Genomic DNA, 453,664 nt, shown 5'->3' on the forward strand with positions numbered 1-453,664 from the left:
TCGTTTTGCCTCCTCGGGCGGCGTAAGCCGCAATGCCGTGATCGTAGGTTCGGTGGTGATGCTGCATGTGGCGGGCCTGTGGGCGCTGCAGTCGGGCCTGCTGCGCCGGGCGGTGGAAGTGATCGTGCCCGCCGAACTGCTGAGCGAATACATCACGCCGCCCGCACCCAAGGTGGCACCGCCGGCACCACCTGCCCCGCCGCCACCGCCGAAAACAGCCCCCAAGGTCCAGGCTCCGCGCCCGGCTCCCAGGCCCATGGCCATTGCCGACCCCACACCAGCCCCGAATGCCCCGGTCGGCGTGACCGCACCCCAGCCGCCAGCGCCCCCCATCGAGGCACCGGTGGCGCCGGTGGCACCGCCGGCACCGCCAGCGCCCCCAGCACCGCCCGCCCCGCCCCGCATCGAGATGCCGTCCAGCGATGCCGCCTACCTCAACAACCCCAAACCCGCCTACCCAGCCATCAGCAAACGCATGGGTGAACAGGGCAAGGTGGTGCTGCGCGTGCTGATCGGCACCGACGGCCTGCCGCAGAAGGTGGAAATCAACAAATCCAGCGGCTACGACCGCCTGGACCGCCAGGCCCAGGAGGCTGTGATGCGCTGGCGCTTCGTGCCGGGCAAGCGCAATGGCGTACCCGAGACCATGTGGAATCTGGTGCCGATCAATTTTGTTCTCGAATAACCAAATCACCGTTTAGGGAGTTTTCATGGAATCGCAATTCGGCATCGCCAACGTCTGGACACAGGGTGACTTTGTCACCCGCGCCGTCGCCATCCTGCTGCTGGCCATGTCGCTGGCCTCGTGGATCGTCATCCTCATCAAGGCGCTGGACATCATCAAGTTCAAGAAGCACGCCCGCACGGCACAGGACTTCTGGCACAGCGAAGACTTCGCCGCCGCCCTGACCAAGCTGGGCAACGACCCCACCAACCCTTTCCGCCACCTGGCGCTGGAAGGCCGCGAAGCCACGGCCCACCACCGCAAAACCAAGGCGCACCTGCACGACACCCTTGACGTGAGCGACTGGGTCACGCGCTGCCTGCGCAACTGCATTGACGAGTTCACGGCGCGCATCCAGTCGGGCCTGGCCATCCTGGCGTCGGTAGGCTCCACGGCGCCGTTCATCGGCCTTTTTGGCACCGTGTGGGGCATCTATCACGCACTGCTGGCCATCGGCACCTCGGGCCAGTCCACCATCGACAAGGTGGCCGGCCCCATCGGCGAAGCGCTCATCATGACGGCGCTGGGCCTGGCGGTGGCCATCCCCGCCGTGCTGGGCTACAACGCACTGGTGCGTGGCAACAAGTCCATCCTGAATGGCCTGAACAGTTTTGCCCACGACCTGCACGCCTACTTTGTCACCGGGGCCCGCGTGAACGCTGGCGAACCCGGCAAGGTGCTGCCCATGAAGAAAGGCAACTAAGCCATGGCATTCGGAACCCAAGACGATGCCGATGAGGTGATGAACGAGATCAACATGACCCCGCTGGTGGACGTCATGCTCGTGCTGCTCATCATCTTCATCATCACCGTGCCGGTGATGAAGCACTCGGTAAACGTGGACCTGCCGCGCGCCACCAACCAGCCCGAGCTCATCAAGCCCGAAACCGTGCGCCTGTCAGTGGCCGCCGACGGCAAGTATTTCTGGAACGGCGCGCCGGTTGCCGACGAAGAACTCGTCTCCCTCCTGCAGGCCGAAGCGGCCAAAACGCCCCAACCCGACCTGCACATCCGGGGCGACAAGGAGGTGCGCTACGAGCGCGTGGCCCAGGCCATGGCAGCGGCACAGCGTGCGGGCGTGCGCAAGATCGGCTTTGTCACCGAGCCGCCGCAGTAACCCAACTGCCACGGGGCAGCGGCGCCCCACGGACTTATCGAGCGCTTGAAGGCGGGGCACCAGATTGCGCCCACGTTCCGCATCTGTGCGATATGGCGCCCGCCCCAAGCCCCATTTTTTATCGTTCGTCAGAAAAAATCACTTGACTTGTAATTGCGAATCGTTATCATTAGCAAACAAAATCGCAATGCACCTGGACCCCTCATGCAAGCCACTTTGACCATCGCTTCTCCCCTGTGCTCCGCCGCCTCCGGTCTGACGGTATCCCCATCAGCAACGCCCGGCCCACACACGGCTGATGCCACTTGCGCTGCCGCTGCGGTGGACAGCAGCACGCTTTTGCAGGGACAGAAAGCCGTGGCCATTCGCCACAACGGATCGGTGTACCGCTTGCAAGCCACCAAGCTGGGCAAGCTGATCCTGACCAAATAAACGGGGCGCCAGCAAGCGCGGTCGCCCGCGCCACACAGCTGCTGGCGTCACTTCAGAGTTTCATCGTGGGGAGACTCCCGGGCTTGTCTCAAGCCCGAAAGGGTCTTTTTTGCCAGCCAACGGGCTTGCCCGCGTAGCCAGGTTTTTTTTCCCCACGCTCCTGCATGCCTCGCAGCACAAAAAAACCGGTCCACGGACCGGTTTTTTGATTTTCATGATATTTTCGGGCTGAAGCCCTTTACCTATAAGCGCAAACAGCTATTAAATTAATAGCACAAAGCCTCTGATCAGAGGCCCAGCGCAGCAATGCCAGCGCGCGCAATCTGCGCATCCTCGGACGATTTCACACCGCTCACGCCCACGGCACCCAGGCATTGCCCGTCTTTCATGATCGGCACGCCACCTTCGAGCAGGCCTTCAATGGCGGGCGCGCTCAGAAACGCCGTGCGGCCACCGTTGACGATGTCTTCATACACCTTGCTCTCGCGGCGGCCCAGGGCGGCCGTGTGGGCCTTGGCAGGCGCAATGTGCGATGACACCGCAGCCGCGCCGTCCAGGCGCTGCAGCCACAGCAGGTGGCCGCCATCGTCCACGATGGCGATGGTCACGGCCCAGTGGTTCTTAAGGGCTTCAGCTTCGGCAGCCGCCGCAATCTTCTTGATGTCGGCCAGTTCGAGTTCGGGTTTGGTTTTCATGGTTGCCACGCAGGGTTGAGGGGGACTGGATTGCAAGGCCCCCGGAAGAAAACGGCAAGCATAGCGGCAGCAAGCGCCCTGCAAACCGCCGCCTGGGGCGAAACAATAGTGACCTAAACCGTCTGACCGGGTGCGGTTATTGCATTTGGCCAGAACATCGCCACATAGAATCCAGCGGTCTGCGTCGTGCAGGCCAACTAGGAGAGACACAAGATGAATGACCAAGTCACCACCCTGGGCCACTCTGCGGGCTATGGCATCTCGCAGGAACAGCGCCACAAGGTGCTGCGCAACACCTACTGGCTGCTGGCGCTGAGCCTGCTGCCCACCGTGCTGGGCGCCTGGATCGGCGTGGCCACCGGCATCACCCAGTCGCTGCGCGGCGGCCTGGGCCTGATCGTGTTCCTGGGCGGCGCGTTCGGCTTCATGTATGCCATCGAAAAAACCAAGCGCTCGGCTGCGGGCGTGCCCGTGCTGCTGGCGTTCACGTTCTTCATGGGCCTGATGCTCTCGCGCATGATCGGCATGGTGCTGGGCTTCAGCAACGGCTCTGAACTCATCATGACGGCATTTGCCGGAACGGCCGGCGTGTTCTTCGTGATGGCCAGCCTGGCCAGCGTCATCAAGCGCGATCTCTCGGGCATGGGCAAGTGGCTCATGGTGGGCGCGCTGGTGCTGATGGTGGGTGCCGTCATCAACGTGTTCGTGGGCTCATCGGCCGGCATGATGGCCATCTCGGTGGCGGCCATCGGCATCTTCAGCGCCTACATGCTGTATGACCTCAAGCAGATCCTGGACGGCGGCGAAACCAACTACATCAGCGCCACGCTGGCCCTGTACCTGGACATCTTCAACGTGTTCCAGAGCCTGCTGGCGCTGCTGGGCATCATGGGCGGCGAACGCGACTGACACGCCAGTCGGTTATTCACCGCATCAAAGGCTCCTTCGGGAGCCTTTTTTCTTGGCCCGCACCGAGATCAGGCCTCAATAGCGCAGTCAAACTGCCGATAATGCAAGTACATGTATCCAAACCCCTCCCCCACGCTACTGCGCCTGGTTACTGCATCAGCGGTTTTGCTGCTGGCCGGCTGCGAGATTCCCGGCCTGGGCCCTGACCCGCGCATCGCCCAGCGCGAAGCCGAAGCCAAGGCCATCGGCGGTGCCTGCCGGCATGCGCTGCGGGGGCTGGAAGACTGCTACACGCTCAACCCCAAGGCCGCCAAGGCCTCGGTGTTTGCAGGCTGGAAAGACATGGACGGCTACATGCGCGAGAACAAGATCGAGGGCACGCCCTCGGTGCTCGGCAAGATGGACAAACCGGAACGCGGCGAACGCACCTCCGACATCGAGACCGAGCCGCGCGACGCAGCCACCGGCCGCAGCCGCAGCTGACGCCCGGCTGCAGCGCCGCAAAAGCCGGCCGGGGGATGGAAGCCCTCCAGCCCGCGCCCCGCTTCAATCCCGCTCAAACACCGCGATGCTCTCCACATGCGCCGTGTGGGGGAACATGTTCACCATGCCGGCCGCCGTGCACCGGTACCCTCCCAGATGCACCAGCAGCCCGGCGTCCCGCGCCAGCGTGGCGGGGTTGCAGCTGACGTAGACGATGCGCTTGGGCGGCGTCCAGCCCTCGGCCCCTGCGGGCAGCGGCCCGGCCCCATCGGCGCCAATGCGCGACTGCTCGATGTCGGCCAGCGCCTTGGCCAGCGCAAACGCCCCCTCGCGCGGTGGATCCACCAGCCATTTGTCGGCGGCGCCATCGGCGACCAGCATCTCGGGGGTCATTTCGAACAGGTTGCGAGCTACAAAATCTGTAGCTGCCAGCGCTTTATGGTCATGCGCCACAGCCTGATTGAGTGCATAGTTCTCGCGCGAACGGGCTACCAGTGCCTCGCTGCCCTCGATGCCCAGCACCTCGCGGGCCTGCGTGGCCAGCGGCAGCGTGAAGTTGCCCAGGCCACAAAACCAGTCGATCACGCGCTCATGGGGCTGCACATCCAACAGGCGCAGCGCGCGCGACACCAGCACGCGGTTGATGTGCGGGTTCACCTGCGTGAAGTCGGTCGGCTTGAAGGGCATGGTGATGCCGAAGTCTGGCAGCGCATACGACAATTGCTCTCCGCCTTCGTCCAGCAGCTTCACGGTGTCTGGCCCCTTGGCCTGCAGCCACCATTGCACATGGTGCTCCGCCGCAAAGGCGCGCAGCCGGGCGATGTCATCGGTGCTCAGCGGCTCCAGGTGGCGCAGCACCAGGGCGGTCACGGTGTCGCCGCAGGCCAGTTCGATCTGCGGGCAGGTGTCACGGGCGTCCAGGCCGGCAATCAGCGCCCGCAAAGGCATCAGCATGGCGTCCACATGGGGTGGCAGCACGGGGCACTGCTCCATGTCGGCCACATAGCGGCTCTTGCGTTCGTGAAAGCCAATCAGCACCTGGCCTTTCTTGATCACATGGCGCACGGACAGCCGGGCGCGGTAACGGTAGCCCCAGGCTGGCCCTTCAATGGGGCGCAGCACGGTCTCGGCCTTGACCTTGCCCAGGTGCCACAGGTTGTCTTCGAGTACCCGCTGCTTGACGGCCACCTGGGCCCCAATATGCAGGTGCTGCATCTTGCAGCCGCCGCAGGCGCCGGCATGCAGGCCAAAGTGTGGACAGCCAGGGCGCACGCGTTGCGACGATTCACGGTGGATCGCCGTCAAGCTGGCCTGCTCCCAGTTGTTCTTCTTGCGGTGGGTGTTGGCGGTGACCAGCTCGAATGGCAGGGCACCGTCGATGAAGATGACCTTGCCATCGGGCTTGCGGGCGACGCCTTGGGCATCGAGGTCCATCGACTGCACCTGCAGCCAGCCCTCGGGCAGATCGCCCTGGGAATTTTGCTCGGTCGGTTCAAACGAGGGGGATAGTTCTTTCGGTTCGCTCATCCCCCGATTGTCTCAGGCCCGGGCCGGCGCTTGCCCCGGCCCCGCATGAGACACCCTGACTCAGCCCCGGTCTGCGCGCGCAGGGCGCATGCCGCCGCGCACCGATGTAGAAGTCAGCGGCAGCTTGTTGATGGCAAGCTCGCAGCCCTGGTCGTTCAGCGAGAACACCAGCGTGCCGCCCGGAGCCACCTGGGGCAGGGTTTCATGGATTTCACGCGACATGTCTACCGGCGGCGTGGACGCCCGGTAAATGATCTCTTGATTGGGTGCATACACCAGATAGCAGGCGGCCGCAGCCGACTGGCTGGCGAAGGCTGCCACCAGTGCAATGGCGGCGTACGGAAATGCGGACATGGTCTTCTCCTCGATCTGGCTGATATTGCTTTCCATTATGCGGTGACGGCAGCCGGCCGCAAAAGCCCGCCGAACGGCAGCGGCCCGTTATTACCGCAGATGCAGGTGGTTGCTGTGCTTGACTTCTTCCATCACCGCATAGGTGCGCGTCTCGCGCACACCCGGCAGTTGCCATAGCACGTTGCCCGCAAACACGCGGTAGGCGTTCATGTCGGCCGAGCGGGTTTTCAGCAGGTAGTCGAAGCCGCCCGCCACCATGTGGCATTCCATGATCTCGGGATGCACCTGCACTGCGGCCTTGAACTGGTCGAACACATTGGGTGTGGTGCGGTCCAGCAGCACCTCCACAAACACCAGCATGCCAGCGCCCAGCTTCAGCGGATTCAGGCGCGCCTCGTAGCCCAGGATGAAGCCATCTCGCGTGAGGCGCTGCACGCGTGCCAGCACGGCGGTGGGCGACAGGGCCACGGCCTCGGCGAGCTTGAGGTTGGCAATGCGGCCGTCTTCCTGCAGGATTGACAGGATCTTGCGGTCAATGCGGTCGATATCGGTTTCTGTTTGCATGTTGATTAGCGATTTGTTCGGTCTGAATGCCAATTTTTGACCATTAATTCACCACCATCCCAAGGATCATCGCCATAAACGCGCCCAACCGATGTTTAGCTCTCACAACCATCGAAAGACACCGCCATGACGCAGCCCAACGCCCAGCCTCCCGCTCCGTTTGCCGACTTCGCTCCCCGCACCCCGCTGAGCAACCCGCTGCGTGCCGTCATCACCGCCGCCACCCGCCGCCCCGAGCCCGAAGCGCTGGCCCCGCTGCTTGCCCAGGCTCGCCTGCCGCAGGACCAGGCCGCAGCGGCCGAGCAGCTCGCCCTGCGCATTGCCAAGGCGCTGCGCGAACGCAAGGCCAGCGCCGGGCGCGCGGGCATCGTGCAGGGGCTGCTGCAGGAGTTTTCGCTGTCGTCGCAAGAAGGCGTGGCGCTGATGTGCCTGGCCGAGGCGCTGCTGCGCATCCCCGACAAGGCCACACGCGACGCGCTGATCCGCGACAAGATCAGCCACGGCCAGTGGGATGCCCACCTGGGCAAGAGCCCGTCGCTGTTCGTCAACGCCGCCACCTGGGGCCTGCTCATCACCGGAAAGCTGGTGGCCACGCACAGCGAAGGCAGCCTGGGCAACTCGCTCCGCCGCCTTACGGCCAAGGGCGGCGAGCCCCTGATCCGCAAGGGCGTAGACATGGCCATGCGCATGATGGGCGAGCAGTTCGTGACCGGCGAAACCATCGACGAAGCCCTGCGCAACGCCCGCACGATGGAGGCCGAGGGCTTTCGCTATTCTTACGACATGCTGGGCGAGGCCGCGCTGACCAGCGAAGACGCCAAGCGCTACTACGCTTCCTACGAACAGGCGATCCACGCGATTGGCAAGGCCTCTGCCGGGCGCGGCATCTACGAAGGCCCCGGCATCTCCATCAAGCTCTCGGCCCTGCACCCGCGCTACAGCCGCGCGCAGTTTGGCCGGGTGATGGACGCGCTGTACCCGCTGGTATTGCGCCTGACCGCGCTGGCCAGGCAGTACGACATTGGCCTGAACATCGACGCCGAGGAGGCCGACCGGCTGGAGCTGTCGCTGGACCTGCTGGAGCGCTTGTGCCACGAGCCCACGCTGGCGGGCTGGAACGGCATTGGCTTCGTCATCCAGGCCTACCAAAAGCGCTGCCCCTTCGTCATTGACTACGTGGTTCAACTCGCCCGCAGCACCCAGCGCCGCCTGATGGTGCGCTTGGTCAAAGGCGCGTACTGGGACAGCGAAATCAAGCGCGCCCAGGTCGATGGCCTGGAAGACTACCCCGTCTACACCCGCAAGGCGCATACCGACATTTCGTACATCGCCTGCGCACGCAAGCTACTGTCCGCGCCCGAGGCCGTGTACCCACAGTTCGCCACGCACAATGCCGAGACGGTGGCCACCATCTACCAACTGGCGGGCAGCAACTACTACGCTGGGCAGTACGAGTTCCAGTGCCTGCACGGCATGGGCGAGCCGCTGTATGAGCAGGTGGTGGGCGCCATCACTGCGGGCAAGCTCGGCCGAGAAACAGGAAAGGGCGGCCTGGGCCGCCCATGCCGCATTTACGCCCCCGTGGGCACACACGAGACCCTTTTGGCCTACCTGGTGCGCCGCCTGCTGGAGAACGGTGCCAACACCTCGTTTGTGAACCGCATCGCCGACGAAACGATTGCGCTGGATGAGCTGGTGAAGAGCCCCGTGCAGGTGGTAGACCAGCAAGCCGCCACCGAAGGCACTGCCGGCCTGCCCCACCCGCGCATTCCTCTGCCAGCTGCGCTGTACGGCGCCCAACGCACCAACTCGCGCGGGTTGGACCTGTCGAGCGAAAACACCCTGACCGAGCTGGCCACCACCCTGCAAGCCACGGCAAGCCACGCCTGGACGGCAGCGCCCCTGCTGGCCACCGACATGCCCGCAGGCACCACCCAGCCCGTGCGCAACCCCGCTGACCACAACGACGTGGTGGGCCAGGTGCAAGAAGCCACCACCGCCAACGTAGACCAGGCCCTGGCCCACGCCCAGGCCGCCGCAGCCCCCTGGGCCGCCACGCCACCCGCAGAGCGAGCAGCCGCTTTGCTGCGCACCGCCGACCTGTTGGAAGCTCGCATGCAGCCCCTGCTGGGCCTGCTGATGCGTGAAGCCGGCAAGAGCGCCAGCAACGCCGTGGCCGAAGTGCGCGAGGCCGTGGACTTCCTGCGCTACTACGCCGCGCAGGTGCAAAGCACCTTCGACAACGCCACCCACATCCCGCTGGGCCCGGTGGCCTGCATCAGCCCCTGGAACTTCCCGCTCGCCATCTTCATGGGCCAGGTCGCTGCCGCGCTGGCCGCAGGCAACCTCGTGCTGGCCAAGCCCGCCGAACAAACGCCATTGATCGCCGCCGAGGCCGTGCGCCTGCTGTGGCAGGCCGGTGTGCCCCGCGCAGCAGTGCAGCTGCTGCCCGGCCAGGGCGAGACCGTGGGCGCCCGCCTGATTGGCGATGCCCGCGTGATGGGCGTGATGTTCACCGGCTCCACCGAGGTAGCGCGCATCCTGCAGCGCACCGTGGCCGGGCGCTTGGATGCCGCAGGCCGCCCCATCCCGCTGATTGCCGAAACCGGTGGGCAGAACGCGATGATCGTGGACTCGTCCGCATTGGTCGAGCAGGTAGTGGGCGACGCGGTGTCGTCGGCCTTCGACAGCGCAGGCCAGCGCTGCTCCGCGCTGCGCGTGCTGTGCATGCAGGAAGAAGCCGCCAACCGCGTGGTCGAGATGCTGCAAGGCGCCATGGGCGAGCTGCGCGTTGGCAATCCTGGCGAATTGCGCGTGGACGTGGGCCCGGTGATCGACGCCGAAGCACAAGCTGGCATCACCCAACACATCGAGACGTTTAAGGCCAAGGGCCATCGTGTGTTCCAGCACCCGAACCACATGTCGGCCACCAGCGCACAGGGCACCTTTGTACCGCCCACGCTGATCGAACTGAACCACATCGGCGAGCTGCAACGCGAAGTCTTCGGCCCCGTGCTGCACCTGGTGCGCTACGCCCGCAACGACCTGGACCAGTTGCTCGACCAGATCAACGCCACCGGCTACGGCCTGACGCAGGGCGTGCACACCCGCATCGACGAAACCATTGCCCGCGTGGTCAACCGGGCCCATGCTGGCAACGTGTACGTCAACCGCAACATGGTGGGCGCCGTGGTGGGTGTGCAGCCGTTTGGTGGCGAAGGCCTGTCGGGCACGGGGCCCAAGGCGGGAGGGCCGCTGTACCTGCTGCGCCTGCTGTCGCAGCGCCCGGCCGATGCGCTGGCACGCACCTTTGCCGATGCAGACCGCACCACGCCGCCAGAGGATGCTGCGCGCGAGCGCCTGCTGGCGCCCCTGGCCACCCTGCAGCAGTGGGCGCAGCAGCAAGGCAATGCAGCCCTGGCCAGCACCTGCCAGCGCTTTGCGCAGCAAACCCAAAGCGGCACCGCCCGCACCCTGCCCGGCCCCACGGGCGAGCGCAACGTCTACACCCTGGCCCCACGTGCCCGCGTGCTGTGCCTGGCGCAAAGCATGGACGACCTGCTGGTGCAGACGGCTGCCGTGCTTGCCAGCGGCGGCACGGCCCTGTGGCCCAGCGTGCAGGCCGACTTGCGCACCCGACTGCCCACGCTGGTGCAAGCGCAGGTCATGCTGCAGGACAACGTCTTGAACGACGGCACGGTGGAACTGGGCGCCGTGCTGCACCATGGCGACGCCCCATCGCTGCAAACCGTGTGCACCGCCCTCGTCCGCCGCGCCGGGCCCATCGTGGGCGTGACTGCACTGCAGCCCGGTGACACGGAAATCCCGCTGGAGCGCCTGCTGATTGAGCGTGCGCTGAGCGTGAACACCGCGGCGGCCGGGGGCAATGCGAGCCTGATGACGATTGGATGAGTGCCCGCGGCCGTACAACCACACCCCGGGCTGAAATTTGAATCAAATTGGCCGCCAGCGCTTATAAGTAAAGCGCGAACAGCTATTTATTGAATAGCAAATTAAACCTGTGAAGCCAGAGGCAGATTGAGCAACAGGTTCTGCGGCTTGATGCGCACCACGCCCTCGGCATTGGTGGCCAGCCCCAGGTACACCGGCTTGCCCGCCACATCGGCACTCATCTCGGCCGGGCTGGCAAAGGTCAGGGTGAACAGGCTCACCAGGCGCGCCATGCGGTCGGCATCGACCGGACGATCCTGGTACAGGTCATTGAGAATGGCGGTGGACTCCACATCCAGCCCCACATGCCAGCGCCACGCGCTGTCGGTGATCTGGTGCACGGGCTCGATCCACACCTGCACGCCCAGCAGGTGTGCCACCCACCGCTCCAGCACGCGCGCCAGAGCCTTCAGGCCCGAGCGGGCGCTGGTCATCTTGAAAGTGAGGCCATGGCTCAGGTCCTGCTTCAGCTCGTGGGTCAGGTCCAGCAGAAAGTGGTATCGCTCGCTGCCCTGCCAGTACTGCAGGGCGTTGTCCGCACGGAGCACCTGCATATCGACGCGCGGTTGCAGCGCACCGCTTTCCAGCAGAAGACGGCCCATGTCGCCCAGGCCCGCTGTCTCATGGAGCATGTCCAGCGTGGCGCGGTCGCCCGCGAGCATCTGTCCCTCGTGCAAGGTGATGCGCTGAGGCCGGAACAGCATCTCGGCGGCGCGGGCTTCGAAGGCATCGTTGCAGTCGTCCAGCAGGTTGCGCAGCAGCGCCTGCACCACGGCGTCGATAAACACCGCAGGCACATCCACCGCCCCGCTGCGCATGAGCTGCAGGTAATAGGCCTCCAGCGTGCCGGCAGCAAGGAGCCCATCCCGAAAGCGCAGGAATACGGCGTAGTTCTCGCGCGCGTCGTCATCCACCAGCGCCACCAGTTCCTGAGGCGCCACGGGCCGCAATGGCGATGTGGCCAGCGACTGGTGCAGGGCTATCTCTGCGGCGCACGACTCGGGCACCAAGGCGAGTTCGGGTCTTGTCAATATCCACTGAAAGTACGCTTCAGTCGGCAGCAGCCAGCCGCGCGTGTCTCGCGCGAGCGAGTGAAAGCCGCAATGGGGCCAGAAATCCGAGTGCGAGGTCATGTTGCACGGCCTCCAGCTGGCGCCAGCACGCAGGCAAGAAAATTGTTCATCGGGTGGAGCGCGATCCCGCGAGGGCACATCCTCGGGTCAGATCATTGATCGCAAAAAAGGACAAGAGCGACATTGTGCCGATGCGCAATCAAACCGATTGCAAAAGCACCCTGGAGAGAGCATTGCCAGAAACGCCCTGCTGACGCCAAAAGGCGCAAATCGTCACATGCACCGCGGGTCCTGCAGCGTCCACCATCCCAGCACCCGGTACGGCCCCGGGGAGCCGCGCAGGTTGTAGAGCAGCTGGAACTCCCGCACTATCCACCCCACGGGCTCCACCGGATGCTCCTCCACCACGGAGGGGCTGTACATCAGGGTCATGTGAGGGGTCACGGAAGGTGCGGCATGAGACGTACCCGTCCCACCAGAAAATGCACTGTCCAGCGCACCGTACAGCGAGCGGTGGAGTTCCATGAAACCCGCCACCCCGGCGTCGTGCCCACAGAGCACCAACGGGCGCCTTGCGTTGCGCCGCTGAAAGCTCAGACAACGGTCCAGTCGCAGAGGAAATGCAGGTGCATTCACCTGCGCAGCCGCAAGGCGTGCAAGCCCGACCTTGTGCTCTGGGAACTCGGCGTCCCACCCCAGGGAAACAAGGGTGACATGCAATCGCTCCTTGCGTACCTTGCTTCCTGCCAGGTGGCGCAAGGCTATCTCCTGATCGCACAGCCGATCTGCCTTTTGCGCTGCATCGGCATCCGCACGAACGGCAAAGAATGTATGGTGGCTGAGGCCCGGCGCAAGCGCGATACCGGGCAGCACCGGCTGGTCGTGGGGCATGTCAGTGGCTCCTTCAACGGAGCCAGACACCTTAACGCGTGGGCTACGCCCTGTCCAGGTTCCAAGGCCACCCCGTCAGGGCGCGGGCACCGTGCAGGCGACAAGACGCCTCCCCTGCGCGGCCCTGTCACACTATTCCCACTCAATCGTCGCCGGCGGCTTGCTGCTCACGTCATAGGTCACCCGGTTGATGCCACGCACTTCGTTGATGATGCGGCCCGACACTTTCTTGAGCAGGGCGTAGGGCAGTTCGGCCCAGTCGGCAGTCATGAAGTCGCTGGTCTGCACGGCGCGCAGGGCCACCACGTAGTCGTAGGTGCGGCCATCGCCCATCACGCCCACGCTCTTGACGGGCAGGAAGACGGTGAAGGCCTGGCTGGTGAGGTCGTACCAGGTTTTGCCGGTGGCTTCATCAGTGAAATTGCGAAGCTCTTCGATGAAGATCGCGTCGGCACGGCGCAGCAGGTCGGCGTATTCCTTCTTCACTTCGCCCAGGATGCGCACGCCCAGTCCTGGGCCGGGGAAGGGGTGGCGGTAGACCATTTCGGGCGGCAAGCCCAGGGCCACGCCGAGCTCGCGCACTTCGTCCTTGAACAGGTCGCGCAGGGGTTCCAGCAGCTTGAGGCCCAGTTGCTCGGGCAGGCCGCCGACGTTGTGGTGGCTCTTGATGGTGACGGCCTTCTTGCTCTTTGCGCCGCCCGATTCGATGACGTCGGGGTAGATGGTGCCCTGGGCCAAAAAGGTGGCTCCCTTGTGGCCTGCATTACCAGCCTTGAGCTTGGCGGCCTCGGCCTTGAACACATCGACGAACAAGCCGCCGATGATCTTGCGCTTGGCTTCAGGTTCGCTGACACCCGCCAGCTTGCCCAGGAACAGGTCGCTGGCGTCCACGCGGATGACCTTGGCGTGCAGCTTGCCGACGAACATGTCCATGACCATGTCGCCCTCGTTCAGGCGCAGCAGACCGTGGTCCACAAACACACAGGTGAGCTGGTCGCCAATGGCGCGGTGGATCAGCGCTGCGGCCACAGACGAATCCACGCCACCCGACAGCCCCAGAATCACTTCTTCATCGCCCACCTGCTGGCGGATCTGCTCTACCGCCTCGGCAATGTGGTCGCGCATGACCCAATCGGGCGTGGTGCCGCAGATGCCGAGCACGAAGCGTTCGAGCAGCGCCTTGCCCTGCACCGTGTGCGTGACTTCGGGGTGGAACTGCACGGCGTAGAAGCGGCGCGCCTCGTCGGCCATGCCGGCGATGGGGCAGCTGTCGGTGCTGGCCATGAGCTTGAAGCCCGGGGGCAGCTCGGTCACCTTGTCGCCGTGGCTCATCCACACGTTGAGCATGCCGTGGCCTTCGGGGGTGGTGAAGTCGGCAATGTCCTTGAGCAGCGCGGTGTGGCCGCGTGCGCGCACGGCCGCAAAGCCGAACTCGCGCTTGTGGCCGGTTTCGACCTTGCCGCCCAGTTGCTGCGCCATGGTCTGCATGCCGTAGCAGATGCCCAGCACCGGCAGGCCCAGCTCGAACACGGCCTGGGGCGCACGGTCGGTGGTGTCTTCGGTCACGCTGGCGTGGCTTCCCGAGAGGATGATGCCCTTGAGCGAGCCATCCTTGGCGTAGTCACGCACCCACGCGTCGGTCACGTCGCAGGGGTGCACTTCGCAGTACACGTTGGCCTCGCGCACGCGGCGGGCGATGAGCTGGGTGACTTGCGAACCGAAGTCGAGGATGAGGATTTTCTGGTGTTGCATGGCGATTTTGAATGAAATCAGCCCCTAGCGCTTGATGGGCAAGCGCTAGGGGCTATCAAAACAATAGCATTCGCGATCAGTCGGCGCGGTAGTTCGGCGCTTCCTTGGTGATCTGCACGTCGTGCACGTGGCTTTCGCGGATGCCTGCGGTGGTGATCTCGACGAACTCGGCCTTGTTGTTCATGTCCTCGATCGTGGCGCAGCCACAATAGCCCATGGCAGCGCGCACGCCCCCGGCCATCTGGAACACGATGGAAACCATCGAACCCTTGTAAGGCACGCGGCCTTCAATGCCTTCGGGCACCAGCTTGTCGGCATTGGGGTTGCCCGTGGTCGACTCCTGGAAGTAGCGGTCGGCACTGCCCTGCTGCATGGCGCCAATGGAGCCCATGCCGCGATAGCTCTTGTAGCTGCGGCCCTGGAACAAAATCACCTCGCCCGGCGCTTCTTCCGTGCCGGCAAACATGCCGCCCATCATGATGGTGCTGGCACCGGCGGCCAGGGCCTTGGCGATGTCCCCGCTAAAGCGCACCCCACCGTCAGCAATCAGCGGCACACCGGTGCCGCGCAGCGCCGTGGCCACGTTGTCGATGGCCATGATCTGGGGCACACCCACGCCGGCAACGATGCGCGTGGTGCAGATGGAGCCGGGGCCAATGCCCACCTTCACAGCGTCGGCACCGGCCTCGACCAGCGCCAGCGCAGCCGCGCCGGTTGCGATGTTGCCGCCAATCACATCGACCTGCGGGTAGTTCTGCTTGACCCAGCGCACGCGTTCGATCACGCCTTTACTGTGGCCATGTGCCGTGTCGACCACGATGGCGTCAACACCGGCCTTCACCAGGGCTTCAACGCGCTCTTCGGTTCCCTCGCCCACACCCACAGCCGCACCCACACGCAGGCGGCCCGAGGCATCGCGCGCAGCATTGGGAAAGCTGGTCTGCTTGGTGATGTCCTTGACCGTGATCAGGCCCTTGAGCACAAAGTCATCGTTGATGACCAGCAGCCGCTCGAGCTTGTATTTGTTGAGCAGGGCCTTGGCCTCGCTGGCCGTGGCCCCCTCCTTGACCGTGATGAGCTTTTCACGGGGCGTCATGATCTGGTGCACCTTGACGTCGTAGCGCGTTTCAAAGCGCAAATCGCGGCTGGTGACGATACCCACCACCTTGCCACCATCGCACACCGGAAAGCCCGAAATACCCAGTTGCTCCGACAGCTCCAGCACCTGGAGCACGGTGTGCTCGGGGGTGATGACGACCGGATCGCGCACCACGCCAGACTCGTAGCGCTTGACCTTGGCCACGTGAGCAGCCTGCTCCTGGGGCGTGAGGTTCTTGTGCACGATGCCGATGCCGCCCTCCTGGGCGATGGCGATGGCCAGCCGGGCCTCTGTCACGGTGTCCATGGCGGCGGACACCAGCGGCAGGTTCAGCTGGATATTACGGGAGAGTTTCGTCGCGAGGGACGTGTCCTTGGGCAGGACCTGGGAGTACGCTGGCACCAGCAACACATCGTCGAAGGTGAGCGCTTTTCCAAGAAGGCGCATGAGAAAGCTCCAAAAAACGGATTGTACCCGCGCGGCCTGTGGCGAAAATGCTGCCCCCCGAAAGCAAGTGCACTGGCGGCTGCGCGGAGCCACGGCTAAACTTGCCGCCATGAAAATAAACAAGCTTCTGCTGCTGGCTTTTGCCTGCGCTTGGTCACTGGGTGCGGCGGCCCAGTGGCAATGGATCGACAAGGATGGCCGCAAGGTATTCAGCGACCGAGCCCCCCCTCTGGACATCCCGGACAAGAGCATCCTGAAACAGCCGGGAGGCACATTGGGGGGGCGCACCGATCAAAAGCCGGTTCTGTCTACGGTGACCGCTGAGCCTGCAACCACCGCATCCGCCCCCAAACCGCCAGCCGCTGGCAAGGATAAGGAGCTCGAAGAAAAAAAGGCTCAGGCCGAGGCTGCAGAAGCAGCCAAGAAAAAAGCCGAAGAGGAAAAGATCGCCAAAGCCAAGGCGGACAACTGCACCCGCGCCCGCCAGGCCAAGTCCACACTCGACTCTGGCCGGCCCATGATGCATACCAATGCCCAGGGCGAACGGGTTTACCTTGATGAAGCAACCCGTGTATCAGAATCCAAACGCATCGACAGCGTCATTGCATCCGATTGCGCACGGTAATTTTTTGGGTGGTGTCGCCATCACCCTCTTGCAGGCATCTCAGTAACCCGATTTTGCACCTGGGCGTTGCCGCGCAAAGAGGCCGGTGGTGCGGGCCCCCTGGCGCGCAAAGCGTTCGCGCCGCGCCACCTTGGGGTCCACCTTGAGGGGTCGATAAACTTCCACCCGGTCCCCTGGGGCGAGCGGGCAATCGAGTGCCACCTGGCGCCCCCATATGCCAACGGCGGCAGAAGCCCCTCCTTGCGGCAACAGCGACATTGCCTCGCAGGCCTTCAGCGCATCCGCCACCGTGGCGCTAGCAGGCAGTTGCAGCGTCCATTCGCCAACGCTGCGCGGCGCCATACAAACAACCACCGTGATTTGCAGCGCGCCGTGGTCGTCACCCATAGACCTGCTCCGCGCGCTTGACAAACGCATCCACCATGCTGGCAGCGATGCGGTCAAAGATGGGGCCTACCAAGGCCGCCAGCGCGGCGCTCTCAAAGCCGTAGTTCAGCAACAGTTCGACCCTGCATGCGCGTTGGCTGCCATCTGCCACGGCATGGAAATGCCAGTCGCCCTCCAAGCGGGAGAACGGGCCCTTGATCATGTGCATCTGAACGCGCCGACCCTCTTCATGGACGTTGCGGGTCACAAAGGTCTGCCGCAGTCCCGCCATCGCGATACCGACCTCGGCCGTCATGCCCGTATCGTCACGCTCGAGCACGGCCGCACGGTCGCACCAGGGCAGGAACTGGGGGTAGTGCTCCACCCCGGTCACGAGGGCAAACATTTCTTCGGGGCTGTACCAGATGAGGACGGATTTGTGGACGGTTTTCATGCAGACGCTGCTTCGGCGCAACTGGCCCATTGAATCGGCCAGGGCATCCGGAGGAAATTAGAATCGCTCTTTGCGAGACCCAACCATTGTAGGGAGGCCTTTTATCTCCCCGTTTGTGCCGCATCTAATCTTTCATGGCCAAAAAACCCGATCCCACGTCCCGCATTGCCGACAACAAGAAGGCGGCCTTCAACTATTTCTTCGAAGAACGCCATGAGGCCGGCATGGTGCTGTATGGCTGGGAAGTCAAGGCGCTGCGCGAGGGCAAGGTGCAGTTGACCGATGGCTACGTGCTCATCCGCGATGGTGAGCTGTACCTGCTGGGCTGCCTGATCAACCCCTTGAAGACGGCCTCCACCCATGTCAACCCCGAGGCGGCACGCACCAAAAAGCTGCTGCTCAAAAAGGATGACATCAAACACCTGATCGTCAAGGTGGAGCAAAAAGGCTATACCCTGGTGCCGCTGAACCTGCACTGGAAGAACGGGTATGTGAAATGCGAGATCGCCCTGGCCAAGGGCAAGGCAGAACATGACAAGCGCGACACCATCAAGGACCGTGAAGGCAAGCGCGAGGTCGAACGCGCCATGAAAAGCCGCAACCGATGAAAATTCTTGCAAGGCAGCGGGAATAAACCACCGCGCCCATGTGTTTGTCTGCGTGCAGGGCCGCATTTCGCACTCGCCCGCACCCTTGTCCGGAGAAACCCATGAAAAAGCTCTTGCCCATCGCCGCACTCGTTGCGCTTGCCGCCTGCTCCTCCATGGCCCAGTCACCCGTCAAATCCATGGACGGCGTGCTGGTCGGTGCCGGTGACATGACGCTCTACACCTTTGACCGTGATACCGCTGGCAGCGGAAAGTCTGTCTGTAACGGCCCCTGCGCCACCAACTGGCCCCCCCTGATGGCCACACCGGCCCAAGCGGGCGGCGACTACAGCGTCATCACCCGCGATGACGGAAAAACCCAGCTGGCCTACAAGGGAAAACCGCTGTACTACTGGTCCAAGGACGCCAAACCCGGCGACAAAACCGGCGACGGCTTCAACCAGGTCTGGCACGCTGCGCGCCCCTGAGCCATTGCACGCGACCTATCCCGACTGACATCGCGACGTGGACCGCACCCAGGTAATCGAACAGCTTCCCGGCCTGCGTCGCTATGCCAGGGTGTTGACGGGTGACGCCTGGGCGGCCGACGATCTCGTGCAGGACACCCTCGAACGGGCCTGCAACAAATGGCGGCTGTGGCGCAGCGGCAGCGATCTGCGCGCCTGGCTGTTCACGCTGATGCACAACCTGTATCTCAACCAGCGCCGTGCCATGCCCTCGCTGCAACGGCTGGAAATTGAGGACGTGCAGGACAGCCTTCAGGCCAATGCGCCCCCATCGGACGATGCGCTGGACCTGGAGCGCTGCCTGCAGCGCCTGCCGGCCGAGCAGCGCGCCGTGTTGCTGCTGGTCACGCTGGAAGACCTCAGCTACGAAGACACCGCCCGCATTCTGGCGATTCCCGTGGGCACCGTCATGTCGCGGCTGTCGCGCGCACGCAGCCGACTGCGTGCACTCATGGAACACACGCCCTCCGCAGTGCCAGGCCAGCCACCGGTGCTGCGCCGCCTCAAATGATTTCGGCCTTTGCCATGGACCACTCCTCTCCCTTCCCTGCCGGCCCCTCCCATGACCATGCGTGGCACGCACTGGTGGATGGCCGGCTGCCCCCCGCCGACACGAAGGCAGTGCAGCAGCAACTGGCCGCCGATGCAACGGCGCAAGCCACTGTTGCGCAGTGGCAGGCACAGCGGCACCAATTGCGCGCCCTGCACCAGGAAATGCTGGAGGCCCCCCTGCCGGACGCGCTGCTGCAGACCCTTGCACGCGCCACGGCGCGCAGGGACGAACAGCATCGCCAATGGTGGCGCTGGGGCGGCATGGCGGCGTCCGTGCTGGTGGCGTTTGCGCTGGGATGGGTGGGGCGGGGCCATTGGCCCGCGGTGGCACCCAACGGTCTCCTGGCCGGCAACGCCAGCGCACCGAGCCAGCGATTTGCAGCGCAGGCCGCCATGGCCCACGCGGTATACCAGCCCGAACAGCGCCATCCCGTGGAGGTGCCCGCCGCCCAGCAAGAGCATCTGGTGCAATGGCTTTCCAAGCGATTGGGGCGGCCGCTGAAAGTGCCATTGCTGACGGCGCAGGGCTATGAACTGGTGGGCGGGCGGCTGCTGCCCGGCGACACCGGCGCACGCGCGCAATTCATGTACCAGAACAGCGCGGGCGAGCGCGTCACGCTCTATCTGGGCGCCCTGGTGCCCACCGCCGCCACGAAGCTTCCACCCTCTGCAGGATCGGCTGTACCAGCCACCAACACGCCGCAGTCTTCAGACACTGCCTTCCGCTTCACCCAGGAAGGCCCGGTGCCAGGTTTTTACTGGACGGACCAAGGCTTTGGCTACGCGCTGAGTGGGCAGCTTTCACGCCCTGCCCTTCAGGCACTGGCCACGGCGGTGTACCAGCAGCTCTGACGCAAGGCACCCCGACAGGGCCAGCCCGGCGCCCCACGCCATTCAGACCAACGCGGCCAGTGGATGCGCGTGGGCAGGCCAGGGGCTGACGAAGAACGGGGCCACCATCGCCGGCGTCACGTCTTCGATGCGCCCAGGGCTCCACTTTGGCGCGTGGTCCTTGTCAACGGCCAGTGCCCGGATGCCCTCCACCGTTTCGCTCTGCCCGGCGCGCAGAAAAAAGCAGTGGCGCACCATGTCGCGCTCCATGCGCAAATCGTCGGCCAGCCCCATGCTGCGGGCGCGGCGCACCTGCTCCAGCACCACATGCAGCATCAGCGGCGAGCGCTTGCGCAGCGTGGCCGCCGTTGTGCGGGCCCAGTCGGATCCAGCCGCCTCCAGCTGGGCCACGATCTCGCGCACGGTAGGCAGAGCAAAATAGTGATCAATAGTGCCTCTAGCGCTTGATAGTGTTGCGCTACCAGCTATCAATTTAGAAGCAAAATAGTTCTTGATGGCAGCGCCATCGGCAAAGTGCCCGGATCCCAGGGCTTCCCACACCGGCACCTGCTGGTCCACAGGCAGGATGCCATCGGCCAGGCCGAACTCCACCGCATCGCCTGCACCGATGGTGTCGCCCGTCAATGCCAGCCATTCCCCACGCGGCCCGGGCAGCGGCTCAGAAAATAGCCACCACCCACGTCAGGGAACAGGCCGATCGCCGTCTCGGGCATGGCCATCTTGGTGCGCTCCGTCACCACGCGCAGGGCCGCGCCCTGGCTGATGCCCATGCCGCCGCCCATGACGATGCCGTCCATGAACGCGATGTAGGGCTTGCCGTAGTTGTGGATCAGGTGGTTGAGCGCATATTCCTCGGTGAAGAAATCCTCCAGTAGTGGATTGCCCTGGCTGCCTGCCTGGTGCAAGAAACGGATGTCGCCGCCTGCGCAAAAGGCCCCGAACGGGCCTTCCTTGTTGCTGCCGCGAATGGCCACGGCCAACACGCGGGCGTCGTCTTTCCAGGCCAGCAGGATACCCATGAGATCCCGCACCATGCCCAGAGACAGCGCATTGAGCGCCCGGGGGCGGTTCAAGGTAATGAACCCCACCTGGCCTCGCACCTCGCTCAGCACTTCACTGGTCGCTTTCATTTTCATCTCCGTCATTTTTGTTCCTTCCAACCTAAAAACTCATTGATCACCAACGCACCAATCACCAACAGGCCACCGGTCAGTACAGCCGACCCCGGGCGCTCTCCGGCACCGGCCCAGGCCAGCAAGATGCCGAAGATAACCTCCAGCAAGCCCAGCAAGGCCATTTCGGGGCCTTGAGCACCCGCCCGCAGCGCACCGCCAGAACGCACGGTATCGCCAGCTGAAACAAGCCGAGCAGCGCCAGCAGCAGGATATCGTGGCCCGTCGCCTGAAACGGCAACGCCATGGGCAGCGTCGCCAGCGCCGACAGCACAGCGCCAACCAGAACCGCCGGCACCAGATCCACCGAGTGCCCATGCTGCTGGGACGATTGCACCACCGTCCAGTTAGCCGCAGCCGCCACCGGAATGCACAGGGCCACCAGGGTACCCACCAGCGGCAAGCCGGCCATCTGCGAGCCATACATCCACGCCATGCCCACGCCGGCAATGCCGATGGCCACCCAGGTGCGCAATGCAATCCGGTGCCCGATAAACATGCGCGCAAACAGGGCCGTGAGCAGCGGGCCCGCCGCCATGGTCACGAGCACATTCGCCACGGGCATGAGCATCATGGCAACCATGAAGGTGGTGAACATCACGCTCCAGCACAGGCCCGACAGCCACAGTGCTGCACCGCCGCGGCGCATGGCCGAAAACACGCTGCGGCCCTGCAGCGCAGGCAGGATCAGCAGCAGCGACACCACCGTAAAAAAGCTGCGCCAGAAGGTCACTTCAAAGCTGCGCGCGTGCTCCAGGTGGCGCGTCACCACACCGGCAATGGACCACAGCAGCGTCACGACCAGCATCAGCGCGACCGCACGGGAATGCGTGAGTTTCATGGTTATTCGTCGGCAAACAACGCTTCAGACGGCAAAAGGGCCACTGCATTGCAGTGGCCCTGATGGAGACGGCCAGGAGCCTTTTGAAGGCCCCTGCAACCGGAATCAGCGACCAGCGCGCTTGCGATCGCTTTCCTTGAGGTGGCGCTTGCGGATGCGGATGGACTTGGGCGTGATCTCCACCAACTCATCGTCCTCGATGAACTCCACGGCATATTCCAGCGTGGCATCGATAGGGGGCGTGATCTTGATCGCGTCTTCCTTGCCCGAAACGCGGAAGTTGGTCAGCTGCTTGGTGCGCGTGGCGTTCACCACCAGGTCGTTGTCACGGCTGTGGATACCCACAATCATGCCTTCGTACACGGGGTCGTTCGCCTTGACGAACATGCGGCCACGGTCGTCCAGCTTGCCCAGGGCGTAGGTGAAGATTTCACCGTCGTCCATGGAAATCAGCACACCGTTCTTGCGGCCGCCGATGTCACCCTTGTGCGGCTCGTAGCTGTCAAAGATGTTGGCAATGAGGCCCGAGCCACGCGTCAGGTTCAGGAATTCGTTGGTGAAGCCGATCAGGCCGCGCGCAGGAATGCGGTATTCCAGGCGCACACGACCCCGGCCGTCCGGCTCCATGTTCACCAGCTCGCCCTTGCGCTCGCCCAGGGCCTGCATCACGCCGCCCTGGTGGGCTTCCTCGATGTCGGCGGTCACCAGCTCGATAGGCTCGCACTTCTCGCCATTGATCTCCTTGAACACCACGCGCGGCTTGGACACGGCCAGCTCATAGCCTTCACGGCGCATGTTTTCCAGCAGGATGGTCAGGTGCAGTTCGCCGCGGCCCATCACTTCGAAGATGCCTTCTTCGTCGGTTTCCTTCACGCGCAGGGCCACGTTGTGTTGCAGTTCCTTCTGCAGGCGGTCCCAGATCTGGCGGCTCGTCACGTACTTGCCTTCGCGGCCGGCCAGCGGGCTGGTGTTCACGCAGAAGTTCATGGTCAGCGTGGGCTCGTCCACCTTGAGCATCGGCAGCGGTGCGGGGTTGAGCGGGTCGGTGATGGTTACGCCAATGCCGATGTCGGCAATGCCGTTGATCAGCACGATTTCGCCCGGGCCGGCTTCGGTGGCCTGCACGCGGTCCAGGCCCTGGAAGGTCAGCACCTGGTTGACACGGCCCTTGATGGTCTTGCCATCGGGGCCTTCCATGACCAGCACGTCCATCATGGGCTTGATCGTGCCCTGGCTGATGCGGCCCACGCCGATGCGGCCGACAAAGGTGGAGAAATCGAGTGCAGAAATCTGCAGCTGCAACGGTGCAGCCGGATCACCCTTCTGGGCGGGCACATGCTTGAGCACCGTGTTGAACAGGGCCGACATGTCGGGGCCCCACTGCTCACCCGGTGCGCCCTCTTCGAGCGACGACCAGCCGTTGATGCCCGAGGCGTAGACCACAGGAAAGTCGAGCTGCTCATCGGTAGCGCCCAGCTTGTCGAACAGGTCGAATGCCGCGTTCACGACCTTGTCAGGATTCGCGCCGGGCTTGTCGACCTTGTTCACCACCACGATGGGCTTCAAGCCCAGGGCCAGCGCCTTCTTGGTCACGAAACGCGTCTGGGGCATGGGGCCTTCTTGCGCGTCGATCAGCAGCACCACGCCGTCCACCATGGACAGCGCGCGCTCGACCTCACCGCCGAAGTCCGCGTGACCAGGGGTATCGACGATATTGATGTGGGTGCCTTCCCAGCTCACGGCGCAGTTCTTGGCCAGGATGGTGATGCCACGCTCTTTTTCAATCGCGTTGTTGTCCATCACCGTGTCGACCACTTTTTCATGTTCGGCGAAGGTGCCGGACTGGCGCAGCAGTTGGTCGACCATGGTGGTCTTGCCATGGTCCACGTGGGCAATGATGGCGATGTTGCGGATTTGTTTGCTCATAGTTTTTCCAATATGCCGCTGGCTTGTAGGTGCGGCGTGCCTTCCAAAATTTGTTGAATTTCCAGCGGACTCAGCAGCCTGTCGGGCACCAGTTCACCGTCCTTGATATGGCCGACGCCCAGCAGGGCCGCAGGAGCCTCGCTGAAAACCGCCACGGCGCTGGCGTCCGGCCACTCGCCCCTGCGCCGCAACCCCGAAAGGAAACGAGCGGTATTGTCGCCGTCCAGCGTGACACGCATGTGTTGTGCCAGCAACGATTCGGGCGGTTGCAGGCAGTCCACGCGCTCGTCCTCGGGCATAGCCTCCAGTTGCGCCAACGTGATGCAGCGCTCCACGCCGAGACCACCCGTGTCAATGCGGCGCAAAAACGTCAGGTGCGCTCCACAGCCCAGTGCCGTGCCGATGTCTTCACCCAGCGTGCGGATATAGGTGCCTTTGCTGCAGGTTACTATTATTTTGATAGCTGCTTGCGCTTGATCCGTAAACACCAGCGTCAGATTCAATGCATGAATGACCACATCGCGCGCCTCGCGCTCCACGGTGACACCGGCACGAGCGTATTCGTACAGCGCCTTGCCATCCTTCTTGAGCGCGCTGTGCATGGGCGGCACCTGCCGGATGGGGCCGGTGAACTGCCGCTGCACGGCCGCCAGACGCTCAGGGGTGAGCTGGGCCGGGTCCACATCGCAGCGCTGCACCACATCACCTTCGGCGTCGCCGGTGGTGGTCGTCACGCCCAGGAGGGCGATGGCCTCGTATGTTTTGGCAGCATCAAGCTGCAGCTGGCTGAACTTCGTGGCTGCGCCAAAACACAGCGGCAGCACGCCGGTGGCCAGCGGATCGAGCGTGCCGGTATGGCCTGCCTTTTCGGCGCGCAGCAGCCATTTCGCCTTCTGCAAGGCGTCATTGCTCGAAAGGCCGAGCGGTTTGTCAAGCAGCAACACCCCATGCACAGGGCGCCGCTGCACCCTGGTGCGTGGCGCGTTCATGGCTAGTCTTCTTTGGCGCGCGAGGAAACGGCCTTGGCGATCAAGGCGTTCATGTCCGCCGCACGTTCGGACGTGCGGTCAAAGACGAAATGCAGTGTGGGCACCGTGTGGATGTGCAGGCGTTTGAACAGGCCGTTGCGCAGGAAGCCGGCAGCCTGGTTGAGCGCCGCCTGTGTTTCCACCGGATCGCCCACCAGCAAGCTGAAAAACACCTTGGCGTGCGCATAGTCGGGAGTCACCTCCACACCCTGCAGCGTCACCATGCCCACGCGCGGGTCTTTCAACTCGCGCGCGATCAGTTCCGTCAGATCGCGCTGGATCTGATCGGCCACCTTGAAGGCGCGGTTGGGGGTGGAGGACTTCTTGGCAGCCATGGATTACAGCGTCCGCGCGATTTCCTTGATGTCAAAGAATTCGAGGTGATCACCTTCCTTGATGTCGTTGAAGTTCTTGAGCTTGATACCGCACTCAAAACCTTCCTTGACTTCCTTGACATCGTCCTTGAGGCGCTTGATCGAATCGACCTCGCCCGTGTAGACGACCACGTTCTCGCGCAGCAGGCGGAACTTGGCATTGCGGTGCACCATGCCGGACGTGATGTACGAACCGGCAATCGTGCCGATCTTCGTTGCCACGAACACGGTACGGATCTCGGCCGTTCCGATGATTTCCTCGCGCTGCTCCGGAGCCAGCATGCCCGACATGGCCACCCGCAACTCGTCCACAGCGTCATAAATGATGCTGTAGTAATGCAGATCCACGCCGTTGCTCTCAGCCAGCTTGCGCGCACCGGCATCGGCGCGCACGTTGAAGCCGATCACGATGGCCTTGGAGGCGATCGCCAGGTTGATGTCGGACTCGCTGATGGCACCCACGGCGGCGTACACCAGCTGCACCTTGACCTCGTCGGTCGAGAGCTTGAGCAGCGACTGCGCCAGTGCTTCCTGCGAACCCTGCACGTCGGCCTTGACGATGATGGGCAGCATCTTCACTTCGCCCGCGGTCATGTCGGCAAACATGTTCTCCAGCTTGGCCGCCTGCTGGCGCGCCAGCTTGGTATTGCGGAACTTGCCGGCACGGTAGGTGGCGACTTCGCGCGCACGGCGCTCATCGGTCAGCACCATGAAGTCATCGCCGGCCTGCGGCACTTCGGTCAGGCCCTGGATTTCCACCGGAATCGACGGCCCAGCCGTCTTGGCAACCTTGCCGCTTTCGTCCAGCATGGCGCGCACGCGGCCGTAGGTCTGGCCTGCCAGCACCACATCGCCCACCTTCAGCGTACCGGACTGCACCAGCACGGTCGCCACGGGGCCACGGCCCTTGTCCAGCTTGGCTTCGATCACCAGGCCCTTGGCCAGCGAATCGACGGGCGCCTTGAGTTCCAGCACTTCGGCTTGCAGCAGCACCTGCTCCAGCAGCGTGTCGATGCCCATGCCGGTCTTGGAAGACACGGGCACAAAAGGCGAATCACCACCGTACTCTTCGGGAACCACCTCTTCGACCACCAGTTCCTGCTTGACGCGGTCGGGGTTGGCATCGGGCTTGTCCGACTTGGTGATGGCCACCACGATAGGAACACCAGCCGCCTTGGCGTGCTTGATGGCTTCCTTGGTCTGGGGCATCACACCGTCATCGGCAGCCACCACCAGAATCACGATGTCGGTAGCCTGCGCACCGCGGGCACGCATGGCCGTGAAGGCCTCGTGACCCGGAGTATCGAGGAACGAGATCATGCCGCGTGGGGTTTCCACATGGTAAGCACCAATGTGCTGCGTGATGCCGCCGGCTTCGCTGGACGCAACCTTGGCGCGACGGATGTAGTCGAGCAGCGAGGTCTTGCCGTGATCGACGTGACCCATCACCGTCACCACCGGAGCGCGCGGCAGAACCGCCACGTCTTGCTGGGCCGAATCCTCGTCGGTGAATGCCTCCGGATCGTCCAGTGCAGCCACCACAGCCTTGTGGCCCAGTTCTTCCACCACGATCATGGCGGTGTCCTGGTCCAGCGGCTGGTTCATCGTGACCATCTGCCCCATCTTCATGAGCGCCTTGATGACCTCGGACGCCTTGATGGACATCTTGTGTGCCAGTTCGGCCACAGTGATGGTTTCTGGCACGTGCACTTCAATGGTGCGGGCCTCCACCGGCGCGGAATGCTGGTGGTGGTCATCACGGTGATCGCGGCTGTCGCCACGGCGGCCCCGCGGGCCACCACGCCAGTTGTTGCGACCGACACCGCCGCTGCTGTCGCCGCGGGTCTTGATTTCTTTCTTCTTGGCCGTATCGCCCGCCCAGCTGGAAGACAGCTTGGCAGACTTGACTTCCTTGCCAGCAGCGGCACCCGGGGCAGCAGGCGCACCCGCACGCGCGGCCACACCGGTACCCACGGCAGGCTTGTGCAGCGTGCCCTTTTTGGCGTCGCCCAACGCCGCAGGCTTGGCCACGGGCTTGGGTTCTTCCGGCTTCTTGGCCACCATGACCGCCTTCTTGGGCGTGGCCATCATGGAGCGGATGGCAGCCGCCTCGGCTTCGGCCTTGCGGCGGCGTGCGTCAAGATCCGCCGCACGGGCCGCGTCTTCGTCAGAGCGTGCCTTGGATTCGGCTGCGGCCTTTTCACGGGCTTCGGCCTGGGCGGCAATGCGCGCTGCGGTTTCCGCAGCCTGTTCACGCGTGGCCTCTTCCTTCACGGCCGAGGCCTGGGCCTTCTTGCTGGCCTCCTGGGCGGCATACGCGGCGGCGCGCTCTTCGGCTTCGCGCTCGCGCTGCTCGCGGGCTTCGCGGTCGGCACGCTTTTCGGCCAGCTCGGCTTCCTGGCGGCGAATCAACTCGGCCTGGCGGCTGGCTTCTTCCTCGCGGCGGGCCAGTTCGAGGTCTTCGCTGGAGACTGCGGCCTCTTGCACCGCGGAGTCCGTGGATTCGGCAGCACTCTCGACACCTTCATCGCGCTGGATGAAGGTGCGCTTCTTGCGCACTTCCACCTGGATCGTGCGTGCCTTGCCCGAGGCATCGGCCTGCTTGATTTCGGTGGTGGACTTTTTCACCAGCGTGATCTTCTTGCGATCGGCAGAAGCCGTGCCATGGCTGGCCTGCAGGTAAGCAAGCAGTTTTTGCTTGTCCGACTCGGTCAACGCGTCGGAAGGGGTGGCCTTGCCCACGCCCGCAGCCTTGAGCTGGTCGAGCAGGGTTTCAGGCGATTTTTTGAGTTCGGTTGCAAACTCGGCGACAGTATTACTGGACATATGTGGTTCGTGCCTCCCTGACCTTACTCTTGCCCTGCGAACCAGTGTTCGCGCGCCTTCATGATCAGGGCTTTGGCATCTTCTGCGGACTGTCCGGTCAGGTCGGTCAGTTCATCAATGGCCAGATCGGCCAGGTCGTCACGCGTGTGCACACCATTTTCTGCCAGCTTGGCAATCAGTTCGGGTGTGAGGCCTTCGAGGTCGCGCAGATCCTGCGAAACCTCGCCAACGCTTTCCTCGCGGGCGATTTCCATGGTGAGCAGCGCATCCTTGGCGCGGGCACGCAGCTCGTTCACGGTGTCTTCGTCGAAGCTTTCGATTTCCAGCATTTCCTGCAGTGGCACATAGGCCACTTCTTCCAGGCTGTTGAAACCTTCGGCAATCAGGATGTCGGCGATTTCCTCGTCCACATCGAGCTTTTCCATGAACAGACGACGGGCCGTATCAGACTCGTTGGCCTGCTTCTGGGCCGACTCGGCGGCGTCCATGATGTTGATTTTCCAACCCGTGAGGTCGGAGGCCAGACGCACGTTCTGGCCGCCACGGCCAATGGCGATGGCAAGGTTTTCCTCGTCCACCACCACGTCCATGGCGTGTTTTTCTTCATCCACCACGATGGACGACACATTGGCCGGGGCCAGCGCACCAATCACGAACTGGGCGGGGTCTTCGGACCAGAGCACGATGTCCACGCGCTCGCCAGCGAGCTCGTTGGTCACCGCATTCACTCGGGTGCCACGCACGCCGACGCAGGTGCCGATGGGATCCACCCGCTTGTCATGGCTCAGCACGGCAATCTTGGCGCGCGAGCCAGGGTCACGGGCGCAGCTCTTGATTTCCAGCAGGCCCTGCTCGATCTCGGGCACTTCCTGGCGGAACAGCTCGATCATGAACTCGGGGGCCGAGCGCGACAGGATGATGGGCGCGCCGCGCAGCGTCAGGTCCACCTCCATGATCATGGCGCGAACGCGGTCGCCACTGCGCAGGTTTTCCTTGGGGATCATCTCGCTGCGACGCAGGCGGCCTTCCACACGGCCGGATTCGACAATGATGTCGCCCTTGTCCATGCGCTTGACAGTGCCGGTGAAGATGCGCTCGCCGCGCGACATGAAGTCGTTGAGCAGCATTTCGCGCTCGGCGTCGCGAATCTTCTGCAGGATGACCTGCTTGGCGGCCATGGCGCCGATGCGACCGATGGGCACCGATTCGATGGCCTCTTCGATGTATTCGCCGACCTCGACATCAGACACACGCTCGCGGGCGTCCATCAGCAGCTCTTCGGCCTCGGGGTTTTGCAGACCAGCGTCATCGGGCACCACCAGCCAACGACGGAAAGTCTCGTAGTTGCCGCTGTCGCGATCGACAGACACGCGGATGTCCACCTCGCCCTGATACAGCTTCTTGGTAGCCTGGGCCAAGGCCGATTCCACGGCGCCCAAGACCACATCGCGCTCAACGTTCTTCTCGCGCGAAATGGCCTCAACCAACATCAACAATTCGCGATTCATGCGACGACTCTCCTGTTTCAATCACCCGCAGGCGGCAGCTGCCAACAGCGCCAACCCACTCCAAACCATCCAGCGACTCAGTCCGGTACATGACCAGACTTTGCCCCCCGCCCCTTGAAATCCACAATGGGCGCCAGTCGGGCATCCCTTAACTCATCCAGCGTGAAACCCAGCGCCTGCAATGGGGCTGGCACACGCTTCTTGCTAACTTTCTGGCCAGGTTTCACAGCAGGCTCATCGCTCCAGACGATCTGCCATCCACCCGATTCAGCCCGCTCCAGCGTGCCGCGAAATTTTTTGCGGGTGGCATTGACCTGACCCACCGCCGCAGCGCCGATGGGCGCCTTCAGCGTGAGATCGATGATGGAGCCTTCAAAACGCACGAAATCCTGCTCGTGGCGCAAGGGGCGATCGATACCCGGCGATGACACTTCCAGCCGCTTGTACTCCACGCCATCCACCTCCAGCGCAAACTGCAGCTGGCGTGTCACTTTTTCACAGTCTTCCACGGTGACATATTGCTCGATGGCCGCCTCTGGCGCATCCACCGCAGGTTGAACCCATGGCAAATCGATGGTGACGCGCAGCAAGCCCCCCGGAGAACGCTCGATCTCCACCAGGTCATAGCCCAGGCCCGTCACAATTTGTTCAACGACTTGCTGTAATGCCACGTGTTCAGTTCAATCCCGGAAAAACAAAAAACCCGATAACCCCCGGAGACCCTTCCCCGACAGCTTCGAGCTCCAAAAGCATTCGACCAAAAAAAACGGGCGGTTGGTACCCGCCCGTTTGGTCGTGAGAATCACATTATAACGCGCAAAGCATTGATTTGCAAAGACGAATCGCACCCAAATTGTTGCCTGCACGCTCCCTTTTCACGCTCCGCCATGGCCCACGCGGCCTGCAGCGTCGAATCGCTTGTCCACACCCGTCAGTTTCCCACCAAAATGCCGGCAGCGCCGATGCACTCATCGTGGAGCGCTACGACAGTGATAGCGGTTGCAACAACTCTGCCAGGTCGCTTTCGGTAAATAACGGCTCCTTGCGCCCGGCAGCGTCGCTGTAGAGGCTGCTCGCCAGCTGCGCCTTGCGCTCTTGCAGCGCCAGGATGCGCTCTTCAATGGTGCCCTGCGCCACCAGCTTGATCACCCAAACGCTCTGCGTCTGGCCAATGCGGTGGGCGCGATCCGTTGCCTGGTTTTCCACCGCCGGGTTCCACCAGGGGTCGTAATGGATCACCGTATCGGCCTGCGGCAGGTTGAGCCCCACCCCGCCCGCCTTGAGGCTGATGAGGAACAGCGGCACCTGCCCGCTGGTGAACTGCTCGATGATCGCGTCGCGCCGCTGGCTCTGCCCCGTGAGCTTGACCCAGGGCAGGTTGCGCTTTTTCAGCTCGGCCTCGATCAGCGTAAGCATGCTGGTGAACTGCGAGAACAGCAAAATGCGCCGCCCCTCGGCCAGCATTTCGGGCAACAGAGCCATGAGCTGGTCAAGCTTGGCCGAGGTCTTGACCTTCTTTGCGGCATCGAGCGGCACCAGCTGCGGGTGACAGCAGACCTGGCGCAGCTTGAGCAGTGCATCGAGAATGGTGATCTGCGACTTGGCCAGTCCCTTGGACTGCAGCGCCTCGCGCACGGTTTTTTCCATTCCCAGGCGGATGGTTTCGTACAGGTCCGCCTGCGCACCCGCCATCTCCACGGGCATCACGGTTTCGACCTTGGGCGGCAGCTCACCCGCCACCAACGCCTTGGTGCGCCGCAGCATGAACGGTGTGATGCGCGCGCGCAACTGCGCCATGCGCGTGCTGTCGCCCAGCTTTTCAATAGGGGTGCGAAACGCTTCGTTAAAGCGCCGCTGGCTGCCCAGAAAGCCGGGCATCAAGAAGTGAAACAGGCTCCACACCTCGCCCAGGTGGTTTTCCATGGGTGTGCCCGACAGGCACAACCGGTGGCGCGCCTGCAACTGGCTCACCACCTGAGCGGCGTGCGTGCTGGCGTTCTTGATGTTCTGGGCCTCGTCGAGCACCACCAGGTGCCATTCGTGCGCCAGCCAGCGTTCGCGGTCGCGCTGCAGCAGTGAATACGGGGCAATGACCAGATCATGCTCTTCCACCGATTCGGCCACCTCATGGCGGCCCGCTCCGTGCAGCACCAGGCTGCGCAGGCCCGGGCAAAAGCGCGCGGCCTCCCGCAGCCAGTTACCCATCAGGCTCACGGGCGCAATGATGAGCGCGGGCCGGGTCAGGCGGCCCGCGTCTTTTTCGACCTGAATGTGCGCCAGGGTCTGCAGCGTTTTGCCCAGGCCCATGTCGTCGGCCAGCACACCAGCCAGGCCGTGGGCGCTCAGAAACTGCAGCCAGTTCAGGCCCTGCTGCTGGTACGGCCGCAGCGTGGCCCGCACGCCAGCGGGCAGCGGCACTTCGGGCAACGAATTGGCGCCCTTGAGCTGCTCCACCATGGCGCGCAAGGCGCCAGCGCCCTCCCACGTGGCTCCTTCGCCCAGCGCGGCGCTGGTGCGCAGGGCGTCCATGCGCGAGAGCTTCAGGCTGTCGCCGTTGAAATCATGGGCACGGTCGCCCACCAGGTCCAGCAACGCCGCCATCCAGGGGCGCAGCGTGTCAGTGGGCAGGCGCACAAAACCTGGGCCCACTTGCGAAGGCAGATAGACATGCGATGGCAGTTGCGGCAGGCCCGTGGCTGGGTCCACCGGCTGAGAAGCAGCGGCGGCAATCAGGTCGGGCAGCCAGGGCAGGATGTTGTGGCGCACGCCGTTGATCTCCATGCCCAGCGACAGCGCAAACCAGGGCGAAGTGGCTTCGTCATCGCCCTCGGGCTGCAGTGCCACGGCCAGTGCGTCAGCATGCGTGATCCAACCACCCAGCGCGGCATCCAGCGTGAGTTCAAACCCCGCGTCGCGCAGCACCCCAAAACCGTTGTCGGCCCAGTGCATCCAGTCGTTCTGTGGGCGCTCACCAGGGATGCCGAACAGGCCGTCGTCGGTGGCCAGCAGGCCCAGGTCCATCAGCCGCTCGATGGCATCGAGCTCGGCCCTGGCATCGCGCTGCAGCAGCACCTGGCTGCCATCCGCCGCAGTCACCAGCACGTCCAGCTCCTGCCCGGCCCACCAGCCTACATGGCCCTGGTAGTCGAACCGCAGCTGGGCGGTGATGAGGCCCAGGTCGGGTACATCGCCAACCGGCACGGGCGCCAGATGCAGGCGTGCCACGGGTGGGACGCCCTGCACCCGCGTGAGTGGCCCCAGCACCGGCGGCAAGGGCAGCAAACCGCCCAGCCGGCGGGCAACCTCGGCGTGGTGCTTTTGCAGCGCGGCGGCACTCAGCGCGGGCGCCTTGAGCAACAGGGCCAGCTGCGCAGCACCCAGGCCATCGGCCACCACCTGGCCACACACGCCGTGGGCGGCATCCAGATACAAAGGCGGGCTGTTGCTGCACAGCGTGGCTGACGCAGCAGGCAGGCTGGCGCGCAGCGCCCAGGTGCTTTCACCCCCGGCAGCGGGCGTGGCCTCACGCCATGTCCAGGTGATGGACAGGGGATCACCCCAGCGAAGCGGGGCACCGACAGTGGAGCCCCCCGCGTCGGCAAACAGGTGGCCGGTGCTGGCCGCCTGCTGCAGCGCCATCACACCCACCGTGCCTTCCAACACCGCCACCGGGGCACTGCTGTAGGCCGAGTAATAACCCAGGCCGCGCGGCATGGCACGCAGCAGTTGCAGCACCTGGCGGTCGGCGTCGCTCGCGCTGTCATACACGGCCTGCCCTGGGCACGGCTGCGTGCGGATCGGTTTGGGCTTGGCCCAGCCGCCGGTGACTTTGGGGTAGGACACCACGGCCTCCAGCTGCATCTGCGGCGTGGTGGCGCGCGGCAGCCCCACGGTGGAGACCAGGTAAAGATAACGTTCTGGCCGATCCGGACGGCCGCCCGGAGCTGGCGCGGCCGAACCGCCCATGGCACGGTCCCAGTCCTGCAGCCAGTGCACCAGCCGCGCGTCGGCCTCGGCGCGCGCCATGGCGTGCTTGCGCTCCTGTAGTGCTTGGAGGGCATCGAAGGTTTGGGCAGCGGTCTGATTTTGGGCCGGCTTCTGGTGCGCGGCCTGCAGGGTCAACGCCACGGCGTGCTTGCAACCTACGCCCACAGGGCAACTGCAGTCGCCCGACCATTGCGTCACCTGGCCATTCGGTGCAAGAGCCAATTGCGCCGACACCTGATAGGGCGCTGGCAGGCTGCCCTGCACCTCGCCTTCGATCCGCCAGCGGCCATCACCGTCCGGTTCGATGTCGACGTCGACCACGTCCGCCCTGCAATACAGATCCATCCCACGCGACCAGGCTCCCTTGTCGCACTGGGCCTGCAGCGAATTGAGGTGAAACCATGGTGAACGGGTTACAGGCACAAAATTTGAGTAAAAAAGGGCTCTAGCGCTTTAACAACAAGCGCTAGCAGCTATTAAAAAAGGAGTTTTCATGGCCAACGGCACAACCCTGTGGTGGCTACCGGCCCGCCCAGCTACGCGCCACGCGCGATACGCACGCGCTCAAAGACTTGCTGGGCCTCGCCCCCTGCCCCGGCGGCGCCCGCGGCACCGGCCTGCAGGCTGGTCAGCAGCCGTGCCAGCACGGGCGCCTGCGGTAACAGCGGCCCCAGGAACAAGGCCCGGCGGCCATCGGCAATCAGCAAGGTGGGAAAAGTCTCCACGTCCAGGTCACCCGCAATCTCGGCCTCGTCCTCGATGTCCACCCACTCAAAACGCACGCCGGGGTGCGCGCGCGCCAGTTCGTCAAAAAGGGGCCGATAGTCGCGGCAGGTGCCGCACCAGTTGGCGCACAGGCACACCGCCCACCAGCCACCGGGTGTGGTGGTCGCGGGGCTCGTGGGGGTGGGCTCGGGCAGTGCGGCGGGACTGGACATCAAAAAGGCTCCTGGAGGGCAGCGCTGCGGTGCGGCTGGCGCTGGACCATGGCCCAGTGCTACATGCCGCGCCGCTCGCGCGCACGATAGACCTCGATGGTACCCACACCCGGCGCCTGGTTGCCCCAGCTGTTGCGCACAAAGGTGGTCACGGCCGCCACGTCTTCGTCCGACAGCGTCTGCTGAAACGGCGGCATGCCGTGCGGGCGCGGGTTGCCCGCCGTGGCCGGCAAATAACCACCCTGCAGCACCACGCGCACAAGGTTGGTCGGGTCTTGCAGCATCACGGCGCGATTTCCGGCCAGGGCCGGGAACGCCCCCGGCTTGCCCTCGCCCTGGTCGCCATGGCACTGCGCGCAATGCTGCTCATACACCTTGGCACCGCGCTCCAGCGTGGCGGCAGAGGGTTTGGCTCCTGCCGTGGCGACGGGGGCCTGCTGCGGCAGCGCCCGCAGATACACAGCCATCGCCTGGGCGTCGGCATCACTCAGATATTGCGTGCTGCGAAACACCACCTCGGCCATGGGCCCGGTGACCGAGCCCTTTGGCGCCACGCCAGTCTTCAGCAAGGCCACCACGTCGTCAGTTCGCCACTCCTTCACACCCGCCTCGTGGGCGGCATTGAGCGCGGGGGCATACCAGTTTTGCACCGGAATCAACCCACCGGTGAAGGCCTTGGCATCCGAGGTGGCACCCAGCGCATTGCGCGGCGTGTGGCAAGCCGTACAGTGGCCCAGGCCGTTGACCAGGTAAGCGCCCCGGTTGTACTCAGCCGTTTGCGTGGGTTCTGCCTGGGGAGCGCCTGGCGCAAAAAACACCGCGCGCCACACCGCCAGCGCCGCCTGGGTGTTGTAAGGAAAGCGCAGCGCGTGCGGCCGGTTGGCCTGCGCAACGGCGGGCAGGCTTTGCAGGTAGGCAAAGATGGCATCGGAATCCTCGCGCGCCACCAGCGTGTAGTTGGGGTAGGGAAACGCCGGGTACAGCAGGCGCCCGTCCCTGGAGCGGCCGTTGTGGAGCGCGCGCCAGAACTCGGCGGCCGACCAGTTGCCGATGCCAGTGGCCTTGTCGGGCGTGAGGTTGGAGGTGTGGATCACGCCAAACGGCGTGTCGATGCCACGCCCACCCGCATACGGCGCGCCGCCCTGCACGGTGTGGCAGGCCATGCAGTTGCCAACGCGGGCCAGGTATTCGCCGCGCGCGACCAGTTCGGGCGTGGCAGTCCGGGCCTGCGAGAGGGACTGCGATTCGGCCGGCAAGGCGTCCTCGCCGCGCAGGTTGAGCGCTGCCACCACGGCAGTGCCCAGGGCCAGCAAGGCCACGGTGAAGAAAAGGGTCCAGAGGATGCGTTTCATGCCATGCACCCCGTCAACGCGACGCCGCGTCCACGACCGGCACCCCATCCACCCCGCCGCAGCGCACGGGCATGGCGCCTGCCAGCCGGTCGGCGGGTTTGCCAGCGCCGGGCACCGGCTGGGCCGCCAGCCATGCTGATACCGCGCTCACCTCCTCGGGAGAAAGCTGGCGCGCAATATCCGCCATGCAATCGGGCGCCTGCGCGCGGCGCTGGCCGGTTTTCCAGGCGCCGAGCTGGCTATTGAGGTAGTCGCGCGAAAGGCCCAGCAAGCCGGGAATCGACGGCTGCAGCCCCGTCATTGCCTGGCCATGGCACTGCACGCAGGCGGGCAACTGGCGCGCCGAATCGCCCTGTTGCACCAACTGGCGCCCGCGCTCCAGCACCTGCGGCGAAGCCTGGGGCGCCAGCGGCGGCGCATAGGGCACCTGCAGCGCGGCAAAGTGGGTGGCGAACTCGCGCAGATAGTCGTCCGTGAGGTGCTCGATGAGGTAGGTCATCTGCGGGTAGCTGCGCCGCCCGTCCCGAAAGTTGACCAGCTGGTTGTACAGGTAACCCGCCGGCTTGCCCGCAATGCGCGGAAAGTAACCGTCCGGCGTGGCACGGCCTTCCTTGCCGTGGCAGGCGGTGCAGGCCAGCACGCGCGGCGCCATGGCGCTGGTGGCGGCGGTAGCGGTCTGGGGCGCTGCGCCTGTGGGTGCTGCAGCCAGGGCACATGCGCCCAACGTGGCGCCCGACAGCCACGACAACAGGGTGCGCAGGGATCGGCGCGAACATTTTTTCATGGGCCGATTCTCGCGGGTATGCAAAGAGCGCATGCGAAGGTGCGACTCTCTGCCCGGCGCCAAAACACCGCACCGGTTCAATGCCCGGCGCGGCAGGGTTCGAGGAGGCGCTGCACGCGGCTGGAGAGCTGGTCTGTTTGCGGCCACTTCGAGCTATCAAAAAAAATAGCTGCTAGCGCTTTATGGTAAAGCGCCAGCAGCCTTTTTTGCCTCAAACCACTGCCACTACCAGTCCATGGCTGGCACGCCGGGCGCGGGGCGGCACCACTGCGGGGTCAGAAGGATTGCCAGTCGGCTTCGGCGCCTTGCGCCACCAGTGCGGGCGGGTTTTGGCGCTGGGGTTTGGGCTGGGGCGCCGCCAGCGTCTGCCGGGGCTTGGCAGCTTGTGCCGGTGCAGCGGCACGTTGCAGGGCCGGGCTGGTCGCGGGCGCAGCCACCCGCGCCGCAGGGCTGCGCGACACCAATTGGTCTGCACCACCGGCCAGCTTGAACACGCTGACCGCCTGCGACAGGTGACCCGCCTGGCCTTGCAGCGCGTCGGCCGCAGCCGTGGCTTGCTCGACCAGCGCGGCGTTCTGCTGGGTCACCTGATCCATCTGGGCAATGGCCTGGTTGACCTGTTCGATGCCCGAGGTCTGCTCCTGGCTCGCTGCCGTGATCTCGCCCATGATGTCGGTCACCCGGCGCACGCTGCTGACGATCTCCTGCATCGTCTTGCCGGCCACGTCCACCTGCTGGCTGCCCTGCTCGACCTTGCTGACCGAATCGTCGATCAGCAGCTTGATTTCCTTGGCCGCTTCCGCCGAGCGCTGCGCCAGGCTGCGCACTTCGCTGGCCACCACGGCAAAGCCGCGTCCTTGCTCGCCGGCGCGGGCTGCTTCCACGGCCGCGTTCAGCGCCAGGATGTTGGTCTGGAAGGCAATGGAGTCGATCACGCCGATGATGTCCACGATCTTGCGCGACGAGCTGTTGATCGCATCCATGGTCTGGACCACCTGCGCCACCACGTCGCCCCCCTGGACCGCCACGCCCGATGCCGTGAGCGCCAGCTGGTTGGCCTGGCGGGCGTTGTCGGCGTTCTGCCGCACGGTGCTGGTCAGCTCCTCCATGGACGCTGCCGTTTCCTCCAGCGAGCTGGCCTGCTGCTCGGTGCGAGACGACAGGTTCTGGTTGCCCGCCGCGATCTGGCTGGTGGCGCTGGCCATGCTTTCTGCTCCGCCGCGCACCTCGCCCACCACCTTGGACAGGCTTGCGTTCATGTGCTGCAGCGCCCGCATCAGCTGCCCCGTTTCGTCGCTGGATGCGACTTCAATGCGGGAGCTCAGGTCGCCATCGGCCACGGTCTGGGCCACCTGCACGGCGAGGTGGATGGGCCGGGTGATGGAGCGCGTGATGTTCCAGGCAATGACCGCGCCCGAAAAGATCGCCAGCAGCCCCAGGCCCAGCATCCAGTTGCGGGCCGACTCGTATTGCGCCTGGGCTTCGGCGTTGGCACGGATCGCAACACCGGTCTGGTACTCGATCAGGCCAAACAGCTGCCCCAGCGTGTTGTCGATGGCGGGCGCGACCTTGCCCACCATGTGCTCGGTGGCCTCCTGGGTCATGTTTTTGAGGGCCATGTCGAACAGCTGGTTGGTCAAGGGCTCGGCCCCTGCCAGCGCGGCATCGACGCGGGCCAAAGCCACCTTGCCGCCTTCGCTTTTGACCAGTTTTTCCAGCGTTGCCCGGCCCGCGGCGTACCGGGCACGGGCCTCGGACGCGCGCTTCAACTGGGCCTGCTTGCCCGCTTCATCGGCTACCAGCACCATCATGCCGGCGGCGTTGGAGATGTCGCGCACATGGCCCAGCATGAAACTGGCGGCTTCCAGCTTCTTGTTGTTGTCATTCACCAGCTGATCCAGGCTCGACTGGGTATTGGCCAGGGAGACAAGCCCCATCCCCAATACAACGGCCAGAAACAGCAAAACAACCGTAAAACCCAGCCCCAGGCGGGTGCCGATCTTCAAATTGACCCATGACATGCGGAATATTCCTTGTAGTACGTTCTTGTTGCAGACCCGGACATGGCGTCCAGACCCCTTGTCTCCCTTGACGCCGCAGGCTGGCCACCGCGCCCTCCGACACCGGTGCGACCAGCACCTCGGCGCGCAATAGGCAAGCCCAAAAATCAAGGATCCCGGCGAACTTTAACTGTTTGTTACCTTTTATGTCGAAGCGCAAGCACCTTGGCGACAAGTTTTTTCATCGCACCACGGTAATGGCCCCAAACCGCAAGTGGTGCATGAACTCGCGCAGGATCAGCAGCCCGGCAGCGAAATCGGTGCCCTGCGGCAGCCCCTCGCGCACCACCGGACGCCCTTCGGCCACGGCGGCCAGGCGCTCGAACACGCGTTCCATGGCATCGAGCGGCATGGCCATGCGCTCACCTGGCGCCAGCCCTGCCAGCAAGGCCACCTCGCGCACCAGCGCATCGCTGCACAGCAAGGCCGTGCCCGGCGGCAGCAACGGCACGGCGCGGATCACCTCGTCTTCCACGGTGGCGATGGCGTGCTCCATCTCCAGTGGCGTGGGCGGGCTGCGTTTGAAAAATTGCCGCGCCGTTTTCTGCGCGCCCATGTCCAGCACCAGCCAGGCCATGGCCTCGTCACCCTGCCCCGTGGCAACGGCCGTGTGTTCGGCGCCGATGTGCAGCACCGTGATGGCAGCTTGCGTGGCGGCGCCGGCCCGCAGGCCACGGTAACGCGCGCGGATATCGGTTGCAATAGCCTGCGCCGCCGCGCCGGGCGCGGGTGACGGTGAAGTGGGTAACGGTTCATTCATGAGGTTTCCTTGCGCGGGTTGCGCCCATGTTGCGGCTGACCGGAGTGGAGGGGACGTGGACACGGCACAGGCCATTGCATGGTGGAGGGCACCGCAGTCTGCGCCGGACTGGTACCGTGCTCAGTGCGCCTGCTCGAAATCGATGAAGCCGCGCTCGACATTGGTGCTGACCAGCTTCACGCGGATCTTCGCCCCCACGTCGAGATTGAAATCACCCGACACCAGCAGGCCCTCGGCCGGCGGCGTGAAGATGCGCACCCAGGTGGCGCTTTCGGTGCGGCCGGTGACGATGGCGTCAAACTGCTGGCCGATCAGCCCCTGCATGAACAGCGCCGCCTCGGATTTGCGCACGCTGCGCTCCACCTTTTGCGCCGCGTCTTCCTGGTGGGTGCAATGCTCGGCCAGCGTGGCCAGCTCGGCCAGGCCATAGGGCGGACGCTCGCCCGACAGCAGCGCCTTCACCATGCGCAAGCTCACCAGGTCGGGGTAACGGCGGTTGGGCGCCGTGGAATGCGTGTAGTCGCGCACTGCCAGGCCGAAGTGGCCGATGGGCTCGCCCCGGGCATGCTCCACCACATATTCGCCCGACCCCATCAGCTTGATGATGACCAGCGACAGGTCGGGAAAGCGCAGCGGATCGGCCTTGCGCTGGCGCGCCAGAAAGCCCTCGAGCGCACGCGAATCAGGCTCCTTGGGCAGCGCCTCGCCGTATTTGCTGGCCACTTCCACGATGCGCAGCCAGCGCTCGGGCGAACGCACCACCCGCCGCAGGGCGCTGCCGCCGTGCTGCGCCAGAAACTGCGCCGTGCAGGTGTTGGTGGCGATCATGAATTCTTCGATGAGCTGGCGCGCCCGGTTTTGCGCTTGCTGGCGGATGTCCACCACGCGGTCGCCATCGAACACGGCACGCGGCTGGAAGGTTTCCAGATCCAGCGAGCCCGCGGCGCGCCGGCGCGCGCGCATGCGCTGGGCCACCGCGTCCTGGGTGCGCAGCTGCTCGTCCATGCCGGGCACGGCGCGCGCGGCTTCGGGCAGGTCGCCTTCGCCCTCGATCCACGCGGCCACGGCGTCGTAGGCCAGCTTGGCGTGGTTGCGCACCCGCGCCCGGTGCACGGTGGAATGGGTGACGGCGCCTTCGGCATCCACCACCATCTCGGTCACGATGGCGAGGCGCTCCTGGCCGGGGTTCAGCGAGGTGAGGTCGGTGGAAAGCCGCTCGGGCAGCATGGCAAACACCCGCGCCGAGGTATAGACCGACGTGGTGTTGGTGTGCGCGTGCTGGTCGATGGCAGAGTTCTTTTTGACCAAGGCGTCCACATCGGCCACGGCGACAAAAATCTTCACGGCGCCGTTGCTCAGGGGGCCGCAGGCCGTGAGCTGGTCGAGGTCGAGCGAGTCGTCGTTGTCGATCGAGCACCAGGGCAATGCCGTGAGGTCGCGGATGCGCGGGTCGTCGTCCTGCCCGGCGGCCCCAATGGTCTGCAGCTGCTGCAGGGCGCGCGGCGGAAACTCGGGCTCCAGGCCCCGCTCTTTCATGGCGTCGATGGCAATGCGCACCAGATCGCTGCGGTGAAATGTGTGTTGTTTGTCCATGGATGCAATATAAGTTGCCAGAGAAATTAGCGCTGCCCCGTCGCAGCAGGTTGCAGCACCCCAAAAACCACGATGGCCGCCACCGACAGCGCGGCAGCCAGCCCGAAGGCCAGGCCCGGCGCCACCGCCCACAGCGCGCCCGCCATCAGCGATGCGGGCAGGTACAAGCCACCCGTCACAAAGTTGTAGACGCCCACGGCCGTGGCGCGGCGCTCGGGCTCCAGGTCGGCGATGAAGGCCTTGCTTTGCGACTCTTCGATGGCATAGAACACGCCATACAGGCAAAAGATGCCCACCATTTCCCAGCGGCTGGCCGCCACCACCAGCCACACGTTGAGGGCCGCATAGAACGCATAGCCCAGCACCACGATGCGGCTGCGGCCCACCCTGTCGCCCAGCCTTCCAGCCAGCGGTGCGGCCACCACGCAGACCATGTTGAACAGCGCATACAGCAGCACGATGTCGGTCATGCCAAAGCCCACGCCATGGGCCTTGAGCAAAACAAAGCCGAGGCTGAAATACGCCAGTGCAAACACCCCTGCCGGCAGCAGAAAACGCTTGAACGCCGGGCTGAGCTGCTGCCAGTTCTGCCGCACGCTCTCGCGCGCATGGGGCTGGCCGCGCTGGTCGGGGATGCGCGTAAGCACCACCACGGCCACCACTGCCGGCACAAAGGCCACCAGGAACAGCAGGCTGTAGGTGCTGGCCGATTCGCCCAGCAATTTGAGCAGCGCATAGGCCACCAGCGGGCCCAGCACAGCGCCCGCTTTATCGAGCGCCTTGTGCACGCCAAACGCATAACCACGCGATTCCTTGGCCGCAATCGACGACAGCCAGGCATCGCGCGGCGGGCCGCGAAAGCCCTTGCCCAGCCGTTCGATGACCCGAAAGACCGACAACCCCACGATGGACGACGACACCAGCAAGATCAGCTTGGCCAGTGTCGAAAATGCGTAGCCCGCCGTGGCAAACCACTTGCGCCGGCCGCTGCGGTCTGACAGCCAGCCGGCCAGGTAATTGAGCGACGAGGCCGAAAAATCCGCCAGCCCCTCGATCAGCCCCAGCAACGCTGTCGATGCACCGGCCACCGTGGTGAAGAAGACGGCAAACACCGAGAAGATCATCTCGGAGCTCAGGTCGGTCAAAAAACTCACCAGACCCAGCTTGAGCACATCGGGGTGCAACCTGGCACGGCGGGAGTCGGCACGGGCCGGGCCAGCGGGCGATTCGGGGGTGGGCAAGCTCATGGATTTCGTCCGGGTTCCTCAAGCACCCCATTGTGATGCCCCTTAGCAGGCTTGACATACATTGAAGATCATCCGTCGATTTACTATCATTTACATAGCTGCATGCGCTTTACAGAAAAGCGCTTCAGGCCATTTTGACTCCATAAATCACATACCGTGCCCGGCACCGTCAAGGCCTGTGGCACCATCGCCCCACCATCGCCCCACCATCGCCCCACCATCGCCCCACCATCGCCGCGAACAATAACGGGCAAACGCCCGGCATGTCCGTTCAGCCCCAACTACTGCACAAGGCCACGCACCATGACCGCAACGCCCTTCACCGACGCCGCAGCCACCTGGAACCAGCGCTACACCGGCCAAAACCACCTCTTTGGCCAGGAGCCCAACGACTACCTGCGCGCGCAGGCCCACCACATCGCACCCGGCGGCCGTGTGCTGTGCGTGGCCGATGGCGACGGGCGCAACAGCGTCTGGCTGGCACGCCAGGGCCTGCAGGTGGATGCCTTTGACATCTCGGATGTGGGCGTGGCCCAAGCCAGGCAGCAGGCCGCAGACGCCGCTGTCGTCGTGAACTACTGCGTGGCCGATTGCGACCAGTGGCCCTGGCCCACTGCCACTTATGACGCCGTGGTGGCCATCTTTGTGCAGTTTGCCGACCCCGCCATGCGCGAGCGCCTGTTCGCCAATATGGTGGCTGCGCTCAAGCCCGGCGGCTTGCTGGTGCTGCAGGGCTACACCCCCAGGCAGTTGGAATACAAGACCGGCGGGCCACCCATCCTGTCGCACCTCTACACGCCAGAGCTGATCCGGTCGGCCTTCGCGGGCCTGCAGATCATCGAGCTGCGCGACTATGAAGCGGTGCTGAACGAGGGAACCCAGCACAGCGGCCAGTCGGCCTTGCTGGGGCTGGTAGCGCGCAAGCCATGATGTGCCACCACCCAGCGCGATAGCCATGGCCGCCCCTGAGACGCAGACACCCACGGTGATACCCGCCCCGCAAGGCCTGAGCGCCGCCGAGGCGGCCCGCCGCCTGGACTCGGAGGGCCCCAATCTGCTGCCGGGCAGCGCACCCAAGTCCATGCTCGCCATCGTGCGCGACGTGCTCACCGAGCCCATGTTTCTCATGCTGCTGGCCGCTGGCGGCATCTACCTGGCGCTGGGCGACCGGGGCGAGGCGCTGTTTTTATTGGGCTTTGTGTTTGTGGTCATCGGCATCACGCTGGCGCAGGAGCGCAAGACGCAGCGCGCGCTCGAATCGCTGCGCGACCTGTCGGCCCCGCGCGCGCTGGTCATCCGCGACGGCCAGGAGCAGCGCATCGCCGGGCGCGACGTGGTGCGCGGCGACCTGCTGGTGCTGCACGAGGGCGACCGCATTGCCGCTGACGCGCTGCTGATCGACGGCCAGCTCGAAGTGGATGAATCCCTGCTCACCGGCGAAGCCGTGCCCGTGGCCAAGCTGCCCGCAGCACCGAACGAGCAGGTGTCAGCCAGCGTGGGTCCGCTCCAAGCCAGGCCAGCCCCCTCGGGGGGCAGCGCAGCACACGAAGTGGCAAGCGTGGGGGCCACGGCCGCCAGCGCCGGGCCCCCCAAGCCAGGCCAGCCCCCCGGGGGGCAGCGCAGCACACGAAGTGGCAAGCGTGGGGGCTGCCCATATTTTCGCCAGCACCGTCGTCACGCGCGGCGTGGGGGTGGCCGATGTGTGCGCCACCGCCGCCCACACTGCCGTGGGGCGCATCGGCGCCGACCTGGCGGCAACGGTCGAGCCGCCTTCTGCGCTGCAACAGGGCTCGCGCCGGCTGGTGCGCACGCTGGGCACGGCTGCCGTCGTTCTGGCGCTGGCGCAGGTGCTGCTGGGCTGGTGGTGGAACGGCCGCCCCTTGCTCGACAGCCTGCTTTCGGGCATTGCGCTGGCCATGGGCATCCTGCCCGAGGAGATTCCGGTCATCCTGACCGTGTTTCTGGCGCTGGGTGCGTGGCGCATCTCGCACCAGAAGGTGCTGACGCGGCGCGTCACTGCCGTCGAGGCGCTGGGCGCCATCACCGTGCTGGCGGTGGACAAGACGGGCACGCTCACGATGAACCGCATGGCCGTGGCCGAGCTGGCCAGCGCCGACCAGCACTTTCGCCCCGAAGGCGCCAGCGACCTGCATGAGCACTTTCACCTGCTGAGCGAATTTGCCATGCTCGCCACGCCTGGCGACCCGTTCGACCCCATGGAAAAGGCCATCCAGCAATTTGGCCACCAGTGGCTACAGGGCACCGAGCATGTGCACGACGGGCGCGAGCCCGAGTTTGAATACGCCCTTTCGGGCGAGATTCTGGCCATGACGCGCGTGTTCGCCAGCGACGAGCCCGACGTGCACCTGCTGGCCACCAAGGGCGCGCCCGAGGCCGTGGCCGACCTGTGCCACCTCGATGATGTGCGGCGCCTCGCCATCCGCCGCCAGGTGGAGGCCATGGCCGAGCGCGGCCTGCGCGTGCTGGGCGTGGCGCGCGGCCGCTGGAAGGGCGCAGCCCCCGTCCCCGACCAGAGCCCGCCCTGGCCGCAGAGCCAGCACGATTTCGACTTTGATTTCCTGGGCCTGGTGGCGCTGGCCGACCCGCCGCGCCCCGAGGTGCCTGCCGCGCTGGCCGAATGCCGGCGCGCGGGCGTGCGCGTGATCATGATGACCGGCGACCACCCTGCAACGGCCCGCGCCATCGCGCAGCAGGTGGGCCTGTCGGATCGCCCCGACGTCATCACCGGCGCGCAGCTGGAAGCACTGGACGATGCCGCCCTGCGCGAGCGGCTGCGCCATGTAGACCTGTGTGCGCGCCTCAAGCCCGAGCACAAGTTGCGCCTGGTGCAGCTGCTGCGCGCCAGCGGCGAGGTGGTTGCCATGACGGGCGACGGCGTGAACGACGCCCCCGCCCTCAAGGCCGCCGACGTGGGCATTGCCATGGGCGAGCGCGGCACCGACGTGGCACGCGAGGCCGCCGCGCTGGTGCTGCTGGACGACAGCTTCGCCCGCATCGTCGCTGCCATCCGCCAGGGCCGGCGCATCGACAGCAACATCCGCAAGGCCATCCGCTTCACCTTTGCCGTGCACGCCCCCATCATTGCGCTGGTGCTGGTGCCCACGCTGCTCAAATGGCCCACGCTGCTGATGCCGGTGCACATCGTGCTGCTGCAGTTGCTGATCGACCCCACCTGCGCCATCGTGCTGGAGGCTGAGCCCGAAGACAGCGGCAGCATGGCGCGGCCGCCACGCCCGGTGTCCGATTCGCCCTTTTCCATCGCCCCCTGATGCACTCGGTACTGCAAGGTCTGGGCATTGCCGCCGTGTTGCTCGCCGGTCAGTACTGGCTGGCCGGCCAGTGCTGGGCCAGCGCACAAAGCCGCACCGTGGTGTTTGGCACGCTGGTGCTGTGCGTCATGCTGCTGATTCTGGCCAACCGCGACCTGTCGCGGCCAGCGCTGCGGGGCATCACCACCCCCAACCCCTGGCTGTGGCGCATTGCCGCCGCCATGGTGGTGTTGCTGGCGGCGGTGCTGGGCATTCCGTGGCTGCGCATGCTGATGGGGCTGGCGCTGCCCGGCCCCCAAGGCGTGGTGGTGGCCGCTGGACTGCTGGCGCTGTGCCTGGTGTGGCTGGAGCTGGTGCGGCGGGCGGGCCGGCGCCGCCTGATCGCCTGATCGCCTGCAGCGGTTACGCAGCGCCACCGCCGCGCATGGGCGGCGCGGCATGGTCCAGGTCGGGCTTGCGCCACGGGTCCACATGGGTCATGAGGTTGAGCACGCGGTGGCGCTGCAGCACGCGCTGGCGTGCCTGCACGGCGATGTCATGGCCCGCCTCCACCGAAAGGGCGGCATTCACCTCCAGGTGCGCATCGACCACGATCATGTCGCCCATCTTGCGCGTGCGCACATCGTGCACGCCGCTCACGCCCGGCGTTTCCAGCAGCGTCTGGCGAATGGCCTGCACCTCCTGCTCGTCCACCGAGCGGTCCATCAGGTCGTGCAAGGCGTCCCAGCCAAACTCCCAGCCCATTTTGGCCACCATGAAGCCCACAATCAGCGCGGCGATCGGGTCGAGGATGGGGTAGCCGGCCAGGTTGCCCGCAATGCCAATGCCCACCACCAGCGACGAGGCTGCATCCGAGCGCGCATGCCAGGCATTGGCCACCAGCATGCTCGACTTGACGCGTTTGGCCACGGCCAGCATGTAGCGAAACAGCAGCTCTTTGCCCACCAGCGCGGCACCCGCCACCCACAGGGCGATCACATGCACCTGCGCAATGGCCTCGGGGTTCTCCAGCTTGACCACCGCCGACCACACCATGCCCACACCCACGCCCAGCAGCAGCAGGCCCAGCACCAGCGAGGCCGCCGTCTCGAAGCGGTGGTGACCGTAAGGGTGGCCCTCGTCCGCGTCTTTTTGGGCATGGTGGTTGGCAAACAGCACCACGAAATCGGCCACCAGATCGGACAGCGAGTGGATGCCATCGGCAATCAGGCCCTGCGACTTCGCCAGCACCCCCACCACGATCTGGATGGTGGACAACACCAGGTTGACGCCCACACTGACCCAGGTGCTGCGCGATGCGGCGGCCGCGCGCTGCGCGGGGGTGTGCTCGGAGTCTTCGGAGTCGTCAGAAAAGTCGTTGAATTTCATGGTGGGAGCCTGTCCGACAGGCCAAGGACAAAAGGAAACCGCAAGGGCTGGTGGCTGGGAATCAATGCGGGGTTGCCCGCGTCCGGGCGTATTTTGCCCGGTGCCTGCGAGTGCAAGCGTGCTATGCCATGGTGGCCTCAATGCCGGTGCGTGTGGTGGGCGTCGGGCACATGGGCGTGGGTGTGCGACTGGGGTGCGTGCTGGTGCCCATGGCTGTGGCTGCCCTGCGGCATCGGGGAGTGGGTGTGGTTGTGGTGCCCGTCGTCGTGGCGGTGTGCGTGCTCGTGCTCCAGGGCGTCGTGGTCATGCGGGTGCTCGTGCGTTTCGGCCAGGTGCAGCACCACCCCGGCAACCATCAGCAGGCCGCCCACCACGACCAGCCCACCGGCAGTGCGGTCGCCCATGGCAAACGCCAGCACCGCGCCAATGAAAGGCGCAAACGCAAACACCGAACCCGTGCGCGCGGCACCAAACGCGCGTTGCGCCAGCAGGTAGCAACGCAGGCTGAGCCCATAGCCCGTGGCGCCCACGGCCACCAGGCCCCAGGCCGCCGCTGCACTGGGCAAGGGCTCGCCAAAGCCCCAGGCCAGCAGCGCCGTGGCGCTGGCGCCCAGCGCCGCCTTGACCAGCACTACCTGCGCCGGGTCGCGCTCGGCCAGGGCGCGCGACAGCGTGTTGTCTGCCCCCCAGGCCATGGTGGCCAGCAACACGGCCAGTAGCCCGGCCAGTTCCACGCCACCGAGGCGCCCCTGGTCCACCACCAGCGCCACGCCACCGGCCAGCAGCAACAGCATTGCGGCCCACACCCGCCGGTCCATCGTCTCGTGGTACAGCCGCCATGCCAGCAGCGCGGTGAACAGCGCCTCCAGCGTCAGCATCAGCGAAGCGCTGCTGCCACTGGTGTGCTGCAGACCCCAGGCCAGCGCCACCGGCCCCAGCACCGCACCCAAACCCGCCATGGCCAGCAGGCGGGACGTGTCGGCCCGTCGCAAGCGTGCCTCTTGCTGCACCGGCTTGCGCAACACCGCCCCCATGCCGGCAGCACCGGCATACAGCAACGCCGCCGTGCTGAAAGCGCCCAGGCCGGCGCCCAAGTGCTGCACCAGCGGGGTGCTGACGCCAAACAGCACCGCCGCCAGCAGCGCCAGGGCGCCACCGCGCAAGGCAGGTCCATGGATAGGGGGCACCAATTACTCCTGATTTGATAGCTGTTAGCGCTTATTGCAAAAGCGCTAGAGCCACTTTTTGCTCAAACCGTGGCGCCGGATTCCGGCACCATGGCCGCAGCCACCAGCCGCTGGGTGTAGGGGTGCTGGGGGGCATCCAGCACCTGGTGCACCGTGCCGCTCTCCAGCACGGCGCCATCCTTCATCACCAGCACGTCGTGCGCCATGGCGCGGATCACATCCACGTCGTGCGTGATGAGCAGGTAGCTCAGGCCCTTGCTCTTTTGCAGGCGCTGCAAAAGTGATAACACCTGCTGCTGGATGGTGACGTCGAGCGCGCTGGTGGGCTCGTCGAGCACCAGCACCTGCGGCTGCACGATGAGCGCGCGCGCAATGGCCAGGCGCTGGCGCTGGCCGCCCGAAAATTCGTGCGGGTAGCGCGCCAGCAGGCCGGGGTATTGCGCTTCGGTCAGGCCCACCTCATCCAGCGCGGCCTCTACCCGTGCACGCCGCCCGGCAACGCTCAGCGCCGCCTCATGCACCTTGAGGCCCTCGCCCACGATCTCTTCGACCGTAAGGCGCGGCGAGAGCGAGGAGAACGGGTCCTGGAACACCACCTGCACCTTGCGGCGCAGCTGCTGGTTGGCGGGCGTGTTGCGGGTGGCGGGTTGCTGCCAGCCCTGCCCAGCCACGGCCAGTTGGCCGCCATAGGGCAGCAGCCCCAGGATGGCCAGCGCCAGCGTGGACTTGCCCGAGCCCGATTCACCCACCACGCCCAGCGTGCGGCCCGGCAGCAGTTGCAGCGTGGCGCCCTGCACGGCCACGAACTCGCCTTTTTTGAACCAGCCGCGCACGCCGGGCAAAGGCGTTGGGTAGATCACGCGCACATCCTGCGTCTTCACCACCGGTGCGGTGCCTGCGGGCGCATCGGCCTCGACCACATCGCGCCGGGGCTGGCTGGCAATCAGGCGGCGGGTGTAGTCGTGTTGCGGGGCGCCAAACACATCGGCAACGCGGCCCTGCTCCACCAGCACGCCCTGCTCCATCACGGCCACGCGGTCGGCAAAGCGGCGCACGAGGTTCAGGTCGTGGGTGATGAGCAGCACGGCCATGCCGCTTTTGCGCTGCAGGTCGGACAGCAGGTCAAGAATCTGCCCGCGCAGCGTGACGTCGAGCGCCGTCGTGGGCTCGTCGGCCAGCAGCAGCGCGGGCTCGCTGGCCAGGGCCATGGCAATCATGGCGCGCTGGCGCTGGCCGCCACTGAGCTGGTGTGGAAAGCTGTTGGCGCGGCGCCCGGGCTCGGGGATGCCGGTTTTTGCTAGCAGTTCAATAGCTGCTTGCGCACATTGGGCGGGGCTCAATGCCTTTTTGAGCGCTAAAACCTCGGCAATCTGCTGGCCAATGGTCATCAACGGGTTGAGCGCCGTCATGGGCTCCTGGAACACCATGGCGATGTCGCCGCCGCGAATGCCACGCATCTCACGCTCTGACAATGAGAGCAGATTGCGCCCGCGCAGCATGGCCTGGCCGCTGATTTTGGCATCACCGGCCAGGCGCAGCAGAGCGAGTGCAGTGATGGTTTTGCCCGAGCCTGATTCACCCACCAGGGCCAGCTTTTCGCCCGGTGCGATGCTGAAATTAACGCCACGTACCACCTCCTTGGCGCCAAAGCGCACGGACAGGTCGCACACCTGCAGCAGCGGCATACTGGCGGCCGAGCCGCCGCCGGGCACGCTTCCGACGGCAGTGAGAGCCCCCTCGGGGGGCAGCGAGGACACGCCAGTGCCGAGCGTGGGGGCCATCATCGGTCGGCCTTTCGGGGGTCGAGCGCATCGCGCAGCGCATCGCCCATAAAGGTCAGCAGCAGCAGCGTAACCACCAGCACGCCGAAGGTGGACAGCGAAATCCACCACGCGTCGATGCTGTTCTTGCCCTGCGAGAGCAATTCGCCCAGGCTGGGCGTGCCCGGCGGCACGCCCAGGCCCAGAAAGTCGAGCGAGGTCAGCGCCAGGATGGCCGCACTCATGCGAAACGGCAAAAAGGTAACCACCGGCGTCAGGCTGTTGGGCAGGATGTGGCGCCAGATGATCTGTGCGTTGCCCACGCCCAGCGCGCGTGCGGCCTTCACATAGTCGAGCTGGCGGTTGCGCAGGAATTCGGCGCGCACGTAGTCGCTCAACCCCATCCAGCCGAACAGGCTGAGCAGAATCAGCAGCAGCGAGATGCTGGGCGCAAACACCGCGCTGAAGATGATGAGCAAATACAGCTCGGGCATGGAGCCCCAGATTTCGATGAAGCGCTGAAACGCCAGATCGGTCTTGCCGCCAAAAAAGCCCTGGATGGCCCCCGTGACCACACCGAGCACCACGCCCGTGACGGTGAGCGCCAGCGCGAACAGCACGCTTACGCGAAAGCCGTAGATGAGCTGCGCCAGCAGGTCGCGCCCCCGGTCGTCCGTGCCCAGCCAGTTGTCGCCCGTGGGCGCCGAGGGGTTGGGCGACTTCGCGAAGTAGTTGAGCGTGTTGGGGCCGTAGGGGTTCACGGTGTAAAGCGCCCAGTTGTCGCCCTGCGTGATGCGCTCGCGAATGAAGGGGTCGAGGTAGTCGGTGGACGTCTCGAAGTCGCCGCCGAAAGTCTTCTCAGGGTAGTCCTTGAGCATGGGGAAGTAGGTCTGCCCCTCGTAGCGCACGATGAGCGGCCGGTCGTTGCTGACCAGCTCGGCGCACAGGCTCACGGCCACCAGCAGGCAAAAAATCACCAGGCTCCAGTAGCCCAGGCGGTTGCGCTTGAAACGCAGCCAGGCGCGGCGGGAGGGCGACAACGACGGCGGCGCCGACGCCACCACAGCGCCATCGCCAGAGCCACCGCGGATCGGGCTTTGCCCGGCCGCCAGTGGCGTCCCCCTTCGGGGGAAGGCGGCCCTCGGCCGACGCAGGGGGGTTAATCGAATTTGACACGCGGGTCCACCCACACATAGCAAAGATCGCTGACGAGCTTGGTCACCAGCCCGATCAGCGTGAAGAGGTACAGCGTGCCCAGCACCACGGGATAGTCGCGCCGTATCACGCTTTCGTAGCTCAGCAGGCCCAGGCCGTCGAGCGAGAACAGCGTCTCGATGAGCAGCGAGCCCGCGAAGAACGCGCCGATGAAAGCCGCCGGAAAGCCCGTGATGATGGGAATCAGCGCGTTGCGGAACACATGCTTCCACAGCACCTGGCGCTCGCTCAGGCCCTTGGCGCGCGCCGTCAGCACATACTGCTTGCGGATTTCTTCCAGAAAGGCGTTCTTGGTCAGCATGGCCGTCACGGCAAAGCTCCCCAGCACCATGGCGATGATGGGCAAGGTGATGTGCCAGAGGTAATCCACGATGCGCGCGCCCCAGCTCAGTTCTTCCCAGTTCGACGAGGTGAGCCCGCGCAGCGGGAACCACTGCAGCTGCCCGCCAAAGATGACCAGCAGCGCCACGCCCAGCACAAAGCCCGGAATCGCATAACCCACCAGGATGAGCAGCGTGGTCACCAGATCAAAGCGCGAACCGGCGCGCACGGCCTTGGCCACGCCCAGCGGCACGGCCACCAGGTAGCTGATGAAAAAGGTCCACAGCCCCAGGCTGATGGAGACGGGCAGTTTCTCCACCACGAGCTGCCACACGTCCTTGTTTTGAAAGAAGCTCTTGCCCAGGTCAAACCGTGCGAACTGCCCCAGCATCTGGATAAAGCGCTCGTGGGCAGGCTTGTCGAAGCCGTAGAGGGCCTTGATCTGCTCCAGCCGCTTGGGGTCCACGCCCTGCGCGCCGCGGTAGGCCAGGCCACCGCCTTCAGCACCACCCCCGCCCGCACCAGCCTTGGCCTCGGCCATGTACTGCTCCACCGGGCCGCCGGGCACGAACTGGATCACCACAAAGGTCAGCAACAACACGCCCAGCAGCGTGGGCAGCATGAGCAGGATGCGTTTGAGGATGTAGGCAAACATATGGATGAATCAACCCATGCTTCTTACCGCAGGGCGGCGGGCCGCCGCGCCGGGCCGCCCCAAGCAAGGCCAGCCCCCTTGGGGGGCAGCGACCCGTGTAACGGCGGAGCGTGCGGGCCTCATTTTTTTGCCCACCAGGTGTCGATGACCCAGCCTTCGCCGCTGGAATAAGGCGGCACGGTGGCGGGCCTGGCCAGCCGCCAGGCGTTGTAGGCCATGCGGTGGGTGGCAGCCGCCCACTGGGGCACAAGATAGTGGCTGTGCGCAATGATGCGCTCCAGCGCATGGCAGGCCGGCAGCAGTTGCGCCTCGGTCTTGGCCGAGGTCATGGCGGTGATCAGCGCATCGACGGCCGGGTTCTTCACGCCCGGAAAGTTGCCCGAGTCCTCCGTGTCCGCGGCCTTGCTGCCGAACATGTCGGCAAACTCCTGGCCCGGGTTGTTGGTGCCCTGGTAGGCCAGCGAGGTGATGTCAAAGTCAAACTTCTGCAGGCGCTGCTGGTACAGCGCAAAGTCCACCGAGCGAAAACGCAGCGTGATGCCCAGCTTTTCAAGGCTGCGCATCCAGGGCGTGATGGTGCGCACGCCGCCCTCGTTGCTGTCCATGTATTCCAGCACCATGGCCTGCCCTTCGCTGTTGCGCAGGGCACCATCGCGCACTTCCCAGCCCGCTTCTTTCAACAACTGTTGTGCGCGGCGCAGATTGGCGCGCAGCGACGAATCGCCGTCGGTGCGCGGTGGCACCGTCATGGGGCCAAAGGCCGCAGCCGGGATGTCTTTGCGAAACGGCTCCATCAGCGCCAGTTCTTCGGGGGATGGCGTGCCGCGTGTCTCGCAGGCGGTGTTGCCAAACAGGCCGTTCACCCGCTGGTAGGCGCCGTAAAACATCTGGCGGTTCATCCACTCGTAGTCGATTGCCAGCCCCAGCGCCTCGCGCACGCGCACATCCCGCAGCAGGGGGCGGCGGGTGTTGAGCACATAGCTCTGAAAGCCCGAAGGCAGCTTGTGCGCGAATTCTCCCTTGACCAATTCACCGGTATTGAACTTCTTGCCGTTCACGCGCCGGGCCCAGTCACCCGCGCTGAAAAAGCGCATCAGGTCGAACTCGCCGGCCTTGAGCGCTTCGAGCCGCGCGGTGGCGTCCTTGTAGATCTTGACGGTGATGCGATCAAAGTTGGCCGTGCCCTTGCGCACGTTCAGGTCACGCGCCCAATACTGCGGGTCACGCACATAGGTGATGTCCTTGCCAAAGCGCACGGGGCCGATTTTGTAGGGCCCACTGCCGATGGGAATGTCCATCACCACCTGGTCAAAGGACTTGGGCTGGCCGCCCTCCACGCCCCAGTCGCGGCTGAACACCGGCAGACCGCCCACGGTGATCGGCAGCTCGCGGTTGGGCTGCTTGAAACGGTAGCGCACCGTGCGGTCGTTCAGCACGTCGACACCCGCCACATCGATCAGCGTGGTCTTGTAGGCCGGCGATGTGAAGGGGCCCACCAGCGTGTCGTAGCTGTGCTTCACATCCTGCGCCAGCACGGGCTTGCCGTTGTGAAAGCGCGCCTCGGGCCGCAGGCGGAAGGTGGCAGAGAGGCCGTCTGGCGCCACCTCCACATCCTCGGCCAGCAGACCGTAGCCGGTGGCGGTTTCGTCCATGGAGCCGACCAGCAGCGAGTCGAACATCAGCGCCGACAGGTACGCCGGTGCATTGCCCTTGATGGTGAACGGGTTGTACTTGTCAAACGTGGAGGTGCGCAGGTTGCTCACCAGCCGCAGCTCACCGCCTTTGGGGGCATCGGGATTCACGTAGCTGAAATGCGTGAACCCGGCGGGGTAGCGCGGCGCGCCCCACAACGCATACGCATGCGCGGCCCAGGCGGGCACAGCGCACATCCACAGCGAAAAAATCAGCCAAAACCGCATGCGACAATTCTGCACTACGTCGGCGGGGCCTTTGCGCAGACTGCGGAGATGCCCTCCGCAGTCGGGCCGTCCACGCCGCACTCCCCTTACCCCGCATTCCACAGGAGAACAACCATGGGTTTTCTGACCGGCAAAAAGCTGCTCATCACGGGCGTACTGTCCAACCGCTCCATCGCTTACGGCATTGCCAAGGCCTGCCACAAACAGGGCGCCGAGCTGGCTTTCAGCTACGTGGGCGAGCGCTTCAAGGACCGCATCACCGACTTTGCCGCCGAGTTCGACTCCAAGCTGATTTTTGATTGCGACGTGGGCAGCGACGAGCAGATCGAGCGCATGTTTGCCGACCTGTCCCAGGTGTGGCCGAAGTTTGACGGCTTCGTGCACGCCATCGGCTTTGCGCCGCGTGAAGCGATTGCCGGCAACTTTTTGGAAGGCCTTTCGCGCGAAGGTTTCCGCATTGCGCACGACATCAGCGCCTACAGCTTCCCGGCCATGGCAAAGGCCGCCCTGCCCCACCTGAACGACAAGTCGTCGCTGCTGACGCTGTCGTACCTGGGCGCGCTGCGTTCCATCCCCAACTACAACACCATGGGCCTGGCCAAGGCCAGCCTGGAAGCCAGCGTGCGCTACCTGGCCGAAGCCGTGGGCCGCACCGAAGATGGCCGCAGCATCCGTGCCAACGGCATCAGCGCCGGCCCCATCAAGACACTGGCCGCCAGCGGCATCAAAGATTTTGGCAAGCTGCTGGGCCGCGTGGCCGATGCCGCGCCCCTGCGCCGCAACGTGACGATTGAAGACGTGGGCAATGTGGCGGCCTTCCTGCTGTCCGACCTGGCCAGCGGTGTGACCGCCGAAATCACTTACGTGGACGGCGGCTTCAGCCAGACGGCGGGCCTCTCCGCCGACCAGGTCTGAGCACCGCCTTCTGGCGATTTTTGATGAAATTGGCTGCTAGCGCTTACAAATAAAGCGCTAGCAGCTACACAATCAATAGCACCATGCACCGCAGAAGCTGCCTCGCCCTGCTGGCGCTCGCCGCCCTTCCGGCCCTGCCCACACAGGCTGCGCTGGCGGCAGACGCCCCGGCCCTGCTGCTGGCGCAGGTCTACCGACCCGGTCTGCCGCTGCAGGATTACTGGGTGAGCGAGAAATACGATGGCGTGCGTGGCTTCTGGGACGGCCGCACGCTGCGCACCCGTGGCGGCGAAACCGTGGCGGCGCCCGCCTGGTTCACCGCCGGCTGGCCCGAGGTGCCGATGGACGGGGAGCTGTGGGCCGGGCGCGGGCGCTTCAGCCACGCCCAGTCCACCGCGCGCCAACAACAGCCCGACGACGCGGCCTGGCGCCTGATGCGCTTCATGGTGTTTGACCTGCCCGGCGACAAAGGCACGTTCGACCAACGCCTGCCCGCCCTGAACGCCCTCGTGGAGGGACTGGGCCAGCCCTGGGTGCAGGCCGTGCCGCAAAAGCGCATCGCCAGCGACGCGGCGCTGCAGGCACTGCTGCACCGCACGGTGCGCGCCGGGGGTGAAGGGCTCATGCTGCACCGGGGCGCATCGCTGTACCGAGCAGGCCGCAGCGACGACCTCATCAAGGTCAAGACGCACGAGGATACCGAGGCCCGCGTGGTGGCCCACCTGCCCGGCAAGGGCCGCCATGCGGGACGCATGGGCGCGCTGCTGGTGGAGATGCCCTCGGGCCAGCGTTTCCGGCTGGGCGCGGGCTTCAGCGATGCCGACCGCGAACGCCCGCCGCCCGTGGGCAGCTGGGTGACCTACCGCTTTCGCGGCACCCACGACGGCGGCCTGCCGCGCTTCGCCAGTTTTGAGCGGGTGCGCGAGGAGATGCCGGCAAGGTGAAGCCAGCATGTAAGCAGGCTACGCTGTCGCCGTAACGCAAGGCCACGGGGTGATGGCATCAACGCACTGATTCACTATCAAAAAAGGAGCTACTAGCGCTTATCCATCAAGCGCTAGCGGCCTATTTGGCAGTCAATCCGGCAACCACCCAGGTCGTCGGAGCCGTCAGACGTTGCGGCCGTAGGGGCTGTCGTCACCCATCTGCACCAGGTTCTCGGCGGTGGCGAGCGGCTTGGGCTGCTTTGAGAACTTTTCGGCCACGCAGTCGGCGTAGTAACGCACCTGCCCGTTTTCATCTTCCACCTCCACCAGGCCGTGGATATCGGTTTCAAAACCGGGGCAGAGCTTGGCGAATTCGCGCGCGAACTTGAGGTAGTCCACAATTTTCTTGTTGAACACTTCGCCCGGGATCAGCAGTGGAATGCCCGGCGGGTATGGCGTGACCAGACCCACGGTGATGCGGCCTTCGAGGTGGTCGATCTCCACACGCTCGGTGGTGCGGTGGGCGATGTGGGCAAACGCGTCGCTGGGCTTCATGGCCGGCGTGAGGTCCGACAAATACATCTCGGTTGTCAGGCGCGCAATGTCGTACTTGGCGTACATCTCGTGCACATGCTGGCACAGGTCCTTGAGGCCCATGCGCTCGTAGCGTTTGTGCTGCTGGCAGAACTCGGGAAGGATGCGCCACATGGGCTGGTTCTTCTCGTAGTCGTCCTTGAACTGCTGCAAGGCCGTCAGCATGGTGTTCCAGCGGCCCTTGGTGATGCCGATGGTGAACATAATGAAGAAGCTGTAGAGGCCGGTTTTTTCAACCACCACGCCATGCTCGGCCAGATACTTGGTGACGATAGAGGCCGGAATGCCGGTCTTGTCGAACTCACCATCAAGGTTCAGCCCCGGTGTGACGATGGTCGATTTGATCGGGTCGAGCATGTTGAAGCCATCGGCCAGCGAACCAAACCCGTGCCACTTGCTGGCGCTGTGCTTCTTGCCTTTGGCGTCGCTGCGGATGATCCAGTCTTCAGCGCGGCCAATGCCCTCCTCGACCAGCTTGTCCGGGCCCCAGACCTTGAACCACCAGTCGTTCTTGCCAAACTCATCTTCAATCTGCCGCATGGCGCGGCGAAAGTCGAGAGCTTCGAGAATGCTCTCTTCCACCAGCGCGGTGCCGCCGGGCGGCTCCATCATGGCGGCCGCCACATCGCAGCTGGCGATGATGCTGTATTGAGGGCTGGTGCTAGTGTGCATCAGGTAGGCCTCGTTGAACAGGTGGCGGTCGAGCTTGGTGGTCTGCGAATCCTGCACCAGCACATGGCTGGCCTGGCTGATGCCGGCCAGCAGCTTGTGAATCGACTGCGTGGCGTAGGTCACCGAATGCTTGGGGCGTGCGCGCTTCTTGCCCATGGCGTGATAGCTGCCATAGAACGGGTGGAAGGCAGCGTGCGGCAGCCAGGCTTCATCGAAGTGCAGGTTGTCCACGTAGCCATCGAGCATGCCCTTGATGGTTTCGGTGTTGTAGAGCACGCCGTCGTAGGTGGACTGCGTGAGCGTGAGCACGCGCGGCTTGACCTTCTTGGCGTCCACGCCCTTGAGCAGTGGGTTGGCGCGGATCTTGGCCTGGATGGCCGCAGGTTCGAACTCGCTTTGCGGGATGGGCCCGATGATGCCGAAGTGGTTGCGCGTGGGCTTCATGAACACAGGGACAGCCCCGGTCATGATGATGCTGTGCAGGACAGACTTGTGGCAGTTGCGGTCCACCACCACCACATCGTCCGGCGCCACGGTGTGGTGCCACACCATCTTGTTGCTGGTGCTGGTGCCGTTGGTCACGAAAAAGCAGTGGTCGGCGTTGAAGATGCGCGCGGCGTTGCGCTCAGATTCGCCGATGGCGCCGTTGTGGTCGAGCAGCTGGCCCAGCTCTTCCACCGCATTGCAAACGTCGGCGCGCAGCATGTTCTCGCCATAGAACTGGTGGTACATCTGGCCCACGGGGCTTTTCAGGAACGCCACGCCGCCCGAATGGCCGGGGCAATGCCAGCTGTACGAGCCGTCTTCGGCATAGTCGAGCAGCGCCTTGAAGAACGGCGGCTGCACGCTCTCCAGGTAGCTCTTGGCCTCGCGGATGATGTGCTTGGCCACAAACTCGGGGGTGTCCTCGAACATGTGGATGAAGCCGTGCAGCTCGCGCAGGATGTCGTTGGGCAAGTGGCGGCTGGTCTTGGTTTCGCCATGCACGTAAATCGGCACTTCGGTGTTCTTGCGCCGCACTTCGCCAATGAAGTTGCGCAAGCTCAGCACGATGGGATCGAGCCCCTCGTTCGCGGTGAATTCCTCATCATCAATCGACAGGATGAAGGCACTGGCGCGGCTTTGCTGCTGGGCAAACTGCGACAGGTCGCCATAACTGGTGACCCCCACCACCTCGAAGCCCTCGGCCTCGATGGCTTGCGCCAGCGCACGAATGCCGAGGCCCGAAGTGTTCTCGGAACGATAGTCTTCATCGATGATGATGATGGGAAAGCGAAACTTCATGCGCAGCCTCCGTGCAACCGTGCCATGCCGGCCAAAAAACGAAACAGGCGCGAAGTGTAAGGAATAACCGTGACACGCCTTTGAAGCGCCATTCTTTTGACCCAGAATGTGGTGCACTAAAGACGAACAAAAAAGGAGTCGGTATGGAGGAATCCACTATCTGGTGGTTGTTGGCAGGCGCGGCCGTGGTCACCGAGTTGCTCACGGGTACGTTCTATTTGCTGATGCTGGCAGTGGGGCTTGCAGCCGCGGCCATCGCAGCCCATCTGGGCCTGCCCATGACCGTGCAGATCGTCACGGCCGCCGTGGTGGGCGGTGGTGCGGTGGTGGCGTGGCACCAATTCAAGAAGAAGCGTCCTGGCGACCCATCTGCCCGAGCCGACCGCAGCGTGAATCTGGATGTGGGCGAAACCGTCATGATCGACAGCTGGAATGCCGATGGCACGGCCAGCGTGAAATACCGCGGCACCCAATGGACCGCCATTCATCGCCCTGGCGTCACGCCCTCAACCGGCATGCACCGCGTGGCCGAACTGGTGGGCAGCCGCCTGCTGGTCGACCCTCTCTGAAATAGTTTCTTACCCAATACACCCGGAAAGGCTCTCATGGAAATCGCCGTAGTCATCTTCGTCATCGCCATCATCTTCATCGCGCGTTCCGTCAAGGTCGTGCCCCAACAAAACGCCTGGGTGAAAGAGCGGCTGGGCAAATATGCCGGCACGCTCACGCCAGGTCTGAACTTCCTCGTTCCGTTTGTGGACAAGGTCGCCTACAAGCACAGCCTGAAAGAAATCCCGCTCGACGTGCCCAGCCAGATTTGCATCACGCGCGACAACACCCAGCTGCAGGTGGACGGCATCCTGTACTTCCAGGTGACGGACCCGATGCGCGCCAGCTACGGCTCCAGCAACTACATCATGGCCGTAACGCAACTGGCACAGACCTCGCTGCGCAGCGTGATCGGCAAGCTCGAACTGGACAAAACCTTTGAAGAGCGCGACATCATCAACGCCCAGGTAGTCCAGGCCATCGACGAAGCGGCCCTCAACTGGGGCGTGAAGGTGCTGCGCTACGAAATCAAGGACCTCACGCCCCCGAAGGAAATCCTGCACGCCATGCAGGCCCAGATCACGGCCGAACGTGAAAAACGCGCCCTGATTGCCGCCTCCGAAGGCCGCCGCCAGGAACAGATCAACATCGCCACCGGCGAGCGCGAGGCCTTCATCGCCCGCTCCGAAGGCGAAAAGCAGGCCGTCATCAACAAGGCAGCCGGCGAAGCCGCCTCGATCAAGGCCGTGGCCGAAGCCAACGCCGAAGCCATCGAACGCGTGGCTGCAGCCATCCGCCAGCCTGGCGGCGAGCAGGCCGTGCAACTCAAGGTGGCCGAAAAAGCCGTCGAAGCCTATGGCAAGGTGGCGCAGGATGCCACCACCACCCTCATCGTGCCGAGCAACATGACAGAGGTGTCTGCGCTGATCGGGTCCGCCATGAAGATGGTCCAGGTCCAGAAGGCCAGTTGAAACCGGCCTTTTTTGGCGCCAGCAAGGCAACAGCCTCAAACACCCATTGACCTATGGCTATAATCGAGGGATTCGGAGAGGTGGATGAGCGGTTTAAGTCGCACGCCTGGAAAGCGTGTGTGGGCTAATCCCCACCGCGGGTTCGAATCCCGCCCTCTCCGCCACAAAAAATTTCTAAGTTATTGATTTAGAAAGCAAAAAGCCACCGAAAGGTGGCTTTTTTTGTTATCTGGCCAACTTTCTAACCATATTGTTTTAGTGGCTGCGGTTGGATCTGCTTGAGCGAAATTGGACTGCCGCTAGAGCTGAAGGTGAGAGGCGCCTATGTTGCGGTCAAGGCGTCTAGGGTACTGGCCGCTTGCCTTGTTGACTGCCCAGCTGCTCCTGGGCGTGTCCGAATTTCCGTGTGTGAGGCTCATTGAACCTTCACCGATTTCGTGAAGCTGGTTGGATATCTTACGTGCTCGGTTTCATGAATCGTTCTTCGTAGAGGATTGCAAACTGGTTCATCGCTGATTTCCAATGGTTGGCTGCTCGCCCCCAGTCCTCGGTGATGTTGCGCAGGGCCAGCCAGATCAGCTTGGTGGCCGCATCGTCGCTGGGGAAGTGTCCTCTGGTCTTGATGATCTTGCGCAGCCGCGCATTCACGCTTTCAATCGCATTGGTCGTGTAGATCACGCGTCGCACCTCGGGCGGGAAGGCGAAGAATGGGATCACCTTGTCCCAGGCCCTGCGCCAGGCGCCCACGACCGTGGGAAATTTCTGGCCCCAGGGCCCCTTTTCAAACGCATCGAGCTCAGTCTGGGCCGCTTCGGCGCTCACTGCTGTGTAGATGGGTTTGATGGCCGCCGCCAGGCTCTTGCGGTCCTTCCAGCTTGCGAAGTCCAGGCTATTGCGGATCAGGTGCACGATGCAGGTCTGCAGCGTCGTGGCCGGGAACACCGCGCCCAGCGCCTCTGGCATACCCTTGAGCCCGTCGGTGACGGCGATCAGGATGTCATGGACGCCGCGTGTCCTCAGATCGTTGAACACCTTCATCCAGAACTTGGCACCCTCGGTGTTCTCGATCCAGATGCCCAGGATGTCGCGGCTGCCATCGGGCAGCACACCCAGCGCCAGGTACACGGCCTTGGCGCGCACCACGCCATCCTCGCGGATCTTGACCCGCAGCGCGTCAAAGAACACCACCGGGTACATCGCCTCCAGCGGGCGCGTCTGCCAGGCCGTGACCTCGCTCATCACGGCGTCGGTGACACTGCTGATGAGGTCGGGCGAGACGTCCACCGAGTACATCTCGGCCAGGAAGCCCTGGATCTCGCGCACCGTCATGCCCCGGGCGTACATGGCGATGATCTTGTCATCGAAGCCGGTGAAGCGCCGTTCGTGCTTGCCGATGAGTTGTGGCTCGAAAGTGCCCTCGCGGTCGCGGGGAACGTCGATGCGCAGCGCTCCCGCATCGGTCAGCACCGTCTTGGCGCTCTTGCCGTTGCGGTGATTGGCGCCAGCCCCTTCGGGCTTGGCCTGGCCGGGCGTGTAGCCCAGATGATGGCTCATCTCGGCGCCCAGGGCGCGTTCAAGAACCGACTTCTTGAACTGCTGGAAGATGCCTTCGAGCTCGGCCGGCGTTACCGGCCCGGGGATGAGTTGCTCCAGCAGCTCGGCTGAGAATTGCGGCTGCGCCGCCTTGTCCGCCGCAGCGGTTGTCTTCGTCTTGCGTGGCATTCATGCTCCTTGTTGACATGCTATGCCTCACACACAAAGTTTCTGACAGGCTCCTGCTCCTCAATAGTGTCCGCGATCCACGTGAGGCACTCAGTCACGCCAATGGCCCGCACGGCCTCCTCACCGACATTCGACTTCAGCGAATCGCTGGCCTCAACTCGACCGTCATTGCTTGCCGGTCCACGACCGTGGTTGTCGGCAGCGGCCATCACTACTAAGCCTGGCAGCTCAGCAATTGCTCTTCATACTGCCTGGCCCTTACCGAGATCATGCAAGTTGTCGTGCAAACCGTCGATGGCATCTATCACCGTCACGGCTACCTTTGAGGCCCAGGTTTGCAGCCCTGAAACCAATGTGGTGGGCGGAATCAACAGGCTGTCCCCCACTTCTGTGGTGCCAGTAAACACGGAAGCATTGCTGACTTTCCAGCCCTTGGCGGTCATCTGGGGAACCAGTCGCTCGAAACACTCGCGGGTGAATGCTTGATCGGTAGTGACCGTCAGTGACAACACCATTCCCTCGTACCAGACCGACTGCTCAAGCCGAATCTCTGCGGCTTGCACCTGTCCGCAACGCAGCCACAAGCTTTCGGGCGTCAGCGTCAATCCCGTCTTGTCATAGCGAAGGCGATCCTTGGCATCCAGTTGCAGCCTCCATGCGGAGGGCACCCCTGACGAGTCATTGGCGGTGCTCAGTGTTCGGTTGATTTCATCGGCCAGCAGTTGCCACCACACCAGCCGCAATGCCGGTACATCGGCGGTCGCCATATTCATTTTCTCGTGGTACCAGATCGTCACATCCAGCGTTTCGAGGCTTTCGCCAATCAGCGGTGCGATGGCATTGAACGCCGTCACCAGGCGGTCTTCCGGGATGCGTTTGCCCAGCACCCGCTGACCAAAGTTGATGACCCACACGTCGGGCTTAATCGTGGACACCCCGCAACGCAGCAGCAGCCAGTGAAACACTGCGATGCCCATGCCTTTGACTTTGCCCTTGAAGTCCCTCTCAAAGTCAGCCTGCTTCGCCCAGGCATGAAGGCTGGGCTGGTCCGTCACGCCAACAGATGGCAGGAAGGGCAGGAAGCGGCGCAGTAACTCGATGCGCGTCCAGTGGTTGTTGCCCCAGAAGAATTGCGCCGCAGCTTTGTTGCCGACCTCGCTGTCTGGGTAGACGTTCAGGGCATCCTGCAGTTGCTCGTGCGTGTGAATGTCATGCTCATGCTGCACGTTGTGCTCGAAGTACTGCAGGGCCTTAACCACCACCGGCTCTTGCATCTGGAAATTCAGTACGGTTTCCAGTACGCCTGATAGGTAGCTGGTCGGTTGGCGTTGCTGGCGAATGAAGGGCAAGTTGGCTGTGGCGATCAGCAGCTGCTGGAACTGCTCAGCGGTGAGTTGTTTCTTTTTCATGGTGATCTGAGTTGGATGGAGAACGGCTTTGGCAATCAGTCGGCCAAATCAAGCCCCATTTCCTCTGCGATGACGCTGGTTAGTGCCAGCACCGAGTCGATGATGACTTTGCTGGTGCCATCGAAGCTCAAGTAGCGGTGCTGTGTTTTTCCAGCCAGTTTTTGCTCAAAAAAGTGGCACTCCCACCAGCCTGAAAAAGTTCTAGCGCCCCTGGGCCTAGAACTTTTTTTATTTCAGGATGACTCCAGTACCGCACTTTGCTGGACTACGCCACGGCCATATACAGCAGGTTTATCAATGACTTAGGCGAGTTCAACATATGCCGGTGCTTTCTGAAACTTGACCCGGCTTCCCTTCTACTGGCTCCTACGAGGCTCCTGGGAATCGGGTCTTTCCGAGGAGTCATCATGGCTAAGATCAAGCTCACCAAGTCCGCAGTAGATGCGGCACAACCCCAAGCGCAAGCCATCGAGCTGCGCGACACCCTTGTTCCCGGCTTCCTGTGCAAGATTACGCCGGTCGGTCGCAAGGTGTTCATGCTCCAGTACCGAACGAACGCCGGCGAGCGACGCAAGCCGGCCCTGGGCCTGTTCGGCGAGCTGACCGTTGAACAGGCCCGCTCGCTGGCGCAGGAATGGCTGGCCCAGGTGCGCCGGGGCGGCGATCCGGCAGCGGACAAGGCCGAGGCACGCCAGGCACCCACCGTTGAGGAGTTATGCAAGAAGTTCATGGAGGACTACTCCAAGAAGCGCAACAAGCCCAGCACCCGAGTCGGCTATCAAGGCGTCATCGACCGCTGCATCATCCCGCTGCTGGGCCGCAAGAAGGTTCACGACGTGAAGCGGCCGGACGTTGCCGGGCTGATGGAGAAGCTTTCATACAAGCAGACCGAGGCGAACAAGGCGTTCAGCATCCTGCGCAAGATGTTCAACATGGCGGAGGTGTGGGGCTATCGGCCAGACGGCACCAATCCTTGCCGCCATGTCCCGATGTTCCCTGCCGGCAAGTCCACCCATCTCATCAGCGACGACGACATGGGCAAGCTGTTCCGGCAGCTCGACAAGATCGAGGTCGAAGGGCTTGAGAACTACGTCATCCCTCTGGCGATTCGCCTGCAATTCGAGTTCGCCGCCCGCCGCTCCGAAATCGTCACGCTCGAATGGGAATGGGTCGATCTGGAGAATCGGCGCGTCGTCTGGCCCGACAGCAAGACCGGAGGCATGTCCAAGCCCATGAGCGAGGAAGCCTACCGGCTGCTTTCGACGGCACCGAGACAGGAAGGTAATCCCTATGTGCTGCCGTCGCCACGCCATCCGGCGCAGCACCTGACCACAGGCGAATATTACGGCGGCTGGTGCCGCGCGCTCAAGGCGGCGGGCGCGACGCACGTGGGGACGCATGGCATCCGCCATCGCTCTGCGACCGACATTGCCAATTCAGGTATCCCGGTCAAGGTCGGCATGGCGCTGACGGCGCACAAGACCGTCGTGATGTTCATGCGCTATGTCCACACCGAGGACGATCCGGTGCGCGAGGCGGCTGAACTGGTGGCAAACCGGCGCAAGGCGATTACCGGCGCCAAGCAGCCTCCTGCGGAGGCGACAGCATGACCAGGCGCCGGTCATCTGTGGCATCGCCCGTAGCGCCGTCGGCGCTGCTGGGCGACATTCGGGCACTGATCGAGGCGGCGCGTAAGCACGCCGCCTCGACGGTGAATAGCGAGCTGACGATGCTCTACTGGCACATCGGCCAGCGCATCCACACGCAGGTCTTGGACGGGCGCCGGGGCGCTTATGGCAAGGAAGTCCTGCCTACCCTGGCGGCGCAGTTGGTGAAGGAGTACGGCAGCAGCTTTGCCGAGCAGAATCTGCGCCGTATGGTGCAGTTCGCGGCCACCTTCCCCGACGAGCAGATTCTCGTATCACTGATACGAGAATTGAGCTGGACGCACTTCATCGCCCTGATCCCGCTGAAAGACCCACTCCAGCGGGACTACTACGCGCAGATGGCGAGCGCCGAACGCTGGAGCGTGCGGACGCTGCGCGAGCGCATCGACTCGATGCTGTACGAGCGCACGGCGCTGTCCCAGAAGCCGGGCGAGACGATCGCGCAGGAACTGGCGACGATGCGCGATGCGCAGCGCATGTCGCCCGCCCTGGTCATGCGCGACCCATACATCCTCGACTTCCTGGGACTGCGGGACACATGGCAGGAAGGCGACTTGGAGGCGGCGATCATCCGCGAAATGGAATCCTTCCTGCTGGAGCTGGGCGCGGGTTTCAGCTTCGTGGCCCGACAGAAGCGCATCCCGATTGACGACGATGATTTCCACCTTGACCTGCTGTTTTACAACCGCAAGCTGCGGCGGCTGGTGGCGATGGAGTTGAAGGTAGGTGACTTCAAGGCGGCCTACAAAGGGCAGATGGAGCTTTACCTTCGGTGGCTCGACAAGCACGAACGGGAGCCGGAGGAAGCCTCGCCGCTCGGGATCATCCTTTGCACCGGCAAGAAGCGCGAGCAGATCGAATTGCTGGAGCTGGACAAGTCGGGTATCCACGTTGCCGAGTATCTGACCGCCTTGCCGCCGAGGGGCGTGCTGGTGGAGCGGCTGCAACAGGCAACGCAGCGGGCGCAGTTGCAGATCGAGCAGCGCAAGACCGACAACGAGTAGTCCTGTCCCAAGCAGTCGGGCGTCCCGGCGTGCCGCCGTCGGGTTCGCGGGCTGCGCCCCGCGCTTCGTGCCGAATCGCGGCCATCCGGCTTTGACCCCTGACGCCTCCGGCCCTCTCGGGCCTGCGTGCTCCGCTTGCCCCAAAAGCCGACTGTGTGCAGTGGGCGGGTGTGGGCGGTCTTGCTGTTCCCTTCACCGTATCACGGCGTTCTCGCCGTCAAGGGCGGCGCGTGCCATGCACGCTTGCGTCCTGGCGGCCGTCTGCGACCCCTGACTGCTTGCGCTGCGCCGTGCTGGCCACGGTTCCGGGCAATTCCGCCCGAGCAACCGGAGCACGATCATGTCGCAACTGTCCTTTTCCTCGTTCGATGCCTCGCTGATGGTGCGCGATGCACAGGGCCGCTACCTGCTGGCGACGGCCGACCAAATTCTGGAGGCCGCACGCCAGGCCATCGAGTACAAGATGCAGCGCGGTGCGTCGTTCAGTTCGCCGGTGGCGGTCAAGGAGTACCTGAGCGCCAAGTTGGCTGGTTTCGAGCATGAAGTCTTCGCTGTGCTGTTCTTGGATACGCAGCATCGCCTGATCGAATACAGCGAGCTTTTCCGAGGCACCATCGACAGTGCATCGGTGTATCCACGCGAGCTGGTCAAGGAGGCGCTGCGGCTCAATGCGGCAGCGGTCATCGTTTCGCACAACCATCCGAGCGGCAACCCCGAACCGAGCGGCGCCGACAAGGTACTGACCCAGCGGCTCAGGGAGGCGCTGGCGCTGGTGGATGTCCGCACGCTGGATCACATCATCGTGGCGGGTGGCAGCACCATATCCTTCGCCGAACGCGGTCTGATTTGACCGAGGGGGCTTCGGCCCCCTTTTTGCTGCGATGGCGGCTCTCAGATCGCTGCTTGATTGACGCGCCGGCTCAGGGCTTCGGCGCTTTCCTTGCGTTCGCTGTAGCGATCTACCAGATATGGCGCCACGTCGCGCGTGAGCAGCGTGAACTTCATCAGCTCTTCCATCACATCCACGATGCGGTCGTAATAGGCCGAGGGTTTCATGCGTCCCGCTTCATCGAACTCCTGGTATGCCTTGGCGACCGAAGACTGATTTGGGACGGTCAGCATCCGCATCCAGCGGCCCAACACGCGCATCTGGTTAACGGCGTTGAAGGACTGCGATCCACCCGACACCTGCATCACCGCCAACGTCTTGCCCTGTGTCGGGCGCACCGCGCCGACCGACAGAGGAATCCAGTCGATTTGGGTCTTCATCAAGCCGGTCATGGCACCGTGGCGCTCGGGCGAACTCCACACCATGCTTTCGGCCCATTGCACCAGTTCGTGCAGTTCCCTGACCTTTGGGTGATCGTGAGGCGCGTCATCCACCAACGGCAGGCCCGAGGGGTTGAACATCCGTGTCTCACCGCCGAGCGCGCTCAGGATGCGTGCCGCTTCTTCGGCAGCCAGGCGGCTGAACGAGCGTTCGCGCAGCGAGCCGTAAAGCAGCAGGAAGCGCGGCGCGTGGGTGGCACGCTCGGGTGCCATCAACCGCTGGGCATCGGGTTGCTGGAACAGCGCGGTGTCGATATTGGGTAGGTCGATTCTGGATTCAGACACGGCGGCCTTCCGCATTCACGACGGCTTCGCCGTCTTCCTTGCTGAATGCACCGCGCTGCGGCTGGGGCAGGATGCCCAGCACCGCTTCCGAAGGTCTGCACAGCAGTGTGCCCAGCGGCGTGACCACGATGGGGCGGTTGATGAGGATGGGGTGCTGGAGCATGAAGTCGATTAAATGTTCGTCGCTCCATTTGGAGTCATCCAGGCCCAATTCCGCATAAGGTGTGCCTTTCTCGCGCAGCACCGCACGCACTGGCACGCCCATCGCGGCGATCAGCGTTTTCAGCGTCTCGCGGTCGGGCGGTGTTTTCAAGTATTCGATGATGGTCGGCTCTTCGCCGCTGTTGCGAATCAAGCCCAGCACGTTGCGCGACGTACCGCAGTCGGGGTTGTGATAGATGGTGATCTGGCTCATGCCATTGCCTCGGTTCAGGGATTCGTGGGGTTGGCGGAATACATGCTGGCGCCCTTGAGCCGCCACCGGCGGCCCAACCGCAAGGCGACATGCACCAATAGGATGAGCACCGGCACTTCCACCAGCGGCCCGATCACCGTGGTGAAGGCGACAGGCGAAGCCAGGCCGAACGACGCGATAGCCACGGCGATGGCCAGCTCGAAGTTGTTGCCTGCGGCAGTGAAGGCGATGGCGGTGGTGCGTGGGTAGTCGGCCTGGATCAGCCGGCCCATGAAGAAACTGATGAGGAACTGGATCACGAAGTAGAGTGTCAGCGGCACGGCAATCTTTAGCGCGTCCATCGGCAGGCGCACCACGTCGGCACCTTTGAGGCTAAACATGGCCACGATGGTGAACAGTAGCGCCGCCAGCGTGATGGGGCTGATCCGCGGCAGGAATGCACGCTCGTACCAGTCCTGGCCCTTGCGTCGAATCAGCGAGCGCCGGGTCAGGTAGCCGGCCAGGAACGGGATGCCCAGGTAAATCAGTACCGCCTCGGTGATCGTCCAAAAGCCCACGTCGATGACGCTGCCTTGCAGGCCGAACACAGGCGGCAGCACCGACAGGAAGAACCAGGCGTAGGTCGAGAAGAACAGGATCTGGAAGATCGAATTGAAGGCGACCAGGCCCGCGACGTACTGGTTATCACCACGCGCCAACTGGTTCCACACAAGCACCATAGCGATGCAGCGTGCCAGTCCAATCAGGATCAGGCCGGTCATGTATTCCGGCTGGTCGCGTAGGAAAATCACCGCCAGCACGAACATCAGCACCGGCCCGATGATCCAGTTCTGCACCAGTGACAGCAGCAGCACGCGCCGGTCGGCGAAGACCTCGTGTAGCGTCTCGTAGCGCACCTTGGCCAGCGGCGGGTACATCATCAGGATCAGGCCGATGGCGATCGGGACGTTGGTCGTGCCGATCGAGAGCGCATTGAGCGCATCGGGCAAGCCGTCGAAGAACGTGCCCAATGCAACACCCAGCGCCATCGCGGCGAAAATCCAGACGGTGAGATAGCGATCCAGGAAGGACAGGCGCGATGGCGTGTTCAGCATCGAATGCCCGCTTTGGGGACTGTCGTGATTCATGAGGTTTTCCTGTTTGCCAAAGCCCGCAGACGCTCCACTCCCACCGGCTCTTCGGTCAGAAGCGGCACGACAGCATGGCGTCGGGCATGTTGTGTGGCCACGGCGTCGATTTCCCGCAACTCGTTGCGTGCGCGCTGGCGCAGCAGCGGGGAATGCGGATGTGCGGCCGCCACGCTGTTGTTAACGATCCAGGCCCACGGCTCGATGCCCGCGCGGCGCAGGTCGTCTTGCAGGTTGGCCGCTTCCAGCACGGGCGTGGTTTCGGCCAGGGTGACAATGAGCACCTTGGTCTGCTTCGGGTCTTGCAACTGCATCATCGGCGTCGTGAAGTGAACGCCCGTCTCACCCATCTGCCGGGCGATGTCGCGGTGGTATGCGCCGGTGGCGTCGAGCAGCAGCAAGGTGTGGCCCGTGGGCGCGGTGTCCATCACCACGAACTTTCTGCCCCCTTCGCGGATGGCACGGGAGAATGCCTGGAACACCGCGATTTCCTCGGTGCAGGGCGAGCGCAGGTCTTCTTCCAGCAAGGCGCGGCCTTCGGCATCGAGCTGCGCGCCCTTGGTGTCCATCACATGCTGGCGATAGCGTGTCGTGGCTTCCTGGGGGTCGATGCGGCTGAGAGCCAGATTGGGAAGCGAACCTTCCAGCGTGTCGGCCAGATGCGCAGCCGGGTCGGAGGTGGTCAGATGCACGGGCAGGCCCCGGCCCGCCAGCTCCACGGCAATGGCGGCGGCCAGCGTGGTCTTGCCCACGCCGCCTTTGCCCATCACCATGACCAGACCGTGCCCATCGGCAGCGACTTCATCGACCAGGGCGGACAAGTCCGGTGCATTGATCTGGTCGGGCAGCTCGATGGCATCGGCGCCATACGTGGCGTCGGTATCGACCAGCAGGTGGCGCAGAGCGTCGAGGCCCACGAGGTTGAACGGCTTGAGCGCGATCTGATCCCGAGGCAACGCCTGGAGGACAGACGGAATGGCGGCCAGCGTAGCCTGCTCTTTTTCGTAGATGGCAGCGGCAAGCGTATCGGTTTCGGCCTCACCGGCAGGGAATACGCCGTTGATGACCAGGTGTTGCTGCGACAGGCCGATAGCGGCCAGTTCTTCATGGGTGCGGGCCGCCTCGCGCAGCGTGGGGCGCTGCGCACGGGCAACCAGCACTAGACGAGTGCGTAAGGGATCGGCCAACGCCTCTACCGCAGCCTTGTACTGACTGCGCTGTTTTTCCAGGCCCGCCAGCGGTCCCAAGCACGACGCATCGCCTTTGCCTGCTTCCAGAAAGCCACTCCATGCGCCCGGCAGTTGCAGCAGGCGGATGGTGTGGCCGGTAGGGGCTGTGTCGAAAATGATGTGCGCGTAATCCTGCGTCAGCGCCGCATCGGTCAGCAGGGCCGTGAACTCATCGAAGGCGGCGATTTCCGTGGTGCAGGCACCCGACAGGGATTCTTCGATGCCATCCACTACCGCATCGGGCAACACGCCTCGCACTGGGCCGACTATGCGGTCACGGTACGCTTGCGCGGCTGCCTGCGGGTCGATTTCCAGTGCCCATAGATTCGGCACGGCGGCAATCGTCGTGATGTGGTTTCCGATGCGTTCGCCGAAAACCTGCCCCACGTTGGAAGCCGGGTCGGTACTGACGAGCAGGACACGCTTGCCCTGGGTCGCCAGTTGCACGGCCGTTGCGCAGGCGATGGAGGTTTTGCCGACGCCCCCTTTGCCGGTGAAAAACAGGAAGCGAGGCGGCTGGGTCAGGAAGTGCATGGGATCTCCTTGTTCAGCAGCAGCGGCCGCCAGAGCAGCAGGCGTTTTGGGCTGGCGAGGCTTCGGGCGCCTCGATGCCTGCCAAGCGGGTCAATTCGCTTCGGCTGGGGTAGCGGCCGGCCAAGGCCACCTCACCATCGACCAGAACCAGGGGCAGCGCCTCTTGGCCCGAGCGTTGTAAAAAGCCTTTCACTGTCGGGTTTTCGGCGAAAGCGAGGGGTTGCTGTGCCAGGTTGAAGCGTTCGACCTGAGCACCGTTTTGCTTGGCCCAATCCACATCGGCGGCGAAGTTCACCAAGTTTTGATCCACTTCAACGCCACATACGCCGGTGCTGCAACATAGCGCCGGGTCGAAAATCTGGATGTTTGGCATGGGGTGTCCTTTCAAATTGGTTGTTGATGAAGTGACGCTCTTCACTCTTGGCCGATGTTTCGCAACTCGCGTTGCAGCGACATGGCGTCCAGGCGTTGCAGTGGCAGCGAGAGAAACAGCTCGATGCGGCGGCGCAAGATCAGCGCGGCATCCTTGAACGCTTTGAGTCGTTGTTCTTCGCTGCCTTCGACGGCTGCCGGATCGGGCACGCCCCAGTGAGCCGATACCGGCTTGCCCGGCCAAAACGGGCACGCCTCGCCGGCGGCGTTGTCGCAGACGGTAAAAATGAAGTCGAACACCGGCGCCCCCGGCGCTACGAACTCATCCCAGCTTTTGCTGCGGTAGCCAGTCGTTGGCATGTGCAGCCTCTCCAGCGTGGCGAGCGCCAGCGGATGCACTTCGCCCTTGGGCTGGCTACCTGCCGAGTACGCCCGAAAGCGCCCTTGGCCCAGTTCGTTGAGGATGCCTTCGGCGAGGATGGAGCGTGCGGAATTGCCCGTGCAGATGAACAGTGCGTTGTATGTGGCCTTTGTGGTCATGGTGTGCTTTCTCAACAGCAGGAAGAACGGGGGCTTGCTGTGCAGCAAGCCGGTGCGGTGATCGGTGTCGTGACTGAGGCCGCCTCATGGAAGACCGGGATGCTGCCTAACGTGTGGAAGTGCTCCCAGGCAATACCCTGCGGATCGGTGACCCAATGCTTCTCGCTGCGTGCGTAGCAGCAGGTGGTCGTGCCTTCGTCGAGCAACTCCATGTCGGCGGCTTGTGCGCGGAGTTTCAAGGCGGCCAGTTCCTCGGCGTCGTCAGTCTGGATGCCCAGGTGGTCGATGCCCGGCTTGTTGCCGCGCGTGGAGATGGCGAAGTTGACCGGCGGGTCTTCGAGCATCCACTTCGCGTAGTCGCCTTCGACGCGCGCAGGCTGCGCCGCGAATAGTTGGGAATAGAAGCCGATGCTGCGGTTCAAGTCATCGACGTGCAGGTGGACGTGGAAGCGCTTCATGGAGAGTTCCTTTCAGCAGGAGGCACAGGTGGAGGGAGATTCAGTGACTTCGCATACGCCGCCCTGGCAGCAGTGCTCGGTCATGTAGCCAAGCAGACTGTTCATCTGCGCGAAGTCGGCGCGATAGATCAGGTTGCGCCCTTGCTGTTCGATGGTGACGAGGCCAGCGTGAGCCAGCTCCTTCAGATGGAAGGACAGAGAGTTGCGGGCCACGTCGAGCTGGTCTGCCAAGACGCTGGGCGTCAGCCCCTCGGGGCCTGCGACGACCAGGGCGCGGAACACGCGCAGGCGTTGGGTGTGGGCCAGGGCACCGAGGGCGGAAACAGCTTGATCTTCGTTCATGGTTCGATAATACAACATTTATTGAATCATTGCGCAAGAAACCAGCAAACAGAACCTCGTGGCGCCCCGGCGTGCCGCCGTCGGGTTCGCGGGCTGTGTCCCGCGCTTCGTGTCGAATCACGGCCATCCGGCTATGCCCCCTGGCGCCTCCGACCTGGGTGCTCTGCTCGCCTAAAACCGACGCATATGGAGGTGCAAGGGAGGCGGTCTTGCTGTTCCCTTCATCGTGCCACGGCGTGCTCGCCGTCAAGGGCTGCGCGCCGATGGCGCTTGCGTCCTGGCGGCCGTCGTTGACCCCTGACTGCTTGCGCTGCGCCGTGCCCCGGAAGGGTCGGGCAATTCCGCCCGGCAACCCTTCAGGAGTTCACCATGAACAACGCACTCATCACTGACGAGCAGCGCATCGTGCTGCTGGCCAACGGCCGCGAATCCTTGGAGAACCCGGACTTCGATCCGGCCCCCGTGGTCAAGCTGTTCACGCCGGACGCCGGCGCGACCTGGCTGCTGACCGAGATTGATCCCGACGACCACGACCACGCCTTTGGTCTTTGCGACCTGGGCCTGGGGGCGCCGGAAATCGGCTGGGTCAGCTTGGGCGAACTGGCGACGGTGCGCGGCGGGCTGGGCCTGCCGATCGAGCGCGACCTGTCTTTCCGCGCCGAGAAGCGGTTGAGCGCCTACGCACGCGATGCGCGTCTGGCCGGGCGGATCGCTGTCTGACTCGGCCCTGGGAGCGCCGCAAGGCGCTCCTTGTGCTTTCTCAACCTTTGCAGGAGATCCATGCCATGAGCAGCCATCACGACTACATCATCGAAATCACGGCGCAGCACGATGCGCTCAAGCCGTTTGCGCCGGAGAACGGCCAGCCCTTGCGCTTCAAGATCGGCGACGCGGTGATCTACACCAACGAGTACGGCGCACAGTTTCGGCGCCGCGTCACCGGGTTCTACCAGCCCACCGAGCCTTCGGGGTTGTATGCGCGTGGTAGGCGCTACTACCTGAACTCGACTTCGCCGTGGATGCCGGTTGCAGAATCCAGCCTGCGCCCTGACGACTTGGCGTGATGCCTTCGCGCCCCTGACGGGGCGCTGCGCTTGCCTCCAGGGGAAAGCCCTGCGGGCCATCCCCGCCGCGCGATGCTTGGCGCCCCTCAAAGACCGCCGAACCGGCTACGCCGGATCGGCCAGACCGCAGCAATCACCGGCACAACTGGCTCTGCTTCCCGATGCTTGGCGAATGAGCTTGTGCATCGAGCCTTGAAATCCGGGCGTCCCCGGCCAAGAAACATGGCCGGTCGCGCTGTCGTGCTGCGCATCGAACCCCCTGCGGGGTTTTGCCCCTGACGGGCTTCCATCGTTCCCTCGCTCCGCTCGGCTGACGTCTCCGGCCCGGCTTCCAGCTTCGGGCCTGCGCGCTTCGCTTGCGTGCGGTTCGGCACAGAGGGATGGCCGTTGCCATGTGCAGCCGTCTTCCCTGACTTCATCACCTTCACCGCGACTGTAGCCCGCGCCCGTGTGCCGTCAAGGCGCGCAGGGCCGTGTCCTCGCTTCGCTGCGGGCCGCACCAACCCTGCGCTTGCCTCCTTGACGGCACCCGTTCGCGCGCTCCTGACCGTCGCGGGCGATGAACTCAGGAAAGACGGTGGCAACAGGGCCAACCGGGTTCCTCGTGCCGACCGCACCGAACAGCCGAAAGGCTGGGCTCCGAATCTAGGAATCCGGTGTGCGGTTTTCTTCAACAGCCTTTTCTTGTCAGGAGAAAGACCATGCAACTCGCATCCCGATTCGCTTCCCGTTCCCCTTCGCTGCGCAGCGATTACCCGCTGTCCGATGACCAGATTCGTCGCGTGGCCCCGTCCATCTTCGCGGATGCCCCGCATGAGAGCCGTTCCGAGCGGTACAGCTACATCCCCACCGCCACGGTGCTGACCGAACTTCGCAAGGAGGGATTTCAACCGTTCATGGTGACGCAGACCCGCGTGCGCGATGAAGGCCGCCGCGAGCACACCAAACACATGATTCGCCTGCGCCACGCCAGCCAGATCAACGGCGCGGAGGCTAACGAAATCGTGCTGCTGAACTCGCATGACGGCACCAGCAGCTATCAGATGCTGGCCGGAATGTTCCGCTTCGTTTGCAGCAATGGCCTTGTCTGCGGCGACACCGTGGCCGATGTGCGCGTGCCCCATAAGGGCGACGTTGCCGGTTCCGTCATCGAAGGCGCTTTCGAGGTATTGAGCGGCTTCGAGCGGGTGAAGGAATCCCGCGATGCCATGCGCGCGATCACGCTGGATGAAGGCGAGGCCGAAGTGTTCGCCCGTTCCGCGCTGGCCCTCAAGTACGACCCCACCGACAACAAGCCCGCGCCCATCACCGAATCGCAAATCCTGATGCCGCGCCGGTTCGACGACCGCCGCCCGGACTTGTGGAGCGTGTTCAACCGCACGCAGGAGAACTTGACCAAGGGCGGATTGCATGGCCGCAGCGCCAACGGACGCCGCCAGCAGACCCGCCCGGTGCAGGGCATTGATTCCGATGTGCGCCTGAATCGCGCCCTCTGGATGCTGGCCGATGGCCTGCGCCAGTTGAAAGCCTGATCCCCACGCGGCAGGGGCAGGCAGCAGCCCTTGCCGCTTTCTTCGCTGCTGCATTCCCTAACCGCAAGGAGTTTTCACCATGAACGCCATCACCCAAACCGAAGCCCGCGCCATCCAAGCCCCCGCGCTGGAAGCCGCCGACCCGACCAAGAACCTGATTCTGGTTCCGCTGTCGCGGCTGGTGCTGCGCCCCACGGGCCGCAACGTGCGCAAGACCCCGCGCATGTCCATCCCTGAACTGGCCGCATCCATCCAGCGCGTGGGCCTGCTGCAAAACCTGATCGTGATTGCATCCGCCGATGGCGAGCATTACGAAGTGGTCGCCGGTGGCCGTCGCCTCGCAGCCCTCAAGCTGCTGGCGAAGAAGCACCGTATCAGCAAGGAATGGGAGGTGCCTTGCCTGCTGGTGGCCGATGGCACGGCCCGCACGGCCAGCCTCACCGAGAACGTGCAGCGCGAAGCCATGCACCCGGCAGACCAGTTTGAAGCCTTCGCCGCACTGGTGGCCGAAGGCCGACCCATCGAGGACATTGCAGCGGATTTCAGCGTTACGCCGCTGGTGGTGCAGCGCCGCTTGAAGCTGGCGAACGTCTCTCCCCGCCTCATGGCCGACTATCGCGCCGATGCCGTGAGCCTTGACCAGTTGATGGCCCTTGCCATCACTGACGACCACACTGCGCAGGAAGCCGCGTTCTACGATGCCCCGCAATGGCAGCGCCACCCCTCGCACTTGCGCGAACGCCTGACCGAACGGGAAATCGACGCCTACCGGCATCCGCTGGTGCGCTTCGTCGGGCTGGACAGCTACGAAGCCGCAGGCGGCGGCATCCGCCGTGACCTGTTCGCCGAAGATGACGCAGGCGTGTATCTGACCGATGCCGCGTTGCTGGAACGGCTGGCGCAAGACCGGCTGGCAGGCATTGCCGCCAATGTTCGCGCCGAAGGCTGGGCATGGGTGGATGCCACGCCGGGAATGACCCATTCCGACCTGCACGCTTTCCAACGCGCACCGAAGGAGCGCCGCGAACCGAACAAGCGCGAAGCCGCACGCATCGAGAAGCTGCAAGCCAAGCTGCACGAACTGGCCGAAGCCGTGGATGCCGCGCTGGACGCCGAGGACGAGGACAAGGCCGACGCGCTGCAAGAGGAAGGCGAAGCCGTGGGCGAGCAATTGCAGGCGCTGGAAGATGGCTTGCAGGACTACAGTCCGAACGTGAAGGCCGCAGCCGGGGCTATCGTCACCACCGACCGCAATGGCGAAACCGTGATTCATCGCGGCCTGATGCGTGAGGCCGAAGCCAAGGCGCTGCGCACGCTGGAACGCTTGCGGCAGGGTTTCGGCGGCGAAGGCGAAGCCGGAAACGACGACGAAGGCGAGGACGACGAACAGCCCAAGATCGCCGCCATGTCTGACCGGCTGGCGCAGCGGTTGAGCGCCCACCGCACCGCCGCGCTGCAAATCGAAGTCGCCCGGCACCCGCAAGCCGCGCTGGCTGCCGTGGTGCATGGCATGGTGCAGACCATCTTGCAGGGCAGCCACTACGGCCACGACCTGCCGCTGGGCGTGAGCTTGAAAGTGCAAGACCGGCTGGAAGGCATGGCCCCGGACTGGCCGGAATCGCCCGCCGCCGTGGCACTGCGCGAACTGCAACAGGTGGCGGGCGAAGCCTTGCCGGAGGACAGCGCCGAACTGTTCGCCGCGCTGCTGGCGAAGCCGCAAGACGAACTGGTGCGGCTGCTGGCCGTATGCGTGGCTTCCACGGTGGACGTGGTGACGCCCCGCGCCACGGTGCAGCAACCCGGTGAGGAATTGGCGCAGGCCGTGGGCCTCGACATGGCCGCATGGTGGCAGCCGACCGCAGAAGGCTACTTCAAGCACGTTCCGAAAGCGGCGGTTCTGCAAGCCGTGGGCGAGTTCGCGCCGGAACACGTTACCCGGCTGGCGAAGTTGAAGAAGGCCGACATTGCCAGCGAAGCCGAGCGGCTGGCCGACGGCACGGGGTGGATGCCTACCATCTTCAAGCGCGAAGGACCGAAGGAGGAAGGCCCGGAGCATGACGCACCGGAGGATGCCGAAGCAATGGCGGATGAACCCACCGAGGTGCTGGCCGCTTGATCCGTGTCGAAGAAAAGCGCCCCGGCCTCGACCGGGGCGCTTCGCTGGAAAGAGAAGCTCCCATGACCCGCACCACCACCAGCCGCCCGCGCATGGCGACGGTCTATGCGCCTGGCACGGTACGCGCCCGCCAGTGGCACGGCGATGGCGACGTGCGCGGCTACCGTCCGCCCTCGGGTTGGACGGCCCGCGCCGACATCACCGACATTCACCCCATCACGGGCCGCGCCTTAGCGCGCGCCGTATGGTGGATCATCGAGACGAAGGAATAACCGCGATCAACACCGCGCCCAGGCCATTCCGTCCTGGGTGCGGTGAAAGCCAAATCCGGGCGCGGCAGTGGCCGCGCCCGGTGTCAAAGGCCAACAACCGATTCAGAACGCCGCCGCCTTCGCAGTGGCTCAGGCGGCGGCGTTGAAATGCGCGAGCGGCCTGCCCACGCAGCGCGCCAGTCAGGTTGCTGGCGTATGGCTGGCGTCCGTCATGTGCTGCAACTGGAGCACCCCCGCAGCATTTGCACAGGCGGGCACTTGACCGATCCGTAGGAGCAGAACACGCAGCAGTCTCCCGCCTTCGGCCGTAGCAACGCCTTGCACTGTTCGCACTCGTAGAAGAACTGGCAGGCATCGGTCGGCATGGTCTCGTGCCGGGCATGGCCGCAGTGCGGGCAGGTCAGCACCGACTCCAGTGTGGGCGTGCCGGTTGTCATTTGCGCAGCGTCGAAGGGTAGCCCGCGTCGGTGGTCGCCTTCACGAGCGTCGAGACTTGGGCCTGATCTGCGTCGAAGGTGACGATCGCCGTCTTCTTGGCGAAGTCGATCCTGACCTGGCTGACGCCAGGCACTCTCTCCAGCGATTTCTTCACCGTGACCGGGCACAGCTCGCAGGTCATGTTCTGCACATGGAGCGTGGTCGTCTGCGGCGTTGCGGCCAAGGCAGCGAACGGCGACAGCGCGACGAGCAGCGATGCGACTGATTTGTGCATGAGAGTTCCTTCAGAGAAACAAGGGTGCCAGCCAAGGCACCGACAACAAGGCGAGAAGCACCAGCGCGACGACCCAGAAGATCAGCCGCTGGCGCTTGAGAACGCTCGATTGGGCGCAGGCGGCGCCGGGCTCGCAGGCCGGTTGTTGAAAGTACAGACGGCTGAACGCCAGACCCACGAACAGAAACGTTACCGCAATAAACCAGGGCCGCAGCGGCTCCAGCGCAGTGAGGCTGGCGATCCAGGCACCACCGATGCCCATCATCAGCAGCACCAACGGCACCACACAGCACACCGAGGCGCCGATGGCAGCCAGTGTTCCGGCGACGAGCGAGTTCTTGAAGTTGAAGGTGGGCATGGGCGTGTACGAACGTCTTCGACACTTGCCACTTTAAACTCCGTACCATGCTACGGAGTCAAGGGGTTTGAGCCATGAGCGAGCTGACGATAGGGGGCCTGGCAGACGAGGCCGGCGTCAACGTCGAGACCATCCGCTACTATCAGCGGCGCGGGCTGATGCCGGAGCCGGACAAGCCGGCCCACGGGTATCGCCGCTACGATGCCACCACGGTCAAGCGCGTGCGCTTCATCAAGCGGGCGCAGGCATTGGGCTTCACGCTGGAAGAGATCGGCGGCCTGCTCCAACTCGACGAGGCCCATGCCTGTGCCGAAACGCGCGAACTGGCCTCGCACAAGCTGGCGGCAATCGAAACCAAGCTGGCCGACCTGGCGGCGATGCGCAAGGCGCTCACGACACTGCTGTGCCAGTGCGATGCGGGCGCGATGAAGGGCAACTGTCCCATCATCCACGCACTGGGAGCAGACTGACGCCTGCGGAGATTCGATTTCCACGCGATTACCTCTGCTGTCACTCTGCGTTCGGCCCTTTGCGGGGCGTCCAGAATGACTTGCGCGTGTCGGCGCGGTGCGCCACCGGGCTTTGCGGGCTGCGCCCCGTGCCGCCTTTGCCGTCACGGCCATTCGGCTTCAATCCCTCACGCCTTCGCGCCTGCGGCGCTGCGCGCTTCGCTTGCCTCCAGGAGAAAGCCCTGCGGGCTATCCCCGCCGCGCGCAGCTTGGCACCCCTCGATGCGGCCGAACCGGCTACGCCGGATCGGCCCGGCCAGCACCCCGCCGCAATGGACGGGGCGCTGGCGAACACGCTGAGACTTGCTGCGGCAGGTTGTGCAGATGCGTGCCGTCCTCAACGCTGGCAGCTCCTGCTCACCACGTCACGAAGGGCGGTTCACGGACAACCCGTCCGGCATCGCTATGGAGCTTCCACACCACGCCTCAAAACCGGCGCCGCTAGGTGCGGCGGGGGCGTTCTCGCCAGTCGTCGAGCGGTTGACGTGGCCCGCGTCAGCGGGCGAATCGGCGAAGCCTTCATGCGGGGATGCCGAGCCGGCCACATCTCCTTTCGGAGCGGTTCGGCCCAAGGCGTCCTTGTCTCGTTGTGAATCCTGGTGGTGGCACGGCTGCGCCTCGGGCTTCATGGCTGCCACCGTGCGGCGAAAACAATTTCCCCTCTGCTGCGCAGATTCCTCGCGGGACAAATTCTTTTCGCCTCCCGGCTCTCCACTGCGTTGCGACCGCAAGCGGTGCAGCCAGCCCGTCCCCCGCCGGCCGGATCACAACAAGGACGCGATGGGCGCGAACCTTGTTCCACCAAAAGGAGTTTCATCATGGCCAACATCGGCAGCTTCACCGCAGACAAAGACGGCTTCACCGGCACGCTTCGCACCCTGACGCTCAACGTCAAGGTCAAGCTGGCTCCCAACGACAAGGGGGACAACGAGAAAGCCCCGGACTTCCGCCTCCAGGCGGCCGGCCACGACATCGGCGCGGCGTGGAAGAAGACCAGCGAGGCCGGGCGGGACTACATCTCCGTGACCCTCGACGATCCTTCGTTCCCGGCCACGGTCTATGCCCGCCTGATCGAAGGCGAGGACGGCACGCACGACCTGATCTGGTCGCGCAGCAAGCCCCAGGCGGCATGACCGCCGCAGCGCCCCGCCCATCGCGGCGGGGCGCTGTGCTGTTTGCTCGTCCCGAATGTGGCAGCGGCAGGTAGTGGCCCATAGCGGGCTGCCTCTCCATGCTGGGAAGCGGTGTCTGCGGTCGGGGCATGGCGTGTCGGCGCGATGCACCGCCGGGCTTTGCGGGCTGCGCCCCGTGCCGCCTTTGCCGTCACGGCCATTCGGCTCCAATCCCTCACGCCTTCGCGCCTGCGGCGCTGCGCGCTTCGCTTGCCTCCAAGGGATCGGCGCAAGACCCGTCCCCGCCGCGCTGCACTTGGCGCCCCTGAAACACCGCCGAACCGGCTTGTGCCGGATCGACCGGGCCGGCGCCTACGGCTGGGCCGCTGCTGCGAGCTGACTTTCGGCCTCGCTCATCAGCACCGCCGTGCTGCATTCGAGCGCGCTGGCAATCTTGAAGATGATCGCCAGCGTGGGTATGTGCTCGCCGCGCTCGATCTTGCCCATGTGGGAACGCTCGACGCCGGCCAGGTGCGCCAGCGATTCCTGCGCAATGCCACGCTCCATCCGCAGCGCACGCACCGCAGCGCCGAAGGCGTGAGCCAACTCGGCGTCATGGGTGGTGGTGCCGGCTGGTCGGCCGGGCTGGACGGATCGCTTCTGCATAGACAGAAGCGTCGATTCGCAGCACAATTAAAACCACGTTATCTTTAACTCATTCTTTGAAATCCCACTGTTTTGCGCTTCTACAGAAATCCGCATTTATGGGTTTCAACAAAGGCGCGAAGTAACGGAACCACAATCGTGTTTATGCACAAATCCGCCGATACGGCTTTGCGCTTTCACGCTTTGGCGGATTCGTGCAGCCGGAGGGGATCGCCATGAATCCACTCATCACCGAGGACGACCGCGCGCGCCTGCTGGCCCACGGCCAGGCCCGCACCGCTGGCGAAGCCATCGACCCGGTGCCCGTGGTGCGGCTGTTCATGCCGGACGCGCACGTGACTTGGCTGCTGGCCGCGCTCGATCCCGCCGACGGTGATACCGCCTGGGGCCTCATCGACTTGGGGATCGGTATGCCAGCGCAAGGCACCGTCAAGTTGTCCGAGCTGGCTGGCATCGTCGGGCCGCGCAAGCAGCCCGTGATGCGCGACCTCTATTTCCGCCCTACGCGCACGCTGTCGGAATACACCCGGCTGGCCGAGCGCGACTGGGCTATCCCGGACTGAATACGACCTACTGTGACTTTTTCAGTCTGGTGTCAGACCGGGCAGGTCTCAATCGGCATTCTTGCGGCGTAGCCACGCCAGTCTGATCCAAATAGACATGATGCCGGGCGCGGGCTGCGGCAGGCTGGCCTATACCGCGTCCCAAGGTCGGGACGCTGCCGCCGCAGCATTGAGACGAATACCGCAACGCATCGGAGCCAATCGGTCTTGACAGCCCCATCCACTTTTTTGACCCATGACATTCTGACGATGACGATGTAGCGCGGAGTTCTGCCGTGGCGGCGAGTCCTGTTCGCAGGAGGTTGCGTCATGGTCGATCCCCATCACGTCGCGCATTGGTATCCGACCGCTGCGTACCTGTATGTCCTATGGCTGGATGCGCTCGCGCTGGCCTGGGAGTACCTGCGCAGACATCCCGACTACCGGCTCGACTGGCTGCGCCGTCATCGCCGGCCACAGGTGGCACAGCAGGCAGCGCATCGCTGGGGCTTGCGCCTGCTGGAAGACCCGACCTTGGATGCGCGCGACGCGCATCCGGTCTGGCTGCCCGGCCATGCCGCCGTGGTGCAGCTCTATCCCGATGCCGACCCACCGCCCGATGCCACGGCTTTCGCGTTCTGGAGCCTTCCGGGTCATAAGCAACTGCTCCACGACGGCAAGGGGCTGACGCTGATCGCGCGCAGCCCAGACCATTGCCAGCGCTACGCACTGGCACCCGGCCTGGAAGATGGCAAGGCCGTGGTCTATGCCCGCCGCGGCGGCGCTGCCGTGCCTGCGCGCGGCCATGCGCCCGACGCGGCACTGGCTGCCGCCAAGCCCAGGCCAACACCTGCCGCGCTGCTGGAGTTGCACACCTTGCAGGCGCTTGACGCGACCCTGGCGGGTGCGTCCTTGCGCGAGGTGGGCGAAGGGTTGTTTGGCGTGGAAGCCGTGGCCGACTGGTACAGCGATGGCGGGCTGCGCTCCAAGGTGCGCCGCCTGGCGCGTCGCGGCGATGCGCTGATGCGCGGCGGCTACCGCCAATTAGCACAGCTTCCGCCGCTTGAGAAGGGTCGTTCTGAAGACGACGCAAAACGACCCTGAGCAGGAAGGCCGCGTTTTCTGAGACTGCCTCCATCCGGTCGCGCTGTGTGGCCGGGCGCTTTCAACCGATGGAGGTTCACACCATGCGTCCCGCTCCCTTGCGGCCTGCCGCCACTGTCTCGACCGCTGCCGCGCAGCCCCAGCGTTATCTCACCAACGACGAAGCCGCCGAGTACCTGCGCCTGTCGCCGCGCACGCTGGAAAAGCAGCGCGTGATCGGTGGCGGCCCGCGCTTTCGCAAGTTCGGCAGGCGCGTCATGTACGCCGTGGCCGACCTCGATGCCTGGGCTGCCGACCGCAGCTTCGAGACGACCTCCGATCCCGAATACGCCGAGCACCACTCGGCCGACAGCCGTGCGCGCTGATCGGCGGCGCGCGGCAGGCCATCGCCATGTCCAGCCCTGCGCTGCCGTCCCGGCAGCGGCCGTTGCAAGAGCGCGAACAGCTCGACCTGTTCCGCGCCTTGCCGGGCGACATGGCGCCGCGCGACAGTCAGGACTTGATGGCCTATCCCTTCTTCTCGCTCGCCAAGTCCAAGCGGGTCAAACCCATCGACTTCCGCGCGGGCAACGTGACGATCCGCGTGGAAGGCACCGCCGAGCACGGCATCGCCACGATTTGGGATGCGGACATCCTCATTTGGGCGGCCTCGCAGATCGTGGAAGCGAAGGACGCGGGCCTGCGCCCGTCGCGGCTGATGCGGGTCACGCCCTACGAGATCCTGCGCTTCATCGGGCGCGGCAAGTCGCTGCGCGACTACCAGCGCCTCAAGGCCGCACTCGACCGGCTGCAATCGACCACGGTGGCCACGTCCATCCGCGAGACAACCGGGCGGCGTCTGCATCGGTTTTCGTGGATCAACGAATGGAAGGAACTGGCCGATGCCAGCGGCACGCCGCTGGGCATCGAACTGATCCTGCCGGACTGGTTCTATGCCGGCGTGCTCGACGCCGCCCTGGTGCTGACCATCGACCCGGCGTACTTCCGGCTGACCGGCGGCATCGAGCGGTGGCTGTACCGGCTCGTCCGCAAGCACGGCGGCAAGCAGGCATACGGCTGGCAGTTCGACTTCCGCTACCTGCACCAGAAATCCGGCAGCACCGCCAAGCCCTACGACTTCGCCTGCGACCTGCGCGCCCTGGTCGCGCGGCAGTCGCTGCCCGGCTACGTCCTGGGCATCGAGCGGATGCCGGACAACGGCATGGAGCTGCTGACGTTCCGGCCAGTGCCGCATACGGCACGGGGATAACTCCGGGAGAGCCTGTGAATGGTGTCGTGCTATCAGGCGTGCGGGGTATCGTGCTATCAGGCGTGGGACTATCGTGCTATCAGGCGTGCCGATCGGCCGCAAACCCGCGCCAGCATTGGGTTTGCGCGCCCTCTAACTTCCCTAACTTAATTTCTCTAACTTTTAGTAGGGCAACGCCGCTGCGGTGGACAACCACCACGCGGCCAGAAACGGCAGGTAATACCAGCCACCAGCCGACAGGTTTTGCAGACCGATCAAAGCAAGGCTTTCCAGCATGGAGGGCCACGCCATGATCGTCGCTCTGCTCAACCAGAAGGGCGGCGTCGGCAAGACCACGCTCGCCACACACATCGCCGGCGAACTGGCAATGCGTGGCCAGCACGTCATCCTGCTGGATGCCGACCCGCAGGGTTCATCGCTCGACTGGGCGCAGCGCAGAAGTCAGCAAGGCTTGCCACGGCTGTTCAGCGCCGTGGGCCTGGCACGCGAAACGCTGCATCAGGAAGCGCCAGAACTCGCCAGTCGGGCCGATCACGTCGTCATCGACGGGCCGCCGCGCATCGCCGCCTTGGCGCGTTCCGCGCTGCTGGCGGCCGAGCGCGTGCTGATCCCGGTGCAGCCCAGCCCCTATGACCTGTGGGCCAGCGCCGAGATGGTGGCGCTGATCCGAGAGGCGCAAGTCTTTCGGCCTGCGCTGCGCGCGGCCTTTGTCATCAATCGGCGCGTCAGCACCACCGTGATCGGGCGCGAGGCACGCCAGGCGCTCGCCGACCAGCCGCTACCTGCGCTGCGCGCGGAAGTGCATCAGCGCATTGTGTTCGCCGACAGCGTGGCCGCTGGCCGACTCGCCCGCGAAACGGCACCTGACAGCGCCGCCGCACGCGAAATCACCGCCCTGGTGGATGAACTGCTGCGGTGGCCGACATGACAGCGCAACCGTCACCACGCGCCAAGCGCGTCGGCATTGGCGCGCGTCCGCCCACGAATCCACACGCCGAGGCGTGGATTCGCCAGGGCGATGCCGATGCGCTGAACAAGGGCGACCTCTACACAGCCCGCCTGACCCTCGACATCACGCCCGCGCTGCGGGCGCGTATCAAGGTGTCGGCCTTCACGCAGGGCGTGACCGTGGCCGACTTGCTGCGCGGCCTGCTGGAGCGGGAGTTTCCCCCGGAGAAGATGCCATGAACGCATCCGCTTTACCTGCGGCGCACGCGGCCACGGCTGCGCCGCTGCGCGCGCCTTCGGTACTCGCTGGCCTCGTCGGCAGCGTGCCGCTGACGCGCGTTTCGCTGGCCTACATCGAACCGCAGTTCAAGCTCTACCTGCGCTTCGGCGAACCGGCACGCATGCTGCGGCTCGACCGCTGGCGGCGCTGCGCGGTGTTCCTGCCGGGCGCGATGTTCTGCCGCATTCGCTGGCAGGCCAACGACTACGGAACGATCCGCTGGCAGCTCATGGTGATGCAGGCTGGCACGCCGCTGGACGACGTGCAGCGCATCCCCGGCGTGCGGCCCGGCGCACGCCTGCTGCTGCACGCCGAAGGCGAGAACGCGGTGCGTGCCGTGCTCGAACGCATCGACGGCATCGGCGCGCAGGGCATCGCCGCCATCGACGTTTCGCCCGCGTACTGGCGCACGCTGGGCAACCGTCTGGCGGCCCGTCTGCCGCTGCCCGAATACACCGCCGAGCGGCACGCCGCTTGGCTGACCGGGAGGGCGCTGCCATGACGGTCCATTCCACTGTCGCACGCACGCCCGAAGCCGCGCCGCATCCTCGCTCGCGCCTGCGCGCTCGCATCGTGCTGGCTGGCCTGTCCGCCTGCGGCCTCGCTGCGCTGGCCTGGGCGGCGTTCGTGCAGCCGCTGCCGCGCCTGATCTACAACCCGTCCGACAGCGTGCCGGTCGGCTGGTATCGCGTGAAGCCGCTCGACCATCGGGCCACCTCGCTGCCACGTTCCTTGTCCGTGGGCAGCATCGTCTTGACCCTATTGCCTGCCGACGCTGCCGCGCTCGCTGCGCAGCGCGGCTACCTGCCGGCACACGTTCCGCTGCTCAAACGTGTGGGCGCGGTCGCGCCGCAACACGTCTGCATCGTCGCCGGTCAGGTACGCATCGACGGCGTGCCTACGGCCGCCGCGCTGCCTGCTGATCGGCTGGGCCGGCCGCTGCCATCCTGGCCGCATTGCCGCCCGCTGGCCGAGGGCGAGCTGTTCCTATTGAGCGTGACCAATCCGGCATCGTTCGACAGCCGCTATTTCGGGCCGGTCAGCGCATCCGTCCTGATCGGCGTCGCGCATCCGGTCTGGCTGGAGACACGCTCATGATGGCCGCCGATTCGCTGCACGTCACCGTGCATCTCATCGTGCCATCTGGCATGTCGTTCTGGATGCTGTTGCCATGTCGTCGCGCGTGCAGCGCGAACGCATCCGCGCCGCGCTTCGCGCAACATCCGGCGCAGCCGTCCAATGTGCAGGCGTCTTGCCTCGAACGCGCCCGGCCTGCGGCCATTGGCGCGCTCGCCGGCGCGCTAGCTGCAAGCAGCACAGCGCCGCCGGACCGCCGACACCCGGAGCGACAGCGAAGGGCAAAGGCGGAAGGCAAGACAAAAGGGGGCGACACCTGGCCGCCCGCAAAGCCAGTCTGCACGTGGGGGTGGCGCGGCACGGGGCGGCTTCGCCGCCGTGCCGCGTGGGGCGCGTGGCCCGCACCAATGCAGGCATGTCCGCGTGCTTCGCACGACCGGACACGCCGGGGCTTGCAGGGAGCGCGGCCATGACCGACCGCCGCGACGATGATTTCCGCATCCGCCCCAGCGCCCCGAAGAATCGGGGCCAAGGCTTCGTCTCCAAGGTGCTCAAGCAGACCGGCAAGGCCAGCAGCGGCAAGTCTTCGGTGCGCCGTCCCGGAGGAGCCGGCAAGGGTGCCGGAACCGGCCAGCGGCCCGGCTCGCGCCTGGGGCGCGGCCACACGGCCGCGCGCTTCGCGGGCGCAAAGCTGACGCCCATGTCGCGGCGCGTGACCATCAAGACGCTGCTGGTCAATCAACGCCAGGCCAGCCCGCAGTCGCTCGCCAAGCACCTGCGCTACATCGAGCGCGACGGTGTGGGCCGCGATGGCGAGCCGGGCCAAGCCTATGGGCCGCAGACCGATGCTGCCGACCTCGACGCCTTCAAGGAACACTGCGCCGACGACCGACACCATTTCCGCTTCATCCTCTCGCCCGAGGATGGCGCGGAACTGGAAGACCTGCGCACCTACACGCGGCACCTCATGGGCCGCATGGAGGCCGACCTGGGCACGGGCCTCGATTGGGTGGCCGTCACTCACTGGAACACCGACAACCCGCACACGCACATCGTCGTGCGCGGGCGCGATGACACCGGCAAAGACCTCATCATCGCGGGCGACTACATCGCCGATGGCTTCCGCCATCGCGCCGCCGAACTGGCGACCGAATGGCTGGGGCCGCGCACCGAACTGGAGATCCAGCAGACTTTGCAGCGCGAGGTCGAGCAAGAGCGATGGACGAGCCTCGACCGCACGCTGCAACGTGAGGCCGGCGATGATGGCCGAGTGCATGTCGAACGCCTCAACGAACCGCGGTTGCAACGTCAGCGCCTGCTGCTGATCGGCCGCCTGCAACGCTTGCAGCGCCTTGGCCTGGCCGACGAGCTGCGGCCGGGCACCTTGGCCTTCCATGCCGACGCCGAGAAGACCTTGCGTGCCCTGGGCGAGCGTGGCGACATCATCCGCACCATGCAGCGGGCCATGCGTGGCGAGCCGCGCGAGTTGGCGGTGTTCGAGCCGGGGGACGATGGCCGAACCATCGTCGGTCGCGTGGCCGCGAAGGGGCTGGCCGACGAGCTGCGCGACCGGGGCTATCTGGTCATCGACGGCGTGGACGGCAAAGCCCATTACGTCGCGCTCAATGCCCGCGACGAACTGGCGAACTATCCGACCGGCGCGGTGGTGGAGGTGAAGGGATCGGCTGACGTGCGCGCTGCCGACAAGAACATCACCGCACTGGCGAGCGGCGGCCTATACCGCACCGACCATCACCTGGCCGTTGCGCAGGGTCAAGCCGTGCCCGGCCGCGATCCGCAGGAAGTCGTCGCGGCCCACGTCCGCCGGCTGGAAGCCCTGCGCCGCGCAGGCATCGTGGAGCGCGTGGCCGAGGGGCTATGGAAGGTGCCGGACGACCTGGCCGAACAGGGCCGCCGCTATGACGCACAGCGCCTGGGCGGCGTGGCCGTGGAACTGAAATCGCACCTGCCCATCGAGCGGCAGGCCCGCGTGATCGGAGCCACCTGGCTCGACCAGCAACTGATCGCTGGTGGCTCGGGCTTGGGCGACCTGGGTTTTGGTGGCGAGGCCAGACAGGCGATGCAGCAACGCGCCGACTTTCTGGCCGAACAGGGGCTGGCCGAGCGGCACGGGCAGCGTGTGATCCTCGCGCGCAACCTGCTGGGCACGCTGCGCAACCAGGACCTGGCGCAGGTCGCCAAAGACATTGCGGCCGACACCGGCTTAGAGCATCGCCCGGTGGCCGACGGGCAGCGCGTGGCTGGCATCTACCGGCGCTCGGTCATGCTCGCCAGCGGACGCTACGCCGTACTCGATGACGGCATGGGATTTAGCTTGGTGCCGTGGCGGTCGGTGATTGAACAGCGGCTGGGGCGGCAGATCGCCGCGACGGTGCGCAGCGGTGGGGTTTCATGGGAAATTGGGCGGCGGCCTGGGCTGTCCCGAGGCTAGTCAGGCCGACCCCAACGATCCCATAAAATGGATTCAACGCAGTCCACTGCAATCCCAACTGGGGGGCCATCAACCCCGGGAGTAGAAACGCAGGCGAGCATTGCGTTCGGCAGGCGATTCGTTCTGCAATTCGTTGATCACCTGTGCTCGCGTCTTGCCAGAGCCTGCGTCGGGTGTGGGTGTGCCGATCGGGTAATTACTTTCACCGTAGGAAAGGCGGCCTTGCTGCATGGCAGCCTTGGTTTCCGCAATCACCTGTGCTCGCGTCTTGCCAGAGCCTGCATCGGGTGTGGGCGTGCCGATCGGGTAATTACTTTCACCGTAGGAAAGGCGGCCTTGTTGCATGGCAGCCTTGGTTTCTGCAATCACCTGTGCTCGTGTCTTCTCGCTCTTGAAGTGCTCCGGGTGAACGATGACTCCGGTTTCGTTGTTGGCAGGGTGCTCGTATGCGGCCGAAGCCATCCCCGGAAGGCCCAGGGCGGCCACTGCGGCCGCGGCGGCGATCATGGAGGAGAGGGAGAGGCGTTGTTGGGTCATGGTCAAAGCTCCTGACGAGGTTGGATGAAACTTGCATCTCTAATGCCTTGGGCGGGCGTTGAGGAGATGTGTTCATGGTAGAAACCCCTACCCAACAGAACCCAGACAACCCGATGACATTGTTGTCAGCTTCGGGGCTTGGCAACGCGATGCGGAAACACCAGAGCGAAGCAGGTTCGCCCCCTGGCCCGAGGTCGCCGTGACCTGGCCGGCATGGGCCTCGGCGATGGCCCGCGTGATGGGCACACCCAGCCCGGAGCCGTCGGAATCCGGATGGGCCCTGGAAGCATCGGCGCGGTAGAAGCGGTTGAACAGCCGGGGCAGGGTCTTGGCATCGATGTCGGCGCCGGTGCTTTCCACGGCTATTGGCCTATAGGCGCATTCCGTTGGATGAAGTTCTGCGCTTCCCATTGGCATTGGGTGACCCGGCAAACTGCGAAGGGTACGCGCGCCAAGTGGATCACTTCCAGCGCCAACAGACCGCGCTGGAACCGTTGATCGCGCACCGGGTGGCGACATTCGATGTCATGATGACACTGGTTTCCGTAGGGCTGGCCCTGGGACTGGTAGGCGCTGCGCGCATTGCATCCAGCCGCAGCAGTGAGGCCGGTATGCCGGGCATGGCTTGACAAAATCAACGTCGAGTTTTGACGGTGCCATTTCAAACCCTGAAGTCAACGCAATGTCAAGCAGATGTGCTGCAACCGACTCTAGCCCTTGGCCGAACCGCGATGACTGGCCCAGATGGCGACAGTCTATGCGCCGCTGTACCCCTCAGTGCGCGCCATGCACATGACGTCGCCTAGCTAGCTCCGGCCCCGCCGCAGCCGCGGTGTCGAGGCCACTGAGGATGCCGCATTCGGTGACCGCATGCGGTGCGATGCAGCGCGCGCGCAACGCCTTGAGGTCTGCCTCAAGCGCGCGAAGTTCCCGGATGCGCTGCGCGACGTGGCCGATGTGTTCGTCGAGCAACGTGTTGATGTCGCCACAATCCTGCGCGGGTGATTCCCGCAGCGCGAGCAGCGCGCGGATTTCGTCGAGGGTCATGTCGAGGTTGCGGCACTGCCGGACAAATGCCAGCCGCTCGACATGGACCGGCAAGTACATACGGTAGTTGTTTTCGGCACGCGCCGGAGGCGGCAGCAGACCTTCGCGCTCGTAGAAGCGGATGGTTTCAACGGGCGTTCCCGTGGCTTCGGCCAAGATTCCAATCTTCATCAGCAGCCCCTTTCCGCCTGTCTTCAAGGCAGTATGGGCTTGACTCTACACCGACTACAGGGTTTGCAATATGGGAAAGGTTAAAGGATCGTCCATGAAAAACACTCACACTGACCAAGATTATGCGGACGCTCGCAGCAACGATTGCTGCGGCGCCTGCTCCATCGACACGGCACCTATTTCCCGTGTTCCGACCGCCACGCGCGGCCGCAGTTTTCGTATCGCCACGATGGATTGCGCGGCGGAAGAGTCGGAAATCCGCCGAGCTCTCGACGGAGTTCCAGGTATCCGTGGGCTGCGCTTTCAACTCGGCCAGCGGATGCTGACCGTCGATGCTGACGAACCGTCCATTGCGCCAGCGCTGGAGGCCATTCGCAAGGTGGGGTTTGACCCCCAGCCGGTCGTTGCGGCAGGCGCAGGACAGGTGCATTCGGAGGAAGGCGGCCACGATCACGAAGGCGTCCGAGGCCAATTGCCCAAGCTGGCTGCCGCGCTGATCATGGCCATCGCTGCCGAGTTGATCGGGTATTTCGCACCGGAGACCGCAATCTGGCGCGCCGCTGGCCTCGCCGTGGCGGCGGTAGCGATCTGGCTAGCCGGCTTTGATGTCTACAAGAAGGGACTGACGGCCCTGCGGCATGGTCGCCTGAACATCAATGCGCTGATGACTGTCGCGGTGACAGGCGCGTTTGCGATCGGCCAGTGGCCCGAGGCTGCGATGGTGATGGCGCTGTATGCCATCGCTGAGGCGATCGAGGCGCGGGCAGTCGATCGCGCGCGCAATGCGATCAAGGGCCTGTTGGAGATGGCGCCTGAGCAGGCATCGGTGAGGCAAGTCGATGGCAGTTGGACTACCCTGCCGGTGGCCGAGATCGCCGTCAGTGCAGTGCTGCGCGTGAAACCCGGTGAGCGCGTGCCAATGGATGGTGTGGTGCGCTCCGGTCAGACGAGCATTAACCAGGCCCCTGTCACCGGCGAGAGTATTCCTGTCGACAAGACGGCTGGCGATACCGTCTTTGCAGGCACGATCAACGAGTCGGGCACTTTCGAGTTCGAAGTCACGGCCCTCGCATCGGAATCAACGCTTGCGCGCATCATCCACGCTGTCGAAGTAGCGCAATCGACGCGCGCGCCTACGCAGGGCTTCGTCGACCGGTTCGCGGCTGTCTATACGCCAGCCATCTTCGTGCTCGCGCTGGCGGTCGCGTTGCTCGGACCATGGCTGCTGGACTGGACCTGGATGCAGGCCATCTACAAGGCGCTCGTGCTGCTGGTCATTGCCTGTCCGTGTGCGTTGGTGATCTCGACACCGGTGACTATTGTCAGTGGGCTCGCGGCAGCCGCCCGCCGCGGCATTCTCATCAAAGGAGGTATTTACCTTGAAGAGGCGCGCAAGCTCAAGGCGATTGCGCTGGACAAGACCGGCACGATCACCGAGGGCAAGCCGAGGCTGGTGGACTGGGCCGTCGTCGATTCGCAGACGGAGTCGGCGGACGCGGAACACGTCGCCGTGGTGTTGGCCAGCCATTCCGACCATCCAGTCTCGCGCGCGATCGCGGCCGGACTGAAGCCGAATGGCGTCGAAGCGAAGAATTTCACGGCGCTGGCGGGGCGCGGTGCACAAGCAGAGGTCAGCGGCGTGAGCTATGTGCTCGGCAACCACCGTTTGATCGAAGAGCGCGGACAGTGCTCACCGGCGCTGGAGGAACGGCTGAAGCAGCACGAAGAGGCAGGCCGAACCGTCACGCTGTTGGCCAGTCCGGAGCGGGTCATCGCGTTGTTTGCCGTCGCTGACACCATCAAGCCTTCGTCTCGTGAGGCGGTCGCATCGCTGCAAGCGCTGGGCATCACTCCCGTCATGCTGACAGGCGACAACCAAGCCACGGCCACGGCTGTAGCACACGAAGCCGGCATCGAGCAGGCACGCGGCAATCTACTGCCCGAGGACAAGCTGGAAGCCATCAGGGCCTTGCAGCGAGACCTGGGGCCGACCGCGATGACCGGCGACGGCATCAACGACGCGCCCGCGCTGGCCCAGGCCGACATCGGCGTGGCGATGGGTGCGGCCGGAACCGACACAGCAATGGAAGCAGCCGACGTGGTCGTGATGAACGACGACCTGCGACGCATTGCCGAGACAGTGAAGCTCTCGCGATCGACGCACGCGGTGTTGTGGCAGAACATCACGCTGGCGCTTGGTATCAAGGCCGTCTTCCTCGTGCTTGCCCTTTTTGGCGGAGCAACGATGTGGATGGCCGTCTTCGCCGATATGGGAGCCAGCCTGCTGGTTGTGCTCAACGGGTTGCGGCTTCTGGGTGCGGTGCAGAAGGCTTGAAAGGGTCAGGCACCGTGAGTCCGATGGACGTGACGCCACCGTTTGATTCCGCCACGGTCCGCCCTCCGTGCATGCGAGCGATGGCGGCCACGATGGCCAAGCCCAGTCCGTGATTGCGGGCGGCGTTCGACCGCGCTGCATCCGCCCGGTAGAAGCGGTGGAACAGGTAGGGTAGATGTTCAGTCGGAATGGTGTGACCTTGGTTCACCACCCGTAGGGCCACCTCGTCGTCCAGCCGGTCGATCTGCACCAAGATGGTGCTGCGCTGATGCGCGTGCCGGGTTGCGTTGCCGATCAGGTTGGATAGCGCGCGCTGCAGCAGGCGCACGTCGGCCGTGCATGTGGCATCGCCGTCGATACGGACTTGAAGACCGGCTTCCTCGATGGCCGCCTCGTGCAAGTCCACCACCGCGCCCGCAACATCGGCCAGGCTGTCGACGTGTTCGCGGCGGGCCTCGGCTCCGCGGTCGGCCTGCGACAGGAAGAGCATGTCCTGCACGATCATCGACATGCGCTGGAGGTCTTCGAGATGCGAACCCAGTACATCCCGAAGCGCGTCGGCGTCGCGTGCCTTGCGCAAAGCGATCTCGGTGCCTCCCATCAAGGTTGCTAACGGCGTGAACAGTTCATGGGCAACATCGGCATTGAATGCTTCCAATTGTTCATAGGCCTTGTGCAGACGCTTCAGCAACTCATTGACATGGGCCACCAGCGGAACCAGTTCGTCGGGTTGAGCGGAGCCATCCAGAGGCTGGTGCAGGGTATCGGCCTCCAGTGCTTGGATTTGTGCCGAAAGATCGTGTACTGGACGCAGCCCGATTTGCACCAGCGTGAATCCACCGACGGCAATCACCACTGTCCCAGCAAGCGCCGCCGTGACCAGCGTGCGGGCTAAGCGCTCAAGCACGCGATCGTCCTCGCTGGCGTCCAGGATCAGCACCGCCTGGATGGAGGTGGTGCCGTTCGTGGCCTCGAACCGCATGTCGATCGTGCGGTGATCCATTGGAACGGCTGAACTGGCATAAAGAACACTGCCGTCGGCACCGCTCAGGATCACCATCACGTCCTGCTGGCCGACCATGGCGTCATTGAGCTTGTGCGTAAGCGTGTCGTTGTCCAACTCTCCCGCCTCGGCAATGAGATGGCTCACTTGGAGCTGCTTCTGCCGCAGCGTGTCCATCTGCCGCTCCTTGAAACTCAGTGCGGTGACGGTGTAGACGCCCAAGCAGATCAAGGCGAGTCCGGCCAGCGTAAGAAAGGCGAGCCAGCGGGCAAGCCGCCGTCCTAGTGATCCGGCAGGCCGCAGTCTCACGGCTGACGATCTTCGAGCATGTAGCCCATGCCACGGACTGTGTGCAGCAGCGGACGCTCGAAGGGCAGGTCGAGCTTGTTCCGCAGCCGACGCACAGCAACATCGATCACGTTCGTGCCGTAGTCGAAGTTCACGTCCCACACCTGCTCGGCGATCTCTGTGCGCGACAGTACCTCACCCTTGCGGCGCAAGAGTAGCGTCAGCAGTTGGAACTCCTTTGCCGACAGGTCGATGCGCTGGCCGGCCCGAGTAGCGCGCCGCCGCGCCAGGTCCACCTGCAAGTCCCCCAGGCACAGCACCAGCGCATCGGGTGCGGGCGCAGTGCCAGCAACGCGGCGCAGCAGCACTTCGATGCGGGCCACCAGCTCGGAAAAGGCGAACGGCTTGACGAGGTAGTCATCCGCTCCCGCCTTCAGTCCGCGCACGCGGTCCTCGATGCGATGGCGGGCCGTCAACATGATCACCGGCGTCTGCTTGCTCTGCCGCAGCGCGGCCAGCAAGCCGAAGCCATCGATGCCCGGCAACATGGTGTCGAGCACGATCAGGTCGTAACTGCCGTGCGAGGCCATGTGGAGGCCATCGATTCCGTTGGCAGCCACATCGATCGCGTAGCCTTCTTCAGAGAGCCCCTTGCGAAGATAGTCCGCGAGCTTGGCTTCGTCTTCCACGATTAGCAGCTTCATGCGTGCCGTTCCTTCCACGGTCGCTCGCAACCTGTCCAAATTGTCATCTGTACGTTCTACTCCCGTTCGGTGTCGGTTCTTACATTGTGCTCATGCCTTCGGGAATATCGATTTTTTGCAAATCACGCTGGAAAGGACCATGCAATGAAACTGACCCATCTTATCGCCCTGAAGGCCATCGTCCTGGCTACGGCGCTGCCCATGACGGCCCAGGCCGATTCGCTCTGGCATCCGGCGCCTACGGAGCAAGGCTTTACGTATCACTCCGATCACTTCAAGAGCACCAAGACACGCGCCCAGCTGATGGCCGAGGTCGATGCAGCCCGCAAGGACGGTACGCTCGCGTTGATGCAGCGTGGACGGTCGGTGCCGATCAAGAGTTCCGCAGCACCGAAGACGCGCCAGCAGGTTGTCGATGAGATGCGTAGCGAAGCACCGGAAGCACAGCGTGCGCGACTGGAACTGTATTCCGGCGGTTGACACTGCTGACACCCGCGCACTCTGCCAGAGTTTGTTTCCATGCCGCCTCGCCTCATCAAAGCGAGCAGCACCTCGCTGGGCATTGAGGTGGCCGGAGAGACACCCCCTCATCGTTGCTCCTGGACTGACATTGCTACTGCTACACTTTCTCCATGCGCCGCTGGCTCGCCATACTTCTGCTCGTACTACTGCCTACCCAGGCAACCTGGGCGGCGGTGGCTGGCTATTGCGTGCACAAGCTAGGCTCCGCGGTGAGCCATCTCGGACACCATGACCATGCTGCGCACGGCCATGCTTCCACGCTCCTCGATGAATCGGATACGACGGTTTCCAGCAGCGATGCCACGCTCGGCGTGAGTCATGACTGCGGGCACTGCCACGGGCAATACGCTGGCATGCTGCTCCGTGTCGAGTCACTGCGATTCGAACAAATACCCAGTCCATCCATCGCGGTCAACGATGAGCCATGTACTGCGTACCACTCCCTTAGACCCGAGCGCCCCAAGTGGTCTCACCTTGCCTGATCGGCGAGGCGGGGTCTTCCTTTTCTGATTCCCGTTCGCGTCCGAACGCCTGCTGACGTGGGCGTTCAGATGTGGCGCGGCCGTATGGTCGCTATTCGCCGGTCTCCCGTGTATCCCCCTCAACACTGGAGCATCGGATGTATCCGAAGACAAAAACATCAATCCGTCTGCGGCAAGCCGTACTTGCCGCTTTCTTGGCCGGCGTGAACGCCGGCGTATATGCCCAACCGGAAGCGCTCCCAGCCAACCTGAAGGACGTCTTCGACGCAGCCTGGGCGCGGCAGCCCGAATCGCAGGCGCTGCTGATGCGCCGTGATGCCGTCCAAGCGCAGCGGCGTGCGGCGGCGGCATGGACGCCCGAGCCACCCGCGCTCGAAATCAGTAACAAGACGGACCGGCTTACGCGCAACGACGGTGCCCGTGAGCTAGAGGCCGGCATCGCCATCCCTCTGTGGCTGCCAGGTGAGCGAAGCAACAGCGGTGCACTGGCAGATGCGCAGACTGCGGCCGTGGAGAGCCGTGTGGAAGCGGCGCGACTGCGACTCGCCGCCACGGTACGTGAGGCCTGGTGGAATTGGGAACGCACGCGCATCGACGCCGACATCGCACGTGGGCAACTGGACAATGCTCGCCGCATCGCCACCGACGTTGCGCGGCGCGCCAAGGCCGGCGACCTGGCGCAGGCCGACCAACACCAGGCCGACGGTGCTGTGGCCGCAGCCGAAGCGGCCGTGGCGCAGGCCGAGGCAGGAGCGACGACGGCGCAGCAGCAATTGAAGGCGCTGACCGGCAGTGTTGCCCTCGCTGCGCCTACGGGTACATCGCCTGCCGAGGTTGAACCCACCTCGTCAGACATGCCAATACACCCTGCACTCAACGAGTTGCAAGACCGTGCCGCCGTGGCCGAGCGCACCGCGGCCCTGGCCGCCAAGCAGTCGCGGGCGAACCCGGAGTTGACACTGTCCACCACGCGGGAACGTGGGGCATTCGGCGAGCGCTACGACCAAGCCATCACGGTGGGCATTCGAATTCCGTTCGGCGCAGGCCCTCGCCACGACAGCCGCGTGGCGGCTGCTCGGGCCGATGCTGTGGAAGCACAGGCCCAATTCGCGCTGGATCGTGCGCGGTTGCAGTCGGAGAGGGAGGCCGCAGAGGTCCGGGTCAATGCGGCACGCACGCAGCTTGCAGCCGCGGAACGCCGCGCCACCTTGGCTCGTGAGACGCGCGGATTCTTCGACAAATCCTTCCGCCTGGGCGAGACCGATCTTCCGACACGGCTGCGCATCGAAGCCGAAGCCACCGAGGCCGAACGGCAGGCGGCGCGCAGCCGCATAGAGCTGGCCTCGGCGATTTCCACATGGCGCCAGGCACTGGGCCTGCTGCCGCAGTGAACGGCAGGATATGAGTGAAATTGGCACCCAGAGCTTATCCATCAATCGTAAACAGCTATTAATAACGCAGCACATCCATCTGGAATCCCATCTGGAACCTTCACCATGAAACTTTCTCCCCTACTGGCGGTGCTCAGCATCGCCACGGCCCTTCTCCTGTCTCCGCTGGCGCGCGCTAGCGAAGGCCATGACCACGGCGACGCGACCCCGGCCACTACTGGCCCCGCGCTCCCACGGTTCATCGCCGTCTCCGACATCTTCGAACTTGTCGGCGTGCTCAACGGCAAGCACATCACCCTCTATCTTGACCGTACCGCTGACAACACCCCGGTGACAGACGCCCAGATCGAACTCGAAGTTGCCGGTGAAAAGTTCAAGGCCGAGAAGCACGAAGATGTTTACGAGGTCGTTCTGACGGCTGAGCCTGGGCCTGGGGTACTGCCGATCACCGCAACGGTCGCCGCAGGCAATGAGGTGGACTTGCTCGCCGGCGAACTCGATCACCACGAAGAAGCGCATACCGATGCTGCCGGGCCTTCCAAGCCTTGGACACCTTATGCGGCCTGGGCCATTGGCATAGTGGCCGCGCTTGCGGCCCTGTTCACCATTGGCCGCCGCATGGTGTCCTCCCGTCAACGCCATGCTGGAGATGCCGCATGACCTCGAAACGCATTTTTCTTGCCATAGCCATCGCTCTGTCGCTGGGTGCAGCCACTCCAGCTTTCGCCGGCGAAGGCCATGATCATGGCGACGCAGCCGCCGCGCCGAACGCCAATGGCCCACAACGCTTACCTGATGGCAGCGTGTTTCTGCCCAAGCCCGCGCAGCGGCAACTCGGCGTGCGCACCTTGCTCACCGAAGAGGCCGAGTTGCCGCGCTCGTTCGAGCTGAATGGCAAGGTGGTGATGGACCCCAACGCAGGGGGCAAGGTACAGCCACTGAATGCGGGCCGCATCGAACCGGGGCCACGAGGTCTGCCAAATCCCGGACAGGCGGTGCGCAAAGGGGAAGTGCTGGCCTATGTCGTGCCCTCGGCCGCGCCGATCGAGCGATCGAACCAGGCCGCGCAACTGGCCGAGCTGCGCGCAGCCAAGAGCCTGGCGGACAAGCGCGTCGCGCGCTTGCAGGAGCTGGCCGACACCGTGCCGCGCAAGGACATCGAGGCGGCCGAGAGCGAGGCACGCAGCCTGACCGAGCGCATCGCTGCTGTGGGTGGGGGACTTGCGACCCGCGAGGTGCTGATTGCGCCCGTCTCGGGCGTGATTGCCTCCGCCAACGCGGTGGCGGGCCAAGTAGTCGATTCCCGCGAACTCATCTTCGAAGTCATCGATCCGGCGCGGCTGCGCATCGAGGCGCTCGCCTTCGATGCGGCGATCAGCTCGGATGTCGGTAGCGCCACGCTCGCCGTCGGCAAGGAGCGCGTGCCGTTGACTTTCGTCGGTGCGGCGCACAGTCTGCGCGAACAGGCATTGCCGTTGGCCTTCCGCGCTGAAGCTGCCGCGCTGTCGGCGCTGGCGGTAGGCCAACCGGTGCGCGTCTTCGTGCAGAGCAAGAGCAAGGTAAAAGGCATCGCCGTGCCGTTGGCCTCGCTGATGAAGAACCCGGCGAATCAGAGCATTGTCTGGGTGAAGACCGCGCCTGAGCGATTCGAGCCCCGCACCGTCACGGCCGAGCCGCTGGACGGTGTGAACGTGGCGATCACGTCGGGCCTGAAGGCCGGCGACCGCGTGGCCACGCAGGGGGCCACACTGATCAACCAGGTGCGCTGAGGAGTCCGCATGTTCAAGTGGCTTCTCGACAACAGCCTGGCCAACCGGATGCTGGTGATCATCGCCAGCGTCGTGCTGATGGCCTATGGCGCCTTCACGCTGTCCCAAACGCCGGTGGACGTGTTCCCGGACCTCAACAAGCCCACGGTCACGATCATGACCGAGGCCGGCGGCATGGCCGCCGAGGAGGTGGAGCAGCTCATCACCTTCCCGCTGGAGACGACGATGAACGGGCTGCCCGGCGTCGAGTCGGTGCGTTCGACCTCGTCGGCTGGCCTGTCTTTCCTCTACGTCACGTTCAACTGGAGCACGGACATCTTCCGCGCGCGGCAGCTCGTCTCAGAGCGACTGTCGGCCATGGAGGAAGGCCTCGCCGAAGGCGTCGTGCCGCGCATGGGTCCGATCAGCTCGGTCATGGGCGAGATCATGCAGATCGCGATTCCCGTCGATCCGCAGAAGATCAGCCCGATGGCGGTGCGCGAGTACGCCGACTGGGTACTGCGTCCCCGACTGCTGTCGGTGCCGGGCGTGGCGCAGGTGATCCCGATCGGCGGCGAGGTACGGCAGTTCCAGGTACAGCCGAACACGGCCCGCATGGCCGAGCTCGGCATCACGCACGATCAGCTCGAAGCGGCGCTCAAGGGCTTTTCTGCCAACACCTCGGGTGGATTTCTGGAGTTGAACGGCCGGGAGTACCTGATCCGCAACCTCGGGCGCACCTCACGCCTGGATGATCTAAAGAACCTTGCGCTCACCGCCAGCCAGGGTCAGCCCATCCTGTTGCGCCAGATCGCCGAGGTGACCTTTGCCGCTGCCATCAAGCGTGGCGATGCCGGCTTCGAGGGCAAGCCGGCCGTGATTTTGGGCATCCAGAAGCAGCCCACCGCCGACACGATCGCCCTGACCAACGCCATCGAGGACGCGCTGACCGGGTTGAAGGCCTCGCTGCCCGCAGGCATGGAAGCGCCTCGCGTTACCTTTCGCCAGGCAAGCTTCATCGAAGCATCGATCACCACGCTTCAAGGCAAGCTGATCGGCGCGTCGGTCTTCGTCGCGGCTATCCTGTTCTTCTTCCTTGGCACACTGCGACCGACGGTCATCGCGCTGACCGCGATCCCCGTTTCGATCTTCATCACCGCCCTGGTCTTCCGCTATTTCGGCCTATCGATCAACACGATGACGCTCGGTGGCCTGGCCATCGCGATCGGCGGGCTGGTGGACGATGCCGTGGTCGGTGTGGAGAACGTGCTGCGCCGGCTGAAGGAAGACCGCGCGAAACACCCCGACAAGCGGCTACACCCGCTCGAAGTTGTGAGCCGCGCGACGATGGAAGTGCGCTCGGCCATCCTCTATGCCACGGTGATCATCGTGCTGGTCTTCATCCCTCTGTTCGCGCTGCCGGGGCTGGAAGGCAAGCTGTTCGTGCCGCTGGGCATCGCCTTCATCGTCTCGACGCTGGCCTCGCTGGTGGTGTCGGTGACGATCACGCCGGTGCTGAGCTTCTTCCTGCTGCCACGTATGAAGAACCTCGACCACGGCGACACCAAGGTGCTCGCCTGGCTGAAGGCGCGCTACCGCAACGGCCTGGAGACCGTGCTGGAACGGCCCAAAGCCGCGATCGTCGCGGCGGGTATCGCGGTCGTGGCGGCCACGGCTGCGGTGCCTTTCTTCCCGACGACCTTTCTGCCGCCCTTCAACGAAGGCACGCTGCTGATCGGCCTGCGACTGAACCCCGGCGTCACCCTATCCGAAAGCTCCGCGGTGGCGCGCCAGGCCGAGGTGCTGGTGAGCCAGGTGCCCGAGGTCACGCACGTCGGGCGGCGTAGTGGCCGCGCCGAACTGGACGAACATGCCGAGGGCGTGCATGTGAGCGAACTCGATGTCGGCCTGAAATCGACCGCCGAGCTGACGCGAAGCATGGACGAGGTTCGGGCCGACATTCGCGCGCGCCTGTCCAACCTGCCGGCTGCCATCGAGATCGGGCAACCTATTTCGCACCGCATCGATCACATGCTCTCGGGTGTGCGCTCGCAGATCGCGATCAAGATCTTCGGCGAGGACCTGGATGCGTTGCGCGGGCAAGCTGAGGCCCTGCGGCAACAGCTGGCGGCCATTCCCGGCATCGCCGACCTGCAGATCGAAAAGCAGGTGCTCGCGCCGCAGATCAAGGTGCATATCGACTACGCCGCCGCCGCGCAGTATGGCGTGCCGGCACCGCAGGTACTGACCACGCTGCAATCGTTGGTCGAGGGCGAGAAGATCACGCAGATCGTCGAGGGCGGTCGGCGCTTTGCGCTGGTGGTGAAGCTACCCGAGACCGCGCGGTCAATTGATGGGCTGAACCAGATCCTGATCGAGACGCCGACGGGACGCATACCCCTGTCAAAGATCGCGACGATCGAGGACGGCGACGGCCCCAACCAGATCAGCCGCGACGATGGCAAGCGCCGCATCGTGCTGTCGGCCAATGCGTCAGGCCGTGCGCTGTCGGAGATCGTGGCGGACATTCGCAAGGTCGTGGCTGAAACCAAGTTGCCCGAGGGGTACTTCATCACGCTGGGCGGACAGTTCCAGGCGCAGGAGGAGGCCTCGCGCCTCGTCGGCCTGCTGTCCATCGTGTCGCTGGTGCTGATGTTCGTGGTGCTGTACAGCCGCTACAAGTCGAGCACGCTTTCGGCACTGATCATGGTCAACATCCCGCTGGCATTGGTCGGCGCGGTGATCGGGTTGTGGCTGTCGGGCCAGCCCCTGTCGGTGGCCGCGCTCGTCGGCTTCATCACGCTGGCCGGCATCTCGGTGCGCAACGGCATCCTGAAGGTCAGTCACTACATCAACCTGATGCGCTTCGAGGGCGAGAGCTTCGACAAGAAGATGATCGTGCGCGGCTCGCTCGAACGGTTGAGCCCGGTGCTGATGACTGCGCTGGTCACGGCTTTCGCGCTGGCGCCGCTGCTGTTCGAGGCCGAGCAGCCTGGTACCGAGGTGCTGCATCCGGTAGCCGTGGTCATCTTCTCCGGCCTGATCAGCTCGACGCTGCTCGACACCTTCCTCACACCCGTCTTGTTCTGGCTATTCGGCCGCAAGGATGCAGAGCGGCTGGAAAACGACAAGGATGCCGAGGCGCTGTGACACCCAAACCATCCAATTTTCTTCACTTGCCCGAAAGGAAACCCATGAAAACGCATGCCACCATCGCTGCCATCAGCCTAACCTTCGCCAGCGCGGCCTTCGCCGCTGGCGGCAAGCATGACCACGCCCACGAGCACCAGCCGATGCACGGCGGCGTCGTGGTCGAGGTCAGGGACATGGACTACGAACTCGTCGCCAAGCCCGAAGCGATCCAGCTCCATGTGCGCGACCACGGCAAGCCTGCCGATGTCTCGAAGGCCAGCGCGAAAGTCACACTGTTGACCGGCGCCGAAAAGCAGGAGGTCGAGCTCCAACCGGCTGGCGATAGGCTGCAGGCCACCGGCAGCTTCAAGGTGGGCCCTGGCACCAAGGCCGTGGCGGTCGTCACGGTCAATGGCAAGGCGGCGACCGCCCGCTTCACGCTGAAGTGAAACACCCCCTGAGTCGCTTCGCACCATCCCCCCTCTCCTGCGTGAGGGGGACAACGCCGGTGGCCGGCGCAGATCCGGCCACGGCGTTCGCTGACTTGGCCGGCTCCGCGGCCTGCGGACTCCTCTTATGTTTCATGCCCTGCGGGTGGCGCGCAGCGCCATGGAAAACTGAAATGAGTGTAGTGGCTCTGCCAAGTCTCGTCTCCGGCTGGTAGTGCGCGCTCCGCGACTGGCCAGATCACGGCTCGGCTGACGGTGCTGTCGCGCTTTTGCTGCCTTCAGCGCCATGTGTGACGGCGCGTTGCAGAAAAGCAGCGCGCCGTACACAAACTATGGAGTAGATATCATGGAATTACGACATCTGCGCTACTTCCTAGTGTCCCGTCCCGCAAATAACAGGCATTAATCTTGCGTACTCATGCGGTATCTTTCTGATGGAGATATCGACATGGCGATGGGCAGACCGAAGACCGAATTGGCGTTGACCGACGACGAGCGGTCGCAGTTGCAGTCGTTTGCGCGAAGTCGCTCGTTGCCCTCGGCCCTCAGTGACAGGGCTCGCATTATTTTGAGCAGCGCTGACGGCGAAGCCAACAATTCGATCGCGCAGCGGCTCAAGCTCAGCAATGCCACGGTGGGCAAGTGGCGCACGCGCTTCATTGAGCGCCGCATCGCTGGCCTCTACGATGATGTCCGCCCAGGCAGGCCGCGTACCATCGATGACGAGAGCGTGGCCCAGTTGATCAAGACGACGTTGCACACGAAGCCGGCCAACGGTTGCACGCATTGGAGCGTGCGTTCCATGGCTGCCGAGACCCACATCTCCAAGAGCAGTGTCCAGCGCTACTTCCAGCTCTTCGGGCTGCAGCCGCATCGCACCGAAAGCTTCAAGTTGTCCCACGACCCTTTCTTCATCGAGAAGCTGCGCGACGTCGTCGGCCTCTATCTGAGCCCGCCCGACAACGCCCTGGTGATCTGTGTGGACGAGAAGAGTCAGTGCCAGGCACTTGAACGTACCCAGCCGATGTTGCCGATGGGCTTCGGATACGCCGAAGGCGTCACGCACGACTACAAACGCCATGGCACCACTACGCTGTTTGCTGCGCTGAATGTGCTCAACGGAGCCGTGCTCGCGACCTGCAAGGAACGCCATCGCCATCAGGAATTCCTGTCGTTCTTGCGCGAGATCGACAAGGCAGTGCCTGCCGATCTCGACATCCATTGCATCGTCGACAACTACGCCACTCACAGCCATCCGAAGATCAAGGCGTGGCTGGCGATACGCCCGCGTTGGCACATGCACTTCATCCCGACCTATAGCTCGTGGCTGAATCAAGTGGAGCGCTTCTTCGCTCTGATCACTGACAAAGCTATCCGCCGAGGCTCGTTCACCAGCTGAAGTCCCCTCGAATTCCTGTGCCAGTCAGAAGTAGAGGTTGGGGAACAGTTTGACACGGTACTCGACCGGGGGGATTCGGCCGAGGGCTTCGTGAGGTCGATGGTGGTTGTATCGGTGCAGCCAGTCGGCCGTCATGTCACGCACCTGCTGCAGTGAATCGAAGGCGTAGCAGTCGAGCACCTCGGTGCGGTAGGTCTTGTTGAATCGTTCGACATAAGCGTTCTGCGTCGGCTTTCCCGGCTGGATGTGATTGAGAGCAATGCCCTTGGATTTCGCCCATTCGGACAAGGCATGGGCGATGAACTCGGGGCCGTTGTCCAGGCGAATCGACAGTGGCGCACCACGTACCTCCACCAGTTCGTTCAGGGCCCGGATAACCCGTGCAGCCGGCAGGCTGGTGTCGACCTCGATGCGCAGCCCTTCGCGGTTGAATTCGTCGATGACGTTGAAGGTCCTGAACCGCCTGCCGGACCACAGCGCGTCAGACATGAAGTCGCAGCTCCAGCCCTGGTTGGGCTGGTCTGCGGCCTGCAGAGGCTGCTTGATGCGCGCTGGCAGCCGTTTCTTGCCGCGCCGCGGCAGGTTCAGCCGCATCTCGCAGTACACGCGCCAGAGCACCGTCTTGCCCCAGGGCTTGCCTTGGTGACGGGCGCTGTCGTACAGCAGGCCAAAGCCGTGACGCGGGTTCAGCGCCATGTGCGTCTGGATGAAAGTGATGACCCCGGAGTCGTCGCGTGCAACAGGCCGGTATCGCAGTGTGGAGCGGGCGATGCCGCTGGCTTGGCAGGCCCGTCGCTCGCTCATGCCGTGCTCGCTCATGAGGGCTTGAACGACCATCTCGCGACGCTCCGGGGTCAGAGCTTTCGGTCAACAACGTCCTTCAGGGCATGGTGCATCAGTGCTAGGTCGGCGTACATGCGCTTGAGCTTGGCGTTCTCGTCCTGCAACTGGCGAAGCTGCGCCAGGTGCGAGACCGTCATGCCTGAGAACTGGCTCTTCCACTTGTAGTAGGTCGGCTCGCTCACGCCATGCTTCCTGCATGTCTCGGCGACCTTGGCGCCCATCTCGACCTCCTTGAGGATGCCGACTATCTGCGCTTCAGTGAATCTGGATTTCTTCATGTAGAGACTCCGTCTGGGGGAATTCTCTACTTCCGGGTGGTTCAGGTTTTCAAGGGGACTTCAACAGCGTCAAACAACTCGTTCAGCGCATCGACCACTTCGTCGCTGCGCACAACGAGAATTGCCAACCATTTCGATGGACAGCCACCGCCGATTCCATCCTCGAAAAGCTTCACCGACTTTGCTCACGTATTACCGGGACAGGACACTAGCCGTGGCAGAAGAACTCCATTTCGCTCGCGCGGCTGAGCGGTTGCACATCGAGCAATCGCCGCTGTCGCGAGCCATCAAGGAACTGGAGGTGGAATTGGGCGCACAACTGTTCGTGCGCACCAGCCGAAGCACGCGGCTGACGCTGGCGGGAAAGCTGCTGATGGAGAGCGCGCCCCGCGTGTTCCTGGCGCTGGAGCAGGCGCGCGAGAGCGTGAAGGCTGGGGCCAATGGCTTTCACGGCCAGTTGCGCATCGCCCTGTCCGATGGCATCACACCTTCACGCCTGCCGGCGCTGCTGGCGCGCTGCCGCGAGGAAGACCCGGAGACCGAGGTTCGCCTGTTCGAGGTGCCGCTGGCCCAGCAACTCAATGGCTTGCGCGATGACCTGTATGACGCGGGCTTTTCGATGGCAGATGAAGTGGGCGACGGCATCATCGTCGAGCCAGCCTGGGAAGACGAGTTGATGGTGGCGGTGCCCGCGCGCCACCCTCTGCTGGCCTACAAGCGGGTGCCGCCGGAAGAGGTGCTGCGCCACCCGTTGGTGCTGGGCGACCCGGCGATCTGCGAGGGCCATGCCCGGCAGATCGATCGCATCCTGCGCAAGCAGGACAGAGAGCCCTTGATCGTGCAGTACGTTGCCACGTTCGACGTGATGATGACCTTTGTTTCGGCCGGCCTGGCTCTGGGGCTGGCCGGTGCAGCGCACATCGGCTCCAGCCGTGAACCGGGGGTGTTGGGCCGACCGCTGGCGGGGAAGCCACCCCTGCTGACCACCTATCTGCTGCGCCGCGACGCCGAGCCCTCGCAGCCGCTGGCCCGCTTCATCGAGCGGGTGGAGGCCCTGGGGCCGGAGTTACCTGGCCGTTAGCTCACGCCTTGATGCTTCACACCTTGGAGGAACCCGTCATGAACCTGCTCAGGATCACCGCATCGCTTTCGCTGACGGTACTGTTGGCTGCTTGTAGCCGGTCGGAGGCGCCCAAGCCCGCCGACCTCCCGAGCGTAGAGGAGCTGGCCACCGACCCCGTGCGCCTGAAGGAACTGCGCAAGCAGTGCAAAACGGATCGCCCGACGATGGGCGACGTGCTGTGCAACCGCGTTGGCGAGGCCACGAACCAACGCTTCTTCGGCGATGGCAAAGTGCCCTATACGCCGCCGAAGGAGCCACCCAAGTTCTAATCGTCGGCTGGCCGCAACGCGGCCTGCATTTCTTTCTTGATGCGCCGCAGTGCGTTTGTGCACGCGGTGTTTTGACACTATTCGTTCCTGCCTGAAACGATGCTTTTTGCGTCTTCGACCTGTTGACAACGGTCTTTGACCGGCATGCCCGGCGGCACTGATCCTGATGCCTGCGGCACCTCGCTGTGCCGCGATCGGAGGCGGGCAATGCAAGGGACGAACGTGCTGTTCGGTCAGATCGCCGTGGTATTCGGCATCGTGATAGCCGGCGTGTGGGGCGCCACGCAATGGACAGCAGCGGCCCTTGGCTATCAAGTACGCCTTGGCTCGCCCTGGTTCGACTTTCTTGGCACGCCGATCTACCACCCGTGGAAACTGTTTGAGTGGTGGTTCGTTTTCGATGCCTATGCGCCGCGCGTGTTCGACACCGGCGGCGCCATCGCGGGCGGCAGCGGCCTGCTGGCGCTGGTGGTCGCCATCGGCATGTCGATCTGGCGCTCGCGGCAATCGCGCTTGGTCACGACCTACGGCTCGGCCCGCTGGGCGAATGCGGAGGACATTCGCAAGGCCGGCCTCACGCAGTCGACCGGCGTGTTCCTCGGCCAGCACGATCGCCAGTACCTGCGCCACGAAGGCCCGGAACACGTCCTGACCTTCGCGCCCACGCGCTCGGGCAAGGGCGTCGGCCTCGTAGTGCCGACCTTGTTGAGCTGGCCCGAATCCGCCGTCATCCACGACATCAAAGGGGAGAACTGGAGCATCACCGCCGGCTGGCGTAGCCGTTTCAGCCACTGCCTGTTGTTCAACCCCACGGATAGCCGGTCGGCCGCGTACAACCCGCTGCTGGAAGTGCGGCGCGGCGCGCATGAAGTGCGCGACGTGCAGAACATCGCCGACATCCTGGTCGATCCCGAGGGCGCGCTGGAGAAACGCAACCACTGGGAGAAGACCTCGCACGCGCTGCTGGTCGGCGCCATCCTGCATGTACTTTACGCAGGTGAGGACAAGACGCTACGCGGCGTTGCCAACTTCCTGTCCGATCCGGCCAGCCCCTTCGAGCTGACCCTGCACCGCATGATGACAACGCCCCACCTGGGCGATGGCCCGCATCCGGTGGTGGCCTCGGCGGCGCGCGAAGTGCTCAACAAGAGCGACAACGAACGCTCGGGCGTCCTGTCCACGGCCATGTCGTTCCTCGGCCTGTACCGCGATCCCACGGTGGCCGAAGTCACCTCGCGCTGCGACTGGCGCATCGCTGACCTGATTGCAGCCGAGCATCCGGTGTCGCTGTACCTCGTGGTGCCGCCATCGGACATCAGCCGCACGAAGCCGCTGATCCGGTTGATCCTCAACCAGGTCGGTCGGCGATTGACCGAATCGCTCGACGGCAGCGATGGCATCCAGCGCCGCCACAAGCTGCTGCTGATGCTCGATGAGTTCCCGGCGCTGGGCCGTCTGGACTTCTTCGAGACGGCGCTGGCCTTCATGGCGGGCTACGGCATCCGCAGCTTCCTCATCGCGCAGTCGCTCAACCAGATCGACAAAGCCTATGGCCAAAACCACTCGATCCTGGACAACTGCCATGTGCGCGTGACGTTCGCCACGAACGACGAGCGCACCGCCAAGCGCATCTCCGAGACGCTAGGCACGGCCACCGAACTGCGCGCCCAGCGCAACTATGCCGGCCACCGGCTGGCCCCATGGCTGGGGCACCTGATGGTGTCGCGCCAAGAAACGGCCCGCCCGCTGCTGACGCCGGGCGAAGTCATGCAGCTTCCGCCCGACGAGGCCGTGGTGATGGTGTCCAGCGTGGCACCGATCAAAGCCAAGAAGCTGCGCTACTACGCGGACAGCAATTTCAAGCGCCGCGTGCTGCGGCCGCCTGCGCTTGCGGATGGGCAGTACGCCGACGCGCCGCCGTCGCGGCCCGACGACTGGAGCGAGCTGGCGATTCCTGCCGTACCCGCTGCACCTGCCACGGCATCCGCCGATGGCCTGGGGTCCACCGATGACGGTGGCCCGCGCCGTCAGCCCGAACTCACCGAAACCGTCACCTACGACCCCGAGTTGGCCGCGCCCGCGGCCGACCTGGCGCTGCTCGATGACGACGAGGACCTGCCGCTTCCCCTTCTTCGTCAGCTCGATCCGGCCATGCAGCGAACGGCCCGGCTGGCATCCCTCGACCCCAACGACGGAATCGAGCTATGAGCCAACACCGCCTGAATCTCTTTATCCAGCCGGAGCACGCAAAGCGCTTGGACGAGCTGGCCGCCAAGAAAGGCGTGTCCAAGTCGTCCATCGTCGCGGCGGCGCTCGCATCGTGGCTGTCGCCCGATGCCGCCGACCAGCGCGAGGCGGCCATCGCCAAGCGGTTGGATCGCCTATCGCGCCAAGCCGAGCGTCTGGAGCGCGACCAGAACATCCAGATCGAAACGCTGGCGCTGTTCATTCGCTACTTCCTGACCGTCAGCACGCCGGTTCCCGAAGCGCATCAGGAGGCGGCCCGCGCGCATGGCAAGGCGCGGTTCGAGCAGTTCGTCGAACAGTTGGGCCGCCACCTTATGCGCGGGCGCAGTTTGGTGCGTGACGTGGTGGAGGAACTGCACCCCGACCCGATGCGGATGGATGACGCGGCGGCAGTTGCCGAAGCGCGGGAGCGTGCCTCATGAGCGCCCGCATCTCCACTGAAGGGCAGTCCATGACCGCCACGTCGCTCGACCGGCGCATTCAGATGCTGCGCACGGCAATGGGGCCGCTGATCGCTGCCGCGCTGGAGGACCCGGACGTGGTGGAAGTGATGCTGAATCCCGACCGGACGCTATGGGTAGATCGGTTGTCCTCGGGCCGCGCGCCGATGGGCGTGGAGCTGTCCGAAGCGGACGGCGAACGCATCATCCGGCTGGTCGCGGCCCACGTCGGAGCGGAAGTCCATCGCGGCCAGCCGCTCTTATCCGCCGAGCTGCCCGAAACCGGGGAGCGCTTCGAGGGCATCTTGCCGCCGGCCGCCCCGGGGCCGGCCTTCGCCTTGCGCAAGCGCGCCATCGGCGTGATCCCTCTGGAGCGGTACGTCGTCGACAGAATGATGACCAGCGCCCAGGCGGGCTTTCTGGTTCGGGCCGTGCGCGAGCGGCAGAACGTCCTGATCGCCGGTGCCACCAGCAGCGGCAAGACTACGCTTGCCAACGCGCTGCTGGCCGAGATTGCCGCCACGGGCGATCGCGTGCTGGTGCTCGAAGACACGGTGGAGCTGCAATGCGCGGCCCGTGACCACGTGCCGCTGCGCACGCGCGCGGGCGTGGTGTCCATGACCGAGCTGGTGCGCTCGTCGATGCGCCTGCGCCCGGATCGCGTCGTCGTTGGCGAAGTGCGCGGCGCGGAGGCGCTGGATCTCATCAAGGTATGGGGCACGGGCCACCCCGGCGGCATCGCAACGATCCATGCCGGCTCCGCGCTCGGCGCACTGCTGCGCCTGGAGCAACTGATTCTCGAAGTCGCGGTGAACCCGCCGCGTGCGCTGATCGCCGAGGCGGTCAACGTGGTGATCCACATCGCCGGCCGCGGTCGCAAGCGCCGCATCGAGAGCATCGCCCGTGTCGGCGGCTTCGACGGCGTGGGCTACCGATTGGCGGATTGGGAGGGCGCGATGGACGCGCCGTTTTCCGAGCTGCCGCCCAACCCCGATGCCGCATCCGCTGCGGCGACTTCCCCATCCCCTGACTCACTTGGAGAACTGCCATGACGCAGATGACTATTCCTGCTCTCCGTATTTCTGCAAATCCGGCTCTGCGCCTTGCGCGGCTGCGCTGCCTGGCCCGCCCTGCGGGACAAGGGCTGCTGCTGGCCGCGCTGCTGCTGTTCCTGGCCGGAACCGCACAGGCCGCCGGTTCCTCCATGCCGTGGGAAGGCCCGCTGCAATCCATCCTCGAATCCATCCAAGGGCCGGTGGCGCGCATCGTCGCGGTCATCATCATCATCGCCACGGGCCTTGCGCTCGCGTTCGGCGACACGTCCGGCGGCTTCCGCAAGCTGATCCAGATCGTCTTCGGTCTGTCCATTGCCTTCGCGGCTTCCAGCTTCTTCCTGTCGTTCTTCAGCTTCTCCGGCGGGGCCGTCGTATGAGCGCGGCCACCGATCTTCCGGGCCTCGAGGTGCCTCTGCACCGCTCGCTGACCGAACCGATCCTCATGGGCGGCGCTCCGCGCACCGTTGCGATTGCCAACGGCACGCTCGCCGCGGCTATCGGGCTGGGCCTGCAACTGTGGATTCCCGGTGTCCTGCTCTGGATCGTCGGCCATTCGCTGGCTGTGTGGGGTGCGCGTGTCGATCCGCAGTTCATGGCCGTGTTCGCGCGGCACATCAAGCACCGCCCGCTGCTGGACGTGTGAGAGAGGACGCCGCAATGCAGAACCTCGCCGAATACCGCCAGCGGCCCGCATTGCTCGCCGACTGGCTGCCGTGGGCCGGGCTGGTCGCGCCGGGTGTCGTCTTGAACAAGGACGGCAGTTTCCAGCGCACGGCGCGCTTTCGCGGGCCTGACCTCGACAGTGCCACGCAGGGCGAATTGATCGCCACGTCGGCACGCTTGAACAACGCGCTGCGCCGCTTGGGTTCGGGCTGGGCATTGTTCATCGAGGCCGAGCGCAGCGCCGCCGCCGACTATCCGCACTCGGCGTTCCCCGAGCCGCTGTCGTGGCTGGTGGACGAGGAACGCCGGGCCACCTTCGAGGAATCGGGCAAACACTTCGAGAGCGGCTATCACCTGACGCTGGTGTACCTGCCGCCCGAGGAATCACGCGCCCGCGCGGCGGGGATGCTGTACGAGAACCGTCCCACCGAAGGCGTGGACTGGCGCGAGCGCCTGACGGCCTTCGTGGCGGAAACGGATCGCGTCTTCGACCTGCTCGATGGCGTGATGCCGGAAATCGCCTGGCTCGATGACGGGCAGACGCTGACCTACCTGCATTCGACCATCTCGACGCGGCGCTATCCGCTGGCGGTGCCCGAGGTTCCGTTCCACATCGACGCGCTGCTGACCGATTCCGCACTGATCGGTGGCCTGGCGCCCATGCTGGGCGAGCAGCACCTGCGCGTGGCGTCGGTGCGGGGTTTCCCGACCTCGACCTGGCCGGGGATTCTGGACGACCTCAACCGCCTCGGCTTTGCGTATCGCTGGTCAACCCGGTTCTTGTGCCTCGACAAGGCCGAAGCGGAACGGGAATTGGGGCGCCTGCGCCGCCAGTGGTTCGCCAAGCGCAAGAACGTCATCGCGCTGCTGCGCGAAACGATCTTCCAGCAGGAAAGCCCGCTGGTGGATACCGACGCCAACAACAAGGCAGCCGACGCCGACGCTGCCTTGCAGGAGCTGGGCAGCGATCAGGTCGCCTTCGGTTATCTGACGGCGACCGTCACCGTCATGGACACGGACGCCGCCGTGGCAGACGAGAAGCTGCGCATGGTTGAGCGCGTCATCCAGGGCCGGGGCTTCGTCACCATCCCCGAAACGCTCAACGCCGTGGATGCGTGGCTGTCCTCGATCCCCGGCAACGCCTACGCCAATGTGCGCCAGCCCATCGTCTCGACGCTGAACCTGGCGCACATGATGCCAGTGTCGGCGGTGTGGGCCGGTCCGGAGAAGAACGACCACCTCGACGGACCGCCGCTGATCGTCACGCGCACCGATGGCGCCACGCCGTTCCGGCTGGTGACGCACATCGGCGACGTGGGCCACACGCTGGTCGCTGGCCCGACGGGCATGGGCAAGTCCGTTTTGCTCGCCATGCTGGCGGTGCAGTTTCGCCGCTATCGCGGCTCGCGCATCTTCGCCTTCGACATGGGCCGCTCGATGCGGGCCACGATCCTGGGCCTGGGCGGTGAGCACTACGACCTGGGAACGGACGGAGAAATCGCCTTCCAGCCCTTGGCCCGCATCGACCGCGAGGGCTACCGCACCTGGGCCGCCGAATGGATCGAAGGCCGCTTGTTGCACGAAGGCGTGGCGGTCGGCCCCGACGAGAAAGCGGCTATCTGGTCGGCGCTGGGAAGCCTCGCCGGTGCGCCTGTGGAGCAGCGCACGATGACGGGGCTTTCCGTGCTGCTGCAATCGAACGCGCTGCGGCAGGCGCTCGTGTCCTATGTGCTCGACGGCGCACACGGCAAACTGCTGGACGCCGACCACGACCGGCTTGGCATGGCCGACGTGCAGTGCTTCGAGATGGAGGAGCTGATGCACAGCAAGGCTGCCGTCATGGCAGTGCTGCATTACCTGTTTGCGCGCTTCGATGAACGCTTTGACGGTGCGCCCACGCTACTGATCCTCGATGAAGCCTGGCTGTTTCTCGATGACCCGGTATTCGCGGCACGCATCCGGCAGTGGCTCAAGACGCTGCGCAAGAAGAACGTCTCGGTGATCTTCGCTACGCAAAGCCTTGCCGACATCAAGGATTCGAGCATCGCGCCCGCGATCATCGAGAGCTGCGCCAGTCGCATCTTCCTGCCAAATCCGCAGGCCACCGAGCCGCAGATTCGCACGATCTACGAGGGCTTCGGCCTCAACAGGCGACAGATCGAGATCGTCGCCACCGCGCAGCCCAAGCGCGACTACTACTACCAATCCCGCCTCGGCAATCGCCTGTTCGACCTCGACCTGGGGGCCGCGACGCTGGCCTTCGCGGGCGCTTCCACGCAGCAAGACCAGCGAGACATGGACCGCGTGCTGCTGGATGCCGGCGTGCCCGGCTTCGCGGGCGCCTGGCTGCGCCATAGCAGCCTCGATTGGGCGGCCGACCTGCTGCCCTCGTTCCCCGGCCTTGCGCCGGGTTCCTCTCCTACCGCTGACCACCCACAGGAGAACCAGCCATGAAGATCCGCGCGCTTTCCATTTCGCTCGCCGTCACGCTGTCGCTCTCGCTGTTGACCTCGTCACCTGCATTGGCCTGGCGCATCGTCTTTGATCCGTCCAACTATGTACAGAACACGCTGACCGCGATCCGCACGCTGGAGCAGATCAACAACCAGATCCAGCAGCTTCAGAACGAAGCGCAGATGCTGATGAACCAGGCGCGCAACCTCGCCAGCCTGCCGTCCAGCGTGGTCGGCCGGTTGCGTGCCAACCTGACGACGACCGAGCGGCTGATCGCCCAGGCGAGGGGCTTGGCCTACGACGTGACGAATCTGGATCAGGAGTTCGCGCGCCTGTACCCCGAGCAGTACGCCCCTACCGTGAGCGGCGACCAGATGGTCCGCGACGCGCAGGAGCGTTGGAAGAACACGCTCAACGGCTTGCAGACCACCATGCAGATGCAGGCGCAGGTGTCGCAGAACCTGGGCGAAGACGAAAGCGTGCTGGCCGACCTTGTTGGCAAGAGCCAGTCGGCCCAAGGCGCGCTGCAAGCTATGCAGGCCATGAACCAGTTGCTGGCCTTGCAGGCCAAGCAGTCGATCCAATCGCAGCGGCTCCAGATCACGCAAGACCGGGCCGCTTCGCTGGAGCTGGCGCGGCAGGCTGCGGCTACGGAGCGCGCCCGCGAAGTGCGGCGGCGCTTCCTGGGCGATGGCACGCCGTACACGCCGCAGCGCGTGGATTTCTACAGCAACTGACGGGAGGCCGCCATGCAAAGCGTCCTCGTCCTGTCGGTTTCGCTGCTTGTGGCGCTGCTGGCCGCTTGCGGCGAGCAGCCAGCCGACAACCTTGCCGATGCCCTGGCCGCCGATCCCGTGCGGCTCAAGGCATTACGCGCGCAATGCGCAGCCGACCGGCAGACCACGGGAGAGGACGCTTGCCGCGCCGCCGCCGAAGCCTTCCGGCGGCGCTTCTTCGCCGGCCATACCGGCCCGGATGAATACCAGACGCTGGCCGACCTGCCGCCGATCCCGCCGAGCTTTGATGAACCGGCTGATGGTGTAGCGCCGGCATCACCGGTCGAACCGGAGGACAAGCCATGAATGACGTGACCATCATCGATCGCTTCCTCAACACGTTCTCCACCTACATCGACTCGGGGTTCGGGCTGTTGCAGGGTGAAGTGGCGTTTCTCACCGCCACGCTGATCGTCATCGACATGACGATCGCAGGGCTGTATTGGGCCATGAGCCACGCCACCGGCCAGGGCGATGACGTGATCGCCAAGCTGCTGCGCAAGGTGCTCTACGTCGGCGCATTCGCCTACATCCTCAACAACTTCAACTGGCTGGCCAGCATCGTGTTCCGCTCCTTCGCCGGGCTGGGCCTGACGGCCACCGGCTCGGCCATCACGATGGAGAACTTCTTGCAGCCTGGTCGACTGGCAAAAACCGGCATCGACGCTGGCGCGCCGATTCTGGAGCAGATCGGCGACATGGCAGGCTTTCCCGAGGTGTTCGTGAACCTCGATCCCATCGTGGTGATGTTCCTTGCCTGGTTGGTCGTGGTCTTGTGTTTCTTCGTGCTGGCGATCCAGCTTTTCATCACGCTGATCGAGTTCAAGCTGACCACCCTCGCTGGCTTCGTGCTGGTGCCGTTCGCGCTCTGGAACAAGACCGCGTTCCTGGCCGAGAAGGTGCTGGGCAACGTCGTGTCCGCCGGCATCAAGGTGCTGGTGCTGGCCGTGATCGTGGGCATCGGCTCGGGCCTGTTCGCGGAGTTTCAGGTGCCTCCCGCCGAGCCGTCGATCGACCACGCGCTGGTCATCATGCTCGCCTCGCTCACTTTGTTGGCGCTTGGCATTTTCGGCCCTGGCATCGCCACGGGCCTCGTATCTGGTGCGCCGCAGCTTGGCGCGGGTGCGATGGCGGGTGCCGTTGTCGGCGCCGCCGGGACGGCCGTTGCTGTCGGCGCCGTCGCGACTGGCGTAGGTGGCGCCGTCATGGCCGGGGCGCGCATGGCGCCGGCCGCCGCCAAGCTGGCCGGAAGTGGTGCGCGTGCGGCCGCTTCGACGGCCAACAGTGCCCGGTCGGCGTTCCAGGCGGGTTCTTCCGCCGCAGGCGGTGGTGCGAAGGGCGCAATGGCCGGCTTGGGAAACGTCGCCAAGACTGGCGCGCAGTCTGCCGGACGGGGCGCAGCGTCCCGCGCATCCGCCTTCGGCCAGAAGATGACCAGCTCCTTCCGTGGCGGGTGGAATGGCCCGGCTGACGACGGCGCGAGTGCGGCATCCGGCCAGGCCTCCACAGGCGAAGCCGCAGCGGGCGGCGCCAACGCGCAGAAGCAAGAACAGCCCGCTTGGGCCAAGCGGCTGAACCGCCGCCAACAACTCACCCATGCCGCGACCACCACCGCCCACACGCTGCGCGGTGGCGATGGCGGCGGCTCCGGCCAGGGGCCGAGCCTGCGTGATTCCGATTCATAAGGAGAACTGACCATGCAATTCAAACGACCGCAGGTGCGCTACGCCGACACGCCGCAGCCTGCCACGCCGTACCAAGCTGCCGGCCAAGTATGGGACGAGCGCATTGGTTCGTCCCGCGTGCAGGCGAAGAACTGGCGCTTGATGGCCTTCGGCTGCCTGACGCTCGCGCTGCTGATGGCCGGCGGCCTGGTGTGGCGCTCGGCGCAGTCCATCGTGACTCCCTACGTGGTGGAGGTGGACAGCGCGGGCCAGGTGCGCGCCGTGGGCGAAGCCGCCGCGCCGTACCGGCCGGGCGATGCGCAGACCGCGCACCACATCGCGCGCTTCGTGACGCTGGTGCGCTCGCTGTCCATCGACCCGATCGTCGTCCGCCAGAACTGGCTGGACGCCTACGACTACACGACCGACAAGGGTGCGGCCGTGCTCAACGACTACGCGCGGGTCAACGACCCGTTCGCGCGCATCGGCAAGGAGTCGGTGACGGTGCAGATCAGCAGCGTCGTGCGCGCCAGCGACACGTCTTTCAACGTGCGCTGGACAGAACGCCGCTACGTCAACGGTGCCGCGACAGGCCTGGAGCGGTGGACGGCCGTGGTGTCCATCGTGGTCCAGCCGCCGCGCACCGAAGAACGCCTGCGCAAGAACCCCCTGGGCATCTACGTCAACGGCCTGTCGTGGAGCCGAGAACTGGATTCTTCTGAAGGAGCCAAGCCATGAATGATCTTTTCCGTAAATCTGCCTTGCCGGTGATCCTGCTTGCATCGACTGTTCTGTTCACGGGCTGCGCCACGCAAGGCAAACCGCCGACCATCTCGCTCGATGAGCTGGTGCAGGCCCAGCCGCTGCCCGAGCCGCCTGCGCCGGTGGAGGTGGTGGCCGTGCCCGAGGTGCTGCCGATGCCGGCGCAGTTGAAGCCATTGCCCGAGGCCGAGGACGCCAAGCCCACGCCGGAGCCAGCCGACGAGAAGGTGCGCGTCTCGCGTGCCAATGCCGAGGCCCGCGTCGCGCCCACGCGCGAGGGCTACGTCAACGCGATTCAGGTGTGGCCCTTCACCGATGGCGCGCTGTACCAAGTCTATGCGGCCGTGGGCCGCGTGACCGTGGTTTCGCTCCAGCCGGGCGAGGAGCTGGTGACGGTCGCCGCCGGCGATACCGTGCGCTGGATCGTGGGCGACACGTCCAGCGGCAGCGGCGCCGACCTGCGCGTGAACGTGCTGGTCAAGCCGATCCGCTCGGGCCTCAAGACGAACTTGGTCATCACCACGAGCCGCAGGACGTACCTGCTGGAGTTGGCTTCGACGGAGAAGACGTGGATGGCCTCCGTTTCCTGGGACTATCCGCGCGACCGGATGCTGGCCTTGCAGCGCCAGGCGCAGGCGGCCAGCGCCGCCGCGCCAGTCGATACCGGCCTGGCGCTGGAGAAGATCCGCTTCCGTTACGCGGTATCGGGCAGCAACCCGCCGTGGAAGCCCCTGCGTGCCTTCGATGACGGCGAGAAGGTCTATATCCAGTTTCCGGCGGGCATTGCCCAGGGCGAGCTGCCGCCGCTGTTCGTCATCGGCGTGCAGGGCGACGGGCAACTGGTGAACTATCGTTTCCGCTCGCCGTACTACATCGTGGATCGCCTGTTCGGCGCGGCCGAACTGCGGCTGGGCGGCGATGGCGGCGACGTGGTGCGGATCGAGCGCACCGATGGCGTGGCGCGGAGGAACTGACCATGAGCCAGGATGACACTCCCGACCTCGCCGCTCCGCCGGCGGGCAAGGTGGCGCCCGAGGCTGTGGCGCTGCGTGCCCAGCCGCGTCCGGTCACGCGCCTGAACCGGCGCACGCTGGCCATCCTCGCCGGCGGCCTGTCGGTCGCCGTGCTTGGGGCCACGATCTGGTCGCTGCAACCGCAGCGGCGCGGTACGGGCGAGCAAACCGAGCTTTACAACGTCGATCGCGTCTCGAAGTCCGAAGGGCTGGATGCGCTACCGACGGACTACTCGAAGCTGCCGCCAGCCTTGCCGCACGATGTACCCGAGCTGGGGCCGCCGCTACCGGGCGATCTCGGCCCGGCCATCGTGAAGTCGCAGCAGCCGGTGACAGCCGCCTACGCGGCTCCCGGCCACGACCCGAACGATGCGCTGCGCAAGGAAGCCGAAGCTGCCGCAGCATCGTCCGTGTTCTTCCGCTCGGGTGCGCAGGCGGCCGCGCCGGTCGCGCAGTCGCAGGCCGCCACCGCGCCGGGCTTCGCCGCCAATGCGGCGTTCGACCCGATGGCCGCCGGGCCGGCCTCGACGGCGGCCCAGCCTGCCGATCCGACCGCCGTGCAGAACCGGCAAGACCAGAAGGAGGCTTTCCTGAAAGGCGGCTCTACGGAAACCCGCAATTCCGGCAACCTGACCCTGCCGGCTTCGCCGTATCAGGTCATGGCCGGAACGGTGGTCGCCGGAGCGCTGGTGACGGGCATCAAGTCGGACTTGCCCGGCGACGTGATCGCCACTGTGACAGAGCCGGTCTATGACACGGCCACCGGGCGTTTCCTGCTGATCCCGCAGGGTTCGCGCATCCTGGGCAAATACAACAGCCAGGTCAGTTACGGGCAGAGCCGCGTTCAAGTCGTCTGGAATCGGATCATTCTGCCGGACACGTCTTCGTTGACGCTCGACAATCTGGCCGGCGCAGATCCGGCCGGCTATGCCGGCCTGGAAGACGATGTGGACTACCACTGGGGCCGCATCTTTGCCGGTGCGGCGCTGACGACCCTGCTGGGCGTTGGCGCCGAGCTAGCCGCGCCGGAGAATCGACAAGATGGCGATCGCGTCATCATTGCCGGGCGTGACAGCTTACAGGACACGGTGAATCAAATCGGCCAGGAAGTGACCCGGCGCAACCTCAACATCCAGCCCACCTTGACCCAACGGCCCGGCCTGCCGGTGCGGATCATCGTCAACCGCGACTTGGTGTTACGGCCGTACCAGCCGCTATTCTTCAATCGGGGGACTTCACGATGAGCACAACCAAGAAGCTGCGGCTGGGGCCGCTGCCCAAGACCGAAAGCGTCAAGCTCACCTTTGCCTGCCCGGCCAGTCTTAAAACCGACCTCGACCGCTACGCCGCGCTGCACGCGCAGGCGTATGGCGAAGCAGTCGATGCGGCGACGCTGATCCCGCACATGCTGGAAGCGTTCATGGCGGGGGATCGGGGATTCAGAAAAGGAGGGGCAGGCAAGGCCGCCCCGCCGAAGCCGAGTTGACGATGCGGACGCCTCTACCATCCGCCCACGATGAAAGCGCAGCCCAAGGGCTGCGCTTTCGCTTTGAGCGGTGGCTTGCGATAGGCCGGGCTATGATGGCGGTGCGACCTTGCCCGCTCCGCCGCTCCTAGGCTTGCTACCGCGAAGCGCCTATGCGGCACCTAGCTCAAAACGCGGTAAGAGCACACCGAGGCCGAAATCTGGCCTAACCTATTGCCCCACAAGACCTTTCGTACCGTTGCACGTCCGCACTAACGACTTGACAGCGGACATTTTTTAATTGGTGGCTTCCCTTTTAACATCAACGCCCACCAGGCCGGTATTGAGCGCCAGCGCAGCCCCCAGCGGCTTTCCCGCCAGCGCCACCATGCCGCACACCAGCAGCCAGTGCTCGGTCGCCTTGAGCGCCGTATCCAGCGCCCAGCGCTTCACGTCGGCCACTGGCATACCTCTGGGCACCCAAACCGCTTCATCCCAGTGCCACGTCGCCAGCCATGTGGCTTGGTGACCACCATTTGCACCTACATACCGCAACTGCGGTGCCCGGTGCCCAGCCGCCTCAAACCGCTCGGCAATGGCCGCTTGGTGCGCCGCCCACAGCCGCCCCTCCCCCTGAATCTCCAGCCACAGCCCCAATCCTTGCGCCCAGCTCCTTTGGCGCAGTCGCAGCGCTATGACCACGGGCGTATGGGCCTGCAGTTCCCTCGCTTGCGGCTCCAGCACCACGCCCGCCTCGGAATAGCGCAATGCCAACGCTGGTGATAACTCAACACGCCATTCGTCGCTGCTGGCGGCGGTGCTTGTTTCTTGGGCCACATGCACCTGCAACGCCTCGGCCACACACTGCCACCAGAGCACCCGCAGGCCCGGGGCATCGTCAACCCCCATCGCGGCACGCTCCCAATGGGCTACTTGCCTGGCCAGCACCCTTTGTGGCACACCCATCGCCTCCGCCGCATCCCGAAACGCCAGCATGGCATTGCCCTCGCTGACCGAACGCCCCAGCACCCTCCGGGCAAACCTCAGCACCCAAGCATGGTCTGTTCGCCCCGACTTGGCTTGCCACAAAAGCACTACTGCCACCGCGCCCAGCGTATCCAGCGACTCGCGCAAGGCCTCCTCAAACCCACCAGTGCCCATCCATGCATGCCACTGCACCAGCCCGGTAATGCCGTACGCCGCCAGAAACCACACCAGCACGCGCAGAGCACGCACATGCTCCAGGGTGGGCATATTCCACAGCAGGCGAGCCACTTCACCATCGCCTTCGTCGCTTGCCGGGTACTGCCCCAGCAAGGCCCGCAGATCCTGCAAGGAATCCAAGCCCAGGCGGTGCCGGGCGTGTTTGCAGAAATACCGCACCGCCGCCATGCGCTGCGGCCACGCTGGCGGTGTGTGCAGCGCGGTATCAATCACTTCCAACACCAGTTGCGCCGCACCATCCCCGGCTTCGTGGGACTGCGGTGGCGGTAACTCCAACAGCGCGGTCAGCAGCCGCTCAAACGGATCGGGCGTCAAGGAATCGTCGAGCATGAAAAGCACCTCCAAAGAAGCCAAATAACGCAAAGAAGAAATTCCCGCCCATGCGGCAGCGGCACCTGGCACAAAGCTCGGCGCCACTGAAAGCGGAAATCGAAAAAAGAAAAGGAGAATGAAAAACCGAAAGGTGGAGCGAGCCGAACGGGGCTACTCGTCCTCTTGCGCCTGCGGCACAGGCGACAGCACCAACACCGCGTCGATGTTCACGCGCTCACTGAACGTGGCCACCACACGCCGTGGCTGCTTGCTCGCCCAGCCGGTCAGCATGGCATTCCACGGCACCAGCGGTATCGGTGCCATGGCGGGGTCGAGCACCAGCAAATCGCTGCGCTCTCCCGCCTCGCAGCGCACCCCCACGGCCAGCACCCAGTGCATATAGCGCTCGGTAGAAAAGCAAACCAAGCACAGCTTTCCATCGGCCAGCGCATCCAAGGTGCGTTCCGCCACGCGCGAGCGCAATTCCTTGCAGTGCACGCGCTCGGCATAGGGGGCCAGTTGCTGCTGCAGCTCCTCAACCTCACAACCATCGAAGTAATATCGCTGCGCCACTTTGCGCAACGCTTTCAGCCGCGCATCACGGGTGTCCCAAATCAGCGCATTGCGCCGCACTTGGCCAAACACCATCAGCGCCATCAAAACGCAGTGGTAGCCGCAAGTGGCATCCACCTCCCCCTGGCGCACATGCAGCCGTTGGTTGCCCACCATGGGGCCGTGCATGCCAGCACTGATGCGGGGGTGGCAATGGTAGGAATGCTGCATGGCTCAGTATTCCTCCGGCAGCAGCAACGTGGTCGAGCGCCGGTCGGCCTCGGTGATGATCCACAGCCGGTGGTTCGGGGGGATGTCGTAAGCCGACAGCAAACGGCTGCCGTAAGTGAGCGCTGCAGCATTCGCTTGCTTGTCCTCCTGGCACAAGTCACCCCAATCCCCAGCGACGTGGCGCAGCACGAACGGCAGCGGTGCCAACTGCAGTGCTTCGAGCATGTCGAGCGCACCGGGGGTGATCAGCACGGTGCCCAAGGGGAACAAGGGGCGGCGTTGTTGTTCGTAACGCGCCAATGCGGCGGCCTGACCAGGCGAAGAGGTCATGGGAAAACTCCTGAGACGAAAAGAAAGGGAGAAGGGAAAAGGGCGAAGCGCAGCTATGCACTCGGCACCACCGGCAGCACACCCTGGCGCGATTCGCCACCACACAGCCGAATACCACCGCGATGACACGGCCACGGCGGTGCCACGCGTGCTGTCATGGCGACAGCCGCGCGCACGCTACCGTGGGGTCACGGCGCGAAGGGACTCAAGCTGGGGGATGGGAGAAAGCGGCCTGGGAATACAGGCGGGGAGAAAGCGGATATTGAAGTTTGAATCAGCAGCAAACCAATTCAACTTAAAATCAATTATTTCGCCAATATATTATATCACATTTTGCAAGTCGCAATATATCGAACAAATGTAGCTCAATATTCAAAGCTTGAGTGATCAACCAATATGGATTCCATTATTTTCAAATCAAATTGCGTGAAAACCAATATTTGAATATTGCTAAAGGCGCTAAAAGACCAAGTTTTTAGCGCTATCCTCATAAGCTTGACTGGAAAACAAGCAAAACCTCATGACTACCTACCGAGAACTACTGGAGCAAAGAGCCGCACTGGATCAAAAAATTGCCGTTGCGCGCAAGGCGGAAGCAAAGCAAGCGCTGGAGACGATCCATACACTGATAGCCGAGTTCGGTTTCACTGCGCAGCAAGTCTTTCCTTGGAAGCCCGCTGTCAAGTGTGTTGACGCCAAGTACCGTGATCCGCTAACGGGAGCGAGCTGGAGCGGCAGAGGAAGAGCGCCCAAATGGATCGAAGGGAAGAATCGGGCAGAGTTTTTAGTTTGACTCGCTGTGCTGCAAATTCTTGGTTGTGGCCGATGATCTCATTGACGGTCGCTGTTAAGGTGGCTGCTTCAGGCTGGTTGCTGCCACTCAAGTGAGCGAGATGACTGACCGCAGCTGTCGGAACCGGCCGTTCAAGATACAAGTCCGTGGAGGTCAGTTGCGCGACTTGGACCGGACAATTACCTGACATGTTCTCACCAAGTCCATATGAGCGACGGCTCATGGGCCCCGCGAACAAGCACTTTGCGCCCGAAGTGATCGGAAGGCTATCCAAAAGCGGGCGTCTAACTTTTCGACATAGGCGGTGGCCCTCGACCCGGCCGTCGCGTTCATGCCCTGCGGGTGGCGCGCAGCGCCGTAGAGAACTGAAATGAGCCTCGTGCCGAGGCTTCAATGCGATCAACGAATCGACGCAGCGTCGTCGGTACTTGCACTGGGGTGCGGGATGCTCCGCAAGTCACCGAGCCCCACATCCAGTGACAGATCGCTGCACGCCAAGCGCAGACATTGCGAATCACAGGATCACGGCCAGTGAGAAGCTAGGATGTGCTTTGATGCGCTTGGGCAATCGAGACCAATAAATGCGATTGCGGGTGAATATGGTCACATTCGATTAATTTCAGACCATATGGGATTGGGTAATATCTTCCCCAATCTTCGAAATACGACGACTAACGCTACCAGCCTCCGGACGCTCCTCCGCCACTAAAACCACCGCCGCCGCCCTCCAGAGGGACTCAAGGTCGGGCGAGCCATCAGTATAAACAAGGTGCCAGTATGATGCTGCCTCAAGCTTTCTAAGGCGAGAAAGCTTAGATCCGATCAGCTGCAAATTTTCATCACTCGGATCACCTGAAAATATTTCGACAGAATCGACAAATTCTTGCTGGGCATCTCGGCGCAATGCCAGTAATTCTTTTTGAAAATCGACGCCATTCATGCCAAACTCCTTAATTCGTCGCGCTAGCAAAAGAACTACTTCTCATCTGGAGAGTCTTCATTACCGGATCAAATTCGGCGCCGGAGTCCAAGCTGTCGAAAAAGAAGTTCAAATACTGCGAAAGTTCGCTTCTAAGCGGATGGCACCGATCCGCCTTAGGTCGACCGCGCATTGCCTCCCAAGGGCAGCCAGAATAACAAATTGGAAGTGCAACACAAGCAAGGCACTCCGGGTCTTCAAAGGGGCTAAAAGAAGTCCACTTTCTTCGATTATATTTTTGGATCGTGCTTATTGGTATTGCCGCCAAGCCTTTACTTCCAATTTTTCCAATACTTTCAGCAGAACTTCCTACGTCCAGGTAGCATTTCTGAACCGCTCCCGTTGGCTCTATTACAAAGCCCCCCTCGACCACGGCGCTGCAGATATTTGTGGTGGCAAGTGGGGTCCTAACCTTAAACCCCTTGCGTAATGCGCTGCGCTTGTACTCTAGAGATTGAGATACAAATTTAGATGTCTTGATCATATCGTTGAGTTCAGGCTCAGACATGTCAGAACAGCCTACGCCATTTGCATGCAAATTTGCAAAATATATTATTGCGAAGTCAGCCACCCCTGCCGACGCAAGCTGATCAAGCAGTTCGTCAATACGCTCGGAATTTCTTTCTGAAATGTTAACCCTAATTATAATTTTGAAGAATTCACTAGCATTGACGATATTTTCCACTATTCGATTGAAAGTAGGTTTACCACTTTGATGTCGAATAATGTCATGAATTTCCATCGGGCCGTCAAATGAAACTTGAACTTCATCGACCCCTGCCCGACTTAGATCTTGGGCGACCCCCCTATCGAGAAGGTAGCAGTTTGAAATCATTTTAGATCTAAATGCAACGCCGGCTGCATTGCATTGATCCCTGACATGTGCGGTTATGTCGACGATAGCATCTTTAACCAGAAGAGGTTCGCCGCCATACCAGTTTATCGAGGCTCTGGTTAAATTTGGAAGCCGTGTTTCGAGCAACTCAAGAACACGTGAACGAACCTGCCCACCCATTCTTCCAGGCTCACGCTTTTCATAGCAGTAATAACAAGAAAAATTGCAGGCCAGAGTAGTTAGTACTGTCAGGTTTAGATCGTCTGTTGCGCTTTGAATGCCCTTATAAAGATCCTTAACCAGCGCGGTTGAATCTGCGCCAGCAACCACCATGAAATTCATGACAAAATCGAGCGCTTCAACTACCTCGCGCTCATTCTCAAAGGCTCCGCCATCTATGACTCGCCTAACGGAAGGGTTCTGGAGAAGATCAAATTGTGCCAGCGCCCCCGTCCGATAATTAAAACCCCTAGCCGAACTTCCATCGGGCGAAATTCTGAACTGCGAATATTTGTCTAACTCGTAGTCAATCACCACAACCTCGCGACGGCATTCAGAGGCCAATCCTAAGCCTGTACACCGCATCCTGCGATGCACCATCCCATAGGGCTAGCTGCTCGAACCGTTGATGTTCCAGATTTGGCTTGCTCCTCTAGCCATTCCGAGATAGCCCGTTGCAACTGAAGAACGTCGATGTCCGACATTTTTTCTACAGTCAAGGAGTCTGGAACGGTTACGGACAACTGTTGTCCGCCAACGGGCTTAATAATCCATTGATTTGCCATGTGTGCTCCGAGCTAAGGTTGAAGATCAAACGCTTGTAGCGGAATGCAAGGTACCGCTTAACAAGCTCAATGTCCATAGGTACTTGCACTACGTCTGCAGACCTGACGCGCCTTCTGCTTGGCATCGCACACTGACTGTTATTAGTGCGCTTCGCCATTGACTCCAATGTGAAAGCGCCAAGAGGTGGCCAACCCGCCCGTCTCAAAGGCTCACACTAGGTGGGCTTCAAATCAGGAGTCGGGCGACCTAGTGCATTCCCCTAAGGCCATCAACCGCTTGCAAAAGCAACGACCGCTTGGGAGTCGAGACCAGGCGTTCGACCGGAAGAGTCCGACGACGGCAGCCGCTGCTAAACCGTCTATGTCACGGGTCTGATTGAGGGCTGAAGTTATCCAATCGATCAATCTCGGTTCCGGTGTACGGTCGATCACTTGCGTTGGTCTGGCGAATCAAGCAACTCAACCTGCTGCGTCAGATCCCTGGCGCCATGAACGAAACGAACTAACGGCGGCACCTTAATAAGTACCTCGGCCTCCCCCACCGTGCCATGCAGCCAGGCGTCCCAGTCCCCCTTTTCCAGCGGCACAACCGTGCGCTTGTCCTGCATATCCGGTGCCCGCTTGGGGTCTGATCTGTGCATCAGGTTCAGCACGGGCACGTTGTCGCAGTTCTGCGTGATCATGGTGTAGCTGGGTAGCACCTCGCCCGTGGCCGGGTCGGTCCACTCCGCCCACAGGCCAGCCAGACCCCAGGGTTCGCCATCGGCGCGTGAGAACTGCCAGGGGATGTGCTTGCCGGTACCCCAGTAGGGCTCGACGTAGTTCTGAGCGGGGATGATGCAGCGCTGCCCCTTGCGCCACGGGCCGCCATAGGTCCAGGACTTGGCCATGCCTTCGCGCCGTGCGTTGACGGTGCTCAGGCGCTTGCCGTCCTTGCCGGTGGGGATGTGCGTTTTGGAGTTCGGGGGAATCATCCCCCACTGACCCACCACCAGCTCGCGCCCTGTCCCCTTGGCTCGTAGGAAGGGGCCACGGTACAGCGGGCTCATCTTGTCGCGCCACTCCTCCTCGGGCACGTCTCCGAAGTGGAGAACAAGCTGCTCGCGGCCCGGGACTTCGTAGTACGTGCACATGTCACCATTCTGGCAGTAGGTAGCTATACTGTAACTATGTCCAGTGTTTTAGATTCCCCCCTGCCCGTCCCCTTCGATGAGGCGGTAGAGGCCCTAGCATTGCCCGTGTGTGGCGTGAGCGTGCGGGCGGGGTTTCCATCACCTGCCGACGACTTCGTGGTGGAGCGGCTGGACATCATGCAGCTGCTGGTCAAGCATCCGCAGGCCACGTACTTCTGGCGCGTCCGCGGGGACTCGATGCAAGACGCTGGTATCGAGGACGGCAGCATCATCGTGGTGGACCGTGCCGTCCGCCCCAAACACGGCTGCATCGTGGTGGCCCTGATTGATGGGGAATGCACGGTGAAGTATCTGTACCAGCGCGCCGGGCGCATGAAGCTGCGCGCGGCCAATCCCACCTACCCCGACATCATCCCCCGCGAGAGCCAGACGGTTCAAGTTTGGGGTGTTGTGCGTGGGTGCGTGAAGTTGTTCGCTACTTCCTGACTCGGCGCTTGCGAGTGCACCTGTATGTATGCCCTGGTCGATGGGAACAACTTCTATGTGAGCTGTGAGCGTGTGTTCCGGCCGAGCCTGGACGGGCGGCCGGTGGTGGTGCTCAGCAACAACGATGGCTGCGCCATTGCCCGCAGCAACGAAGCCAAGGCCCTGGGCATCAAGATGGGGGCGCCTTGGTTTCAGATTCGGCACTTGGAAGAAACGGAGGGCCTGGTGGCCCTGAGTGCGAACTTCACGCTGTACGGCGACATGAGCGACCGCATGATGAGCGTGGCGGCTGGCCTTGGGCCGGTGCAGGAGATTTACAGCATCGATGAGAGTTTCATCGGCCTGCAAGGTGTGCGCGGTGATCTGACCCAACGCAGTCGCGCCATCCGTGAGCGCATCGACCGCTGGGTGGGCATCCCCTGCGGGGTGGGCATTGGCCAGACCAAGACCCTTGCCAAGCTGGCGAACTACATCGCCAAGACCGCCGAACGCAAGCCCGGCAGCTACCCGAAGGAGCTGTCCCAGGTGTGCAACCTCACCACCCTGCCAGCCCAGGATCTGGACGATGTTTTGGCCGCCACGCTGGTGGAAGAAGTGTGGGGCGTGGGGCGCAAGATTGCCGCGCAGCTGCATGAGGGTGGTATCCACACCGTGCTGGACCTGGCGCGCATGGACCCGGCCACCATCCGCCGACGCTGGAGAGTGGTGTTGGAGCGCACGGTGCGCGAGTTGCAGGGCATGCAGTGCATCGATCTGGATGACGCGCCTGCGCCCAAGAAAGAGATCGCCTGTACCCGCTCGTTCGGCCAGGCCATCACCGAGCTGCCACCGCTGGTGGAGGCTGTGAGCGAGTTCGCCAGCCGCGCGGCAGAGAAGCTGCGCAAGCAAGGCAGTTTGGCGAGTCAGCTGCTGGTGTTTGCCCACACGTCGCCGTTCAGGCCCGGGCCACGGTTCAACAAGTCGGTGGTGGTGCCCCTGCGCCGCCCCACTGCAGATACGGGGAAGCTGGTATGGGCGGCCGCGATGGGGATGCGGCGCATGTACGAGCCTGGCTACAAGATGGCGAAGGCCGGGGTCATGCTGTTGGACCTAGTGCCGGGCAGCGTGCTGCAGGGGGAGCTGAATCTTGAGGAAGAAGACCAGCGGGACCGGACCAAGTTGATGGTGGCGCTGGATGCCCTCAATGGGCGGTATGGCAAGGGTACCGTGCACTCAGCGAGCACGGGTGGGACCAACAAGGGCAAGGACTGGGGGATGAAACAGGAGAGGCGCACGCCGCAGTACACGACGCGGTGGGAGGATATGCCTGTGGCTAGAGCCTGAGCTGAGCCAATTCGGCTACTCGACAACTTAACCATTGAGCATGCACCGCCGATTTGCCCAAAACAGCTGGACTGGCCCGCACCGAGAAAAACTTCTGTATAAGCAATTCACAATGAAAACCAATGATCCCGCTCCCCCGAATCGATGTGGCTATTGCGGAGCTACCAGTTACCGTCGGGTTCTTGGCCGCGACCTGAATGGCGTGATGCGATACACCGCCCAGCTCCTTTGCTCTGGGTGCTCCCGCGAATTTGCTGATATGACGGCGTGGCGTCGGGGGGCGGTCAGTGAGCAACCCCTGCCCGTGGCCCCCGAGCACTTTCTTTGCGCACGTAACCCCTGACATAACTAGCGCTTGCGCCAAAATAGTGCAAACGCCACAAAACATCAGGAGGAACCATGGTCAGACGCAAGAAATCCAGTCCATTGGAAGATGCCCTGGACTTGCTTGCCATGCTCCCCTGGTGGGTCTGCCTAGTACTCGCAGCGGTCAGCTATTTCCTGCTGCATCGCCTAGCGGCGCCCATCCAAGCCTCTGACATTCCAGGCCAAGGGGGCGCCGTGGTGGGCGCCATGGTGCAAAAGGCCATCATCCATGGCCTGGCAAATGCCGGTCAGTACATCGTGCCGCTGCTGTGCATTGCAGCGGCAGCCCTTTCAGCTTGGCGGCGCAAACAGCGCCAAGCCCTGGTTTCGGACGTGGCGCAAGCGCGCAATGCCGACGCCCTGGACGGTATGAGCTGGCGGGAATTTGAACTGCTGGTCGGTGAAGCCTACCGACTGCAGGGATACCGCGTGGCAGAAATCGGTGGGGGCGGCCCCGATGGCGGCGTTGATCTCGTCCTGGTCAAAGGCTCTGAGAAATTCTTCGTGCAGTGCAAACAGTGGAAGGCCTACAAGGTGGGCGTGACCACCGTGCGCGAACTCTATGGCGTCATGGCTGCCAAAGGTGCCACAGGAGGCTTCGTGGTCACTTCGGGGCGGTTTACGACCGATGCCAAAGACTTCGCCCAAGGGCGCAACATCGAACTCGTTGACGGTCCCCGGCTCTTCGCCATGATTCAGCAGGCACGGAGCACACAAGGCCAACTGGAAGCCACACATCGCGAGACTCCCAGCTCGATGGGGAGCCCAGAACCCCAACCCAGAACTGCAGCCCCCGTTCCCCAGGCTACCGTCAAGGCCGGTGCCCAACCCGAATGCCCACGTTGTGGTGCCGCCATGGCACTGCGCACCGCCAGACAAGGGGCCAATACCGGGAACACGTTCTGGGGTTGCACCACTTACCCCCAATGCCGGGGAACCGTGGCTGCCAGCTAGTTCGAGTTTGAAACCAATGCGCTTGTTTTCTTCACGTTTGAACCCCATCCGCCGCCTTCATTGGTCGCTCGCACTGCTGTGCCTGTTGAGCTTCAGCATTGCTGCCCACGCACAAAAGCCCGTCTACCGCTGCGAGACGGCAGGCAAGGTGAGCTATTCGGATGCACCTTGTGTGGGGGCGAAGGAAATCGATGCAACACCCACACAAGGCATGGACAAGATGACCGGCACAAGCCGCAAGGGTGCCGATGTGCGGCGGGATGAGCACAATGCATTGATGGCCGATGCCTTAAAGCCACTGACGGGCATGAGCCCTGAACAGTACCGGGTCTACAAGCACCGATTCAAGCTCAGCCCCAGAGACAAGGCGGAATGCGCCCGGCTGGATACCGAGCTGCCAGAACTCAAACGGCGCGCTGCCACAGCACCTCCCGGTGACAAAGCCCTGGCCGACGTGGAACTGTACAAGGCACGCAAACAGTTCAACGACCTGAACTGCTAGCTCAGATGCCTGCACCGCCAACTCACGGCCACGCTGCAGGATGTCGGTCATTTTCTGCATGGAACCTTCGGCCACCTGGGCCAGCGAGATTCCATCATTGGCGTTGCGTTTGGCTGCGTCCATGCCTCTGACCTGCGTGAGCATGCGTTCACTGATCGCCAAACCCGCCGCATCATCCTTCGCGGTGTTGACACGCAGGCCCGAAGACAGGCGCTGCATGGTTGTAGCCCTCTTCGGTCATCACCACATCTGATGGACCTCAGGATGTTGATGCATGGCTTGGCAGCCATGACAGTCTTATTTGATCACCAGGCGCTTGTCGCGCTCCAAGCGTGCGCCGGGAACCTCTTGACCATCGAGCAGCCGCTTGCGTATTTCGTCCTTATCCAAGCGCCACACGGTGCATTTCACGTGCTGCCTGCCAATATGACCGCCAAGCAGTTCTCGGAGCACATGAAAGATGTCACGTCTCGTTTTCATGGTGCCGTGTGGGACGCCTGGGTGACTTTGATTGCAAAAAAAGCGCAGAAGGTCCGTAAATGGCTTGCCGAGAACCTTGCCCAGGTGGAGGAAGAGCTACTGCAAGGGCTGCAAGTCAACAACCCCGTCACTGCTCGTCTGGTGCGAGGCATGGCCGCTTGGGCTTGTGCTGGTTTGCTGGCTGTGCGCTACAAGCTGCTGGACACTGATCGCAAGGTCATCATCGCTGCCGTTCGCCTGGTGCTTGAAGAGCATCTGAAGCGCAACGTTCATGGCAGTCATAGCATTGCTGAGCAGGTGCTGGGAGCTGTACGTGCCTGTATCGACCAAAACGCGAGCAAGTTTCCGCCCTTGGCACAGTTCCACTCACCAGAGCACTCGGGCATCTTTGGCTATCGCGTTGGACATGGCGAGGATGCCGAGTTTTTGTTCCTACCCTCCGTGTTCGATCAGCAATTCGGTCAGAAATATGGCAGTGAGGCAACTGCTCGCGCATTGAAGGACGCTGGCTATCTGAAATGCACCAAAGGTGCTGGCTACCAGCCAACGCAGGCTGTCACAACGTCACGACCGAAATCATGCACAGCCCATAAATAAGACGATACGGATGAGCGACGGGGCTAACAGATGAGGGCATCTTTACCCCCTGGTTGTCACAATGTCACAGCTATTGCAACAACACCGGGTGCGGCACCCGGTGAACTTGACCCGCCATCCAGCAGGTGCATCCGAAGCGCCTCGTTACGTGTAAGATGTACAAAATTCTGCACCATATTCGTCAACTGGAGGCCCCCATGGCAATCTCAGCCAGCGACGTGATCCCCCTTTCTCACGCTCGTGCCAACTTTTCTGAGTTGGCGGAGGACGTTCGAGCGGGCGCCGAGAAGATCATCACCAAGAACGGTGAGGCGTTCATCGCCATCATTGATGCGAAACGCCTGGACTACTACCACCAGCTAGAGCGCGAGCGCATCCACCTGCTGCTGATCGACGAGGCATCCAAGGGCCTGGATGACGTGGCTGCCGGACGCACCCAAGATGCTCGCGCAGCACTGACAACCATCAAAAAACGACGCGCAGCCGCTTGAGTACCGTTGGCATCCCATGACCAACCGCGTGACCATCAAGCTCACCGCCAATTTTGAGCGGAACTTGGCCGACATCGAACAGTTCCTGACCGAGGCAGAAGCCCCTCAGGCATTCGACGGCCTGATCGACGAGTTACTCGGCACGGTGCTGCCAAACCTAGAACGGTTTCCCGAGCTAGGCAGGCCGTTTTTCAATCGGGCCGTCGGCTCTGCGGAGGCTACCAACGCCACTGCCGCACTGAAAGCCAAGCTGGCAGCTCTGGTGGGCACCTCGTTGACCAGCTTGCGTGAGTATGTGATGAACCACTACCTGGTGCTGTATGTGCAGGTTGAAGACACCCTTTTCCTGCTGTCGATCAAGCACCACAAACAACTGTCATTCGACTTCGAAGGGCATTGGGGAGGCAGTGCGTGAGCGAAGCAAAAAAATCAACGGGGTGTCGAGCGAGGGAGGGAAGCGATGAAGTTTGTCAGTAACGCTGGATCTGATCGGGTTTTGGACCTGATCCGCCCTTGGCTCAAGCCCGACCATCGGATGGACATGGTGTCGCCATCCTTCTCTCTGTATGCCTTCTCCGAAGTATTGACAGAGCTGCCTCACCTGTCGAATGCACGCTTGGTGGTGCCCCCAAACTCCACCGCCCCGACCAAAGGCACAGAGCAAGAGCAGTTGGGCTTGTTGGGGACGGCGGCAGACAGAGCCTCCCGAAACAAGTTGCAGGCCCCCTGGCTGGCGAGAAAGTTGGCTGCCTGGCTTGAAAGCAAAGCCGATGTTCGTCATGCCAGCGGCCCCGTTCCCCAGGGCACGTTGGTTCTAAGGGATGCACAAGGCTCCGCACAACAGGCTGCGCTCGGCTCCTTTTCATTCAGCAGCGAAGGCTTGGGTGTCACACCCGGCAACCCGCTCAGTCTGATTCAGGCATCCGAAAGCCCTGCCGAAGCGCAAATGCTCAGCCAGTGTGTCGGCGCCGATCCAAATCTGAGCCACCGTGCCGACTGAATATTGAGCCAGGGGTGGAAGCCGACGTTTCAAGGGTCGGCTGTGGATAAGTGTAGGTGCTATCCTGGTTTGCTGATCTCCTTGCTGATGTGTTGAAGGCGCTGGGCAAGCCGCGAAGGGCGTAGCCCGTAGCGGCTTGCCCTGCGCGGTGCCTGCTCAGAATGGGTCGGGCTCAGCCTGCGTTGAGGCACTCTTTCGGTCCTGTTCCCGGGCCTTGATCCGCTTCTTCGCAGCGGCCGTGCTGCGGCTGAACCGGATCGACTCGTTGCCCGTCTCCACGATGTGGCAGTGGTGCGTGAGACGGTCCAGCAGCGCGGTGGTCATCTTCGCGTCGCCGAACACGCTGGACCATTCGGCGAAGTCCAGGTTGGTCGTGATCATCACGCTGGTGTGTTCGTACAGCTTGCTCAGCAGGTGGAACAGCAGCGCCCCGCCGGCCTGGCTGAACGGCAGATAACCCAGCTCGTCCAGGATGATCAGGTCCATGCGCAGCAAGCTGGTGGCGATGCGACCGGCCTTGCCCTGCGCCTTCTCCTGCTCCAGTGCGTTAACCAGATCGACCGTGGAGTAGAACCGCACCCGCTTGCCATGGCGGGTGATGCCCGAGACGCCGATGGCAGTGGCCAGATGGGTCTTGCCCGTGCCCGGGCCGCCCACCAGCACCACGTTGTGCGCCTCGTCGGTAAAGGCAGTGCCGGCCAGCGTGGTGACGAGCTTTCGGTCCACCGGCGAGACCGAGAAGTCAAAGCCCGCCATGTCCCGGTGCACCGGGAACTTCGCCGCGTGCATCTGGTGGCTGATCGAGCGCATCGCCCGGTCCGTGCCCTCGGCCTGCAGCAGGTGCTCGATCAGCCAGCGCGAGGTCTCGATGCCCAGGCCGCCGCCATCGCCACCGCCTTGCTCGACCAGATCAGCCCAGGCACCGGCCATGCCGTGCAGGCGCAGCGCCTTGAGTTCGACCAGCACATCAGTCTTCATGGCGGGCTCCTTCGGTGGTGGCGCCCACGGCACTGTCCGCGGTGTCGGCCCGAAGGCTGTCGTAGCGGGCCGTGTTTGCCAGCGGTGGCGTTGTCACCTTCAGCCGTGTGGCCGCCGTGGGAGGTGCCGGCTGCGCGTTGAGCCGGCTCAGCACGTTGACCACATGCTCCACGCTCACCTTGCCTGGCGCACCGCTCTCCAGCGCCAGCTCGATGGCCACCAGCACCGCGTCCAGACCGGCGCCAAGCACAATCGCCAGCACTTGCGCCATCACCCGGTCGCCTCCCGGGTTACGCAATAGCCCGCGGCGCAGCCGCTGCAGTGGCTCGGGCATGTCCGCAAAGGGCGCTCCGTTTCTCAGCGCCCCGGGCTTTCTCTGCAGCAGCGGGATGTAGTGCTGCCAGTCGTACCGGGTCTCGCCCGCGTTGCTCAGACGTTCGTGGCGGGCGATGACCTCATCATCGGCCACGATGACCACGCGGCCCGGGTACAGCCGCGTGCTCACCATCTGGCCCACGCGTTCGCACGGCACCGAATACCGGTTGCGCGCCACAGACACCAGGCAGGTGCTGGAAACCCGCGCGGGTTTCTCGACGTAGCCGTCGAAGGGCAGCGGCATGGGCATGAGGTGCGCCCGCTCGTGTTCGAGCATCTCCGACACGCTGAACTGCTTGTGCTCGGGGTGGCGTACCTCGTCCCACAACGCGCGGCAGCGCTGGCCCAGCCAGGCGTTGAGTTCGGTGAAGCTGCCGAACTTGATCTGCGCCGCGTCGATCCAGATGCGTCGGCGGCTGTCCTGCACGTTCTTCTCCACCACCCCTTTCTCCCAGCCGCTGGCCACGTTGCAGAAGTCCGGGTCATAGAGGTAGTGCGCGCACATGGTGGCAAAGCGCTCGTTGACGATGCGTCCCTTGCCCTTCTTGACCTTGTCTACAGCGGTCTTCATGTTGTCGTAGATGCCCCGGCGTGCCACGCCGCCCAGCGCGGCGAACGATCGGGTGTGGGCATCGAACAGCATCTCGTGACCCTGGCTGGGGTACGCCACCAGCCAGAAGGCCCGCGAAGCACACAGCTTCATATGCGAGACCTGCACCCGGTAGTAGATGCCGCCGATCACCATGCCTTCCTCGCTCCAGTCGAACTGGAAAGCCTCTCCCAGCTCGAAGGCCAGCGGCACGAAGGCATTGACGGCCGCCCCCTGACCCTCGCTCTGGCGCCACGCCCGGATGAAGTCGGTCACCCGCGTGTAACCCCCTTCGTAGCCCGCTTGCCTGATCTCGGCGTACAGCGCCTTGGCCGTGCGCCGCTCGTGTTTGGGCCGCCGTGCATCGGCCTTCAAGGCCAGCATGAGCGCGTCATGAAACGCCGTCAGTTTGTTGGGCTGTTCGCTGCGGCGGTACCTCGGTGGGCCGTCCACCTCGCCGTGCAGCCACTTCGCCACCGTGTTGCGCGATAGCCCTGTCATGCGCGATATCTCGCGCTCCGATTTGTTCTTGCGGGCATACAAATGCCGGATCCTGCCAATCATGTCCATGGTGATCACTCCTTGTCCTCTGCTGCACAAAAAAGCAGCAGATTAAGTTGTTCACCTGGCTCAGTTTTGGGTCGGCACTACCCTCAAAAGTGGCTCAGTTTTCGGTCGGCGCCAACACCCAAGCAGGTAAATTGCACCTTCAGGCCCGGTGCGCACGTCGCGGATAGCCGCGCGAGGTCATTCCGCCCACGATCTTGTTGTAATACTTGCCCAGACTCCCCTTGCGCTTCCACGCCGCCATCGTGCGACGCAGACCAGCGGCTTCGCCGGGTATGAAGTCCGCCGCCTCGCGCGCGAGCGCGGGCGTTTTGAGGTAGGAGCGCAGATGGGGGGACAAACCGCTCATGTTTCGTCAAACAATGGTGTGGCAGGTAACCGCTAGGTGATGCGATTTCTACATCGTTCTCGCTGCGATACCCAACTTTGTAGAACCAAAAGCAGTTGTCCAGCAGCGTTTCCCGTCCGCTGTCTACTCTTTCTACTCTATTACATGGGTTGTTTGACTAGTGAGGGATCAGCGTGTTAGCAACAACATTTTTACTGGCGCTTGCGCAAGCACGCTGAAAACGTATGAATCGAAAAACTTGGTAGAAGCGGTAGATTGAGGGAAAGGCTTTTTTGTCCGACAACACATTTAACCCACGGCAATCTGTAAAAACTGTGTGAGCGACCTGTGGACGTAAAAGTAGGCCCGCTTTCATGGGGTTGGCGACGCACAAAGACGCCTGCGACCGTCCCGCTGGCTGATGCCGCTGACGCCGCCATCCCTTCATTCCGTAAGAACAACAGAAGAGAACGTCCAGCACAGAGTCCCATTGGTTATCAACCGTATCCGGCTTGCTCGCCCGTGCGTCAGATAGGGGGTACGTCATTGGGAGCAGAGACGATTTGATTCAGCGGAAATCCATGCGCCCTATTCTTGCTCCCCCGCCCAAAACTGGTTGCCGGCAGCGCTTCATAGCCCTCAACCCGCGGCAGATGGCTCTGCCAGTCAGATTCGAAGGGAGTGCCCCGCAAAAGGGTGCCAATCGACGAACCATCTCGGATTACGGCAAAAAATTGTCCCTTGTTACCCAGTTTGGTGACAGTCATGCCACGCTCCTGGAGCATCTGCTTAGCGCGATCGGCCGAGATGTCTACGCCTGAGCTCCAGTAGCCCGCGGCCAGTCCGACAAGCGTGCGCACCGCAACCGACGAGCCCTTCTCGATGATGGTGGCATCCAGCAATTGATCCAGGCAGCGCGACGCGTCAGGTGCCGCGCTACGCTCCACATAGTCATCAAAGTGGATGCGATCAACAATTTCCCTTGCCATTTCAGGGTTCAAAGCCTCGGTGTTGTACAGACACCAATAGCCTGCCAGCAAAGTGCCGTATTGATCACCATGGCGGCGATTGCCGTCCAGTTTGTCCGCCACGGCGGTGCTAAAAATATTGATGCATTCCTGGACTACTGGTGCCATTTGGAGGGCCCTGGCCAGTAGGCGTGCAGGCCAGCTTTTATCAGCTGCAATGGCGATCAACATACGGTTCATTTGAGGCCAGTTATCGCAATTTTTCTCATTGCGCCTCGGACTGATCAGCTCCAGAAGAGAAAAGCGCGAGGCATCCGACGCCCTTCCGACCAAGACAGTTCCAATGCTGCCGAAGCAAAACATGCTCCGAATACGAAATTCCATGGCCTTGCCCCCCACAGTGCCCTTGACTACTGAGGCGTCACCAGCGCTGGATGCTCCCCGCGCCAGCGTCAATATTTCGCGGATTCGGTTTCTGCCTTGATCGCTGTTGGACTCTGCTTCATCAAGGATGACAGGGCTCGCATCGCCCCGCAGCGTCTGTCGAATTCCAGCCGCCGAGGAGTCGCCCCCATCGACTTGCACTTTGAAACGCCCAAGGAGTGAACCAACATATCGCTCAAGGATGGACGACTTGCCAGAGCCGGCAGGGCCAGACACCCAAATATGCGGACGCCAGTTCAGGACCCCGCAGATAGGCGCCAGGAAGACCCAGCCAGCGAGGAGCATCACAGACGAGGGGTTTTTCCAGCTCGCCATTTGAGCAACCTTAATCAAATGGAGGCCATCGTCATTTGTCGCGGGTACGCATAGGTCGGGCAACGGATCGGATGCCTCATAGATATAGCGGCCTAGGGTCGCATAAAGGTCCATGTTCACGCCTTCGACCGTCAAGCGGTCTCCATGGTGGAAAACGATGCGGTTGTTATCCATCCACGCGCCGCGACCGCGCAACCGATCCTGAGGATCAAACGGCCCCCTGCGGTTTGCAACCTCGAAGATCCACTCCGCAGCCCGGGTTTTATCCACCCCGTTTTTGCTTGGGAAACTGGTTTCCCACCAATTGATCGGTGCGAGCTCAGCTAGTCCGACTTCGGTGAAATCCTTGCGAGTGCGAGAAATCACCTGGCGTTTTGCCTTGTGATAAAAAATGTACTGCTCACCATGAAAACCCAGGACCAAAAAATGATCGTCGCTTTCTCCGGCTAAGGTGTCCATCTGGTGCTCGCGTGGCACTTTCAAAACATCGGTAACAGGACGAAGCGCATCGCCAGGTAGCTGAGCAACCGGTGAGAAGCCTTCAGGGTGTGGGGTAGGGCTCTCCAAAACACGGCAGATGACGTCGGCCACCGCTTCAATGTCCAGGGCAACGTGCAAATCGTTGAAGTCACCACCATTGGGCGGATAGACAACCAAGCAGCCAGATTCCTTCGCCGCCTTGTTGGCCTCGGTGAGTCCCGGATTGCCCTCGGTACCGGTGTCGTTGTCGGCTGCGATGACGATCAGAGCGTCCGGTGATCGTGCTCGGATGCTGCGCGCCACTGCGCGTAGGTTGCCAGCGTCCACGCAGACCATGACCATGTGGCCCGTGGCCTCGTGCACGCTCGCACCTGTGGCATAGCCCTCGACCAGGATGAAGACAGGGCGGCCATCGACCACCAGCGGCTTCGAACCGATGACGAAAAAGTTGCCGGACTTCCGGCCGTTCTTGAGCAGGGACTTGCGGCCGTCTGGCTTGGCGCTGAACGCCTGGAGCGTCCAGATTTTCCGGCTGCGATCCATGATCGGCATCAGCAGCGCCTGCATGCCGAGGATCTTCACCTCGCCAGTGTCCGGGTCCACAATTTCGATTTCAAAGCGCCCATAGCGCAAGCCGTGCGACTTGACGCCCTTGCGCGCCAGGTAAGCGTGGCCCTCACAGGGCGCAGCGGCATCCCACAGCGCCTGCGCTTTGACAGCAGCGGCCTCCTGGGCGGCCAGATCTTGCGCAGCGGCCAGCGCATCACGCTCGGCGCGCTGCTTGCGGCGTTGCTCGATCTCAGCGTCCGATGGCTTCTTGTAGGAGGTGTCGTCCTTCCAGCCGGCCTGCTTGGCATCGTAGAACAACGACGCGATAGTGATGCCCTTGCCGGCTTTTACTGACTTCCAGACATCGCGCGCATCGATGGCGCGGTAGGCGTCACTGAGCGACGACCACTGGTCCCAAATTTCAAAGCCGTCGTCATCAAACTCCGATTTGATGGCCATGGCCTGCCGGACCCAGACAGCCCGGGTTTCGGGTGAAAGGTGACTGAGAGCAGCGCGAACACGTTCTGGGTCCTCCGAATGTGCTGACGTTGAGGGCCCCGTGTGCGGGTTTTGTGATCCTGGGCTCATGGCAGGACACCTCGATTCGAAGGAAATGCCACTTGGGGTGATACGCCGGCCCCGTCCAAATGATCAGTGGTCGCAAAGGAGGTTATGAGCCAGTTGATGCGGGCGGATTGCATCACGAATCCACGCCAACGACTACCTTCTGTGCGCTCGCCTCACGCTCGCGCAACCAAGCGCGAACGGTACCCACTCGCCAAGCGGTGACACCAGCGCCAAGCTTCACTGGCGAAGGGAACTTGGCCTCTTTCACCATACGCCACAAGGTCGTGCCAGAGAAGGGAAGCACGCTTCCCAGAAGCTGCGCCTGGCGCACAAAGGCGCTGTCAGGGAGTTTGTCAAATTGGTGCATGTTGGCAGGCAGTACAGGTTGCAATCGCCCGCACTTTGCCCACCTGGTCGCCCAATGTCACCGACAGGAATGGTGGGGGGTATTCATGTCGTTAGCCCCACCTTCAGCATTCGCTGGCCTTCAGCGATAAGCCTAATCAGCCATGCTCAGCCAGCTTGCTAGTCCGTTGAATCATTGAAATTGGCTGTATCGACGCTGTGGGTTGTCGTACTTCCATTTGATCGGCTTGGGGTCCTTGTTGTACTGGCGGATGTAGCGCATGAGCTTCTTGTCCAGGTCCTTGACCGATGTGAAGATGCTCCGGCTGATCACGTCGCGCTGGATGCGCGCGAACCAGTTCTCGACCTGGTTGAGCCACGAGGAATACGTGGGCGTGTAGTGGATCTGGACGTTCGTATGCTTGCTCAGGAAGGCTTTCACAAGCTCGGTCTTGTGGCTGCTGACGTTGTCGCAGATGACGTGAATCTCGCGGCCCTGAGGCTGGCCGGCCACAATATCACTCAAGAAACCGACGAACTGTTCGCTGGTGTGGCGCGGGGCCGTCATGCCCAACACCTCGCCGGTGGTGGTGTTCAACGCGGCAAAAAGACTGAGGGTGCCGTTGCGCTTGTATTCGAAGCCGTGGCTTTCTGCACGGCCGGGCGCCAAAGGCAGCATGCGGTCTTTGCGATCGAGCGCCTGGATGGCCGTCTTCTCGTCCACGCAGAACACTGCGGCATGCGCCGGCGGGTTCAGGTACAGGCCGATCACATCCGCGGCCTTGGTCTCGAAGTCCGGGTCGTTGGAGACGAGGTGCCGCTGCAGGCGGTGCGGCTGCACACCGTGCTTGCGCCAGATGCGTTGCACGGTAGAGAACGAGACATCGCCCAGTTCTGCTGCCAGCTTGCGACTGCTCCAGTGCGTGGAGCCGTCCTTGGGCTTGTGTTTGAGCGTCTTGTTGAGCACGCGGGCCTCCAGCTTGGCCACCGGCTGCACGGGCGCGCGACCCGGATGCAGCGATACCAGCCGGGCCAGACCTTGAAGTTCGAACGCCTGCGTCCAGCGCGTGATGAACGCGTCGTTGCAGGCGAGCTTGTCCCGGATGTCAACCCGGCGCTCGCAGTCGGCCCACAGCAGCACGCAGCGCGCCCGCCGCGCAAGCGCCGCGCCTACACTGCGCTTGCGGATCACCGCCTCCAGTTGGCCGCGCTCGTCGTCCGTCAATAGCATTCTGTACATACCCTCCAATATGGAGCATACACAGCTAATTTCAATGATTCAGTGGACTAGTAGCACGATCAATGAGACAGAGCAGGTCGTTTCGCATGGCCATAACTTGAGCGGGCGCTGCAGCAAGGCGGTCCTTCAAAAGGGGCTGCCCTGCCGGCGGAATTCCTTCGTGAAGCCGCAGATCAAGCAGAACTGCTTCCCGGTATTCCTCATTGCTCACGCCGTCCCGCCAAGCTCGGAAACGACATCTCCCTTCAGGCGACCAACCTAACAGCCATTGATAGTCACGCGTCGCTCGCTCCACGTGGCGTTCGTCAACGTGGAACTGCTTGGCCACAAGCCTCAGTGCTTCAGCTCTGGCGCAGACCGCCTGATCGAGCAGTTCGAAATAGCGGTACGCCATTTCCACGCCCTTCAGGGCGGTATTCTCTTTCTTGTGCCTTCCTGCCGCCCTACCTGGTAGCTTCTCGTTGAGAAGTGCGACGGCAAGAATCGCATTTGCGATCTTCTGGAGCTCTGGTGACACTACGTTGCCAAGAGCGGCAGCCTCGGCCACGCGTTCAAGCACACGTCTGTCAGCACCAGGGACGTTTTTTGCAAAGGCCTGGGCAACTTCAGCGTCTTGCGCCAAATGCGTTACCTGCCGATCAGTCTTTGCCATGACCGGTCCGTATCTCATGACGCGCAACGACTACAAAATCAGCCCACTCTTGCATCAGAATGCGGCGCTTTTCCAGGGCGTCCGAGCGCCGGTATGTGGCCTCGGTCTTGTCGTCCAGAGTGTGCGCAAGGGCAAATTCAATCATGTCGCGAGGGTGGTGGGTGCGGTCACCAGCCCAGTCTCGAAAGGAGCTGCGAAATCCATGCACCGTGCACTCAACACTCATGCGGCGCAGCACTGAGGTCAATGTCATGTCGCTCAGCACGCCTCCACGCGGCGCTGGAAAAACAAGAGATACGCTGTCCTCCCGTGGCATAGCCTTGAGCAGCGTCATAGCCTGCCGTGAAAGTGGCACCCGGTGCTCCTTTTTCGCCTTCATGCGCTCCGCAGGTACAACCCAAATCCCGGACTCGAGGTCGAATTCTTCCCATTTAGCGCCCCGCACCTCGCCAGATCGTGCCGCCGTGAGAATGGTCAACTCAAGCGCGCGGGCGCCCATGCCGACAGCTTCGCGAAGGCGAACCATGAAATTCGGAACATCATCAATTGGCAACGCAGCGTGATGTTTGACCTTGGCAACGTCGCCAGGCTTGTCGAGTACCGCGTCAAGATTGCCCTTCCATCTTGCAGGATTGAGGCCCTGCCGGTACTTGTGCGCCGTGGCGTAGTCCAGCACCTTCTCGATCCGGCCGCGCACTCTGCTCGCCGTCTCGGTCTTGACAACCCAGATCGGCGACAGCACGCGCAGTACGTGCGACATCTCAATTTCATTCACGGGCATGCTGCCCAGGATCGGGCTGGCGTAGGTCTGAAGCGTGGCTGACCACTGCGCACGATGTTTGTCGTTTTTCCACCCGAGGCCTTTCGCCTCCAACATCGACTTTGCACACTGATCGAAGGTTTTCGTGCTTGCGCGGTTTGCAACAGCTTCTCGCCGAACTCGTTGCCGACGCTCGATGGGGTCTAGCCCTTCTTCAATCTGCTGGCGGGCAGCCCTAGCTTTCTCGCGGGCCGCCGCGACACCGACAGCCGGGTACGAGCCCAAACCCATGCCTCTGCGTTTCCCAGCGATCATCGCCCTCAGCATCCACGAAGTCGCCCCTGTCTTGGTGACCTGCAGCAGAAGGCCATCAACACCGCCAACGGCATGCATGCCGGTTTTTTTGGCCTGGGCAATCTTGCTGACCGCCAGGGCGCCGAGCTCTTTAGCTTTGACAGGCATTTTTCCTACTTATCAACCTACTAGCCATAAATTTTGCGTTTGAATGATACGGTATGGAATGGGTTGAAACCGAAAATCAGTCTGCTCTCATAGGAGAAATTTGATCAGGCTTATGAAATGAAACGTGCTGAAATTTCTTGGAAGTTCGGTGGAGGCGGTCGCCCTCTCCGCCATTGACAAAGAAAAAACGGGCCCTCTGGGCCCGTTTTGCTTTTCGTCGATCCTGCAGGCGTTGCCCATGAAAACCTCCCCGGGCAGGCGCCCAGGTCCGACAGCCCATCGCTTTAGCACCTGGGTTGCAACCGACCGTAACTCCGCCTCTAGAGTCGCAGGTTTCGCCCTTGTCTTACAGACGGAACCGACGCGGATTGTTGAAATCTCACCGACAAGCCATTGAGGCTTGTCGGGGGTCATTGAGGCCCACTGATCCTTTTCTTTTGTTGAGGATTCGAGCCATGACCCGCCACCACTTTCAACCAGGTACCCGCGCCATCGCGGCATTCACCCTCACTGTAGTGCTGGCGATGCTGGCGGCCGTGCTGGGCCTGTTGCCCGACTTTGTCGTGCAGTCGGCCGATTCCATGACGCGCTTGCCCAACCAGCTGGACCAGCTTTTGCCAACCGGTGTGTCCGAGTAAGCCGCAGCGCCCCCGCTGCGGCGGACTGAGTAGCTGCGTTGCCGTAATGCCCGCAGACGTCAGCGCTGAACGCCAGCAACGCCACATCAATCCGGCTTGCCGCCGCGCTCCACGATGGCAATGCGTCGCTGCAGGCTGGCAGCGGCCTCGGTATCCCCTGCCGCCAGCGCCCGCTGCGCCTGCACCCCCAGCCATGCCAGCAAGGGCCGACGCCAGCCTTGTGCCGACGCCGTTTCCACTGCCATCGACACGGTGGCCGGGATGGCGCGGCCGGTTTTGAGCAAAACGCCCGCAGCCACCAGGCGCGATAGCGGATCCTCGATCCCGGAAAGCGGGGCCACAGCATCTGTTTGTGCTGCCTGAGCCGCGTTGCGCTGGGCAGTGGGCAGCAGCGCCATGTCCTGCAATGCAAGTTGCCCGGCCAGATAGTCAGCGTAGGCTTTTTCAGCGGCGGGGGCGTCCTGGCGCAGCGCCTCAAACCCTGCGCACGGCTCGAACACCAGGCTGGCCACACGCCCGGCGCAGCGCAGCAGTTCCAGCCGCGCCAACAGGTCCAGACGGCCCGTGCGGGCCAAGGCTTCGCGGGCACGGTCCCATTCCTGCTGTTCCACCCGGGTGTCGCCGGCAAGGTAGGCGTCCTGGGCCTTTTGCGATGCAGCATGGGCGTTCATTTGCCATTCGGGGGTGGGCGGGCCGCTGGCACAGGCCGCCAGTGTCAGGCCCAGGCACAGTGCGCTCCAACGGGCGAAGCCCTTCGTCGATGCAGCGGCGATGGTCATGGCAGTTGCAGCTCCGTGTTGCGCGCAAAGGGCCACTTGCGGTTGATTTCGTTGACCAGGCTTTCCACCTTGCGCAGGTTGCTTTCCACCTCGGCGCGCAAGGCGCCCAGATCGGTGGTGGCTTCGCGGGCGTTGGCGCCAATGGCCTGCGCCTCGACCAGCACCGCGTCCACCTTTTTGAGACTCGCCCGGGTTTCGGCCAGCAGAGCATTGAGCTGTACGACGGTGGCCCGCACCTCGGGCACCAGGGCGTCCTTGCTGCCGTCCTGGCCAAAGACCTGGCGGTCGGCGCGCGCCACCATGCCGTCGAGGCGGGCGAGCAAGGCATTGGTACGGTCCAGCGTGGCCACGATTTTTTTGGCATCGGCTTCGTTGCCCATCAGCACGCCCAACGCGCCGTTCGGCCCGTTCAGCCGCGCGGCCAGTTGCTGCACCTGCCCCAGGCTGGTGCCCAGCGCGGCGTCCTGGGCTGTGAGGGCGTTGAGATTGCCCAGCAGCTCGCGCGCTGACGCCATGAGCTGGGGGATTTCGGCTGTGGCATCGCCGCGCAGTACGGGGCGCACGGCGCCATCGGGCAACAGCGGGTCGCTGAGCATGCCGGTGTAGGCGCGGATGTTGGTGCCGCCCACGATGCCGCGCACCAGTGTGAACACGCTCGACTGGCGCAGCCAGTGCGCATCCTTGCGCGGCACGTCCACAACGATGCGGGCATTACCATCATCCGACAGTTCGATGCGCCGCACGCGGCCGATGGGGAAGCCCGAAAACGTCATGTCCATGCCCACCACCACGCCTTCGGAGTCGTCGGCCGTGAGCACCAGCGTTTGCGTGGGCTCGAAAGCGCCGCGTGCATACAGCAGGTACAGACCCGACCCCACGATGAGCAACAACGTGAACAACAGCAGGGCCGCGGCCTTGATCTGCAAATAAGCCACAGGGCGCAGCGGCTCCGCCAGCGGTGGCTGCTGCGGTGGCGGCGAGGAAGGGGTTGGGTCTGTCATGGAGGGCTGCACGGGTTCGGTAAGGCCATCGGTATCAATAGTAGTTGCCGACGAGCGAGCCCACCTCGATCAGCAGCAGCACGGCAAACATGCGTGCGAGGCCGCCCAGCTCGGAATCGGGCGTGACGCCCTCGCCCGCGTCGTACATGCCGGCCGTGGTGGGAATCAAGGCCACGGCCAGGCTGGAAAACAAAGTCTTGAGGGCAAACACCAGCGTCACCGCCGGCGAGAACACATGGCCAAACATGCGCGTGTAGCTGGGCAGGCCGGCCAGGTTGAAGCCATACACACTGAGGTAGGCCATGATCAGCGCCACCACACAGGACAACGCCGCCAGTGTGATGCTGGCAAACACGCCGGCCACAACGCGCGGCAGCAGTTCCATGCGCACAGGGTCGCCGCCCTGCGCACGCAGCGCGTCAAAGTGGCCCGACTGGCGCAGCAGCGCCAGTTGCGTGCCTTGGGGGATGGTGCAGCGCATCGCAACAAACAGCGTGGCCGTGAGCGGGATGAGTTCGAGCACCAGCACCCGTATCACCATTTCGAGCGCATAGCGTGACAGCCCATAGCTCAGCGCCGTCACCACCACGATGCGCGTGATGACCAGGGCCAGCAAGGCCGCCAGCACCGTGAACCCCATCAGGATGGGCGCTGTGTCGAGGTAGATATGGCGCGCCAGCGTGCGGCGCGCCGCCCGGGTGTAGCTGGAGGGCGACAGCACCAGCACCAGGATCACTGCGCCCAGGTACACGATGCGCCCCCAGGCCAGCGCCCAGCGCCGTGCGGTGCGCCACAGGCGCTCGGGCAGGGAATAACCGGGCAAGTGGGAGAGCATGGGCGGATCATAGCGTCCGCGTCACTGCGGCATTTGAAACAAAATACCAATCCAGCGCTTGACTGCAAAGCGCAAGCAGCTATCACTTTAGTAGCATTTCGGGATTTTGCGCGATGGCTCCCGACCTGCGCCGCAAGAACGATCTGATCATTGCTTAAAACACGCTCAAGCGTTTACCAGAAAAGCGCTAGCAGCTATCAATTTAGTTGCAAATTCAGGCCGCTCGGCACCACCCAGGGTTGATGCAAAGCAAGCCGGGCACCTCCCTTGCATGCTCCAATCCACTCCCGCCCCGCCCGACTGCCATGACCCGCTCCACCACTGCCCCCGCCCCCACCACGACACCTGCGGCCGCCAGCGTGCCGCACACCCTCACCGAAGACGCGGTGGCGGTGTTCACCGGCGTGCTGCTGATCTCGGTGGGCGTGGCGTTTTTCACCAGCGCCGGGCTGCTGACGGGTGGCACGGCCGGGTTGGCTTTTTTGCTGCACTACGCCACGGGCATCGGCTTTGGCAAAATTTTCTTCGTGCTCAACCTGCCGTTCTACTGGCTGGCGCTGCGCAAGTTGGGGCGTGAGTTCACGCTGAAAACCTTTGCCGCCGTGCTGCTGCTGTCGTTGCTGACTGAGTTGCAGGGGCAGTTTCTGCAATTTGCGCGCATCGAGCCGTTGTATGCCGCCATCGCTGGCGGGCTGATCACGGGCACGGGCTTTCTGGTGCTGTTTCGCCACCGCTGCAGCCTGGGGGGCGTCGGCATTGCAGCCCTGTACCTGCAGGACCGCTATGGCTGGCGCGCCGGCAAGGTGCAGATGGCCGTGGACTGCTGCATCGTGCTGCTGGCGCTGTCGTCGGTGGAACCCATGCGCGTGCTCTGGTCGATTGCTGGCGCCGTGGCCCTGAACCTGGTGCTGGCCATGAACCACCGGCCGGGGCGCTACATGGCGGTGTAGCCTGGATTGCGGCAAAAGCCCACCGCAGGAAGGGCTGCCACCCAGCGCCACGGAACCTTTTCGCGCCTGCGCCTATCATTCACCCATGCGTCGCATCCTGTCTCTGGCTTTGGTGGTCATGCTGGTCCTTCGGGGTCTCATGGGCACCGCCATGGCCGCCGGCGTCATGCCCACAGTGCCAGTGCAAGCCGTGCAGGGTGCCATGCTGCAGATGCATGCAAGTCCCGCCGCGAACGAGTCGGAACACGCGATGCACGCGGACCATGGCGGCGCCCATCAGGCGACCGCCCCGGCCAGTTGCCACGACACCCCCGCCAACGGATGCAGCCCGCACGAACACAGCCCCAGCTGCGCGGATTGCGACATATGCCATTCGGCCATGCTGGCGCCCCCCGCGCTGCCAAGGCAGCCCCTGCACCTGCGCGGTGTGGTGCGGCCTGCGGATAGCGTCCCGTTCGCCAGCGTGCAAGCTGCGCGCACCATCAAACCACCCATCGCCTGATCTCCGACGCCCGAAGTGCGTCTGCCATGGCCTGAGCTTGCACCAGCGGGGTGCATCAGGCGGCAGCGCACTGTTCTGTTTGTTGTCTGGAGATCGCCATGCGCGCCCCTGATTCACTGATTTTTTCGCTCCGGCAGGCCGCATGTCTGGCGCTGCTGACGCCCCTGATCGCGCTGGCCCAGGGCCGGGATACCGTGCGGGATGCGGCCAACCCCGACGCCCCTGGCGCCCCGCTGGTTTACTCCGGGATGAAACCCGTGCCGCCGGGGAACGACGCGCCGGCCCCCAACGCCTGGCGCGAGGCGCATGACGCGGTCGCCGCCTTCCCGCGCGGCCACGCCGACATCCTGGTTTGGGAGCAGCAGGCTGCTGCAAAACCACCCGCGGCCCCGGCCAGCGCGCCGCCATCTGCTGGCAGCCAGCCGCATTCAGGCCATGGCGCCGCGCCGATGCCACCGCACCCACACATGCCCATGCACGGGGGCAAGCCATGAGCGCACTCCATCGCCTGTCGCTGCTGGGCGCTGTGGCCGTGCTGACAGGCTGCGCCAGCGTCTCGCCTGATGGCCTGCGCGGCGAGGTGGCCGCGCTCACGGCGGAGCGCACGGGCAATGTGCAGGCCGCCCTGCCGGCCACCGATCCGGCCGCCCGCGCCCAGGCGCAGCAGTCCATCAACGGCTGGCTGGCCCAGCCGCTCACGCAGGACGCGGCTGTGCGCATTGCACTGCTGAACAACCCTGGCCTGCAAGCCCGGCTGGCGGCGCTGGGCGTGGCCGATGCAGAGCGCGTGCAGGCCATCACGCTGCCCAACCCGCACCTGGCCCTGGGACGCTTTACCGACAGCCACGAACGCGAAATTGAGCGCACCCTGGCCTTCAGCCTGCTCGACCTCATCACCCTGCCCTGGCGCACGGCGCGGCAAGCCGAACGCCTGCAGATTGCCACGCTGCAAACGGCGCAAGAGGTGGTCACGCTGGCTGCCGACACCCGCCGCGCCTGGCTGCGCGCCGTAGCCGCCGAGCAGGTGGCCGCCGCGCACGAGCGCATGGCCGAGACCGCCGAAGCCGGGGCCGAGCTGGCCCGCCGCATGGTGCGCGTGGGCAACTGGAGCCGCCTGCAGCAGGCACGCGAACAGGCCGTGCTGCAACAGGCCAGCGCCCAGCTGGCCCGCGCCCGCCTGGCCGCCGCCACCGAGCGCGAGCAGCTCAACCGCCGCATGGGCTTGTGGGGCGTGCAGGCGCAGTACCGCTTGGCAGAGCAACTGCCACCGCTGCCCGCCAGCGCCTTGCCGGCCGACGGCATCGAAGCCACTGCGCTGCGCGAGCGCCTCGATGTGCAGGCCGCGCGCCGCCAGCTTGACACCCAGGCCACCCGCCAAGGCTGGAGCCGCGCAGGCGCCGTTTTTGGCGACATCGGCCTGGCCTACAGCCGCAACACCAGCACCGACCGCGAGACAGGCAGCAGTGACGTGAAACGCGGTTGGGAAATCGACCTGCCCCTGCCCCTGTTCGACTGGGGCGGCACTGCCCGCACCCGCGCGCAGGCCGAGGTGGAGCAAAGCGCTGCCCAGTTGCAAGACACCGCCGTGCGCGCCCGCAGCGAGGTGCGTGCCGCCTGGCTCACCTACCGCACCGCGCTCGATCTGGCACGCCAGCAGCAGGCCGAGGTGGTGCCGCTGCGCCAGTTCATCACCCAGGAGACCACGCTGCGCTACAACGGCATGCTGGCGAGCGTGTGGGAGCTGCTGGCCGAAGCCCGCGCCAGCACCCAGGCCGTGGCGGGCGCCATCGAAGCCCAGCGCGACTTCTGGCTGGCCGAGACGGATCTGCAACTCGCACTCACCGGCACATCCCCAGGCGCCTTGCAAGGTTTGACATCCGGCGCCGTAGCCACATCCACTCCACAAGGCCACTGACATGAATCGCCGCAATTTCTTCTCCGGTGCGGCCACGGCGGTGGCCGCAGCCTCCGTCAGCCGCGTGGCCCTGGCCGCGCTGCCCGAGCCCGCCCTGCAGACCAGCGCCGACACCGCGCCCCGCTGCACCCGCCCACGGGCCGCCCTTACGACCCCGTGGTTACGCTGAACGGCTGGACTGCCCCCTGGCGCATGAACGCGGGCGTGAAAGAGTTCCACCTGGTGGCCGAGCCCGTGGTGCGCGAGGTGGCGCCGGGCTTCCTGGTCAACCTGTGGGGCTACAACGGCCAAAGCCCCGGCCCGACCATCGAGGTGGTCGAGGGCGACCGGGTGCGCATCTTCGTCACCAACCGCCTGCCCGAGCACACCACCATCCACTGGCATGGCCAGCGCCTGCCCAACGGCATGGACGGCGTGGGCGGGCTCAACCAGCCGGGCATCCAGCCAGGCAAGACCTTTGTGTACGAGTTCGAGGCGCGCCGCCCCGGCACCTTCATGTACCACCCGCATGCCGACGAAATGGTGCAGATGGCCATGGGCATGATGGGCCTGTGGATCACCCACCCCAAGGCCGCGCACCCGCATATCGCCAAGGTGCAGCGCGACTACGCCTTTTTGCTCAACGCCTTTGACGTGGAACCCGGCAGCATGACCCCCAAGGTCAACACCATGCTGGACCACAACATCTGGTGCTGGAACAGCCGCGTGTTCCCCGCCATCAGCCCGCTGGTGGCGAGACGCGGCGAGCGCGTGCGTATCCGCGTGGGCAACCTCACCATGACCAACCACCCCATCCACATCCACGGCCACGAGTTTGAAGTGACCGGCACCGACGGAGGCCCCGTGCCCAAACAGGCGCGCTGGCCCGAGGTGACCACCGACGTGGCCGTGGGCCAGATGCGGCAGATCGAGCTGATTGCCGACGAGCCCGGCGACTGGGCCCTGCACTGCCACAAGAGCCACCACACCATGGGCGCCATGGGGCACGCCGTGCCCACCATGATTGGTGTCGATCACCGTGGCCTCGTCGGCAAAATCCAGAAAATCGTGCCCGACTACATGGTGATGGGCGAGCGCGGCATGGCCGACATGGGCGCCATGGAAATGCCGCTGCCCGACAACACCTTCCCCATGATGACCGGCACCGGCCCCTTTGGCCCGCTGGAAATGGGCGGCATGTTCACCACCTTCAAGGTGCGTGCCAACCAGCCAGCGGGCGACTACCGCGACCCCGGCGACTTCCCGCAGCCGCCAGGCACCCAGGCCTATGAATGGACGGGCGCCCCCGCCAGCACGCCGCGCCCCGCACGCACCGACACCCCGGGCACCGCCCCGGGCGCGGCCAATGCGCGCAAGCCCGCAACCAGCGGCCATCAACACTGACCAAGGAACTTCATGAGAACTATCAAATTCATAGCTGCTTGCGCTTTATTCATAAGCGCCAGCACCTCTTTTGGCCATGAAAGCATGCCCCACCATGCCTCTGCTGCCCCCGTGGCCAAGGAACAAAAGGACTGGGGCATTGCGGGTGATGCCAAGGCCGTGCGCCGCACCATCACCCTGCGCATGGGCGACGACATGCGCTTTACGCCGAGCCACATCGAGGTGCAGGAAGGCGACACCGTGCGCCTGCGTGCCGTGAACAAGGGGCAGGCGCTGCACGAGATCGTGTTGGGCACCAAAACCGAACTCGACCAACATGCGCAGATGATGCGGAAGTTTCCCGACATGGAACACGACGCGCCCTACATGGCCCATGTGCGCGCAGGCCAGCGCGGCGACATCGTCTGGCACTTCAACCGGCCCGGCACTTTTGACTTTGCGTGCCTGATCCCCGGCCACTACGAGGCTGGCATGACCGGAACCATCACCGTGCGGCCGCGCAGCCGCTGAGCTGCCCAAGCAAGTTTCTCCATTCACCTCGAAGGACTCCACCATGTTCAAAACCCCGGTTTTTTCTGCAGCCCCCACCACCCCCCACAGCGGCCTGAGCCGCCGCCATCTGCTGCTGGCCGCGCTACCCCTGGCCGGCGCAGCCCTCATAGCGCCGCGCCTCGTGCGCGCCGCCACCGGCACCGCCATCGAGGTCTGGAAAGACCCCAGCTGCGGCTGCTGCCACGACTGGATCGCCCACATGGAAGCCAACGGTTTCAGCTTCACCATCCACGACACCGGCAACAACGCGGTGCGCACCCGCCTGGGCCTGCCGCAAAAGCTGGGCTCGTGCCACACCGCGCTGGTGGGCGGTTACCTGATCGAAGGCCATGTGCCCGCCAGCGATGTGAGCGCGCTGCTGCAGCAAAAACCCAAGGCGCTGGGCCTCACGGTGCCAGGCATGCCGGTGGGCTCGCCCGGCATGGACGGCGCGGTTTACGGCAACCGCCGCGACCCCTACGATGTGCTGCTGGTGGCGCGCGATGGCGGCACCCGCATCTTCAAGAGCTACAACCAGAAGGCCTCGTCATGAAACCACTCGCCCACTCCACCGCCGCACTGTTGCTGGCCAGCGCGCTGGGCCAGGCTCTGGCGCAGGCCCCCGCCTCGGCCGACGACCATGGCAGCCACCACCCCGCCACGGCCCCTGCCGCACCGGCCGCACAAGAATCCCCTGGCATCACGCCAGCAGACCAAAGTGAGCTGAGCGAAGGCGAAATAACCCGCTGGGACCCGCGCACGCTCAAGGTCACGCTGCGCCATGGCGAGATCAAGAACCTGGGCATGCCACCCATGACCATGGTGTTCCGCGTCAACGACGCGAGCATGCTCGCCCCCTTCCAGCCGGGCGACAAGGTGCGCTTCCGGGTGGAGCGCAAAAGTACGGGGTACTTCATCACCCGCATCGAAGCCGCACGCTGACCACGACAACCCTGACCAGTAAATCCCGCCAGAAAGGCCCGCATGAACGCGCCCGATACCCCCACGCCTGGCCACCCGAACGGTCCTGCGCAGCACGGCCATGGCACGCAACCCCCATCCATGCAGGCCCCAGCGGGCCCTGGCACCATCTACACCTGCCCCATGCACCCGCAAGTGCGGCAGGACCACCCCGGTAGCTGCCCCAAGTGCCACATGACGCTGCAGCCGGAGGGCGCGGGGCACGGGCATAACCATGCGCATGCCCATCCGCACGCCCATCCCCACGCACCAAGTCCCACCCCGCCTGTGCCCGGGCACCTATCTGCAGCGCCACCCACCAGCGGGCCCGCAAGCAGCGGTGCGATCTACACCTGCCCCATGCACCCCGAGATCCGCCAGGACCACCCCGGCAATTGTCCCAAGTGCGGCATGTCGCTGGAGCCGATGATTCCCGAACTGACCGAGGAAGCGAATCCCGAGCTGGTGGACTTTCAGCGCCGCTTCTGGTGGACGCTGCCGCTCACCGTAGCGGTCACCTTCCTCGCGATGTTCGGCCACCAGCTGGGCTGGTTCAACATGGCCGTGCAAAGCTGGATCGAGCTGGTGCTTACGCTGCCGATTGCGCTGTGGGCGGGCTGGCCTTTCATCGTGCGTGGCGTGCAGTCGGTGGCCCAGCGCAGCCCCAACATGTGGACGCTGATCGGCCTGGGCACCAGCGCGGCCTTTGCCTACAGCGTGGTGGCCACCGTGGCGCCCCAGGTGTTCCCCGACTCGTTCATCTCCATGGGGCGGGTAGCGGTCTACTTTGAAGCGGCGGCGGTGATCATCTCGCTGACCTTGCTGGGGCAGATTCTGGAACTGAAGGCGCGCTCGCAGACCTCGGCCGCCATCAAGTCTTTGCTCGGCCTGGCGCCCAAGACGGCGCGGCGCATCGCGCCCGATGGCACCGAGGAGGACATCCCCCTGGCCCATGTGCATGTGGGCGACCGGCTGCGCGTGCGCCCCGGCGAGAAGGTGCCCGTGGACGGTGTGGTCGAGGAAGGCAGCAGCGCGCTCGACGAATCCATGCTCACCGGCGAGCCGCTGCCCGTGACCAAGCGCGTGGGCGACAAGCTCATCGGCGCCACGCTCAACACCAGCGGCGCGCTGGTCATGCGCTCCGAACACGTTGGCGCGGCCACGGTGCTGTCGCAGATCGTGCAGATGGTGGCGCAGGCCCAGCGCTCGCGCGCGCCCATGCAGCGCATGGCCGACACCGTGGCCGGCTACTTTGTGATGGCGGTGGTGGCGGCTGCGTTGCTCACCTTTTTTGGCTGGGGATTTTTTGGCCCGCAGCCGAGCTGGGTGTATGGCCTGATCAACGCCGTGGCGGTGCTCATCATCGCCTGTCCCTGCGCGCTGGGCCTGGCCACGCCCATGTCCATCATGGTTGCCACGGGGCGCGGCGCCACCCATGGCGTGCTGTTCCGCGATGCGGCGGCCATCGAGAACCTGCGCAAGATCGACACCCTCATCGTGGACAAGACCGGCACCCTGACCGAGGGCCGCCCGGCCTTCGAGCGCGCAGTGGCCGCAGCCGGTTTTGCCGAAGACGACGTACTGCGCCTGGCCGCCAGCCTGGACCAGGGCAGCGAGCACCCGCTGGCAGCGGCCATCGTCAAGGCGGCGCACGAACGCGGCCTGCCGTTGACCGAGCCCGAGCAGTTCGACTCCGCTTCCGGCATCGGGGTGCGCGGCATCGTCGCCGGGCAGGCGCTGGCGCTGGGCAACACGGTGCTGATGCAGCAATCGGGCGTGGACGTGGCGCCGCTCGCCACGCAGGCCGAGGCCTTGCGCAGCCAGGGCGCCAGCGTGATGCACCTGGCGGCAGGCGGGCGCCTGGCCGGGCTGCTGGCCGTGTCCGACCCCGTCAAGGCCAGCACGCCCGAAGCCCTGGCCACCCTGCGCGCCGCCGGCCTGCGCGTGGTCATGGCCACCGGCGACGGCCTGACCACGGCGCGCGCCGTGGCCCAGCGGCTGGGCATTGACGAAGTGCATGGCGAGGTCAAGCCCGCCGACAAGCTGGCACTGGTGGAGCGCCTGCAGAAAGAAGGCCGTACCGTGGCCATGGCAGGCGACGGCATCAACGATGCCCCGGCGCTGGCGCGCGCCGATGTCGGCATCGCCATGGGCACCGGCACCGACGTGGCCATGAACAGCGCGCAGCTCACCCTCGTCAAGGGCGACCTGCGCGGCATTGCCACGGCACGCGCGCTGTCGGTGGCCACCGTGGCCAACATGAAGCAGAACCTGGCCTTCGCCTTCGTCTACAACGCGCTCGGCATTCCGCTGGCGGCGGGCCTGCTGTACCCGTTTACCGGCTGGCTGTTGTCGCCCATGATCGCGGCACTGGCCATGAGCCTGAGCTCGGTCTCGGTGATCAGCAACGCCTTGCGGCTGCGCCGGGCGAAGATCCTCTGATCCCAAGACGGAGGGTGCCGCGCCGGGCACCATAATCACCGGCCATGAACGCACGCCTTCCCGCCAGCGACGCTGGCAGCATCACCCGCGTGGCCGGCATCGAGGTGGGCCACTTCACCGACACGCGCCGCCCCACGGGCTGCACCGTGGTCATGGCGCGCGAAGGTGCCGTGGGCGGTGTCGACGTGCGCGGCGCAGCGCCCGGAACGCGCGAGACCGACCTGCTCGACCCGTGCAATCTGGTGGAAAAGGTGCACGCCATCATGCTGGCCGGCGGCAGCGCCTGGGGGCTGGAGGCCGCCACCGGCGCCGTGCGCTGGCTGGAGGAACGCGGCGTGGGTTTTGACGTGACCGTGGGCCGCCTGCCCATCGTGCCGGCCGCCGTGCTGTTTGACCTGCTGGTGGGCGACATGCGCATCCGCCCCGACGCCGCTGCAGGCTACGCCGCCTGCGCTGCGGCATCCACCGCGGACCCGGCCGAGGGCAACGTCGGCGCCGGCACCGGTGCGGCGGTAGGCAAGATCTTTGGCATGCAGCGCGCCATGAAGGGCGGCGTAGGCACCGCGTCCATCACGGTAGGCGGCGTCACCGTGGGGGCGCTCATCGCCTGCAACGCCCTGGGCGATGTGGTCGACCCCGACACCGCCCAGGTGATTGCCGGCGCCCGCACCGAAGACGGCCTGCGATTGCGCGACACCCGCCGCGCCCTGCTGCGCGGCGAACTTCCCCAACCCTTGCTGGCCGGCACCAACACCACCATCGGCGTGGTGGCCACGGATGCGGTCATCACCAAGGTGCAAGCCCACCGCCTTGCGGTGGCCGCGCATGACGGACTGGCACGCAGCATCAACCCGGTGCACACCATGTCCGACGGCGACACGCTGTTCACCCTGGGCACCGGCCTTTCAGGCAAACACCCTGGCATGCTGGTACTGGCCACCATGGCGGCCGAAGCCACCGCCATCGCCACGGCCCGCGCCGTTCGGGCCGCACAGGCCCTGACCACCGCCGACGGCCTGCACCTGCCCTGTGCGGCCGATCTGGCCTGACCCGCGCTATCGGCGCCATTCACCACAAGACCCATGCCCCAGGCTTTTCGCAACACCCTGCTCACCCTGCGCGACCTCATCGTTTCTGCCGGCCCGCTGGCCTTCCTGGCCCTGGGGCTGCTGGTGGCTGCCTATTGGTGGCTCAACCCCAATCCACCCAACCAGGTCACCCTGGCCACCGGCCCCGCGCAAAGCGCCTACGAAGAGTTCGGCAAGCGCTATCAAAAGGCCCTGGCTGCCGACGGCATCGAGGTGGTGCTGCTGCCCAGCGATGGCTCGTCGGCCAACCTGCAGCTGCTGCGCGAGGGCAAGGCCGATGTGGCCTTTGTGCAGGGCGGCACGGCAGCGCTGCAGCCCGACGACCCCGAGCAACTGGTGTCGCTGGGCAGCCTGTTTGTCGAGCCGGTGTGGCTGTTCTATCGCGCCGACTCCGCCCTGAAGGTAGCGGCCAGTGGGCGACTCGACAGCCTGCGCCAGCTGCGCGGCCTGCGCGTGAACGTGGGCTCGGAAGGCAGTGGCGTGCCCACCCTGATGGACCGATTGCTGGATGCGAACCGCGTGGAGAAGGGCCAGGTGAAACTGTCGCGGCTGGAGCAGACGCCCGCCACGATGGCTTTTCTGGCGGGCAAGCTGGATGCGCTGGTGTTTGCATCGGCGCCCGAATCCCTCATGGTGCAGATGCTGCTACAGACACCCGGCGTGCACCTCATGGACTTTGCCCAGCACGAGGCCTATGGCCGCAAGTTTCCGTTCCTCACGCCCGTGACGCTGCCCCGCGGAGTGGTGGACCTGGCGGGCAATGTGCCCTCGCAGGATGTGCGGCTGGTGGCATCGACCACGTCGCTACTGGCCCGCGAGGGCACGCACCCCGCGCTCCTGACGCTGTTTGCCCAGAACGCGCAGGCGCTGCATGGCAGCGCGGGCTGGTTCAACCGGGCGCGCGAGTTTCCAAGCACCCGGCACAGCGAACTGCCCATCGCCAAGGAAGGCGAGCGCGCCATCAACGAACCGGTGCCGCTGCTGCAGCGCTACCTGCCGTTCTGGATTGCCAACCTGGTCGAGCGCATGTGGCTGGTGCTGGGCATCCTGCTGGCGGTGATGCTGCCGCTGTCGCGGGTGGTGCCACCGATTTACCAGTTCAGGGTGCGCTCACGCGTGTTCCGCTGGTATGGGCGTCTGCGCGAAATCGAAAATGATCTTGAATCGGGCAAGGCCCTGCCGCAAGACCTGCTGGTGGCGCTCGACACGCTCGAGGCCCATGTCGAAAAAGTGAGCGTGCCCCTGTCGTATGCCGACGAGTTGTATGCGCTGCGCAACCATATTCATCTGGTACGCCGAAAGCTTTTGCGCACCTGAGGGGCGATGCCGCAAGCCGGGGGCGCCCCTGGCACATTGCCCGTCAGCGGGCCTTGCCGGGCCTGGCAGGCTTTTTGGACGACAGCGGAGCCGCCTTTGAATCCACAGCGCGGGCAGCAACCGGCGGTGCATCAGGCACCACGCGCAGGGAACCTTCGGCCGCCAGCTTGTTGCGCATGCGTCGCGTCATCGACTGGGTGCTGCCATCGGCAGCGGTGAACAGAAACAGGGTTCCATGGGGGCTGGCCCAGGTCAACTGGGTGCGCACCGCCCGGCGGTTGGTGATGAGCTCCACCCACGCACCCACCACAAACCCGGCGTAGAGGCTGTCGTCCCCCGGCGCGGCAAGAGCGCTGTCGGATGGCTCGGGTCCCGTAACTTCCCCCACCGGCAGCTCGCTTGCGGAGTTGGTGGCGTGAGGTTCTGGTTCCGTTACGGGTTCCGTTTTGGGTTCGGGTTGGGGCTCGGGAACCACCGCAACACGCGCCGGCTTTTCAAACGCTGCCTGGTGCAGGCCCACAAGCCGCTGCATGAAGCTGCTGGCCTGGGTCGGTGGATGCTCGATCGTCTTGAGCCCTGCCCGCACCTTGGACAAAATGCCGGGGATGGCCTTGGTGAGGCGGTCCGGTTCGGCACGCGTCAGTGCGGGCTGCGCGCTCCACAACAGCAGGGGTACCAGCGCCAGGTACCCGCCAGGGTCGCCCTCGCTACCGTTGAGGCCCTCGGGCTGCGTCACCTGGGCCAGCGCCACCACATCGGCCCACGGGCCGGTGACGAAGTCCAGAATGTCTGCGGGCACCTGCTCCAGATCCGGCAGCTTGCGGATGTCGGCCGCAATCTTTTCGGCCAGCATTTCACGCTGCTCGGCCTGCTGCAGAATTTTTTCCTTGGCATCCTGCTGCGACTTGATCTTTTGCTCCTGGGAATCCCAGGCTGCATGCAGCGCCTTGAGCACCGTGTCAAAAGGCCCCGCATCGTGGATATCCGTCGCAGCCAGATGCCCGACCGCTTCGTTCAGCAAACGCATGAACTGGCTGAACCCTGGTGCGGTCTCCGCCTTGAACGCGAGACTGCGCTGGGTCAGTTCATCCAGCAACTGCCTGGCTGGATGCGACTCATCGGTGAAGAAGCGCCCGTCATGCCGCACCAGCTGCCTGATCGCCGGCTCCAGGTTTTGCACTGCGCTCTGAACCGGCGCAAGCAGCCGTTCGTCCTGCGCAATGTTGTCCATCATGCGGCTCACCACCTCCATGGCGACCGCCGGCGAATACGCCTGGCCATCCACCGGGCCCGCATAAGGAACTGCATACACAACCGGAGCCACGCCGGGTCCGCGCCAGCCGGAACCGCCTGCCGCAGCGCTGCCGGACAGGCGCCCCACCAGGCGTTCGAGCTGGGCCATGTCCTGAATGGCTTCGGCCACGGCGCCGGATGGGAAATAACCCCCTCCCTGTGCCGCAAGGCCTGCCTGCGCGCTGGCGCCTGCGCCACGAGGGTCAGACCATGCAGGCTGCAGGCTGACGGGTTGTGATGCACCACCGGCATGGGCGCGTGCATCGAAGGCATAAGGGTCGCCACCGCCGGCCAGCATCTGGCGCAGAATGCCCACGGTCAACAAGGCTTCCTCGGCCGCCGAGGAAATGGGCACCTGCAGCGAATCGCCTTGCCAACCGGTGGATCCGCCCATTCCCCGGCCGCCGTAGGCTGCCGTTGCGCCGTACGCGCTGATGGGTGCGCCCATCGAATGCCCGCCGTAACCGGTCGAATGGCCGCCCCCATAGCCGGTGCTCGGGTTGGACGCACCGTAGCCGCTGCGCCCGCCGGACGGCATGCCGAGCACCGAATACCCCACGGGTTCGATGCCATGCTCCCGAAGACTGGCTGCAGCACTTTTGTATTCGGTGACCAGCAACCGGCCCAGCACTTCGCGCATGTGCTGCATCCACAGTTGCCGCACCGGTGGCTCCACGCCAGTCTCGGCCACCACCCGCTGCAAGGCGCGGATGTAGTTTTCCGGGCGCAGGGGATTGCGTTCGGGTTGCACACTGCGCAATCCCTGGGCAGAGCTGACCAGGGTGTTGAGTTCCGTCAGCACGGCGTCGGTGGCATGGGCGGCCAATTGCTGGGCCCGCGACAGCTCCACCTGATCCTGCATCTCGGTTTCGTCCATGAGCGAAAGCTCGCCGAAATCCATGCCCGTGTCATCCACCGTGCGGGCGCCCGATTTGGATGGCCCTTCGGCAAAGATTTCCAGCAAGGCCATGGGGTACGCCTTGACCAGCGATGGCTCGTGTTGCTTGAGCAACCGCCAGGCATCACCGACCAGAGCGCGCCGCTGGATGTCGCGGGTGGACGACTCCTCCCCCTCCAGGGCACCCGTGGTGACCTGCACCAACTGCCCCATAAGGGCTTCACCTCCGCGCACTGCGTTGACGACGCAGGCACGGAATACCGTTCTCGATCGGGGCGCAGTGAGAGACATGTCGGGAGGAGGAAAGAAAAGTTTCCGGTTGCAATGCTACTTGACCGGAAGCCCCCTTTTTACTTCAAGGCCTTGAAACGCATGCGCTTTGGCTTCGCACCTTCTTCGCCCAGGCGTCGTTTCTTGTCGGCCTCGTACTCCTGGTAGTTGCCGTCAAAGAACGTCCACTGGCTATCGCCCTCGGCGGCAAGGATGTGCGTGGCAATGCGGTCCAGGAACCAGCGATCGTGGCTGATGACCAGCACCGTACCCGCGTACTCCAGCAGCGCATCTTCCAGGGCGCGCAGGGTTTCCACATCCAGATCGTTGGAGGGTTCATCGAGCAGCAGGACGTTGCCACCGGAGATCAGCGTCTTGGCCAGGTGCAGGCGCCCGCGCTCGCCGCCCGAGAGCATGCCCACCTTCTTTTGCTGGTCGCCACCGTTGAAGTTGAAACGGCCTGCATAAGCGCGGCTGGCCATCGTGAACTTGCCGATGTTGATCATGTCCAGACCGCCGGAGATGTCTTCCCAGACCGTCTTGTCGTCCGCCAGCGCATCGCGGTGCTGGTCCACAAAGGCCATCTTCACCGTCGAGCCAATGACGACTTCACCGCTGTCGGGCTTTTCCTTGCCGGCGATCAGCTTGAACAGCGTGGATTTACCGGCACCGTTCGGGCCGATGATGCCGACGATGGCGCCGGCCGGGACGTTCATGCTCAGGTTGTCGATCAGCACCCGGTCGCCAAACGACTTGGTGACGTTCTTGAACTCGATCACCTGGGTTCCCAGGCGGTCGGCCACGGGAATGAAGATCTCGTTCGTTTCGTTGCGCCGCTGGTATTCGAAATCGGACAGCTCCTCGAACCGGGCCAGGCGGGCCTTGCTCTTGGCCTGGCGGGCCTTGGGGTTCTGGCGCGACCATTCCAGTTCCTTCTTCAGGGCCTTGGCGCGCGATTCTTCGCCCTTTTGCTCGGATTCCAGGCGGGCCTGCTTCTGGGTCAGCCAGTCGCTGTAGTTGCCTTTGTACGGAATGCCATGACCCCGGTCGAGTTCCAGAATCCACTCGGCCGCGTTATCGAGGAAGTAGCGGTCGTGGGTGATGGCGACCACGGTGCCGGGATAGCGCTGCAGAAACTGCTCCAGCCAGTCCACCGATTCGGCGTCCAGGTGGTTGGTGGGCTCGTCGAGCAGCAGCATGTCGGGCTTGGACAGCAGCAGGCGGCACAGCGCCACGCGGCGCTTTTCACCCCCCGACAGCACACCGACCTTGGCGTCCCATGCCGGCAGACGCAGCGCGTCGGCGGCGATTTCCAGCTGGTGCTCGGAATCGGTGCCGGCGGTGGCAATGATGGCTTCCAGACGGGCTTGCTCGGCCGCCAGTGCGTCGAAGTCGGCATCTGCGTCGGCATAGGCCGCGTACACCTCTTCGAGCTTGGCCTTGGCAGCGAACACCTCGCCCATGGCTTCCTCGACGCTTTCGCGCACCGTATGTTCCGGGTTGAGCTGTGGCTCCTGGGGCAGATAGCCAATCTTGATGCCCGGCATGGCAATGGCCTCGCCTTCAATCTCCTTGTCCACGCCCGCCATGATCTTGAGCAAAGTGGACTTGCCAGAGCCATTGACCCCCAGCACGCCAATCTTGGCGCCGGGGAAGAAGCTCAGGGAAATGTCTTTCAAGATCTGCCGCTTGGGCGGCACGGTCTTGCTGACACGGTTCATGGAAAATACGTATTGGGCCATTCGTTCTCTAACCTGCAAAAGTGGGCAGAAATTCTGCGTACAAACCGCGATTATCGGCCCATGCGACAATACTCAGCGTTGCGGGCTCCAGTTGCCCGCCACATCAGCAGTCTGCTGGGGACGAAGGAAGAGCATCTTCCGGGCTCCCACCCTTGAACCTCATCTGCCTAAGACTGGCTCGGCAACCCACCGGTTGCCACGACAGGCCGATACCCAGCGCCCCGGACGGGTGCATTCACCGACATGAAATTTGAAGAACTGAATCTGGCTCCTGCCCTTTTGAAGGCTGTGCTCGAACAAGGCTACGAGACCCCCACGCCCATCCAGGCGCAGGCCATTCCGGCCGTGCTGGCGGGCCATGACCTTCTGGCCGGCGCACAGACCGGCACCGGCAAGACCGCCGCATTCACCCTGCCCATGCTGCACCGCCTGTCGCAAAGCGCTGCACCCAAGAACAAGTTTGGCGGCAAGGGCATCCGTGCGCTGGTGCTGACCCCCACCCGCGAACTCGCGGCCCAGGTGGAAGAGTCGGTGCGCGAATACGGCAAATACCTCGACATCAACTCCACCGTCGTCTTCGGCGGTGTGGGCATGAACCCCCAGATCGACCGCATCAAGCGTGGCGTGGACATCCTGGTGGCCACCCCCGGCCGCCTGCTCGACCTGCAGCAGCAGGGCTTCCTGGACCTTTCCACCGTGCAGGTGCTGGTGCTCGACGAAGCCGACCGCATGCTGGACATGGGCTTCATCCATGACGTGAAGAAGGTGCTGGCCCTGGTGCCCAAGGACAAGCAGAGCCTGCTGTTCTCGGCCACCTTCAGCGACGAGATCCGCGAGCTGGCCAACACCCTGCTCAAGAGCCCGCAAAGCATCCAGGTCACGCCCAGCAACACCACGGTGCAGCGCATCACGCAGGTGATCCACCCCGTGGGCCGCGGCAAGAAAAAGCAGGTGCTGCTGCACATCATCCAGCAGCACAACTGGAGCCAGGTGCTGGTGTTCACGCGCACCAAGTTCGGCGCCAACAACGTGGCCGAATTCCTGACCAAGAACGGCGTCAACGCCATGGCCCTGCATGGCAACAAGAGCCAGAGCGCCCGCACGCAGGCCCTGGCCGGCTTCAAGAGCGGTGATATCCGCGCCCTGGTTGCCACCGACATCGCGGCGCGCGGCATCGACATCGACGAGCTGCCGCACGTCGTCAACTACGAAATCCCGAACGTGTCGGAAGACTACGTGCACCGCATCGGCCGCACCGGCCGCGCGGGCAACAGCGGTGAAGCCGTCAGCCTGGTCTGCATGGACGAGGAAGGCTTCATGATGGACATCGAGCGCTTCACCAAGCAGCAGATTCCGGTGCAGGTCATCGAAGGCTTCGGCCCCGACGCCGGTGAAAAGGCCGAGCCCATTGCCATGGGCCGCCAGACCATCTGGGGCGGCGCAGGCAAGCCCCCGAGCCGCGATGTCATGCAGGCAGCGGCCAAGGCGGCGCGCAGCGAGATGATGGAACGCATCCGCACCAACAAGGCCGGCCAGGGTGGCGGCGGTGGTGGTGGTGGTGGTGGTGGTGGCGACCGCGGCCCACGCCAGGGTAGTGGTGGCGGTAACGGCGGCGGTGGCGGCAATGCCCCCCGCTCCGGCCGCGGTGGCGGCGGTGGTGGCCAGGGCGGCGGCGCGCGTGGGGGTGCCCAGGCACCGGCACGCGGCCGTGCCCGCCCCGCCGGTGGCGGCGGCTATGACGGCGGCGGCGGCGGCAACCGCTATGACGACGCCCAACCCCCTCGCCCCAATGCCCACCTGGGCACGCATTCGGGCCACAGCAACCCGGGCCAGCGCAACGCAGGCCATACGCCAGGCGGCCAACCCGACCCGATGCGCACCAGCGTGGACAGCATGGCCGGCAGCGGCCGCCGCGGCGGTGGTGGTGGTTACCGGGGCAACTCGGGCGGTGGTGGCGGCTATGGCGGTGGCACGGGTGGCGCTGGCGGCCGGGGCGGCGGGTCTCGCGGGCCGGGTGGTAATCGCGGCTCTTTCGGCCGCTGAGAGCGCCCGAGGCACGCCCATCCATATCCTGCATGCAGCGGGGCGCCACGCGCCTGCTGCCATGCCGCGAGGGCGACCTGTTTGCGAACGCCGTCCGATCGGTGCCCACGATCTCGGGTCAGGCGCTGCAAATACACTGAGCGCCCCACCTGGGTGGCGCGGTGTTCGCTGACACACCAGCTGTGGGACGCGCAGTTAACATCGCGCCAAGACCGACAGGCTCCCAGGCAAAGCACACCATGACCCAGCGCCCCACCCTCCTTGTTCCAAACACCCCCAGTGCTGCCCAGTCAACACCGTTGATGGCGCGCCGCATGCCGTGGCGCAGCTCTTTGGCCCTGGTGGCCGTGCTGTTGTCGGCATGTGCCAGCACCCCACTGCCCCCATGGCCCGGCACGCCTGCCGCGGTGCAACAGCCTCTGCCGCGTGTGCAGCGCGGCACCGTGGTGCCGGCACCGCTGGGGCAGGTGCGCGAGAACGTGGTGGTCACGCCCTTGCAGTCCAGCGCGCCCGCGCCGGCTGCCGCAGACTCTGCTGCGTCGGTAGCGCCCTACGGCCCGGCCGTGGCCGCACGGTTTGCCGAACCACCCACCCAATACAGCACGCCCGGGCTTGGCCCCGAGCGGCGCAGCTTCACCACCAATGCCGAACTGGGGCAGTGGCTGCGCAACATGGCCAGCGCCGCGCCACGGGGGCCAACCACGGCCAGTGTTCTCAGTCTGGGTGCCTCGCAGCAGGGCGAGCCCATTCTGGGCCTGCTCCTGACCCGCGCCAAGGGCACGGACCTTGCCAGCCTGGAGACCAATGGCCGCTCCACCGTCGTGCTCATCGGCCAGCAGCACGGCGACGAGCCCGCCAGCAGCGAGGCACTGCTGGTGATTGCCCGGGAACTCGCCCAGGGCCTGCTGGAGCCCCTGCTCGACCGCATCAACGTGGTGGTGATCCCCCGGGCCAACCCCGATGGCGCGGCCAGCGGCAATCGCACCACGGCCAGCGGCGTGGACATGAACCGCGACCACCTGCTGCTGCAAACACCCGAAGCCCAGGCACTGGCGCGCGTGGTGCGCGATTACCGCCCCATCGTGGTGCTGGACGCGCACGAATTCACCGTGGTCGGGCGCTACCTGCAAAAGTTCAACGCCATCCAGCGCTACGACGCCCTGCTGCAATACACCACCACGGCCAACTACCCCGAGTTCCTGACCAAGGCCTCGCAAGAGTGGTTCCACCAGCCCATGCTCGGCGCGCTCCAGTCGCAGGGCCTGACAAGCGACTGGTACTACACCACCTCCACCCAGCCAGACGACCGGCGCATCTCCATGGGCGGCGCGCAGCCCGACACCGGACGCAACGTGAATGGCCTGAAGAACAGCGTCAGCCTGCTGGTTGAAACCCGTGGCGTGGGCCTGGGGCGCATGCACCTGCAGCGCCGCGTCCACACCCAGGTTACCGCCATCACCAGCGCGCTGCGCAGCGCCGCAGAGCGTGCCACCAATCTGGAACAGGTGCGCTCTTTTGTGGCGCGTGACACCGCCTCCCAGGCCTGCAAAGGCCAGGTGGTGATAGAGGCGCAGGCCACGCCCACACAGCGCGAGCTGACCATGCTCGACCCCGAAACCGGCGCCGACCGCATTCTGAAAGTGGACTGGAATTCGTCGCTCACCCTGCAGCCCGTGAAAACACGCGCCCGGCCTTGCGGCTACTGGCTGGCGGCCAGCGCCACCACGGCGGTCGAGCGGCTGCAATTGCTGGGCGTGCAGGTGCTGCGCATCGCCGAAAACGGCGGCGTGCTGGCCGACACCTACAACGAAACCGCCCGCGAAACCACCGAACGCGCAGACGTGCGCGGCACCGTCGCGGGCAGCGCCGGCACCATCCGCATCCAGGTCACCCCCGTGCGCCGCGCCATCGACGTGCCTGCGGGCAGCTTCTATGTGCCGCTGAACCAGGGCCTGGCCAACCTGGCCGTGGCGGCCCTGGAGCCCGACACCCAAAGCAGCTATTTCGCCAACCGCCTGATCGGCGATTTGGCCAGCACGGCCCGCGTCATGTCGGTGCCTTCGCTGGTTTTTGAAGACAGCGACGAATAAGGCTTTGGCAACAGCGCGCGCAGGCCGGCGGCAACATCATCAAAAAAGATAGCACGTAGCGCTTGCTACATAAGCGCTACAGGCCGATTTGGCTATCAATAACGCCAGATCACGCCAAATCGGGCCACTTCAAGCCGATTCGTGCAGCGCACCCGGCACCGTTGCGCTGGCGCCCCGGGCAACCGCACGGGCCAGCACATGGCCCGCCATGGCCTGGGCCAGCGCCTCGTCGCCCAGAAACACCGTGCTGCCACATTCTTTTTCAAGCCGGTGCGCCTCTTCTTCGCCGTGGCTACGCACCACGGTCTCGATGGTGGGGTTGAGCATGCGCGCCGTGGCAATGATCTGCTGCACATTCAGTGTGTCGGGCGTGGCAATGACCAGCATGTAGGCACGCGCAATGTGGGCCTGTATCAACACCGCCGGGTCCACCGCATCGCCAAACACGGCCGCTATACCCTGAGCGCGCAGCTTCTCGACCAGTTCACGGTTCTGCTCGGCCACCACCAGCGGAATGTCGTGCGCGGCCAGCGCGCTGGCCACGCGCCGCCCCACGCGCCCATAGCCCACCAGCACCACCTGGCGCGCCAGATAGCGCTCGTCCGTGCTGGTGGGCAGCTCGGCCAGCGGGTCATCGCGCTGCTCCAGCCGCCGCGCCAGGGCCGAGCGCGCCAGCAGCCATTTCTGCAACGGCGCTATGGCCCGAAAAACCAGCGGATTGAGCGCAATCGAGATCAGCGCCCCGGCCAGCACCAGGCTGGCGCCCTCGGGTGGCAGCAGCCCCAGTGAAGCACCCAGCCCCACCAGAATGAAAGAAAACTCGCCAATCTGCGCCAGGCTGGCCGACACCGTCAGCGCCGTGTGCAGCGGGTAGCGAAACGCCAGCACCAGCGCGGCCGCCGCCAGCGATTTGCCCACGATGATGATGGCCACCACGGCCAGCACCTGCAGGGGCCGCTCCCACATCACCGAGGGGTTGAACAGCATGCCCACCGACACAAAAAACAGCACGGCAAACGCGTCGCGCAGCGGCAAACTCTCCTGCGCTGCCCGGTGGCTGAACTCGGACTCGCGCATCACCATGCCCGCAAAAAAAGCCCCCAGCGCAAACGACACCCCAAACAGCGCCGCCGAGCCAAACGCAATGCCCACGGCCGCCGCCACCACGCACAGCGTGAACAGCTCGCGCGAGCCCGTGCGCGCCACCTGCCACAGCACCCACGGAAACACCCGCCGCCCCACCACCAGCATCAGCGCCACAAACCCGCCCACCTGCATCAGCGTCCACCCCAGCGTTTGCCAGATGCTGGCCGACGTGGCTGCGGCAGCATGGCCGCCCAGCACGCCCGACAGCGGCGGCAGCAGCACCAGCACCAGCACCATGGCCAGGTCTTCCACCACCAGCCAGCCCACCGCGATGCGGCCGGTGTAAGTGTCGAGAATGCCCAGGGTTTCCAGCGCGCGCAGCAGCACCACCGTACTGGCCACCGACAGCGATATGCCGAACACCAGCGCGCCCCCCAGGCTCCACCCCCACCCAAAAGCCACCGCCATGCCCAAGGCGGTTGCCACCATGATCTGCACCACCGCGCCGGGCACGGCAATCTTGCGCACCGCCAGCAGGTCACCCAGCGAGAAATGCAGGCCCACCCCAAACATCAGCAGCATCACGCCAATTTCGGCCAACTGGCTGGCCATGGCGGCATCGGCCACAAAACCGGGGGTAAACGGGCCAATCACCACGCCCGCCAGCAAATAGCCCACCAGCGCCGGCAGCCGCACACGCGTTGCCAGAAAACCCAACACCAGCGCCAGCCCCAGCGCGGCCGCAATGGTGTTGATCAGATTCAGGCTGTGCGGCATGGCTGATGGGGCGAAAGTCGCCTGCGGTGGGTAGATGCGCCGTTATAACTGCAATTGCAGCCGCCCGGCCATGTGCGGCCCCGCGCTTAAAGCAGAGCCTGCGCCGGGTATGATTCACCCCCTCGGGGCGCTGCCCAGGCGCCCTGCACCACATCCATCTGCCCGTAGCTCAACTGGATAGAGCAATAGCCTTCTAAGCTATAGGTCGGGGGTTCGAGTCCCTCCGGGCAGGCCAAAAAATCGGCGCCGCGCTTCAGCCCGACTCCAAACACCGCAAAACCCGCACGCTTCGTAGCGTGGCGGGTTTTATTGTTGCTGCCTCACGCCAAAGACACCTCGTGCACCAGTGCCTCGGCCAAGCGGGCCTGCACGGCCTCGCGCTCGGCCAGGCGCTGGCGCAGGTCGGCGCACAGGCGGCGCAGGGCGGTGACGCGGGTGACGATGCGGGTTTGTTCGGGGAGGGGAGGCAACCCAATCACGATGCTGTTGAGCTTCGCCTGATTCATCTTCGGCTGCGCTGTTCCTGTGACATAAGGCTCCAGCGAAATCGCGTTGATGAACAGCGCCAAATAGGTCATCAACTCGGGATGCGTCGTGTCGATGACATGCGCGTGGTTGTTGACCCAGTACTTACCGTGCGCCAAAAATGCAATAGGAGTCGAACGGTTAATGAGGTTTGCCCCATCCTCGCCAATCAACAGCAGAGTCTTATCGAACAAAAAGCCATCGATCTTGTCGATCACACCAGAAGCGCCGTAATAGTCGTAGGTTTTCGCACGGTTTTCCCGATCGCTGGACGAAACTGGAATCCGTTCGCCATCCCGGTTGATAGAGGCATCGCCAAACCGCACCCACTCCCACCCCACAGGCAACGCAAACGGCTTTTCCTCGTCGGTGATGGGCGGCAGGGGTTTGTCGCGTTTGATCTGGCCTGCGGCGATGAGGCGGTCTTTTTCGGCGCGGATCTTTTTCAGCAGAACGCTGGCGGGTTCGTCGGTGGGGTCTTGGGGCACGAGCAGGCCGCGCACGGCCAGTTGCAGCAGGGTTTGCTCCAGGGCGTCGATGGCTTCGGGGCGGCCCGCCAGCAGGTCGAAGTGCTGGGCCACGCGCTGCCAGTTCTCAGCCAATTCCTCGGGCGTGGTGCTGGCGGTAAGCGCGCCCAGCAGGGTGCTGACCAGTTGGGCGTGTTGCGCGGCCTCCAGCCGGCCCTTGGCCTCCAGCGCATCGCACAGGCGCATGAGGGCATCGACGCGGGTGACGATGCGGGATTGTTCGGCGAGGGGTGGGAGCGGAAACACACAATGCTTCAACTCGGTCATGTTGATTGAAGCCAGATTCGTCGTTTGCTTGGCGGAGAACGCGAAATAGGCCCGCGCAACTGGAGAGTTCAGGAAAAGCTGCGCCCAAAGCGGACTCCATTCGGGACTGGTGCCACGCACTTTGAAAACGTGGTTCTGATGCAGGCACGTTGGCAACTCATCACGCCAGATGGCTGTCCGACCCACTTTGTCCCAGTCGCCGCCTTCTGTAATCAGCAAGTCGCCGTTGACCAACTGAAAACGAGCCAGCTCGGTGCGGTCGATGACGACCTCTTTTATCGCAGTCAGGTTCACGTGCCAGCGCTGCACATTAGCCACGCGTAGGTAAGGCAGCATGATTGGCGAGGGAATCGCTGTCTTTCGGCCCAAGGTGACGCCGCTCGAAATCAACGCCACGTCGCCAAATCTCACCCACTCCCACCCCTGCGGCAACGCAAACGGCTTTTCCTCCTCTGCAATCTCCGCCAGCGGCTTGTCCCGCTTGGATTTCCCTTCCGCGATCAACCGGTCTTTCTCGGCCCGAATCTTTTGCAGCAGGGCGCTGGCGGGCTCATCGGCAGGGTCTTGCGGCACCAGCTTGCCCTGCACGGCCAGGGTCAAAATCAGTTCCCGCAGGCGGGCCACGCCGCCGGGGGCGGTGGCCAATAAATCCAAATTTGATAGCAGCATGCGCTTATTCCTCAAGCGCCAGAGGCGTTTTGGTTCAACAAAGGGGCCAGCTTCTGCTGCGCCAGCAGGCTGAGGGCCTGGGCCTGTTGCAGACATTCGAGCAAGGCCTGCTCGGTGACCAGTTCACCGTCGTAGTCGCTCAGGTTGCGCTGTTTGCGCAGGGCGTCGAGCACGCGCACGGTGGCGGGGCTGACGCCCAGGGTGTGCACGAAGCAGCCGATGGTGGTCTGGTGGTGGCCCGGTTTGCTGGTAGAGGTGCGCCAGCCCTGGGCGTGCAAAGCGGCATCGGCCACGGCGCGGATGGCGGTGTAGGCGCAGTCGAAGCGGGTTTCCGGGCTGTTGTCGGTGCGCTGCGCGTCTTGCAGTCGGGTGCGCGCGGTGGCCAGCATTTTTTGCAGCAGGGCGGCAGAAAATGGCACCGGCGGATTCAAGTCCAAGTGCAACAAATATTCATTAATGCACTGAATCAGGCTGTAGGGTCAGCCGGGCCAAATGTTCGGCATAAACCTCAATGGGCTTGCTCCACCCCAGAGTCATCCTGGGGCGCCCATTGAGCTCATCGGCTACGGCATCCAGATACTGCTGGCTATAGCCGCTCAGATCAGTCCCCTTGGGGAAGTACTGCCGCAGCAATCCATTGGTGTTTTCGTTGGAGCCCCGCTGCCAGGGGCTGTAGGGGTCACAGAAGTACACCTTCATGCCCGTGTTCTCGGTGAGCTTGGCATGCTCTGCCATCTCACTGCCACGGTCATAGGTCAGGCTCTGGCGCATCGGGCTGGCAATGCCATTGAGCTTGTCGCTGAAGGCCTGCAGTACATGTGCCGCTGTCGCCGGGTTGGGGTGCGGCAGCTTGACCAGCACCACCAGGCGGGTCGTGCGCTCGAGCAGCGTGCCAATGGCACTGGCATTGCCTTTGCCCTTGATGAGGTCGCCCTCCCAGTGCCCGGGCAACTGACGATCCTCAATCTCGGGTGGGCGCACATGGATGCTCAGCAGGTCGGTGATTTGCCCACGCCGATCCTCGCCTTTGGAGCGCGGCCAGCGCTTGGCGCGGGCCATGCGCAAGCAGGCCACCAGCTCCTTCTTGAGCTCTCCGCGGGGCTGGGCGTAGATGCAGGTGTAGATGCTCTCGTGGGACACTTGTTTGCGCTTGTTGTCAGGGTGCAGTTTCTTCAACTGCCCAGCGATTTGCTGGGGAGACCAGTGCCGGAGCAGATAGTCGCGAACGATCTTGAACAAAGGTCCATCGCGGTGCAGTTTGGGCTGGGGACGGGCAAAGCATCTGCGCCTGTCGCTGCGTTGCTGGGCGAACTTGGAGGTGTAGGCCTTGGCGCCCGCATTGCGTTGGCATTCCCGGCTGATGGTGCTCTTGCAGCGCCCCAAGGCCCGCGCTATGGCACTGAGGCTTTGCTTTTGCTGCAGCCCCAAGGCGATCGCATGGCGTTCGCTCTCGCTCAACTGCTGGTAATTCTTCTTTGTCATCTTGACCTCAATTCTCGGTGTTGCACTTCGGAATTGAGGCCGCCACCTTGTCCAGTTGGCCGATGCGGGCCAGATTGTTCAGTTCTTCTTCAGGCATCGAGTTCTCCAATCAGCATCACTTTGGGCTTGGCCAGCAGCTCTTGCACAAAGGGGTTGCCTTCGGCTTGCTTGCGCATCCATTCGGCGGTGGTCATCACCTTGGGGTTGATCTCGCGGCCCAACTGGGTTTGGGCGGCGTGGGTGGCCTCCACCACCTGGGCAAAGCTGGCACTGCCCACCACCAGCACATCCACATCGCTGCCTGCATGGGCGCTGCCGTTGGCCATGGAGCCAAACACAAAAGCCAACGTAACCTGGTCGCCCAGCGGTTGCAGGGCCTGGCGCAGCACGTCGGCCAGCCCCGTGGTTTTGCGGATGAGGGCTTGCAGTTCGGCAAAAACGGGGTGGCCCTGGTTGGCCTGAAACTGCACCTGGTTGCCCACGCGCTCGCTGGTGAGCAGGCCGACGTGGCACAGCGCGTCCAGCTCTTTTTTCAGGGTGCCGGGGGCGGTCTGCGTCTGCCGGGCCAGCTCGCGCAGGTGCATTTTTTGGCCGGGCTGCATGAACAGCAGCGCCAGCACCTTGCGCCGGTACTGGTTGGGAAACAGCAGGTCAGACAGTGAGGTGTTTGTTTTCAAAGCAAGAACAATCGTTTTTAATTTGAAAACGTATTGTGCGCCAAACCGCCAGGGTCTGGACCCCGCCATGCCACGCACAACAGGTTTATGACCGCACCTCGGCCAGCAGCTCGGGGTGGCGGTCGAGCACCTTGAGCAGCTTGACCAGCGCCAGCGGGGGCCGGGTTTTGCCGGTTTCGTAGCGCGAGAAGGCGTTGACGCCGCCGCCAAATATTTCGGCGGCCTCGCGCTGGTCGAGCGCGAGCTTTTTGCGCACCTCGGTGATGTAGCCGGGGGCGACGAAGGCGGCGTTGACCTGCTGGGTGAAGGCACGCATCTCGCGCATGACGCGTTCGGTCTCGGCCGGGTCGAGCAAGGATTCATCGCAGGCCGGGCAGAAGTCGCCTGTCACGGCGGGGATGACGGTGCTTTCACCCTTGTAGGTGTAGGTTTCATCGCGGGTATCGTGAATGAGTTCGGCTGCGCCGCAGACAGGACATTTCATGTCATAGCTCCTTGAAAGACACGATCAGCAGGTCATCGACCACGGTCAACTTGAGATAGACATCCCCCAGCGGCGAGCTGGTGCGGTACACGTCTTGCCAGATGGTGTGGTCGGCATGGGTGGTCATGCTTTTATAAAAGTCTGACGCCTGCAGCGCCGAAATCACGGTCAGCATGCCTTGGAAGTCGATGCCCATGGCCTCTGCCCCGGTGCGCGCTGAACGCGTCACGCGAAACTTGCCATCTTGCAGCAGGGCCTTGACGACGGTCAGCTTGCAATGCGGTGTGCTCTTTTCCATGAATTTTAACCTACTTGGTTATTTTTCACCCAATGACTGCGCCAGAATGCCCTTGAGCTCGTCGCGCAGCGCCTGGGCCTCGGCCTGGAGGCGGGCGTAGTCGGCCAGCAGCACCTCGGGGTCGTGGCTGGTTTGCTCGCCGATGTGGGGGTTTTTCTGGTCGAGGTTCCAGTTGGCGGCCTTGATCTGCTCGATACCCACCTTCCAGGCGCGTTCGTTTTCCACGCGGGCGGCAAAGCCATCCTGCTCGGTGCCCCACCAGGCTTTCTCGGCGTCGAACTCTTCGATGCGGATGGGCTTGGTCTTGTTGTAGTTCTTCACGCCCGGCGGGTAGGGGTGCTCGTAATACCAGACATGCTGCGTGGGCTGGCCTTTGGTGAAGAACAGCAGGTTGGTCTTGATGCCGGTGTAGGGGGCAAACACGCCGTTGGGCAGGCGCACGATGGTGTGCAGGTTGCACTCTTGCAGCAGCTGCTCTTTGATGCGGCTTTTGACGCCTTCGCCAAACAGCGTGCCGTCGGGCAGCACCAGGGCGGCGCGGCCGTTGGTTTTGAGGATGTGCTTGATGAGCACCAGAAACAAATCAGCCGTTTCCTTGGTGCGCACGTCGGCGGGGTAGCCTTGTTCGATGCCGGGCTCTTCCACGCCGCCAAAGGGCGGGTTGGTGAGCACCACGTCCACGCGGTCGGCCTGGGTGTAATCGCGCAGGGGGCGCACCAGGGTGTTGTCGTGGCGGATGTTGCTGGGCACCTCGATGCCGTGCAGCAGCAGGTTGGTGACGCAGAGCATGTGGGGCATCTGCTTTTTCTCGACGCCGCGAATGCTGTTTTGCAGCACGGCCTCTTGGTCGGCGTTGTGCACCTGCTTGCGCAAATGCTCGATGGCGCAGACGAGAAAGCCGCCGGTGCCCGTGGCCGGGTCGAGCACCACCTCGCCGAGCTGCGGGTTGACCATGTCCACCATGAACTGGGTGACGGCGCGGGGGGTGTAGAACTCGCCCGCGTTGCCGGCGCTTTGCAAATCCTTGAGGATTTTTTCGTACAGGTCGTTGAACTGGTGGCGCTCGGCCTGGCGGTTGAAGTCGATGGCGTTGAGCTTGTTGACCACCTGGCGCAGCAGATGGCCGCTTTTCATGTAGTTGTAGGCGTCTTCGAACACGCCGCGCACCACGTAGCCACGCGGGTTGCGCGCGGGGTCGGCGCTGAGGCTTTTGAGGGTGGCAAAGAGCTGGTTGTCGACAAAGTCGAGCAGCGCCTCGCCGGTGATGCCTTCGGGGTTGGCCGCCCAGGCACGCCAGCGCATGGCCTCGGGGATGGGGCTGTGGTAGTGGTCGCGGGTGAGTTCGAGCTCTTCTTCAAGCGCGTCAAACACCTTCAAAAACAGCAGCCAGGTGAGCTGGCTGATGCGCTGGGCATCGCCATCGACGCCGCTGTCCTGGCGCATGATGTCCTGGATGGATTTGATGACGGGGGTGAGGTTGGACATGGGTTGAAGTATTTAAACAAAAATAGGCGCTAGCGCTTATAGAGTAAGCGCGAGCAGCTATCAAAAAAAGAGTGGTTGACGGCGCTGGCAGGGATGGACTTATTCATCCAGCCAATCCAGCTGCGGGCCTGCCGGTGGCCAGGTTCCAGCCTGCACGCGCTGCGCATACCAACGCAGCATGGCGGCGTCTTCGACGGCGTATTCACTGCGGGCGGATTTCCAGACCAGGCTGGGCTGGTGGGCACGCAGGCCCTCCAGGGCTTTTTGCGCCTTGGCCACGGTGACTTTGTCGCCTGTTTTTTCGGCGTAAAACTGCAAGGCATCGGCGTCGTAGGGGCGAAACCGGGTGCCCAGTTCCAGCATGCGCCACAGCACGGCTTGCTCCAATGGGCGCAGGGCGGTGTAGTCGCTCTCCATTTGTGCTTCATCGCTGCGCTGCTGCTCGGCCGCCTTGGCCAGCATGGCGTCTTCAAACCGGCCCGTGTGCGTGGCCAGGGGGCTGAGCACCTGGCCCAGGGCTTCCATGAAAAATTGCGGGCGCTGGCCAAAAAGGGCAAATGCCTCTGCCAAGGTGGCTTGGTTGACCTCGCCCAGGTCGGGCCGTTGGCGGGTGATGAGGTGGGCGATGTGGGCCACAAAATCCGGCCCCAGTTCCGGCATGCGCTGGATTTGCGAGCCGTAAAACGGGGCGGCGTTGGTGTTGACAAGGCGCAGCAGCTTGTCGCGGTCAGAGCCCGACATCACCAGCATGAGCTGGGCGTGGCCAGGCCGGTTGAGCTGGTCGCGGGCTGACTTGAGGGCCGCCATGGCGGTTTCGCCCGCTTCGCTGGTGAGGGCGTGCTGAGCCTCATCGATGATCAGTGCCACGGGGTTTTTGGCGGCCTCGACCAGGGCGCGCAAGGCATCGGCCAGTGTGCTGCCGTCGGTACGGCCAATTTTGGCGGTGTCGATCTTGATGCCGCCCACACTGATGCTTTCCAGCCCAGCGGAGCGGGCGGCTTTGGCCACCACACCGAGCTGCTTCAATAGCGCACGGCCTACGGCTTCAGCAATCAGACTGCCGGGGTCGCGCTTTTGGTCGGCCCACAAGTCCACGTACACCACCACCACCTGGCGCCGCGCCAGCTCGGGCATGAGGTCGGACTGCAAAAACGTGGATTTGCCCGTGCGCCGTGGCGCTGCAAGGAACAGGCCGTTGGGTGCATCACTGAAGGCGGCTTTACCTTGCAGGGCGTCTGCCAGCGCGGCGGCTAGCTGGGTGCGTGGGTAGTAGAGCATCAACTATCTTTAAATATCAATTTTTGAATATTTTATCTTTTTTAAGATAATTAAAGATATTCAAGGTGGCGTACCTTGCGATGGCGCGTACAGCTCCCGCTGTAGCGCTTGCAGGGCGCCCAGGTACTGCGGGCGGCCGCCAAAGCTGCGCACCAGCTCCACGGGGCTGCCCAGGTCGGTGAAGGGCTGGAGCTTGAAGATGTCGTTGCTCTCGATGGTGGCAATGCCCTCATCGGCGTATTTGTCGAGCAATGCTTCCAGCACCTTGCGGGCCACGGGGCCGTATTGGGTGAAGACGTTGCGCTTTTGCACGCGGCGGGCGCGCTCGCTGCGGGTGAGCGGGGGCTGGTCGTAGGCCACATGCAGCAGCAGATCGAACGGGTCGAGGTCCACCATGCCCGTGTGTGCCACCTCGTCGGCCAGGGCTTCCAACAATACGCCCTGCCCTTCGAGCTCTTGCAGCAGGGCGGCCTTGCGGTCGGCCTGTTGCCAGGCCTGCAGGAACTGGTCGAGCGAGTCGAAGCGCTTGCGCAGGTTGATGCGGGTGTAGTCGCGCAGGCTTTCGGTGATGAGCTTGCCCTCAGCGTTGAGGTACTGCACGCGCTCGCGGGCAATCATCACGGTGACGTTGTTGCCGAGGATGTATTTTTTGGGGCCATCACCCGCGCCGCTGCCGCCCGCGAAGGGCCCCAGGGGTTGGAGTGCGCCTGGGGGCTGGCCTTCTACGGGCTCAGGCTGAACGGGGTGGTCGGGATCGAATGGATGGGGTGAGCCGAGAGGCTCGGGCGGCGCCACGGGCTCGCCTGCGCCGGGTTCGTAGATTTGCACGGGCTCGCCGTCAAAGTCTTTGTCGGCAAACAGTTCGGTGGCGCGCTTGAAGTCGAGAATGGTGAACCAGGTTTTGCCCAGGTCTTCGCGCAGGCGGGTGCCCCGGCCAATGATCTGCTTGAACAGCGTCATCGACTTGATGCCCTGGTCCACCACGATGAGCTTGCAGGTTTGCGCATCGACCCCGGTGCTCATGAGCTTGGAGGTGGTGGCAATGACGGGGTAGGTTTTCTCGGGGTCGATGAAGTTGTCGAGCTCCAGCTTGCCCTCGGCGTTGTCGCCGGTGATCTGCACCACGTATTTGGGCTGGGTGGCGCACAGGTCGGCGTTGGCGTTGCTGAGCGCCTGGCGCATGCGTGCGGCGTGGTCGATGTCTTCGCAAAACACGATGGTCTTGGCGTAGCGGTCGGTGGCCTTCAAATATTCGGTGATCTTGGCGGCCACGGCCACGTCGCGCTGCTCCAGCACCAGCTTGCGGTTCATGTCGGCGCCGGTGTAGATGCGGTCTTCGATGGCGTGGCCATGCTTGTCGGTCATGCCCGCCGTGGGGCGCCAGCCGAAGGTGTCTTTGTCCAGATCGACGCGGATGACTTTGTACGGTGCCAGGTAGCCGTCTTCGATGCCTTGCTTCAAGCTGTAGGTGTAGACGGGCTCGCCGAAATAGTCAGTGTTGGAGACGTCTTTGGTCTCTTTGGGCGTGGCCGTGAGACCGATTTGCGTGGCGCTGGCAAAGTAGGTGAGGATGTCGCGCCAGGCGGAGTCTTCGGCCGCGCTTCCCCGGTGGCATTCGTCCACGACGATGAGGTCGAAAAAATCGGGGCTGAACTGCTTGTAGATGTTGCGCTCTTCCTCGGTGCCCGTGACGGCCTGGTAGAGCGAGAGGTAAATCTCAAAGGCTGTGTCCACCTTTTTGGTGGTTTTGTTCACAGCCAACGGAATTTGCTCTACCTCGGTCTGACCCTGTGCATTGATGCGTTCCACGCCTTTGCCATTGGGGCTGAGCTTGGCCATGGCGCCCTTGAAGGGGCGAAAGTCGTTGACCATGGTCTGGTCGATGAGGATGTTGCGGTCCGCCAGGAACAGGATGCGTTTTTTGGCGCCGCTCTTCCACAGGCGCCAGATGATCTGGAAGGCGGTGTAGGTCTTGCCGGTGCCGGTGGCCATGACCAGCAGCACGCGGTTTTGCCCGGCGGCGATGGCCTCGACCGCGCGGTTCACGGCGCCCAGCTGGTAGTAGCGCGGGGTTTTGTGCGGGGCGTAGTCAAACCCGGCCACGCGGCTTTGCTCGGCGGACCAGCCCTTCCAGGCGCAGTAGCGGCGCCACAGCTCTTGCGGCGAGGGGAATTCTTCGAGGGTGAGGTTTTGCTCCAGCACGCCGGTGGCCAGGGTGGCGTCGCGGAACACGAAACCGTCGCCGTTGCTGGCGAAGCTGAACGGCACATCAAGCAACTGCGCGTATTGCAGGGCCTGCCCCATGCCGGCACCGACAGCCTGCCGGTTGTCCTTGGCCTCGACCACGGCGAGCGGAATGTTGGCCTTGTAAAACAGCGCGTAGTCGGCCCGCAGCACCGTGCTCTTGTCGCGGTAGGCCTTGTTGCCGCGCACCACCACACGCCCGGCGCGCAAGGGGTATTCACGGAAGATCTGGTCCTGGCCGCTCCATCCCGCGTCCACCATGGCGGGCCGGATGAATTTGTCGCAGATGTCGCTTTCGGAGAGGTTGGTCTTGTCCATTCGGCAGTGCGCACTAACCTCGGGCAAGCAAGGGTGGCGGGTAGTTGTTACCGAATACTACCGCCACCGCGTGGCGCGCCGAAGATTCATGCCCCGCCGGGGCAGCCCTGCCGTGTCGTGCTGCCAGTCACAGCCAAAGCAATCGGGCGCCACCCGACCCGAGCGCAGCGATTGCTTCGGGCCTGCGCCAGTCGATTTCTTTGCAGTGCCACGCCCGTGCGTGCGCCGGTTTCATGGGGGCGCGTGGCGCATATGCACGGCCCTCAGCGCGGAGTATTGCGAATAATTCGCGTTTGCTTTACTATCTGACATTTCCAACCTCCAGAGATGTACTCCATGTCGAAGACCGTCAAAGCCCTGCTCACCGCCTGTGCCCTGGCCGCTGCTGCTGGTGCCGCCATCGCCCAGGAACAGGTGGTCAACCTCTACTCGGCGCGCCACTATTCCACCGATGAAGCCCTGTACACCGGCTTTACCAAGGCCACGGGCATCAAGATCAACCGGGTGGATGCGGACGACGCGGGCATTCTGGCGCGGCTGAAGGCGGAAGGCGCGGCCTCGCCTGCGGATGTGATCCTGCTGGTGGATGCAGCCCGGCTCTACCGGGGGGAAATGGACGGCCTGTTCCAGCCGATTCGCTCCAAAGTGCTGGAAGACGCCATCCCCACCAATCTGCGCAGTCTGCCGGCTGCCGATGGTGGCATCTCGTGGTTTGGCCTGTCTACCCGCGCACGACTGATCGTGTTCAACAAGGTCAAGGTGCAAAAGAGCGATGTGGATACCTACGAAGAACTTGCCGACCCCAAGAACAAGGGCAAGCTGTGCATTCGCTCGGGCTCGCACCCCTACAACCTGAGCCTGTTTGGCGCCGTGACCGAGCACCTTGGCGAACAGAAGGCCGAAGCCTGGCTCAAAGGCATGGTGGCCAACCTCGCCCGCGCCCCCAAGGGTGGCGACACCGACCAGATCAAGGCCGTGGCCGCTGGTGAATGCGACATTGCCGTCACCAACAGCTATTACCTGGCGCGCCTGATGCGCTCCACCAAGCCCGAAGATGTGGCCGTGGTCAACAAGGTGGGCGTGGTGTTTCCCAACCAGCAGTCGTGGGGCACGCACATGAACATTGCCGGCGGCGCCGTGGCCCGCCATGCCAAGAACCAGGCCAACGCCGTGAAGTTTCTTGAATACCTGGCCAGCCCGGAAGCGCAGAATTATTTTGCCAATGGCAACAATGAATGGCCTGCGGTCAAGGGCCTGAACATCGACAACCCCGCGCTCAAGGCCATGACGCAGGGCCAGCCCTTCAAGAGCGAAACCATTCCGATCAGCGCTGTGGGCGCCAACATCACCAAGGTGCAGCAGATTCTGGACCGCGTGGGCTTTCAATAAATCGGCCCCTGCGAACGCCCCCTCTTTTTGAGGGGAATTCGAATCCTGCCCGGCACTGCCCGGGCATTTTTTTGCCCGTCTGGGCGCGCATCCTTGGGTGATAATTGACGTTAACGTCAACGTCATTCACTGGAGACAGAACATGGAAATCAAGGGCAAAGTATTCATCGTGACCGGCGGCGCATCGGGCCTGGGCGAAGGCACGGCGCGCATGCTGGCCGCGCAGGGCGGCAAGGTCGTCATCGCCGACATGCAGGCAGAAAAAGGCGAAGCCGTTGCAAAGGACATCGGCGGCGCCTTCGTCAAATGCGATGTCAGCAGCGAAGCCGATGGCCAGGCCGTGGTGGCCAAGGCCGTTTCGCTGGGCAAGCTGATGGGTCTGGTCAACTGCGCGGGCATTGCCCCCGCAGAAAAAACCGTGGGCAAGAACGGCGCCCATGCGCTGGCCGTTTTCAGCAAGACCATCACGGTCAACCTGATCGGCAGCTTCAACATGATCCGCCTGGCCGCTGAGGCCATGTGCAAGAACGAACCCGAGGCCACCGGCGAGCGCGGCGTGTTGATTTCCACCGCCAGCGTGGCGGCCTACGACGGCCAGATTGGCCAGGCCGCTTATTCCGCCTCGAAGGGCGGCGTGGTGGGCATGACGCTGCCCATCGCCCGCGACCTGGCGCGCAACGGCATCCGCAACATGACCATTGCCCCCGGCATCTTCGGCACGCCTATGCTGTTTGGCATGCCCCAGGAAGTGCAGGACGCGCTGGCCGCCGGCGTGCCCTTCCCCAGCCGCCTGGGCACGCCGCAGGACTATGCCAAGCTGGCGCAGCACATCTTTGAGAACGACATGCTCAATGGCGAGGTGATTCGTCTGGACGGCGCCATCCGTCTGGCTCCGCGCTGAATAAGGATTGCTATTTAATTTATAGCTTCCAGCGCTTATCCATAAAGCGTTAGAGGCCAAATCAATGAAAACCCCGCAAACGGAAGCTTGCGGGGTTTTTTGCCGCACCCAGACACAAAAAAAACCGCTGCAGCCTTGCGACTGCAGCGGTTTCTTATCTGGCGGAGTGGACGGGACTCGAACCCGCGACCCCCGGCGTGACAGGCCGGTATTCTAACCAACTGAACTACCACTCCTGGCAGGCAGCTTTTGCTTGCATCTTTTCAATACAAGCCAAGCGCTACAACTTGGCGACCCCACGGGGATTCGAACCCCGGTACTCACCGTGAAAGGGTGATGTCCTAGGCCTCTAGACGATGGGGTCAAAACCTTGGAACTAACCGTATCTATCAACAAACTTTGGTGGAGGTAAACGGGATCGAACCGATGACCTCTTGCATGCCATGCAAGCGCTCTCCCAGCTGAGCTATACCCCCAAATTTCTCTGGTTCTCACCAAAGAAAAACCCTTGCACATCAAAGACCTGCAAGGGCTTTTGACTGGCGGAGTGGACGGGACTCGAACCCGCGACCCCCGGCGTGACAGGCCGGTATTCTAACCAACTGAACTACCACTCCTGGCAGGCAGCTTTTGCTTGCATTCTTCACACAAGCCAAGCGCTACAACTTGGCGACCCCACGGGGATTCGAACCCCGGTACTCACCGTGAAAGGGTGATGTCCTAGGCCTCTAGACGATGGGGTCAAAACCTTGGAACTAACCGTATCTATCAACAAACTTTGGTGGAGGTAAACGGGATCGAACCGATGACCTCTTGCATGCCATGCAAGCGCTCTCCCAGCTGAGCTATACCCCCACTTAATGACCTCGATCACATTGCAATCGTTGTCATCATCTGAGCCTTGAATTATAGACAGATTTTTAGCGGTTTCGCAAACGCGCTACAACTTTTTCACGTCCGACCAGTTCCAGCACTGCATCGACCGATGGCGTATGGGCCGACCCGACGGTCAGAACCCGCACGGGCATGGCCAGCTGCGGCATCTTCAGCCCCTGCGCCGTCAACACCTGCTTGAACGCCGCGCTGATGGACGCTTTGTCCCATGCGCATGCCGACAGGGCATCAGCCAGAGCATCCAGAGCGGGCGCAATCGCATCGGTCACATGCTGGGCACGCTCTGCTTCCGATGGCGATACAGGCCCATAAAACACAAAAGCCCAGTCCGCGAGCGCCACCGTGGTGTCGCACCGGTCCTTGAACAGGGCGCAGATGCGGGGCAGACGGCCGTCGGCCAGGTCTGCCGCAGCAATGCCGCGCTTTTCCAGCTGGGGGGCGACCAGGGCCGCCAGCGCATCGTCGGCCATGGCCTTGAGGTGCTGGGCGTTGACCCAGCGCAGCTTGGCTTCATCAAACTGCGTGGCGCTGCGGCCCAGGTGGTCCAGGTTGAACCACTGCAGGAACTGCTCGCGGCTGAAAATTTCGTCATCCCCATGGCTCCAGCCCAGGCGGGCAAGGTAGTTCACCATGGCGTCGGGCAGGTAACCCTCGTCGCGGTATTGCGTGACGGGCTTGGCGCCGTTGCGCTTGCTCATCTTTTCGCCCTGCTCGTTGAGCACGGTGGGCAGGTGGGCGTACACGGGCGGCTCCTTGCCCAAGGCGCGGAAGATGTTGATCTGGCGCGGCGTGTTGTTCACATGGTCGTCACCACGAATGACATGGGTGATGGCCATGTCGATATCGTCCACCACCACGCAGAAGTTGTAGGTGGGCGTGCCATCGGGCCGTGCAATCACCAGATCATCCAGTTCGTCATTGCTGATCTCGATACGGCCCTTGACCTTGTCGTCCCAGGCCACTACGCCGCCTTGCGGGTTCTTGAAGCGCAGCACCGGCTGTACACCCTCGGGCACGGCCGGCAGGGTCTTGCCCGCCTCCGGACGCCAGGTGCCGTCATAGCGGGGCTTTTCCTTGGCGGCCATCTGCTTTTCACGCAAGGCATCGAGTTCGGCCACGCTCATGTAGCAGGGATACACATGGCCCGCGGCCTGCAACTGAGCCAGCACTTCCTTGTAGCGGTCCATGCGTTGCATCTGAAAGAACGGACCTTCGTCATGGTCCAGCCCCAGCCAGGCCATGCCTTCAATGATCACATCCACTGCTGCCTGGCTGGAACGCTCGAGGTCGGTATCTTCAATCCGCAGGATGAAATCCCCGCCGGTGGCGCGCGCAAACGCCCACGGGTAAAGCGCCGAGCGGATATTGCCCAAGTGGATGAAGCCGGTGGGCGACGGTGCGAAACGGGTGCGCACATGCACGGTGGAATTCTGTTCAGTCATTGCGTAGAGGCCGGGCGCATCGGCCCGGCGTTGTTGTCTTGGTCAGCAGTTGCGGCAGTTACAGGCTCATGCGAAAGCCCGGCCAGCAATCGTCGTGTCAGGCGACCTGGGCGTTGGGCAGCGCCAGGCGGGAAGTATCTTCTTCGCCCTCCTCCACACCCACGCGGCCTTCGTTGAGTCGTGCAATATCGTCCGCCGTGATGTCTCCGGTGACATAGACCCCGTCGAAACACGAGGCATCAAACCCCGCAATGGCGGGATTGAGGGCACCGATCGCCCGCTTCATGCCATCCACATCCTGGTAGATCAGCGCATCACAGCCGATGGCCTGGCGCACCTCTTCCACCGTGCGGTCATGGGCCACCAGTTCGCTGCTGGTGGGCATGTCAATGCCGTACACATTGGGGTAGCGCACGGGTGGCGCCGCGCTGGCCAGATACACCTTGCGGGCACCGGCGTCGCGCGCCATCTGCACGATCTCGCGCGAGGTGGTGCCGCGCACGATGGAATCGTCCACCAGCAGCACATTGCGGCCCTTGAATTCGCTGCCGATTACGTTGAGCTTCTGACGCACCGACTTCTTGCGCACGCCCTGGCCGGGCATGATGAAGGTGCGGCCCACATAGCGGTTCTTGACGAACCCCTCGCGGTACGGAATGCCCAGCAGATGCGCCAGCTGGGTGGCGCTGGGGCGGCTCGACTCGGGGATGGGAATGATCACATCGATCTCGTTCGGCGGCACGGTGGACACCACCCGCTTGGCCAGCGTCTCGCCCAGGTTCAGCCGCGCCTGGTAAACCGAAATCCCGTCGAGCACCGAATCGGGCCGCGCCAGATAAACGAACTCGAAGATGCAGGGGTTGAGCTGCGGATTTTCTGCGCACTGGCGCGCATGCACCTGGCCGTCGAGCGTGATGAAGATGGCCTCGCCCGGGTCGATGTTGCGCTCGAAGACATGCGAGGTGCCTTCCAGCGCCACCGATTCGCTGCCCACCATCACGGTGCCATCCTGGCTGCGCCCCATGGCCAGCGGCCGGATGCCGTGGGGGTCGCGGAAGGCCAGCAGACCATGTCCGGCAATCAGTGCGATGACGGCATACGAACCCTTGATGCGCTTGTGCACGGCACGCACCGCCGTAAAGACGTCCTCGGGCTGCAGCGGCACGCCCCGGGTAGCCCGTTCAAGCTCGTGGGCAAATACGTTGAGCAGCACTTCCGAATCGCTGTCGGTGTTGGTGTGCCGATGGTCGGTCTGAAAGAGCTCGTTGCGCAGGGACAGCGCATTGGTCAGGTTGCCGTTGTGCACCAGCACGATGCCAAACGGCGCGTTCACATAAAACGGCTGCGCCTCTTCTTCGCTGAAGGCGTTGCCTGCCGTGGGGTAGCGTACCTGGCCCAGCCCCACATTGCCCGGCAAGGCCCGCATATTGCGCGTGCGAAACACATCGCGCACCATGCCCTTGGCCTTGTGCATGAAGAATTTGCGGCCCTGCTGGGTCACGATGCCTGCGGCATCCTGGCCCCGGTGCTGCAGCAGCAGCAAGGCGTCATAAATCAGCTGGTTGACGGGCGCTGCGCTGACGACGCCGACGATTCCACACATAGTTCGATTCCATCCATTTGCGGGAACATCCCCGCGCCAATTTTCTCGGCAGCAGCTTGTGGCCGCCACCCTGTCATGAAGGCAAATGCCTTGCAAATTCTTCCGGCAATGCGGGCTTCAAGCTCTTGAGCAAGCCCCCCAGCACCGGTGCGCTGTGCGACTCCTGCCACCACGCGGCCTCTTGCAGGGGCGTCAAACCCACCACCACGGCCACCACCAGCAGCAACACCAAGCCCCGCACCACGCCAAACAGAGCCCCCAGCGTTCGGTCCGCCGGACGCAACCCCATGGCGTCCACCAGCTTCTTGGCCAGCCAGGCCAGAAAGCCACATGCAAACACGGCGCCGACAAAGACCACGATGAAGCCCGCCGCATAGCGCAGTGCCCCATCGGAATCTCCCAAAGGCAGCATCGCTGCCATGTCGGCGGCAAACCACTGGGCCACAAAAAACGACGCTACCCAGCCCGCCACGGACAACACCTCAAACACCAGGCCGCGCCATGCGCCAATGGCCATCGATGCCAGCAAAACTGCCGCAAAAATCCAGTCCAACGATGCCACGGTGTGCGATGGGGTATGCAAGCAATCGTGCAGCCGACTGCGGCTACAGCGTCAGCACCGAGGCCGTCAACCCCAGTCCCTTGATGCGGCTGGCCGCCTTGTCGGCTTCGGCCCGGCTGGCCAGCGGCCCCACACGCACGCGCACGCGCTTGCCATCCTTGGTATCCACCACCTGGGTGTAGGTTTTGAGTCCGGCACGCTCCAGCTTGGTGCGCGCCTCACGGGCCTTTTCGGCATCGGCAAAAGCGCCCACCTGGACGATGAAGCGGCCATCCTCGGCCTGTGCACTGGCGGCGGGCTGTACCGCGCGCCCTTCCAGCAACGCCCGGGCCCGGGCCGCGTCCTCGGCCACCGGTGGCTTGTGCTCAGCGGGCGATGATGGTTTGGTATCAGGCTTGGCTTTGGGTTCCGGCTTGGGCTCGGGTGCCGCCGCGGCCTTTGGCTTGACTTCGGGTTTGGCGACAGCCTTTGCAGTGGCGGATTCCCCGGTCGGCGCCTTGGCAGCAGCACTGCGGCTGCTTGCCACCAGCTCCTCGCCATCGCCCAGGCTGGCCGCGGCCGCGCTGCGCTCTGGTGCTTGTGACGGCACGCCTGGTGCGGGTGCCTTGGGTGATTGCCCGGCGGGCCGCGATGAAGACGAATCGGACGTGCCAGCGGGCACAACCAGCGGCGCCACCTTGTTGCGGTCGGGGATTTCAATCGGAATATCCACCGGAATGGGGCGCGGCTGGGTATCAAACAGCAGCGGAAAACCCACCACACCGAGCAAGACCAGCACCGCAGCGCCAATGAGACGATGCTTTGCGCGCCGGCGCATGACTTCGATGCTCTCTGCCTGGGGCGAACGGGAGCGCTTGCCCGGCTTGTCAGCCTGTTCACTCTGACCCGGCCACCGAAACTTGAAAAATGCCATGGAATAGGGACTTGTGCGGAGCTTATGCGCCCAGATGCTTGGCGTGCAGGCGGGGGATTCCATTGATCAGCACACCACCCACCGTGTAGAACGAGCCAAAGACCACGATTCTATCAGCGGGGTCTGCCGCAGCCACCGCTGCCTGCAAGGCCTGCAAGGGGTCGGCGTGGACACTGGAGGTCACCTGCCGCCGGCCACCCGACACCATCTGCAACGCGTTCCATTTCTGCTGCAATACGGCGCCTGCTTCCGCGCGAGGCGTGGGCAGATCGGTGAAATACCAGTGGTCCACCAGCGGCCCCACCTTGGCCAGCATGGGCGCAAGGTCCTTGTCGGCCATGGCACCAAACACCGCGTGCGTGGCCGGAAAATAGCCCATGGCGTCCAGGTTGGCCGTGAGTGCCGCCACCGAATGGGGGTTGTGCGCCACATCCAGCACCAGCGTGGGCTGCCCGGGCACGATCTGGAAACGGCCCGGCAATTCGACCAGTGCCAACCCATTGCGCACCGCCTGCGCCGTTACGGGCAGGCGCGTGCGCAGCGCTTCGAACGCCGCCAGCACCCCCGACGCATTCACCAGCTGGTTGGCCCCGCGCAGCGCCGGATAGGCCAGCCCTGCATAGCGCCGCCCCCGCCCGGCCCAGCTCCACTGCTGCTTGTCGCCAGAAAAATTGAAATCATGGCCAAAACGCCAGAGATCAGCCCCCATTTCACGCGCATGGTCGATCACGCTTTGTGGCGCCATGGGATCGCTCACGATCACCGGGCGGCCCGTGCGCATGATGCCGGCCTTTTCCCGCCCGATGCTCTCGCGGTCCGGCCCCAGGTATTCGATGTGATCAATGTCGATGCTGGTGATGATGGCGCAGTCTGCATCGATGATGTTGGTGGCATCGAGCCGGCCGCCCAGCCCCACCTCCAGAATGGCCACATCCAGCAGGGCGTGGCTCATCAGCCGCAGGATGGCCAGCGTGGTGAATTCGAAGTACGTCAGCGAAACATCGTTGCCGTTTTGCGTTCTGGCGCTTTCCACGGCTTCAAAGTGCGCTATCAGATCAGAAGCATTGACAGCTTCGCCATGCACGCGGCAGCGCTCTTCGAAATGCACCAGGTGCGGCGAGGTGTACACCCCGGTGCGAAAACCCGCCTGCTGGGCCACGGCCTCCAGCATGGCGCAGGTGGAGCCCTTGCCGTTGGTGCCGGCGACGGTGATCACCGGGCAGTCAAAACGCAGACCCATGCGGGTGGCCACTTCACGAACCCGATCCAGGCCCATGTCGATGTTCTGAGGGTGCAGCTGTTCGCAATGGCGGAGCCAGCCTTCCAGGGTGTGGATTTTGGTGTGCATACGCGAGCGATTGTCGCCGAGGGCGAACTATCGGGGATGATGGCGGCCATGAAGACACCTCTCATCACGTTGTACGGAATCCCCAACTGCGACACGGTCAAGAAGGCGCGCGCCTGGCTCACCAGCCACGGACTCGAATACGCCTTCCACGACTTCAAGAAACAGGGCGTTCCCGCTGAACGCCTGCCCGACTGGCTGGCCGCCGCAGGCTGGCAAAAGCTGGTGAACCGGCAGGGAACCACCTGGCGCAAGCTCGACCCGGGCGCCCAGGCGGCCGTGCAAGACGATGCCAGCGCCAGTGCGCTGATGCAGGCGCAGCCCAGCATCATCAAGCGCCCGGTGGTGGAGTGGCAAGGGGGCCAGCACAGCGCCATCACGGTCGGCTTTGATGCAGCCCAGTGGCAAGCACTGCAGGAAACGCTGTCCAGTGAATGAACCAGCTCAACCGGTGAATTGCCGCGCTGATCTTTACGCAGATTTACGGGCCCGTGCCGAGTGATTGACGCGGCGCGCCTAAACTTTTTCCCGGTCTGGTGCGTTATGCACCGAACCGTCAGGAGTTTTGTCATGAAAAAGATCGCCCTATTTTCCGTTCTGGCCGCCGTGGCCACTGTCGCGGCAGCGCAGGAACAAGGCCGCGTGCTGTCAGCCACGCCCGTGGTGCAGCAAGTGGGCATACCGCAGCAGGTGTGCGGCAACGAAACCGTCTACAGCGGCTCGCGCAACTCGGGCGCGGGGGCCTTGCTGGGCGCCATTGCCGGTGGCGCGGCCGGCAACGCGGTGGGCCATGGCGGCGGGCGCGCTGCAGCCACCGCCTTGGGCCTCATCGGCGGCGCAGTGCTGGGCAACCAGATCGAAGGCAATGGCCAGCCCCAGTACCAGAACGTGCCGCGCTGCACCACCGAGACGTATTACGAAAACCGCACCATGGGTTACGACGTGGTGTACGAATATGCCGGGCGCCAGTACAGCACCCGCACCCAGACCGATCCGGGTGGCTGGATCCCCGTCAGCGTCCAGCCCCTGACCGGCAACCCGGGGCAAAGTTATTCCACCCAGCCCGATCCTTATGGGCCGCAGGGCGGGTATGCGCAGCCCGGGGTAGTCACGTCCACTTACCCCGCCTACCCGGCCCAGCCCGCCTATCCGGCGCAGCCCACCTATGCGAGCCCGCCCGTGACGGTGATCGAGTACGGCTATGGCCGTCCCTACTACCCGGCCCACCGCAACCCTTACTGGCGCTGATGCGCGTTCGGCGGTACCAGAGCCCCTTGATGGGGCTCTTTTTTTGCCCGCCGCGCCGGCAAACCTCGGCCCGCCCGGACGCCGCCGCGCTGCGGCCACGCCCCCTGCCCTAAAATCTCGCGTTTCCCTCTTTCTATCTACCCGCGCAACCATGACCACCGAAAAAATCGACGGCGTGTCCGTCACGACCAAGGCCAGTGTGTATTTCGACGGCAAGTGCGTGAGCCATGGCATCACGTTCCCCGACGGCACGAAGAAGTCGGTGGGCGTAATCCTGCCCGCCACGCTGACCTTCAACACCGGCGCTCCCGAGATCATGGAAGGCGTGGGCGGTTCGTGTGAATACAAGCTCGATGGCACCGACACCTGGGTGAAATCTGGCGCGGGCGAGCAATTCAGCGTGCCGGGCAACTCGAAGTTCGACATCCGCGTGACCGAGGCCTACCACTACATCTGCCACTTTGGCTGAAATTCATAGCGTTTTTGGCCTTCAGCGCTTATTTGGCAAGCGCCAGTAGCTATTATTTTTGAGAAATTCCATGGCAACCATCCTCCAACATCTCCCTCTCGGCCAGAAGGTCGGCATCGCGTTTTCCGGTGGCCTGGACACCAGCGCGGCCCTGCGCTGGATGAAGAACAAGGGCGCACTGCCCTACGCCTACACGGCCAACCTGGGCCAGCCCGACGAACCCGACTACGACGCCATCCCGCGCAAGGCCATGGAATACGGCGCCGAAGCCGCGCGCCTGATCGACTGCCGCACGCAGCTGGCGCACGAAGGCATCGCCGCGCTGCAGGCTGGCGCCTTTCACATCAGCACCGCTGGCGTGACGTACTTCAACACCACGCCGCTGGGCCGAGCCGTCACGGGCACCATGTTGGTGTCGGCCATGAAGGAAGACGACGTCCACATCTGGGGCGATGGCTCCACCTTCAAGGGCAACGACATCGAGCGCTTTTACCGCTATGGCCTGCTCACCAACCCCTCGCTGCGCATTTACAAGCCCTGGCTGGACCAGCAGTTCATCGACGAACTCGGTGGCCGTGCCGAAATGTCGGCCTTCATGACCAAGGAGGGCTTCGGCTACAAGATGAGCGCCGAGAAGGCCTACAGCACCGACAGCAACATGCTCGGCGCCACGCACGAGGCCAAGGACCTGGAGTTCCTCAACAGCGGCATCCGCATCGTCAATCCCATCATGGGCGTGGCGTTCTGGAAGGACGAGGTCGTGGTGAAGGCCGAGGAAGTCTCGGTGACCTTCAACGAAGGCCAGCCCGTGGCCCTGAACGGCAAGGAATACACCGACCCGGTCGAGCTGATCCTCGAAGCCAACCGCATCGGCGGCCGCCACGGCCTCGGGATGAGCGACCAGATCGAGAACCGCATCATCGAGGCCAAGAGCCGCGGCATCTACGAGGCCCCAGGCCTGGCGCTGCTGCACATCGCCTACGAGCGCCTGGTGACCGGCATCCACAACGAAGACACCATCGAGCAGTACCGCATGAACGGTCTGAAACTGGGCCGCCTGCTCTACCAGGGCCGCTGGTTCGACCCCCAGGCCATCATGCTGCGCGAAACCGCCCAGCGCTGGGTGGCGCGCGCCATCACCGGCACCGTGACGGTGGAACTGCGCCGCGGCAACGACTACTCGCTGCTCAACACCGAATCGCCCAACCTGACCTACGCACCCGAGCGCCTGTCGATGGAAAAGGTGGAAGACGCGCCGTTCAGCCCGCTGGACCGCATTGGCCAGCTGACCATGCGCAACCTGGACATCGTGGACACGCGTGCCAAGCTCATGACCTACGCCAAGTCCGGCCTGCTGACCCTGGGCCATGGCTCACCGCTGCCACAGTTGAGCGACGAATCCTGAGCGAGCGGCCTTGCCGCTGCGCCAACCAGAAACCGCCCTCGGGCGGTTTTTTCATGGTCTTTTCGGCCTGCAGCGCTTACAGAAAAAGCGCAAGCAGCTATAAAAATGGAAGCAATCCGGCGCGGATCACCACACCACGGGCTCGGGCTCCAGCCGGATGCCGAAGCGCTCGTACACGCTGGTCTGGATGGCGCGGGCCAATGTCATCACCTCGCCGCCGGTCACGCTGTGGGCGCCCTGGCCCCGGTTGACCAGCACCAGCGCCTGCTTTTCGTACACGGCCGCCTTGCCCACGCTCTTGCCCTTCCAGCCGCAGGCGTCAATCAGCCAGCCGGCGGCCAGCTTGATGCTGCCGTCGGGCATGGGGTAGTGCACGATCCTGGGTTCGCGCGCGATGATGTCGGCGCACTGGTCTGGCGTCACCGTGGGGTTCTTGAAGAAGCTGCCCGCGTTGCCCAGCACCGCCGGGTCGGGCAGCTTGGCGCGGCGGATGTCGCACACCCAGTCGAAGATCTGCTGCGCCGTGGGCTGATCGACACCGGCCTCGACGCGCCGCCGCTCCAGATCCAGATACCCGAGCACCGGCTTCCACGGCCGGGGCAGACGAAAACGCACATGGGTGATCACGGCGCGGCCCGCCAGGCCCATGCCGCGCGGCAGGCCCCCATCGACCGGCGATGGCGATGGTGCGTGCTTGAACACCGAATCGCGGTAGCCAAACGCGCACTGGGCCGCATCGAGCGTGAAACGCTGGCCAGTGGCCAGGTCCACCGCATCCAGTGACTCAAACCTGTCTTGCAGCTCCACGCCATAGGCGCCGATGTTCTGCACCGGCGAGGCCCCCACGGTGCCTGGAATCAGCGCCAGGTTTTCGAGCCCCGGAAATCCCTGCGCGAGTGTCCAGGCCACCGTGTCGTGCCACACCTCGCCCGCACCGGCCTCGACGATCCAGGCCCGGTCGGTTTCTTGCACCAGGCGCAGGCCCTTGATCTCCATCTTAAGCACCACGGGTTTGACATCGCCCGTCAGGATGATGTTGCTACCCCCGCCCAGCACCCACTTCGGCAAGGAGGCCAGCTGCGCATCCGCCAGGACGGCGTGCAGATCTTCCACGGAACGCACCCGAACCAGGGTGTGGGCGCGTGCAGCGATGCCAAAGGTGTTGCAGGGCTGCAAAGGGACGTTTTTCTCGACTACCATTGGCCCGATTGTCGCACCGGGGGCCAGCGCGCCTGTCCGGACCACTACGTTTTCCGAGAGACCACCAACAGCCATGCCCTCTTTTGACACCATCTGTGAAGCCAACCTCGTTGAAGTGAAGAATGCGGTGGAAAACACCGTGAAAGAGATCACGACCCGCTTTGATTTCAAGGGCACCTCGGCCAGCATCGAGATCAAGGACAAGGAAATCACCATGGTGGGCGATGCCGAGTTCCAGCTCACCCAGATCGAGGACGTGCTGCGCAACAAGCTCACCAAGCGCAACGTGGATGTGCGCTTTCTGGACATGGGCGATGTGCAGAAAATGGGTGGCGACAAGGTCAAGCAGGTCATCAAGGTGCGCAACGGCATCGAGAGCGAGCTGGCCAAGAAGCTGCAAAAGCTCATGAAGGAAAGCAAGCTCAAGGTGCAGGCCGCCATCCAGGAGGACAAGGTGCGCGTGACGGGCGCCAAGCGCGACGACCTGCAGGCGGCCATGGCGCTGATCCGCAAGGAAATCAACGACGTGCCGCTGTCGTTTGACAACTTCCGCGACTGACCTGCGGTCCCGGCCCGTTTCGCCGCCCCACGCATTGCACCGTCGCACAGCTGCCGTCCACCATGAAAAACCACCTGTTCCGCCCTGGCGCAGCGCTGCTGGTCGCCGCGCTGCTGGCACCCCTGTTGGCGCGCGCTCAGTCGGTGGCCCTGGGCGGCATTCTGGGTAGCAAAGCCCTGCTGATCGTGAACAACAGCGCGCCCCGGGGCGTTGGGGCCGGAGAAGCCCATCAGGGCGTGAAAGTGGTCAACGTCGGCAAGGACGAGGCCGTGGTGGAAATCGCGGGCGTCCGGCGCACCCTGCACCTGGGCGAAGCCCCGGTGAGCGTGGGCAGCACAAGCAGCGGCAGGCGCGTTGTGTTGACCGCCGACAGCCGGGGTCATTTTGTGAACAGCGGCACCATCAACGGCAGCACCATGCAATACATGGTGGACACGGGCGCCTCCACCGTGGCCATCGGCCGCCCCGATGCGGAACGCATGGGCCTTAAATACCTGAGCGGCCAGCCCGTACGCATGAGCACCGCCAATGGCGTGGCCCAGGGCTGGCGCATGAAACTCGATTCGGTGCGCATCGGTGATGTCGAGGTGTTTGGTGTTGAAGCCATCGTCACGCCGCAGCCCATGCCCTTTGTGCTGCTGGGCAACAGCTTTCTGACCGAGTTCCAGATGACCCGTACCAACGACCAGATGGTGCTGGAAAAGCGCCACTGATCCACTGCCCATGTCCGTCCGACATTCCCCCGGCAACCAGCGCCACGATGGCGAGTATGAAGACCTGCTGAGCCTGTGGTCCGATCTGGAGTCGGCATTGTCGGTCGTGCTTTCCACGCCGCTGCGGGTGCAGGATTTTCCGGCCAAGGTGCGCCAGATCGACCGCTGGCTGCAAGACCTGGTGACCCACGATATTGACGCCGCGCTGTACCTGATGTTCCAGCTGGCCTCCACCTCCACGGTCGGCTACAGCGCATCGCACGCCGTGGTGTGCGGCACCCTGTGCCACATCATGGCGCAGGAACTGCAACTGCCCAGCCGGGAGCGCGACAGCCTGGTGCGTGCCGCACTCACCATGAATATCGGCATGACGGCGCTGCAGGACGTGCTGTCCGAACAGCGTGAAAAGCCCAGCTCCGCGCAGCAGGACGCGATTCGCAACCACCCCCAGGAAAGCCAGGCCTTGCTGGAACGCCTGTTCATCACCGACAGCCTCTGGCTGGACGTGGTGGGGCAGCACCATGCCAGCATTTCCGACCGCGTGCCGCTGGCCAACCAGGAGCCGCAAGACCGGCTGACCCGCATCCTGGGCACCATCGACCGCTACGCCGCCATGATCAGCCCCCGCAAGTCGCGCGCCGGGCGCAGCGCCACCGATTCGGTGCGCGCCATCGTGGGCCACGAAGTCGATCAGCGCGACGAGGTGAGTTACACGCTGGTGCGCTCGGTGGGGCTGTGCCCGCCCGGCACTTTTGTGCGCCTGGACAATGGTGACACGGCCATCGTGCTGCGCCGGGGCGAAAAGGCCAACCAGCCCCTCGTGGCAAGCCTGCTCGATCGCGCGGGTGCGCACCACGCTCGGCCAGGCATCTACGACACCGCCACCACGGGCAAGCCGCGCATCCAGTCGGCACTGGCCCGCTCCGCCGTGACGGTGGAGCTCAACCACCGGACAATGGTGCGGCTGGGGCTGTATGCAGCGACACCGCACAACTCGGGCCTCATGGGGCTGGTGACGGCTGGCGGAGCCCTCTGAGCGTTCTTCGACAGCGCCAGAGCCTGCCCGCCCCAACACAGTTCGCCCGCGAAGCCAGGCGATGCGCTACGGCTTGTGCTTGGGCGCAGGGGCCGCCTTGGAACCGCCCAGGCGCGACTCCTTGCCTTCGATCAGGCGCCGGATGTTGTCCTTGTGGCGCCAGGCCAGCAGCATGGCCATGATGGCAATGGCCACGGCAATGCTGGTCTCTGCATACCAGACCACGCCGCTGACCAGCAGGTAATACACGGGCGCAAACACCGCCGCCACCAGCGAGGCCAGCGACGAATAGCGAAAGAAAAAGGCCACGATGAGCCAGGTGGCCGCCGTGGCCAGCCCCAGCCAGCCGCTGATGCCCAGCAGCACGCCTAAAGCGGTGGCCACGCCCTTACCCCCCTCGAAACGGAAGAACACGGGCCACAGGTGCCCCAGAAACGCCGCCAGCCCCACCAGCGCGATGGTGCCGTCTTCCAGGCCATAGGGCTTGCCAAACCAGCGCACCAGTACCACGGGCAGCCAGCCCTTCACCGCATCCAGCAGCAAGGTCACGATGGCGGCGGCCTTGGAACCCGAGCGCAGCACGTTGGTGGCGCCGGGGTTCTTGCTGCCATAGGTGCGCGGGTCGTTCAGCCCCATCAGGCGCGTCACGATGACCGCAAACGACAGCGAGCCCAGCAAGTAGGCAGCCACAGTGGCAAGGACGGGATACACGGCGTTCAAATCAACTCCTTCGAGGGAACAACAACGCGGCGCAGGCGCGCCGGGGCGGCCTATTCTGCCAGCGCGCAGTGCACCGGCGTGGCACCCAGCAACTGAACGCACACCTGCGGGTCGATCTGCACCAGAAAACCGCGCCGCCCGCCATTGATGGCAATGCGCGGCAGCTCCAGCACCGACGCTTCGATGTACACCGGCATGGTCTTGCGCGTGCCAAACGGCGAGGTGCCACCCACCAGATAGCCGCTGTGGCGGTTGGCGACCTCGGGCTTGCACGGATCGACCGACTTGGCACCAATCTGCCGCGCCAGGTTCTTGGTGGACACCTTGCAGTCGCCATGCATCAGCACGATGAGCGGCTTTGCGTCCTGGTCCTGCATCACCAGGGTTTTGACGACCATGTGCTCATGAAGCCCCAGGCTGGCGGCACTGTGCGCGGTACCGCCATGCTCCACATAGTCATAGGGGTGTTCGGTGAACGCCACCTGGTTTGCCTTGAGCAGTTGCGTAGCGGGGGTCTCGCTCACATGCGCGCCCTTGCCGTCTTTCTTGGCCATGATTGCTTCAAAAATATAGCTGATAGCGCTTTACCAGAAAGCGCTGAAAGCTGATTTCAGGCTCTTCTAACGAATAGTAGTGATGGCATGCTCCGTACGTCCTCAAACAGCGTTTTTGGAGTACGGCGTTTATCGAGTGCATCACTAGCATTCGCTAGAAGAGCCTGATTTCATCTCAAATTGCGGGATCACCCACCTGCCAGCGAATCTGGTCGATGGCCGCCAACAAGTCGGGCGAAAGCGTTGTGCCCCAGGCGGCCAGGTCTTCGTCGAGCTGCGCCAGCGAAGTCACACCGATGATGGTGCTGGCCACACGCCAGTTGGTGTAGCAAAAGGCCAGCGCCAATTGCGTGGGCGTGAGGCCATGCTCGCGCGCGAGCTGGTTGTAGCGGCGGGCAGCGGCCAGCGCCTCGGGCCTACCCCAGCGCTGCTTGCGCACCGATTCATAGCTGGCAATGCGGGCGCCCTGGGGCGCATCAGGCCCTTCGATGCCACTGGCGTCGTATTTGCCCGTGAGCAGGCCAAAGCCCAGCGGCGAATAGGCGAGCAGCGACACGTTCAGGCGGTGGCAGGTTTCGTCGAGCGCGTTGTCGTAGCTACGGTTGATCAGGCAATAGGGGTTCTGCACCGTGGCCACGCGCGGCAGGCCATGCTGCTCTGCCAGGCGCACGAACTCGTGCGCGCCGTAGGGCGTTTCGTTCGACAGGCCGACATGGCGCACCTTGCCGGCCTTGACCAGGCCGGCCAGCGCCTGCAGCTGCTCGTGGATCGGCGTCTGCGCGGTTTCCTTGGCCGGGTCGTAGTATTTGATGCCAAAGGCCGGCACATGGCGCTCGGGCCAGTGGATCTGGTAGAGGTCGATCACATCGGTCTGCAGGCGGCGCAGGCTGCCCTCGCACGAGGCCACGATGTCGGCGGCCGTCATGCCTTTGCCCTCGCGAATCCAGGGCATGCCGCGCGAGGGCCCGGCCACCTTGCTGGCCAGCACCAGCTTCTGGCGCGCGCCCGGGTTCTTGGCAAACCAGTGGCCGATGATGGTTTCGGTGGCACCAAAGGTTGGCGCCCGGGCCGGCACGGCATACATTTCGGCCGTGTCGATGAAATTGACGCCGCGCTCCAGCGAGCGATCGAGAATGGCATGGGAATCGGCCTCGCTCACCTGCTCGCCAAAAGTCATGGTGCCCAGGCAGATGGGGGTGACATGCAGGTCGCTCTGACCGAGCTGGATGGTTTTCATGCAGGCTCCAAAAATGATGTGGCGCAGTGTAAGAGCTGCTTTGGCCTGGCCGCTTGCCGCCGACGGATCGCTCAGTGCGCCAGGGGGGCATTCCCTGGCCACCCCGACCTGGCGCAATCGGCCAGCACCCGGCAGTCTTGTGGTTGACAGCCATCGCCCGCAGCGCCTTCAATAATGCCGCCATGTACCCAGCACTCCGCACCAGCCGCAGCCACTTCATCCCCTTGCGCACCCTGCGCTACCACCTGCACATCTGGGGCGAGGCCGCTCCATGCAGCACCCCGCTGGTGCTGCTGCATGGCTGGATGGATGTGGGCGCGTCCTACCAGTTTGTGGTGGATGCGTTCTCCGAGGCCTTTGCAGCGGGACGCCAGATCATTGCGCCCGACTGGCGCGGCTTTGGCCAAAGCCGCCTGCCCTCGCCCTGCGATCACTATGTGTTTGCCGACTACCTGGCCGACCTCGACCAGCTGCTCGACCAGTTGGTGGGCGAGCAGCCCATTGATCTGGTAGGCCACAGCATGGGCGGCAACGTGGCCATGATGTATGCGGGCGTGCGGCCTGCGCGCATCCGGCGCCTGGTCAACCTCGAAGGTTTCGGCCTGCCGGCCACCCGGCCCGACCAGGCCCCCACCCGGTATGCGCAATGGATGGACGAAATGAAGCAGCTGCCGCAGGGCGGCATGGCCCTCAAGGCCTATGACAGCGCAGCCGGCGTGGCCCAGCGCCTCATGAAAACCAACCCGCGCCTGTCACAGGACAAGGCCGACTGGCTGGCCCGGCACTGGGCCGCGCCCAACGCCGCTGGGCGGTGGGAAATCCTGGGCGACCCGGCCCACAAGGTCACCAGCGCGCAGCTGTTTCGCCTCGACGAAGTGCTGGCCATTTACGCAGCCATCAGCGCACCCACGCTGGCCGTGGAAGCCTGCGATGACAGCCTGGGCCGGTGGTGGAAGGGCCAATACAGCCTGGACGAATACCACCAGCGCCTGACCCATGTGCGCAACTGCCGCGTTGCCGTGGTGCCGGACGCCGGCCACATGCTGCACCATGACCAGCCCGATGCGGTGGCGGCCCTGATCGAGCAGTTTGTCGGTGATATGTAAGAAAAATGGTGCTTGCGCTTATGCGCCAAGCGCAAGTAGCTATCATTTTTGATATTTTGTGGCGGATATCCCGCCTGCTGCGGCGCGCGGCGGGCCGGCCGGAGGGCATTGGGCGCCAGGGAGCTGGTCCCATGAGAAAATCACGGGTTATTCCACAAGACACCCAGGACAAGACCATGGACGCAGAACGTATCAACCTCATCGGCAACACCCTCTCCGACCTGACCGTGCGCACGCAAGAGTTACGGAGGTATCTTTGACTTCGATGCCAAATTCGAACGTCTGCGCACGGTAAACGCCTCGCTGGAAGACCCCGCGGTCTGGAACGACCCCAAGAAAGCCCAGGAATTGGGCAAAGAGAAAAAATCGCTCGACGGCGTGGTGCTCACGCTCGACAAGCTCACGCGTGAGCTGGCCGACAACGCCGAGCTGTTCGAGATGAGCAAGGAAGAAGGCGACGAAGCCGGCCTGCTCACCATCGAGGCCGAAACTGCCAAGCTCAAGCCCGAGATCGAGCAGCTCGAATTCCGGCGCATGTTCAGCAACGAGGCCGACCCGCTCAACTGCTTTGTCGACATCCAGGCTGGCGCCGGCGGCACCGAGGCCTGCGACTGGGCCAGCATGCTGCTGCGCCAGTACCTCAAGTACGCCGAGCGCAAGGGCTTCAAGACCACGGTCGAAGAAGAAACGCCGGGCGACGTTGCCGGGCTCAAGAGCGCCACGATCAAGATCGAGGGCGAATACGCCTATGGCCTGCTGCGCACGGAAACCGGCGTGCACCGCCTGGTGCGCAAGAGCCCGTTCGACAGCTCGGGCGGGCGCCACACCAGCTTTGCCAGCCTGTTCGTCTACCCCGAGATTGATGACTCGATCCAGATCGACATCAACCCGGCCGATGTGCGCACCGACACCTACCGCGCATCGGGCGCGGGCGGCCAGCACATCAACAAAACCGACTCGGCCGTGCGCCTGACGCACATCCCCACGGGCATCGTGGTGCAGTGCCAGGACGGCCGCAGCCAGCACGGCAACCGCGACATCGCCTGGCAGCGCCTGCGCTCGCGCCTGTACGACCACGAGATGCGCAAGCGCCAGGAAGAACAGCAAAAACTCGAAGATACCAAGACCGATGTGGGCTGGGGTCACCAGATCCGCAGCTATGTGCTGGACAACAGCCGCATCAAGGACCTGCGTACCGGCGTCGAAATTTCGGCCACCCAGAAAGTGCTGGACGGCGATCTGGACGCATTCATCGAAGCCTCCCTCAAGCAGGGCGTTTAAGGAAAACCCATGTTGCTACTGCGTGACGGTCAGGGCCCAGCGCCCGCCATTCATCGCGCCGACTACCAGGCCCCGGCCTGGTGGATCGACACCGTCGACCTGACGTTCGACCTGGACCCCGCCAAGACCCGCGTGCTCAACAAGATGCGCCTGCGCCGCAACCCCGACGTAGCGGCACAGCCGCTGCGCCTGGACGGCGAAGATCTGAACCTGGCGCGCGTCATGGTCAATGGCGGCGGCACCTCGTTCAAGATGGATGGCAACCAGCTGGTGCTGGAGAACCTGCCCGAAGGCACCGAGCCCTTCGACCTGGAAATCTTCACCACCTGCGCGCCCGCCAAGAACACGCAGCTCATGGGCCTGTATGTGAGCCAGGGCACGTTCTTCACGCAGTGCGAGGCCGAGGGCTTTCGGCGCATCACCTACTTCCTGGATCGGCCGGACGTGATGGCCAGCTACACCGTTACGCTGCGTGCCGACAAGGCGCTGTACCCGGTGCTGCTCTCCAACGGCAACCTGGTGGACAGCGGCGCCATCGAAGACGGCCGCCACTTCGCCAAGTGGGTCGATCCGCACAAGAAGCCCTGCTACCTGTTCGCCCTGGTGGCGGGCAAGCTGGTGGCGCGCGAGCAGAAAATCCGCAGCCGCTCGGGCACCGAGCACCTGCTGCAGGTGTATGTACGCCCCGGCGACCTGGGCAAGACCGAGCACGCCATGAACTCGCTGATGCACAGCGTGGCCTGGGACGAGGCCCGCTTTGGCCTGCCGCTCGATCTGGAACGCTTCATGATCGTCGCCACCAGCGACTTCAACATGGGCGCCATGGAGAACAAGGGCCTGAACATCTTCAACACCAAGTACGTTCTGGCCAGCGAAGCCACCGCCACCGACACCGACTTCGGCAACATCGAAAGCGTGGTGGGCCACGAGTATTTCCACAACTGGACGGGCAACCGCGTAACCTGCCGCGACTGGTTCCAGCTCTCGCTCAAGGAAGGCCTCACGGTCTTTCGTGACCAGGAGTTCAGCCAGGATCTGGCCGGCAGCCCGTCGGCCCGCGCCGTCAAGCGCATCGAAGACGTGCGCGTACTGCGCACCGCGCAGTTCCCCGAGGATGCCGGCCCCATGGCCCACCCGGTGCGGCCTGACAGCTACATCGAGATCAACAACTTCTACACCGTCACCATCTACGAAAAGGGTGCCGAGGTGGTGCGCATGATGCACACGCTGGTGGGCCGCGAAGGCTTTGCCAAGGGCATGAAGCTGTATTTCGAACGCCATGACGGCCAGGCCGTGACCTGCGACGATTTCGCCCAGGCAATCGCCGACGCCAACCCCACCAGCGACCTGGCACGCCTGCTGCCCCAGTTCAAGCGCTGGTACAGCCAGGCCGGAACGCCCCGCGTGCAGGCAACGGGCCAGTACGAAGCGGCGACCCGCAGCTACACGCTCACGCTCACGCAAAGCTGCGCCCCCACGCCCGGCCAGAGCGCCAAGGAGCCGTTCGTCATTCCGGTGGAACTGGGCCTGCTCAGTGCCAACGGGGCCGCCCTGCCCTTGCAGATGGCGGGCGAAAGCGCCACGGGCGCCGTATCGCGCACCGTGGTGCTTACCGAGCCCACGCAAACGCTCACCTTCGTGCAGGTGGATGCCGAGCCGGTGCCCTCGCTGCTGCGCAACTTCAGCGCCCCGGTGGTGCTGGACATCGAGTACTCCGATGCCCAGCTGCTCACGCTGCTGGCGCACGATGCAGACGCCTTCAACCGCTGGGAAGCAGGCCAGCGACTGGCGCTGCGCACCGCTATCAATGCAATAGCTAATAGCGCTTATGAAACAAGCGCTAGCGGCATTTTTGACCATCAAGTTGTTGGCGCCGACTTCATCGAAGCCATGCGCAGCGTGCTGCGCAACCCGGCGCTGGACGCGGCCTTCAAGGAGCTGGTACTCACGCTGCCGTCCGAGACCTACATCGCCGAGCAACTCGAAGTGGTGGACCCACAGCGCATCCACGCTGTGCGCGAAGCCATGCGCGAACAGTTGGCACTGGCCCTGCAAACCGACTGGGAACGGGCCTGGGAGCAAAACCAGGACACCGGCGGCTACCGCCCCGACCCGGTCTCGTCGGGCCGCCGCGCCCTGAGTGGCTTGGCGCTGCACATGCTGTGTATCGCTGCCAGGCGCACCGGCGATGTGGTCTGGCCCGGCAAGGCCTACCAGCGCTTCAAGGTGGCGGCCAACATGACCGACCGCTTCAACGCCCTCACCGCCCTGGTGGCCAGCGGCAGCGAACTGGCGGCCCCGGCCCTGGCACGCTTTCACGCGCTGTTCAAGGACGAGCCGCTGGTCATCGACAAGTGGTTTGCCCTGCAGGCGGGCGCGCCCGACCGCGGTGGCAATGTACTGCCCGCCGTGCGCCAGCTCATGCAGCACCCGGACTTCAGCTTGAAGAACCCCAACCGCGCGCGCAGCGTGATCTTCAGCTACTGCAGCGCCAACCCCGGCGCCTTTCACCGGGCGGACGCGGCCGGCTACGTTTTCTGGAGCGACCGCGTGATCGAACTCGACGCCATCAACCCGCAGGTCGCCGCACGCCTGGCGCGCGCCCTGGACCGCTGGAAGAAGCTGGCCGAACCCTGGCGCAGCGGCGCCCGTGAGGCCATCGCCCGCGTGGCCGCACGCCCCGACCTGAGCAACGACGTGCGCGAGGTTGTCACCCGCGCACTGGCTGATTGAAGTGCCCCCTGAGCCGCTTCGCGTCCTCCCCCTCAGGGGGACGCCACCCTTGGCCCGGCAAAGCCGGCTCCACGGTGGCACTGGCCTGAGACGCGCCAGTTTTAACGGCTTCGCGGAGCGTGCGGCGACATGCTGAATTAATGAAAGGAAATTTTGAGATGGCAAAAAACATCAGCCTGACCCGCTACCTGGTCGAACAGCAACGCGTGGACGGTCTCATCCCCGGCCAACTGCGCCTGCTGCTTGAAGTGGTCGCGCGGGCCTGCAAGAGCATCAGCCACGCCGTCAACAAAGGCGCCCTCGGTGGCGTGCTCGGCAGTGCCGGCAGTGAGAACGTGCAGGGCGAAGTCCAGAAAAAGCTCGACATCATCGCCAACGAGGTGCTGATCGAGGCCAACGAATGGGGCGGCCACCTGGCCGGCATGGCCAGCGAGGAAATGGACGGCATCTATGTGGTGCCCAACCGCTACCCCAAAGGCGAATACCTGCTGCTGTTCGATCCCCTCGATGGTTCCAGCAACATTGACGTGAACGTGAGCATCGGCACCATCTTCAGCGTGCTCAAGATGCCCGAAGACGACCGCGGCGTGGATGAAGGCGACTTCCTGCAGCCTGGCAACCAGCAGGTGGCGGCAGGTTATTGCGTTTATGGACCACAGACCACGCTGGTGCTCACGGTGGGCGACGGCGTGGCCATGTTCACGCTTGACCGCGAACAGGGCTCGTTCGTGCTGACGCAAGAAAATGTGCGCATTCCCGAGGACACCAAAGAATTCGCCATCAACATGAGCAACATGCGCCACTGGGACGAGCCCGTGAAGCGCTACATTGATGAGTGCCTGCAGGGCAAGGAAGGCCCGCGCGGCAAGGACTTCAACATGCGCTGGATCGCCAGCATGGTGGCCGACGTGCACCGCATCATGACCCGCGGCGGCATCTTCATGTACCCCTGGGACAAGCGCGAACCCCACAAGCCCGGCAAGCTGCGCCTGATGTACGAGGCCAACCCCATGGGCTGGCTCATCGAACAAGCTGGCGGCGCCGCCACCAACGGCAAGCAACGCATCCTGGACATCCAACCCACCCAGTTGCATGAACGCGTCAGCGTGATCCTGGGCTCAAAAAATGAGGTGGACCGCGTGACAAGCTATCATTCCAAGCTATAATTGCAGGCTTACGCCGGTGTAGCTCAGTCGGTAGAGCAGCTCATTCGTAATGAGAAGGTCGGGTGTTCGATTCATCTCTCCGGCACCAAATTTTGATAATGAAATCAAGCACTTAAGCCATCCCACAAGGATGGCTTTTTTGTTTCTGGCGTCTGCCAAACACGAAACGAACACAGCACGGCGCCTTCGTAATGAAAAGGTCGCCAGTTCGAATCCTCTTTCCGGCACCACTTGATGTAAAAAAGGGCAGCCCACATGGGCTGCCCTTTTTGCTTCTAGTCTAGTCAGACCTGCGCCGCCTCCAGAGGCTCAAGGAAGCGCTCGAACTCCACCGTGCGCGCCTTGGAGTACTCCTCCAGTGCGCGTGCGACCAACTCCTCCGCCTTGCCCCTCGGGTCGTCGCGCAGTTCCTCGCTTCCCCGCCTTGCCGCGTACTCGGTCATGGCGAGGACGAGCCAGTTGCCGCCGAACAGTTCGCGGAGGTCGAGGTATGCGTCGAGCGACATGAACGGGCAACCGTCGCCGAGCACGAAGTCGGTCGGGTTCGGGTTGGCCTCGTCGTTGTAGGACTCGAACAGGCGGTCGTTGCCCACCAGGGCGTCGCAGGCTTCGAGCAGGAGGTCTGCGTCGAAGTGATCGCGGCCGCCGCTTACGTGCATGGCCTGCCTGGCTGCGAGCGCACGGACGCCGGAGGCGTGCTCCAGCTCCAGGCCGAGCACCTCGATCTGGTGCTGGTGAGCGTTGATGGCGTTGGTATCGATCATAGTATTCATGTGAATTTCTCCAAAGTTGTCAATCAAGGGTTTGTTGCCGAGGCGTCCCTCAGCACATCGCGATGGAGACAAGTTTGGAGGCTCTGTCTACGAAAAAATATCATCATTTGCGTCGGCGTGTGGTCGGCACGCATCGGCCCGAATTCGTTTGTTGACGGCGTGCGCGGGCGCGTGTTCGCGGGACGCCTGATCCTCAATCAGATGGTCAGATCAGCTAAGCCTCTGATGTGAAAGGTCGTCGCCATAGGCGGCCTTCTTCTTGATACAACCAGGCAACAACCGCGGACTTTCTCTACAACAAAACGCTCTGCTCGTGTAGGCTCATGGATTTGAGTCTCAATGAGCAAGATATGGCATTTATCGACGATATTGCAGCGGCCCACGGGGTTCCCGCAGACAACCTGCTAGTGCAGTACTTGCTACGAAAAACCCGGGCAGCCGACCGAGGCAGCAAAGCAAGACGGTCCCTTGGGAATCTGTATGCACTTTATGTGCTAGCAGAAGATTACTTGGCTGGAAATACCTCCCGCTTTACTGATCTGCTAGCCCGAATGCGCGCGCTGCCTTTTGGGGCAAAGCTGCAAAATCACCCACTCGACAACCGTTTGAACGATGAATTTTCACGCCAGCTCGGCGTCAATGGAGAGCTGCTTCCTGTCCATGCGGCAGTAGTCGCGGGTCAAAAGGCGAGGACTCTTTCACCGGCTCTTCTCAGGCACGGAGGCGCAGACCCAACGATGGTTGCGCGCTTTGTGGTCGCAGCAATACAAGCTTATGTTGAGCAGATTACTGCCAACCAGTCGAGTGCATTGGAAGAAATTCAAGCGATAGAGACCATCGAAGACTTGGGAGAGTTTTTCGACGCGGCATTCGCTGCGAATTCAGATGCTCGCCTATTTGAAATTGCCTCGTATGTCTTGCTGGCTGAGCACTATCGTGGGAAGGTTGTTTATTTCGGAGACTCTCCAGCAACAGCGAGGGCAACTCCGCTTGAGCTCTTTCGAGCTGGGAGAACAAATGCAAATGACGGAGGTATTGATTTTGTGCTGCGCCCCCTTGGGAGGATTTTCCAAGTCACTGAGACGCTAGATTTCCGCAAGTATTTTCTAGATTTTGAGAAGGTTAATCGTTACCCCATATCCTTTGTAATTAAAGTCTATGGAGCTGGCGACGAAGTGAAACAGCGAATCCAGCAGGATGCAGTACGATCAGGTCTCTACAGTCCCGCGATGATTTCCGTCTACATGTCGTTGTTTGAAGAGGTGATAACGCTGGATGATCTTCAAGGCGCGGCATCAAGAATTCCTGATTCCGCGCTTGATCGAGTTAAGGCTCAGCTCTCCTTACAATTCAAGCTGGAGTATGGGCTGCTCGACTAAATCCTTAGTTCGCTGCTTCTTCGATAGGTTCTGCGTCTTGCGCACTTTTTGCTTGGCAAGCGCTTCCTCTGAGTAGTCGGACGGAATACCCACGCGGCGCAGACCTATTTTTATGTAGGTCTCGTTGCGCTCAATGGATATTGATCGCCGGCCAAGGCGTTTTGCCACGGCGCTGGTCGAAAAAGAGCCACCGAAAGGATCAAGCACAATATCGCCTGGATTAGACGAGGCTTTAATTACTCGCTCAAGCAAGGCCTCTGGTTTCTGAGATGGATGATTCTCGTATTCATCCATCTTGAATCGAACCCGGGCGAAATCCCACACGTTCCCCGGCACTTTTGTCGTGTTGTAGGGCTGCGGTGGATTTTTTCGATAGTCAATTAAACCTCGCTTTGCACCCGTCTTGGCCTCGACGAGGATGTCCTCCGTATTAAATGTGTAGGACTTTGGGTTTTTGACCATGTGGAGTATTGGCTCATAGAGGGAGCCGTAGAATTTTCGAGCCTGCATCCCTGAGCTGTCATAGGACCAGACAATCCTAGAAAGGATTGCGAACTTAGTCCTACAGTACAAGTCGATGTGAGGCATGTTCTGCGTGGAATTCATCAGATAAAAGGTCCCCTCCGGCTTTAGAACGCGGTGGCACTCATCCAACCACTTCCAGCACCAATCGAAGTATTCTGACTCTTCAACTTGATCGTGAATTCCGTCGAAATCTTTTCCTATGTTATAAGGCGGGTCCGCAAAAACTAGATCGACTGACCCCGTCTCGATGGTTTTAAGAACCTCAAGTGCCTCCCCATGATGTATGGTGTGCCCTTCGGCAGTGTATGATTTCGTCACGAGTAAATGGCTCCAATTTTCTCGGGAAGCAAAGCAAGTTGCGCCTTGTTCTAACAAACTTCCCACAATAACGTGATCTTACCGGCTGGAGCTAGCGAGGTACAGGAACTCGCTAGTCGACGGCGGATTGGTGCGAGTCACCGTCCACGCGCTGACGATCAGGCACCGCAGTGCCCTTCTTGCGCATGTCGTGGGCGTACCACCGGACCGACTTGGCGGATGCCTGCGCGCCCTCGATCTGCGCTTTGACCATCTCGGCAATGACGGCGTGCGGGTAGCCCGCGGGGTCCATCAGCAGCTCTCGGGCGAGTCGGCCGATGCCCTTGCCGCTGGGCTTCTTCTCGGTCTCTGTCGGGGCCTCGGTCGCTTCGGTGACGTCGGCCTGCGGCTGTGCGCGCGGCTCGGTCACCTCGGCGGCCTGCGACTGCCCGAACGACGCGACGTCGATGTTCTTGGCCTTGGCTATGGACTCGATTCGGTCGAGCAGCTTGCCTCGGGTCGCGAAGGTCTTCGGCCCAGCGGCCTTGTCGGCGATCTGGTTGTGCAGGACCAGCAGGTCCTTGGTGCTCATCTCTTGCAGGTTCATCTCACGCTCCAGTGGTTGGGTGTGAGTTCATTAAGTCGTGTTCAAGGGGATTCGGGAGCGGGGCCCCCTGAAGAAAATTGGCCCGCTGACTGTCCATCAGCGGGCCGTGATTCCTAAGCGCATGAAAAAGAAGGGGATGCCTTGTGGGCATCCCCTCCGAAGCACGGCCGGGGCAACCTCGGCCTCTGTTCCGACCCCGGCCGCTGGCACCAAACTCAGTGCATGAACGCCAAGTGCAGGCGGTCGTAAGGGAGGGCGTCGGCGCGGCGCTTGGTCTCGCGGTCAACGTACAGGTCCAGCGGGCGCGAGTACGGCACCCCAGCCAGCGCCGCCGCGTCGTCGAAGGTCTCGCAGCCGAAGGGCACGCCCACGCTGGCGGCACGCTCGGCCAGGGCGTCGATGACCTCGCAGCCGCTGCGCAGGGCGCACGCGAGGCCCGTGAGCGCGAGGGCCACGGGGTGATGCGCGGGGTAGACGGCGTGCTTATTCATCGCCGCCCCCGATCAGGCCGCGGTCGATGGCCTGCTCGCGCAGGGCGAGCTGCACGGTGTTCAGCGGGTTCGACTTGCCCTGGTTCCAGGTGCGGATCGCGACGAGGATGCCCTGCAGGCGCGCGTCGCCCAGCTTGATGTACTCCTGCACCTTCAGGTAGTCGTCCAGCTTCATCGCGGCGGCGAGCTCGGCGGGGCCGACCGGGCGGTCCTTCGACGGCATGCGGTCCAGCAGGCTCAGCAGCGCGGAAGCGAGCGGGATGTTCTGCGTGGCGACGGCGACCTGGGCCATGTGCCCGAGCTCGGCGGGGCCGGCGTAGGCGAGCTGGTGCAGGTACTCGGTGCGCTTGGGGTCGCCGAGGGCGGCGCGGGCCAGCACCTTGGCGGGGCTGGAGTAGAACTCGCGCTGCGAGACGAGCTGGGCGTGCGGCGCGCCCGCGTCCTTCAGCAGCTTGTCGAGCTCCTTGGCGGAGTTGTCCTTGATCTGGCGGACGGCGGCCACGGTCTCGCTCTGCGCGAAGCGGGCCTTGTCGGCGGCGTCGATGCCGGCGGACTTCCAGCGGTTGGCAATCTCTGCCTTGCGCGCGTCGATGTCGGACTGAAGGCGCTGAATGGCCTTGATGGCGCGGGTGTGGATGGCGTCCAGGTTGGACGCGAGCTCGCCGATCTGTTGCGGGCTGAGCAGCGGGGATACTTGATTCAGGTTCATGGCTCGTTGGCTCCTATGAGGTTGAGGGTCCTCCGGTCGCCTTCGAGCGCGTCCCCAGCCGCGGGGTGGTCATGCGCGCCAATGCGCTGACCGGATGCTTTCAATGTGTCGTGGTGCGTTGGCCGAGAACGCCATCGTTCTTCGGTCGTGTTCATCTGTTCTGCGCCGCCGTCACGGTGGCTTGTGCTTCAAGGGCTTGGCGTCTCGCCGCCCCCTGATCGAGAGTCAGGCGTCTTCGTTGGGGTCGGCGCCGACTGGCAGGCCGCCAGCGCCGCCGCAGTTCAGGCACAGGCGGGCGCGGCTCACGTCCTCGGAGAAGTGGAAGCGGCCGCAGCACATGCACCTGAGCCAGCCCACCGTGCGCACCACGCGGGGAGGCTGCACGTTGAGGTCGATGACGTTGGCGCGTCGCGCGCCGCCGTCGAATGCCCAGCGCGTCGGCTCCACCAGCGGCTTCGCAACGTCGCAGTCCTCGGGCGTCCTGACCCTTCGCGGGCCGGGCGTCGCGCCGAGCCAGCGGAAGGTCGGGAAGTTTGGGCTGTGGGCGCGCTGCTGCACGGAGCTGACGCTCATGCCAAGTGCCTGGGCCGCCTGCCGGGCGCTGGGGTATCGCACCCCCGCGACCTCGATGGCGACGGCGTGCCCGCTAGGCGCCGCGGTTGACGCTGCCATGCTGGCGGCCTGCCTCGTACTCGTTCGACATGGCCTGCCACGTGTCCGCGTCGATGCGTGGGATAGGGCCGATGCAGGTCATCTCGCAACTGCGGGCAAGGGCATCGCGCCCGCCCATCGCCACGACCGTCTGCGGTGCCGTCTCGTCGAAGGCGTCGAGGTTGCGGTCGATCTGCTCGGCGCGCAGCAGAGCCTCCTCGACGGTCAGCATCTCACTCGTCATCGTCTTGCTCCTTGTTCGCGTGGTACTTGGAGAGCAGCCCCGTCAGCGCCTTGCGCTCGTCGGCCGACATGCGCAGCAGCGCCTCGGCGTCGAGGCCTGTGGAGTCCACCTTGACGCGCAGGCGGTCCGCCATCTGGTCGCCGTAGCGCCACTTGAGAAGGACCTCCATCAGCCTGTCGCTGTACTTGCGCACCGTCAGCGGGCGCTCGTCGCCGGTCTCGGGGTCGGCCACGGTCGAGACGCGGCCCTGGTGGATAACAGGCTCATCGACGCCGACGGCAGCACGCCGATAGGCTTCTTCGAGCAGGCTGTCGAGCGCCACCTCGACGGCCGCCTCCCACTGCGTGCGGAACTCCAGGTCGTTGGCCTTGTGATAGAAGGCCGTCGAGCGCACGATCCCCGCAGCGGCTGCCGCAGCCTTGGGGCTCGCCGTGTCTTCGAGCACCGCAAGGAAGATCGCCTTCCTCTCCGGTGTGAAGGTGTTGGGGATAGATGGGCGGCTCACGTCTGTTCTCCGAAAAATGGCTTACGGAGTTATCGTGTCGTGCTTATGCGCGCAGGCACGCCATCGTTCTTTCAAGCACATCAACGGCTTGGAGGGCTTTGGCCCGCGAATCAATGATTGGTGGGTCGAACGGCCCGGATCGTTGACCTCGCGCGCGAAGGTCTCGGCGCAGCAGGTTGGGCACGTTCGACCACCGTGATTCCCTCTTTGAAGGGGTTCGGTTTTTCGATCGTCAAGGCGATTGTCAAGGTCGTCGTCTATAGACTGACGACCATCCTGACAATCAAATCCTCCAGTGACTTTCGCTTTGACAATCGGGTGGCCGAAAGTGGCCTAAGTGCTTGTCGCGCTTAGATTGTCAGCTCGACAATCGAACCTGACAATCGACGACAATCTGATTGTCAGGGGGCGTGACAATCGAACACCGAAAATCGTGCCCCGTGACAATCGAAATTGCCTGCTCACCCCTCCGTCCTGACCAGGATTCCGAGCTTCGGGTTGCGCGGGTCTGCGGGTTCCTGCCACACCAGCCCGCCGTCTGCTGACTGCTTGGCGTTGTCACGGGTGCAGTGCTTGGGGATCGCTTCCTCAATCCTGCGGCGCGCCGTCTTGTCCGCCACCCCATCGCGCTCGCACACGGCTTCGGCCAACTCCTTCAACGGCACGCTGCCACCGCGCTCGCTCGCCATCTGGCGCGCCAGCTCCACGATCAGGTCCGTCCTGCCATCAAAGTCACCACCCGCATCGACCATCGCAGTCGGCTTGAGAACAAGGGAGTCGGCTGCCTTCTCCAAGTTGAAGCGCATAGGCCCTTCGCGCTCGGCGTCCTTCTGCTTGTGCACGGCGACCTTGATCGAGTGACCGTCGGTGGAGCGCTCCACCTCGACGGTCGTGTCCATCGCGCCTAGCAGCGCCGTGCTGCCGCGCATGCCTTTGCTCACGTCCTTGCCCGAGTGGTGGACCACGACCACGGCGGCGCCAGTCGCGTCGCGCAGCTTCTTCATGCTGGCGATGTAGCGCCCCATGTCCTTCGCCGAGTTCTCGTCGGCGCCTGCGGCTGTCTGGTTCAGGGTGTCGATGACGATCAGGCGCAGCGGCCCGAGCTCATCGGTCACAGCTTGGACGAAGGCGCGCACACCGCCATCCTTCTCGGCTGCGAGGTTGAGTTCGTCGCGCATCAGGTGGAGTTGGAAAGCACGGCCCTGTGCCCCGCGATTCACCTTCCAGGCGCGCATGCGCTTGCCGAGGCCCGGCGCGCCCTCCGCCGCGATGTACAGGACGCCGCCGCGCTCGACGGTGCGCCCGTGCCAGTCCATGCCGCTCGCAATGGCCATCGCCATGTCCACTGCAAGGAATGACTTGCACGATTCGGGCGGCCCGTAGATCGCTGCGATGCTGGCTTCGACCAGGACGCCTTGCACCAGCCACTTCGGCGGCGGCAGCCTCTCCACCTCGTCGATGCTCAGGAAGCGCCAGCGGCTGGATTCGGCTTCGACGGTGCCGTCGTCCTCCCACACGTCGAAGTCGTCCTCTGGGTCCGGCGATGCGATGTCGCCGCCGACCTCTTGCAGGTACATGCGCAGCGTGGCCGTCGTGATCTTCTGGTCGCGGTTGACGTGCAGCGAGTCCCAGCGGCGGCCGACGATCCAGTCCTGGTCGGCGTACTCGGGATCGCCCATGCACCAGTCGATGAACTCCTGCCTCCCTTCGCCGTCGGTGGCGTAGTGGCAGGCCATCATCAGTTCCTTCCAGCGCTCGTGCTGCTTCTTGCCGAAGTCGCACGGGTCGAGCTGTTCCAGTGTTTTCGCCAGCAGCTCAGGCGTGAGTTCGCCAGCGTCCGATGATGCCGCGGCAACGCGCTCCGGCCTGCGAGCCATCTTCAGCACGTTCGACGGCAAGTCAGGCATGTCGGCCAGCGGCGGCGAGTCGGTGGCCCATTCGTAGCGACCGCCTGTTGGGTGGACGGAGCCGGCAGCGACCACCTGGCGGCCGAGCGACTTGAACTCCAGCCCCGCATAGCCCTCGATGCTTTCCAGCAGCACCGCACCCGCAGGTTTCCTGAAGTAGTAGTGGTGCCCCGGTGTATTCAGGTTGCCGGTGAGAACGTGGGGCGCTGCTGACAGGTCGATGCCCGTGTCGGCCACCAGCTTGTCGAGGCTGTTCGTGCCGTCGGGGAAGTGGCGCGGGTCAACGTCCAGCACAACCACGTCGGCGGGCAGGCGGACACCCAGATTCAGACGTTCGCGCTGCGCCCGTTCGAGCGTTTCGGCGTGGTCGTACTGCCGGGTTGTCCAGCGGCCGTCGGCGGGGGCCTTGCCGAGTTCGCGCCCATCGCGGCTGATCGCATTCCAGCAGTGCAGCGGGATCAGTTCCAGGCGGGCGCCACGGTACGGCCGCACGTCATCGAACGATGGTGTAGGCGCTTGGCGCATCCCGGCATCATTTGATCCGGTGAGCTTGCTCACCTCTCCAGGTTGTTGACCATTGGCGCCCACGGACTCGTCCCCCGTGGGCGTTTTCTTTTGTTCGCTCATCGGTCAGCCCTCCACGTTCGCGCGATCGACACGGGCCTTGCGCGACTCGTAAGAGCGGGACAGCGGCTGGACCTCGACCATGTAGGCGCGCAGGTCGCCGACGCGATAGCGGATGACCTTTGGGCCGACGCGCTGGTAGGTCGGGCCGCGGCGCTGGCTGCGATACCAGTTCAGGGCGTTGGGGCTGAGGCGCAGGAAGGCGGCGGCCTCGTGGACGTTGAGCAGCGCCTCGTCGGGCAGCGCATGAAGTTCGCGCAGTTCGGCGAGCGTTACCGTCAAGCGGGTGGGGTTCGTCATCTCTTGGACTCCGTTCAGCGATCCCCGCAAGGCGATGTGCCGGTGCGGGGACTGCCTGCTGTGCGTCGCAGAGATGGACCCGTTAGCTCCCCTCAGTCAGCGGGGCGAGTCGCTCATGTATGGCCTGAGCAAGCCTCGGTCGGTGTCACCCGACGAAAATGAATATGCCACAAGGCGATGGTGCGAAATACCATTACTTCTTCGGCCGTCCAGGTGAGTCGGTGGCGAGCCGAACAGGTCCAGGCGGCTCGGTATCAGGCCGAACCGCACCGGGCGCGACACGGGCCGTCTGGTGAGACCGTGCGGCTATTCCTTGGGCTGCGGCGGCCACTCTCCGGGCGTCCAGGTCAGACCGAGTGCGTCCAGCACATTGGCCGACGCCTTCTCCTGCCACGTCCGCAGGTGGTGCAGGCTGGGGTTCAGGTAGCCCATCGTGACGTTGCCCGCAGCGTGGTTCAGCAGGAATTTCAACTCGGCGATGGGCACGCCCGATTCAAGAGCCAGCGTTGCGTAGGTATGGCGGAGGGCATGGCCGATCAAGTCGCCCAGCTCGTACTGCGCCACCTCGGCGACATGGCCCGACTTCGAGTCGGCAGGGAACAACCAAGGCGAGCGCCGATAGGCCAGCTTGTTCTGCTCGGACCTGTGGGCTACGAGGTCTTGCAGTGGGCCGGACAGAGGCAGGTCGAAGGCGCGGGCGGCCCCACCCTTGGGTTTCGGCACATGCAGGGCGTCGCCCGTCTGGTTCAGTTGCTCGGCCCTCGCCTCGCAGGCGGCGGTGCGGCGCATGCCGGTCAGGATCATGAAAAGATGGAGGTCGCGGCGCACGGGGCTGCCCAGCGCGACCACCGCCTTGCCCCACGCCTTCAGCTTCTCGGCGTTGGCATCCACCTTGCGGCGCTTGAGACCGTGGTAATCGACGTTGGCGGTTGGATTCGCGGGAAGGTCGGGGTGCTCGCGCAACCCGCGGTTGTAGACGGCGCGCAGGATGCGGAAAACGGTATCTGCTGTGGGCGCGCCATGCTTTGCGGTGATGCGGACGTGGCGCTCGCGCACGCCGGCACGGTCCGCGCCGAGTTCGGCCAGCGGTGTGTCGAGCCAGTCGGATAGGTACTGATCGCAGCAGTAGCGGTAGTCGTCCTTGGTGCGCTGAGCCAACGGCTTGGCGGTGAGGTGCAGGTCGAGTGCCTGCCTGAGCGTGATGCCCTGCGCCCGCGCCTTGCGGCGCTCCTCGTTCGGGTTTGTGCCGCTGCGCATGCCGACGAGGGTCTGCCTGGCGGCATCGCGGGCTTGCTTGGCGTCGAGCGCAGGATGGTCGCCCAGCTTCGCGCGAACCTGCTTTCCGTTGACCAGCGACTGGACGTAGTAGGCCCGCTTGGTCGCGGTCACGATGAGGTAGAAGCCCCTGAGTTCGGGGTCGGCGTAAAGCACGGGCTTGCCGCGCTCGGCGTATGGTGCCCTCTCGACGAGGGCCTGCGTTATCTTGGCTTTCATGCGTTGGCTCCGAGTGAAGCGGGCCACGGCGCGAACACGGTTTAGCACCACAAGGTGCCGTGTGTTCGCACGACGTTTTGCCCGCTGACAGAGCCATTAAGTCGCGGTTTTGCTTGCTTGTAAGCGCCCTATGCCATCTAATATCGAATCATGGTGTGGCCTATGCGCGCCGATTCGTAATGAGAAGGTCGGGTGTTCGATTCATCTCTCCGGCACCAAATAGAAGCCCCTGATTCGCAAGAGTCAGGGGCTTTTTGCGTGTAATGGGACGAAAGGCATTCGGCTGCACCCGCACTGCCGAGTGTCACATCACCCAGACAGTTGCAGCGAACAATTCATACAGCAGACCTGCACGCCATCTGTGCAACGCTTGCCACTTCGCGCGTCATTCATCCTCTGCAGCGCCGATGCCCGGAAAGAGCACCTCGGTATAGCCAAACTGCGCAAAATCGCGCACCCGAATGGGATACAGCTTGCCAATCAGGTGGTCGCATTCGTGCTGCACGACGCGGGCATGAAATCCTTCCACCGTCCTGTCGATCGGGTCGCCATAGGGGTCAAACCCTGTATAGCGAATGCGCGACCAGCGTGGCACCTTGCCACGCAATCCCGGCACCGACAGACATCCCTCCCAGTCCTCATCCTCCTCTGCACCCACGGGGGTAATGACCGGATTGAGAAGCACCGTCGGCGGCACCAGCGGCCGGTCGGGATAGCGGGGATTGGCGCCGGTGGAGCCAAAAATCACCACCTGCAGATCGACGCCAATCTGGGGGGCCGCCAGGCCTGCACCATTGACCGATCGCATGGTATCGAACATGTCGCGCACCAACAGGTGCAACGCATCGGTATCAAACCTCTGCACGGGCTGGGCTATACGCAGCAGACGCGGATCGCCCATCTTCAAGATAGTGTGGATGGTCATTCGAACAGGCCAGTCAACAGCGGCAGTGCACCGCCTGGGTGAGAAAACCGACAAGCATAGCGGGAGCACCATGCCTTTGCGACCATGCACAATCGCGCTCAATGGCTTCGCCCTCCGACGATCCTCCCGCCCCCCAGATGCCCAAGGTGCTGCCGCGACCCTTGCGCTGGCTGCTGAAGATTTTTGCAGGGATGTGCCTGATCCTGGGCGTTGTGGGTGTATTCGTGCCTGGGCTGCCCACCACCGTTTTCATCCTGATGGCGGCATGGGCAGCAGCCCGCAGCTCGCCCGCACTGTTTCGATGGCTTTGGCATCACCGTCTGTTCGGCCCCATGCTGCGCAACTGGGCAAACGGGGGCTGCGTGAGCCGCCGATCCAAGTGGAGCGCCACCCTGATGATGGCCCTGAGCAGCGTCATTCTGGTGTTTACGGACGCACCGCGCTGGGCTGTGGTGCTTGCATGCATCTGCATGGCGTGCGTGTTGGCGTGGCTGTGGCGCAGACGTGAACCCGCACGGTAGCCTTTCAGACAGCCGCCAGTCACGTAGAAATGCTCATTTTTATGTATATAATCTAAATCTTGTTCCTCGATAGCTCAGTCGGTAGAGCGCCGGACTGTTAATCCGTAGGTCCCTGGTTCGAGCCCAGGTCGAGGAGCCAAGAATTTCAGGCCCTGCATGTGTACGCAGGGCCTTTTACATACCGATCATTCCTCGATAGCTCAGTCGGTAGAGCGCCGGACTGTTAATCCGCAGGTCCCTGGTTCGAGTCCAGGTCGGGGAGCCAAGTAAATCAAGAGTCAGCAGGTTAGCGCCTGCTGACTTTTTTGCTTTTTGGATCTGCCGTGTCCGACACGTGTCCGAAATTCTTCGCAGACACGTGCATGTGTCCGGATCGCAACAGACTGGCCTTGTCTAGGCGGCATCGACTACGTCAAGCTGCTCGGTGACATACCTCTATGGGCTAGATTTGTCAGCGAATCCAGCATGACCGAGGCGCCCGCAGCGCCCTACAGTTGCCTACATGCCTCCACCGGGAGATTGCCGTGCAACAGACCTCCGCCCCACCCCCGGAAACACAAGATCAAGTATCGACCGTGTTTCTGCGCATGCCATCCGTCATACAGATGACGGGCTTGGGTCGATCGACGATCTATAGGCTCATCGCCCAACAACAGTTCCCCTGCCCCGTTCGTCTCGGTGTGCGCGCAGTGGCCTGGCGCCGCAGCGAACTGGATCTATGGAGCCAGTCACGTCCAGCGACATCGCACTGAAACGGACAGGCACTCCATCGGGACCACTCGGAGAGGATAGTCAGGCATTCGAGTCCTCAAGCTTTTGAAGTTTGATTGCCTGCTCAATGAGTCCGAGCCCCTTCGAGTCGCCGACTTCAGGGTCAAAATACATTCTTCGTAGCCTATCGAGGAGCGCAAGTGCGCCCTCAAGGCCCACAAGCGCGCAGCACCATCCCGGTCGATCGCCAGGACCTCGTGCTCGATATGGTCGATGTGGAGTGCATGAAACACCTTGAACCTACAGGCGTGGAAAACGGAGCCGTGTCCGAGCTGCTGGATCTAGTGGGGTTGTACCAGGGCTTGCCGCTGGACGAGGACTGCAAACGCATGCTTCTTCTGGCATCACTGGTGAAACCTTTGACTCGGTACGCGCGAGAGGACTGAGCAACCCATGTCCAGCATCCAGATCATGGCGTTTGATGCCAGCGGAGCCATACGCTTCGTCGGCGATGTCTTACGAGGGGCAGCGTGCGGATGTTTCTGCCCCATGTGCAAGAGCCCGCTGGTGGCCAAACAAGGAGACACCAACGAGTGGCACTTCTCACACGAGGCCTCACAGGAGCGCCCCGAGTGCGAAGCCGGTGCGGAGAACCTCGCCAGAAGCCTGGGCATCGAATTTGCACGCGAGTTGGCTGAGCGTGGGGCGCTGGTGTTGCCCGAATACAGGACCTCGGCAGGCGTTTTCTCGGCGTGGCTGGACCGCTCACAAGACGTAGCGTGGAACGCTCAGATTTCAGGCCCTCTCGCATGGAGAGAGCATCCCCCGAAGTCCAAGGTGGTGGCCACCGGTGCGCTGGACACGGGTGCTGCCTTTGCGCTGTTCGTCCAGGTGGGCGACGCGGGCGTCCCTCAGGTCGACGACCTGCCTGAGCACTGCGCGTACGGCTCACTAGTGGTCTCAGCCGCATGGCCATCAGGCACCCGCACGCGCGAGGACGCTATGGCCATTCTCAAGCAGACGGTGAGCTTTCGCTGGGGGTATCACCCCGACACGCTGGGTCTCCGGGCCACCGCACAAGCCGCCATAGAGGCCGAAGAGAGTGCCGTGCGACAGCGCACCGAGGCATTGCAGCGCGAGCGCGCCAACGCAGCGGGGAGACGATGGGCTGAAATCGGCAAACGTCTGGAGCGACCTTACGATGTCCCCCCTGTACTGCGGGATGTAGGCCTACAGGCATCCCCAGCGCCGAAACCCACTGCAAGCACCCCGCCAAGTGGAACCCGTTTCCCCGCCTATCCAGGCCACGCGCTGGGATGCAACTTCCAGTTCTTCCGGCTGGGGGCAGATGAGGCGTGGGTGTTCTATCCGATGGATGTCGCCTTCATCAACGAGCACGTGAAGATGGCCAACGTCGCACAGCCGCTGCCAACCAAGCTCTGGGCGATTGCGCCAGTGGGCGGCCCACGCGAAGGGTGGGATGAATGCTTTCCGCCCAGCGTGGGCTCTGCCGATGCCGAACTCGGCATCTACTGGGTGCGTGACCACATCACGGCGGTGACCTTCCTCAGTCCCCGCTCCAAAGGGACCCACACGGCCAACGATCCAGCGGAGTTTTCGATCAAATAGCACAGGAAACCTGGGGTCAAACCGAAACAGCAAGCTTCAGAACCACCCCGATCACGAACAGCGAGGCAGCGATACGACCCCAGCGCCAGGTGGTGAACCAGTAGCGGTGATTGACCCATACCGCGCGATGGATTCGCTCTGCTGAAACCAGGAGCGCAATCGCAACGGCCATGGGAGCGAGGATCCCGACGGGCGCATCGATCTGGCTCAAGAGGAATACCCAGAACAGCGGCCACGCCATCGCATCAATGGCCGCGAGCCATCGTCGACCGGTCCAGTGCGGTGCATTGGCCCGAGGTTCACGCGCAACGAGCAGCCACATACCAACCTCCAGTCACTTCATGCTTCACAGATCGAATCCACTGTTCTTCTCACCCATTCGGCCCCGGCACTGCCCAGAATCGAACGGCAATCGACAAACGTTCAAAGATTGACAGATCGCGCCCGGTGATTGAACCCACACGGCAAACAACCGTAAAAGATGTTTCATCGCTCGCGGGTTCATGGCCCGCCCTGTGATCCACCAAATCGTGTCGTCTGATCCCCAAGGAACACTGCCCCAATTTCCGAGGGAGCTGGATTGGGAATCCGTCCCTCGATCATCGAGTCTGTTCAGGTGTGCACCCTGCCCCGCATTCGTCGGTCGCCGTGCGACACCCAATGCGCTGCGTCAAGGCGCAAGTGCCTGGGCACCGTGGAATAAATGGACGGAGCCCACCAGAGTGAAACGGCGGTGGGAAGGCGGCCGTTTATGCCGCGAAAGGCCTTGGCGTCTGCACCGGCAGCGCTATGGTTCGCAAGTCGGCGAGCGGCGAATTTTCAGGGGCGGCACCTTGTGGAGATTATTGAAAGGACCATCCACAAATAGGGAACGCAATTCCATGAGTCTCGGTTCGTGAAACGCCGAGTGCCATCAATTCGTTCCAAGAGGCTCCGACGGACGGAAACGACTGGAAACCATTGAGACGCCCACGATACCCGCACCATCTAGACAGGTTTTCCCTACACCCCGCTAAATGGATGCAGTCAGCAAGCTGTCGTAGCTGAGCCTCCTGGAGCACATGCACATGCTGGATCGTGATCAGTTGGAAACGTTTGCCACCGTGGTCGAGCAGCAGAGCTTTGACCGCGCGGCAACCGTGCTCAGCATCACGCGCGGCGCCGTCTCTCAGCGGATCAAGGCCTTGGAGGAATCGCTGTCCACCGTGCTGGTCAAGCGCGAGCGGCCAGTGGCGGCCACGCACGCAGGCGAGGTGTTGCTGCGTCATGTGAAGGCATTGCGCATTCTTGAAGGTTCTGCGCTTCAAGAGTTGACGCCCACCGCCAAACCGCACGCCCCCGTGTCCCTGGCCATTGCGGTGAATGCCGATTCCCTGGCCACCTGGTTTCCTGAAGTGCTCAAGGAGCTGCTGATGGGTCAGCTGGTGGCCCTGGAGGTGATAGCAGACGATCAAGACCACACCTCTGCCCTGCTGGCTCGCGGCGATGTGATCGGGTGCATTTCGACATCTGCCAAACCCGCAGATGGCTTTTTGGCCGAATGCCTGGGCGCCATGGAATACCGCTGCTATGCGACGCCAGCTTTCGCCTCCACGCACTTTCCGAGCGGACTCACGGTGCCAGCAGTACTGTCAACACCGGCGGTGTTGTTCAACCGCAAGGACTCGCTGCACGACGACTTCCTGAAAAGGCATTTTGGGTTTGCCGTTGAGCGGTACGCCAGACACTACCTGCCCTCGCCCGTCGCCTTGCTCGAAGGGGTTGCCATGGGCGCTGGCTATGGTCTGATTCCCAGCTGGCAGGCGGCACCCTTGGTGGAAGCGGGACAGCTCGTGGACGTCTGCCCCAATGAGCGAGAGATGGTGGACCTGTTCTGGCACCACTGGGACCTCGAACCACCGATGGCCAGTGACATCACTGCCTTGATCGTCAAGGTAGCCAGAAACAGCCTGGAGCCTTCGGTCGGGTTCGAGCCATCAACGGCGCAAACTGGACCATCGCCGAGCCGACCCTCCGGCCACAAAGCGGAGCCACAAGGCGGTGCCAGCGGACAAGAAGCATCCGAGCAGCAGTGACACCACGTCGGTGTCTTCACCATACTGCCCCAGCCAGCCCGCCAGATGCACAGCGACTGAACCTGCGAAGCCAACCGCCACGATCCACTTTGCGTGCTGCGGAAGCACGACGATGCCTGTGACCATGGTGGCAAAGCAAACGCTGATGCTGGCGATGTAGACCACGTTGACCGACACCATGGTGTCCACAATGCCCTGATCACGGGAGGCCAGCAACGCGCTCAAACCCAAGGCAATGAGCGCAATCATCGGATGACCCGCCGAACGACTGCCAGAAGCGGCGCACGCCAATGCTTCCGTCATGGCGCGCAAGATCGCTGCGCCTGCACCCAACGCTGCCACGGACAGGGCGATGAGCATCAACTTGTCGGCGCCCTGCCCCACCGAGCCAGCGACCTGACCCAGCACCCAGGGAACCACCTGCTTGGTGTCCACTAAATCGCCCAACATGCCACCACCCTGCATGGCGACCACCACGGCCGACGGTAGGAAAGCGATCACGAAGAGCAGCAGCCCCGCCAGAACGCAGCCGCCCACGGCAGCCACGGGTGAGCGCGCGGCCAATACGAATTGCTGGTAGTCGGCACCGGTACACACCAGCAAGCCGACGGCCAAAGAAACGGCCACCACGCGGGATGCACTGAACGTTGACAGGTCTTCGGAAAAAGCGGGAATCGCCTGCAGGTAGAGGCCCATTCCGTTGGCCACGACCAGCGCGTAGACGAGGACAGTGGCGCTTGCAAGTAGACACATGGCGAACAGCGCCGATGCGAACCGCAAGTCCAATCGCGATGTGCCGTAGATCAACAGCAAGATCGTCATGTAGCTGTGTGGCTGTTCAAGGCCCAACAAGTCCAGCACCGCAACGCCGCCTTGAATCTGGGCAGCCAGTACGCCCGACATCCAGATCAATGACAACAAGGCCACAACGCCTTGAAGCTGCTTGCCATAGGCACTGCCAAACAGATCCCAGACCGGAAGCCCAGTTGCCCAGAGCTGCCGTGCGAACGCAGCCAACACCAGCATGCCAAAGCCCGTAGCTACCCCGTAGATGCTGCCTGCCATGCCGTGGGAAAGTGCCAGTTCGCCCGACCCGAAAAGAAATCCGATCCCGTAGCTGGCTGAGACCAGGAGCGCCGCAACCTGCAAGCTACCCAGCGTCCTGTTCATGGAACCCGCCCTTGCGTCTGCCAGACGCCAGTTACTGGATCGGCACCGGTGAAGTAGGCACAGCAGACCTTGCCACGATCCCGAAAGACTTCTTGCCCTTTCAGCAACCGGTGCGCCTCGGGCAGTCGGTAGTAAGGCACCGCCGGCAGAAGGTGATGGGTGAGGTGGTAGCCGTTGTTGCGCGGGTGGATCAGCCAGCGCCAGACACCGTGGCAAGCCATGTCACGCGTAAAGGTGAACACGCCGCCCGGCTGAAGGCCGAAGTGATCGCACATCTCGCGGAAGGTGGTGATCAGATGGAATACCGTCGCTCTGGCCAGCAGCCACAGCACCAGGAATGTGATCGTGAAGTCGGCACCGGCCACCACCCACAGCAACGCCACCGCCCCAAGCCACCAGCCAAGGATGTAGAGCTGACTGGCCGTGCGAACCTGGCGCGAGACCAGGTGCCCACCCATCGACGACAGCCAGGCGTTCAAAGAAAAGACCTGGTCCAGGTAGCTCGAGAACCAGTTCGTCGGCCCACTTCGAGCGAAGAACAGAAGATCGGGGTCACCCCCGTCGGTCCCGAGTTCCATGTGGTGTTTGAAGTGCGTTTCGCGGTAGCGTGTCAGGCTCGCGAACAACAAGGGCGCGATGAAAAGTCGGGCCACCAGGTCATTTCGCCGTCGATCCCGCCACAGATTCCGATGCCCTGCGTCGTGGAGGAGGTTGCCGAGCGCGCGTTGACGGTTGGCGATCAGCACAACGGCCACTGGCGCGAACAGCTCGCTCCACCAAACGACCAGCACCACCGAGCTGAGAACGCTGAGCCAGTCGAAGGCAATGTCCAGCACGGCGCGCCAGGGCGCCAGCCGAAACAGTTCACAGTGCGGATCGCCCTGTTGGCGCAGCTCTGATCGAAGCGCGGCCATGTCCGAAAGGACATGCGAAGTCGTTGTCATGGTGGACACTCCTTCCTCACGGCGTGCGGCTGCGGACGGCCTCGCAGCGCACGGTAGCGTATGTCGGAGCACAAGGCCCAGGCCGCGCCAAAAGGTAGCAGGAGATCCCAGCAGCGTGCCGTGGTTTAGGAACTTTGGCAGCGCGTCAATTCAGCTAAACCAGTCCCTTCCGCGGTGCACCTGCGCACTTGTGCACACCCCGGGTCAATGCCAGCCGCCCATAATCAACGCCGAAAGCCAACACCATTTCCCTGTGCAGGAGGACATTTGAGTGAGCGGAGAAAAAGACCAAGTTCGGCTGCAGCAAATGATGGCCCCTGACCTTCGGCCAGAAACCTACGTCTACTGCACCTTCCAGGACCATCGCCTCCCTGCGGACCTCTCCCCCATCTGCACGTTCAGGGAGGCCGAAGGATTGACGGCCATCGTGGAGCGCTCTCAAGCCATACAGGCCAAGGTGCCCTACATCTTTGAGGCCAAACTCATCACGCTCACCGTTCACTCGTCACTGGAAGCCATCGGCTTTCTGGCCATGATCTCCTCGGCCCTGGCCAAAGAAGGCATACCGTGTAACGCGGTCGCAGCCTTCCACCACGATCATCTGTTCATTCCGGTTGAGCGCGCCGATGACGCGTTCTCTTTGCTGAACGCTTTGAGCCACAGCAGCGCTCCGGCAGTGATTTGACGCGCTGCGTACCGTCGTTTAGCGCGACTGAACCCGCTGCAGATTTGGGCGCCCTGCCGGGATTTCCTTTGACATCGCGCGACGCGCTTGTCTACCCTACCCGCTATCCAGTCTGTTGAGACTTGGGGGTGGGTTACGCGGTGTGAGCGCTGCGTGGCCTGTCGGTCAACCAGACCTGCAGGAGTGGGGATGAACAACTTTCAACTTCCCGAGGTGACGCCGTCAGCATCTGCGGTTGCGCCACGCCATTCGGTCAAACGCCGTATCGATCCTATCGACGCACCCGCCCGCCCCCTGGGCTCCAAACGTTTGGCGCTGATCGCAAAGCGCACCAACGCTGCCGCATCGACGTCTGACCGCCATGCGGAGCGCATCGCTGAGGGCGATACCTTGCTGACAAACCACGATGGCACCGTGACCTTCCTCCTGCGCGCCACCCGCTACGGGCTGCTGATGGAGCGCACCCAACGCCAAGCTTCGGGCATGCGGCTGGTACAGACGATGGTCTTTCATGACGTGAAGAGCTTCGACCGCTGGTGTGCGGTCGAGCCGTTGCGTTTTGATGATGGCCTGCTGTTCAGCAAACTGGGACGCCAGGGTCATGCTGCATTTTCAATACACCCCTGACCGCATCGAGCCTGCTTCAGGCAGCCCTGCGAGAGGGGACAACGCGCGCGTTCTTCAGATCCTCCCATTAATCACAGATGCGAGGTCCCCGGGCGAAGTGATCTCATTGTTTCGCGAGGCAGTTGTGGGTCTGGGAGCTGATGCAGGCTACTTCCTGAGTTGCCTTCGAGACGATGCAACCCGAACCTCATTTCGATCGTTTTGGGCATGTGATCCAGCATGGCCCGCGGAGTACGCTGCTCAACGATGGTTCGAACATGATCCATGGTTGCGCTATGCATCGTGCGACGCGGAACCCACCCGTGCCAGCTACCTCCCCTGCACATCCCCCGAAGAAAACGCCTTCATCCGCGCAGCTGCAGAGCATGGCTTCGCATCTGCTTTGATCGCACCTGCCCCCAGCTCGGTTGGTCTCTCAAGGGTCGGTGTCCTGTGCCTGGGATCAGCTGACCCCGAAAGGTTCGAGGGCGAAAGCTACCCCAGGGTCAGGGTGCTGGCGCGCGCGCTCGCCATGGAGCTACATCACTCGATTGCAAAATCCATGCGAGAGGAACTGCTCCGGGGTGCGAGCCTTACAGAATCCGAACTGCACCTCTTGCGATGTGAGGCTGCAGGACACAGCAGCAAGGTGATCGGTGCGGCCATGAATCTTGAGGCCAAAACCATCGACAGCCGGTTTCAGCGCGTCAACGCAAAGCTGGGAGCGCCGGACAGGCGAACAGCTGTACGCATCGCCCGCCTTTACGGCCTGCTTTAGTTAAGGGTTGTAGGACGCCCTCCCGCGCAGGCACGCCGACGACACACGCTGACCACGAAGGGTGGGCGTCGTACAAGCCTCTAGGGAGGAAACCGCGGGGAGCACCCGTCTGGGCGTACCAGCTGGCAGCTCTATGGGGATTTGACAGTGCGCAGAGATGTGGGAGGTGGCCGTTGCGCCAACTGGCCAGTGCGCGAAGGCGCCACCACGGCGTACCGTGCGATTTCACATGAGCATCTGCAGCCGATCTCGCAGGGGTCGCGCCGTGGATTTCTGAGTCGGACGCAGGGGTCTCCGGCGAGCCGTGGTGAGCCCGCTCCAGACACACGCAAAGTTGCGAACGCCGAGGTGCTCACGGTGGACCTCGCTGGTGAGGTGTGCGAATGGGCTGCCCACGAGCGAACGTCTCGACGATGAGCATCATCGCGCCGCAGTGAACGCACACGAAGGTCGGACGGATCTGGTCGGCCGCACCGCACCCAACCTTCTCGGGCAATGCGCCTGGTGCCTCGGGCGTGAGCAGCTGGCGCGCCTGGTCAATGCACTCCCGCCGATGGGTGTTGGCCAGCAGTCCGTAGTGCCGGATGCGGTGGAACCCGACGGGCAAGACGTGCAGCAGGAAGCGGCGCATGAACTCATCCGGCGAGAGCGTCATCGTCTTGTGGCGTGTCCTGCCTTGGCCTCGGTCTTTGTCACGGTAGTCCTTCCAGCGGAACGTCACCCCACGCTCGTCGTGCGCCACCAGGCGCGAGTTGGAGATCGCCACCCGGTGCGTGTAGCGCGAGAGGTAGGCCAGTACAGCCTGTGGCCCCGCAAACGGCTTCTTGGCATAGACCACCCATTCACACCGGCGCAGTGGTGCGAGCCACCGCGCGAAGGCCTTCGGGTCCGCGAGCGCGGTGTGTTGCGAGAAGAACTGCAACGTGCCCGCGCGGTGCTCTTGTTCCAGTGCTTCCAGGAAGAGCCGCCGGAACAGACGCGAGAGCACACGCACCGGCAGGAAGAAACCCGGTCGGCACGCCACCCAACGCTCCCCGTCCAGCGAGAGCCCGCCGCCGGGCACGATGCCGTGCACGTGCGGGTGGTGCGTGAGTGCCGAACCCCAGGTGTGCAGCACCAGGGTGGCACCGATCTGGGCACCCAGGTGCCGGGGATCGGCGGCGATGGTGCGCAGCGTCTGTGCCGCCACCTCGAACAGCAGGCCGTAGACGACGGCCTTGTTCCAGTACGCGATCTCGCTGATGGGTGCGGGCAGCGTGAAGACCACATGGAAGTAGTCCAGGGGCAGCAGGTCGGCCTGGCGCGCATCCAGCCAGCGCTGCGCAGCCCTGGCCTGGCACTTGGGGCAGTGGCGGTTGCGGCAGGAGTTGTAGGCGACCTGCAGGCGCTGGCAGTCTTCACAGCGCAGCACATGTCCCCCCAGTGCCGCGCTGCGGCACTGCTCGATGGCTGTCATGACCTTGAGCTGACCCAGGCTCAGGTGGGAGCGCTGGGCTTGCCGCCAGGCCGGCCCGTGGGTGCGGAAGATGTCCGCCACCTCCAGGGCAGCGGTGCCCATGGTGGGCCTACGCGGTGCTGAGCTGCTCCAGCGGGCTGACCACCTCGCGCAGGACGTCGGTGGCCACCTGCGCGTACATGGCTGTCGTCTCCAGCTTCTTGTGCCCCAGCAGAACCTGGATCACTCGGATGTCCACCTTCTGCTCCAGCAGGTGGGTCGCAAAGCTGTGGCGCAGCGTGTGCATGGACACGCGCTTGTCGATGTGCGCCGACTCGGCCGCCATGTGAATGGCGCGGTTGAGCTGGCGGGTTGTGAGCGGGTCGACTGGATTCATGCCTGGGAACAACCAGCCGCCCTCGAGCATCTTGCCTTGGGCGCGCGCCACGCGCCACCAGACCCGCAGTCGCTCCAGCAACACGGGCGAGAGCATGGCGTAGCGGTCCTTGCTGCCCTTGCCTTGCTCCACGCGCAGCGTCATGCGCTGGCTGTCGATGTCGCCGACCTTCAAGGAGACCACCTCGCTGGCGCGCAAGCCCGTGCCGTAGGCCAGCGACAGCGCGGTCTGGTGCTTGAGGTTGGGTGCTGCTGCGATCAGGCGCGCCACTTCCTCCCGGCTGAGCACCACCGGCAAGGTGCGAGGCACATGAACGGGCTGCATCCTGGCCGTCAGGTCTGCGCGGTCCAGCGTGATCTCGCAGAAGAACTTCAGCCCGGTGATGGTGGCGTTGAGGGTGGTGGGTGAGGTGCCTTCGTCAACCAGGCGTAGCTGGAAGTTGCGCAGGTCTTCGACGGTGGCGGTGTCCGGAGGCCGGCCCAGGTAGGCGGCGAAACGGCGCACGGCCCGGATGTAGGCGGTCTGCGTCTTGGGTGCCAGCTTGCGCATTCGCATGTCTTCGAGCATGCGCTGGCGCAACGGTGAGACCGTCGGATGGGGTGCATTCATGATGGTGCTCCTGTCGTAAGCGAGGCCAATTGCCTCGGCTTACAACATCGGCGCGTGCACCATCGCCGTCAACCAACCATCCTGGCTCGGAGACTACCGCGAGAGCGGTTTAGTCCAAAGGCTGATCTCCGACACTCGAACCTAACGCCTGAAAGTTCGCGTGTTGCGCAACTGGTCATTGGCCGAGCAGGGTCTCAAGCGACCGCTTTGTTGCTCAGACCGGTCACTCTATTGATGCGAGCCGGGCAAGGTAGCAGGAGCAACTGATCACACCAAGGATGAATTGGTTCTCCCGACCCGCTGCGGTCGGTGTTGATGTAGGCAACGATCCCAGAAAACCGTCCGAGAAACCGGGGGAATCCCACCCCGGATACTTGGCGGCACGGCTTATCGGAACCATTGCGAAGAGCATCCGCAGTTGGCCCGCGGGTCCGAAACACGTAGCCAAGGTCTTCTCAAAGAATTAGATCGGCCAGAACCATAGAACGTCCAAAAGCATTCTCTGGTGTGGTGACCTCATGGCTGCACCGAGCAGTGCGAAGCTGCCACATGAGCCGCTCGGTGCGATGCCTCGTAGTGTGCAAGCGGCTCATTACCATTTAACGCAACGAGCAAATTTTCAGCAGCCTGCAACTCGATGGCTCGGCGAACCTTCTTCACCGCCGAACCAATGTGGGGTGTGAAAACCGTGGAGGGGTGTTGCAAGAGTTCCGGATGAATCTGGCGTGGACGGTCTGCCAGCAGCCAGTCTTCCATCTCGTACACATCGGCGGCGTAGGCACCCAGGCGCTCGTCCTTGAGCGCCCGTGCCACGGCAGCCTCGTCCACAACCGAGCCTCGCCCAATGTTGACCAGGATCTGCCCCCGCCGAACACCTTCAAGCATGGTGTCATTGACGAGGTGACGCGTTACGTCCAGCAGCGGAACGGCCAGAATGACATAGTCGGATTGCGACAGGGCCTCACCCAGGCTCACCATGGTCAGGCGTTCGTCATCACCATGCGGGTCCACGCCCAGCAGTTGAGCGCAACCAAATCCGCAGAGGCGGTCAACGATGGCCCGTCCCACGGCGCCCAGGCCAACGACCGACACGACCGAGCCGTGCAGACCTATTCCATACAGCTGAGGACGCCAGCCGGCGTAGCCCCTGCGAATACGGGTGTCACCAGCGAGCACGTGACGCGCAGCGGCAATGGCCAGACCGATGGCCAGCTCTGCCGTGGGCTCTGTCAGAAGGTCTGGCACAAAGCTCACGCTGACCCCCGCTTGTGCACAGGCCATCAGGTCAAAATTGTCATACCCTTTCAATGCGCAAGCGATGGTCTTGAGCCGTGGAGCGTTCAACAAAGTTCGCCTGTTTACCCGGTCAGGCATGAACGCCATCATGGCGTCGGCGTCCTTCAGGTGGAGGTAAAGCTCTTCCTCGCTCCAGGGCTCAGGCCCTTGATTCATCACTACATCACCGGCGGATCGAAGACGCGCCAGAACTGCTTCATGGATGGGCTGCGTCACCACAATTTTCGGCATCATTACCTTCCTCTCTCTTTCTATTTCAGATGTTTGCGAAGCGCCGACCCAATGCCGTCGACCACGAGCACGCATATGAGGATGGACAGCAAAATGGCGGAGACCTCGTCGTACTTGATCAGGCGCAGAGCTGCCATGAGTTCGAAGCCAATGCCGCCCGCACCCACGATGCCCATCACTGCCGATGCGCGAAAGTGATATTCCCATCGGTAGATGGTGATGTCCGCCAACTGGGGCAAAACCTGCGGTAACACAGCATGGGTGATGACCTGAAACCGGCTTGCGCCCGCGGCCTTAGCGGCCTCCAGAGGTTTCGGGTCCACGTGCTCTATGGCTTCGGCGTAGAACTTGGCCACCATGCCCGTGGAATGCAGGGCCAACGCCAGCACACCAGGCAATGCCCCAAAGCCCACGGCCGCGACGAACAGAATGCCCAGGATGATTTCAGGCACAGACCGAAATGCAGCCAAGATGGTTCTGACGATTCGCCCAACCACCGCATTCGGCGCGGTGTTGGGCGCCGCCACCAGGGCCAGCGGCAACGACGCCAGAACGGTCAGCGCCGTGCCTGCGATCGACATGGCTAAGGTGTCACGCAATGGAATGACCCAGTGCTCCCAGCGCTCGAAATTCGGCGGCACCATCTCTGAGGCCAACTGCTGAATCGCTGGGCCGCCTTCGATGAAACGCTGCGCGTCAAAGAAGCCGGTGACATACAAAGCCACCACACAGACGAACAGAACGACACAGGCGGCGCCCAGCCGTTTGAGTCGCTGCTGTCCGTCGATGGCAACTATGGATTCCAGAGCAACAGACGTCACTGCATGCGCCCCAGATCAAGCTTCAGAATTTGTGCGGTGTCACGCAGAACGTCGTAGGCCTTGTCATCGGTCGCGGCAAAGGCCTGCACACGGAATGACTTGAGAATCTCGGCGTCCTTCATCTCAAGAAAGGCTGCACGGATGGCTGCTTTCAACTCGGGCGTGAGGTTGCCCTGCATCGCGATGGGGTAGTTTGGAATGGGAGCTGACAGTTCGAGTTGCACGATCTTGTTGGCATCCACCGTGCCCTTGGCGATGAGGTTGTCCAGAATGGGTTTTGACAACGCGCCAGCCGGAATTTGCCCTGCCTGAACGGCTCGGGCCACGGCGTCATGCGTGCCCAGGTAAACGGGGCGGTAGTCGGTCTCACCGTCAAGCTTGTAGTTCTTGAGCAGGTGCGCGCGCGGTGCGAGGTGGCTGGACGTTGAAGCCTGGTCGCCAAAGCCAAACGGCTTTCCTCGAACGTCAGCCAGTGTCTTCACCGGGCCGCCCGCCGTGGCAATGAGAACCGACTGGTAGGTCGGAGAGCCGCGCTCCACGCCAACGGCAAAAGGCTCAATGTTGGGCGCCTTGGACTTGGCCAGTACGTAAGAGAACGGTCCAAAGTAGGCCACCTCGATGCGGCCAAAGCGCATGGCTTCAATCATCGACGAGTAGTCCGTAGTCACCGTAATCTCTATTTCCTTCTTCAGGGTCTGTTCCAGGTACCGCTTCAGAGGCTGTGCGTTCTGAATGATGGTGGCGGCGTTTTCGTCCGGCAACAGTGCAACGCGAAGCTTGGAAGGATTTTTGCCCTCGGCATGGGCGCCAAGTGGCAACAGGGCGGCCAAAGTGACGGCAGCGATAAATTGGAAACGGCGACGATTCAGCACGGTAAAAACTCCTTGGATTGAGAGGGGGAATCAAATTGACTGCCCATGTTGGCAGGTGAGGAAGAACGGGACGGTTCGACAGGTGACGACTTCGCGTACAGGGCAGACTGGGCTTCTTCCGTCAACTGCGCTGCTGTCCCGTCGAACACCACCTGGCCCTGGCGAAGGCCCACAATGCGGTCGGCGAACATGCGCGCGAGGTTGACTTGATGCAGACTCACGATGGCCGTGAGTCGGTCTTTCTTGCAGATGTCGTGAAGCAGGGTCAACACACTCTGCGCGGTCGCCGGGTCGAGGCTGGCCACCGGCTCATCGGCCAGCAGCAGGCGGGGCTTTTGCACCAAGGCACGCGCAATGCCAATGCGTTGTTGTTGCCCACCAGACAAGGTGTCTGCCCGTGCTAGGGCTTTCTCAAGCAGGCCTACGCGGTCAATGGCCGCCAGCGCCTCCAGCTTGTCAGCCTTGCTCCAAGGCCACAACGACGCCAGAGATCCGCGGGTGGCGAGCTTGCCCATCAACACATTGGCCAGCACGCTTTGCCGCCCGATCAGGTGGTGCTGCTGGAACACCATGCCGCAGTGGCGCCGATGCTCAAGAAGGTTGCGTTTTGAGACGGTGCCGCCCGGCAGATCGGCCACCGACACCTCTCCGTCTGTGGGGCTAACCAAGCCATTGATGCTGCGCAGCAGCGTTGACTTTCCCGCGCCCGACGCGCCCAGCAGCACAAGGAACCCGCCATGCTGTACCTCCAGCGAGGTGGGCGCAAGCGCTGTGTGACCATCGGCATAGGTCACCGTGATACCCCGCAAGCTCAGATGGCTCTCGCGAATTGCAGTTTTCATAGCTCGGTTTCATTTGTTGTGGTGCGCTAGACGCACACCAGGACTCAAGTGGTCAGAGGTATCTCTCGGGAAAGAGGAGGTTCTGGAAGAAACAGCTTCAGTGGAAGCACAGCTCAAGTCTGGGTGACCAAGGTGTCATGAATATGAAACTTTCATCCCTAAAAATGAGGGCACCCATAGATCACATCAATGTCTGGACTCAGCCTCCTCGCAGCCTTGAAGGCCTTTGACGCAACGGCCCGAGCCGGCAGCATGACCGCTGCCGCGAGAGTGCTCGCTATTCAACAACCGACTGTTTCTTCACACATACAGCGCCTGGAGGTCGACTTCGGCGTGGAGCTTTTTCATCGGCGCGGGCGGCGGCTTGAACTCACGTCCTTTGGACGCACTCTGTTGAACTACACCCGGCGTACCTTCAGTGGCGAGGAAGATGCGCACGCACTGCTCGCTGCTGCGAAAAATCAATACGTAGGGCGACTGGTCATCCATGCCATCGGGCCGCACAACGTGCTGCCCGTGTTGAAGCTGTTCATGAAACAGTTCCCCCAGGTCAACGTGGCTGTTGGCGTAGGCGACTCGCGAACCATCACCGAAAAGATTCTTGACTACCAGGGAGACGTGGGCATGGTGCTCAATCACGTCGCTCACCCAGATCTATTTGGCGCGGCTTACCGTACCCAGCGATTGGTGATATTCGGCAACACCCAACACTCACTCGCGCAACGGGCCACTCTCAAACTGCGTGATCTGCAGGGTCAGAGGTTCGTCATCCGAGAGGAAGGATCGACGACCAGACGCGTGTTTGAACAAGAACTAAAGGAGCGAGGCGTCGAGGTGCAGGTGGCTCTGGAGATGGGCAGCCGCGAGTCCGTTCGAGAGGCGGTGGCGGAGGGGCTGGGCCTAGGCGTCGTGGCGGAAACAGCCTACAGGCCAGATCCTCGCCTTGTTAAGTTAACTATTTCAGACACCAGCATGGCGACACAGGTGCACTTCATCTGTAGAAAGGAGCGGCATCAAGCTCCTCTGATCTCGACCTTCCTGGGTTTGGCGCATAGCGTAAGTCAGAAAATTGCCTAGGTATGGAACTTGGATTCCATGCAGCCGTGGGGCATGGGACCGAGGGGCAACTGTTCGCCTGTAGGCCGACTTAAGTTAAGGGTTGTAGGACGCCCGTAATCGCGCGGCGATCCCATCTTGACTGCGGGGCGCGGTCGTGTATCTGAATATGCGCTGTCAGGCTGACTGCCAGCGGTATGGCAGCAGCTCGCCGATCTGGGTGGCGGGCTGCATGGGCAGGCGTACCATGACATCGCGCAGGTAGGCGTAGGGTCGTGCCCGTTCATGGGGAGACGTGTGCTAGACCATGACTGCAGCTCCCTCGATACCGGTCATCGATGCTGCCGCGCTGCTGGGTGAGCCAATGACAGCTTTGTGCCAGGCACCGTGAACTCAGGTCACGGCCGCGACCGACAGCAACCGCTGCAAACCTGTCTCCCACCCTCCTTCAATCTCGTTCACTTCCCACCCTCAACCCCTCAGCCGCAAATGGCGCCAGGAACTGCTCACTGCGCTCAGACGTCGCTACCAGCCACTCGTCATAGACCGACTCCGGCAACACCACAACCATGCGTTTCTCGTCGGTCGGCTTGTGAAACTGGTTCATCAGCGGGTGGGTATCGGCGATGGTCGTCAGCATGGTGTAGCTGTGTACCCAATCCCCCTGGGGAGACTTCCAGACAGACCACAAACCTGCAATACCCATGGGCCGACCGTCTGACCGTTCGATACGAGTGGGAATGGCCTTGCCGCTGCGCCAGTCCGGTTCGTAGATGGCCTGGGCCGGGATGATGCAGTGCTGCGCCCTCTTCCAAGCTTCCCGAAAACTCGGTTTGGTGGCCACCGTCTCGCTGCGTGCGTTGTAGGTACTGCGGCAGATCTTCAGGTCGGTCGCCCAGTGGGGTACCAGGCCAAACAGGCCGGGTAACGCTTCCCGATCTGGTACTGCGTCATCCCCTGAGTCCTTCTCCCTGGGGCGGCGGATCAGCAGGCCGGGGCATCCCGGCCAGAGATCGGATTTGCCCAAGTCGGCCGGTGGTTCCACCTGGAACACCTTTCGCAAGACCTGGGCGTCCCGCACGCCTTCGTAGTGACTGCACATGGTTCCATCCTATGCGCGGATGCGCGCCGGTTTTCTGTGAAGCATTCCCAAGGGGCGGGCTTGGCTTCTATACTGTTGTTATGTCCAGCATTGTAAAAGATCACCTGTTGTCACCCCTGTTCCATGGCGCCGAGTCGGGGCGCTGCAGCACACCAAAGCCCTTGGCCGATTGCGCCCTCCCCGCCTTCCAACTTGAATCCCGGATTCGGGCGGGTTTTCCGTCGCCGGCGGAGGATTTCCAGGCCAAACGCATCGACGTGCTCGAACACCTGATCAAGCACCCCCAGGCCACCTACAGCATGACGGTGCGGGGTGAGTCCATGCGTGAGGCGGGCATCTTTGATGGGGATGTGCTGCTGGTGGACCGGGCGATCAAGCCCAGCCACGGCCAGATCGTGGTGGCGGTGGTCGATGGGGACTTCACCTGCAAGCAGCTCTGGCAACGCGGGGGGCGGCTGAAGCTCAAGGCTGCCAACCCGACCTTCGCCGACATCGTGCCCACCGAAGGCCAGACGGTGGAGGTCTGGGGCGTGGTGATCGCGGCGATCAAGCAGTTCAAGCGCTGAAGCTGGCGAACCTTGGTTGAACGTGCTGCATGGCTTCTCCGTTGTATGCCCTGGTTGATGGCAACAATTTCTACGTCTCCTGCGAGCGGGTGTTCCGCCCCAGCCTGAACGGCAAACCGGTGGTGGTGCTCTCCAACAACGACGGTTGCGCGATTGCCCGCTCCAACGAGGCCAAGGCCCTGGGCATTGCCATGGGGGCGCCCTGGTTCAAGATCCGGCATCTGGCGGAATCCCAGGGGCTGGTTGCACTCTCGGCCAATTTCCCGCTATACGGAGACCTGAGCGACCGCATGATGAGCCTGGCGGCCGGACTCGGGCACCGACAGGAGATCTATTCCATCGACGAGTCCTTCGTGGATCTTTCCGGGGTTCGCGGCGATTTGCTCAAACGCAGCCAAACCATCCGCGAGCGGGTGCTGCAGTGGGTGGGCATTCCTTGCTGCATCGGCATCGGGCAGACCAAGACCCTGGCCAAGCTGGCGAACCACATCGCCAAGTCGGCCGAGCGCAAACGGGACAGCTACCCCGCTGAACTGGCTCAGATCTGCAACCTGTCGGCTCTGAACCGCGCAACACTGGATGCGGTGCTGGCGGCCACACCGGTCGAGGAGGTCTGGGGTGTAGGCCGTCGCATCGCGGCGCAGCTCAAAGAGGGTGGCATCCACACGGTGCTTGATCTCACCCGCATGGACCTGGCCACGGTGCGCCAGCGCTGGTCGGTGGTGCTGGAACGCACGGTGCGGGAGTTACAGGGACAGTCCTGTGTGGATCTGCAAGACGTTGCACCGGACAAACAGGAAATCGCCTGCACCCGGTCGTTTGGTCGCCCGGTTACCGCGCTGGAAGACCTCAGCGAAGCCGTCAGCGAGTTCGCCAGCCGGGCGGCCGAGAAGCTGCGGCGCCAAGAAGGTCTCGCCAACCAGGTCTTGACCTTTGTGCGGACCAGCCCGTTCCGGCCCGATCCACAGTACAGCCGGTCTATCGTAGTGCCCTTACGAAGACCCACCGCCGACAGTTCACAGATCGCCGATGCTGCCCTGACCGGCCTGCGCTGCATCTACAAGCCGGACTTCCTGTACGCCAAGGCCGGGGTGATGCTGATGGAGCTTCAACCGGTTTCGGTGCACCAGAGTGAATTGGCCCTGGACGAGGAGCCTGGCGAGGGATGGGACAAAGGCCGTTTAATGAGCGCACTGGATGGGCTCAACCGACGCTACGGCCGGGGTACGGTGTTGCTGGGCAGTATCGGTTTAGAGGGGGATCGCAGGCGTTGGGCAATGAAGCAGGAGCGGCGCACGCCGCAGTACACAACGCGATGGGAAGACATGCCTGTGGTGCGGACGTGACGTACTTCAAGTGAGGGGCACCGCTGTACGTCAGGCCCAATTATTCGTAGACGTTTCGAGCCACCTGAATCGATAATGCAGCCGGGTCGGCCTGAACAGTCGGCCCTCCTCCCTGAAAAGTCGTGTGACAGCGACTTTGCATTTGCCCGGCCTTCGTGCCGGGTTTCTTTTTTCAGCGCGTCCAGCAGACACCGACTGCGCACGGTGCACATATGCTGGAAAACAGCCCAAATCCAGCAGCAGCACAAGAGGTTTCAAGTCCTACATTGACCTCACGGTGTTCAGAGAAACGGCAAGCACTGCCACCTCACGAACAACGTCGAACCGAGGACTTGACCATGAACCATCCACCTCTCGCCGACACCCTGTGCTGGCATTCCAGGAAAGCGGCAAACTTGCCGAGAAGCTTGGCGGCAACACTGGCGAGCGCCGCCGCCAGCTTGTTACTCACTTTGGGGCTCCTCGCACCATCGGCGGCACGCGCCGTCGATGGCTGCCTGGTTCTGCTGTGCTTTGCGGCACCGAGCTGGAAGTCAGTCCCTCAGTGTGTGCCACCGATCCGAAAGGTGCTTCGGGATCTGGCTCGGGGCAAGGCCTTTCCTACGTGCGGGATGTCTGGCGCGGGCAACTCGGCTCGGCATGTGTGGGCTCGGGCGCCGGGCAACTGCCCACCCCAGTACACCCGGGTGCATGAGTCCGAGAGCGGTCCGATCTACACCTGCGACTACACCGGGGCGATCACGGTCACGATCGACGGCAAGCCGTTCACACGTACCTGGTGGGACATGGGTGGCGACACTGTGACGGACTTCAGCCCGGTCGCGAAGTCCCAGCTGGGCACTTGGGACGCCCAGTACGACAACGATCACGCCACCTGGCTTCGCTCCCGTCCGTGAGGGCTGCGCAATGGAAACCTCCACCTTCGCGGCACTCGCTTTGGCCTGCGCGCCACAGGTCCACCTGACCACCGCACACGCGCTCGTCGCCGTCGAAAGCGCCTTCAACCCCTGGGCCATCGGCGTCGTAGGCGGTTCGCTGCAACGCCAACCGCGCCACCGCACCGAGGCACTGTCCACTGCGCAGGCTTTGCAGGCTGCTGGCCGCAACTTCAGCGTGGGCCTCGGGCAGATCAACCTGGGCAACTTCCGGCGCCTGGGCCTGTCGCTGGAATCGGCCTTCGAACCTTGCTCCAACCTGGCCGCCATGCAGACGGTGTTGAGCGAGTGTTTCGAGCGGGCGCAACGCAAGTCGTCTCGGGCATCAGCAGAGCAGGATGCGCTGCGCGCCGCCCTCTCCTGCTACTACAGCGGCAACTTCACCACCGGCTTTCGCCATGGCTACGTGCGCAAGGTGGTCGCCGCAGCCCGCAACCCTCTCCCCATCAGCCAACCCAACCCCGTGAAGGAGCCGTCATGAACCGCTTTCATCTCTTCGTTCCCCTGCGCCACACCGCAACCGCCATGCTGCTGTTCGCTGCAGCATCCAAGGGCTGGGCACAGGGCTTCGACAAGATCAACACCACGGTCACCAATGTCAACACCATCCTGGTGACGATCTCGATTGCGGTGGTGACCATCGCGATCATCTGGGCCGGCTTCAAGATGATCTTCCAGGGCGCTCGCCTGGCCGACGTGGCCAATGTGCTGATCGGCGGCACGCTGGTGGGTGGGGCGGCTGCCTTCGCCAGCTACATCGTCAGCTGAAGGCTGAAGGTGCAGACCATGCAAGCCGAAGCCATCTACAAGGGCGCCACGCGCCCGGCCATGAAGCTGGGCATCCCGCTGGTGCCGCTGGTGATCCTGTTTGGTACCGGCATGTTGCTGATCATGTGGGGCGGCATCCTGGTGAGCTGGTGGCTTGCGCTGGGTGTGGTCCTCTCCATTGCACCGGTGTTGCTCTGGATGCGGTGGTTGACAGCCCGCGATGACCAGCGGTTCCGGCAGATCTTTGTGGCCCTCAAGCTGAAGCTGCACGACCACAACCGCCGGTTCTGGCGCGCGCGCAGCTACTCGCCCACGCTCTACCGGGGAGGCTGCGATGTTTGGCATGTTTGACCGATCCGGCAACGCGGCCCGTCGTCGCTCTGGGCGACCTGGTGCAGGGCAGCCACAACCGCGCCATTGGGCACAGGCGCTGAAGGAGAACCCGCTCACGCGGTTTGTGCCTTTCTCCTCACTGGTCAGTGAGCACGACGTGATCACACGTGGGGGCGATTTCATGCGAGTCTGGCGTCTCGACGGCGTGGCCTTTGAATGCGCTGATGAACACCTCATCGCAGAACGGCATGAAGCACTGTGCAGCCTGCTGCGGAATCTGGCGGGCGGCCAATGGGCCGTGTGGACCCACCGGCTGCACCGGAAGATTCAGGATCAACTTGAAGACCCGCTGCAAGCTGGCTTTGCGCGCGACCTGTCACAGGCCTACCAAGCCAGGCTGGGCAAACACACCATGATGAGCAACGAGCTGTACCTCACGCTCGTATACCGGCCCAATACCTCTCGCCTCAGCCGGGCACTGCAATCGACCCAGCGTTCAAAGACCGCCATTGCTGCAGCGCATGCTGAAGCCCTGCGCGTGATGGAAGAACGGACCGCTTTCGTGCACCGGGTGCTGCGCGGCTTTGGCCCTCAACTGCTGGGGGCGCGCATGCAGGGTTCAAGGCGGTATTCCGAACTGGCCGAGTTTCTGGGCTACCTGGTCAACGGCAACTGGAGGCCGGTGCCCCTTGCGGCAGGGCCACTGTACCGAACGCTGCCCACCACCCGCCTGTCATTCGGTGGCGACAAGCTGGAACTTCGCCATGGCGAACAGCGCCGTTGCGCGGCCCTGGTGGACATCAAGGAATACGCCGATGCGGTGGAGCCTGGCATCCTGAACTCGCTACTGTATGAAGACAGCGAGTTCATCGAAACCCAGAGCTTCTCGATACTGCCCCGGCGCGAAGCCATGCGTGCGCTGGAGCTGCAGCGCGACCAGCTGATTGCCAGCGACGACGTGGTGGCCAGCCAGATCGCCGACATGGACGAAGCGCTCAACGAGCTGGGCGATGGGCAGTTCTGCATGGGCGAGTACCACTACAGCCTGGTGGTGTTCGGTCAGCCCGGCGAAGACAGCCTGGCCGATGCCGGGCGACGGGCTTCACAAGCGATTGGAGCAGTGGGTGAGGCGTCCAGCCTCCAGATGTCGCCGGTTGATCTGGTGGCCGATGCTGCCTGGTTTGCCCAGATGCCGGGCAACTGGCAGTGGCGCCCGCGCGATGCCAAGTTGTCGTCCCGCGCTTTCGCGGCCCTGGCCAGCGGTCACAACTTTGCCCGGGGAAAGCGCGACGGCAATCCCTGGGGAGAAGCGCTGGCCTTGCTGCGCACCCCATCGGGCCAGCCCTTCTACCTGAACCTGCACAGCAGCCCCGAAGGCGAAGACTCTGCCGACAAGAAGCTTCCGGGCAACACCCTCATCATCGGCTCCACCGGCGTCGGCAAGACCACGCTCGAGATGTTCCTGCTCACGCTCACCCGGAAGTGGAACCCGGCGCCTCGCCTGGTGCTGTTCGATCTGGACCGAGGTTGCGAGATTGCGATACGGGCCTTGAACGGCCGCTACTTCACCCTTGAAGCGGGCAAGCCCACCCACCTGAACCCGCTGCAGCGAGACCCCACGCCAGCTCGCATCCAGTTCTGGGAACAGCTGATCCGCATCTGCATCGCCACGCCTGCTCTGCCTTTGCTGCCGGCCGATGAACGCGCGATTGCCGACGCCGTCAAGACGGTGGCCACCATGCCTACCGCTCTGCGCCGCTTCTCGACGGTTCGCCAGAATCTGCCGAAGTCGGGCGAAAACAGCCTGTACGAGCGGCTCGGGCGCTGGTGTGAAGGCGGTGCCCTGGGCTGGGTGTTCGACCAAGCCAACGACCAGTTGGCGGACCTGGACGCGGCGTCGGTGATCGCCTTTGACACCACGGAGTTTCTGGACCTGCCCGAGGTGCGAACGCCGGTCATGCTCTACCTGCTGCAGGTGATGGAAGAGCTGGTCAACGGAGAACGCCTGATCTATGTGATCTCTGAGTTCTGGAAAGCGCTGGATCACGAAATCTTCAGCGACTTCGCCAAACAGAAGCAGAAGACCATCCGCAAGCAAAACGGCCTGGGCATTTTCGACACCCAGAGCCCATCCGATGTGCTGCGCCACCCCATCGGGCGGACCATGGTCGAACAGAGCGTGACCAAGATCTTCCTGGCCAACCCGGAAGCGGTGCGCGAGGAGTATGTCGAAGGCTTTGGGCTCAGCGAGGCCGAATTCGGCATCGTGCGCAGTCTGGGCGCGCAGGGTGGGCGCCGCTTCCTCGTCAAGCAAGGCCACAGCAGCGCCATCTGCGAGCTGGACCTCAGCGGGATGGACGATTTCATCACCGTGCTCTCGGCCACCACCGACAACGTGGCCCTGCTCGACACCGTTCGCGAACGGCACGGTAACGATCCGTTTCTGTGGCTTCCCGAGTTGTTGCGCGAGGTTCAGGATCGTAAATCCCGTACTTCTAGGAGAACCCCATGAAACCCCACGTTCAATGGTTTTCGCTGATCGCTTTCGCGTTGGCCCTCAGCACGGCATCGGCCCAGTTCGTCAAAGGCAATGAGGCAGTCCGTGTCATGGTCGATGGCACCCAAAAGGTGGAAGTGCCGCCGCTCCCGTCGGTGGCCTTGGGTTCGCCATGCCCAGCCATCAAGCCTGGCTGCGCGGGAGGTGGCTGGAAGATGCTGGAGAACAATTCGGGTCTGGTCGAGTGCACCGAAGTCTTTGCACGACCCACGACCTGCAGGCCCTCGACCTACGGCGTTGAAAAGCGATCCCGCGCGTGGATCGTGAAAGTCAAAGGCCAGTGGGTGCAGTGCGCGCAACCCGACATTTCGGGGAGGTGCGTCAGCCTAAGAAGCCTCCCTGTCAGCGCTGTTCAATAGCCGAGGAGACATCCCATGTTTGCCTGGGTCGGCTCACAGTTCGATGCGGTTTTGAGCACTTACGTGCTCGGCGTCGTGGGTTCGCTCATGGCCGGGATCGCACCGATCGCACTAACGGCGATGACGATATGGGTAGCGCTGTATGGGTGGGCTGTTCTGCGCAATGAGGTTCCAGAGACGGTGCCCACTTTTCTCTGGAAGGTGTTCAAGATTGGCCTGGTGCTGGCGTTTGCTCTGCAATCGGGGTTCTACATCACGAACGTGGCCGACACCGCCAATGCGCTGGCTACGGGGGTGGCCACCACGTTTCTACCGGCAGCCGCAGACCCCACCACGATCTCCTCACCCTACGCACTGTTGGACCGGTTCAATGACGGTGCCAGCCAACTGGTGCTCGATCTGCTGAAGGACGCGGGAATCATGCGTCTGGACCTGCTCTTCGCTGCCGTGGTCTGCTCCATCGGCAACGTCGTCTTTCTTTGCATCGCCCTCTTCGTCGTCACGCTGGCCAAGCTCTTCCTCACGTTCGTGATCGCCGTAGGTCCACTGTTCGTCTTGTGCCTGGCCTGGCGCCCCACGGCACGCTTTTTCGACAGCTGGTTGTCGATGGTGTTGAACGCCGTCGTACTGACCTGGTTCGCATTTTTTGCCCTGGGGATCAGCGCGTTCATGGGCGATGCGATTGTGCAGACCGTCCAGGTCAACGGTGGATTTCAGGGCTCGACGTTCAACGTCGTCGGGGAAAGCCTGAAGTACTGCGTCGTCATGGTGCTCATGGCCATCATCTGCTTTCAGGCGCCCAGTCTGGCCTCGGCGCTCACCGGCGGTGCCGCCATTCAGCAGGGCATCCAGATGATCCAGAACGCGATGATGGTTTCGGGCCTGCGTTCTGCGTCATCCGCCCGTAGCGCCAGCGCTGCCACAAGCGCTGGCGGCGTCATCCGGGCAGGCGCCGGTCTTCCACACACCGCCGCGTCCATGGCCCGCCGAGGTATCGGCGCTGCACGTTCTGCCGCTTACAAACTCGCCGCCCAACGCGGCCGGTCCTGACCACCCCACCCAACCCAGGAGTTCACCATGCACACCCGTTTGAAAGTTGCCGCTGCCGTTCTCTTCACCTTGGGCGCCACCCACGCGCGAGCGACCGGCATCCCAGTGATCGATGTCGCCAACCTGGTCCAGACCGTGCAGCAGGTCATCAACGACATCACCAAGATCAACAACCAGATTCAGCAGATTCGACAGCTGCAAACCCAGATCGAGAGCATCAACGGCATCCGGAACCTGGGCGACGTGTTCAACAACCCGCTGTTGAAGAACTACATCCCGGCCGAAGCCTTCACTTACCTCAACGCGGTCAACACGTCGGGCTACAGCGGGCTCAATGCCACGGCCAAGGTGCTGCGCGACGTGAGCATGATCTACAACTGCATGGACCTCACCGGCGACGCACGCACCCAGTGCCAGGCCGCTCTGGCTCAGCCCTACCAACAAAAAGGGCTGCTGCAAGACGCCATGCAGACCGCGGCTGGGCGACTTGCGCAGATCCAGTCGCTGATGACCCAGATCAACGCCACCACCGATCAGAAGTCGGTGCAGGAAATTCAGGCCCGCATCGGCGCTGAAAACGCCCTGCTCGCCCACGAAATGTCGCAGGTGCAGATGCTGCAAGGCATGGCCGACAGCGAAGAACGCATCGCCCGATCTCGCGAGCGCGAACGGCAATACGAAATGCTGGGCCGCACCGGCAAGGTTTCGGACTTTCTGCCGTAAACCCGCCTGAGTCCCGCCGCCACCCAGTCCCACCGGAGAACCCCATGAGTGCCATCCTGTTGTCAGGTAAAGCCGCCGCATGGCCGAAACGGCCGCCGGAGCCCTCAAATGAGGCCGAATCGGCGCCATTCAACGCGAACCGCGACTGGGAAATCGACCGCGCCCTGATGCTCGAACGCTCGGAACGCCGGGCCTGGCGCGTGGCGGTGGCCGGACTGGTGCTTGGGCTGATCGGGATCGCTGCCGTGTTCGTGCAGGGTCCGCTGCGCCGCGTGGTGGAGATTCCCATCGTGGTGGACCGAGTGACCGGCGAAACCACCATCCAGCAGCGCCTGAGCGAGGAAACCATTCCCGCGATGGAGGCGCTGGACAAGCACAACCTGGCGGCCTTCGTGCGAGCGCGAGAAAGCTACAGCTGGATGTTCCTGCAGCGCGACTTTGACCAGGTGGCGCGCATGGCGGTACCGGGCGTGTTCGCCGAATACAACCGGCAGTTCGAAGGCGACGGTGCGCTGCAAAAGAAGATCGGCGCCGCTGAGGAATGGCGCATCAACATCGTGGGGGTACGCCTGCGGGCTTCCGGGCGCAGCGGCAACCTGAGCGACGCCACGGTCACCTACGACAAAGTGGTTCGGCTGACCGACCGCAACCTGCCAGACGTCACGACCCGCCACGTGGCCAGCATCGTCTACCAGTACCAGCCCCAGGTGCTCGCCAAGGAAGCCGACCGGCTGGAGAACCCGTTCGGCTTTGTGGTCACCGCCTACCGGTCAGACCCGGAGATCAACACCCAGGCAGCGGGAGCACGGCCATGAAGCGCACTGCCTTGACGCTACTGGCTGCCTGCGCCGCGTCTTTGAGCCTGTTCGCTCAAACGAATCCGAAGTCAGCCGACCCTCGCCTGCGCGACGTGGTCTACGACCCAGCAGCGGTGGTGACCGTCCCCGTCAAACGGGGCATGGTGACCCTGGTGGTGCTCGCCCAAGACGAAGTGATCACCGAGGTGGCCGCAGGCCAAGGCGGCGATTGCAGCAAGGTCGATGCCGTCTGGTGCGTGGCGGCGCAACCGGGGGGCCGCAACCTGTTCGTCAAGGCCAAGTCTGGCGCGGATGCACCCAATAACCTGGCTGTGGTAACGGACCGGCGCACGCATGCGCTGCGTTTCGTGGTCCTGCCCGACGGCGATCGACAACAGCCGGTCTACCGCTTGACCGTCAAAGCACCCACGCAACCCAAGCCCGCCTCGGGTCTGTCAGCGAAAGACCTCGCGGCACTCGCGGCCCTGCCTCCTCTGCCGTCCCAGCCGACGCCCCAACAGGTGGTGGCTGAACGACTACAGGCCAGCCCCACGGTGATGAACTCCCAATACTCGCTGGCAGAAGGATCAGGCTCGCAAGACATCGTGCCGACCCTGGTGTACGACGACGGTCGATTCACCTACCTGCGCTTTCCGGGCAACCGCGAAGTGCCCGCGGTCTTTCATGTGCTCGGCGATGGCAGTGAAACCCTGGTCAACGCACGCATGGAAGACGACCTGCTGGTGGTGGACCGCGTCAGCCGACAACTGATGCTGCGGGCGGGCAACGCGGTCGTGGGCATCTGGAACGAGGCCTTTGATCTGGATGGCGCCCCGGCAGAAGGTGCGACCACCGTTCCGGGTGTGCAGCGGGTTCTCAAGGCAGCCAACGCCTCTCTCGACAACCGCCCCACCGGAGTCAGGCCATGAACGACCAAACCAACGCCCACAACCCGTCGACCGTAGACCCTGCGGACGGCAACACCATCACACCTCTGCCGGGAGAGCCCGGCATCCCCCAGGTGACGGCGACACGCAGTGCCAACTGGTCGCGCAAGGGCGCGTTGGGGCTCGGCATGATGGTGCTGACCCTGGTACTTTTTGCGGGCTTTGCCATCAACCGCTACCTGACAAGCGGACCGGCAACGGACGAAGACGCCAAGCTGGTGCGGGACAAACCCTCGGCCGCCAGCGCCGGGACGCGCGCACTGGACATGACGGCGCCACCTGCGCCGCGAGTGCCCGCTTTGCTACCGACCAATGAGGCGGCGGAGCCCATTGGCGTACGCAGCGGCGGGGCTGCTGCGCCCAAAGGCCACTCTGCAGACGATGCACCGGTGCTGATCGTGTCTTCTCGTCCTGGCGGGTACTCCAGCTCGGCGGGCATGCCCAACGCAACGGGGCCTGGCGAAGCCTCGGCCAATCCGGACGATCCGGTAGCCAACACCGGCCGCAACCTGCAGGCTTACCAGAGACAACTGCAGAGCCTGCTCGACAACCTGACCCAGAGCGCGGCGATGGCCGGTGGTCAAGGTGGCGATACGGCCAACCTCGGCGCCCTGGGCTCGATGAAAGGTGTCTCACCGGGCGCGGGTCTGCCTGCGCCTTCTGCAGGCCTGTTCGGCGGTCAACTGCAAGGCTCGGCTACCCCCAAGGTCGCCGCCAGCACGCTGGGCGACCGCAGCCTCACGCTGCCCAAGGGCACGGCCTTCACCTGCGCCCTCAAAACCAGGGTGATCAGCGCCACGTCAGGCCTGGTGGGCTGCCAGATCCAGCGCAACGTGTACGGTGACAACGGGCGCGTGCTGCTGATCGAACGCGGCTCGCACCTGGACGGTGAATACCGAATATCGTCGGTCCGACCCGGCATGGTCCGCATCCCAGTGTTGTGGACCCGGGTTCGAACGCCGCACGGCGTGACGGTGGACATCGAGTCGCCAGGCACCAGCCAGCTCGGCGAGTCCGGGATTGATGGGTACGTGGACAACCGCTGGGGTGAACGCATCGGCGCCGCCATGCTGCTCTCGCTGATCGACGACTCGGTCAAGCTGGTGATCCAGAACCAGACGCAAGACCAGCAGGCCGACACCATCGTCCTGCCATCCACCACCGACAACACCAGCAAGCTGGCCGAGAAGGTGCTGGACAGCACCATCAACATCCCGCCCCTGCTGTACCAGAACCAGGGCGGCATCGTCGGCATCTACGTCGCCCGCGACGTGGACTTTTCCTCGGTCTACGAACTCCAGCCGCGGGAAAGGTGAAGGCAATGAACACCCTGCCCGGCATTGAAGAAGACCCGCTCGACGGCTGGTGCGGCGACGCCACCTCGGTGGTGGAGTTCCTGCGCCCGCTGCGCGAACAGCTGGACGCCCCTGGCGTGCTGGAGGTCTGCGTTAACCGGCCCGGCGAGCTGCAGGTGGAATCCGTGAACGGTTGGCAAGCGGTCAACGCACCGGCCATGACGCAGGAGCGTTGCCTGTCTCTGGCCACGGCTTTGGCCACCTACTGCGACCAGCAGATCAACCAGGAACGCCCGCTGCTGTCGGCCACGCTGCCCACCGGCGAGCGCATCCAGTTCGCCATACCGCCCGCTGTGCCACGCGGCACCGTGTCCATCACCATTCGCAAGCCCTCGAATGTGGTGCTCAGGTTGAGTGACTTCGAGCAAGACGGCTTGTTCGGCCGCGTAGGCGAAAAGGCCGCCGCACAGAGCCCGGAACACAACGACGGCTTGCAGCCCTTTGAGCGCGAGCTGTTGGCCTTGAAAGCCGCTGGCCGATACGCCGACTTCATGCGCCTGGCCGTGCGCCACCACCGCACCATCGTGGTCAGTGGTAAGACTGGATCGGGCAAGACCACCTTCATGAAAGGGCTGGTCGAAGAAGTGCCGAAGCACGAGCGCCTGATCACCATCCAGGACACCGCCGAACTGACCTTGCCCAACCATCCCAATGTGGTTCACCTGTTCTACAGCAAGGACGCTCAAGGCACGGCAAGGGTCACCGCCAAGTCTTTGCTCGAAGCCTGCCTGCGCATGAAGCCCGACCGCATCTTCCTGGCCGAGCTGCGCGGTGAAGAGTGTTTCTCTTTCATCCGACTGGCCGCCTCGGGCCACCCGGGCAGCATCACCAGCGTGCACGCCGGCAGCTGCGATCTGGCGCTGGAACAGATGTCGCTGATGATCCGCGAAAGTGGCGCGGGCGGCGGTCTGCGCATGGACGAGATCAAAGGCCTGCTGCGCATCGTGATCGATGTCATCGTGCAGTTCGACCGGGACGAACGGGGCCGCTTCATCGCCGATGTGGCCTACGAACCCCGCCGCAGGCACCACGCCGCCAGCCACAACCCGCTGCGCGCCAGCACCCTCCAAGAACCTGGCGCTGTAGCGAGCGAGGGGTTGCCATCATGAGCCAGGCGTTGGCCTTGCCCTTCACCGCCTGGTCCGTGGGCCGACGGGTTGCCGCGGGCGCCTTTGCAGCGGTCGTGGCCACTGCCCTGCTCTGTGCGGCGGTCTACGTCTCGGGGGTGCTTTTTCTCCTTCTCAGCAAAGCCGACCCCAGGCAGGCCCGGTGGAGCAGCATCACCACCTACTGGCAGCTCTATTCCGGCGAAGCGGTTTTGCGCCAGCGCCTGTTCACCGCCATGACCCTGTCTGGCGCTGGCTTGCTGGTCATCCTGCCCGGCGCGCTCATCGCAGCGGCCCGGCCACGCCGGGCACTGCATGGCGACGCGCGTTTCGCCTCGGCTGGCGAAGTGGCCCGAGCTGGGCTCTTGGATTCGGCCAACAAACCTGACACCCCAAGCATCCTCATCGGGCGATTCAAAGGCCGGTACCTCGCCCTGCCCGGCCAGCTGTCGGTGATGTTGTCCGCCCCAACCCGTAGCGGCAAGGGTGTGGGCGTGGTGATCCCCAACCTGCTCAACTGGCCCGACTCCGTGGTCGTGCTCGACATCAAAGGCGAAAACCACGCCATCACGGCGGGCTACCGCGCCGCCCACGGCCAGCCGGTCTACGCCTTCTCCCCGTTCGACGAACAGGCCCGCAGTCACCGCTGGAACCCGCTGACGGCAGTTCGCACCAGCCCGCTGCACCGGGTCGGCGATCTGCTGGGTATCGGCCAGGTGTTCTTTCCTAACGACGGCAGCGGCACCTCGTCCGAAGCCTTCTTCAACGACCAGGCGCGCAATCTGTTTCTGGGCCTGGGCCTGTTGCTGCTGGAAACGCCCGAACTGCCCCGCACCGTGGGTGAGCTGTTGCGTCAGTCTTCGGGCAAAGGCCAGCCGCTGAAAGACCACCTGGGCAGTCAGATCACCCAGCGCCGCGAACAAGGCAACCCACTCACCGACGAGTGCGTCGATGCGCTGCAACGCTTGCTGAGCAATTCCGAGAACACCCTGTCCAGCGTGGTCGCCACCTTTCACGCGCCGCTCACCATCTTTGCCGATGCGGTGGTCGATGCCGCCACCAGCGCGGACGACTTTCGGCTCGAAGACCTGCGTCGCCAGCGCATGTCGGTCTATGTGCGCATTCCGCCGCACCGGCTGGCCAATGCCCGCCCCTTGCTCAACCTGTTCTTCTCGCAACTGGTCAGCCTCAACACCCAGCACCTGCCCGAACAAGACCCGAGCCTCCGGTTTCAATGCCTGCTGGTCAACGACGAGTTCACTGCCATGGGCCGCGTGGGCGTCATCACCCACTCTGCGGCCTTCCTGGCTGGCTACAACCTGCGCCTGCTCACGGTGGTGCAAGCCATGTCGCAGCTGGACGCGGTCTACGGCGACAAGGAAGCCCGCACCTTCGCCACCAACCACGGCCTGCAAATTCTGTATGCGCCGCGCGAACAGCGCGACGCCGACGAATACAGCGCCATGCTTGGCCACTTCACCGAGCGCGCCACCTCACGCGGGCGCAGTCGTTCTTTCAGCGGACACGGCCACAGCACCGTCAGCCGCAACGAAAGCGAGCAACGCCGCGCCCTGCTGCTGCCGCAGGAGTTCAAGGAGTTGGGACGCGAACGGCTGGTGGTGATCTTCGAGAACTGCAAACCGATCCTCGGCGAAAAGATCCGCTACCACCGGGACAAGGTGTTTCAAGCCCGTCTGCGCCCTGCCCCAGCGGTGCCGCGGATGAACATGGACCTGCACCAGGCCAAGGTCCAGCAACGCTGGTGTTACGCCGACGACGAACTACCGCCCGAGATGCACACCCTGGACCGCGAAGCGCTGGCCCACGACATCCAGTTGGCGACCGAGGTTCTGAACGGTCCAGCCGACATAGCGGCCGACGCCCTGATCGACCCCTTTGACCAGAGCAAGGCCGTTCAAGACGGAGGTGGCTCGATCGAGCCCGCCGACGAAGACGCAGCCGATGAAAGCACCACAGCCCCACCCCTGCCTGCTGAGGAAGGTGGACCTCAGGTGGAAATCACAGGAGAACGCCCATGACTGCCCCTTTCAATCGTTTCGTATGGACCGGCCTTCTGAGCTTGACGCTGGTTGCCTGCAGCTCGCCGCCCAAGCCACCCACAGTGGACGAATCCCAGAAGCGACCCGTCAACGCCCAAATGGCCGTCGAGTTGCAGGTCTGCAAGAACGATCTGCAAAACACACGCATCCTGGCTACCGAATCCAGCCGCCTGGCCGAGACCACGGCCGCCACGTTGGCCCACATGGCGGCTCGTCAACAACTGCTGTCGTCTCTACAGGAGAAAGCCGCGGCCAACAGCCTGCGCATCGTCCACTTCGCTTTCAACAGCACGCAAGTGTCCATCCCTACGGCTGAAGCCTCGGCGCTGGTGGAAGAAGCCAAAGTCGCGCCGCTGGTGCTGTTGCGAGGGCGCACCGATGGCACGGCGGACTCATCTGCCGAAAGCCGCATTGCTCAGGCCCGAGCCAACGCGGTTCGCGACTACCTGGTTGCCTCCGGCGTAGACCCCACCCGAATCCGCACCACCCATCAACCCAGCGGCGACCACCTGGCCGACAACCGCAACCCCCAGGGCCGCAGCCTCAACCGCCGGGTCGAGATTGAGGTGTACCGCACCCTGCCCGTAACTCAACAAGCATCTCAGTAGCAACCCTGCCACATCCGCCAGCAAGCTCCAACCACAGGAGGTTTCCATGGACGACAGCAATGCCCCCACCCGAAATGTGAACCGGTCCAGTCCAGACGCCCCAACATCCCAGGGCGGCACGGTAGAACCCGCCAACCGCGCCCCGGTTGCCATCCGGACGTTCCAGGCGCCTGAACCAGAGCCCGGCGAGCGCTACGAACTGCGCGACCCCTTCGCCGACCTCACCTACCGCAGTGACCGTTTTCAGGACATGGTGGCCAAAGCCGATCAGCTCGGGGCCAACCGTTTCGTGGTGCTGGATGCAAGAGACCAAAGGTCGTTCATACACAAGGTGGATGGCCAATGGCAGCGCGAAGAACCACGAACCCCTCAGCGCGACGGGCAAGCCATCCCAAGGGCGACCGCCAGCCCAGAGCCCAATTCACAGCAGGCGCCCACCAACGTCATCCCCCTGCCTTCGGCGCAAAAGGAGCCAATGGCGCAAGAGACCACCGATCCGCAGGCCACGGCACGCATAGATGCCCAGGCCGAGCGTGCAGCCTTGGTGGCCAAGCTCGAAGCCTCCTTGCTGGACCGCTACCTCATCAAACGGGCACCGGTCACCTTGGGTGACGTCAAGATCGGCCTGACCGAGTACCGGTTCAAAGGCGACACCTCGCGTGTCGCTTTCACCGAATCCACCTTCCGACTGGCCACGGAAACCAACAGCCCGTCTGTGGCCCGGTCCATGGTGGACGTCGCCGAGGCCCGCAACTGGCATTCCCTTCGGGTGTCGGGCAATGAAGACTTCAAACGGCTGGTGTGGCTGGAGGCCGCCGCTCGTGGCGTGAAAACGCTGGGCTACGAACCCAACCCGGCCGATCTCGAACGCCTCAAGGTTGAACGCGACTTGCGCCAAGTCAACCGCATCGAACCAGGCCGGGAAACCAACGCCAGCCAGGGCAGCTCACCCGGCAACAAACCTGCTGGCCGTGGAAGCGGTGGACGCAAAGCGGTACTGGCCGCCGTTGAGGCCATTCTGGTGGCCAATCGCGTGCCCGACCAGCAGCGCATGGCCATCATGGCTGCCGCCACCGAAAAGCTGGCCCAACGCATCCGCGACGGCCACACGCTCAAGGTCAAGGTCTACGACAAAAACGCACCGTCCCAGCGACCAGCCGTGGTGCCCAAGCAAGAGCAACAGCGCACCCGCGAGCGGGCAGCGCCCGTGCGCTGAGGGGCGAAGCATGAACAGCGGCAGCGGGGCGACAGTGATCTACGACATCTGTGGGCGGCGCTGGGTGAAAGAGGCGCCGGGTTTCGCCGATGCCATCGCCGAAGCCTACGCGAACCACCAACGCCCGCGCTGCCTGTGTCGTCCAGCCGGCGATGGCATCGAGATGTACGTGGCCCGCCTGATGAACGGCTACATCGTCAAGCGCATGCCCAATACAGGGAGTCAGCATGCAACCTCATGCCCCTCCTATGAACTGCCTGCCGATCTGTCTGGTCTGGGCCAACTGGTCGGCACCGCCATCGTGGAAAACCCCGCCACGGGTGAAACGGCACTGAAGCTCGATTTCCCCCTGTCCAAACTGCCCGGCAGATCGTCCCAACCTCCCGCCGCCAGCACCTCGCCCAACATCTCATCCCAAGGTCAGAAGCTCAGTCTGCGAGCCATGCTCCACTACCTGTGGGACCAGGCCGAACTGACCCACTGGCACCCGGGTTTCACGGGCAAGCGAAACTGGGCCATCGTCCGTCGGCACCTGTTTTCAGCCGCAAAGCACAAGTTCGCGCGTGGCAGCGCACTGCAGAACCGCCTGTATGTGCCCGAAGTGTTTTCAGTGGAGCAGCGCGACCCCATCAATGCCCGCCGCCTCGCCGAATGGACCAGCGCCTTGGCGCATCCCGGAAAGCCCAGCCAGCTCATGCTCCTGATCGGCGAAGTCAAGGAGATCGTGCCGTCAAGGTACGGTTTCAAAGCGGTCATCAAACATCTCCCCGATCAAGCCTTCGCCATCGACGAGCGCTTATTCCGTCAGCTGGAGCGCCGATTTGCAGGCGAGCTGGCACTTTGGGGCGCCTTCGACTCCATCCATCTGGTCATGATTGGAACCTTCTGCGTCAGCTATTCGGGCCTTCCCACCATCGATTCCCTTTCGCTGGTCACTTTCACACCGGAGTGGATTCCGGTGGACAGCCCCCATGAGGCCCACCTCGTCCGGGCATTGGTCAGCTGTCGGCGAAGCTTTGTGAAGACCCTTAGCTACAACCTGTGTGCGGGCACCAGCATGGCCAGCGCCGTGCTCACCGATTTGGGGGACCCGTTCGAGCTGTTCATCGCAACGGAAAGCGACACCCTCGAAGAGCGCCCGGTGGAACCATCCTCAGCGCCAGACCTGCCTGCCCGCCACTGGGTATGGCACCCATCCCAGCAGCCTCTACCCCCGTTCCCAGCCGTCAGAACAGAAGTCCTCGCCTGATTGGACGCTGCCCGATCGAATTGAGCAGCTTCGCTCCGGAGCATCCCAGAAGGTGCCTGAAATCCGGGCGAATTCACCCCACGCCCGCCAGCCAATTGCGCCCATGCCGAGTCCACTAAACTCAGACGCAATCTGTTTTGCAACGTCTGCAGAATTCACCAACAAAACGACGGCTGAACATGCAAGGGAGTAAGCGTTCCAATTTCGATCTGCTCAAACCCTATGAGCAGCAGCTTTGGCGTCTCGGTGCCTTGGCGGAGCGCTATTTTTCAGACGACCCCAACACCAGTCTGCTCAAGCTTCGCCAGCTCGCCGAACTGCTGACCCAGACGGTCGCCGCCCGGATCGGCCTGTACACCTCGGCTGAAGAGTCCCAATACGACCTGATCCGGCGCCTCCAGGCCGATGGTTTCCTGCCTCGGGAAATCAAACAGCTGCTGGACCAGATTCGTGTGGCGGGCAATGCCGCCAACCACGCGCTTGAAGGCAACCACGCCAAAGCCCTGACCTCCCTTCGGTTCGCCTGGCAATTGGTTCTCTGGTTCCACCGCACGTTCAAAGATCCCGAGTACCGCTCCGGCCCGTTCCTGCCGCCGGCGCCGCCTGCTGACGAGGGCGCCGAACTCAAAAGCCAGCTGGATGAGCTGCGCCAGGCGGTGGTCGAATACCAATCCAAGCACGAGCAGGTTCAAAACCAGCTGACCCAGGCCCAGTCGCAACTCTCCACTCTGGCCGAAGAGCGCACGGTGTGGGAACAGGTCGCCACCGAAGCCGAAGAAGCCAAGGCACAACTCGGCCAGCGCCTTGAAGCCCTGCAGACCGAAGTCAAGGCGGCGCCTCAGTTCAACAAGACCCAGCTGCTGTCGTTTGCCACCGCCGCCGCCTCGCAGGTGGTGCTGGACGAATCCCAGACCCGGCGACTGGTCGATGAACAGCTGCGCCAGGCTGGCTGGGAAGCCGACACCGAAGTCTTGCGCTACAGCAAAGGCACCCGCCCGGAGCGAGGCCGCAACATCGCCATCGCTGAATGGCCCTGCGAGGGCTATTCAGCCGACTACGTGCTGTTCCAAGGTCTCACCCCTCTAGCGGTGGTCGAAGCCAAACGCGAGGCCAAAGACGTATCGGCCGCTTTGCAGCAGAGCAAACGCTACAGCCGCACCTTCGGCGCCAGCTCAGAGACCTTTCTCCACGAAGAAAACTGGGGCGAACGCGGCGAGTTCCGCATCCCGTTTGTGTTCGCCACCAACGGGCGCCCCTACCTGCGCCAGCTGGCCACCAAAAGCGGCATCTGGTTCTGCGACCTGCGCCGCCCGGAGAACCTCGCCCATGCGCTGGACGGCTGGTACTCGCCGCAGGGTCTGCAGGTCCTGCTCGCCCGTGACGAAGCCCGCGCAGACCAGGAACTGAGCAACACCGCCTTCAACTACGGTTTCCCGCTGCGCCACTACCAGCAAACCGCCATCCAGGAAACCGAGCGCCGCATCAGCCAGGGCCAGCGCGAAATTTTGTTGGCCATGGCCACCGGTACCGGCAAAACCAAAACCTGCGTCGCCCTCATCTACCGCCTGCTCAAGGCCAAGCGCTTCCGCCGCATCCTTTTCTTGGTCGATCGTTCAGCGCTGGGCATCCAGGCCGCCAACGCCTTCAAAGACACCCGCATGGAACGCCTGCAGACCTTTGCGGACGTGTTCGGCATCAAGGAACTGGACGAACAGATGCCCGACGAGGACACGGGCGTCCAGGTGGCCACCGTGCAAGGCATGATGAAACGGGTGCTGTTTCCAGCCGATGGCGTAGCGCCCCCAACCGTGGACCAGTTCGACTGCATCGTCATCGACGAATGCCACCGCGGCTACACGCTGGACCGCGAAATGTCCGACACCGAAATGGCCTTTCGCGGGTTTGACGACTACATCTCCAAATACCGCCGAGTGTTGGACTACTTCGACGCCACCAAGATCGGCCTCACCGCCACCCCGGCACTGCACACCACCGAAATCTTTGGCGCACCGGTCTACTCGTACACCTACCGCGAGGCCGTGGTCGACGGCTTCCTGGTGGACTACGAGCCGCCCATTCAACTCTACACAGAGCTGTCCACCCACGGCATGACCTGGCACGTGGGCGAAGACGTCAAGGTCTACGACGTCACCAAAAACCAGATCGATCTGTTCAAGGCACCCGACGAAATCAAGCTCCAGGTCGAGGACTTCAACCGCAAGGTCATCACCCGCCCGTTCAACGAAGCGGTGTGCCAGTACCTGGCGCAGGAGCTGGACCCCAGCGGGCGCCGCAAGACGCTGATCTTTTGCGTCAGCAGCAGCCACGCCGATCTGGTGGTTGAAGTCCTCAAGAAGGCCTTCGAAACCCAATACGGTTCGGTGGAAGACGACGCGGTCATCAAGATCACGGGCGACGCCGATAAGCCCCTGGAACTCATCCGCCGCTACAAAAACGAGCGCCTGCCCAACGTGGCGGTCACGGTGGACCTGCTCACCACCGGCATCGACGTTCCGGAAATATGCAACCTGGTCTTCCTGCGCCAGGTCAACAGCCGCATCCTGTTTGACCAGATGCTCGGCCGCGCCACCCGCCTGTGCGACTTTGACGGCGAAGCCAAGGACAACTTCCGCGTCATCGACGCCGTCCGCGTGTTCGAGAACATTGGAAACATGACCGCCATGAAACCCGTGGTGGTCAACCCCAAGCTCAGCTTCTCGCAGCTTGAAGGCGAACTGCTCACCGTCGCCGACGATGCGGCCCGCGAACTGGTGCGCGACCAGTTCCTGGCCAAGTTCCAGGTCAAAAAGCGCCACCTCAAAGGCAAAGACGCCCAGGACTTCGAGACCAAGGCCGGCATGTCGCCTGATGACTTTGTCAAAAAGCTCCGTGCCCTCCCCTTGAACGAACTGGCCAAGTGGTTTGCCCAGCACCCCGATCTGGGCGAAATCCTCGACCGCAAGCACGAAGGTAGCGGCCAAGGCATGTACGTCTCGGACCACCCGGATCAGCTGAAAAACGTTGAACGCGGCTACGGCAAGGCCACCCGCCCCGAGGACTACCTCAAGGAATTCAAAGCCTTCATCGAAAGCCACGGCAACGAACTGCCCGCGCTGCTCACCGTGCTCACCCGCCCGCGGGACCTCACCCGCCAGCAGCTCAAGGAACTGGTGCTGGCGCTGGACAAGGCCGGCTACACCGAGGCCCGCCTCGCCACGGCCTGGCGCGAACTCAGCAACAAGGACATTGCCGCCCGCATCATTGGCTATATTCGCCAGGCCGCCGTGGGGGATGCCCTGCTCCCCTACGCCGAGCGCGTGGACCACGCCCTGCAAAACCTGCTGGCGAAACCACCCGGCGGCATTGCCTGGACCAACCCGCAGCGCGACTGGCTCAAACGCATCGCCGCCCAGACCAAAGCCAACCTGCTGGTGGACCGCGCTGCGCTCGACGACCCAGACCTCATCTTCAAACGCGAAGGCGGCGGCTTCAATCGCCTCGACAAAATCTTCAATGGCCAACTCCAGCCCGTGCTGGAAGCCTTTAACGATGCGCTGTGGGCGCAGCCGCCCCAGTCTGCACAAAGCTGAACCCGAACCCCATGTCCAACCCCAATGCTGCGCTCGATATCGGCGCCAAGCTCTGGTCGCTCTGCAACGTGCTGCGCGACGACGGCGTCACCTACCACCAGTACCTGAGCGAACTGACCTACCTGCTGTTCCTGAAAATGATGCAGGAGACCGGGCAGGAAGAGCGCCTGACCGTGTTCAAGTCGCCCAAGAAAGGCGAGCCCAAGCTGCTGCAACCTGGCGTGCGCTGGGCCGACCTGATCAGCGCCTCCGCGCCCGACCGGCTCGACACCTACAAGGAAATGCTGCTGGACTACGGTTTGCACGGCCAGGGCGCTGTGCAAGCCATCTACGCCAACGCCAACACCTTCATCACCAAACCTGCCACGCTGAGCAAGCTGGTCACTGAAATTGACGCGCTCGACTGGTACAGCGTGCAGCGCGACGACCTGGGCGACCTTTACGAAAACCTGCTGGAACGCAACGCCACCGAAAAGAAGAGCGGCGCCGGCCAGTACTTCACGCCCCGCCACCTGATCGACAGCATCGTCACCGTGCTCAACCCCAAGCTGGGCGACGTGATCCAGGATCCTGCGGCCGGCACATGCGGATTCTTGATCGCCGCCAACAACCACCTGCGCAAACACAACGACTTCGACAGCCTCAAGGAAGAAGCCCAGCGCCGCTACCGCCACGACACCTTCTACGGCATGGAGCTGGTGCAAGACACCCACCGTCTTGCGCTGATGAACATGCTGCTGCACGGCATTGAAGGCGGCGTGGACTACGGCGACACCCTGAGCGAGGACTACCGCAAGCTCCCGCCTGCCACGCTGATCCTCTCGAACCCGCCCTTTGGCACCAAAAAAGGCGGCGGCCTGCCCACCCGCACAGACCTCACCTACCTCACCAGCAACAAGCAGTTCGCCTTCCTGCAGCACATCTACCGCAGCCTCAAGCCGGGTGGCCGTGCCGCCGTGGTGCTGCCCGACAACGTGCTCTTTGAAAGCAACGTGGGCACCGACATTCGTCGCGATTTGATGGAGAAGTGCAACCTCCACACCATCCTGCGCCTGCCCACTGGCATTTTTTATGCGCAGGGCGTCAAGACCAACGTGCTTTTCTTCACCAAGGGCGAGAAGGACAAGGGCAACACCAAAGAGGTCTGGGTCTATGACATGCGCGCCAACATGCCCCAGTTTGGCAAGCGCACCCCGTTCACGCGCGACTACTTCCGCACCCCAAAGGGCGCGCCAGACAGCCAGCCGCGCGACAAGTTTGAAGACGTGTTCGGCGACGACCCAAAAGGTGGCCCCGCAGCGCTGGCCCAACGAGTGGACACGGGCGAAACCGGCCGCTGGCGCAAGTTCACCCGCGAACAGATAGCCGCCCGAGGCGACAACCTCGACATGGCCTGGCTCAAGGACGACAGCGCCGAAACCGCCGAAGCCCAGCGCGACGACCCCGCCCTGGTGGCCCGGCTGCTGCAGCGCGAGCTGGGCGGCGCCATGGCCGAACTGCGCTCCCTGCTTGAAGAACTGGGCGAAGACCCCGACGCCGCGCTGGACGACCTGTTGATCGATGAAACCGGGCAAGAGGCACAGGCATGAGCGAGTTGACGTCCACGCCCGCCGACAGCCTGCACGCAGAGTTACGCGCTCTCATCGCCAGCAGCCGCCAGAGGCTGGCGACCGCCGTCAACGCCGAGTTGACCCGCCTGTACTGGAGCGTAGGCCACCGCCTGAACGCCGAAGTGTTGGGCGGCGAACGTGCCAGCTACGGCGCCCAGCTGCTCGACCAGCTAGGCAAGCAACTGTCCAGTGAATTCGGTCGCGGCTTCGAATCCCGCAACCTGCGCCGCATGGTGAAGTTTGCCGAGGCGTTCCCCAACGCCGAGATTGTGTCGACACTGTCGGCAAAATTGAGCTGGAGCCACCTGGTGGCAATAGTGGCCCTCAAAACCCCGGAAGCCCGCCAGTTCTACGCCCACCATGCCGCGCAAGACGGCTGGAGCGTGCGGGAGCTGGGCCACCAGATCGAGCGCAAAGCCTTCGAACGCACGGAGATCGCCAGCGCCCAGGCCCCCGCGCTGCCGACCACGCCACCCCAGATCTTCAAAGACCCCTACTTCCTGGACTTCCTGGGTCTGCGCCAAGGCCACGACGAGGCCGACCTCGAAGCCGCCATCCTGCGCCAGCTCGAGGCATTCATCCTGGAACTGGGCCGCGGCTTTGCCTTTGTCGAACGGCAAAAGCGCATGGTCATCGACGGCGAAGACTTCTACCTGGACCTGCTGTTCTTCCACCGCCGCCTGCGCCGCCTGGTCGCCATCGAGCTCAAGCTCGGCCGCTTCAAGGCCGCGCACAAAGGCCAGATGGAGCTGTACCTGAAGTGGCTGGACAAACACGAACGCCAGACCGGAGAAGAAGCACCTATCGGCCTCATCCTCTGCGCAGAATCCAGCCGCGAACAGGTGGAGCTGCTGCAGATGCACAAAGACGGCATCACCGTGGCCGAGTACTGGACGGAGCTGCCGCCCAAGGCCGAACTGGAACAGCGATTGCACGAGGCGCTGGTGGAAGCACGGGAGAGGTTGGCGCGGCGTGGGCTGCTGCTGGAAGGAGGCGACGATGAGTGAACTTCCGAGTGGCTGGGTGAACGTGCCAATTGGCAGCTTCGCGCGAGTTGTTGGCGGTGGCACTCCGCCGTCAAAGGACCCGGCAAACTTCGCGAAGCCCGGGGAAGGTATTCCCTGGATCACGCCGGCAGACCTGAGCGGGTACCGAAGCCAAACCATCAAATGCGGCTCTCGCGATTTGACACCGGAAGGACTGGCCGCATGCGGTGCGACCTTGATGCCCGCAGGTACGGTACTTTTTTCAAGTCGGGCACCCATCGGCTACGTTGCCATTGCGGCGAACGAGATTGCCACCAACCAAGGTTTCAAGAGCTTTGTTCTCCCGGGTGGCTTCGACCCTCGCTTCACCTACTACCAACTCAAGCACCTGAAACCAGAGGCGGAGGCAATCGCGACGGGAACAACGTTCAAGGAACTTTCCGGTGCTGCGGCAGCAACGCTTCCATTCAGTGTCGCACCGCTGCAGGAGCAAACTCGCATCGCCGACCAACTCGACGCATTGCTGACTCGCATCAATGCCTGTAACGACCGCCTCGACAACATCCCTGCGCTGCTCAAGCGCTTTCGGCAAGCGGTATTGGCTGCAGCGACCAGTGGACTTCTAACCGAGAACTACAGAAAGTCTCAGCCGACCATTGCAGCTGATGGAGTACCCATTGGATGGATCAAGTCCACCATTCGTGCCATCACGACTGATTTACGCTACGGCACCTCAAAGAAGTGTGGCTACTCAACGGACGGTGTAGGGGTGCTGCGTATTCCCAACATTGCAGACCATGGTCGAATCGATATTCGCGATTTGAAGTCCGCGCAGTTCGATGACAAGGAAATCGAAAAGTTGTCTTTGGCAGCTGGCGATCTGTTGGTCATACGTTCAAACGGTAGTGTCGATTTGGTTGGCAAGACCAGCATCGTGACAACCAAAGAAGCTGGCCTCCTGTTTGCCGGGTATCTGATGCGGTTGCGTGTAAACACAGATCTGGCCATGCCTGAGTTTGTCCGTCTGTGCTTGGCAGTGTCGGCGCCGATCCAAATCTGAGCCACCGTGCCGACTGAATATTGAGCCAGGGGTGGAAGCCGACGTTTCAAGGGTCGGCTGTGGATAAGTGTAGGTGCTATCCTGGTTTGCTGATCTCCTTGCTGATGTGTTGAAGGCGCTGGGCAAGCCGCGAAGGGCGTAGCCCGTAGCGGCTTGCCCTGCGCGGTGCCTGCTCAGAATGGGTCGGGCTCAGCCTGCGTTGAGGCACTCTTTCGGTCCTGTTCCCGGGCCTTGATCCGCTTCTTCGCAGCGGCCGTGCTGCGGCTGAACCGGATCGACTCGTTGCCCGTCTCCACGATGTGGCAGTGGTGCGTGAGACGGTCCAGCAGCGCGGTGGTCATCTTCGCGTCGCCGAACACGCTGGACCATTCGGCGAAGTCCAGGTTGGTCGTGATCATCACGCTGGTGTGTTCGTACAGCTTGCTCAGCAGGTGGAACAGCAGCGCCCCGCCGGCCTGGCTGAACGGCAGATAACCCAGCTCGTCCAGGATGATCAGGTCCATGCGCAGCAAGCTGGTGGCGATGCGACCGGCCTTGCCCTGCGCCTTCTCCTGCTCCAGTGCGTTAACCAGATCGACCGTGGAGTAGAACCGCACCCGCTTGCCATGGCGGGTGATGCCCGAGACGCCGATGGCAGTGGCCAGATGGGTCTTGCCCGTGCCCGGGCCGCCCACCAGCACCACGTTGTGCGCCTCGTCGGTAAAGGCAGTGCCGGCCAGCGTGGTGACGAGCTTTCGGTCCACCGGCGAGACCGAGAAGTCAAAGCCCGCCATGTCCCGGTGCACCGGGAACTTCGCCGCGTGCATCTGGTGGCTGATCGAGCGCATCGCCCGGTCCGTGCCCTCGGCCTGCAGCAGGTGCTCGATCAGCCAGCGCGAGGTCTCGATGCCCAGGCCGCCGCCATCGCCACCGCCTTGCTCGACCAGATCAGCCCAGGCACCGGCCATGCCGTGCAGGCGCAGCGCCTTGAGTTCGACCAGCACATCAGTCTTCATGGCGGGCTCCTTCGGTGGTGGCGCCCACGGCACTGTCCGCGGTGTCGGCCCGAAGGCTGTCGTAGCGGGCCGTGTTTGCCAGCGGTGGCGTTGTCACCTTCAGCCGTGTGGCCGCCGTGGGAGGTGCCGGCTGCGCGTTGAGCCGGCTCAGCACGTTGACCACATGCTCCACGCTCACCTTGCCTGGCGCACCGCTCTCCAGCGCCAGCTCGATGGCCACCAGCACCGCGTCCAGACCGGCGCCAAGCACAATCGCCAGCACTTGCGCCATCACCCGGTCGCCTCCCGGGTTACGCAATAGCCCGCGGCGCAGCCGCTGCAGTGGCTCGGGCATGTCCGCAAAGGGCGCTCCGTTTCTCAGCGCCCCGGGCTTTCTCTGCAGCAGCGGGATGTAGTGCTGCCAGTCGTACCGGGTCTCGCCCGCGTTGCTCAGACGTTCGTGGCGGGCGATGACCTCATCATCGGCCACGATGACCACGCGGCCCGGGTACAGCCGCGTGCTCACCATCTGGCCCACGCGTTCGCACGGCACCGAATACCGGTTGCGCGCCACAGACACCAGGCAGGTGCTGGAAACCCGCGCGGGTTTCTCGACGTAGCCGTCGAAGGGCAGCGGCATGGGCATGAGGTGCGCCCGCTCGTGTTCGAGCATCTCCGACACGCTGAACTGCTTGTGCTCGGGGTGGCGTACCTCGTCCCACAACGCGCGGCAGCGCTGGCCCAGCCAGGCGTTGAGTTCGGTGAAGCTGCCGAACTTGATCTGCGCCGCGTCGATCCAGATGCGTCGGCGGCTGTCCTGCACGTTCTTCTCCACCACCCCTTTCTCCCAGCCGCTGGCCACGTTGCAGAAGTCCGGGTCATAGAGGTAGTGCGCGCACATGGTGGCAAAGCGCTCGTTGACGATGCGTCCCTTGCCCTTCTTGACCTTGTCTACAGCGGTCTTCATGTTGTCGTAGATGCCCCGGCGTGCCACGCCGCCCAGCGCGGCGAACGATCGGGTGTGGGCATCGAACAGCATCTCGTGACCCTGGCTGGGGTACGCCACCAGCCAGAAGGCCCGCGAAGCACACAGCTTCATATGCGAGACCTGCACCCGGTAGTAGATGCCGCCGATCACCATGCCTTCCTCGCTCCAGTCGAACTGGAAAGCCTCTCCCAGCTCGAAGGCCAGCGGCACGAAGGCATTGACGGCCGCCCCCTGACCCTCGCTCTGGCGCCACGCCCGGATGAAGTCGGTCACCCGCGTGTAACCCCCTTCGTAGCCCGCTTGCCTGATCTCGGCGTACAGCGCCTTGGCCGTGCGCCGCTCGTGTTTGGGCCGCCGTGCATCGGCCTTCAAGGCCAGCATGAGCGCGTCATGAAACGCCGTCAGTTTGTTGGGCTGTTCGCTGCGGCGGTACCTCGGTGGGCCGTCCACCTCGCCGTGCAGCCACTTCGCCACCGTGTTGCGCGATAGCCCTGTCATGCGCGATATCTCGCGCTCCGATTTGTTCTTGCGGGCATACAAATGCCGGATCCTGCCAATCATGTCCATGGTGATCACTCCTTGTCCTCTGCTGCACAAAAAAGCAGCAGATTAAGTTGTTCACCTGGCTCAGTTTTGGGTCGGCACTACCCTCAAAAGTGGCTCAGTTTTCGGTCGGCGCCAACACAGGTCGCTTTTGCGCGGGTTGAGGCGCTTGCCCAGCATCGACTCGGTACGCACGCTGATGTGCACATGCGGGTTGGCCTGGTGGTCGTGCAGCACCATCACGTACCGGTGATCGGCCAGCTCGGTCTGCGCGAACTCCCGCGCCGCTTTCTGCACGATCAGCGGGTCGGTGCCGCGCGGCATCGACAGCATGATGTTGAAGGCCTCCCGCCGCTGGCCAGGCCCGGCATCTTCAGGAATGCGCGAACCGCCGACGCGCCACTCGTCGGCCAGGCCGTACAGGCCATCTTTGCCGCGCAGCGTCTCGCCGCGCTGGTCTTCAATCTCCAGCCGCCCGTTTTTGCTGATGTAACGAAAGTGCGCCGCAATGGCCGCCATGCTCCGCCCTCCCCCAGTGACCTTGACCATCACCTGCGGCGCGCGCCGCACCACGGTGGCTTCGATGCGCTGGCGGATGGCTGCGGCCCTGTGTTGTGAACCCTGCGAGCCCTGCGCATCCAGCCGGGGCTGGGGCCGGACCTGGACGATGCAGTTCCCCGGGTAGAAAAGGCGGTCGCCCCAGGTGATGAGGACGCCGTCGAGCTCTGGGCCGTGTGGGGTATTGGCGCCGTACGCGTGACCTTGCACGTTCGCTCGTGAGGGTGTGCGCCGATTGCCGGATGGTGCTTTCATGGGTGGCTCCTTCGGGTGTTGGGCTGGTTGCGGCCTGCGGGCTTTCCGTTGGAGGGTCGGCTTGGCTGCAGATCTGCCAGGGCGATGGAAGCGAGGTCGAGGTGTTGGCGCACATCGCGCGCCAGGGCATCGAGCATCGAGCGGTACGGCAGGGGAAGCTCGGCTTCGCCTCGGCGCAGCATTGAGTTCACCTGGTAAAGGTTGCGGCTTAGGGTGGCCAGTTCGGCAGTGGCTGTTGTGAGCAATGCAACAGTCTCTGCGTGCCCTCCCCCCTCCAGGAGCGCTGGCACACCCGCCACCAAACCTGCCAGGTAGTCCCCGGTGGTCATCCCGGCCCTATGAGCTGCTTGCAGCGTCGCTGCGGCGTCCTCAGGCCGCATGCGAAGGCACAAGCGCACGCGGGCTACGGAACTTGTGGCGCGAACTTTCGCGAGTTCCCCGGCGGCCACGTCCGCTGGTTGGCACAACGCATCGGTCAGCGCCTTGCGCACAAGTTGCGAAGGCGAGCAGCCGTAGGCCTGGGCGCGCTCCGTGAGCACGGCCTTCAGGCCATGCACATCCACGCTGATGCGGTCCCTTGACGAGGTTTCCATACCGAGTCTCCTGACATCGATTCACCCTGGGTGAGCGTGTCAGACAACCGGCGCCACCGCGCCTATCTCTGCACTCACCCATGAACCCAGTATTGACCTGAACCGAGGCTCTGAAGCCGCTGGATTTGGGTCCGAATCCAGCAGGCGAACAGGCGCCAGGCGGGTTGAATATGAGCACGTACCGAGCAGCACCGTTCAGGACGTGAACAGACAGCACGAGCAGTGATCAGCAGGCAAACAGCCACTGCACAAACTGAACAGCAATTGAAGAACAGCCGAGCAACGCCTGACCAGAAACCGAACGATGAAACTGGTTCCAACCGATCCACCGGGCAGAAGCTCGCGCAAGGCCAAGCGCTTTGCGCAGGACATGCGGGAGCTGCGCGCCCTGGGCTACACCTTCGAGGCTATCCGCATGGCCTTGGCTGCGGTCGGCGTGCACGTGAGCAATGCGACCGTGCAACGCGAAGTGGCCAGGGCCACCAAAGCAGCTTCAAGCGCACAGGGCGCGGGATCCGGTGTTCGTCCAGATGAATTGCCGCCTGTTCTCACTGAGTCGCAGGTGTACGCATCCCCACCTTCAACCACCGCGCCCCAGTCATCTCAAGTCGTTTCCGTGCAAACGGACATGCGCAGCGGCAAAGAGATCGCCGCAGCGTTCGCCAGCAGCCGAATCACCAACCCCCTGGCGCTCGCCAGGCTCAACGCAAAGGACCCGTCATGAAAATCGCAGTGATCAACTTCTCGGGAAACGTGGGCAAAACCACCATCGCCAGGCATCTGCTGCTGCCGCGTATCGACGGCGCGGAGCTGTTTTCTGTGGAGAGCCTGAACGCGGCCGAGGGCGAGGGCCATGCGATGCGTGGCCGGCAGTTCGGCGAGCTGCAGGAGCTCCTGCAGACCATGGACAGCGCGGTGGTGGACATCGGGGCCAGCAACGTGGAGGAATTGCTCGGCCTGATGCAGAAATACCAAGGCAGTCACGAGGACTTCGATGCGTTTGTGGTTCCCACGGTGCCAGCCCTCAAGCAGCAGCAGGACACCATCGCCACCCTGGTCGAGCTGGCGCGGCTGGGCGTGTCCCGTTCAAGGGTGCGGCTGGTGTTCAACATGGTCAGCAGCGCCGCAGATGTCCCGGCGCACTTCAACCTGTTGCGGGCCTTCCTCAAAGCGCAGCCCATCGCCACAGAGAACGTGGCCTGCTATTTAGGCCCAAACGAGGTGTACGGGCGCATCCGGGGCAGCAATGCCGACCTCGCCTCCCTGGCCAGAGACGACACCGACTACAAGGCTTTGATCGTCAAGGCAAGCGACACCGCAGAAAAGCTCGCGCTGGCCCAGAAGCTGGCCACACGGCGGCTGGCGGTTGGTGTGTTGCCGCAGCTGGATGCCTGCTTTGCGGCGCTCGGTCTGGCGGAGAGCGCCGCCAGCAACGTGGTGCCGCTGGCACGGCAGGCACAGTGAGCGACCTGATCACGGTCCGCGAGGAGCTGATGGCCGTGGCCATCGGCGATCTGGGCACGTTGCTGGATCGGGTCGAGAAATTGGCGCCCCAACTGGATGCGAGCCGCATGGAGTTGCTGAGGACCAGCACCGAACTGACGGAGAAGGTCGAGGCGTATTCAAAGCGCATGGATGAAATCACCGAGAACGCGAAGCTGCAGACGGTGAAGCACATCGCTCGCCGCGCCGACGAAGTGGCCCGGGGAACTGTGGAGACACAGACCCGGGCCATGGAGGAAGCGGCGCGCGTGGCGTTCCACCATGAAGTCGGCCCGGCCCTGCAGCGGGTGACGCTGCCGCTGCAGGACGTTGCGGCTCTGGCACGCAAGGGTGCACGCCCCTGGGAAGGGTGGCTGCTGCACGCCGCGACGGCGGTGCTTGCTTCGGCCATCAGCTGGGCGATGGCTGCCTGGCTGTGGCTTCGGTGAGAAGCCGCGGCCGGGATCGCGCGAGCCGGCAGCAGCCGGCGAGCGCGTTTCGGAATTTCAGATGAACCACACCGCCCAGCGTTGGGGCGGTGTGGTGTTGGACCCGTTCAGGCCTTGAGCTTGCGCATCTCTTCGGCCAGCACCCACAGCGCCCGGTTCAGGCTCACGCTGCGGTCGATGCTGGCCACCGGGCGGGTGTGCATGCGCCGGCCCTTGGCTCCGCGCCCGGGCTGGCCACCACGCAGGGCGTTCTCCTGCACCCGCTGGAAGGTGGTCCACAGGCTGTTGCCAAAGTCCTCCGGTCGGCGGGCTTCGATCAGCTGCTCGGCGGTCACCGGGGCCGGTGGTTCGCCCTCCCCGCGTTCGCCGTAGCGCAGCGCCAAAGCGGCGGTAGCAAAGGCTTGCTGTTCCTCGCGCTGCAGCGGCAGGGCTTTCATGCTGTCGGTGGACGCGTCCACCACCTCGAAGTCGTCCAGCACCCGGAACGCGCCTTCAATCACCTCGCCCTGGATGTTGCCTTTGTGCGGGATGCGGATGTCATTGGTGATGTCGCCCACCACCAGACCATTGCAACAGACGAATCTGAACTGACCCGCGAGCATCTGATAGCTGCTGGCGCCGTCGTGGCTGTTGATCAGGATGATCTCGTTGGCCTCGGGCCGGGTGTTCACCTGGCCCGCATGGCGCATGCGGATCATGTGCTTGGTGAACTCGGTTTTGCCTTCAATGCGGCTCTTGCTCTGGGCCACCATGAAGGGTTCGAAGCCTTCATGCCGCAGACCGCGCAGCACGTCAATGGTCGGGATGTAGGTGTAGCGCTCGGAACGGCTGCCGTGTTTGCCCTCGGCAAAGATGGACGGCGCGGCCCGGCGCATCTGGTCTTCGGCCAGCGGGGTTTCGCTGCGGATGACGAAGGTGTTCTGGCCAAAACGGGCGGCCAGGGGGCGGGAAGCTTGGACGGTGTTCATGGTGGTGCTCCGGTATTCAGGCATGCAAAGGGATGAAATGGGATAGCCGGGCGGCTGGGTGCCGCCCGGTGTGCTGCGTCAGGCGTGCGCTGCTTGGCGCTCGTTGCGGGCCTTGCGGCTGGGGTGGGTGCGCTGGGGGCTGGTGCGGGTGGATCACCAGCACCTTCACGCGCGCGACGTGCTTCGCCCTCGGCCTTGCTGTCGAGGTAGTCGATTTCGTCCACGGTGAACGCCAGCCCGTAGACCTCGACGCCGTCGTTGTCCTGGTAGTTGTTGTTGCGCACCCGCCCGACGATGTTCACGTGCGAACCCTTGCCCAGGTACTCGGCGGCGTGTTCGGCCTGCTTGGCCCACAGCGTCCACTGGATCGCGGTGGCTTCTTCGGAACGCTCTTCACCGCTGCCCCGGCGGCTGTTGCTGATGGCGGTCAACACCGCCTTGGCGACTTTGCCTTCGCGCCCGTTGACGAATTCAAGCTTGACGGCGGATGCCAGGTGCGCGTGGCGCTGGATGACTTGAACATTGGCCATGGTGAAACTCCTTGCAAGAGCGATCAGCCGGACCCCGATCCGGGCTCCTCAAAGCTGATCCTCTCGCTCGGACTCCCTCGCTCCCGCCCACGGGCGGGCGGGGGGTGGGCAAGGCCCCTTCCCTCGGGAAGGGGTGGGGGATGGGGAAACCTTGCAGCACGAAACAGTGAGCCAGTCACCTGGCCCACCGCTGAAAGATCCCCCCACAAGTCCCCCTCACCTGTGGATGGGGGCGCCGTGGGGGGAGTGCGGTGGGTCCATTGGCGCACGCGCTGCCTGAACCTCTTCGGGCGACCAGCGAAGCGCAGGCGACCGATTGAACTGAGCGGCGGCGTCTCTGCGGACGGCGTGACACCAAGCGCAGCGACTGGCGCGGCGTTCGAGCCGGTGCGATCACTTCAGGGGTTCGCTGTCTCCGGTCATCCCAGCGGCCCGGCTTCGGGTTTGGCGGGTGACCGGGGGGACGATCTGGCGGGCGGGATGGGACCACAGCTCAGCGGCGGGAGCGGACCGAACGTCAGTTCGTCCAGCGGGCTCGTTCCCGCGCAGCGGGAAGGAAACCAGACCGCGATCCCCGGGCACGGGAAAGGACCGCTGGTCGCTGTGCTTCCGGTGAACACCGGCCATGCTCCGCCCTCCCCTGTGCCCGCGCACAGCGCGCTGATCAACAACAAAAAATTGGGGCCGAAGGCCCCAGGGATTACACGAGGCCAAGCTCGGCCATCGAATTCACCGCGTCGCCCGCCACGATGAAGTGGTCGAGCACCCGCACATCGACCAGCGCCGCCGCCTGCTTGAGCGTCTGGGTCAGAACTTCGTCGGCCCGTGATGGACGGGCAGCACCACTGGGATGGTTGTGCACCAGGACCAGGGCGCAGCTGTTCCTCAGGAGCGCATCGCGCACCACTTCACGTGGGTACACCGATGTCTGGCTCACCGTGCCCCGGAACATCTCGACGTAGTCCAGCACGCGGTTCTGCACATCCAGATGCACTACGGCAAAGACCTCATGAGGCAGGCTGCCCAGCCGGGCGCGCAGGAAGTCCTTCACCACAGCGGGTGAGTCCATCAGGTCGCTGCCGCGCACCTGGGCGGCTAGCAACTGCTGCGCCGCCAGCAGCACCTCGTCGGCCTCGGCCGGACGGTACTGACCAGCCACGTCGCGAATGAGCAAACCGCCCGAACCAGCGGGCACCGACAGGAAGGAATCGAGGGAAGAAAACAGATCGTGCTGCATGACCAACTCCAGTGATCGGGCGGGATTGCCCGAGACCGGAACCGGCACGCCGCAGCGCAGCGGTCACAGGTTCGAAGACGGCCGACCGGCCGCCAGCGCCCACAGGGCGCGCAGACCTTGACGGCGAGAACGGTGTGCAAGGATGAAGGGATCAGCAAGCCAGCCCCACCAAACCTGCAGGCGTGAGGATGGCAAGCGCAGCGCGCAGGCCGGGACGGCCGGAGGCGTCAGGGATCGGAGCCGAATGGCCGCGACCCACAGGGGCGCGGGGGTAGCCCGCAGAGCCCGACGGCGGCACGCCGGGACGCAATAACGAAATCGACGCACATCATCTTCGGCAACCAACACCACCGAAGACAATCCATCTAGAACAATTCGGACCCACCATGACCACAGCCGCCAAGACTGCAACCACTGCCTGGGCCTTCCGCACCCGGTTTCGCCGGGGCGCATTTGGTTGGAAAGGCACCCAGCTGGCCTTCGGCCGCATCAACGAAGCCCTGACCGAGATCCGTGCCGTGGCCCGTCACGACCCTCCCCGTGCCGCCGAAGGTGCCGTCTTGCTGCTGGAAAAGCTCTCCCCTGCCCTATGCCAGATCGACAGCTCATCGGGCGCCCTGGGCAACGCCACCTACGCCGCGGTCCAGGAACTGGCGCCCCTGATCAGCCAAGCGCCCGTGAGCGCCCCCGTTCGCCAGAAATGGCTCGACCGCCTGTTTGATGCCATCCAGGAAGACGATCCCCCCTACATCGAATCCCTCGGTGATCACTGGGGCGACCTGTGCGCAACAAAGGAACTGGCCTCCGCCTGGGCCGACCAGCTCCTGCCGACGCTGAAAAATGCACTGCGAGAGCGCAAGCGCGGCACCTACGCCTTCTTCTCCGGCACCACCCTCTGCTACAGCGCCCTGTTCAAGGCCCAGCGGCACGATCAGCTCCTGGAGTTACTGGACATGGACCCGCACCCGATCTGGCCCTACCTGGTCTGGGGCGCCAAAGTGCTGGCGACACGAGGCCAGATCGATGAAGCCATCGCCTACCTGCGTGAACGCGCAGGCAGCACCACCAGCGAGACATCCATCGCCCGCTTTGCCGAAGAAGAACTGCTCAAGGCCGGTCGCCGCGCCGAGGCCTTCAACCAGTACGCGCTGCTCGCCAATCAGGCCAACACCCAGATCGCCACCTACCGGGCCCTCGCCAAGAAGTACCCCGAACTGGCCAAAGACAAGCTGCTGGACCACCTGATCGCATCCACACCCGGCGAGCCCGGCAAGTGGTTCGCCACCGCCAAGACGCTGAAACTGTTCGAGCAGGCAACCCACCTGGCCTGGGCCTCACCGTGCGACCCCAAGACCCTGAACCGGGCCGCACGCGACCATCTCAAGACCCAGCCGGACTTCGCCATGCAATGTGCGCTGGCCTCTTTGCACTGGATGTCGCTGGGCCACGGCTACGAACTTACGGGCATGGACGTGCAGGATGCCTATCGAATTGCCATCGAGGCAGCCGCCGCCACCCAGCGAGCACAGCAAGTCCGAATGTCAATCGAACAAGTGCTCGCATCCGATAGACCCATGGCAGCCTGGCTGCAGCGATCGCTGGGAATCGTGCTGCAGACCGCGTAGCAAGTGATGGTTGGCCACCTCATCTATCAACTGATCAAACAGGTAAACGTTCACGGCCAGGCGGAAAAGCCTCCAGTTCGCTGCCATTAACCCTTCAAGGCTGGATCCTGTCATAGCCTTTTTGTCTACCCGACGACAGCTCATCACATGATCAATCAAAGACCTGAGTGCCTGCCATAGGCAGTCACAGCCTGGGTGGCGAATTCTTCCAACACCATTTTTGGGGCTGCCTCAAACGTGAGTTCGCGTCAATCTGTCGTCCGGATCTAAGCGCTACTATTGATCTGCATTCAAGTCGAACTCCAGCCAATCCCTCCCTGACCAAAGAAAGCCGACTTCTTCTTGTATGGCAGATGCGCCCTTCGGCCGTATAGAAAAGCGTCGACTTTTCCCTGTTGTCTTGAGCGACCAGGTTGCTTGGCAAGTTCCGCATTGGCAGTAGAAGTCCTGCTGCTGCTGCGCCCGCACGAATCTTGCCTGATGGCCACAAAGCTCAGCAAGAGTTGCGATCTGTTCGATGGCATCCCCGACGGCGTCCTCAACTTGCGAATTAGCTGAACCTTTGAGTGAAGCCTTCAGTTCGGCTGCTTTCTGAGCATCGACTGGCGCGAGGATCCTGACGTGGGTAGACGAAATAGATTCAAACTGTTCCGGCCAAGCCTCGGTTAGCGTTTTGGACGGCGTCGGCAACGGCCCCAGTTTTCGGCCATGACCTTGGAGCAATTGCCGCAACATCCACTCATCGATCAACTTCCCCACCTTCTCCACGACATAAAGGTCCAGCGGAGAGACAGGAAGACTCTGCGGCGATGCGACACTGGTTGGCACGCCTGGCCAACACACGATACGACCAGGCTCCAGACTCTCACTGATATTTATTGACGCGCCGAACCAGGCAATCGGTACGATCCTCAGGATAGATCCCTGAGACTGAGTTACGACCCAATCATGTCCATCACGTCGGAGTACGAAACTCCGTCCCGCCCAACTGAAGATGAAATTTCCATCCACTCTTCGCAGACCATACCGCTCAAGCGCCCGCCTAATCACAAGACCAACGTAACTGACGTAAGCCAGTTGCAATTGAAGTTGCCGCGCCAAGCGCTCTTCCGGGGGTAAGAGCCGGTCTTCACGATCATCTTTCAACTTCTCCCAAAGCGGGGGCAGATGACGATAGTGCGGGTCGTGGTTGAGAATGTTTGTCCGGTGAACTTGGGCAGGAACCACAGATGCAGGAGGCACCAGCGAATAAAGCCCCCTTTGCTTCAACCCTCTGATTGCACGCAACTGAGACTCCAAATCGCTGAGGGCGCGCTTTCCTGCCTCCAACTGCATCCCAGTCTTGTCATCAAGATATGACTCGCCCCAAAGGCGACAAATATCCTGGCGAAGTCGAAAATGCGTCTGCTCAGAGTCCTGGAACTCCAAAGCTCGCTCCAGTCGTGAATTGACTCCCCGGATGCGAGCCAATCTCCTAGCAAGGTGTCGATCAAGGCGATCTAGTAGCCGCTTGTAGAGCCTGTTCTCATAGATGGCATAGTCGTCCTCGCTGAAACGTGCAAGAACCTTGCGCGGTTGAACACCACTGAGCGTACGCTGCTGCCAGCAATCAGAGTGTGATGCCAGGTGACTTAATGCCGAAGTCGCGAGGCGTCGAGCTCGCGCCACTGGCGCAACCAAGTCGTCATATCGAAGGTCTCTGCGGGGGCGGTCAGATATTGAATGCAGATGACCATCTCTGAGTACCGCCGCCAAGTCGCGCTCGAGTTCTTCGAGCGCGCATTGGGCGGCCATCTCAGCAGGCAGCATGGGTGAGACATTTGCATCATGTGCGTGAGCGATTTTTCCGGCAATGGAAATAATCGCCTCTGCAGACAAATCGGAGTCCGCCTGATCGTCGTCAGACTGATAGATGGCGAGCACTTGCGATTCAGTGTCTTGAGTCCGGATTACGCCCGAGCCGTCATCTGATAGCAGATCACCGGGCTGCAAGCGACTGTGTCCATTGACCACGAGTGGCTCAAGCAAGCAATACCTCCCCGGCAGAAGCGCGTCGGGTAGGCGGCTGATTTTGCTACCCGTAAGACGGTCCAAAAATATCATGCCTCACGCTCCTTGCGGCGACGGTCTTCAGCCAACAAGGCAATGGAACGGCGAGGCTCCGATTTCCACCCCTTCCACACTGTGGTCAGCGCTTGTTCGATGGCGCCAAGATCATCAATGGTCGCATCGTATCTACCAGTGACCTTCCCGCGCCTGAATACTCTGCTGGCAAGCAAATGGTCCAGAGCATCCTCTTTGCGACCGCCGGCAGCCATGTAAACAGGGACAAATCGCATGGCCTGACGTTCGAGTCGATTGCCCCAACCCAAGTCAAAGCGATCCTGCAAGATGCTCGTGAGCGGGCCCGTGGTCAACTCCGCCAACAACTCTGAAACCTCATCAGCGTTTTGTGTCACGGCATCATCGAATCGCTCCATCAAAGATCCATAGCTAAAGCTGGCCTTCGGCTTTGGCTCCACCTTGAATCCCGCTTCGTGGCGGGGAAGCGTCATGACATGAGCACGGTCGTAGGTTTTGTCTGCGAACTCGTTCGTTGTTTCATCGTGGTTAGCAGTGCCTACAAACCAGACGTTGTGGGGAACCCGAATCCTTCGCCCCTCGACCAGCAGCGCTGGGGCGTTCGGCAACTGGCTCTCCGACAAACTGATGAGTCGATCTCTTGGGTCATTCTTTTCGAGCGCCGAGAGGAATTCAGCAAAATACTGCTCCGGGCGCGATAGGTTCATCTCGTCCAGCAAGATGATGTTGCACCGGTCCTTGTAAGCGGCAGTTTGCGCACGGTAGAGACCTTGCAGGCAGTCGCGCTCGTAGAAGCGCTTTTCGAAAGCGTTGTAGTGCCCCAGTAGATCATCACGGTCTCGCCAGCCAGCCTGGACGGCGATGTCGGTGCAATGCCCCCGACAGCCTTTGCAAAGGCCTTCGCCAAGCTTGTTTTGCCTGTGCCGCTGATTCCCTGAAAGATGTGAAGCTGGCTCATGGCCAACCCGGCAATAAGCAGCTGAATATCTTCGAGACGGAAATGAAGTGTTGCACCTTCCTCCGCTTGAGCGATCCTGTGCTGCAATTCAACCGAGAATTTTTTCAGATCAGGAACATCCTGCTCCGGCAGGCTCAGCTCCTTGGCTTTGCGATCCTTGATCCAATCTGCATTGGATGCCGAATCCATCCATGCCATCTGGGGGAACGGCTTTTCGGACTGCTGAGACTGGGTGAGGTCATCCACAGTTTTACCCAGGTCATTCAGCCTTGCACTCAAAATCTGATTGTTCTTTTCGAGGGCACGCTTCTCTTTTTCAAGGTTCTCTTTGTCGCTGACACCGAGACGCAGGCGATGAAGCTGAGCTTTTGCATCAGCTAAGTCCACATGAACCTCATCGAGTTGAGTCTTTTGCTCATCACGAAGTTTTCGCAGTGCCTCATTCTCAGATTGCAGCTGATCATCTTGACTATTTGCAATGTGATTTTCCAACTGAGTGACTCGACGCTTGTGAGCAGCCAAATCGTCAAGAATCTCGCGTGCAGAACGTCCCGCCAATGCTTCTGAGAACTCTCGGTATTGTTCTAGTTTTTGTTCAGTCAAGGTCCAATCACGGTACACTTTTTCGAGGCGAGACTCAGCTCGTTTTCGGGCCTCCGTCAATCTCGCAATTTCCTGGCTGGCCTCGCGAAGTGCATCTTCACGGATCTGTGTCCGTTCGCGCTCTAGCTCTTTCCACTCCGCATCTTGCCGTCGTTGTTGCTGCTGAAGACTTCTCTCCTTGTTTGCAATATCCGCTTCCCGACCCATCAGTTCGGAGGCGCGCGCAGACTCATCGTCACGTGCTTTTTGCTCTGCTTGAAGGATGCCAAGTTGAATTTCTGTCTTCTTAGACTCCAGCTCCACGATCTCTTTTTTTAGGTCACTGAGTGCTGCGACGTTTTGGGCGGCAAAACCGGATCGCGCATCCAGTTCCCGCTTTTCAAGTTCCCGCTCCTTGTCAGCCAGATTTGATTCAGACTTTTTTATCTCGGCTTGTCTTTGCCTCAACTCATCATCGAGTTTGTGGATTTCTTCGGTTCTCTTTTTGTTCTCATCACTTCGGCGAGAGAATGCTTCCTCCTTGCGAACCAGGTCTTCCGTGCGCTTCTGTGCATCCTCATGCAACTCACGAACTCTCTTTGCGACATCAGCGACAGCCGCCAACAGCTTCTCGAGCTCAACCTTTTTCTCAGGTTCGGCTTTCTCCAATTCGCTGACCTGATCTTTGTCCAGGTCGGGGAGCGCCACGACGGAAGCATCGCTTTGCACCAGTGATGCAAGGGAGCCAATGCCAGCAGTTGCTTTCTGCCATGCCGATGCGACTGCACTTTGTGTAGCATTCGTGTTTTGCGCCACTGGGGCTTTGTTCCCCTTATTGTGTTTTGCCATATCAATACCAGCCCTTAAAAATTTGAACCCATTCGATAACGAAATCAGCGTATTCCATTGCTTCGTCTTTGCTTATCTTGTCGCCGCCCGCGTGACCGGCCTTCCGATTTCTCGCGTCAGCCATGTCCAATATTCGATCCAAGGCAAGAACTTGGGGGGAAAGATCCTTGAGAGGATGTGTGGCGTGCTCAATCGTGGAAAGCAGCGCGGCAAACATCAACGCCTTTAATGAACTATTACCTCGAACAAGCGCATTCCGAATCTCTCTCAAATTCTGCGAAGCCAGTCGCCTAACTGTGTCATCGGTGAGTTGGGCCGCTGGGAGTGTTCGTAGAATTTCCGAAGCTAGATCCTTCGTCCAATTCTTGTCCTGGCTCCGATCGGGCAATCTACGGACGTCCACTGGAAATCTCTTCAACAACCATTGAAAAACACTCTCGGCGAGGTTGTGAGTCTCAATCAGCAAACTGGTCAAATCTTCCTGCCAAGTTTTATCTTGGGAGGCCAACAGTGCGTTCCTGCGCAGCACACTGGTCAAGTACCCTGAAATAGCAGGCACTTTGCCAGACCAGCTGTAATCTGCCAGCACAGTTAAATCGATCTGGTTCTCAAGAGACCGCAGCCACTCCTCTGCCGACAATTCATTCGATCGCGTCTCACCCACTGCGTCAGCGATGTAGCGTGCCAGACCCTCGTTACGAGGCAGGACTTCCTGCAATGGCTTGCGCAACCATGATGCCGCCTGCTGAAGACCGAAAGGGTCGGCAACCAGCCAGGGTTGTGGCCCGGCCTCGTCTGGAAAGATCCACGTCCACAACCACATCGGCTGCCCCGAATCCTCGACAAAGCTCAGGCTCTCAATGCGGACACGTGTCGGAAGTTCATCATCACGCTGCTTGGCGTGGTCGTGATCCGTCCGATAGCGCTCGAACGCATCAAATAGCGCCCCCATGTCCAATGCACCTTCCCGGAAATGATTTAGGCGGAACGGTCGATCTTCCTTTCCGGAATCCAGATCACGCAGGAATATCGGATAACCACGTTCATCGATTCGCCTCGCTTCAATTTCAGGAAGTTCTTCAGTGAATCTCGGCAACCAGTTGCCTGAGATCGCGTCCTGATACGCGTATCCCATTCGGACTTCCTCGCTGGCGTCCTGAGTCTCTTCGAGAACACGCTCACCTTGAGTAGTAACGGCACCTAAGGTAGTCATCCAGCCGTTGGGGATCAGCTGTGTGGCAATGATGAACACCACGAGCTCCCGGTCCAGCCCCAGCAGTGCCGCCATTTCCGAGCTGTCCTGGCATCGAGCCCGTGCAAGTCCAAGGATCGCCTGCTGGAACAGATTCAGCTTCAGTACACGCTTTGTTGGATAGAGAACCTTCCAAACTCGAACAGGCCACAGAAACGAACGCCCACCAGGGGGACGACGCGCATCAAAGCGGAGATAGCGATCAGCGACCATTTGCCATATCCTCCCTGCAAAGCTTTAGGAAAGCATTCAGAGCTGGGACGGCTTCCTCGGACTCAGGACATTCAGCCATGCCTTTGTCACCAACGGCAACAAGGAGCTTTCTCTGGCGGCTCATCGCCACATTTAAGCGGTTTGCCAGGCGCAAGTGGCCGTACTTACCATTTAGCAATCGTTCACGCTCACTCCCGTCCTTTTGATCGGAAACGGTTGAGTCGTTAGCTCGCACGATCGACAGGAAGACGAGATCAAACTCTTTGCCTTGGAAAGCGTCGACCGTGCCAACGCGCAGGCGCTCATCACCTGACTCAGTTTGCCGGTAGGATCTTGCGATCCGGATTTCACCGTCCTCCTCCTCGGCAAGGCCTTGGTCGGCGAAAGCGTCAAGAATTAGGTCACATTGAGCGCGGTAAAAACTAATGACGCCAATACTCAATGTCGGTCCACAAGAATCTGTTATCCGCTTGACTTCTTTTGCAATAGCAATTGCCTCAGATCGTCTTTCATAGCCGGGTTTTAGAAATTTTTCTTTCCCGTCCTGCAGAGGCACATCCAACCAAGCAGCACATTTGCCTTGGTAGCCAGGAATCGTGTGGGCGAAATCCTGTGCGGGTCGCCCTGAGTGCAAAACGTCCAGTCCCACAGATTCATAAAACTGCTTGCTGATGAAGTCACCCAGAGTCGGATGCATTCTGTACTGCGTATCGAGCATCACGACGCGCTTGATGTTGTCAACTTTCTCCTGCTCCCTAAGCTGTTTCACCAACCGCTCAAAAAGACTCTGCTCATACGCCTTTGCTTGAGCCTCAGTCAGGCTTTGCCTGGAAATGAGTTCATCTTCCAACTCTCGCTGAACAAGGTGAGGTAGCTGTCGATGGTCGCCAACTAGGATGATGCGACGCCGCGCCATCGCCATGGGAACGAAGAGATCGAGAGGGTTTGCTCTCGCCGCTTCGTCAATGACAACCGTGTCGAACTCAATTCCTTCTGATGCATCTAGATCGCTCAACTCCTTCAAACTGCTCATCGCCTTACCAGCTGACTGTTGGCATGTCGCACCGACAATGCTGGCGTACTCGCGGACCGCTCTCGCTGCCTCATTGGGGGACTGGGCAAGCGCCGCGTGGTACGAGGCCACTACCGCAGAGATGCCACGGCGTGATTGGCGCAAAGGCGCGGCGATTGCGCACTCGATATCGGCCAAGAGACCAAGTGCTTCTCCACTCAACGCCTGCTTCAGCTGCGGGGGCCTGTAGTCGGGGCTCAGTCGATCCAGCATGGCCCGCTTAAAGGCAGCCAATTCAGATAGGTCTGCCTCCGTAGCGTCGGCAACCGTTGAAAGTCGCTGGAGCAACATCCACTCGGACTCTTCGAGTTTGACTCCGCCACGTAGCAGAGTGCGCTCAAGCTGATGAGCTCTGTCCGGGCCGTCATCGGAGAAGCCGATGTGGCTGGTGCGCAGAGCCCGGAGCAATCGCACAAGCCCAGCGGGCTCGTTGGCCTGACGCTGGGTTTCAACTCGTTTCTGCTGAGCCAGGAACTCATCCCACCGATCTTTAATATTGGCCGGGAGACGAACATCCAGAGCGAACAACTGGTGCAACAAAAGATCAATTTGCTCGAACTGTGTTTGGCGTTCCTGTGCCGACAAACTTGCGAGTCTCAATGCTGTGACCCGCCGATCAAGCTCTTTCAAGGGCTGAGTCAGGGGCTCGTTCAGCTGAATCGCATCGAGTCGAACGGCGATTTCCTTTCGTTTGCGTTCACACCAAACACCAACGGGGTCGACGCCGCCTTCGTCACGACGCCCTCGGCCGCCAATGCGAACAGCAGGCAAGCCAAAGACTTCAGCACGATTAAGGGCGTTATCGACGGCGTCGTGCTGGTAACTACTGATCAGCACTTGGTGCTGCAGCGAGTTTTCACCTAGTGTTTCGGCAAGGCGACGCTGCAAAGCAGCAATGACCTGGGTCTTTCCCGTTCCTGGTGGACCAACGATAAGCGCGATATCAGGTGTGTTTATCGCCTTCTCCAATGCCTCAATCTGGCGCTTTGTTGGAGCACCCTTAAAGCAAGCTTTGGCGTAGGCGGATAAGCCATCGAGTTGACGCCGTCGGGCGCTTGGCGGTGCAACCCCTTCCAGCAGGTAGCTCAATTGCGGCAATCGGCGTCCATCATTGATGGATTGCCTTGCACGCGCACGACGGGTCTGTACAGCTTCGTCACCTGATAGAGAGTAGTAGATGAAGCCCTTGGCTGGTGGCCGTTCCGAGCGCCGGTCCTGGCTTGGAATCAAGACAACGCCGTCTTTCTCAAACCGCAATACCCCTCGAACTGGGCGACGCCGTGCCCGGTCGCCTTTCTCCGGTGTGTCTTCAACTTCGGAATCAAGATCGAGTTCTTTCTCACCAAGTTCTACTTGTGTTGTGGCTGATAAACCCAGGGTTTTCCATCGTTTTCGGAAATCCTTCAGGTGGTCAACATCAACTTTTAGAAACCATGCCCAGAGCTCACCCTCGATGAGATCCGCGTTCTTGAACCGAAGAGAGCCAAGCTCTCGCGCGCAATCTCTTGCCTGTTCCCATTCAAGCGCGCCGTATTCCTGCCATAGGCGCAGGTAGCTTCCGTTGTCGCGAAGTGCAGCATCCAGGAGTGCGCGCTGCTCTGTACTCTGGAGCCGAACGGCGACACTGGCATCTTGGAAAGAGATCTTGCCTACGGCCATCGCCACACGTGCATTAGTACCCTTGAGACGTGTGACGCTCATCAGTCTCAGCACGCCCGCATCTCGTTTGACGGTGCCTCGCCACCCCGCTCCAAACAGAACGAAACCTTCATCGGAAACGTTGTCGAAGCGACCAAGAAAGACACGATCCATTTCGGCGGTCGCCGCGTCATCAGCAGCGATGAATTGATCTGTCAACCAATCCACGGCCGCCTGTACGTCCGGTGCGGAAATCACACCCCTACTGGCCAATTGCTCCGCAATGGCCTCATCAACAGAAATCGCCATATCCAACTGGATCTGCTCGACCAAATCCAACGATTGAAGGTGGAGAACCTTTTCGTGTCGATTTCTTAAGACCCACAGTGTCAAGCCACGCTGCACCCGAATCGCAGTTCGATCTTGGCTTCCGACTACTTTGCCGACGCAGACGAAATCCCCCTGACGGAGAAGATAGTCATTGCCGTGTGCCTGCACTGATACTGCCTCGCCGATCTGCCAATCAGCATCCAAGTCGTCACAAGAGAATTGGACAAGTTCACTCGATAGGAGAGAAAAATCGCAGAGTTTCATCGTTGGCTCACCAGTTGAAACGCCATACGACGTGCTCTTCTTCTACTGCCCCTAGATGGAGCCAGAAAGACACACCTGAACGACTTTCTGATTTAAGCCGCTGTCGACGCGCAACGGCTACGACTTTGTCGTCAGATGCTCTCTGCAAGGAAACTCGCGCACCGGCGGAGGGCTCTATCCACAACCCATCCTTGGCAAGTTGAACCGTACATAGCGGACTCGCATCCGCGTACAAGGACGTTCCCAAGGGCAAGGTTTTCAATTCGGCTGGGCTCACGCTTAACACCAGGGCCTTACCTGTGCGAGTCCAGCACTCCTTGCGAATCAACGACTCAGGAACATCCTCCGTCAAGCCCTCCCGGAGCAGCTCGGGCGGCATATAGCGATATTCCTGCAGCAGGATCGTCCGATTCTTGTCCTGAGCGTGATCACAAAATGGACAAGTCTGTTTTGGGGTGTAGAAGAACGTACTGCCACAGGACTCGCATTGATCGCAATGACCTGTGGCAGCCTCGAAGGCATCAGCCCATTCACTCAGACTAGGTCGCTCACCTGGACTATTCAGCCCCGCATTGAAGCATCGTTCAAACAACGCACGCAGTGGCGCGTTGAGCGTGATCTCGCGTGGCAGACCAATCGACAAGGCATTGCTGCGATCAACTGGGTGATCTACCCAAGGGAGTTCGCCACGGAGAGCCGCCTCTTCACGCTCCGGCTCACCTTCAAGGACAACGTCTCCCTTGAGTGGGTGAACCAGCGTGAGGATGCGATATGCCATGACCGCAAAACTCCAACTGTCTGTCAGCGTATTGATGCCAGTCTCCCCCCGGAGAATCTCGGGTGCACCGTAATCAGGAGTGAAGACGCCTTGCTGACCATCACGCGACTGACTCGCAACGTTGTCGGCATCGATTAACCAGACTTCGGCGTACTCTAGTGATTGCGATGCGAAGACATTTGCAGGGGAGAGATCGCCATAGGCCAATCCACGCCCATGCAACTGAGCCAACACCCGCGCCAGTCGCGCTAGCATCTTCAACCTACGCAGCAGGCCACCTGTCTTCACATAGCCTGAGAGGCCGTCATCAGACATCAAGGAGTCAGTCGCCACCTGCATCAGCTCAGTCATTGGGGCCAACCCATCCATCAACTCCATCACGTAACCGGGCTGCGGCTGCGTGATGAGGGCCAACGGATGTGCTATCGGAAGACCTTCAAGTGGCTGGCGCATAAGTGCGCGGATCTTGTTCGTCCAACTGGCTCGTTTTTCTTCTGTGGTTGCTCGCGCAACTTTGACGAGAACGTTGGGGTAGTTGGTCGTGCAGACGATTCCCTGCCCACCTTCGCCGATGCGACCTGTCAACTCATAGGACTGACCATGTTGGTCTAGCACCGTCCTGTTTTTCTTCGGTGCTTCTGCTGTTGTTGTGCTCATTCGGACGTCCTAAATATGGTCACCAGTGTCTTGTCGTCGCTGTGCAAGGGGGTCGCCCAGTCGCTCAATTCAGACTGCAGCCAGCGTCTGCCTCGGCGACGATTCCGAGTGCTTAGGTCTTGATAAAGCGCATCAAAGAACTCTGCGAGTTGGGCTGGCTCGAGATCATCGGCCACGCCATCTGTCATCAGGACAACACCATCACCTGGCTCGGTGAGTCGACCGAATGTGGTGCTCCATTTGTCCTGCACGTGATTGGACTCAAGTGCCCACGTCTGATTGCTATAGGCTGTTCGGTCTGGTGTGACGCGACGAAACTGGCCAGCGCATCTCACAAGCAGCAAACCGTCACCCAGTTGAGCTGCATGGAAATCGCCCTCAGCTGTCACGCGACCGAACAACAGCGTTGTTGCAGCGTCTCTTGGGGTTGTCGGCTCAATGGCTTCGAGCCATTGCTGATGAATCAATGGCAGCGTTGTAGGCAGATTGAAGCTGCTCGATGCGGCGCGCAAAATCTGTCGGGAAATCTGGCAGGCATTACGTGCCCCCAGATCACTACGTGCTCGAGATCCCAGTCCGTCAGCCACGGCCGCAATCCAGCCGCCCCGCCAGCCAGATAAAGCCATCGCGTCCTGGTTAGGCTCGCCCAGTTCTAGGTGTCGGGGGCCGATGACGCTCGCGCCGCAGGCAATAAACCTCATTGGAAGTCGAGGTCCAATGCGTCGTCATCCGGCGGCGGGACAACGAAGGTGGTTGAGAGGTCTGGATTTTGGCTTGCAGTGCGAGTGGTGACGCTCATGGTCACCGCTCGGAAGAAACGATGGATGTCCCGGGCGTTGTGTGCCTTGAAAATGGGCGCTTCTGCGTCGTTTGCAAAATCCCTCAGCATGGCTTCGTCGGCATCTGGGCCAATTGCCATTGCAAGCCGGGTTGCTTTTTGCGCCCGCTCGGAATCGCAGAGAGCCTTGAAGGGAACCTCCCAGTCGTCGGTCGGCTGCCCATCAGACAAAAGGATCAAGACGGGGCGGTAGGCTCGAGAGGGGATGCGATCCTTGTCCTCCAGCAGTTGACGGGCGAGGTCAAATGCAGCACCCATCGGTGTCACCCCTTCGGCCTTCAATTCCGCAAACCCCGCGACGCTGTGTGCCGCAGCCAGCGGTAGGTGCATCTGAGCCTTGCCGCCGAAGGTGATCAAGCCCACTTGGATCTCGGCGCGCAAACGACTTTCCTTGGCGAAAGTCGAGACCATGTCCTTCATCGCAGCATTTAGCGCTTCGATCTTGCCGTTCTCCCCCATGCTCCCACTTGTGTCAGCCAAGACGATCACGGGGAGAGGCCGGGGCGTGGCGACAGCGAATTTTTTGAGACTGCTCATCTTCTTTGTCCTTTGATCAGGTTGATTTTTCGTATTCGGGCTTGGAGTCTTGGGTGATGAAACCGGCGCCTTGATGGAACGCATCGCGAGATCGCCGACGTTTCGGCTCACAATGTCTTCTTGGTATTTGGCAAACCCCATGACCCAGTCTCCAGTTCATAAAAGTTCTTATGCTTATGCACCATCCGTGCCAGCTTTTTTGGGCTGGTACTTGAGCAACCAATTCGTCAGGGTTTGGTAACTGCCAAGATCCAACAGCTTCGCTGCCTCAGTCTTGTTGCCACGACTCTGCTCCATAGCTCTATCCAGGTAGTGTCGAGCCACATCTGCCATCAGATCAGGCAGTGAGAACCCCTCGCCAAGTGACGCTCCAAGAATGGCATCGTCTGTGCCGGTGGATGTGAGCGAGAGAACCTCATCGATATCCTTGGCTGCTATTTCCTCTCCTGGCGCCCAGATGGATGCCCTCAAAAGCGCGTTGTGCAGCTCCCTCACATTGCCCGGCCAGGCGTGACGAAGAAGAAGATTTCTTGCACTAACAGACAAGGTCTTATGTTTGAAGCCCGGCTGTGAAGTTGCTTCGCGGTTGATCTGCGCCAGCAAAGCGTCGACCAATAGATTGAGGTCCCCTTCGCGAGCGCGCAGGGGAGGCAATGCCAAGATGCCAACAGCGATTCGATGAAACACATCCTCTCTGAATCGCCCCGCCCGAACTTCTTCCGGAAGAACCCGGTTGGTAGCGGCGACTATGCGCACATCGATTTTTCGGGACTTACTGGCCCCCAGGCGCGTCACTTCATGCTCCTGGAGTACGCGCAGAAGTCGAACCTGTGACTGCAGGGGCAGTTCACCGATTTCGTCCAAAAAAAGCGTTCCGCCATCGGCCGACTCAAAGTAGCCAGCACGGGTTGTATGGGCACCGGTGAACGCGCCCTTCTCATGACCAAACAGTTCGGAATCGATCAACTCGAGAGGGATGGCCCCGCAGTTGACCGCGACAAAGGGCGCATCTTTTCGCTTGCTGGAAGCGTGGATCGCACGTGCGAAGAGTTCCTTGCCGGTCCCGGACTCCCCTTGGATCAATACGGGCAGATCCCGTTGGGCCAATCTCTGCGCCATCGCGACTACGCGCTTCATTGCACTGCAGCGATGGATGATGTTGCCGAACTCCGGCGCAGCAGGCGGCAACCCCTGCACAAGGTGCGCCAGCGCCTCGTCAGCCGCCTTGCTTGCAACAGGAAGAAACTCAGCAGCCAGGTCGAATGGAACAACGACAGGACGCACGCCGTGTTCACGAGAGGATTCGATGAGACTGGCCCCGTACTTGGCTTTCGCCAACAGCACCCAGACAGCAGCCATGGCAGGGGTGCCAGGGCTCACGTGAAAAGTGAACGGCAGTTCAGGAGAAGAAGTGAGCGTCGCGGACACCGCTCCGTTGGCTGCAACGTATATATCTTCGAAATCAGTGGGGCTTCGCAGTTTTGCGTACCGCACCTCTGTAGCCCCCGTGAATTTGCCGCTCAGCCACGCCACGAAGTTCTGCGTTTTCTGCAGCCCGTGATCTGACAGGAGCACTAGACGGTGATACACCCCGGTCTCCAGCGCCATCAAGATGGGACCGAAGTCTGTGCCCGACGCATCCTCCGAGGCGCGGAGGTCTGAATTACCAAGCCAGGCAAAAAGTGCGGACATCAGGCATAAGAAATTATGTTTTTACATAAGTTTCATTCTATCCTGCGCAGCACGCATTCGGATTGGCGCCAAGCACCCAAGGCGAATGAAAACATGTTGATCAACAACGTACACTGGGCTGAGAAAGTCACCGGAAGCAATGGCTTCTGTCAATCAGGCCTCGGCATCGCCTCTCCTGAGCGGGCATCTTCTGGCGTTGGCTGCAGAGCTGCAGCCTCTATAAAGTCAGCCACCGTCTGCCATCCAGAGCGCAGTTGCGCTTCGCTTTTGCCAACGTAGTGACCCAAGGTCACGTCCCCTGCGACCGAGTGGTTCAGCATTCGTTTCAGCAAGCCACCTTGTTGGCGCCGACCGAAAACTGAGCCACTTTTGAGGGTAGTGCCGACCCAAAACTGAGCCAGGTGAACAACTTAATCTGCTGCTTTTTTGTGCAGCAGAGGACAAGGAGTGATCACCATGGACATGATTGGCAGGATCCGGCATTTGTATGCCCGCAAGAACAAATCGGAGCGCGAGATATCGCGCATGACAGGGCTATCGCGCAACACGGTGGCGAAGTGGCTGCACGGCGAGGTGGACGGCCCACCGAGGTACCGCCGCAGCGAACAGCCCAACAAACTGACGGCGTTTCATGACGCGCTCATGCTGGCCTTGAAGGCCGATGCACGGCGGCCCAAACACGAGCGGCGCACGGCCAAGGCGCTGTACGCCGAGATCAGGCAAGCGGGCTACGAAGGGGGTTACACGCGGGTGACCGACTTCATCCGGGCGTGGCGCCAGAGCGAGGGTCAGGGGGCGGCCGTCAATGCCTTCGTGCCGCTGGCCTTCGAGCTGGGAGAGGCTTTCCAGTTCGACTGGAGCGAGGAAGGCATGGTGATCGGCGGCATCTACTACCGGGTGCAGGTCTCGCATATGAAGCTGTGTGCTTCGCGGGCCTTCTGGCTGGTGGCGTACCCCAGCCAGGGTCACGAGATGCTGTTCGATGCCCACACCCGATCGTTCGCCGCGCTGGGCGGCGTGGCACGCCGGGGCATCTACGACAACATGAAGACCGCTGTAGACAAGGTCAAGAAGGGCAAGGGACGCATCGTCAACGAGCGCTTTGCCACCATGTGCGCGCACTACCTCTATGACCCGGACTTCTGCAACGTGGCCAGCGGCTGGGAGAAAGGGGTGGTGGAGAAGAACGTGCAGGACAGCCGCCGACGCATCTGGATCGACGCGGCGCAGATCAAGTTCGGCAGCTTCACCGAACTCAACGCCTGGCTGGGCCAGCGCTGCCGCGCGTTGTGGGACGAGGTACGCCACCCCGAGCACAAGCAGTTCAGCGTGTCGGAGATGCTCGAACACGAGCGGGCGCACCTCATGCCCATGCCGCTGCCCTTCGACGGCTACGTCGAGAAACCCGCGCGGGTTTCCAGCACCTGCCTGGTGTCTGTGGCGCGCAACCGGTATTCGGTGCCGTGCGAACGCGTGGGCCAGATGGTGAGCACGCGGCTGTACCCGGGCCGCGTGGTCATCGTGGCCGATGATGAGGTCATCGCCCGCCACGAACGTCTGAGCAACGCGGGCGAGACCCGGTACGACTGGCAGCACTACATCCCGCTGCTGCAGAGAAAGCCCGGGGCGCTGAGAAACGGAGCGCCCTTTGCGGACATGCCCGAGCCACTGCAGCGGCTGCGCCGCGGGCTATTGCGTAACCCGGGAGGCGACCGGGTGATGGCGCAAGTGCTGGCGATTGTGCTTGGCGCCGGTCTGGACGCGGTGCTGGTGGCCATCGAGCTGGCGCTGGAGAGCGGTGCGCCAGGCAAGGTGAGCGTGGAGCATGTGGTCAACGTGCTGAGCCGGCTCAACGCGCAGCCGGCACCTCCCACGGCGGCCACACGGCTGAAGGTGACAACGCCACCGCTGGCAAACACGGCCCGCTACGACAGCCTTCGGGCCGACACCGCGGACAGTGCCGTGGGCGCCACCACCGAAGGAGCCCGCCATGAAGACTGATGTGCTGGTCGAACTCAAGGCGCTGCGCCTGCACGGCATGGCCGGTGCCTGGGCTGATCTGGTCGAGCAAGGCGGTGGCGATGGCGGCGGCCTGGGCATCGAGACCTCGCGCTGGCTGATCGAGCACCTGCTGCAGGCCGAGGGCACGGACCGGGCGATGCGCTCGATCAGCCACCAGATGCACGCGGCGAAGTTCCCGGTGCACCGGGACATGGCGGGCTTTGACTTCTCGGTCTCGCCGGTGGACCGAAAGCTCGTCACCACGCTGGCCGGCACTGCCTTTACCGACGAGGCGCACAACGTGGTGCTGGTGGGCGGCCCGGGCACGGGCAAGACCCATCTGGCCACTGCCATCGGCGTCTCGGGCATCACCCGCCATGGCAAGCGGGTGCGGTTCTACTCCACGGTCGATCTGGTTAACGCACTGGAGCAGGAGAAGGCGCAGGGCAAGGCCGGTCGCATCGCCACCAGCTTGCTGCGCATGGACCTGATCATCCTGGACGAGCTGGGTTATCTGCCGTTCAGCCAGGCCGGCGGGGCGCTGCTGTTCCACCTGCTGAGCAAGCTGTACGAACACACCAGCGTGATGATCACGACCAACCTGGACTTCGCCGAATGGTCCAGCGTGTTCGGCGACGCGAAGATGACCACCGCGCTGCTGGACCGTCTCACGCACCACTGCCACATCGTGGAGACGGGCAACGAGTCGATCCGGTTCAGCCGCAGCACGGCCGCTGCGAAGAAGCGGATCAAGGCCCGGGAACAGGACCGAAAGAGTGCCTCAACGCAGGCTGAGCCCGACCCATTCTGAGCAGGCACCGCGCAGGGCAAGCCGCTACGGGCTACGCCCTTCGCGGCTTGCCCAGCGCCTTCAACACATCAGCAAGGAGATCAGCAAACCAGGATAGCACCTACACTTATCCACAGCCGACCCTTGAAACGTCGGCTTCCACCCCTGGCTCAATATTCAGTCGGCACGGTGGCTCAGATTTGGATCGGCGCCGACAGGCCCACCCAGTCTGGAGTCCTGCACGCGGGACGTCTATGCGCCCGGGGCATCTTTTGATATTGCCACCGTCACCCGTATCGCATATGACGTTGCGTCTGCAGCATGCCATTTGCACCAGCAGGGAATCCTGCACGGAGACCTTTACGCCCATAACATCCTGCACGATGAGCGAGGCCACGCCTTGCTGGGCGATTTTGGGGCCGCTTCGTTTTACCCCCCCACCTGGGAACAGCGGGCCACAGGGATACAACAAATTGAGGTGCGCGCTTTCGACTGCCTGCTGGAGGAGTTGATTGAACGGTGCGACGAGTCAACAGGACCTCAGGGTGGTCTGACAACCCTCACCCAATTGAAAGCCCATTGCCTTTCCGACGGCCCAGAAAGCCGGCCTTTGTTTGAAGCGATGGTGCCAGTGCTCGGTGAACTTGCGGCTTCATGTGCCACCCAGGGCCACCCGTCTATTGAGACCGCACCCGCAGAGCTTGCGCAACGCGATTGAGCGCATTGCCGGTGACGCGGATGGATTATTCCTCCTCGCCCGCGTGCAGTCATTTGCCCCACAATCCCTTGCTTTCCCGAAGCACAGCAACATGCCCCCTCAACTGCCCTGGCTGGAGCCAGAGGATTCTTTGCCAGATCCTTCCACCGCATGGGGGGCAGACAGCCCTGCTCCCGGCCTCTTGGCAGCGGGCGGGGCCCTTGACGCAGCGCATTTACGCGCTGCCTACACCCAGGGCACATTTCCATGGTTCAGCACCGGCCAGCCGATTCTCTGGTGGGCACCGGATCCTCGCATGGTGCTGGAGGTGGCAGCATTCCGACTGCATCGCTCCCTGCGAAAAACCCTGCAGAGATTTCGGGCCAACCCGGCCTGTGAAATCCGCATCGACTCCGCCTTTGGCAAGGTCATCCGGGCATGCTCCAGCACCCCTCGGGACGGACAGAACGGCACCTGGATCGTTCCCGACATGGTGGTCGCCTATGAGGCGCTGCACGCGCAAGGAATGGCGCACAGCGTCGAAACGTGGGTGGACGGAAAGCTGGCAGGTGGACTGTATTGCGTGGCGATCGGCCACGCCGTGTTTGGCGAATCGATGTTTGCCCATGCTACGGACGCCTCCAAGATCGCGCTGGCCGCACTGGTGTGCATGTGCCGTCGCAACAGCGTCGAACTGATTGACTGCCAGCAAAACACATCGCACCTGGCATCGCTCGGCGCTCGCGAAATGCCCCGCGCGGAGTTCCTGCAACATGTCCAAGGCCAGAGCGCCCGGCCGCCCATTCCGTGGCATTTTGAGCCCGTATACTGGAATGAACTGCTGCTTCCCCCGGCGCTCACGGCATGACGCAACTCAACGACCTCCCGCTGCAAACGCTTCAGTTCTATGCAACCGCCCCCTACCCGTGCAGTTATCTGCCCGACAGGCAGGCGCGGTCGCAGGTCGCCACACCCAGCCACCTGATTCAAACCGATGTCTATTCGGGCTTGGTGACCCAGGGGTTCCGGCGCAGCGGCATGTTCACATACCGCCCCTACTGCGACGGTTGCCAGGCATGTGTGCCCTTGCGCATCAAGGTGAACGATTTCAAGCCCGATCGCAGTCAACGCAGAGCTGCTTCACGCCATGGGCACTTGCAGGCCAGGGTATTGAGGTTGTGTTTTATTCCCGAGCATTACCAACTGTACCGGCTGTACCAGAATGCCCGCCATCCGGGCGGCGGCATGGACCACGACAGCGTTGATCAATACACACAGTTCCTGCTGCAAAGCCGCGTAAACACGCGCCTCGTGGAATTCCGCGAACTTGATGCATCGGGCGGGGCGGGTCAGCTCAAGATGGTGTCCATCCTGGACATCCTGGAAGATGGTCTGTCAGCCGTCTACACGTTCTACGCACCAGACGCACATTGCAGCTATGGCACGTACAACGTGATGTGGCAGATTGCCCAGGCCAAGTCCTTGGGCCTGCCCCATGTGTACCTGGGTTACTGGATCCAGGAAAGCGCGAAGATGAACTACAAAGCCCGGTTCATTCCCCATGAAATTCGGGTGGCAAACAGATGGATCTGCCCACCAGCTCCGCACGCGTCCGGGGCGCATTAGCGCCTGCCACATTTCACAAGATAAAATGCAGTGATTCCCGTCTCATAACATCCCATGAAGAAAAAAGATCCAGGCGTCCCCGTGAAACCCAGCGTTCAGGTGCTCGAACGCATGTTCACGCTGATCGATGTCCTGGCATCCCGCGAAGAAGCCATATCGCTCAAGGAAATCAGCGAAAAAACCGGCCTGCACCCCTCCACCACCCATCGCATCCTGAACGACCTGACCATTGGCCGCTTCGTCGACCGACCTGAATCGGGCAGCTACCGTTTGGGCATGAGGCTGCTGGAACTCGGCAATCTCGTCAAGGCTCGCCTGAGTGTGCGCGATGCGGCACTTGCGCCCATGCGCAATCTGCACAAGCTGATTCAGCAGCCCGTGAACCTCAGCATGCGGCAGGGCGATGAAATTGTGTATGTCGAGCGCGCCTACAGCGAACGCTCTGGAATGCAAGTGGTGCGAGCGATCGGCGGGCGCGCTCCTTTGCACCTCACATCCACCGGCAAGCTGTTTCTGGCGCTCGACGATCCACAACGCGTGCGCGCATATGCCACGCGCACCGGGCTGGCAGGACACACCCGCAACAGCATCACCCAGCTGCCGATACTCGAGCGCGAATTGGCAAAGGCCCGCCAGTATGGCGTTGCCCGCGACAATGAAGAGCTGGAGCTTGGCGTGCGCTGCATGGCAGCAGGCGTCTTTGATGACCAGGGCAAGCTGGTGGCAGGCCTGTCCATATCCGCCCCCGCCGATCGCCTTGATGAGGGCTGGCTGCCCAAGCTGCAGGCCACTGCCCACGAAATTTCCCTGGCGCTGGGCTACCTCTCCACCAAAGACACGACCGTCAGCTCCCCCGACGCGTGAAGCAAGCCAGACAGCCGGGGAAATACGTCGACAATCAGCCTGCCCGGGCGGCCTGCAGTTTCGGGCCCAGCGCTGGTAAGGATTCCACCCACTGACGCACACGCTGCGCATCCCCCAGACGACTGAACTTGCCAGCCGAATCGAGAAAAACCATGATGAGCTTGCGCCCGGCAATGTGCGTCTGCATCACCAGGCACCTGCCCGCCTCGGAGATATAACCGGTCTTCTGCAACCCGATATTCCACTCCGGATTTTTCACCAGTCCATTGGTGTTGTTGTATTGCAGGGTCTTTTGCCCCACCGCGACCTCATAACCCGGAGAGGTGGAAAACTCACGCATCGTCGGATCCCCGTGGGCCACATTCACCAGTCGGGCCAGATCGCGCGCACTCGATTGGTTGCGGCTTGAAAGCCCCGTGGGCTCGACATAGCTGGTGTCGGTCATTCCAATTGATCGTGCCTTGCTGTTCATCAAGGCGACAAAAGCATCCAGTCCGCCGGGATAGGTGCGACCCAGTGCGTGCGCTGCACGGTTTTCACTGGACATCAGCGCCAGATGCAGCAATTCACCACGGGTCAAAGTGGTACCCACACTCAGACGCGAACGACTCCCCTTTTCGGTATCCACATCATCCTGGGTGATGGTCAGGGGCTCGTCCATCGGCAGACGTGCCTGGGTGATGATGAGACCCGTCATCAGCTTGGTCAGCGATGCAATGGGCAACACCGCATGGTCGTTCTTGCTGACCAGAACTTCATTCGTGTCCTGATCAATCACGAATGCAACACTCGATTTCAGATCAAGGGGGTCGCTGACCTGATGCAGTCCGGCCATCTGGCCAAACGTCGGCTTGGCAGGCTCATACGCAATCCGTGTGGGGGCCTTGGCGGTGCGCGCCGTGGCACGTACCGCCTTGCTCGCACCTGCTGATTTACGCGGTACTGCGGCACGCTTGACGGTGGCGGACTGAACTTGCTGCTTTTTGACAGTCGCCTTCTTGCGTTCGCTCGCCTGAGCGGCTGGAGACAGCAGCGCGACGCTCACCACGAATAAACCAAAAGTCTGAAAAAAACGATTCAGTGCTGTGGGGCGGCGATGGTGCATCAAAGTGCTCCAAACGGTAATAGATAAGGGCAGTGTACAGAATTGAAAAAAGTCGCGCAAGATCAATACCTTGCACGACTTTTCAATAAAGTGCGTGAATTATAGGTTCACACCTCAACCTTGGGCAGCCACACGATCAGCTTTACTTTGTAATTTATTCAGCGCGCTCAGGTAGGCTTTGGCGGACGCCACAACGATGTCCGGATCGGACCCAACCCCGTTCACCACCCGACCGCTGTTTTGCAGTCGCACAGTGACTTCCCCCTGGCTCTCGGTCGAACCGCTGATGGCGTTCACCGAGTACAAAACCATCTCGGCACCACTCTGGACGTGCGACTCGATGGCTTTGAGCGACGCATCCACCGGGCCATTGCCGTCGGATTGTCCCCGAACCTCCTTGCCGTCCACGGTGAACACGATCGAGGCCTGGGGCCGCTCGCCCGTCTCACTGTGTTGAGAAAGCGAAACAAACCCAAACTGTTCCTTTTCGCTGGTCACGCTTTCATCGCTCACCAGCGCCAGGATGTCTTCGTCAAAAATCTCGCTCTTGCGGTCAGCCAGCTCTTTGAACTTGGCGAACGCGTTGTTGACGTCCGTTTCGCTTTCCAGCTGCACACCCAGCTCCTGCAGGCGCTGCTTGAAGGCATTGCGTCCACTGAGCTTACCCAGAACGATCTTGTTGGCGCTCCAACCCACGTCTTCGGCGCGCATGATTTCATAGGTGTCACGCGCCTTCAGCACGCCGTCCTGGTGGATGCCGCTGGCGTGGGCAAATGCATTGGCGCCCACCACGGCCTTATTGGGCTGCACCACAAAGCCCGTGGTCTGGCTCACCATGCGGCTCGCGGCCACGATGTGCCTGGTGTCGATGCCGACATCCAGGCCATAGTAGTCGCGGCGCGTCTTGACCGCCATGACCACCTCCTCGAGCGAGCAGTTTCCCGCGCGCTCGCCCAGGCCATTGATGGTGCACTCCACCTGCCGCGCGCCTCCAATCTTCACACCCGCGAGCGAATTGGCCACGGCCATGCCCAAGTCGTTATGGCAGTGCACCGACCAGATGGCCTTGTCGCTGTTGGGCACACGCTCACGCAAGTTCTTGATGAAGTTGCCATACAGCTCAGGCACCGCATAGCCCACGGTGTCAGGCACATTGATGGTGGTGGCGCCCTCGGCAATCACCGCTTCGATCACGCGGCACAGAAAATCCGGGTCGCTGCGGTAACCATCTTCCGGGCTGAATTCGATATCGCCCACCAGATTGCGCGCAAAACGCACCGACTGTCTGGCCTGCTCCAGCACCTGTTCTGGCGTCATGCGCAGCTTTTTTTCCATGTGCAGCGCTGACGTCGCAATAAAGGTGTGGATTCGTGCACTGGCCGCGCCTTGAAGGGCTTCCGCAGCACGTGCGATATCGCGGTCGTTGGCGCGCGACAGAGAGCAGATGGTGGACTCCCGAATGGCATTGGCGATGGCCTGCACCGCCTCGAAATCCCCGTTGGAACTGGCAGCAAAGCCGGCTTCGATCACGTCCACCTTCAGGCGTTCGAGCTGCCGGGCAATACGCAGCTTTTCGTCCTTGGTCATCGACGCGCCGGGTGACTGCTCGCCATCGCGCAAGGTGGTGTCAAAAATGATGAGTTTGTCGGCCATTTGGATTCTCCTGATACTGGTGGGGGTTGCCCGCAACGTCAAAATTCTGGCGCCCAAAAAAAAAGGCCCGCTGCGGGTGCATACGGGCCTTTGTGGAAAAAGTGTGCGCGTGCGCCTACCGTCTCCGCCCGTGGGGAGATAGCAGTAGAGCCAGTGCAAACGTCTTCATGAGTTCCAATATAGCACAGTTTTCTGCGCCCTGCTGCCGTCACCGGTGCAATCCCCGTTCATCGGGTTCATCGGTCGACATGCTGATCACACTGCTGTGCTGCCCCTTGGCCTTGCGCCACGCATACACCCCATAGCCGCTCAGGCCATACAGCACGAACACGCCAAACAGGACGATGGGCGGATGGATGTTGATGATGGCTATGCCCAGTGCAATCAGCACGATGACAGCAAAGGGCACGCTTTTCTTCATTTGCACGTCCTTGAAGCTGTAGAACGGCACGTTGGTCACCATGGTGAGGCCCGCATACAGCGTAAAGCCAAACATCACCCAGCTCACTTGCGACCAGGTGAGCCATGCGTCTTCGCCCCGATGCACGCCCAGCTCGGTCATCAGCCAGATGAAGCCCGCCACCAGCGCGGCGGCGGCAGGCGACGGCAACCCCTGGAAATAGCGCTTGTCCACCACGCTGGTGTTGACGTTGAACCGTGCCAGACGCAGCGCTGCGCACGCGCAATAGACAAACGCGGCAATCCAGCCCCAGCGGCCCAGCCCCCGGAGCGACCATTCGTAGGCAATCAGGGCAGGCGCCGCACCAAACGACACCATGTCGGACAGTGAATCCATCTGCTCGCCAAAAGCACTTTGCGTGTTGGTCATGCGGGCCACGCGCCCGTCGAGGCTGTCGAGCACCATGGCACAGAAGACACCCACGGCGGCCATGTCAAAACGCCCGTTCATGGCCATCACGATGGAATAGAACCCACCGAACAATGCCGCCAGTGTGAACAGGTTGGGCAGGATATAGATGCCCTTGCGCCGCTTGCGCACCATCACACCAGGGTTCTCGGTGGATTCATTGCCGTCATGCATCAATTAGACCTCCAGCGCTTGCCTGTCAAGCGCAAGCAGCTCTTAAATTTATAGTGTTTTGTTCTTACCCGCAGGGCAGGCAAACCGCCGCACGCGTTCAAGGCGAAGGCAGCAGTGTAGCGCCCGTCAACACCATGCCCGCCCACAAAAAAGGCCACCGAAGTGGCCTCTTGATGCTCGTGACGCTTCAGGCGCGAAGAATCAGTTGCGGGTCTGGTCGACCAGCTTGTTCTTGGCGATCCAGGGCATCATCGCGCGCAACTGACCGCCCACCTTTTCGATGGAGTGGTCGGCCGTGTTGCGGCGGCGCGCCGTCATGCTGGGGTAGCCGGTGCGGCCTTCCAGGATGAACATCTTGGCGTATTCACCGTTCTGGATGCGCTTCAGGGCATTGCGCATGGCTTCGCGCGACTGCGCGTTGATCACTTCAGGGCCGGTCACGTACTCGCCGTATTCGGCGTTGTTCGAGATCGAGTAGTTCATGTTGGCAATGCCGCCTTCGTAGATCAGGTCCACGATGAGCTTGAGTTCGTGCAGGCACTCGAAGTAGGCCATTTCTGGGGCATAACCGGCTTCGACCAGGGTTTCGTAACCCATCTTGATCAGCTCGACAGCGCCGCCGCACAGCACGGCCTGCTCGCCGAACAGGTCGGTCTCGGTTTCTTCCTTGAAGTTGGTCTCGATGATGCCGGCCTTGCCGCCACCATTGGCCATGGCATAGCTCAGTGCCAGGTCACGGGCCTTGCCCGTCTTGTCCTGGTGCACAGCCACCAGGTGGGGCACGCCGCCGCCCTGGGTGTAGGTGTTGCGCACGGTGTGGCCAGGGGCCTTGGGGGCCACCATCCACACATCGAGGTCGGCGCGGGGCACAACCTGGTTGTAGTGCACGTTGAAGCCGTGGGCGAAGGCCAGCGATGCGCCTTGCTTGATATGGGGCTCGACGTTGTTCTTGTAGACGCCAGCGATGTCTTCGTCGGGCAAAAGGATCATGACCACGTCAGCGGCCTTCACGGCGTCGTTGACTTCCATCACCGTCAGGCCGGCCTTGCCGACCTTGTCCCACGATGCACCGCCCTTGCGCAGGCCGACCACGACCTTCACGCCGCTGTCGTTCAGGTTTTGTGCATGGGCATGGCCCTGCGAGCCATAGCCGATGATGGCAACGGTCTTGCCCTTGATCAGGCTCAGGTCACAGTCTTTGTCGTAGAAAACTTTCATGGGTCGCTCCGGTTGAAATACGTTGTTGGGGGGTTGAACAAAAAACAGGGAATTGTCTTACACGCGCAGGATGCGCTCGCCGCGGCCGATGCCGCTGGCACCGGTGCGCACGGTTTCCAGGATCGCCGTGCGGTCGATAGCCTGCAGGAATGCGTCGTTCTTGGACTGGTCGCCGGTGAGCTCAATCGTGTAGCTCTTCTCGGTGACGTCAATGATGCGGCCACGGAAAATGTCGGCCATGCGCTTCATTTCCTCGCGCTCCTTGCCCACGGCACGCACCTTCACCATCATGAGCTCGCGCTCGGTGTAGGCGCCTTCGGTCAGGTCCACCACCTTGACCACCTCGATGAGGCGGTTCAGGTGCTTGGTGATCTGCTCGATCACGTCATCGGAGCCCGTGGTCTGGATGGTCATGCGCGAGAGCGATGCATCCTCGGTGGGCGCCACGGTAAGCGATTCGATGTTGTAACCCCGGGCAGAGAAAAGGCCCACAACGCGCGAAAGCGCACCGGGTTCGTTTTCCAGCAGAACAGCAATGATGTGTTTCATGATGATGAGATTCCTCTTTTCGCTGCCCTCCCCCGTGCACGGTAATGCGCGGGCTTGGCAGTCAATAGATTCGTCAAAAAAGATAGCTACCAGCGCTTTATAGAAAAGTGCTAGAGGCCGTTTTGATGCCTAAAGGTCTTCCGACCCCAGCAGCATTTCGGTGATGCCCTTGCCGGCCTGCACCATCGGGAACACGTTCTCGGTGGGGTCGGTGCGGAAGTCCATGAACACGGTACGGTCCTTGAGCTTGCGGGCCTCGCGCAGCGCGGGCTCCACGTCCTTGGGGTGCTCGATCAACATGCCGACATGGCCATAGGCCTCGGCCAGCTTCACGAAGTTGGGCAGCGCGTCCATGTAGCTGTGGCTGTAGCGGCCGGAGTATTCGATCTCCTGCCACTGGCGCACCATGCCCAGGTAGCGGTTGTTCAGCGAGCAGATCTTGATCGGCGTGTTGTACTGCAGGCAGGTGGACAGTTCCTGGATGTTCATCTGCACCGAGCCTTCGCCGGTGATGCAGAACACTTCGGACTGCGGCTTGGCCAGCTTGATGCCCATGGCGTACGGAATGCCCACACCCATGGTGCCCAGGCCGCCGGAGTTGATCCAGCGGCGCGGCTCGTCAAAGCGGTAATACTGCGCCGCCCACATCTGGTGCTGGCCCACATCGGAGGTGATGAAGGTGTCCGCGTCCTTGGTCATGTTCCACAAGGTCTCGACCACGTACTGGGGCTTGATCACGTCGCCGCTGCCCATGCTGTACTTGAGGCAGTCGCGCTTGCGCCAGCCTTCAATGGTGTCCCACCAGGCAGCGAGTGCGCCGGCGTCGGGGCGCGTGCTGCTCTCGCGGATCATGGAGATCAGTTCGGTGAGCACATCCTTCACATCGCCGACGATCGGAATATCGACCTTGACGCGCTTGGAGATGCTCGACGGGTCGATGTCGATGTGGATGATCTTGCGTTCGTTCTGCGCGAAATGCTTGGTGTTGCCGATCACACGATCGTCAAAACGGGCGCCCACGGCCAGCAGCACATCGCAGTTTTGCATGGCGTTGTTGGCTTCGATGGTGCCGTGCATGCCCAGCATGCCGAGGAACTTGCGGTCCGACGCGGGATAGGCGCCCAAGCCCATCAGCGTGTTGGTGACAGGGTAGCCCAGCATGTCGACCAACGTGCGCAGTTCATTCGTGGCATTGCCCAGCAGCACACCGCCGCCGGTGTAGATATAGGGGCGCTTGGCCGCCAGCAGCAGTTGCAGCGCCTTGCGGATCTGACCGCCGTGGCCCTTTCTCACCGGGTTGTACGAGCGCATTTCCACACTCTCGGGATAACCGGTGTAAGGCACCTTTTTGAACGACACATCCTTCGGGATATCGATCACCACGGGGCCGGGTCGGCCGGTGCGGGCGATGTGGAAGGCCTTTTTCAGCGTCATGGCCAGATCGCGCGGGTCCTTGACGAGGAAGTTGTGCTTGACGATGGGGCGGGTGATACCGACCGTATCGCATTCCTGGAACGCATCCAGCCCGATGGCCGCCGTGGGCACCTGGCCGGAGATGATCACCATGGGAATGCTGTCCATGTAGGCCGTGGCGATGCCGGTAACGGCATTGGTCAAGCCCGGACCCGACGTGACGAGCGCCACGCCCACCTCACCAGTGGCACGCGCATAGCCATCGGCAGCATGGACCGCGGCCTGCTCGTGGCGCACCAGCACATGCTGAATGGTGTCCTGCTTGTAGAGCGCGTCGTAAATATAGAGAACTGCACCGCCGGGGTAGCCCCAGATGTACTGCACGTTCTCGGCCTGCAGCGCCTTGACGAGGATTTCAGAACCCATCAGGTCCTGCGTGCCGGAGGCGGGAGAGTTGCCGTGGGAGGCAGCGGCTGCCGAAGTAAGTTCAGCCTTGGAGATTTCCATGATCGATCAACCTTTGTGAATTTCTCTGACGAAAAACCTTGGGTGCTCCTTGCATGGACTCTTGTGAAGCCAGCTCGGAACTTGAGGCCAAGGCCATGGGCGGGATGATTGCCGCGCCGGACCGTGACCCGTTTGCCTTTTGAATTGCAAGGTGCATTATCGCACTGCAACATGCGCAAAACCAGCCATTTTCAGAAAATTCAGCGCTCAATGCGATAATTGAAAGATTCTGCGTGCTGCACCGCTTTTTCGCATGACAGCATCGACCCTCCCGGGCTGACTCCTCTTGGCTACTGAACAAGAACTCTCCGAATTCCTCAAAAGTGTAGAAAAGCGCGCCTTCAAGCGCTCGGTCTACCACGTCCGCAATGAGGAAGCGGCCCTGGACATCGTTCAGGACAGCATGCTCAAGCTGGCCGAGCACTACGGAGACAAGCCCCCGGCCGAACTGCCCATGCTGTTTCAGCGCATCCTGTCGAATTGCACGCTGGACTGGTTTCGCCGCCAGAAGACCCGCAATGCACTGTTTTCGAGCATGAGCGACTTCGATGGGCCGGGAGACGATGGCACGGAATTTGATCTGCTCGAAGCCTATGCGGGCCCGGATAATGGTGAGCGGGCCGAGAGCGCGGAAGATCTGGCCCGGCGTGCACAGATCTTCAAGGGCATTGAAGAAGAAATCGAGGAGTTGCCAGCACGTCAACGGGAAGCGTTTCTCATGCGTTACTGGGAAGAAATGGATGTCGCAGAAACAGCAGCCGCCATGGGTTGCTCCGAAGGCAGCGTCAAAACGCACTGTTTTCGTGCAGTACAGACCCTCAGCAAGGCACTGAAGGCAAAAGGAATCGAACCATGAACACCGCAAACACTCTCCCCTCCGAACTGGCGGCAGATCGTTTCGCACGCCGCGTTACCGCGCGGCTGACCAGTGGCACGGACGACCTGCCCTACGATATTTCCGAGCGGCTGCGCGCTGCACGCATGCAGGCGCTGGCCAAGCGCAAAGTGGTTGTACCGGTGCGTCGCGCCGCGCCGGCGGTCATGCACTCTGGCAGCACCGCAGTGCTCGGTGGTGGTAACGAACGCGGTGGCTGGTGGAGCGCCTTGGTGTCGGCTGTCCCGGTGATGGCCCTGCTGGTCGGCTTGGTGGTGATCAATGCGGCCCAGGACGAGCAAGGCAACAATGAAGTGGCTGAAGTTGACGCCGCGCTGCTGACCGACGAGTTGCCCCCGGCGGCTTACTCCGACCCTGGTTTTGTACAGTTCCTGAAAACCACCCACACCAGCAACTGATCGCCTGCGCCTTTACTGCATGCACGCAAGTCCACCTGACGTCCGCCCCACCATGCCAGCCTTTGTGCTGGCTTTGGTGCTTTTAGGCGCGTTCGCAGCAGGCGGCATGGCAGTGCTCAATCAGGTGCGCATGGCCCCCGGCACCGTGCTTCCAGCCGCTGCGCTGGCACCCAAGTCCAGCGGCAAGAGCGCATCCGGCAAGGCGGTCGATCCGTCCAGGCTCACCCCTGTGGGCCCCGGCTGGGAAGTCCTGAACACGCCCCAGAAACTGGCACTGTACCCGCTGGCGGAACGCTGGGCGCTGCTCAGCGAGGTGCAAAAGAGGCGCTGGCTCGCCTTGGCCCAGACCTTCCAGACACTGCCAGAACAAGAGCAGGAAAAACTGCACAACCGCATGACGGAATGGGCCAGCCTGAGCGCCCAACAGCGCAATCAGGCGCGACTCAATTACGCCGATTCCAATCGCCTGGCGCGCGACAATAAACTCGCCCAATGGCAGGCCTACCAGGCACTGAGCGACGAAGAAAAACGCAAACTGGCTGCGCGCGCGGCCCCCAAGCCACAAGGCGCAGCCACTGCGATCAAACCGGTGTCTCCGCGCAAGCTCGCACAGGTTCCGGCGGCCTCGGAAGCCAGCCCCAATCGGGCCAATCAGCCCAAAATTCCGCCCATTCAGAATCTTTCCCCGCGCGTTGCGACGCCTTTGCCGACGGCTCCTGCGGCGGGTGTGGGCGCCCATGGCTCACCCGCCCCATCCCCTGCTCCCGTGGTGGAGACCGCCCCCGTCAACGTGCCGGTGGCCGTGCCCACCACGCTGCCGCCGATGCCGGGCACGCCCGCGACCAATGACCATGCGCCCCCCGCGGCGCCCGATGTGCCCCTCCTTACGCCCCAGTAATCTGCATGCCTGCCTTGTCGTCGCCTGATGCGCCAGCGCCCACGGCCTCCGCCCCCCTGAACCTGAATGCCCCCAGCCTGGTGCGCCGCATGGCCTGCTGGATGTACGAAGGCATCTTGATGTTCGGCGTGGTCTTCATCGCTGGCTACCTGTTTGGCACCCTGAGCCAGACCCGCAATGCCATGGACAACCGGCATGCCCTGCAGGCTTTTCTGTTCGTGGTGTTTGGCATTTACTTCACCTGGTTCTGGGCCAAGGGGCAGACGCTGGCCATGAAGACCTGGAACATCCGCGTGGTGGACCGTGCCGGCCGTCCGCTCACCCAGCGCCGTGCGCTGCTGCGCTACATTCTCTCCTGGCTTTGGTTTTTGCCGCCACTGGCCGCCGTGGCGCCCTTTTCGCTGCCGGGCGGAGAATCCACCGTGATCATGCTGGGCTGGGTCGCGGTGTGGGCGCTGCTGAGCCGCTTTCACCCGCAGCAACAGTTCTGGCACGACGCACTGGCGGGCACCCGCCTGATGCACCATGAACCCACAAAAAAATAAGCCTTTGCCGCAGATGTCCTTGCCCGACACATCTGCGCCCGACAATCGCCGCATGCAACCCCTCGACCCATCGCCCCACGCGCCCGCCAACCCGCAAAAGGCGCGGTCCGGGCTGAACCGGATCTGGCACGCCACCGGCTACTCGCTCGAAGGCCTGCGTGCCGGCTGGAACGAAAAGGCGTTTCGCCAGGAAGCCATTGCAGCCGTGGTGCTGGTTCCACTGTCGTTCTGGCTGGGCCGCAGCTGGGTGGAAGTGGCGCTGCTGGCCGGATCTGTGGTGATCGTCATGATCGTTGAACTGCTCAACACCGGCATCGAGACCGCCATCGACCGCATCGGACCCGAGTGGCACGACCTGTCCAAGCGTGCCAAGGACATGGGCAGCGCTGCGGTGCTGTTGTCGCTGCTGCTGTGCATTGGTATCTGGTCTGCTGCGCTTTTTCAGAGGTTTTTCCATGGCTGAACCGGCTTTTTCGATCTGTGTGTACTGTGGCTCCCGCCCAGGAGAAAACGCAGCGTTCGCCCAGGCGGCAACTGCCGTTGGCCATTGGATCGGATCGCAGGGGGGGCAGCTCGTGTATGGCGGCGGGCGCAGTGGCCTCATGGGCATCGTGGCCGAGGCCACGCGCCTGGCCGGCGGCCGCGTGGTGGGCGTGATCCCGCAAACGCTGGTCGACAAGGAGCAGGCCAACCGCCAGTGCGACGAGTTGCACATTGTGCAAACCATGCATGAGCGCAAAGCCATGATGGCCGAGCGCAGCGACGCCTTTGTGGCCCTGCCCGGCGGCATCGGCACCTTTGAGGAACTGTTTGAAGTGTGGACCTGGCGCCAGCTGGGCTACCACGACAAGCCGGTGGGGCTGCTCAATGTGGCTGGCTACTACGATGGCCTGCTGGCCTTTTTGCAGACCAGTGTGGCCAGCGGCTTCATGGGGCCATGGCAAATGGACCTGCTGCACACCGCAACCGAAAGCGATACGCTGCTGCGCACCCTCGTGCAATCGGCCGGCCACAGCCAGGAACAGGTGCCGCTGCGATCCGTCATCTGACGCTTAGCCGGGGGCGACTGAGGCACTCGCCCCAGCCTGCGCCCTGCCAAGGCGCCCGGCAAAACGTTCAGACCGCTGCGTCGTCCAGGTCGCCCGTGCGGATGCGCACCACGCGCTCCACGGCGGTCACGAAAATCTTGCCGTCACCAATTTTGCCCGTGCGCGCCACATTGACGATGGCGTCCACGCAACGCTCCAGATCTTCGGTCTTGACCACCACTTCGACCTTCACCTTGGGCAGAAAATCGACCACATATTCCGCTCCCCGATACAGCTCGGTGTGGCCCTTCTGGCGGCCAAAGCCCTTCACTTCTGTCACGGTGAGACCCGTCACACCGCATTCGGCCAAGGCTTCGCGGACTTCTTCGAGCTTGAACGGCTTGATGATGGCGGTGATCATTTTCATGGGGAAGGCTCCTGGAGGATATAAAAAAAGGCGGTAAGGCTGGCGGATGCCCGTCAGGCCCTGAATTGGCTGGTAATCGGGTAGCGCCAGTCCTTGCCGAAGCTGCGGCGCGTGACGCGCACGCCCACGGGGGCCTGGCGGCGCTTGTATTCGTTGAGCTTGATGAGCCGGGTGACGCGTTCGACATCGGCGCGCTCGAACCCGGCAGCAATGATGGACGCTATCGGCTCGTCATTTTCCATATAACGCGCCACGATCGCATCCAGCACCTCGTAGGCAGGCAAACTGTCCTGGTCTTTCTGGTCGGGGCGCAACTCGGCACTGGGCGGGCGCGTGATGATGCGCTCGGGGATGGGGTTGGCCCCCGTGCCATAGGGGTCATGGGCATTGCGCCACCGCGCCAAGGCAAACACCCGGGTCTTGGCCACGTCCTTGATGGGCGCAAAGCCGCCGGCCATGTCGCCGTACAGCGTGCAGTAGCCCGTGGCCATCTCGCTCTTGTTGCCGGTGGTCAACACGATGGCCCCGAACTTGTTGGACAGCGCCATCAGCAGCGTGCCGCGGATGCGGGCCTGCAGGTTCTCTTCGGTCGTGTCCTCGGGCAGGCCGGCAAATTGGCTGGCCAGCGCGGACTTGAAAGCTTCGAACTGGGGCGCAATCGCGATTTCGCCATAGCGCACGCCCATGCGCTCGGCCATGTCGCGCGCGTCGATCCAGCTGATGTCCGCCGTGTAGGGCGAGGGCATCATCACGGTGCGCACCTTGTCGGCGCCCAGGGCATCCACCGCAATCGCCAGCACCAGCGCCGAATCAATGCCGCCGGACAAACCCAGCAACGCGCCCGGAAAGCCGTTCTTGCCCACATAGTCGCGCACGCCCAGCACCAGCGCGTCCCACAGGTCGGCCTCCAGGCTGCGCTCGGGCACCACCTCTGCTTCTATTTTGATAGCTGCTTGCGCTTTATCTATCTGCGCAAACACCAGTTTTTCCTTGAAACCGGGGGCACGCCCCGCCACCGCGCCGTCGGCATTCAGGGCAAACGAGCGGCCTTCGAAAACCACCTCGTCCTGCCCGCCCACCAGGTGGGCATAGACCAGCGGCAGGCCGGTCTCGGCCACGCGCTCGCGCATGGTCTGCTCGCGCTCGGCGCTCTTGCCCAGGTGAAAGGGCGAGGCATTGATCACTGCCAGCATTTGCGCCCCTGCGTTGGCGGCAGCACGTGCAGGCGCTGGAAACCATGCGTCTTCGCAGATCAACACCCCGACACGCACGCCCTCCACCTCGAAAACGCAGGGCGAGTGGCCGGCGACAAAATAGCGGCGCTCATCGAACACCTGGTAATTGGGCAGCTCGCGCTTGGCATAGGTCTGCTCGACCTGGCCATGCCGCAGCACGCTGGCCGCGTTCAGGCAGGGGCTGAACGCCGGGTCGTCCGGATGGCACTTTTGCGGATGCCCCAGCACGATCACCAGGCCATTCAACCCCGCAGTCTCGCGGGCCACGGTTTTCACGGCATCATCACAGGCCGCCAGAAACGCAGGGCGCAGGAACAGGTCTTCTGCCGCGTAGCCACAGATGGCCAGTTCGGGCGTCAGCAACAGACGCGCTCCCTGCGCATGGGCTTCACGCGCCGCTGCGATGATTTTCTGCGCATTGCCGGGCATGTCGCCCACGACAAAATTGAGCTGAGCGGTGCAAATGGAGAGCATCATGAAACTGGAATCGGCCTTTGTGGCCGGGTTGGACACCGCCACCGCAGCCCACCACGGCCCCGCGCAAAGCGGTGGTCCACGGAGGCAGCATGGCTGAAGGCGCCATTATCGCGCGCGTACTGGCATCGCCGCTGGAGGTGGACGCCACCGCCTGGAACGCCCTGCTGGCGCAGCAATCGCACGCCACCCCGTTCATGCGCCACGAATACCTGGCCGCCCTGCACCAGAGCCACAGCGCCGTTCCCAGCACGGGCTGGACGCCCCGTTTCATGACGCTGTGGCAGGGCGATGCGCTGGTGGCCGCCTGTCCGCTGTACCTCAAAAACCATTCCTATGGCGAATACGTATTCGACTGGGCCTGGGCCAGTGCGTATGAGCAACACGGCGTGCCCTACTACCCCAAGGCCGTGGTGGCCGTGCCCTTCACGCCCGTACCCGGCACAAGGCTGCTGGCGCGCGACGAGCCTACGCGCCAGTTGCTGGTGCAGGCGCTGTGCCAATGGTGCGAGGACGAGGGCATCTCGTCCTTGCATGTACTGTTTGCCAGCGACGACGATGTGCTGACCAGTGCCCAGCAAGGGCTGATGCTGCGGCACACGGTGCAGTTTCATTGGCAAAACGGCGCCTCTGCACCGGCCACCGGCGCGCCTTCACCGCCCCCCGAAGCACAGGCCCTGCCCGCGCCCGACAGTCGCATCCCCGAGCCGTTCGCCGAAGGGGCAACTCCCGGCATGGCGCTGGCGCACGAAGAAATCCATGGCTATCGTGATTTCGATGATTTTCTGGCCCATCTCAGCCAGGAAAAGCGCAAGAAGATCCGCCAGGAACGCCGGCGTGTGGCCGAGGCTGGTGTCACATTCCGCTGGGCGCTGGGGGCCGACATTACGGCTGCCGACTGGGATTTTTTCTACCGCTGCTACGAACGCACCTATCTGGAGCATGGCAACCCGCCCTACCTCACACGGGCGTTCTTCCAGCAGATGGCCGACCGCATGCCAGAGCATTGGCTGCTGTTCATTGCCGAGCGCGAGGGTCGGCAAATTGCTAGTAGTTTGATAGCTATTGACGCTTATCGCACAGGCGCTACTGACATAAATCATTCAAAAAACCCACCGCGCACCGCGTACGGCCGCTACTGGGGCGCGCTGGAACGCGTGGACTGCCTGCATTTCGAGGCCTGCTACTACCAGCCGCTGGCCTGGTGCATCGCGCATGGCGTGCAGCGCTTTGAGGGCGGCGCGCAAGGCGAACACAAGATGGCCCGTGCCCTGCTGCCCGTGCAGGCCACCAGCCTGCACTGGCTGGCACACCCGGCATTTGCCGATGCGGTGGAACGCTTTCTTGCACGCGAGGGCGCTGGCGTGGAAGACTATCTGGACCACCTGCAGGCGCGCAGCCCGTTTCGGACGGCATAAGGCCCTTCAGCCCAACCCGGCAACTGCGTGGTGCTGGCGTGGCCGATTACTGCGCGACCTGGGCCACCAGGCCCATTTCGGCGCTGCTCAGCAAGGATTCGATGTCCATCATGATGAGCATGCGGTCGCCCAGCGTGGCGATGCCGGTGACAAAAGCGGAATCCACCTGGCTTTCAAATTGCGGAGCCGGCTTGATGGCATCAGCCGTGAGGGCCACCACATCGGCCACGGCATCCACCACCGCGCCCAGCACGGTGCCACCCACATTCAGGATGATGACCACGGTGAAATCGGTGTATTCGGCAGTGGGGCAGTGCAGTTTGAGGCGCAGATCCACGATGGGAACGATGCGCCCGCGCAGATCGACCACACCCTTGATGAAATCAGGCGCATGGGCCATGCGCGTGGGCTGCTCATACGACCGGATTTCCTGCACCCGCAGGATGTCGATGCCGTATTCCTCCTCCCCCAGTCGGAAGGTCAGGTATTCCGCCGCGCGGGCTGTGGCAGCGGTGCGCGACGACGACTCGGAACGGGTTGCAGCGGGGGCAGAAATCATGTGCGCATCCTTCAAAACAGCGGTTCGGCAGGCTGATGGCCACGCCGGGCCTGCGCATATCGATGGAGCATAGCAGCCTTTGGTTGCATTTACTCACAATTACCGACGTATCCCTGTGGCGGGTCCGGTGCCCATGGCGGTGCAGCAAGCCTGCCCGAACAGGGGCTGGCCGGCACGTCAACCTGCGCGGCCGCAGCACCCGCCCCGACGCATGGGGGCAGCAGCAAAACGGCTCTCCCGCCCGCAAGCACCCGGCATTTCTTTAATTTGCTATTTTTTTTGATAGCTATCAGCGCTTTATCTGCAAACGATGAAGGCCTTTTTCCTTGAATACTGCGTGGGCAGCTCAAAAGCTTTCCCAATCGTCGTCGGCACCAGCCGCGGCCTTTGCCGCTGGCGCAGCGGACCTGGGCGCTGCGCCCGCAGGTGCTGCCAGGCGGGTGGATGCCGTGGCGGCGGCCGGGCCCTTGCCTGCCGCACGGACGGCGCCCGTGGCCCGCATTGCGGGCGGAGCGGGCACCGCCGCAGGACGGGGCCGCGCCGTAACCGGGGCGGAGCCGCCTGCGAAGCGAGCGTCCAGCCGGAAAACCGACACCGACTGCACCAGCTCGCCGGCCTGGGCATTGAGGCTGCTGGCGGCCGCGGCCATTTCCTCGACCAGGGCCGCATTTTGCTGCGTGGCCTGGTCCATCTGCATGACGGCTTCGCCGATCTGCGCAACGCCTGCGCTTTGCTCACTGCTGGCGGCGCTGATCTCGCCCATGATGTCGGTCACGCGGCGGATGGAGGCCACCACATCGGTCATGGTGGCGCCGGCCTTGTCCACCAGCAGCGTGCCTTGTTCCACCCGCTCCACGCTGGCGGTGATCAGGCCCTTGATTTCCTTGGCGGCTTCGGCGCTGCGGCCGGCCAGGCTGCGCACCTCGCTCGCCACCACGGCAAAGCCGCGCCCTTGCTCGCCGGCCCGGGCCGCTTCCACAGCGGCGTTCAGCGCCAGGATGTTGGTCTGGAAGGCGATGCCGTCAATCACGCTGATGATGTCGGCAATCTTGTTGCTGCTGGCGTTGATGCCCTTCATGGTCTCGACCACTTCGGCCACCACCTCGCCACCCTGCACGGCCACGGTCGATGCGGTCATGGCCAGCTGGTTGGCCTGGCGGGCGTTGTCGGCGTTCTGGCGCACGGTAGAGGCCAGTTCTTCCATCGAAGCGGCGGTTTCTTCCAGGGCCGAAGCCTGCTCTTCGGTGCGGCTGGACAGGTCGTTGTTGCCCGATGCAATCTGCGCACTTGCCGACGCCACGCCTTCGGCGTTGGTGCGCACGGCGCTCACCGTCTTCACCAGGCTTTGCTGCATGCGCTGCAATGCGCTGAGCAGGTAGCCGGTTTCGTCTTTGGACTGCACGACGATCTGCCCACTGAGATCACCACCGGCCACACGGTCGGCAGCCTCCACCGCCTGGGCCAGCGGGCGGGTGATGGAGCGGATGATGGTGATGGCCAGAAAGATGACCAGCCCGATGGCCAGCGCGCCGGCAATCAGCACGCCCCGCTGCAGTGCGGCGGCGGCCGATTCGGCGCGTTGGCCGGCAGTCGCCGTGGTTTGTGCCTGGAGCTCGACCTGCTCCTGGAGGACGGCCTGGTAGGCCAGCTGCGCAGGGCGCAGTTGCTCTTCAAGCAGTTTCAGTGCTTCCTCTTTCTGGCCTTGCTGGACCATGGCAAGGTATTGGTCAGCTAGCTTGAGGAACTCTGCGCGGGACTGCTGGATGCGCCCCATGGCCTCCTTGCCCCTTTCAGAGAGGACGAGGGTCTCAAGAATCTTCATTTGCTCCGAAATCACGGCCCGCGCAGAGGTAACCTGATCCAGCGACGACTTGGTGATGCTTTCAGAGTTGAAGATGGCCAGGTTGCGGAACTGGATGGCCTGCACATTCACCCGATCTACCACTATGCCCAAGGCTTTGGTAATCGGAATACGAACCTCAATCACGTCTTTGAGTTCGGTGCGCTGGCTGGCAGACATGATCAGGCTGACCGCGCCCAGCGTGATCAGCAAGGCGACCATGATGGCAAACGCCACCGTGAGCCGGGTTGAAATTTTGAGTTGATTCATGGAGTTTCTGCTGTTGCTTGCGTGCAGCCGATGAGCGCAGGCGAAGCCCGCGTGGATGCTGATTCAGCATAGCAGCGGATCGTTTCATTTGTTTACACGACGCCATTTGGCCCCGCGCGGCCCTCAACCACTAAGGGTTTACCCGCGCATTGGCAAAAACCGGCAACGGCATGGCAACGCCCTGTCACCCGCTCAGCGGGGCCACACTGTGGCTTGGGTTCTTGCTGCGCATGCAACGCCGCGCAACGTAGTGGGCATGAAAAAAGCATGCAACCTGGACGGCTTGCATGCTTTTGTTTTGATAGCTGCCAGCGCTTGATAGTAAAGCGCTGGGCCACTATTTCATTGAAAAGTTGACGACTGCAACTCAGGCAGCGCTCTTCTTAAAGTTTTCGATGCCGTCGGTGATTTCCTTCTTGGCCGCGTCAATGCCTTCCCAGCCCAGCACCTTGACCCACTTGCCCTTTTCCAGGTCCTTGTAGTGCTCGAAGAAGTGGGCGATGGCGTTGCGGCGCATGGCGTTCACGTCGTCGATGGTCTTCCAGTGGTCGTACATGGGCAGTATCTTGGACGTGGGCACGGCAATCACCTTGCCATCCACACCGGCCTCGTCTTCCATCATCAGGATGCCCAGGGGGCGGCAGGTCACGACCACGCCGGGGTGCAGGGGGTAAGGCGTGATCACCAGCACGTCCACCGGGTCGCCATCGCCCGACAGCGTCTGCGGCACATAGCCGTAGTTCGTGGGGTAGTGCATGGCCGTGGTCATGAAACGGTCCACAAAGATGGCGCCCGATTCCTTGTCCACTTCGTACTTGATCGGATCGGCGTTCATCGGGATCTCGATGACGACGTTGAAAGCGTCGGGAACGTTCTTGCCTGGGGGGACGTTATTGAGGGACATGTCTTGTAGAAGAAGTTGATTGACGACAATCCACGCAGCATGCAGCGTCGGGATTAACCCTGATTTTAGGCGCAGCCCCCTTTCTGCCCGCTTGCAAATTGGCGTTTGGCTGTAAATTGGGCCCGTTGGCCAATCGACTCCCTACACTGGAGCACGAGGAAGCAACGCAGCGGAAGCACGCCGATGCGTTGTGTTTCCTTCCGTGCGACTGATTAATTCAAGGAGTGACGAATGGCTGGAAATACAGCGCTGACTGCCCCTCTGATACTGGCTGTGGTTTGCGGATTGATTGCGGTGGCCTATGGCATCTGGGCCCGCGGATGGATCCTCGCCAAAGACCCCGGCAACGCCCGCATGCAGGAGATTGCCGCGGCCATCCAGGCCGGTGCCGCCGCGTACCTGGCCCGCCAGTACAAGACCATTGCCATCGTCGGCGTGGTGCTGGCGGTTCTCATTGGCATCTTTCTCGACGGCACCACGGCCGTGGGCTTTGTGGTGGGCGCGGTGCTCTCGGGCGCCTGCGGCTTCATCGGCATGAACGTGTCGGTGCGCGCCAATGTGCGCACGGCGCAGGCCGCCACGCACGGCATCGGCCCGGCGCTCGATGTGGCATTTCGCGGCGGCGCCATCACTGGCATGCTGGTGGTGGGGCTGGGGCTGTTGGGCGTTACGGGCTTTTACTGGTTTCTGGCGGGCAATGGCAACCTCACGCCCACGGCCAACCTGGCCAATCTGCTCAACCCGCTGATCGGCTTTGCGTTTGGCTCGTCGCTGATCTCGATCTTTGCGCGCCTGGGTGGCGGCATCTTCACCAAGGGCGCCGACGTGGGCGCCGACCTGGTGGGCAAGGTGGAGGCCGGCATCCCCGAGGACGACCCGCGCAACCCCGCCGTGATTGCCGACAACGTGGGCGACAACGTGGGTGACTGTGCCGGCATGGCGGCCGACCTGTTCGAGACCTACGCCGTGACGCTGATCGCCACCATGGTGCTGGGCGCCCTGCTGGTGGTGAGCGCCCCGGTCAACGCCGTGGTGTACCCGCTGGCGCTGGGGGCCGTGTCCATCATCGCGTCCATCATCGGCTGCTTCTTCGTGAAGGCTTCGCCGGGCATGAAGAACGTGATGCCAGCGCTGTACAAGGGCTTGGCGATTGCCGGCGTGCTGTCGCTCATCGCGTTCTACTTCGTCACCATCTGGATCATGCCGGACAACGCCATCACCGCCAGCGGCAGCCAGATCAAGCTGTTTGGCGCCTGTGCCACCGGGCTGGTGCTGACGGCCGCGCTGGTGTGGATCACCGAGTTCTACACCGGCACGCAATACTCGCCCGTGCAGCACATCGCGCAGGCCTCCACCACGGGCCACGGCACCAACATCATCGCGGGCCTGGGCGTGTCCATGCGCTCCACCGCCTGGCCGGTGATCTTCGTGTGCCTGGCCATTCTGTCGGCCTACCAGCTCGCTGGCCTGTATGGCATTGCGGTCGCGGCCATGTCGATGCTCAGCATGGCGGGCATCGTGGTGGCGCTGGATGCCTATGGCCCCATCACCGACAACGCGGGCGGCATTGCCGAGATGGCCGAGCTGCCCAGCAGTGTGCGCGACATCACCGACCCGCTGGACGCCGTGGGCAACACCACCAAGGCCGTGACCAAGGGCTACGCGATTGGCTCGGCAGGCCTGGCCGCGCTGGTGCTGTTTGCCGACTACACGCACAAGCTCGAAAGCTATGGCCGCGCCATCAGCTTTGACCTGAGCGATCCGCTGGTGATCGTAGGGTTGTTCATCGGCGGGCTGATTCCCTACCTGTTCGGCGCCATGGCCATGGAGGCCGTGGGCCGCGCGGCCGGCGCCGTGGTGGTGGAAGTGCGCCGCCAGTTCCGCGACATCCCCGGCATCATGGAAGGCACGGCCAAGCCCGAATACGGCCGCGCCGTGGACATGCTGACCACCGCCGCCATCAAGGAAATGGTGATCCCCAGCCTGCTGCCCGTGGTGGTGCCCATCGTGGTGGGCCTGGCGCTCGGCCCCAAGGCGCTGGGTGGCCTGCTCATGGGCACCATCGTCACCGGGCTGTTTGTTGCCATCAGCATGTGCACCGGCGGCGGCGCCTGGGATAACGCCAAAAAATACATCGAAGACGGCCACCACGGCGGCAAGGGCAGCGAGGCACACAAGGCCGCCGTCACGGGCGACACGGTGGGCGACCCCTACAAGGACACGGCCGGCCCCGCCATCAACCCGCTGATCAAGATCATCAACATCGTGGCGCTGCTGATCGTGCCGCTGGTGGTCAAATTCCACGGCGCGTGATTGCACCGCCACGGCTCTCCAAAGGCTCGCTGCGGCGGGCCTTTTTTCTGCCCGTTCCGGGCGTTAACCCGCCCGTTGGTGCCCCTGCCATGCGGTTCCGTCACGCCGCAAAATGCTATTAACACGATAGCTACTTCCGCTTTACAGACAAGCGCTACAGCCCAATTTGGCATGCAAAAAGCACGGCCCCACTGCTTTTGCCGCACAATTTGGCCATGCAACTGCACTTCATCGCCAACGCCCCCGTTCCGTCCACGTCCGGCCGCACCATCCCGGTGATCGACCCGTCGGACGGCCAGCCGTTTGACGACATCCAGCGCGGCACGGCCGATGACATCGACGCAGCGGTGCACGCCGCGCGCCAGTGCTACCACGCCGTGTGGCAAAAGCTGGCGCCAGTCGAGCGGGGCCGCCTGCTGCAAAAGCTCTCGGCCAAGATCCTGGAGCATGCCGACGAACTGACCACCCTGGAGCAGCGCGACTGCGGCAAGCCCACCCGCCAGGCACGGGCCGATGCGCTGGCGCTGGCGCGCTACTTCGAGTTCTACGCGGGCGCCTGCGACAAGTTGCACGGCGAGACCATTCCCTACGCCGACGGCTACAGCGTGCTCACCTGGCGCGAACCCCATGGCGTGACGGGCCACATCATTCCGTGGAACTACCCCATGCAGATTTTTGGCCGCAGCGTGGGCGGCGCGCTGGCAGCGGGCAATGTGTGCGTGGTCAAACCCGCCGAAGACGCGTGCCTGAGCCTGATCCGCGTGGCACAACTGGCGGCCGAGGTGGGTTTTCCATCGGGCGCGCTCAACATCGTCACCGGCTACGGACACGAGGTAGGCGACGCGCTGGCACGCCACCCGGGCATTGCCCACATCAGCTTCACGGGCAGCCCCAAGATTGGCACGCAAATCCAGCAGGTGGCCGCGGAGCGCCACTGCCCGGTGACGCTGGAGCTGGGCGGCAAAAGTCCCCAGATCATCTTTGCCGATGCCGACCTGGACGCCGCCGTGCCGGTGGTCATTAATGCCATCGTGCAAAACGCCGGGCAGACCTGCTCGGCCGGCTCGCGCGTGCTGATTGACTCGCTGATCTACGAACCGCTGCTGGCACGCCTGGGCAATGCCTTTGAAAAGCTGCGCGTGGGCCCCGCCGCCATGGACCTGGACGTGGGCCCGCTGATCCGCCAGTCGCAGCAGCAGCGCGTGTGGGACTTTTTGTCGGACGCGCAGGTGGCCGGCATCCCCATGGTGGCCCAGGGCCAGATCGTGGACGAGGCGCCCGAGACCGGCTTTTACCAGGCCCCCACACTGTTGCGCGATGTGCCGGTGGATCACCGCCTGGCACAGGAAGAAGTGTTCGGCCCCGTGCTGTCGGCCATGGCCTTCCAGGATGAAGACCACGCCGTGGAGCTGGCCAACGCCACGCAGTTCGGGCTGGTGGCGGGCATCTGGACGCGTGATGGCAGCCGCCAGTTCCGCATGGCCCGGCGCGTGCACAGCGGCCAGGTGTTCATCAACAACTACGGCGCCGCGGGCGGCGTGGAGCTGCCCTTTGGCGGCGTCAAATCCAGCGGTTACGGGCGCGAAAAGGGCCTGGAGGCGCTGCATGGCTTCACCACGCTCAAAACCGTGGCCATTCAGCACGGCTGACTGCGGCCGGCCCTGTCACGCCGGTGCACGACAGCGCGGCAGCGTGCCGCTAGCATGGTTGCCTGTCCCCTTCCCCTTTCACTTTTGCACGACGGTTTTTCTTCTCCATGCCCCTGAGCCCCCCTGCCCCCCGCACCGCCCGGCACCAGCGCCGCGTCAATTACCAAGGCTATGAACGCGATGATGGGCTGTGGGACATCGAAGGCGAGTTGCACGACAGCAAGATGCACGATGCGCCCTCGTTCCGCGAGTCCGGCCTGCGCCGTGCCGGCGAGCCCATCCACCACATGTGGCTGCGCGTCACCGTCAACCGCCAGCTCGTGGTGCAGGCCATTGACGTGGCCATGGACACCCATCCACTCAAGGACTGCCCCCAGGCCCAGCCCGCGCTGCAATCCATGGTGGGCTGCAGCATGGCGCGCGGCTGGCGCCAGGCCATCCAGAAGAACCTGGGCGGCGTGGCCAGCTGCACGCACCTGCGCGAGCTGCTGTTCAACCTGGCCACGGCGGCTTTCCAGTCGGTGCCCGCCGTGTTTTCGTCGGCCAACGAGGACGAGCCACCCCGCCACCTGGGCCAGTGCACCGGATGGGACTTCAACGGCAACGGCGTGAAGGAATATTTTCCGCAGTTCTACCGCCGCAGCCCCGACGGTTTGGCCGTGCCCGTGGGCCAGCTCGAGTCGGCAGGCCCGGCCGCCGATGCACGCGCCGAGCTGCAGCCATAGGCTGGCCACGCGGGAGGCAAAAAACAAACAAAAACACCTGATTAGCGACTTATCTCAGATGTCTCACCCCCATCATCCGTTCGGGCTGAGCCTGTCGAAGCCAGGACACTGCTTTGGTGCGGCCCTTCGACAGGCTCAGGGCGAACGGGGTCTGAGATATGTCGCCAATCAGGCGAAAACAGCCTCTAGCCATTGCCCAGCAAGCGCAAGCTGCTATGAAATTTAAACAGCCAGGAGACAACACCATGCGCGTGCAGCACAAATCCATCATCGTCACCGGCGCCGGCAACGGCATTGGCGAAGGCATCGCCAAGCGCCTGGCGGCCGAGGGCGGCCGGGTCATCGTCAACGACATCACCGAGGCCGGCGGCCAGCGCGTGGTGGCCGAAATCATTGCCGCTGGAGGCGCAGCCACATTCTTCCAGGCCGACGTAACAAAGTCCGCCGACGTCAAGGCCCTGGTCGACGAGGCCGTGCGCCTGCATGGCCGGCTCGACGTGGTGGTCAACAACGCCGGCTGGACGCACCGCAACCGCCCCATGCTCGAAGTGAGCGAGGAAGAGTTCGACAAGGTCTATGCCATCAACGTCAAAAGCATCTACCTCTCGGCCATCCACGCCGTGCCCGCCATGCGTCGGGGCGGTGGCGGCAGCTTCATCAACATTGCCTCCACCGCCGGCCTGCGCCCGCGCCCGGGCCTGACCTGGTACAACGGTTCCAAGGGCGCCGTCATCATCACCAGCAAGTCGATGGCGGCCGAGCTGGGGCCTGACAACATTCGTGTGAACTGCATCAACCCCGTGTTCAACCCCGACACGGGCCTGGCCGCAGAGTTTGCCGGCGGCCCCGTGGACGCGACGCGCCGCGCCAAGTTCCTCGCCACCATTCCGCTGGGACGTTTCTCCACCGCGCTCGACGTGGCCAACGCCGCGCTGTACCTGGCCAGCGACGAGGCTGCGTTTGTCAGCGGCGTGTGCATCGAGGTGGACGGCGCACGTTGCGTCTGATCGCTCTCTGAGCGGGGGCGAGCGCTGCGCCCGCCCCATGGCACCGCACCGCAGGGTCATTCGTACCGGCATGCACCCCGGGTCGCCAAACCTGACACACTGCGCCGCTCAGGAGACACACATGTTGATACAACTGACTTACGCCAGCCGCACCGCACGCATCCTGGGGCCTGCGGACATCAAAGACATACTGGGCGCATCGCAACGCAACAATGCCCGCGCAGGCATTACCGGCGCGCTGTGTCTGAACCATGGCATTTTTTTGCAGCAACTTGAAGGTGACCGCGCGGCGGTGAACGCGCTCTATCACCGCTTGCTCAAAGACACCCGCCACCGCGACACGGCCGTGCTCGACTTTGGCGAAATTCCGCACCGGCGCTTTACCAGCTGGTCCATGGGGCTGCTGACCTCGCTGGACACCAACCGGCAACTGTTCCTCAAATACTCCAGCTCTGCCGATTTCGATCCTTACAGCATGAGCACGTCCACCCTACGCAGCTTTTTTGACGAAGTCATGCAGAACGTGCGCTGGCTGGAGTAACACCCTGCGCGCGGCCGCGGGGCTGCACGCTGCGTGCTCAGCCCAGCACCTCGCGCAAGGCGGCTTCATAAAGGCCTGTCAGCCGGTCCATCACGCTCAGCAGGCGTTCACTGGTGGTGGCCACCGCGCTCAGGCCCTGCTCATCGGCGGGACGGCGCAGCGCAGAGTCAAAAAACACCCACTGCGAGGCCGCCAGTTCCAGTTCACCCCGAATGGCGGGCGTGGACACTGGCGCAGCCGCCAGGGATTGCATGGCCTGCCGGAAATCGGCGGCGTCCGCCGCAAGTTGCGCTTGCACCACCTTGCTGTCCGCTTTGGCGGCAACCAGAAAATAGTTCTTGGCCAGGCGCTGGGACAGCATGCGCTGGCGGCCGGCCAGGTTCACCAGCCGCGCGCTGGCCACGCGCGCCATTTTTTCGATGGACTCGGTCACTGCCTGGGCCACCAGCAGCATGCGGTCAGACTGCTCGGACACCGCCACCACGGCCGCCCGCGATGTGGGGGCCGCTGTCAACTGGTCGAGCAATGCGAACTGCTTTTGCACTTCGTCCAGCTGACGCACCACTTCGGCGGGCCACTGGCCCGACCGCAGGCCCCGGGCCAGCTCGGCCGAACCCTGCTGCACCATCTTGCGCGCATGGCCCAGCACATCCGTCGCAGCGGCAGGCATCACCTGCAAATGCTGCTGGCAATACGCCTTTGCCATGCGCTGTGACAGTGCCCGAAACCACCCCGCGTGGTTGACGGCGCCAGAAAGCGCGATTTGCGCCTGGGCCCCGCTGGCCCAGGTGGGCAGCAGGATGCCTGCCGCGACCCACTGCACCGCCAACCGTCGCTGACAGTGCAGCGCCTGTGCCATCGAACCATCACTCGCATCACTCACATTCGTCATGTCATTTCCTTGAAAACACATGCCCCGATTGTTGTGACACGCCATCGGCGCCCCCTGCGTCAGGTCAAGCAAATGCCATTGGCACGCCCTATGCGAGCTATCCCGGCGATTCGCCCGCACCATTGACTTCAGTCAACTTCAACAGCAGGGGCAAGCCCGCGGATGCGGGGCTGATGCGGCAGAATCACCCCATGTCTGAACGTGTGATTCCTCTGGTGGACCAACGCATCGCTGCTCTGGCGCCCAAGGTGCCCGCGCAGGCCACCGCCCCCACCGGTCTGCTGACCGACACCCGGGGCCGTCCGCTGCGCGACCTGCGCATCAGCGTGACCGACCGCTGCAACTTCCGCTGCAACTACTGCATGCCCAAGGAAGTGTTCGACAAGGACCATGCCTACCTGCCGCACAACGCCCTGCTGAGGTTTGAAGAGATCACGCGGCTGGCGCGGCTGTTTCTGGCGCATGGCGTGCGCAAGATCCGCCTGACCGGGGGCGAGCCCCTGCTGCGCAAGAACCTCGAAGAACTGGTGGCGCAACTGGCCCAATTGCGCACGGTCGATGGCCTGCCGCCCGACCTCACGCTCACCACCAACGGCTCGCTGCTGGCGCGCAAGGCGCGGGCGCTCAAGGATGCGGGCCTGAACCGCGTGACGGTGAGCCTTGACGGGCTCGACGACGCGGTGTTTCGCCGCATGAACGATGTGGATTTCCCGGTGGCCGATGTGCTGGCCGGCATCGAGGCAGCACACGCGGCGGGCCTGTCGCACATCAAGGTCAACATGGTGGTCAAGCGCGGCACCAACGACCATGAAATTTTGCCCATGGCGCGGCATTTTCGCGGCACCGGCACCACGCTGCGCTTCATTGAATACATGGACGTGGGCGCCACCAACGGCTGGCGCATGGACGAGGTGCTGCCCTCGGCCGAGTTGATTGCACGCCTGCGCGCCGAACTGCCGCTGGTGCCGCTGAGCCCGACCAGCCCCGGCGAAACCGCCGAGCGCTGGGGCTATGCCAATGCCGCCGGCCAGCATGACCCGGCCCTCGGCGAAGTGGGGGTGATCAGCAGCGTGACCCAGGCCTTCTGCCATGACTGCAACCGCGCCAGGCTGTCCACCGAAGGCAGGCTCTACCTGTGCCTGTTTGCCACCCAGGGCCATGACCTGCGCGGCTTGCTGCGCGGCGGCGCCACCGACGAAGCCATTGCATCGGCCATCGCCCCCATCTGGCAGGGCCGCACCGACCGTTATTCAGAACTGCGCAGCAGCCTGGCTGCCGACACCACGCAGGGCGCACGGCGGGTGGAGATGAGCTACATCGGTGGATGAGATGAAGCGCCTCCCCCTGAGTCGCCTTCGGCGCCTTCCCCCTCTCTCGCTACGCGGGAGGGGAACGCACCCGGTGGCCTGGCAGAGCCAGTTCCACGGGTGCACTGGTCTATGCCGTGCCTGCTTCAAGGCAACAGGAAACACACTGTCTGTGCAAACCATTGAAACCAACGAATGATTGAAACCCAAGACATCACCGGCCTGGTTCTCGCAGGCGGCCGGGGCTCCCGCATGGGCGGCGTCGATAAAGGCCTGCAAAACTTTCGCGGCCTGCCGCTGGCGCTGCACACGCTGATGCGCCTGCAAATGCAGGTGGGTGCCACCATGGTCAATGCCAACCGCAACCTGGCAGCCTACGAGGCCTTTGGCGCCCCGGTCTGGCCCGACGTGATTGCCGACTATGCCGGCCCGTTGGCCGGTTTTCTGACCGGGCTGGAGCGCTGCGAGACGCCCTGGCTGCTCACCGTGCCCTGCGACACGCCGCTGTTTCCGCTGGACCTGGCCGCACGGCTGGCTGCTGCCGCCGACCAGGCGGGCGCCGACATTGCCATGGCCGCAGCCCCCGAGGACGATGGCGCGGGCGGCACCGCCGTGCGCCCCCAGCCCGTGTTCTGCCTGCTGCGCGTGGACTTGCTTGAAAGCCTGGTGGCCTTCACCCAGGCCGGCGGCCGCAAGATCGACGCCTGGACCGCGCAGCACCACCAGGTGGTGGTGCCGTTCGACCAGCCGGGCGATGACCCGCTGGCGTTCTTCAACGCCAACACGCTGGCCGAGCTGCACCGGCTTGAGGGCGCAGGCACGCCATGACCTGGCTCATCCGCCCCCTGACGGCTGCGGACGTGCACCCCTACAAGTCGCTGCGCGACGAATCTCTTTACTGCGCCCCCGAGGCCTTTACCGCCGACCATGCCGCGTCGGTGAAGCGCCCCGCCAACGCCTACGCCCCGCGCTTTGGCGCCCCCGCATCGGGCCATTTCTTTCTGGGCGCCTTCAACGCTGCCAGCCAGTTGCTGGGCTGCGTTGGCTGCGAACGCGAGCTGTTACCGCAGCAGCGGCACAGCGCCCGTCTGGTCAGCATGATGGTGGCGCCCGCTGCGCAGCGCTGCGGCATCGGGCAACAGCTCCTGGCGGCCTGCATCCACCATGCCGCGCAAGTACCCGGACTGGAGCAGCTGACCCTCACGGTCACCGCCGCCAACCAGCATGTGGTGCGCCTGTATGAGCGCGCCGGCTTTCGCGCCTGGGGCTTGCTGCCCCGCGCCATCGTGGTGCGGGGCGTGGGTTTCGACAAGCTGCACATGGTGCGGCTTCTTCCATCATCACCGTTGATTTCCGCATGAAAACCATTGCCCAGATCGCTGCCGAGCTGCAGGGTTACGACCCGCAGGCGCTCAACGCCGACCAAGTGTCGGCCTTTCTCGAACGGCTCGTTCAGCCCGTGACAACCACCGAAGAGGTCGGCATTTTTGAAGGGCTGGGCCGGGTGCTGGCCCGCGACGTGGTCTCGCCCCTGAGCGTGCCGCCCCACGACAACTCGGCGATGGATGGCTATGCACTGGCCGGCGCGCAACTGGTGGCGGGGCAGCCCCTCACGCTGCGCGTGGTGGGCACCGCGCTGGCCGGCAAGGCCTGGGCCGGCACCGTGGGCGCAGGCGAGTGCCTGAAGATCATGACCGGCGCCATCATGCCCGCGGGCCTGGACACCGTGGTGCCGCAAGAGTTCACCACGACCGCCGCCGACGGGCACATCACCATCGCCGCCGATGTGCTGCGCCTGGGCGACAACCGCCGCTTCAAGGGCGAAGACCTGATGGAAAGCGGCGTGGCGCTCTCAAAAGGAGAGCTGCTGACGCCCGCTGCACTTGGTCTGGTGGCCAGTCTGGGGCTGAAAACCGTCACGGTTTACCGTCGCCTGCGCGTGGCGTATTTCTCCACCGGCGACGAAATCTTGAGCCTGGGCGAGCCGCCCCGCGAGGGCGCGGTGTACGACAGCAACCGCTACACCGTGTTTGGCCTGCTCACACGCCTGGGTGTGGAAGTGATCGACCTGGGCGTGGTGCGCGATGAACCCGCCCTGCTGGAGGCCGCCTTTCGCGATGCCGCGCAGCGGGCCGACGCCATCATCACCAGCGGCGGCGTGAGCGTGGGCGAGGCCGACCACACGCGCACCATGATGAAGCAGCTCGGTGACGTGGCCTTCTGGCGCATCGCCATGCGCCCCGGCCGACCCATGGCCGTGGGGCGCATTACAGCCTCCGTTTTTCAAGCAAAAGAGGCCTCTGGCGCTTATGCAGAAAGCGCAAGCAGCTATCAAAAAGATACCAAACCGGAAACAGGTGACGCCATCCTCTTCGGCCTGCCCGGCAACCCCGTGGCGGTCATGGTGACCTTTCTCGCGTTTGTGCGCCCCGCCCTGCTGCGCATGATGGGTAGCACCCGCCCCGCCCCGCCGCTGCTGCGCGCCGTGAGCACCGAAGCCATCCGCAAGAAGCCCGGCCGCACCGAATACCAGCGCGGCCTGGTCACCACCGCACCCGACGGCACGCTGCAGGTCTGCACCACGGGCAACCAGGGCTCGGGCGTGCTCAGCTCCATGGTGCAGGCCAACGGCCTGATCGTGCTGCACCACGGCCAGGGCAACGTGGCGCCGGGTGATGCCGTGGATGTGATGGTGTTTGACGGAGTGATTTAACCCCCCTGTGTCGCTTCGCGCCATCCCCCCAGGGGGACGACGCCCTCGCTGCGGGGCGGCCCTTGCTCGGCGTCCCTGGCCGGGACGCGCCGGTTGCACGCCGAGCGGGTGAAGCGCAGCACAATGGATCTCTTCGCATTTCTGCAGAAATCTTCGCACCTATGCCCTACGCCGCCCAGCACCTCGCCCAAGCCCCCACCCGCGCAGAGGTGGACAGCCTGCCCGGCGCCACCGTGCTCGAATTCGGCACGCCGTGGTGCGGCCACTGCCAGCGCGCCCAGTCCTTCATCGCGCAGGCCCTGCACGACCGGGTCGATGTGGCCCATGTCAAGGTGGAAGACGGCCCCGGCCAGCGCCTGGGTCGCAGCTTTGGCGTGAAGCTCTGGCCCACCCTGGTGCTGCTGCGCGATGGACAGGAAGTGGCGCGCGTGGTGCGGCCCCAGGACGCCGGCGCAATGGCGCAGCTGCTTGGCGCAGACCGGCCGGCGCAAGACTGATGCCCGGGCGAACTCATACGGATTTGCATTCAATCGGATAACTGGGCGGGAAGCCGCAGACAGTGCTGGAGCACGGCAAGGCGAACCAACGACGCCAACCTTTTGAAGGCAAAGCCGTTTTAATTCTTCATGGTGCGCTGCACCACCCGCGACCCATGAAACTGGCGCGGCCCAGGCCATGGCAGCCAAGCAAGGGCCGCCCCGCAGCGAGGGCTGCGTCCCCCTGCCCGCAGCGTGCAGCGCTGCGAGAGCGGGGGGAAGCGGCAAAGCCGCTCAGGGAGGTGTTTCACTTCAGGCCTGTTCGATCACCGGGGTGCGGTGGGCCAGCCAGGCCAGCGCACCGGTCAGCAGTGCCATCGCCACGCAGAAAATGACAATGGCCACCGGCAGGCCCAGGTGGTCCGACAACCAACCCACGCCCAGTATGGGCAGGATGGTGCCCAGGTAGCCCACCACCAGATAAGTGGACAGCAGCCCGGACCGGTTCTGTGGGCCCGCCACCTTGTTCACGATGGCAATGCCGGCCAGGTTCACCAGGCCATGGCCCGCGGCGGTGCACAGCACGCTCAGCACAAACAGCAGCGGCAGGTTGGTGTAGGTGGTGGCAATCAGCAGCAGGTTGCAGGCCGCCAGCAGACCCAGTCCAACGATGGCACAGGTCTTGGTGTGCACCGGCCGGGCCAGCCACTGAAAGCCGGCAGAAAGAAACAAAATCATGGCGATCGACAGGCCGCTCACCGCAGGGCCATGCCAGGGCACCATGTGCGCCATGAAGCTCGGCGCCAGCGACGCATAAAGGCCAAAGATGCTGAAGGTGCTGAACGCCCCCAGGCTGGCAATCAGAAATGGGCGGCGCAGGGCAGGTTGCGGCAGCGTGATGCGCGGCAGCCAGTCGTGCAAGGCAAACGGCGTTGGCGCGGCGGCCGAGGCTGCAGGCGCCAGCTGCACCCGGTACAGGGCATAGATCGCCAGCACCCCCAGCACCACGCTGGGCGCATAGGCCGTCACCAGCGGCAGCGGCACCCACTGGGCCATCAGCCCGCCCACCAGCGGCCCCAGGCCAAAGCCCAGCGCCATGGCAAAACTCGTCATGGCCGAGGCGCGCATCACGTTGCTGCTGCGGTTCAGCTGCGTGAGGCCAATGGACGCCGAGGTGGTGATCATTCCCGAGGCAATGCCAATCAGCACGCGGCTGGCCACGAACGACGCGACGCTCCATGCCAGCGCCGACAGCAGCACCCCGGACGTGACCAGCACCAGGCCGTGGCGCAGCACCGGCAAGAAACCAAAGCGGTCGCTCAGCCGCCCCAGAAACAACAGGCTGGCCAGCGCCCCGACCATGTAGGCCACATAAATGCCAGTGATGTGGCTGGGCTGCAGGCCCCAGTGGGCCTGGTACAGCGGATACAGCGGGCTGGCCAGGGCAGTGCCCATGACCCCCACGCACATGGCAAAGCAAACCCAGGCAAACGGAGGCCAATGACGTTGCATAAACGGTAGTCAGACAGGGCGCGAAGCGGCTGTGCTCGTGAAAGGAAAAGGATGGGGGGAAACGCAAAAGCCGCATGCGGTCCAGGGGCGCACACGGCTTTCTCGGGTTCCGGGGCTTCATCCGCTGTGTTGCCAGGCGCACGCAGGCGGGGAATTTACAGTGCCTCATTTTACGAACAACATCCCGGCACGCCCGCGCGCCCCCTGCGCGACCCTGCCTGCCGTCGTGCCATTGCACAGCCGACGCGCCCCGCCACCACCCAACGCACATTGTTTGATCCAACCCCGTGGGCCCGGGCAAGTAGCGTGAAGTCCGGAGTCTAGAATGACCTTTTCACAAAAGTGGTTACCACCATGATCAAGCGCACTGCCCTGGCACTGACGACCGCCCTGATGGCCGCACTCGTGACCCTGCCCACGATGGCCCAGCCGGCCAAGGCACGCGCCACCGCCAAGGTAGACCTGGATGCGCGCTTCAGCGAAGCGCAGTCCAGCCCCAAGCTGGCCGAAGATCTTTACAAGGTGGGCCGCAAGGTGGCTGCCGTGTGCGCCAACTGCCATGGCGAAGGGGGCACCAGCACCAAGCCGTCCATTCCCAATCTGGCGGGCCAGAACCCGGCCTATCTGCTGGAACAGATGCGCCAGTTCGCCGACGGCCGGCGCCGCAACGAATTCATGGAAGGCATGATCCGCGCCATGGACAGCGACGAAAAAATCGGCATGGTGCTGTTCTATGCCGCGCAGCAAGTGGCCCACCAGCCCACAGCCAACCCTGCGCTGGCCGCCAAGGGGCAGGAATATTTCGAGAAGACCTGCTTTCGCTGCCATGGCACGAGCGGCCGCGGCAACGCGCAGATTGCCCGCATCGCCGGGCAGCAGCCCGACTACCTGCGCCTGACCCTCCACCGCTACCGCGACGGCACCGGGGTGCGCGCCAATTCCATCATGACCCCCAACACCAAGCTCATGTCGGACGCCGACATCGAGGCCGTCGTGGCCTATGTGTCGTCGATGCCCTGATCATCGCGCAAGCCGTTGCTGCAGGCCTGCACAATATTGCTGAATTTGGATGCAAATCAGGCTACAGCGCCTATAAAGCAAGCGTAATCAGCTATCAACTCAATAGCATTTTTAGCCCGCGCAGGCCACGATGCGGCAGGCCTTGCCGCTGCGCCCCCGGGGCACGGGAAGGCCCAGCTCCTGCAGCACACGCAGCCGGGGCACGCCCTGGGCCTTGGCAAAGGCCTTGAGCGCGGCGCAGCAGCGCTCCATGGCCGCCTGCCCCGCCTCGCCCGTCGCAGGCAGGCGCAGCACCAGCGTGTGCTCGTCCTGCTGGCGCAGATGAAAATCGAACACGCCCGCGTCATCCTCCAGCACGGTGGACAAGGCCATGGGCAGCAGCGTCACCGCCCGGCCATCGTGCCCCGCCATGTGCAAGAGGTCGTCGTGGCGCCCCTGCACCACCATCACCGGCAACGGCGAACCACAGCCGCAGCGCCCGGGCTGCAGCGTGATCTGGTCGCCCAGGTCGTAACGGATAAGGGGCTGAACGGTGTTGGCCAGGTTGGTCAGCAGCACGCTGCACGACGGCTGGCCTGCGGGCACGGGGCGGTAGTGCTCGTCCACAGGCTCCAGGATCACCCAGTCGGCGTTCAGGTGCATGTGGCCATGGGCGCATTCCCAGCCCATGGTGAAGAACTCAGACGCACCATAGCTGTTGCGCACGGGGCAGCCCAGCCCCCTTTCGATGTAGGCGCGCACGGCGGGGCTCAGGGTTTCACCGCCGGTCCACACCTCTTGCGGCGCTATGCGCAACGCGCCAGACCCTGCCTCGTCGGCCAGCAGCGCGGCGGCGGTGGGGTACGTGGCGAGCACCGTGGGCGAGAAGTCGTTGAGGGCGGTCACCAGCTCGGGCGTGGGCACCTGGATGGAAAAACTGCGCGTGCTGCCAGCCAGCCAGGGGTTGAGTGCCCGCATCCGCTGCACCGAGACATAGCTGGCGAAATGCCCGCTGGTCGCCCCCACGAAGGCAATGCGCTCAGACAGGCACAGCGGGTCCAGCCAGCGCCGCATCGGGCGCGGTGCGCAGCGGCGCAGTGCCTCCAGCGCGTCGTACACGGCCATGGCCTGCGCATCCTGCACAAAGATGCCGGGCTGACCGCTGGTGCCCGAGCTTTCCCACACCATGTAGCGGCCCTGCCAGGGCTCGGCAATGCGCGAGGGGTCGGCCGTGAAGGCACGCAACCCGTCGAGCGTGAGGCACGGGTCGGTCACCCAATCGTCAAAGCGCTCCATCAGCTGGCAGCGCGTCACCACCGGCAACGACGGCAGCGGCGTGCGCGCCGAAATGTCGGCGCCCAGCAGTTCGCGATAAAAGCGCGAGCCCTTCAGCGCGGCCCCCAGCAGCAGCGCCAGCCGCGCCTGCTGGCGCCGCACCAGGCCCTGCGGCGCATCGCGGTTGGCGGCCATGATGTCCATCGACACCGCCGACAGACGCAGCGGGTCGTATACGGTACTCATGGCGGCGCCGCCCCGGCCGGCCAGCCCACGGTCTGCGCCAGCAGCACCTGCTGGTTGGTTCCCAGCCCCATGGCCTGCGCGAGCGCGGTGCGGTCCAGCCAGGCCCGGATGACGGTGGCCAGCCCGGTGGATGCAGCCTGCAGATAGACGTTTTGCGCCATGGCACCCGCGGCCGCCGAGGCATAGGCGCTGCGCTGCTCGGCGGGCACCAGCTTCATGCGCCCATGGTCGGCCACATAGACAAGATCAAGCGGCGCGCTGTCCACGAAATCCTGGTAGCCCGTGACGCGCCGCACATCGGCGACCACCGTGCGCTGCAGCGCATGGGCGTGGGGGTCGTAAAGGTACAGGCCTTCGGGCAGAGCCACATACACATCCACCTCCTGCGCGTTCATGGCGCTGGGCGCCGTGCGTCCGCCGCTGTCGGGCCGGTTGACGCCCGCCGCAGCCCACAGCAGGTCCGACAGCACCGGAAGCTGCAGGGCAACGGGATCGAATTCGCGCTGCGACCGCCGCCGGGCCAGGGCCTGCATCAGCAGCATGCCAGTTTCGCGCCGCGGCGGCGGCAAGGCCAGCACCGGGCTGCCGTCGCCCGTGGGGGGCTCGGGGCGCAATTGCCCCATCAACCCCAGCGCCATCTTGGTCAGCGGGTTCACGTTCACTCCTTGCACAGAGTTCCACCGGCTGCCATCAGACCACAGCGCCGCGCCCTTGCCTACTGGCATCGTTCAGGCCTGCGCTGCCGGCGGACGATTCACGCGCCAGGTTTCTTACATAAAAACAGCTCTAGCCCTTTACACCTCAGCGCCAGAAGCTATCAATCAAGTAGCACTAGACGCGGCGTCGGCAGCGCATAACCGCAGAAGCGGGTCGAGAACTTCAGCCGCGCCCCAGGGCCTTTTCCACGCCGCGGTTGGCCAGGGCGTCGGCGCGTTCGTTGCCCGGATCACCCGAATGCCCACGCACCCAGCGCCAGTCGATGCGGTGCCCGGCATTGGTGACCAGCGCATCCAGGCGCTGCCACAGCTCGACGTTTTTCACCGGCTGCTTTGCGGCGGTGCGCCAGCCGCGCGCTTTCCAGCCGTGGATCCATTCGGTGATGCCTTTGCGCACATATTCACTGTCGAGGTACAGCGTCACCGCGCAAGGCCGCTTGAGCGCGGACAGCGCCTCGATGACGGCAATGAGCTCCATGCGGTTGTTGGTGGTGCCAAGTTCGCCGCCAAAGAGTTCTTTTTCGGTGGCGCCGGAGCGCAGCAACACGCCCCAACCGCCGGGGCCCGGATTGCCCTTGCAGGCGCCATCGGTGTATATCTCAATCTGATTCAAACTTTTTTCCTGTCTGTGGTGCCCGCCGCGGCGGTGGGCACCAGGCTTGTGCGGTGGGATGGCTTCTGGGTGGCACTGCGGTTGGCCACCGGCACCGAGGCGGTGGCGCGCTGCGGGGCGGTGCGCCAGGCGGGCTCGAGCAGGCGCATGCCATGCACGCGCTTGACGGCCACCAGAAAGTACGCGGCCCCGAGTATCGGCCACCATTGCTCGCCCAGGCGGTCCATCCAGGCAAATCGTTCCAGCCAGTGGCTGCTGCGCGCCGCGGGCCGATAACAGCCAAAGCGCGCCGACTCCACCTCGAAACTCAGCAGCCGCAGCCAGTCGCGCAGCCGCCGGTAGCCAATGAATTCGCCCGCATCCGGCAAAAACAGCCGGCCCGCCCCAGGCGCTGGTAAAGGCGCGCCCGATGCTGGCGCAAGGCCCACAGGCTGACCGGATTGAGCCCGCTGATCACCACCCGACCCTCGGGCACCAGCACCCGCTCGACCTCGCGCAGCGCGGCATGCGGGTCCACGCTCTGCTCCAGCGTGTGGGGCAGCAAGATGAGGTCAAGGCTGTTGTCCGCAAAGGGCAGCGCCACCGGGTCGGCCAGCAGGGCCAGCAGGCGCAGGGGATCGGAGCCGGCTGCGGCGCCCGTGGCCGGCTGCGGGGTTACGGCGCGGGCGCCGGGCAGCATGGCAATGCCCTCCTCGCCCAATGCCAGCCACTGGTGGGGTATCCGGTTGGCGCGCAGGCCGTCGAGCATGGGAATGCCGATCTGCAGGCCGTGGTAGCCAAAGATGTCCGCCACCGCCTCGTCAAAGCGCTCCTGCTCCCACGCCAGCAGGTAACGGCCGGGCGGGGAGTCGAACCAGTGGTGCAAACTTATAATTGGATGGCTCATGAACTTGCTACCGCTGCCCGCCTTTACCGACAACTACATCTGGATGCTGCACAACGGCCGGCATGCCATGGTGGTGGACCCCGGCGACGCAGCGCCCGTGCTGCAGGCGCTGCAAGCGCAGGGACTGCAATTGCAGGCCATTCTAGTCACGCACCACCACGCGGACCATGTCGGCGGCGTTGATGCCTTGCGCGCTGCCACCGGCGCGCAGGTGTATGGCCCCGCGCGCGAGCGCATCCCCGAGCCGCTGGTGCGCCTGGCGCAGGGCGACACCGTGGACCTGCTGGGCCTGCGGTTTTCGGTGCTCGATGTTCCGGGCCACACCGCCGGCCACATCGCCTATTACTGCCCCGACATGGAAGGCTCCCCGCTGCTGTTTTGCGGAGACACCCTTTTTTCTGGCGGCTGCGGGCGCCTTTTTGAAGGCACGCCCGCGCAGATGCTGGCCTCCCTTGACCAGCTGGCAGCCTTGCCAGGCAGCACCCGCGTATGCTGCACCCACGAATACACCCTCTCCAACCTGCGCTTTGCGCGCGCGGTGGAGCCCGCCAACCAAGCGCTGCGCGACTACAGCAGCCATTGCGAAAGGCTGCGAGCGCAGCAACAGCCCACGCTGCCATCGCGCATTGCGCTGGAACGTGACATCAACCCTTTTCTGCGGGTCCGCGAAGCCGCGGTTGCCGCAGCCGCCCAAGGCTTCGATGCCCGGGTCCAACCACAAGACGCCGTGGCGGTGTTTGCCGCCCTGCGCCAATGGAAAGACGACTTCTGATGAAAATTCTGCGCTTCGCCTGCCTTGCAGGTCTGCTGTGGCTGACCGGCTGTGCCACCAATGGCACGACCTCCAGCGGCCCGTTCAACACCGATTCGTCGCCAGGCACCGCCAGCCACACCCCCGTCATCCCCAAAGGGCCTCTGAGCCCGATCACGGCTGGCCGTGCCGCCAGCAGCGAAGTGGCCTCGCTGTCCACCCCCGCCGACCTGTGGGAGCGCATTCGCCGCGGCTTTGCCATGCCCGACCTGCAGCACGAACTGGTGCAGGACCGCGAGCAGTGGTACGCCAGCCGCCCCGACTACATGCAGCGCATGACCGAGCGCTCCAGCAAATACCTGTTCCACATTGTTGAAGAACTGGAACGCCGAGGCATGCCTACCGAACTGGCACTGCTGCCCTATATCGAAAGCGCATTCAACCCACAGGCCGTGTCCAGTGCCAAGGCCGCCGGCATGTGGCAGTTCATGCCCGCCACTGGCAACTACTTCGACCTCAAGCAAAACGCCTTTCGCGACGACCGCCGCGATGTGCTCGCGTCCACCCGCGCCGCGCTCGACTACCTGCAAAAACTTTATGGCATGTTTGGCGACTGGCACCTGGCCCTGGCCGCCTACAACTGGGGCGAAGGCAGCGTGGGCCGGGCCATTGCCAAGAACCAGAAGGCGGGGCTGGGCACCCGCTACACCGACCTGAACATGCCGGCCGAAACGCGGCTGTATGTGCCCAAGCTGCAGGCCGTGAAGAACATCGTGGCCAACCCCGAGGCGTTTCGCACCGAACTGCCGCTGATCGAAAACCATCCCTATTTCCAGACGGTGGACATCACCCACGACATCGACGTGGCCGTGGTCGCCCAGCTGTCCGGGGTACGCGAAGCCGATTTTCGCGCGCTGAACCCCTCGTTCCACCGCCCCACCATTTTTGCCGCCGGAACCCCCCAGATCCTGCTGCCATGGGACAACGCGCGCGTGTTCCAGCGCAACCTGGAAGCCAAGAACCAGGGGCAATACGCCAGCTGGACGGTGTGGTCCGTGCCCACCACCATGAGCGTGGCCGAGGCCGCCCAGCGCACCGGCATGGGCGAGGCGGACCTTCGGGCGCTCAACAACATCCCGCCGCGCATGCTCATCAAGGCGGGCTCGGCGTTGATGGTGCCGCGCACCACCACCACCCGCCAGGACGTTTCGGCCCACCTGGCAGACAACGGCCAGCTGGCCTTTACGCCCGAAATCGTCACCCGCCGCACCACGGTGCGCGCCGGCAAGCGCGACACCGTGCGCAGCATTGCGCAGCGCTATCGCGTCAGTGCCGACCATGTGGCGGACTGGAACGATGTGAAGGCCAGCGCCGCCTTCAAGGCCGGACAGCAGATCGTAATGTTCTTGCCTGTGCGCATGGGCCAAGACACAAAGGCCGACCGCAGCGCCAGCCGCAAGGCCGCCCCCAAAGCCGCCGCGTCCAACCCCACGCGCAAGGGTGGCAAACCCGCCAAGAAGCGGCGCTAGGGGCCCATGCGCAGCGCCACCGATATGGGCGAGGTGGCGCCGTGGTGTGCGCAGGCGCTTAGAAGCGCAGGGTGTGCATTCCCAGCAACCCCAGTACGCCAATCACGATCAGGTAAAGCGCCACGATGGTGCTGAGCAGGCGCGGCATGACCAGGATGAGGATGCCCGCGATCAGGGAGACGAGGGGGCCAATGCTGAGGCTCAGCGACATGTGAAGGTCCTTTAAAAAGAGTGCAAAAGAAGGGGCGGGCACCAAGGGAAAACCCGGCGGTCCTGGATTCTCACCCACTTGCGCAGCCGCCTCAGCGGCATCTTCGAATCGCCGGCCAGCCCTGTACCACGCCACCACCCCACCGCCGAGGTGCGGCAGCAGACGGCCAAACACGGCTCACACCCCGAATTTCTGTCGCGCCTTGCGGGCCAGGTCGTTGGTATAGGTGCGCTGCAGGCTGGCCCGCGCACCCGCCATGTCCGGATAGGCCTGGGAAAGCGCCCGCAAGGCCGTCGCCGGGCCGTCCTCGGGCATAAGTCCGTTGGGCGAAAACGTTTCGCGCACCCGGCTGAACGCGGCCAGATAGACGGACCTGTCACCCAGCAGGAAGCTGGCAGGCACCGCCTTGACCAAATCGGCGGGTGCGGCTGTCTGCAGCCACTTGAGCGCATGCACAATGGCATTGGCCAGCGCTTGCGCCACCAGCGGCTCCTTTTGCAGAAAGGCCTGGGGGGCATACAGGCAACTGGCGGGCATGGCACCGCCAAACACCTCCTGCGCGGCGTTGAGCGTGCGCAGATCGCTGACAAGGCGCACCTCACCCCTGTGCTCAAGCAGCGCCATGATCGGATCGGCATGGCACAACGCATGAATGTGGCCCGAGCGCAGTGCCGCCAAGGCGCTGGCGCCGGTACCAACGCCCACAAAAGACACCTCGCGCGCATCCACGCCCGCACGCGCCAGCAGCACCGTCGCCATCACCTCGGTGGACGAGCCCAGGGCCGACACACCAATGCGCCGCCCCCGCAGATCGGCCGGCCCGCGGTAGCGCGGCAGCGCCCGTACCGACACGCCCAGCGCCTGCTGCGGCGCCCGCCCTTGCAGCACGAAGGCGCGGTAATCCTGGCCCCGGCTTTGCTGGCGCAGGGTGTGTTCATAGGCCCCCGAGCAGACCTGGGCCACGCCGTCATGCACCGCCCGCAACGCCATGGCGCCACCAGCGAAATCCCGCACGGCAACATCCAGCCCCTCGGCCTGGAAAAAACCCAGCCGGTCTGCAATCGTCAGAGGCAGGTGGTAGAGCACGGCCTGCCCGCCCACTGCAATGGTGATGCGCCCTGCTGCGGCGCCTGGCGCCTGCGCCCACGATGCCGGCGCGCACGCAGCCACTGCCGACAAGGCGGACAGGGCACCAAAGGCACGGCGGCTGACAGAAGGAACAGGCATGGAAATAAGAAAGCGACAGACATTGCTGCATTGCAACAATCGTGCCGCAGCGTCTGTACCGACGCATCAGGGTCATCCCCTGAGGATTTCTACGTATTGCCGTGCAGGCCACAGCCTGCACGCTTCACCGGTAGCCGATGAAGAAAATGGCGACGTTCACCAGGAAAGCCGCGCCCCACACCGCGCTGCGGGCCTTGGGCATGTCCGAGACATACATCATGATGTAGAAAATGCGCAGCATGATGAACAGGAAGGCGAGGATGTCGAGCAAGGTCTGCCCGGCCCCCAACTGGTGCGCAACGATGACTGCGCCCATAAAGAAGGGCAACGCCTCGAAACTGTTGGCCTGCGCTGCGTTGGCGCGGGCGTGCCAGTCGGACTGGCGGGCCATCCAGGCACGCGGGTCGTGGTTGTCATAGCCGCCCTCGCGGCGCGGCTTGCCAAAGCCGCCACTCTTGGCCAGCCCGGCACACACCAGGGGCAGCAGCACGGCCATGAACACGCACCAGTAGGCCACCGTGAAACGCGCCACATGCAAGGAATTCATTTTCACCCTCAAACGGTTCTAGCGCAGCACCGACAAGCGCTTTTCGCTATTAATTCGGGAGTATTCTAGCGGCGGCGAACTACCTGCGGTCTACCAGCGCATGCGCGATGGTGCCCAGGTCCACATATTCGAGCTCGCTGCCCACGGGCACGCCCCGCGCCAGCCGCGTCACATGCAGGCCCCGGCTCTTGAGCGCCTCGCTGATCACATGGGCCGTGGCCTCACCCTCGGCATTGAAATTGGTCGCCAGGATCACCTCCTGCACCACGCCGTTGGTGGCACGCTCCATGAGCTTTTGCAGGCCGATTTCCTTGGGGCCGATGCCGTCGAGCGGGCTGAGCCGCCCCATCAGCACAAAGTACAAGCCCTTGAAAGCGCCCGTGCGTTCCAGCGCCGACTGGTCTGCGGGCGTCTCCACCACGCACAACCGCGTGGCATCGCGCTCCGGGTCCAGGCAGGTGCTGCAGACTTCGGCCTCGGTGAAGGTGTGGCACAGCGTGCAATGGTGCACCGACCCCACGGCCTCCTCCAGCGCCCGCGAAAGCGCCAGCGCGCCCGGTCGGTCATGCTGCAGCAAATGAAACGCCATGCGCTGCGCCGACTTCACCCCCACCCCCGGCAGCCGGCGCAGGGCCTGGATCAAGACTTCAAGGGAGTTGGTGGAGGACATGGGGTGACGGGCGATCCGAGACTTGGAGTTGGCGGTATATGGAACGAGGCTTCGACAAGCTCAGCCCGAAAGGCAGTGGGGGGCAGGGCTCCGCTTGAATTCCTCCCCCACTCCGCCCTCACGGGCGTAGCGAGCGGGCGTCAGGCTAGGCGCGGGTGGCGGGAAACCGGAGCGACCTTCCTGGTCGTGAGGATCTCCCGACGGGCCCCGCAACGACGCATCACGCCCGCGCAGTAGCCAATATCAGAACGGGAATTTCATGCCGCCGGGGAGGCCTGGCATCCCCTGCGTCAGCTTGCCCATCTTCTCCTGCGAAGTCTCTTCCGCCTTGCGCACCGCGGCATTGAACGCCGCCGCCACCAGGTCTTCCAGCATGTCCTTGTCTTCGGCCAGCAGGCTCGGGTCGATGGTGATGCGCTTGACATCGTGCTTGCAGGTCATCAGCACCTTGACCAGGCCAGCGCCCGATTCACCTTCCACCTCGATGAAAGCCAGTTCGTCCTGGGCCTTTTTCAGGTTGTCCTGCATGGCCTGGGCTTGCTTCATGAGGCCGGCGAGTTGTCCCTTGTTGAACATGGTGTGGTTTCCTTTTCGTTTCTGTGGAATGGTTGTGGTTGTCGGTCATGCAGGCTTGATGCTGCCCGGCACGATTTTCGCGCCGAAGTCGCGCATCAGCGACTGCACATAGGGGTCGTTCATCACGATGTCTTCGGCCACGCGCTGGCGCTCGGCGGCGGCAGCGGCATTGCGGCGGGCGGGGCTGTCAATCACCACGCCCAGTTCCACGCTGATCTGGCTGGCATGGCCCGCAGCCTCCAGTGCGGCGCGCAGGCGCTCACGGGCCTGCGGCTGGTTGAGCGATTCGCGCTCCACGCGCAGCAGCCAGTGCCCCGCATCGCGCGCCACCAGCTGGGACTGCAAGGCCAGCTCGCGCACCAGGGCGGTAATGGCCTCGGCCGCCACGAGCTGCTGCACGGTGCCGTGCCACACATCGCCTTCTTCGGTGGGGGTGTAGCGGGCCGAGGCCGGCACCGGCGTGGAATGCGCATGGGGTTGCAGGCGCGCGCCGGGCTCTGGCGCCATGCGCACCGGTATTGCTACAAATTCAGGAGCTGATTGCGCATGCTGCAATGGGGCTGCAGGCTCTTTTTGCTCAAACCCATTGCCGCCGCGCACGGGCAAGGCGATGGCAGTGGGCATGGCTGCCGCCGCCGCTGGAGCTTGCGGGGATTGCACAACAGGTTGCGCGACAGGCTCCGCTATCGAATAAGTAGCTGATTGCGCTTGCAGAACAGGCGCTAGCGCCTTGTTTTGTTCATAAACTGGTTGCGTGGGCCCCTCTTGCGGCTGCGCCTGCGGCGGGCTTGGCGCGACGGGTGCGACACCTGCCGCAGCGGCGCGGGGCCCCGGTTCAGCCGCGCCGGGAGGCGCTTCAGGCCGCGTCAGAGTTTTTTTTTCAGCCGGGTCGACTGGGGGCTTGAAGGCCAGCAGACGCAGCAGCACCATGGTCAGCGCCGCGTATTCGTCCGGCGCCAGGCCCAGTTCGCCCCGCCCGTGCAGGCACAGGCTGTAGAGCAGCTGGGTTTCGTCGGCGGGCATCAGCGCGGCCAGGCGGGCGGTCTCAAAGGCCTCGGGGTCGTCGGCATCCACGGCGCCCGCCATCTGCGGCACGGCCTGGAACACGGCCATGCGCTGCAGCACGGCGCTCATCTCTTCGAGCGTGGAGGCGGCAGACAGGCCATTGAGGCGCAGCGTGTCCGAGGTTTCCACCACGGTCTTGCCGTCGCCCTGGGCCAGCGCATCAATCAGCCGGAACACGTACGAGCGGTCCACCGCGCCCAGCATCTGGCGCACGGCGGCCTCCTGCAACTGGCCGCTGCCAAAGGCAATGGCCTGGTCGGTAAGTGACAGCGCATCGCGCATCGAGCCCCGCGCCGCGCGCGACAGCAGCCGCAGCGCCTGGGGCTCTGCCAGCACATTCTCGGCGGCCAGCACCTGCGTGAGGTGCGAAAGCACCGTCTCGGGCGCCATGGGCCGCAGGTTGAATTGCAGGCAGCGGCTCAGCACCGTGACCGGCACCTTCTGCGGGTCGGTCGTGGCCAGCACGAACTTGAGGTATTCGGGAGGCTCTTCGAGCGTCTTGAGCATGGCGTTGAACGCCGTGTTCGTGAGCATGTGCACTTCGTCGATCATGAAGACCTTGAAGCGCCCCTGCACCGGCTTGTACACCGCCTGCTCCAGCAGGCTCTGCACCTCGTCCACGCCACGGTTCGAGGCGGCATCGAGCTCGGTGTAGTCGGGGAAACGGCCACTGTCGATGTCGGTGCACGCCGAGCACACGCCGCACGGCGTGGCGGTGATGCCGCCAGTGCCATCCGGCCCCTGGCAATTGAGCGACTTGGCCAGAATGCGCGACACCGTCGTCTTGCCCACGCCCCGCGTGCCCGTGAACAGGTAGGCATGGTGCAGGCGCTGTGTGTTGAGCGCATTGGTGAGGGCCTGCACCACATGCTCCTGCCCCACCATTTCGATGAAATTGCGGGGGCGGTACTTGCGGGCGAGCACGAGGTAGGACATGGGGGGTGATTCTAGAGCCCATGACTCCGTACTTCGAACCGGCACACCCTATGCCGGGGATGCCGAGCAAGGGCCGCCCCGCAGCGAGGGCATCGTCCCCCTTCCCGAATTGCGCAGCAATTCGAGAGAAGGGGGAAAGCGCGAAGCGCTACAGGGGGTAGAATCTCTCCCTGACGGGCCTCCCCGCATGGTGAAGCGGCCAAACGGGTCAGGTGGGGAACCAAGCAGCCCTAACTGTGGAGCCAGTGCCGGGGGTAAGGCTCGTCAACTTCTTTCGGATAATGCGACAGGCAGGGTAACGAAAACCCTGCAGCCACCAGACAATTTGACGAGGTGCCCGTGTTCGCAGAAAACTTCAATCCCCTCGCGGCCCTGGCCGCTGCCAGGTGCCCCCGTTGCCACGCCGTAGGCTTGGTCGAGATCGATGGCGAAGCACACGACAAGGCGCCTGAAGCCGACAAGCACCAGGCCAAATTCCACGTCAACCCAGGGCTCTACGCCCAGTGCCCAGCCTGCGGTCTGGTGGGCGAGTGGCCGGGGATGAGTGACCATTGACAACAGCGATGCGGCACATTCGCGTCCCCTTCCTGCCCATTTCGTCCGCTCTGTCGTTCTTCCTTGACGCTTCGGCAATGCTGCGCAGCACGCTGCTGGCGCTCTGTCTGGCCGCTTCTGCGGCCGTGGTGGGCGCCGCGCCCTGGCTGGTGGACGGGCGCCCCGCGCCGGTGGCGCACCAGGCCGTAAACATTCTGTCAGGGGCGGCCGCCGAGGGCCTGCAACCCGAGGACTACCACGCCGCAGCGCTGGCACAGGCCGTGGCCGACGCTGCCCATGGCCCCGCGCTGGACGCCGATGCCGCACTGCGACTCGAAGACGCGCTCACCACCAGCGTGCAGCGCTACCTGGGCGACCTACGATCGGGCCGGATCGACCCACGGCAGATCCACCAGAACTACACCGCGCCTGCGCTGCCGCACGCCGATGCCGCGACCGCCTTGCAGAATGCCCTGGCGGCCCCCTCACTGGCCGACGCCGTGCGCGCCACCGCGCCCCCGGTGCCGCTCTATGCCAGCCTGCGCAACGAACTGGCCCGCTACCGGGCCTTGGGCAACCCTGCCGCCTGGGACGCTCCCCTGCCACCACTGCCGGGCCGCAAGCTCGAACCCGGCCAGTCCTGGGCAGGCCTGGCACAGCTGACGCAGCGCCTGGTGGTGCTGGGCGACCTGCCCGCGGATGCACAGGCACCCGCCTTCTACGACGAAGCGTTGCAAAACGGCGTGAAGGCGTTCCAGGAGCGCCACGCCCTGGCCACCGATGGCGTGATTGGCAAGGGCACGCTGGATGCGCTGGCCGTGTCACCCGCAGCGCGGGCCCACCAGATCGAGCTGAGCATGGAGCGCCTGCGCTGGACACCCCTGCTGCGCGGCCCGCGCATGATCGTGGTCAACATCCCCGAATTCGTGCTGCGCGCCTACGAGGTGCAGGGCGGGCGGGTGTCGCTGCAGCTGGCCATGAAGGTAATCGTGGGCAAGGCCCTGGACACCCGCACACCGCTGTTTGACGAGGACATGCGCTTCATCGAATTCAGCCCCTACTGGAATATTCCGCCGTCGATTGCGCGCAGCGAAACCATTCCCCGGCTGCGGCGCGATCCCGGCTACTTGCAGCAGCAGGGCATGGAATTTGTGGGCGCCAACGGGCAGGTGCACACCACGCTGTCGGCCGAGCACCTGGATGCGGTGCTGCGCGGGCAGATGCGCATACGCCAGCGCCCCGGGCCAAAAAATGCGCTGGGCGACATCAAGTTCGTGTTTCCCAACAACAACAACATTTACCTGCACCACACGCCCGCACCGCTGCTGTTTCAGCGCGACCGGCGGGATTTCAGCCACGGTTGTATCCGCATCGAAGACCCCGTGGCGCTGGCCCAGTTCGTGTTGCGCAACGACCCGGCCTGGCCCGAGTCGCGTATCCGCGAGGCCATGGCCCGTGGCCAGTCGGCCACGCTGCCGCTGGCCGAGCCGCTGCCCGTGGTGATTGCCTACAGCACCGCCATCGTCAAGCAGGGCAAGCTGCATTTTTTTGCCGACCTGTACGGCCAGGACAAGCTGCTGGACCGGGCGCTGCGCCAGCAGTCCGAACAGCGCCGCCTGCGCGCCGGGCCGGGCCTGCCAGCCGCTGCACAATGACCGCACTGGTCTCCCCCATTTTTCGGAACATGCCATGACACAGCCTCTTGCCCGCCAGCAAACAGCCCGCCGCCGCTTTCTGGGCCAGGGCGGCCGCTGGCTGGTGACCGGCGCCCTGCTGCCGCTGGCGCAGCCCGCCCTGGCCAGCCTGCCCGGTGCGCGCAGCCTGTCGTTGGACCACACCCACACCAGCGAGCGCCTGGCCCTGGTCTATGCGCTGGGCGAGCAGTTTGTGCCCCAGGCGTTGAGCAGTCTCAACCATTTCCTGCGCGACCATTACAGCGGTGAGGCGGGCCTGATGGACCCGCGCCTGTTCCACCTGCTGCACCAGATCCGGCAGGAGTTGCGCGTGCAGCAGCCGTTCCAGGTCATTTCGGGCTACCGCAGTCCGGCGACCAACAACACCCTGCGCACCACACGCGGCGGCGGTGTGGCCAAGCACAGCCTGCACATGGACGGCAAGGCCATCGACGTGCGGCTGCCCGGCGTGCCGCTGGCCGACTTGCGCGATGCCGCACTGGCGCTGGGCATGGGTGGCGTGGGCTTTTACCCGCGCGAGCAGTTCGTTCATGTGGACACGGGCCCCGTGCGCCGGTGGTAGACCGACGCGCGTTTAGCCCGGCTCAGCACCCCTGTCTGCGCTGACAAATGGTGCGACAACGGTGATTGCGACGCTACATTTTCAATAGCTTCCAGCGCTTTACTAGCAAGCGTTAGCAGCCAAAAACCTCAAAACCCCCTGCCCCGCCCGCACGCCGCTGGCCAGGCTGGCCGTGAGCAGATAGCCGCCGGTCGGCGCTTCCCAGTCGAGCATCTCGCCCGCGCAGAACACGCCGGGCGCGGCGGTCGCCATGAGGTGCTCGTCCAGCGCCTCGAACGCCACGCCGCCCGCCGTGCTGATGGCCTCGTCGATGGGGCGGGTTGCCACCACGGTGATGGGCAAGGCCTTGATGGCATGGGCCAGGGCCACCGGGTCGTTCATGCCGTCCTTGCCCAGGTGTTCATACAGGATGCCTGCCTTGATGCCGTCCAGGCCCAGCCGGCTCTTGAGGTGGCTGGACAGCGACCGCGACCCACGCGGGTGGCGCACCTCCACCAGCACACGTTCGGGGCTGTGGTCGGGCAGCAGATCGAGGTGGAACGTGGCGTGGCCGTGGGCCTCGATCTCGTCGCGCAGCAGGTGCGAGGCGGCGTAGACCAGGCTGCCCTCCACCCCTGTGGCCGTGACCACAAACTCCCCCCGGCGGCTAAAAATTCGGCCCTGGCTGTCCGTGAAGCTGAGCGCCACGGTCTTGAACGGCTGGCCCGCAAAACGCTCGGCAAAATGCGGCGTCCAACCCACGGCCGGCGTGGGCGTGCGGCCGATCAGCTCTTGCAAAAAAACACGGCGCGTTTCGCCCACCGGCGCATCGGCGCGCAACACGTCAAAGCCACAGTTGGCCGGGCGCAGCGGCGCCACGGCCACGCCGCGCTGCGCCAGCAAGGGCACCCACGCACCATCCGACCCCAGGCGCGCCCAGCTGCCGCCGCCCAGCGCCAGCACCACCGCGCGGGCCGTAACCCGCACCTCGACCGCGGGCGCGGCAAAACGCAACGCACCATCATCAGCCCAGCCCAGCCAGCGGTGGCGCATATGGAACTGCACCCCCTGCGCGCGCAGGCGCTGCAGCCAGGCGCGCAGCAGGGGCGCCGCTTTCATGTCGGCCGGGAAAACGCGGCCCGAGGTGCCCACAAAAGTCTCCACCCCCAGCCCCTGCGCCCAGGCGCGCACCTCGGGCCCGCCAAAGGCCTGGATCAGCGGCTCGATCTGCGGCTGGCGCCCGGCGTAGCGGCTGGCAAAGGGCTCGTGCGGCTCGGAATGCGTGAGGTTGAGCCCCCCCTTGCCCGCCAGCAAGAACTTGCGCCCCACCGAAGGCATGGCGTCAAACAGATGAACTGTCCCCCCTGCCTGCGCCAGCACCTCGGCGGCCATCAGACCGGCGGGGCCGCCACCCACGATCACGGCATCGCAGTGCAGAGGATTGGCCGCAGCGGTTGCCGCTTGGGTGGGTGCATTCATGGGAAAAACCTTTGTATCCATCGAAAACGTTCAATTCAGAACAGGGATCCCTGGACGGAGCCCTGGGGTGCGCCACCGGCAGCGTCTGGGCCCGGGGCGGGGGCGAGAGTATGGCGCACTGCGCCGTTCCCCTGCCCCGAACCGGCCCCCAAGACGGGATCGTCGATGGCGGCGGCGGCTTCAGGCACACGCACCATGCGGCCGTCGCCCGTCAGGAACGCGGCCCACACTGGCTCTCCCGGCGCTTGCCCCATCACCGCCGCACGGTAGCGCTGCAATTGCGCCATCAAAGCGGGCTGGCGCTCGGGCTCGGCGGCGCTTTTGTAGTCGAGCACCCACCAGCCCGCGCGCTCGGGCGGCTGGTGGCAGTGCACCAGGCGGTCGATGCGCAGGCTCTGGCCCTGGTAGCGCAGCGGAGCTTCGTTGATGGTGGTGTCCACCACGGTGGCATCCCAGGCCCAGGCGCCCTCGCCCGCCAGGATGCGCTGCGCCGTCTGGGCGGCAATGCGCGCGGCGCCCACGGTGATGTCAAAGTCCTGAGCCAGCCGCGCCACGCGGGCCGCAGGCCAGCCCTGGGTGCGCAGGTCGGCCAGCGGGACACCCGCCACGCCGGCCTGCTCCAGCAACTGGTGCATGGCCTCGCCCAGGCGCGAAGCGGGGGTGGACAGCGATGCCTCCGGGTCGGCCGGATCGGTGCCCTCTTGCACCAGCCGGGGAATGGCGCGCAGTTCGGCAGGAAGCACAGGCAACTCGGCCAGGGTGAATTGGTCGTGCACGCTGTCCGTCGTCGCGGCAACCCCATCGGCGTCAACCTCGTCCAACACCTCCACATCCGCCAGCAAGGGCGCCAGCCGGTTCCACCAGCTTCCCGGTGCAGAAACACTGGGCAGCACGGACGACAACGCCAGGCAGTGTTTGGCGCGCGTCATGGCCACGTACAGCATGTTGAGTTCTTCGCGCTGGCGCGCCTGTTGCTCGACGGCCAGGGCGGCTTCGGCGCTGGGCGGCGGGCTGGATTCGCTGGCCAGAAAGACAAAACCTGCGGGCTCGGTCTTTTCGCCGGGCCAGTCCACCAACACGCCCATGGTCTCGGCCTTTTGCGGGCGGGTGTCGGTGTCGAGCAGCAGCACACAGCGCGCCTCCAGCCCCTTGGCGCCGTGCACGGTGAGCAGTCGCACCGCCTGCGCATCTACCCGGCCGGGCGCGCGCACGCCGCCCTTTTTCATGGCGCGCACAAAGGCATAGGGCGTGAGGTAGCGGCCACCGTCGTGCTGCAGCGCAGCCGAAAGCAACGCGCGCAGATTGGCCAGCACCGCCCTGCGCTGCGCAGCGGGCGCAGCGGCGGCAAAGCGGGCCAGCACATCGCCGTGCTGGTAGATGGCGTGCAGCGCGTCGTGCGGCGGCAAGGCGTCCACCCAGGACTTGTATTGGGTCAAATGGGCCGCCAGCGCTTTTAGTTCAAGCGGTAGCAGCTCACTTTTTTGAAGCAGATCAAACCAGCTACTGCCCGCATGTTCGGGCTGGCGGCGCAGCACGGCCAGCGCGACCAAGGCATCGTCACCCAGGCCGAACAACGGTGACTTGAGCGCACGCGCCAGCGAGAGGTCGTGCCCGGTGGACACCAGGGCATCGAGCAGCGCCACGATGTCCTGCACCTCGGGCGCGTCGAACAGGTCGGCCTTTTCGGGCTGCACGCACGGCAGGTGCAGCGCGCGCAAGGCCTCCTGCATGGCGGCGAGCCGGTCACGCTTGCGGGCCAGCACCAGCACTTCGTTCGGCGGCGTGCCCGCGGCGATCTGCGCCGCCACCCAGGCGGCGGCCTGCGTGCATTCGCGCATGCGCTGGGTTTCCTCGGGCTCGTGGCGCGGCTCGGTCAGGCTGTCGCGCCAGGCGAACGGGTCGGTGCCGCCGCCCCCGTCAGTATCCGGCGGCAGGATGGCGGGCAGGCGCAGCAACACGCCGGGGTCTGTGGATTCGGTGGTGTGGTCGCGGAACCCGCTGGTCTCGCCCTGCGCCAAGGCCGCGCCCATCACATGGTTCACGGCGGCGATCACGCCCGTCGCGTTGCGGCGCGTGTGGTCGCAGCTGAGCAGGTCGCCGCGCAGGCCGTCGCGCACAAAGGCCTGCGCGGCAATGAACACCTGCGGCTCGGCGCGGCGAAAGCGGTAGATGCTCTGCTTGGGGTCACCCACGATGAACACACTAGGTGCCGCAGCCCCGCCGCCCGATCCCGCGTAGCCCGAGAGCCAGGCGTGCAGCGCCTGCCATTGCAGCGGGTTGGTGTCCTGGAACTCGTCCACCAGCAGGTGGCGGATGCGCGCATCCAGCCGCTCCTGCACCCAGCCCGAGAGGATGGGGTCGGCCAGCATCACGAGCGCCGTGCGCTCCACATCGTTCATGTCCACCCAGCCATGCTGGTGCTTGACGGCGGCGAACTCTGCAATCAGGCAGCGCGCCAGGCGGGCCATGCGCTGCTGGTGCTGCCAGGCGTCGTGCTGGCGGCGGACGGTGAGCAGGCGCTGCAGCTCGGGTTCGGCCTCCTGCGCGGCGGGGAATTTTTCGAGGTTCTTGGAAAGCCGGTCTTCCTTGGCGACGAACATGGCCTTGCGCAGCAAATCCAGACGCTGGTTCAGGTCGCCGCAGGCCAGCGCATCGATGATGGCGTCGGCGGCCTTTTGCGGCGTCTTGTTGGCCTCGGCCCCCAGGGCCTTGGCGCGGTCCAGCCAGCGCTGATGGCAGACGTCGCCCTGCAACGCATCGGCGGGCTCGTTGAAAGCCGCCAGATCCGGGTACTGCACCTGGAATGGCGGCACCGACGCATCGACCACCCCCGCCACATCGGCCAGGTCAAACTCCACGCGCTTTGACAGCGCCGCCGCCAGCGCCTTGTGGGTCTGCGAGCGGCCATGGCGGGCCACCACGGCCTCGTAGTCGGAACGCAGGCTGGCGCTGGTGGCCACGGTCTGCAGGAACGGCCCCCACACCTCGCGCACGGCCTCGGCATCGTCTTCGAGCAGCTCGAAGTTGGCGGGCAAACCCTGCGCCTGCAGCAGCGCCAGCGGGGCCGTGCCGAGCAGCGCGGCAAACCAGCTGTGGAAGGTGCGGATCTGCACCGGGCGGCCGCTGGCCAGCATCTGGCGGTATAAATTTTGTAGCGCCTCGCGCTTATCCAGAGCGCGCTCGGGGCTGATTCCTCTTGCAACCAGCTCGCGGGTCAGGTCGCCCAGCGGTGCCTGTGCAAACGCTTCCAGCCATTCCTGCAGGCGCTGGCGCATTTCGCCGGCTGCCTTTTTGGTGAAGGTGATGGCCAGGATCTCGTGCGGCGCGGCGCCGTCGAGCAGGGCGCGCAACATGCGCGACACCAGCATCCAGGTCTTGCCCGCGCCTGCGCAGGCCTCTACCGCCACGCTGCGCGCGGGGTCGCAGGCGATGGCGTAAAAGGCTTCGCGCGAAACGGCGTGGCCGTTGTGTTCGTATGCAGCTTGTTCAGTCATTTCCCGGATCCAATTTTCCGGTCGCACTGCCGGCCCCCGCAGTGCCCCTGCGCTGCGATACCGACGCGCCTCCAGCGCGAGGGACGCCGCGCAAAGGCCGCCCCGCCGCGCTGGCGTCGTCCCCCCTCCCGGCGCAGCCGAGAGAGGGGGTGAAGCCGCGCAGCGGCTCAGGGGGGTGTGCGCTAGTCATTCCAGAAATCTTTTCGGCACAGGCCGCGCGCGGCGCAGTAGTCACACACAGCGCCCTCGCCCAGCGCGGGCATCGGTGCGCCTGCGGCAATACGGGCGAAGTCGTGCTGGATGCCTTCGACCAGCAGGTCGCGCAGGTGCACCACTTCGTCCTGTTCGTGCATCTGCGTCTCGCCGCGTTCACCCACATTCACGTAGGCGGCGCGCAGCGTGTCGTGGCTCAGCAAGGCGGCATAGAACGCAAGCTGGGTATCTTCGGCACCGGCGCCGATTCGCTTGCGCGTGACGGTGTCGTTCTCGGTCTTGTAGTCGATGACCAGTGGTGTGGGCTCGCCGGTGGACGAAACGGCATCGATGCGGTCGATGGTGCCCACCAGTTGCAGGGCGCCCAGCGGCTGGCTGGTCTGCACCTCGGCCTGGCGAAAGTGGCCACCGGCCTGCTCATGCTGCGCAAGCCAGCGCAGGTAGCCGTCGCGCACCTGCGGCCAGCCTGCAGCAAACGGCAGAAAGTCGCCCTCGCCCAGGCCCTGCTCCAGCGTGACGGCCTGCGCGGCGCTGTCCATGCTGTCCACGCGGGTGGCTGCGTCGTCCGTCGGGTGGGCCAGCAGCGCCTCATGAAAGTGCTGCAGCACCGCGTGCAGCCAGTTGCCAAAGTCGCGCTTGTCCACTTCAGCCGCCAGTTCGTCGGCCTCTTGCAGACCCAGCTGGCGCAGTGCAAAAAAGCGGTAAGGGCAGTGCCGCAGATCGGAGTACGCGGTGGATGACAGGCGCACCACTGGCAGCGCGCTGCCATCGGGCAAGGGCCGCTCCGTGGGGTGGGCCGCCACGGAGCGCTGGCTGCGGTCGTCCGCCCCCTGCGTGGCCATGCCATCGAGGTGCAGCGCTTGCACCAGCGCACTGGCCAGCAAGGGCTCGCCGCCTTCGTCGCCCGTGCGCCACAACACATCCACTGCCGGTGTCTGCAGCGCGTGTTGCCAGGCGGCGCTCTGGGCTAGTTCCAGCGATTCGCGCGTGGGCAGGCCCCAGGCCTGGCGTTGCGCCTGGGTCCAGTCGCCCACGGGTTCGGGCGAGGGCTGCAGGCGCTTTTCATCGCAACCGGGCAATACCAGCGCGGCAAACGGGCGGGCCAGTAACTGGGGCATGGGCAACACGACCACGGGCGCATCGCCCATCTGGGTGGGCACGTAACGCGCGGCTTCGAGCACCTCGTTGGCCCAGCGGGTGAACTCGGCCAGGGCCATGCGGCGGCCGGCGCTGGCCCAGCCCTCCAGCTCGGCCTCCTGGCCTGCCTGCAGGCGCAGGGCCGTCAGCACGCGGGCACCGGCAGGGTCTTCTTCCAGCGCGGCCCACTGGCCGCTGCCCACCAGCAATTCACGCAATGCCTGCAGCCACTGCGCCAACGGGCGCGGCGCGCGCAGGGCTTCGCGCCAGTCCTGCACCTGGGCCACACAGGCCGCCAGCGCGGGCTTGTCCGACCAGTCGCGCGCTGCCGCGCCCGACCAGGTGGCCACCTGGGCCTTGCGCAATGCTCGCTCCAGGGTGTTGAGCGCCACGGGCTCGATGGCCGGTGCGTGCTTGAGCCAGTCCAGCCCCTCATCGGCAGAGGCGTTCCAGGCGCTGGCCTTGAGGGCTGACATCAGTTGAGCGGCAGCCCGGGTGGTGGAAAGCGTCCAGCCGTTTTCATCGCGCACCGCCACACCACAGCTGGTCAGATGCGCGCCGATGCGACGCGTGAGGGCACGGTCGTTGGCCGCCAGTGCCACCGGGGTGCGGCCGGCCACCACGTGGGCCAGCACACAGGCGGCGGCGCGCTGGGCTTCATCCTCCGCATCCTGCGCGGCGTGCAGGGCAATGGGGCCTCGAGCGTGGGCATCCATTGACGCAGGCGGCAACGCCAGGGCCAGCGCCTTGTCGCCCCAATGGACCTGCAGGGCCTGCGCCAGCGGCTCCACCTGAAAGCCTTGCAGCACCACCAGAGCGTCCACCGACTGGCGCACGCCGGGCTCGAACAGCACATCCGTGGCATGGCGCGAGGCCAGCACCCATTCGAGCGCAATGCGGGCCACCACGGCTTCAAAGCGCAGGGTGGAGCCTTCATCGGGCTCGGGCATCAGGCTGCGCGCCTGAAGGCCCCAGGCCTCACGCTGCACCGGGGCGATGGCCGCCACAGCCACCGCCAACTGGGCGGCAGCCTCTTGCAAAGGCACTGCCAGCACGTCGCGTTGCGCAGCCAGGCCAGCACGATCGAGCAAGGTGCGCGCAGTGAGCGTGTCGCGCGCCACATCCCCGGCCAGGTCATCGCCCTGCGGCACAAAGGCCGCCAGCTGGCGGGCCCAGTTGCGCGTGGTTTCGAATCGGGGGGCGAATCCGTCAGCATGGTGCAAGGCCCAGTAGCGCTGCGCCCAGGGCATGAGCTGCGCATAGGGCACCAGTACCACGGTGCGCGCAGGATGGGCCCGCAGCCCCTGCATGTGCGCCTCTACCCGGGCGAGCACCTGCTGCCAAAGGGCCGCGCACTGATCGCTTTTCGCTATGACTGTCATAGCGTCATAAGACCCGGCCACACCGGTGAACGTGGGATTGGTTTCTGTCACAATGCCCTGACTTTAAACGTACACCGGTCCCAACCCGCTCAAAATCAAGGAATCCGCCATGGCCAGCGAACTCATCAAACATGTCTCTGACGCCAGCTTTGAAGCCGACGTGCTGAAAACCGGCACCACGGTGCTGGTGGACTACTGGGCCGAATGGTGCGGCCCCTGCAAAATGATCGCCCCCATCCTGGACGAAGTCGCAGGCACCTACCAGGGCAAGCTGCAGATCGCCAAAATGAACGTGGACGAAAACCGGGAGATCCCCGCCAAGTTCGGTATCCGCGGCATCCCCACGCTGATGCTGTTCAAGGACGGCCAGCTGGCCGCCACCAAGGTCGGCGCCATGAGCAAGGCACAGCTCACCGCCTTCATCGATCAGCAATTGGCCTGATTTCCAGCCGCTTGCCAGGGCCCCTTTTTTCGGGGCTGCTGGCGCGGCGAATGTTCCGATTGTTTACTGCATGACGCTGCCTTCGTTGTGCGATCCGGTCAGCACGGATTTTTTCCTGTCATAATTTCGCCAGATCACCGGCTTGCACGCATTGGCAACCGGTTCGAGATCCCCAGGCAAGCCGGGGCTGCAAACAGCGGCTCACCCGGTCACCGCCACTCCCCCAAGATTCACACCAACTCCGCCAAGGAGTCACCCCATGCACTTAAATGAACTCAAGGCACTTCATGTGTCTGAAGTCCTGAAGCAAGCCGAAGAACTCGAAATCGAAAACACGGGCCGCATGCGCAAGCAGGAGTTGATGTTTGCCATCATCAAGAAGCGCGCCAAGACCGGTGAACAGATCATCGCGGATGGCGTGCTGGAGATATTGCCCGACGGTTTCGGCTTCCTGCGCAGCCCCGACACGAGTTTCACGGCCAGCACGGACGACATCTACATCAGTCCGAGCCAAGTGCGTCGCTTCAACCTGCACACCGGCGACATGATTGAAGGCGAAGTCCGCACACCCAAGGATGGCGAACGGTACTTTGCGCTGAACAAGCTCGACTCCGTCAATGGCGGCCCGCCAGAGCAGAACAAGCACAAGGTCATGTTCGAAAACCTGACGCCCCTGTTCCCCAAGGAGCAGATGCGCCTGGAACGCGACGTCAAGAGCGAAGAGAACATCACCGGCCGCATCATCGACATCATCGCGCCCATCGGCCGCGGCCAGCGCGCCCTGATCGTGGCCCCGCCCAAGAGCGGCAAGACGGTGATGATGCAGCACATCGCCCATGCCATCACGGCCAACAACCCCGACGTGCACCTGATGGTGCTGCTGGTGGACGAGCGTCCTGAAGAAGTGACCGAAATGCAACGCACGGTGAAGGGCGAAATCATTGCCTCCACCTTTGACGAGCCCGCCGCCCGCCACGTGCACGTGGCCGAGATGGTGATCGAGCGCGCCAAGCGCCTGGTCGAATTGAAGAAGGACGTGGTGATCCTGCTCGATTCCATCACCCGCCTGGCCCGCGCCTACAACAACGTGGTGCCGTCAAGCGGCAAGGTGCTGTCGGGCGGTGTGGATGCTGCGGCACTGCAGCGCCCCAAGCGTTTCTTCGGCGCCGCGCGCAAGGTCGAAGAAGGTGGCTCGCTCACCATCATCGCCACCGCGCTGGTCGACACCGGCAGCCGCATGGACGAAGTGATCTTTGAAGAATTCAAGGGCACGGGCAACTGCGAAATCCACCTCAACCGCCGCCTGTATGAAAAGCGCGTGTTCCCCGCCATCGAGCTCAACAAGAGCGGCACGCGCCGCGAAGAGCTACTGCTGGCGCCCGAGATCCTGCAAAAGACCCGCATCCTGCGCCAATTCATGTACAACATGGACGAGATCGAATCGATGGAACTCATGATCAAGAACATGAAGGCCACGAAGAGCAATGTCGAGTTCTTCGACATGATGCGCCGTGGCGGCTAAACCGTCGCGCTGCTTCCCGGCATTGCCCGCCGCCCGCTCCGGGCTATAATCGTGGGCTTTTTCTGCGGAAAGTACGCTGGATGTTTCACGAGGCAAAGGTTGCTTCGGGTCCCGCACGGCTCCCGCACTTGACAAGGATTGATCATGAAAGAAGGCATTCACCCCAACTACCGCGAAGTTCTGTTCGTGGACCTGTCCAACGGTTTCAAGTTTGTGACCCGTTCCTGCGTGAACACCAAGGAAATGGGCAAGACCGACGACGGCCGTGAGCTTCCCATGTTCAAGCTGGACACCTCCAGCGAATCGCATCCTTTCTATACCGGCACGCAAAAATCCGTGGACAACATGGGCGGCCGCGTGGAACGTTTCCGCAACCGTTTCGGCAAGACTGCAGCCAAGTAATTCGCCGCATTTCCGCCAAGAAGGCAGCACGGGCAACCGCGCTGCCTTTTTGTTTGGATTTGCCTTTATTCTCGGCAGTCAGCCATTGCCATCCACCTGACGCGTGAACTCTCCCACCCCCGCTATCGTTACCCAAAAAGCCGCGCGCCCGCTTCCTCGCTGGGCCTTGCTGCTGCTGTGCCTGGCTTACGTCGTGCCCGGCTTTGTGGGCCGGGGCCCCTGGAAGAACGCCGATGTGGCGGCGTTTGGCTACATGATGGAACTGGCCAACGGACACACCGCGTGGCTGCGGCCGCAACTGGGGGGCATGCCTCCCGAAACCGATGGCTTGCTGCCCTACTGGCTGGGTGCGTGGGCCATCCAGATCACGCCCGACTGGCTGATGGCGCCCGAAATGGCGGCGCGCCTGCCATTCATGGCGCTGCTGGTGCTGACGCTGGCAGCCACCTGGTACGGCGTTTACTACCTGGCGCGCAGTCCGGGCGCGCAGCCCGTGGCGTTTGCCTTTGGCGGCGAGGCGAATCCTTCGGATTACGCGCGCGCCATCGCCGATGGCGCGTTGCTGGCGCTGATTGCCTGCCTGGGCCTGGCGCAGCTGTCGCACGAGGCCACGGGCTACCTTGCACAGCTGGCGTGCGCAGCGCTGATCTTCTTTGCCGTGGCCACTTTGCCGTACCACACAGTGGCGCCCGCCGTGGCCCTGGTGGCGGGCATGGTGGGGCTCACACTGGCCGGCGCGCCAACGATCGCTGCATTGCTGGGCGCAGGCAGCGTTGCGCTGGTGGTTTTGGCGCCGGCGGCCCCCTCGGATCGGCACCTTCGCTGGGCCGTGACGCTGGTTGTCGTCACGGTGCTGGCGGCTGTGCTGGCATGGCAGCTGGATCTTTGGCGCTGGCGCCTGATCAATGCGGCCACCGAGGGCAAGGAATTCAGAAGCCTGCTGCGGCTGCTGCTGTGGTTTGGCTGGCCCGCATGGCCCATGGCCACCTGGACCCTTTGGCGCTGGCGCAAGCAACTGTTCAACCGCCAGCCGCATCGCCACCTGTGGTTGCCCCTGTGGTTTTCTCTCGTCTCGGTGGGTGCCACCTTCACTACCCAACCGGCAGACCGGGCGCTGCTCGTGGGTCTGCCAGCCATTGCCACGCTGGCAGCGTTTGCGCTGCCCACCTTCCGCCGAAGCATGGCGGCGCTGATTGACTGGTTCACCTTGCTTTTCTTCAGCGTCTCGGCGCTGGCGATCTGGGTGATCTGGTTTGCCATGCAAACGGGCGTGCCGGCCCAGCCCGCCGCCAACGTGGCCAAGCTGGCCCCCGGGTTCACACCCACCTTCTCGTGGCTGGCGCTGGTGGTGGCACTGGCCGCATCTGCGGCATGGTGCAGGTTGGTGTGGTGGCGCGCGGCGCGCAACCGTACAGCCATCTGGAAAAGCCTGGTATTGCCCGCCAGCGGTGCGGCACTGTGCTGGCTGTTACTGACCACCCTCTGGCTCCCCCTTCTCGACTATGCCCGCAGCTATGTGCCGCAGGCGCGCAAGTTGTCTGCCGCGCTGGGCCCGAACCCTGGATGCGTGCAGATGCTTGGCCTGAGTCGGGCGCAGATGGCTGCACTGCAATACCACGCCCAACTGCGCCTGCAACCGGCCACCCAGGCAACCAACTGCCCCTGGCTGGTGGTAGACAACGGCGCCTGGCCCGCGCCCCTGGATCTGGTGAAACCTGCCCACTGGACGCGGGAGGCCACCATCGGCCGCCCCACCGACAAGAACGAGTTCATCCTGCTGTTCCGGAGAACGGCAACGCCCGACTGATGTCGGAGTCATCCACCATATCCCGCCATGCCCTGACCGTGCTGACAGGGCAACTGGCCGTGATGGCCTTCGGCGTAACCGACACCATCGTGGCCGGGCGCCACGGCGAAAGCTCGCTGGCGGCGCTGTCGGTGGGCTCGGCGATCTTCATCAGCGTTTATGTCGCGCTGATGGGAATCTTCCAGGCGCTCTTGCCCGTCTGGGCCGAGCAGCGGGGCGCACGCAACCCTGGTGCCATTGGCAAGTCGCTGCGCCAGGCCCTCTACCTGTGTGCCGCAGCATCGGCAGCGGGCATGCTCACCCTGTTGTCGCCAGGCCCGCTGCTGCGCTGGACCGAGGTGCCACAGGCGCTGCGCTCCGAAGTCGGGCAATACCTGGCCGTGCTGGCCCTGGCGCTCCCGCCCGCCCTGCTCTTTCGCCTGTACAGCACGCTGAACCAGGCCATTGGTCGCCCGCAACTGGTGACCTGGCTGCAAGTGGGCTCGCTGTTCATCAAACTGCCGCTGTCCGTCTGGTTCACTTTTGGCGGCGCGGGCCTGCCGGGGCAAGGCGCCGTGGGCTGCGCCTAGGCCACCCTGGTGGTGAATGTCAGCGTGCTGGCCCTGGCTTTCTGGTTGTTGCGCACCCAGGATCTGTACACACCACTGCGCATCTGGCAGCGCATGGAGCGCCCCCACTGGCCCACCATCCTCGGCTTCGCCCGCCTCGGCGTGCCCGCAGGGCTGGCCATCCTGGTGGAAGTGACTTCGTTCACGCTGATGGCCCTGTTCATTGCGCGCCAGGGCACCGTGGCCACGGCAGCACACCAGATCGCGGCCAACGTGGCGGCCGTGCTGTACATGGTGCCCCTGTCTCTGGCCATTGCCACCAGCGCGCGGGTGAGCTACTGGCTGGGGGCCGGCAACGATGCCCGGGCCCGCAGCGTCGTATTTATAGGTTTTAGGCTCTCAGCGCTTATGGGAATAGCGCTAGCTGCTATATTATTAATAGCAAACGAAGCATTGCCCAGCCTTTATTCCAGCAGCGCCGCCGTGGTGACCATCACCAGCGGGCTGCTGCTCTGGGTTGCGGCCTACCATGCCGCCGACGCCGTGCAGACCCTGTGTATCTTTGTGCTGCGCAGTTACCGCATCACGATCGCGCCGCTGGCGGTGTATTGCATCTTGCTGTGGGGCGCGGGGCTGGGCGGTGGCTATATGCTGGCCTACCACGGACTGGGGCCTTGGGCGCCCATGGCATCACCAGCGCCATTCTGGGCGGCCAGCGCACTGGCATTGGCCATCACTGCAGGGCTGTTTGTGCTGATGCTGTGGGTTGCAATCCGTCCGGCAGCGCGGGACGGCGCAGCCGGTTGGCGGGAAAGGTGACCGAGAACACCGATCCCTTGCCCAGCACGCTGGTGATTTCAAGCGTGGCGCCATGGCGCTGCACCGCATGCTTGACGATGGCGAGCCCCAGGCCTGTGCCACCGGTTTCCCGCGACCGGCTGCGGTCCACGCGGTAGAAGCGCTCGGTAATGCGCGGAATGTGCTCGGGCGCAATGCCGGGCCCGGTGTCGCTCACGGTAAAGATGGCGCTGCCGTCGTCTGTGTGGCGCCACCGAACGGTAATGGTGCCGCCTGCGGGCGTGTAGCGCACGGCATTGCTGATGAGGTTGGACAAGGCGCTTTGCAACTCGGACGGCACGCCGGCAATCTCGCCCTCGGCACGCAAATCCTGTGCGGCCGGAAACTGCAGCACATGGTGCCTATGGTGGTTTTGCGTCAATACGGCAGACAACGCCCTGCCTTCGTCTTCACAGCGCTGCATCAGGACCTGCACCGGCGTCCATTCCGACATGCCGGGCAAGGGGCTGCCTTCCAGACGCGAGAGCGTCAGCAGATCGTGCACCACGCTTTGCATGCGCGCCGCCTGCTGGGCCATCATGGACAGATACCGCGCCCGCTCCTCGGCGTCCAGCGGCAGGGTCTGCAGGGTTTCGACAAAACCGGTCAGCACCGTCAGCGGCGTACGGATCTCGTGCGAGACGTTGGCCACAAAATCGCGCCGCATGGCGTCGGCCTGTTCCAGCGCCGTCACGTCGCGGGTTAGCAACAGCTTGCGCCCCTCGCCATAAGGATGCAGATGCACAGAAATGCGCACGGGGCGCGACGGCGTGCTATCCCGTCCCTGCAGCACCACGTCGTGGGTGAAATCCTGGGCGGCATAGTAAGCGCCGAAATCCGGGTCCCGCACCAGATTGCCAATGGACTGCATGACATCGCGCTGGGCATCAAAGCCGAGCTGGACGGCCGCGATCTGGTTACACCACTCAATGCGCCCCTCGGCGTCGAGCAGAACCACGCCATTGGGCGTGGCCTGGAGCGCCGCCAGAATCTCCTGCAGGCGCTCCTCGCTGTCCTTGACCAGCGCCTGGCGCTGGCGCAACAGCCGGCGCGCGCGTTCGGCGGCTTCGCCCCACATGCCGAACGAGGACGGCGTAGCTGACAGGTCGCCCGAACGCAGCCACCGCAGCACGCGCACCCCTCGCCACAAATCGCCACCAAACCACAACCATGCAGCCACCGCGGCACCCACTGCGGCGCCCCAGGGGCCCTCCAGCCACCAGCCAAGCGCGCCCCCGACAAGCTGCCAGGCCAGAAAATATCCAAAACGCCAGAGCATGCGGACTACACAACTTTCTCGGTGGTGGCAGAGGCATTGGCGCCCCCGACAGAAACTATCAGGCCTGCATCAGCGCAGGCGGCTGGGCCGTGAGCCGGTAGCCCGCGCCACGCACGGTTTCCACCATCACGCCTGCGGCGCCCAGGGCCTCACGCAGCCGCTTCACATGCACGTCCACCGTGCGCTCTTCAATGAACACATGGTCGCCCCATACCTTGTCGAGCAGTTGCGAACGGCTGTGCACGCGCTCGGAGTGCTTCATGAAGAAATGCAGCAACTTGAACTCGGTCGGCCCCACCTTCAGCGGCTGTCCCTGGAACGTGACCCGGTAGGTGCCCGCATCCAGCACCAGGTCGCCAATGGTCACGCTGTCACTCACCTGCTCGGGCGCACGGCGCCGCAGCACCGCCCGGATGCGTGCCAGCAGTTCCTGCGTGGAAAACGGCTTGGTGATGTAGTCATCGGCCCCGGCATCGAGCCCCGCCACCTTGTCGGGTTCATCCCCCCGTGCGGTGAGCATCAGGATGGGAATGGGTTTGGTGCGGCTGTCAGCCCGCCATTTGCGCGCCAGCACCAGGCCGCTTTGCCCTGGCAGCATCCAGTCCAGCAAGATGACATCGGGCAAAACGGCATCGAGCTCACGCTGGGCCGACTCGCCGTCTTCGGACCAGATGGGCTGAAAACCGTTGTGGCGCAGGTTGACGGCAATCAACTCGGCAATCGCTGGCTCGTCCTCCACAATCAATACCCGGGGAAGCTTTTTCATGTCAACGCCAATCGGTCACAGCAGCACAGTAGATTCAATTTCATCAAGCGCGGTGTGCCGCACGTCCTTGCCCTTGACGAGATAAATGACGAGTTCGGCCACGTTCTTGGAGTGATCGCCAATGCGCTCGATGGCCTTGGCCAGGAACAGCAGGTCCAGGCTGGCAGAGATGGTGCGGGGGTCTTCCACCATGTAGGTGATGAGCTTGCGCACAAAGCCGTCGAACTCCTTGTCGATGAGGTCGTCCTCCTTGAGGATGGCCACCGCAGCCTTGACGTCCAGGCGCGCAAAGGCATCCAGCGCCTTGCGCAGCATTCCTGATGCCAGCTCGGTCGCCACGCGCAGGTCGCTCGTTGGCAGTGAACGAGAGGAACCGCTTTCAATGATCGATTTCACCATGCGCGCCATCTTGTTGGCCTCGTCTCCCATGCGCTCCAGGTTGGCGGTCGCCTTGGAAATGGACAACAGCAGGCGCAGGTCGCGGGCCGTGGGCTGGCGCCTGCCAATGATGGACGCGAGTTCGTGGTCGATCTCGACTTCCATGGCATTGACACGCTGCTCCATCAAACCCACCTGCTCCACCGCGTCAAGGCTGAACTGAGACAGGGCGAAAATGGCCTGGCGAATTTGCGACTCCACCAGCCCGCCCAGCTCCATAACGCGGGCGGAGACGCCGTTGAGTTCGCTGTCGAACTGCGATGAAAGGTGTTTGTCAGCCATCAAAAATGTCTCCTCAGCCGAAACGGCCGGTAATGTAGTCTTCGGTTTCCTTGCGCTGGGGCTTGAAGAACATCTGTTCTGTTTCCCCGAACTCCACCAGATCACCCAGGTACATGTAGGCCGTGTAGTCGCTACAACGTGCTGCCTGCTGCATGTTGTGCGTGACGATGACCACGGTGTAATCTTCCTTCAGTTCCGCAATCAGCTCTTCGATCTTGGCGGTAGAGATCGGGTCGAGGGCCGAGCACGGTTCGTCGAGCAGCAGCACCTCGGGCTTGATGGCAATGCCGCGCGCAATGCACAGACGCTGCTGCTGCCCGCCCGACAGGCTTGCACCGCTCTGGCTGAGCTTGTCCTTGACCTCGTTCCACAGCGCTGCCTTGCGCAAGGCCCATTCCACGCGGTCGTCCATGTCCGTGGCGCTAAGGCTTTCAAAAAGCTTCACACCAAAGGCAACGTTGTCGTAGATGGACATGGGGAACGGCGTGGGTTTCTGAAACACCATGCCGATCTTGGCACGGACAAGCGCCACGTCCTGCTTGGTCGTCAGCAGGTTCTCGCCATCCAGCACGATCTGTCCTTCGGCCCGCTGCTCGGGATACAGCTCGAACATGCGGTTAAAAGTGCGCAACAGGGTGGACTTGCCGCAACCCGATGGGCCGATGAAGGCCGTTACCTTGTTTTGCGGAATATCGAGGTTGATACCCTTGAGGGCATGGAACTTACCGTAGTAGAAGTTCAGGTCACGGACCGTGATCTTGGACGGTCCTGCTGGCGAATTCTTGAGAGTGGAGGGCATGAAAGTCTTCCTTGCTTATTTCTGCCGGGTCAAAACCCGTGCGAGGATATTGAGTCCGAGAACGGCTACGGTGATCAGGAACACCCCAGCCCAGGCCAATTGCTGCCAGTTTTCATAAGGGCTCATGGCAAACTTGAAAATCGTGACGGGCAGGCTGGCCATGGGCTTGGACAAGTCCGAGTTCCAGAACTGGTTGTTCAAGGCCGTGAACAGCAATGGCGCCGTTTCACCCGCAATGCGCGCCACTGCCAGCAATATCCCCGTAATCACACCGGCCCGCGCCGCCCGCAAGGTGATCATGATGATCACGCGCCACTTGGGCGTGCCCAGGGCATAGGCCGCCTCACGCAGGCTGGCGGGCACTAGGATCAGCATGTTTTCGGTGGTGCGGATGACCACCGGTATCACGATCAGCGCGAGGGCAAGAATGCCGGCGTAAGCCGAAAAGCTCTTGAAGCGCGCCACCACAACGGCATAGACAAAAAGGCCAATCACGATGCTGGGCGCCGACAGCAGAATGTCGTTCACGAAGCGCGTGGTGGAGGCCAGCCAGCTGCGCACGTCGTACTCGGCCAGGTAAACCCCGGCCATGATGCCGATGGGGGTTCCCACAAACGTCGCCAGCACCACCATCACCAGCGAGCCGAAGATGGCGTTGGAGATACCACCCGCGTCATTGGGCGGTGGCGTCATTTCGGTGAACAGGGTCAGGCTCAGCCCCCCCACGCCCAACCGCACGGTCTCCCACAGTATCCACACCAGCCAGAACAAACCAAACACCATGGCAGCCAGCGACAGCGTCAGGGCAATCTGGTTGACCCGCTTACGACTGTTGTAGCGAGCCTGGCGCGCCTTCGTGGCATCCGCTGCCGAAATAAGACGTTGCGAGGTGGTCATGTGCGGGCTCCTTCATTCTTTTGAAGGCGTGACAGCAAAATCTTGGAAAGGGACAGCACCACGAAGGTGATAAAGAAAAGCACCAGCCCCAGATAGATCAGGGACGCCTGGTGAAGACCTTCGCCGGCTTCCGCAAACTCATTGGCCAGGGCCGAAGTGATGCTGTTGGCGGCCTCGAACATCGACAGGGAATCGAGCTGGTTCATGTTGCCGATGACAAATGTCACCGCCATGGTTTCGCCGAGCGCACGCCCCAAGCCCAGCATGATGCCACCGAGCACGCCCGTCTTGGTGTAGGGCAGCACCACCTTCCACATCACCTCCCAGGTCGTCGAACCCAGGCCGTAGGCCGACTCCTTGAGCAGTGCCGGCGTAACGTCGAAAACATCCCGCATCACCGACGCAATGAACGGAATGATCATGATGGCCAAAATGATGCCCGCAGACAAAATGCCGATGCCTACTGGCGGACCCGAGACAAACGCACCCAGATAAGGAACACCGGCGAACAGCGCCTGCAGGGGTTGCTGCACAAAACGCGCAAGGATGGGGCCAAACACCATCAAGCCCCACATGCCATACACTATCGATGGCACGGCGGCCAGCAGTTCAATGGCGGTTCCCAGGGGCCGCTTCAGCCAGGCGGGCGACAGCTCGGTAAGAAACAGGGCAATACCAAAACTCACAGGCACCGCAATCAGCAACGCAATGAACGACGTGGCCAGCGTGCCATAAATCATGACCAGGCCGCCGTATTCGTCTTGAACCGGGTCCCAGACGCTGCGCGTGAGAAAACTCAGGCCATACTGGGAAATGGAAGGCCAAGCCCCCACCACCAACGATGCCAGGATACCAAACAGCAACAACAGCGTGATGATGGCTGCGCCACGCGCCAGCCATCCAAATATACGGTCTGCCAACATGCCCGATATCAACGACTTATTGGGTGGGGGTGTGGTCCGTTGGATGCCAGAGGCCGCCTCGGAGGGCGGGCTCTGGCGGACCGGCATCGTAGTGGACACGTTGGTAGCCTTGAGAAGTTAAATCAAAAGGCCGGCATGGTGCCGGCCCAGGAAATCACTTGAACGAAACAGCCTTGCCGGAGGTGTCCTTGATGTCACCCCAGGATTTCAGGATGTTGCTCTTGACGACGTCGGGCATGGGCACATAGTCCAGATCCGAAGCCGTCTTGTCGCCGGACTTGAAGGCCCAGTCAAAGAACTTCAGCGCAGCGGTGGCATCGGCCGGCTTCTCCTGCACCTTGTGCATCAGGATGAAGGTTGGGTTGGTGATAGGCCAGGTGGCGTCACCCGGCTGGTTCGTCAAAATCAGGTAGAAGCTCTTGGGCCAGACAGCGCCTGCAGCCGCAGCCTTGAAGCCAACGTCGTCCGGCGTAGCAAACTTGCCCGCAGCGTTTTGCACCTGCGTATAAGTCATCTTGTTTTGCTTGACATAGGCGTACTCGACGTAGCCGATGGAGTTGGGCAAACGACCCACGAAAGCGGCCACGCCTTCATTGCCCTTGCCACCCGCACCCACGGGCCAGTTCACAGCCGTGCCTTCACCAACCTTGGTTTTCCATTCGGCGTTGACCTTGCTGAGGTAGTTGGTGAAGACGAATGTGGTGCCCGAACCGTCAGCACGGCGCACAGGCGCAATGGTGGCATCCGGCAGCGGCACGGAAGGATTCAGCGCCTTGATGGCGGGATCGGTCCAGTTGGTGATCTTGCCCAGATAGATATCACCCAACACCTGACCCGTCAGCTTGATCTGGCCTGGAGCGATACCCTTGATATTGACAACCGGCACCACGCCACCGATCACGGTAGGAAACTGTACCAGGCCCTTTTTCTCGAGATCCTCGTCTTTCAGAGGCATGTCCGAGGCGCCAAACGCCACGGTTTTGGCGTCAATCTGGCGCAGACCAGCACCCGAACCCACCGACTGGTAGTTGACCTTGACGCCCGTGGCCTTGTTGTATTCGGCAGCCCACTTGGAATACAGCGGCGCCGGGAACGAGGCGCCGGCGCCCGTAACTTCTTGCTGTGCCATGGCGCTAGAAAACGCTCCAGCAGAAGCCATACCAGCCACCAGAACTCGAATCACGGACATTTTCATGAAGATACCTTTTGGGTTGAAGGAGTTGGGATGCCGCGACTCTAGATTTCCCATATGACATTGTCGTGACAATTGCCCGCACCTGTCACACGCCCATTTTTCCACTTTTCTGACGGTAGGTTGAATCAAATCGTCACATCTTTGTCACGACTGCTGCGTAGTCTCCTGCGACCGACATGCGTCGGCCATCTACTTCCAGGAGAATCCCATGTTTCGCCGTTATGCACTTCAATCTGCACTCGCCCTGGTGGCTGTGACCGCCTTGGGCGCCTGCGCCACGCACACGCCCGCACCGCAAACTTTGGCAGAGACGGTCGCCAAGACGTCATCGCTGCAGACGTTCAATGCCCTGGTTGCAGAAGCCGGCATGACGGAAACGCTCAAGACTGCCGGCCCCTACACCGTGTTCGCGCCTTCGGATGCAGCGTTCAAGGCGGTTCCAGCGAAGACGCTGGATGCGCTCAAGGCGGACAAGGCGTTGCTCAAGTCCGTGATCAGCTATCACATCGTGCCATCGCGCTTGGCATCTGCCGACGTGAAGACAGGCAATGTCAAGACGGTTCAGGGCGCAACGGTGGCGCTGGCCCGCGCAGGCGCGTTTGTGACGGTGGAAGATGCACTGGTAGAACAAGCCGACATCGCCGCGACCAATGGCGTGATTCATGTGGTGGACCGCGTGCTGATGCCGCCCAAGAAGTAAGGGCACTGTGAACGTTTGATGGCCATGCACTTTTCCGATTGTTCTGCGATTTCGCTGAATCGCCGCCACTGGATTCAATGGACCGCTGCTGCAAGTGCCGTGACGGCAGGCAGAGTGATGGCCCAGCCACTGCCAGCCAGCGCCCCTCGCAATGCCGACGGGGAACGCCCGCTGGTGGTGGCACAGGTAGTTGACTTGACTGCTGGCCAGCAAGACATCAGCCGCGACTTTCTGGCCGGGTCCCGATCCGCCTGGCAGGACCTGAACGCGCGCGGCGGAGTGCGTGGCCGCACAGTGCAGCATGTCACCATCGAAACCGATGGCACGCTGGCGGGCCTGAAGGCCGCATGGCAAGCAGTTCATGGGCAAGCCGGGTGCGTGGCGCTGTCTGGCTGCGTGGGCAATGGCGCCGCCGCGGGGCTGGTGGCGCTGCAGTCTGCGGCGCGTTCTGCGTCGCCACTGGCACTGGTGGCCCCTTGGCTGCACAACGCGGTAACCGACAGCGAGGCCGAGACGGTGTTCGAGGTATTCCCGGACCACCAGATCCAGATAGCGCATGCCATCAAGACACATGCCTCCTTGGGCGTGAAGCAGATCGGTGTGGTCTTCGCTACCGCGCAGGTTCAGCAGCAATCGCAAGTCCATGTCCTTCAGGCCGCAAAAAGCCTGGGCCTGCAAGCCCAGATACTGCCACTTGCGGGCACGCAGGGGCCTGCCGCGACGCAGCTCACCAATCCAACCCAGACCATTATTCTGTTTGTGGGGGGCACACCGGAACTGCATGCATTTGCCAGCAAGCTGGTTGCCCCACCGGGCCGACAGTGTTTTGTCGTGGCGCTGGCCGATGTGAATCTGCAGGTGCTCGCCCAGATGGGCGGCACGCCCAAGGGCACGTCCATCATCGCCACCCAGGCCGTTCCACTGGTCACATCCAGCCTGCCCGTGGTGCGCGCTTACCGCGACGCATTGAGCCGGTTCTTTGACGAAGCCCCCTCTCCGCAGGGCTTGGCCGGTTTCATTGCAGCGCGTTACACCGCCGAAATTCTTTCGGGCATTTCAGGCCCGGTGACACGCGCCAGTGCGCTCTCTGCATTGCAGCGGCGTGCCGACGTGAATGTCGGTGGGTACATCGTTGCCTACCAAGGGAAAAAACGGTCCAACGCCTATGTGACGCAAAGCATGCTGACCCAGGACGGTCGCATCATCGGCTGATATCAGCCTCGATAAAGGGACGCGGGTGCTATGCTGCCCGCCGGAGATCAGGCGCATCACGCGCAGAAACATGCACAACGGAACACTGCTCGCAGCTGTAGATCTGGGATCGAACAGCTTTCGCCTTGAAATCGGCCGCTTCGAGCACGGCCACATCCAGCGGATGGAATATCTCAAGGAAACCGTGCGCCTGGGCAATGGCCTTGACGAAGAGTTCAATCTGACGCGCGAGGCCATGCAGCGCGGCTGGGATTGCCTGGCGCGCTTTGGTGAACGACTGGCGGGCTTTGAGCGCGCCCAGGTGCGTGCCGTGGCAACCCAGACCCTTCGCGAGGCCCGCAACCGGGATGAATTTCTGGCGCGCGGCGGTGAAATTCTGGGTTACCCCATCGACGTGGTGTCTGGCCCTGAAGAAGCCCGGCTCATCTACCAGGGAGTTGCGCGCCTGCTGCCGCAGTCGGACGAACGCCGGCTGGTGGTGGACATTGGAGGTCGCTCCACCGAATTTATCCTGGGGCAGCAGTTCAGGCCCCACACTGTTGCGTCTTTCAGGGTGGGCAGCGTGGCGTGGTCCACGCGCTACTTTGCCGACGGCCAGTTCACGCGGCAGGCATTCCTGGCTGCAGAAATCGCGGCCAAGGCCGTGCTGGACGAGGCTCTAGGCACATTCCGACCCGACACCTGGGAGATTGCCTATGGGTCTTCGGGCACCGCTGGCGCGGTTGGCGACATCCTCGCTGCTGCGGGTGGCACCGAGGGCCTCATCACCGCAGAGGGACTTGACTGGCTGCAGGACCGCCTGCTGCGGTCACACCATGCAGACCGCGTTCGCCTGGAGGGACTCAAGGAAGACCGGCGGGCCGTGATTGGCGGGGGCATCAGTGTGTTGCGGGCGGTTTTCGATCTGCTCGAAATTCGACAGATGCACGTCGCGCAGGGCGCGTTGCGCCAGGGCGCGCTCTACGACTTGCTGGACCGCGAGCAGCCCGAGACCGACTTGCGAACCACCACGGTGAATGGCCTCATGCAGCGCTTCTCGGTGGACATGGCCCAGGCCGAACGGGTTGCCCGCGTGGCATCCGCCCTCTTCACCCAGGCCGCTCCCCTGAACAGCGAGCGCGCCGCACGCAAGCTCGAATGGGCAGCGCGCCTGCACGAGATCGGCGGCATCATTTCGCACAGCGAATACCACCGCCATGGCGCCTACATCCTCGACCACACCGATGCCGCCGGGTTTTCCGTGTCCGAACTGCACAGACTCGGCGCCTTGGTGCTGGGACAGCGGGGCAAAGTACGCAAGCTGGAAATCGAACTGATCAACGACGCTGGCTTTTCCCTGCAGTTGCTGAGCCTGCGCATAGCAGTTGCCCTCTGCCATGCCCGCCGCGACCCGGACGTGGAAGGCCTGTCTATGCGCGCAGCGGGCACGCGCCACACCATCAGCACCAGGCCGGGATGGGCTGCCGCCTACCCACAATCGGCCTACTTGCTACGCGAAGAGGTGGTGGCCTGGCAAAAAACGCCCTGGGAACTGGAACTCAATCTGGGGTGACTGGATGCAATAAACGGTATAAACTGTTTATACCGTTTATTCAATCATTCACCATGACCACTTCCAGCACCACCCCAAGCCAAAGCCCCACCCCAACTCCGGCTCAACCGTCATCCAAAGCAGCGGCAACGGGCACAGTTCCAGCGGTAGCTGCATCCAAGGTAAAGAAAGTGGCGGCAACCGAACCCAAGGCGGTTGCCAAAGTTCCAGCCAAAACTATCAAACGCGCCGCCGCCCCCACCACAGCAAAGGCAAAACCGGCTCCTGCACCGGTGTCGCCAGCCAAGGAGGCTCGTGCCAAAAAGCCCAAACTGGTCCGCGACAGTTTCACCATCCCCAAGGATGAGTACGCTGTCATCGAGACACTCAAGCAACGCGCGGACTCGCTCGCCCAACCCGCCAAGAAAAGCGAGCTGCTGCGCGCAGGGTTGAAGCTGCTGGCCGGACTGCCGGATGCGGCTTTGCGCACCGCCCTGCAGGCGGTACCGTCCATCAAGACGGGGCGGCCAAAGGCTGACGTTCCCGCCACAAAGACCGCGGGCAAGGCAGTCCGCAAGTAACGTGAGTTAGCCAGGGCCAAACGGCCCCGAGATTGCGGATCAGAGGAATTCGGGGGACTGCACCGTCATGAGCACGGTCTGGCAATGGTCCAGCCGCTGGCGCTGGCGAAGCCACCAGACGGCCCCCTTGCGCACGGCGCATTCGGGGGCCTGCAAACCCAGCAGGTGAGCAATGGTCTGCCCCAGAACCGGCTGGTGGCCAATGATCAGCACGGCACCACGGGCGCGCGGCCACTGGGCCAGCTCCAGCAAGTCCTCAACGGTTCCGCCGGGCAGCAGCTCAGCACGCATCTTGAACTTGCGCCCCAGAGCTCTGGCCGTCTGCTCGGTTCGGCGAGCCGGGCTGGCAAGTACTCGCAACCCATCAGGCAGTTGTCGGTCCAGCCACGCGGCCATACGTGCCGCCTGTTTCTCACCCCGCTGGGTGAGGGGGCGGGCCGTATCGTCCATTCCATCAGCCGCTTCCTCGGCTTCCGCATGACGCCAGAGGATGAGGTCCATCATGCCATTTCCTGATCGGGTCGCGCTGCGGGCACTGCGGCGCTGTAGCGCACCATCAGTGCATTCTGGGCGCCCCTGCCGGTGACAGGGTGGCGAGCCCGTTCATAAGTCCCATCCGCCTTGAGCGTCCAGGCGTCCTTGTCATCGTGAAGGTAGGCCACCAGGCATTCGTCCACGATCTGCTGGCGCAAAACGGGGTCGGTGACGGGCCAGGCAAGTTCCACCCGGCGCATCATGTTGCGGTTCATCCAGTCGGCACTGGACAGGTACAAGTCTTCATGGCCGCCTGAGCGGAAATAGAACACCCGTGTGTGCTCCAGAAAACGGCCAATCACCGAACGCACGCGGATGTTGTCGGTGATACCGGGCAACTGGGCCGGCAACATGCAGGCGCCCCGCACGATGAGGTCAATTCGAGCCCCCCGCTGCCCGGCAAGGATCAGTGCACGGATCAATCCTTCGTCGGTCAGGGCATTCATCTTCGCGACAATGCGCGCGTCTTCACCGCGGCTGGCCGCCAGCCCCACCTGCTCAATTTTTTCCAGCATGCGCCGGTGCAGGTGAAACGGCGCCAGCAGCAACCTGCGCAATTTGGGGGGGCGATTCTGGCTGGCCAGATGGTTGAAAACACCGTCCATGTCTGCGGTGGTTTCCTCATCCGCGGTGAGATAGCTCAGGTCGGTATACAGGCGCGCCGTACGCATGTTGTAGTTGCCTGTGGACAGGTGCCCATAGCGGCGAAGCTGGCGACCTTCCCTTCGGGTGACCAGCAGCATCTTGGCGTGTGTCTTGAGCCCCACTACACCGTAAACCACCTGAGCACCAATGGATTCAAGCGCTTCGGCCCAGTTGATGTTGGCCTCTTCATCAAAGCGAGCCTTGAGCTCCACCACGGCCATGACCTCCTTGCCGCGGCGCACTGCCTCGGTCAACAGATCCATGAGTTCGGAGTCCGAACCGGTGCGGTAAATGGTCTGCTTGATCACCAGAACCTGGGGGTCATTGACCGCCTCGCGCAGAAAGGCCAGCAAGCCGTCAAAGCTCTCGAACGGCTGGTGCATCAAGATGTCGCGGTGACGCAATTGCTCCAGGATGGAAACACCCGGCTGCATCTGCCGCGGCCACACGGAACGCCAGGGGGGAAACAGCAGAGCGGGCTCGTTGACCAGATCCACCAGCTGGGTCAGTCGCACCAGGTTGACGGGGCCACTGACGCGGTAGAGCGCGGCGCCGGGCAATTCAAACTGCTCGAGCAAGAAATCCGAAAGAAACACCGAACAGCCCGCAGACACTTCCAGCCGCACTGCCTGGCCATAGTGGCGGTGCTGCAAACCCTGGCGCAGGGCTGTTCTCAGGTTGCGGACATCTTCTTCGTCGAGGGCAAGATCGGAGTGGCGGGTCACGCGAAACTGCGAAAACTCGGTGACCTCCCGCCCAGGAAACAGGTCGTGCAGATGCGCCCGCACGATGCTGGAGAGACTCACAAACAATGCTTCCTTGGGCGCAACCTTGGCCGGCATGCGCACAAGCCTCGGCAAGGCACGAGGAACCTTGACGATGGCAATTTCGTTTTCGCGCCCAAACGCGTCGCGCCCCTTCAGGCGCACGATGAAATTCAATGATTTGTTGGCGACCTGCGGAAATGGATGGGCCGGATCCAGCCCCACAGGAATGAGCAGCGGTCGCACCTCGCGCATGAAATAGTCGTGCACCCAGCGTTTCTGCACGTCCGAGCGGTCACCATGCGCAACAATGCGAATGCCATGCGCTGCAAAAGCCGGAACCAGCGAGTCGTTGTACAGCGCGTATTGCCGCGCCACAAGATCGTGCGCCTGGGCTGACAGGGCTTCGAAAGATGCTTCGGTGTAAAGACCCTTGGTCTCCCCGCTTTTCGCTGCGGTGATGTGCGGCGCAGCCCTTACCTCAAAGAACTCGTCCAGGTTGGAAGAGACAATGCAAAGATAGCGCAAGCGCTCAAGCAGCGGGACATCGGTCCGTACCGCCCAGTCAAACACGCGCTCATTGAACGCCAGAATGCTGTGGTCCCTGTCCAGGAGCGCCACGTCCGTTTGCGCCGCTGTCTGTGCGGCGGGCCGTCGATCTGGCGTGTTAGCCGCCCCGGCACCTGCCACCACGACTGGCAGATTGAAACTCGGAGAGGCCGCGACAGCTTCATGGGACGGTGGAGACATGGGCGCGCAATCAGGGGTTGTACAAAACCATCCCAGTATTTAACACCCAGATGACAATGGCGTGACACCCTATATGACAGACACAAGACGCTTGGGACTGTCTGACCGCGCCGGCACAAGATGCTGAACAAAGAGCTTCGTCGCCCTGGCCCATGTGAAGTCCAGCGCCCGCCGACGGGCCTCGTGGCGCGGCACAGCCAACGCAGCCTGGCATGCCGAGAGCAAGTCGGCGTGTAATACACCGCCCCGGGCTCCATGTGACTCCAACGCACCGAGCACCTCCAAGGGACCATCCACTGGAAACGCTGCCACGGGCGTGCCACAGGACATCGCCTCCAACATGACCAGTCCAAAGGTTTCCGACCTGCTGGGAAACACGAACACATCCGCAGCCGCATACAGCGCTGCAAGGGATTGCCGATCCAGCACCCCATCCAGCGCACCTCGGGATAACGCTCCTTCAACCGCTGCTCCAGCGGACCCACACCACACACAATCTTGGTGCCTGGCATCTTTATCTGCAGGAAAGACTCAATGTTCTTTTCATACGAAATTCGCCCTACATAGAGGCTCACTGGATGCGCCAGTGCGCCGACCAGAGGGCTGGGTGTAGCCTCCCCATGAAAGGGGAACGCCTGCGTATCCACACCATGCGTCCACTGGCGCAAATTGCCAAAGCCGCGGTGCTCCAGCATCTTTAGGACCCCTTGCGTGGGCACCATGATTCCCGAGGATGGGCGATGGAAATGCCGGAACAACGCATAGCCCCACGCCAGCGGGATACGCAAGGCGGCATTCAGTATTTCAGGAAATCGGGTGTGAAATGCCGTGGTGAAAGCCAGCTTGTGACGCAGGCAGTAACGACGCGCAGCCCAGCCAAGGGGGCCCTCCGTGGCAAGATGGATAGCGTCCGGCTGGAGAGCATCCATGGCGCGCCCCAGGGGCCCTGCCGGTCGCACTGCAAGGTCGATACCCTGATACCCAGGGCAAGGGCGGGTTTGAAACTGGCCGGGGTGGATGACATGAACATCATGCCCGAGACGCTCCAGCTGCTGGACCAATTCCGTGAGTGTCGTCACCACCCCGTTCACTTGCGGATGCCATGCATCCGTCACCAACGCAATCTTCATGCCGTCATTTCCGAAACCAGGGCTGCAGACGGCACCTCGCGCCGGGCTGGCCATTGCAGCAACTCCAATCGACCGTCCAGATGCTCGACCAGCGCGGTGCGGCTCTCGACCCAGTCACCATCGTTGCAATACAGAATGCCTTCGATCTCGCGCATTTCTGCGCGGTGGATATGTCCGCAGACCACGCCCTGGTGTCCACGCCGGCGTGCCTCCGCCGCAACGGCCACCTCGAAATCCGTCACGTAATTGAGGGCCTTTTTGACTTTGCCTTTGAGGTAAGCAGACAAGGACCAATACGGCAAACCCATGCGCGCGCGCATGGAATTGAGATACCTATTGAGCTTGAGCGTGAACTCGTACAGGTTATCGCCCAGATAGGCCAGCCACTTGGCACACTGGATGACACCATCAAAGTAATCACCATGGGTCACCCAAAGCTGTCGACCATCGACGGTCAGGTGCACCGCTTCTTCAACCACCTCGATGCCCCCAAATGAATGACCCACGAACGCGCGGGCGAATTCGTCGTGGTTACCCGGGACGAACACCACGCGGCACCCCTTGCGGGCGCTGCGCAATAGTTTCTGCACTACATCGTTATGCGCTTGCGGCCAGAACCATCTGCGACGCAGCTGCCACCCGTCCACGATATCCCCCACGAGATAAAGCGTTTCACAAGGGTGGTGCTTCAGGAAATCCAGCAGGGCCGTTGCCTGGCAGCCTGGCGTTCCGAGGTGCAGATCGGAAATGAACACTGCCCGAAAACGATGCGGCTCGGACACATGCAAATCACCCGCATTGCAGGCGACATCCGCTGCCCCCAGGGCATTGCCCCAAGGCCCCAAGGCGTCGAACGCCGCACGCATCAGGCCCCCAGAAAATGCTTGCGGTAGCGCGAGGGCAGGTCGGCAATGCGCATCAGCATCGGAAGGTCGGCGGTATTGAAATCCGGATCCCAGGCCGGCGCCCCCAGAACCCGGGCACCCAGGCGCAAGTAGCCCTTGATCAAGGCGGGCGGCTCAATCAGCAAGGTTCCGTCGAGTTGCTCCACCGGCAATGGCAACCGGGGCCGTACATGAAAATCAATGGGCGCCATATGGGTCTGGCGCAACTGGTGCCAGATGCTGGCTGCGGCATCGCCACTTACCACGCCGTTGTGCAGCATCGGAATGCTGGCGCAGCCAATCATGGTGTCGAGCTGATTGCGGACCATGAAATCTGCCAGAGCCCCCCACAGCGCCAGGATGACACCCCCATGGCGGTGATCCGGATGCACGCAACTGCGGCCCAGCTCGACCATACGGGGCCGCAAACTGCGCAACCGGGTCAGATCAAATTCGTTATCGCTGTAGGTGCCCCCTACCCGCTTGGCTTGCGCTGGGGTGAGCACCCGATAGGTGCCGATCACTTGTTGACTTGGTACATCACGCACCAGGAGATGCTCACAATAGTCGTCAAACAGATCGACATCATGGCCGGGTATGGTCGTTGACAGTCGCGCACCCATCTCGGCTGCAAAGACATCGAATCGCAACCGCTGTGCCTGACGTACTTCATCAAGATGGCGCGCCCAACCCACTTGAACATTGCCCTGCACCAGCATCTGTGCCGACGGTGCAACGCCGCTGCCCTCACCTTCTGTGCGCCCATGTGCCCGGGCAGGGAGTGAAGCGGATAACGGCGGCAGGTTGGCTAACTCATTCATGGGACGACTCCTAGCGGCGGGAAGGTGCTTTCTCCGGAAATCGCTACCCGTTGACAGGCATCGCTTCCTTCCCAGGCAGTGTGGAAGCCTCCCGTGACAGCGCCATGTCTCTGTCATGTCGAATTCATGACGCACTGCACGATTGATCCAGGGCTGCGCCTCATTCTTTTTGGCGACAAGGCCGCGTGGAAGTCCAGTAGGTCTTTCGCCGCTCAGGGATGGCCTGCATAACCCTCGCGAGTCGGTGGTAGTGCGGATCGGGATGGGCCACAAGGCGTCTTTTTGCGGCCAACGGCTCGGCAATTGGCAAGAAAAGCACCGCAGTGAACCGCCCAAGGCCGCGCTATCACAGACCGCTGGGAGTTATGCAGGCCATCCTTAGATGACGCAGCAGTGCACAGCGAAGCATCGCGCGCGCCGTTCAGACGATCTGCATCTACCTGCGATGAAGGACAAACGCGAGATGTTCATGATCTCGCCTCCAGAGGCGACTACTTCCCTCCGAGAAATCGCCTCCAGGCTTTCCCGCCATACCGAGCAGCAAAGGCTCAGCCCGCGCGCGCCGCATCGGCCAACCGCTGTGCGCAGGCACTGGCCATCTGCGCATCCCGCGCCTCCACCATCACCCGCAGCAAAGGCTCCGTGCCGCTGGCACGGATCAGGACGCGCCCTGTGGAACCGAGCTCCTGTTCAACGGCTTGGGTCGTTTGTGTCAGCAGCTTGTTGGATTTCCAGTCCTGCCCCGGCGGGAGGCGGACATTGAGCAGCACCTGCGGGTAGAGCACAACGTCTGCCAGCAGTTGTGCCATGGTTTGTCCACTGCGCACGCACGCCTGCAGCACCTGCAAGGCACTGACGATCCCGTCACCCGTCGTGTGGCGGTCCAGCGCCAGCAAATGCCCCGAACCCTCGCCCCCCAGCACCCAGTGGTGGCGCGCCAGCTCCTCCAACACGTAGCGGTCGCCCACGCGTGCCCGCACCAGCTTCACGCCGCGTGCGTGCAATGCGACCTCGACCGCCATATTGGTCATCAGGGTCCCCACAACGCCAGGCACATGTTCATCGCGTCCCATGCGGTCGGCCGCCATGAGGTAGAGCAACTCGTCACCGTTGTAGAGGCGCCCTGTGGCATCCACCATCTGCAGGCGGTCGGCATCGCCATCCAGCGCAATGCCATAGTCGGCATGGTTTGCGCGCACCGCCCGGACCAGTGCGTCGGGATGGGTGGCGCCGACCTCGTGGTTGATATTGAGACCGTCGGGTGCACACCCAATGGCCAGCACCTCAGCGCCGAGTTCATGGAACACCTTGGGCGCAACCTGGTAGGCAGCGCCATGGGCTGCATCCACAACGATCTTGACACCGCGCAAAGACAGTGCGTGAGGGACCGTGCTCTTGCAAAACTCGATGTAGCGGCCCGCTGCATCGTCGAGTCGGCGGGCCTTGCCCAGCGTGGCGGAATCAGCCCACGTCGGGGGCTCATCCAGCGCCGCTTCAACCGCCAGCTCCCAGGCATCTGGCAGCTTGGTGCCCTGTGCGCTGAAGAATTTGATGCCATTGTCCGGATACGCGTTGTGGCTGGCACTGATGACCACCCCCAGGCTGGCGCGCTGCGCCCGTGTCAGGTAAGCCACGCCGGGTGTGGGCAACGGGCCCAGCAGCACCACATCCACACCTGCCGAGTTGAAGCCCGACTCCAGCGCGCTTTCCAGCATGTAGCCCGAAATACGCGTGTCCTTGCCGATCAGCACCGTGGGGCGCTCTTCGGTCTGCTTCAGTACGCGACCGACAGCATGCGCCAGGCGCAACACAAAGTCAGGGGTGATGGGTGTCTGTCCGACGGTGCCGCGAATGCCGTCGGTACCAAAGTATTTCTGAGTCATGAAAATCGGCTTTTCGCTGTTGTGTTGTGCGGATTCGAGTCTAGCGCACGCCACAGCGGCTGCCTTGCGGGGCCTGCAACAGCAACAGAAAGCCCCGCGATGCCGTTGCTGGCCCCACGGGCGCTCGAACAAAGGCTATGCAGCCCCCGCCCGACCCGACTCCATGGCGCGCCAGACCGCGAGGGCCTGTACCGTTTCGCGCACGTCATGCACGCGCACAATGCGCGCACCGCGCTCCACTGCAAGCAGCGCAGCGGCCACGCTGGGCTGCAGCCGCTGATCCACATCCAGCCCCGTGACAGTGCCCAGCGATGATTTGCGCGACCAGCCGGCCAGCACGGGATAGCCCAGCGCCAGCAGTTCGCGCTGGCGCGCCAGCAGGGCGAAGTTCTGTGCCACGGTTTTGCCAAAGCCAATGCCCGGGTCCAGAACAATACGGGTCTTTTCGACCCCTAGCGCCTGCAGGGATTGCGCTGACAGCTCCAAAAACGATAGCACCTGCGGTAATACATCACCCGCCATGGGCGCTACCTGCATGGTTTGCGGGTCGCCGTGCATGTGCATCAGACACACACCGCAGCGCGGGTGCCGCGCCACCACCTGCGCTGCGCCGGGTTGGCGCAAAGCCCAGATATCGTTGACGATGTCAGCTCCCAGGTCGAGCACTGCCTGCATGACCTCGGGCTTATAGGTATCCACTGAAATCGGCACGCCCAAATCCACCGCACTGCGCACCAGGGGCAGCACACGCGCCAGCTCCTCTTCCAGGCCCACGGCCGGGCTGCCCGGGCGGGTGGACTCGCCGCCGATGTCGAGGATATCGGCACCGTCCTTCAAAAGCTGCTCGCAGTGGCGCAGCGCCGCCGTGGTCGAGCCATGCCGCCCTCCGTCGGAGAAAGAGTCCGGCGTCACGTTGACGATGCCCATGGTGTGCGGGCGCGTCAGGTCGAGGGCGAAGCGGGAGGTTTGCCAGAGCATGGGCATCAATGAAAAAGATGAGAAAACAAAAAACGGGGCTGCGAGCCCCGTCTTTCCGTGGTGAAGGCGCGCCGGGCGTCAGGCGACGGTCGGGGCGGGCTCCGTGGCAACGGCGGGCGACCCACCGCTCGGGCCATCACCCGAGGACGGAGGCGTGCGCGGCGTCCAGTCCTTGGGTGGACGAGGTGCCTTGCCGGCCATGATGTCGTCGAGCTGGTCGGTGTCGATGGTTTCCCATTCCAGCAAGGCCTTGGCCATGGCATGCATCTTGTCGCTGTTCTCTTCGATCAGGCGGCGTGCCAGGTTGTATTGCTCATCGATGATCCGGCGCACTTCCATGTCCACCTTTTCCATGGTCTGCTCGCTCATGGTAGTGGTCTTGGTCACCGAGCGGCCCAGGAACACTTCGCCTTCGTTCTCTGCATAGACCATAGGCCCCAGGGCATCGGTCATGCCATAGCGGGTCACCATGTCGCGGGCAATGTGCGTGGCACGCTCGAAGTCGTTGCTTGCACCGGTGGTCATCTGGTTCATGAACACTTCTTCGGCAATTCGGCCACCGAACAACATGCTGATCTGGTTGAGCATGTACTCGCGGTCGTAGCTGTAGCGGTCTTGTGCAGGCAGGCTCATCGTCACGCCCAGGGCACGGCCGCGGGGAATGATGGTGACCTTGTGCACCGGATCGCACTTGGGCAGCAGCTTGCCGATCAGCGCGTGGCCCGACTCGTGGTAGGCCGTGTTGCGGCGCTCTTCCTCGGGCATGACCATGCTCTTGCGCTCGGGGCCCATCAGGATCTTGTCCTTGGCCTTCTCGAAGTCCTGCATCTCCACGGTGCGCGCATTGCGGCGCGCCGCCATCAGGGCGGCTTCGTTACACAGGTTGGCAAGATCAGCGCCACTCATGCCAGGCGTGCCACGGGCGATGATGCCGGGGGCCACATCCTGGCCGATCGGGATCTTGCGCATGTGCACGTTCAGGATCTGCTCGCGACCACGGATGTCCGGCAGCGTCACATACACCTGGCGGTCAAAGCGGCCGGGGCGCAGCAAGGCGGCGTCGAGGATGTCGGGGCGGTTGGTGGCGGCCACCACGATCACGCCCAGGTTGGTCTCGAAGCCATCCATCTCGACCAGCATCTGGTTGAGGGTCTGTTCACGCTCGTCGTTGCCGCCGCCCAGGCCAGCGCCACGCTGGCGGCCCACGGCGTCGATTTCATCGATGAAGATGATGCACGGGGCGTTCTTCTTGGCATTGTCAAACATGTCGCGCACGCGGGCCGCGCCCACGCCAACAAACATTTCCACAAAGTCGGAACCCGAAATGCTGAAGAACGGCACCTTGGCTTCACCCGCAATGGACTTTGCCAGCAAGGTCTTACCGGTGCCCGGCGGTCCGACCAGCAGCAGGCCACGGGGGATGCGGCCGCCGAGTTTCTGGAATTTCTGCGGGTCTTTCAGGAAATCCACGACTTCCTTGACTTCTTCCTTGGCTTCATCGCAGCCAGCCACATCGGCGAACGTGACCTGGTTGGTGTTTTCATCCAGCATGCGCGCCTTGCTCTTGCCAAAGCTAAAGGCCCCGCCCTTGCCTCCGCCCTGCATCTGCCGCATGAAATACACCCACACGCCAATCAGTAGCAGCATGGGACCCCAGCTGACCAGCAGGGTCATGAGCAAAGATCCTTCTTCGCGGGGCTTGACGTCGAACTTGACGTTGTTGTTGATCAGATCGCCAACAAGGCCGCGGTCAAGGTAGGTGGCGGTAGTGCGGATCTTGCGGTCATCATTGGTGACTGCAACGATCTCGGTGCCGCCCTGGCCTTCCTGGATGGTGGCACTCTTGATGCGATTGCTTCGGACTTCCTCCAGGAACTCCGAATAGCCGACATGACCGGCACTCGCGCCGGTGCGTGTGTCGAACTGTTTGAACACAGTGAACAGCACCATGGCGATGACGAGCCACACGGCAATTTTTGAAAACCACTGATTGTTCAAGCAGGACTCCAGTCGCGGGAAAAAACGGTCACAAAGCCGTCACGGCTTACGTGCGGCCCATTTTAGGTGTTTCAAGCGTCGGGGCCAGCTTATTTCCCCCAGCCGCCCATGGACTCAACACGGACTTTTACGCCGGGTTAAGCAAACCACGACCCAAAACCCTGCCTTTCACGCAGCATTTTTGAGACCCATGCCCACCAGAAAAGTTTCGGAGGACTTGTCACGCGATGCCTTGGGCTTGAGCGGCTTAACGGTTTTGAAGCTGCGTTTGAACAGTGCCACCAGCTCGCCATAGCCGCTGCCATGAAACAGCTTGACCACCAGCGCGCCCTCAGGCTTCAGGTGCTGGCAGGCGAAATCCACGGCAAGCTCCACCAGATGCGCAATGCGCGCCGTATCGGCAGACTCGATGCCGGACAGGTTCGGCGCCATGTCGGACACCACCACATCCACCGCGCGTCCCTGCAATGCATCTTCCAGTTGCTGCAACACCTCGGGCTCCCGGAAGTCGCCGAGCAGGAAGGTCACCCCCTCGACCGGCTCCATGGGCAAAATATCCAGCGCAATAATGCAGCCATTGAGTTGCCCGGCCGCTGCCCCTGCAGGCGACAGGCGCCGGCGCACATACTGGCTCCATGCGCCGGGGTAGAACCCAGATCCACCACCGTATGGCCCGGCTTGATCAGTCCGAGCTGCTCGTCGATTTCCTTGAGCTTGTAGGCCGCGCGCGCCCGATAGCCCTCTTTCTGGGCCAGTTTGACGTAGGTGTCATTGACATGGTCGTTCAACCACGCCTTGTTGACCTTCTTGCTTTGGGTTTTAACTTTCATACAGCCCCATTGTCTCTCGACAACCGATTCCACCGATTTTGTCGAAGGTTCATTTTGCGCAGCGAAGTGAAGGAGCACCGCAACGGGCCGCAGACATAATACGGCCATGCCCCAAATTCAACTGACTCCCGCAGAGCGCCGGGAACACCGCGCTAATGCCCACCACCTCGACCCCGTAGTCCTCGTAGGTGGAGATGGCCTGACCCCCGCGGTTCAAAAAGAAATTGACGCCGCCTTGAACGCCCACGGGCTAATCAAGGTGCGTATCTTCAACGACGACCGGACCGCACGCGAACTGATTTACCAGCAGCTCGCCGCTGACCTGAATGCCGCCCCCATCCAGCACATTGGCAAACTCCTGGTGCTCTGGCGCCCCCAGCCAGCCAAAGAACGCACCCCCGACGAAGACCGCATGCCCGGCCCGCGCGATGTCAAGGTGCTGAAATACAGCAAGCGCGGCGGCCAGCGCCCCGAAATCAAGCAGCTGCGCGTGCTGGGCAACCAGCGCCTCACGCCCGGCGGGCAGATCAAGCGGGCCAAGAAGCCCAAGCTCAAGTCGATCAAGAAGCGCCAGGCTGACTGATCCATGAGCACAGCCTTGCCACAAACGGCGCACGGGCGCCATGTGATCTGCATGAAATGGGGTACCAAATATGGCCCCGAATACGTCAACCGGCTCTACGCCATGGTGCACCGCCACCTCAGCGGTCCGTTCCATTTCGTTTGCCTCACCGACGACGCCACGGGCATCCGCCCTGAAGTGCAGTGCCTGCCGATTCCACCACTCAACCTGCAATTGGCGCCGGGCCAGCGTGACGGCGCATGGCAAAAGCTCACTACCTTCGAGGCCGACCTGCACGGCCTGCGCGGCACCGCCCTCTTCCTCGATCTCGACGTTGTTGTCGTTGGCCCGATTGACGCCTTCTTCGAGTGGCCGGGCGAATTTCTGATCATCCACGACTATCCGCGTTTTTGGCGTTTCGGCCAGCGAATCACAGGCAACTCTTCGGTATATCGCTTTGAGTTGGGCGCGCATGCCGATGTGCTCGCCTACTTTCGCGCACACATGGACGAGGTGCGGGCCGGCTATCGCAATGAACAGGCCTTTCTGTCAAGGTTTCTCCACGCGCAGGGCAAGCTCTCGTACTGGCCCGACGGATGGTGCCCCAGTTTCAAATACCACGGCATTCCTGCGTGGCCGACCAACTACTGGCGCGAACCCTATGTTCCAGAGGGCGCGCGCATCATGATTTTTCATGGTGAATGCAACCCTCCCGATGCGCTTGCGGGCCGGCGCAACAAGCGCTTTCGCTTCATCCAGCCGGCGCGCTGGGTGGCTCGCCACTGGCACGAGTAGGCTCGGTCCGGCGGCGAGCGCTTAGGGCGTATTCGGGCGCTTTGCCCCTTCTGCTCCATCCAAACCGTACAGGGGGCGGCCCACCAGCCGCGTGAGGATCGCCAGTGGGCTGGCAGATGGGTCGTAGGCATGGCCTGGCGGCAGATGCAAGGTCTGCTCGAGCATGTATTGGCCTGACATGACTGCGTGCGAGGCCTGATCCGAAAAGCACACCCACACCGATCCTGCGGGGAACGCCACAGTCTCCTGCGAGCTGTGCCGCTGGAAATCCATGTCGCTCTTCATGCCATCGTGCAGCTGCAGCATCAGGTGATCGTACTCACTGCGCAAAGACTTGGTCACACGCAGCTTTTCCAGCAGCGTGGCCTGCCATGGCACATAGGGCTTGGCCTTAGGCAGAAATTTGCGCGCCACCGTCTCGAAAGGTTCACCCACCCGCCATACACGGTCGGCACCATCGGGGTTGATGTTGGCAAACACCCGCAAAATGCGCTCTCCATAGTTGGGGCGGGACGGGAAGGCATCGACATGCAGGCGCCGATCATCAGCGCGCCAGGACTGCGTGCGGGTCTCCACCTGCGTCGGCCGGTAGCTGGTAGGTGCCAGCCGCAGCGCGGAAACATAAAACGGCAGCAGAGCCGCTATCAGTGCCGACGCCTGCTCGCGAAAGCGGGCAATCATGGCCTCCAGTGCCGCCTGCGTGGCGGCATCGCCCACTGCACCTTTGAGACTGCCGTCGACGTTGAGGCTGATATTGCGCACACCAGGGTCGCGGATGTCGGGCCGCAGCAAGGCCCGCTCCTCGGGCTGCAACTGGAAACCGAGGTTCGGAAAGAACAATACCTTGCCAGCCTCCAGCGCTGCGCGCCAGGCATCATTGCCCTGGACGGTGTGCCATTCATCGTTGTCGATACGGACGATCTGGGATTCCATTGCCATTGACTCCTTGGCCCGCAGGCCCCATGGTTCAGTCGACGAACCGCCTGCCCGTCGTTATCCACAGCGTAATGCCTGCGCACAGCCATTGCACAAGGTACATGCCGCTGCCCACAGCGTGCCAGACGCGCAGATTTTCGCGCGCCACGATGCGTGGCGCCACGCCGAACTGGGCCAGCAATGCCAACAACAGCCCACCAACTAAAAAAACCATAGCTGCTTGCGCCCATGAATATTGGGCTACCTCACCTTTTGGCCTTGAAATCAGAAGCAGCAGCACACAACAAGTTACCGTCACCCAGGTCTGGGCTGCAAACAGCCGTGCCGCCATTCCCCCCGCCAGTGCAGGGGTTGGCAAATGGGCAAACAATAGCGGAACCACCAGCAGCCCGATCGTCGTGAGACTGCCCCACCAGAGGGCGGCCAAAAGCGTGGGAAGACGGGTGAGCATGGCGCTTTGGGTCACAGGTAGCTGACGGCCACCACTTCATAGCGGCGGATTCCGCCCGGCGCCTGCACTTCCGCCGTGTCGCCCTCTTCCTTGCCAATCAAAGCCCGGGCGATCGGACTGGATATGTTGATCAGGCCGTGTTTCAGATCGGCCTCGTCCTCGCCCACGATCTGGTATTTCACCGTGTCGCCGGATTCTTCATCTTCCAGCTCGACCGTGGCCCCAAAGACCACTTTGCCACCGCCGTCCACGGCGCTGGGGTCGATGACCTGCGCCACCGAGAGCTTGCCCTCGATCTCCTGAATGCGGCCCTCGATGAACCCCTGGCGGTCCTTGGCTGCGTCGTAGTCGGCGTTTTCGCTGAGGTCGCCCTGCGCACGCGCTTCGGCGATCGCCGTGATCACGGCGGGCCGCTCGACGGTCTTGAGGCGATGCAGCTCTGCCTTGAGCATTTCAGCGCCGCGCTTGGTAATGGGAATGGTGGCCATTCTGTTGAGTCTCCATCAATCAAAACGGTGACGCCGCACAGCAGCCCCACCGGTCAGTCACCAGACATTGCCACGGAATTTCCATGCCACTGCCATTGGCGACCCTACAAAAGGAAACCGCCGCACGTTGCCGCGCGGCGGTGTCTGGTCAGCGGCAGATTATGCCGCGTTTGCCGGTGCTCAGGCCACCAGCTGGGCGTGCAATTCCTGCACCGAATACACGTCGAGCTTGTCGAGGTACTTCATGCCTTCAACGGCGGCTTCGGCTCCAAAGATGGTGGTGAACGTGGTGACCCGCGCCAGCAGCGACGACGTGCGAATGGCACGCGAATCGGCAATGGCATTGCGCCGCTCTTCCACCGTGTTGATGACCATGACAATCTCGTTGTTCTTGATCATGTCCACGATGTGCGGGCGGCCTTCGGTGACCTTGTTGACCACCTGCACCGGCACACCAGCCGCCTCGATGGCAGCCGCCGTGCCCTTGGTGGCCACCAGCTCGAAGCCCAGGGCCACGAGTTGGCGCGCAATGTCCACAGCCCGCGCCTTGTCGCTGTTCTTCACCGTGAGGAAGACCTTGCCCGAGGTGGGCAGCTTGGTGCCGGCGCCCATCTGGCTCTTCACGAACGCTTCGCCAAAGGTCTTGCCCACGCCCATCACCTCGCCGGTGGACTTCATCTCGGGGCCAAGGATGGTGTCCACGCCAGGAAACTTGACGAAGGGGAACACGGCCTCCTTCACGCTGAAGTAGGGCGGCGTCACTTCCTTGGTAATGCCTTGCGAGGCCAGCGTCTGGCCGGCCATGCAGCGTGCCGCCACCTTGGCCAGCTGGATGCCGGTGGCCTTGCTGACGAAAGGCACCGTGCGCGAGGCGCGCGGGTTCACTTCGAGCACGTAGATGATGTCCTTGCCGTCGGCCTCCTGGATGGCGAACTGCACGTTCATCAGGCCCACGACGTTCAGGCCTTCGGCCATGGCAGCCGTCTGACGCTTGATTTCATCCACCGTGGCCTTGGACAGGTAATACGGGGGCAGCGAGCAGGCCGAGTCGCCGCTGTGCACGCCGGCCTGTTCGATGTGTTCCATCACGCCGCCAATGAACGTCACGCCGGTCGAGTCACGCACACAGTCCACATCGCACTCGATGGCGTTGGAGAGGAAGCGGTCGAGCAGCACGGGCGAGTCGTGGCTCACCTTCACGGCTTCGCGCATGTAGCGTTCGAGGTCGCGTTGCTCGTGCACGATTTCCATCGCGCGGCCGCCCAGCACATAGCTGGGGCGCACCACCAGGGGGTAACCCAGTGCAGCCGCCTTTTCCAGTGCCTCGGGCTCGGTGCGTGCCGTGGCATTGGGTGGCTGGCGCAGTTGCAGCTTGTGCAGCAGCGCCTGGAAGCGCTCGCGGTCTTCAGCAGCATCGATCATGTCGGGACTGGTGCCAATGATGGGCACGCCCGCGGCTTCCAGGTCGAGCGCCAGCTTCAGGGGCGTCTGGCCGCCGTACTGCACGATCACGCCCACCGGTTTTTCCTTGTCGACGATTTCCAGCACGTCTTCGAGCGTGACGGGCTCGAAATACAGGCGATCCGAGGTGTCGTAATCGGTCGAAACCGTTTCAGGGTTGCAGTTGACCATGATGGTTTCATAACCATCCTCGCGCATGGCAAGGGCCGCGTGCACGCAGCAGTAGTCGAACTCGATGCCCTGACCGATGCGGTTGGGGCCACCGCCCAGCACCATGATCTTCTTGGCGCTGGTTGGCTCGGCCTCGCATTCCGCAACGCCGCCGTAAGGGGCGACCTCATAGGTTGAATACAGGTAAGCGGTATCGGTGGCGAACTCGGCGGCGCAGGTGTCCACGCGCTTATACACAGGGCGCACCTTGAGCGCGCGGCGCGCTTCGCGCACGGCCTTTTCCGTGGTCTTGAGCAGCTTGGCCAGGCGGCGGTCGGAAAAACCCTTTTGCTTGAGCGTGTGCAGCGTGGCGGCGTCAAGTGCAGCCAGGGCGGCATCGCCCTTGTCCACGACCAGCCGATCCAGCTCGAGCTCGATCTTCACGATCTGCTCAATCTGCACCAGGAACCACTTGTCGATCTTGGTGAGGTCAAACACCTCATCCACCGACAGGCCCATGGCAAACGCATCGCCCACATACCAGATGCGCTCGGGGCCGGGCGCGCCCAGTTCCTTCTCCAAGACTTCGCGGTCCTGGGTCTTCTCGTTCATGCCGTCCACGCCCACTTCCAGGCCGCGCAGGGCTTTCTGGAACGATTCCTGGAAGGTGCGGCCCATGGCCATCACTTCGCCCACCGACTTCATCTGCGTGGTCAGTCGGCTGTCGGCCGTGGGGAATTTTTCGAACGCAAAACGCGGGATCTTGGTGACCACGTAATCGATCGAGGGCTCGAACGACGCGGGCGTGGCGCCGTCCGTGATTTCGTTTTTGAGCTCGTCCAGCGTGTAGCCCACAGCCAGCTTGGCTGCGACCTTGGCGATGGGGAAGCCGGTTGCCTTGGAAGCCAGCGCCGAAGACCGCGATACGCGCGGATTCATCTCGATGACGATCATGCGGCCGTCCTTCGGGTTCACCGAGAACTGCACGTTGGAGCCGCCGGTGTCCACGCCGATCTCGCGCAGCACCGCCAGACTGGCGTTGCGCATGATCTGGTATTCCTTGTCGGTCAGCGTCTGGGCAGGGGCCACGGTGATCGAATCGCCGGTGTGCACCCCCATGGGGTCGAGGTTCTCGATGGAGCAGATGATGATGCAGTTGTCCGCCTTGTCGCGCACCACTTCCATCTCGTACTCTTTCCAGCCAAGCAGCGACTCTTCGATCAGCAGCTCGTTGGTGGGCGAGGCTTCCAGGCCGCGCTTGCAGATGGTCTCGAACTCTTCGGGGTTGTAGGCAATGCCGCCGCCCGTGCCACCCAGCGTGAAGCTGGGGCGGATCACGGTGGGGAAGCCCACGGTCTTTTGCACCGCCCAGGCTTCGTCCATGCTGTGGGCGATGCCCGAGCGGGCAGAGCCCAGACCGATCTTGGTCATGGCGTCCTTGAACTTCAGGCGGTCTTCGGCCTTGTCGATGGCCTCGGGCGTTGCGCCGATGAGCTCGACCTTGTACTTGTCGAGCACGCCGTTGTGCCAAAGGTCCAGCGCACAGTTCAGTGCGGTCTGGCCGCCCATGGTGGGCAGGATGGCGTCGGGGCGTTCCTTGGCAATGATCTTCTCGACCGTTTGCCAGGTGATGGGCTCGATGTAGGTCACGTCGGCCGTGGCCGGGTCGGTCATGATCGTTGCAGGGTTGCTGTTGATCAGGATGACCTTGTAGCCCTCTTCGCGCAGCGCCTTGCAGGCCTGAACGCCGGAATAGTCAAACTCGCAGGCCTGGCCGATGATGATCGGGCCGGCGCCGATGATGAGGACGCTTTTGATGTCAGTGCGCTTTGGCATTATTTTTTCTCCTGGGCCGTGGCCATCAATGCCGTGAAGCGGTCAAACAGGTAGGCAATATCGTGCGGGCCGGGCGATGCTTCGGGGTGCCCCTGAAAGCAGAACGCCGGCTTGTCGGTGCGCACCAGGCCCTGCAGCGTGCCATCGAACAGGCTGATGTGCGTGGGACGCAGATTGGCGGGCAGCGATTCCATCTCCACCGCAAAGCCGTGGTTCTGGCTGGTGATGCTGACACGGCCCGTGTCCAGGTCTTTCACCGGGTGGTTGGCGCCGTGGTGGCTGTTGTCCATCTTGAAGGTCTTGGCGCCGCTGGCCAGGGCCATGATCTGATGGCCCAGGCAGATGCCGAAAGTGGGAACGCCGCTGTCGATGATCTGCTGCACGGCCGTGATGGCGTAGTCGCAGGGCGCCGGATCGCCGGGGCCGTTGGACAAAAACACGCCATCGGGGTTCATGGCCAGCACTTCGGCGGCCGGCGTCTGCGCAGGCACCACCGTCAGCTTGCAACCGCGCTCTGCCAGCATGCGCAGGATGTTCAGCTTCACGCCGTAGTCGTAGGCCACCACATGAAAGCGTGGAGCGGTCTGGGTGCCGTAGCCCGAGCCCAGCTTCCACTCGGTCTGGTCCCAGGGGTAGGCGGCAGGTGTGGTCACCACCTTGGCCAGGTCCAGGCCCTTCATGCTGGGCGCGGCCTTGGCGGCGGCCAGTGCGGCGTCGATGTGCTCCTGCGTCACGGCTTCACCGGCCGCCAGGCCGACGATGGCACCGTTTTGCGCGCCCTGGCTGCGCAGCAGGCGGGTGAGCTTGCGGGTGTCGATATTGGCAATGGCCACCGTCTTCTGGCGCACGAGGTACTGCGACAGCGTTTCGGTCGATCGGAAATTGCTGGCCAGCAGGGGCAGGTCCTTGATGATGAGGCCTGCGGCATGGACCTTGTCAGCTTCGATATCCTCGGTGTTGACGCCGTAGTTGCCGATGTGCGGATACGTGAGCGTCACGATCTGCTGGCAATAGCTGGGGTCGGTGAGGATTTCCTGGTAGCCGGTGATGGCGGTGTTGAACACCACTTCGCCGACGGTGGTGCCGGTGGCACCAATCGAATTGCCGATAAAGACCGTGCCGTCTGCGAGCGCCAGGATGGCGGAGGGGAATTTTCCCTGTAGAGACAAAAGCACTGGATTCTCCGGATGGTTACGGTCGCCCGGTGCCTGCAGGCCGCTCGCGCAACGAATGCCGGCGGCTGCTCTCAGATGGGTTGTTGCTTTGGGTGCGATCGGGCGACGCTGTTGCGAGAAAAGCCCCTGATTATACCCGGCGGCACTTGGTCCCTAATGCCCTCATACCACTAGGCAGCATCTGCGCGGGAGTCTGCAGGACTCCGCCCAATGTGCCGCTCTTTCCAGCCTGCCCCGCCGGCAAAATTCAAGTTTCAGCGCATGGCGCCGCTGGCATGCAGGCAGATGGCAGCGGCGGCGGCCACGTTGAGCGACTCCTCACCGCCCGGCTGCGCAATGCGGATGCGTTGGGCGGCCTGCGCCTCCAGCGCGGGCGACACGCCCTGCCCCTCATGGCCCAGAACCCACGCGCATGGCCAAGGCAAGGCGGCGCGGTGCAAAAAACTACCGGTGTGCGAACTGGTGACCAGCAGCGGCACATCCAGCCCCTGCAAATCATCGAGCGCAAGCCCTTCCACCAGGTCCAGCGCAAAATGCGCGCCCATGCCCGCGCGCAGCACCTTGGGCGCCCACAGCGCCGCACTGCCCTTGAGCGCCGCTATCTGCCGAAAGCCAAACGCCGATGCGCTGCGCAGGATGGAGCCCACGTTGCCCGCATCCTGCACGCGGTCCAGTACCACCGTGGCCACGCCTGCCCGCAGGCCCCTCGGCACGGCGGCATCCACCACAAACCCCATGGCCGCTGGCGACTCCAGGCCACTGATGTCGGCAAACAAGGCATCGGCAATCACTATTACTTTAATAGCTACTTGCGCATATCGAGCGGGCGCTTGAGGCCAAAACGACTCTGAAAACACGGCAATGGCAGGGTGCACGCCACGCTGCAGCGCGGCGCTGCACAGGTGGTCGCCCTCCAGCCAGACACGGCCCTGCTTGCGGTAGGCCGTGCTGTCCTGCGCCAGCCTGCGCAGGTCTTTGACAAAGGCGTTGTCACGCGAGTGGATGACGGTCAGGGGAGCGGAGGTCATGCGGTGTACCGGGCGGGCAATGAAAAGGCAAGCGGCGCGAGGTTACTCAGACCAGCACCTTGGCCACGGGCGCAAAGCTGCGCCGATGGTGAATGCAGGCACCGTGCTCACGCAGGGCCGCCATGTGCACGGCCGTGCCGTAGCCCTTGTGGCCGGCAAAACCGTATTGCGGGTACTGCTCATCGACCTGCACGCACCAGCGGTCACGGTGGACCTTGGCCAGGATGGACGCGGCCGAGATGGCGGGCACCAGCGCGTCGCCTTTGACGATGGCCTCGGCGGGCATGTCCAACGTGGGCAGCCGGTTCCCATCCACCAACACCATCCTGGGCTTGAGCCGCAGGCCCAGCACGGCGCGGCGCATGGCCAGCAACGCGGCCTGCAGGATGTTCAGGCGGTCGATCTCCTCGACGCTGGCTTCGGCAATGCTGCAGCACAGCGCCTTGGCGCGGATTTCGTCAAACAGGGCCTCGCGCCGCGCGGCCGTGAGCTTTTTGGAGTCGGCCAGACCGGCAATGGGATGCAGGTCATCGAGGATGACCGCAGCGGCCACCACAGGCCCGGCCAGCGGGCCCCGGCCGGCCTCGTCCACCCCGGCCACCAGGCCAGGGGGGTGCCAAGGCAGGCTGGCCTGTTCAGGCGGCAAGGATTTTCTGGATCGCATCGGCAGCCAGTCGGGGCGTGTCGCGCTGCAGGCTTTCGTGCAGCGCGGTGAAGCGCTGTTCGAGCGCGGTGATTTTTTCACGCTGGTGCGCGCGGGCATCAAGCCACTGCAGCGTGGCCGCGCAGAGCGCCTGCGGCGTCGCGGCGTCCTGGATCAGTTCGGGCACGACAAAGTCGCGGCACAGGATGTTGGGCAGGCCCACCCAGGGCTGCAGCTGCTTGCGCCGCATGAGCCACCAGCTCACGGGATGCATGCGGTAGCCAATCACCATGGGGCGCTTGAACAGCGCGGCCTCGAGCGTGGCGGTGCCGCTAGCGATCAGCGTCACATCGCAGGCGGCGAGCACGGCATGGGACTGGCCGGTGACGATCTGCAGGGCACCACCCACGCCGCTGGCATGGGCCAGCTGCTCGATGCGCTCGCGCAGGGCGGGCACGGCTGGTACTATGAATTTAATAGCTGGTCGCGCTTTAAGGATAAGCGCTGCAGCCTGAAAGAACGGCAAAGCAATGTATTCCACCTCGGCGGACCGGCTGCCCGGCAGGATGGCCAGCACTTCGTCGGCGTCGTGCAAGCCCAGCTGCGCCCTGGCGGCATAGCGGTCGGGCACCATGGGAATGACATTCGCCAGCGGGTGCCCCACATACGTTGCGGCAATGCCGTGCTGCGCCAGCAATGCGGGTTCGAACGGAAAGATGCACAGCACATGGTCTGCACTGCGGCGGATTTTTTCAACCCGATCAGCACGCCAGGCCCAGATCGACGGGCACACAAAATGCACGGTCTTGATGCCGGCAGCGCGCAGATCGGCTTCGAGGCCCAGGTTGAAATCGGGCGCATCCACGCCAATGAACACATCGGGCCGGTCTTGCAGCAAGCGCGCGCGCAACTGCTTGCGAATGCCCAGGATGTCGCGCAGCCGGCGCAGCACCTCCATGCTGTAGCCATGCACCGCCAGCCGCTCGCTGGGCCACCAGGCCGTGAAGCCCCGGCGCGCCATCTGCGGCCCGCCGATGCCCTGCGCCTGCAACCCGGGCCACTGTGCCTGCAGGCCGTCTAGCAGCAGCCCCGCCAGCAGATCGCCCGATGTTTCGCCCGCCACCATGGCAACGCGAGGGGGTGGGTTCATCACCAGCCCCTCAGCGCGCGATGCCGCGCGTGGCGTCGGTCAGGAACTGCTCCATCATAGCCACGTCGCCACCGGCATCGGGCACGGACTGCGCCAGGTCGGCGATGGCCGCACGCGCAGCCTCCAGCGTGAGACCCTGGCGATAGAGCAGCTTGTGCATCTGCTTGACGGCGCCCACGCGCTCGGGCGAAAAGCCGCGGCGACGCAGTCCCACCACGTTGTAGCCGCGCACGGCCAGCGGGTTGCCGTCCACCAGCATGAAGGGGGGCACGTCTTGCGCCACGGCACTGGCAAAGCCCACCATGGCGTGCGCCCCGATCTTCACGAACTGGTGGATGCCGGTGAGCCCGCCCACCGTCACCCAGTCGCCCAGGTGCACATGACCGGCCAGCGTGGTGTTGTTGGCCAGCGTGGTGTGGTTGCCCACATGGCAATCGTGGGCGATGTGGGTGTAGGCCATGATCCAGTTGTCATCACCCACCGTGGTGATGCCGCCGGCCTGGGGCACCCCGAGGTTCAGGGTGCAGAACTCGCGGATGGTATTGCGGTCGCCGATCACCAGCTCGGTGGGCTCGCCCGCATACTTTTTGTCCTGGGGGATCGCGCCGATGGAGTTGAACTGGAAGATATGGTTGTCACGGCCCAGCGTGGTGCGCCCGTCGATCACGCAGTGCGCACCCACCGTGGTGCCCGCCCCGATGACCACATGGGAACCGATCACGCTGTAAGGCCCGATGCTGGCCGTTGCGTCGATTTGAGCGCGCGGATCGACGATGGCTGTGGGATGGATGTTGCTCACGGTTTGCAAAGGCGCACTCAACCAACGCTGCGCATCGTGCACATGAGTTCGGCCTCGCAGGCCACTTCCTCGCCCACACGCGCAACAGCCTTGAACTTCCAGATGCCGCCACGGACTCGGTCGATAGCGATGTCCAGGATCAACTGGTCGCCCGGCTCCACCGGGCGCTTGAAGCGTGCACCGTCGATGCCGACAAAATAGTAGATATTGTTTGCATCGGGCACCTTGCCCATGGCGTCAAACGCCAGCAGACCCGCCGCCTGGGCCAGCGCTTCCAGGATCAGCACACCCGGCATGACGGGGTGACCGGGAAAGTGCCCCATGAAATAAGGCTCGTTGAACGTCACGTTCTTGATCGCCTTGATGCGGGTGTTGCTCTCAAGCTCGATCACCTTGTCCACCAACAGAAACGGGTAGCGGTGGGGCAGTTGCTTGAGAATTGCGTGGATATCCATCATCGAGTTGTTCTTCCGTTCATGCTGCCTTGAGAGCCTGTTCCAGCGCCTTGATGCGCTCTCGCAAGCTGTACAGTTGTTTGAGTGTGGCAGCGTTTTTTTCCCAGCGCGCATTGTCGTCGATAGGGAACATGCCGGTGTACTGGCCCGGCTTGGTGAGCGAGCGCGTGACCACCGTGGCTGCTGAAATGTGCACGTTGTCGGCCAACTCCAGGTGGCCCAGCACGATGGCGCCGCCACCCACGGTGCAGTGCGCGCCAATGGTGGCACTGCCGGCCACGCCCACGCACCCGGCCATGGCCGAGTGTTTGCCGATATGCACGTTGTGACCGATCTGGATCAGGTTGTCGAGCTTCACGCCGTCTTCAATGACGGTGTCCTGCAGCGCACCGCGGTCGATGCAGGTGTTGGCACCAATTTCCACATCGTTGCCAATGCGCACCGCGCCCAGCTGCTCGATCTTGACCCATTCGCCGCCCTGCGGCGCAAAGCCGAAACCGTCGGCACCGATCACCACACCGGCATGCACGATGCAGCGCGCGCCGATGTGGCAGTGTTCGCCCACCGTCACGCGCGACTTGAGCACCGTGCCTGCGCCAATGTGCGCACCGCGCTCGACAACGCACAGCGGGCCCACCGAGGCACTGGGATGCACCACGGCGTCCGCATCCACCACGGCGCTGGGGTGCACACCGGGTTGCACGGCTGCGCCATGGTGCTGCCGCCAAAGCTGCGTAACCCGGGCGAAATAGACATAGGGGTTGTCCGCCACAATGCATGCGCCGCGCGCCAACGCGGGCTCACGCATGGCGGGCGCCACAATGACACAGGCCGCCCGGGAGGCGGCCAGTTGTTGCTGGTAACGCGGGTGGCTCAGGAAACTGATGTCGCCTGGACTGGCGGTATCGAGTGGCGCAATACGCAGAACTGCGGTGTCCCGCAGCCCCCCTTCCAGCGATCCACCCAGCGCGTCAACAATGGCCCCAAGGAGCAAGCTCACGCGCCACCTGCCCTGCGCAGCGGCTTATTTGCCAGCGCCATTCAGCGCCTTGATCACCCGGTCAGTGATGTCGTGCTTGGGGTTGATATAGACGGCTTCCTGCAGGATCACATCGTACTTTTCGGCTTCGGCAACCTGCTTGACCACCTTGTTGGCCCGCTCCAGAACCTGGGCGAGTTCTTCGTTCTTGCGAGCGTTCAGGTCTTCCTGGAACTCACGGCGCTTGCGCTGGAATTCGCGGTCCTGGTCCACCAGCTGGCGCTGGCGCGTAGTGCGCTGGCTTTCGGCCATGGTGGGGGCCTCACGCTCAAATTTTTCGGTCGCCGTCTTCAAGGTGTTGCCCATGTCGATGAGCTCCTTCTCGCGACGGGAGAATTCCTGCTCCAGCTTGGCCTGGGCCGCCTTGGCAGTGGTGGCCTCGCGGAAGATGCGGTCGGTGTTGACGAAACCGGCCTTGAATTCTTGTGCCTGCAATGCAGGGGCAGCCATGGCCAATGTGCTCAGCAGCAGGGCCAAGGTGAAATGGCGGGGAAGTGATTTCATTAGAAGGACGTACCAATCTGGAATTGAAGTTTCTGGATTCTATCGCCGGCGAACTTGCGCACCGGTTGTGCATAGGCTAGACGCAGCGGACCCAGGGGGGAAATCCAGCTCAGGCCCACGCCCGCAGATGCGCGCATGTCGTTGAAACTGACTTTGTCATTTTCGCCATACACATTACCCACATCGACGAAGGTGAAAATCCGCAGCGTACGGTCATTGCCTGCGCCTGGAAAGGGCGCCATCAATTCGGCATTGAGCGTGACTTTCCTGGGCCCGCCCAAGGATGCGCCCGTGACATCGCGCGGGCCGAGAGTGCCCTGGTCGAAACCACGTACCGAACCCAGGCCACCGGAGTAGAAGTTCTTGAACACGGGAAACGGCCGACCGTTCAAGCCCTTGCCATAACCCAGTTCGCCATTGAAGGCCAGCGTGAACCGCTTGTTCAGCGGCACATATTGCTGGTATTGGTAATTCGCCCGCAGGTAGCGCGCGTCGCCGGCCACCGACCATTCGGAATTGAGCCGCTGGTAGCGACCGGAATTCGGTGCCAGCGCACTGTCGCGGTCATCGCGTGACCAGCCAATGGTCAGGGGAACGGAGTTACTGGAACTGCCGTAGGTGTCTGCGTAGGCCAGGTAAGCGGCTGGGATGTTGGTGCCCGCCTTGATCTTGGTCTGCTCGACACCACCACCGAAGAAAACGGTATCGGTTTCGCTGAAGGGCACCCCGAAGCGCACCGAAGCTCCCGTGGTGACCAGCTGATAATTGCCGCCCTGCTCTTCATAGGGCTTGTCGGTACGGTAATAAACATCCAGGGTGCGAGAGATGCCATCCTGGGTGAAATACGGGTCGGTAGTGCTCAACACCAAGGTCCGGCGGTACTTGCTGGTGTTGACATCCACCCCGAGGTAGTTGCCCGAGCCGAAAACGTTTTCCTGCTTGATGGCAAACGACAGTGACACCTTTTCCGCGCTGGAGAAACCGGCACCGAGCTGCAGAGAACCAGTGGGCTTTTCGGCCACATTGATCACGAGGTCGACCTGGTCGGGCGATCCGGGAACTTCCTGGGTTTCGATTCCCACCTCGGTAAAGTAGCCCAGCCGGTCCACGCGGTCGCGTGACAGACGGATCTTTTCGCCGTCGTACCACGAGGCCTCGAACTGCCGGAATTCGCGACGCACGACTTCATCACGGGTTCGGTTGTTGCCGCTCACGTTGATGCGCCGCACGTATGCCCTGCGGGCCGGCTCGGCCTGCAGCACCAGTGCTACGCGGTTGTTTTCACGATCAATCTCCGGCACCGCCTCGACGCGCGCAAAGGCGAAGCCGAAGCGCCCAAAATACTCGGAAAAGGCCTTGGTGGTTTCGGTGACCTGATCGGCGTTGTAAGGCTCGCCCGGACGAATGGTGACCAGCGATTTGAACTCGTCTTCGCGATCGAGGTAATTGCCTTCGAGCTTGACCCCCGACACCACGAAACGCTCGCCTTCGGTCACATTGACCACGATGGAGATGTCCTGCTTGTCCGGCGAGATGGCCACCTGGGTGGAGTCCACGCGAAACTCGAGGTAACCGCGCTGGAGATAGTAGGAACGCAGCGTCTCCAGATCGGCATTGAGCTTTGCGCGGGCGTAACGGTCCGACTTGGTGTACCAGCTCAGCCAGCCGCCGGTGTCCTGGTCGAACAGCCCCTTGAGCTCCGATTCGCTGAACGCCTTGTTGCCCACAATGCGCACTTCCTTGATACGTGCCGGCTCGCCTTCCACCACCGTGAAGGTGAGGTTGACACGGTTGCGCTCAATGGGCGTCACGGTGGTCACCACCTCGGCGCCGTACAGGCTCTTGTTGATGTACTGGCGCTTGAGTTCCTGCTCTGCCCGATCGGCCAACGCCTTGTCGTAAGGGCGGCCTTCGGTCAGCCCCACGTCGCGCATGCTCTTCTTGAGGGCCTCCTTGTCGAACTCTTTGGTGCCTGCAAACTCCACATCGGCAATCGTGGGGCGCTCTTCCACCACCACGACCAGCACGTTGCCGGTGGCCTCCAGCCGCACGTCCTTGAAAAGCCCCAGGCCAAACAGGGCCCGAATGGCGGCGGCGCCCTTTTCGTCGTTGTAGTCATCGCCGACCCGCAGCGGCATGGACGCGAAAATGGTGCCGGGCTCTACGCGCTGCAGGCCCTCCACCCGAATATCCTGCACCTTGAACGGCTCCAGGGCCCATGCCGCATTGGCGACCAAAACCATGGCTGCAACGGCCGATGCAGTACGCACGCCCAGGCGATTGATGTGTTTTTTCATGAATGAAGCGGGAGCCGCATGACGTAAGGAAATGCGGCAATAAGGTTAGCCAAAGAGCCGGGTGATGTCGTTGAACAGGGCAATGGACATCATGAGAAGGAGAACCGCCACGCCACCGCGCTGCAGGTGTTCCATCCATGCATCCGACACCTTCCTGCCAGTCACACCCTCCCAAAGATAATACATCAGGTGCCCGCCATCGAGGACCGGCAAGGGAAGCAGGTTGAGCACACCCAGGCTCACGCTGATGAGTGCCAGAAACACCAGATATTGCGTGAAGCCCATGCTGGCCGAGCGGCCCGCGTAGTCGGCAATCGTCAGGGGGCCGCTGAGGTTTTTCAGGGAGGCCTGGCCCACCACCATGCGGCCCATCATGCGCAGGGTCAGGACGGACACGTCCCAGGTGCGCACAACGCCATTCCACAAGCCCTCCACCGGGCCATGCTGAACGATCACAAACTCGGGCGGCGCCCCCACATAGGCGCCGATGCGGCCCACACTGGCGTTTTGTTCCTTCTGGACGTCGGGCATCACGTCCAGCGTGAGCTGCTGACCACCACGCTCGATGCGCCAGGCCTGCACCACGGCCGCATCGGTGCGAACGGACTGGCGAATCAGCTCACGCAGCTGCTGGCCGTCCACCACATCCACAGCACCAATTTTCAGCACCAGATCGCCCTGACGAAGCCCCGCACGCTGCGCGGCGCCATCGGCCATGATGTCGCCCAGTACCGGACGTGTCCACGGACCCAGAAGCCCCACCTTGCGAAAGAGCTGCGCATCGGCCTCGCGTGTGTCGATCTGCGCCATGTCGAGCGATACCTCGCGGTGCACCACGCCGGGTGTTGGTTCGACCTCCAGCCGGACCCTTTCGCCTTCCAGGGCACCACGGGTCAACAGCCAGCGTAAATCTTCAAAGGAGCGCACCGGCTCCAGCTCTGCCGAACCCAGGGCCGCACTGTGCACCAGTTCACCGCCGCGCAACCCAGCCACCTGCGCCACCGAGCCCGCTACGGGGCTGGCCAGCAGCGCCTTGGGTTCCTGGACTCCGCTCCAGTTCACCACCGAATAGAGCAACACGGCCAGCAGCAGGTTGGCAATGGGGCCCGCTGCGACGATAGCTGCACGCGAGCGCAGGGGCTGCGTGTTGAACGCAAGGTGGCGCTCGGCCTCGGGCACCGGCGCCTCGCGCTCATCGAGCATGCGCACATAGCCGCCCAACGGAAACGCACTCAGCACAAACTCGGTGGATGAACCCTTCGGTTGCCAGCGCAGCAATGGCTTGCCAAAACCCACCGAAAACCGCAACACCTTGACGCCGCACGCCACCGCCACGCGGTAATGCCCGTATTCGTGCACGGCGATCAGCACGCCCAGGGCAACAACGAAAGCAACAAGGGTCAGCAACATGCAAAGGTCTCGTGAGTTAACCGCATTCAGGCCGCCAGACGGCCGGCGGCCTGCTCGGCCACACTGCGCGCCTGGGCATCCAGGTCCAGCAAAGCATTGAGCGAATTGGGGTTGGAGGGAGAAACCGCCTCCAAAGTTGCACGATTGAGGTGGTGAATCTGGTCAAACCGGATGCGCCGCTCCAGAAAGGCCGCCACCGCCACCTCGTTGGCCGCGTTCAACACCGCCGTTGTGCCCTGCGGCGCCGCCAAGGCATCCCACGCCAGCTGCAATCCGGGAAATCGGTCGCGATGCCCATGGTCGTCAATGGCCTCGAAAGTCATGGCCGACAGCGCATGGAAATTGAGCGCCGAGGCCCCCGACTCGACCCGCTCGGGCCACGCCAGACCATAGGCGATGGGTACCCGCATGTCCGGTGTGCCCAACTGCGCCACCACCGACGTATCCCGGTACTGCACCATGGAATGGATGATGCTTTGCGGATGAATCACCACGTCCAGCTGTGAAGGAGCCAGGCCAAACAGATAGCGCGCCTCGATCACTTCGAGCGCCTTGTTCATCATGGTGGCCGAATCCACCGAAATCTTGCGCCCCATGCTCCAGTTGGGATGGGCGCAGGCCTGCTCGGGCGTGACATCGCGCAGCGTATCGGGCGTTCGGGTGCGAAACGGCCCGCCCGACGCGGTCAGAATGATTTTCTCGACCCGCTGGCTCCAGGTGGCGGGATCTTCGGGCAGGGACTGGAAGATGGCCGAATGCTCGCTGTCGATTGGCAGCAACGTGGCCGCCCCTTCGCGCACCGCGTCCAGAAACACGTCGCCGCCCACCACCAGCGCCTCCTTGTTGGCCAGCAACAAGCGCTTTCCGGCCCATGCCGCAGCCAAGCAGGGCGCCAGCCCTGCAGAGCCGACAATGGCCGCCATGACCGTATCCACATCGTCATTGGATGCTATGATTTCAAGAGCATCTGGCGATTGAAGCACGGTGGTTTTAAGCCCATTTGCCTTGATTTTCTCAGCCAGCAGGCGGCCATGGGGCGCACTGGCCATCACGGCAAAGCGGGGCTTGAATTGCGCGCACTGCGCCAGCATCAGATCCACCTGCGTGGCCGCGCTCAGGGCAAACACTTCAAACCGGTCAGGGTGGCGCGCCACCACGTCGAGCGTGCTGGTGCCAATGGAGCCGGTAGAGCCCAGAACAGTGAGTCGTTGTTTCATAGAGGTGTCGTCAGGCGGGTCAGCATCAGGGCCAGGGGGAGCGTGGGCAGCAAGGCATCCACCCGGTCCAGCACACCGCCATGGCCTGGCAGCAAACCACTGCTGTCTTTCACGCCCGCGCTGCGCTTGATCAGCGACTCCACCAGGTCACCGGCCACGCTCATGGCCACCATGAACAGAACCGAAATCACCAGCAGCCACCCACCCTGCTGCGCCAGGCGGCTGTAAAAACTGGGCACTGCGGCCTGCCAGTGGGCATCTGCGGCGATCCAGGCAAACGCGAGCACGATTACGCCCGCCAGCCCGCCCCATACCCCTTCCCAGCTCTTGCCGGGACTGATGGAAGGCGCCAGCTTGTTCTTGGTGAAGCGCAAGCCAAAGGCACGGCCGGCAAAGTAGGCAAAAATGTCAGCCACCCACACCAGTACCAGCACCGACAGGAGAAAATTGACGCCCAGCATGCGCGCCTGCACCACGGCCAACCATGCCAGCCACAGCGCAAGTACACCGGCTACCAGGCGCACGGCCGAGGGAATGCGCCCCCAGCCCGGCACGCCGGCCCGCAACAGCCATGCCGCGCACAGTACCCAGAGCCCGCCACCAACAATCCACAAGGCGGTCAGGGGCCTATCAATCCAGCCCAGCGCCCAGGACGCCCCACACAAGGCAACACAGGCGCCCCCACGGCCAACGAACCGGCCTGACCATAGCCGCTCAGGCGCCCCCACTCCCAAGCGCCGGCGGCCATGAGCACCAGCACGACCAGCGTGAACGGCACCGTGGATGGATAAAAAAGCGCGGGCAGCAGGATGGCCAGCAGGACAAGGGCGGTGATGACACGCTGTAGAAGCATGGGGCCTTTTCAGCCGTGCACCGGAGCAGGATGCGCGGACAGGATTTGTTCGGAGGTTTTGCCAAAGCGGCGCTCGCGGCCGTTGAAGGCGGCAATCGCCTCGTCCAGTGCCGACTCGTCGAAATCCGGCCACAACCGCTCACTGAAGTACAACTCGGAGTATGCGGCCTGCCACAGCAAGAAGTTGCTGATCCGCATTTCACCCCCGGTTCGGATCACCAGATCCGGGTCGGGCACATGGGCCAGGCCCATCGCGCCATTCAGACTGGCCTCGGTGATGGGTTCACCGCGCGCCGCCAGCCGCGCGGCGGCCTGGGCGATGTCCCAGCGGCCGCCGTAGTTGAAACACACGTTGAGCACGAGGCGGGTGTTTTCCGCCGTGGCGGCCTCGGCCTGCACCAGGCCATCGCGCACCTTGGGCGAAAGGCCGGCGCGCTCACCCACAAAGTACAGACGCACGCCGTCCTTCTTGAGCTGCGGCACCTCGCGCGCCAGCGCCATGGCCAGCAATTCCATGAGGCCGGAGACCTCATCGACCGGACGGTTCCAGTTTTCCGACGAGAACGCAAAGACGGTCAGCACGGCCACGCCGCGCTGCACGCAGGCACGGGCGCAGCGGCGCAGCGAATCAACCCCTTGCTTGTGGCCCGCCAGACGCGGCAGAAAGCGGCGCGTGGCCCAGCGGCCGTTGCCATCCATGACGATGGCAATGTGGTGTGGCACCACCGGTAGTACAGACATGTAGAACGATCAGACCCGTGGATGAGGGAAGTCAGACCGCCATGATTTCCTGTTCTTTGCCCGCCACCAGGGAATCGATCTCGGCGATGTGCTTGTCGGTGAACTTCTGCACTTCGGCTTCGGCGCGCTTTTGGTCATCTTCGGACGCCAGCTTGTCCTTGACCAGCTTCTTGACGGATTCGTTGGCATCGCGGCGCAGATTGCGCACGGCAATCTTGGCGCTTTCGCCTTCGTTGCGCGCCAGCTTGGTCATTTCCTTGCGGCGCTCTTCGCTCATGGGCGGCATGGGAACCCGGATCAGGTCACCCATCGACGCGGGGTTCAGGCCCAGATCGCTTTCGCGGATGGCCTTTTCGATCTTGGCGCCCATGCCCTTTTCCCAGGGCTGCACGCTGATGGTGCGCGAATCGATCAATGCCACGTTGGCGACCTGGCTCAACGGCACAAACGATCCGTAATACTCCACCTGCACGGTGTCCAGCAGGGCGGGATTCGCACGACCGGTGCGAATCTTCTGCAGGTTGTTCTTGAACGCAGCGATGGACTGGTCCATCTTGGTTTCGGCGTTTTTCTTGATGTCGGCAATCGTCATTGTTTCTCCTCAGGGCAGGCAGTTACCAGGCGGGGCCTCGTGGTCAGGCGTAAACCAGCGTGCCTTCGTCTTCACCCATAACTACCCGCTTCAGGGCTCCATGCTTGATGATGGAAAACACACGCACAGGCAACTTCTGGTCACGGCACAGGGCAAAGGCCGTCGCATCCATGATGCCCAGGTTGCGCGACATCGCCTCGTCAAAACTGAGTTTCGTGTAGCGTGTCGCCGTGGGATCCTTATGGGGGTCTGCAGTATAAACGCCGTCCACCTTGGTGGCCTTGAGAACAACCTCTGCACCAATCTCGGCCCCGCGAAGGGCCGCTGCCGTATCGGTGGTGAAGAACGGGTTACCCGTTCCGGCCGCAAACACAACGACCTTGCCCTCTTCCAGATACTGCAGCGCCTTGGGGCGCACATAGGGCTCGACGACCTGCTCGATGGCAATGGCAGACATCACACGGGCCACCAGGCCCTGCTTGTCCATGGCATCTGCCAGGGCCAGCGCGTTCATCACGGTAGCCAACATGCCCATGTAGTCGGCGGTGGCGCGGTCCATGCCGACCGAGCCTCCCGCCACGCCACGAAAAATATTGCCCCCCCGATCACCACCGCCACCTGGACGCCCAGACGGGTCACCTCGGCGATCTCCTCCACCATGCGGACGATGGTGGCGCGGTTGATACCGAAGGCATCATCCCCCATCAACGCCTCACCAGACAGCTTGAGCAGGATGCGCTTGTGGGCTGGTGCAGCGTGGGTCATGGGAAATTTCTCCGGTGATGGTGTCGGGGCTTGGGGGTTGCGGAAACGATCAGGCAGCAGCCTTGGCAGCAGCTACCTGGGCGGCCACTTCGGCTGCAAAATCGTCAATTTTCTTCTCGATGCCTTCGCCCACCACGTAGAGCGTGAAGCCCTTGATCGTGGTGTTGGTGGCCTTGAGCATCTGCTCGACGGTCTGCTTGCCGTCCGCAGCCTTCACGAAGACCTGATTGAACAGCGAGACTTCCTTGAGGAACTTCTGCACGCCGCCTTCGATGCGCTTGGCAACGATTTCATCGGACTGCACGGGCTTGCCTTCGGCAGTGGCCTTGGCAGCGTCTTCAGCTGCCTTGGCAGCCGCCACCGAGCGCTCTTTTTCGATCAGGTCGGCAGGCACTTCAGCACTGGTCAGGGCGACGGGCTTCATGGCAGCGATATGCATTGCCACGTCCTTGGCCGCGACTTCGTCGCCGTCGAACTCGACGACCACGCCAATGCGCGAGCCGTGCAGGTAGGAGGCCAGCTTGCTGCTGCCGCCAAAGTACTTGAAGCGGCGGAACGACATGTTCTCGCCGATCTTGCCGATCAGGCCCTTGCGCACTTCTTCCAGCGTGGGCCGAAGCTGTCTTGCTCGTAAGGCAGCGCACCCAGGGCAGCCACGTCGGCGGGTTGTGCTTGGCAACCAGTTCGGCAGCTGCCTTGGCCAAGGCCATGAAGCTGTCGTTCTTGCTCACGAAGTCGGTTTCGCTGTTGACTTCCACCAGGGCGCCCTTGGTGCCGTCGATGTAGCTCGCCACCACGCCTTCAGCGGTGATGCGCGATGCAGCCTTGCCGGCCTTGGTGCCGAGCTTGACGCGCAGCAACTCTTCCGCCTTGACCATGTCGCCGTCGGCTTCGGTCAATGCCTTCTTGCATTCCATCATGGGAGCGTCAGTCTTGCCGCGCAGTTCGGCGACCATGCTTGCGGTAATTGCAGCCATCTTTATTCCTTCAATATTCAGTTCAGTCAATTCAGATTCGGGCTAAAAAAAAGGGGGCTCACCAGGGGCCCCGCTTTTATCCGCGATACATCGCGCAGCCGGGACTTCAGGCAGCGGACTCTTGCACTTCCACAAACTCGTCGCTGCCTTCAGGAGCCACCGCCTTGACCACATCGTTCAAGGCGTTTGCACGGCCTTCGATAATCGCATCGGCGATGCCACGGGCGTACAGCGTCACGGCCTTGGCCGAGTCATCGTTGCCAGGGATCACGTAGTCGATGCCTTCAGGCGAGTGGTTGGTATCGACCACACCAATCAGCGGTATGCCCAGCTTCTTGGCTTCGGCCACGGCAATCTTGTGGAAGCCCACGTCGATGATGAAGATGGCGTCGGGCAGGGCAGCCATGTCCTGGATGCCGCCGATGTCCTTTTCGAGCTTGGCGATTTCGCGGCTGAACGTCAGCTGCTCTTTCTTGCTCAGGCTGTCGAGGCCGGTTTCGAGCTGGGCCTTCATGTCCTTCAGGCGCTTGATCGAGGTCTTGACGGTCTTGAAGTTGGTCAGCATGCCGCCCAGCCAGCGCTGGTCGACGAAAGGCACACCAGCGCGCAGCGCTTCGGTGGACAGGATTTCGCGGGCCTGGCGCTTCGTGCCGACCATCAGGATGGTGCCGCGGTTGGCCGCCAGTTGCTTGGCGAACTTCTGGGCTTCCTGGAACAGTGGCAGCGACTTTTCCAGGTTGATGATGTGAATCTTGTTGCGATGACCGAAGATGTAGGGGGCCATCTTGGGGTTCCAGAAGCGGGTTTGGTGACCGAAGTGGACACCGGCTTCCAGCATTTCGCGCATGGTAACGGACATAAAAATACTCCAAAGGTTGGGTCTAAAATCCAGCCCCAATACTTGCGCCGCCGTGATTTGCACGAAGGCGCAACACCTTGACAGGGCTGGTTTGCGATTAGTCTTGCCGCCTTCGCCGCGCATACACACACCACCGAAGGCATTGCACACGCTGCTACTCTCAGCAAAACCCAAAGATTCTAGCACAGCCATGCTTTTTGACCTTACCGCCACCCGCCAGCGCCTGCAGACCGGCACCAGCACCGCCTCCGCCGAACTGGAGCAGTGCCTGGAGGTGGCGCAGTCTGCCGCCTGCGACCGCGCCTTTGTGCGCCTCATGCCCGAGGCGGCGCGCACCGCGGTGGAGCAAAGCGATCTCACCCGGCTACCGCTGGCCGGGCTCGCGGTATCGGTCAAGGACCTTTTTGACATCGCAGGCCAGCCCACCACCGCGGGCTCCACGGCGCTGGCCGATGCAGCGCCAGCGCTGCAGGACTGCCCCGCCGTGGCCCGCCTGCGGTCGGCCGGGGCACGGTCATCGGTCACACGAACATGGTGGAATTCGCCTTTTCGGGGGTCGGCGTGAACCCGCATTTCGGCACACCCGCAGCCTGGGACGGGCGTTTTGGCGCGCTGCCGGCGTGCCACGCATTCCCGGCGGCTCCTCGTCGGGTGCGGCCGTTTCCGTGGCCACCGGTGCGGCGTTTGTGGGGCTGGGGTCGGACACGGGTGGCTCCATCCGCATCCCAGCCGCGCTCAATGGCATTGTGGGCTTCAAGAGCACGGCCCGCCTCGTCCCCACGACGGGCGCCATTCCGCTGTCCACCACGCTGGACACGGCCTGCGCCATGACGCGCAGCGTGCGCGACGCCATCGTGGTGCACGAGATGCTGGCAGCCAGGCGCATCACGCGCAGCTCCGCGCCGCTGCGCCTGTGGCGCCTGGCGGTGCCCTCCACCACCTTCCTCGACGAACTCGATGCCACCGTGGCCCGGGCATTCGCCCGCACGCTGGACACCTTGCGCCATGCCGGCGCGCAGATCGAGGAAATCGCCCTGCCTCTCACGACGGAACTCGCGCCCATGCAGGCCAGCGGCAGTCTTTCGGCAGCGGAAAGCCACGCCTGGCACCGCCCCCTGCTGGCCAAGCGCGCAGCGCACTACGATCCGCGGGTGCGCAGCCGCATCGAGCGCGGCGCCACCATGGTGGCCGCTGACTACATTGATCTGCTGCACGCTCGACAGCACTGGATCGCCCGCATGGAAGCCACACTGGCCCCCTACGACGCCCTGCTCTCACCCACGGTGCCACTGGTGGCGCCGCCGATCGCCGATGTGGCGCCCGGCGCCGAGCGCGATGCGGAGTTCTTTCGCGTCAACGCCTTGCTGCTGCGCAACACCAGCGTAGTGAACATGCTCGATGGCTGCGCCCTGTCGATGCCTTGCCACTTGGCCGGGGAACTCCCGGTTGGTCTGATGGTCTGGCACGGTGCCCTGCACGACGATGCGGTGCTCAACGTGGGATTGCAGATCGAGCAGACACTACAAAAATAATAGCTATTAGCGCTTTACCATCAAGCGCTAGACGCCAAAATCACTCTAATTCATGAAGATCGCCATCGTGGGCGCCGGCATTGTCGGCGTGTCCACCGCATACGAGCTGGCCCGCGACGGCCACGAGGTCACCGTGCTGGAACAGCGCAGCGCTGCCGCCGAAGAAGCGAGCTTTGCCAACGCCGGTCTGCTATCGCCGCACCTGCTCACTCCCTGGGCGACGCCTGGCCTGGGCGCGCCGCTAAAGCTCATGGGCCGGCGCGCCACGCTGCGGCTGACCCAAGGAGTCAACGGGGCCGACCTGGCATGGTTGTGGCGCTGGCGGCGTGCGGCACGGCGCGGTGCGCAGGCCGCGCAGCTCTCGGCGCTGGAGGGACTGGCCCGCTACAGCCAGCAGCGCCTGCAGCAAATCGCAACTGAGCACGAGCTGGACTTTGAAAGCAACCAGGGCCGGCTCATTTTGCTGCGCACCCCGCAAGATCAGGCCCGGTGGCAACCCGCCCTGCAGGTGTTGCGCGACGCTGGCGTTGCGCTGCGCGAGGTGGATGCCGAGGCCGCGCGCCAGATCGAGCCCGGCCTGTGCCCCGAAACCCCGCTGGCGGGTGCGCTGCACCTGCCCGACGCTAGGGCAGGCAACTGCCGGCTGTTTGCACAACTGCTGCGCCAAGGCACCCAGGCCGGCGGCGTGCAGTTTACTTTTGGCACCCGCGTGACCCGGCTGGCATCCCAGCCTATGGGCGTGCAGGTGCATGGCGAAAGCGTTACGCGGCCCTTTGACGCCGTCGTGCTGTGCGCTGGCATGGCATCGGCTGCCCTGCTGCGCCCGCTGGGCTTGCGCCTGCCGCTGGCGGCGGTGCATGGCTATTCAATCAGCGCGCCGCTGCGCGAGGCGCTGCACGCACCGGTGGCCAGCGTGGTGGACAGCCAGCACCGGATCACCATCACCCGCCTGGGCCAGCGCGTGCGCATTGCTGGCGGCGCCGAGCTGGGCGGGCAAGATGCGAAGCACCATGCCCCCACGTTGCAGCAGCTCTACCGAACCATGAATGAATGGTTCCCCGGTGGCGCACTGCTGTCCTCCGGGTTGCAGGTGTGGCGCGGCGCACGCCCCACTCTGCCCGACGGCGCGCCCGTGGTGGGCGCCAGCGGCGTGCATGGCCTGTGGCTCAACACCGGGCATGGCGCGGGCGGATGGGCACTCGCCAGCGGCTGCGCCCGCGCCGTGGCAGACCTGATTGGCCAGCGCAGCCCCGATGTCAGCCTGGACGGGCTGGGGATTCAGCGCTTCTGAACCACCACAAAAAAAGGGGCCTGCGGCCCCTTTTTTTCGAACAGACCAATTCGCCCTACTTCGCCGTAGGCATCACGAACTCGGCCCCTTTGGGCGTGCTCTCGGGCCAGCGCTGCATGATGCTTTTTTGCTTGGTGTAGAAACGCACGCCTTCTTCGCCATAAGCGTGCATATCGCCAAACAGGCTGCGCTTCCAGCCACCAAAGCCATGCCAGGCCATGGGCACGGGAATCGGCACATTGATGCCGACCATGCCCGCCTGGATGCGGCGGCCGAACTCGCGGGCCACGTTGCCGTCTCGCGTGAAGCAGGCTACGCCGTTGCCGAATTCATGGTCGTTGACCAGCTGCACGGCCTCGGCAAAATCCTTGGCACGCACCACCGCCAGCACGGGGCCGAAGATCTCTTCCTTGTAGATGCGCATGGCGGGCGTGACATGATCGAACAGCGTGCCGCCCAGCCAAAAACCGCCTTCGCAGCCCTCGCCCGCCTGCTTGCCGTCAAAGCCACGGCCATCCACCAGCAGCTGTGCGCCTTCCTTCACGCCCAGGTCGATGTAGCCCGAGATGCGCTCGTGTGCCGCGCGGGTCACGATGGGGCCCATCTCGGCGGCCAGGTTGGTGCCGTTGAGCACCTTGAGTGCCCGGGTACGCTCGATGAGCTTGGGCACCAGCTTGTCGGCGGCATCGCCCACCAGCACGGCCACGCTGATGGCCATGCAGCGCTCGCCGGCCGAGCCATAGCCCGCGCCAATCAGCGCGTCCACCGCCTGGTCGATGTCGGCGTCGGGCATCACGACCATATGATTCTTGGCGCCGCCCAGGGCCTGCACGCGCTTGCCATGGCGGGCCCCGGTTTCGTAGATGTAGTTGGCGATGGGGGTCGAACCCACAAAGCTCACCGCCTTGACATCCGGATGCTCGATGAGCGCGTCCACCGCCTCCTTGTCGCCTTGCACCACGTTGAAAACGCCGTCGGGCAACCCTGCCTGCTTGAACAGGTCGGCCATCAGCAGCGAGGCCGTGGGATCGGTCGGACTGGGCTTGAGCACAAAGGTGTTGCCCGCGGCAATGGCCACCGGGAACATCCACATCGGCACCATGACCGGAAAGTTGAATGGCGTGATGCCCGCCACCACGCCCAGGGGCTGGCGCAGCGTCCAGTTGTCGATGCCCGTGCTGACCTGGTCGGTGAAATCGCCCTTGAGCAGCTGCGGAATGCCACAGGCAAATTCGATGATGTCGATGCCACGCGCCACCTCGCCCTGCGCGTCGGTGAACACCTTGCCATGCTCGGCCGTGATGGCATGGGCCAGCGCATCCTTGTGCTGGTTGACCAGCTCCAGAAACCTGAACAGCACGCGGGCGCGGCGGATGGGTGGCGTATCCGCCCAGGCCGGGAAGGCCGCCTGCGCCGCAGCGACTGCCGCATCCACGTCGGCGCGGTTGGCCAGCGCCACGCGGCCCGTCACGGCGCCCGTGGCGGGATTGGTCACGTCTTGGCTACGGCTGCTGGTGCCGGCGGCGCGCTGGCCCTGGATGTAGTGGCCAATGGGGGTCGGCTGGGTGGCGGTGGTCATGCAAACCTCTTAAAAAATCAGTGGAAAGTGGCCTGCAGTCTAGAAGCCGCACCCCGCCTCGCCAAGACCGCTAGCGTGAATTGATTGTTCAGCATGATGAACAATAACGCCATGAAATCGACAAGCCACACCAACCCCGAAGCCCTCTGGTCCCACCTGCACTGGCTGGTGGTGCTGGGCGAACAAGGCAGCTACACCGGCGCGGCGGCGCGCCTGGGCGTGAGCAAGGCGGCCATGAGCCAGCACATTGCCGAGCTGGAACGCGCCGCGGGGGTGCCGCTGGTGCGGCGCACCACGCGCAGCGTGGGCCTGACCGAGGCGGGGCGGCAACTGGTGGACGACACGCGCGACGCCTTCGGGCGCATTGCCGAAAGCTTTGCCAGTGTGCGCGACCGCGCTGGCGTGCCCCACGGCCGCCTGCGCGTGACCGCCCCCGTGGCGCTGGCACGCCAGCAACTGGTGCCCCGGCTGCCGGCCTTCTTGCGCGCCTACCCGGAGGTACGGCTGGAGCTGGACCTGTCGGACAAGCTGCGCTCGCTCACCCTGGAAGGCCTGGATCTGGCCATTCGCCACACTGCCGTGGCGCCAGACACCCACGTGGCCTGGCTGCTGTGCACCACGCAATCCGTGCTGGTGGCCAACCGCGCCTACCTGCGCCGCACCGGCACACCCAAGACGCCCGACGATCTGCGCCAGCATGACTGCCTGCACTACCCCCGCACCCAGGAGGCCCCGGCATGGACCTTCGAACCCGTGGTGCCGGGCAACTCCCCGCGCCTGACCGTGCCCGTGACCGGCCCGCTGGCCGCCAACAACAGCGAGGCCCTGCGCGATGCGGCGCTGGCGGGCCTGGGCATTGCGCTGGTGCCCGACTTCAGCGCGCAGGCGGCGCTGCAGGCGGGCAAGCTCGTCGCGGTGCTGCCGGATTGGCGGCCCGTGGGCACCTTCAGCGAGACCATCCATGCAATCCGCCCCTATTCAGCCCATGTGCCGCGCGCGGTGGCGGTGTTCGTGGAATGGCTGCGCGAGGCGTTTGCGCCCGGCTTCAGGGCCTGACGCAATAATGAATCGCCACTGCTTTGTGACTGAAGGCTTTCCATAGAAAACACAGCCATGCACCCCATCACCCCCAGCAGCCCCACCCCCTGTTCAACACCGCAGCCACCCGGCGCATGGAGCAGCAGGCTGCATCAGCCCTGCCGCCGCACACCCTCATGCAGCGCGCCGGCCTGTCGGTGGCCCGGCTGGCGCAGGCGCTGGCCCCCATGCCCGCACCGTGTGGATTGCCTGCGGCCCGGGCAACAACGGTGGCGATGGGCTGGAGGCAGCCATGCACCTGCAGCGCGAAGGACGGCGGGTGGTAGTGACCTGGCTCGGCACTCCGGAGCACGCGCCCGCTGACGCCCGCCAGTCATGGCAGCGCGCACTGGCTGCGGGTGTGACCTGGGCCGATGAAGCGCCCCCGGACATGACCGCCGCAGACCTGTGCATCGATGCCCTGCTGGGGATTGGCATCGCGTCCACCGCCCCAGCCCGGGCGCCCGACCACCGGCTGCTGGCCGCGCTGGCGGCCCTGCAGAACAGCCCGGCCTCGGTGCTGGCCGTCGACCTGCCCTCGGGCCTGGATGCGGACACGGGCCAGTTCGCCCCAGGCTTTGCGTTGCCGGCCCCGCACGCATCCCGCCGCCCTCTCGCACCGCGCCACACGCTCAGCCTGCTCACGCTCAAGCCCGGCCTCTTGACCGCCGCGGGGCGCGACGCGGCCGGCAGCGTTTGGCTGGATGACCTGGGGGTCACTTCGCAGCCAGAGCCCCCCAGCGCGTGGCTGGCCGGCCCCGTCCTGCCCGCACCGCGCAGCCACGCCAGCCACAAGGGCAGCTATGGTGACGTGGCGGTTGTCGGCGGCGAAGGCCTGGCGGCGCGCGGCCTGGGCATGACGGGCGCCGCGCTGCTGGCCGCATCCGCCGCATTGCACGCCGGCGCGGGCCGGGTGCTGGTGGCCTTGCTCGACGATGGTCAGATGGCGCTGGACGCGGCGCAGCCCGAACTGATGTTTCGCCACTTTGAGGCATTGGCACTGGAACAGCTCACGGTGGTGTGCGGCTGCGGCGGCGGCGAGGCCGTGCGCGCGGTGCTGCCCGCCGTGCTGGCACGCGCAGCCCGGCTGGTGCTCGACGCTGATGCGCTCAACGCCATATCCTCCGATGCTGCGCTGCGCGCCGGGGTGGTGGCCCGCGCCGGGCGGGGGCTGCCCACGGTGCTGACACCCCACCCGCTCGAAGCGGCCCGGCTGCTGGGCATGTCCGCCGCCGAGGTGCAGGCCCACCGGCTGAACGCAGCACAGCAACTGGCAGAGCAGTTCCACTGCGTGGCCGTGCTCAAGGGCTCGGGCACCGTCACTGCGGCACCGGGGCTCCCTCCAACCATCAACCCCACCGGCAATGCATGGCTCGCCACGGCAGGCACCGGTGACGTGCTGGCGGGCATGGTGGGTGCGCACCTGGCCGCCGGTGCCACAGCGCAGCGTGCCGCATCCGAAGCGGTGTACCAGCACGGCCTTGCCGCTGACCGCTGGCCTGCGGCAAGGCCGCTGACAGCCAGCGCCCTGGCGCGCCACACTACCGGAGGTTGAGCATAAAAAAGGCTGCTAGCGCTTATCTATAAAGCGCTAGCAGCTATCATAAAAATAGCAAACCAAACACCGCTGCCGCGCGGTGGGCTGCCTTGCTTTCAACTGCGGCGTGGCTTGCGGCCCTTGCTTTTGCCGGCATTGCCGTTGGTGGCGGACTTCTTGGCCGTTGACTTTGCCTTGGCCGGAGAGCGCGCGGCCTGCTCCCGCGTCATCGAGGCGCGCTCGGTGGCAGACATCTCGGGCGCCGGTGCACGCTGGCGGCCCGCCGAGCGCCCACCCGCCTTGCGCGCGCCATCCGATTGCGGAGCCACGCCCTTGTCCTTGAGGGCACGACCCAGCAGTTCCTCGCCCTCGCGGATCAGGCGGAAGTCGATCTTGCGCCCGTCCAGATCCACGCGGCTGACCTGCACGCGCACCCGCGTGCCAATCGAATACCGGATGCCCGTGCGTTCGCCACGCAACTCCTGGCGCGCTTCGTCGAACTTGAAGTATTCGCCGCCCAGCTCGGTGATGTGCACCAGGCCTTCCACATACATGGCATCCAGCGTCACGAAGATGCCAAAGCTCGTGGCCGCGCTGACCACGCCGCTGTATTCCTCGCCCAGGTGCTCGCGCATGTACTTGCACTTGAGCCAGGCCTCGACATCACGGCTGGCCTCGTCGGCGCGGCGCTCATTGGCGCTGCAGTGCAGGCCCGCGGCCTCCCAGGCCTGCGTATCGCGGCTGGGAGGTGCCACATCCTGGCGCGGCTTGGTGCCCGGCGCGGCCACGCGGGCCGCCAGGCGCTTGGCCAGCTTGGCATGCGCCTCGCCCGGGGTGGGCAGCGACGGCAGCTTGTACTTGCTCTTGCCCAGAATGGCCTTGATGACACGGTGCACCAGCAGATCCGGATAGCGCCGGATGGGGCTGGTGAAGTGCGTGTAGGCATCGAATGCCAGGCCAAAGTGACCGCTGTTGACCGGCGTGTAGATGGCCTGCTGCATGGAGCGCAGCAGCATGGTATGGATCTGCTGCGCGTCGGGCCGGTCTTTGGTGGCCTCGGCAATCGCCTGAAACTCCGACGGATGGGGGTTGTCGCCAATCGTCATGCCCACCGCCATGGCCTTGAGGTAGCCGCGCAGGATTTCCTGCTTCTCGGGCGTGGGGCCTTCGTGCACACGAAACAGGCCCGGCTGGCCGCCCTGCGCAATGAAGTCGGCGCTGCACACGTTGGCCGCCAGCATGGCTTCTTCAATCAGCTTGTGGGCATCGTTGCGGGTGCGCGGCACGATCTTTTCGATGCGGCCGTTCTCGTCGCAGATGATCTGCGTCTCGGTGGTTTCAAAGTCCACCGCTCCGCGTTCACGCCGTGCCACGAGCAGCGCACGGTACACGTCGTGAAGATTGATCAGGTCCTTGACCCGGTCCTTGCGTTTGCTGGCCTCGGGGCCACGGGTGTTCGCCAGAATGGCCGCCACCTCGGTGTAGGTGAAGCGGGCCTGGCTGTACATCACGGCTGGATAGAACTGGTAGGCCTGCACCTCACCCTTGGCGGTGACCAGCATGTCGCACACCATGCACAGGCGCTCCACCTCGGGGTTGAGCGAGCACAGACCATTGCTCAGCTTCTCGGGCAGCATGGGGATCACGCGACGCGGGAAATACACGCTGGTGGCGCGGTCGTAGGCGTCGATGTCGATGGCGCTGCCGGTCTCCACATAGTGACTCACGTCGGCAATGGCCACCAGCAGGCGCCAGCCCTTGCTGCGACCCACCTTGGCAGGCTCGCAATAGACGGCGTCGTCGAAGTCGCGCGCGTCTTCGCCATCGATGGTGACCAGGGGCACATCGGTCAGGTCGACGCGGTGCCGCTTGTCCTGCGTGCGCACCTTGTCGGGCAGCTCTTTCGCCTGCGCCAGGCATTCGGCCGAGAATTCGTGCGGAACGCCATATTTGCGCACCGCAATTTCGATCTCCATACCCGGGTCGTCCACCTCGCCAAGCACCTCGGTGATGCGCCCGACGGGCTGGCCAAACAGCGCGGGGGCTCGGTCAACTCGACCACCACCACCTGCCCCGGCTTGGCTGCGCCGGTGGCGCCCTTGGGGATCAACACATCCTGCCCGTAGCGCTTGTCCTCGGGGGCCACCAGCCAGACGCCGCTTTCCTGCAGCAGCCGGCCGATCAGCGGTTGCGGCGGGCGTTCAATGATTTCCACCACGCGCCCCTCGGGTCGGCCGCGACGGTCCTGGCGCACGATGCGCACGCGCACGCGGTCCTTGTGCAGCACGGCGCGCATTTCATTGGGGGGGATGTAGATGTCGCCTTCGCCATCATCGCGAATGACGAATCCATGGCCGTCACGGTGCCCCTGAACGCTGCCTTCAATCTCGTCCGACAGATGCGCAGCGGGCGCGTCGGGGGTGTTTTTTTTGATATACAATCTTAGACTTTCCTGAAATGCCCAGGTGGCGGAATTGGTAGACGCACTAGTTTCAGGTACTAGCGAGTAACATCGTGGAGGTTCGAGTCCTCTCCTGGGCACCAAGTTTAACGAGAACCGGTTACGGTTTTCCAACTATTCAAGCCACTGCACCCGCAGTGGCTTTTTTATTTTCCGCAGCCGAAATGCACCCACTGCCGGAGCGTGGCCGATCGCAACGCGAAATGCAAAAATCTTCGCACCAAGGCCTGCGGCCTCAAAAAGATGCTCTATAATTTGAATCTTTCCTGAAATGCCCAGGTGGCGGAATTGGTAGACGCACTAGTTTCAGGTACTAGCGAGTAACATCGTGGAGGTTCGAGTCCTCTCCTGGGCACCAAAATATTAAAAAGCCGTTGCAATCGCAACGGCTTTTTTGTTTTTCGCAACGGAGATCTGCAACCAACCGAGGCCCTCCCTCTTCCGGCAGCAGAACTCAAAGATCGGGAATCAGGCGCTTGCCCAGACTGAGGGCATCGTCCCTGGCGTAGCCCAGCTTTTCATAGAACGCCACTACCTTCACATTGCTGGTGCGCACCAGCACATTGATCTTGGGGCAGCCCATGGCCAGCAATTGCTGCTCAACCCGCGTCATCAAGCTGCGGCCAATGGCAAGCTGCTGGTGCCCCGGCGCCACAGCCAGGTAATACACCGAGCCGCGATGGCCGTCATACCCGGCCATCGCGGTTCCGACGAGCACTTCCACTCCATCCCCTCCCGGTACCAGCGCCACCAGAAAAAGCCCGGGCTGGACTGTCTGCTTGCGCGCGATGTCCTTGTGGGGGTCGTTCCAGGGGCGCAGCAGACCACAATCACGCCAGAGCGCCACCGCAGCCTCCTCGTCCTTCATGTCAAAAGGACGTATCACCAGGGCGGCGGTCATCCGGTCACTTGCGCAGCAGGGTTTTCAGCACGTTCTGCAGACGACGCGCGCTGGCCGCGTCACTGGCGCTGGCCAGCACACGCGCCGTGTCCTGCCCCCAGGTCTGGGCGGGTGCAGGATCGTTGCGGCGCGTGAGCAGCTGCAATTGCAGCATGCGCCGAGCGGCGATATGTTCTGCGGGGGTTGGCACCTCGGCGGCCATTTCCAGCCGTAGCAAGGCTTCGGCAGCATCGCCTGCAGCGGGGGCGGACAGCGCCTGCGACCAGGCACCACGCACGGCGGCCGTCACCCTGCCACCCAGCTCCTGCGTACCCGGCAGCAGCGCCGCATCACGCTTTTCCCACGCTGTCAGCAACTGGGTGAGCGCTTCGCCATGGGCCTGCGCAGCCAGCTTCTTGAGTGCGAGCTGTGCGTGTTCCATGGCATCGCGCTGGGCACGGAAAGCCGTATCCCCCAGGCGCGGGCCCCGGTCTTCGTAAGCGGGACGATCACCGAAGCGGCCGCCACGATCATTGCGATCGCCAAAATGGCTGTCTGCGCGCGGGCCCCGGCTGGCATCGCGATCACCCCGGCCATCGCGGCGCTCGCCCGGCCGCCCGCCACGACCTGGCGCTGCGGGCGCATCTTTCTTCATGCCGGGGCGGTCATCGCCGCGCACCGCCACCACAGGGCGCGCGGGCGGCTTGGGCGCGACCGGTACAGGCGCAGGCGCTTCTTCTGCCCCGCCGATTGCGGCTTCTGATGCTACATTTTCTGTAGCTTCTTGCGCCGACGAAACGGGCGCTTCAAGCTGATTTTGTGTTGCATCTTTCTGCGCCGAGGCAACAGCCTGCGCCGCCTGGGCCTGCCCGTGCAGCGCGGCCTCCAGCGCCTGCATGGCGCTGCGGATCTGCTGCGCGTCGCCCGTGGCATTGGCTGCTTCCAGCGCCTTGGAGGCTTCCAGCACCACCCGGTCGCGGGCGCTCAGTTCGGTCACGGCCCTATCGCGGTCGGCCGACTTGCGGTTGAAGGCCTCGTCAATCGGCTTGCGGAAGGCATCCCACAGTTTTTGCTCATGCTTGCGATCGAGCGGCACAGCCTGCGCCTCGGCCTGCCAGCGTTGCTGCAAGGCCTTCACGGCATCGATGCGCAGCGTGGGTGCAGCGCCCAGCGCCACGGCCTCGTCAATCATGGCGTGGCGACGGGCCAGGCTCTCTTTCTGTGCGCTCTCTAGTGGCGCAGCGGCAGCGGCAATGGCCTGTTTCCACAGTGGCTGCAGTTCGGCAAAGATCTTTTCGCCCACATGGCCGCCCTCACGCCAACGGTCGCCAAACTGGTGCAATGCACGGTTGATGGCCTTCCAGTCGCCCGAGGCGGCATGCTCCTGTGCCCACGCCTTGACCTCTTCGATCAGTGCCACACGCTGGGCCTTGTGCTCGGCAGCTTCGGTACGGATTTTGTCGAGCCAGGCTTCGACCACCTTGTGCGCGGCGTTGCACGCCTCATCAAACTTTTTCCACAACGCATGGTTGGGCGCACCGCCCTGATCCGACTGCTTCCACTGCTCGCGCAACTGGCGCAGAGATTCCTGCATCTTGCGGCCACCCAGGGCCTGGCCATCGGGACGATGGAGCAGCCCCTCGGCCTTGGCGACCAGGTCTTCGCGCACCTGGTCTGCACTCCAACGCTGCCAGCCTTCGAGCTCGCCAGCAGCCACCAGCGCGGCGTGCACCTGGTGCTCCAGAGGAGTATCGATGTGCTTGCCATGCACCTTCAGCACCGCACGCAGCGCAGCAGCAGCACCTGCGCTGGCCTTGCCGTGACCTTCGGCGGTTTCCTTTTCCAGCGTCGCCAAGGCATCGCGCACGATCTGCGCGGCTTTTTCAACGACCTCCGGAGCGACTTTAGGTTTGACTGCGCGGGCGGGCTTGGCAGCGGCGGCGGCTGCCTCGGTCGGCAACCCCCGCGCGGCACGCAACTCATCGGCCCAGACGGGCACTGGAGGCAGCGGCGCTGCGGCGTCTTCGGCAGCGGCAGCGGCTTGCGCCACGGCGGGCTGGAAGGCGTCCCACACCACCAGCAGCTGCGTGCGCGATGCCTCCAGCAGTGGCGGAAAGCGTGCCTCGACGCTAGCCCAGCTGGCGTCGCCCGTCAGCTCCTGAGCCTGCTCCTGCCAGCGGGCGACGTCGGCACGCAGCAATTCGCGCGCAGCATGGGCATCCTTCCAGGGCTTGGTGGAAAGCACCTCAATACGCTGGGCCAGCAGCACGGCGGCTTCCCGCTGCACCTGAACACGGTGCTGCAGGTCTTCGATCACCTTCACCCGGTCGGCCACCTGCACCTTGAGCAGCGACAGGGGTTCGCGCGACAGGGGTGCACCTGCCTTGGCCGCATCACGCTGCCATGCCAGGGCATCGGCAATGTTGAGCTTGGGTGCCGCCAGCAATGCCTGGGCCTTTTCGGCCCATTCGGCCGCAATGGCCTCCTGGCCCTTGGCACGGCGGATTTCATCCAGCCGTTCACGCACCGCGCGTGCGGCGCCCTTGTCACGCCCGCTCAGCTCCTTGAATACCTCCTGCAGTTGCTCGGGCGCCGGCTGGGACGCGAGCCAGTCACGAATTCTGGAAGCCCGCTCACTCGATGTGGCGGCCGAAAAAGCGCCACCAGTCAGCGCGTCCAGCGGATGCGACTCTTGGGTTTTGGCCGGGGCCGGATTCACTTCAGGTGCGTCGGACATTTTGCTGCGAGAAAAAAAAGGAAACATGGATCCAATGGATAACGAGGACCGCGCAAGCTGCTTTGGGAAGCTGGCTGCTGCGGCGACAGGCAATGCGCGCCTGCGGACGAAACTGCTATTTTCACCGGGTTCCAGCAAAAGACCACGCCGCGGTCTTGGCCACACATCAGGAAATGATCTGGCGCAAACCGGTCAGGCCGGCTGACGCTGGCAGGTCGATTGATGGGCTCCGCCCCTGGCGCAACGAAGCACGCCATGGAGAATCACCCCCATTATCTATATATATCTGCAACAGTCGAAGGGACCCAGGTCCCAAGTGAACCCTCAACTTCCGGGGCCGCGTACTGCACCAACAAGAAAGCCCGGTAAACAGGCCTCATGGTCTGCCTACCGGGCTTGACGGCTGACGCAACGGTCTTTGCCATCGTTTCGCAACCTGGAGAAGAAGATCCACGTTGCGAGGAGACAAGGGATTGCCTCCAAGGTTTGCCATAAAAGCTGCATCTGCTGCATCGGGGCACTGCATGCCTTCGGTGGGAGACTTTGCTTGGTCTGGCGATGCCTGCAACAGGCAGGCGATACAACCTTACCAAATACGCGGCGCCGGCTCAAGCCGCATCTTTAATGGGACAGGCAACCACGATTGAATTTGCCACACTGGCGTCACACAACGACCTGCTGGCGCTCCGCGGTTTTTCCTAAAACGCGTAATTTACTGAGGTTTTTTACAGCTTTTTCATAACAATTAAATATATCAAGTTAATTTGTTAGTATTGACTTGGCATTAAGTGAACTTCTAGAATCCGCCAGCCCCCAAACAGGCTAGTAAAAACCCCACCCGCTGCCGAACCCGGCTAAGTCAATTCCTCGCTCCGAGTTATGAACGGAGCACGAAATTGATGGCGTACCAATCCAGGTGCCCCCTGAGTCGATGCTGTCGTTAACGACGTCATCGAAAGCAGGATTCGCCTCAGAAAGGAAGAGCTATGACAGCGTCAGGAAAAATTGTCTCCGGCGTACGAACTTTCGTTGCCGACGTGACCGAAGGTTTCCTTGAAATCACCCACAACAGTTTTGCCCTCATCGGGCTTGCCGTTGCCTTTGTCGTTTTGACCCTTACCGCCCGCCCGGACCTGCGTCATGCGGGCGAGGAGCAGCTGAGGGACTGGCTGCAGTCCCGCCAGGTCGCCCTGCTGGACATGCCCGTTGAGCTCGATGCCAGCGAGCGCGCCACCGCGACCAACCCCAAGGACCTGCCCAAAGAGCAGGCCGCGGTGGCCTACTGGCTCAGCAAAAAATACCGCGTGGCTCCAGAGCCCCTGAGCGCGCTGGTCGCCGAAGCCTATGAAACCGGCGCCCGCACCAAGATCGATCCCACACTGATCCTGGCCATCATGGCCATCGAATCGAGCTTCAATCCGTTTGCCCAAAGCGCGGTGGGGGCCCAGGGTCTGATGCAGGTCATGACGCGGGTTCACACCGAGAAGTACGAAAACTTTGGCGGCCATTTCGCGGCATTCGATCCGGTCACCAACCTGCGCGTCGGCGTGAAGGTGCTGCAGGAATGCATCGCGCGGGCCGGATCGGTCGAAGGCGGGCTGCGCTACTACGTGGGTGCGGCGAATCTTCCCGATGATGGCGGATACGCTGCCAAGGTGCTGGCCGAGCATTTCCGGCTGCGTCAGGTCGCGGGTGGACGCTCAGCCCCCATGAACCCGCCCGCAACCCTGTCGACCCAGGCCCCGGCCCGCGCTGTCCCCGTCACCGCACCCGCCACCGCCCCTGACGAGGCTGCTGGCGACAAGATCGCCCTGCTCTAAGACCCCTGACAACCGGCAACCAGATGAGGCGATGGAGCGCCGGTCAGCTACACTAAGGGCGTACGCGACTGGCGATAGGCGCGGCTTCCAGCAGGGTGCCGCCGCTGACGTGGAAACCGGCAAGGGCATGCCTCTTGTGAACCACTAGGGAGCGTGCCGTAGAGGTTCAAGACCTTTTGCGTTCCGCCGTTCGCCTGGGCAGCCCTTGTTTCAAGGGACACAAGTTCATAGGACTGCCATGTACCACCGCAATATTATTGTCGAACAAACCGATCCCGAACTCTTTGCCGCCATCCAGGCCGAAAACAAGCGCCAGGAAGAGCACATCGAGCTGATCGCCAGCGAAAACTACGCCTCGCCCGCCGTGATGTGGGCGCAAGGCACCCAGCTGACCAATAAATACGCCGAAGGCTACCCCGGCAAGCGCTACTACGGTGGCTGCGAGCATGTGGACGTGGCCGAGCAGCTGGCCATCGACCGCGTCAAGCAGATTTTTGGTGCCGAAGCGGCCAACGTGCAGCCCCATTGCGGCGCATCCGCCAACGAAGCCGTGTTCCTGGCCTTCCTCAAGCCTGGCGACACCATCATGGGAATGAGCCTGGCCGAAGGCGGCCACCTGACCCACGGCATGCCACTGAACATGTCGGGCAAGTGGTTCAACGTCATCTCCTATGGACTCAACGCCCAGGAAGCCATTGACTACGACGCGATGGAAGCCAAGGCACGGGAACACAAGCCCAAACTCATCATTGCCGGTGCCTCGGCCTACAGCCTGCACATCGATTTCGAGCGCTTTGCAAGAATAGCCAAGGAAATCGGCGCCATCTTCATGGTGGACATGGCCCACTACGCCGGCCTGATCGCTGCCGGTGTGTACCCCAACCCGTGCCACACGCCGACGTGGTCACCTCCACCACGCACAAGAGCCTGCGCGGCCCGCGCGGCGGCATCATCCTGATGAAGGCCCAGCACGAAAAGGCCATCAACAGCGCCATTTTCCCCGGCCTGCAAGGCGGCCCGCTGATGCACGTGATCGCGGCCAAGGCAGTGGCTTTCAAGGAAGCGATGCAGCCCGAGTTCAAGGCCTACCAGGAACAGGTGGCCAAGAACGCCAAGGTGGTGGCCGAGACGCTGACCGCACGCGGCCTGCGCATTGTGAGCGGCGGCACGCAAAGCCACGTGATGCTGGTCGACCTGCGTGCCAAGGGCATCACTGGCAAGGAAGCCGAGGCCGTGCTGGGCGCTGCCCACATGACCATCAACAAGAACGCCATCCCCAACGACCCTGAAAAGCCGATGGTCACGAGCGGCGTGCGCATTGGCACCCCTGCCATGACCACGCGCGGCTTCAAGGAAGAAGAAGCGCGCATCACCGCCAACCTGATCGCCGACGTGCTGGACAACCCGCGTGACGAGGCCAACATCGCCGCCGTGCGCGCCAAGGTCAACGCGCTGACGGCTCGGTTCCCGGTCTACGGTTAATCCCGGCGCATCGCCCCCATGAAGTGCCCCTTCTGCAGCCACCTTGAAACGCAGGTCGTAGAGACCCGGGTGTCGGAGGACGGGGTCTTCATCCGCCGCAGGCGCCAGTGCGGCGCCTGCGAAAAACGCTTCACCACCTACGAGCGGCCGGAAGTGAATTTTCCGGCCATCGTCAAAAAGGATGGCCGCCGCATCGAGTACGAGCGCGGCAAGCTGCTCGCCTCGTTCAATCTGGCCCTGCGCAAGCGTCCGGTCAGCACTGTCCAGATCGACAGCGCCATCGAGCGCATCGAGGAAAAGCTGCTCAACCTGGGGCAGCGCGAAGTGCTTTCCAGCCGCATTGGTGAACTGGTCATGCGCGAGCTCAAAAAGCTCGACAAGGTGGCCTACATCCGTTTTGCCAGCGTGTACCGCAGCTTCGAAGACATCGACGATTTCCGTGCGATGGTCGATGAGGTTCGCAAGTAAAACGCGTCAAATTAAGGGCATTTCTGGCCCGCAGCGCCTATGCATAAAGCGCCATAAGCTATTAATTGAATAGCAAATTCTGACCAGACACCATCGCCAACAGGCCACACGGTGCCGAGGCAGCGGTTCTACGCCCGCAACGGTTCACTATCAAAAAAAGAGCTACCAGCGCTTGATGCACAAGCGCCTGCGGCACTTTTGATTGTTATTGGCTTGATCCCGTGCCCTCGGCACTGCGGATGATACGGTTCGTCGCCGGGGGCGCCACCGGGCTGTGGGTGCGGAAATACGCCTCCAGCGCGTCCAGGTCCTGGCCGCCGCCCAGCATGTCGGGCGCCTGCGCGAACACCGTAAAATTGTCGCCACCGCCGGCCAGATAGTTGCTCATGGCGACGCGAACGCGGGTTTCGTCGCTCACTGGCTGGCCGTGCAACACCATATGGCTGATGCGCGCACCGGCCGGTCGCGACAGATCGTAGGAATAGCCAAACCCCGCCGACACCGACAGCACGCGCGGCCGCTCTGGCGTATTGGTGCCACTGTGAAACTGCTGCTCCAGCGCCGCGCGCAACTGGGCCCCGGTAAGGCTCTTGACCACCAGGTGGTTGCCAAAAGGCTGCACGGCAAACAGCTGCCCATAGCGCACCAGCCCGCGCTCGTCGGGCACCAGATCGGTACGCACGCCGCCGGGGTTCATGACGGACATCTGCGCCCCGCCCTGCCCGGGCAGGCGCGTCGCATGCAGCTGGGCATCGGCAATCAGGTTGCCCAGCGGTGTTTCGAGCGACGGGGCGGGCTGCCGCACGATGGCGGCGATGGCCTGCCCCACGGGCCGCTGGGCCAGCGGCACGGCCGCTGCGCGGTAGGTGGACACGATGTGCTGCACGCCGGGGTCGGCGGCATACACGGGCACGACCGCATTTGTGTCCACCCGGCCCTGCGGGCCTGTGAACCCTTCGCCCTGCACGATGACCTGGCGCGCCGCCTTGCGCAGCACGCGGCGTGTGCGGGTGTCCACGCGCAGGGCAATGTCGGTGACCAGCGTGCCATACAAGCCTGCGCTGGTCAGCAGAAATGGGCGCTGCGGGTTCACGCTGGCGTAGTCGCACACATAGGCCCGATGCGTGTGGCCCGACACCACTACGTCGATCGCCGGGTCCAGCCGCTCAAGGATGGGCACGATGTCGCCGCTCAGTCCCGCGCAGCTGGTTTCGGTGATGCCGGCCGTGGTGCCTCCGCCCTCGTGGATCACCACCACAATCACATCGGCACCCTGGGCCCGCAGTTGCGGCACGAGCGCATTGGCGGTGGCGGCCTCGTCCTCGAACCGCAGGCCGGCCACGCCGGCGGGCGACACCATGGTGGGGGTGGCCTTGAGCGTGAGACCGATGAACCCCACGGTAACCGTGGCGCCCCCTTCGTGAAACCGCTTGAGCCCCGTGGGTGGCAACAGCGTCTGGCCATCCTCGCGCACGGTGTTGGCGGCCAGAAAACCGAAGCGGGCCCCTTCAAACGGCCGGGATAGCTGGCAGGGCGTGCGCACGGTGAACTGCTCGCAGCCGCCATGCTGCAGCCGCAACAGCTCGCGCCAGCCGCGGTCAAACTCGTGGTTGCCCACGGCGTTGAAGTCGATCTGCATGCGGTTGACAGCCTCGATGGTGGGCTCGTCCAGAAACAGGGCCGACACCAGCGGCGAAGCCCCCACCATGTCGCCCGCGGACACCACCGCGTGGTGCGGATTGCGAGCCTTGAGCGCCGCAATGGCGCTGGCCAGATAGGCCGCGCCACCCGCCGGCACGGCCACGGGCCCCGCAGGCCCGGCACGCTGACCGCCACGCGCGGCGGCTCCAGGTGGCCATGCAGGTCGTTGAAACCAATCAGCGTGATGTCGATGTGCTGCGGAGCCGGCGCCACGGCCGCACAACTGGCCAAGATAGCCAGCACGCCCATGGCAGCGGCGGTGCGTACGCCCTGGAGCGATAACCACCGGGCCATCGCGGGCAACCGGGCCACCTGAGTCCTTAAAGAAACGAAGCCCGGATGGGCGGCACGCTGGCCACCACATCGGCGCACTGGGCGCGGTGGCGCAGGGCGTGGTCCATCACCACCAGGGCCAGCAGCGCCTCGGCAATAGGCGCGGCGCGAATGCCCACACAGGGGTCGTGGCGGCCCTTGGTGACCACCTCGGCACTCTGGCCGTGGATGTCGATCGACTCGCGCGGGCTGATGATGGAACTGGTGGGCTTGATGGCAATGCTCACTTCCAGGTCTTGCCCGGTGCTGATGCCGCCCAGCACGCCGCCGGCGTTGTTGCTGCGAAAACCCTCTGGGCTCATTGAATCGCCATGCGTGGTGCCGCGCTGGGCCACGCTGGCAAAGCCGGCGCCAATCTCCACGCCCTTGACGGCATTGAGCCCCATCATGGCGTAGGCGATATCGGCATCGAGCTTGTCGAACAAGGGCTCGCCCAATCCCACCGGCACCCCCGTGGCCTGCACACGGATGCGGGCACCGCAGGAATCTCCCGCCTTGCGCAAGGCGTCCATGTAGTCCTCGTACTGCTGCACGTCGGCCACGGGGACGAAGAAGGGGTTGTTGCTCACGTGGTCCCAGCTCTCGAACGGGATGGCCAGCTCACCGAGCTGCGTCATGCACGCTCGGAACCGCGCTCCGTATTGCTGGGCCAGCCACTTCTTGGCCACCGCACCGGCTGCCACCGTGGGCGCCGTCAGGCGGGCCGACGAGCGGCCACCGCCGCGCGGATCGCGGATGCCGTATTTGTGCCAGTAGGTGTAGTCGGCGTGGCCGGGCCGAAAGCTCTCGGCAATGTTGCTGTAGTCCTTGCTGCGCTGGTCGGTGTTGCGGATCAGCAGGGCAATCGGCGTGCCGGTGGTCTTGCCCTCGTACACACCCGAGAGAATTTCGACCGCATCGGGCTCGCTCCTCTGCGTGACATGGCGGCTCGTGCCGGGGCGTCGCCGGTCCAGATCGGCCTGGATGTCGGCCTCGGCAAGCGGCATGCCGGGCGGGCAGCCGTCGATCACGCAGCCAATGGCCGGGCCGTGGGATTCACCAAAATTGGTGACTGCGAATAGGGTGCCGAAGGTGTTGCCGCTCATGGCGCCGGATTATCCCAGAGCCGCGCCGTGCCCGATCACAGTCCGGGTCACAGCGTGATGCGCACCCGGCCCAGCGCGTCAGGCCTTGGCTGCGTCCTCGGGCCAGTCGCGGATGTAGGCCTTGAGCATCTTGTTCTCGAAATTCTGGGCGTCCACCACCGCCTTGGCCACGTCGTAGAAGCTGATCACACCCATGAGCATCTTGCGGTCCATCACGGGCATATAGCGCGCGTGGCGATCGAGCATCATGCGGCGCACCTCGTCCATGTCGGTTTCGAGCGTGCAGGTCAGGGGATGGTCGTCCATGGCCGAGCGGACCAGCATGGAGCCCACGCCGCCACCGTTGCGCACGGTCGCCTGGATCACTTCGCGGAATGTGAGCATGCCCACCAGGTCCCCCAGCTCCATCACCACCAGCGAGCCAATGTCTTTTTCAGCCATCACGCTCAAGGCAACGGCAATGGGCTCGTCCGGTGTCACGGTGTAGAGGGTGTTCCCTTTGACGCGAAGGATATCGCTGACTTTCATGGTGGTGTCTCCGAGGGCGCGCTGGGCGCAACAGGCTGGTTCGCGGCAAATATAGCCCACAATGCCCGGCTGCACAGACAACCCTGGAGACTTTGATGCCCGGCTACTCCGACCCCGGCTTTGACACGCTGGCGCTGCACGCAGGCGCCTCGCCCGACCCTGCCACCGGCGCGCGTGCCGTACCCATCCACCTGACGACCTCGTTTGTCTTTGAATCGAGCGACCATGCGGCCTCGCTGTTCAACCTCGAACGCCCGGGCCATGTCTACAGCCGCATCAGCAACCCCACCAATGCGGTGCTGGAGCAGCGCGTGGCTGCCTTGGAAGGCGGCGTGGGCTCCATTGCCGTGGCCAGCGGTCAGGCTGCGCTGCATCTCGCAGTGGCGACGCTCATGGGCGCGGGCAGCCACATCGTGGCCAGCACGGCGCTGTATGGCGGCTCGCAAAACCTGCTGCACTACACACTGCGCCGCTTCGGCATCGAGACCACCTTTGTCAAGCCCGGCGACATCGACGGCTGGCGCGCCGCCGTGCGGCCCAACACCAAGCTGTTTTTTGGCGAAACCGTGGGCAACCCGGGACTGGAGGTGCTGGACATCCCCACCGTGTCTTCCATAGCGCACGAGGCCGGCGTGCCGCTGCTGGTGGACTCCACCCTCACGTCGCCCTGGCTCATCAAGCCGTTTGAACATGGCGCCGATCTGGTCTACCACTCGGCCACCAAGTTCCTGTCGGGCCACGGCACCGTGATCGGTGGCATCGTGGTCGATGGCGGCAGCTTTGACTGGGACGGCCCGAAATCCGCCGGTAAGTTTGCCGAGCTGACCGAGGCTTATGACGGATTTCACAACATGGTGTTCACCGAAGAAAGCACCGTGGGCGCCTTTTTGCTGCGCGCGCGCCGCGAGGGCCTGCGCGACTTTGGCGCCTGCATGAGCCCGCACACGGCCTGGCTCATCCTGCAGGGCATCGAAACCCTGCCCCTGCGCATGGAACGCCACATGCGCAACACGGAAAAGGTGGTCGAATTTTTGGCCGCACAGCCTTTTGTATCGCGTGTGGGCCACCCCATGCTGGCATCGCACCCCAGCCACGCACTGGCGCAAAAGCTGCTGCCGCGCGGCGCGGGCTCGGTGTTCAGCTTTGACCTCCAAGGCAACCGCGAGCAGGGCAAGAAGTTCATCGAAACCCTCAAGGTCTTCAGCCACCTGGCCAATGTGGGAGACTGCCGCAGCCTGGTGATCCACCCGGCCAGCACCACGCATTTCCGCATGACCGACGAAGCCCTGGCCAACGCCGGCATCAGCCAGGGCACGATCCGGCTGTCGATTGGCCTGGAAGATGCCGACGACCTGATCGACGACTTGAAGCGCGCCCTCAAGGCGGCCGAGAAAGCGGGGGCCTGACCATGCATGTCCAAGTCCACGGCAACCCGATTTATTGCTACACCGGCGGCAAGGCGTTTGATGCCACCAAGCCCACGGTGGTGTTCATCCACGGCGTCCTCAACGACCACAGCGTGTGGGCCCTGCAAAGCCGCTACATGGCCAACCACGGCTGGAACGTGCTGGCCATCGACCTGCCCGGCCACTGCCGCAGCGGCGGCGATGCCCCGGCCAGCGTCGAGCAAGGCGCTGCTTTTGTGGCGGCGCTGCTCGATGCCCTGGGCATTGAACGCGCCGCGCTGGTCGGCCACAGCTGGGGCTCGCTGATTGCGCTGGAAGCGGCCGCGCAACTGGGCCCGCGCGTGAGCCACCTGGTGCTGGTGGGCACGGCCTACCCCATGAAGGTGTCGCCCGCGCTCATCGAATCGGCGTTGAATTCGCCCGAAAAGGCGCTGCGCATGGTCAACGTGTTCTCGCGCAGCACGCTGGCACCTCCGTCGGGTGCGGGCTTCTGGGTGTATGGCGCGGGCATGGCGCTGGGCCGCAAGGTGCTGCGCAGCAATCCGCAGGTCAACCTGTTTCACCGCGGCTTCGTGGCCTGCGACAGTTATGCCAACGGCGAGCAGGCCATGGCCCAGGTGCAGTGCCCCGTGCTGTTTGCGCTGGGTGCGCAAGACCAGATGACCGCGCCCAAAGCCGCGCAAGGCCTGATCGCCATTGCCCGCAACGCGGGCCGGGCCGTGCAGGTGGTAAACCTGCCCGTGGGGCACAACCAGATGACCGAGGCGCCCGACGGTACGCTGATGGCCATTCGGGATTTTTTGAACGCATGAGCATGCCACCTGTTTGATCCCAAAACAGTTTTTTTCCGACCTGCCCCAGCGAGGGGCGCGGTCAGGCGGGTCGGATATTCTGGTTGGTGCTGAACAGGTTGGCAGGGTCGTACTGGCGCTTGATCTGCGCCAGGCGATCGTAGTTCTGGCCGTAGGCCGCCTTCACCCGGTCGCTCTCATCGTCGGTCAGAAAATTGACATAGACACCGCCGCTGGCATAAGGCGCCGACGCCTTGAAGAAGTCGCGCGCCCAGCCCATGCCGCGCGCGTCATCAGCCGGGTCGTCCCAGCGGCCGTGAACGTTCATGACGAAGCGGGCATCCCGGTGGGCATAGGCGGCGGCATCGGGCGCGGGCTCGGTGGTGGCGCCGCCAATGGCACCGAAAAATATCTCGCACTGGGGCGATGGCAACCTGGCGATGTAGTCGATGACGGTATCGAACAGTCCGTCCTTGAGCTCCGAAAAATTGTGGGACTTCCAGTAGTTGCGTGCACCGGGCGTGAGCAGCGGATCAAAGGCTTTTTGCCAGGCCACGTAGGGCATCACGTCGACATGGGTGCCAACCGGTGCGCCAAAGTGGAACAGCGGCTCGACCAGCGCTTTTCCCTGCGCCGGGTCGCCGGTGTAGAGCAGCGCCAGCACGATGACCTCCTGGCCGTGAACGCTTTCCGGCAGGAACGGCAGCGGCGGCGCCTTGCGCAGAACGACCCAGACCGACAGTTCGTCAGGCGCCTTGTCCATGAATTCGCGGTACTGCTGCAGCACCTGTTTTGCCTCGGCAATCGGAAACACGATCAGCCCAGCCAACAGATTCGGGCCCACGGGATGCAGCCGGAACTCGAAACGGGTCACCACCCCGAAATTGCCGCTGCCGCCGCGCAGCGCCCAGAACAGGTCTGGATGCTCGGTGGCGCTGGCATGCAGCACCTCTCCAGCCGCCGTCACCACTTCGGCCGATTCCAGGTTGTCGATGGTCATGCCGTATTTGCGGCTGAGCCAGCCAAAGCCGCCGCCCAGCGTGAGGCCGGCGACGCCGGTAGTGGAGTTGATGCCCAGCGGCGTCGCCAGGCCGTGGGCCTGGGTGGCGGCATCAAAATCCGCCAGTGTGGCACCGCCTTCGATGGTGATGCGGCGCGCGTCGGCATCCACCTGCGCCGCCCGCATCTCCGACAGATCAATGACGAGGCCGTCGTTGCACAGCGCGCTGCCGGCAATGTTATGACCACCGCCGCGCACGGCCAGCGGCAAGCCTTGGTCGCGCGCAAAATTCACCGCATGCACCACATCCGCGGTGGTCGTGCAGCAGACGATGGCTGCAGGGTGTTTGTCGATCATCGCGTTCCAGACCTTGCGCGCGGCTTCGTAGGCATAGTCATCCGGAAGAATCACCGGACCCTGAAGCCCCTCTTTCAACGCCCGCACCTGCTGGGTTTGCAAATTTTTCATGGCTTTCTCCTTCGCTGCGGCGGAATTCGCCCCTGGCACAAAGGATGGAGAAAGACCGACCGGTCGCTCCTGATCAGTTGCGTGAGAAATTCACCGCTGGTGCGGTTTAGCACTACGCCGCAGCCCTTGCAAGGCAATCCGCCATCTGGAATAAAGACTTACCTGATTTACCGGCATCTGCTCAACAGAGCCCGTCCGTAGTATTTCAAAAAATGCAATCTGCAAGCCCGAACCCGTTGTTCAGACGCCGCCAGCAAGGCCTGCACAAACCGTTGAAACGGCCGTTGGACGCACCCAGCAGTGCCGCGATGGGCTGGCCAGGCAAGCACAACGACGTAGAACACCTTTACTGGACAGCTGCGCACTTCGCGGTTGAATACACGAATAAATAACCTCCCAGCGCTTACCCATAAGCGCCAACAGCTATTCTTTTTGCAGCAAATCCGCCAGATGCAGTTGCGCCAGCCCGGCGCTGCCCCACAGGGGCTCCAGGCTGCCGGAGCGGTCCAGCAGCAGGCGCTGCAGCAGCGGCTCCAGCAGTGTTCTTTCGGGGTCGGCCAGCAGCACATAGCGTGGCTCGGGGTCGTCGGCAGCGCTCTGCGCCGGGTCGCTGGTGCGCCCCACCCAGTCGAGCGCGGTCAGGGCGTCAAGCACCGGCGCCAGCTGCAGCACGTCCACACGCAACACATGCGCCAGCTGGCTGGCACGCAGGCCCTTGCTGATGTGGCGGCGGGCGCGCTGCAGCTCCTGCAGCACCTCCACCGCCAGCTGGAAAGCCCAGCCCGGCACCGTGCCGCGCCGCGCCACGCCGGCCAGCAAGCTGGGCAGGTAGGCCGCGACCACCGCCCCCAGCAGCACGATGACCCACGCCACATAGATCCAGACCAGCAAAATGGGCAGCGTGGCAAAGGTGCCGTACACCACCGAATAGGTCGGCACCTTGCCCAGGTAGATGGCCAGCACCTTCTTGGCCAGCTCGATGCACACGGCCACAAACAGGCCGCCGGCCCAGGCGTGGCGCCACTTCACGGGCGTGTTGGGCACATAGTGGTACAGCGCAGCCATGCCACTTGCCAGCACAAAAAATTCGATGGAATCGAACAGCAACCGCATGCCATTGGGAACGACCTGAACCAGCCCGCCCGAGGCTGACATCACATACGACGTGAGCGCCAGGCTGGCGCCCAGCACCACGGGCCCCAGCGTGATGGCGGCCCAGTAGATCAGCACCCGCTGGCCCAGCGGCCGCAGGCGCCGCACGCGCCAGATGTTGTTGAGGGTGCGGTCGATGGTCAAAATCAGCGCCAGCGCCGTCACCAGCAAGATGCTGAACCCCGCCACGCCCAGCCGGCTGGCCTGGGCCGCGAACTGGGTGAGGTAACCCAGCACCTGGCGCGAGATGCTGTCGGGCACCAGGCTGTCCACCAGCCAGCGCTGCAGCACCCCCTGCAACTGGCCGAAAATGGGAAACGCCGTGAACAAGGCCAGCGCCACGGTCACAAAAGGCACAAGAGCAAGAATGGTGGTGAACGTGAGGCTGCTGGCCGTCAGGCCCAGGCGGTCTTCACGAAACCGCTCGCGCAGCGTCTGGGCGGTGGTATTCCAGGGAAAGTGCGACAACTCGGTCAGCAACGCCTGCAGGCGCTGGACCATGGTCTGTGGGGTCAAGGACATGGCCGATATGATCCTAGGCCCGGCCACGGACCACGGGGTTGTTTTGATAACGCTGCATGGATGCTGACTATTTGTGCTGAATCAAGCGCGCATTGTGGGCCCAACCGCCGGGCTGGTGCGCAGCCCGCACCGCCCCTTTATTCGACAACACCTTCCATGAACCCATCGCATCCCACCCCTGGCAACGCCGTTGCCGCCACCCGCTGGCTCGCCGCCGGCAGCCTGCTGGCGCTGATTGCCCTGTGCCTGGCCTGGGAGCTGGTGCTGGCCCCGCTGCGCCCCGGCGGCTCGTGGCTGGCGCTCAAGGCGCTGCCGCTGTTCATTCCGCTGGCCGGCATCCTGAAGAACCGCATGTATACCTACCGCTGGGTCAGCCTGGTGATCTGGCTGTACTTCATCGAGGGGGTGGTGCGCGCGTGGGGCGATGCCCCACCGGGTGCGTGGCTGGCCGGCGCCGAGATCGTGCTGTGCGTGGTGCTTTTCACGGCCTGCACGATGCATATACGGCTGCGCCAGCGCAACGCCCGGGCCCAGGCCGCCGCCGACGCCGCCGCTGCGGTTGCGCCGTAACACCCCACAGACACTGCCGGCTCACACAGCCCCGTTCACTGTTTCCTGAAAGACCACTATGTCCACCCTGATTGACACCTTGCGGCGCATTGTGGGGGCCCCCCATGTCCTGACCGACGGCGACCTGAGCGCCTGGGAGCAAGACTGGCGCCGCCGCGAACGCGGCAAGGCGCTGGCCGTGGTGCGCCCCGGCAACACCGACGAAGTGGCGGCCGTGGTGCGCGCCTGCGCAGCTTCGGGCACATCCATCGTGCCGCAGGGCGGCAACACCGGCCTGGCCGTGGGCTCGACGCCTGACACCTCGGGCACGCAGGTGGTGCTGAGCCTCACGCGCATGGCCGCCGTGCGCGCCCTCGACAAGGACAACCTCACCATGACGGTAGAGGCCGGCTGCATCCTGCAGAACGTGCAGGACGCGGCCGACAAGGCGGGCCTGCTGTTCCCCCTGTCGCTGGCCGCCGAGGGCAGCTGCACCATCGGCGGAAACCTGGGCACCAATGCCGGCGGCACGCAGGTGGTGCGCTACGGCAATGCGCGCGACCTGTGCCTGGGCCTCGAAGTGGTCACACCGAAGGGCGACATTTGGAACGGCCTCAAGGGCCTGCGCAAGGACAACACGGGCTATGACCTGCGCAACCTGTTCATTGGCAGCGAAGGCACGCTGGGCATCATCACCGCCGCCACGCTCAAGCTGTACCCCAAGCCCGCGGCGCAGCTCACGGCCTGGGCCGCCGTGCCCTCCATGGAACATGCCGTGGCACTGCTGGGACTGGCGCACAAGCACCTGGGCGCGGGGCTCACCGGCTTTGAAGTAATGGGCCGCTTTGCCCTGGGCCTGGTGCACAAGCACATGCCGCAACTGCGCGTGCCCTTCATCGAGCAGGAAGACGTGCCCTATGGCGTTTTGCTGGAAAACTCCGACAGCGAATCCGAGGACCACGCCCGCGCACGCTTTGAGGCGCTGCTCGAAACCGCTTTCGAGGCCGGCTGCGTGACCGATGCGGTGGTGGCAGAAAACCTCTCGCAAGCGCATAACCTGTGGCATATCCGCGAGAGCATTCCGCTGGCGCAAGCCGAAGAGGGGCTGAACATCAAGCACGACATTTCGGTGCCCATTTCGCGCATTCCGGCGTTTGTCGAATATGCCGATGCCATGATGGCGCGCGAGATTCCCGGCGTGCGCCTGGTCAACTTCGGCCACCTGGGCGATGGCAACCTGCACTACAACGTGCAGGCCCCGTGGATGGCGACCCCAAGGTGTTCCTGCGCGAGCAGGAAGAAAACGTCAACCACCTGGTGTACGAGGCCGTGGCGCAATTCGGCGGCTCGTTCTCGGCCGAGCACGGCATTGGCGCACTCAAGGTGGACAAGCTGGAAAAGTACCAGTCACCCACGGCGCTGGCGATGATGCGCGCCATTAAGGCGGCGCTTGATCCGCAAGGCATCATGAACCCGGGGCGCGTGCTGGGCAGCGCACCGGCCGTGCCGACAGCCCCGGCGCCTTGATGGCGGGCCGTTGCCTGTCCCCTGCAAACGCTTCTATTTCGATAGCTTCTAGCGCTTAACCAGCAAGGGCCAGCGCATTAAAACACCTTAAACAGGCCACAAGCCAAGCACCGCATGAGCCTCATCCAAGCCCTGCCCCCGGGGGCGCTCGACATCGTCGGCGACATCCATGGCGAAATCGACGCACTGGAGCAGTTGCTGGCCCATCTGGGCTACGACGCCCAGGGCCGGCACCGTGATGGCCGCACGCTGGTCTTTGTGGGCGACTTCTGCGACCGGGGCCCCGACAGCCCCGCCGTGCTCGCCCGCGTGGCGCAGCTGGTGGCCAGCGCAAGCGCCGTGGCCGTGATCGGCAACCACGAGATCAACCTGCTGCGCAACGACGCCAAGGACGGTGCCGGCTGGTACTTCGATGCGCGCCTGGCCTCCGACGAGGGCAAATACGCACCCTTTGCCCGCCCCACGGCCAGCGAGCGTGCGGCCATCGTCGCCTTTCTGGGCACCCTGCCCGTGGCGCTAGAGCGAGACGATCTGCGCATCGTGCACGCCGCCTGGCTGCCCACCCAGATCGCCGCCGCCCGCCAGTTGGCCGCTGGCAGCGTGCGCGCCGAATACGACCACTGGGAAGCCGAGGTGCGCCGGCAGGCACAAGACGGCACGCTGGCCCGGCGCATGGCGGCCGAGCGCCAGCAGTGGCCGCACGACCTGGAAGACCCGCTGCACAAGCCACCCTTCCTGCAGGCCCACGCCGACAACGAGCTGCTCAAGGCCATGCTGAACCCGCTCAAGGTACTGACCTCGGGGGTCGAACGCCAGGGCACCGACCCCTTCCATGCTGGCGGCAAATGGCGCTTTGTCGAGCGCATTGCCTGGTGGGACAGCTACACCGACGCCACCCCCGTGGTGATGGGCCACTACTGGCGGCGACCCATCGTGCTGACGCCCCGCGCCCTGGGCGACCTGACGCCCGAAGAGGCCGGCCTGTTTGGCCACACACCGCCCTTTGCCTGGCATGGCCAGCGCCACAACGTCTTTTGCGTGGACTACTCGGTGGGTGGCCGCTGGCGGGCCCGCAAGGCCGGCACGCCCCACGACCCGCAATACCGGCTGGCCGCCCTGCGCTGGCCCGAACGTACGCTGCTGTTCGAGGACGGCACCGAGGTGCCCACCACGGGATTTGGCGCCTGATGACTCCCGGGCCAGCCCACCGCCCCGCAGCCACGGAACCCGACTCGACCATCGGTGGCACACTATCGGGCCCGGCGCCACAGCACGCCGCCGCCCCTTGTCAAACGCTTCAAACGCCTGCTTTTCCCCCATGACTTCCGCCCCTACCCTGCGCCCCGTGCGCACGCAATACGAAGATTTCATGCGCCATGTGTTCACGCACGGCATGGACAAGGGTGACCGCACGGGCACGGGCACAAAAAGCGTTTTTGGCCACCAGATGCGGTTTGACCTGCGCGAGGGCTTTCCGCTGGTCACCACGAAAAAGGTGCACCTCAAGTCCATCATCGTGGAGCTGCTGTGGTTCCTCACGGGCTCCAGCAGCAACCTGTGGCTCAAAGAACGCGGCGTCACGATCTGGGACGAATGGGCGCGCCCCGATGGCGACCTGGGCCCGGTCTATGGCGTGCAGTGGCGCAGCTGGCCCACGCCCGATGGCGGCCATATCGACCAGATCAGCCAGGTGATCGATACGCTCAAGACCAACCCCGACTCGCGCCGCATCATCGTGAGCAGCTGGAACGTGGCCGACCTCAACAAGATGGCGCTGATGCCCTGCCATGCCTTCTTCCAGTTTTATGTGGCCCCCGCCACCACGCCGGGCGGCAGGGGCACCCTAAGCTGCCAGCTTTACCAGCGCAGCGCCGACATCTTTCTGGGCGTGCCCTTCAACATTGCGTCATACGCACTGCTCACGCACATGGTGGCGCAGCAGTGCGACCTGGAAGTGGGCGACTTCATCTGGACCGGCGGCGACTGCCACATCTACAGCAACCACACCGAGCAGGTGCAGACGCAACTGGCGCGCGCACCCTATCCCTACCCGGTGCTGAATATCAAGCGCCGGCCCGACAGCATCTTCGACTACCAGTTTGATGACTTTGAAGTGCTCGACTATCAGTGCCACCCGGCCATCAAGGCGCCGGTGGCGGTGTAAATCCTGGGCGGCTGCAACCTTTTTGGGACCCGCAGTAGACATCGTTGAAACTACCTGCGAAGCTGGCGGCCTTCGAGGAGCAATGAACGATGACCCCATCTGCCGCACCTTCCATCGAAAGCATCCGCAACCTGTGCCTGCTCGGGCCCACGGCGGCCGGCAAGACCACCCTGGCCGAGGCGCTGCTGCTGCACGCCGGCGCCATCAAGGTGGCAGGCAGCGTGGAGCGCGGCACCACCGTCAGCGACCATGATCCGCTGGAGATCAAGACCCAGCACTCGCTGCAGTCTTCGGTCATGCATGCCGAGCATGGCGGCTGCCGCATCCACCTGATCGACACGCCCGGCCTGCCCGACTTCATCGGCCAGAGCCTGGCCGCACTGGAGGCGGTGGAAACGGCGGCCATCGTCATCAGCGCCGCGGCGGGCATCGAGCCGATGGCGCGGCGCATGATGGAGTACGCGGCCGAGCGACAGCTGGACCGCCTGATCATCGTCAACAAGATCGACGCCGAAGGCGCCGATCTGCCCGCCTTGCTGGCCGACATTCAGGCAACGTTTGGCAAGGAGTGCCTGCCGCTGAACCTGCCGGACGCGGGGGCGACGCAGGTGGTGGATTGCTTCTACCAGCGCACTGGGCACAGCGATTTTGGTGCCGTGCAGGATGCCCACCGTGCACTGGTCGAACAGGTGGTGGAGGTCGATGCCGGCTTTGTCGAACGCTATCTGAATGACGGCGACGTCGACCCCGGCGAGCTGCACGCGCCGCTGGAGCAGGCGCTGCGCGAGGGACATCTGGTGCCGGTGTGCTTTGTCTCGGCGCGCACGGGCGCGGGCGTGGCCGAGCTGCTCGATGTGATTGCCAGGCTGCTGCCGAACCCGACCGAGGGCAATCCGCCCGATTTTCTGAACGGCGAGGGCGATGCCGCGCAACCGCTGCGCGCCAGGCCCGATGCGGCGGCCCATGTGCTGGGCCATGTGTTCAAGGTCAGCATCGACCCCTATGTGGGCAAGCTGGGCTTTGTGCGCGTGCACCAGGGCACGATCATGCCCGGCATGCAGCTGTACGTGGGCGACGGGCGCAAACCGTTCAAGGTGGCCCATGTGTACCGGCAACAGGGCAAGACCCATGTCGAGGTGGCGAACGCCGGGCCGGGCGACATCTGCGTCATCGGCAAGGTCGACGAGCTGCACTTTGACGCCGTACTGCACGACGCCGCGCAAGACGAGCCTATCCACCTCAAGCCCCTGCCCTTTCCGATGCCGGTGCACGGTATCGCGATTGCGCCAAAGCGGCGCGGTGACGAGCAGCGCATGTGGGACATCATGAACAAGCTGGTGGCCGAGGACCCTTGCCTGCTGATTGAGCATGTGCCGGCCACCAACCAGACCATCGCCCGCGGCCTGGGCGATCTGCACCTGCGTGTGCTGCTGGAGCGCCTGCGCGATGTCTACAAGTTCGAGGTGGACACGCAAGCGCCCCGCATTGCCTACCGCGAGACCATCACGCGCAACGCGGCGGCGCAGTACCGCCACAAGAAGCAAAGCGGCGGCTCCGGCCAGTTTGGCGAGGTGCATCTGCGCATCGAGCCGCTGGCGCGTGGCGCGGGCTTCGAGTTCGTGGACCAGGTCAAGGGCGGCACCATTCCCGGCCAGTTCATGCCAGCGGTGGAAAAGGGCGTGCGCGAGGCACTGACCGAGGGCGTGATCGCCGGCTACCCGGTGCAGGATGTGCGCGTGGTCGTGTACGACGGCAAGCACCACGCGGTGGACAGCAAGGAGGTGGCCTTCGTCACTGCGGGCAAGAGGGCCTTCCAGGCTGCCATCCGCGAGGCCGGGCCGGTAGTGCTGGAGCCGATCGCGCGCATCCAGGTCACCGCACCGGAGAGTGCGACGGGCGCCATCACGGGCGACTTGGCCGCGCGCCGCGGCGTGGTCAGCGGCACCGACAGCGACCGGCTGGGCCAGCTCACCGTGAATGGCGAGGCGCCAATGGCCGAGCTGACCGACTACCAGAGCCGGCTGAATGCCATGACCGCCGGCCAGGGCAGCTACGCCTTGGCCCTATCGCACTACGAGGCGGTGCCGCCCGGGGTGCAGCAAAAACTGGTCGGCCAGCACAAGGTGCAGGACGAATGAGCCCAGGGGCTGTTCATGCTGTTTTTGCCCATGCGCTGCCGCCGCCCCCTCGTGGTGCGAGCCGTGCATGGGCCACGGGCGTTATGCTCGTCGCATCATGGAAATCGCCCTCATCTACGCCCGCGCCGCCAATGGCGTGATCGGCCACAACGGCACCATGCCTTGGCACCTGCCCGAGGACCTGGCGCACTTCAAGCAACTCACCCAAGGCCACCCGGTCATCATGGGGCGCAAGACCTGGGACTCGCTGCCCGCGCGCTTTCGCCCGCTGCCCGGCCGCACCAACATCGTCGTGACACGCCAGGCTGATTGGCATGAAACAGGGGCACAGCGTGCTTGCAGCCTGCGTGAAGCGCTATCATTGGCAGAGCAAACTTCCCCCGTGGTGTGGGTCATGGGCGGCGCGCAAATCTACGCCCAGGCCCTGCCTTTGGCCACGCGCGTGGAGGTGACCGAGATCGCGCGCGACTACGAGGGCGATGCCCACGCACCCCAGCTCGGCCCCGAGTGGGTGGAGACCGCACGCCACCACCATGTGAGCGCAGGCGGCCTGCCCTACAGCTTCGCCACCTTCGAGCGCCGCACCTGAGCAACTCTTCAGGCGCTTTCGCACACTCTTTTTTTAATAGCTACTGGCGCTTGCTGGTAAAGCGCTGGAGACCAATAACATGCAAATTGCAACCTGAATTCGGCATTGGCGTTTCAAGTGGTCTCAAGATTTCTCAAAAATCACAAAAAACCCAATCATAACAACAACTTAAAAAATCATACCGTCTCATGACGTTCAAGGAGTTTTCGTTAAATCTTGAACGATTGGGGGTATATTTGGGGGTATCGGTGCGGCCATTCCAGTGCACACTATCAACGCGAATCGTCATGGAGGTGCCCCATGCTGTCCACTCTCAGGGTCAAATCCGCAAAGCCGGAAGCTCGCGCCTACAAGCTCGCTGACACCGGCGGACTCTACGTTCTTGTCCAGCCGAACGGCTCCAAGCTGTGGCGCTACAAGTTCCGTATCAACGGCATCGAAGGACTTCAGGCTCTGGGCTCATTCCCCGAAGTCAGCCTGGCAGTGGCGCGCGAACTGCACGCCGATGCCCGCAAGCTGGTAGCGCTGGGCATCAATCCAACCCAGGCCAAAAAAGACGAAAAAATCGTCCAGGTTCAAGAGCAATTAAACCGAGACAAAGGCGCATTCGCCAACGTTGTGGAAGATTGGAATGCGGCCACGGCTGCGGACCTGCGGCCCACCACGGTAAGGCAGCGCAAACGGGAAATCGACAACGATCTACTCCCCAAACTCAAAGATCGCCCTATCGCAGGCATCGCCCGGCTTGAACTCACTGCGCTGCTCAAAGACGTTGAGAAACGCGCCCCCGAAACCGCGCGCAATCTGCGCAACCACCTTTGGGGCATGTTCGAGTATGCGATCGACTCCGGGCTCATTGAAAACAATCCTGTACCACCCGTGCGCATCATGAAGAAGCGCAACCAGAAAAACCACCCTGCCCTGTCCGAAAAACAGGTGGGCCGCTTCATACGAACCCTAGATGCGGCAACTCGGATCAACGAGGAAACGCGCATCGCCATGCAGTTGGTATTACTGACCGCATGTCGCAAGGCGGAAATCATTGAGGGCCGGTGGAATGAAATTGATCTTGAAAGCGCCCAGTGGGAGATTCCGGAGTCGCGAATGAAAGCAAGGCGCGCACACTGGGTGCCGCTGTCCTCGCAGGCCATCGCGCTGCTAACCCGCCTGCGCGCCCTCGTACCGCCCGACAGAGAACATTTGTTCCCCAACCGGATAGACCCGCGGCGACCGATGGCCAACCGCAGCTTGAACGCTCTGATGGAGCGACTGGGCTTCAGCGGTGAAGGTACACCGCACGGCATGCGCTCATCGTTCAGCACTTACTTCAACAGCATCCATGGAAACATCGATGTGATCGAACACTGCCTGGCGCACGTGCCGGCAAATGCAGTGCGCGCTGCATACAACCGCCATGCATATCAGGATGAACGGCGCGTGATGCTCCAGCAATGGGCGGATTGCCTGGACCGCCTACGCGAGGATGGCTCCGCCTCCGAAGATGAGTCTATTGCTTCTGCCATGAAAGCCAAAAAGGCTCCCATGACAACGGCAAAAACCGATACCCGAGCGCGCAACGCTTCGATCGAGCGCAAACCCGTCGCCGAGCTTGAACCTGCTGGTTAAGGCGATGCATGGAGACGCATTTTTTCTCGATGATCGGATGAAATTCATCCTCTGCTTCTTCAGGGAAACGCTCAAACCCTTCGAGGAAACGATTGCACGATCAGCCAGCGAGCCGAAATGCTGCAGCCATCCGCTCCTGCTCTCGAACACGAATTTTCAGGCTGTCGGCGATCTTCGGCCACTGCGTCACCACGACCTGGCTGCGTGCGACGATCTCGTCGGCCAGCTTCTTAGAGACCCGAAAGTACGGTGCCACCGAACGCGTTAGATCGAGGCCCATCGTGTTGTCGGCCTCGCTGACGTTGAGCTTCAAACCTTCCGACTCGGGAACGGGATTCATGTCGCAGGCATCGGACAGGCGCCAGCCCTTGCCGGGCACGAAGATGATCGAGAGGCACCTGGCTCACGTTCTGGTATGCAAGAGGGGGCAAAACGCCGGAAACGTTCAACGTCCTTCGACAGAAGGGATATAGCACCCCTCCGCAAGGGTGCGCCGCCCAAAAGCAAACGCGCAGTCGGAGACTGCGCGTTTGATGGCTTCATCTTGTGCAAGATATGGACAGCGCTTCAGGCTGGAGGCGACTTCTGCGCTGCAGGTTTGGGTGACACCCCTTTCTTGAATCCCCGATCCCCCGCCATGAATGCTTCCAGCATGTGCGGGATCAGCATCGCGACATCCACCATCTCGCCATAGGCCTGCGCATGCAGCGCCGCATAGCGGTCGAGGTCGGCCTTCAGGCCGACCGAGCACACAAAGGTCAATTTCGTGCTTTCCGTCTTGGGCAGCGGGCCAAGCCGCAATTTTCGGGTCGTGCTCATCGGGCACCTCCGCGCTGGTAGAACAAGGGCTGGTAAGGACGAAGCTGTAAATCGCGATTCACAATAATCCGCACCGGCAACCCCGGTCGCGCCGTCAGCGTCGGCTGGATGTTCATGTTGCGCCGGGTCATCTCCTGGCCCACCTGGTTTACGCTGTCCTGCAAGCCGTCGCGCCCGGCGATGATGATGCGGTTGCCGTCCTGCCGGTTTTCCGGCGCGGCCAGCTCGGCCCCCACGCCCAGCAGCGTGGTCAACGCCGCGCCGGCCAGGATGCGGCTCCAGTGCCGGTCAACCTCGTCCTCCACGCCGGCATAGCCCGCCGGATCAGTGCCCACAAGATTATCCAGCGTCAGCGAGGACGTATCCGGCAGGATGATCCGGTTCCATATCATCTGTACACGACTCTGGCCGTAACTCACCTGGCTGTTGTAGCGCCCCAGAATGCGCGATCCCTGCGGGATCAGCAGGAACTTGCCGGTGGCCGTGTCGTAGACCGGCTCCGTCACGGTGGCGATCACATCGCCCGGAAGATCGGACTTGATGCCCGTCACCAGCGCCGCAGGAATCACCGTCCCGGCCATGACCTGGTACGGCGAGGCCGGCATCTGCAGATTGCCTGAATTGCGCGTTTCCGTAGAACCGGCTTTCAGGAACGATTCCTTCTGATCTTGCCGGTTCTGGGTGGCAGTCGGGTCGGCCGGCTGTGCCGCGGTCGAGGCCGGGCCAGCAGCCAGCGGGTCAAAGGCAGCCAAGGCGTTGGCCATGCCGGGCGCACCGGGCGTTGCCTGCATGGCCGCGCCAGCGGTCTGCCCTGGCTTGCCCGAGCGGAAGAATACCGACGAAGCCGCCGCCGCATCGGCTTCCTTGCGCAAGGCATCTGCGGGATCATGGCCCGGCGGCGCATAAGTGGGCGTCACCGGCTGCTGCGACTTCACGATGGCAGGGCCAAGATCACCCGGCAATGGCGGCCCCAGCTCGGGCACCTTCGGCGGCAGCTTCGAGTAGTCGGCCGGCAACCCATCCAGCCCTTCTGACTTCGAGACGCGGTCCACGTTGTATAGCTCGGTCTGCTCGCCCGCGCCGCGCCGGTGCGGCTGCAATGACCAGATCGTGGCCCCGAGTACGGCGACCGAAAGGCCGCCGGTGAGGATGGCCAGCGTGCGCCGGTTCAGGCGCGTGACCGGGCGCGGCTGGGCGCGCAGCGCCACCGGCTCGGGCGCCACCTTGCCCGCTTGCGGTGCAAGGTCGGGAGAATCGTCCTGGTTCATGGTCAGTTCCTCCGCGTGCCATCCGTGCGTTCGATCCGCACCACGTCGCCTTTGTCACCTCCAAGGCGCAGTTCGGCCGCGCCGAACAGGCGATCCACGATGTAGTACGGCGAGCGGAAACGGTATCGGTGAACACCGGTATGCCGGCATCCGCCAATTGCTGGCGACATTGCGAGGCGCCGGTGTCAATGGCGACGAACATCCACACCGTCGATGACCAGGTAGCCCCGGTCGCGCAGCTCGTCCGTCAACCCTTTCGCGGCCACACGGCCAATGACAGTGCGCCCATCGTCACCCGGTTCGAACACCGCCAGCTCGCGCGGCTGGCCGCCCATGGCTCGCTGCATCGTGCGGATGATGTCGCCACGCTCGCCCAGGGCGCGCAAGGTCTTCTCGGCATCGGCATGGACGGCCCAAGTTCCAGGTTTCACCTCGTCGGCCAGTCCCAGGTGCTGCAAGCGTTGCAGCCGGCCGATCAACAGCAGTCGCTGGCGTTGCAGCCGGGGTTCGTTTAGGCGTTCGACATGCACCAGGCCATCGTCGCCAAGTTCGCGCTTGAGCGTGCGATCCAGGCTCGTCAAGCGCTCCTGCGCCACCTCGCGCTGCAAGGTCTGCTGTATCTCCAGCTCAGTGCGCGGCCCCAGCCATTCGGTCGCCAGCTCGGCCGCGCGGTGCCGGAAGCCGTGGGCGATGTAGTCACCCGCGATAATGAGGTCTTTGCCGGCGTCGTCGCGCCCGCGCACGATCAGGTGGGTGTGCGGGTTGTCGGTGTTCCAGTGATCGACCGCCACCCAGTCCAAACGCGTGCCCAGGTCTGCTTCCATGCGGCCCATCAGGTGGCGTGTGTAGCTGCGCAGGTCGTCGAGCTCGGCCCCGTCCTCGGGTGAAATGATGAAGCGAAAATGGTGCCGGTCATCCTGGCAGCGTTCCTTGAAGGCATCCAGGTCGGCTTCGTCGGTCTGCGGCCCATAGGCCCGGCCCGGCTCGCCATCACGGCCCGCGCCATCGCGCTCGATGTAGCGCAGATGCTTGGCGAGCGATTGCGGGCTGGCCCGCTGCTGATTGACCAGCAGGGTCTTGATGGTGACGCGGCGCGAGAACGGCGTCAGCTTCGCACCCGCGAAGCGTGCCGCCGTGTGGCCGCGTCCCAGGCGCGAGCCGGGCCGCTGGCCGGTGCCGGCGTCCTTGCCATTGCCACCAGGGCAGCGCATTGAGGACTTGCCGCCGCTGGTCTTACCGACCTGCTTGAGCACCTTGGAGACAAAGCCCTGGCCCCGGTTCTTCGGGGCGCTGGGGCGGACGCGGAAGTCGTCATCGCGGCGGTTGCTCATCGCTGTCTCCCTGGTAAATCGTGGCGTGTCCGGTCGTGCGAAGCACGCGGACATGCCTGTATCGGCGCGGGCCTCGCGCCCCAAGCGGCACGGCGGCGAAGCCGCGCCGTGCCGCGCCACCCCCACGTGCAGACTGACTTTGCGGGCGGCCAGGTGCCGCCCCCTTTTGTCTTGCCTTCCGCCTTTGCCCCTCGCTGTCGCTCCGGGCATCGGCGGCCCGGTAGCGCTGCGCTGCTTGCAGCCAGCCCGCCGGCGAACGCGGCCACGGCCACAGGCCAGGTGCGTTCGAGGCAAGACGCCTGCACGATGGACGGCGGCGCCGGAGACAGCGCGAAGTGCAATGCGAACGCATCTGCATTGCACGCGCAACGACACGGCAGCAGCCACTGGAATGGCACGCCCGGTGGCACGATGCAATGCACGCCTGCGTGCAGCAAATCGGCGGCCATCATGGGCGTGTCTCCAGCCAGACCGGGTGCGCAACGCCGATCACGGCGGACGCGCTGACCGGGCCGAAGTAGCGGCTGTCGAATGAGGCCGGGTTGGTCGCGCTGAGCAGGAACAGTTCGCCAGGCCGAAGCCGTCTGCATTGCGGCCAAGATGGCAGCGGCCGGCCCAACCGGTCAGCAGCCAGGGTGGCGGCCACCGGCACGCCGTCGATCCAGACCAGTGCATCGACGATGCAGACGTGTTGCGGCGCGACCGCGCCCACACGTTTGAGCAGCGGAACGCGCGTTGGCAGGTAGCTGCGCTGCGCTGCCAGTGCAGCGGCCTCGGCCGGCAGCGGAACCAGCACGATGCTGCCCACGGACAAGGGACGTGGCAGCGAACCGGCGCGATGGTCGAGCAGATCGATGCGATACCAACCGACCGCCACGCTGTCGGACGGGTTGTAGATCAGGCGCGGCAGCGGCGATGTAAAGGACGCCCAGGCCAGCGCAGCGAGGCCGCAGGCGGACAGTGCAGCCAGCACAATGCGAGCGCGCCAACGGGAACGGGGATGCGAGCGAGGATGCGGCGCCGTACTGGCGGCGCTGGCAGACGTGGGAATGGTCGTCATGGCAGCGCCTTCCCGGTCAGCCAGGCAGAGTGCCGCTCGGCGGTGTATTCCGGCAGCGGCAAGCGTGCCGCGAGCCGGTTGCCCAGCGTGCGCCAGTACGCGGGCGACGCGGCGGCGGGCGCAATACCCAGCGCCTCGATGGCGTCGATGCGCTCCAACACGGCGCGCACTTGGTTCTCACCCTCGGCGTGCAGCAGCAGGTGTGCGCCCGGCTGCACGCCCGGGATGCGCTGCGCCGCATCCAACGGCGTGCAAGCCTGCATCACCATGAGCTGCCAGCGGATCGTGCCGTAGTCGTTGGACTGCCAGCGGATGCGGCAGAACATGGCATTCGGCAGGAACATTGCCACGCTGCGCCAGCGGTCGAGCCGCAGCGTGCGCGCCGGCTCGCCAAAGCGCAGGTAGAGCTTGAAGCGCGGTTCAAGGAAGGCCAGAGAAACGCGCGTCAGCGGCGTTGCAGCAGGCCGGTCCGTGAGCGCAGCAAGTGACGGCGACGGCACCGCCGTGACGGCGGTAGCAACAGGCAAAGCGGATTCGTTCATGGCTTCTCCTCCGGGAACTCGCGCTCCAGCAGTGCGCGCAAGAGGTCGGCCACCGTCACGCCCTGCGTGAAGGCCGAGACCTTGATGCGCGCGCGCATGGCAGGCGTGATGTCGAGGGTCACCATGCGGCCATGTCCAGTCCCACGGCCTGCGCCAATTCCGCGCCCGGTTGCTGCGTTGTGACGCGGGGCGTCACAACGTCCACCGTGGAAGCCACGCACACGGCCAACAGTTCGATCAGTTCGCCTTGCTCCATCGCCAGCAGCGCGGCAAACAGTGCGGCACTGTCCTTGGGCAGCTTGCAACCCCATGTCTGCTGCAATTCGCGCAGCGCCACGGCGGCGGGCGATTCCGGCCAGTCCGGGGCCATGCCTTCCAGCCGGTCTTGCACCGTCAGGCGAACGCCCAGCGGCAGGTCGTGCCCGTAATGGTGTTCCTGCAAGACGGTTTGCACCATGCCATGCACCAGCGCGGCCAGCGCCACTTGCGGATGCCGGGCGACTTCAATTTGCAGCGCGGCGGTGCGGTGGGCGCTCAGGCGCTGCGCCAGCCTGTCGGAGATAGCGGCCTTGGGGGCTTCGTCGCTCTCGCCTGTGTCGTCGTTCCCGGCTTCCTCGCCACCGAAACCCTGCCGCTTTTCCAGCGTGCGCAGCGCTTTGGCCTCGGCTTCGCGCAGCAGCCCGCGATGAATCACGGCCTGCCCGTTGCGGTCGATGGTGACGATGGCCCCGGCTGCGGCCTTCACGCTCGGGCTGTAGCCCTGCAAGCCCTCCTCCAACGCCTGCAATTGCTCACCCAGGGCTTCGTCTTCGTCCTGCAAGGTTTCTGCCTTGTCCTCGTCGTCGGCTTCCATCGCCGCATCGAGGGCTTCGGCTACCTCCCGCATCTTGGCTTGCAGCTTCTCAATGCGCAGGGCATCGCGCTTGCCCGGCGTACGCCGCTCCCTCGGGGCGCGTTGGAAAGCCTGCAAATCGGCATAGGTGGCGGCGGGCGCAGCATCCACCCACGCCCAACCCTCGGCGCCTACTTCGGCGGCGATGCCCGCCAGCTTGTCTTGCGCCAGTCGTTCCAGCAAGGCCGCATCGTTGAGGTACACGCCCTCATCGCCTTCTGCGAACAGGTCACGGCGAACACCGCCGCCCGCCTGCTCGTAGGCATCCAGCCCGACGAAGCGCACCAGCGGATGCCGGCAGGCGTCGATTTCCCGTTCGGTCAGGCGCTCGCGCAGGTTGTGCGGGCTGCGCTGCCACGTTGGCGCATCGTAGAACGCAGCCTCCTGCGCGGCGTGGTCGTCGGTGATGGCAGCCGGAGGCGAGGACTCGGCCCTGCGCGCCTTGACGGCCAGGCACCGCGGGCTACGGTCGCGGGAGAAAGCGATGGACTTGGGGAAAGACGAACAGCGGCCGATGAGCCAGGGGATGCGCTGAAACCAACGCCGCGCGGCGAGCGCCCCCGCGTGCCGAAGGCACGCCTAGCTGGATGGCTGTTGGCCGATCAGGCAAGGCCTATTCGGCTGCATTGCAGGGGCGCCAAACGCAGTGCGGCGGGGATAGGCTGAAAAGTCGATCCCCTGGAGTCAGGACACGCGCGCAGCGCGCACGATGAATGAGAAGAAAAAAACAAAGAGGGCCGAAGCCCTCGATGCCTACATCAACCCTTGTTCGGCCATCGACAGCGTTGCATTGCCCGCCACGATGATGTGGTCCAGCACGCGCACGTCGACCAGCGCGAGCGCCTCCCGCAAGCGCTTCGTAAGCGCTTCGTCGGCACGACTCGGCGTTGTATTTCCACTGGGGTGCCTATCGTGCGGTGGCCGCATAAGACACTCTCGTCGGACAACCGGCTTACGTAGGCCAAGGGGGTGGTAATGATGAGCGTCAATGTGGAGTCGTTGAAACGAGACGACAACTACTGCGTCGATCTGGGCCAGTCCGTGTGGTTGATGGACAACCACAAATGGGCGCTCTATGTCTGTAAGCACGCGGCGATCCCAGGTTGACCTTTGCTGGTCTCGCCGTTATTGATCAGGCGCTCACAGCTTGCCAGCGATGCGGCAGCAATTCCTCGATTCGGCTGGCCTTGTGCGTGGGCAGTCGTGTCAGCACATCCTGGAGATAGGCGCGATGCGTTGTACCTTTGCCAGGCTTGAGCATTTGCACCGGCGTCTCGTCGGCATGCAGCACGCGGTGGCTGAGTATTTCAGCCTTCAGCGCATCGACCAGTGGCTGCAGTCGCACGCCGCAGGTGCCGACCCACTACGCCAGGGTGGAGCGAGGAATGGCCAGACCAGCGCGAGCAAAGATGGCTTCCTGACGGTACAGCGGCAGGTGGTCGGCGTACTTGGCCACCAGCACCTGGGCCAGCAGGCCTGTGGTGGGGATGCCCTTGTCGATCACATGCGCTTCGACCGGTGTCTGGGTGAGGGTCTCGCACTTCGCGCAGGCCCATTTGCCACGCACGTGGCGCTCCACGGTGAACACGCCGGGCACATAGTCCAGCTTCTCGGCCACGTCTTCACCGATGCGTTGCATCCGGCAGCCACAGGCGCAGGTGGTTGACTCGGGCTCGTGGCGGATCTCGCGCCGCGGCAGATTGGCTGGCAGGGGCTGGCGTTTGGGCTGCTGCTTGGCCTCGGGGGCCGCTGCTGGCGGCTGCAGGTGCTCGATCTCGACAGCGACCGCCGCCAGGTCGGCCTCGATCTCGTCTTCGAGCAGGCTGCGCTGCTCGGGGTTGAAGCGCTCGGACTGGGCCGCGAACTTCATGCGCTTGAGCAGCGCGTTCTCATGGGTGAGCTTGGCGTTGAGCGCCTGGCTGTGGCGCAGCTCGGTGAGCAGGCGCGTGGTCATCTCGCGCAGCTGCTCGGCGCTCAGATCATCCAGGGATTGCGGCTGCATCAACATGGCAGGCAGTGTGCCAAGGAAGGCCCTGCGCTGTCATGCGCAGATCCACGGATTGCGCGCCGGCTTTAGACCATGGTGATGATGCCGGCGTCTCCCATTCGTTGCCATGGCAGTCCTAGCACCAGGGCGTCGAGTTGGGAGCGCTCCAGCTGCCAATGGACATCCACCGGCGCAGGCCAGGCGAACTTGCCCTGGTGCAAGCGCCGAGCCGCCAGCCAGATGCCGATGCCGTCGTGCACCAGCACCTTCATGCGGTTGGCGCGCTTGTTGGCGAACAGATAGGCGTGGTGGGGATGGGCAGCACCGAACACAGTGACCACCCGGGCCAGCGCCGTGTCGGTGCCGGCGCGCATGTCCAGCGGAGCAGTGGCCAGCCAGGCGGCGTCGATGCGGATCATCGCAGCCACTCGCGCAGCCAGGCGGCACACGACGGGGCGTCTTCCAGTGGCCAGTTCACCGTGATCGTGCTGCTATTGCGACGGACCTCTACACGGATGTCGCGTGGTAAGCCCGCATGCTCGGACGCGGGTGCAGATTGTGGCTGGGCAGCGCGTGTCAAGGGTAAGGCGACGAATTCGTTGCCAACCGCTGGCTTGCACTGGGCAAACTGCTCACGCAGCCAGCGATGAACAATGTTGGCATTGATGCCGTGCGCCAGGGCTACGCCGGCGACAGATGCGCCGCTGACTTGGCATTGCGCCACGACCTGGGTTTTGAGTTCTGGGTTGTAGTAACGCCGCTTGGGGCGTTGGGCGATCGCCTCGTTCGCCATGGTGTGCATGATTTCCATCGTGCACACGATGCCCGCTCAGTGAGGCTATCTCAAGATGGGATTGCCGGACGCATACCTATGTCTGGGAGATTTTTCGTCAGCAGGCAAGCGGCGGCCGCTTCACACTCGCACATGCCGACTACCACTGGGACGGTGGCTATGATTTTCACTGCGATGCGGAGCGGGAGCAGGAGTTGCTTGCAGCGGACCTGCAACGCCTGCGTGCATTCATTGAGGAGGAAGAGTGGATCAGGTACGATTCATTCATCGCGCCTGGGGCGTGTCCGAATTTTTGTGTAAACGGGTCGGACTTCAGTTGATGGAGATGCGGTCTCCGAACTGAATGGTAAATCGGGTCAGCGCGGCCTTCCAGTCGCGAATCGGCATGGTCCACTTCTGGCTGATGTTGCGCAGGGCCAGGTAGAACAGCTTGGTCAGCGCCTCATCGCTGGGGAACGAGCCCCGGTTCTTGCTCAGCTTCCTCAGGCCCATGTTCACCGATTCGATGGCGTTGGTGGTGTAGATGACCTTCCTGATTTCCGGTGGATAGTCAAAGAACGGGGTCAAGCGGCTCCAGTTCCTGCGCCAGGACTGGCCAATGGGCAGGTACTCGGCGCCCCACTTGCTCTCGAACTCGCCCAGGCGCAGTTCAGCCTCCTCGGCGGTGGCCGATTGGTAGATGCGCCTCAGGTCGGCCGCTACCTCTTTCCTGCGTTTCCACGACACGTAGTTCAGGCTGTGGCGCACCATGTGCACGATGCAAAGCTGGACCACCGCCTTGGGGAATACGGCCTCGATGGCGTCAGGAAAGCCCTTGAGCCCATCGACGCAGGCGATGAAGATGTCCTGCACGCCCCGGTTGCGCAACTCGGTCACGACCTGCAGCCAGAACTTGGCCCCTTCGGTCAGTGCAAGCCACAGGCCCAGCACCTCCTTCTCGCCGCCCATGGTGATGCCGATGGCCAGATACACCGCCTTGACCCGCACGGCCCCTTCGCGCACTTTCACGTGGATGCAGTCCATGTAGACAATGGGATAGATGGCGTCCAACGGACGGGCTTGCCAGGCCTTGACCTCCTCGCTGACGGCATCCGTCACCGATGAAATCAGGCTGGGCGAGACCTCTGTGCTGTACATCTCTTCAAGGTGGCTCTGAATCTCGCGCACTGTCATGCCGCGTGCATACAGCGAGATGATCTTGTCGTCGAAGCCGGCCCAGCGGGTCTGGTGCTTGGGGATGAGCTGGGGCTCGAAGCTGCCATGGCGGTCGCGGGGTACCTCAATGGGCAGTTGGCCAAACTCGCCCTTGAGGGTCTTCCTGCTCTTGCCGTTGCGGGTGTTGCCACTGGCGTTGGCCACCGTTTCATGCCGGTCGTGGCCCAGGTGTTCGGTCAGTTCGGCGTCCAGGGCCTTCTCGACCAACAGCTTGGTGAGCTGCTTGAGCAGGCCGTTCTCGCCGATGAGGTCTTCAGGCTTCTTGTAGTTGGCCAGCAGGCTGGTCAGTAGTTCTTCGGGGACTTCGTGTTTCTTGGGTGCCATGGTGTTTGCGGACATGCGGGATTGCTCACGCGTGGAATTGTCCGTTTACACAAAATTCTGCACACCCTCAGCGCCTGCCGTGGCACGGGGCATGTTCGATGCATTGCACTTCTACTGCCTGCAGGGTGACGAATGGGATGTCGCCATCGACGAGAACCTCAGAGCAGCCACAGGAACGGCACAGGTCATCCATAAGACGCCTGAGTCCTTCGCTTCGCTGCAGGCCGAATCCCCACTGATCTTTGATCTCTGTCTTGACCTCTTCAACCGGTCGGATCAATTCCAGGAAGGCGACCTCTGGGCGGATAAAGAAGTGCTGGGATTTCTGGACACGATCCGGCCACTCATCATGAGGGCTTCTCTCGTGACCATTTCCTTGTCATTCGATTGCTCCGGCACGGTGGAGGACACACGATATCTTGCATCTTTGGTTCTACCCAGGATACAAGCGTGGCGAATGGCGGCTTGACCACCTGGGCCTCTCGCAGCCGGCACTGAAACCCGTACCTGCACGGCTCGAACCAGCGCAGCCAATTTGACCCGCAAGCATCCCGCACTACCTAGATAAATTTTCGGGCGCTTTGCTCGCTCACCTCAAATTCTTGCAAGAAATCTGCAAGGTGTTCTGCATTCACGATGAAGACGGTACTCTCCCGACTTCCACCTACAGCATCATTCTGATAATCAAGCAGATCCGCAGGCATGAATGCGTCCAGGAGTTGCTTGCGAAAGCGCAGGAACGGAACCACTGTGAAGCTTGCGCCATCCAAAGTTCCTTCCGTCAGCGAGATACTGGCTGGCTCGAACTGGGCCACTAACAACGGTGCCGTGGTCACGATCACATTGAAGTACAGCCGAAATGGTCTTGACGACGGAGGTACATGAAGAGCTTTCTCCTGCAACGCGAGCGCTTCCGTCGATGCAACCACCTCACTGGCGACGCGCTCTAGCATCGGCCTGCGGCCGTTGGCATCTTGGCCCCGAATCACGCAAAACGACGCTTCCGGAGTTTGCGGGTCAACAGTGAAGTCTTCCCATCCAAAAAACTTAAACGATTCTTCTCGGTAATGCGAAACCCAACCCTTGCAATGCGCACGAGAGCGAGCAGTACCAGTGCTCGAGAGAAACAACCAATCGGCATCGCGAACGCGCTTGCACTCCACGACCATGACTGCCGTATCGTACTGATTCTGTAAAACGAGATCGATAAATCCTGCCTGCGTGTCATCCTGGCTTCGCCAGGCGTGTTCCGCGTACCCTTGCAAACGCAGTCGTCTGTCTTCCTCGACCATCCTGGCGTACTGAGCGGGTGAGGCCCTGCCACCCTCAGCGTAGTGCTGCAGGCCATCGACCTCGATCACGATACGAACATGGCCATCAAGCAGCATCAAAAAGTCCATGCGCTGCCGCACCAGCACTCTGTCCTTGCCCAACTGCACGCGTTCGGCTTGGGTGAAAGGGTCGTAGTGGAGATAGACCTGTGGAATCAAGGCGGGCAGGCGATCCCCCAACTTCGGACCAAACACTTCGTGGTACGTACGAAAAATCGCGTACTCGCCCGGTGAATGTGAGAGCTCTACCGACCGCTTGAGACGCTCACCCAGGGATTGGCGTGCGGATTTCAGTTCCGCCAGCCCCTGGCGCTCTTGCCACCATTGGGCCATGTCCAGCCACGCCAAGCCACTCGTTGGCAACGGACGGTCGAACACCAGGCACATGTCGGCGTGCTTGGTGATCTCGATATCGTTGCTGACAGCATCGCGCAGCACCAACTCTGGCTTCGGACCGACCGACGCGAAGATCAAATTCTTCACCGTGCCAGCCACACCGGCCCCGATGCGTTGGACGGCGTAAATCGGGTGCATGGATTGCGCACCGATTACCACGGCCCGAAAACCATCGGGTCGCAGTACGGCATTCAGCTGGGTTGCGAGATCGACTTGTTCTTCGCCACGCCGCACAACCGGATGAAGCAACTTCTCCAGCAGCGCAAAAAAACTGGTCTGACTGCACGTCAAAGCCCCACATCGAATCAGGATTTCCTCGGTCGAATAATCCGGATTGCGTATGTAGTGCTGGGCGATGTCCTTGGCAAGGGAGGGCAGGAAATTCAGATCGTTGTCGATACCGTCATACGATAGATGTTCGGATGAGAAGATGTTGAGCCCCTCGAAGAGGTCAACGTCATTGAAAAGAGTTTCGCAACGATTCAAGACTTTCAGTATGTCCCTGCGCGTAATCTCGGTGATGCGATGCGCCGCATGCACCGTGAGCTCGCTAACGACCTCAGCCAAATTGGGGATGTCGAACTCCTCCAGGACGGCTGCTGCAATCCGCAAAAGCGCAGGTTGATCCAGTTGCACAAGCCGGTTCTTGACGTAAACCCTGCGACTTCGGAAAGCTTCGTCAGCATCACTTGGTTCAACACTCTCCTGAATACCCGCCCGCATGCAGATCGCTGGTACGTTGTAGGCCTTCACGTTCGCGGCGATCCCCTCCGCAATCCGGTCCCTTAGGGTGTCGTTAGCAACTTTCGATGTTCGCACGTAAGTGGGCTCCTTCAGCCTTGATTCGATTCGAACGGATTAAAAACGTCGACGTCGAAATGTACGAAGGCGCCGACGTTGCGAGTCGCAACAACGAGTTGATGCTGCTTTGCAGTCGCCGCGATAATCGCGTCTTCATACAAGGTGTCAGAGCGCCCATGCATGAGACGCGCCCAGTGAGGTTGCCCCTGAAAAGTGGAGTTCTTAACCCTTGTTGAAAATACCGACAAGGAGTTCAGAGATGAGTGACAAGCATGTGCGTGCGCAGTACACGCGAGAGTTCAAGCAGGAGGCCGTTCGGCAGGTCCGCTCGGGTCAGGCGATTGCGGTGGTGGCCAAGGTACTGGGCATCCCCAAAGCGAGCCTGGGCAACTGGGTGCGGCTGTCAGCCAAGGGAGAATTGGACGGTGCGGGCGGTGGTGACAAGGGCATCCAAGTCTCGCCCGAGCAGATGGAGATAGCCCGGTTGCGTGCAGAGAATGCTCGCCTTCGCATGGAGCGCGACATCGCAAAAAAAGCCGCGGCGTACTTCGCGCAGGACACGCTGCGAGGTACGCCTGGATTCACCAAATGAGAAAGCTGTACCCGGTGAGTGTGTCCTGCGGGGTGTTGGAGGTCAGCGCGAGCGGGTACTTCAACTGGCTGCGCCGGCGTGAGTCTGGCCACGGTGGACCTGCCCGGCGTCACAGCGACGAAGCCCTGCTGGCGTACATGCGCGCCATCCACGCCGAGGTGAAGGGGGAATACGGCTGGCCACGCATGCACAAGGAACTGCTGGCCCGGGGCATCCGAGTGGGCAAAGACCGGGTGCGCAAGCTCATGCAGCAGCACGGCATCAGGGCCAAGATCAAACGCAAGTTCGTGGTGACCACCGATAGCCGCCACAGCCTGCCGGTGGCGCCCGACTTGGTACAGCGGCGCTTCACCCCCGAGGCGCCCAACCAGCTCTGGAGTGGCGACATCACCTACATCCAAACCGACGAGGGCTGGCTGTACCTGGCTGCGGTCATCGACCTGTTCAACCGTCAGGTGGTGGGCTGGAGCCTGCAGCCGCACATGCAGGCCAGCCTGGTCAAGGACGCGCTGGCCATGGCGTGGTGGCGCCGTAGGCCGCCTTCTGGGCTGATATTCCACAGCGACCGGGGCAGCCAGTATTGCAGCCATGAGTTCCAGGATGCCTTGAAGGGCTGGGGCATGCGTTCATCGATGAGCAGAAAGGGTAACTGTTGGGACAACGCACCGACCGAGAGCTTCTGGGGCCGGCTGAAAACAGCCAGCGTACATGGGTGCAAATTTGCTACCCGTGAGCAGGCCAGGCAGGCGGTGATGGACTGGATGGCCTTCTACAATCACCGAAGGCTGCATTCGTCGCTGGGCTACCTCAGCCCGATGCAGTACGAGCAGAGCTGGTACGAGGCACAGCGTAAAAAGGCCGCGTGAACCGTGGGTTAAGAGCTACACGAAACAGGGGCAAGGTCATTAATTCAAAAGGAAAGTTCCTGCACTCCTTCCGGCGCTGCTCAGACCTCAACCACATCCATTCGCAGCAGTTCGGCGCCTGCAATCTGTTGTGCAAAAGCCTCAGCTAGCAAAATAAGTCCCCTCCGGGGTCCCCTGAGGATTGGAATCTTCGGAGATCGAGTGCTGGAGCGGGTTTCAACGGATTTTGCGTTCCCGGCCCCGGCATCGACATCAGGCCATCAACGATTTCACCGCTGAAAGGCTGCGCTCGTTCTACATGTCCCGGACATCTGGCAGCATCCGTCACAACAGGTGGCATGACGCTCGGGCGGTCCAGATAGCCGTTCATACCCGGCCACTTTGTGGCAAGGCCCTCGACTGTCCGGTCTTGAGATGGACCCTCTGGTGTCTCGGATGCCGCGATGACATCAACGTTGGCCGTGGTGTCGCGGTAGACGATAAGAGCGACGAACCTCGCATCATTTACAGGTTAATTTCGTATTGCCATGTTCGACCTACCCCCTTGCTTGTTTCTTTGTCATAGAAACGGGCGAACGGAAAAATAATGCTTGAAGGTGTACCGATCAACTCCGCCAGATAGAACAATGCAAAACCCAATGCCTGAGGCTTCGTTGCCAATGGGCATAGATATGTGTTCGTAATTGTGCCTCGACTAAGAATTTCTTTGTACTTATCACTAAGTTCAGAAGCGACAACAAACGGATCATTTGCCGGCGCAAAAAATACGCGATCATCCATATTTGGATCAAAAGTCGAGTCTGTCTTATCTAATCGGAGAATGCTCTCCTGATACATGTCTGCACTAAGAGAAGGCAGACTCAACAATTGAATTAATTTAGCGCCATCTTTATCATTCACGACACGAGAAATAAGTGCATGATCGTAGCCAACACCCATAATTAAAATGTCGTTACCCATCTCATCATCGTGCATGCCCTCAAAGCCAATCACCTGCCGCACCGACTCTATCTCTTCGTTAGAAAATTTAGTGTTTTCTTTTCTGGCATAGTGCGCAGGCTCTGTGTAAATCATGTCAAATGATTTTACGCCGTGATCAAAAAGATAGCGCACTAGGTAGAGGATATGTGGTCGCATCAAACCCGTGATGTCAATGCAGAGCTTGCCCTTGCATAGTGCCGCCACGCCAATTGCCTCTGCAAAGGCGAGCACCACGTCAGCTTCACTGCTTCCAGGCATAAAAGTAATAACATTCTGTATGCCTGAAGGCTGATCAGACGGATAGTTGTACTCCGGCAGCACTATCCAATATTTTTTCTTTGCGCTGATTTGCTCAAAAACTTTTCGCACTCGATCACTGTCGTTGTATGCCGAAATAAAAATGTCCCATACGACTGCTTGCTGAGGCAATTGCAACGCGACTTTTCGATTAATTAGATAGTGAAGGTTCAAGATGTACGCTCAGAATAGTTTTTCTTGTTGATCATCTGCCTTGCTTTGCTTTCGATAAGGCTGCTGCATCCCCTTCAGACGGTTCTTTACCAGTTGATCAAGGTCATCGCGACTGTACGAAGTCGGATCAAACATTGCATTGAACAACTCCTCGGTAAGAGCAATCGCCCCTCGTCGATGCTCAGAGACCTCCCACCGAGGAGCCAACATTGGACTGAGTTGGTACTTGTCAGCGACAGCGTTGACATCATTCCGATCGCTACCTCCGCCCTGGATCCGAACTAAATAAGACCAGTTCTCAGCGTGGTTAAGCACCTCGCGTGCCATCGCCGTACCAGTCGTAGTCGCAATCGTAAATGTGCCAAGGTCACATTCAGCTGGTTTAAGGCTGAAACGTACGCCACTGAAAAACTCCCCCAGAGCCTGCACCGCACGACGGGCTTCCGGCCCATGGCTGTCAGGCTGCGCATCGTCCCAGAACCATGCAGCCGCATCGCGAATACCATCAACTTGGGATGCAATGCTGATCTTGTTGTTTTCCTGGAATGGCCGCTCACCGGCAAAGTGAGAGCGCCGATAAATTTGCTTAAGCAGACCTAACAAATTTCTCGGAATTCCTTGCGAAAGATGAATAAGCGTGTCAAGCCCTGCATAAACCACGCGATGCTTGTCACAGTCTCGATAAAGCTGAGCTAGGAAATCAGATTTGAAATGATCAAATGCCTCGAAGTAGCTCTTCGCCGTCTTCTTCCCACCCACCAGAAAATTTGCCGCGTCTATGCCTATTTTTTTTGCTTCTTCAAGCAAAACCGTACTGGTGCCCCATGCTTTATAAAGCAAATAAACATTTACCTTCTCAAGTAGAGGATATTCACGCATGCGTATGGAGCTGATGATTTTGTCGGCAGCCAATTGCGCAGATGCCTCGTCACTACACCCAGACCATTCTGCTATGTGCGATCTTAATGTTCTAAAATATGGTCGCTCGTCATGGCGATCATCATATTTCCTCACCAGATCCATAGTCACGGCAGAGTAGTGGTTTGAGGTATCTAGCGCTTCAAAAAACTTAGCAACCGGGTAGTCTTTCTCCGCAGTGCCCGGAATGAACTCACCTTGCTGCAAACGCTTAACAATCAGCTGACTCGCCAACGTGTGATACCCAGCGGAATGATCGCGCAACCATTCATCTAATTTTACCTTTTCGTATTCTGCACCTTCACGTATTTCCTCCGCGGCGCCATCTAGCGTCTTGTTTGTTCGGATGCCATATAGCCGAGCACCAATTTTTATGGAAACAGGTCCGCGGCGGTACCGAATTAGAGAATTCAAAAATCTCTGCTGTGTCGAAGTAAAATTTTCGATCTCATCTATCATGTAGATGAACAAGACATCCGCAAAAATGGTGGTATGTTGCACCACCAGTTCTGGAAGGCCGAACACCAACTCACCTGGTGAGACACAAATCTCTATTTCATTAATGTTGTTTCGACCAGTCGCAACATTACTAACCACATGATCGATCTTCTTTCTAAGTCCGGCCAAATGATCGACAAGAAGTTGAATGGAAACGATTGACTCTGGCAGCAGTTGATTAAAAAGATTATTGACGGCATTGACGAAACTAGCTTCATCAAATTCACTCGTAGAATCACGCAAACATTCTTGAAGATTTTTCAAAAAATGTGTCGCAAGCCAAAGCTCAAAATAGTAGCTAAAGATTGCTGCCCATTTGTCTTCTGTCTCCCCTTTTCCATCAAAACGGCCAACATTCAAACCGTCCGCTCGAACATATAATCCAAGATAATTATCACTTGCAACCGCATTTAGAAGATTCCCGTCAAAGGCAATTTTTCGAACGGTGGAAGAGTAATACCTCATCAAGTGCGTTTTACCGCTCCCCTTGCCACCAAGAAGTAGCATCGGCATGCGTAACGTGGGCTTAAATAGATCTTCCAACCTGCCTTCGCCAGCAACAAGATCGACCCAATACTGATTGATCTGCTCATCAGAAAAGTCACTCGCTTTGACAAGGTCAAACGGATTGGACTGACTTCTGCTTGCGCTCATAAACTTCCCCCGCTGATTTTTGGATATCTTTTAAATATCGGATTCCAAGCATTCCCCTGGTGGCTCATATGATCGTGCCACATGATCGGCAACGTGTTGTCGGGCGTATTGTGATGAAATCCCATCAGCATTTGGCTGTCGTTGTAACCACATGCATGAGCCGAAGCATAACCAAGTATCTCCCCATACTCCTTGGCAATACGGCATGCCATCACTGGATCGATAGCTGGGTAGTCCGCAGTTTTGAAGTATCTTGAACCAACAGAAGCACACCGATAACTGGCATCAAGCTCATAAACGGCCGAGCAGTTCTCTTTGAATAATGTTTCACTCCGTATATTATCTAATCCATCCACCGTCGCGAATAAACTATGGTAAGCGACCTTTGCATCAGGATTGAGTTGAAGCAGGTCATAGATCACCTCTTTGGAATAGGAGACCGCGGTGTCACCTGAGCCGCAGATATCGTCAAGAAAAATATAGCGTTTGATATTCGGATTTCTCAACGTTCGCGCGCCTGGCTGCCCATTCGTATTTTCTCGATTAAATATTTGTACGGCATCCATAAAATTATCTTTACTTAAACCGTTCTCTTGGCGAAAGTAGTAAAGCAGATGCACGCCACTTTCCGAGGGATTTCCTACGCCAAAGAACCGCGTACTCGCAACCTCTGCATTAATAGCAGCCATCAACTCCTGTTCACTTGCATTTGCTGGCAGCGATGCGCGGACTTCCTGAATCATTGGGCAAAAAAATAGATCTCTATAGAGTGACTTCAGCAGTACTCGAATTTCTCGCCCACCAAAATACATGAATTGAGAGAGCCAGAATAGTGCATGCAATCTTTCGGTTTCTATATCGGTCACTTTTCCAGTAAAATTCCCCAGCCACTCATCAATTTTGGCACGAGGAACGCGGCCTTCCCACAATCTATCGTTGAGCACCATGATGCGCTCAACGAGTTTTTCACGTGTTTCTATCATTTGCAAGCCTGGCTTAAGAAGACTCCGCTGCATCGCAGCTGGAAATAAAATTAATTGATTCTTTTTTTTCCAGCAAAAGCACCCACTCTCGAGTGATGACGCTTGCAGTTTTATTCCTCTTCGTCATCAACCCTCTCGATTTAATTTCATCAATGAGCCGGAGTTTAGCCGTCAACCCATGACGCTCGCATAGCGTTAGCAAATATTCAGATGATTTGAATGGGATTCCGCAAACCTCGTTATTTCCGATAACAAGCACTAGATGACCGCCGGGCTTGAGTACCCGAACCATTTCTGCAATCGCAGTGTTCATTTCATTCAGATAGGTCGCAATTATCACGCTACGCAATGGGTTAATTGCGTACACCCGCTTAATGAGTCGGTCCGCATTCGGAATGCCCGTCATGGGGCATTCCGCGCACAGCGCTTTCGGATAATGTTCGCGCCCAATGGATGAATTTTCGAGACCTTTCAGACCACCTGCTTCAGCGAGGCCTAACCAACCAATATTGAGACTTGAAGCACGTATGTATTTCTGGGCTCCAGCATAAGGCGGAGACGTGATAATTAAAGAAACAGTCCCCCGCCGAAGCTTCCTATTTTTCGGCTGCAAAGTGCTCGTCGGCTGCTGGAGTGATCTAGCATCACTCCCTGCGCATAACGCAAGGTTATCAATTGTGCTGCCGGCAAGGTAAGCCACAAAATTTTGCATGCGACGAATATTACTTTGCACCTGGTCATCAAAAACGCCCCACACATTTTGTGGTTTACCCCCCTCCTCCTTATCTCCATCTTTTAAGCGGACTGGTACGGAAAGTCGAGGATCTGCCCGACTTACCTTTCTGCACGCTCCTGAAAATGACACCAAAAGGAAGTCGCGAATAGGTCCGGCTGTCTCACGATCAATCGCATTTTTAATGCGCCCCAAGGCTTCGATTGCTTCCGTCGAATACCAATAGTCAATATTCACCACCGAAGGCGACAACAGATTTGACGATTTGCTATGCAAATAACGACGAGTGATGCGCTCATGGGCATGACGTAAATCTTCTGGATCGATAGGCACCGTTTTAACAGCGGCGATCAATCTTGCAAGTGGATTAACATCTGCGAAAATTGCTTTTCGCCCTGCTAAAATTGCCTCAAGAGCAACCGTACCAGATCCGCCAAATGGATCAAGAACAATGTCGCCTGGCTTGCTCAACTGTTGCGCTGCGAGAAAAAAATGTGCGATCTGAGGGAGCAGCTTGGCCGGGTAGGTGTGGACGTAGTGGGTCGCTCTTTCACCGACTTTCAGCCAATCGACCAATTTTCTGAAGGAGACATTTTGCGCACGACCAGCCTTACCATACCGCCCCATCATATTTTCGAGAACGAGTGTTGTGTCGCTCGGATACGCAACAGATTTTATGCGTTGGGATGATTTTTTCTTTATCGCCTTGTTGTTACATGCATCTTCCACTGAAGAAATTTCATTGGCCAAGTTCTGATTTCCAGAAAGCTCTGAACCTTCCTCTGTAGGTAGCAGAGGAGTAACGTATTCATTTTTTTTCATGTTGTCCCCGATCGTTTGAAACCCCATCTCTGGTATTCAGAAAGACGAAGCTGATATCGGGCAATGTTTCCTTCGTACAGGTTCTCCAAGTCTGATTGAACTGCTTCGACAAAAGCATATCGATCTTCTTCGTGAATTTTATTAAGAATAAAACCGTCGATTTCTTCTTGCGTACCACAAAGATTGCGGCGAATTATTTCTTGCATTGCCTGTATAATTAACGTTCGATATTTCAAGCGAAACGCATCTGGCTCCCCAATGGATTGTCGGATTGCCAAATAGCGTTGACACGAGCGCTCATAAGCCCAAATAAAAACGTCCCGCAATAGTTCTGTACGGTTTAGTTCGTAGATGCCAAGAGCCCCTTCGATATAAGCTCTATCGGGAACATCGACAAATGAAAGCGGGCACAAATTCTGACGAATAAGTGAGATATTCGCAGCCAAACGTGACACACGTTTATTGACATCTTCGAAAGGCTGCAGGTAAGGGAGATGAACCATTCCAAAGAATGCCTGCTCGAATGGATCCGTGATTTCCGATGCTTTGCCAAGTACCAGTTCAAAGCATTCCGCTATTTTCTGCGGCATAGAAAGAGGTAGAAAAACGGTGCCGCTGATCTCCACTTCACGTACTCGCAGCCGCCCACTTGCCATAGGGTCGGCCATAAGATTGTCCGAAAGAATCGCGTGCAAATTTAGTATCGTAAAGCGGTTAAATCCAACTTCGTCGGCGTTCGTGACAATCATTTCTATCGCCGCTTTATGATTCAAGATCATTTGCGTCTCTTGCGCATTCTTCCCTTCTGCAACTTGCCCGCGCTCGATCAAAAGTTGCGTATCCAGTCGGTTGTAGGTGTTGCCTTCAAGACGCGAAGAGGACCACGAGAGGTCAATGAGGAGCCGTCCCAATATGTCACGTGCATATGTTCCAGCTGGCCTGCCGTCCATAGAAGTACGCCCCAACTCATGAAGCCGAATCCGCTGACTTTCAGAAAGATAGTGGTCTACGTTGGGACGGTAGCGCTCTAAAAAACTTCGGTCATATCCGACGGGCTTACGGACAGTAAGTGGCTTGCGTATGGCATCTCTGACTTCAAGGCCCATAGCAGACAAGGGAACATAAGCTTCGATTTGACTACTAGGCGCAACAGTGGGAAGAATGGCCGGGGTGTCATATGGAGCCCGTTTGTAAACAATAGAGCGGCTTCCACCTTCTGAAACGATGCGCTTCCCAACCAGCAAACCGTCCAAGCGTCTCTGTAACGTCCGACGAGGCATGGGATGTCCCCGCGCCGTTAGGCTTGCCTCCAGCGCGCTCACCCCAACACCGCTCGGGCTCTCGCCAATGGTCCGTTCAATCAAGGTCAGCTCGTCCGAAATGGTTTCTTTTTGCATGTCTACACAATGAAGGCGGCACGAATGCCCTATTCGCGCCACTATAGCAAGACAAAGTGGCACAAGTAAAGGTTTTGTGCCACATATGGCCCACTATGGCGTAAATAGGCGCTGGCACGGCGACCAACCGCATCAGGCAGCGACAGAGGCGAAAAATGGGATCGAGGGCCATGGAAGCGTTGCTGTCTGCCCTGGAACCAGGAGGCCGAACCTGCGTGCCGCACGGGAAAAAATATGGTTCATCGAAGAATTCCGTGGAGATGAGCCCGTTCGGCTTGTAATCTGATGGCAGCCAAGCTGTCATCGGAGAACAAATCGAATGCTAGATTCAAACTTGTTGCAGGCCCTTGGCGGCTGGGAGGGCTATGAAGTCGAACGTGTGCAGTGGCCCCAGGGCGACAGCCGCACGGTGTCGATCTACCTGAAGCCGCAGGCCTCGACCATGTATTGCGAACGCTGCGGCGCGCAGTGCAGTCAAGTCCATGAGACCACTACGCGGCGCGTGCGCGATCTGGCCCTATTCGAGTACCGGGTGGTGTTGCATGTGCCGCGTCGGCGTCTGTGGTGCGATAGCTGTGGTGGTCCGCGCCTGGAGAAGCTCAACTGGCTCGGTCGCTACCAGCGCGTCACAGACCGGCTGGCGCAAGCGTGCAGCCAGTTGCTTCGCAGCAGCAACATCAAGGCAGTTGCTGCGTTCTTTGACTTGGGCTGGCACACGGTCAAGTCCATCGACAAGGCCTTGCTGTTGGCAACTACCGCGCAGCCGCAATGGGATCGAATCGAGTACCTGGCGATGGACGAGTTTGCGCTGCACAAGGGCCACCGCTACGCCACAGTAGTTGTCGACCCTATCAGCCGGCAGGTGCTGTGGGTCGGGCAAGGGCGCTCACGCGAGACGGCACGCCAATTCTTCGAGCAATTGCCCGCTGGCGTTGCACAGCGCATTCGCGCGGTCGCGATCGACATGACGACGGCTTACGAGCTTGAGATCAAGGCTAATTGCCCCAACGCCGAGGTCGTCTATGACCTGTTCCATGTCGTGGCCAAGTATGGCCGCGAGGTGGTTGACCGAGTGCGTGTCGATCAGGCCAATCAGTTGCGTCAGCAGCCTTCAGCACGCAGGGTGCTGAAGTCCAGCCGCTGGTTGCTGCTGCGCAACCGCAGCAAGCTACAGCCGCAGCAAGCAGTGCAGCTCAAGGAACTGCTGGCGGCCAACCAACCGTTGATGACGGTATACGTCCTGCGCGACGAGCTTAAGCAGCTGTGGTTCTACCGTCGTCCAGCCTGGGCGCATCGCGCCTGGCAGCATTGGTGTGAGCAAGCCCATCAAAGCGGTATCGCGGCACTGAGCACCTTCGCCCAACGCTTGCAAGGCTACCTGCACGGGATCATTGCCCGATGCCGCCATCCGTTGAACACGAGTGTCGTCGAGGGCATCAACAACACCATCAAAGTCATCAAGCGGCGGGCCTATGGTTATCGCGATCAGGACTACTTCTTCCTGAAGATCCGGGCAGCGTTCCCCGGTATTCCTCGATGAACCAAAAATATGCCCTTCTGCCGCCTCGGCTTGCCCCTGTACGCCCACGTTGGTTTTCAAACGAGACCTCTTGAGTCACTCTGAGGACATGCGCTTTTCACAAGGATTTCTCATGTCGCTCGCACACCCCAACGACCACGGCAACATCCATCGTCTCCCAATGGTGGCCCCTGCCTTCTTCCGCATGGTGGACGTGATGCGCATCACCGCATTGAGCCGGGCCACCCTGTACCGCCGCATCGCCGAGGGGAAATTTCCACCGCCCGTCCACTTGGGCGGAAGAGCGTGTGGCTGGGCCCCGACTGAGCTGCAAGCATGGATCGACGATCCAGAGGGCTATTCGGTTGCCCTTGCGCCGGGCACCGCCGCAATCCAGACAACCACGGGCAACCTTGCATAAACCCGAATCAACAAAGCAAGCCAGAACGCCGGCACCATGTGACCGTCCGCCACAAAACGACAAGGTCGCAACCAAAGATTGCACGATAACAGTATTGATGTTATCGTGCATTTATTATGTTTCTAACGCTTCTCTATCGTGCCCACCCTCGCCACCGCCGTTCAGCACTACCTGCATGAGACGCTGGGCGTCTTCCTGCCGAAATACCAGCCATGGGTGCGTCGTGACGAACTGCCGTATTTTCTGCACGACGCTTTCGACTTTTGGGAAGTTGAGTTGCTCGGGCGCACGGTGCTGGTGGCCATGGACCGCAGCCGCAACCCATCATCCATCAGCGACATCCGGCTGCGAATGGACAAAGTGAGTTCGGTGGCCGGTTACCCCGCCGTCTACGTGACGAATACCCTCGCCTCTTATGAACGCAAGCGACTGATCGAGCAAAAAGTGCCATTCATCGTCCCAGGCAACCAGCTCTACCTTCCAGACCTCGGGATCGACCTTCGCGAGTATTTCCGCCAGCGAACCAACTCCGCACAGTCGCCCATCAGTCCGTCGGCGCAGGCCATGCTGATCACCGCCCTGCTGCGTCCGCATTGGAACCCTGAGTGGCATCCCTCGGAAGCTGCCGCGAGGCTGGGCTATACCTCAATGACCCTGTCACGCGCCGTGCGGGAGTTGACGGCGACGGGGATTGCCAGCGTCCGCAAGGTGGGTCGAGCTCAATATCTGCACCTGGAGTTCCCGCCGCAGGAGACATGGGAGCGGGTCAGGCCTATGCTGCGCAGCCCGGTCCAGCGCACGATCTGGATACGCCACGAGTTCGGCCCCAACCTCCCCAAACGGCTCGCCGGCTTGAGCGCGTTGGCACATCATTCGATGTTGGCTGAACCCCAACAACCGGTCTACGCCGTGAACCGCGCGGCATGGAATGCACTCAATGCCAGTGCACAAAGCGATGGCCCGGCGCCCGGCTACCTTGAGTGTCAGTTGTGGAACTACAGCCCGGCATTGCAGCAGGACAGCGAAACGGTAGATCCGCTTTCGCTCATGCTCAGCCTGCAGGACAGCACCAATGAGCGGGTTCAAGGTGCGCTGGACGAGTTGAAGGAACGACTGCCATGGTGAAGGGGCTCGACATCTTTCGCGCCTGGTTCGAGGCCCACGCTGATCAATACATGTCGGCGCCGATCCAAATCTGAGCCACCGTGCCGACTGAATATTGAGCCAGGGGTGGAAGCCGACGTTTCAAGGGTCGGCTGTGGATAAGTGTAGGTGCTATCCTGGTTTGCTGATCTCCTTGCTGATGTGTTGAAGGCGCTGGGCAAGCCGCGAAGGGCGTAGCCCGTAGCGGCTTGCCCTGCGCGGTGCCTGCTCAGAATGGGTCGGGCTCAGCCTGCGTTGAGGCACTCTTTCGGTCCTGTTCCCGGGCCTTGATCCGCTTCTTCGCAGCGGCCGTGCTGCGGCTGAACCGGATCGACTCGTTGCCCGTCTCCACGATGTGGCAGTGGTGCGTGAGACGGTCCAGCAGCGCGGTGGTCATCTTCGCGTCGCCGAACACGCTGGACCATTCGGCGAAGTCCAGGTTGGTCGTGATCATCACGCTGGTGTGTTCGTACAGCTTGCTCAGCAGGTGGAACAGCAGCGCCCCGCCGGCCTGGCTGAACGGCAGATAACCCAGCTCGTCCAGGATGATCAGGTCCATGCGCAGCAAGCTGGTGGCGATGCGACCGGCCTTGCCCTGCGCCTTCTCCTGCTCCAGTGCGTTAACCAGATCGACCGTGGAGTAGAACCGCACCCGCTTGCCATGGCGGGTGATGCCCGAGACGCCGATGGCAGTGGCCAGATGGGTCTTGCCCGTGCCCGGGCCGCCCACCAGCACCACGTTGTGCGCCTCGTCGGTAAAGGCAGTGCCGGCCAGCGTGGTGACGAGCTTTCGGTCCACCGGCGAGACCGAGAAGTCAAAGCCCGCCATGTCCCGGTGCACCGGGAACTTCGCCGCGTGCATCTGGTGGCTGATCGAGCGCATCGCCCGGTCCGTGCCCTCGGCCTGCAGCAGGTGCTCGATCAGCCAGCGCGAGGTCTCGATGCCCAGGCCGCCGCCATCGCCACCGCCTTGCTCGACCAGATCAGCCCAGGCACCGGCCATGCCGTGCAGGCGCAGCGCCTTGAGTTCGACCAGCACATCAGTCTTCATGGCGGGCTCCTTCGGTGGTGGCGCCCACGGCACTGTCCGCGGTGTCGGCCCGAAGGCTGTCGTAGCGGGCCGTGTTTGCCAGCGGTGGCGTTGTCACCTTCAGCCGTGTGGCCGCCGTGGGAGGTGCCGGCTGCGCGTTGAGCCGGCTCAGCACGTTGACCACATGCTCCACGCTCACCTTGCCTGGCGCACCGCTCTCCAGCGCCAGCTCGATGGCCACCAGCACCGCGTCCAGACCGGCGCCAAGCACAATCGCCAGCACTTGCGCCATCACCCGGTCGCCTCCCGGGTTACGCAATAGCCCGCGGCGCAGCCGCTGCAGTGGCTCGGGCATGTCCGCAAAGGGCGCTCCGTTTCTCAGCGCCCCGGGCTTTCTCTGCAGCAGCGGGATGTAGTGCTGCCAGTCGTACCGGGTCTCGCCCGCGTTGCTCAGACGTTCGTGGCGGGCGATGACCTCATCATCGGCCACGATGACCACGCGGCCCGGGTACAGCCGCGTGCTCACCATCTGGCCCACGCGTTCGCACGGCACCGAATACCGGTTGCGCGCCACAGACACCAGGCAGGTGCTGGAAACCCGCGCGGGTTTCTCGACGTAGCCGTCGAAGGGCAGCGGCATGGGCATGAGGTGCGCCCGCTCGTGTTCGAGCATCTCCGACACGCTGAACTGCTTGTGCTCGGGGTGGCGTACCTCGTCCCACAACGCGCGGCAGCGCTGGCCCAGCCAGGCGTTGAGTTCGGTGAAGCTGCCGAACTTGATCTGCGCCGCGTCGATCCAGATGCGTCGGCGGCTGTCCTGCACGTTCTTCTCCACCACCCCTTTCTCCCAGCCGCTGGCCACGTTGCAGAAGTCCGGGTCATAGAGGTAGTGCGCGCACATGGTGGCAAAGCGCTCGTTGACGATGCGTCCCTTGCCCTTCTTGACCTTGTCTACAGCGGTCTTCATGTTGTCGTAGATGCCCCGGCGTGCCACGCCGCCCAGCGCGGCGAACGATCGGGTGTGGGCATCGAACAGCATCTCGTGACCCTGGCTGGGGTACGCCACCAGCCAGAAGGCCCGCGAAGCACACAGCTTCATATGCGAGACCTGCACCCGGTAGTAGATGCCGCCGATCACCATGCCTTCCTCGCTCCAGTCGAACTGGAAAGCCTCTCCCAGCTCGAAGGCCAGCGGCACGAAGGCATTGACGGCCGCCCCCTGACCCTCGCTCTGGCGCCACGCCCGGATGAAGTCGGTCACCCGCGTGTAACCCCCTTCGTAGCCCGCTTGCCTGATCTCGGCGTACAGCGCCTTGGCCGTGCGCCGCTCGTGTTTGGGCCGCCGTGCATCGGCCTTCAAGGCCAGCATGAGCGCGTCATGAAACGCCGTCAGTTTGTTGGGCTGTTCGCTGCGGCGGTACCTCGGTGGGCCGTCCACCTCGCCGTGCAGCCACTTCGCCACCGTGTTGCGCGATAGCCCTGTCATGCGCGATATCTCGCGCTCCGATTTGTTCTTGCGGGCATACAAATGCCGGATCCTGCCAATCATGTCCATGGTGATCACTCCTTGTCCTCTGCTGCACAAAAAAGCAGCAGATTAAGTTGTTCACCTGGCTCAGTTTTGGGTCGGCACTACCCTCAAAAGTGGCTCAGTTTTCGGTCGGCGCCAACATGTTGACGCCAAAAACATTCGCAAGCACGTCAATGATGTGCTGCGACTCTCGCAATTGCTGACAGCTACGACCCGCATCCCGCTGGACCCGAAGATCGCAGATGACATGAGAAGATTTCTTGAAGCGGCCACCATGGACACCACTCTCGATCCGAAGACTCTGGGTCTCGGCAACAGATCCGTCGCAGAAATCCTTGGCCGTCTTGCCCAAGCCTACGAACTCAACAACGGGGAAATATCATGAACGAGGTCCGTCGCGAATCGCTCCAAGAAGGAGCAAGCATCTGCAAAGGTGAGCCGCAGGCCACTCACGTACCACCTCAAGCAAAATTTATTGGGGGTATATCTGGGGGTACCAACATATTATCAAAAATAAAATTTCTTATAAATCAATAGGATACATTCATAATGAAAATTGCGACCTGGAACGTCAACTCCCTCAGCGTGCGCCTGCCCCAGGTGCTGGCCTGGCTGGCCGCCAACCCGGTCGATGCGCTGTGCCTGCAGGAGCTCAAGCTCACCGACGACAAATTTCCGCACGAGGCGCTGAAAGAGGCAGGCTATGAAGCCGTGGCCTTTGGCCAGAAAACCTACAACGGCGTGGCGATCCTGAGCCGCTACCCGCTGCGCGATGTGGTGCGCAACATTCCGGCTTTCGGCGATGAGCAGGCCCGCGTGATTGCCGCCACCCTGGACACGCCCACCGGCCACTTGCGCCTGATCAACGGTTATTTTGTGAACGGGCAGGCGCCAGGTTCCGAAAAATTTGCCTACAAGATGCGCTGGCTGCAGGCACTGCAGAACATGGTGCGCGCGGAGATGGCGGCGCATCCGCGCCTGGTGCTGGTGGGTGACTTCAACGTGGCACCCGAAGACCGCGACTCGCACGACCCCGTGGGCCTGCGCGAAACCATTCACCACACCACCGAAGAGCGCTCACACTTCCAGGCCCTGCTGGGGCTGGGGCTGACCGATGCCTTTCGCATGTTCGAGCAGCCTGAGAAGAGCTATTCGTGGTGGGACTACCGCATGCTGGGTTTCCAGAAGAACCGGGGCCTGCGCATTGACCACATCCTGGTCAGCGATGCGCTGCGCAGCGCCGTCAGCGCCTGCACCATCGACCGCGCGCCGCGCAAGAACCCGCAGCCCAGCGACCACGCACCGGTGGTGGTGACGCTGGACTAAGGCCGAACGCCGCTTCGCAACTGCTGGCAAAGGCAAGCCGCTACAAAAGCGGCGGGCCAAGGCCTTGCGGCCCCGGTGCTTGGCTTACCGCTGAGCGGCAGCCACGAAGCGGTCGCGCAGTGCGCGCACCTCGTCATGGTTGCGCTGGGCGCCCCGTGCCTGGCGCTCGATCACGGCGCGCACTTCAAATGGCAGCGTCGCTTTCAGGGCCGCGCGGTAGCGGGCCACGGCAGCGTCTTCACCGCGCTCGCACTCCTCCAAGACCGCCTTGTCGTCCTGCGCACTCAGCGCCGACTTCACCGACACCCAGCCCCGGTGCAGCGCGCCGGCCACCGTGCCGCCTATGGCGGGCTCACCGCCGCGTGCGCGCACTTCGCGTTCCAACTCGGCAGCCGCCACCGCACATTCGCTCGCGTGCCTGCGGAAAATCTGCTGCAGCTCGGCAGAATCAGCGTGCTCGGCACAGGCTTTAAAGCC

395 protein-coding genes, 13 tRNA genes, 1 other RNA gene, 30 pseudogenes and 1 riboswitch (2 of these 440 cut by a window edge) are annotated in these 453,664 nt (G+C 63.2%); of the genes and pseudogenes, 205 read left to right on the forward strand and 234 right to left on the reverse strand.

What is annotated here, in order from left to right; translation table 11 throughout:
- From CBP34_RS11020 to hemP, 4 genes are all read left to right on the forward strand, one after another.
- On the forward strand, positions 1–685 hold the 3' portion of the coding sequence (locus CBP34_RS11020) for an energy transducer TonB (RefSeq protein ID WP_094098053.1). It extends 14 nt beyond the left edge of the window; only the last 685 of its 699 coding nucleotides appear in the window; the start codon falls outside the window, past its left edge; it ends in the stop codon at positions 683–685.
- 25 nt (positions 686–710) lie between these two features.
- Positions 711–1,427 carry a MotA/TolQ/ExbB proton channel family protein gene (locus CBP34_RS11025; protein WP_094098054.1) on the forward strand — a complete coding sequence of 239 codons (717 nt, stop codon included), beginning with the start codon at positions 711–713 and terminating at the stop codon, positions 1,425–1,427.
- 3 nt (positions 1,428–1,430) lie between these two features.
- Positions 1,431–1,841, forward strand: a complete 411-nt coding sequence (locus tag CBP34_RS11030) for an ExbD/TolR family protein (protein WP_086927458.1) — start codon at positions 1,431–1,433, stop codon at positions 1,839–1,841.
- A gap of 204 nt (positions 1,842–2,045) precedes the next feature.
- Positions 2,046–2,273 carry a hemin uptake protein HemP gene (gene hemP, locus CBP34_RS11035; protein ID WP_086927459.1) on the forward strand — a complete coding sequence of 76 codons (228 nt, stop codon included), beginning with the start codon at positions 2,046–2,048 and terminating at the stop codon, positions 2,271–2,273.
- A 287-nt stretch (positions 2,274–2,560) separates the two neighbouring features.
- On the opposite strand, the gene CBP34_RS11040 is transcribed toward hemP, so the two are convergent.
- The gene (locus CBP34_RS11040; RefSeq protein WP_086927460.1) at positions 2,561–2,968 is read right to left on the reverse strand and encodes a GlcG/HbpS family heme-binding protein; all 408 of its coding nucleotides are present in this window, start codon (positions 2,966–2,968) and stop codon (positions 2,561–2,563) included.
- A gap of 213 nt (positions 2,969–3,181) precedes the next feature.
- Between CBP34_RS11040 and CBP34_RS11045 the strand changes: the two genes are divergently transcribed.
- Positions 3,182–3,877, forward strand: a complete 696-nt coding sequence (locus CBP34_RS11045) for a Bax inhibitor-1/YccA family protein (RefSeq protein ID WP_094098055.1) — start codon at positions 3,182–3,184, stop codon at positions 3,875–3,877.
- A gap of 111 nt (positions 3,878–3,988) precedes the next feature.
- A complete protein-coding gene (locus tag CBP34_RS11050; protein WP_094098056.1) occupies positions 3,989–4,360 on the forward strand; it encodes a hypothetical protein in 372 nt (123 codons plus the stop codon).
- A 63-nt stretch (positions 4,361–4,423) separates the two neighbouring features.
- Here the strand turns inward: CBP34_RS11050 and rlmD are convergent, their stop codons facing one another.
- The 3 genes from rlmD to CBP34_RS11065 all read right to left on the reverse strand — a co-directional run bounded on the left by rlmD (position 4,424) and on the right by CBP34_RS11065 (position 6,805).
- Entirely contained in the window at positions 4,424–5,887 is a 1,464-nt protein-coding gene (rlmD, locus tag CBP34_RS11055; protein ID WP_094098057.1) for a 23S rRNA (uracil(1939)-C(5))-methyltransferase RlmD, read from the reverse strand.
- A 60-nt stretch (positions 5,888–5,947) separates the two neighbouring features.
- A complete protein-coding gene (locus CBP34_RS11060) occupies positions 5,948–6,241 on the reverse strand; it encodes a hypothetical protein (RefSeq protein WP_086928743.1) in 294 nt (97 codons plus the stop codon).
- 90 nt (positions 6,242–6,331) lie between these two features.
- Positions 6,332–6,805: an Lrp/AsnC ligand binding domain-containing protein gene (locus CBP34_RS11065; protein WP_086912621.1), complete on the reverse strand. Its 474-nt coding sequence runs from the start codon at positions 6,803–6,805 to the stop codon at positions 6,332–6,334.
- A gap of 126 nt (positions 6,806–6,931) precedes the next feature.
- Here CBP34_RS11065 and putA point away from each other — a divergent pair, with 126 nt between their 5' ends.
- Positions 6,932–10,717, forward strand: coding sequence for a trifunctional transcriptional regulator/proline dehydrogenase/L-glutamate gamma-semialdehyde dehydrogenase (gene putA, locus CBP34_RS11070; RefSeq protein WP_094098058.1), 3,786 nt, complete (start codon positions 6,932–6,934; stop codon positions 10,715–10,717).
- 101 nt (positions 10,718–10,818) lie between these two features.
- Here the strand turns inward: putA and CBP34_RS11075 are convergent, their stop codons facing one another.
- The 4 genes from CBP34_RS11075 to guaB form a co-directional block, all read right to left on the reverse strand.
- A complete protein-coding gene (locus tag CBP34_RS11075) occupies positions 10,819–11,889 on the reverse strand; it encodes a DUF6352 family protein (RefSeq protein ID WP_094098059.1) in 1,071 nt (356 codons plus the stop codon).
- A 213-nt stretch (positions 11,890–12,102) separates the two neighbouring features.
- A complete protein-coding gene (locus CBP34_RS11080) occupies positions 12,103–12,720 on the reverse strand; it encodes a 2'-5' RNA ligase family protein (RefSeq protein ID WP_086912624.1) in 618 nt (205 codons plus the stop codon).
- Positions 12,721–12,852: 132 nt separating this feature from the next.
- On the reverse strand, positions 12,853–14,472 hold the full coding sequence (guaA, locus tag CBP34_RS11085; RefSeq protein ID WP_094098060.1) for a glutamine-hydrolyzing GMP synthase: 1,620 nt from the start codon (positions 14,470–14,472) through the stop codon (positions 12,853–12,855).
- A 76-nt stretch (positions 14,473–14,548) separates the two neighbouring features.
- Positions 14,549–16,018 carry an IMP dehydrogenase gene (guaB, locus tag CBP34_RS11090; protein WP_086912626.1) on the reverse strand — a complete coding sequence of 490 codons (1,470 nt, stop codon included), beginning with the start codon at positions 16,016–16,018 and terminating at the stop codon, positions 14,549–14,551.
- A 109-nt stretch (positions 16,019–16,127) separates the two neighbouring features.
- On the opposite strand from guaB, the gene CBP34_RS11095 reads away from it, so the two are divergent.
- A complete protein-coding gene (locus CBP34_RS11095; RefSeq protein ID WP_094098061.1) occupies positions 16,128–16,643 on the forward strand; it encodes a DUF4124 domain-containing protein in 516 nt (171 codons plus the stop codon).
- Between the two features lie 39 nt (positions 16,644–16,682).
- Here the strand turns inward: CBP34_RS11095 and CBP34_RS11100 are convergent, their stop codons facing one another.
- Together CBP34_RS11100 and CBP34_RS11105 are read right to left on the reverse strand one after the other, a co-directional pair.
- The gene (locus CBP34_RS11100; RefSeq protein ID WP_094098062.1) at positions 16,683–17,030 is read right to left on the reverse strand and encodes an RnfH family protein; all 348 of its coding nucleotides are present in this window, start codon (positions 17,028–17,030) and stop codon (positions 16,683–16,685) included.
- A complete protein-coding gene (locus tag CBP34_RS11105; protein WP_094099145.1) occupies positions 17,023–17,463 on the reverse strand; it encodes a type II toxin-antitoxin system RatA family toxin in 441 nt (146 codons plus the stop codon). The genes CBP34_RS11100 and CBP34_RS11105 overlap by 8 nt, the downstream gene beginning before the upstream one ends.
- 134 nt (positions 17,464–17,597) lie before the next feature.
- Between CBP34_RS11105 and smpB the strand changes: the two genes are divergently transcribed.
- The 4 genes from smpB (at position 17,598) to CBP34_RS11125 (ending at position 19,981) form a co-directional block, all read left to right on the forward strand.
- On the forward strand, positions 17,598–18,071 hold the full coding sequence (smpB, locus tag CBP34_RS11110) for an SsrA-binding protein SmpB (protein WP_086912629.1): 474 nt from the start codon (positions 17,598–17,600) through the stop codon (positions 18,069–18,071).
- Positions 18,072–18,172: 101 nt separating this feature from the next.
- A complete protein-coding gene (locus tag CBP34_RS11115) occupies positions 18,173–18,538 on the forward strand; it encodes a COG4315 family predicted lipoprotein (RefSeq protein ID WP_094098063.1) in 366 nt (121 codons plus the stop codon).
- Positions 18,539–18,575: 37 nt separating this feature from the next.
- Positions 18,576–19,088 (forward strand): sigma-70 family RNA polymerase sigma factor, encoded by a 513-nt coding sequence (locus tag CBP34_RS11120; RefSeq protein ID WP_094098064.1) that lies wholly within the window; start codon positions 18,576–18,578, stop codon positions 19,086–19,088.
- A 14-nt stretch (positions 19,089–19,102) separates the two neighbouring features.
- Positions 19,103–19,981 (forward strand): anti-sigma factor family protein, encoded by an 879-nt coding sequence (locus CBP34_RS11125; RefSeq protein ID WP_094099146.1) that lies wholly within the window; start codon positions 19,103–19,105, stop codon positions 19,979–19,981.
- 42 nt (positions 19,982–20,023) lie between these two features.
- Here CBP34_RS11125 and CBP34_RS11130 read toward each other — a convergent pair.
- From CBP34_RS11130 to CBP34_RS11205, 16 genes and pseudogenes are all read right to left on the reverse strand, one after another.
- A pseudogene (locus CBP34_RS11130) lies at positions 20,024–21,126 on the reverse strand (enoyl-CoA hydratase/isomerase family protein).
- Positions 21,123–21,994 (reverse strand): annotated as a pseudogene (locus CBP34_RS11135) (DMT family transporter). Before CBP34_RS11135 ends, CBP34_RS11130 begins: the two co-directional pseudogenes overlap by 4 nt.
- Positions 21,995–22,099: 105 nt before the next feature.
- Positions 22,100–23,920, reverse strand: a complete 1,821-nt coding sequence (typA, locus tag CBP34_RS11140) for a translational GTPase TypA (protein WP_086912634.1) — start codon at positions 23,918–23,920, stop codon at positions 22,100–22,102.
- The gene (gene truB / locus CBP34_RS11145; RefSeq protein WP_094098065.1) at positions 23,917–24,909 is read right to left on the reverse strand and encodes a tRNA pseudouridine(55) synthase TruB; all 993 of its coding nucleotides are present in this window, start codon (positions 24,907–24,909) and stop codon (positions 23,917–23,919) included. The genes typA and truB overlap by 4 nt, the downstream gene beginning before the upstream one ends.
- A 2-nt stretch (positions 24,910–24,911) precedes the next feature.
- On the reverse strand, positions 24,912–25,283 hold the full coding sequence (gene rbfA / locus CBP34_RS11150; RefSeq protein ID WP_005795091.1) for a 30S ribosome-binding factor RbfA: 372 nt from the start codon (positions 25,281–25,283) through the stop codon (positions 24,912–24,914).
- Positions 25,284–25,286: 3 nt separating this feature from the next.
- Positions 25,287–28,148 carry a translation initiation factor IF-2 gene (gene infB / locus CBP34_RS11155; RefSeq protein WP_086912636.1) on the reverse strand — a complete coding sequence of 954 codons (2,862 nt, stop codon included), beginning with the start codon at positions 28,146–28,148 and terminating at the stop codon, positions 25,287–25,289.
- Between the two features lie 23 nt (positions 28,149–28,171).
- A complete protein-coding gene (nusA, locus tag CBP34_RS11160) occupies positions 28,172–29,656 on the reverse strand; it encodes a transcription termination factor NusA (protein WP_086912637.1) in 1,485 nt (494 codons plus the stop codon).
- 77 nt (positions 29,657–29,733) lie between these two features.
- Entirely contained in the window at positions 29,734–30,327 is a 594-nt protein-coding gene (rimP, locus tag CBP34_RS11165; RefSeq protein ID WP_094098066.1) for a ribosome maturation factor RimP, read from the reverse strand.
- A 310-nt stretch (positions 30,328–30,637) separates the two neighbouring features.
- Entirely contained in the window at positions 30,638–33,988 is a 3,351-nt protein-coding gene (locus CBP34_RS11170) for a DEAD/DEAH box helicase (RefSeq protein WP_094098067.1), read from the reverse strand.
- Between the two features lie 191 nt (positions 33,989–34,179).
- The gene (locus CBP34_RS11175) at positions 34,180–34,581 is read right to left on the reverse strand and encodes a thioredoxin family protein (protein ID WP_094098068.1); all 402 of its coding nucleotides are present in this window, start codon (positions 34,579–34,581) and stop codon (positions 34,180–34,182) included.
- A gap of 59 nt (positions 34,582–34,640) precedes the next feature.
- Positions 34,641–35,933: a c-type cytochrome gene (locus tag CBP34_RS11180; protein ID WP_094098069.1), complete on the reverse strand. Its 1,293-nt coding sequence runs from the start codon at positions 35,931–35,933 to the stop codon at positions 34,641–34,643.
- Between the two features lie 13 nt (positions 35,934–35,946).
- A complete protein-coding gene (locus CBP34_RS11185; RefSeq protein ID WP_208616326.1) occupies positions 35,947–36,717 on the reverse strand; it encodes a c-type cytochrome in 771 nt (256 codons plus the stop codon).
- Between the two features lie 275 nt (positions 36,718–36,992).
- On the reverse strand, positions 36,993–38,738 hold the full coding sequence (locus tag CBP34_RS11190) for a methyl-accepting chemotaxis protein (protein ID WP_094098070.1): 1,746 nt from the start codon (positions 38,736–38,738) through the stop codon (positions 36,993–36,995).
- 220 nt (positions 38,739–38,958) lie between these two features.
- The gene (locus CBP34_RS11195) at positions 38,959–39,537 is read right to left on the reverse strand and encodes an acetate and sugar kinases/Hsc70/actin family protein (protein ID WP_208616327.1); all 579 of its coding nucleotides are present in this window, start codon (positions 39,535–39,537) and stop codon (positions 38,959–38,961) included.
- Positions 39,538–39,657: 120 nt separating this feature from the next.
- Positions 39,658–41,130: an RNB domain-containing ribonuclease gene (locus tag CBP34_RS11200; RefSeq protein ID WP_086912644.1), complete on the reverse strand. Its 1,473-nt coding sequence runs from the start codon at positions 41,128–41,130 to the stop codon at positions 39,658–39,660.
- A 26-nt stretch (positions 41,131–41,156) separates the two neighbouring features.
- Entirely contained in the window at positions 41,157–42,377 is a 1,221-nt protein-coding gene (locus CBP34_RS11205; RefSeq protein WP_094098071.1) for an MFS transporter, read from the reverse strand.
- A 303-nt stretch (positions 42,378–42,680) separates the two neighbouring features.
- On the opposite strand from CBP34_RS11205, the gene CBP34_RS11210 reads away from it, so the two are divergent.
- Entirely contained in the window at positions 42,681–43,307 is a 627-nt protein-coding gene (locus CBP34_RS11210) for a class I SAM-dependent methyltransferase (protein ID WP_094098072.1), read from the forward strand.
- 25 nt (positions 43,308–43,332) lie between these two features.
- Positions 43,333–46,056: pseudogene (locus tag CBP34_RS11220) on the forward strand (cation-translocating P-type ATPase).
- 13 nt (positions 46,057–46,069) lie between these two features.
- Here CBP34_RS11220 and CBP34_RS11225 read toward each other — a convergent pair.
- From CBP34_RS11225 to CBP34_RS11250, 6 genes are all read right to left on the reverse strand, one after another.
- On the reverse strand, positions 46,070–47,035 hold the full coding sequence (locus CBP34_RS11225) for a cation diffusion facilitator family transporter (RefSeq protein WP_094098073.1): 966 nt from the start codon (positions 47,033–47,035) through the stop codon (positions 46,070–46,072).
- Between the two features lie 137 nt (positions 47,036–47,172).
- The gene (locus CBP34_RS11230) at positions 47,173–48,222 is read right to left on the reverse strand and encodes a DMT family transporter (protein ID WP_094099149.1); all 1,050 of its coding nucleotides are present in this window, start codon (positions 48,220–48,222) and stop codon (positions 47,173–47,175) included.
- Between the two features lie 62 nt (positions 48,223–48,284).
- Positions 48,285–49,907, reverse strand: a complete 1,623-nt coding sequence (locus tag CBP34_RS11235; RefSeq protein WP_094099150.1) for an ABC transporter ATP-binding protein — start codon at positions 49,905–49,907, stop codon at positions 48,285–48,287.
- 95 nt (positions 49,908–50,002) lie between these two features.
- Positions 50,003–51,073: an ABC transporter permease gene (locus CBP34_RS11240; protein WP_418134723.1), complete on the reverse strand. Its 1,071-nt coding sequence runs from the start codon at positions 51,071–51,073 to the stop codon at positions 50,003–50,005.
- Positions 51,074–51,141: 68 nt separating this feature from the next.
- Positions 51,142–52,173 (reverse strand): microcin C ABC transporter permease YejB, encoded by a 1,032-nt coding sequence (locus tag CBP34_RS11245; protein WP_094098074.1) that lies wholly within the window; start codon positions 52,171–52,173, stop codon positions 51,142–51,144.
- Between the two features lie 119 nt (positions 52,174–52,292).
- The gene (locus CBP34_RS11250; RefSeq protein ID WP_094098075.1) at positions 52,293–54,092 is read right to left on the reverse strand and encodes an extracellular solute-binding protein; all 1,800 of its coding nucleotides are present in this window, start codon (positions 54,090–54,092) and stop codon (positions 52,293–52,295) included.
- Positions 54,093–54,206: 114 nt separating this feature from the next.
- Between CBP34_RS11250 and fabI the strand changes: the two genes are divergently transcribed.
- Both fabI and CBP34_RS11260 read left to right on the forward strand, forming a co-directional pair.
- Positions 54,207–55,007 (forward strand): enoyl-ACP reductase FabI, encoded by an 801-nt coding sequence (gene fabI / locus CBP34_RS11255; protein ID WP_086927575.1) that lies wholly within the window; start codon positions 54,207–54,209, stop codon positions 55,005–55,007.
- An 83-nt stretch (positions 55,008–55,090) separates the two neighbouring features.
- On the forward strand, positions 55,091–55,951 hold the full coding sequence (locus CBP34_RS11260; protein WP_094098076.1) for a DNA ligase: 861 nt from the start codon (positions 55,091–55,093) through the stop codon (positions 55,949–55,951).
- 165 nt (positions 55,952–56,116) lie between these two features.
- Here the strand turns inward: CBP34_RS11260 and CBP34_RS11265 are convergent, their stop codons facing one another.
- The gene (locus CBP34_RS11265; RefSeq protein WP_094098077.1) at positions 56,117–58,483 is read right to left on the reverse strand and encodes an arginine/lysine/ornithine decarboxylase; all 2,367 of its coding nucleotides are present in this window, start codon (positions 58,481–58,483) and stop codon (positions 56,117–56,119) included.
- A 143-nt stretch (positions 58,484–58,626) separates the two neighbouring features.
- Between CBP34_RS11265 and CBP34_RS11270 the strand changes: the two genes are divergently transcribed.
- From CBP34_RS11270 to CBP34_RS11280, 3 genes are all read left to right on the forward strand, one after another.
- Entirely contained in the window at positions 58,627–59,052 is a 426-nt protein-coding gene (locus CBP34_RS11270; RefSeq protein WP_086912666.1) for an NfeD family protein, read from the forward strand.
- Positions 59,053–59,088: 36 nt separating this feature from the next.
- Complete coding sequence (locus tag CBP34_RS11275) at positions 59,089–60,003, forward strand: SPFH domain-containing protein (RefSeq protein ID WP_086912667.1); 915 nt, start codon at positions 59,089–59,091, stop codon at positions 60,001–60,003.
- A gap of 74 nt (positions 60,004–60,077) precedes the next feature.
- Positions 60,078–60,167: transfer RNA gene (locus tag CBP34_RS11280), tRNA-Ser, on the forward strand.
- Between the two features lie 292 nt (positions 60,168–60,459).
- On the opposite strand, the gene CBP34_RS11285 is transcribed toward CBP34_RS11280, so the two are convergent.
- A complete protein-coding gene (locus CBP34_RS11285; protein WP_094097898.1) occupies positions 60,460–61,725 on the reverse strand; it encodes an IS256 family transposase in 1,266 nt (421 codons plus the stop codon).
- 242 nt (positions 61,726–61,967) lie between these two features.
- Positions 61,968–63,134, reverse strand: a complete 1,167-nt coding sequence (locus CBP34_RS11295; protein ID WP_094098079.1) for a hypothetical protein — start codon at positions 63,132–63,134, stop codon at positions 61,968–61,970.
- Between the two features lie 407 nt (positions 63,135–63,541).
- Here CBP34_RS11295 and CBP34_RS11300 point away from each other — a divergent pair, with 407 nt between their 5' ends.
- From CBP34_RS11300 to radC, 3 genes are all read left to right on the forward strand, one after another.
- Positions 63,542–64,744, forward strand: a complete 1,203-nt coding sequence (locus tag CBP34_RS11300) for a tyrosine-type recombinase/integrase (protein ID WP_039492445.1) — start codon at positions 63,542–63,544, stop codon at positions 64,742–64,744.
- The gene (locus CBP34_RS11305; protein ID WP_041106932.1) at positions 64,741–65,805 is read left to right on the forward strand and encodes a PDDEXK nuclease domain-containing protein; all 1,065 of its coding nucleotides are present in this window, start codon (positions 64,741–64,743) and stop codon (positions 65,803–65,805) included. The genes CBP34_RS11300 and CBP34_RS11305 overlap by 4 nt, the downstream gene beginning before the upstream one ends.
- Before the next feature lie 340 nt (positions 65,806–66,145).
- Positions 66,146–66,655 carry a RadC family protein gene (gene radC / locus CBP34_RS11310; RefSeq protein WP_008643200.1) on the forward strand — a complete coding sequence of 170 codons (510 nt, stop codon included), beginning with the start codon at positions 66,146–66,148 and terminating at the stop codon, positions 66,653–66,655.
- Between the two features lie 41 nt (positions 66,656–66,696).
- Here the strand turns inward: radC and arsH are convergent, their stop codons facing one another.
- Genes arsH through CBP34_RS11350 form a run of 8 tightly spaced genes read right to left on the reverse strand, consistent with a single transcriptional unit; the run spans position 66,697 to position 72,454 of the window.
- Positions 66,697–67,419, reverse strand: coding sequence for an arsenical resistance protein ArsH (gene arsH, locus CBP34_RS11315; protein WP_031668144.1), 723 nt, complete (start codon positions 67,417–67,419; stop codon positions 66,697–66,699).
- Positions 67,412–67,834: an arsenate reductase (glutaredoxin) gene (gene arsC, locus CBP34_RS11320; protein WP_023083125.1), complete on the reverse strand. Its 423-nt coding sequence runs from the start codon at positions 67,832–67,834 to the stop codon at positions 67,412–67,414. Before arsC ends, arsH begins: the two co-directional genes overlap by 8 nt.
- A gap of 14 nt (positions 67,835–67,848) precedes the next feature.
- On the reverse strand, positions 67,849–68,961 hold the full coding sequence (gene arsB, locus CBP34_RS11325) for an ACR3 family arsenite efflux transporter (protein ID WP_008643204.1): 1,113 nt from the start codon (positions 68,959–68,961) through the stop codon (positions 67,849–67,851).
- The gene (gene arsA / locus CBP34_RS11330) at positions 68,958–70,724 is read right to left on the reverse strand and encodes an arsenical pump-driving ATPase (RefSeq protein WP_041106937.1); all 1,767 of its coding nucleotides are present in this window, start codon (positions 70,722–70,724) and stop codon (positions 68,958–68,960) included. Before arsA ends, arsB begins: the two co-directional genes overlap by 4 nt.
- A 13-nt stretch (positions 70,725–70,737) precedes the next feature.
- On the reverse strand, positions 70,738–71,097 hold the full coding sequence (arsD, locus tag CBP34_RS11335; protein WP_041106939.1) for an arsenite efflux transporter metallochaperone ArsD: 360 nt from the start codon (positions 71,095–71,097) through the stop codon (positions 70,738–70,740).
- 41 nt (positions 71,098–71,138) lie between these two features.
- Entirely contained in the window at positions 71,139–71,636 is a 498-nt protein-coding gene (locus CBP34_RS11340; protein ID WP_023094599.1) for an arsenate reductase ArsC, read from the reverse strand.
- A gap of 11 nt (positions 71,637–71,647) precedes the next feature.
- Positions 71,648–72,094: an ArsI/CadI family heavy metal resistance metalloenzyme gene (locus tag CBP34_RS11345; RefSeq protein ID WP_041106942.1), complete on the reverse strand. Its 447-nt coding sequence runs from the start codon at positions 72,092–72,094 to the stop codon at positions 71,648–71,650.
- 12 nt (positions 72,095–72,106) lie between these two features.
- Positions 72,107–72,454 carry an ArsR/SmtB family transcription factor gene (locus CBP34_RS11350; RefSeq protein WP_020203137.1) on the reverse strand — a complete coding sequence of 116 codons (348 nt, stop codon included), beginning with the start codon at positions 72,452–72,454 and terminating at the stop codon, positions 72,107–72,109.
- Positions 72,455–72,805: 351 nt separating this feature from the next.
- Here CBP34_RS11350 and CBP34_RS11355 point away from each other — a divergent pair, with 351 nt between their 5' ends.
- From CBP34_RS11355 to CBP34_RS11375, 5 genes are all read left to right on the forward strand, one after another.
- Positions 72,806–73,156 carry a DUF2958 domain-containing protein gene (locus CBP34_RS11355; RefSeq protein ID WP_017677011.1) on the forward strand — a complete coding sequence of 117 codons (351 nt, stop codon included), beginning with the start codon at positions 72,806–72,808 and terminating at the stop codon, positions 73,154–73,156.
- A 65-nt stretch (positions 73,157–73,221) separates the two neighbouring features.
- A complete protein-coding gene (locus CBP34_RS11360) occupies positions 73,222–73,500 on the forward strand; it encodes a hypothetical protein (protein WP_023094601.1) in 279 nt (92 codons plus the stop codon).
- A 701-nt stretch (positions 73,501–74,201) separates the two neighbouring features.
- Positions 74,202–75,032 (forward strand): DUF932 domain-containing protein, encoded by an 831-nt coding sequence (locus tag CBP34_RS11365; protein ID WP_041106944.1) that lies wholly within the window; start codon positions 74,202–74,204, stop codon positions 75,030–75,032.
- A gap of 79 nt (positions 75,033–75,111) precedes the next feature.
- On the forward strand, positions 75,112–77,148 hold the full coding sequence (locus CBP34_RS11370) for a ParB/RepB/Spo0J family partition protein (RefSeq protein WP_094098080.1): 2,037 nt from the start codon (positions 75,112–75,114) through the stop codon (positions 77,146–77,148).
- Positions 77,149–77,210: 62 nt separating this feature from the next.
- The gene (locus CBP34_RS11375) at positions 77,211–77,420 is read left to right on the forward strand and encodes a hypothetical protein (RefSeq protein WP_094098081.1); all 210 of its coding nucleotides are present in this window, start codon (positions 77,211–77,213) and stop codon (positions 77,418–77,420) included.
- 209 nt (positions 77,421–77,629) lie between these two features.
- Here the strand turns inward: CBP34_RS11375 and CBP34_RS20055 are convergent, their stop codons facing one another.
- From CBP34_RS20055 to CBP34_RS11390, 3 genes are read right to left on the reverse strand one after another with little or no spacing between them, the layout of a single operon-like run.
- Positions 77,630–77,857, reverse strand: a complete 228-nt coding sequence (locus CBP34_RS20055) for a GDCCVxC domain-containing (seleno)protein (RefSeq protein ID WP_080773470.1) — start codon at positions 77,855–77,857, stop codon at positions 77,630–77,632.
- Positions 77,854–78,132: a mercury resistance system periplasmic binding protein MerP gene (gene merP, locus CBP34_RS11385; protein WP_041111072.1), complete on the reverse strand. Its 279-nt coding sequence runs from the start codon at positions 78,130–78,132 to the stop codon at positions 77,854–77,856. Before merP ends, CBP34_RS20055 begins: the two co-directional genes overlap by 4 nt.
- A 10-nt stretch (positions 78,133–78,142) precedes the next feature.
- Positions 78,143–78,490, reverse strand: coding sequence for a mercuric transporter MerT family protein (locus CBP34_RS11390; protein WP_041111070.1), 348 nt, complete (start codon positions 78,488–78,490; stop codon positions 78,143–78,145).
- Between the two features lie 74 nt (positions 78,491–78,564).
- Between CBP34_RS11390 and merR the strand changes: the two genes are divergently transcribed.
- Together merR and CBP34_RS11405 are read left to right on the forward strand one after the other, a co-directional pair.
- The gene (merR, locus tag CBP34_RS11395) at positions 78,565–78,960 is read left to right on the forward strand and encodes an Hg(II)-responsive transcriptional regulator (protein ID WP_041111068.1); all 396 of its coding nucleotides are present in this window, start codon (positions 78,565–78,567) and stop codon (positions 78,958–78,960) included.
- 857 nt (positions 78,961–79,817) lie between these two features.
- Positions 79,818–80,132 carry a DUF736 domain-containing protein gene (locus tag CBP34_RS11405; protein WP_041111066.1) on the forward strand — a complete coding sequence of 105 codons (315 nt, stop codon included), beginning with the start codon at positions 79,818–79,820 and terminating at the stop codon, positions 80,130–80,132.
- A 351-nt stretch (positions 80,133–80,483) separates the two neighbouring features.
- Here the strand turns inward: CBP34_RS11405 and CBP34_RS11410 are convergent, their stop codons facing one another.
- Positions 80,484–80,777, reverse strand: a complete 294-nt coding sequence (locus tag CBP34_RS11410; protein ID WP_041111064.1) for a helix-turn-helix domain-containing protein — start codon at positions 80,775–80,777, stop codon at positions 80,484–80,486.
- A 215-nt stretch (positions 80,778–80,992) separates the two neighbouring features.
- Between CBP34_RS11410 and CBP34_RS11415 the strand changes: the two genes are divergently transcribed.
- The 9 genes from CBP34_RS11415 to CBP34_RS11465 all read left to right on the forward strand — a co-directional run bounded on the left by CBP34_RS11415 (position 80,993) and on the right by CBP34_RS11465 (position 88,429).
- Positions 80,993–81,340, forward strand: a complete 348-nt coding sequence (locus CBP34_RS11415; protein ID WP_041111062.1) for a DUF2958 domain-containing protein — start codon at positions 80,993–80,995, stop codon at positions 81,338–81,340.
- 309 nt (positions 81,341–81,649) lie between these two features.
- Positions 81,650–82,423 carry a DUF2285 domain-containing protein gene (locus CBP34_RS11420; RefSeq protein WP_041111060.1) on the forward strand — a complete coding sequence of 258 codons (774 nt, stop codon included), beginning with the start codon at positions 81,650–81,652 and terminating at the stop codon, positions 82,421–82,423.
- An 83-nt stretch (positions 82,424–82,506) separates the two neighbouring features.
- Positions 82,507–82,788 carry a helix-turn-helix transcriptional regulator gene (locus CBP34_RS11425; protein WP_003107109.1) on the forward strand — a complete coding sequence of 94 codons (282 nt, stop codon included), beginning with the start codon at positions 82,507–82,509 and terminating at the stop codon, positions 82,786–82,788.
- A gap of 26 nt (positions 82,789–82,814) precedes the next feature.
- Complete coding sequence (locus CBP34_RS11430) at positions 82,815–83,672, forward strand: replication initiator protein A (RefSeq protein WP_041111057.1); 858 nt, start codon at positions 82,815–82,817, stop codon at positions 83,670–83,672.
- 289 nt (positions 83,673–83,961) lie between these two features.
- Positions 83,962–84,600: a ParA family partition ATPase gene (gene parA, locus CBP34_RS11440; protein WP_041111085.1), complete on the forward strand. Its 639-nt coding sequence runs from the start codon at positions 83,962–83,964 to the stop codon at positions 84,598–84,600.
- Positions 84,597–84,860 carry a hypothetical protein gene (locus tag CBP34_RS11445; RefSeq protein WP_041111083.1) on the forward strand — a complete coding sequence of 88 codons (264 nt, stop codon included), beginning with the start codon at positions 84,597–84,599 and terminating at the stop codon, positions 84,858–84,860. The genes parA and CBP34_RS11445 overlap by 4 nt, the downstream gene beginning before the upstream one ends.
- The gene (locus CBP34_RS11450) at positions 84,857–85,402 is read left to right on the forward strand and encodes a DUF2840 domain-containing protein (protein ID WP_041111055.1); all 546 of its coding nucleotides are present in this window, start codon (positions 84,857–84,859) and stop codon (positions 85,400–85,402) included. Before CBP34_RS11445 ends, CBP34_RS11450 begins: the two co-directional genes overlap by 4 nt.
- Positions 85,399–85,998, forward strand: a complete 600-nt coding sequence (locus tag CBP34_RS11455; RefSeq protein ID WP_041111053.1) for a S26 family signal peptidase — start codon at positions 85,399–85,401, stop codon at positions 85,996–85,998. Before CBP34_RS11450 ends, CBP34_RS11455 begins: the two co-directional genes overlap by 4 nt.
- Before the next feature lie 448 nt (positions 85,999–86,446).
- Positions 86,447–88,429, forward strand: coding sequence for a relaxase/mobilization nuclease and DUF3363 domain-containing protein (locus tag CBP34_RS11465; protein ID WP_094098083.1), 1,983 nt, complete (start codon positions 86,447–86,449; stop codon positions 88,427–88,429).
- Positions 88,430–88,663: 234 nt separating this feature from the next.
- Here CBP34_RS11465 and CBP34_RS20485 read toward each other — a convergent pair.
- Both CBP34_RS20485 and CBP34_RS19430 read right to left on the reverse strand, forming a co-directional pair.
- Positions 88,664–88,966: pseudogene (locus tag CBP34_RS20485) on the reverse strand (DUF4148 domain-containing protein); the annotation flags it as partial.
- A gap of 125 nt (positions 88,967–89,091) precedes the next feature.
- Positions 89,092–89,326: pseudogene (locus CBP34_RS19430) on the reverse strand (ATP-binding protein); the annotation flags it as partial.
- Between the two features lie 2 nt (positions 89,327–89,328).
- Between CBP34_RS19430 and CBP34_RS19435 the strand changes: the two are divergent.
- Positions 89,329–89,562: pseudogene (locus CBP34_RS19435) on the forward strand (LysR family transcriptional regulator); the annotation flags it as partial.
- Positions 89,563–89,740: 178 nt separating this feature from the next.
- Here the strand turns inward: CBP34_RS19435 and cadR are convergent.
- Positions 89,741–90,184, reverse strand: coding sequence for a Cd(II)/Pb(II)-responsive transcriptional regulator (cadR, locus tag CBP34_RS11480; protein WP_019372870.1), 444 nt, complete (start codon positions 90,182–90,184; stop codon positions 89,741–89,743).
- 94 nt (positions 90,185–90,278) lie between these two features.
- Between cadR and CBP34_RS11485 the strand changes: the two genes are divergently transcribed.
- Positions 90,279–92,519 carry a heavy metal translocating P-type ATPase gene (locus CBP34_RS11485; RefSeq protein WP_167372733.1) on the forward strand — a complete coding sequence of 747 codons (2,241 nt, stop codon included), beginning with the start codon at positions 90,279–90,281 and terminating at the stop codon, positions 92,517–92,519.
- Here CBP34_RS11485 and CBP34_RS11490 read toward each other — a convergent pair.
- Together CBP34_RS11490 and CBP34_RS11495 are read right to left on the reverse strand one after the other, a co-directional pair.
- Complete coding sequence (locus tag CBP34_RS11490) at positions 92,479–93,831, reverse strand: heavy metal sensor histidine kinase (protein WP_040435565.1); 1,353 nt, start codon at positions 93,829–93,831, stop codon at positions 92,479–92,481. The two genes, CBP34_RS11485 and CBP34_RS11490, sit on opposite strands and share 41 nt — an antisense overlap.
- Positions 93,828–94,514 carry a heavy metal response regulator transcription factor gene (locus tag CBP34_RS11495; protein WP_088887060.1) on the reverse strand — a complete coding sequence of 229 codons (687 nt, stop codon included), beginning with the start codon at positions 94,512–94,514 and terminating at the stop codon, positions 93,828–93,830. Before CBP34_RS11495 ends, CBP34_RS11490 begins: the two co-directional genes overlap by 4 nt.
- A gap of 144 nt (positions 94,515–94,658) precedes the next feature.
- On the opposite strand from CBP34_RS11495, the gene CBP34_RS11500 reads away from it, so the two are divergent.
- From CBP34_RS11500 to CBP34_RS11535, 7 genes and pseudogenes are all read left to right on the forward strand, one after another.
- The gene (locus CBP34_RS11500) at positions 94,659–94,994 is read left to right on the forward strand and encodes a DUF4148 domain-containing protein (protein ID WP_088887059.1); all 336 of its coding nucleotides are present in this window, start codon (positions 94,659–94,661) and stop codon (positions 94,992–94,994) included.
- 727 nt (positions 94,995–95,721) lie between these two features.
- On the forward strand, positions 95,722–96,909 hold the full coding sequence (locus CBP34_RS11510; RefSeq protein WP_236748577.1) for a TolC family protein: 1,188 nt from the start codon (positions 95,722–95,724) through the stop codon (positions 96,907–96,909).
- Positions 96,910–97,014: 105 nt separating this feature from the next.
- Complete coding sequence (locus CBP34_RS11515; protein WP_075807007.1) at positions 97,015–97,569, forward strand: hypothetical protein; 555 nt, start codon at positions 97,015–97,017, stop codon at positions 97,567–97,569.
- Positions 97,566–98,678 (forward strand): efflux RND transporter periplasmic adaptor subunit, encoded by a 1,113-nt coding sequence (locus CBP34_RS11520; protein WP_051001391.1) that lies wholly within the window; start codon positions 97,566–97,568, stop codon positions 98,676–98,678. The genes CBP34_RS11515 and CBP34_RS11520 overlap by 4 nt, the downstream gene beginning before the upstream one ends.
- A gap of 9 nt (positions 98,679–98,687) precedes the next feature.
- The gene (locus CBP34_RS11525; RefSeq protein WP_088887057.1) at positions 98,688–101,807 is read left to right on the forward strand and encodes an efflux RND transporter permease subunit; all 3,120 of its coding nucleotides are present in this window, start codon (positions 98,688–98,690) and stop codon (positions 101,805–101,807) included.
- A gap of 44 nt (positions 101,808–101,851) precedes the next feature.
- Positions 101,852–102,238 (forward strand): type 2 periplasmic-binding domain-containing protein, encoded by a 387-nt coding sequence (locus CBP34_RS11530; RefSeq protein ID WP_019372880.1) that lies wholly within the window; start codon positions 101,852–101,854, stop codon positions 102,236–102,238.
- A gap of 448 nt (positions 102,239–102,686) precedes the next feature.
- A pseudogene (locus CBP34_RS11535) lies at positions 102,687–103,634 on the forward strand (IS630 family transposase); the annotation flags it as partial.
- Positions 103,635–103,685: 51 nt separating this feature from the next.
- Here the strand turns inward: CBP34_RS11535 and CBP34_RS11540 are convergent.
- A pseudogene (locus tag CBP34_RS11540) lies at positions 103,686–104,758 on the reverse strand (IS3 family transposase); the annotation flags it as partial.
- Between the two features lie 50 nt (positions 104,759–104,808).
- On the opposite strand from CBP34_RS11540, the pseudogene CBP34_RS19440 reads away from it, so the two are divergent.
- From CBP34_RS19440 to CBP34_RS11615, 16 genes and pseudogenes are all read left to right on the forward strand, one after another.
- Positions 104,809–104,970 (forward strand): annotated as a pseudogene (locus CBP34_RS19440) (IS630 family transposase); the annotation flags it as partial.
- Positions 104,940–105,839 carry a LysR family transcriptional regulator gene (locus CBP34_RS11545; protein WP_094098085.1) on the forward strand — a complete coding sequence of 300 codons (900 nt, stop codon included), beginning with the start codon at positions 104,940–104,942 and terminating at the stop codon, positions 105,837–105,839. The pseudogene CBP34_RS19440 and the gene CBP34_RS11545, both read left to right, overlap by 31 nt.
- A 38-nt stretch (positions 105,840–105,877) precedes the next feature.
- Positions 105,878–106,150: an EexN family lipoprotein gene (locus CBP34_RS11550; protein ID WP_094098086.1), complete on the forward strand. Its 273-nt coding sequence runs from the start codon at positions 105,878–105,880 to the stop codon at positions 106,148–106,150.
- Positions 106,151–106,357: 207 nt separating this feature from the next.
- Entirely contained in the window at positions 106,358–108,358 is a 2,001-nt protein-coding gene (locus CBP34_RS11555; RefSeq protein WP_094098087.1) for a conjugal transfer protein TraG, read from the forward strand.
- Positions 108,355–108,819: a ribbon-helix-helix protein, CopG family gene (locus CBP34_RS11560; RefSeq protein WP_094098088.1), complete on the forward strand. Its 465-nt coding sequence runs from the start codon at positions 108,355–108,357 to the stop codon at positions 108,817–108,819. The genes CBP34_RS11555 and CBP34_RS11560 overlap by 4 nt, the downstream gene beginning before the upstream one ends.
- Positions 108,816–109,889: a P-type conjugative transfer ATPase TrbB gene (gene trbB / locus CBP34_RS11565; protein WP_446682088.1), complete on the forward strand. Its 1,074-nt coding sequence runs from the start codon at positions 108,816–108,818 to the stop codon at positions 109,887–109,889. The genes CBP34_RS11560 and trbB overlap by 4 nt, the downstream gene beginning before the upstream one ends.
- Positions 109,886–110,269 carry a TrbC/VirB2 family type IV secretion system protein gene (locus CBP34_RS11570; RefSeq protein WP_094098089.1) on the forward strand — a complete coding sequence of 128 codons (384 nt, stop codon included), beginning with the start codon at positions 109,886–109,888 and terminating at the stop codon, positions 110,267–110,269. The genes trbB and CBP34_RS11570 overlap by 4 nt, the downstream gene beginning before the upstream one ends.
- Positions 110,266–110,535 (forward strand): VirB3 family type IV secretion system protein, encoded by a 270-nt coding sequence (locus tag CBP34_RS11575; protein ID WP_094098090.1) that lies wholly within the window; start codon positions 110,266–110,268, stop codon positions 110,533–110,535. The genes CBP34_RS11570 and CBP34_RS11575 overlap by 4 nt, the downstream gene beginning before the upstream one ends.
- A gap of 14 nt (positions 110,536–110,549) precedes the next feature.
- A complete protein-coding gene (trbE, locus tag CBP34_RS11580; RefSeq protein WP_094098091.1) occupies positions 110,550–113,009 on the forward strand; it encodes a conjugal transfer protein TrbE in 2,460 nt (819 codons plus the stop codon).
- The gene (gene trbJ, locus CBP34_RS11585; protein WP_094098092.1) at positions 113,006–113,746 is read left to right on the forward strand and encodes a P-type conjugative transfer protein TrbJ; all 741 of its coding nucleotides are present in this window, start codon (positions 113,006–113,008) and stop codon (positions 113,744–113,746) included. The genes trbE and trbJ overlap by 4 nt, the downstream gene beginning before the upstream one ends.
- Before the next feature lie 12 nt (positions 113,747–113,758).
- Positions 113,759–114,091 (forward strand): hypothetical protein, encoded by a 333-nt coding sequence (locus CBP34_RS11590; protein WP_094098093.1) that lies wholly within the window; start codon positions 113,759–113,761, stop codon positions 114,089–114,091.
- Positions 114,088–115,470, forward strand: coding sequence for a P-type conjugative transfer protein TrbL (trbL, locus tag CBP34_RS11595; protein WP_094098094.1), 1,383 nt, complete (start codon positions 114,088–114,090; stop codon positions 115,468–115,470). The genes CBP34_RS11590 and trbL overlap by 4 nt, the downstream gene beginning before the upstream one ends.
- Before the next feature lie 12 nt (positions 115,471–115,482).
- Entirely contained in the window at positions 115,483–116,187 is a 705-nt protein-coding gene (trbF, locus tag CBP34_RS11600; protein ID WP_094098095.1) for a conjugal transfer protein TrbF, read from the forward strand.
- Positions 116,184–117,185, forward strand: coding sequence for a P-type conjugative transfer protein TrbG (trbG, locus tag CBP34_RS11605; RefSeq protein WP_094098096.1), 1,002 nt, complete (start codon positions 116,184–116,186; stop codon positions 117,183–117,185). Before trbF ends, trbG begins: the two co-directional genes overlap by 4 nt.
- A 2-nt stretch (positions 117,186–117,187) precedes the next feature.
- The gene (locus CBP34_RS11610) at positions 117,188–118,468 is read left to right on the forward strand and encodes a TraB/TrbI/VirB10 family type IV secretion system protein (RefSeq protein WP_058182894.1); all 1,281 of its coding nucleotides are present in this window, start codon (positions 117,188–117,190) and stop codon (positions 118,466–118,468) included.
- Positions 118,465–118,710 (forward strand): DUF2274 domain-containing protein, encoded by a 246-nt coding sequence (locus CBP34_RS11615; protein WP_011716368.1) that lies wholly within the window; start codon positions 118,465–118,467, stop codon positions 118,708–118,710. The genes CBP34_RS11610 and CBP34_RS11615 overlap by 4 nt, the downstream gene beginning before the upstream one ends.
- A gap of 276 nt (positions 118,711–118,986) precedes the next feature.
- On the opposite strand, the gene CBP34_RS11620 is transcribed toward CBP34_RS11615, so the two are convergent.
- The 3 genes from CBP34_RS11620 to CBP34_RS11630 all read right to left on the reverse strand — a co-directional run bounded on the left by CBP34_RS11620 (position 118,987) and on the right by CBP34_RS11630 (position 121,338).
- Positions 118,987–120,243 carry a hypothetical protein gene (locus CBP34_RS11620; protein ID WP_094099153.1) on the reverse strand — a complete coding sequence of 419 codons (1,257 nt, stop codon included), beginning with the start codon at positions 120,241–120,243 and terminating at the stop codon, positions 118,987–118,989.
- 153 nt (positions 120,244–120,396) lie between these two features.
- Positions 120,397–121,008 carry a hypothetical protein gene (locus CBP34_RS11625; RefSeq protein ID WP_094098097.1) on the reverse strand — a complete coding sequence of 204 codons (612 nt, stop codon included), beginning with the start codon at positions 121,006–121,008 and terminating at the stop codon, positions 120,397–120,399.
- Between the two features lie 3 nt (positions 121,009–121,011).
- Entirely contained in the window at positions 121,012–121,338 is a 327-nt protein-coding gene (locus tag CBP34_RS11630) for a type I restriction endonuclease subunit M (protein ID WP_094098098.1), read from the reverse strand.
- Between the two features lie 520 nt (positions 121,339–121,858).
- Between CBP34_RS11630 and CBP34_RS11635 the strand changes: the two genes are divergently transcribed.
- On the forward strand, positions 121,859–122,131 hold the full coding sequence (locus CBP34_RS11635) for an H-NS histone family protein (protein WP_094098099.1): 273 nt from the start codon (positions 121,859–121,861) through the stop codon (positions 122,129–122,131).
- 619 nt (positions 122,132–122,750) lie between these two features.
- On the opposite strand, the gene CBP34_RS19445 is transcribed toward CBP34_RS11635, so the two are convergent.
- The 3 genes from CBP34_RS19445 to CBP34_RS11645 all read right to left on the reverse strand — a co-directional run bounded on the left by CBP34_RS19445 (position 122,751) and on the right by CBP34_RS11645 (position 125,863).
- Positions 122,751–123,071 (reverse strand): hypothetical protein, encoded by a 321-nt coding sequence (locus CBP34_RS19445; protein ID WP_157896462.1) that lies wholly within the window; start codon positions 123,069–123,071, stop codon positions 122,751–122,753.
- A gap of 10 nt (positions 123,072–123,081) precedes the next feature.
- The gene (locus CBP34_RS11640) at positions 123,082–124,479 is read right to left on the reverse strand and encodes a radical SAM/SPASM domain-containing protein (protein ID WP_162290902.1); all 1,398 of its coding nucleotides are present in this window, start codon (positions 124,477–124,479) and stop codon (positions 123,082–123,084) included.
- Between the two features lie 679 nt (positions 124,480–125,158).
- Positions 125,159–125,863 (reverse strand): SOS response-associated peptidase, encoded by a 705-nt coding sequence (locus CBP34_RS11645; protein ID WP_094098101.1) that lies wholly within the window; start codon positions 125,861–125,863, stop codon positions 125,159–125,161.
- A 36-nt stretch (positions 125,864–125,899) separates the two neighbouring features.
- Here CBP34_RS11645 and CBP34_RS11650 point away from each other — a divergent pair, with 36 nt between their 5' ends.
- The 4 genes from CBP34_RS11650 to CBP34_RS20380 all read left to right on the forward strand — a co-directional run bounded on the left by CBP34_RS11650 (position 125,900) and on the right by CBP34_RS20380 (position 129,494).
- Complete coding sequence (locus CBP34_RS11650) at positions 125,900–126,349, forward strand: LexA family protein (protein WP_094098102.1); 450 nt, start codon at positions 125,900–125,902, stop codon at positions 126,347–126,349.
- 24 nt (positions 126,350–126,373) lie between these two features.
- On the forward strand, positions 126,374–127,672 hold the full coding sequence (locus tag CBP34_RS11655) for a Y-family DNA polymerase (protein ID WP_094098103.1): 1,299 nt from the start codon (positions 126,374–126,376) through the stop codon (positions 127,670–127,672).
- A 399-nt stretch (positions 127,673–128,071) separates the two neighbouring features.
- Positions 128,072–128,992, forward strand: coding sequence for a restriction endonuclease (locus tag CBP34_RS11660; RefSeq protein WP_094098104.1), 921 nt, complete (start codon positions 128,072–128,074; stop codon positions 128,990–128,992).
- Positions 128,993–129,008: 16 nt separating this feature from the next.
- On the forward strand, positions 129,009–129,494 hold the full coding sequence (locus CBP34_RS20380; protein ID WP_335622239.1) for a DUF4124 domain-containing protein: 486 nt from the start codon (positions 129,009–129,011) through the stop codon (positions 129,492–129,494).
- Positions 129,495–129,500: 6 nt separating this feature from the next.
- Here CBP34_RS20380 and CBP34_RS11670 read toward each other — a convergent pair.
- Positions 129,501–129,722 (reverse strand): annotated as a pseudogene (locus CBP34_RS11670) (flagellin N-terminal helical domain-containing protein); the annotation flags it as partial.
- Positions 129,723–129,782: 60 nt separating this feature from the next.
- Here CBP34_RS11670 and CBP34_RS11675 point away from each other — a divergent pair.
- The 4 genes from CBP34_RS11675 (at position 129,783) to CBP34_RS19450 (ending at position 132,062) form a co-directional block, all read left to right on the forward strand.
- Positions 129,783–130,571, forward strand: a complete 789-nt coding sequence (locus CBP34_RS11675) for a hypothetical protein (RefSeq protein WP_157896463.1) — start codon at positions 129,783–129,785, stop codon at positions 130,569–130,571.
- 197 nt (positions 130,572–130,768) lie between these two features.
- A complete protein-coding gene (locus CBP34_RS11680) occupies positions 130,769–131,062 on the forward strand; it encodes a type II toxin-antitoxin system Phd/YefM family antitoxin (RefSeq protein WP_094099155.1) in 294 nt (97 codons plus the stop codon).
- 16 nt (positions 131,063–131,078) lie between these two features.
- Entirely contained in the window at positions 131,079–131,477 is a 399-nt protein-coding gene (locus CBP34_RS11685; RefSeq protein ID WP_094098106.1) for a type II toxin-antitoxin system RelE/ParE family toxin, read from the forward strand.
- Between the two features lie 45 nt (positions 131,478–131,522).
- Positions 131,523–132,062: a phospholipase D-like domain-containing protein gene (locus tag CBP34_RS19450; RefSeq protein WP_157896464.1), complete on the forward strand. Its 540-nt coding sequence runs from the start codon at positions 131,523–131,525 to the stop codon at positions 132,060–132,062.
- A 156-nt stretch (positions 132,063–132,218) separates the two neighbouring features.
- Here CBP34_RS19450 and istB (CBP34_RS11695) read toward each other — a convergent pair whose 3' ends face one another.
- The 8 genes from istB (CBP34_RS11695) to CBP34_RS11730 all read right to left on the reverse strand — a co-directional run bounded on the left by istB (CBP34_RS11695) (position 132,219) and on the right by CBP34_RS11730 (position 141,681).
- Complete coding sequence (gene istB, locus CBP34_RS11695) at positions 132,219–133,040, reverse strand: IS21-like element helper ATPase IstB (protein WP_087745763.1); 822 nt, start codon at positions 133,038–133,040, stop codon at positions 132,219–132,221.
- Entirely contained in the window at positions 133,030–134,574 is a 1,545-nt protein-coding gene (istA, locus tag CBP34_RS11700; RefSeq protein ID WP_087748263.1) for an IS21 family transposase, read from the reverse strand. Before istA (CBP34_RS11700) ends, istB (CBP34_RS11695) begins: the two co-directional genes overlap by 11 nt.
- 139 nt (positions 134,575–134,713) lie before the next feature.
- On the reverse strand, positions 134,714–134,920 hold the full coding sequence (locus CBP34_RS11705; protein WP_094098107.1) for a hypothetical protein: 207 nt from the start codon (positions 134,918–134,920) through the stop codon (positions 134,714–134,716).
- Between the two features lie 506 nt (positions 134,921–135,426).
- The gene (locus tag CBP34_RS11710; RefSeq protein ID WP_236748408.1) at positions 135,427–138,114 is read right to left on the reverse strand and encodes a toprim domain-containing protein; all 2,688 of its coding nucleotides are present in this window, start codon (positions 138,112–138,114) and stop codon (positions 135,427–135,429) included.
- A gap of 241 nt (positions 138,115–138,355) precedes the next feature.
- On the reverse strand, positions 138,356–138,589 hold the full coding sequence (locus CBP34_RS11715) for a helix-turn-helix transcriptional regulator (protein WP_094098109.1): 234 nt from the start codon (positions 138,587–138,589) through the stop codon (positions 138,356–138,358).
- 171 nt (positions 138,590–138,760) lie between these two features.
- A complete protein-coding gene (locus tag CBP34_RS11720; protein WP_094098110.1) occupies positions 138,761–139,807 on the reverse strand; it encodes an IS630 family transposase in 1,047 nt (348 codons plus the stop codon).
- Positions 139,808–139,838: 31 nt separating this feature from the next.
- Entirely contained in the window at positions 139,839–140,459 is a 621-nt protein-coding gene (locus tag CBP34_RS11725; RefSeq protein ID WP_094098111.1) for a hypothetical protein, read from the reverse strand.
- Positions 140,446–141,681, reverse strand: coding sequence for a tyrosine-type recombinase/integrase (locus CBP34_RS11730; protein WP_094098112.1), 1,236 nt, complete (start codon positions 141,679–141,681; stop codon positions 140,446–140,448). Before CBP34_RS11730 ends, CBP34_RS11725 begins: the two co-directional genes overlap by 14 nt.
- Positions 141,682–142,136: 455 nt before the next feature.
- On the opposite strand from CBP34_RS11730, the gene CBP34_RS11735 reads away from it, so the two are divergent.
- On the forward strand, positions 142,137–142,319 hold the full coding sequence (locus tag CBP34_RS11735; protein WP_086912689.1) for a hypothetical protein: 183 nt from the start codon (positions 142,137–142,139) through the stop codon (positions 142,317–142,319).
- Positions 142,320–142,405: 86 nt separating this feature from the next.
- Here the strand turns inward: CBP34_RS11735 and CBP34_RS11740 are convergent, their stop codons facing one another.
- From CBP34_RS11740 to CBP34_RS11750, 3 genes are read right to left on the reverse strand one after another with little or no spacing between them, the layout of a single operon-like run.
- Positions 142,406–143,098: a hypothetical protein gene (locus tag CBP34_RS11740; RefSeq protein ID WP_094098113.1), complete on the reverse strand. Its 693-nt coding sequence runs from the start codon at positions 143,096–143,098 to the stop codon at positions 142,406–142,408.
- Positions 143,095–144,099: an MlaD family protein gene (locus CBP34_RS11745; protein WP_094098114.1), complete on the reverse strand. Its 1,005-nt coding sequence runs from the start codon at positions 144,097–144,099 to the stop codon at positions 143,095–143,097. The genes CBP34_RS11740 and CBP34_RS11745 overlap by 4 nt, the downstream gene beginning before the upstream one ends.
- A 34-nt stretch (positions 144,100–144,133) precedes the next feature.
- Complete coding sequence (locus CBP34_RS11750; protein WP_086912692.1) at positions 144,134–144,934, reverse strand: MlaE family ABC transporter permease; 801 nt, start codon at positions 144,932–144,934, stop codon at positions 144,134–144,136.
- Positions 144,935–145,239: 305 nt separating this feature from the next.
- Here CBP34_RS11750 and CBP34_RS11755 point away from each other — a divergent pair, with 305 nt between their 5' ends.
- From CBP34_RS11755 to CBP34_RS11805, 11 genes and pseudogenes are all read left to right on the forward strand, one after another.
- Positions 145,240–145,884 (forward strand): YitT family protein, encoded by a 645-nt coding sequence (locus CBP34_RS11755; RefSeq protein ID WP_094098115.1) that lies wholly within the window; start codon positions 145,240–145,242, stop codon positions 145,882–145,884.
- Between the two features lie 85 nt (positions 145,885–145,969).
- Positions 145,970–146,386, forward strand: coding sequence for a hypothetical protein (locus tag CBP34_RS11760; RefSeq protein ID WP_094098116.1), 417 nt, complete (start codon positions 145,970–145,972; stop codon positions 146,384–146,386).
- Positions 146,387–146,484: 98 nt separating this feature from the next.
- A complete protein-coding gene (locus CBP34_RS11765) occupies positions 146,485–146,880 on the forward strand; it encodes a hypothetical protein (protein WP_086927595.1) in 396 nt (131 codons plus the stop codon).
- On the forward strand, positions 146,877–148,301 hold the full coding sequence (locus CBP34_RS11770) for a TolC family protein (protein ID WP_094098117.1): 1,425 nt from the start codon (positions 146,877–146,879) through the stop codon (positions 148,299–148,301). Before CBP34_RS11765 ends, CBP34_RS11770 begins: the two co-directional genes overlap by 4 nt.
- A 1-nt stretch (position 148,302) precedes the next feature.
- Positions 148,303–149,684: pseudogene (locus CBP34_RS11775) on the forward strand (multicopper oxidase family protein).
- Between the two features lie 12 nt (positions 149,685–149,696).
- Complete coding sequence (locus CBP34_RS11780) at positions 149,697–150,194, forward strand: cupredoxin domain-containing protein (RefSeq protein ID WP_094098118.1); 498 nt, start codon at positions 149,697–149,699, stop codon at positions 150,192–150,194.
- Positions 150,195–150,237: 43 nt separating this feature from the next.
- Entirely contained in the window at positions 150,238–150,768 is a 531-nt protein-coding gene (locus CBP34_RS11785; RefSeq protein WP_094098119.1) for a DUF411 domain-containing protein, read from the forward strand.
- Positions 150,765–151,157 carry a copper-binding protein gene (locus CBP34_RS11790; protein ID WP_094098120.1) on the forward strand — a complete coding sequence of 131 codons (393 nt, stop codon included), beginning with the start codon at positions 150,765–150,767 and terminating at the stop codon, positions 151,155–151,157. The genes CBP34_RS11785 and CBP34_RS11790 overlap by 4 nt, the downstream gene beginning before the upstream one ends.
- 120 nt (positions 151,158–151,277) lie before the next feature.
- On the forward strand, positions 151,278–153,617 hold the full coding sequence (locus CBP34_RS11795; RefSeq protein ID WP_236748578.1) for a copper-transporting P-type ATPase: 2,340 nt from the start codon (positions 151,278–151,280) through the stop codon (positions 153,615–153,617).
- A 44-nt stretch (positions 153,618–153,661) separates the two neighbouring features.
- Complete coding sequence (locus CBP34_RS11800) at positions 153,662–154,666, forward strand: P1 family peptidase (protein WP_094098121.1); 1,005 nt, start codon at positions 153,662–153,664, stop codon at positions 154,664–154,666.
- Between the two features lie 33 nt (positions 154,667–154,699).
- Positions 154,700–156,022 (forward strand): TAXI family TRAP transporter solute-binding subunit, encoded by a 1,323-nt coding sequence (locus CBP34_RS11805; RefSeq protein WP_094098122.1) that lies wholly within the window; start codon positions 154,700–154,702, stop codon positions 156,020–156,022.
- A gap of 43 nt (positions 156,023–156,065) precedes the next feature.
- Here the strand turns inward: CBP34_RS11805 and CBP34_RS11810 are convergent, their stop codons facing one another.
- Both CBP34_RS11810 and ettA read right to left on the reverse strand, forming a co-directional pair.
- Positions 156,066–158,504 carry a DUF1631 family protein gene (locus CBP34_RS11810; protein WP_094098123.1) on the reverse strand — a complete coding sequence of 813 codons (2,439 nt, stop codon included), beginning with the start codon at positions 158,502–158,504 and terminating at the stop codon, positions 156,066–156,068.
- 59 nt (positions 158,505–158,563) lie between these two features.
- Positions 158,564–160,225 carry an energy-dependent translational throttle protein EttA gene (gene ettA / locus CBP34_RS11815; protein WP_086912704.1) on the reverse strand — a complete coding sequence of 554 codons (1,662 nt, stop codon included), beginning with the start codon at positions 160,223–160,225 and terminating at the stop codon, positions 158,564–158,566.
- Positions 160,226–160,468: 243 nt separating this feature from the next.
- Here ettA and CBP34_RS11820 point away from each other — a divergent pair, with 243 nt between their 5' ends.
- Positions 160,469–162,268, forward strand: a complete 1,800-nt coding sequence (locus tag CBP34_RS11820; protein WP_094098124.1) for a DEAD/DEAH box helicase — start codon at positions 160,469–160,471, stop codon at positions 162,266–162,268.
- A 239-nt stretch (positions 162,269–162,507) separates the two neighbouring features.
- On the forward strand, positions 162,508–164,358 hold the full coding sequence (locus CBP34_RS11825; RefSeq protein ID WP_418134668.1) for a M14 family metallopeptidase: 1,851 nt from the start codon (positions 162,508–162,510) through the stop codon (positions 164,356–164,358).
- Between the two features lie 129 nt (positions 164,359–164,487).
- Here the strand turns inward: CBP34_RS11825 and CBP34_RS11830 are convergent, their stop codons facing one another.
- Positions 164,488–166,221 (reverse strand): cation:proton antiporter domain-containing protein, encoded by a 1,734-nt coding sequence (locus tag CBP34_RS11830; RefSeq protein ID WP_094098125.1) that lies wholly within the window; start codon positions 166,219–166,221, stop codon positions 164,488–164,490.
- Positions 166,222–166,379: 158 nt separating this feature from the next.
- Between CBP34_RS11830 and CBP34_RS11835 the strand changes: the two genes are divergently transcribed.
- A tRNA-Arg gene (locus CBP34_RS11835) sits at positions 166,380–166,456 on the forward strand.
- Between the two features lie 85 nt (positions 166,457–166,541).
- On the opposite strand, the gene CBP34_RS11840 is transcribed toward CBP34_RS11835, so the two are convergent.
- From CBP34_RS11840 to hsdR (CBP34_RS11880), 9 genes are all read right to left on the reverse strand, one after another.
- Complete coding sequence (locus CBP34_RS11840; RefSeq protein ID WP_208616328.1) at positions 166,542–168,185, reverse strand: restriction endonuclease subunit S; 1,644 nt, start codon at positions 168,183–168,185, stop codon at positions 166,542–166,544.
- A 35-nt stretch (positions 168,186–168,220) separates the two neighbouring features.
- Positions 168,221–168,628, reverse strand: a complete 408-nt coding sequence (locus tag CBP34_RS11845) for a hypothetical protein (protein WP_236748410.1) — start codon at positions 168,626–168,628, stop codon at positions 168,221–168,223.
- A gap of 34 nt (positions 168,629–168,662) precedes the next feature.
- Positions 168,663–169,691, reverse strand: coding sequence for an IS30 family transposase (locus CBP34_RS11850; RefSeq protein ID WP_094097336.1), 1,029 nt, complete (start codon positions 169,689–169,691; stop codon positions 168,663–168,665).
- Positions 169,692–169,780: 89 nt separating this feature from the next.
- Positions 169,781–170,368 carry a nucleotidyltransferase domain-containing protein gene (locus tag CBP34_RS11855; protein ID WP_086912709.1) on the reverse strand — a complete coding sequence of 196 codons (588 nt, stop codon included), beginning with the start codon at positions 170,366–170,368 and terminating at the stop codon, positions 169,781–169,783.
- Positions 170,369–170,453: 85 nt separating this feature from the next.
- Positions 170,454–170,852 (reverse strand): type II toxin-antitoxin system MqsA family antitoxin, encoded by a 399-nt coding sequence (locus CBP34_RS11860; protein WP_086912710.1) that lies wholly within the window; start codon positions 170,850–170,852, stop codon positions 170,454–170,456.
- 1 nt (position 170,853) lies between these two features.
- Complete coding sequence (locus CBP34_RS11865) at positions 170,854–171,150, reverse strand: type II toxin-antitoxin system MqsR family toxin (RefSeq protein WP_094098128.1); 297 nt, start codon at positions 171,148–171,150, stop codon at positions 170,854–170,856.
- A gap of 18 nt (positions 171,151–171,168) precedes the next feature.
- Entirely contained in the window at positions 171,169–172,635 is a 1,467-nt protein-coding gene (locus CBP34_RS11870; protein WP_094098129.1) for a type I restriction-modification system subunit M, read from the reverse strand.
- Between the two features lie 99 nt (positions 172,636–172,734).
- The gene (locus tag CBP34_RS11875; protein ID WP_094098130.1) at positions 172,735–173,913 is read right to left on the reverse strand and encodes an AAA family ATPase; all 1,179 of its coding nucleotides are present in this window, start codon (positions 173,911–173,913) and stop codon (positions 172,735–172,737) included.
- A 60-nt stretch (positions 173,914–173,973) separates the two neighbouring features.
- Positions 173,974–176,475, reverse strand: a complete 2,502-nt coding sequence (gene hsdR / locus CBP34_RS11880) for an EcoAI/FtnUII family type I restriction enzme subunit R (protein WP_094098131.1) — start codon at positions 176,473–176,475, stop codon at positions 173,974–173,976.
- Positions 176,476–176,811: 336 nt separating this feature from the next.
- Here hsdR (CBP34_RS11880) and CBP34_RS11885 point away from each other — a divergent pair, with 336 nt between their 5' ends.
- Positions 176,812–177,864, forward strand: coding sequence for an extracellular solute-binding protein (locus CBP34_RS11885; protein ID WP_094099158.1), 1,053 nt, complete (start codon positions 176,812–176,814; stop codon positions 177,862–177,864).
- Positions 177,865–178,006: 142 nt separating this feature from the next.
- Positions 178,007–178,765: a 3-hydroxyacyl-CoA dehydrogenase gene (locus CBP34_RS11890; RefSeq protein ID WP_094098132.1), complete on the forward strand. Its 759-nt coding sequence runs from the start codon at positions 178,007–178,009 to the stop codon at positions 178,763–178,765.
- 159 nt (positions 178,766–178,924) lie between these two features.
- On the opposite strand, the gene CBP34_RS11895 is transcribed toward CBP34_RS11890, so the two are convergent.
- The 11 genes from CBP34_RS11895 to folC all read right to left on the reverse strand — a co-directional run bounded on the left by CBP34_RS11895 (position 178,925) and on the right by folC (position 185,527).
- A tRNA-Asp gene (locus tag CBP34_RS11895) sits at positions 178,925–179,001 on the reverse strand.
- A 52-nt stretch (positions 179,002–179,053) separates the two neighbouring features.
- Positions 179,054–179,129, reverse strand: a tRNA-Glu gene (locus CBP34_RS11900).
- 36 nt (positions 179,130–179,165) lie between these two features.
- Positions 179,166–179,241 (reverse strand) — tRNA-Ala (locus tag CBP34_RS11905).
- A 64-nt stretch (positions 179,242–179,305) separates the two neighbouring features.
- Positions 179,306–179,382: transfer RNA gene (locus CBP34_RS11910), tRNA-Asp, on the reverse strand.
- Between the two features lie 50 nt (positions 179,383–179,432).
- Positions 179,433–179,508, reverse strand: a tRNA-Glu gene (locus CBP34_RS11915).
- A gap of 36 nt (positions 179,509–179,544) precedes the next feature.
- Positions 179,545–179,620: transfer RNA gene (locus CBP34_RS11920), tRNA-Ala, on the reverse strand.
- A 65-nt stretch (positions 179,621–179,685) separates the two neighbouring features.
- Positions 179,686–181,101: a glutamate--tRNA ligase gene (gltX, locus tag CBP34_RS11925; RefSeq protein ID WP_094098133.1), complete on the reverse strand. Its 1,416-nt coding sequence runs from the start codon at positions 181,099–181,101 to the stop codon at positions 179,686–179,688.
- Between the two features lie 97 nt (positions 181,102–181,198).
- On the reverse strand, positions 181,199–182,704 hold the full coding sequence (gene purF / locus CBP34_RS11930; protein WP_094098134.1) for an amidophosphoribosyltransferase: 1,506 nt from the start codon (positions 182,702–182,704) through the stop codon (positions 181,199–181,201).
- Positions 182,705–182,777: 73 nt separating this feature from the next.
- Positions 182,778–183,266: a CvpA family protein gene (locus CBP34_RS11935; protein WP_086927624.1), complete on the reverse strand. Its 489-nt coding sequence runs from the start codon at positions 183,264–183,266 to the stop codon at positions 182,778–182,780.
- 43 nt (positions 183,267–183,309) lie between these two features.
- Positions 183,310–184,179, reverse strand: a complete 870-nt coding sequence (locus CBP34_RS11940; RefSeq protein WP_094098135.1) for an SPOR domain-containing protein — start codon at positions 184,177–184,179, stop codon at positions 183,310–183,312.
- A 22-nt stretch (positions 184,180–184,201) separates the two neighbouring features.
- On the reverse strand, positions 184,202–185,527 hold the full coding sequence (gene folC, locus CBP34_RS11945) for a bifunctional tetrahydrofolate synthase/dihydrofolate synthase (protein ID WP_094098136.1): 1,326 nt from the start codon (positions 185,525–185,527) through the stop codon (positions 184,202–184,204).
- A gap of 36 nt (positions 185,528–185,563) precedes the next feature.
- On the opposite strand from folC, the gene CBP34_RS11950 reads away from it, so the two are divergent.
- The 4 genes from CBP34_RS11950 (at position 185,564) to argG (ending at position 188,646) form a co-directional block, all read left to right on the forward strand.
- On the forward strand, positions 185,564–185,962 hold the full coding sequence (locus tag CBP34_RS11950; RefSeq protein WP_418134724.1) for an ArsC family reductase: 399 nt from the start codon (positions 185,564–185,566) through the stop codon (positions 185,960–185,962).
- 132 nt (positions 185,963–186,094) lie between these two features.
- The gene (locus CBP34_RS11955; RefSeq protein ID WP_094098137.1) at positions 186,095–186,772 is read left to right on the forward strand and encodes a glycine zipper 2TM domain-containing protein; all 678 of its coding nucleotides are present in this window, start codon (positions 186,095–186,097) and stop codon (positions 186,770–186,772) included.
- 151 nt (positions 186,773–186,923) lie between these two features.
- On the forward strand, positions 186,924–187,241 hold the full coding sequence (gene ppnP, locus CBP34_RS11960; RefSeq protein ID WP_086912721.1) for a pyrimidine/purine nucleoside phosphorylase: 318 nt from the start codon (positions 186,924–186,926) through the stop codon (positions 187,239–187,241).
- A 70-nt stretch (positions 187,242–187,311) separates the two neighbouring features.
- Positions 187,312–188,646 (forward strand): argininosuccinate synthase, encoded by a 1,335-nt coding sequence (gene argG, locus CBP34_RS11965; protein WP_094098138.1) that lies wholly within the window; start codon positions 187,312–187,314, stop codon positions 188,644–188,646.
- Positions 188,647–188,772: 126 nt separating this feature from the next.
- Here the strand turns inward: argG and murB are convergent, their stop codons facing one another.
- Positions 188,773–189,846, reverse strand: a complete 1,074-nt coding sequence (gene murB, locus CBP34_RS11970) for a UDP-N-acetylmuramate dehydrogenase (protein WP_094098139.1) — start codon at positions 189,844–189,846, stop codon at positions 188,773–188,775.
- Positions 189,847–189,919: 73 nt separating this feature from the next.
- Here murB and CBP34_RS11975 point away from each other — a divergent pair, with 73 nt between their 5' ends.
- From CBP34_RS11975 to CBP34_RS11985, 3 genes are all read left to right on the forward strand, one after another.
- Positions 189,920–190,405, forward strand: a complete 486-nt coding sequence (locus CBP34_RS11975; RefSeq protein WP_024814772.1) for a YajQ family cyclic di-GMP-binding protein — start codon at positions 189,920–189,922, stop codon at positions 190,403–190,405.
- Between the two features lie 62 nt (positions 190,406–190,467).
- The gene (locus CBP34_RS11980) at positions 190,468–191,118 is read left to right on the forward strand and encodes a retropepsin-like aspartic protease family protein (protein ID WP_094098140.1); all 651 of its coding nucleotides are present in this window, start codon (positions 190,468–190,470) and stop codon (positions 191,116–191,118) included.
- Positions 191,119–191,128: 10 nt separating this feature from the next.
- The gene (locus CBP34_RS11985) at positions 191,129–192,154 is read left to right on the forward strand and encodes an HD-GYP domain-containing protein (protein ID WP_086927631.1); all 1,026 of its coding nucleotides are present in this window, start codon (positions 191,129–191,131) and stop codon (positions 192,152–192,154) included.
- 66 nt (positions 192,155–192,220) lie between these two features.
- Here CBP34_RS11985 and plsY read toward each other — a convergent pair whose 3' ends face one another.
- The 3 genes from plsY to CBP34_RS12000 all read right to left on the reverse strand — a co-directional run bounded on the left by plsY (position 192,221) and on the right by CBP34_RS12000 (position 194,665).
- Positions 192,221–192,874: a glycerol-3-phosphate 1-O-acyltransferase PlsY gene (gene plsY / locus CBP34_RS11990; protein ID WP_086912726.1), complete on the reverse strand. Its 654-nt coding sequence runs from the start codon at positions 192,872–192,874 to the stop codon at positions 192,221–192,223.
- Positions 192,875–192,924: 50 nt separating this feature from the next.
- The gene (locus CBP34_RS11995) at positions 192,925–193,428 is read right to left on the reverse strand and encodes an aminoacyl-tRNA deacylase (RefSeq protein WP_094098141.1); all 504 of its coding nucleotides are present in this window, start codon (positions 193,426–193,428) and stop codon (positions 192,925–192,927) included.
- A gap of 175 nt (positions 193,429–193,603) precedes the next feature.
- The gene (locus tag CBP34_RS12000; RefSeq protein ID WP_094098142.1) at positions 193,604–194,665 is read right to left on the reverse strand and encodes an aldo/keto reductase; all 1,062 of its coding nucleotides are present in this window, start codon (positions 194,663–194,665) and stop codon (positions 193,604–193,606) included.
- Between the two features lie 182 nt (positions 194,666–194,847).
- Between CBP34_RS12000 and CBP34_RS12005 the strand changes: the two genes are divergently transcribed.
- The 5 genes from CBP34_RS12005 to CBP34_RS12025 all read left to right on the forward strand — a co-directional run bounded on the left by CBP34_RS12005 (position 194,848) and on the right by CBP34_RS12025 (position 201,039).
- Positions 194,848–195,771, forward strand: a complete 924-nt coding sequence (locus CBP34_RS12005) for an alpha/beta fold hydrolase (protein WP_094099160.1) — start codon at positions 194,848–194,850, stop codon at positions 195,769–195,771.
- Positions 195,772–195,947: 176 nt separating this feature from the next.
- Positions 195,948–197,052, forward strand: a protein-coding gene (gene prfB / locus CBP34_RS12010) for a peptide chain release factor 2 (protein ID WP_157896466.1) whose coding sequence is annotated in 2 segments (ribosomal slippage) — positions 195,948–196,028 and positions 196,030–197,052 — 1,104 coding nt in all. Because the reading frame shifts where the segments join, the coding sequence is not laid out codon by codon here.
- Between the two features lie 9 nt (positions 197,053–197,061).
- Positions 197,062–199,785 carry an aminopeptidase N gene (gene pepN, locus CBP34_RS12015; RefSeq protein ID WP_208616329.1) on the forward strand — a complete coding sequence of 908 codons (2,724 nt, stop codon included), beginning with the start codon at positions 197,062–197,064 and terminating at the stop codon, positions 199,783–199,785.
- Positions 199,786–199,943: 158 nt separating this feature from the next.
- Positions 199,944–200,951 (forward strand): class 1 fructose-bisphosphatase, encoded by a 1,008-nt coding sequence (locus tag CBP34_RS12020; protein WP_094098143.1) that lies wholly within the window; start codon positions 199,944–199,946, stop codon positions 200,949–200,951.
- A 12-nt stretch (positions 200,952–200,963) separates the two neighbouring features.
- Positions 200,964–201,039, forward strand: a tRNA-Thr gene (locus CBP34_RS12025).
- 196 nt (positions 201,040–201,235) lie between these two features.
- On the opposite strand, the gene CBP34_RS12030 is transcribed toward CBP34_RS12025, so the two are convergent.
- The gene (locus CBP34_RS12030; protein ID WP_094098144.1) at positions 201,236–201,724 is read right to left on the reverse strand and encodes a hypothetical protein; all 489 of its coding nucleotides are present in this window, start codon (positions 201,722–201,724) and stop codon (positions 201,236–201,238) included.
- Between the two features lie 350 nt (positions 201,725–202,074).
- On the opposite strand from CBP34_RS12030, the gene CBP34_RS12035 reads away from it, so the two are divergent.
- Positions 202,075–203,103, forward strand: coding sequence for a restriction endonuclease (locus CBP34_RS12035; RefSeq protein ID WP_208616330.1), 1,029 nt, complete (start codon positions 202,075–202,077; stop codon positions 203,101–203,103).
- On the opposite strand, the gene yhdJ is transcribed toward CBP34_RS12035, so the two are convergent.
- The 11 genes from yhdJ to def form a co-directional block, all read right to left on the reverse strand.
- Positions 203,068–203,946 (reverse strand): adenine-specific DNA-methyltransferase, encoded by an 879-nt coding sequence (yhdJ, locus tag CBP34_RS12040; protein ID WP_094098145.1) that lies wholly within the window; start codon positions 203,944–203,946, stop codon positions 203,068–203,070. The two genes, CBP34_RS12035 and yhdJ, sit on opposite strands and share 36 nt — an antisense overlap.
- Before the next feature lie 112 nt (positions 203,947–204,058).
- Complete coding sequence (locus CBP34_RS12045; RefSeq protein ID WP_094098146.1) at positions 204,059–204,532, reverse strand: hypothetical protein; 474 nt, start codon at positions 204,530–204,532, stop codon at positions 204,059–204,061.
- Between the two features lie 215 nt (positions 204,533–204,747).
- Positions 204,748–205,023 carry a hypothetical protein gene (locus CBP34_RS12050; RefSeq protein ID WP_094098147.1) on the reverse strand — a complete coding sequence of 92 codons (276 nt, stop codon included), beginning with the start codon at positions 205,021–205,023 and terminating at the stop codon, positions 204,748–204,750.
- Entirely contained in the window at positions 205,016–205,732 is a 717-nt protein-coding gene (locus tag CBP34_RS12055; protein WP_208616331.1) for a hypothetical protein, read from the reverse strand. Before CBP34_RS12055 ends, CBP34_RS12050 begins: the two co-directional genes overlap by 8 nt.
- A gap of 225 nt (positions 205,733–205,957) precedes the next feature.
- On the reverse strand, positions 205,958–206,179 hold the full coding sequence (locus CBP34_RS19800; RefSeq protein ID WP_208616332.1) for a hypothetical protein: 222 nt from the start codon (positions 206,177–206,179) through the stop codon (positions 205,958–205,960).
- Positions 206,180–206,378: 199 nt separating this feature from the next.
- Positions 206,379–206,627 carry a hypothetical protein gene (locus tag CBP34_RS12065; protein ID WP_094098149.1) on the reverse strand — a complete coding sequence of 83 codons (249 nt, stop codon included), beginning with the start codon at positions 206,625–206,627 and terminating at the stop codon, positions 206,379–206,381.
- Positions 206,617–207,132: a hypothetical protein gene (locus CBP34_RS12070; RefSeq protein ID WP_057386493.1), complete on the reverse strand. Its 516-nt coding sequence runs from the start codon at positions 207,130–207,132 to the stop codon at positions 206,617–206,619. Before CBP34_RS12070 ends, CBP34_RS12065 begins: the two co-directional genes overlap by 11 nt.
- A 461-nt stretch (positions 207,133–207,593) precedes the next feature.
- Positions 207,594–209,666 (reverse strand): AAA family ATPase, encoded by a 2,073-nt coding sequence (locus CBP34_RS12075; RefSeq protein WP_208616333.1) that lies wholly within the window; start codon positions 209,664–209,666, stop codon positions 207,594–207,596.
- 3 nt (positions 209,667–209,669) lie between these two features.
- On the reverse strand, positions 209,670–209,963 hold the full coding sequence (locus CBP34_RS12080) for a helix-turn-helix transcriptional regulator (RefSeq protein ID WP_094098151.1): 294 nt from the start codon (positions 209,961–209,963) through the stop codon (positions 209,670–209,672).
- A 306-nt stretch (positions 209,964–210,269) separates the two neighbouring features.
- Complete coding sequence (locus CBP34_RS12085; protein ID WP_094098152.1) at positions 210,270–211,457, reverse strand: tyrosine-type recombinase/integrase; 1,188 nt, start codon at positions 211,455–211,457, stop codon at positions 210,270–210,272.
- A gap of 385 nt (positions 211,458–211,842) precedes the next feature.
- Complete coding sequence (gene def, locus CBP34_RS12090; RefSeq protein WP_094098153.1) at positions 211,843–212,382, reverse strand: peptide deformylase; 540 nt, start codon at positions 212,380–212,382, stop codon at positions 211,843–211,845.
- Positions 212,383–212,483: 101 nt separating this feature from the next.
- On the opposite strand from def, the gene CBP34_RS12095 reads away from it, so the two are divergent.
- From CBP34_RS12095 to CBP34_RS12120, 5 genes are all read left to right on the forward strand, one after another.
- The gene (locus CBP34_RS12095) at positions 212,484–212,903 is read left to right on the forward strand and encodes a YbaN family protein (protein WP_094098154.1); all 420 of its coding nucleotides are present in this window, start codon (positions 212,484–212,486) and stop codon (positions 212,901–212,903) included.
- 63 nt (positions 212,904–212,966) lie between these two features.
- Positions 212,967–213,042, forward strand: a tRNA-Asn gene (locus tag CBP34_RS12100).
- Positions 213,043–213,092: 50 nt separating this feature from the next.
- Positions 213,093–213,168, forward strand: a tRNA-Asn gene (locus CBP34_RS12105).
- Between the two features lie 340 nt (positions 213,169–213,508).
- Complete coding sequence (locus CBP34_RS12110; protein WP_236748579.1) at positions 213,509–213,655, forward strand: helix-turn-helix transcriptional regulator; 147 nt, start codon at positions 213,509–213,511, stop codon at positions 213,653–213,655.
- 412 nt (positions 213,656–214,067) lie between these two features.
- A complete protein-coding gene (locus tag CBP34_RS12120; RefSeq protein ID WP_094098156.1) occupies positions 214,068–215,243 on the forward strand; it encodes a competence protein CoiA family protein in 1,176 nt (391 codons plus the stop codon).
- A gap of 16 nt (positions 215,244–215,259) precedes the next feature.
- Here the strand turns inward: CBP34_RS12120 and CBP34_RS12125 are convergent, their stop codons facing one another.
- Positions 215,260–215,565, reverse strand: a complete 306-nt coding sequence (locus tag CBP34_RS12125; RefSeq protein WP_094098157.1) for a hypothetical protein — start codon at positions 215,563–215,565, stop codon at positions 215,260–215,262.
- 745 nt (positions 215,566–216,310) lie between these two features.
- Between CBP34_RS12125 and CBP34_RS12130 the strand changes: the two genes are divergently transcribed.
- Positions 216,311–217,318 (forward strand): HTH-type transcriptional regulator ArgP, encoded by a 1,008-nt coding sequence (locus tag CBP34_RS12130; RefSeq protein ID WP_094099163.1) that lies wholly within the window; start codon positions 216,311–216,313, stop codon positions 217,316–217,318.
- Here CBP34_RS12130 and CBP34_RS12135 read toward each other — a convergent pair.
- Together CBP34_RS12135 and CBP34_RS12140 are read right to left on the reverse strand one after the other, a co-directional pair.
- Positions 217,220–218,488 carry an SLC5/6 family protein gene (locus CBP34_RS12135; RefSeq protein ID WP_094098158.1) on the reverse strand — a complete coding sequence of 423 codons (1,269 nt, stop codon included), beginning with the start codon at positions 218,486–218,488 and terminating at the stop codon, positions 217,220–217,222. The two genes, CBP34_RS12130 and CBP34_RS12135, sit on opposite strands and share 99 nt — an antisense overlap.
- Positions 218,485–219,432 (reverse strand): fatty acid desaturase family protein, encoded by a 948-nt coding sequence (locus tag CBP34_RS12140; protein ID WP_094098159.1) that lies wholly within the window; start codon positions 219,430–219,432, stop codon positions 218,485–218,487. The genes CBP34_RS12135 and CBP34_RS12140 overlap by 4 nt, the downstream gene beginning before the upstream one ends.
- Positions 219,433–219,703: 271 nt before the next feature.
- Here CBP34_RS12140 and CBP34_RS12145 point away from each other — a divergent pair, with 271 nt between their 5' ends.
- From CBP34_RS12145 to CBP34_RS12155, 3 genes are all read left to right on the forward strand, one after another.
- A complete protein-coding gene (locus CBP34_RS12145; RefSeq protein WP_094098160.1) occupies positions 219,704–220,117 on the forward strand; it encodes an ACT domain-containing protein in 414 nt (137 codons plus the stop codon).
- A 189-nt stretch (positions 220,118–220,306) separates the two neighbouring features.
- Positions 220,307–220,744: a hypothetical protein gene (locus CBP34_RS12150; RefSeq protein WP_094098161.1), complete on the forward strand. Its 438-nt coding sequence runs from the start codon at positions 220,307–220,309 to the stop codon at positions 220,742–220,744.
- On the forward strand, positions 220,719–221,501 hold the full coding sequence (locus CBP34_RS12155) for a helix-turn-helix transcriptional regulator (RefSeq protein WP_162290903.1): 783 nt from the start codon (positions 220,719–220,721) through the stop codon (positions 221,499–221,501). The genes CBP34_RS12150 and CBP34_RS12155 overlap by 26 nt, the downstream gene beginning before the upstream one ends.
- Positions 221,502–221,853: 352 nt before the next feature.
- On the opposite strand, the gene CBP34_RS12160 is transcribed toward CBP34_RS12155, so the two are convergent.
- The 6 genes from CBP34_RS12160 to phnC all read right to left on the reverse strand — a co-directional run bounded on the left by CBP34_RS12160 (position 221,854) and on the right by phnC (position 228,004).
- A complete protein-coding gene (locus CBP34_RS12160) occupies positions 221,854–223,059 on the reverse strand; it encodes an IS91 family transposase (protein ID WP_094098163.1) in 1,206 nt (401 codons plus the stop codon).
- Between the two features lie 7 nt (positions 223,060–223,066).
- Positions 223,067–223,942, reverse strand: a complete 876-nt coding sequence (locus CBP34_RS12165) for a tyrosine-type recombinase/integrase (protein WP_094098164.1) — start codon at positions 223,940–223,942, stop codon at positions 223,067–223,069.
- 516 nt (positions 223,943–224,458) lie between these two features.
- Positions 224,459–225,472 carry a phosphonate dehydrogenase gene (locus CBP34_RS12170; RefSeq protein ID WP_008903166.1) on the reverse strand — a complete coding sequence of 338 codons (1,014 nt, stop codon included), beginning with the start codon at positions 225,470–225,472 and terminating at the stop codon, positions 224,459–224,461.
- Between the two features lie 17 nt (positions 225,473–225,489).
- Positions 225,490–226,290, reverse strand: coding sequence for a phosphonate ABC transporter, permease protein PhnE (phnE, locus tag CBP34_RS12175; protein WP_008903165.1), 801 nt, complete (start codon positions 226,288–226,290; stop codon positions 225,490–225,492).
- The gene (gene phnD, locus CBP34_RS12180) at positions 226,287–227,162 is read right to left on the reverse strand and encodes a phosphate/phosphite/phosphonate ABC transporter substrate-binding protein (RefSeq protein ID WP_008903164.1); all 876 of its coding nucleotides are present in this window, start codon (positions 227,160–227,162) and stop codon (positions 226,287–226,289) included. The genes phnE and phnD overlap by 4 nt, the downstream gene beginning before the upstream one ends.
- The gene (gene phnC, locus CBP34_RS12185) at positions 227,156–228,004 is read right to left on the reverse strand and encodes a phosphonate ABC transporter ATP-binding protein (protein ID WP_008903163.1); all 849 of its coding nucleotides are present in this window, start codon (positions 228,002–228,004) and stop codon (positions 227,156–227,158) included. Before phnC ends, phnD begins: the two co-directional genes overlap by 7 nt.
- Positions 228,005–228,193: 189 nt before the next feature.
- On the opposite strand from phnC, the gene CBP34_RS12190 reads away from it, so the two are divergent.
- Positions 228,194–229,081: a LysR substrate-binding domain-containing protein gene (locus tag CBP34_RS12190; protein ID WP_086926349.1), complete on the forward strand. Its 888-nt coding sequence runs from the start codon at positions 228,194–228,196 to the stop codon at positions 229,079–229,081.
- A 156-nt stretch (positions 229,082–229,237) separates the two neighbouring features.
- Here CBP34_RS12190 and CBP34_RS19455 read toward each other — a convergent pair.
- A pseudogene (locus tag CBP34_RS19455) lies at positions 229,238–229,347 on the reverse strand (transposase domain-containing protein); the annotation flags it as partial.
- 161 nt (positions 229,348–229,508) lie between these two features.
- Positions 229,509–230,162: an SOS response-associated peptidase gene (locus CBP34_RS12195; protein WP_094098165.1), complete on the reverse strand. Its 654-nt coding sequence runs from the start codon at positions 230,160–230,162 to the stop codon at positions 229,509–229,511.
- 161 nt (positions 230,163–230,323) lie between these two features.
- Between CBP34_RS12195 and CBP34_RS12200 the strand changes: the two genes are divergently transcribed.
- Both CBP34_RS12200 and CBP34_RS12205 read left to right on the forward strand, forming a co-directional pair.
- The gene (locus tag CBP34_RS12200) at positions 230,324–230,728 is read left to right on the forward strand and encodes a LexA family protein (RefSeq protein WP_094099164.1); all 405 of its coding nucleotides are present in this window, start codon (positions 230,324–230,326) and stop codon (positions 230,726–230,728) included.
- Positions 230,729–230,769: 41 nt separating this feature from the next.
- Entirely contained in the window at positions 230,770–232,074 is a 1,305-nt protein-coding gene (locus CBP34_RS12205; protein ID WP_094098166.1) for a Y-family DNA polymerase, read from the forward strand.
- Positions 232,075–232,381: 307 nt separating this feature from the next.
- Here CBP34_RS12205 and CBP34_RS20065 read toward each other — a convergent pair whose 3' ends face one another.
- Positions 232,382–232,525 (reverse strand): hypothetical protein, encoded by a 144-nt coding sequence (locus CBP34_RS20065; RefSeq protein WP_236748411.1) that lies wholly within the window; start codon positions 232,523–232,525, stop codon positions 232,382–232,384.
- 235 nt (positions 232,526–232,760) lie between these two features.
- Between CBP34_RS20065 and CBP34_RS20070 the strand changes: the two genes are divergently transcribed.
- The 20 genes from CBP34_RS20070 to CBP34_RS19805 all read left to right on the forward strand — a co-directional run bounded on the left by CBP34_RS20070 (position 232,761) and on the right by CBP34_RS19805 (position 255,383).
- Complete coding sequence (locus CBP34_RS20070) at positions 232,761–232,970, forward strand: hypothetical protein (protein WP_236748412.1); 210 nt, start codon at positions 232,761–232,763, stop codon at positions 232,968–232,970.
- A gap of 10 nt (positions 232,971–232,980) precedes the next feature.
- Positions 232,981–233,490: a lytic transglycosylase domain-containing protein gene (locus tag CBP34_RS12215; protein ID WP_094098168.1), complete on the forward strand. Its 510-nt coding sequence runs from the start codon at positions 232,981–232,983 to the stop codon at positions 233,488–233,490.
- Positions 233,487–233,777, forward strand: coding sequence for a TrbC/VirB2 family protein (locus CBP34_RS12220; protein ID WP_094098169.1), 291 nt, complete (start codon positions 233,487–233,489; stop codon positions 233,775–233,777). Before CBP34_RS12215 ends, CBP34_RS12220 begins: the two co-directional genes overlap by 4 nt.
- An 18-nt stretch (positions 233,778–233,795) precedes the next feature.
- Positions 233,796–234,128, forward strand: a complete 333-nt coding sequence (locus CBP34_RS12225) for a VirB3 family type IV secretion system protein (protein WP_094099165.1) — start codon at positions 233,796–233,798, stop codon at positions 234,126–234,128.
- Positions 234,121–236,622, forward strand: a complete 2,502-nt coding sequence (locus CBP34_RS12230; protein WP_208616334.1) for a VirB4 family type IV secretion/conjugal transfer ATPase — start codon at positions 234,121–234,123, stop codon at positions 236,620–236,622. The genes CBP34_RS12225 and CBP34_RS12230 overlap by 8 nt, the downstream gene beginning before the upstream one ends.
- Positions 236,619–237,026: a hypothetical protein gene (locus CBP34_RS12235; protein WP_094098170.1), complete on the forward strand. Its 408-nt coding sequence runs from the start codon at positions 236,619–236,621 to the stop codon at positions 237,024–237,026. Before CBP34_RS12230 ends, CBP34_RS12235 begins: the two co-directional genes overlap by 4 nt.
- A 15-nt stretch (positions 237,027–237,041) precedes the next feature.
- Positions 237,042–238,076: a TrbL/VirB6 family protein gene (locus CBP34_RS12240; RefSeq protein ID WP_094098171.1), complete on the forward strand. Its 1,035-nt coding sequence runs from the start codon at positions 237,042–237,044 to the stop codon at positions 238,074–238,076.
- A gap of 27 nt (positions 238,077–238,103) precedes the next feature.
- Complete coding sequence (locus CBP34_RS12245) at positions 238,104–238,799, forward strand: TrbJ/VirB5 family protein (RefSeq protein ID WP_094098172.1); 696 nt, start codon at positions 238,104–238,106, stop codon at positions 238,797–238,799.
- A gap of 44 nt (positions 238,800–238,843) precedes the next feature.
- Complete coding sequence (locus tag CBP34_RS12250) at positions 238,844–239,614, forward strand: VirB8 family type IV secretion system protein (protein ID WP_094098173.1); 771 nt, start codon at positions 238,844–238,846, stop codon at positions 239,612–239,614.
- The gene (locus CBP34_RS12255; protein WP_094098174.1) at positions 239,611–240,525 is read left to right on the forward strand and encodes a TrbG/VirB9 family P-type conjugative transfer protein; all 915 of its coding nucleotides are present in this window, start codon (positions 239,611–239,613) and stop codon (positions 240,523–240,525) included. Before CBP34_RS12250 ends, CBP34_RS12255 begins: the two co-directional genes overlap by 4 nt.
- Positions 240,522–241,859 (forward strand): type IV secretion system protein VirB10, encoded by a 1,338-nt coding sequence (gene virB10, locus CBP34_RS12260; protein WP_094098175.1) that lies wholly within the window; start codon positions 240,522–240,524, stop codon positions 241,857–241,859. Before CBP34_RS12255 ends, virB10 begins: the two co-directional genes overlap by 4 nt.
- A 5-nt stretch (positions 241,860–241,864) precedes the next feature.
- Positions 241,865–243,007 (forward strand): P-type DNA transfer ATPase VirB11, encoded by a 1,143-nt coding sequence (gene virB11 / locus CBP34_RS12265; protein WP_094099167.1) that lies wholly within the window; start codon positions 241,865–241,867, stop codon positions 243,005–243,007.
- On the forward strand, positions 243,004–245,043 hold the full coding sequence (locus tag CBP34_RS12270; protein WP_094098176.1) for a type IV secretory system conjugative DNA transfer family protein: 2,040 nt from the start codon (positions 243,004–243,006) through the stop codon (positions 245,041–245,043). The genes virB11 and CBP34_RS12270 overlap by 4 nt, the downstream gene beginning before the upstream one ends.
- Positions 245,040–245,672 carry an OmpA family protein gene (locus tag CBP34_RS12275; RefSeq protein WP_094098177.1) on the forward strand — a complete coding sequence of 211 codons (633 nt, stop codon included), beginning with the start codon at positions 245,040–245,042 and terminating at the stop codon, positions 245,670–245,672. The genes CBP34_RS12270 and CBP34_RS12275 overlap by 4 nt, the downstream gene beginning before the upstream one ends.
- Before the next feature lie 46 nt (positions 245,673–245,718).
- Complete coding sequence (locus CBP34_RS12280; protein WP_094098178.1) at positions 245,719–246,888, forward strand: LPD7 domain-containing protein; 1,170 nt, start codon at positions 245,719–245,721, stop codon at positions 246,886–246,888.
- A 10-nt stretch (positions 246,889–246,898) separates the two neighbouring features.
- Entirely contained in the window at positions 246,899–248,137 is a 1,239-nt protein-coding gene (locus CBP34_RS12285) for a DUF1173 domain-containing protein (protein WP_094098179.1), read from the forward strand.
- A 179-nt stretch (positions 248,138–248,316) separates the two neighbouring features.
- Positions 248,317–251,727: a type I restriction-modification system endonuclease gene (gene hsdR, locus CBP34_RS12290; RefSeq protein WP_094098180.1), complete on the forward strand. Its 3,411-nt coding sequence runs from the start codon at positions 248,317–248,319 to the stop codon at positions 251,725–251,727.
- Positions 251,728–251,738: 11 nt separating this feature from the next.
- On the forward strand, positions 251,739–253,316 hold the full coding sequence (locus CBP34_RS12295) for a class I SAM-dependent DNA methyltransferase (protein WP_094099168.1): 1,578 nt from the start codon (positions 251,739–251,741) through the stop codon (positions 253,314–253,316).
- Positions 253,313–254,344, forward strand: a complete 1,032-nt coding sequence (locus CBP34_RS12300) for a PDDEXK nuclease domain-containing protein (protein WP_094098181.1) — start codon at positions 253,313–253,315, stop codon at positions 254,342–254,344. Before CBP34_RS12295 ends, CBP34_RS12300 begins: the two co-directional genes overlap by 4 nt.
- Positions 254,337–255,383, forward strand: coding sequence for a restriction endonuclease subunit S (locus tag CBP34_RS19805; protein WP_208616335.1), 1,047 nt, complete (start codon positions 254,337–254,339; stop codon positions 255,381–255,383). Before CBP34_RS12300 ends, CBP34_RS19805 begins: the two co-directional genes overlap by 8 nt.
- Positions 255,384–255,556: 173 nt before the next feature.
- Here CBP34_RS19805 and istB (CBP34_RS12315) read toward each other — a convergent pair whose 3' ends face one another.
- The 4 genes from istB (CBP34_RS12315) to CBP34_RS12330 are packed head-to-tail and all read right to left on the reverse strand — an operon-like array spanning position 255,557 to position 259,294.
- Positions 255,557–256,378: an IS21-like element helper ATPase IstB gene (gene istB, locus CBP34_RS12315; RefSeq protein ID WP_087745763.1), complete on the reverse strand. Its 822-nt coding sequence runs from the start codon at positions 256,376–256,378 to the stop codon at positions 255,557–255,559.
- The gene (gene istA, locus CBP34_RS12320; RefSeq protein ID WP_087748263.1) at positions 256,368–257,912 is read right to left on the reverse strand and encodes an IS21 family transposase; all 1,545 of its coding nucleotides are present in this window, start codon (positions 257,910–257,912) and stop codon (positions 256,368–256,370) included. Before istA (CBP34_RS12320) ends, istB (CBP34_RS12315) begins: the two co-directional genes overlap by 11 nt.
- 60 nt (positions 257,913–257,972) lie before the next feature.
- On the reverse strand, positions 257,973–258,701 hold the full coding sequence (locus CBP34_RS12325; RefSeq protein WP_335622240.1) for a relaxase/mobilization nuclease domain-containing protein: 729 nt from the start codon (positions 258,699–258,701) through the stop codon (positions 257,973–257,975).
- Positions 258,698–259,294, reverse strand: a complete 597-nt coding sequence (locus CBP34_RS12330; RefSeq protein WP_094098182.1) for a hypothetical protein — start codon at positions 259,292–259,294, stop codon at positions 258,698–258,700. Before CBP34_RS12330 ends, CBP34_RS12325 begins: the two co-directional genes overlap by 4 nt.
- Positions 259,295–259,598: 304 nt before the next feature.
- Between CBP34_RS12330 and CBP34_RS12335 the strand changes: the two genes are divergently transcribed.
- The 3 genes from CBP34_RS12335 to CBP34_RS12345 are packed head-to-tail and all read left to right on the forward strand — an operon-like array spanning position 259,599 to position 261,225.
- Positions 259,599–260,018 (forward strand): hypothetical protein, encoded by a 420-nt coding sequence (locus tag CBP34_RS12335; RefSeq protein WP_094098183.1) that lies wholly within the window; start codon positions 259,599–259,601, stop codon positions 260,016–260,018.
- Entirely contained in the window at positions 260,015–260,758 is a 744-nt protein-coding gene (stbB, locus tag CBP34_RS12340) for a StbB family protein (RefSeq protein ID WP_094098184.1), read from the forward strand. Before CBP34_RS12335 ends, stbB begins: the two co-directional genes overlap by 4 nt.
- Positions 260,755–261,225, forward strand: a complete 471-nt coding sequence (locus CBP34_RS12345) for a hypothetical protein (protein ID WP_094098186.1) — start codon at positions 260,755–260,757, stop codon at positions 261,223–261,225. The genes stbB and CBP34_RS12345 overlap by 4 nt, the downstream gene beginning before the upstream one ends.
- Positions 261,226–261,332: 107 nt before the next feature.
- On the opposite strand, the gene CBP34_RS12350 is transcribed toward CBP34_RS12345, so the two are convergent.
- The 3 genes from CBP34_RS12350 to CBP34_RS12360 form a co-directional block, all read right to left on the reverse strand.
- Entirely contained in the window at positions 261,333–262,193 is an 861-nt protein-coding gene (locus tag CBP34_RS12350) for a DUF932 domain-containing protein (protein WP_094098188.1), read from the reverse strand.
- On the reverse strand, positions 262,190–262,723 hold the full coding sequence (locus CBP34_RS12355; RefSeq protein ID WP_094098189.1) for a single-stranded DNA-binding protein: 534 nt from the start codon (positions 262,721–262,723) through the stop codon (positions 262,190–262,192). The genes CBP34_RS12350 and CBP34_RS12355 overlap by 4 nt, the downstream gene beginning before the upstream one ends.
- 700 nt (positions 262,724–263,423) lie before the next feature.
- Positions 263,424–263,960: a JAB domain-containing protein gene (locus CBP34_RS12360; RefSeq protein ID WP_094098191.1), complete on the reverse strand. Its 537-nt coding sequence runs from the start codon at positions 263,958–263,960 to the stop codon at positions 263,424–263,426.
- 386 nt (positions 263,961–264,346) lie between these two features.
- On the opposite strand from CBP34_RS12360, the gene CBP34_RS12365 reads away from it, so the two are divergent.
- A complete protein-coding gene (locus tag CBP34_RS12365) occupies positions 264,347–265,585 on the forward strand; it encodes a hypothetical protein (protein ID WP_094098193.1) in 1,239 nt (412 codons plus the stop codon).
- 276 nt (positions 265,586–265,861) lie between these two features.
- Here the strand turns inward: CBP34_RS12365 and CBP34_RS12370 are convergent, their stop codons facing one another.
- From CBP34_RS12370 to CBP34_RS12420, 9 genes are all read right to left on the reverse strand, one after another.
- Positions 265,862–267,688 carry a DUF2357 domain-containing protein gene (locus tag CBP34_RS12370; protein WP_094098195.1) on the reverse strand — a complete coding sequence of 609 codons (1,827 nt, stop codon included), beginning with the start codon at positions 267,686–267,688 and terminating at the stop codon, positions 265,862–265,864.
- Positions 267,685–268,386: a hypothetical protein gene (locus tag CBP34_RS12375; protein ID WP_094098196.1), complete on the reverse strand. Its 702-nt coding sequence runs from the start codon at positions 268,384–268,386 to the stop codon at positions 267,685–267,687. Before CBP34_RS12375 ends, CBP34_RS12370 begins: the two co-directional genes overlap by 4 nt.
- Entirely contained in the window at positions 268,371–270,056 is a 1,686-nt protein-coding gene (locus CBP34_RS19460; protein WP_157896468.1) for a hypothetical protein, read from the reverse strand. The genes CBP34_RS12375 and CBP34_RS19460 overlap by 16 nt, the downstream gene beginning before the upstream one ends.
- 1 nt (position 270,057) lies before the next feature.
- Positions 270,058–271,521: a hypothetical protein gene (locus tag CBP34_RS12395; protein ID WP_157896469.1), complete on the reverse strand. Its 1,464-nt coding sequence runs from the start codon at positions 271,519–271,521 to the stop codon at positions 270,058–270,060.
- Positions 271,511–274,825 carry a DEAD/DEAH box helicase gene (locus CBP34_RS12400; RefSeq protein ID WP_094098206.1) on the reverse strand — a complete coding sequence of 1,105 codons (3,315 nt, stop codon included), beginning with the start codon at positions 274,823–274,825 and terminating at the stop codon, positions 271,511–271,513. Before CBP34_RS12400 ends, CBP34_RS12395 begins: the two co-directional genes overlap by 11 nt.
- A 7-nt stretch (positions 274,826–274,832) precedes the next feature.
- The gene (locus CBP34_RS12405; protein WP_094098208.1) at positions 274,833–276,260 is read right to left on the reverse strand and encodes a protein kinase domain-containing protein; all 1,428 of its coding nucleotides are present in this window, start codon (positions 276,258–276,260) and stop codon (positions 274,833–274,835) included.
- Positions 276,257–276,886: a PP2C family serine/threonine-protein phosphatase gene (locus tag CBP34_RS12410; RefSeq protein WP_236748580.1), complete on the reverse strand. Its 630-nt coding sequence runs from the start codon at positions 276,884–276,886 to the stop codon at positions 276,257–276,259. The genes CBP34_RS12405 and CBP34_RS12410 overlap by 4 nt, the downstream gene beginning before the upstream one ends.
- A 71-nt stretch (positions 276,887–276,957) precedes the next feature.
- On the reverse strand, positions 276,958–277,776 hold the full coding sequence (locus CBP34_RS12415; RefSeq protein WP_236748414.1) for a vWA domain-containing protein: 819 nt from the start codon (positions 277,774–277,776) through the stop codon (positions 276,958–276,960).
- Between the two features lie 33 nt (positions 277,777–277,809).
- Positions 277,810–279,327, reverse strand: coding sequence for a sigma-54 interaction domain-containing protein (locus CBP34_RS12420; RefSeq protein WP_094098213.1), 1,518 nt, complete (start codon positions 279,325–279,327; stop codon positions 277,810–277,812).
- A gap of 456 nt (positions 279,328–279,783) precedes the next feature.
- On the opposite strand from CBP34_RS12420, the gene istA (CBP34_RS12430) reads away from it, so the two are divergent.
- The 7 genes and pseudogenes from istA (CBP34_RS12430) to CBP34_RS12460 all read left to right on the forward strand — a co-directional run bounded on the left by istA (CBP34_RS12430) (position 279,784) and on the right by CBP34_RS12460 (position 285,305).
- Complete coding sequence (gene istA, locus CBP34_RS12430) at positions 279,784–281,328, forward strand: IS21 family transposase (protein WP_087748263.1); 1,545 nt, start codon at positions 279,784–279,786, stop codon at positions 281,326–281,328.
- Positions 281,318–282,139 carry an IS21-like element helper ATPase IstB gene (gene istB, locus CBP34_RS12435; RefSeq protein WP_087745763.1) on the forward strand — a complete coding sequence of 274 codons (822 nt, stop codon included), beginning with the start codon at positions 281,318–281,320 and terminating at the stop codon, positions 282,137–282,139. Before istA (CBP34_RS12430) ends, istB (CBP34_RS12435) begins: the two co-directional genes overlap by 11 nt.
- Positions 282,140–282,413: 274 nt before the next feature.
- Positions 282,414–282,497, forward strand: a pseudogene (locus CBP34_RS20075) (lipopolysaccharide kinase InaA family protein); the annotation flags it as partial.
- A 21-nt stretch (positions 282,498–282,518) separates the two neighbouring features.
- A complete protein-coding gene (locus CBP34_RS20080; protein WP_236748415.1) occupies positions 282,519–282,836 on the forward strand; it encodes a hypothetical protein in 318 nt (105 codons plus the stop codon).
- Positions 282,837–282,927: 91 nt separating this feature from the next.
- Positions 282,928–283,683 carry a leucyl/phenylalanyl-tRNA--protein transferase gene (gene aat / locus CBP34_RS12450; protein WP_086912754.1) on the forward strand — a complete coding sequence of 252 codons (756 nt, stop codon included), beginning with the start codon at positions 282,928–282,930 and terminating at the stop codon, positions 283,681–283,683.
- Complete coding sequence (locus CBP34_RS12455) at positions 283,680–284,441, forward strand: arginyltransferase (protein WP_094098218.1); 762 nt, start codon at positions 283,680–283,682, stop codon at positions 284,439–284,441. The genes aat and CBP34_RS12455 overlap by 4 nt, the downstream gene beginning before the upstream one ends.
- Positions 284,442–284,495: 54 nt before the next feature.
- Positions 284,496–285,305, forward strand: coding sequence for an IclR family transcriptional regulator (locus CBP34_RS12460; RefSeq protein WP_086912756.1), 810 nt, complete (start codon positions 284,496–284,498; stop codon positions 285,303–285,305).
- 34 nt (positions 285,306–285,339) lie between these two features.
- On the opposite strand, the gene CBP34_RS12465 is transcribed toward CBP34_RS12460, so the two are convergent.
- The 6 genes from CBP34_RS12465 to CBP34_RS12490 form a co-directional block, all read right to left on the reverse strand.
- The gene (locus tag CBP34_RS12465) at positions 285,340–286,410 is read right to left on the reverse strand and encodes a serine hydrolase (RefSeq protein ID WP_086912757.1); all 1,071 of its coding nucleotides are present in this window, start codon (positions 286,408–286,410) and stop codon (positions 285,340–285,342) included.
- A 114-nt stretch (positions 286,411–286,524) separates the two neighbouring features.
- Complete coding sequence (locus CBP34_RS12470; RefSeq protein ID WP_086927666.1) at positions 286,525–288,063, reverse strand: 2-isopropylmalate synthase; 1,539 nt, start codon at positions 288,061–288,063, stop codon at positions 286,525–286,527.
- Between the two features lie 208 nt (positions 288,064–288,271).
- The gene (gene pssA, locus CBP34_RS12475; protein ID WP_086912759.1) at positions 288,272–289,105 is read right to left on the reverse strand and encodes a CDP-diacylglycerol--serine O-phosphatidyltransferase; all 834 of its coding nucleotides are present in this window, start codon (positions 289,103–289,105) and stop codon (positions 288,272–288,274) included.
- A 201-nt stretch (positions 289,106–289,306) separates the two neighbouring features.
- Complete coding sequence (gene ilvC, locus CBP34_RS12480) at positions 289,307–290,323, reverse strand: ketol-acid reductoisomerase (RefSeq protein ID WP_086912760.1); 1,017 nt, start codon at positions 290,321–290,323, stop codon at positions 289,307–289,309.
- A gap of 57 nt (positions 290,324–290,380) precedes the next feature.
- Positions 290,381–290,872 (reverse strand): acetolactate synthase small subunit, encoded by a 492-nt coding sequence (gene ilvN / locus CBP34_RS12485; RefSeq protein WP_015013659.1) that lies wholly within the window; start codon positions 290,870–290,872, stop codon positions 290,381–290,383.
- Positions 290,873–291,001: 129 nt separating this feature from the next.
- On the reverse strand, positions 291,002–292,792 hold the full coding sequence (locus CBP34_RS12490; RefSeq protein ID WP_094098219.1) for an acetolactate synthase 3 catalytic subunit: 1,791 nt from the start codon (positions 292,790–292,792) through the stop codon (positions 291,002–291,004).
- A gap of 286 nt (positions 292,793–293,078) precedes the next feature.
- Here CBP34_RS12490 and CBP34_RS12495 point away from each other — a divergent pair, with 286 nt between their 5' ends.
- From CBP34_RS12495 to CBP34_RS12520, 6 genes are read left to right on the forward strand one after another with little or no spacing between them, the layout of a single operon-like run.
- A complete protein-coding gene (locus CBP34_RS12495) occupies positions 293,079–293,648 on the forward strand; it encodes an RNA polymerase sigma factor (protein ID WP_086912762.1) in 570 nt (189 codons plus the stop codon).
- A complete protein-coding gene (locus CBP34_RS12500; RefSeq protein ID WP_086927668.1) occupies positions 293,645–294,085 on the forward strand; it encodes a DUF3619 family protein in 441 nt (146 codons plus the stop codon). Before CBP34_RS12495 ends, CBP34_RS12500 begins: the two co-directional genes overlap by 4 nt.
- A 19-nt stretch (positions 294,086–294,104) precedes the next feature.
- Positions 294,105–294,983, forward strand: a complete 879-nt coding sequence (locus tag CBP34_RS12505) for a DUF3106 domain-containing protein (RefSeq protein ID WP_094098220.1) — start codon at positions 294,105–294,107, stop codon at positions 294,981–294,983.
- Between the two features lie 5 nt (positions 294,984–294,988).
- Complete coding sequence (locus CBP34_RS12510) at positions 294,989–295,528, forward strand: RDD family protein (protein WP_094098221.1); 540 nt, start codon at positions 294,989–294,991, stop codon at positions 295,526–295,528.
- Between the two features lie 52 nt (positions 295,529–295,580).
- Complete coding sequence (locus tag CBP34_RS12515) at positions 295,581–295,991, forward strand: diacylglycerol kinase (RefSeq protein ID WP_094099170.1); 411 nt, start codon at positions 295,581–295,583, stop codon at positions 295,989–295,991.
- The gene (locus CBP34_RS12520; protein WP_086927671.1) at positions 295,984–296,577 is read left to right on the forward strand and encodes an LOG family protein; all 594 of its coding nucleotides are present in this window, start codon (positions 295,984–295,986) and stop codon (positions 296,575–296,577) included. The genes CBP34_RS12515 and CBP34_RS12520 overlap by 8 nt, the downstream gene beginning before the upstream one ends.
- 67 nt (positions 296,578–296,644) lie before the next feature.
- On the opposite strand, the gene CBP34_RS12525 is transcribed toward CBP34_RS12520, so the two are convergent.
- Complete coding sequence (locus tag CBP34_RS12525; protein ID WP_094098223.1) at positions 296,645–296,983, reverse strand: P-II family nitrogen regulator; 339 nt, start codon at positions 296,981–296,983, stop codon at positions 296,645–296,647.
- A 53-nt stretch (positions 296,984–297,036) separates the two neighbouring features.
- On the reverse strand, positions 297,037–298,695 hold the full coding sequence (locus tag CBP34_RS12530; RefSeq protein WP_094099171.1) for an NAD+ synthase: 1,659 nt from the start codon (positions 298,693–298,695) through the stop codon (positions 297,037–297,039).
- Positions 298,696–298,784: 89 nt separating this feature from the next.
- On the opposite strand from CBP34_RS12530, the gene CBP34_RS12535 reads away from it, so the two are divergent.
- Complete coding sequence (locus tag CBP34_RS12535; protein ID WP_094098224.1) at positions 298,785–300,110, forward strand: GNAT family N-acetyltransferase; 1,326 nt, start codon at positions 298,785–298,787, stop codon at positions 300,108–300,110.
- A gap of 46 nt (positions 300,111–300,156) precedes the next feature.
- Here the strand turns inward: CBP34_RS12535 and CBP34_RS12540 are convergent, their stop codons facing one another.
- From CBP34_RS12540 to ppa, 3 genes are all read right to left on the reverse strand, one after another.
- Positions 300,157–300,669 (reverse strand): chemotaxis protein CheW, encoded by a 513-nt coding sequence (locus tag CBP34_RS12540; RefSeq protein WP_094098226.1) that lies wholly within the window; start codon positions 300,667–300,669, stop codon positions 300,157–300,159.
- 346 nt (positions 300,670–301,015) lie between these two features.
- Positions 301,016–302,779 (reverse strand): methyl-accepting chemotaxis protein, encoded by a 1,764-nt coding sequence (locus CBP34_RS12545; RefSeq protein ID WP_094098228.1) that lies wholly within the window; start codon positions 302,777–302,779, stop codon positions 301,016–301,018.
- 367 nt (positions 302,780–303,146) lie between these two features.
- Entirely contained in the window at positions 303,147–303,683 is a 537-nt protein-coding gene (ppa, locus tag CBP34_RS12550; RefSeq protein WP_086912771.1) for an inorganic diphosphatase, read from the reverse strand.
- 231 nt (positions 303,684–303,914) lie between these two features.
- On the opposite strand from ppa, the gene CBP34_RS12555 reads away from it, so the two are divergent.
- From CBP34_RS12555 to CBP34_RS12575, 5 genes are all read left to right on the forward strand, one after another.
- The gene (locus CBP34_RS12555) at positions 303,915–305,996 is read left to right on the forward strand and encodes a sodium-translocating pyrophosphatase (protein WP_086927675.1); all 2,082 of its coding nucleotides are present in this window, start codon (positions 303,915–303,917) and stop codon (positions 305,994–305,996) included.
- Positions 305,997–306,211: 215 nt separating this feature from the next.
- Complete coding sequence (locus CBP34_RS12560; RefSeq protein WP_094098229.1) at positions 306,212–307,645, forward strand: aldehyde dehydrogenase family protein; 1,434 nt, start codon at positions 306,212–306,214, stop codon at positions 307,643–307,645.
- A 107-nt stretch (positions 307,646–307,752) separates the two neighbouring features.
- Positions 307,753–308,370, forward strand: a complete 618-nt coding sequence (locus tag CBP34_RS12565; protein WP_094098231.1) for a DUF2889 domain-containing protein — start codon at positions 307,753–307,755, stop codon at positions 308,368–308,370.
- Positions 308,371–308,615: 245 nt separating this feature from the next.
- On the forward strand, positions 308,616–309,377 hold the full coding sequence (locus CBP34_RS12570; protein WP_094098233.1) for an SDR family oxidoreductase: 762 nt from the start codon (positions 308,616–308,618) through the stop codon (positions 309,375–309,377).
- Positions 309,378–309,498: 121 nt separating this feature from the next.
- The gene (locus CBP34_RS12575; RefSeq protein ID WP_094098235.1) at positions 309,499–309,918 is read left to right on the forward strand and encodes a BLUF domain-containing protein; all 420 of its coding nucleotides are present in this window, start codon (positions 309,499–309,501) and stop codon (positions 309,916–309,918) included.
- A gap of 37 nt (positions 309,919–309,955) precedes the next feature.
- Here the strand turns inward: CBP34_RS12575 and CBP34_RS12580 are convergent, their stop codons facing one another.
- Positions 309,956–310,810 (reverse strand): type IV pili methyl-accepting chemotaxis transducer N-terminal domain-containing protein, encoded by an 855-nt coding sequence (locus tag CBP34_RS12580; protein ID WP_094098236.1) that lies wholly within the window; start codon positions 310,808–310,810, stop codon positions 309,956–309,958.
- A gap of 191 nt (positions 310,811–311,001) precedes the next feature.
- Between CBP34_RS12580 and moaA the strand changes: the two genes are divergently transcribed.
- The 5 genes from moaA (at position 311,002) to CBP34_RS12605 (ending at position 315,327) form a co-directional block, all read left to right on the forward strand.
- Positions 311,002–312,138 carry a GTP 3',8-cyclase MoaA gene (gene moaA / locus CBP34_RS12585; RefSeq protein WP_094099172.1) on the forward strand — a complete coding sequence of 379 codons (1,137 nt, stop codon included), beginning with the start codon at positions 311,002–311,004 and terminating at the stop codon, positions 312,136–312,138.
- Positions 312,139–312,312: 174 nt separating this feature from the next.
- Positions 312,313–312,945, forward strand: coding sequence for a molybdenum cofactor guanylyltransferase MobA (gene mobA / locus CBP34_RS12590; RefSeq protein WP_094098237.1), 633 nt, complete (start codon positions 312,313–312,315; stop codon positions 312,943–312,945).
- Positions 312,942–313,478, forward strand: a complete 537-nt coding sequence (locus CBP34_RS12595; protein WP_094098238.1) for a GNAT family N-acetyltransferase — start codon at positions 312,942–312,944, stop codon at positions 313,476–313,478. The genes mobA and CBP34_RS12595 overlap by 4 nt, the downstream gene beginning before the upstream one ends.
- On the forward strand, positions 313,475–314,830 hold the full coding sequence (gene moeA / locus CBP34_RS12600) for a molybdopterin molybdotransferase MoeA (RefSeq protein ID WP_094098239.1): 1,356 nt from the start codon (positions 313,475–313,477) through the stop codon (positions 314,828–314,830). Before CBP34_RS12595 ends, moeA begins: the two co-directional genes overlap by 4 nt.
- Positions 314,831–314,991: 161 nt before the next feature.
- The gene (locus CBP34_RS12605; protein ID WP_094098240.1) at positions 314,992–315,327 is read left to right on the forward strand and encodes a thioredoxin family protein; all 336 of its coding nucleotides are present in this window, start codon (positions 314,992–314,994) and stop codon (positions 315,325–315,327) included.
- Between the two features lie 291 nt (positions 315,328–315,618).
- On the opposite strand, the gene CBP34_RS12610 is transcribed toward CBP34_RS12605, so the two are convergent.
- Positions 315,619–316,761 (reverse strand): MFS transporter, encoded by a 1,143-nt coding sequence (locus CBP34_RS12610; RefSeq protein WP_472231555.1) that lies wholly within the window; start codon positions 316,759–316,761, stop codon positions 315,619–315,621.
- Between the two features lie 411 nt (positions 316,762–317,172).
- Between CBP34_RS12610 and CBP34_RS12615 the strand changes: the two genes are divergently transcribed.
- Complete coding sequence (locus CBP34_RS12615) at positions 317,173–317,838, forward strand: c-type cytochrome (RefSeq protein ID WP_236748416.1); 666 nt, start codon at positions 317,173–317,175, stop codon at positions 317,836–317,838.
- A 111-nt stretch (positions 317,839–317,949) separates the two neighbouring features.
- On the opposite strand, the gene CBP34_RS12620 is transcribed toward CBP34_RS12615, so the two are convergent.
- The 4 genes and pseudogenes from CBP34_RS12620 to CBP34_RS12635 form a co-directional block, all read right to left on the reverse strand.
- A complete protein-coding gene (locus CBP34_RS12620; RefSeq protein ID WP_086912782.1) occupies positions 317,950–319,338 on the reverse strand; it encodes a phenylacetate--CoA ligase family protein in 1,389 nt (462 codons plus the stop codon).
- Positions 319,335–319,994, reverse strand: coding sequence for a SagB/ThcOx family dehydrogenase (locus tag CBP34_RS12625; protein WP_086914119.1), 660 nt, complete (start codon positions 319,992–319,994; stop codon positions 319,335–319,337). Before CBP34_RS12625 ends, CBP34_RS12620 begins: the two co-directional genes overlap by 4 nt.
- Before the next feature lie 223 nt (positions 319,995–320,217).
- The gene (gene rnhA, locus CBP34_RS12630) at positions 320,218–320,667 is read right to left on the reverse strand and encodes a ribonuclease HI (RefSeq protein ID WP_086912783.1); all 450 of its coding nucleotides are present in this window, start codon (positions 320,665–320,667) and stop codon (positions 320,218–320,220) included.
- Positions 320,664–321,532 (reverse strand): annotated as a pseudogene (locus tag CBP34_RS12635) (class I SAM-dependent methyltransferase). Before CBP34_RS12635 ends, rnhA begins: the two are co-directional and overlap by 4 nt.
- Positions 321,533–321,551: 19 nt before the next feature.
- Here CBP34_RS12635 and gloB point away from each other — a divergent pair.
- Both gloB and CBP34_RS12645 read left to right on the forward strand, forming a co-directional pair.
- Positions 321,552–322,325: a hydroxyacylglutathione hydrolase gene (gene gloB, locus CBP34_RS12640; protein ID WP_094098242.1), complete on the forward strand. Its 774-nt coding sequence runs from the start codon at positions 321,552–321,554 to the stop codon at positions 322,323–322,325.
- The gene (locus tag CBP34_RS12645; RefSeq protein WP_094098243.1) at positions 322,325–323,833 is read left to right on the forward strand and encodes a transglycosylase SLT domain-containing protein; all 1,509 of its coding nucleotides are present in this window, start codon (positions 322,325–322,327) and stop codon (positions 323,831–323,833) included. The genes gloB and CBP34_RS12645 overlap by 1 nt, the downstream gene beginning before the upstream one ends.
- A 58-nt stretch (positions 323,834–323,891) precedes the next feature.
- Here the strand turns inward: CBP34_RS12645 and CBP34_RS12650 are convergent, their stop codons facing one another.
- The 6 genes from CBP34_RS12650 to dnaX all read right to left on the reverse strand — a co-directional run bounded on the left by CBP34_RS12650 (position 323,892) and on the right by dnaX (position 329,065).
- Positions 323,892–324,044, reverse strand: a complete 153-nt coding sequence (locus CBP34_RS12650) for a DUF3096 domain-containing protein (RefSeq protein WP_086912787.1) — start codon at positions 324,042–324,044, stop codon at positions 323,892–323,894.
- Between the two features lie 177 nt (positions 324,045–324,221).
- The gene (locus tag CBP34_RS12655) at positions 324,222–325,271 is read right to left on the reverse strand and encodes an ABC transporter substrate-binding protein (protein ID WP_094098244.1); all 1,050 of its coding nucleotides are present in this window, start codon (positions 325,269–325,271) and stop codon (positions 324,222–324,224) included.
- A gap of 124 nt (positions 325,272–325,395) precedes the next feature.
- Positions 325,396–325,818 (reverse strand): MAPEG family protein, encoded by a 423-nt coding sequence (locus CBP34_RS12660; RefSeq protein ID WP_086912789.1) that lies wholly within the window; start codon positions 325,816–325,818, stop codon positions 325,396–325,398.
- Between the two features lie 79 nt (positions 325,819–325,897).
- Positions 325,898–326,488 carry a recombination mediator RecR gene (gene recR, locus CBP34_RS12665; protein WP_094098245.1) on the reverse strand — a complete coding sequence of 197 codons (591 nt, stop codon included), beginning with the start codon at positions 326,486–326,488 and terminating at the stop codon, positions 325,898–325,900.
- Between the two features lie 243 nt (positions 326,489–326,731).
- Complete coding sequence (locus CBP34_RS12670; RefSeq protein WP_024814689.1) at positions 326,732–327,064, reverse strand: YbaB/EbfC family nucleoid-associated protein; 333 nt, start codon at positions 327,062–327,064, stop codon at positions 326,732–326,734.
- Between the two features lie 45 nt (positions 327,065–327,109).
- Positions 327,110–329,065 (reverse strand): DNA polymerase III subunit gamma/tau, encoded by a 1,956-nt coding sequence (gene dnaX, locus CBP34_RS12675; RefSeq protein ID WP_094098246.1) that lies wholly within the window; start codon positions 329,063–329,065, stop codon positions 327,110–327,112.
- Between the two features lie 172 nt (positions 329,066–329,237).
- Here dnaX and ffs point away from each other — a divergent pair.
- The 4 genes from ffs (at position 329,238) to mepK (ending at position 331,855) form a co-directional block, all read left to right on the forward strand.
- Positions 329,238–329,334, forward strand: an RNA gene (ffs, locus tag CBP34_RS12680) — signal recognition particle sRNA small type.
- Positions 329,335–329,404: 70 nt separating this feature from the next.
- A complete protein-coding gene (locus CBP34_RS12685) occupies positions 329,405–329,620 on the forward strand; it encodes a hypothetical protein (RefSeq protein ID WP_157896470.1) in 216 nt (71 codons plus the stop codon).
- An 8-nt stretch (positions 329,621–329,628) separates the two neighbouring features.
- Positions 329,629–331,254: a L,D-transpeptidase family protein gene (locus CBP34_RS12690; protein WP_236748417.1), complete on the forward strand. Its 1,626-nt coding sequence runs from the start codon at positions 329,629–329,631 to the stop codon at positions 331,252–331,254.
- Positions 331,255–331,288: 34 nt separating this feature from the next.
- The gene (mepK, locus tag CBP34_RS12695) at positions 331,289–331,855 is read left to right on the forward strand and encodes a peptidoglycan L,D-endopeptidase MepK (protein WP_094098249.1); all 567 of its coding nucleotides are present in this window, start codon (positions 331,289–331,291) and stop codon (positions 331,853–331,855) included.
- Between the two features lie 102 nt (positions 331,856–331,957).
- On the opposite strand, the gene CBP34_RS12700 is transcribed toward mepK, so the two are convergent.
- From CBP34_RS12700 to CBP34_RS12710, 3 genes are all read right to left on the reverse strand, one after another.
- Complete coding sequence (locus tag CBP34_RS12700; protein ID WP_094098250.1) at positions 331,958–333,313, reverse strand: TIGR03862 family flavoprotein; 1,356 nt, start codon at positions 333,311–333,313, stop codon at positions 331,958–331,960.
- Positions 333,314–333,348: 35 nt separating this feature from the next.
- The gene (locus CBP34_RS12705) at positions 333,349–336,807 is read right to left on the reverse strand and encodes a UvrD-helicase domain-containing protein (protein WP_094098251.1); all 3,459 of its coding nucleotides are present in this window, start codon (positions 336,805–336,807) and stop codon (positions 333,349–333,351) included.
- Between the two features lie 182 nt (positions 336,808–336,989).
- On the reverse strand, positions 336,990–339,539 hold the full coding sequence (locus CBP34_RS12710; RefSeq protein WP_094098252.1) for a PD-(D/E)XK nuclease family protein: 2,550 nt from the start codon (positions 339,537–339,539) through the stop codon (positions 336,990–336,992).
- A gap of 109 nt (positions 339,540–339,648) precedes the next feature.
- On the opposite strand from CBP34_RS12710, the gene trxA reads away from it, so the two are divergent.
- The 5 genes and pseudogenes from trxA to CBP34_RS12735 all read left to right on the forward strand — a co-directional run bounded on the left by trxA (position 339,649) and on the right by CBP34_RS12735 (position 345,079).
- Positions 339,649–339,981, forward strand: coding sequence for a thioredoxin TrxA (trxA, locus tag CBP34_RS12715; protein ID WP_086912798.1), 333 nt, complete (start codon positions 339,649–339,651; stop codon positions 339,979–339,981).
- 259 nt (positions 339,982–340,240) lie between these two features.
- Positions 340,241–341,503: a transcription termination factor Rho gene (rho, locus tag CBP34_RS12720; protein WP_026436794.1), complete on the forward strand. Its 1,263-nt coding sequence runs from the start codon at positions 340,241–340,243 to the stop codon at positions 341,501–341,503.
- Positions 341,504–341,647: 144 nt separating this feature from the next.
- Positions 341,648–341,905, forward strand: a complete 258-nt coding sequence (locus CBP34_RS12725; protein ID WP_005799836.1) for a type B 50S ribosomal protein L31 — start codon at positions 341,648–341,650, stop codon at positions 341,903–341,905.
- Positions 341,906–342,008: 103 nt separating this feature from the next.
- Positions 342,009–343,712 carry a hypothetical protein gene (locus tag CBP34_RS12730; RefSeq protein WP_094098253.1) on the forward strand — a complete coding sequence of 568 codons (1,704 nt, stop codon included), beginning with the start codon at positions 342,009–342,011 and terminating at the stop codon, positions 343,710–343,712.
- A pseudogene (locus CBP34_RS12735) lies at positions 343,712–345,079 on the forward strand (MATE family efflux transporter). Before CBP34_RS12730 ends, CBP34_RS12735 begins: the two are co-directional and overlap by 1 nt.
- On the opposite strand, the gene phoR reads toward CBP34_RS12735, so the two are convergent.
- The 7 genes from phoR to pstS all read right to left on the reverse strand — a co-directional run bounded on the left by phoR (position 344,994) and on the right by pstS (position 351,676).
- Positions 344,994–346,376, reverse strand: a complete 1,383-nt coding sequence (phoR, locus tag CBP34_RS12740; protein ID WP_094098254.1) for a phosphate regulon sensor histidine kinase PhoR — start codon at positions 346,374–346,376, stop codon at positions 344,994–344,996. The pseudogene CBP34_RS12735 and the gene phoR sit on opposite strands and share 86 nt — an antisense overlap.
- A gap of 58 nt (positions 346,377–346,434) precedes the next feature.
- Positions 346,435–347,142 carry a phosphate regulon transcriptional regulator PhoB gene (gene phoB, locus CBP34_RS12745; protein ID WP_086927701.1) on the reverse strand — a complete coding sequence of 236 codons (708 nt, stop codon included), beginning with the start codon at positions 347,140–347,142 and terminating at the stop codon, positions 346,435–346,437.
- Positions 347,143–347,157: 15 nt separating this feature from the next.
- Positions 347,158–347,862 carry a phosphate signaling complex protein PhoU gene (phoU, locus tag CBP34_RS12750; protein WP_094098255.1) on the reverse strand — a complete coding sequence of 235 codons (705 nt, stop codon included), beginning with the start codon at positions 347,860–347,862 and terminating at the stop codon, positions 347,158–347,160.
- A 13-nt stretch (positions 347,863–347,875) separates the two neighbouring features.
- A complete protein-coding gene (pstB, locus tag CBP34_RS12755) occupies positions 347,876–348,661 on the reverse strand; it encodes a phosphate ABC transporter ATP-binding protein PstB (RefSeq protein ID WP_094098256.1) in 786 nt (261 codons plus the stop codon).
- A gap of 15 nt (positions 348,662–348,676) precedes the next feature.
- Positions 348,677–349,558: a phosphate ABC transporter permease PstA gene (gene pstA, locus CBP34_RS12760; RefSeq protein WP_094098257.1), complete on the reverse strand. Its 882-nt coding sequence runs from the start codon at positions 349,556–349,558 to the stop codon at positions 348,677–348,679.
- Entirely contained in the window at positions 349,555–350,568 is a 1,014-nt protein-coding gene (gene pstC / locus CBP34_RS12765; RefSeq protein WP_094098258.1) for a phosphate ABC transporter permease PstC, read from the reverse strand. The genes pstA and pstC overlap by 4 nt, the downstream gene beginning before the upstream one ends.
- A gap of 67 nt (positions 350,569–350,635) precedes the next feature.
- A complete protein-coding gene (gene pstS, locus CBP34_RS12770; RefSeq protein WP_094098259.1) occupies positions 350,636–351,676 on the reverse strand; it encodes a phosphate ABC transporter substrate-binding protein PstS in 1,041 nt (346 codons plus the stop codon).
- Positions 351,677–351,884: 208 nt separating this feature from the next.
- Between pstS and CBP34_RS12775 the strand changes: the two genes are divergently transcribed.
- The 4 genes from CBP34_RS12775 (at position 351,885) to CBP34_RS12790 (ending at position 355,700) form a co-directional block, all read left to right on the forward strand.
- Entirely contained in the window at positions 351,885–352,376 is a 492-nt protein-coding gene (locus CBP34_RS12775) for a fasciclin domain-containing protein (RefSeq protein WP_094098260.1), read from the forward strand.
- Between the two features lie 99 nt (positions 352,377–352,475).
- Entirely contained in the window at positions 352,476–353,588 is a 1,113-nt protein-coding gene (locus CBP34_RS12780; protein WP_236748418.1) for an ABC transporter substrate-binding protein, read from the forward strand.
- Positions 353,589–353,658: 70 nt separating this feature from the next.
- Positions 353,659–355,140 (forward strand): Ppx/GppA phosphatase family protein, encoded by a 1,482-nt coding sequence (locus CBP34_RS12785; protein ID WP_086912809.1) that lies wholly within the window; start codon positions 353,659–353,661, stop codon positions 355,138–355,140.
- A gap of 53 nt (positions 355,141–355,193) precedes the next feature.
- On the forward strand, positions 355,194–355,700 hold the full coding sequence (locus tag CBP34_RS12790; RefSeq protein WP_236748419.1) for a hypothetical protein: 507 nt from the start codon (positions 355,194–355,196) through the stop codon (positions 355,698–355,700).
- A 39-nt stretch (positions 355,701–355,739) separates the two neighbouring features.
- Here CBP34_RS12790 and sixA read toward each other — a convergent pair whose 3' ends face one another.
- The 9 genes and pseudogenes from sixA to CBP34_RS12835 all read right to left on the reverse strand — a co-directional run bounded on the left by sixA (position 355,740) and on the right by CBP34_RS12835 (position 366,917).
- A complete protein-coding gene (gene sixA / locus CBP34_RS12795) occupies positions 355,740–356,204 on the reverse strand; it encodes a phosphohistidine phosphatase SixA (protein WP_086912810.1) in 465 nt (154 codons plus the stop codon).
- The gene (gene ppk1, locus CBP34_RS12800; RefSeq protein WP_418134672.1) at positions 356,201–358,393 is read right to left on the reverse strand and encodes a polyphosphate kinase 1; all 2,193 of its coding nucleotides are present in this window, start codon (positions 358,391–358,393) and stop codon (positions 356,201–356,203) included. The genes sixA and ppk1 overlap by 4 nt, the downstream gene beginning before the upstream one ends.
- 69 nt (positions 358,394–358,462) lie before the next feature.
- Positions 358,463–359,523: pseudogene (locus CBP34_RS12805) on the reverse strand (glycosyltransferase family 4 protein).
- Entirely contained in the window at positions 359,520–360,389 is an 870-nt protein-coding gene (locus tag CBP34_RS12810; protein WP_094098262.1) for a UDP-2,3-diacylglucosamine diphosphatase, read from the reverse strand. The pseudogene CBP34_RS12805 and the gene CBP34_RS12810 overlap by 4 nt, the downstream one beginning before the upstream one ends.
- Positions 360,389–361,228: a GNAT family N-acetyltransferase gene (locus CBP34_RS12815; protein WP_094098263.1), complete on the reverse strand. Its 840-nt coding sequence runs from the start codon at positions 361,226–361,228 to the stop codon at positions 360,389–360,391. The genes CBP34_RS12810 and CBP34_RS12815 overlap by 1 nt, the downstream gene beginning before the upstream one ends.
- Positions 361,229–361,776: 548 nt before the next feature.
- Positions 361,777–363,111 (reverse strand): phosphoglucosamine mutase, encoded by a 1,335-nt coding sequence (gene glmM / locus CBP34_RS12820; protein ID WP_094098264.1) that lies wholly within the window; start codon positions 363,109–363,111, stop codon positions 361,777–361,779.
- A gap of 135 nt (positions 363,112–363,246) precedes the next feature.
- Entirely contained in the window at positions 363,247–364,089 is an 843-nt protein-coding gene (gene folP, locus CBP34_RS12825; protein ID WP_094099174.1) for a dihydropteroate synthase, read from the reverse strand.
- A gap of 78 nt (positions 364,090–364,167) precedes the next feature.
- Positions 364,168–366,087, reverse strand: coding sequence for an ATP-dependent zinc metalloprotease FtsH (gene ftsH, locus CBP34_RS12830; RefSeq protein ID WP_086912816.1), 1,920 nt, complete (start codon positions 366,085–366,087; stop codon positions 364,168–364,170).
- 168 nt (positions 366,088–366,255) lie between these two features.
- Positions 366,256–366,917: pseudogene (locus CBP34_RS12835) on the reverse strand (RlmE family RNA methyltransferase).
- A 106-nt stretch (positions 366,918–367,023) separates the two neighbouring features.
- On the opposite strand from CBP34_RS12835, the gene CBP34_RS12840 reads away from it, so the two are divergent.
- Both CBP34_RS12840 and CBP34_RS12845 read left to right on the forward strand, forming a co-directional pair.
- Positions 367,024–367,500, forward strand: coding sequence for a YhbY family RNA-binding protein (locus tag CBP34_RS12840; RefSeq protein WP_094098265.1), 477 nt, complete (start codon positions 367,024–367,026; stop codon positions 367,498–367,500).
- Between the two features lie 3 nt (positions 367,501–367,503).
- The gene (locus CBP34_RS12845) at positions 367,504–368,274 is read left to right on the forward strand and encodes a glycosyltransferase (protein ID WP_094098266.1); all 771 of its coding nucleotides are present in this window, start codon (positions 367,504–367,506) and stop codon (positions 368,272–368,274) included.
- Between the two features lie 21 nt (positions 368,275–368,295).
- On the opposite strand, the gene CBP34_RS12850 is transcribed toward CBP34_RS12845, so the two are convergent.
- The 21 genes and pseudogenes from CBP34_RS12850 to rpsB all read right to left on the reverse strand — a co-directional run bounded on the left by CBP34_RS12850 (position 368,296) and on the right by rpsB (position 390,100).
- Entirely contained in the window at positions 368,296–369,207 is a 912-nt protein-coding gene (locus CBP34_RS12850; RefSeq protein ID WP_094098267.1) for a Kdo hydroxylase family protein, read from the reverse strand.
- 34 nt (positions 369,208–369,241) lie between these two features.
- A complete protein-coding gene (locus CBP34_RS12855) occupies positions 369,242–369,661 on the reverse strand; it encodes a DUF4149 domain-containing protein (protein ID WP_094099175.1) in 420 nt (139 codons plus the stop codon).
- Between the two features lie 11 nt (positions 369,662–369,672).
- Positions 369,673–370,149 (reverse strand): transcription elongation factor GreA, encoded by a 477-nt coding sequence (gene greA, locus CBP34_RS12860; RefSeq protein WP_094098268.1) that lies wholly within the window; start codon positions 370,147–370,149, stop codon positions 369,673–369,675.
- 180 nt (positions 370,150–370,329) lie between these two features.
- Complete coding sequence (carB, locus tag CBP34_RS12865) at positions 370,330–373,596, reverse strand: carbamoyl-phosphate synthase large subunit (protein WP_086912823.1); 3,267 nt, start codon at positions 373,594–373,596, stop codon at positions 370,330–370,332.
- Positions 373,596–374,771 carry a glutamine-hydrolyzing carbamoyl-phosphate synthase small subunit gene (gene carA, locus CBP34_RS12870; protein WP_086912824.1) on the reverse strand — a complete coding sequence of 392 codons (1,176 nt, stop codon included), beginning with the start codon at positions 374,769–374,771 and terminating at the stop codon, positions 373,596–373,598. Before carA ends, carB begins: the two co-directional genes overlap by 1 nt.
- A 254-nt stretch (positions 374,772–375,025) precedes the next feature.
- On the reverse strand, positions 375,026–375,799 hold the full coding sequence (locus tag CBP34_RS12875) for a TrmH family RNA methyltransferase (RefSeq protein WP_086912825.1): 774 nt from the start codon (positions 375,797–375,799) through the stop codon (positions 375,026–375,028).
- A gap of 46 nt (positions 375,800–375,845) precedes the next feature.
- Positions 375,846–376,463: a ribonuclease HII gene (gene rnhB / locus CBP34_RS12880; protein ID WP_094098269.1), complete on the reverse strand. Its 618-nt coding sequence runs from the start codon at positions 376,461–376,463 to the stop codon at positions 375,846–375,848.
- Positions 376,435–377,592 (reverse strand): lipid-A-disaccharide synthase, encoded by a 1,158-nt coding sequence (gene lpxB, locus CBP34_RS12885; RefSeq protein WP_086912827.1) that lies wholly within the window; start codon positions 377,590–377,592, stop codon positions 376,435–376,437. Before lpxB ends, rnhB begins: the two co-directional genes overlap by 29 nt.
- 10 nt (positions 377,593–377,602) lie before the next feature.
- The gene (lpxA, locus tag CBP34_RS12890; RefSeq protein WP_086914123.1) at positions 377,603–378,391 is read right to left on the reverse strand and encodes an acyl-ACP--UDP-N-acetylglucosamine O-acyltransferase; all 789 of its coding nucleotides are present in this window, start codon (positions 378,389–378,391) and stop codon (positions 377,603–377,605) included.
- Between the two features lie 17 nt (positions 378,392–378,408).
- The gene (fabZ, locus tag CBP34_RS12895; protein WP_086912828.1) at positions 378,409–378,849 is read right to left on the reverse strand and encodes a 3-hydroxyacyl-ACP dehydratase FabZ; all 441 of its coding nucleotides are present in this window, start codon (positions 378,847–378,849) and stop codon (positions 378,409–378,411) included.
- Between the two features lie 16 nt (positions 378,850–378,865).
- Positions 378,866–379,846, reverse strand: a complete 981-nt coding sequence (gene lpxD / locus CBP34_RS12900) for a UDP-3-O-(3-hydroxymyristoyl)glucosamine N-acyltransferase (RefSeq protein ID WP_086912829.1) — start codon at positions 379,844–379,846, stop codon at positions 378,866–378,868.
- A 24-nt stretch (positions 379,847–379,870) separates the two neighbouring features.
- Positions 379,871–380,389: an OmpH/Skp family outer membrane protein gene (locus CBP34_RS12905; protein ID WP_086912830.1), complete on the reverse strand. Its 519-nt coding sequence runs from the start codon at positions 380,387–380,389 to the stop codon at positions 379,871–379,873.
- Positions 380,389–382,686, reverse strand: coding sequence for an outer membrane protein assembly factor BamA (gene bamA / locus CBP34_RS12910; RefSeq protein ID WP_094098270.1), 2,298 nt, complete (start codon positions 382,684–382,686; stop codon positions 380,389–380,391). Before bamA ends, CBP34_RS12905 begins: the two co-directional genes overlap by 1 nt.
- A 45-nt stretch (positions 382,687–382,731) precedes the next feature.
- Positions 382,732–384,096, reverse strand: coding sequence for an RIP metalloprotease RseP (rseP, locus tag CBP34_RS12915; protein ID WP_094098271.1), 1,365 nt, complete (start codon positions 384,094–384,096; stop codon positions 382,732–382,734).
- A 26-nt stretch (positions 384,097–384,122) separates the two neighbouring features.
- Entirely contained in the window at positions 384,123–385,313 is a 1,191-nt protein-coding gene (gene ispC, locus CBP34_RS12920) for a 1-deoxy-D-xylulose-5-phosphate reductoisomerase (protein ID WP_094098272.1), read from the reverse strand.
- Positions 385,310–386,166: pseudogene (locus CBP34_RS12925) on the reverse strand (phosphatidate cytidylyltransferase). The gene ispC and the pseudogene CBP34_RS12925 overlap by 4 nt, the downstream one beginning before the upstream one ends.
- Positions 386,167–386,175: 9 nt before the next feature.
- The gene (gene uppS, locus CBP34_RS12930; RefSeq protein ID WP_094098273.1) at positions 386,176–386,907 is read right to left on the reverse strand and encodes a polyprenyl diphosphate synthase; all 732 of its coding nucleotides are present in this window, start codon (positions 386,905–386,907) and stop codon (positions 386,176–386,178) included.
- Positions 386,908–386,938: 31 nt separating this feature from the next.
- Positions 386,939–387,499 carry a ribosome recycling factor gene (gene frr, locus CBP34_RS12935; protein WP_086912836.1) on the reverse strand — a complete coding sequence of 187 codons (561 nt, stop codon included), beginning with the start codon at positions 387,497–387,499 and terminating at the stop codon, positions 386,939–386,941.
- A 43-nt stretch (positions 387,500–387,542) separates the two neighbouring features.
- Positions 387,543–388,264 (reverse strand): annotated as a pseudogene (gene pyrH, locus CBP34_RS12940) (UMP kinase).
- Positions 388,265–388,313: 49 nt separating this feature from the next.
- Positions 388,314–389,241 (reverse strand): annotated as a pseudogene (tsf, locus tag CBP34_RS12945) (translation elongation factor Ts).
- 106 nt (positions 389,242–389,347) lie between these two features.
- Positions 389,348–390,100, reverse strand: a complete 753-nt coding sequence (gene rpsB / locus CBP34_RS12950; protein WP_094098274.1) for a 30S ribosomal protein S2 — start codon at positions 390,098–390,100, stop codon at positions 389,348–389,350.
- A gap of 190 nt (positions 390,101–390,290) precedes the next feature.
- Here rpsB and CBP34_RS12955 point away from each other — a divergent pair.
- Together CBP34_RS12955 and CBP34_RS12960 are read left to right on the forward strand one after the other, a co-directional pair.
- Positions 390,291–391,632: pseudogene (locus CBP34_RS12955) on the forward strand (amidase).
- 52 nt (positions 391,633–391,684) lie between these two features.
- Positions 391,685–392,923, forward strand: a complete 1,239-nt coding sequence (locus tag CBP34_RS12960) for an FAD-dependent oxidoreductase (RefSeq protein ID WP_094098275.1) — start codon at positions 391,685–391,687, stop codon at positions 392,921–392,923.
- Positions 392,924–392,978: 55 nt separating this feature from the next.
- On the opposite strand, the gene CBP34_RS12965 is transcribed toward CBP34_RS12960, so the two are convergent.
- Positions 392,979–394,502 (reverse strand): CoA-acylating methylmalonate-semialdehyde dehydrogenase, encoded by a 1,524-nt coding sequence (locus CBP34_RS12965; protein WP_094098276.1) that lies wholly within the window; start codon positions 394,500–394,502, stop codon positions 392,979–392,981.
- A 111-nt stretch (positions 394,503–394,613) separates the two neighbouring features.
- Between CBP34_RS12965 and CBP34_RS12970 the strand changes: the two genes are divergently transcribed.
- A complete protein-coding gene (locus CBP34_RS12970) occupies positions 394,614–395,558 on the forward strand; it encodes a LysR substrate-binding domain-containing protein (protein WP_236748421.1) in 945 nt (314 codons plus the stop codon).
- A gap of 116 nt (positions 395,559–395,674) precedes the next feature.
- Positions 395,675–397,134, forward strand: a pseudogene (locus CBP34_RS12975) (NAD(P)H-hydrate dehydratase).
- A 98-nt stretch (positions 397,135–397,232) separates the two neighbouring features.
- Here CBP34_RS12975 and rnr read toward each other — a convergent pair.
- Positions 397,233–399,556, reverse strand: a pseudogene (gene rnr, locus CBP34_RS12980) (ribonuclease R).
- A gap of 19 nt (positions 399,557–399,575) precedes the next feature.
- Between rnr and CBP34_RS12985 the strand changes: the two are divergent.
- Together CBP34_RS12985 and CBP34_RS12990 are read left to right on the forward strand one after the other, a co-directional pair.
- A tRNA-Leu gene (locus CBP34_RS12985) sits at positions 399,576–399,660 on the forward strand.
- A gap of 190 nt (positions 399,661–399,850) precedes the next feature.
- Positions 399,851–399,935, forward strand: a tRNA-Leu gene (locus CBP34_RS12990).
- 96 nt (positions 399,936–400,031) lie between these two features.
- Here CBP34_RS12990 and CBP34_RS12995 read toward each other — a convergent pair.
- Both CBP34_RS12995 and CBP34_RS13000 read right to left on the reverse strand, forming a co-directional pair.
- Positions 400,032–400,478, reverse strand: a complete 447-nt coding sequence (locus tag CBP34_RS12995; RefSeq protein WP_094098277.1) for a GNAT family acetyltransferase — start codon at positions 400,476–400,478, stop codon at positions 400,032–400,034.
- 4 nt (positions 400,479–400,482) lie between these two features.
- Positions 400,483–403,221 (reverse strand): DUF349 domain-containing protein, encoded by a 2,739-nt coding sequence (locus tag CBP34_RS13000; protein WP_094098278.1) that lies wholly within the window; start codon positions 403,219–403,221, stop codon positions 400,483–400,485.
- Positions 403,222–404,180: 959 nt separating this feature from the next.
- On the opposite strand from CBP34_RS13000, the gene CBP34_RS13005 reads away from it, so the two are divergent.
- The 3 genes and pseudogenes from CBP34_RS13005 to nrdR all read left to right on the forward strand — a co-directional run bounded on the left by CBP34_RS13005 (position 404,181) and on the right by nrdR (position 406,964).
- Positions 404,181–405,014 carry a lytic transglycosylase domain-containing protein gene (locus CBP34_RS13005; RefSeq protein WP_086927730.1) on the forward strand — a complete coding sequence of 278 codons (834 nt, stop codon included), beginning with the start codon at positions 404,181–404,183 and terminating at the stop codon, positions 405,012–405,014.
- A 54-nt stretch (positions 405,015–405,068) separates the two neighbouring features.
- Positions 405,069–405,221, forward strand: a riboswitch (ZMP/ZTP riboswitch).
- Positions 405,222–405,252: 31 nt separating this feature from the next.
- Positions 405,253–406,496: pseudogene (gene glyA / locus CBP34_RS13010) on the forward strand (serine hydroxymethyltransferase).
- A gap of 18 nt (positions 406,497–406,514) precedes the next feature.
- Complete coding sequence (nrdR, locus tag CBP34_RS13015; RefSeq protein WP_086912850.1) at positions 406,515–406,964, forward strand: transcriptional regulator NrdR; 450 nt, start codon at positions 406,515–406,517, stop codon at positions 406,962–406,964.
- 205 nt (positions 406,965–407,169) lie between these two features.
- Here the strand turns inward: nrdR and CBP34_RS13020 are convergent.
- Positions 407,170–408,878, reverse strand: a pseudogene (locus CBP34_RS13020) (bifunctional metallophosphatase/5'-nucleotidase).
- Between CBP34_RS13020 and CBP34_RS20085 the strand changes: the two are divergent.
- Positions 408,832–408,981, forward strand: coding sequence for a hypothetical protein (locus CBP34_RS20085; protein ID WP_236748609.1), 150 nt, complete (start codon positions 408,832–408,834; stop codon positions 408,979–408,981). The pseudogene CBP34_RS13020 and the gene CBP34_RS20085 overlap by 47 nt on opposite strands.
- Before the next feature lie 4 nt (positions 408,982–408,985).
- Here CBP34_RS20085 and aroC read toward each other — a convergent pair whose 3' ends face one another.
- Together aroC and CBP34_RS13030 are read right to left on the reverse strand one after the other, a co-directional pair.
- Positions 408,986–410,083: a chorismate synthase gene (aroC, locus tag CBP34_RS13025; RefSeq protein WP_094098279.1), complete on the reverse strand. Its 1,098-nt coding sequence runs from the start codon at positions 410,081–410,083 to the stop codon at positions 408,986–408,988.
- A 78-nt stretch (positions 410,084–410,161) separates the two neighbouring features.
- A complete protein-coding gene (locus CBP34_RS13030; protein ID WP_086912853.1) occupies positions 410,162–410,611 on the reverse strand; it encodes a CBS domain-containing protein in 450 nt (149 codons plus the stop codon).
- A gap of 95 nt (positions 410,612–410,706) precedes the next feature.
- Between CBP34_RS13030 and CBP34_RS13035 the strand changes: the two genes are divergently transcribed.
- Entirely contained in the window at positions 410,707–412,017 is a 1,311-nt protein-coding gene (locus CBP34_RS13035) for an O-acetylhomoserine aminocarboxypropyltransferase (protein ID WP_094098280.1), read from the forward strand.
- A gap of 2 nt (positions 412,018–412,019) precedes the next feature.
- Complete coding sequence (locus CBP34_RS13040; protein ID WP_094098281.1) at positions 412,020–412,829, forward strand: alpha/beta fold hydrolase; 810 nt, start codon at positions 412,020–412,022, stop codon at positions 412,827–412,829.
- A 61-nt stretch (positions 412,830–412,890) separates the two neighbouring features.
- Here CBP34_RS13040 and CBP34_RS13045 read toward each other — a convergent pair whose 3' ends face one another.
- Both CBP34_RS13045 and CBP34_RS13050 read right to left on the reverse strand, forming a co-directional pair.
- Positions 412,891–414,276 carry an FAD-binding oxidoreductase gene (locus tag CBP34_RS13045; protein ID WP_094098282.1) on the reverse strand — a complete coding sequence of 462 codons (1,386 nt, stop codon included), beginning with the start codon at positions 414,274–414,276 and terminating at the stop codon, positions 412,891–412,893.
- Between the two features lie 423 nt (positions 414,277–414,699).
- Positions 414,700–415,950, reverse strand: coding sequence for a YihY family inner membrane protein (locus CBP34_RS13050; protein ID WP_094098283.1), 1,251 nt, complete (start codon positions 415,948–415,950; stop codon positions 414,700–414,702).
- A 156-nt stretch (positions 415,951–416,106) separates the two neighbouring features.
- Here CBP34_RS13050 and CBP34_RS13055 point away from each other — a divergent pair, with 156 nt between their 5' ends.
- The 7 genes and pseudogenes from CBP34_RS13055 to CBP34_RS13085 all read left to right on the forward strand — a co-directional run bounded on the left by CBP34_RS13055 (position 416,107) and on the right by CBP34_RS13085 (position 424,543).
- Complete coding sequence (locus CBP34_RS13055) at positions 416,107–416,520, forward strand: DUF2069 domain-containing protein (RefSeq protein ID WP_094098284.1); 414 nt, start codon at positions 416,107–416,109, stop codon at positions 416,518–416,520.
- A gap of 58 nt (positions 416,521–416,578) precedes the next feature.
- Positions 416,579–418,026, forward strand: a pseudogene (locus CBP34_RS13060) (FAD-binding oxidoreductase).
- Positions 418,027–418,140: 114 nt separating this feature from the next.
- Positions 418,141–419,214, forward strand: coding sequence for a metallophosphoesterase (locus CBP34_RS13065; protein ID WP_094098285.1), 1,074 nt, complete (start codon positions 418,141–418,143; stop codon positions 419,212–419,214).
- A 130-nt stretch (positions 419,215–419,344) separates the two neighbouring features.
- Positions 419,345–420,190 carry a thymidylate synthase gene (locus CBP34_RS13070; protein WP_094098286.1) on the forward strand — a complete coding sequence of 282 codons (846 nt, stop codon included), beginning with the start codon at positions 419,345–419,347 and terminating at the stop codon, positions 420,188–420,190.
- An 89-nt stretch (positions 420,191–420,279) separates the two neighbouring features.
- Complete coding sequence (gene fusA, locus CBP34_RS13075; protein WP_094098287.1) at positions 420,280–422,328, forward strand: elongation factor G; 2,049 nt, start codon at positions 420,280–420,282, stop codon at positions 422,326–422,328.
- A 97-nt stretch (positions 422,329–422,425) separates the two neighbouring features.
- A complete protein-coding gene (locus CBP34_RS13080; protein WP_094098288.1) occupies positions 422,426–422,917 on the forward strand; it encodes a dihydrofolate reductase in 492 nt (163 codons plus the stop codon).
- A gap of 300 nt (positions 422,918–423,217) precedes the next feature.
- On the forward strand, positions 423,218–424,543 hold the full coding sequence (locus tag CBP34_RS13085) for a tyrosine-type recombinase/integrase (protein ID WP_094098289.1): 1,326 nt from the start codon (positions 423,218–423,220) through the stop codon (positions 424,541–424,543).
- Positions 424,544–424,643: 100 nt separating this feature from the next.
- Here the strand turns inward: CBP34_RS13085 and CBP34_RS13090 are convergent, their stop codons facing one another.
- The 14 genes and pseudogenes from CBP34_RS13090 to CBP34_RS13155 all read right to left on the reverse strand — a co-directional run bounded on the left by CBP34_RS13090 (position 424,644) and on the right by CBP34_RS13155 (position 434,774).
- On the reverse strand, positions 424,644–424,922 hold the full coding sequence (locus CBP34_RS13090) for a hypothetical protein (RefSeq protein WP_157896471.1): 279 nt from the start codon (positions 424,920–424,922) through the stop codon (positions 424,644–424,646).
- Positions 424,923–425,110: 188 nt separating this feature from the next.
- Positions 425,111–425,362, reverse strand: coding sequence for a DUF2274 domain-containing protein (locus CBP34_RS13095; RefSeq protein WP_094098291.1), 252 nt, complete (start codon positions 425,360–425,362; stop codon positions 425,111–425,113).
- Positions 425,359–426,630 carry a TraB/TrbI/VirB10 family type IV secretion system protein gene (locus CBP34_RS13100; protein ID WP_094098292.1) on the reverse strand — a complete coding sequence of 424 codons (1,272 nt, stop codon included), beginning with the start codon at positions 426,628–426,630 and terminating at the stop codon, positions 425,359–425,361. Before CBP34_RS13100 ends, CBP34_RS13095 begins: the two co-directional genes overlap by 4 nt.
- Positions 426,631–426,632: 2 nt before the next feature.
- Positions 426,633–426,755: pseudogene (locus CBP34_RS20090) on the reverse strand (P-type conjugative transfer protein TrbG); the annotation flags it as partial.
- 63 nt (positions 426,756–426,818) lie between these two features.
- Positions 426,819–427,961, reverse strand: a pseudogene (locus CBP34_RS13105) (relaxase/mobilization nuclease domain-containing protein); the annotation flags it as partial.
- A gap of 448 nt (positions 427,962–428,409) precedes the next feature.
- Complete coding sequence (locus tag CBP34_RS13115) at positions 428,410–429,021, reverse strand: S26 family signal peptidase (RefSeq protein WP_094098294.1); 612 nt, start codon at positions 429,019–429,021, stop codon at positions 428,410–428,412.
- Entirely contained in the window at positions 429,018–429,563 is a 546-nt protein-coding gene (locus tag CBP34_RS13120) for a DUF2840 domain-containing protein (RefSeq protein WP_094098295.1), read from the reverse strand. Before CBP34_RS13120 ends, CBP34_RS13115 begins: the two co-directional genes overlap by 4 nt.
- The gene (locus CBP34_RS20440; RefSeq protein ID WP_418134673.1) at positions 429,560–429,784 is read right to left on the reverse strand and encodes a chromosome partitioning protein ParB; all 225 of its coding nucleotides are present in this window, start codon (positions 429,782–429,784) and stop codon (positions 429,560–429,562) included. The genes CBP34_RS13120 and CBP34_RS20440 overlap by 4 nt, the downstream gene beginning before the upstream one ends.
- Positions 429,682–430,740 (reverse strand): EMC3/TMCO1 family protein, encoded by a 1,059-nt coding sequence (locus CBP34_RS13130; protein ID WP_418134674.1) that lies wholly within the window; start codon positions 430,738–430,740, stop codon positions 429,682–429,684. The genes CBP34_RS20440 and CBP34_RS13130 overlap by 103 nt, the downstream gene beginning before the upstream one ends.
- 468 nt (positions 430,741–431,208) lie before the next feature.
- A pseudogene (locus CBP34_RS13135) lies at positions 431,209–431,403 on the reverse strand (JAB domain-containing protein); the annotation flags it as partial.
- A gap of 205 nt (positions 431,404–431,608) precedes the next feature.
- Positions 431,609–432,457: pseudogene (gene tnpC, locus CBP34_RS13140) on the reverse strand (IS66 family transposase); the annotation flags it as partial.
- A 71-nt stretch (positions 432,458–432,528) separates the two neighbouring features.
- Positions 432,529–432,861, reverse strand: coding sequence for an IS66 family insertion sequence element accessory protein TnpB (gene tnpB / locus CBP34_RS13145; RefSeq protein ID WP_157896472.1), 333 nt, complete (start codon positions 432,859–432,861; stop codon positions 432,529–432,531).
- Entirely contained in the window at positions 432,858–433,253 is a 396-nt protein-coding gene (gene tnpA, locus CBP34_RS13150) for an IS66-like element accessory protein TnpA (protein ID WP_094098297.1), read from the reverse strand. The genes tnpB and tnpA overlap by 4 nt, the downstream gene beginning before the upstream one ends.
- A gap of 294 nt (positions 433,254–433,547) precedes the next feature.
- Positions 433,548–434,774, reverse strand: a complete 1,227-nt coding sequence (locus CBP34_RS13155) for an IS256 family transposase (protein WP_094099176.1) — start codon at positions 434,772–434,774, stop codon at positions 433,548–433,550.
- Positions 434,775–434,865: 91 nt separating this feature from the next.
- Between CBP34_RS13155 and CBP34_RS13160 the strand changes: the two genes are divergently transcribed.
- Positions 434,866–435,243, forward strand: a complete 378-nt coding sequence (locus CBP34_RS13160) for a hypothetical protein (protein WP_094098298.1) — start codon at positions 434,866–434,868, stop codon at positions 435,241–435,243.
- A gap of 91 nt (positions 435,244–435,334) precedes the next feature.
- Here the strand turns inward: CBP34_RS13160 and CBP34_RS13165 are convergent, their stop codons facing one another.
- Complete coding sequence (locus tag CBP34_RS13165; RefSeq protein WP_094098299.1) at positions 435,335–437,320, reverse strand: AbiJ-related protein; 1,986 nt, start codon at positions 437,318–437,320, stop codon at positions 435,335–435,337.
- A gap of 241 nt (positions 437,321–437,561) precedes the next feature.
- Between CBP34_RS13165 and CBP34_RS13175 the strand changes: the two genes are divergently transcribed.
- Positions 437,562–438,760, forward strand: a protein-coding gene (locus tag CBP34_RS13175; RefSeq protein WP_157896473.1) for an IS3 family transposase whose coding sequence is annotated in 2 segments (ribosomal slippage) — positions 437,562–437,829 and positions 437,829–438,760 — 1,200 coding nt in all. Because the reading frame shifts where the segments join, the coding sequence is not laid out codon by codon here.
- 504 nt (positions 438,761–439,264) lie between these two features.
- Here CBP34_RS13175 and CBP34_RS13180 read toward each other — a convergent pair.
- The 5 genes from CBP34_RS13180 to CBP34_RS13195 are packed head-to-tail and all read right to left on the reverse strand — an operon-like array spanning position 439,265 to position 446,217.
- The gene (locus tag CBP34_RS13180) at positions 439,265–440,212 is read right to left on the reverse strand and encodes a hypothetical protein (protein WP_157896474.1); all 948 of its coding nucleotides are present in this window, start codon (positions 440,210–440,212) and stop codon (positions 439,265–439,267) included.
- Positions 440,213–440,221: 9 nt separating this feature from the next.
- Positions 440,222–442,282 carry an ORC-CDC6 family AAA ATPase gene (locus tag CBP34_RS13185; RefSeq protein ID WP_157896475.1) on the reverse strand — a complete coding sequence of 687 codons (2,061 nt, stop codon included), beginning with the start codon at positions 442,280–442,282 and terminating at the stop codon, positions 440,222–440,224.
- Complete coding sequence (locus CBP34_RS19470) at positions 442,279–443,265, reverse strand: phosphoribosyltransferase-like protein (protein ID WP_418134725.1); 987 nt, start codon at positions 443,263–443,265, stop codon at positions 442,279–442,281. The genes CBP34_RS13185 and CBP34_RS19470 overlap by 4 nt, the downstream gene beginning before the upstream one ends.
- 13 nt (positions 443,266–443,278) lie before the next feature.
- A complete protein-coding gene (locus tag CBP34_RS13190) occupies positions 443,279–444,847 on the reverse strand; it encodes a DNA methyltransferase (protein ID WP_094098302.1) in 1,569 nt (522 codons plus the stop codon).
- On the reverse strand, positions 444,817–446,217 hold the full coding sequence (locus CBP34_RS13195; protein ID WP_094098303.1) for a Fic family protein: 1,401 nt from the start codon (positions 446,215–446,217) through the stop codon (positions 444,817–444,819). Before CBP34_RS13195 ends, CBP34_RS13190 begins: the two co-directional genes overlap by 31 nt.
- Positions 446,218–446,536: 319 nt before the next feature.
- Between CBP34_RS13195 and CBP34_RS13200 the strand changes: the two genes are divergently transcribed.
- The 3 genes from CBP34_RS13200 (at position 446,537) to CBP34_RS13210 (ending at position 449,282) form a co-directional block, all read left to right on the forward strand.
- Positions 446,537–447,757, forward strand: a complete 1,221-nt coding sequence (locus CBP34_RS13200) for an ISL3 family transposase (protein WP_094098304.1) — start codon at positions 446,537–446,539, stop codon at positions 447,755–447,757.
- Between the two features lie 112 nt (positions 447,758–447,869).
- Positions 447,870–448,157, forward strand: coding sequence for a helix-turn-helix transcriptional regulator (locus CBP34_RS13205; RefSeq protein ID WP_094098305.1), 288 nt, complete (start codon positions 447,870–447,872; stop codon positions 448,155–448,157).
- A gap of 138 nt (positions 448,158–448,295) precedes the next feature.
- Positions 448,296–449,282, forward strand: a complete 987-nt coding sequence (locus tag CBP34_RS13210) for a hypothetical protein (RefSeq protein WP_094098306.1) — start codon at positions 448,296–448,298, stop codon at positions 449,280–449,282.
- A gap of 247 nt (positions 449,283–449,529) precedes the next feature.
- Here the strand turns inward: CBP34_RS13210 and istB (CBP34_RS13220) are convergent, their stop codons facing one another.
- From istB (CBP34_RS13220) to CBP34_RS19475, 3 genes are all read right to left on the reverse strand, one after another.
- Complete coding sequence (istB, locus tag CBP34_RS13220; RefSeq protein WP_087745763.1) at positions 449,530–450,351, reverse strand: IS21-like element helper ATPase IstB; 822 nt, start codon at positions 450,349–450,351, stop codon at positions 449,530–449,532.
- A complete protein-coding gene (istA, locus tag CBP34_RS13225; protein WP_087748263.1) occupies positions 450,341–451,885 on the reverse strand; it encodes an IS21 family transposase in 1,545 nt (514 codons plus the stop codon). The genes istB (CBP34_RS13220) and istA (CBP34_RS13225) overlap by 11 nt, the downstream gene beginning before the upstream one ends.
- Before the next feature lie 94 nt (positions 451,886–451,979).
- Positions 451,980–452,213: a hypothetical protein gene (locus tag CBP34_RS19475; protein WP_157896478.1), complete on the reverse strand. Its 234-nt coding sequence runs from the start codon at positions 452,211–452,213 to the stop codon at positions 451,980–451,982.
- 197 nt (positions 452,214–452,410) lie between these two features.
- Here CBP34_RS19475 and xth point away from each other — a divergent pair, with 197 nt between their 5' ends.
- Positions 452,411–453,187, forward strand: a complete 777-nt coding sequence (gene xth / locus CBP34_RS13235; protein WP_094098308.1) for an exodeoxyribonuclease III — start codon at positions 452,411–452,413, stop codon at positions 453,185–453,187.
- Between the two features lie 84 nt (positions 453,188–453,271).
- On the opposite strand, the gene CBP34_RS13240 is transcribed toward xth, so the two are convergent.
- Positions 453,272–453,664: the end of a ferritin-like domain-containing protein gene (locus CBP34_RS13240; protein ID WP_094098309.1), read on the reverse strand. It continues 543 nt past the right edge of the window; only the last 393 of its 936 coding nucleotides appear in the window; the start codon falls outside the window, past its right edge; its stop codon occupies positions 453,272–453,274.

Source organism: Acidovorax carolinensis, assembly GCF_002157145.1.
GTDB lineage: Bacteria > Pseudomonadota > Gammaproteobacteria > Burkholderiales > Burkholderiaceae_C > Acidovorax > Acidovorax carolinensis.

What these genes read in the sequence shown, in the direction of transcription:
- CBP34_RS12030 (WP_094098144.1), bottom strand. Translation starts at nt 201,724, where the DNA reads ATGAATACTATGATCGATACCAACGCCATCAACGCTCACCAGCACCAG.
- CBP34_RS11655 (WP_094098103.1), top strand. Translation starts at nt 126,374, where the DNA reads ATGTATGCCCTGGTCGATGGGAACAACTTCTATGTGAGCTGTGAGCGT.
- CBP34_RS12370 (WP_094098195.1), bottom strand. Translation starts at nt 267,688, where the DNA reads ATGATATTTTTGGACCGTCTTACGGGTAGCAAAATCAGCCGCCTACCC.
- trbG (WP_094098096.1), top strand. Translation starts at nt 116,184, where the DNA reads ATGAATGATCTTTTCCGTAAATCTGCCTTGCCGGTGATCCTGCTTGCA.
- CBP34_RS12840 (WP_094098265.1), top strand. Translation starts at nt 367,024, where the DNA reads ATGCCCCAAATTCAACTGACTCCCGCAGAGCGCCGGGAACACCGCGCT.
- CBP34_RS11370 (WP_094098080.1), top strand. Translation starts at nt 75,112, where the DNA reads ATGAACGCCATCACCCAAACCGAAGCCCGCGCCATCCAAGCCCCCGCG.
- CBP34_RS11345 (WP_041106942.1), bottom strand. Translation starts at nt 72,094, where the DNA reads ATGAAGCGCTTCCACGTCCACCTGCACGTCGATGACTTGAACCGCAGC.
- CBP34_RS12365 (WP_094098193.1), top strand. Translation starts at nt 264,347, where the DNA reads ATGACCACAGCCGCCAAGACTGCAACCACTGCCTGGGCCTTCCGCACC.
- CBP34_RS12660 (WP_086912789.1), bottom strand. Translation starts at nt 325,818, where the DNA reads ATGAATTCCTTGCATGTGGCGCGTTTCACGGTGGCCTACTGGTGCGTG.
- CBP34_RS11030 (WP_086927458.1), top strand. Translation starts at nt 1,431, where the DNA reads ATGGCATTCGGAACCCAAGACGATGCCGATGAGGTGATGAACGAGATC.
- CBP34_RS12405 (WP_094098208.1), bottom strand. Translation starts at nt 276,260, where the DNA reads ATGAGCACAACAACAGCAGAAGCACCGAAGAAAAACAGGACGGTGCTA.
- pepN (WP_208616329.1), top strand. Translation starts at nt 197,062, where the DNA reads ATGTTGCTACTGCGTGACGGTCAGGGCCCAGCGCCCGCCATTCATCGC.
- CBP34_RS11550 (WP_094098086.1), top strand. Translation starts at nt 105,878, where the DNA reads ATGAACCTGCTCAGGATCACCGCATCGCTTTCGCTGACGGTACTGTTG.
- CBP34_RS11080 (WP_086912624.1), bottom strand. Translation starts at nt 12,720, where the DNA reads ATGCCCCACGACCAGCCGGTGCTGCCCGGTATCGCGCTTGCGCCGGGC.
- CBP34_RS13050 (WP_094098283.1), bottom strand. Translation starts at nt 415,950, where the DNA reads ATGTCCTTGACCCCACAGACCATGGTCCAGCGCCTGCAGGCGTTGCTG.
- CBP34_RS11995 (WP_094098141.1), bottom strand. Translation starts at nt 193,428, where the DNA reads ATGGCCAAGAAAGACGGCAAGGGCGCGCATGTGAGCGAGACCCCCGCT.
- CBP34_RS13190 (WP_094098302.1), bottom strand. Translation starts at nt 444,847, where the DNA reads ATGGGGTTTCAAACGATCGGGGACAACATGAAAAAAAATGAATACGTT.
- hsdR (WP_094098131.1), bottom strand. Translation starts at nt 176,475, where the DNA reads ATGGACAAGACCAACCTCTCCGAAAGCGACATCTGCGACAAATTCATC.
- CBP34_RS12325 (WP_335622240.1), bottom strand. Translation starts at nt 258,701, where the DNA reads ATGAAAGCACCATCCGGCAATCGGCGCACACCCTCACGAGCGAACGTG.
- CBP34_RS12045 (WP_094098146.1), bottom strand. Translation starts at nt 204,532, where the DNA reads ATGAACCTGCAAGAGATGAGCACCAAGGACCTGCTGGTCCTGCACAAC.
- CBP34_RS12645 (WP_094098243.1), top strand. Translation starts at nt 322,325, where the DNA reads ATGAAAATTCTGCGCTTCGCCTGCCTTGCAGGTCTGCTGTGGCTGACC.
- CBP34_RS12615 (WP_236748416.1), top strand. Translation starts at nt 317,173, where the DNA reads ATGATCAAGCGCACTGCCCTGGCACTGACGACCGCCCTGATGGCCGCA.
- nusA (WP_086912637.1), bottom strand. Translation starts at nt 29,656, where the DNA reads ATGAATCGCGAATTGTTGATGTTGGTTGAGGCCATTTCGCGCGAGAAG.
- CBP34_RS11025 (WP_094098054.1), top strand. Translation starts at nt 711, where the DNA reads ATGGAATCGCAATTCGGCATCGCCAACGTCTGGACACAGGGTGACTTT.
- ppnP (WP_086912721.1), top strand. Translation starts at nt 186,924, where the DNA reads ATGACCACCGAAAAAATCGACGGCGTGTCCGTCACGACCAAGGCCAGT.
- CBP34_RS12540 (WP_094098226.1), bottom strand. Translation starts at nt 300,669, where the DNA reads ATGATTTCTGCCCCCGCTGCAACCCGTTCCGAGTCGTCGTCGCGCACC.
- CBP34_RS12545 (WP_094098228.1), bottom strand. Translation starts at nt 302,779, where the DNA reads ATGAATCAACTCAAAATTTCAACCCGGCTCACGGTGGCGTTTGCCATC.
- phoR (WP_094098254.1), bottom strand. Translation starts at nt 346,376, where the DNA reads ATGCTCTGGCGTTTTGGATATTTTCTGGCCTGGCAGCTTGTCGGGGGC.
- lpxB (WP_086912827.1), bottom strand. Translation starts at nt 377,592, where the DNA reads ATGAACCCACCCCCTCGCGTTGCCATGGTGGCGGGCGAAACATCGGGC.
- CBP34_RS11765 (WP_086927595.1), top strand. Translation starts at nt 146,485, where the DNA reads ATGCGCGCCCCTGATTCACTGATTTTTTCGCTCCGGCAGGCCGCATGT.
- CBP34_RS13040 (WP_094098281.1), top strand. Translation starts at nt 412,020, where the DNA reads ATGCATGTCCAAGTCCACGGCAACCCGATTTATTGCTACACCGGCGGC.
- phnC (WP_008903163.1), bottom strand. Translation starts at nt 228,004, where the DNA reads ATGAAAACTGCAATTCGCGAGAGCCATCTGAGCTTGCGGGGTATCACG.
- CBP34_RS12350 (WP_094098188.1), bottom strand. Translation starts at nt 262,193, where the DNA reads ATGAACACCGTCCAAGCTTCCCGCCCCCTGGCCGCCCGTTTTGGCCAG.
- CBP34_RS11615 (WP_011716368.1), top strand. Translation starts at nt 118,465, where the DNA reads ATGAGCACAACCAAGAAGCTGCGGCTGGGGCCGCTGCCCAAGACCGAA.
- CBP34_RS11780 (WP_094098118.1), top strand. Translation starts at nt 149,697, where the DNA reads ATGAGAACTATCAAATTCATAGCTGCTTGCGCTTTATTCATAAGCGCC.
- CBP34_RS11415 (WP_041111062.1), top strand. Translation starts at nt 80,993, where the DNA reads ATGAATCCACTCATCACCGAGGACGACCGCGCGCGCCTGCTGGCCCAC.
- CBP34_RS11205 (WP_094098071.1), bottom strand. Translation starts at nt 42,377, where the DNA reads ATGAGCTTGCCCACCCCCGAATCGCCCGCTGGCCCGGCCCGTGCCGAC.
- CBP34_RS11745 (WP_094098114.1), bottom strand. Translation starts at nt 144,099, where the DNA reads ATGACAGACCCAACCCCTTCCTCGCCGCCACCGCAGCAGCCACCGCTG.
- pstS (WP_094098259.1), bottom strand. Translation starts at nt 351,676, where the DNA reads ATGAAAATGTCCGTGATTCGAGTTCTGGTGGCTGGTATGGCTTCTGCT.
- CBP34_RS11390 (WP_041111070.1), bottom strand. Translation starts at nt 78,490, where the DNA reads ATGCCCACCTTCAACTTCAAGAACTCGCTCGTCGCCGGAACACTGGCT.
- CBP34_RS11980 (WP_094098140.1), top strand. Translation starts at nt 190,468, where the DNA reads ATGAAAAACCACCTGTTCCGCCCTGGCGCAGCGCTGCTGGTCGCCGCG.
- CBP34_RS12195 (WP_094098165.1), bottom strand. Translation starts at nt 230,162, where the DNA reads ATGTGCAGTCACTACGAAGGCGTGCGGGACGCCCAGGTCTTGCGAAAG.
- CBP34_RS12005 (WP_094099160.1), top strand. Translation starts at nt 194,848, where the DNA reads ATGTACCCAGCACTCCGCACCAGCCGCAGCCACTTCATCCCCTTGCGC.
- def (WP_094098153.1), bottom strand. Translation starts at nt 212,382, where the DNA reads ATGACCATCCACACTATCTTGAAGATGGGCGATCCGCGTCTGCTGCGT.
- CBP34_RS11770 (WP_094098117.1), top strand. Translation starts at nt 146,877, where the DNA reads ATGAGCGCACTCCATCGCCTGTCGCTGCTGGGCGCTGTGGCCGTGCTG.
- CBP34_RS11820 (WP_094098124.1), top strand. Translation starts at nt 160,469, where the DNA reads ATGAAATTTGAAGAACTGAATCTGGCTCCTGCCCTTTTGAAGGCTGTG.
- CBP34_RS11725 (WP_094098111.1), bottom strand. Translation starts at nt 140,459, where the DNA reads ATGGCAAAGACTGATCGGCAGGTAACGCATTTGGCGCAAGACGCTGAA.
- CBP34_RS12465 (WP_086912757.1), bottom strand. Translation starts at nt 286,410, where the DNA reads ATGCACCATCGCCGCCCCACAGCACTGAATCGTTTTTTTCAGACTTTT.
- CBP34_RS13160 (WP_094098298.1), top strand. Translation starts at nt 434,866, where the DNA reads ATGTTCGATGCATTGCACTTCTACTGCCTGCAGGGTGACGAATGGGAT.
- typA (WP_086912634.1), bottom strand. Translation starts at nt 23,920, where the DNA reads ATGAGCAAACAAATCCGCAACATCGCCATCATTGCCCACGTGGACCAT.
- CBP34_RS12360 (WP_094098191.1), bottom strand. Translation starts at nt 263,960, where the DNA reads ATGCAGCACGATCTGTTTTCTTCCCTCGATTCCTTCCTGTCGGTGCCC.
- CBP34_RS12355 (WP_094098189.1), bottom strand. Translation starts at nt 262,723, where the DNA reads ATGGCCAATGTTCAAGTCATCCAGCGCCACGCGCACCTGGCATCCGCC.
- CBP34_RS11095 (WP_094098061.1), top strand. Translation starts at nt 16,128, where the DNA reads ATGAAAATAAACAAGCTTCTGCTGCTGGCTTTTGCCTGCGCTTGGTCA.
- CBP34_RS11730 (WP_094098112.1), bottom strand. Translation starts at nt 141,681, where the DNA reads ATGCCTGTCAAAGCTAAAGAGCTCGGCGCCCTGGCGGTCAGCAAGATT.
- CBP34_RS12095 (WP_094098154.1), top strand. Translation starts at nt 212,484, where the DNA reads ATGGCTTCGCCCTCCGACGATCCTCCCGCCCCCCAGATGCCCAAGGTG.
- guaB (WP_086912626.1), bottom strand. Translation starts at nt 16,018, where the DNA reads ATGCGCCTTCTTGGAAAAGCGCTCACCTTCGACGATGTGTTGCTGGTG.
- pstA (WP_094098257.1), bottom strand. Translation starts at nt 349,558, where the DNA reads ATGACCACCTCGCAACGTCTTATTTCGGCAGCGGATGCCACGAAGGCG.
- rseP (WP_094098271.1), bottom strand. Translation starts at nt 384,096, where the DNA reads ATGTTGCTGACCCTTGTTGCTTTCGTTGTTGCCCTGGGCGTGCTGATC.
- smpB (WP_086912629.1), top strand. Translation starts at nt 17,598, where the DNA reads ATGGCCAAAAAACCCGATCCCACGTCCCGCATTGCCGACAACAAGAAG.
- CBP34_RS12850 (WP_094098267.1), bottom strand. Translation starts at nt 369,207, where the DNA reads ATGGAATCCCAGATCGTCCGTATCGACAACGATGAATGGCACACCGTC.
- CBP34_RS11265 (WP_094098077.1), bottom strand. Translation starts at nt 58,483, where the DNA reads ATGAAGTTTCGCTTTCCCATCATCATCATCGATGAAGACTATCGTTCC.
- CBP34_RS11300 (WP_039492445.1), top strand. Translation starts at nt 63,542, where the DNA reads ATGGCTAAGATCAAGCTCACCAAGTCCGCAGTAGATGCGGCACAACCC.
- CBP34_RS12700 (WP_094098250.1), bottom strand. Translation starts at nt 333,313, where the DNA reads ATGAATGCACCCACCCAAGCGGCAACCGCTGCGGCCAATCCTCTGCAC.
- CBP34_RS11225 (WP_094098073.1), bottom strand. Translation starts at nt 47,035, where the DNA reads ATGAAATTCAACGACTTTTCTGACGACTCCGAAGACTCCGAGCACACC.
- CBP34_RS19445 (WP_157896462.1), bottom strand. Translation starts at nt 123,071, where the DNA reads ATGAATGGCGTCGATTTTCAAAAAGAATTACTGGCATTGCGCCGAGAT.
- CBP34_RS11790 (WP_094098120.1), top strand. Translation starts at nt 150,765, where the DNA reads ATGAAACCACTCGCCCACTCCACCGCCGCACTGTTGCTGGCCAGCGCG.
- CBP34_RS12255 (WP_094098174.1), top strand. Translation starts at nt 239,611, where the DNA reads ATGAAGCGCACTGCCTTGACGCTACTGGCTGCCTGCGCCGCGTCTTTG.
- CBP34_RS11425 (WP_003107109.1), top strand. Translation starts at nt 82,507, where the DNA reads ATGCGTCCCGCTCCCTTGCGGCCTGCCGCCACTGTCTCGACCGCTGCC.
- CBP34_RS11210 (WP_094098072.1), top strand. Translation starts at nt 42,681, where the DNA reads ATGACCGCAACGCCCTTCACCGACGCCGCAGCCACCTGGAACCAGCGC.
- CBP34_RS11365 (WP_041106944.1), top strand. Translation starts at nt 74,202, where the DNA reads ATGCAACTCGCATCCCGATTCGCTTCCCGTTCCCCTTCGCTGCGCAGC.
- CBP34_RS11495 (WP_088887060.1), bottom strand. Translation starts at nt 94,514, where the DNA reads ATGAAGCTGCTAATCGTGGAAGACGAAGCCAAGCTCGCGGACTATCTT.
- greA (WP_094098268.1), bottom strand. Translation starts at nt 370,149, where the DNA reads ATGGCCACCATTCCCATTACCAAGCGCGGCGCTGAAATGCTCAAGGCA.
- CBP34_RS13000 (WP_094098278.1), bottom strand. Translation starts at nt 403,221, where the DNA reads ATGTTTCCTTTTTTTTCTCGCAGCAAAATGTCCGACGCACCTGAAGTG.
- CBP34_RS12790 (WP_236748419.1), top strand. Translation starts at nt 355,194, where the DNA reads ATGACCACTTCCAGCACCACCCCAAGCCAAAGCCCCACCCCAACTCCG.
- rho (WP_026436794.1), top strand. Translation starts at nt 340,241, where the DNA reads ATGCACTTAAATGAACTCAAGGCACTTCATGTGTCTGAAGTCCTGAAG.
- CBP34_RS11260 (WP_094098076.1), top strand. Translation starts at nt 55,091, where the DNA reads ATGCACCGCAGAAGCTGCCTCGCCCTGCTGGCGCTCGCCGCCCTTCCG.
- CBP34_RS12995 (WP_094098277.1), bottom strand. Translation starts at nt 400,478, where the DNA reads ATGACCGCCGCCCTGGTGATACGTCCTTTTGACATGAAGGACGAGGAG.
- CBP34_RS11645 (WP_094098101.1), bottom strand. Translation starts at nt 125,863, where the DNA reads ATGTGCACGTACTACGAAGTCCCGGGCCGCGAGCAGCTTGTTCTCCAC.
- CBP34_RS13085 (WP_094098289.1), top strand. Translation starts at nt 423,218, where the DNA reads ATGCTGTCCACTCTCAGGGTCAAATCCGCAAAGCCGGAAGCTCGCGCC.
- merR (WP_041111068.1), top strand. Translation starts at nt 78,565, where the DNA reads ATGAGCGAGCTGACGATAGGGGGCCTGGCAGACGAGGCCGGCGTCAAC.
- CBP34_RS12285 (WP_094098179.1), top strand. Translation starts at nt 246,899, where the DNA reads ATGAACAGCGGCAGCGGGGCGACAGTGATCTACGACATCTGTGGGCGG.
- gloB (WP_094098242.1), top strand. Translation starts at nt 321,552, where the DNA reads ATGAACTTGCTACCGCTGCCCGCCTTTACCGACAACTACATCTGGATG.
- CBP34_RS11340 (WP_023094599.1), bottom strand. Translation starts at nt 71,636, where the DNA reads ATGACCACAAAGGCCACATACAACGCACTGTTCATCTGCACGGGCAAT.
- istB (WP_087745763.1), top strand. Translation starts at nt 281,318, where the DNA reads ATGAAGACTGATGTGCTGGTCGAACTCAAGGCGCTGCGCCTGCACGGC.
- CBP34_RS12580 (WP_094098236.1), bottom strand. Translation starts at nt 310,810, where the DNA reads ATGACGAATGTGAGTGATGCGAGTGATGGTTCGATGGCACAGGCGCTG.
- dnaX (WP_094098246.1), bottom strand. Translation starts at nt 329,065, where the DNA reads ATGTCCTACCTCGTGCTCGCCCGCAAGTACCGCCCCCGCAATTTCATC.
- CBP34_RS11610 (WP_058182894.1), top strand. Translation starts at nt 117,188, where the DNA reads ATGAGCCAGGATGACACTCCCGACCTCGCCGCTCCGCCGGCGGGCAAG.
- CBP34_RS12075 (WP_208616333.1), bottom strand. Translation starts at nt 209,666, where the DNA reads ATGAGCGAACAAAAGAAAACGCCCACGGGGGACGAGTCCGTGGGCGCC.
- CBP34_RS12190 (WP_086926349.1), top strand. Translation starts at nt 228,194, where the DNA reads ATGTCTGGACTCAGCCTCCTCGCAGCCTTGAAGGCCTTTGACGCAACG.
- purF (WP_094098134.1), bottom strand. Translation starts at nt 182,704, where the DNA reads ATGTGTGGAATCGTCGGCGTCGTCAGCGCAGCGCCCGTCAACCAGCTG.
- CBP34_RS12300 (WP_094098181.1), top strand. Translation starts at nt 253,313, where the DNA reads ATGAGCGAGTTGACGTCCACGCCCGCCGACAGCCTGCACGCAGAGTTA.
- arsD (WP_041106939.1), bottom strand. Translation starts at nt 71,097, where the DNA reads ATGCCAAACATCCAGATTTTCGACCCGGCGCTATGTTGCAGCACCGGC.
- CBP34_RS11785 (WP_094098119.1), top strand. Translation starts at nt 150,238, where the DNA reads ATGTTCAAAACCCCGGTTTTTTCTGCAGCCCCCACCACCCCCCACAGC.
- CBP34_RS12120 (WP_094098156.1), top strand. Translation starts at nt 214,068, where the DNA reads ATGTCCAGCATCCAGATCATGGCGTTTGATGCCAGCGGAGCCATACGC.
- ilvC (WP_086912760.1), bottom strand. Translation starts at nt 290,323, where the DNA reads ATGAAAGTTTTCTACGACAAAGACTGTGACCTGAGCCTGATCAAGGGC.
- CBP34_RS12400 (WP_094098206.1), bottom strand. Translation starts at nt 274,825, where the DNA reads ATGAAACTCTGCGATTTTTCTCTCCTATCGAGTGAACTTGTCCAATTC.
- CBP34_RS11985 (WP_086927631.1), top strand. Translation starts at nt 191,129, where the DNA reads ATGTCCGTCCGACATTCCCCCGGCAACCAGCGCCACGATGGCGAGTAT.
- istA (WP_087748263.1), bottom strand. Translation starts at nt 451,885, where the DNA reads ATGGACATGATTGGCAGGATCCGGCATTTGTATGCCCGCAAGAACAAA.
- CBP34_RS11625 (WP_094098097.1), bottom strand. Translation starts at nt 121,008, where the DNA reads ATGCAGCATTCCTACCATTGCCACCCCCGCATCAGTGCTGGCATGCAC.
- moaA (WP_094099172.1), top strand. Translation starts at nt 311,002, where the DNA reads ATGTCTGAACGTGTGATTCCTCTGGTGGACCAACGCATCGCTGCTCTG.
- CBP34_RS13095 (WP_094098291.1), bottom strand. Translation starts at nt 425,362, where the DNA reads ATGAGCACGACCCGAAAATTGCGGCTTGGCCCGCTGCCCAAGACGGAA.
- CBP34_RS12050 (WP_094098147.1), bottom strand. Translation starts at nt 205,023, where the DNA reads ATGAATAAGCACGCCGTCTACCCCGCGCATCACCCCGTGGCCCTCGCG.
- CBP34_RS20380 (WP_335622239.1), top strand. Translation starts at nt 129,009, where the DNA reads ATGCGCTTGTTTTCTTCACGTTTGAACCCCATCCGCCGCCTTCATTGG.
- CBP34_RS12130 (WP_094099163.1), top strand. Translation starts at nt 216,311, where the DNA reads ATGCTGGATCGTGATCAGTTGGAAACGTTTGCCACCGTGGTCGAGCAG.
- CBP34_RS13185 (WP_157896475.1), bottom strand. Translation starts at nt 442,282, where the DNA reads ATGAGCGCAAGCAGAAGTCAGTCCAATCCGTTTGACCTTGTCAAAGCG.
- CBP34_RS11955 (WP_094098137.1), top strand. Translation starts at nt 186,095, where the DNA reads ATGAAAAAGATCGCCCTATTTTCCGTTCTGGCCGCCGTGGCCACTGTC.
- CBP34_RS12535 (WP_094098224.1), top strand. Translation starts at nt 298,785, where the DNA reads ATGGCTGAAGGCGCCATTATCGCGCGCGTACTGGCATCGCCGCTGGAG.
- CBP34_RS11680 (WP_094099155.1), top strand. Translation starts at nt 130,769, where the DNA reads ATGGCAATCTCAGCCAGCGACGTGATCCCCCTTTCTCACGCTCGTGCC.
- CBP34_RS11530 (WP_019372880.1), top strand. Translation starts at nt 101,852, where the DNA reads ATGAAAACGCATGCCACCATCGCTGCCATCAGCCTAACCTTCGCCAGC.
- CBP34_RS12785 (WP_086912809.1), top strand. Translation starts at nt 353,659, where the DNA reads ATGCACAACGGAACACTGCTCGCAGCTGTAGATCTGGGATCGAACAGC.
- cadR (WP_019372870.1), bottom strand. Translation starts at nt 90,184, where the DNA reads ATGAAGATTGGAATCTTGGCCGAAGCCACGGGAACGCCCGTTGAAACC.
- CBP34_RS19470 (WP_418134725.1), bottom strand. Translation starts at nt 443,265, where the DNA reads ATGATAGAAACACGTGAAAAACTCGTTGAGCGCATCATGGTGCTCAAC.
- CBP34_RS11360 (WP_023094601.1), top strand. Translation starts at nt 73,222, where the DNA reads ATGAGCAGCCATCACGACTACATCATCGAAATCACGGCGCAGCACGAT.
- CBP34_RS11485 (WP_167372733.1), top strand. Translation starts at nt 90,279, where the DNA reads ATGAAAAACACTCACACTGACCAAGATTATGCGGACGCTCGCAGCAAC.
- CBP34_RS12620 (WP_086912782.1), bottom strand. Translation starts at nt 319,338, where the DNA reads ATGAGTACCGTATACGACCCGCTGCGTCTGTCGGCGGTGTCGATGGAC.
- moeA (WP_094098239.1), top strand. Translation starts at nt 313,475, where the DNA reads ATGAAAACCATTGCCCAGATCGCTGCCGAGCTGCAGGGTTACGACCCG.
- CBP34_RS13155 (WP_094099176.1), bottom strand. Translation starts at nt 434,774, where the DNA reads ATGGCACCCAAGAAACACGAAGTCCCCGAAGAACTACTGACCAGCCTG.
- aat (WP_086912754.1), top strand. Translation starts at nt 282,928, where the DNA reads ATGCCCCCTCAACTGCCCTGGCTGGAGCCAGAGGATTCTTTGCCAGAT.
- CBP34_RS12460 (WP_086912756.1), top strand. Translation starts at nt 284,496, where the DNA reads ATGAAGAAAAAAGATCCAGGCGTCCCCGTGAAACCCAGCGTTCAGGTG.
- CBP34_RS11635 (WP_094098099.1), top strand. Translation starts at nt 121,859, where the DNA reads ATGACTACCTACCGAGAACTACTGGAGCAAAGAGCCGCACTGGATCAA.
- CBP34_RS12725 (WP_005799836.1), top strand. Translation starts at nt 341,648, where the DNA reads ATGAAAGAAGGCATTCACCCCAACTACCGCGAAGTTCTGTTCGTGGAC.
- CBP34_RS13045 (WP_094098282.1), bottom strand. Translation starts at nt 414,276, where the DNA reads ATGAAAAATTTGCAAACCCAGCAGGTGCGGGCGTTGAAAGAGGGGCTT.
- folC (WP_094098136.1), bottom strand. Translation starts at nt 185,527, where the DNA reads ATGCACACCAAAATCCACACCCTGGAAGGCTGGCTCCGCCATTGCGAA.
- stbB (WP_094098184.1), top strand. Translation starts at nt 260,015, where the DNA reads ATGAAAATCGCAGTGATCAACTTCTCGGGAAACGTGGGCAAAACCACC.
- CBP34_RS11410 (WP_041111064.1), bottom strand. Translation starts at nt 80,777, where the DNA reads ATGCAGAAGCGATCCGTCCAGCCCGGCCGACCAGCCGGCACCACCACC.
- CBP34_RS12690 (WP_236748417.1), top strand. Translation starts at nt 329,629, where the DNA reads ATGCGGCACATTCGCGTCCCCTTCCTGCCCATTTCGTCCGCTCTGTCG.
- CBP34_RS11800 (WP_094098121.1), top strand. Translation starts at nt 153,662, where the DNA reads ATGAACGCACGCCTTCCCGCCAGCGACGCTGGCAGCATCACCCGCGTG.
- CBP34_RS12295 (WP_094099168.1), top strand. Translation starts at nt 251,739, where the DNA reads ATGTCCAACCCCAATGCTGCGCTCGATATCGGCGCCAAGCTCTGGTCG.
- CBP34_RS13005 (WP_086927730.1), top strand. Translation starts at nt 404,181, where the DNA reads ATGACAGCGTCAGGAAAAATTGTCTCCGGCGTACGAACTTTCGTTGCC.
- CBP34_RS12875 (WP_086912825.1), bottom strand. Translation starts at nt 375,799, where the DNA reads ATGACCTCCGCTCCCCTGACCGTCATCCACTCGCGTGACAACGCCTTT.
- sixA (WP_086912810.1), bottom strand. Translation starts at nt 356,204, where the DNA reads ATGATGGACCTCATCCTCTGGCGTCATGCGGAAGCCGAGGAAGCGGCT.
- CBP34_RS11570 (WP_094098089.1), top strand. Translation starts at nt 109,886, where the DNA reads ATGACGCAGATGACTATTCCTGCTCTCCGTATTTCTGCAAATCCGGCT.
- CBP34_RS13080 (WP_094098288.1), top strand. Translation starts at nt 422,426, where the DNA reads ATGGAAATCGCCCTCATCTACGCCCGCGCCGCCAATGGCGTGATCGGC.
- CBP34_RS12220 (WP_094098169.1), top strand. Translation starts at nt 233,487, where the DNA reads ATGAACCGCTTTCATCTCTTCGTTCCCCTGCGCCACACCGCAACCGCC.
- CBP34_RS13195 (WP_094098303.1), bottom strand. Translation starts at nt 446,217, where the DNA reads ATGCAAAAAGAAACCATTTCGGACGAGCTGACCTTGATTGAACGGACC.
- CBP34_RS12505 (WP_094098220.1), top strand. Translation starts at nt 294,105, where the DNA reads ATGCACGCAAGTCCACCTGACGTCCGCCCCACCATGCCAGCCTTTGTG.
- CBP34_RS11170 (WP_094098067.1), bottom strand. Translation starts at nt 33,988, where the DNA reads ATGGATCTGTATTGCAGGGCGGACGTGGTCGACGTCGACATCGAACCG.
- CBP34_RS12595 (WP_094098238.1), top strand. Translation starts at nt 312,942, where the DNA reads ATGACCTGGCTCATCCGCCCCCTGACGGCTGCGGACGTGCACCCCTAC.
- CBP34_RS12655 (WP_094098244.1), bottom strand. Translation starts at nt 325,271, where the DNA reads ATGCCTGTTCCTTCTGTCAGCCGCCGTGCCTTTGGTGCCCTGTCCGCC.
- pstC (WP_094098258.1), bottom strand. Translation starts at nt 350,568, where the DNA reads ATGCCGGTCCGCCAGAGCCCGCCCTCCGAGGCGGCCTCTGGCATCCAA.
- istB (WP_087745763.1), bottom strand. Translation starts at nt 450,351, where the DNA reads ATGAAGACTGATGTGCTGGTCGAACTCAAGGCGCTGCGCCTGCACGGC.
- fusA (WP_094098287.1), top strand. Translation starts at nt 420,280, where the DNA reads ATGACCCCATCTGCCGCACCTTCCATCGAAAGCATCCGCAACCTGTGC.
- guaA (WP_094098060.1), bottom strand. Translation starts at nt 14,472, where the DNA reads ATGCAACACCAGAAAATCCTCATCCTCGACTTCGGTTCGCAAGTCACC.
- CBP34_RS13035 (WP_094098280.1), top strand. Translation starts at nt 410,707, where the DNA reads ATGCCCGGCTACTCCGACCCCGGCTTTGACACGCTGGCGCTGCACGCA.
- CBP34_RS11975 (WP_024814772.1), top strand. Translation starts at nt 189,920, where the DNA reads ATGCCCTCTTTTGACACCATCTGTGAAGCCAACCTCGTTGAAGTGAAG.
- trbL (WP_094098094.1), top strand. Translation starts at nt 114,088, where the DNA reads ATGAATGACGTGACCATCATCGATCGCTTCCTCAACACGTTCTCCACC.
- CBP34_RS11515 (WP_075807007.1), top strand. Translation starts at nt 97,015, where the DNA reads ATGAAACTTTCTCCCCTACTGGCGGTGCTCAGCATCGCCACGGCCCTT.
- CBP34_RS11420 (WP_041111060.1), top strand. Translation starts at nt 81,650, where the DNA reads ATGGTCGATCCCCATCACGTCGCGCATTGGTATCCGACCGCTGCGTAC.
- CBP34_RS12810 (WP_094098262.1), bottom strand. Translation starts at nt 360,389, where the DNA reads ATGCGTGCGGCGTTCGACGCCTTGGGGCCTTGGGGCAATGCCCTGGGG.
- CBP34_RS11850 (WP_094097336.1), bottom strand. Translation starts at nt 169,691, where the DNA reads ATGACAAAGAAGAATTACCAGCAGTTGAGCGAGAGCGAACGCCATGCG.
- CBP34_RS11685 (WP_094098106.1), top strand. Translation starts at nt 131,079, where the DNA reads ATGACCAACCGCGTGACCATCAAGCTCACCGCCAATTTTGAGCGGAAC.
- phoU (WP_094098255.1), bottom strand. Translation starts at nt 347,862, where the DNA reads ATGGCTGACAAACACCTTTCATCGCAGTTCGACAGCGAACTCAACGGC.
- CBP34_RS12530 (WP_094099171.1), bottom strand. Translation starts at nt 298,695, where the DNA reads ATGATGCTCTCCATTTGCACCGCTCAGCTCAATTTTGTCGTGGGCGAC.
- CBP34_RS11950 (WP_418134724.1), top strand. Translation starts at nt 185,564, where the DNA reads ATGATGGCGGCCATGAAGACACCTCTCATCACGTTGTACGGAATCCCC.
- CBP34_RS12605 (WP_094098240.1), top strand. Translation starts at nt 314,992, where the DNA reads ATGCCCTACGCCGCCCAGCACCTCGCCCAAGCCCCCACCCGCGCAGAG.
- CBP34_RS11875 (WP_094098130.1), bottom strand. Translation starts at nt 173,913, where the DNA reads ATGCTCTACTACCCACGCACCCAGCTAGCCGCCGCGCTGGCAGACGCC.
- CBP34_RS11720 (WP_094098110.1), bottom strand. Translation starts at nt 139,807, where the DNA reads ATGTACAGAATGCTATTGACGGACGACGAGCGCGGCCAACTGGAGGCG.
- rnhB (WP_094098269.1), bottom strand. Translation starts at nt 376,463, where the DNA reads ATGCGATCCAGAAAATCCTTGCCGCCTGAACAGGCCAGCCTGCCTTGG.
- fabZ (WP_086912828.1), bottom strand. Translation starts at nt 378,849, where the DNA reads ATGATGGATATCCACGCAATTCTCAAGCAACTGCCCCACCGCTACCCG.
- CBP34_RS19450 (WP_157896464.1), top strand. Translation starts at nt 131,523, where the DNA reads ATGAAGTTTGTCAGTAACGCTGGATCTGATCGGGTTTTGGACCTGATC.
- CBP34_RS11115 (WP_094098063.1), top strand. Translation starts at nt 18,173, where the DNA reads ATGAAAAAGCTCTTGCCCATCGCCGCACTCGTTGCGCTTGCCGCCTGC.
- merP (WP_041111072.1), bottom strand. Translation starts at nt 78,132, where the DNA reads ATGCACAAATCAGTCGCATCGCTGCTCGTCGCGCTGTCGCCGTTCGCT.
- CBP34_RS13030 (WP_086912853.1), bottom strand. Translation starts at nt 410,611, where the DNA reads ATGAAAGTCAGCGATATCCTTCGCGTCAAAGGGAACACCCTCTACACC.
- CBP34_RS11350 (WP_020203137.1), bottom strand. Translation starts at nt 72,454, where the DNA reads ATGTTGTATTATCGAACCATGAACGAAGATCAAGCTGTTTCCGCCCTC.
- CBP34_RS12245 (WP_094098172.1), top strand. Translation starts at nt 238,104, where the DNA reads ATGCACACCCGTTTGAAAGTTGCCGCTGCCGTTCTCTTCACCTTGGGC.
- CBP34_RS11450 (WP_041111055.1), top strand. Translation starts at nt 84,857, where the DNA reads ATGAACGCATCCGCTTTACCTGCGGCGCACGCGGCCACGGCTGCGCCG.
- CBP34_RS12960 (WP_094098275.1), top strand. Translation starts at nt 391,685, where the DNA reads ATGAAGATCGCCATCGTGGGCGCCGGCATTGTCGGCGTGTCCACCGCA.
- radC (WP_008643200.1), top strand. Translation starts at nt 66,146, where the DNA reads ATGTCGCAACTGTCCTTTTCCTCGTTCGATGCCTCGCTGATGGTGCGC.
- CBP34_RS12610 (WP_472231555.1), bottom strand. Translation starts at nt 316,761, where the DNA reads ATGGGCACTGCCCTGGCCAGCCCGCTGTATCCGCTGTACCAGGCCCAC.
- nrdR (WP_086912850.1), top strand. Translation starts at nt 406,515, where the DNA reads ATGAAGTGCCCCTTCTGCAGCCACCTTGAAACGCAGGTCGTAGAGACC.
- CBP34_RS11375 (WP_094098081.1), top strand. Translation starts at nt 77,211, where the DNA reads ATGACCCGCACCACCACCAGCCGCCCGCGCATGGCGACGGTCTATGCG.
- CBP34_RS12065 (WP_094098149.1), bottom strand. Translation starts at nt 206,627, where the DNA reads ATGACGAGTGAGATGCTGACCGTCGAGGAGGCTCTGCTGCGCGCCGAG.
- CBP34_RS12965 (WP_094098276.1), bottom strand. Translation starts at nt 394,502, where the DNA reads ATGACCACCGCCACCCAGCCGACCCCCATTGGCCACTACATCCAGGGC.
- CBP34_RS11050 (WP_094098056.1), top strand. Translation starts at nt 3,989, where the DNA reads ATGTATCCAAACCCCTCCCCCACGCTACTGCGCCTGGTTACTGCATCA.
- CBP34_RS12670 (WP_024814689.1), bottom strand. Translation starts at nt 327,064, where the DNA reads ATGTTCAACAAGGGACAACTCGCCGGCCTCATGAAGCAAGCCCAGGCC.
- CBP34_RS11180 (WP_094098069.1), bottom strand. Translation starts at nt 35,933, where the DNA reads ATGAAACGCATCCTCTGGACCCTTTTCTTCACCGTGGCCTTGCTGGCC.
- trbJ (WP_094098092.1), top strand. Translation starts at nt 113,006, where the DNA reads ATGAAGATCCGCGCGCTTTCCATTTCGCTCGCCGTCACGCTGTCGCTC.
- carB (WP_086912823.1), bottom strand. Translation starts at nt 373,596, where the DNA reads ATGCCAAAGCGCACTGACATCAAAAGCGTCCTCATCATCGGCGCCGGC.
- CBP34_RS13065 (WP_094098285.1), top strand. Translation starts at nt 418,141, where the DNA reads ATGAGCCTCATCCAAGCCCTGCCCCCGGGGGCGCTCGACATCGTCGGC.
- CBP34_RS12215 (WP_094098168.1), top strand. Translation starts at nt 232,981, where the DNA reads ATGGAAACCTCCACCTTCGCGGCACTCGCTTTGGCCTGCGCGCCACAG.
- CBP34_RS12160 (WP_094098163.1), bottom strand. Translation starts at nt 223,059, where the DNA reads ATGGGCACCGCTGCCCTGGAGGTGGCGGACATCTTCCGCACCCACGGG.
- CBP34_RS11195 (WP_208616327.1), bottom strand. Translation starts at nt 39,537, where the DNA reads ATGAATGAACCGTTACCCACTTCACCGTCACCCGCGCCCGGCGCGGCG.
- CBP34_RS12775 (WP_094098260.1), top strand. Translation starts at nt 351,885, where the DNA reads ATGTTTCGCCGTTATGCACTTCAATCTGCACTCGCCCTGGTGGCTGTG.
- bamA (WP_094098270.1), bottom strand. Translation starts at nt 382,686, where the DNA reads ATGAAAAAACACATCAATCGCCTGGGCGTGCGTACTGCATCGGCCGTT.
- CBP34_RS11500 (WP_088887059.1), top strand. Translation starts at nt 94,659, where the DNA reads ATGAAACTGACCCATCTTATCGCCCTGAAGGCCATCGTCCTGGCTACG.
- trbB (WP_446682088.1), top strand. Translation starts at nt 108,816, where the DNA reads ATGAGCGCCCGCATCTCCACTGAAGGGCAGTCCATGACCGCCACGTCG.
- trbE (WP_094098091.1), top strand. Translation starts at nt 110,550, where the DNA reads ATGCAGAACCTCGCCGAATACCGCCAGCGGCCCGCATTGCTCGCCGAC.
- arsC (WP_023083125.1), bottom strand. Translation starts at nt 67,834, where the DNA reads ATGAGCCAGATCACCATCTATCACAACCCCGACTGCGGTACGTCGCGC.
- folP (WP_094099174.1), bottom strand. Translation starts at nt 364,089, where the DNA reads ATGCTCTGGCAAACCTCCCGCTTCGCCCTCGACCTGACGCGCCCGCAC.
- CBP34_RS11045 (WP_094098055.1), top strand. Translation starts at nt 3,182, where the DNA reads ATGAATGACCAAGTCACCACCCTGGGCCACTCTGCGGGCTATGGCATC.
- CBP34_RS12235 (WP_094098170.1), top strand. Translation starts at nt 236,619, where the DNA reads ATGAAACCCCACGTTCAATGGTTTTCGCTGATCGCTTTCGCGTTGGCC.
- CBP34_RS12575 (WP_094098235.1), top strand. Translation starts at nt 309,499, where the DNA reads ATGTTGATACAACTGACTTACGCCAGCCGCACCGCACGCATCCTGGGG.
- CBP34_RS11245 (WP_094098074.1), bottom strand. Translation starts at nt 52,173, where the DNA reads ATGTTTGCCTACATCCTCAAACGCATCCTGCTCATGCTGCCCACGCTG.
- CBP34_RS12970 (WP_236748421.1), top strand. Translation starts at nt 394,614, where the DNA reads ATGAAATCGACAAGCCACACCAACCCCGAAGCCCTCTGGTCCCACCTG.
- ppk1 (WP_418134672.1), bottom strand. Translation starts at nt 358,393, where the DNA reads ATGTCTCCACCGTCCCATGAAGCTGTCGCGGCCTCTCCGAGTTTCAAT.
- CBP34_RS11295 (WP_094098079.1), bottom strand. Translation starts at nt 63,134, where the DNA reads ATGAAAAAGAAACAACTCACCGCTGAGCAGTTCCAGCAGCTGCTGATC.
- CBP34_RS12855 (WP_094099175.1), bottom strand. Translation starts at nt 369,661, where the DNA reads ATGCTCACCCGTCTTCCCACGCTTTTGGCCGCCCTCTGGTGGGGCAGT.
- CBP34_RS12140 (WP_094098159.1), bottom strand. Translation starts at nt 219,432, where the DNA reads ATGACAACGACTTCGCATGTCCTTTCGGACATGGCCGCGCTTCGATCA.
- CBP34_RS11740 (WP_094098113.1), bottom strand. Translation starts at nt 143,098, where the DNA reads ATGACCATCGCCGCTGCATCGACGAAGGGCTTCGCCCGTTGGAGCGCA.
- hsdR (WP_094098180.1), top strand. Translation starts at nt 248,317, where the DNA reads ATGCAAGGGAGTAAGCGTTCCAATTTCGATCTGCTCAAACCCTATGAG.
- CBP34_RS11185 (WP_208616326.1), bottom strand. Translation starts at nt 36,717, where the DNA reads ATGAAAAAATGTTCGCGCCGATCCCTGCGCACCCTGTTGTCGTGGCTG.
- CBP34_RS12420 (WP_094098213.1), bottom strand. Translation starts at nt 279,327, where the DNA reads ATGTCCGCACTTTTTGCCTGGCTTGGTAATTCAGACCTCCGCGCCTCG.
- pstB (WP_094098256.1), bottom strand. Translation starts at nt 348,661, where the DNA reads ATGCCCTCCACTCTCAAGAATTCGCCAGCAGGACCGTCCAAGATCACG.
- CBP34_RS12490 (WP_094098219.1), bottom strand. Translation starts at nt 292,792, where the DNA reads ATGGAAATCTCCAAGGCTGAACTTACTTCGGCAGCCGCTGCCTCCCAC.
- CBP34_RS11270 (WP_086912666.1), top strand. Translation starts at nt 58,627, where the DNA reads ATGGAGGAATCCACTATCTGGTGGTTGTTGGCAGGCGCGGCCGTGGTC.
- CBP34_RS12000 (WP_094098142.1), bottom strand. Translation starts at nt 194,665, where the DNA reads ATGAAAACCATCCAGCTCGGTCAGAGCGACCTGCATGTCACCCCCATC.
- CBP34_RS12650 (WP_086912787.1), bottom strand. Translation starts at nt 324,044, where the DNA reads ATGTCGCTGAGCCTCAGCATTGGCCCCCTCGTCTCCCTGATCGCGGGC.
- CBP34_RS11710 (WP_236748408.1), bottom strand. Translation starts at nt 138,114, where the DNA reads ATGGCCATCAAATCGGAGTTTGATGACGACGGCTTTGAAATTTGGGAC.
- CBP34_RS11125 (WP_094099146.1), top strand. Translation starts at nt 19,103, where the DNA reads ATGGACCACTCCTCTCCCTTCCCTGCCGGCCCCTCCCATGACCATGCG.
- CBP34_RS12710 (WP_094098252.1), bottom strand. Translation starts at nt 339,539, where the DNA reads ATGACAGTCATAGCGAAAAGCGATCAGTGCGCGGCCCTTTGGCAGCAG.
- CBP34_RS13120 (WP_094098295.1), bottom strand. Translation starts at nt 429,563, where the DNA reads ATGAACGAATCCGCTTTGCCTGTTGCTACCGCCGTCACGGCGGTGCCG.
- CBP34_RS11795 (WP_236748578.1), top strand. Translation starts at nt 151,278, where the DNA reads ATGCAGGCCCCAGCGGGCCCTGGCACCATCTACACCTGCCCCATGCAC.
- glmM (WP_094098264.1), bottom strand. Translation starts at nt 363,111, where the DNA reads ATGACTCAGAAATACTTTGGTACCGACGGCATTCGCGGCACCGTCGGA.
- CBP34_RS12110 (WP_236748579.1), top strand. Translation starts at nt 213,509, where the DNA reads ATGACGGGCTTGGGTCGATCGACGATCTATAGGCTCATCGCCCAACAA.
- CBP34_RS12165 (WP_094098164.1), bottom strand. Translation starts at nt 223,942, where the DNA reads ATGAATGCACCCCATCCGACGGTCTCACCGTTGCGCCAGCGCATGCTC.
- istB (WP_087745763.1), bottom strand. Translation starts at nt 256,378, where the DNA reads ATGAAGACTGATGTGCTGGTCGAACTCAAGGCGCTGCGCCTGCACGGC.
- CBP34_RS13070 (WP_094098286.1), top strand. Translation starts at nt 419,345, where the DNA reads ATGACTTCCGCCCCTACCCTGCGCCCCGTGCGCACGCAATACGAAGAT.
- CBP34_RS11650 (WP_094098102.1), top strand. Translation starts at nt 125,900, where the DNA reads ATGTCCAGTGTTTTAGATTCCCCCCTGCCCGTCCCCTTCGATGAGGCG.
- CBP34_RS11060 (WP_086928743.1), bottom strand. Translation starts at nt 6,241, where the DNA reads ATGTCCGCATTTCCGTACGCCGCCATTGCACTGGTGGCAGCCTTCGCC.
- ettA (WP_086912704.1), bottom strand. Translation starts at nt 160,225, where the DNA reads ATGGCCCAATACGTATTTTCCATGAACCGTGTCAGCAAGACCGTGCCG.
- CBP34_RS19460 (WP_157896468.1), bottom strand. Translation starts at nt 270,056, where the DNA reads ATGGCAAAACACAATAAGGGGAACAAAGCCCCAGTGGCGCAAAACACG.
- CBP34_RS12395 (WP_157896469.1), bottom strand. Translation starts at nt 271,521, where the DNA reads ATGGTCGCTGATCGCTATCTCCGCTTTGATGCGCGTCGTCCCCCTGGT.
- truB (WP_094098065.1), bottom strand. Translation starts at nt 24,909, where the DNA reads ATGAACGCGCCACGCACCAGGGTGCAGCGGCGCCCTGTGCATGGGGTG.
- ilvN (WP_015013659.1), bottom strand. Translation starts at nt 290,872, where the DNA reads ATGAAACACATCATTGCTGTTCTGCTGGAAAACGAACCCGGTGCGCTT.
- mobA (WP_094098237.1), top strand. Translation starts at nt 312,313, where the DNA reads ATGATTGAAACCCAAGACATCACCGGCCTGGTTCTCGCAGGCGGCCGG.
- CBP34_RS11825 (WP_418134668.1), top strand. Translation starts at nt 162,508, where the DNA reads ATGACCCAGCGCCCCACCCTCCTTGTTCCAAACACCCCCAGTGCTGCC.
- CBP34_RS12150 (WP_094098161.1), top strand. Translation starts at nt 220,307, where the DNA reads ATGAACAACTTTCAACTTCCCGAGGTGACGCCGTCAGCATCTGCGGTT.
- CBP34_RS11445 (WP_041111083.1), top strand. Translation starts at nt 84,597, where the DNA reads ATGACAGCGCAACCGTCACCACGCGCCAAGCGCGTCGGCATTGGCGCG.
- CBP34_RS12335 (WP_094098183.1), top strand. Translation starts at nt 259,599, where the DNA reads ATGAAACTGGTTCCAACCGATCCACCGGGCAGAAGCTCGCGCAAGGCC.
- aroC (WP_094098279.1), bottom strand. Translation starts at nt 410,083, where the DNA reads ATGAGCGGCAACACCTTCGGCACCCTATTCGCAGTCACCAATTTTGGT.
- mepK (WP_094098249.1), top strand. Translation starts at nt 331,289, where the DNA reads ATGACACAGCCTCTTGCCCGCCAGCAAACAGCCCGCCGCCGCTTTCTG.
- frr (WP_086912836.1), bottom strand. Translation starts at nt 387,499, where the DNA reads ATGACGATTGCCGACATCAAGAAAAACGCCGAAACCAAGATGGACCAG.
- rbfA (WP_005795091.1), bottom strand. Translation starts at nt 25,283, where the DNA reads ATGGCTGCCAAGAAGTCCTCCACCCCCAACCGCGCCTTCAAGGTGGCC.
- CBP34_RS11520 (WP_051001391.1), top strand. Translation starts at nt 97,566, where the DNA reads ATGACCTCGAAACGCATTTTTCTTGCCATAGCCATCGCTCTGTCGCTG.
- CBP34_RS11065 (WP_086912621.1), bottom strand. Translation starts at nt 6,805, where the DNA reads ATGCAAACAGAAACCGATATCGACCGCATTGACCGCAAGATCCTGTCA.
- xth (WP_094098308.1), top strand. Translation starts at nt 452,411, where the DNA reads ATGAAAATTGCGACCTGGAACGTCAACTCCCTCAGCGTGCGCCTGCCC.
- istA (WP_087748263.1), bottom strand. Translation starts at nt 257,912, where the DNA reads ATGGACATGATTGGCAGGATCCGGCATTTGTATGCCCGCAAGAACAAA.
- CBP34_RS11190 (WP_094098070.1), bottom strand. Translation starts at nt 38,738, where the DNA reads ATGTCATGGGTCAATTTGAAGATCGGCACCCGCCTGGGGCTGGGTTTT.
- arsB (WP_008643204.1), bottom strand. Translation starts at nt 68,961, where the DNA reads ATGAATCACGACAGTCCCCAAAGCGGGCATTCGATGCTGAACACGCCA.
- CBP34_RS11940 (WP_094098135.1), bottom strand. Translation starts at nt 184,179, where the DNA reads ATGGCATTTTTCAAGTTTCGGTGGCCGGGTCAGAGTGAACAGGCTGAC.
- CBP34_RS11235 (WP_094099150.1), bottom strand. Translation starts at nt 49,907, where the DNA reads ATGCCGCTGCTGCAGGTGTGCGACCTGTCCGTGCGCTTTGGCGCCAAG.
- CBP34_RS11430 (WP_041111057.1), top strand. Translation starts at nt 82,815, where the DNA reads ATGTCCAGCCCTGCGCTGCCGTCCCGGCAGCGGCCGTTGCAAGAGCGC.
- CBP34_RS11305 (WP_041106932.1), top strand. Translation starts at nt 64,741, where the DNA reads ATGACCAGGCGCCGGTCATCTGTGGCATCGCCCGTAGCGCCGTCGGCG.
- CBP34_RS12055 (WP_208616331.1), bottom strand. Translation starts at nt 205,732, where the DNA reads ATGAACCTGAATCAAGTATCCCCGCTGCTCAGCCCGCAACAGATCGGC.
- CBP34_RS11465 (WP_094098083.1), top strand. Translation starts at nt 86,447, where the DNA reads ATGACCGACCGCCGCGACGATGATTTCCGCATCCGCCCCAGCGCCCCG.
- CBP34_RS13200 (WP_094098304.1), top strand. Translation starts at nt 446,537, where the DNA reads ATGCTAGATTCAAACTTGTTGCAGGCCCTTGGCGGCTGGGAGGGCTAT.
- CBP34_RS11175 (WP_094098068.1), bottom strand. Translation starts at nt 34,581, where the DNA reads ATGTCCAGTCCCGCCGCACTGCCCGAGCCCACCCCCACGAGCCCCGCG.
- CBP34_RS12815 (WP_094098263.1), bottom strand. Translation starts at nt 361,228, where the DNA reads ATGAATGAGTTAGCCAACCTGCCGCCGTTATCCGCTTCACTCCCTGCC.
- trbF (WP_094098095.1), top strand. Translation starts at nt 115,483, where the DNA reads ATGCAATTCAAACGACCGCAGGTGCGCTACGCCGACACGCCGCAGCCT.
- tnpB (WP_157896472.1), bottom strand. Translation starts at nt 432,861, where the DNA reads ATGATCCGCATCGACGCCGCCTGGCTGGCCACTGCTCCGCTGGACATG.
- CBP34_RS12270 (WP_094098176.1), top strand. Translation starts at nt 243,004, where the DNA reads ATGAGCCAGGCGTTGGCCTTGCCCTTCACCGCCTGGTCCGTGGGCCGA.
- argG (WP_094098138.1), top strand. Translation starts at nt 187,312, where the DNA reads ATGGCAACCATCCTCCAACATCTCCCTCTCGGCCAGAAGGTCGGCATC.
- parA (WP_041111085.1), top strand. Translation starts at nt 83,962, where the DNA reads ATGATCGTCGCTCTGCTCAACCAGAAGGGCGGCGTCGGCAAGACCACG.
- CBP34_RS11250 (WP_094098075.1), bottom strand. Translation starts at nt 54,092, where the DNA reads ATGCGGTTTTGGCTGATTTTTTCGCTGTGGATGTGCGCTGTGCCCGCC.
- virB10 (WP_094098175.1), top strand. Translation starts at nt 240,522, where the DNA reads ATGAACGACCAAACCAACGCCCACAACCCGTCGACCGTAGACCCTGCG.
- CBP34_RS12135 (WP_094098158.1), bottom strand. Translation starts at nt 218,488, where the DNA reads ATGAACAGGACGCTGGGTAGCTTGCAGGTTGCGGCGCTCCTGGTCTCA.
- phoB (WP_086927701.1), bottom strand. Translation starts at nt 347,142, where the DNA reads ATGAAAAAGCTTCCCCGGGTATTGATTGTGGAGGACGAGCCAGCGATT.
- CBP34_RS11630 (WP_094098098.1), bottom strand. Translation starts at nt 121,338, where the DNA reads ATGACCTCTTCGCCTGGTCAGGCCGCCGCATTGGCGCGTTACGAACAA.
- CBP34_RS11285 (WP_094097898.1), bottom strand. Translation starts at nt 61,725, where the DNA reads ATGCCACGCAAGACGAAGACAACCGCTGCGGCGGACAAGGCGGCGCAG.
- CBP34_RS11660 (WP_094098104.1), top strand. Translation starts at nt 128,072, where the DNA reads ATGGTCAGACGCAAGAAATCCAGTCCATTGGAAGATGCCCTGGACTTG.
- CBP34_RS11755 (WP_094098115.1), top strand. Translation starts at nt 145,240, where the DNA reads ATGACCCGCTCCACCACTGCCCCCGCCCCCACCACGACACCTGCGGCC.
- CBP34_RS12560 (WP_094098229.1), top strand. Translation starts at nt 306,212, where the DNA reads ATGCAACTGCACTTCATCGCCAACGCCCCCGTTCCGTCCACGTCCGGC.
- CBP34_RS12500 (WP_086927668.1), top strand. Translation starts at nt 293,645, where the DNA reads ATGAACACCGCAAACACTCTCCCCTCCGAACTGGCGGCAGATCGTTTC.
- CBP34_RS11805 (WP_094098122.1), top strand. Translation starts at nt 154,700, where the DNA reads ATGCCCCAGGCTTTTCGCAACACCCTGCTCACCCTGCGCGACCTCATC.
- CBP34_RS12555 (WP_086927675.1), top strand. Translation starts at nt 303,915, where the DNA reads ATGGCTGGAAATACAGCGCTGACTGCCCCTCTGATACTGGCTGTGGTT.
- CBP34_RS12225 (WP_094099165.1), top strand. Translation starts at nt 233,796, where the DNA reads ATGCAAGCCGAAGCCATCTACAAGGGCGCCACGCGCCCGGCCATGAAG.
- CBP34_RS12525 (WP_094098223.1), bottom strand. Translation starts at nt 296,983, where the DNA reads ATGAAAATGATCACCGCCATCATCAAGCCGTTCAAGCTCGAAGAAGTC.
- CBP34_RS11555 (WP_094098087.1), top strand. Translation starts at nt 106,358, where the DNA reads ATGCAAGGGACGAACGTGCTGTTCGGTCAGATCGCCGTGGTATTCGGC.
- CBP34_RS11620 (WP_094099153.1), bottom strand. Translation starts at nt 120,243, where the DNA reads ATGCTCGACGATTCCTTGACGCCCGATCCGTTTGAGCGGCTGCTGACC.
- CBP34_RS12230 (WP_208616334.1), top strand. Translation starts at nt 234,121, where the DNA reads ATGTTTGACCGATCCGGCAACGCGGCCCGTCGTCGCTCTGGGCGACCT.
- CBP34_RS11040 (WP_086927460.1), bottom strand. Translation starts at nt 2,968, where the DNA reads ATGAAAACCAAACCCGAACTCGAACTGGCCGACATCAAGAAGATTGCG.
- CBP34_RS12275 (WP_094098177.1), top strand. Translation starts at nt 245,040, where the DNA reads ATGACTGCCCCTTTCAATCGTTTCGTATGGACCGGCCTTCTGAGCTTG.
- CBP34_RS13115 (WP_094098294.1), bottom strand. Translation starts at nt 429,021, where the DNA reads ATGACGACCATTCCCACGTCTGCCAGCGCCGCCAGTACGGCGCCGCAT.
- virB11 (WP_094099167.1), top strand. Translation starts at nt 241,865, where the DNA reads ATGAACACCCTGCCCGGCATTGAAGAAGACCCGCTCGACGGCTGGTGC.
- CBP34_RS12080 (WP_094098151.1), bottom strand. Translation starts at nt 209,963, where the DNA reads ATGACGAACCCCACCCGCTTGACGGTAACGCTCGCCGAACTGCGCGAA.
- CBP34_RS11560 (WP_094098088.1), top strand. Translation starts at nt 108,355, where the DNA reads ATGAGCCAACACCGCCTGAATCTCTTTATCCAGCCGGAGCACGCAAAG.
- CBP34_RS11105 (WP_094099145.1), bottom strand. Translation starts at nt 17,463, where the DNA reads ATGAAAACCGTCCACAAATCCGTCCTCATCTGGTACAGCCCCGAAGAA.
- CBP34_RS12415 (WP_236748414.1), bottom strand. Translation starts at nt 277,776, where the DNA reads ATGGGGTTTGCCAAATACCAAGAAGACATTGTGAGCCGAAACGTCGGC.
- CBP34_RS12410 (WP_236748580.1), bottom strand. Translation starts at nt 276,886, where the DNA reads ATGGCTTTATCTGGCTGGCGGGGCGGCTGGATTGCGGCCGTGGCTGAC.
- CBP34_RS11870 (WP_094098129.1), bottom strand. Translation starts at nt 172,635, where the DNA reads ATGTCCAACCTCACCCCCGTCATCAAATCCATCCAGGACATCATGCGC.
- CBP34_RS12240 (WP_094098171.1), top strand. Translation starts at nt 237,042, where the DNA reads ATGTTTGCCTGGGTCGGCTCACAGTTCGATGCGGTTTTGAGCACTTAC.
- CBP34_RS11890 (WP_094098132.1), top strand. Translation starts at nt 178,007, where the DNA reads ATGGAAATCAAGGGCAAAGTATTCATCGTGACCGGCGGCGCATCGGGC.
- CBP34_RS11885 (WP_094099158.1), top strand. Translation starts at nt 176,812, where the DNA reads ATGTCGAAGACCGTCAAAGCCCTGCTCACCGCCTGTGCCCTGGCCGCT.
- CBP34_RS12570 (WP_094098233.1), top strand. Translation starts at nt 308,616, where the DNA reads ATGCGCGTGCAGCACAAATCCATCATCGTCACCGGCGCCGGCAACGGC.
- CBP34_RS11575 (WP_094098090.1), top strand. Translation starts at nt 110,266, where the DNA reads ATGAGCGCGGCCACCGATCTTCCGGGCCTCGAGGTGCCTCTGCACCGC.
- rpsB (WP_094098274.1), bottom strand. Translation starts at nt 390,100, where the DNA reads ATGTCCGTTACCATGCGCGAAATGCTGGAAGCCGGTGTCCACTTCGGT.
- CBP34_RS11525 (WP_088887057.1), top strand. Translation starts at nt 98,688, where the DNA reads ATGTTCAAGTGGCTTCTCGACAACAGCCTGGCCAACCGGATGCTGGTG.
- CBP34_RS11200 (WP_086912644.1), bottom strand. Translation starts at nt 41,130, where the DNA reads ATGGACAAACAACACACATTTCACCGCAGCGATCTGGTGCGCATTGCC.
- CBP34_RS12845 (WP_094098266.1), top strand. Translation starts at nt 367,504, where the DNA reads ATGAGCACAGCCTTGCCACAAACGGCGCACGGGCGCCATGTGATCTGC.
- infB (WP_086912636.1), bottom strand. Translation starts at nt 28,148, where the DNA reads ATGTCCAGTAATACTGTCGCCGAGTTTGCAACCGAACTCAAAAAATCG.
- pssA (WP_086912759.1), bottom strand. Translation starts at nt 289,105, where the DNA reads ATGCATGACGGCAATGAATCCACCGAGAACCCTGGTGTGATGGTGCGC.
- trxA (WP_086912798.1), top strand. Translation starts at nt 339,649, where the DNA reads ATGGCCAGCGAACTCATCAAACATGTCTCTGACGCCAGCTTTGAAGCC.
- CBP34_RS12565 (WP_094098231.1), top strand. Translation starts at nt 307,753, where the DNA reads ATGCCCCTGAGCCCCCCTGCCCCCCGCACCGCCCGGCACCAGCGCCGC.
- CBP34_RS12085 (WP_094098152.1), bottom strand. Translation starts at nt 211,457, where the DNA reads ATGAAAGCCAAGATAACGCAGGCCCTCGTCGAGAGGGCACCATACGCC.
- CBP34_RS20055 (WP_080773470.1), bottom strand. Translation starts at nt 77,857, where the DNA reads ATGACAACCGGCACGCCCACACTGGAGTCGGTGCTGACCTGCCCGCAC.
- hemP (WP_086927459.1), top strand. Translation starts at nt 2,046, where the DNA reads ATGCAAGCCACTTTGACCATCGCTTCTCCCCTGTGCTCCGCCGCCTCC.
- CBP34_RS11405 (WP_041111066.1), top strand. Translation starts at nt 79,818, where the DNA reads ATGGCCAACATCGGCAGCTTCACCGCAGACAAAGACGGCTTCACCGGC.
- CBP34_RS11865 (WP_094098128.1), bottom strand. Translation starts at nt 171,150, where the DNA reads ATGGAAAAGAGCACACCGCATTGCAAGCTGACCGTCGTCAAGGCCCTG.
- CBP34_RS13100 (WP_094098292.1), bottom strand. Translation starts at nt 426,630, where the DNA reads ATGAACCAGGACGATTCTCCCGACCTTGCACCGCAAGCGGGCAAGGTG.
- istB (WP_087745763.1), bottom strand. Translation starts at nt 133,040, where the DNA reads ATGAAGACTGATGTGCTGGTCGAACTCAAGGCGCTGCGCCTGCACGGC.
- ppa (WP_086912771.1), bottom strand. Translation starts at nt 303,683, where the DNA reads ATGTCCCTCAATAACGTCCCCCCAGGCAAGAACGTTCCCGACGCTTTC.
- tnpA (WP_094098297.1), bottom strand. Translation starts at nt 433,253, where the DNA reads ATGGAAATCATGCACACCATGGCGAACGAGGCGATCGCCCAACGCCCC.
- uppS (WP_094098273.1), bottom strand. Translation starts at nt 386,907, where the DNA reads ATGTCTGTACTACCGGTGGTGCCACACCACATTGCCATCGTCATGGAT.
- CBP34_RS11810 (WP_094098123.1), bottom strand. Translation starts at nt 158,504, where the DNA reads ATGTCTCTCACTGCGCCCCGATCGAGAACGGTATTCCGTGCCTGCGTC.
- CBP34_RS13055 (WP_094098284.1), top strand. Translation starts at nt 416,107, where the DNA reads ATGAACCCATCGCATCCCACCCCTGGCAACGCCGTTGCCGCCACCCGC.
- CBP34_RS12280 (WP_094098178.1), top strand. Translation starts at nt 245,719, where the DNA reads ATGGACGACAGCAATGCCCCCACCCGAAATGTGAACCGGTCCAGTCCA.
- CBP34_RS12330 (WP_094098182.1), bottom strand. Translation starts at nt 259,294, where the DNA reads ATGGAAACCTCGTCAAGGGACCGCATCAGCGTGGATGTGCATGGCCTG.
- ispC (WP_094098272.1), bottom strand. Translation starts at nt 385,313, where the DNA reads ATGAAACAACGACTCACTGTTCTGGGCTCTACCGGCTCCATTGGCACC.
- CBP34_RS11355 (WP_017677011.1), top strand. Translation starts at nt 72,806, where the DNA reads ATGAACAACGCACTCATCACTGACGAGCAGCGCATCGTGCTGCTGGCC.
- recR (WP_094098245.1), bottom strand. Translation starts at nt 326,488, where the DNA reads ATGTCCTCCACCAACTCCCTTGAAGTCTTGATCCAGGCCCTGCGCCGG.
- CBP34_RS11715 (WP_094098109.1), bottom strand. Translation starts at nt 138,589, where the DNA reads ATGCACCAATTTGACAAACTCCCTGACAGCGCCTTTGTGCGCCAGGCG.
- CBP34_RS12470 (WP_086927666.1), bottom strand. Translation starts at nt 288,063, where the DNA reads ATGGCCGACAAACTCATCATTTTTGACACCACCTTGCGCGATGGCGAG.
- CBP34_RS12510 (WP_094098221.1), top strand. Translation starts at nt 294,989, where the DNA reads ATGCCTGCCTTGTCGTCGCCTGATGCGCCAGCGCCCACGGCCTCCGCC.
- CBP34_RS11455 (WP_041111053.1), top strand. Translation starts at nt 85,399, where the DNA reads ATGACGGTCCATTCCACTGTCGCACGCACGCCCGAAGCCGCGCCGCAT.
- CBP34_RS11860 (WP_086912710.1), bottom strand. Translation starts at nt 170,852, where the DNA reads ATGAAATGTCCTGTCTGCGGCGCAGCCGAACTCATTCACGATACCCGC.
- CBP34_RS12520 (WP_086927671.1), top strand. Translation starts at nt 295,984, where the DNA reads ATGGCTGAACCGGCTTTTTCGATCTGTGTGTACTGTGGCTCCCGCCCA.
- CBP34_RS12155 (WP_162290903.1), top strand. Translation starts at nt 220,719, where the DNA reads ATGCTGCATTTTCAATACACCCCTGACCGCATCGAGCCTGCTTCAGGC.
- CBP34_RS12250 (WP_094098173.1), top strand. Translation starts at nt 238,844, where the DNA reads ATGAGTGCCATCCTGTTGTCAGGTAAAGCCGCCGCATGGCCGAAACGG.
- rlmD (WP_094098057.1), bottom strand. Translation starts at nt 5,887, where the DNA reads ATGAGCGAACCGAAAGAACTATCCCCCTCGTTTGAACCGACCGAGCAA.
- murB (WP_094098139.1), bottom strand. Translation starts at nt 189,846, where the DNA reads ATGGTAGTCGAGAAAAACGTCCCTTTGCAGCCCTGCAACACCTTTGGC.
- CBP34_RS12905 (WP_086912830.1), bottom strand. Translation starts at nt 380,389, where the DNA reads ATGAAATCACTTCCCCGCCATTTCACCTTGGCCCTGCTGCTGAGCACA.
- CBP34_RS11830 (WP_094098125.1), bottom strand. Translation starts at nt 166,221, where the DNA reads ATGCCGCACAGCCTGAATCTGATCAACACCATTGCGGCCGCGCTGGGG.
- CBP34_RS12170 (WP_008903166.1), bottom strand. Translation starts at nt 225,472, where the DNA reads ATGATGCCGAAAATTGTGGTGACGCAGCCCATCCATGAAGCAGTTCTG.
- CBP34_RS19805 (WP_208616335.1), top strand. Translation starts at nt 254,337, where the DNA reads ATGAGTGAACTTCCGAGTGGCTGGGTGAACGTGCCAATTGGCAGCTTC.
- CBP34_RS11750 (WP_086912692.1), bottom strand. Translation starts at nt 144,934, where the DNA reads ATGCTCTCCCACTTGCCCGGTTATTCCCTGCCCGAGCGCCTGTGGCGC.
- gltX (WP_094098133.1), bottom strand. Translation starts at nt 181,101, where the DNA reads ATGACTGAACAGAATTCCACCGTGCATGTGCGCACCCGTTTCGCACCG.
- CBP34_RS11075 (WP_094098059.1), bottom strand. Translation starts at nt 11,889, where the DNA reads ATGACCTCGCACTCGGATTTCTGGCCCCATTGCGGCTTTCACTCGCTC.
- CBP34_RS12035 (WP_208616330.1), top strand. Translation starts at nt 202,075, where the DNA reads ATGGCATTTATCGACGATATTGCAGCGGCCCACGGGGTTCCCGCAGAC.
- putA (WP_094098058.1), top strand. Translation starts at nt 6,932, where the DNA reads ATGACGCAGCCCAACGCCCAGCCTCCCGCTCCGTTTGCCGACTTCGCT.
- CBP34_RS13205 (WP_094098305.1), top strand. Translation starts at nt 447,870, where the DNA reads ATGTCGCTCGCACACCCCAACGACCACGGCAACATCCATCGTCTCCCA.
- CBP34_RS11735 (WP_086912689.1), top strand. Translation starts at nt 142,137, where the DNA reads ATGACCCGCCACCACTTTCAACCAGGTACCCGCGCCATCGCGGCATTC.
- CBP34_RS12125 (WP_094098157.1), bottom strand. Translation starts at nt 215,565, where the DNA reads ATGTGGCTGCTCGTTGCGCGTGAACCTCGGGCCAATGCACCGCACTGG.
- CBP34_RS11275 (WP_086912667.1), top strand. Translation starts at nt 59,089, where the DNA reads ATGGAAATCGCCGTAGTCATCTTCGTCATCGCCATCATCTTCATCGCG.
- istA (WP_087748263.1), top strand. Translation starts at nt 279,784, where the DNA reads ATGGACATGATTGGCAGGATCCGGCATTTGTATGCCCGCAAGAACAAA.
- istA (WP_087748263.1), bottom strand. Translation starts at nt 134,574, where the DNA reads ATGGACATGATTGGCAGGATCCGGCATTTGTATGCCCGCAAGAACAAA.
- CBP34_RS12020 (WP_094098143.1), top strand. Translation starts at nt 199,944, where the DNA reads ATGGCAAAAAACATCAGCCTGACCCGCTACCTGGTCGAACAGCAACGC.
- CBP34_RS11705 (WP_094098107.1), bottom strand. Translation starts at nt 134,920, where the DNA reads ATGAGCGGTTTGTCCCCCCATCTGCGCTCCTACCTCAAAACGCCCGCG.
- CBP34_RS11100 (WP_094098062.1), bottom strand. Translation starts at nt 17,030, where the DNA reads ATGGGTGACGACCACGGCGCGCTGCAAATCACGGTGGTTGTTTGTATG.
- CBP34_RS11675 (WP_157896463.1), top strand. Translation starts at nt 129,783, where the DNA reads ATGACAGTCTTATTTGATCACCAGGCGCTTGTCGCGCTCCAAGCGTGC.
- CBP34_RS12515 (WP_094099170.1), top strand. Translation starts at nt 295,581, where the DNA reads ATGCAACCCCTCGACCCATCGCCCCACGCGCCCGCCAACCCGCAAAAG.
- CBP34_RS12705 (WP_094098251.1), bottom strand. Translation starts at nt 336,807, where the DNA reads ATGACTGAACAAGCTGCATACGAACACAACGGCCACGCCGTTTCGCGC.
- CBP34_RS12455 (WP_094098218.1), top strand. Translation starts at nt 283,680, where the DNA reads ATGACGCAACTCAACGACCTCCCGCTGCAAACGCTTCAGTTCTATGCA.
- CBP34_RS11590 (WP_094098093.1), top strand. Translation starts at nt 113,759, where the DNA reads ATGCAAAGCGTCCTCGTCCTGTCGGTTTCGCTGCTTGTGGCGCTGCTG.
- fabI (WP_086927575.1), top strand. Translation starts at nt 54,207, where the DNA reads ATGGGTTTTCTGACCGGCAAAAAGCTGCTCATCACGGGCGTACTGTCC.
- CBP34_RS11760 (WP_094098116.1), top strand. Translation starts at nt 145,970, where the DNA reads ATGCGTCGCATCCTGTCTCTGGCTTTGGTGGTCATGCTGGTCCTTCGG.
- arsA (WP_041106937.1), bottom strand. Translation starts at nt 70,724, where the DNA reads ATGCACTTCCTGACCCAGCCGCCTCGCTTCCTGTTTTTCACCGGCAAA.